Raw genomic sequence first — 461373 nt, forward strand, 5'->3', positions numbered from 1 at the left:
TTTTCTAATGAATATAGTATAACATTAAATGGATAGGGAGGGATGAAAGTGAAATATATTTGTGAGCTTTTTTCGATAAAATATCCCATTATTCAAGGCGGCATGGGGAATATAAGCAATGCAAGTCTTGCCGCTGCAGTATCCAATGCAGGGGGCTTAGGGACAATAGGATGTGGTACCATGAATCCTGAACAGGTAGAAGCCATCATTCTCGAAACCAAAGATAAAACCAATAACAATTTTGCGTTGAACATTCCGATTAACGTTAGTCCATATACAGATGAGTTAATCAATCTTGTCCTGAAGCATGATATTCCTGTAGTTTCCTTATCTGCGGGAAATCCTGCCCCTTACATTCCACTATTGCAAAAAAAGAATATTAAAGTGATTGCCATCGTTGCATCGGTCAAGCACGCGCAAAAAGCGCAAGCTGCAGGGGCCGATGTGTTGGTAGCTGAAGGGTTTGAAGCTGCCGGCATCAATTCGAACCTGGAATTGACGACCTTTACACTCATTCCGCAAATTAGCAAGCATGTGACGCTTCCGGTTTTGGCCGCTGGCGGAATAGGCAATGGACAGGGGTTGGCCGCTGCGTTGATGCTGGGAGCGTCAGGAGTCCAGTTGGGAACCAGGCTGATCGCTACACAAGAAGCACCGTTCCATCCATCATATAAACAAAAACTAATCGAAGCGATGGGCAATGATACGTTTATATTGGGCAGATCCGTTGGCCAGGTAAGAAGAGTATTGAAGGACCGATATACGGAGAAAGTCCTGGATTTGGAAAAACAGGGACTGTCTCCTATTGATTACCGTGAAATGACCTCGGAAGTCCACCATATTAATGGTGCGATGAACGGTGATGTTGATAATGGTTTTATGAACAGCGGCCAGGTTGCCGGATTGATTGACGATATACCGACGGTAAAGGAATTACTTGATGGCATGATGAAAGACGCGAAAAGGCATTTGGAAGATGGATTGAGTAGGCTTTCCACCCCCTTTATGATTTGAGAACTAAGGGTATCGATTTTGTCATGTGTACATCTCTACCCATTTAGGGGCTATTCACTTGGTTAACTATATCGAATGCTTGAGGTCAATTCGTCCTCAAGTTTTTTTCGTTTCGGGACCATCGATATTCTATTATTATCGTTCTTCCTACAAGCTTAGTTCTGTAGTAAATAGCCCGATAACAAAACATGGACTCCATAAGAACATTGTTTTAGGATAACATTATGGAAAAATGCGGGTTAACTTGTGATACAATGGAAAATGTCCTTTTTGACATCATGGGTGCCCGGATTCATCTTGGAGCACCCCTTTTTATATGTAATAAAAGTTAGAAAAGGGGTAACCTCAATGGAAACTTTAATAATGGATATGATTGAAGCGTTTAAATCTTTATCTTATTTCGGTGTTTTGCTAGCTTTGACTTTTGAATTCATTCCTGCTGAAATAGTTTTGCCACTGGCAGGATACTGGGTTTATCAAGGGGATATGAATTTATACTTGACTATCCTTGCCGGTTCGCTAGGTGGGGTAACGGGACCATTGACGCTTTATGCCTTAGGCAAGTATGGCGGGAGACCGCTTGTATTAAAGTTCGGAAAATACTTTTTGATCAAAGATGAGCAGTTGAACAAAGCTGACCGCTTCTTTGAAAGGTATGGTGGGGGAATTGCCTTCTTTGGACGGTTTGTACCAGGTATTCGTACCGCCGTGTCGCTACCATGCGGAATATTGAAAATGAATATTTGGAAATTCATATTATATACCTATATGGCGATGCTTCCTGTTACAAGCGTTTATGTTTATTTAGGGTTTAAGTTAGGACCTAGCTGGGAGCAGGCGGGAGCCATCTTTTCACAATATGCGAATTTCTTGCTTATACCCATTGCACTTATAGTCATTTGGTTCATTATGAAGACTCGAAAACAAAAGCAAAGAGAAAAAATAAAAGTCAATCAATAACAAAGAAGGCGCCATGATCAGGCGCCTTTTTCATTTCTTTCATTATTAGCAGCCGCCACCGAAGCCGCCGCCGCCGAATCCCCAACTGCATCCAATGATGATTAACAAGATGAATAATACGATCAGCAATGCAAATCCGTTATCGAAACCGCCGCAGCCGCCACCGACGCCACAACAATCGTTACCATTTCCACCCATTTAATTTCCTCCTCATACATTTTATGAATTACATACCTAGCAAAACATCTTTACCGGGAATACTTCATACTATGTATTCTAGGCCGAAGTGTTTGCTTATTCATAAAAAATGGGCGTTGGTAAATCAAGGGGAATAAGCCCGAATATTTTTTTGATTTCGTTTAAAATGTTATAATATACCATATGGATTATGGGGGAAGGGAGCTGAACTTAGTCATGAGAGTTGCCATTATAACGGATGTGCATGGTAATGCTTCAGCGTTAAAAGCCGTTCTTAGGGATATTGATCAAAGGGATGATATAGATCATATCTATTGTTTGGGAGACATGGTTGGGATTGGCCCGGATACAAATGAAGTCCTTGAACTTTTATTTGCAAGAAATGATTTATCGATGATAACTGGAAATCATGATGAAGCTGTCCTGGCCATCATTAACGGGGAGCCGCATCCGGACGGTCATATTCATGTAAAGGAGCATCATGAATGGATAGCTGAAAGAATGCATCGGAATTTCATAACCAAACTGGAAAAATTGCCTCGCACCATACAGCATATCATTAATGATCACTCCGTTTACTTCACCCATTATCATATGGAATCGAAGAAATTGGATGAGCACATTAGCCAAAATCCATTTAGTAAAATCGTTGAACCGAATTTAAATAACTTAGAAACGCTTTTCAAAGATGAGCATCACGATTTAATAGGATTTGGACATCATCACCCTACCCACCTTTTTAAAAATGACCGAACGATATATCTGAACCCGGGATCTCTAGGCTGTAATGGTGAACCAATTGCTCCTTATGCCATTGTGACGATTGAAAATACAGGTATACAGGTAAATCTTGAAAAAGTCCTCTATGATAATTCATCGTTTCTGTTATCGTATAAAAGCTTACTGGTTCCCGAGTATGAATTCATTATACGGGCCTTCCATGGGGGACAGCAGGTGCGTTCATAAATGATGAAATATGGGGAAATATTCAGCATAAATGTACATGCCTGTGGATACGATAATAGGCAAAACATGATGATGCTGGAGGTAGGTTATGAAGGAAAAAGAACAGGTAAATCAAGAGCAGGAAGAGATGGAACGACACAGTCTTGTCTGTAATAATGAATTGTTTAATAAAGATTTACACGCCATTGTCGATGATACGATGCAAGAGGAAAGATAAATTGGAAGGAACGCTGCAGGAAATGTCTGTAGCGTTTATTTTTAGCTTTGAAATGGTTGAAGGCAGAGTATTGATCCCCGCTAAATGGATCAGGGCATACATTTTTTCCAGCGGTGAACCCGTGAAGTGAATCAATTGAAACCATTCTGGATTTATCCCATACTATATATAAGTTTTAAATCCGAGAGGAGGGATGGCATGGGACATCATCATGGTCACTCCCATGATCATGGGCACGGACACCACCACCATCATACTAATAATAAAAAAGTGTTGTTGGCATCTTTCTTATTGATCTCCACATTTATGGTAGTTGAGGTCATTGGGGGATTCATGACAAATAGTCTGGCTTTACTGTCGGATGCAGGTCACATGCTTAGCGATGCAGCAGCTTTAGGACTTAGTTATACAGCGATAAGGTTGGGGGAAAGGAAAGCGACATCGACCAAATCGTATGGATATAAACGGTTTGAAATCATTGCTGCCTGTTTGAATGGATTGACCTTGATCGTTATATCCGTATTCATTTTCATAGAGGCAATTAAGAGGTTCGTGGATCCCCCTGAAGTGCAAAGCTTGGGAATGCTAATGATTTCAATCATTGGTTTACTGGTTAATGTCATTGCGGCATGGATATTAATGAGCGGGGATAAGGAAGACAATTTGAATGTTCGGAGTGCTTTTTTACATGTGATGGGCGATATGCTCGGATCTGTGGGAGCCATTGCTGCCGCACTTTTGATTTATTTTTTCGATTGGGGAATAGCGGATCCGATTGCGAGCGTCATAGTCGCGATTTTAATTATTATCAGCGGTATTAGGGTGGTGAGGGATTCTTTCCATATCTTGATGGAGGGCACACCCGACCAAGTCGATATGGATGACGTAAAAGCATCCTTGATGGATTTGGACAGTGTATCCGATGTCCATGATCTCCATATCTGGACGATTACTTCTGGTTTTTTGACAATGAGTTGCCATGTTGTCATTGATGAGGGGGGCAATCACGATTCAGTTCTAGCAGAAGCTCAAAAACTTCTTCACGATCAGTTTGGAATTGAACATAGCACGATTCAAGTGGAAAGGCAGGAGGCAGGCTGTCCGAATCCACACGAGACATGTAATTGAAAAGAGGCCGGCTCTAAGTTAGAGCCAGTCTCTTAAGGGTGTTATCATAAGTTTTTACAAGCAATTTCATATCCATTTCCATATGACTTTATTGAACCAGTCAGATGCATCCCTGTAAAATGAGTCGAGAACACTTGTACAAAATAAGTTATGGAAAATACTAAGTGAAAACATCGGTCTGCGAACATAATCCTGACACATTCAAAGGGTAAGATTGAGGAAAAAAGCTTTGATTATTTTAATAGTTAGCATATACAAAATGATTCCACTATAATTCAGGAAGGAGGAATCCCTATATGAAGAAAATTCTTGTAGTAGAAGATGAAATTGCCATTTCGATGGTACTGAAAGCATATTTGGAGCGTGAAGGTTTTAATGTAGTCCAAGTATACGATGGACTAAAAGCCATTCCGGTTTTTGAAGATGCGAAGCCAGACCTTGTCCTGCTTGATGTCATGTTGCCTGGAAAGGAAGGCTGGGATATATTGAAGGAAATTCGGGAGGACGATACATGCCCGGTTATCATGTTGACGGCACTGAACGATGTAGATTACCGATTATCCGGATTTAAGTCAGGTGCGGATGATTACATCTCCAAACCATTTGTTGCCGAAGAAGTCGTGGCCCGGGTGCATGCCGTTTTAAGAAGGTCCTCGACGGTTGTTGCGGAAGATGAACATGTTCATGAGTTTGGGAGTTTAACCATCGATGACCAGTCTTATATGGTGCAATTGAATGGGGAAGAAATAAACTTGACTCCGCGTGATTTGTCGCTGCTCATTTTTTTCGCTAAGCACCCTAATCAAATCTTCACGAGAGAACAACTTCTCGATCAAGTATGGGGTATGGATTATGATGGCAGTGACCGTGCCGTGGACCTGGCGATCAAACGGATCAGGAAGGCGATTGATGCATGGCCTGTAACTGAGGGGGAAATAAAAACATTGCGTGGATTGGGGTATCAATTGAGTGTCTATGAAAACTAAAAAAAGAACCACTTTACAACGATATTGGACTAAGAGATACGTATTGACCTTGATTTCCGGTTTGATATTACTGTCTGTTTTTTCCTTATGGTGGATGGAAAAAACAGCTTTGGAATATAGGCTTAGCCTCCTTAAGTACTTAGCTGATGAAACATCCGACCGTGCGATAAAGGAAAATGGTCAGATTGTCGTTGGCCCGATCCTTGCGGAGATTGTTGAGGAAAGGGAGAAAATCCTTCATTTGAACCAACAGCCAATCATCTATATCGTCGACCCTGATGCCAGAATCATATATACGATGCCTCAATTGTATATCGATCCGGATGAAAATAAACTTCCGGACGTCATTATGAAAAATAAGGAGTTAATCCAGAAGGTCAAGATTTCCGACAACAAAGTATATGTCGTCAAATCCCCGATTACGTTTAATGGTGAGACGAGAGGCTGGGTGGTCATTGCACAGGAAGAAGGGGCATTGGAGGAAATCAACCAAGATCATGGCTTATTGGCAATCATGATTGGAGGCCTTCTAATTCTGGGGACGGGAGTCATTTATTTTCTTTCCAGGCAGATTTCGCGACCCATCCAAGACGTAGCTAACGCCGCTGTCCAGGTTCGTGAAGGCAACTACGATATCCATTTCAAAGAGGAAGAGGAGATCAAGGAAGAAGAAATTTATGAACTGATAGAATCTTTTAAGGAAATGACCAATCGATTGAAGGTCATGGAGAAATTGCGGGCAGAATTACTTGCAGGCGTAACCCATGATTTGAAAACGCCAGTGACTTCCATTAGCGGACTCATACAAGCGGTTAAGGATGAGGTCGTTACTGGAGAGCAAAGTAAGGAATTCCTCGATATTTCCTTAAAGGAAACTCAACGTCTGCAAGATATGATAGAGGATTTACTTAATTATAATGCCATATCGGCAGGAGCTTTTAAAATTCGGGTGCAAAAAGAAAATATCAATATATTCATCCAGGAAATCGCTTATCGCTGGCAAGTGACCCAGGATGATGATCAAGCTTTCGCTTTTGAGATAAAAGTACCTGATGAACCGGTCTTTGGTCAAATTGATTCATTGCGGATGCAGCAAATCGTCATTAACCTTTTGAATAATGCCAGGCATGCACTTGATGGCAACGGGAAAATTGCGATTCACCTTTATGAAAAGGATGAAGAACGAATCTTCATTGATGTACTGGACAGTGGCCGGGGAATCCCAAAACATGAACAACAATTTGTGTTCGAACCATTTTATCGGGGGGAAAACAAAAAGTTGAAAGTACGTGGTTTAGGTTTGGGACTGCCATTCAGTAAAATGCTCGCAAAAGCGCAAAAGGGAGATCTTGTTCTTAAGGATAGCAATGAAAAAGGTACCACCTTCACGATCATTATAGAGAAAGCGAATCAGATATAAAAAAAGGGTTGTCCGATTTTAATGGACAACCCTTCTTTTATGCAACTGCACGTAACATGCTAACTAATTATGCCAATTGGCTGATTGCACGCCATAATTGTACATGACGGACCTTCCTTGGAAGGAAGCGTCCCATTTCTTCTTCATTATATCCAGCATGCAAGTTCTTATGGTCGAAAATGATCGGCCTGCGGAGTAGATCAGGGTTATCTTGAATAAGCTTGCAAAGATCATTAAGTGGTGTATTATTTATATCGATATTCAGGCTTTTGAATTTTTTGGAACGGGTTGAGATGATTTCATCTGTTCCGCCTTCCGTTTTACGTAAAATCTCTTTTATTTCTTCTATAGAAAGAGGTTGGGAATATAGGTTGCGTTCATTGTATGAAATTTCATTTTTCTTAAGCCAAGCTTTTGCTTTACGACAGGCTAAACTGCTTGGAGTAGTATAAATTGTTACCATTTAAAATCGACTCCTTCAAAGTTTCAAAGTTTTAAAGTTTATTGGAATGAATTTATTTTTACATTTGTGATACTCTTACTTTAACGTTTCTATGTGTCAGCAAGATGTCAAGAAAAATAAACTTAAAAGTTATTTCAAAAGAAAGGGAGAAAATGAAATGCAATCTGCCTTTAATGAAAAAAAAACCGATTCGGTGAAAATGCCGAACAAGCACCAGCATAGGCTCATAATTAAGATAGATGAGCGGATAGTATCATGACAGGGGATTTTTGGTCACCTGTCAGGCTATCGATACAGGTGGCAGGTTTAGCGGGTATCCTTGTTTTCATTTTCGGGATTATCCTTGCGCGTATGATGGCTAAAAAGCAATTCAGGGGAAGAGTCCTGTTGGAAACAGCATTTTTATTGCCGCTTGTTCTGCCTCCTTCTGTCGTGGGTTTTTTATTGATCGTGATTTTTGGGAATAATGGAATGCCAGGCCAATTCGTTGAAAGGGTTTTTGATCAGTCCCTGATGTTCACGTGGTGGGCGGCGGTCATTGCATCCACTGTGGTGGCTTTTCCGCTTATGTATCAATCCGCTAAAACAGGTTTTGAGGGTATTGATGAAGAAATTGAAAATGCAGCAAGGGTTGACGGTGCCGGCGAATGGAGATTGTTCCTGTTTGTATCCCTTCCATTGGCAGTCAAATCCATCGTCACAGGTGGCATATTGAGTTCTGCACGTGCGTTGGGGGAATTCGGGGCCACACTTATGTTTGCCGGAAACATTCCCGGACAGACACAAACGATACCAACCGCGATTTATATCGCCATGGACTCAGGGAATATGACATTGGCATGGCTATGGGTTGCGGTAATCATCGTCATTTCATTCATTATGCTTTTTGTCGTGACGTACATAAAATGAATGCTGTTTCTCGAAGCTGCTTATGAAAAAGAGAGGTGCGGCCTCTATGTCTTCTTTATGGGTGAAGCCGTTTTTTTCATAAAGCTTCCGCGCAGGCAGGTTCATTTTACCGGTCGATACGGATATCGTATCCCAGCCACCTTGTAATTGAAGAGCAGTCAACAGGGTATCCGCAATACCCTGCCGAAAATAATCGGGGTGGACGACCATTCGGCAAATACGCATTAGCCTATTTTCCTTTGTATAGGATATTGCTCCTGCTAAGGCATCCCCCTTTAAAAAGCATATGAACGATTCATTACATTGAATGAAATGTTCATATGTTTCCAATAATGGAGGGATATCGGCATAGCCGATCATATCCGCTTCCACCTTATAGGATGCTTTTTGAAGTTTATAAAGCTGCCGGCCATAATCGGAGTCCAAGTCCCGAATTTTCATGATCAATCAAATCACTCCCTTTCATTACATTATAATGGAAGAGGGAGATTATTGTTTCTTATCAGTCTGTGTTATAATCGACAAACAATATGAACTAATGAAATGAGGAAGAAATTTGTTAACATTTGAAGAAAAATTGAGCATCATTGAAACTTTTCCGGAATTACAGCGAAAAGACGTTTCATTGGGACGTGTGAATTTCCATTATCCGGAAAGTGTCCAGGAGAAAAAGATCGTCGTTCAGCATTTGCATCCTAATGGAAATGGATTCGTTTACGCCGGCCATATGAGAAAAAAAGATACTGACCGTAAAGGGTTCATCAATATACGTGACTATAATGAAGCGGAATTAAAAGAACTAATCAAAAAAAGCATGGAATATCTTTCTGAACCTCCTGTTGAAATCGAGGAAGAGGAAAACGAGTTCGCTAGGTTGGAAGGAACATGGATTGGCCGTGAAAAGCAAGAGCTTTCACTTGAAAGGGAAGACCAACTTTGGAACGTGTATTCAGGTTCGAATCTGGAGGAGTGTTTCGAGAGTCCAGTAGAGGCGGAACGCTACTTATTGGACGAAGGCTTCCGTCAAAGCAAGAAGCGGAAAATGTAGAATTTTAGGATAATTTGTCGGTTGAATTACTGTGATAATCATGTTTTTTTTGGATTTCCCATGATATAATATGAGTAATTATTTTTGTTCGGAATAAGTTTGATAGAAGGATTTACTGTTATAGGATTCCTCTTGAAACATTATCCAGAACCAAAAATAGTAATAAAATGGATTTTTCCAAACACAGGAGGAACTATCATGGTACAAGGTAAAGTAAAATGGTTTAACGCAGAAAAAGGTTTCGGTTTCATCGAAGTTGAAGGCCAAGACGACGTATTCGTACATTTCTCAGCTATCCAAGGCGACGGCTTCAAAACGCTTGAAGAAGGCCAAGAAGTTTCTTTCGAAATCGAGCAAGGCGCTCGTGGACCACAAGCAGCTAACGTTCAAAAATAATTGAACGCATATAAAAAAAGACTCCGATTCTGGAGTCTTTTTATTTTTTTCCTTGTAAGGGAAGCCACGTTCATGCTTCTTTTTTTTCGGCCATTTCCTTCAATACTCTGTCCAATTTTTCTTCGATCCGTTTTGAACGATTAAAATGCCCTGTCAGGTAAAACACAATGAATATAACGAATACGACAAGCACTAGCATAAAAAGGATAGGCAGGAACTGAGTTATATTATCAGACATGTTTAACTCCTTTTTTCCTTCATTATACTTCATGTTCACCCTTGCTATGATACACGGAACTAAGTTTATTTTTAAAAAACTGAAAGGGATATGCGAAAATGCATATCTCCTTTCAGTCAGTTCTGGAATAGCGAGGCGAACTTTTGAAGTCTGGACAAGTCCGATTCTTGATACATTTGTTCTATCTTCAATGTCACCAATAACTGGCTCTTGGCAAATAACATGTCCCGGAAATGATCTACCGCCCCACAAAAATGATTGTAGTTGGTTTCACCAGTTCCGAATACTCCCGTTTTAAGATGAGCAATTGACAGCTGCTCCAGTTCTGTATAAAGTGCTGCTGATTTAGCAGGCAGCTCGCCGTTTCCCCATGTATAGGTACCAACGATCAATGCATCGTAATCCGGTAATGTACGTAAATCGAATTCATTCATTCGATATAGTTCAGATTTAGGTAATAGGGAAGCGATGGCTTCAGCAAGCGCTTTTGTATTGCCTCCGGCAGAATGATAGACAATGGCAACTTTATAGCTCATCGAACCCATTGCTGGCATTTACTTGACTGTATGTCCTAGACTTCTGTTCGAAGAAATCGGTTTTGGTAAGGCCGATGGATTCATCATCGAACGTTTTGATCCATGGCATCGGGTTCTCGCTATATTCTTTATACAAGTTTTCAAGGCCTAGCATGCGTAACCGTTTGTTGGCTATATATTCGATGTATTCATTGAATTCTTCCAAATCGAGATCGGCTTTGGTTTGGATATCTTCAAGCATATATTCAGACCATTCCTTTTCGAGTTCGACGGCTTTTTCAATCGTTGTATAAATGAACTTCGTGTTTTCTTCATTATTTAACTCAGGATATTCATACATCAAGATTTGAACGAGCATTCCAATGAAATCGAAATGGACCATTTCATCGCGATGAATATAGGATATCATCGTAGCCGAACCGGTCATAAGGTTCTGGCGTCCTAAATTATAATAGAAAGCGAAAGCCAAATAGAAATAAATCCCTTCGAGGTTCGTTGAATGGATCAGTGCCTCGAATAAATGCTGGGGGCTTGGATCGTCCACGAACGTTTGATAGGCATCCACGATCGGTTGATTACGCTTTATTACTTCAGGATGTTCTTTAATGCGGTCGAAAAGCTGTTTTTGCTTGCCTACTGGGATCAGGGAAGCAAGGATATAGGAATAAGATTCATTATGGATGGATTCCTGCTGGGCCATATTGGCCAGGATAGCTTTTGCCGCCGGATCTTTGATGTACCGAAGGATTTCTACTAAAGTGGGCGTTTGTAGACTGTCCATTCCAGCAATCATCGTAAGGATATCAAGAAAAGCGTCCTGGATATCCTCGTCCAATTCGCCCCACTGCTTTTTATCCTGAATCATGTTCACGCTCGATGGTTTCCAAAAGTTATTGATGAGCTGAGTATAGGTATCATAGAATTTTTCATACTGAATATCGTTCCAAAGGAGAAAGCCTGAAGCTTCTCCTTTGAAAACACCTGTCGCTTTAGTTGGATGCGTTGGTTCCAGCATCCGGATCTTTTTGATATGATTTGTCATTCGTGAAAACTCCTTTAAGAGTAGATTACTGGGTTATGGTTGTCGTTAACTTGAACAGCTTTCGCAGGCATTGTCATATTCGGAAGAAGTTGAACGAACATAATATGTTGATTTCAACCCGGATTCCCAAGCGGTTAAATGTATATCCAATAGGACCTTGGCTTTGATTGTGTTGTGTACATACAGATTAAAGCTGATTGCTTGGTCAATATGGCGTTGGCGGGCAGCATTTTGCCTGATGCTTTCCAGTTGATCCAAATTAAATCGGGTCTTTTTATAATATTCATACGTATTTGGCGTCAAGCCTGGTGCGGTCACCTTGAATTTAAAGTTTTTCTTTTCTTCGTAAAATTCAATTTCATACAAAGGATCGATCCCATCCGTGGAATTACCGATCTTGGCGGTCGATGAATTGGGGGCAATGGCCATTAAATATCCATTACGGGTCCCGTGTTCCTGGACGTTTGCTTTTAAATCCATCCATTTTTGATCCGTATAGTCACGCAGTTCGAAATATTCCCCTGTATGCCAATCCGATCCTTCGAAATATGGGTACGTTCCTTTTTCCTTAGCCAATTCATTGGATGCCTTGATCGTTAAGTAAGCGATCTTTTCGTATAATGCATCGGCATATTCAACAGCCTCATCCGATTCCCAATAAATATTCTGTGTGGCAAGTAAATGATGCCATCCAAACGTTCCTAAACCAATTGCCCGGTAACGTTTGTTCGAGATGGATGCTTGCTTGACCGGAAGATTATTCACATCGATTACGTTATCCAGCATCCGGATCTGAATGGGAATCAACCTTTCCAAAACATCGCTGCTCACCGCACGGGGCAAGTTAATGGATGAAAGGTTGCAGACAACGAAATCGCCGCTTTTACGAACAACAACGACATCTCCATCTTCTGTTTCGTATTCATCCGTGATCGTCGAAGGGCTTAAGTTTTGAGCAATCTCGGTGCAAAGGTTAGAACAATAAATCATACCTTTATGTTTATTTGGATTCTTCCGGTTCACTTCATCGCGGTAGAACATATATGGTACGCCTTCTTCTAATTGAGAAATCATGATGCTTTTCATGATGTCCATCGCATTGATCTTTTCAAAGCTATAGTTTGGAAGCGAACCATTTTCTGCGGCTTCTACAGCAAGTGCATAATGATTCCTGAAGCTTCCTTCGCCTTTCTTCTCGTCGTAAAGGTCTTCAAGTGAGAATCCAAGGGTTTGCTTGACGGTATGCGGATCGAAAAGATACCATTCTTTTCTGTCACGTACAGCCTCCATGAATAAATCAGGAATGCATACACCCGTAAAAATATCATGGGCTTTTAATCTGTCATCCCCGTTTTGCGTCTTCAAATCAAGAAAGCTCATGATATCTTTATGCCAGGCATCCAAGTAAATCGCGATGGCACCTTTACGTTGCCCCAATTGATCGACACTGACAGCTGTCTGGTTGAATAGTCGAATCCAAGGAGTCGTGCCGGAACTATTTCCAGAGAAACCACGGATATCGGAACCAAGCGAGCGGATCTTACCAACGTAAAGACCGACACCGCCGCCGAATTTTGATACTTTTGCGGCATCGTAGTTAGATAGGTAGATACCATCAATGGAATCTTCAATTGCGTCGATAAAGCAAGAGCTTAACTGTCCATGCGTTTTTCCTGCATTGGAGAGTGTAGGTGTCGCAACAGTCATATAAAGGTTGGACATTGCCCAGTAAGCTTCTTTGATAAGTTGCAGGCGGTGCTCCGTTTTTTCCAATCGCATGATTTCCATCGCGATGATCATGAAGCGCTCTTGGGGCAGTTCGTAGACCTTGTCCTTTTTTGGGCGGGCTAGGTAGCGATCGTTTAATAAGTAGATGCCTATGTAAGAAAATAATTTATCCTTTTCCGGGTCGATCACCGAACCCAATTCCTCAATTTCCGCTTTCGTATAAGAAGAGAGCAGTTCTGATTTATAGATGGGGTAACGCTGGCCTTCTGAAAGTTGGGAGAGTTCCGTGATCAGTTCATAGAATGGGCCATAACTCATGCCTTCATAACCTCGATTGGCTTGTGCATCCCTATACATCGCATTCAACAGTTCTGCTGCAGCAACGAACGTCCAATCGGGAGCATCGATATCGACACTTTCCAGAGCGAGCTGAATCAGTTTCTTTGATGCCTGTTCTTCGGTTGAGTCACTTTTGCGATCAAGCCATTTTGTAAAACGCTTCTTGAACTTTTCCATATCGAGACGGCCTTCAAATTCCTTCGATAACATCTCAAGCTGGATGGAATTCGTGTCGGTGTCATTTTCACTTATGGTAGAGTTATATGTTTGAGTCATTAATAATCCTCCTTGTAAACTTCCGCTAAAATAAAAAAAAACCGCCCAATGAATTGAGCGGATCAAACGATAGAATAAAAGAGCCATGAAAAAATAGCCATTATGCTATCGTTTCATCATCTCAATCCCCGAAGAATAAGAAACGTGAAAAATTCAAGGCAGGTCTCCTGACTCATGATCATCCTACTTTGAGTCCTTCCCGTATAGAGAGCTATACAGTGGTTTCTCATTTCGTCACATTTACAGTTGCGGGGACAGTTCCGGGTTCGCACCGGATTCCCTTTTCAGCCATCGCTGGCACCTTGGATTACAAAAAATTCTATATATAGTTATTAGTGTTGTTTATGTAATCAATATCTAGTATTTCTGCTTATATTATCGTAAGCCATATACGATGATAATTCAACTAATATATTTGAGAAAAACCAACCCTTATCTATTGACAAAGAGAAGGTAGAGGGTGAAAGAATGAAAGATTTTATTGGGGAATGGGTAATTCAAGCACTGAATTTAGGGGATTTTGTGTTAAAATAAAGTGTATAGTAAAGGTGGCTCTCCTTTATTGCGATAAGGGGATTCGCGGAAAAATATTTATGAAAAAGGAGATAAAATCTTGGAAAAAGTATTAGTTTTTGGACATAAAAACCCGGATACAGACACAATCTGTTCAGCAATCGCTTATGCAGATCTGAAAAAGCAGTTAGGTATCAACGCTGAACCAGTTCGTCTTGGTGAAGTGAATGGTGAAACTCAATATGCGTTGGACCACTTCAAATTCGAAGCTCCTCGTCTTGTGGAAAAAGTGGCAGGGGAAGCTGATGGCGTGATCCTGGTCGATCACAATGAACGCCAGCAAAGTGCTGAAGATATTGACCAAGTACGTGTGTTGGAAGTTATCGACCATCACCGCATTGCTAACTTTGAAACAAGCGATCCTTTATATTACCGTGCGGAACCAGTTGGCTGTACGGCAACCATTTTAAATAAAATCTATAAAGAAAACGGCGTTGAAATCCCAAAAGCGATTGCAGGTCTTATGCTGTCTGCCATCATTTCGGATTCTTTATTGTTCAAATCGCCGACCTGCACGGAGCAAGACGTTGCAGCAGCTATGGAACTGGCTGATATTGCGGGAGTCAACGCTGAAACATATGGTTTGGAAATGTTGAAGGCGGGAGCTGACTTGAGCGACAAAACGATTGCCCAGCTTATCACTCTTGATGCAAAAGAATTCTCCATGGGCATGGCTAAAGTGGAGATAGCTCAGGTCAATGCTGTTGATCCGAACGAAGTCCTTGCTAAGCAAGCCGAACTAGAAGCAGCCATTGAATCGGTCATCGCTGTGAAGGAATTGGATTTATTCCTATTCGTAGTAACGGATATCCTGACCAATGATTCTGTTGCCTTGGCTCTTGGTAAAGCAGCCAACGCAGTGGAAAAAGCATATGACGTTTCATTAAACAATAACATCGCAGTCTTAGAGGGCGTTGTATCGCGTAAAAAACAAATCGTGCCGGTCTTAACGGGCGTATTCAGTAAATAATATAGGGAAAGGGGTGCTCATTAAAAACGTGGGCATCCTTTTTCTGTACATGCAAAAAAAGACTCAACCATCCATTTAAAGGTGTTTGAGTCTTTTTTCTTAATTCAAAGTTTCCTTTTCTTTTTCATAGGCGATGACAATCAGTTCTTTATTGGCTTCCTCGCCAAGTTTGCTTTCAAAGCTTTTCAGTTCATTCAATAAATCTGGTGACAGATTTGCTGCCGTATAATCCTGCTCGGATGTCATGCTTTTCGCTCCTTTCAAAAGGAAATATTTCATGTTATCTATTTTGTCGGTTTGAAAAGTTTCTATTCAGCAGAGTTTTACTTCTTCAAGAAATTTTACTTTCGGATGTAGCGAGTTTTTCCAGCAATAACGAACTTTCCTCATCGAGGCCTTGCACCTGGACAGGTGTACCTCGTAGCTGATATTTTAGGACAACCGTATCAACAGCACCGACTGCAGAAGCATCCCATATTTTAGAGAGGGAAAAGTCGATGATGATTGCATCGGCTTTTTCCTTGAAATCGAACTTCGAAACAAAGTCCTGGACCGAAGCGAAAAATATTTGTCCGCTAATACGATAAGTGATTTTCTTAGCATGGATGTCTTCCGTTTTCTCAACAGTCACTTTAGAAATTTTAGCTGAGAAGAAAATCATGCTCAAGAGCACTCCAGCCAATACCCCTTTTGATAAGTCATGCGTATATAGGACAATGAGGACCGTCACGATCATCACGGCTGCATCCGTCCTTGGAGCCTTATTGAGCCTCTTTAGGGAAGACCAGTCAAATGTCCCGATTGAAACCATGATCATGACTGCTGCAAGTGCAGCCATCGGTATTTTAATAAGGACGTCATTCAGTACCACGATTAATACCATAAGGAATGCGCCAGCTACAAAAGTGGAGAGTCGGCCCCTTCCTCCTGATTTAATATTGATACCGGATTGACCGATCATTGCACATCCTGCCATGCCGCCAAAACATCCGGCGATGATATTAGCAATTCCTTGGCCTTTGGCTTCCTTATTTTTATTACTGTCCGTGTCAGTCATTCCATCGACTATTTGTGCTGTCAATAACGATTCAAGCAACCCCACAAACGCCAGGGCAATGGAATATGGAAAAATGATCGCCAAAGTTTCGAAGGTCAAAGGGATGTCTGGAAGCATGAACATCGGAAGTGCTTCGGTCAATTGCCCCATATCCCCAACAGTCCGTACCGTAGCCCCCGTAGTAACTGCAACGATCGTCATGAATATGATGGCGACAAGTGGTGAAGGAATGACTTTCGAGATCAGCGGAAAAAGATAAATGATAGCTAATGAAACGGCTGTCATGACATACATGATCCATGTTTCGCCGACGAAATGGGTGAGCTGTGCCGTGAAAATCAAGATGGCTAAAGAATTCACGAAACCAGTCATGACTGGCTTTGGGATGAACTTCATTAATTTCCCGATTTTGAAAACCCCTAGTAAAATTTGGAGCAATCCCGTCAATATTGTTGCAGCAAGTAAATAGTTCAAGCCGTGATCTTTAACAAGATCGACCATGACGAGTGCCATTGCTCCAGTGGCAGCCGATATCATTCCCGGCCTTCCGCCGACAAAAGAGATGACGATGGCAATGCAGAATGAGGCATATAGACCAACCATTGGGTCTACACCAGCAATGATCGAAAAGGCAATCGCCTCTGGAATCAATGCCAAGGCAACGACAATTCCGGATAGAACATCTCCTCGAACGTTGCCAAACCATTCCTGTTTGTATGCAGATGTATTCAAAGAAACACTCCTTCTTTCTTTTACTTATGTGTGTTAATCTTCTTTTTTAACGCACTAAATTATAGCATGAGTACTTCTTTCTATCTATATGGATAATAGAAACGACAAATTGAGGGCTATTCATGTCTTATCATTTACAGGCGAATGAACGGAGTATGCTCAGAAGGAAGATTTGGTGCAAGAAGTGCCAGTTCTATAATTGAGGAAACAAAGGCTGAAGAAACCTCGATCTTACTATACGATGAATCGGTAAACATTTATTGTAAAGCACTTCGATAGGGTTTTCGAAACTGAATGAAACGATTATCCCAAAATGGGGGGATGAATTGCAGTTGTCGGTTCCGTTGGTGGTGAATTGGAATGATACATTTAGCCAATAAGGCAATGGACGCATTTAAATTGGGCTTTATTGAAACTGGAAGTGGAGTTTACGCCTTCCCATTAAAACCTGATTGAAAAAGAGGTAGAATAAGCCTCGGAATGGGATCCTATGAAAGAACAACTGTACTTGAATATTAAGAAATCATCATGACTAAAGGGATGCTGTGATGCTTTTGATGATACCGGTCGAAAGGGAACTCGCAACTGCGTATTGGGAAGAAGCATACCATTATCTAGTGAACAGCCATTTTCAAGAAGCTTTCCTTGACGATGCATATGGAGGTGGGCGTTACCACAATTAAGCTGGAGGATTATCATTATGCCTACAAACAGGGCACGCATGCTTATAATGCCAGTAGAATGGATTCCCGAAAGGATTTATATCAATGGGCATGAGGTAAAATGGATTTTTTTACCGGAACGAGATTTTCCCTTTTCACCATGCATGGTAGTGGTGAAGGAGCCCTGTGTAAGGGGCTATCCCTTTTCATTGATACTGGATTTACATTTTGGACATGTCACTTCTTTATAATGCTTGAACCTGATCTTTCGTAGGTCGCTTCTGGTCAACATTGCGAATACATTATATCTTGTTCCGCAAGCACAAGTATTTTTATCTTTAACTATGTGTCTCTCATCCGTAGTAGCTGAATAAATGGTTGGAAAAAACATATATAACCCTCCTTTTTCTAATTTTAGGCAAATTAAAAAGGGGCAAGAAATAAATAATAAAGCGATCTAATTCAAGATAAATCTTGGCAGCCCGGCTGCCATGACAACTAAGTTGTTGGGTTAGGCCCGTGGCTTTGCGTCTTTTACTTTCATAAAATTTGCCTAAAATAATCTTAACATAAAATTGAAGTGCGGAAAAAATACTTATCAGTTTAATGGGTGGGGATGAAGATATTAAAGTGGTTAGCCCCAACGGTAACATTTAGCTTGTTTAATTCATTTTCTGTTGAATCCATCTTTACAAGGGTTGCATGTTATTCACTGAAAGGCTTGAAAGTGATCCGTTTCCAATCTTTTTTCTCGGTTTTCCTTCGATAATACCGCATTCACTTCAGTAACAAGATTTCCTTCTGCTATTTCCAATGATTTTTCTTCTAACTTTTTTTCTGATCCGACCAAACAAACCTGTTGAGAAGTAACCAGTACTACGGCTTTATGAGCATTAAACATATAAAAGCCTGCTTTCTTCTGAAAGCAGGCCTTCGATTAATGTGATCTGGCCAACTCCGGATTGCGGTGCATCGCGAAATAGAGGACAAGTCCGGCGATGAGGAGCAAGGTGCTGGTCGTGATGAATACAGCGGAGAATCCATAGAAACCGGCGACCATTCCGCCCATTGCAGGTCCGATGATATTGCCTAAAAAGCGTAGACTTGTATTGTACCCAAGTACTTCCCCTTGCATTGTGACAGGCGCTTCCTGGCGAATGTAGGCAATCCTTACAGGGATGATGCCGCCTATGGCCATGCCAAGTATGAACCGTACAAAAACAAGCTGCCAAAAATGATTGATGAAGGCCCCAGGCAAGTAGACAAGTGCAGTCAGAAAAAGAAGCAGCACAAGAATCTTCACATGTCCATGCCGATCACCTATCTTACCCCAGTGACGCGCCATCAATAAATTCCCTAGGCCTGCTGCAGAAAAGGCGATACCTGAATAAAATCCAAGATTGGAAGTTCCATGCAGCTCGCCAACGTATAAAGAAAGAATGGGCTGGATGCTGAAGTGGGCAACTTGAACAAGGGTCGAAATGAGCATGACATTCACTAGGATCGGATTCCGTAAGATATGCGAAAGAACCTCCCTGCTTGTATAGCTCGACTTTGTTCCCTTTTGCCGTTCCATTTGATATTCCTTGGTTGCAAAAACAAGAAGTCCAGAGATGAAAATGGTGATGGAGGTGAATTTAAAGGCGGTTGAATAGCCGAGTGTGTCTGCAAGAATGCCTCCAAGCAATGGCCCGAAAAGTGAACCAGTTATATTACCCGTTTGCAGTGTCCCCAGTACGCGTCCGGCAATTTCTTTCGGGGTCTGCGTTGATATGAAGGCCTGTGACATGGATATGAAGCCAGTGAAAATTCCCGTGAACATCCTTAAGACGAATAGCTGCCAAACATTTTCAACGAATCCCATCAAGAAAATGGACAGTCCCATCCCAAAGGCACAGGCAATCAAGATTTTCTTTCTGCCATACCGGTCACCAATCCGTCCCCAAATGGGGGAAAATAAAAAGGCAGTCACAAAAGTGATCCCAAATGTCCATCCGGACCAATGCTGGATGTATTGAGTCGAATAATCCCCGAATGTTCCAATGTATAAAGATATGAATGGAAGAACCATCGTCATGCTTCCGCCTATGAAGAAGTTGGCGAACCACATGATGAAAAGATTCCGTTTAGCTACTTTATGAGCATTCATTTTACATACAACACTTCTTTCCTCCGAAAAAAACTTCGGGTTCCTAAATAATAGTATACAGAAATTAGCTGATTTTTTAAACGAATTTGATTTTTGATGATAAAAACTGGTTTTTTAATGAATGTGCAAATGGTATAATGTGAAAATATTGATTTTTCAGAAAAATTAGATAAAATAAAAAGCGTTCATTTTTCAAATTAAAGGAGTTTTCAGCATGTTAACTATTTTAGGATTTTGCATGATTTTAACGTTTTTGGTCTTAGTCATCACAAAGCGTCTATCCGTTGTCGTCGCTTTTATCTTCACGGCGATAGCTTTTGGTCTGATTGGCGGGTTTGCATCTGAAATGGGAGATATGATGGTGGCAGGTATTTTAAAGGTTACACCGACAGCAGTCATGATCGTTTTTGCTATTTTATATTTTGGTTTAATGATTGACGTTGGTTTATTCGAGCCGATGATCGCGAAAATACTGAGTTTTGTAAAAGGCGATCCGCTAAAGGTTGTCATGGCAACCGCCATTATAACCATATTGGTAGGTTTGGATGGAGACGGTTCTTCCACATTCATGATCACCGTTTCGGCCATGCTTCCGCTTTATATGAAATTAGGGATGAACAGGCTCGTACTGGCCTGTGTCGTTGGTTTAGGTGCTGGGGTCATGAATATGATTCCATGGGGCGGTCCTTTGGTGAGAGCGGCCGCTAGCCTTCAAGTTGAAGTATCGGAGTTATTCCTTCCGCTCATTCCGGTCATGATTTGCGGGCTTATATGGACTCTTTTTTCGGCATATGTACTTGGCAAAAAGGAAAGGGAGAGATTAGGAGTCAGTTCGAAGGAGACGACCATGCCACCTGGTATGAGTGAACAGGCTGCAGCTGTTGAAACCACACCTAAAGGAACATCCAAGTTATTTTGGTTTAATTGGCTCTTGACGATTTTACTGATGGTATTGTTAGTGATGGAAGTGCTGCCAATTCAAATCCTATTTGCCTCCGCCTTTGCGATTGCATTATTTGTTAACTTTCCGAACCCACAAGAACAACAGGAAAGGATTTTAAGTCATGCCAATAGTTTCGTGATGATCTGTACGCTCATTTTCGCTGCAGGAATATTTACAGGTGTATTCACAGAAACAAAGATGATGGACTCGATGGCAGCTTCAATCGTAACCGTCATTCCGGATTGGCTTGGGGCACATTTGCCGCTTGTGGTAGCGCTAACGAGTATTCCGATGGGGTTCATATTCTCACCTGATGCCTATTACTTTGGCATTCTACCAATCATAAGTGAAACGGCATCGAACTTCGGTATTGCCCCTGTAGAAATCGGAAGGGCCGCTTTATTAGGTCATTCGACCACAGGGTTCCCATTATCGCCATTGGTGCCTGCAACATTCATATTGATTGGTCTTGTAGGCGTGGATTTTGGGGATCATCAAAAATTCCTGTTTAAATGGGCTTTTGGGTCAACGATCATCATGACGATCGCAGCCATTACTTTCGGTGTCATCACTTTGTAAAATGTGAGCCCATTAAGCTATAATGTATAATTCTTGTCTGTGTATTTAGTAAGGGGCTCACTCTCACTGATGTAATCTATTTTCCTATTTATCCCGCTTTCTGTTTATTCTTCCATAATAGTGGAAAGTAATAAGAGGAATATACATAAAGAGAGTGAGGGAATTTATCATGAATTATAAACAAAAACTCGTGCTTCCTATGTGTGCTGCCTTTTTACTGTATGGATGTAATTCTGCTGATGATTCAAATCAGGCCGACAAAAATGCCGAGGACATGAATACGATGGGACAAGGAACACAAACAGGGGTTGATCCGCAGGTTAAAGCGGAAATGAAAGATGTAGAAGGTAAAACGCTTGGTACGGTAAACTTTACCGCGGAAGAAAATGCTGTAGTGATCGAGACCGCTTTGGAAGGCCTTGAGCCAGGCTATCACGGATTCCATGTTCACGAAAACGCAGCATGTGAAGCGGATGCTAAGGATGGCCCTTTCACTACAGCGGGGGGGCACTTCAATCCAACTGAAGAAACCCACTCGAATCATGCAGGGGACATGCCCCCTCTCTATGTAAAAGAAGATGGGACAGCGAAGTATACGGCAACATTGGATAACATGACAGTGGACCAACTGAAGAAAGAGGAGTTGGCTGTCATCGTTCATGCAAATCCAGACAACTTTGCCAATATCCCTGACCGTTATGAAGCCAATGGAGAAAAAGGACCTGATGAAGATACCTTGAAAACTGGTGATGCAGGCGATCGACAAGCTTGCGGAATTGTTGTCAGTTCAGAGGAGAATTAAATTTAATGAAGCAAGAGCGATTCTTCTAAAGGGGAATCGCTTTTTTTTCATTTAAATAAAACTAAGAAAGACGATAATTAATAAGAATAGATGCACCCATACAAAAGATTTAATGATGAGCACAGCCCAAGTGTTCCTTCGTAAGCCGAAGTATAGAATGGTACAGAAAAAAAATAAACTCATACTGCCACGAAACATCGGATAACTTGAATTAGTATCCACCAAAATTAGAACGATATTGACTAACGCTGTTAAGATAAATACAAAGATGTAGGCCTTAAAAATCCTTTCTTTTCGTTGGAATTCATGTTGAAATTGATACATCGAATAATCCCCCAACTTATACCTTTTATTAAAATATAACAGACACTTAGCTTACGTTTCCTCCTTGTTTCTACAAGTGTTCATGATATAAGAATCTTTCATAAAATATAAATATGAGCCATTTTTCGGCAGTACTTGGGCTAAATTCTTTTGTTTTAAAAAGGGTTTTTCTATTTAGATATAGAAGTAAGAGTAAGGATTGAATTTTAGGGTAGTTAGTTTGGAAGTTTATTGATTGCCAAAATGTATTGAAAAATTTATGAGGATATAATAAAAAACCCGAATAGGGATCATGTCCACTGATTCGGGTTTGGTTGATTATTTTGCTGTAATGGTTTCTTCAATTCGCTGTAATCTCTCAGCCACTTCTTCTTCAGAAAGGTTATGCTCGACTACATAGCGGTTACGCGGATGCACTCGGCATTCGTGGGTACAGCTGCGCATATATTTGTGTTCGTTCTCTTCACTGCAAAGGATTTTCTTGTTGCATTCAGGGTTAGCGCAATTGACATAGCGTTCACAAGGCTCCCCGGAATAAATATCGCGTCCGACAATGACGTGTTCCTTTTGATTGATGGGTACGGCAATTCTTTCATCGAATACATACATTTGGCCATCCCAAAGGTCGCCTTGTACTTCGGGATCCTTCCCGTATGTCGCGATGCCGCCATGCAGCTGGCTAACATCCTCAAAGCCTTCTTCGACAAGCCAGCCGGAGAACTTCTCGCAGCGGATGCCGCCTGTGCAGTACGTAAGGATTTTTTTACCTTCGAACATTTGTTTATTTTCACGGACCCAATCCGGAAGTTCCCGGAAATTCGTGATTTCCGGCTTGATTGCACCCCTGAAATGTCCTAGATCATATTCATAGTCATTTCTGGCATCAAGGACGATAGTATTTTCATCTTGCATTTGCTCGAAGAATTCCTTCGGGCTCAAATATTGGCCTGTCGTCCGGTTCGGGTTGATGTCATCTTCCAGACGAAGCGTGACAAGTTCATTGCGTGGACGAACATGCATTTTTTTGAAAGCATGGCCATCGGCTTCATCTATTTTAAACACGATATCGGCAAATCGGGGATCTGCTTTCATCATGTCCATATATTGGTTGGTTTGTTCGATCGTACCTGAAACAGTCCCGTTGATACCTTCTGATGCCACCAGGATACGGCCTTTCAATTCAAGTGCTTTACATGCCGCAAGATGCTCGGCTGCGAATTCTTCGTGATTCTCGATAGGTACATACAAATAATAAAGTAATACTCTATATGGTTTTGTTTCCATTTTTTATTTACCACCTATGTTTTATATTTGCAAGATATAAAGGGTGATCATTAAGACACTTTTCTCTTACAGACAATCATTATACCAAGAAAACTTAAAAATGATAAGGGCATGAAGAAAAATCAAAAGGAGTTGTGTGGAATGTTTAAAGATTTACTGAAATATCCAATCATTCAAGCACCGATGGCAGGAGGAGCCTCCACTCCAAAGCTTGCGGCTTCCGTATCCAATGCAGGAGGATTGGGCTTTCTCGCAGCTGGCTATAAGACTGCAGAAGAGATGAAGGACGAGATAGGGCAGACTCGTCAATTGACCGAACGCCCTTTTGGTGTGAATGTATTTGTGCCAGGCAACGAAGTGGTGGATGAAACGTTATTATCTGCCTATGGTGAAAAAATCAAAAAAGAGGCTGAGAGTGTAGGGGCTGAGGTTGGAAAAGCCGATAGTGATGATGATGATTGGGGAAATAAACTAACTGCATTAATGGAGGCTCGGGTCGCTGTCGTCAGTTTTACGTTTGGCTGTCCTTCGGAAAATGTAATAAGGGAGCTACAAAGTGCAGGTTCCCATATTGCCGTGACAGTGACCAACCTACAGGAAGCAAAAAGGGCGGCAAGTGCAGGTGCCGATGTTCTATGTGTCCAGGGGATTGAGGCAGGAGGGCATCGAGCAAGCTTTGAAAACTGCTCAGAAGACGATTATGGTCTCTTAGTTCTAATACGGATGATTGAAAATGAACTGAAGTTACCGATCATTGCGGCAGGTGGACTGATGCGTGGAAAGGATATCGCTGCCGTGCTCGCAGCGGGAGCAACAGCCGCACAATTGGGAACAGCTTTCCTACGCTGTCCCGAAAGCGGGGCAAGTCCCGTTCATAAGGCAGCTCTCGGAAATCCGCGCTTTACTCATACCTCTGTTACCCGCGCCTTCAGCGGCAGGAGGGCACGCGGGCTGGTGAATCATTTTTTAATGGAATATGATAGCGTTGCACCAGCCGCCTATCCTTATGTCCATCACATGACCAAGCATATGCGAAAAGCGGCAGGACAAAAAAACAATCCTGAATTGATGGCGTTGTGGGCAGGACAGGGGTATAAATTGAGCAGGGACCTTCCGGCATCAGAATTGATGGAACTTCTTGTAGAAGAACTAAAATGAGAAGGGTTTGAATGGAAATGGAGATAAGGGAATTATTGAGGGAGGAGTCCCCGCCGATGCATTTGTTGCTTTTGGCTGATCCTTCAAGGAAATTGGTGGAAGCATACTTGGGAAGTGGGACGTGCTTTGTTGCCGAGATGGATAAGCGAATGATTGGAGTCTATGTTTTGCTGCAAAAAGGTCCTGAACTGATAGAGATAATGAACATCGCAGTGGACGAACGGCACCATGGAAAAGGAATCGGTAAACAATTGATTGGACACGCCATAAGCCATGCAAGGGAACAAGGTTATAAAACGATTGAAATCGGAACTGGGAATTCGGGGATAGGACAACTTGCCCTTTACCAAAAATGCGGTTTTAGAATAACTGGGATCGATCGCGACTTTTTTAATATAAACTATACCGAGGCCATTTATGAAAATGGGATCCAGTGTCAGGATATGATCCGCTTGTCAAAAAGTATTTGATGGGAACGGGAGACTAAGCAATGATCAATTATAGGGAATAGCTTTAAAGACAAAAGTGCGGGTCGAATTGCTTAGGGGGAATGAACTTGTTCTTTGGAGATATGATTTATCTTGTTTTTGCTTTACTAATGCCGCTTTTATTTGCAATTGTCGTTTTCATATTCATTCGATCAACGAAAAGTAAAAAGGATTCTTTAGCGAGGATTGAATCGGATCATAAAGACTCACCTGAAAAATAGAGCAAGAGAAAAAGAGTGTCCAAAATGAGCGGTACTCTTTTTCTCCATCTTCATTTTTCCAAAAAAGCTTCCAAATTCTTTTTCACACAGGGCCATTCGTGCTCGAGGATGCTGTAAACCACCGTATTCCTTATCCTTCCATCTTGCAGTTTTTTCTCCATCCGTAAAATGCCTTCTTCAAGTGCGCCGAGCCTGGCTATTGCTGCACGTGATCTTTTGTTCAATTCGTCCGTCCTGAATTCAACCCGTTTCATATGCCACTTTTCAAAAGCATGCTTCAATAGCAGGTACTTACATTCTGTGTTTATGGCTGTTCGCCATTTGTCGGGATGATACCAAGTCGCACCGATTTCCAGAGATTGATTATCAAATTGAATATTTCTTAAGCTAGTGCTGCCAACTATCGCATCGTTAGCCTGATCGATTACGACAAACGGATGATGAAGTTCTTGTTCCCTTGCCCGAATTCCTTCCTTTACATAGGAAATCGCCTCTTCATATGACAAGATCTTTGTGGCGCTCCATTTCCATATTTCAGATGACAGGGAAGCGGCGTAAAGCGGTTCGATATGATGATCCATCATTGGGGTGAGTATCACGTATTTCCCGAATAATTCGATATGCTCCATAGTGTCCTCCTCTTGTTTGATATCCTCATTATAAAAATAATCTGGTCCTGCAATAAGGACCAAAGCTGATATAATTTATGGAACCAGTTTTAAGGAGGACCAAATGTTTGAAATCACTCTTACCATAGATAAAACGAATAAAGATGAAGCCTTATATGTCCAATTGTATAAATACTTTAAAACGGAAATCCAGAATGGGCAAATAAAGGCAGGAACGAAACTGCCTTCTAAACGTAAATTAGCCGTGCATTTAGGTATAGGCCTGAATACAGTGGATACGGCTTATCAGCAGTTGATGGCAGAAGGGTATGTGGAAAGTCAATTAAGGAAAGGTTTTTATGTAGCCGATTTAGAACCGATCTCACCTTTGAATGAGCAGTTGCATGTTGCAGAGGTGATGAAAGGCCCTCTGTATGAAAAGAATAAGATCGATTACAATCATGGCCGGGTGGATGTGGATGCTTTCCCGCATGCTGTGTGGAAAAAATGCTTGAATAATACGTTGTATCTACATGAAAGGGAAATGTTCATGAGCGATGATCCTCAAGGGGAATGGGGGCTCCGGGCTGAAATCTCTTCCTATCTATTTCAATCGAGAGGAGTTCGCTGCGGCGCTGATCAAATCATCATTGGGGCAGGTACACAGTATTTCATCCATCTACTGCGGTTACTTCTTGGAAATGAGCGGATATTTGGGTTGGAAGACCCTGGCTTTCATCGGGTTAGGGAGGTACTGGGGCTGGAGGGGGCCGATATGGCATTCATTCCATTAGATGAAAGCGGAATGAGTGTGGAATCCTTGAAAGAAAGTGCAGCGAATGTTGCCTATGTCACTCCTTCCCATCAATTTCCTTCGGGTATGATCATGCCGATAACCAGAAGGGTGGAATTGTTGAATTGGGCAGTGGGGAAAAATGGTTTTATTATTGAAGATGATTATGACGGGGAATTCCGTCATGCAGGTAAACCGATTCCGTCCTTGCAGGGGTTGGACACAAATGGAAAGGTCATTTACCTAGGCACGTTTTCAAAGTCGCTAATCCCATCAATCAGAGTGGGGTATATGGTGTTACCCAAGGAGTTGGCATGCCAATATAAGGAGAAGCTAATAGGATACAAACAGACCGTTTCCAGACTGATTCAGGAAACGCTCTGTCTTTTTATGAAAAATGGACATTGGGAACGCCATCTGAATAAAATGCGAACGATTTATCGTAAAAAGAATAAGGTGTTGCTGAATGCAATTGAAGAGGGCTTCCATGATCGTGTAGCCGTAATCGGTGAAAAGTCAGGATTGCACATTCTATTAAAAGTAAAAAACGGCAGCAGTGAGTCAGAGCTCATTCAAAAGGCTGCCAGTGTTGGGGTTAAAGTCCACCCCACTTCGGTTTATCTTTCAAAGAAGGTAAAAGAGCCGACTATTTTGATTGGGTACGGTGGTTTAACCGAAAGGGAAATCGAAGAAGGAATCCGACTTTTAAAAAAGGCATGGCTATAGCGAAAGTGATCAATGGGAAGGCCCTGATTCTCACTGATTCAACAATAATATAAGATCCCCATTCAGTTTCTTATATTATTGAGGATTTTAAGGACCGTCTGGAAAAATAAGTCCTGTTCTTCTTCAGTAATGCCTTCCAGGGCTTTTCCTTCGATTTTTTCTGCAATCTTAAGGCATTTTGTATGTACCTCTTTGCCCCGAGGAGTCAGTTCGATTCGTTTTTCCTGTTCATCTTTTCCAGGGACCTGTTTAATCATATTATTCTGTTCCATGCTGTTGACCGAACGTGTGATGATGACACCATCTACATCCAGGTAATTGCAAATATCAGGTATTGTGGAATATCCACAGTTCTTTAAATAATTCAATATTGTCCACTGATTATGGTAAATTTCCAGGGCTGTAATTTGTTCATTCATTTTGCTGACTAATGATCTGGATACTTGTAAATATTGATGAAATAATTGAGTAGGGTTCGTCATATGATTCTCCTTTATAATGGTCGACCAATCCATTATATTCTTTAATTCTTAAAAGTCTATTGTAAAGAATCATTTATTTCAGTCAATGTTTATTTTTGGAAACAAAGCAGAAAAGGGAAGATAATCGCAGAATGAAAGAATTCAGGGAGAGTCCAGTCTCCCTGAATCATCAAGAAAAAAATGGGTAAAGCATATACACTATCACAAGAAGAACCTTAATATATGATGAATATATTTCAGACTATAGTCAAATTCGAGAATTCGAGTTTGACTACAGTTTTTTATGGTTTGTCCATTTGGGCGTTTATTTCCGCTCCAGGCACTCGCTTTCCGCGGGCGGTCCGGGAGCCTCCTCGGCTTGCGCCTGCGGGGTCTCCCTTGGACGCGCTTTTCCCGCAGGAGTCTCGTACCTTCTCTCCAATCAACTTTGTTATAACATTTAGTTAGAAACTATACCTGAGGAGTTGAAGGTGTTGCTTTGGGTCAGTTGGTGCCGGAACATCATTTAATGAAAGATACGTTTTCCGAACCCCTTTTGTCTACAAACTGTAATATATGATGGCAAAAATTTATTTTTTCCTTCAATTGTCCATAAGTGCCTCCGAGAATTGGTAAAAGTCGATACGACAACTTACCTTGAAGCTGAATGCGATATATCCTGCAAACAAAAACCAGCCTCTGAGTGGGCTGGTTTTTGATTAAAACCTCTCGCTGGTGGAGCGGTGTTTTGTTTCTTTTTTATTTCGTTCTTCTTGTCGTTCATATTTAATTTCATCAATTGGTAAATCATCGATGGGCATGATTACTTGATCACGTTCCAGTTGTTTTTCCTGATTTTCCTTGAATGCCTTGGATTTATCATTACGCTCTTCAACATACTTTTCTTTATCTTTGTTATCCAATGTCAATCCCTCCATCCCTTTGTATCTCTTTTTCCCCTTATTGAGAAAATAAAACGTATTAGCGAAATATATACGACCCCGTTTCATAAATATAAGGAGAACAAGAAGTGCAAGGAGGGTTTACTTAGTGAATGCCGCTGTTTTTTTTCGCTGGTTTTGGAGGGGTATTTTCCTTTTAGGCATATTTATCGTCATTCCCTATTCATGGGCTTTGATATTAGCATTACTCACTGCCATCCTTTTGGATGGAATGGTCCGCATGATTGGTGAAACGGCAAAGCTGCACCGGATTTGGGCAGTATTGATTTCATTTGTTTTATATGTAGGCGGGCTTATGAGCGTCACTTATTTTTCCTTTTCGGTTTTAATCAAGAAGGTCATTGTCTATTCGGAAGAATTTCCTGGATTCATACGTGAAATGTATTTGACGGCGTTATTGCCGGTCATTAGGCAATGGGAACAATATTCCCAAACGTTGCCGCCAAATCTCATTCAGTCCATAGAACAAACGATGGAAAAGGGAGTCATGGCTCTAGAAGGTTTCACTGAGGGTTTTGTTCAGGATATGGTTCAGTTCGTTACACTCATTCCGGGATTTTTCATTGATTTTTTAATTTATTTAATCGCTTTATTCTTAATTAGTCTCGAATTGCCTAAGTTAAGGAAAAAGGCAATCCTTTATTTGAAGACATCCACCTATCAAAAGATATCGCTAGTTTATCAAGATTTAAGTATGGCAGCAGTTGGCTTCATCAAGGCACAAATCCTGTTGAGTTTAATTACGTTCATCATGGCTTATGGAGGACTTTGGTTGTTAAATGTGAAGTATACGATCCCATTGGCACTGTTAATAGTTGTTGTGGACATTCTTCCTATCCTGGGGACGGGATCTATACTGGTTCCTTGGGCAGTAATTGTTTGGGCGCAAGGAAACCATCATCTAGGGATTGGCCTTATTATCCTGTTCCTGGTCATAACCATCATAAGAAGGACCATCGAACCAAAAATCTATTCAGCAAATATGGGGTTGAGTCCTTTGGCATCGTTGGTCAGTCTTTATTTAGGGTTTAAAATGCTTGGTTTCATTGGGCTTTTCCTTGGACCTTCGATACTGATTGTTTATGATACGTTAAAGAGGGCAGGTGTGATTAAATCAAACTTCAAAATATGAGATTATTAGAAGTGTTTTGCCTGATTTCTTAAATTGGACATATCTTTTACCGCTTTACCGTGACCGTTGCAATGATTGCAGTCACGTGAAAAGAATTGCAAATAGCGGGTTTTCCCTTTCCCTTTGCAGTGCTGGCAGATGGTTATGAGTTTCATAATTCCTCACTCCTTCAAAAAGTATCGCTTTTCTAACAGTATGAAACAATAAAGGTAGAACTATACTTAATGTTATCATTCAATCTAAATGCAGCAGATTTTATATATTATGTGTTTATTTTATTTCATGTACCAGTTGAAAAAAAATAACCCCCGCTCCTATTGTCAATTAGGAGCGGGGGTTAAAATCATGAAACGATTTCGGTTTGTGATATCATCGGGAATTCTTTTACTTCGCTTACGACTTTTGCTGGTTTATATATTTCAATATAACAAATATGGTGATCTTCCATTTCTTTTATCCTGAAGTTATAGGGACCATAAGTCAGGATATCGCCTTGTTTGGCCTCGTAATTCTCGGTAAGGATCCATCCGCCCATCGTATCAATATCTTCATCGTTGATATCCAATCCAAGTAAATCATTCACTTCACTGACTAATACCTTGGCATCGATGATATAGTGATCTTCTTTTAATTTGCGGACATCCGGCACTTCATCCAGGTCGAATTCATCACGGATATCGCCAACGATTTCTTCAAGGATATCCTCAACGGTCACCAATCCTGATGTACCGCCGTATTCATCCATGAGGATAGCCATGTGAATGCGTTCCTTTTGCATTTTTAAAAGTAAATCGTGAATTGGGATACTGTCGATGACACGGATGATCGGACGAACATATCGGTTGATCGTTGACGCTGCCTGATTGTTCTTGTCTATCATTTCAGTGAATAGCTCTTTGATGTTGACCATTCCGATAACATGATCTTTATCACCATCGATGACAGGGTATCGTGTAAAGTTTTCTTCCGCCATAACGGTGAAAAACTGTTGGATCGTATCATCTTTGGATACCGTTGCAATCTCTGTACGTGGAACCATGATTTCTTTTGCAATCCGATCATCGAATTCAAAAATTTTATTCACATATTTAAACTCAGATTGGTTAATTTCGCCACTTTTATAGCTTTCGGAAACAATGATACGAAGCTCTTCTTCTGTATGAGCCAAATCATGTTCGGAAACTGCTTTTAATCCTAGCATTTTTGTAAGCGTCCTTGCAGAGCCATTCAGTACCCAGATGAAAGGATACATGACTTTGTTAAAACCAATTAAAGGTTTGGAAACCAATAAAGTTACTTGCTCCGCTTTTTGAATCGCCAATGTTTTCGGTGCCAGTTCTCCAACAACCACATGTATGAAGGTTATGAAAGAAAAGGCAATTGCAACTGAGAGTGCATGTGAAGCGGAATCTGGAAGATTCAATTGAATTAAGAGTGGGTGCAAAATGTTTTCAACTGTCGGTTCCCCAAGCACCCCAAGCCCAAGAGCGGTAACTGTAATTCCAAGCTGGCATGTCGAGAGGTATTCATCTAGGTTGGATATGACCTTCTTTGCTGAAATAGCATTCGGCTTTCCTTCTTCAATTAATTGATCGACCCTCGTGCTTCTCACTTTAACAATTGCAAACTCCGTAGCTACAAAAAATGCTGTTAAAGCAATTAAAATGGCAATAAGAACCAAGTTTATTATGTCCAAATAGTCTCCCTTAACTCGCCATCGAGACGAATAAGGAGTCCACCTCCTACATTTTTAAAATATACAAGTATATTTTTTTTGCTGTGCTGAATATTTTCGGGATTTATTCAAAATAGCTGTGGTAAATAGGTGTGCAGCCGCTTGAACTCCCATTTTTTCGAGTGATGAAGAGAATAATAGTATATGCCGATTAGCGATGCGTAGACGGGAAATAGAAGAATTTCTGTATGAAGGAGTGCAGCCATTTTTCAAAAGTATGCACATATCCGTTACGCAAAGCAGCGTCCGTCCGTCAAAACGAACATTCTTTAATGCCCCATCAAATCACCTCATTTAATCAATTTAAATACTTTCATTATAGAAAGAGTTAGTCATTCAGTCAAACAGCTTAGGGCTCCTTAAATCCGGTAAATTGCTTGTAAAGGATCAATTTGAGCTAATAATTAGCGATTTTTGACTGTTTTCTCTAATTTATTGCATTATATTATAGAATATTCAGAAAACTGAGAGCCTGCTTCAAAAAAAATGGCCAATTTCATTATTTTTTGGACGGCATAAACATATTCTATAAAAACTGGACAGGTTTTAATGCAGATTAAAGGGGGTGGCAGCCATGAAAATCATGGAAAGGATGGCAGCGATCATTGCCGGCAGCATGCTTGTGGGTGTGGGGATCAATTTTTTTCTGATCCCTTATCATTTATTGGATGGGGGCATGATAGGGATTGGGCTGATCTTCCATTACTATATGGGACTTCCAACAGGCCTGGGTGTGATTTTGAGCAGCATTCCATTATATATATATGCTTGGTACTTTGAAAAAAAACTATTTCTGAACAGCTTGCATGGCTTGCTTTTTTCCTCTTTATGCATCGATATTTTTTCCGATGTCGTCACCGGATGGAATCTTCCCATTTATGTAAGTGCGATAATTGGGGGAGGGTTGATTGGACTTGGAATAGGCTTGATGCTTCGGTATGGAACCTCTACTGGCGGAACGGATATGCTGGCACAGATCATTTCCAGGAAGAGTGGGCTCAATGTCGGTTTGCTGATTTTTTTCATTGACGGATGCGTACTGCTTTGCGGACTGAGCGTTGTAGGGACTTCAATCTTTTTATATTCATTTTTAACGATCATTGCGGTAGCCATGCTGACTTCAGTCACCGTGATGCGAACTATTTGATATTGAATTATGTATAAAAATCTGAAAAAAGGAAAGGATGGGCAGTATGAAAAGGACAGATTTTTAGTCTAAATAAATAGTAAAGGGAAGTTTTTATGAAAAAATTCTATATATGTTCTGCGTTGTTATTTATGCTGGCTGGGTGTCAAGAGACTGAAATGCCAGAGGATAAAGAAGTGAACAGTGCTGTTCCGGATTCGATGGATGCTTCAATCGTCATTAAAGGGAAAGTGGAGCCTGGCAAAGAAGTCATTCTTGAAACGTCAGTAAAACAAGGAAGCCGATTGGTGAATGAAGCTGATGAGGTACTGTTTGAAGTGAGAAAGTCCGGACAGGATAAACGGGAAATGCTGGAAGCAAAGAATACTGGAAGTGGCGTGTATCAAGTGATGCATACTTTTGAAGAACAAGGCAAATATATTGTAGTTTCCCATGTAACGGCCAAAGGCCTTCATGTGATGCCTGAAAAAGAAGTTGTCGTTCCAGAACATGAAAGTGAAGGTGCATCGGTTCATCCAAGTACGGATGTATCAATCGAGTTTCAAAGTAACCCTGTAAAAGCAGGAAACAGTTCGAACTTTGAAGCAACCGTAGAATTGGATGGTAAGCCACTGACAAATGCTGATGTGAATTTTGAGGTATGGAAGGAAGGCAGCGAAGAGAGTCATTTCACCAAAGCTGAAGAAGATGGAAATGGGACATATCTAAATAAGGTATCATTCGAAGAATCGGGAACCTATAAGGTGCAGGTACATGTAGAAAAAGACGAAGTGCATGAACACCAATTGCAAACCATTCAAGTAAATTGACACCGTGTAAAATGTTTTTTTGATGGAATTGTTTAAATGGGTTTTATCCTTTCGTTAAATGGGAAGTTAAAGGATAACGATACAGCAGAAAGGGAGGGTAAGTATGAATAATCAAATAATCAACAAGTTTAAGAATCTCGGGATTCATATTGAAAAAACGAAATCACGCCGAGAGATTTTCACTAATGTTTCACAAAACGATTCATCCTTACTCACCACAGCTGCTTTTACTCAATTTTCCCAAAAAAGGGAGCTAAAAGAATATTGATGCAATGAGACCGGGGTACATATCAGCTGGTCTTTTTTTGTGCATTCCTAAAGTAATACCGGTGAAGCAGGAAATGAAAAATCGAATAGAACCTTATGAGCTGAAATAGGATAGAAGGACAAACAATTTGAAATTTAGATTTAAGGGAGTCCGATTGCATGATATCACAGCTTATAATAACGATATTGAATTGGTTTGCAGAAATGGGGTATATGGGAGTTTTATTGGGTCTGATGGTTGAAATCATCCCGAGTGAGCTTGTTCTTGGATACGGTGGTTATTTGGTCGGCCTGGGGCAAATGAATTTTTGGGGAGCTGTCTTAGCTGGTGTGGTAGGTGGGACGATGGCACAACTATTTCTCTATTGGGCTGGTTATTATGGAGGACGGCCCTTTCTCTTGAAGTATGGAAAATATATTTTCATTAAAGAAAATCATATCGTAATGGCTGAAGAGTGGTTTCAACGTTATGGGGTAGGAGTGGTTTTTACGGCACGATTCATTCCCGTTGTTCGCCATGCCATTTCCATCCCTGCCGGAATTGCAAGGATGTCCGTATGGAAGTTTATATTTTATACGATTGCCGCTGTCATACCTTGGACCATATTGTTTCTGACCTTAGGGCGGATCCTCGGCGAAAATTGGCAGCAAATCAGGGAAATAACTGCACCTTATCTTATTCCGGTAGCTGGTTTTTCCTTTATACTTATCATGCTTTATATCATCTGGAAAAAAAAGAGTACACCTCCAATCGTAACGGTCAAAAAAATGGGACGGTTTTTCGATAAATGATTACATCAAAAAACAGCCATGTAAAATCACCTTTTACGTGGCTGTTTTTAATTATTATCCTTGGGGAAGGTCTTCTTCCAGAGGAAGCTGTACGACCTTTTTTGTCACCTCGATAGAACGAATGGCGTGATCTTCCATTTCAATCACTTTAAAGCAGAATCCGTCTTTTTCCATGATGTCCCCTACATTCACATCATAATTTTCAGTAAGGACCCATCCGCCTATAGTATCGACATCATCTTCCTCCAAGTGAATGCCAAGTAAATCATTCACTTCCTTTACAAGAAGTTTAGAGTCTAAAATATAGTGTCCATCTTTGATTTTCCTGATCGATGCGACTTCATCGATATCGAATTCATCACGAATTTCCCCAACGATTTCCTCGAGGATATCCTCAACTGTGACAAGTCCTGAAGTACCGCCGTATTCATCCATCAAAATAGCCATATGAATGTGTTCTTTTTGCATTTTCAACAGTAAATCGTGAATGGGAATATTTTCCATAACTCGAATGATCGGACGAGTGTAATTTTCAATCGCTTTGATATGGATTTCCCGATTCTTTATAAGATCCGAGAAAACCTCCTTTAAGTTCACTAAGCCGATGACATGGTCTTTATCACCTTCGACAACAGGATATCGAGTGTATTTCTCCATTTTGGCCACATCGACGAATTCCTGTACCGTTTCATCTTTGGATATCGTCATGATTTCTGTCCTTGGTACCATGATTTCTTTGGCAACACGGTCATCGAATTCAAAGATGTTGCTTACATATTTAAATTCGGACTGGTTAATCTCTCCGCTTTTATAGCTATCCGACAGGATGAAACGCAATTCTTCTTCCGTATGGGCTATTTCGCTTTCGGATGCAGGTTTGAAGCCAAATAATCCGACAACGAAACGTGAAGAATGGTTCAATACCCAGATGAAGGGAAAGGCAATCTTATGGAAAAAAATCAGCGGGCCGGCAATAGCCAAGGCCACTTGCTCAGCCTTTTGGATGGCAACCGTCTTTGGAGCCAATTCACCTACTACCACATTCAGGAACGTTATCAAGGAAAATGAAATGACAAATGTCAGAATGTTTGTGACTTCTTGAGGGAAATTCAAGGCATTGAATAAAGGTCCAACCAATTTTAGGATAGTCGGTTGTCCTAGCCACCCCAATCCAAGGGCAGTAACGGTTATTCCAAGTTGTGTGGCGGATAGGTATTCATCAAGATCGGATGTAACCTTCTTGGCCGCAATCGCTTTTTTGCTTCCCTCTTCAATCAATTGATCGATCCTGGAGCTGCGGACCCTTATGATCGAAAATTCCGAAGCTACAAAAAAGGCAGTTAAAGCGATTAAAATAATGACTAATAAAAAACTTAATATGTCCAATTAGTGTGGGACTTAATTGAATCGCCTGATGTACCGAACGACTTAATTATCCCAGTCACCTCCCAAAACCAATAATAGATGAAATGATATTAATGTATAAAATTTTAGATGAAAAATAAGATCGATTATCTTGTATGAATATTATGAGGGTTTTATTTTCAATCTATAGGATTATTCACCTCGATTAGTAGTGGAACCTAACTATTAGTATAAGTAACTGGACGTCAATCAGTCAAAAATTTCACACTAAAAACCCATGGAAAAAAGGATATTTATCCATTATTTAGTTTTCAATTGTATGGAAAAGGTCGTTAGGAAATCGGTAGAGTGGCAGGATAAGGTTCCTTGATGTTTTAAAACGATTTCTTTACAGACGAATAGTCCCAATCCCGTTCCTCTTTTTTTTGTGGTGATGAATGGTTCAAAAATGTTCGGCAGGACCTCGTCAGGTATCTTCGGCCCATTGTTGGAAATATTTAAGGTAAGGATGCCGGGTGGTGACTCAGAGCCTGAAATGTAAATGGATGGGGAAGGCATCCCTGCAACCACATCAAGAGCATTTAAAATAATATTAAGTAATACCTGACGGAATTCTTCTTCAGAACCGGAAATTACGGCATCATCGGCGATATTACATGTAATGGAAGCATTTACTTCCAAAATGCTTGGATATAAAAATTCAATGACCTCGTTAACTAGCTTAGCAATGGAAAATAGATCTGGTGGTGATGTTGAAGTTTCCTTTTTGGAAATATTAAGAAATTGTGTAATCCGATAATTGAGCTGATCCAATTCCTTTGAAATGATATCAAGGTATTTTATTTCCGGTTGTTCTGCCTGTAACAATTGTATGAATCCCATTATGGATGTCAGTGGATTTCGGAATTCATGGACAAAGCTCGAGGTCATTTGGCCAAGGAGTGTTAAACGGTCTTTATGGTTTGGGCTTATGAATTGATAGCGTTCTTCAAGTTCCATCGTTTTCAATTCGGTATAATGGGATAATGCAAAATGAATGAGTTTATCGAAGTAAACGTTTACATGCTTGATTCGATCGGATATTTCTTCTTTGGGTGCTTCTGAATTCAAAACGTGCTCAATGATGATGGATCTGCCGATGGTTGCAGTGGAAAAGAAATTTTCCATATCCAATTGCTTATTAACTCGATCAGACGCAATTTTTCCCCCTACGACCTTCAGTACATCGTCTATGTCAGTATCCGATTTTCCAAGCTGATCCATTAGCAGATTAAAGATATTTTCCACTTCTCCTTTAAAATATCCCATATATCCGTCCGGTAAATGCAGCAACTCATCTTTCCATTTGGATATGATACTGCTTTTTTGAGAAGATAAAAAGTGAATGGTCATTTCTCGATTAGATACCATTTTGCCCTCCATACTGTAGGAAAATGAATTTACTTTTGACCCAGAAATTAATGTATTAGAAAAAAATTACAAAATATTAAAATAATTACATCTCGCTTTTATGATAACAGATTAGAGTTCTTTTAACATGTGTCAATTGGATAAATATTCGTCAATCAATCGATAAATACCTTTTTTTGACACAGTTTTATTACAGTGATTACATGAATTAATAATAAAAAAAGGTATCCGTAAAGTTAATGACGGTTACCTTTTTTTATGAAATGCATATGGTTCGATATGAACGATCACATGCTGGATATTATATTCCTTCAAAAGATTCTCTTCGATTTTAACCGTAATATCGTGACCTTGGATGACGGTCAAAAGAGGGTTAACATGAACGGTAGTTTCGAGCAGGATTTCACTTCCGTGCATACGGGCCTTAATTTCACTCATGTCTTTTACACCTTCTGTCAATATAATGGTTTGACCGATCTTTTGTAGGAGCTGCTCGTCGAAACCATCGGTTAAAGAGATGGAGGCATCCCGAAAGATATCCCAGGCCGTTTTGCATATGATGACCCCCACGACTGCTGCAGCTATTGCATCAAGCCAAGGGATTCCCATCTTAGTACCGATGATTCCAATGAAAGCACCAACACTGACAAGGGCATCGGAACGATTATCCTGTGCAACGGCGTAGATGGAAGAGCTGTTGATCTTTTTACTTAATGCTAAGTTATAACGGTAGATTCCGTACATGAAGATTGCAGAGAATAGGGCGACATAACCGGTAAGCATATTGGGAACGGTTGTTGAATCTTGCTGGAAGAAGGATTCTACAGCACTGAATACAACCTGCAGGCCTACGGTGATCATAATGAAGGCAGCTACCAACGAGGCTACGGTTTCCGCCCGTAAATGTCCATATGAATGATTATCATCTGGAGGTCTCTTCGAAATTTTCAAACCAATCAATACGGCTATGGAAGCGATGATATCGGTCGTATTATTTAAACCATCTGCCCAAAGTCCTTTAGAATCACCGAAATAACCAAATGACAATTTAAGGGCAGACAAGAATATGTAAGCGGCAATGCTTATGTAGGCGCCTTTTTCAGCTGAAATCGAATGTTTATCCATGTCCATTCCCTCCCCTATGTAAATTAGGCTTAATAAAGATAACAAAACAAACCTTAGTGAGTCTATAGAAAAATTGTCGTATTTAGCCATCTAACTTGCTTAATTGCAGGTGTATTGAAGGTATGTAAAGAAGTTGGTTATAAGAAAGAATATCGCCATAAAATGGGAATGACAAGTTGTTGACATATACAGTTTCTTTAGTTGTCAATTAAAGAAACTAGTAGTATATTCTAACCGAGGATCGAAAAATAAATACTTCCACAAGGGGAGCCAAAAAGGCTGAGAGTGAACGGTTGAGTTCAGACCCTATGAACCTGATAGTTAGCACTAGCGTAGGGATGTGGTTTTGGATACAAGCAATACTGGGCATCCATTACCGCCCCGGTGTTGCTTTTTTTTGCGCAAAATTGGCAGGGGGAACTCATGGACATTTTATCATTTTTGGAGTAAGGAGTGGCTTGATGAAAAATAAAACGTTATTCATGACAGAGGTCGCCATTTTTGCATCATTGGCTTTATTACTGGATATGGTCTCTGGATTCATTTTTTCAAGAATCTGGCCTCAAGGGGGTTCGATTTCAATAGCCATGGTACCTATTTTTCTGATGGCATATCGTTGGGGCATAAAAGGTGGGATGTTAGCCGGATTGTTACTTGGACTATTGCAGATTGTCAGTGGTACAGCATGGATCGGAACACCGATCCAAGGCTTCATTGATTATTATCTTGCCTTTATGGTTGTCGGGATATCCGGTGTATTCATGAACAAGTTTGTAAACAGCTATAAAGAGGAAAAGCGTTCCAAAGCGAAATTATACGGGATTGGCGGCATGTTTTTGGGAAGCTTCCTGAGGTTTCTATGTCATTTCACTTCTGGAATCGTGTTTTTTGGATCTGCAGCACCAAAAGGACAGCCAGTAGCGGTTTATTCATTCATTTATAATGGGACCTATATGCTGATCAGTTTTATTTTATCGGCCATTGTGGTGATGATGTTATATTCGGCAGCTTCAAATGTATTACTGAAAAAAGCCTATTAACAAAAAAGCCGGATTCTACAAGAATCCGGCTTTTTTCGGAGAATGATCAAACGATACGTACAGGGCGAACCGGCTCAATTTCATTTTGCAATGAATACCGAACAGGGTGCGTTTTTCGCAATTGAACTACTTGTACTTCCAAGAAAGAATTTTTCCAAACCGCTTTTAGAGCTATTGCCGACGACGATTAGGTCGGCCGCAGTTCTTTCTGCATATTCACATATGCTATCTGGCGCATGTCCTTCCAATATCTCGAATTTCCCCTTGACTTGACATTCACTTAGCAATCTCAACGTATTACTTTCTGCGTTCCGAACACTATTCTCGACGGGGGAAGGGGTGTCAATTACCTTTTGTTCTCGCTGTTCAACTTCAACGACGGGATGTGTCTGGACGGGATCGACATAAAATCCTGCAGCGGGTACAAATCCAGGAGCAGTGACGTTTCCCATGATACTCTGTTCAACCTTATCACTTAGGACATGGACTACGGTCAGCTCAGCTTCAGGAAAGGCCTGTTTGATTATTGCTCCATATTCCACGGCCCGTGTACTCTCTTCATTTCCATCAAAAGCGACGACAATATTTTTTATGTCTTTCATAATATCATCTCTCCCATTTATAAGTCTTTAAAGTGTTATACCCACTTTTAAATGGCTTCACGCCTTTAATTGGTATATAGATCGCCAATTACGGGTAAAGGATAGATACGGGCATTGTTAAAATGGTAGGATGAAATCCTGGTCCGTCAATTAGTTGGCGTGCTTTATTTTACATTCGGAAGGAATATCATCAGCAAGGAAGCCGGTACGCGAGTATAGTGCTAAAAGAAAAGGCGACTGAGCTGTGGCCTTTTAGTCAATCGACGAGTTTTCTTTAATAAAAAGGGTAAAATATTTTTAATGAAACATGTCGCAGATGGGAAAATGGGGGTACAAATGAGAGGGTTAGTGAAATTAGTTCTAATTATAATATTGGCGATTGTGGTTTTAGGCGCCGGTTCACTCTTGTATTTCAGGCAGGGTGCAGATATAAGCCATCTTGAAAATAATCTTCAGCAACCGACAGGAATCTATGATCTGGATGGGAATCTTGCCAGTACGATCACGGCAAATAAATCCGAAGGTGTTGCGATAGATGAAATACCGGAACATATGAAACAAGCGGTGGTTTCCATTGAGGATCACCGTTTTTATAAACATCACGGTATAGATTATCAAGGGATCTTGCGAGCCTTGGTTAAAAATGCGAAGGCTGGAAGTGTTGTTGAAGGCGGGAGCACGCTCACCCAGCAGCTTGTGAAAATCACGATGCTGGAATCGGATCGAACATTGAAGAGGAAGATAGGAGAGTTTTTTCTAGCCCAGGAAGTTGAAAATCAATATACGAAAGATGAAATTCTGGAAATGTATTTGAATCAAGTTTATTTTGGCCATGGGGCATGGGGAATCAAAAAAGCTGCAAATATTTATTTTTCCAAAGAGGTCTCTGAATTGACCGTTGCCGAGGGAGCTTTGCTGGCGGGTGTCATTAATCTACCATCCAAACTTGATCCATATAAGAATTTGGACGGAGCATTGAAGCGGCGTGATTTGGTTCTTTCCAGAATGGCGGAACATGGTTATTTGACGAAAGATGAAGAAGCAGCCGCAAAAAAAGATTCGGTGACACTTCTTATGGGGGAGAAGGAAACCGATCCATTAAGAGGTAAGTATCCTTATTATGTTGATCATGTTTTATCGGAAGCATCGAGTAAATATGGAATTAAGCTTGAGGAACTGCTTTCAAAGGGCTATAAAATTTACACTACACTGGATCAATCCATGCAGCAGGCTACAGAATCCGTGTATGCGAATGAAGCCAATTTTCCAGTTGGAACGAGTACAGAGGAAATGGTTCAAAGTGGGTCAGTCCTCCTTGATCCTGAAACGGGCGGCATAAAGGCACTAGTCGGTGGGAGAGGTGAGCATCAATTCATGGGATATAACCGGGCAACCCAGCTGTCAAGATCTCCGGGTTCATCCATTAAACCACTTGTCGTTTACACTCCAGCGGTTGAGGAGGGATACGATATCACTGACCCTTTAAAGGATGAAAAAATGAGCTTCGGTGAATATGAGCCAACAAACCTGAGCGGTGAATACAAAGGAGAAGTACCCATGTATGAAGCGGTGATGAATTCCTTGAATGTACCAACGGTTTGGCTATTGAATGAGATTGGCATAGATAAGGGGCTGGATTCACTTGAGCGGTTTGGGATTCCGTATGACAAGGATGATCGAAATCTGTCGCTAGCTCTAGGAGGGATGAGGAAAGGTGTGTCCCCGCTGCAGATGGCAGGAGCCTTTTCAGCATTTGCCAACGATGGGGAAAGGGAGGAAACTCATGCCATTGTAAGAATAGAAAATAACGATGGAAAAGAGGTAGGGGCCTGGAAAGAGAAAAGCACCAAAGTAACCTCTAAAAGCGTCGTCGATAAAATGAATGCGATGCTGCTTGGTACAGTGGAATATGGCACAGCTAAAAACGCGGCTGTTTCCGGTTATGAAATAGCAGGCAAAACAGGTTCCACACAAGTGCCCATCGAAGGGATTTCAGGGGTTAAAGATCAATGGTTCATCGGTTATTCACCTTCACTGGTCGGTGCTGTATGGGCTGGATATGATAAGACGGATGAAAAAAATTACCTAACGACACACAGCAGTCAGGGAAGTGCACTCATCTTTCAAAAAATAATGTCGAAAGCTCTACAGAATCAAGCGGCTCAATCCTTTAAAGCTCAAGATATCGGACCGCTAATAGCTGAACAACAGGCACTTATAGCTGAGCAACAGGCAAAGGAAGAAGAGGAGCAACAAACAAAGGAAGAAGAGGAGCAAAGGAAGCAATATTGGATTGATAAAGGAAAGGAAATTCGGGATGGTTTGAATAAATGGAGGGATTGGGAGGTGCCGTGGTAATTTTTCTGAAAAGGGAGTATGGAACACACGCTCTTTCCAATAAAAATCTACACAAAAAAAGACTGTCAATTATTTGACAGTCTTTCATCATTCTTAAAAAATAAGATTTGCTATTATGCCGATTACGACGATTGCGCCTATCACCATTAAAATGGTTCTCATTCTATTCACCCTCTTCTTATCCTGAAATTGTTGGAATCATTTAAATGTTAACGGTTTGGTTCGATTGGAAACCAAATGCACTTTCATCATTTTCTTTACAAATAGCCTGTACTTTTTCGAGCATGGCATGTACATTTTCGCCTTCGAGTATGACTTTCATGGTTGCACATTCTTGAAGAATGAGCACAAAGGATACAAAAGTTGAAAGTTTCTTGGCATCGACCAATTTATGGTTGCAGATAAAATATATATTCCCTTTAAATTCTTTCGTAACTTGATATAGGTTCATGATTTGTCGCATGGATAATCTTTTATTTGTTTTAATGTCAGAAGAAATCACTTTATTCATGTCGTTTACTCCTTTATGTTTTTATACTTTTGGAAAAGCATAATCAAGATGTCAATTCAGCTACAATTTTTAAAATCGAACAAGTATGTTTGGTCTTTTTTATGTAATTGTTAGCGGGTCATGTTGTATATTTACCCGTATAAATGATTTTGAAACCTATTTGAAAATTTCAATTTTTGAAGGGAGAAGGACAATGCTCACACTAATTAAAAATGGGGAGATTTATGGCCCGGAATATATGGGACCAAAAGATATCCTCTTGGTTGGAAGGCAAATTGGCTTCATTGAGGACAAGATTGATGTACCTGCCAATTTCGTTGAATTGGAAGTGATTGATGCGAGTGGTCAAGTCGTGGTTCCGGGTTTTATAGATGCTCACGTACATATTATCGGCGGAGGCGGTGAAGGAGGATTCAAGACGAGGACACCTGAAATACAATTAACGGATGCCACGTTAGCGGGTATAACGACATTGGTAGGGGTCATCGGAACAGATGGTACGACAAGGACGATGCCAGCTCTGCTTGCTAAAGCCAGGGCGCTTGAAGAAGAAGGAATTAGTTGCTTTGTTCAGACAGGTTCATATCAAGTTCCAGTCAAGACGTTAACCGGCAAGATTGAAGATGATTTGATTCTAGTGGATAAAATTATCGGTGTGGGCGAAATCGCCATTGCCGATCATCGTTCTTCGCAGCCGACTGCAGCTGAACTTGCTAAACTAGCTTCTCAGGCGCGTAATGGAGGTCTGTTGTCCGGGAAAAGCGGTATCGTCAACATTCATGTCGGCGATAGTCGAGATCATTTGCAGGTAATTGAAGAAGTTGTCGAGACAACGGAAATACCGATCACTCAGTTTTACCCTACACATATAAATCGAAATCCGCATTTATTCAAAGCGGGGATGGAATATGCAAAAAAAGGGGGGTATATTGATTTTACGACAAGTACGATCAAGAAGTTCCTTGAAGAAGGGGAGGTCAAAGCAAGTACAGCAATAAAAAGTGCACTGGAAGCAGGTGTTGAAATCGGGCAGATCACTTTAACTTCAGATGGACAAGCAAGCCTGCCAGACTTCGATGGCAGCGGTAACCTGCGCGGATTGAACATTGGTACATGCATGTCCTTATATGATTCTGTTGTCGATGCGGTCCTTGAGGATGGAGTGGCAATTGCCGATGCCGTACGAGTTGTGACGGAAAATCCGGCAAATATTTTAAAACTCTCTAAAAAGGGACAGCTTGCGGTAGGTAAAGACGCCGATCTGATAATAATGAAGAAACAAACTTTAGAAATAAATAGTGTCATCGCGATGGGACAGATCATGGTCAAAGATGGTGAAGCGGTCGTGAAAGGAACATTTGAAAAATAGATCTTTCTAATATCCGTAAGCAGGAAAAGGAAATGAAACTAAATTGGTGCGGTAATCCGCAAAAACATAATGGATTACGCTTATGGTAGCTGCTGTTTTCCTGTGGTTGCAAGACATCCAACAATCATGAAATGAAAAAAGACCCATAAATATATAATGGGTCTTTTTGGACTGGATACTGATTTGTTGCATTTTGGATCCTCTGCAAGCGAATGGGTGACCTGAATCAATCGAAGCAAGTCCAACAATTTGTCGGTAACCTGGTGATTTATATAAATTTTTTCCATTAATGGTGCTTAATTTCAAAATGAAGGTGAGGTATGAGAAAACACATTCTAAATAAAGGTAATATCCGAAAAATTCATTCTATTTAACATATTATTAAAATCTTGGATGTATTATCCTTTTATATAAGCAAATGTAGGTTATGAAACATTATATATTCACAGACATAAAAGACCAATGAAAACATTTTGGACTGTTATTTCATGACTGTTCAAAACCTTGGTAAGTTTGCGAAACAAATCTATCTTAAGGGGAGAAGTGAAATGGAAAAGACGGGAAACCCAATAATGAAAGCGCATTCAAATGGAGTTGAGCCGGAAATGTTTCGAGTATTGACTCCTGATGGGGAAATCATTGAAACGATAGATGGAAAAATCGATAAATCACTGATGTTAAAGATGTATGAAAGCATGCTCCTGCTCAGAACATTTGACCGAAAATCAATTAATCTCCAGCGCCAAGGCAGGATTGGAACTTATGCACCTTTCGAAGGACAGGAAGCATCCCAGGTAGGAAGCGCTTTAGCATTGTCGGCAGGGGATTGGATGTTTCCCACATACCGTGATCATGGAGCGGCAATCATTCATGGTCAGGAATTATACCGTGTTTTCCTATACTGGATGGCGCATTTTGATGGTTCGATTTGTCCAGAAGGCAAAAGGATATTGCCCCCAAGTGTTCCCATTGCCACTCAAATGGTTCATGCGGTTGGAACGGCTTGGGCAAGTAAGATTAAAGGCGAACAGAATGTTAGCATTGCTTATTTTGGTGATGGAGCCACTTCTGAAGGGGACTTTCATGAGGCACTGAATTTTGCTGGCGTTTATAAAACCCCAACAATCTTTTTCTGCCAAAATAATGGCTACGCTATCAGTGTGCCTTTTGAAAAGCAATCGGCATCTAAAACCATATCCCAAAGGGCTGCCGCTTATGACATCCATGGGGTGCGAGTGGATGGAAATGATATTTTCGCAGTATGGCTGACTGTAAAGGAGGCTGTCGAAAGAGCGCATAAAGGGGAAGGACCTACTTTAATCGAAGCTGTTACCTTTCGCTATGGCGCCCATACTACTGCAGACAATCCGAACATATATCGCGATCAGGAGGAAATTTCAACCTACTGGAGGGAGAACCGGGATCCGATAACACGTCTTAGTAAGTATTTGAATAAAGAGGGTTACTGGAATGAAGAGCAGGAAGAATTGGCGTTAAAACAATTCAACGAACTGATTGATGCTCACCTTCAAAAAGCCGAAGGGTATCCGAAATCCGACCCGCTCGAAATGTTTAACCATGTATATGCCGAGGAGTCGTGGCATCTAAAGGAACAGAAGGAGGAATTGAACCAAATCTTAAGGAAAGGCGGGAAGAAATAATGGGCAAAAATTTAACGATGCTCCAGGCTATTACGGAAGCGCTGGACCAAATGCTGGGTCATGATGATCGCGTGATGATCTTGGGTGAGGATATTGGAGTGAATGGCGGAGTTTTCCGATCGACGGAAGGGCTTTATGAGAAGTATGGAAAAGATCGAGTTGTGGATACGCCATTAGCTGAATCCGGAATCATCGGCTCTGCCATTGGTTTAGCCCTTAACGGAATGCTGCCTATAGTGGAGATCCAGTTTCTCGCCTTTATTTACCCGGGTTTCGAGCAACTCGTTTCCCATGCTGCCCGTATGAGGTATCGTACTCGTGGGCAATTTGGGGTGCCCCTCGTAATCCGTACACCATATGGTGCCGGAATCAGGGGGCCTGAACTTCATTCCGAAAGTGTCGAAACCTTCTTTGCCCATACTCCGGGTTTAAAGGTGGTTGCACCCAGTAATCCATATGACGCAAAAGGGCTGCTCATTTCAGCGCTCGAAGATCCTGATCCAGTGATTTTTTTGGAACCGACCAAATTGTATCGGGCTTTTAAGGAAGAAGTTCCCGACGAAATGTACCGAATACCAATAGGTCAAGCAAAAGTGGTCCAGGAGGGAAGTGACCTGACCATTTTTGCATGGGGGTCCATGTTGAGGGAGGCATTGAATGCCGCGAAAAAGATTGAAGATGAAAAAGGCTGGAAGTGTGAAGTGGTCGATCTTCGAACACTATACCCTTTAGATAGGGATACGATCGTGCAATCCATTAAAAAGACTGGTCGTGCATTAATCGTCCATGAAGCCCACAAGACTGCCGGATTAGGTGCGGAGATTATCTCCATCATTAATGATGAAGCCCTTATTTACCTGAAAGCTCCGATTAAGCGTGTAACAGGATTTGATGTACCGGTTCCGCCGTTTACAATAGAAGATCATTATTTACCGACTGTTGACCGTGTAAAACAAGGAATAGTCGAAACGATATCATTTTAATTGATGATTAAGGAGGAAGACGCATGTTGGAATTCAAACTTCCTGATGTAGGGGAAGGGATGCATGAAGGGGAAATTATCCAATGGCTCATCAAAGAAGGGGATGCGGTAACACAGGACCAACCCATTGTTGAAGTGCAAACGGATAAAGTCAATGCGGAGTTGACTGCTCCCGCAGCGGGAGTGGTCAAGAAGATATTTTTTTCCGAAGGGGATATAGTGGAAGTGGGAACCACCATATTCACCATTCAAGTAGAAAACGGTATGCCTGCTCCGGAAACAGACATGGGTGAAGAAGAAATCCAGGCCGCGCAATCAGGTGATGTAAAAGTAAATGCAGGACATATAACAAGCAAGCCGCATCTTGAGGCAGTGCGTGTGTTGGCTACCCCATTCGTGCGTCAAATGGCGAGGGAAATGAAGATTGATATCGAGCAGGTTAAGGGCTCCGGTCCTGCAGGGCGAATTACCGAAAGTGACTTGAAGCAGTTTAAAGAAAATCATTCGATTACACGGGAAAATGTCTATAATAACGATAACAAGATTCTTCAAGATAAGGCCACAATGAAGAATGCCGACAGGGCAAAGGGATTGGAAAATGAGTGGGAAGAGCGGATTCTGCTTAAGGGCATTCGTAAAAAAATCGCTGAACATATGGTAAAGTCGGTTTCGACCATTCCTCATGTAACCCATGTAGATGAATTGGAAATGGACCGATTGAAGGAATTTAAAAATCAATTAAAGGCGTATTCCGATGTTAAGGATATTAAATTGACTTTTTTACCATTTTTCGTTAAAGCGATTGTCATTGCCTTAAAGGAGTTTAAAACTTTAAACGCTTCAATTGATGAAAAGACCAATGAAATCATCCTGAAAAATTATTATCATATTGGGATTGCAACAAATACAAAAGAGGGTCTCATTGTTCCTGTCATAAAACATGCAGATCAAAAAACCATTTTCCAACTGGCTGATGAAATCAGGAAATTGGCAACCCAAGCCAGGGAAGGGAAGTTGAGCATAGATCAAATCACAGGCAGCACATTTACCATAAGCAATGTTGGACCGATCGGAGGGTTGCATGCCACCCCGATCATTAACTATCCGGAAGCGGCAATATTGGCGTTGCATAAAATGGAACACCGCATGGTCGTTCGCGATTTGGAAGGTGTTATCCGTTTAATGATGAATATGTCTTTATCTTTCGATCATCGTTTAATTGATGGTGTAACAGCGGTACATTTTACAAACAGGATCAAGGAACTGCTGGAAAATCCAATTCGTTTAGTTGTGGAGATGAGATAAATGGTAGTAGGGGAAGTTGCTGTAGAGACGGATATTATCATCATGGGGGGAGGTCCGGGGGGATATGCTGCGGCTATCCGTCTCGGACAGTTAGGGAAATCGGTCGTGCTGGTTGAAAGGGATAGGCTGGGCGGGGTTTGCCTAAATCGGGGCTGTATTCCTTCGAAGGCTTTAATTCACGCAGCTAATCAGTACCAAAGGCTTAACGATTTAGGGAAAATGGGTATCAGACTTTCTCAAGAAAGAACCACAATGGACTTGGGAATTTGGCAGGATTGGAAAGAGGGCATCACTTCCCAGTTGAACCAAGGTATTGCCCATTTGTGTAAAGAAAATGGAGTGACGGTGGTTAAAGGTCAAGCAACCTTTTTATCTGATGACCGCATCGGAGTCGAAACCGATGGCGATTTTGAAACCTACAAGTTTGAACAGGCAATTATTGCGACGGGGTCCAGACCTTACATTCCATCATTCATTAAGGTCGATGGAGAATATATTTTGGATTCAACAGCATCTTTGCTGCTGCAGGAAGTCCCATCCAGCTTGTCGATCATCGGCGGAGGCTATATCGGAATCGAATTGGGTATGGCCTTTGCCAAGTTAGGTACTAAAGTGACCATCATTGAGATGGCTAGCCGCATTCTCCCCCAGGTTGCCGAAAACCTGGTCAAGGAAGTTACCCGTAATGCCAAGAAGCTGGGGATGAACATTAAAACATCCTCGAAGGTAGAAAAGGCGAGTGTAGTGGATGGTCATGTACACCTTCAGATTTCCTCGAAAAAACAGGGGTCGGAAGTGGTCGTGAGCGAAAAGACCCTGGTTACGATTGGCAGGATTCCTAACACTGAAGAGATTGGCCTGAATCGGGCTGGCGTTACGGTTGGCGAAAAAGGCTATATAGCTGTAGATATGGAATGCCGTACAAATGTGCCGCATATCTTTGCCATCGGAGACATTACACCTGGTCCAGCTCTTGCCCATCGAGCGTCCAAACAGGGAATCGTGGCAGCTGAAGTAATAGGGGGGTTGCCAAGTGCGATTGACTCTCCTTATGTCCCCTATGTGATTTTCTCGGAACCACAAATAGCAGGGGTTGGTTTAAGCCGTGAAGAAGCTGAACAACAGGGATACAGCGTCAAGACCGGGAAATTCCCATTCAGTGCCAACGGAAGGGCACTTGCAATGGATGAAACAGAGGGATTTGCTGAAGTGATCGTGGATGCAGAAAGCCACATATTGCTTGGGATGCATATGGTTGGTGCAGATGCTTCCAACCTTATAGGTGAAGGGGTCCTCGCCCTTGAGCTGGCGGCTCGGGTCGAAGATATAGCCCTCAGCGTGCACCCTCATCCAACCTTGGCTGAGGGATGGATGGAAGCGGCGGAGGCAGTTTTGGGACATGCGATTCACATTGTAAATAAATAGGATAACCGGTAATTGGTGGGGATTACCGATGTAGTCCCCGATTAGATTGGTTTATTTTAATGGAGTTAGAAACCTAGTCATTGGTCCGCCCTAAGTCAAAGCAGTAATAGACTGTAATGATTCCTCTTGTAAAACTAATGGTATATTGATATCATTTTTACTTTGGTGAGGTATGAGAAAATTTTTCAAAAAGGCTTTGCACCCTTTCACTCCTGAACCATAACGGTTGATGAGATAATTTATCTATTCGCCATTCAACGATTGAAATGAGTTGGATTTATTATACGAGAAATTATGGAATAAAGGAGGCAAATGTAATGGAATCAAATGGCGGATCACTGCAAAAGAGATTATTGCCGCGGCATATCAGCATGATGGCAATGGGAGGGGCAATAGGTACTGGAATTTTTAAAGGAAGTTCCGAAACCATATCATTAGCAGGACCAGGAGTCATTTTCACTTATATGTTTGCAGGATTATTACTTCTTGTAGTCATGGGAGCTATAGCGGAAATGGCAATCGTCTATCCAAATACGAATATGAAAGGTTTCATTCAGAAAGCATTTGGAAAGCGAAGTTCCTTCATCATAGGTTGGATGTATTGTTTCATGTGGCTGTCCGTTTGTGTCATTGAGGTAGTGGTGGCAGGCAGCTTCTTGCAGTATTGGCTCCCGGCAATCCCACTATGGATATTAAGTTTAGGGTGTGCTGCTTTGATCATCGGGGTCAACATGATGAATGTTAAACATTATGGCGAATTCGAATTTTGGTTTGCTGGCATTAAAATTACAATGATCATCGTATTCATTATCTTGGGAGCCTGTATTTTATTTGGGGTCATCCCAAGCGGCGGATCAAATTATCTACAAAACTTCACAGGGCACGGAGGGTTTTTCCCAAATGGGTGGATGTCAATCTTTTCAGCATTACTGATCGTCATGTTCTCATATGGCGGCTCTGAGTTAATCGGGGTGACGGTAACGGAAGCGAAGGATGCAGAACGCATTTTACCGAAGGTCATTAAAAGCTATATTTGGAGAGTCGTATTATTTTTCACCTTACCGATCCTTATAATCTGCGGTCTGATTCCTTGGAACGAAATTAGCGACCAGGCAAGTCCATTCGTACAAGTATTATCAATGTCCGGTTTTCAGGGATCTGCACACATCATGAACTTCATTTTAATTACGGCCGTATTATCTGCTGCTAACTCTGGAATATATGGGTGTACTCGGATGCTGCATTCTTTAGCTGCAGAAGGGGAAGCTCCAAAGTCGTTCTCTTATGTATCGAAAAATGGAGTTCCATTGTATAGTTTAATACTAAGTGCCGTTGTATTGGTCGTCGGCTCCATGATTACCTACGTTGCCCAGGACAAGGCATTTACTCTATTAATGGCGTTTCCGGGTTTTGTGGTATCACTTGTATGGATCAGCATCTGTTTAGCGCAGCTAAAACTTCGCAATTCATACCCTAAAGCTCCGAGTTTTAAATTATGGGGCTTTCCATATGTAACATTATTTGCTGTAATCACCTTAAGCTTCATTTGTGTCATGTTCGTGTTTAGTGAACAGAACCGAATCAGTATCATTGCTTGCCTTATTGTGCTGGCTGCATTAATCTCGATTTCGATCTTCAAATTTAAAAATGGGGATGAACAGGAAACGACCATAATCGAAAAGGAATCTTGTTAAATAAATTCACGTCAAAGATACGACATGGGCAAAGGCGTCTATGTCGTATCTTTCATGTTTTAATAATTACAATCCAGCTGCAACTTCATTGATAGTTCAAGTAGTGGATATTTTATTGATTACATGTTGTAAGGAGGTTATGAATCTTTCATTTTCAAGTGGGGTGCCGATGGTCACGCGGATAGTATTTTCATAGCCTAACAAATGACCGGAACGGATGATGACACCTTGAATTAATAGCTTCTCAAAAACGTCCCTGCCAGGATGGTTCAGTTTGACCATCAAGAAGTTGGCATGTGAAGGGAAGAAAGCTAATCCCATCTCGCGTAGTTCGTTTTCTAAATATCTTCTTCCTTCTGCATTTTTACGGGCGCATTGCTCTACAAATGTATGGTCGTCGAGGGAAGCGAAGGCCGCAGCCTGTGCTAAACGATTCGTATTGAAGGGTTCTTTCACTTTAACTAGCTCTTGTATGATGGAAGCATCCATTAAACCATATCCAATCCTTAATGCAGCCAATCCATAAATCTTTGAAAAAGTGCGTAAGATGACAAGATTTAAATGATTATTTAGCAGTGGCAAAGTTTCTAAATATTCTGCATCGTCGACATACTCATAATAGGCTTCATCAACGATCAGTAAAATATGTTTCGGCACCTTCTCGATAAAAGATCTTAACTTTTCTTTTTGAACGATCGTTCCTGTCGGATTATTGGGATTACAGACAAATATCATTCTTGTCTTTTCAGTTATGGCATCGTACATACCCTGCAGGTCATGTGCACCATTAATAAGAGGTATCTTTATAGATGTGCCGCCATCTATCACTACATTCGTTTCATAGCGAGGGAAAGTAACATCAGCCATGATGACTTCATCATTTTGTTGAATGTAGGTTCTTGTTAACAAACGTATTACCTCATCAGATCCATTGCCTAAGATGATATGGTCTTGATCGATATTCAATTTCCTTGCCAACTTCTCAGTTAATGACGGTGCCATACCTTCAGGATAAAAGGAGGTTTGCTCCATTTCGATAATCATGGCTTCTTTTGCCAGAGTTGAGCAACCGAATGGATTCTCATTGGATGCCAATTTAACGATCGTTTCAAGTCCTAGTTCGCGTTGCACTTCTTCAATTGGCTTACCGGAAACATATGGGCTGATGTCTTCGATGTTTTTTCGAACCGGGATTTTCGTATAGGTCAATGCAGGTTCCTCCCTTTGGTGAATTCTGAATTTTCTTTATCTATTTGATTATTTTAATGATAGAATATTAACTGTTAAAATTACATACAAAAAAGAATGTATTTTTCGCTTTCCATACAACATTTTAAAGAAATATAAGCTTATATTCCTTCATTATGAAAGGCGGTTGCTTCATGGATGAAATAGATGTCAGGTTACTGGAACTTTTACAAATGAATGGACGCATTACGATTAGTGAACTATCGAAGAAATTGGCTCTCAGTCGACCAAGCATTTCTGAACGTATGTATCGCCTGCAAGAAAAGGGGATCATTGAGGGTTTCAGCGCAAGGGTTTCACCATTGGCAATAGGCAGAGGTGTACTTGTGTTCATTCAAGTCAGTGAACTTAAGGTTGCTGTTTCCGATTTTGAGCAATTAGTGAAAAATGATTTAGACATTATCGAGTGCCATCGTGTAACAGGAACAGTTGGATATTTTTTGAAAGCGGCTTTAGCTGATATGGACAGCATGAGATTACTAATAGATCGATTAATACCTTATGGACATCTGAATACTTCCATAGTTTTGACATCTCCGGTACCTTCCCGCTCCATTCTTCCAAGGGTCAATGAAATGGAGGATCATGGTGCGAAATCATAGCTGGAATTTCAACTGATGCCGGTAAATGGGTTCGGACGGTTGAAAGGTTCATAGTTTTTTAAAAAAGGAACGAGGCGAGATGCCTGTTCCTTTTTTGGCGTTATTTTAAATCCATCAAAGCACCGAAATATTGCTGGGCCATTGTAAAACAAATGAATGCCAATAGTTCAGAAATCTCTTCATCACTGAATGCCTCCTTCAATACTTGGAAAAACTTTTCCTCCGTTTTTTCACGTTGAATGAGGAATACTTCCGCAAAGGCGATTGCATAGCTTTCTTTCGTTTCTTCCGGCTTTAATGGAATCCCTTTGGCCTGACAGTATGAACAGCCATTACCGTATGCCAACACCCTTCTGACGTTTTCCTTTAACTCCTTCGAAAGTAACCCATCTGCAGATACGCAATCTGAGAGGTCCGACCATTTATGCGAAATAACTTCTGAATGAAATAACCTTTGAAACGGACTGGATCCAAGCGATGATTTTTTTATTCTTGTCATGAACATCTCCCCTTTGAGATAATCCTAATATAAAAAAACAGGAATATTAATTCCGTTTGTAAAGTATTTCGGTTGAATAATGACTAAATATAAAGAAAAGAAGGGGAATAATTTTAGAATGAAAATAGATGAAAAAGACCAAAGCATCCTTGCTGAATTAAGGTTGAATAGCCGGATTTCCATGAGGGAGTTGGCAAAGAAAGTAAACCTCTCCGCCCCTACCGTTACAGAACGGGTACGGCAAATGGAGTCATTCGGGATCATTAAAGGGTATGTTGCCGAGATTGATCATAAAAAGATCGGTTTTCCTATTGAGTGCATCGTGGAAGCAACGATAAAAAATGGGGAATATGAGAAATTCAAAAAGTATATCTCCAAGCTACCGAATGTTGACTTTTGTTATCGAATTGCCGGGCAGGCTTGCTTTATGCTGAAAATCCACAGTGAGAGCCTTGAAGAAGTGGAGGAATTCATCAATCGGACAATCCCTTTTGCGGCAACTATTACACATGTAATTCTTTCTGAGGTAAAGATAAGTCAGGAATAAAGAAATTTTTATTTCCCGTGAACGATATCATCAACTTAAACGTCAAATAAGTATAAAGGTTACGGATATGAGAGTGGTGATAATAAATGGATGAAAGAGATCTGGTTAAAGCGGCAAAAAAGGGAGATGATGGAGCGTTGGCTGCATTGTTTCAAGGTTCCTATCCTTTTCTGCTTAAATATCTACTGAAGTTGACCTTTAATCTCGAAAATGCTGAAGATTTAGCTCAGGAGACTTATTCGAAAGCAACTGAGAATCTTTCAAGGTTTAAGGGGGCGTCGAAGTTTTCCACATGGCTGATTTCCATTGCAACCCATTTATATTTGGATCAGAAACGGAAACAGAAGCGAGAATTCACCTGGTTAAACAAGAGAAGACAGTACGAAAACTGAAATGGGAAACACAAAACAATAACCAAGCTTGGGATGATGTCATGGAGGCGTTGGGTCATCTAAAGGATGATTTTCGTGTACCAATCATTTTGAAGCATTACTATGGTTTTTCTTATGAAGAAATAGCGAGGATAGTCAAAGTTCCGGAAGGTACCGTGAAATCACGTGTCCATAAAGGTATAAAAACAGTAAGAAAGGAGTTGAACCCGGTTAATGAAGAACCATCCAATTTATCCAAACCACTCAGGCAATGATGATCAAGAAACAATCATCCAAATAAATAGGAGCCTGGAAAATTTTGATGATGCTTTTACAGTTGATATCCCTAAAGGAGCTTATTTTGAACAAAAAGTTAAGATGCAACGTGAAAAACTCAAAAAAAAATGGTTGAAAGAACTTTTTATATTTACTGTAACCGCTGCAGTCATTCTAGGTTTTATGGTTATTGCCCTATTCCATCAACCAGAAGTGTTTCTGACGATCCAAGTGATGACCGTGATTTTCATTGGTTTTTATACGTTTTATGTGAAAAGGAAGGTGAGTCATGAGTAGCCTTGAAATATATGCATTAATCGTGTGCGGGTTGATTTTATTGACCCAAAGCAGTTATTTATTTATCGATGCCAGGAAGAATGGCTTCAACCAATGGATATGGGGTATTTTAGGTTTGATTCAAGCCCCGGTTCCATTAATTTTTTATTTGATAATAAAAAGAATAAGAAAAAAGGAAGAGGATGAGCTGTATGATTATCGTGACTACTAATACCGTCCCTGGTAAAGAAATTAAGGAACTGAAGGGACTAGTTAAGGGAAACTGTGTTCAATCGAAGCATATTGGAAAAGATATTCTCGCGGGATTACGGACAATTGTCGGCGGTGAAATTACTGAGTATACAGAAATGATGAAGGAAGCCAGACAAAAAGCAATTGGCAGGATGGTCGATGAAGCGAAAGGAAAAGGGGCGAACGCAATCGTCGCAATGCGTCTGGAAACCTCTGCGATCATGCAAAACACTTGTGAAATCATTGCTTACGGCACGGCAGTTCATGTTGAATGACTTCATGTTTAATTCGTATTCTATTGATATAGGTCTTTGAATCAACTTTTTTTGTAACCCTTATTTGAATGAACTTCCCACTATTCAGTAAATCTTTTTAAATGGGCAGTAGCTCCCTAACTGGAATTTTAAATAAACTCAGCGGGACAATTCTACAGGCAACAAGGGAACATTCGGAATTTTATAGAGATTATTATTTACCTTAAGGTTATCGCCAATTGAACTTTTTTAAAACCGTTTCGAATCAATCGGACACCCTTTAATCGAGGGAATAATTTGAATAAAAGATAAAACGCCTGGATTTTTCCAGGCGTTTTATTCTTTTTGTAAAAAGTTCAGTTATGAGAAAAGTGATAGAGCGGGTTTAATTTGAATAGGGAAGTAGATTAATGGGTAGAGGTAATAACTAGTGAACAATGAGTTGACATTGAAAAGATGGGGTGTTGTGTTATGGAGGAAAATGATGAAAATTTGAAACCGAAACTAGCCAGTGAAGCAGTTAATGTGATTGAAAATGTAGCTGGAACATATCCTGGTTATCGTCGTGCGCATGCAAGGGGATATGTGTATGAGGGGGTTTTTACCCCAAACGGAAAAGCGTCCCCATTAACGGTGGCTTCGCATCTTCAGGAGGAAGCTGTGCCAGTGATCATTCGGTTTTCAAATAGCTCGCCCATTCCAAGCCATCCTGATGCCATTTCCCCTATAAAGGGCATGGCCGTGAAGTTTCAATTGCCCAATGGAGAGGTGTCAGATCTTATTACTGTGACCATTCCGCTATTCTTTGCAAAAACACCGGAAGCGTTTGTTGATATTGCGGGCTTTTTCAAATCTGCAAAAGAAGGTTTCCCCAATCTTAAAGAGCTGGCCAAAATCCTGTTGAAATACCCTGAAAGCAAGGCAAGCCTGCAAATGCTTAAAGAAATGCGTTCTCCAGCCTGTTTCTCAATGTGTCAATATTACTCCATTCATGCATTCTATTTCATTAACGCGGAAGGAAAGCGTCAGGCAATTAAGTATGAGTGGGTACCTGATGCCGGCCTTAGTATGCTGGCAAAAAAAGAGGTAGCCGAGCATTCGGCAGAATACTTGAATGAAGAAATGGAAGAGAGGCTCAAGCAAGGTCCGGTGGGCTTTAAGTTGAACATTCAAATAGGAGGGGAAAATGACCCGGCTGACGATCCAACCAAAGCTTGGTCGGAAGATAAACAGGTAATTACGGTCGGCCATTTGGAAATTTCTAATAAATTGGAAGATGCTGAGGATCATCTATTGTTTGATCCAACCAATATTCCTGAAGGAATTGAGTGTTCTGAGGACCCAATCCTGCATTTTCGCCACAGTGCGTATGCCGTTTCGTATGACCGTCGGATAAATAACAAATGAAAGGTATCTTGAAAAAGGGAAACTCCTTATTAAAGGATTTTCCCTTTTTTGTAAGTTTACATTTTTCCGGACCTGAAAATGGTGTAAAGCATGAGTAAGAACATCAGGGTTGCAACGACAAATCCAATCTCGATAACCGGTATTTTCCATAGGATCAGTGTTTCCCCGCCTATTGCAGAACCGATAATGAGACCGACCATGATTATGCTGAATGCAAGCAGTATAATACTGAAAGACAGCCGGTTCGAGATTTGATCAAGCTTATGTAAAAAAACTTGAAGTTCGGGAATATTGATATCGAGCCGCAATTTCCCTTTTTTTATGATACCTGTTACTTCCCTGATATCCTTGGGCAGTTCGGCGATGGCTTCGGCAGACTCGATGAATTGATTCCAGGCGTTCTTCGCAATGTTTTTTGGATTGTAGCGTTCCTTAAAAAGCCTTTCCCCAAAAGGTTCAGCTGCTTTCATGATGCTGAAATTCGGATCTAATCCTTCGACAATGGCCTCCATGGTGAGCAGGGCCTTGCCGAGCATCGTGAATTCGGGAGGAATTTGGACTTGGTGCCGATTGGCAACCGTGAACAGGTCATTGACTGCTCCGCCTAAGCTGATTTGGCTCAATGGGATATCATAATATTTATTTCGCAGTTCATCAATATCCCCCCTCAATGGGGTCATATCGATTTCGTCCGTCAGAAGGCCCATATCTGAAAGCGTCTTGATCAATCCATTGGTGCTTCCGCGTTTAAGGTTGATGACAAGCGAGGCGAACTGATACTTCGTTTCTTCCTCCAGTCGTCCCACCATTCCGAAATCCATGAGTGCGACGACGTTTCCTGGCAAAATGATGATATTGCCAGGGTGGGGGTCGCCGTGGTAAAAGCCATCGATCAATATTTGCTGAAGCATGGAATTCGCTAGTCTTTCCGCGATTTTCCGGCGGTCATAACCTTCATCATCAAGCTGTTTATAATGATTGATCTTAATTCCTTGAATGAAATCCATCGTCAGGACCCTTTTTGTGGAATACTCCCAATGGATCCTTGGTACCTTAAACCCTTTATCATCGATGAATTGCTTGGCTATTCTTTCCCCGTTTCGGCCTTCGGAGTTATAATCGAGTTCTGCGCGGAGTGATTTAGCGAATTCATCAATCATTTTTCTGATCTGGTAGCGTCTTGCCCAAGATATCCGAGCTTCCATAAGTCTTGCCAAATCATCGAGAATTTCCAAATCCGTTTCCACTGTCGGCAGAATATCGGGCCGCTGCACTTTGATTGCTACGACTTCCTGTGACGGAAGCCGTGCCGTATGGACCTGCCCAATCGAAGCGGTTGCCAGTGGTTTTTCATGAAATTCCAGAAAAATGTTTTCCAAAGAATCACCCAATTCGGCTTCGACAATTTTGCGAACCCTATCAAATGGAAAGGGGCTGACCTGGTCCTGTAGCTTTTCAAGTTCGCGGACGATTTCGTCCGGAACGAAATCACGCCTCGTACTTGCAATCTGACCAAGTTTAATGAATGTAGGACCCAAGCTTTGTAATATCGTATGCAGCCGCTCTCCAATTGAGCGAAGGTTCAGGTTTTCATCGGGTTGGAGTTTCGATGCCGCTTTGTTCTCGGATAATCCCAGGCGATAGATGAAGTAACCAAAACCATTTTTCAAGAAGGCATTAATGATTTCTTGGTAACGATGTGCGTGTTTCAGTCGCTTGCGAAACATTCAAGTACCTCCTGTCACGATTGTATATTTTGGTTCTGTTTCTCCAAAATTACGATACGTCGCTCCAATTCCTGAACTTCTTCTTTAGTTGCCAAGTTTAGGCCGTTGAGCGCTTGGTTGACTTTGGCCTTGACGGAATCATCCAGCTGCTTTTGGGCTTGTTCCCCTTTTTCGACCCATTGCTTAATAAGGACTTTGGAGTCTTCTTTGCTGATATCGCCTTTTTTCACAAGAGAGTCCACCGCTTTTTCAATTTGCTCTTTTGTAGCAGCGGCAGCACCTAATCCTAAAGAAAACACATTTTTTAATAAGTCCATTTTTACATTCCTCCAATATAAATTTTTACACTGTAAGAAAGATAATAGCGGATGACTTTCACCCTGGGTTCAATCTTGTTGTTACTATCCATCATACATCACTTTATGGCAGCTACAAAAAAATAAGGGTCCTGATGATTATTGATGATAAGGAAAAGGAATTGTTGATCAGTCAAGGGAAATTGTTTGAAGTGAAGCGAATTGGATATTATGATAGGGAAAAATACGCTGTGAAAGTGGGGATGGAATAATGGGTTTCACTAATAAAACGGTGATTGTAACAGGCGCTTCGAATGGTATAGGGAGAGGCGTGGCAAAAGGATATGCAGAAAGCGGAGCTTCAGTCGTTCTCGCAGATTTGGACGAGCGGGAAGGTCTTCTGTATGTGGAAGAGCTCAAAAGTAATGGTCATGAAGCCATGTTCGTTAAAACGGATGTTCGTAAGGAAGCAGACATCCGACATTTGATGGATGTAACTCTAAAAACATATAAGACCATTGATATATTAATCAATAATGCGGGAAAGGCATCATTCAAATCGCTTTATGATCTGACGATTGAGGAATGGGACGATATGATGAATACGAATTTGCGAAGTGTTTTCCTTTGTTCCCGGGCGGCGGCAGAATCAATGCGAAAAAATGAAACGGGGGGTGCAATCATCAATTTAGCATCAACTAGAGCAATAATGTCTGAGCCGGATTCAGAATCCTATGCAGCGACAAAAGGTGGGATCAAAGCACTGACACATGCACTTGCTGCTTCTTTAGGCAACGAGAAAATTACGGTCAATTCGATTTCTCCGGGGTGGATTGAAACGGGTGATTATGAATCGCTGAGGGATAAAGATCATCAACAGCATTTTTCCAATCGGGTTGGCAAACCGGAAGATATTGCAAGGGCCTGTCTTTATTTGACGGCAACGGAAAATGATTTCGTTACGGGTGCGGATCTTATCGTCGATGGAGGTATGACAAGAAAAATGATATACGAGGAGTAACCTCATTTTTTTCGATAAAGATATTGCAATTCAGTTCCGAGCTCACGGTTTAGCAGCTGTTCCATTTCTTCTAGCTCTTTTATGCCGATAGGGGCATCGGCAGCTGTCCAGTGAACGGTATAAACAAAATAGTAATCTCTTATTTTTCGGAAAATAACAGGAGAATTCGGGAATTGATCAAAAATTGCCCTGATATTATAGCGTCTCATGTAAGACCACTTAACAAGCTGCATCTAGCTATCCATCCTTTTCAAAAGAGATCAATGACTGCCATGATGGGGCAGCCATTGGTCCGGTTCTTATTTATCGTTGAATAAATTGAATAAGCCTTTAGCTACGCTGCCTTCTTCGGATGATCCTCCATTTTGCGGCGCTGCAGCAAATACACGGCTGGCAAGCCGGCTGAATGGCAAAGATTGCACCCAAACGGTTCCGGGTCCTTTTAATGTTGCAAAGAATAAACCTTCGCCTCCGAATAAAGCGGTTTTCACGCCTTTTACAGTTTCAATATTATAATCTACCCCGCTAGTCATTGCTACCAAACATCCTGTATCCACACGTAAGATCTCTCCTGCAGCCAATTCTTTTTTATGGATCGTGCCACCGGCATGAACGAAGGTCATTCCATCCCCTTCTAGTTTTTGCATGATGAAGCCTTCACCGCCAAAGAAGCCTGCCCCTATTTTTCTCTGAAACTCTATTCCGACCGAAACGCCTTTTGCAGCCGCCAGGAAAGCGTCTTTTTGACAAATGATTTTCCCGCCGAGCTCGCTTAAATCCATCGGAATGATTTTACCTGGATAAGGCGAGGCGAATGAAACGTGTTTTTTATCTCGTCCTTCATTCGTAAAAGCCGTCATGAAAAGACTCTCACCAGTAAGGAGCCGTTTCCCGGCACCGAATAGCTTACCCATCATTCCGCTGTCACCATTTGAAGACCCATCACCAAAGATGGTTTCCATCTTGATTTGATCTTCCATCATCATTAAACTTCCAGCTTCGGCAATCACGGTTTCCTGAGGATCCAATTCCACTTCAACAAACTGCATGTCATCTCCATATAACTTAAAATCTATTTCATGATTATTCAATTTCCATTCCTCCTATCGACCTTAATTTCATTGTAAAAGATAAACTCTTAACCTGCCAATATTTTTCAATTTTTCAGCCGTAATTTATATATTTTTTGTTTTCACGGATATATCCTAGTAAAATGAAGAAAGAAAAAAACAGCATGACACTTAAGCTGAAATGAATCTTAAGTGTAGGAGGAGACAACCATGGAGACCTACATATTATCATTGGATCAGGGAACGACTAGCTCCCGGGCCATTTTATTTAATAAAAGCGGGGAAGTTTTGCATATTGCCCAAAAGGAGTTCACCCAATATTTCCGGAATCCAGGATGGGTGGAGCACAATGCCAATGAAATTTGGGGTTCCATTTTATCGGTAATCGCTTCCTGTCTATCGGAAATGAATGTAAAGCCAGAACAGATTGCTGGGATCGGCATCACGAATCAACGGGAGACGACCGTGGTATGGGAAAAGGAAACAGGCCAGCCGATTCATCATGCCATCGTTTGGCAATCCCGGCAGACAAGCGAAATCTGCGCACAATTGAAGGATGAGGGTCTCGATGAATTATTTTTGCGGAAAACCGGTTTGTTGATTGATGCTTATTTTTCCGGTACTAAGGTGAAGTGGATTCTCGACCATGTTGATGGGGCGCGGGAAAAAGCTGAAAACGGGGACTTATTGTTTGGTACGATCGATACATGGCTGATATGGAAACTATCGGGTGGAAAAGCACATGTGACCGATTATTCGAATGCGTCAAGGACGCTGATGTATAACATTCATGATTTGAAGTGGGACGAAGAGCTACTGGAAATTCTTCAAGTTCCGCAATCGATGCTGCCGGATGTTCGTTCTTCATCGGAGGTATATGGGAAAACAGCGCCACACCATTTCTTTGGCCACGAAATCCCGATTGCCGGGGCAGCGGGAGATCAACAGGCCGCCTTGTTCGGACAGGAATGCTTTGAAAAAGGAATGGCTAAGAATACGTACGGCACCGGATGCTTTATGCTGATGAATACAGGAGAAAAGGCAGTGAAATCAGAGCATGGTCTGTTGACCACGATTGCATGGGGGCTGAACGGTAAAGTCGAATATGCATTGGAAGGCAGTATTTTTGTTGCAGGTTCGGCAATACAATGGTTAAGGGACGGATTGAAGCTCTTGCATGACCCGAAAGACAGTGAAAAGTATGCTTTGCGGGTCACTTCAGCCGATGGCGTCTATGTAGTCCCCGCATTTGTCGGATTAGGTACCCCTTATTGGGATAGTGATGTCAGGGGAGCTGTATTCGGTCTAACAAGGGGGACATCGAAGGAGCATTTTGTCCGGGCAACATTGGAAGCATTGGCCTACCAGACAAAAGATGTCCTTAGCGCGATGGAAGTCGATTCAGGGATTAACTTGAAGGCATTGAGGGTCGATGGCGGGGTTGTCAAAAACAACTTTTTGATGGAATTTCAAAGCGGCCTCTTGAATGTACCAGTCGAAAGACCGGTTATTAGTGAAACGACAGCGTTAGGTGCAGCATATTTAGCTGGGCTTGCAGTCGGATATTGGGAAAGTCAGGAAGAGATTTCAAAGCTATGGGCAGTCGATAAGAAATTCGAACCAGAGATGGAAGAACAGGAACGGAAGGGTTTATATAATGGCTGGAAAAAGGCAGTTCAGGCGGCAAGGGTTTTTAAATAAGTTAGTAAGGGTATTAATAGAAGAGAGATAAATGCAGAACGTCCAAATTAAAAAAGGGGTGGTAATATGTTAGTTAAGGATTTAATGATAAAGGAAGTCTATGTAGCCCGTCCTGATTTTACATTAAAGGAAATTCTGCGAATCTTAATCGAAAATAAAGTGGGCGGTGTCCCGGTCGTGGATGAACATGATAAGCTATTGGGAATGGTGACGGACGGGGATATCCTTCGTTATTTGACACCTGCCGAGGAAGCCATCATGGGGTATTTCACATACATTACGGTTCTTCCTGGTGAAGAATTGGATGAAAAGGTTACATCCAAGATGAATGATAAAGTCTCACAAATCGTTAAAAATAAAAGGATTACAAAGCTATCTCCCGAAGATCCGCTAGATGAATTGATAAAGGTCCTTTCCAAGCATCATTTCAAGAAAATCCCCGTCGTGGACAAAAATGATAAAGTCGTCGGCATCATCAGCAGGGGAGATGCCCTTAGGGCCCTATATAAGGAATTCGTTCAAAAGCTGGAATAAGTGGGTATCATAAAAAGGCCTGCTCGATTACGAGCAGGCCTTTTTGTAATCATCATTGAGTGCTTTCTACTGCTTTATCTGCATCAGATTCACCTTTTGCTCTTTTTTCCTTCAATTTAAAGTAGGCGTCCATTACGTCCCGCCCGATCCTTTTGTTTATATCATCAGAGGGCTTGCCTTGATACACCCATGGCACGACAACAGAAAATGCCACTTCCGGATTATTGTGAGGTGCATAACCTACAAGAGTCAAATTTATGGTTTCCAAGGGTTCACTATATTGATTTCTCCGCGGTCCGTCGTAAAAGGCCTCGGCAGTACCCGTTTTTGCTGCCGCACGGTAAGACTTCCCGCCGAAATATTTATATGCCGTCCCGCCTGGCTCCTGGGCAACCTGCCTGAATCCTTCCTGGACACGCTGCATCCAAACGTCTTTCCCGCCTAAATCGTTTAACACTTTGGGACTCATTGTTTTAAAGACGCTGCCCAATTCATTGTGTTCGTTGGATGGATTCCTGATTTCCCTGACCATATGTGGCTCAAGCCTTTTTCCGCCATTTGCAATCGTCGATGCATATTGTGCCAATTGCATTGGAGTATATGTATCATACTGCCCAATCGATAAATCCAGCAGCAATCCGTCTGTTGAAGTATCGACGCCTTTAAATCCGACAGACTCATTAGGCAGGTCGATGCCAGTACGGACACCCAATCCGAATTGAGCAAAATGATTTCGCATGATCGCATATGCTTCCCTGTTGATTCCTAACGGTCGATGAGGGATATAATGCCCGCCGGCAATTCTGATCGCCGTCATGAACATATAGACATTCGACGATTTTTTTAAAGCGGAGACATCCGTTACATACCCTAAAGGGCTATAAGATTTTTTTGGATTTGCACCAGCTAAGTAAAGTGGATGGTCATGAAACGCCGTCCCTGGTGAGATGGCTCCAGTCTGAAAGCCCGTGTAGACCGTAGCCCCTTTAACAGATGACCCCATCGTATAGGAGGTCGTAATGTTTCCAAGGGCGAAATCGTTCATTTCGGTCAATCCGGTCTTACTGTTGCGGCCGTATTGCCTGCCGGCCATCGTAAGTACCTCGCCTGTATTCGGGTCCATTAAAACGACGAAGGCACGATCCAATAAGTAGGTATTTCCCCTAGCCTTGGTTCTGCGCAATTCGCTCTCGATGATTTTTTCAACCTGTTGCTGCAGCTCCATATCAATTGTAAGGATCAAGTCTTTTCCGCTTTGCCCTTCAGTCAGGGTATTCGTATTGATGACTTCTCCTTTGCTCAGCACATTTTCAATCCGCGTCTTTTGACCACGCAGGACATCTTCATATTGTTTTTCGATATAACTTTTTCCGACCCGGTCATTCCTGGTATAGTCCCGTGCCAGATAATAGTCAATATTTTCACTGGGAATGCCTTCTTCGGAAGAAGAGACCTTGCCAAGAACCGAGCGGAGGGTCTCATCATATTTATAGGTCCTTTCCCAATCCGTCGTTACGTCCACGCCTGGCATTTCATCCAAATGTTCACTAACCCTGGCGAATTCTTTTGTGGTGACATCTTTATTCTTCACGATCGACGGTGCGAGGGCATAGCCACTATTGAATTCCCGGAAGATGGCGATCACTTCCAACTCATCCTTGGTGAATTTCTTGATATTTTCATCGGTTACCCGTTCCATTTGAAGTTTGTATAAATTTTTTTGCTCCAGTTTCTTTTCGATTACTTTCTTCCTCTCGGCTTTGGTAATCAAGGCTTCGGCTTCTTTTGGATGTTTTAAAATCCAAAAATCCTTTTTATCCGGCAGTGTTACCTTTTTTGTATCTTTTTCTATCAAGGTAGCAAGGACCTCCGCCGTCTTCACCATATCGGCCGCTTTCGTATTCGGGTATTTCGTATAAGTGATGGCGTTCCGCGGCTCATTATCAACGACCGGATTCAAGTTGCGGTCATACATCTTACCACGGGGAACGGGGGTATTGGCCACATCGTTTTCCGTTCGGTCGACTTCGCGAAGGTAATCATCCCCATACACGATTTGGACGATGCCAAGCCGGATTATTAAGCTTGAAAATAAAATGAATATTAAAAAGAACATAAAGTTCAGTCGGAAAGGAATTGGGGTTTTTTTCTTTTTTTCTTTGGCCATGATTAACATTCCTTTCTAGTAAAAGTAAAAAATAAGAAAATTCCTATCTCCAATGATATATAAAATTAACTTATTTTTCTATGCTTTATCCGTAAATTTATCTATATTTCCAAAAGATTGTTTAAGAGTTATAAAATTCCTAGTAGTCTCAAAATTGGGAAAATTGATTTAAATTTATATGACAAATGATTTGGGTGGGGTTCTAATAGATAAATAGTGGGTGAAGCAGCACGGCGGCAATCAAGAGGAGAGATGCTTTATAGAGTTGCTCATGTGAAAAAGGGATGCTCAAATCAAAGTACTTGGAGAGATGGTCATGGTAAATGAACGATCAATGACTTTAAACCTTCGAGAATTCATTCACAATGCCTTAAGTACCATGATTTTTTATTCAAGCATTAATTTGCTTCAGATTTCCTAACGGGAGTTAGAGTCGCCACACTGATAATCTCTTTGAAATATCCGCATAGCTCAAGCCATTTTTCCGGGTAAATATAGATGAAACGTTCAATCGTTTCTATAGAGTGAAGTATCAGGCAATCGATTTGATCCGTTTTTCGCTTCTGCAAATTGAATAGAAGCTCATGCGGGATGGTGTAATAAGGATGGATTTGATACGGATTCAGTATGACCGGGGAAATATTCATTTCGTCCCTATACTTGTCCGTCATGATCTTTTGGATTGTAAAGCTTTCGTTAGTATGTAAATCCCCGAATCTGTAGTTTGGATTCAATAGTACAATGCCTCTCATTTGAATCACCCATTCTTTTTGCTAACCATTCTTGCCAAATGGAGGATGGGATATTCAAAGTAAGAGGCCTGATGCTAGAAAATGGCTTTCATTCCGTTAAGGGTCTTGAGCTGCTTGACATTTTCGAGCACCTTGTTGGTCAAGTCCACCTTTTTAGTAATCGGTGAGCTTCGTAAATCTTCTATGAAGCTTTCATTCGAGAACCAATCAATGGAAGGGAGAGGAAAGACTATTTGATCTGCCCATGCATCATGAAGAGTGGGGCTGTAGACTTTAGCATCTTTTGCCGTGGTTGGGTCTGAGGTATATATTTTTTTCCAGTAATCCTCTCTGGAACCCGTGTGTGGGACCTCTTTTGTAAATTGGCTAACACCGCGAAAAACAACCGGATGCTGAAAAAGAAGCCCATATAAGAATTTTCCCGTTTCTATACGCTGTTTCGGATCGGCAAAGCGTTCAACGGTCAGGCCTGTCAAGGAATGGAGTCCGTCTTGCTTGTTTTCGTAAGGGAAGATCACATTCATGAAGCCTAAGTATTCCTGAAGCTGAAAATCAAGCCTTCGGAGGATTTCACCATGGCGGGTACGTTTTAGTACCCTTTCCTGAAGCATTCTTTGTTCATTAATGATGAGGGATGTTGTCAAAAGGGGTGAATGTGGTTCTTCGATGAAAGATTCCCAAATCGGGGCCATGAATCTTGAAATGCGGAATACCTGTAAGTATTTCCTTATTGGAAGTGCTTTTTGTTTAGAAAGTTCATATAAAAGGAGCTGGGGGAAGGCATCGGCAAATATGGCCGAATTGGCGCGCTCAAGGAACAGGAAAAATTTCTGCCGTTCCGCTTTGTCAATAAGATGGGTCATGGATGAACTTTTCAAGTCAGTCATATGGTATCCTCCATTCCTCGAAACCATATGTGCTAAAAAGGCCCAATGGACCTCTGGATTACGATTGTAAAAGGCGAGATATGCTTGTGTTCTTGTGATATTGTTCCTGTTCAAGGCAGCCGTTTCGGTACGAATGCTTTTTACAAGGGCGGTTTCCTCCGGAAAAAAAACTTTTGACTCATCCAAAGGCTGAAATAGCTCTTTTTGTAAATGGGATTTTAGCGTGTCATATCTTTCAGCATCGATGATGGGTTTGGTTTTGACAGGGTTTTTGCCTAACAGCTTCTGCACATATTGGGAGAACATATGATCACCACGAATGTTTTTCGATCATTATATGCAGAGCCGTCAAGAAAGGGGCGTTACAAATTTGCAACGCCCTTGATGGTTTTCTTTTGTCATCAGTTATTTTTCTTCTTCTTTTCCCTGTACAATAAAATATAATAAACTATCCAGAAAAGTATCACAGGAATGAAGGATAACGGTCTATATTGGACCGGTACGGCAAATAAGATGAAAATGGATGAAAGTAAAAAGGGAACCGCCAGGAGTATATATTTTCTCCAGTGCATATGCTGAACCTCCTTAGGTAAACGTCATTCTTATAAGAATAAAGGATTATCCATCAATAATCTAGAAAAGTCACAATTGACAAAAATATACACACGTAGTAATCTTTAAACATAAGTTAAAAATTACCATTAATCAATGTAAAAGGAGGCGAACGTCATGACTAAATCAGTTAAGCATATGGATGTTACAACCGAATATCATACGTCCGCCTGCCCTGAGGCTTTGTCGTTCTAGACAAAGGATTGAGAACGTGTTCATTCATCATTTAAGCGCAGGTTGTGGAATTTTCGCGGCCTGCGCTTTTATATGTGTTCTTACACATCTAAAAAAGCTTCCGCTAATTGGCGGAGGCTTTTTGGCATTTGGGATTCAGGTGCAATAGCATCCTTTCCATATAAAAGATAGGAGGAATTTTAAATGAGACAAAAGAAATTGGGAATCTTACTGCACCCCGGAGATCCAGAAAGCGGTTAGCGAAGGGAAAGGTTTGAACAAAAGGGAGGGGAATTCATGTTTGCGATTTTTAAAAAGCTGTCCTGGTTCTTTAAAGAACAGTGGCGGCGTTATACCTTGGCCATTTTATTCCTATGTCTAGTGAATATCTTGGAGGTCATCCCGCCAAAATTAGTCGGGAATGCCATCGATGATATGAACAGTGGAAGCATGACGCAGGAAGATGTCATGAAATATGTTATTTATTTGCTCCTGGTACTGAGCGGCAGCTACCTATTTGGGTACTTATGGAGTTATCTGTTATTCGGCGGCGGAAACTTGGCCGAACTAAAACTAAGGTCCGGATTTATGGGCCATTTGCTGAAAATGACGCCGACTTTTTATGAAAAAAACCGTACAGGGGATTTAATGGCAAGGGCAACCAATGATTTAAAGGCAATATCCCTCACAGCTGGTTTCGGGATATTGACGCTCGTTGATGCGGTGCTGTTCACCATTACAGTTGTGGTCATGATGGGAGCCACCATCAGCTGGCAGTTGACGATTGCGGCGGTGCTTCCACTTCCGATCATGGCAGTGATGATGCAAATCTACGTGAAAAAAATTTACAAACGTTTTACTGATGCACAAGCTGCCTTTGGTACTTTAAATGACAAGGTCCTGGAATCCATTTCAGGTATCCGTGTCATCCGGGCTTATGTCCAGGAACGGGAGGATGAAAAACGATTTGATGATATGACGGAGGATGTATATCGCAAAAATCTCGCCGTGGCAAGAATCGACGCCCTCTTTGATCCAACGATCAGCATTATCATCGGAATCAGTTATTTAATCGGTTTGGGCTATGGGGCTTATCTTGTTTTTCAACAGGCCATAACTCTTGGCGGACTGGTTTCGTTCAATGTTTACCTAGGCATGTTAATTTGGCCGATGATCGCGGTGGGTGAACTGATCAATGTCATGCAAAGGGGAAATGCTTCGCTGGATCGTGTTCAAGATACCCTTTCATATGAAGCGGATGTGAAGAACCCATTGGGTTTGGAGAGTATTCCTAATCCGGAAAATATCGAATTCAATCAAGTGTTTTTTACATACCCTTCCTCTTCAGTAGTCAATCTATCCAATATTTCCGTACAGCTTGAGCGTGGTCAAACATTGGGTATCGTCGGGAAAACAGGAAGTGGAAAAACGACATTCGTGAAGCAATTGCTACGGGAATATCCTTTAGGAACAGGAGAAATTGCTTTTGCAGGAATTCCGTTGGAGCAACTGGATCTGGAAGATATTCGTAACTGGATCGGTTACGTTCCACAGGACCATTTTTTATTCTCGAAGTCTGTTAGGGAAAATATCTTATTCGGTAAAATGGATGCAACTGAAGATGAACTGGCTGAAGCTATCCGGCTTGCGGATTTTGAGAAGGACTTAATGATGCTGCCCAACCGTCTTGAGACACTCGTCGGTGAGAAAGGTGTCGCTCTATCTGGAGGGCAAAAGCAGAGGATCTCGATTGCCAGGGCACTGATCAAAAATCCAGAAATCCTTATATTGGATGATTCCTTATCCGCTGTAGATGCGAAAACGGAAACGACCATCATCGAAAACATTCAAAATGAACGGGCAGGGAAAACGACCATCATCACAACACATCGCTTATCAGCCGTTCAGCACGCGGATAGGATTATCGTGTTGGACAGTGGAGAGATCATCGAAGAGGGGACTCACGGAGATTTACTGCAGAATAATGGCTGGTATAGGGAGCAATACGATCGACAGCAGGTTGACCAAGGGACGGAGGTGAAGGCATGAAGGTCGTAAAGAAACTTTTTAATTATGCTGCACTATATAAAAAATTAATCATTGGCGCCCTGATCATGCTGGCACTTTCGGTAGCCGCCGATTTGACGGGTCCATTCGTTGCCAAGAAAATCATCGATTCACATATCCTTGGGATCGAATCCTCCTGGTATGAAACGGTTAAAGGAAAAGATGCTGTTAAGTATGATGAAAATTGGTATAAACGGGCCGATTACTTTAATGAAGGTGAGAAGAAAGGCAGGGAAGTCCGCGTTTTGCAGGTTGGCAATCAATTTGTCTTCGTAGATGAAGCCGTGCCTATGGATGGCCGAAGAAGCTTGGAGAACCAATCGTTGATCATCAAGAAAGACGGGGAAGAGCAACGGGTGCAAGCGGTTAAATTGACGAGTCAGGAAGTGATGCGGTTTTATCAACCGGAAATTCCGCGGATCTTTAAGCTTGTGGCTTTTTATTTTGGCCTTGTCATCATTTCCTCCATTTTTCAATATGGGCAGAGTTTTTATTTGCAGAAAGCGGCAAACCGAATCATTCAAAAGATGCGAAATGAAATTTTTACGCATATTTCCCGTTTACCGATACGTTATTTCGATAATATGCCAGCGGGAAAAGTGGTAGCCAGGGTAACTAATGATACGGAAGCGATCCGGGAATTATATGTAACGGTGCTCGCCAACTTCTTCTCGAGCACGATTAATATCTTCGGCGTTCTGATTGCTTTGTACATTCTGGATGCACGTGTCGGTACCATTGGCCTTTTACTCATTCCGATCATCGTTATCTGGACGACGGTATACCGTAAATTCGCCTCAAAATATAATCACATCATTCGGGAACGGGTCAGCGATATTAATGGGATGATCAATGAATCCATTTCTGGAATGAGCATCATTCAGGCATTTGGACGTGAAAAGGAGACGAAGCAATCTTTTGAAAATTTGAACCAGGAGCACTATTCCTATCAAAATAAAATGCTCCATTTGAATTCGTTGACGGGTGGAAACTTAATTGGTGTCATTAAAGTTCTGGCGCTAGTGGCATTCGTCTGGTATTTCGGGGGGATTTCCCTTACAGCGAGTTCAGCCATTTCTTTAGGGATGATGTATGCAATTGTTGATTTGATCAGCCGCCTGCTTCATCCGCTTCACGGAATCGTCAATCAGTTCGCTAACCTAGAACAGGCACTTGTTGCAGGGGAGCGGGCATTCAGTTTATTGGATGAGCAGGGATTGGCAGTCAGTGATGAAAACATATCCAGATACAAAGGAAACGTGCAATTCGAAAATGTTTCTTTTGGCTATAAGGATAATGAATATGTGTTAAGGGACATTTCCTTCTCAGCTAAGCAAGGGGAAACGATCGCTTTAGTTGGCCATACTGGATCAGGAAAAAGTTCCATAATGAATTTATTGTTCCGTTTTTATGACAGTAGTGAAGGGCAAATCAAAATTGACGGAAGAAATATTTTGGATATTCCCCATCAAACGCTTAGGGAGCATATGGGAATCGTCCTCCAGGATCCCTATTTATTTACTGGCACCATCGCTTCCAATATCAGTCTGAATCATAAAGGCATCACAAGGGAAATGGTTGAAAAATCATTAAGGGATGTAGGGGGCGACAAAGTGCTGAAGCATCTTCCTTTAGGGCTAGATGAACCTGTGATTGAAAAAGGAGGAACGTTGTCTTCTGGACAGCGGCAGCTAATCTCTTTTGCACGTGCTCTTGCATTCAATCCGGCGATATTGATTTTGGATGAAGCGACGGCAAGCATCGACACAGAAACCGAGGCAATTATCCAGAAGGGAATGGAAGTGCTGAAAAAAGGGAGAACGACCTTCATCATTGCACATAGACTCTCCACGATTAAAAATGCCGACCAAATTCTGGTACTGGATAAAGGTCGGATTGCTGAGCAAGGTACACATGAAGAATTAATGGAACTAAAAGGGAAGTACTATCAAATGTATGAGCTGCAGGCTGGGCCGCATAAAGGGATGGCCGGTTGAAATACAATTGAATAAGTAAGGATAATCAAGATTAAACTATTAATGAAGGTGCCGTTATTGGCACCTTCAAGCACAATGCTTGATAATAGTAATCATTACGCTTAACATATACCTATACTAACGATGAGGTGATAATAGTGAAACAAGAAATTCATCCCGATTATCCACAAGTAGTATTCATGGATACCAACAGCGGTTATAAATTCTTGACAGGTTCCACGAAAACATCCAATGAAACGATCGAATGGGAAGACGGCCAAACGTATCCATTATTAAAAGTGGAGATCAGTTCAGATACGCACCCTTTTTATACTGGAAAGCAGAAGTTTGCTGAAAAAGGCGGACGAGTGGATCGCTTCCTGGATAAATATAATATGAAGAAATGAGAGTAAGGCCGTCGGGAAATCGTTGGCCTTTTTTTATGGATGGGTTTAACAAGAATTAAAATGATGCAAACAAAAAGGGTGCCCATAAATATGGGGCACCCATCCTTTTTTCATTTCGCAGCAATTGCTTCGCCTTTTGCAATATTTACAAGGGCCGCATCGAAGTCCTTGATTAAATCGTCCGGATTTTCAAGTCCGACAGAGAGACGAAGCAAGCTGTTCGTGATGCCCCGCTTTTCCCTTTCATCAGCAGGCATGGCAGCGTGGGACATTTTGGCCGGGTAGGATAATATCGATTCGACAGCTCCAAGGCTTACGGCAAAAACAGGAAGCTCGACAGAGTTCACGAAAGAGCGGAAGACTTCTTCGCTTTCCAATTCAAATGATAGGACCGCCCCGGCTCCAAGTGACTGGCCTTCCTGGATGGCGTGCTGTGGATGATCTGCTAGGCCGGGATAATACACTTTTTTAACCAAGGGCTGCTTCTTTAAGTAGGCGGCAATCTTTTCTGCCCCTTTTTGGGAGTGCTCCATTCTAACGGACAAGGTCTTCAGACCTCTCATTACTAGCCAGGCGTCCTGGACACCAAGAACCGCTCCAAAGGAGTTTTGGAGGGAACCGAGTCTTACTGCCAATTCAGGATCTTTCACTACAGCAAGTCCAGCTACCACATCACTATGTCCGGATAAAAACTTCGTCGCGCTATGAAGGACAACATCAGCGCCCAGATTCAGTGGTTTCTGTAATGCTGGCGTCAAGAATGTATTATCAACAAAACTTAAGGCCCCGGCTGTTTTTGCGATATCACATACGGCTTTAATATCGGTCACTTTAAGTAATGGATTTGAAGGCGTTTCGATGTATATGGCACTCGTATTTGGCTTAATGGCCGCTTTGACGCTTTCAAGGTCCGTCATGTCAACGAAAGTATGCTCAATATTGAAACGTGTCAAAACACTTGTGACCATCCTGAACGTTCCGCCATACACATCTTCGGAAATGACGATATGGTCTCCGGCAGACAACAGTAGGAAAGCTGTTGAAATGGCTGCCATTCCTGATGAAAAGGCAAAACCGTGTGTACCTTCCTCAAGTTCGGCAATGATATCTTCCAGCGCTTCGCGAGTTGGGTTCCCGCTTCTGCTGTAATCATATTTACCGAATTGATCGATATCGGATTGATGGAAAGTGGAAGCGTGCTGAATGGGGACGCTCACACCGCCTGTTGCCGAATCGAATTTATGTTGATTATGGAGTAATTTGGTTTCAAAGCTAAAATCATGATCGGTCATCGTAGTGCCTCCCTTTTTACGTGTGCGAATGCTTGCTGTAAATCCTGAATCAAATCGTCGCTGTCCTCAATGCCGACGGAGAAGCGAAGCAGGCGATTACAAACCCCATTGGCCGTTCTGACTTCAAGAGGTATATCGGCATGTGTTTGTGTAGCAGGATAGGTGATGAAGCTTTCGACCCCTCCAAGGCTTTCTGCAAACGAAATTAATGAGAGTGATTGTAAAAATGGGTTGACCGCCGCTTCTTCAATGATGCGGAAGGAAATCATGCCGCCCCTACCGGGATACAATACGTCCGTAACACAATCATGTTCCGACAAGTAATCTACAAGTACCTTTGCATTCTTTTCATGACGATCCATCCGCAATGCCAGGGTTTTCATTCCGCGCATCAACAGCCAAGAATCAAAGGGGCTCAAGACAGCACCAGTACCATTATGATGGAAGGCAAGTGCATCACATAATTCCGCGCCGCTGGCCACGATCAGTCCGGCGAGCACATCATTATGACCACCGAGATACTTGGTAGCACTGTGAATCACAATATCCGCTCCAAGCAGGATGGGTTGTTGAATAAGAGGCGTGTAAAAAGTATTATCAACGATTAACAATAAATCAAATCGTTTGGCCAATGCGGCAACGGCGCTAATATCCGTTTGCTGCATAAGAGGGTTAGTGGGAGTTTCAATGAAGATGGCTTTCGTGTGAGGAGTGATGGCTTTTTCGATATCCTCCAAACAACAAGTGTTCACATAGTCACACTGCAACCCCCATTTCTTAAAACCTTGTTCTAACAGACGATATGTACCCCCATAAAGATCTTCGCTGACAATCCATGCATCACCTGATTTAAATAAGGCCAGTATAGTAGAAATGGCTGCCATTCCTGAACTGCAGGCATATCCTTGGTCGCCTTTTTCCAGATCGGCGATGGATCGTTCCAATAGTTGGCGTGTAGGATTACCTGTCCTTGTGTAATCGAATCCAGTCGATTGACCGATTCCTTCGTGGCGAAAAGCAGTTGAAAAGTATACTGGCGGATTGACTGTTCCTGTCGCCGTTTCGCTGCGATTTCCTAATTGAGCAAGATATGTTTCAGTTTTGTACATAGTTTTCACTGCTCCTTTGAGTTATATAAAATAAAAAAAGTCTTCTTTAAGAAGAAGACTTTGATTAAGTAGGGACGAGTCATTCTTCTTATCTTCCAAGTTCACAAACTTGTGGAATTAGCACCTTTTCATTGGTTTGAAACAAATGAAGGTTGCTGAGGTGTCATCGGGCCATTCCCTATACCTCTCTCGATAAGAGTTTAGATTATTCAATTTCTTTTGAATTTACTATAAATACAAAATACTGTCAAGAACAAGTTTGATGGATTTTGCTTCGATGTTCATGACTAGGTCTATTGGAGCCTAGCGGTGTCAACACTTTACGTGTCTAAAAAAGAATATCCGGAATTTTCATGTGGTCAAGGATAATCCTGAATGATCCTGTTGAATTAATTGAATTTTTCAGAAAAAGGGGAGGCTTGGCCGGATATTTTTGCTTTAAAATAATAAAGTTTGTACAATGTAAGGAGAGAGAATAATACGACATTATTCATTTCATATACTTAAGGTCTTCGATGAATAGTGCAAACATAGGAGGAGAACACATGGATTACAGAATCGAACGAGATACGATGGGTGAAGTGAAAGTTCCTGCCGATAAATATTGGGGAGCACAGACCGAGAGAAGCCGTAACAATTTCAAAATTGGTAATGAAAAAATGCCGATTGAATTGGTTCGTGCATTTGCATACGTTAAACAAGCTGCGGCAAAGGTGAACTATGATCTCGGTGATCTTTCGGAAGTTAAAAAGAATGCCATCGTTAAGATTTGCGGCGAAATCCTTGAAGGTACGCTTGATGAACACTTCCCGCTTGTAGTTTGGCAAACGGGAAGCGGGACGCAAAGTAATATGAACGTGAATGAAGTGGTCGCTAACAAAGGGAATGAATGGTTAAAAGAAAATGGTGAATCGGAAACACTTCACCCGAATGATGATGTAAACAAGGCACAAAGCTCCAATGATACTTTCCCGACCGCCATGCACATTGCAGCCTTTATGGAGGTCGCTGAAAAGTTGGTTCCTGCCATCAAAGAACTTCGTGATACATTCGATTCAAAAGAAAAAGAGTTTTGGGATGTCGTGAAGATTGGCCGGACACATCTTCAAGATGCAACACCACTGACATTAGGACAAGAAATTTCTGGCTGGAAAGCGATGCTTGATAAAGATCTAGCGATGATTGAGGAAAGCAGCCAAAAATTATTGAACCTGGCTCTAGGGGGAACGGCTGTAGGAACAGGAATCAATACAAAAAAAGAATTCCCGGGACTTTCCGCAAAACAAATTGCAGCGGATACAGGACATCCTTTCGTCACATCGGATAATAAGTTCCATGCATTGACAAGCCATAACGAAATCGTTTATGCACACGGTGCTTTGAAAGCATTGGCAGCAGATTTAATGAAAATTGCGAACGATGTCAGATGGCTGGCAAGTGGCCCTAGAAGCGGAATCGGCGAAATAGCCATTCCTGAAAATGAGCCAGGCAGTTCCATCATGCCGGGTAAAGTCAATCCAACACAGAGTGAAGCGCTTACCATGATTGCGACACAAATCGTGGGTAACGATGCTACAATTGGATTTGCAGCAAGCCAAGGTAACTTTGAATTGAACGTATTCAAACCAGTCATCATCTATAACTTCCTTCAAACAGTGAAATTATTGACGGAAGGCATACACTCTTTTAACATTAATTGTGCGGTTGGCATCACTGCAAATGAAGATAAGATCAAAGAAAATGTAGATCGCTCCCTTATGTTGGTAACAGCATTGAACCCGCATATTGGTTATGAAAAAGCAGCCAAGATCGCCAAAACTGCATTCAAGGACAACTCTACCTTAAAAGAAGCGGCATTGAAATTGGAGTTCCTCACGGAAGATGAATTCAAAGCATGGGTCGATCCCGCTAACATGGTTAATAAATAATTCCATAGGAGTGCCCTCCCGCCGGTATTAGGGAGGGTGTTTCCATGTGTTAAAATAATGAAAGCAACAAATACTGAGATCATAAGTATCGGGAACAGGAGGAATAACAATGTCTTTATGCCCGCTTTGCAACGGTCTAAGAAAAATTCATGTAAATTGCCCGGAATGCAGCAGCAATCTTGAGGATAAAGGGAAATTCATGGATTACGCTGATGATTACAGTGCTTATATGGATATCGACACACTTAAGCTGAACGACGGATACCCCCAATCCCTTCAAAAAGGCCAATGCCCGCATCTTATGAAATGCTCTGAATGCGGACATGATGAAGTGGTATTGGTCCAGGAATAGATTTGACCCTTATTTAATATTTGAATAAATGAAAAAAAGACCCATTCATGAACGGGTCTTTTTACGTTTAATTGGCAGATAACTTCATGCTTTCCTGCATTTGTTCGTCCTCTTCAACTAAAATGCGATGTTCGGTCCCTTTATCAAAAAAGTGTGCTTTATTCATGTCAAGGGCTAGTTTGATGTTCTCGCCTGCCTGGATAATATTCTTGGCATCTACCCGTGCGACGAAGTCCTGCCCCTCTAATGTGGAGTAAAGCATGATCTCCGCGCCCATGAGTTCGGCTACATCAATTTGGGTTGTGAATATACTGTTGGGGGACTCCGTGAAGCAATCTCCTTCGTTATGGAAATCCTCCGGACGGATGCCAAAGATCATTTCTTTTCCGACATATCCTTGATCACGCAGCATTCTCATCTTCAATTCGGGTATTTCAAACGTTTGTTCACCAATTTTAAACATGCCTTCTTTTAATGTTCCGGTAAAGAAGTTCATGGCAGGCGATCCGATGAAGCCGCCGACGAAAACGTTTATGGGTTTCTCGTAAACGTCTTTTGGGGCACCGACCTGTTGGATGATACCATCTTTCATTACGACAAGACGTGTCGCCATGGTCATTGCCTCTGTTTGGTCATGTGTGACATATATCGTTGTGGTGTCCAGACGTTTATGTAGCTTTGCGATTTCAGCACGCATTTGAACCCGCAGCTTTGCGTCGAGATTGGATAATGGCTCATCCATCAAAAATACTTTTGCGTCCCTTACAATTGCACGGCCTAGTGCCACACGCTGGCGCTGACCACCTGAAAGGGCTTTCGGTTTTCTATTTAGCAGCTCTTCAAGTCCGAGGATCCTTGCAGCTTCATTGACCCTTTGCTTGATCTCCGCTTTTGGCGTTTTCCGGAGCTTTAATCCAAATGCCATATTGTCATAGACGGACATATGTGGATATAAGGCATAATTCTGGAAAACCATCGCAATATCACGATCTTTAGGGGGGACATCATTGACTCGCTTGCCGTCTATAAATAAATCCCCTTGGGAAATGTCTTCCAGTCCGGCAATCATCCGTAAAGTCGTCGATTTGCCGCAGCCTGAAGGTCCCACAAAAACTATGAATTCCTTATCGGCAACACGAAGGTTGAAGTCTTTAACAGCTGTCACCTTTTTATCATAAATCTTGAATATATGATCCAATACTAACTCTGCCATGAAAAATCCCCCTTTTAAACTCTTGATTACTTGTACTAATTAAATATAGTCTAAGCTATCAGTTTAGAAAAAAGTATGGGCACATTGCACAAAAAAGGATGAAAACCCCTGTTTGTAATGAAAATTAATCATTCAGTAAAAGAATCAAGTACGCAGTCAAGGCGTGACGAAAGTTCCTAATATCGAGACCAGTTCTTTCAGAGAATTTATCTATCCGGTATTGTAAGCTGTTCCGATGTATATAAAGCTGTTTGGCGGCATAGGTGGCATTGGAATTACATTCGATATACGTTTTGATCGTTTTGATAAGTTCAGTATCCTGCTTGGTCTTGCCGAGAATCTCATTGATATACCACTTTGCATTCGTAACGGAAAGGTCATTTATTAATGAGTGGGGGATGATGTCTGCTAAATCAGCCACCTTTAGATCCGGCAGATGCACTTGTGCCAAATAAAAACATTTTTTCTCCTGGTTCCTGTGATGATGAAGGTCTTGATTTACAGGGTGAAAGCGCCCGGTGAACATACGTGTCTTTACATAAAAGTCACTTTCAAGCGTGGAAGAAATGGCGATTAGTTCTTTATTTGATAAAGGTTCATCCTTGTCCGTTTCAATCAAGATTCCTGACGTTTCATTTTCCCAGACCAATGCTGCGTCAGATGGAACGAAAGCGAGGAAGGCGTCTTCAAAATCGGAGTTGGAAAAGTCTGCATGAGTCAGCTTGAAATGAATGAATCGAACATTCTCCCAGCTTGTTAAGGGCAATGGTGCATTCGGTTCGGATAAAAAAGTTTTCCATGATACGTCTTGATACGTATTTGGGTTATTTGGGTTTATGGAAGGAGCAAATAGCAGTTCCAATAAACGGATTTCTTCTGCGGTGATTTCTGAACGGGGAATCCCAAGTATACTTCTAGAGTCTTCGAACCAAACATATTCAGAAATTTCATCAGTATCCATTTTATTGGTAATAGCATTCGGGAATTTTTGTTTAAGATTTTCAAGCATCGTCTCCACCTTCTTTCTTCATATCCATATCATTATAGCGAAAAAGAATAAAGTGCAAAAGATTAAGAATATTACTAGTTTTTAAGAAAAACGACATGACAAGGTCAAATCATTCCGGTAAACGGAAATTCATGGTTAAAAAGCGAGTTGGAATAAAAGTTGGAATTATTGTTAATTTTAGGAAAGGGTTTTGCGTATGCTTTATGGAATATCGTTTAAGAGGAGGCGATTGTATGAACATTTTAATATTGGGTGGTACACGGTTTATAGGCCGGTATTTAGTTAAAGCTGCGATTGAGAAAGGGCATGATGTCACACTTTTTAATCGTGGAAGCAACCCTGATGTTTTTGGCGAAATCGAACAATTAAGAGGGGACCGCGACGGGGATCTGGAAATGTTGAAGGAAAGACATTGGGATGCAGTCATTGACACATCGGGTTTTATCCCTCGAACTGTAGAGAAATCTTGCAGATTACTGAATCAGGTTAAACATTATACATATATTTCAAGCTGCTCAGTTTATAAGGATCCTAGCAAACCAGGCATTGATGAAAATGGAGCGGTTCATATACTAAATGATGCAAAAGTAGAAGAAATCACCCGTGGAACGGCTGGACCGATATACGGGGAATATTATGGTCCGCTAAAATCATTGAGCGAAAAAGCAGCTGAAAAAGAACTGCCGGGGAAAGTCTTGTCAATTCGTGCTGGCCAAATAGTAGGTCCATATGATTACACTGACCGTTTGCCATACTGGCTTAAGAGAATAGCGGAAGGGGGAGAAGTTTTATCCCCGGGACGCCCTGGCCGTCCAATCCAATTTATCGATGCAAGGGACTTAGCTCAATGGATCATCCAAATGATAGAAAAAAGTATGACAGGTGCATATAACGCCGTGGGACCGGATTACACTCTAACTATGGGTCGTTTACTTGAAGACTGTAAAAAGGTGACAAGAAGCAATGCTGCCTTTACATGGGTATCTGAAAAGTTCTTGATGGACAATAAAGTCGAGCCGTGGGGAGAGATGCCTTTATGGATACCGGAAGAGTTCCCTTTTCCAGGAGCCAAGGAACCTTTGAATGGATTTTTGGCTTTTGATAACAATAAAGCCATCAATAATGGACTAACATTCCGTCCGCTTTCTGAAACACTCGAAGATATTTGGGATTGGGAAAAGAATCGACCAGAGTCAGCTGATAGAAAAGCTGGTATCCACAGACAACATGAAAGTGATCTCCTTCGATTATGGAAACAGACAGTCTGATGAAAACTTCTTTTATTAGACTGAAGGATTGGCACCACATTTTGTTTAATAATAGGTGCATAGAGAAAAGGGTGATTTGAAACAAGCAATGTTATGATTTGATTCCTTAATGTATGAAAAAACGATGGGGAAAAACCCCATCGTTTTTTCAGTCCATGGATGTGCTTGCGTGGGTTGTGAGGACTTCAAGGTTTTCTATGGCTGCTGTCACTTTTTCCCAGTTAATATCAGGGAAAAGAAGATGGATGCCTTCCCCTTCTTTGACAGAGTGGGCTGCAATCTCTTGAAGTTCCGCCCTATGTTCAACCGTCAGACCAATATCAAACAATGTCATAGGCAGTTTAAGCGCCTGGTAGAATGGAATTAATTGTTTGATTTCTGAGAATTTCCCTTCCAACATAAGCTGGACTAAAATGCCATATGCCACTTTTTCCCCGTGAAGTAAATGATGCGTTTGCGTGATGGAAGTCATGCCATTATGAATGGAGTGGGCACCGGCAATGCGCAGGTACTGGTCACCAAAGCCGCCAACTAGACCACTGGTGATGATGTTCGTTTCAATTACACGCTTTAGTGAGTCTGTCCATTTGCCCTTTTCCAAATCCGCTAGGGCTTCCTCGCCATATGTCAATAAAACTTCCTGACATTGCCTTGCGGCCATATGTGCCAATTCAATACAAACGGACTTTGTGGCAAGTTTTTCGACCAAGGCATTGCCCTCATACCATTTCGCCAATGTATCGCCGATTCCTGCCCGTAAAAAGCCAATAGGCGAATCCAATAGAATTCCCGGTTCGATAAATAACATCCAAGCGCTTTTTTCATGAATATCATAGCGGACATAGGAACCATTATCATCATAAATGACACTTAACGGTGTCCAGGCAGCGCAGGTGGAAGCCAGGGTTGGAATGAGGATGATTTCCTTTTGAAGCGAGTTTCCGGCCGATTTGGCGAGGTCGAGCAGCTTACCGCCTCCAATGCCGATTAATGCATCCACACCTTGTTCAAGAGCTGACTTCTTGACGCGTTCAATTTCCGGGTCACTGCATTCCCCGTCGTATGTGAAAAAGATCGTCTCAATATTTTCGAAAGAAGGAAAAAATGGTTCTGCAACTTTCCATGATTTTCTTCCATGAATAACGAGCACTTTACGAATGTTCGCTTTACTCAGTTTTGCTTCCAGTGTTTCAAGGACATTAGCTTTACAGGCATAATAGGCTGGGCCGCTGCGGACTTCCAGTAGGGTATTCATATTCGTTCTCCTTAATGTAAAGGCCTGTTTCCCTGAAAAGGGAAAGCAGGCCTCGATTATTTGATCATTTCATCCAATCTGGTTTTCCGAATCCGGCAAAATTGCTATCGATCACTTTTTCAAACTGGGCGGATTCCACTACTGATTTAATATCTTTGGCAAATTGAGCGTCTACATCTTTTGTATTCACTGCAACAACGTTTCGATACATATCTGGCATCTTTTCTAAAACAAGGGCATCCTGGAGGTCCATTTTCGCTGCGAGAGCGAAATTACCAGGGACAGCTGATAGGTCAACACTGTCTGTTGCGCGGGGCAATTGAGCGGATTCCAATGGCTTGAATTGGATGTTTTTTGGATTTTCCGTTACATCCTTTTCAGAAATTTTTAAAGGGTCGACATCTGGGTCAACCTCGATCAATTTTTCATCCACCAGCACTTTAAGTGCACGTGCAAGGTTAACCGGATCATTGGGCAATGCAAGGGATGTACCGTCTTTAATTTCTTTCAACGATTTATATTTGTTCGAGTATATGCCCATTGGTGCTGTTGGAACTATGATAAGGTCGGAAAGCGTTAGATCATTTTCTTTAGCGAAGTTATCCATGTACACTTTATGCTGGAATAGGTTGGCGTCGATCGAGTTGTTGCCAAGCGACTTATTCGGCTGGATATAGTCGGTGAACTCTACGATCTCTATTTTGTAACCGAGATCTTCCAGACCTGGCTGGATTGCTTCTTTAACCATATCGGCGTATGGCCCGGTAGTCGCCCCGATCTTCAATTCTTTTTTGTCTTCAGTTTTTGGGGATGCATCATCGCTTCCGCAAGCTGCCAAGCCAAGGGCAAGTGCACAGACTGATAATAACGAAGCTATCTTCTTCATTTGAAATTCCTCCTGAAATATATGTATTGAATCATTGAAAAAATGACTGATTCTATCGTTTGTTAACTAAGTATGAGGCTTTGTCACCAACCATTTGAATGATTTGTACAAGGCAGATCAACACGACGATCGTCGTGATCATGACCGTGTTGTCATAACGGTAATAACCGTACCTGATGGCCAGGTCACCAATTCCCCCTCCGCCGATTGTCCCTGCCATTGCTGAGTAACCGATCAGTGAAATGGTCGTTAATGTCAGCCCCTGAATGATTCCCGGTTTTGCCTCCGGAAGAAGTACATCCTTAATGATCATCCATGGAGTGGCCCCCACGGCAATTGCAGCTTCAATCACTCCTTTGTCTATTTCACGTAATGCCGATTCCACGATCCTTGCAAAAAAAGGTATCGCGGATACGGACAGGGAAACAGAAGCCGCTCTTGGCCCTATCGTCGATCCAGTAAGCAGTTCCGTTAAAGGAAGGAGGGCGACCAAGAGAATGATGAACGGGATTGAACGGACAATATTGACTGCGAAACCGAGTGATCGATTCACGACGCTATTTTCAAAGAATAAATTCCTAGTTGTCGTAAACAGCAATACTCCAAGTGGTAAACCTATCAGAAGGGCTACCGCAAGGGAAACGCCGACCATATAAATTGTTTCAAGGAAGGCTTTATTAAGATCAGGTAAAATATTGACGATGGAATCAAGAAATGACATGTTTTAACACCTCCACAGAATTGGAACGATTTTTTATATATTCCAATGCCGAATGAATTTCAGCGGCCTCACCGATTAACTCAATGATCAAGATGCCTAAAGGGACATCCTGAATATACTCAATTTTACCGTGCAGGATATTCCCCTTTACTGAATGGGATTGGAGAGCGTCGGAGAGAATCGATTCACCGGCGGTTTGCCCTTCGAATTGAATTTTAATAATCGTTCCTTTACTTTCTTCAATCAAATGTGAGGGAAGTTCGAAATCCAATACACTGCTGATGAATTGCTTCGTTAATTCCTGCTTTGGCTGTGAAAATATTTCATAAACGGAACCTTCTTCAATTACCCGCCCATCCTGCATGACGGCGACTCGGTGGCATAGTTCTTTGACCACTTCCATTTCATGTGTAATTAACACGATGGTGATCCCGAGCTCCCTGCTTATCTTTTTTAATAACTGTAAAATCGCTTTTGTTGTTGTTGGATCAAGGGCTGAAGTCGCTTCATCACATAACAGTACGGTGGGGTCATTTGCTAAGGCCCGGGCTATGCCGACCCGTTGCTTCTGTCCACCGCTAAGCTGTGCCGGATAGACATCTTTTTTATCACTGAGACCTACGATTTCCAGCAATTCCAATACACGTAACCTGATGGCGTCCTTCGATTGATGCGCGGCCTTTAAGGCGAAAGCGACATTTTCATAAACGGTTTTTGAACTGACCAAGGAAAAGTGTTGAAATATCATTCCGATTTTTTGACGTTGTTTACGAAGCTCTTTACTTGATAAAGAGGTTAAATCAATGCCGTCAATGATGATATTTCCAGCTGTCGGACGTTCAAGCAAATTCAAGCAGCGGAGTAATGAGCTTTTTCCAGCTCCGCTGTAGCCGACAATTCCATACACTTCGCCTTTTTGAATGGTTAAAGATACGTTATCCACTCCGATAACTCGGTTTTTCTTCGTGATGTATTCCTTTCGGACTGAACAGATTTCAATCATGATCCTTCCCCCTTAAACATAAAAAACTGCCTCTATCATTCAGAAAGAGGCAGCGAAATTATATCTCGTCTTATCTTTCAGAATGCAAACATTCTGCAGGAAGTGGCACCGTTCCCGAAGGGCGGTTGCCGGACATCACAGGGCCTGATCCCTCCGTCACTCTTGATAAGTAAATTATTATTTTAGAATATTTCAAGTTTTATAATATAATCTATAATATTTGTAAAATTCCACAATGTCAATCGTTTCTGTGATTTGGTGATAGTTTTTTTTCGATAATGTTCCGTGCGGTTCATTAAAACCATTCCTGTCAAAAGGGCTCTTAGTCAATAATCCGTCTTTTACATCCAAATATTCCATTATTTCCTTGTCAAAAGGGTAAAGAGATAATACATTTATTATAATAAAGTGAAAAAGGGAGAAAAAACTATTTTTGTACAATGATGGGGTGGAAATGCATGATAGAGATTAAGACGGTAAATGATGTGGTTTGTGTGCACGGGACTCCTGACGGGATCAAGTCGGGGATGAGTGTCTATGTTTTTTTAACGGATGGGCTATTGATAGATACTGGCGCACAGATTTTATTGGAAGGACTTATTCCATTCTATGAGTCCGCAGACTTCGAAACAGTTGCCCTGACGCACTATCATGAAGACCATACGGGAGGCGCTGCCTGGATAAAGGAACATAAAAAGGTTCCGATATTCATTCATCCGATGTCGGTTGATGCTTGTGCGAAGGATGCTGAATATCCTGAATATCGTAAAATGTTTTGGGGAAAAAGAGACGCCTTTAAGGCTGAGCCGCTAGGCAAGGCCATTCATTCCCGCACCCAAACGTGGGAGCCGATTTTTACCCCTGGTCATGCGAAGGACCATATGGTGTATTTGAATCACAGCACTGGCATGCTCTTTTCAGGAGACCTTTTCGTAACACCAAAAACAAAGCTTATCTTACGGGAAGAGTCTGTCCCGATCATCATCGATTCCATAAAAAAATTACTCCGATATGACTTTGGGGAAGTGTTTTGCTGCCATGCTGGACATGTGCCTGACGGAAAGGAAATGTTTCGAAAAAAACTCGATTATTTGGAAAACCTCCAAGGTGAAATTTTACGCTTACATGATCAAGGGCATACAGTCCATGAAATCCAGCAAGTCGTTTTACCGAATCGCTATCCCCTTATCGAGATATCTGAACATGAATGGGATTCAGAGCATATCATAACTTCGATATTAAACGAAAATGTTTTGAATGCCAGAGAGAATGGAACTATTTGAATATTAACAATAGATATTGAAAGGACGAGCTCTGATATTAATGCTTTTAGCATAATGCCAAATGCCTACGGGGGATAGAATGCGGGAATTGGAAAAGGCAAGAAGACAGCATGTTGTAATATTTAGTTTGCACTCAAACAACTTCCATCCGGGAAGTTGTTTTTTATGGAGGGGGTGCTTTACATAAAAAAACATTTGATAGTGGGGAATATGACGCATGAACTAAAGTTCACTTTTTTTAAGTGGAGCTCCCCAAAAAGGGAGCCCACGAGTGTTTATTTATTGATATTGGGATCTGTTTCATCATAAAAATCATGTGCTTCCTCGATGTTCTGAAGGTTAGCGACTTCATACACATTTCCGCCTGCCATTCCTTCATTGATTATTCGGTCGATATCGAGGAAAACGGAATCCTTGCCATCATATTCGGTATCCTTCAAAAATGTCATTTTTTCTTTATCCAAAATAAATCCCTCCTAGCCTTTTCTTTAGTTTAGGCAAAGGAGGGATTTTTATTCCGTTCAGGGGGTTAATGAATGAAAAAGGGGAAAGGGCTCATTCATATACATGGTAGACCATTAAGTCATGGATCATGCTTTTGAGTTGGGTTTCATCTGTTTCGGAAGGTGGGTTGGCTGTCCATTCGATGGAACCATCTTTATGGTATAAGGCTTTGATTGCCTCCTTTTTGAAATAAAATGAAATTTTCCATCCTGGCAGATTCTTATGCAGTGGTGCCCACTGAAAATGGGTGATCATATGTATAACCTCCATATATGCTGTCTTTCATATCATTATAATGTAAAACGGCAGCTGGAGGTGTCATTTTATTGTCAGGTTGGAAAAAGTCAATTCAATGAAAAGATTTTTTAAATGCAAAAGCCGGTTAGCTTCAATTTCCTCTTCATCGAACTGCATGGGTTTTGAGTTCACTTCGTATATGAAGAGCGAACCCGATTCATCTTCCCCTACATCAATGGAAAATTCTCCGAGAAACCCGATTTTTTTCGAAAGAGTCTCACCGCATTTTTGGGCGATATTCGCTAATTTTTGATTCAAGCTTCTTGATTGCAGGTCTTGATAAGGAAAAAGCTTACCCCCTCGGGGAGTGTGGGTGGTGATTTCCTGAGTTTGTGACATCCTTACTGCTTTGCCGGTCACTTTATAAAAACCTTTTTCATAATGGACGAGAATTCGGTAATCGTAACGATGACCAAAAATTTTTTTCGGTATGATCGCCTCTTGAGCAAGGTAGCTTCTTTTTAATAAATCCCTTTTTTTTGTTTCCCAGAATGAAGTGAAATCCGGAAAGGACTCACTATGCTTTAGGCTATTGAACAAAAGTGTCTCATCAGGATTTTTGATGATGGTATAAATGCCCTTCCCTTGGCTTCCTTTGCATGGTTTAAGGTAAATATGCCTGTGGGTTTCGAGGAAAGCATCCAAGCAATCGCTGTTCCGCAGGATCATGGTGGGGGGGAGGTGAGTGGTGAGGGCCCCGTCTTCCGTTAATGCTTCGAACATTACATATTTATCTATAAAACAAGGGTTGAAAAGGTTCATTCGATATTCTTTAAAGTGGTTGATGAGACGCTGGAATTCTTCTGAAGCCTCATAGCCCCTCGATGGGATACGGTTATAGACGATGTCAGGGAGGGGCATCTTACACTCGATCCATTTGTTTGAAGTGGAGGAAAAAACATACCCTCTCAACGACTCGGAATGCAGGGCATTTCCTGTGAAAGCATAAGTCAAAATCCCGTGTTCCAATAAATATAAGGATAGGTCCCGAAAAAGGGTCAGGTTTCCACCCAAACCTGATTCCTTTTTGGGATTGGAAACAGTCAGTATTCCGACGACAAGCATCCGGTTACCTGGAAATATGGTGATAGGAATTAGGGGGTGATTCGAATGGTCCTTTTTATAGCTGATCTCCTCTTTGGCAGACCCGGCGAAAAGATCCGCATTCTCATGAGTGTGGTGCCAATTTTCAGTGCGGATATCGTAAAAAATGTTCATCGCGGCACACTGATTGATTTCGTAATCATCTGTTCCGTAAGGTAAATGGCATAATCAAGGCTGAGCTTTCTGGTCAGCAGTTCGAAATCCTTGAGTTTTGGATGGGAGAAGATGGAACGTCCAGGTTTGGAATTGGCTTCAAACATCCAAACCTGCCCTTTTTTATCCAATCCAAAATCAAATCCTATTTCTGCAATGATGCCGTCCAAGTTCTTTTCTATACTGTCACTTAGAATCAGTGCGGCTTCCGATAGCTTTCGTTCGACTTCTTTCGCTTCATCGTCATCTCCAAACAATTCGGCGACCGTTTTGATGACACCCCCGCTTTTAATATGGGTCGTGACGCTACCGGCACCAGCGATTTTTGCTGCAATCGCGGACACCTGCCATTTTCCATTACTGTCCTTGTTCGTATGGACCCGGAAATCCACTGGACGTTTTTCAGATCGAATTAATGGGATGCCCTGCTGCACGATAAGGTTCTCAAGCGGCCGGTCGTGAAAAATATGTTTAACAATGGCTTCCAAAGTGGAAAACTTTTGCAGTTTATTTTCTTTTGCTTCATTTGTATAGCGGCAATAGTAAACATCCTCATGCTTATCATAAAGAATTTGGTGAATCCCTAGACCGAGGCTGCCGTGAATGGGCTTTATATAAACTTGACGGTAATGCGAAAGAAGGGTTTCCACCACGGACATGGATTGAAATGGATACGTTTCCGGCAAATAAGGCAGTGCCCGCTCATCTGCGCATAACCTTTCATTTACATCCCATTTATTGAAAAAACCAGGATTATACCATGGAATGGTATATTCTTTTTGAAATTTCTGCTTCACTTCTTTGGGTCCATCGCGGTTTTCCGTCAACCGGTTTGGGAGACGGTCATAGATGACATTAGGAAAAGGAAATTCATTAATGTGCCAGTCATCGTTATCAAACACATAACCTTTGATTGTCTCCTCATCCCAATTGATTACATTCTCTCCAAAAACAAAGGGGATACAGCCTGTGGTCCTGCTAAGCGAAAGGAGCTTTGCGAAAAATTCCGTTCTCTCCCCTAATGGTTTGTTTGAAAGGCCGGTGAATCCTGAGGAAAAGATTCCGACAAGCGGTCCGATATGGATGCTCTTGCCGTATATGAATAAATGAAGGGGAATATCGGTATGATCGAATATAAGCGATTCCGCAAGACTTTCCGATAGGACGATTGATTGATTGACGGCCGGGTTTTGTTTGACGATGGCAGGACATGAATGTCGTCCGAAATAAATTAATTCAATCTCTGCCAAATCTCCAAGCTCTGAAGGATAGTAGAGAACATTGCCAGGGATAGCGGCAATTTCGGCAGGATAAGTCTTTCTCACTTTCTATTCACCTGCTTTCTGAAGATGTTCGGCTAAATACTGGCTATATTGAAACGGTGCGCGATGAATATCTTTCATGGTCTCCGGCTGAAGTGCCTGAATGATTTTCCTTCCGGGCTTCGAGTTAATATCCATTATCCATATTTGGCCTTTTTTATCGATGCCTAGATCAATCCCCAACTCGAATAACCTTTCAAAGACAGCTTCGGTTTTTACGGGCAGGGTGCGAAGGATATGCTGAATCTTTTGTTCGACAGCATTCGAAAACGTTTCCGGGTTCCTTTTGTTGAAAGTATCCAATGAAATGGCTTCCCCGCCTGTGGCAAGATTTGAGGTAATTCCATCCTTTTGTCCCGTACGAATTCCGCGTCCCCGTTCCATCCATTGATTCTTCTCGTTTTTTTGAAGTAAGATCCGTAAATCGAATGGCTCGTTATTTTGGTTGCGAAGTTCCAAATATGGCTGGCAGAGGTAACGGTATCGATTTAATAAATGCTGCAGCCATTTGTTAAGCTGAGATTTGGAGGAGAATTGGCGGTCATATTTGGTGCCCTTTTTCGTCATGGAAACCAAGGTCCCGTCTTCGGTTTTTGAAAGAAGATAGATTCCTGTACCACCTGCACCGAATTCAGGTTTGATGATGATTTTATCCAGGCGTTCCAAATGACCGGTAATATCTTCAGGTGTCGTCACTTTTACGGTCTCTGGAAAAAATGCCTGCAGGTGTGGATGGTTTTTTAGGATTTGGTACACTTCCCACTTACCAGGAAGGCCCAGCCCTAAGAAATTCGAGTTTTCTTTTAACCAATCGATTTTGTGTCGTGTTTCCGTAGACTCACGGACTAATCCGTGAAAACAGCGATCATATACAAAATCAGGTAAATCAAAAGATGTGGTGATCCAAGTTTCGTTCTCGGCATCAAAACGCTCGCCGCGCACTTTTTTCAGATCCATATCAATATTTTCCGGTGAGAATTTACAAACTTTCATATTAAATGATTTAGCGTTTTTGGCTATTTCGGTGAAGTAGTTGTTTTCATGTGTATCCGACGCGGCCATTAATCCTATTAACACGTGCTAGCAACTCCTTTTATCGATGGTTTTCGCGGTTAAGGGCAAGCATGAAATCTATGATGGATTTTACTGATGGACGAAACGTTTCATAGTTGCCATGAAATTTTTTCGAAGGTTTTGAATTCACTTCGATGATCCATGGATGGCTATCGGTATCCAGTGCTAAATCGATACCTAGCTCACCGAATGAATCGTCATGGTTTTCGACCAAGGCCTGGGCAGTGTTGTTAGCCAGCCGTACGAGCTTTTGATATATGCGGCTGGCGTCCTGAAGGTCAAATGCTTCCTTTAGAAAATCCGGCCCATTTTTCATCAATCCGCCTTGTGCAAGATTGGAAACGATAGTACCAGGGTCTCCAATCCGGGCAACCATTGATGAAACTTTCCATTCAAGCTGATCGTTCCGGTGAAGAAGTATGCGAAAATCAACTTTTCTCTGATCGGTTTCGAATAGGGAAATCCCTTTTTGAAGAATGAAGGCTTGTTTTCTGGAAAATATTTTTAAGGTTTCGTACAACTTTTCATCCGTATCAGCAAAATGTACATCTTGGAGATGCCCGGATTGCTCGATTTTCCATTTTTCAGCCACTTGCGTTAATCTGCAAATATTCCTGCCTTGGCTGCCTGATGTGGGTTTAAAGTAGATTACCGAATGCTTTTCTATAAATGTCAAGAAAGATTCCTTTTGGTTAAAAAGTATCGTCTCTGGCAAATTTGGCAACAGGTCATCTTCTAAGATTAGCAGCTCATGTACATCATGTTTGGAGAGGAACCTTCCATTGAACATCGGTATTGACCGTTCCTCCAGTTCAGTTTTAAATAGCTTGAAAGAATGCGATTCCTCAAGTTTGCGCGAGTGTATCCGGTTATAAAAAACATCAGGAATGGGGAGGGGCAAGGTTTGCCAGCCATCTTGCCCTGGCAGGTAGCCTTCCACAACTCCATCTTGAAGAGACTGCAATTTTACTAAATAGAAGGGGACGCCCTGCTGATTACAATATGATTTCATTTCCTGATAAAATTTTTCCATCTCGCCGAATGTCCCGTCTTGCAAGGGAGTCTGGTTCATGAGTGAAGCGAAGAACGGGCCTATTTTAATTGACCGTCCCTCCGCATGGTATGAGACGGAGATTGGATCGGATAAAACGGGTAAGGATAAAGTTTGGTTCATATCATATGAAAGTTTCAATGTAGGCTGGGATGACGGGAACGGCTGGACAAGTACCGGGACCGAACGGCATCCAGCCATGATCGTCAAGGGTTCTCCAAATTGAAGGCCCCATTCCTCAAATAGTTTTTCTTCGATAAACAGTAGCGCCTTCTTTCTAGTCTCTGCGGGATTTACCGTAATGAAAACTTTCTGATGGTTAAGGTTCATAATAATTCCCCGTTTGCACTAAGTTTGATATCCTTTTATAATTTAATGATGGGCAAATGTGGATAACACATTCTATGTTTTTTTAATTAGAAGGTGTCATCAAGCCTCTATTTAAGCAATAAAAGGAGAAATTTCATGGGTGAGTTTTGGGTAAAGATACTGTTTATGGTCGTCGTAGGTGCTGTAATAGGTGGCTTCACTAATTTATTAGCTATCAGAATGCTGTTCAGACCTTATAAACCAATCTATATTTTCTGGAAACAGTTGCCGTAGACACCAGGGTTGATTCCGAAGCGGCAGGATGAGTTAGCCAAACAGTTAGGCAAATTGGTGGTTGATCATTTAATCACCCTAGATAGCATTCAAAGCAAAGTCATCAATGATGCCTCTATACAGAATATGAAAATTTTTGTTCAGGCAGAAGTAAAGAAAGCATTGTCCACGGAAAAAAGTGTAACTAAATTGCTTGATCAATTGGGAATGAAGAATTCGTCATTCACGTTAGACCAGAGGTTACAAGCATTCATTCTTGGTAAATATGAAACATGGTCGGAAGAGAATCGGAGCAAGAGCCTGAAGGATATCGTCCCGTCTCACATTCAGCAAAAAGCCCTCGACTCGATTCCTGATTTGTCACGTTTCATCGTGAAAAAGGGAAAAGAGTATTTTGGCAGTGCAGAAGGCAAAAGCCGTCTTGAAGATATGTTGGATGATTTTTTCAAGGAACGGGGTAAGTAAGCTGATCAATTTAATTCAGATGTTCATTGGAAACGAAAAGTTAATTGATAAGATCCAACCGGAAATCATTAAATTCTTAGAACAATCTCGAACAATTGATACATTGTCAGTGATGATGGTGAAAGAGTGGGGAAATCTCGAGAAATGGGATGTAGAGAAAATCGAGGGAATGATTGGTAAGGAAACGATAAAACAATGGATTAAAGAAAAAACGGCAGAAATGATGCCTCTCGCTGGTATGATGAATAACCCGGTTCGTGAATTGAATGCCAATTTTTCGAACAGCATTGTGGAAAAGGGTGTCCCGATCTTCGTGGAAGAGCAAGTTTCGTCATTTTCGGTGTCCCGGCATGAGGACATGGTCGTTTACATCACTAAAAAGGAATTGTCGATGATCACATACCTTGGGGCCTTACTTGGTGGAATCATCGGATTATTTCAAGGTTTCGTAACTGTTTTGATAGGATGACGTGTAATTCGCAATCGGATTTGTTATAGTGGAAAAGGTGTAGGAATACAATGATTACCGGGAGGGGAAATACATGAGTAACGTATATGATGCAGCGTATGAAATGGAAAAGGCGATTAGGGCAAGTAATGAATATGCGGACTTGCAACGCTTATATGATCTTGTGAATTCAGATGAAGCAACAAAAGGAATGTTTGAAAACTTCCGTAATCTTCAAATGTCATTGCAGCAAAAGCAAATGATGGGACAGGAGATTGCTCCAGAAGAGGTTGAGCAAGCACAAAAGACGGTACAGCTTGTCCAACAAAACCCAACCATTTCACAATTGATGGAAGCTGAACAGCGTATGAGCATGGTCATCGCAGACCTCAATAAAATTATCATGAAGCCGCTTGAAGATTTATATGGCTTGCCTGAACAACAGCAATAAGCAGTTGGAGACTCCCTTCTATAATGGTTGGGAGTTTTTTTTGTTCCCGAAATGTACCGTATGCAAGGGGTGTGAACTACTATTTGTTCTACTCTCTAAATTTTAGTCATAAATTTTAAAGAGGATATTACAGATGGGGGAGATCAGCATGGTATATCGTCTACTTGCGGTCAATATCGACGGGACATTGCTCCAGTCAAATGGACGTTTAAATAAATCGACAAAAGAAGCAATCGATTATGTACACCAAAAAGGTGTCCATGTTGCACTTGTGACATCAAGAAACTATCACTCAGCAAAAAAAGTGGCCAAAGCCCTAAAAATAAATCCGATGATCGTTGCTCAACAAGGAGCGTTTGTCGGAGCTTCCATTGAAAAGCCCATTATGGTAAAAAGAATTTCTGAAGAACTGACTGCAGAACTCGTGCAAATGCTTGAAAAGACCACATGCCAAATTTTGCTCATTCATGAAAAATACTCGCTGGGCAATCGGGTGAACCTCCCGGAGAATTTGCTTGGCAAAACGGTTATGTATTTGAATGATCAAAATATTTATGCTCAAAATTATGTGGATGATATCAGTGAAGAGCTTATTGACAATCCGATGGCCCCGACGAAAATGGACATAATATTTTCAGAAAAAAGTGATCGAAATGAAATGCTGAAATTGATAAAGGAAATGTTCCCAGAGGTGGATGCAATCTTACATCCGGGCCATAAGCTGACAATTGTTCCAAAGGGCGTTTCCAAATGGAGCGGTGTATTGTATTTAGCTGATCATTTAGAGGTGAAAAGAACGGAAATCGTCTCGATTGGAGATGGATTGGATGATTTGGAGATGATTGCGGGTTCCGGTCTGGGTGTTGCCATGGGCAACGCGGATGAGGAAGTAAGGAAAGTGGCAAAATGGGTGACGCGCTCCAATGATCAAGATGGTGTTGCCTATATGCTTAGGGAATTTTTCCGGAAACAGCATCCAATCGATTTTCTGCAGAAGATGAATATGCTTAAGTGAATGGTGGGGCTCCTTCATATGGAAGGGGCCTCATTCACATTATGCCGCTTTGCAAGGCTGTTATTTTTCATAAATAATTCTAAGCAACTTTCCATAAACTAAAGGAAAATCAGTAATGGAAAGGAAGAATTCAAAATTCAATGGGTATTATCAATGCGAAAGAAGTACAAGTCGGTGACGAGGTGTTTGTAATTTATAATAATCCCCATGTTCCTACCGTTTCGAATATAAGGGCAGCGGAAATTGTCCCACATCCAAAAGATCCCAATGCAGTAGCCTTATTCCTGAACGAAACATTTCATACGATTGAGGATGATGATGCTTTGTTCTCTTCGGAAGCCGCTGCGGAAAAAGCATACAGTGATTATATGGATAACCACGATCAGATGTCTTGAAGTGGTGTTTACTTCTCTGTACTGGGAGAGAATGAACAAATGAAAGCCCCTGCTTTAAAGTGGGGGCTTTCATTTGTTTATTGGCTTGAAGCATCGAACACACGCAGCATTGCATGGATTTGCCCCATAAAAGTCCCGAACTCACGAGTAATGCTCAATTCACGAGTAAAAGCCCGGAACTCACGAGTAACGTTCGAAACTCATGAGTAAAAGCCCGGAACTCACGAGTAACGCTCGAACTCACGAGTAAAAGCCGGAAACTCACGAGTAAAAGCCCGGAACTCACGAGTAAAAGCCGGAAGCTCACGAGTAATGCTCAATTCACGAGTAAAAGCCGGAAGCTCACGAGTATTTGCTTCAAACTTACGAGTAAACGCACCCATACTCACATGTCAGGAAACTTTGGTGATTAAAACAACATATTTGACTGGTAAGTTGCCGACTTAAATCTAAAAAACTGTCACTCATTTTTCAAGAAAAATAGAGTGACAGCTTGTGGATAAATCAGTTAGTAGATTTTTTAATGAAGAGTTTCATTGCGTGAATTTGTCCTATATGATTGGCTTCGTGCAGGACTACGAAATTAATGAATTCTCCAACTGTTTCCATTCCGTTGAAAGGTTGTGCAGCTTTTTCTGTCAATCGTTCCTCCGGAATTTCAAGAAGACGACCAAGTTGTTCTTGCAGTTGTTGCTTTAAAACTTCAACGGATGGTACATCCCCGGTCCAGTCGGCGGGTTTTGATCCATATCCGAATAACTGGCCGTAATTCTCTGGCAAATTACTGTTGGAGTTCAATAAAAATTTTTCCGCTGCAGTAAGAACATGTCCAAGGTGCCAATGGATCGTATTATTAAAACCTTCAGGCTGCACATCCATAAATTCTGGATTGATACCCTCTATTTCTTTTAAAAGATTGCTGCGCATGGCTGTCAACTGATTTTTCACATAATTCATTTTACATTCCCCTTTCAATCCTTTTTTTCAAAACACTATCTCATGAAATTATAGCAAGGATATTTCAATATTATCAAATTTTAGATAAGTCTTTTCAAAAGGGGAAGGCTTATCAATTTACAATTAATTTCATTTTAAGGGTTGTAATTGTCAGATAATTTATTATAATTAAAATAATGTTAGGTAAACTTACATAACTATGTAAAGTTAAGGAACGGAATGTTGGATCGGATAATGGTAATTGATTGAAACGGTGCATTGAAAGAGTTGCAGCCGAACTTAAGGGGTAGGTATTTTAACGGTATAGATTGGTAAAAGGAGAGAGGGTATGCGTTTAACAGCAAGAGAACAGGAAAAGTTATTGGTTGTAGTGGCGGCAGATTTGGCACGAAGGCGAAAAGATCGAGGCTTGAAATTGAACTATCCGGAATCCATTGCCCTGATTACCTATGAAATTGTGGAAGGGGCCAGGGATGGGAAATCCGTATCGGAATTGATGCAATTTGGAAGGACGATTCTTTCCAGTGAAGATGTTATGGAAGGGATCCCAGAGATTATTCATGATATTCAAGTTGAGGCGACGTTCCCGGACGGTACAAAGCTTGTGACAGTTCATAATCCGATTCAGTAAAGGGGGAATTCCATGATACCAGGTGAATATATCTTGAAAAAAGAACCGGTCATATGTAACGAGGGAAAAAGTCCAACGGTCATAACTGTCATCAACAGGGGCGACCGTCCGATACAGATTGGCTCACACTTTCACTTTTATGAAGTGAATCCTGGACTGGAGTTCAATCGTGAGGATGCTTTTGGGAAAAGACTAAACATTCCTGCCGGTACAGCTGTCCGTTTTGAGCCGGGGGATGCGAAGGAAATCGAGCTGGTTCCATTCAGCGGCAAGAGGGAAGTTTATGGATTAAGCAATAAAACGAATGGTCCGCTTGATAAGGAGTGAAAATATGAGCCATGAAATGTCACGTAAGCAATATGCCGACATGTTTGGTCCGACAACAGGAGATTTAATTAGATTGGCAGATACCGAGCTTTTCATAGAAGTGGAAAAGGATTTTACAAAGTACGGTGATGAAGTGAAATTTGGCGGGGGTAAAGTAATCCGTGATGGTATGGGGCAACATCCAACCGCTACAAGAGATGAAGTGATGGATCTTGTTTTCACCAACGCGATCATCATCGATTATACCGGCGTTTATAAGGCGGATATCGGCGTGAAAGATGGAAATATTGCAGCTATCGGAAAAGCGGGAAATCCCCTATTGATGGATGGGGTGACAATGGTGATAGGAGCCGCTACCGAAATAATTGCAGCTGAAGGAAAAATCGTTACTGCCGGAGGGATTGACGCCCACATCCATTTCATTGCCCCGCAGCAAATCGAGACTGCACTATCAAGCGGGATCACGACAATGATCGGCGGGGGAACCGGACCTGCAACGGGAACGAATGCCACGACTTGTACTCCGGGAGCTTGGAATATACATAAAATGCTCGAAGCGGCAGATCATTTCCCTATGAACCTTGGTTTTTTAGGCAAAGGCAATTCTTCGGCCAAAGAACCGCTTGTTGAACAAATAGAAGCTGGTGCGATCGGGTTGAAATTACATGAAGATTGGGGTACGACGGCTGCAGCGATCGATACTAGTTTAATAGTGGCAGATGAATATGATGTTCAAGTGGCGATTCATTCCGACACGCTAAATGAAGGTGGTTTCGTCGAGGATACGATCAAAGCCATCGACGGCCGTGTCATTCATACATATCATACCGAAGGAGCGGGCGGGGGACATGCCCCTGATATCATCAAGGCGGCTAGTTACCCCAATATTCTCCCGTCCTCGACGAACCCTACCCGTCCATACACGATCAATACGTTGGAAGAGCATTTGGATATGCTGATGGTATGCCATCATTTAGATCCATCCGTTCCGGAAGATATCGCTTTTGCCGATTCCCGGATAAGAAAAGAGACGATTGCCGCTGAAGACATTCTGCATGACCTGGGCGTTTTTAGCATGATCAGCTCCGATTCCCAAGCAATGGGCCGTGTAGGTGAAGTTATCCTGCGGACATGGCAGACAGCCGATAAGATGAAAAAGCAGCGTGGCAAAATGTTGGAGGAGGCAGGGGAAGGAGACAATTTCCGTGTTAAGCGTTATGTTGCAAAATATACGATAAATCCTGCAATCACACATGGAATCTCTGATGTCGTCGGATCTGTGGAAGAAGGGAAATTCGCGGACTTGGTGCTATGGGATCCTGCCTTTTTCGGGGTTAAACCGGACATGATTCTAAAAGGGGGCATGATTGCGCACAGTATGATGGGGGATCCGAATGCCTCGATTCCAACGCCGCAACCCGTGTTATATCGCCCGATGTTTGCAAGTTTTGGAAAGGCCGTTGCGAGTACGTCGATTACGTTCCTGTCAAAAGCGTCATATGAAGCTGGAATTCATGATGACCTTGGGTTGAAAAAAATAGTGAAGACTGTCTCGAACATTCGCAATCTTACAAAAAAAGATATGCAGTTAAACGGGGAGACCCCCGTTATAGAAGTTGATCCGCAAACATATGAAGTGACGGTGGATGGTGATTTAATTACGTGTGAGCCAGCGGAAATCCTGCCGATGGCGCAACGATACTTTTTATTCTGAGGTGATGGCATGATAGTTGAAGAAGTATTGGGAAATATAGAGTTTATTGAAAAAAAGGCGAAGCATATGGAAAAGGTTTATCTGGAAAGCGATGCATTAAGAAAACGGATACTAAGGGTTAAAACGGATCATGGAAATGAAATTGGGATACGCCTTAAAGAAAACAAGGATTTGATGGATGGGGACATCCTTTATATGGATGAAAATAATATGATTGTGATCCATACGATAGATGACGATATTTTGACGATCATGCCTACAACCCTAGGGCAGATGGGCGATATAGCGCATCAATTGGGAAATCGCCACTTACCTGCCCAGTTTGATGGCGATGAAATGCTTGTGCAATATGATTACCTGGTGGAAGAGCTTTTAATGGAACTGGATATACCGTTTCGCCGTGAAAAGAGAAAGGTGAAGCAGGCATTCCGTCACATCGGCCATTCACATGATTGAACGTTTGTTTCCGTTGATCCAGCTTTGTGATTCCAATTTTCCTTCTGGGTCGTTCTCCCATTCATTCGGGATGGAGACCTACATTCAAGAAGGGAAGGTACATGATGCAGCTTCTTTAAAGGCGTTTTTGAAGGTTTACATTACAAAATCTTTAACCTATACAGATGGACTGGGGTGCCGGCTTGCATATGAATTCGTAAGTAGTCATAGGGCTGAAGGAATATGGGATCTGGATGAGAAGCTTTATGCCGTATGTTCGGCCCGGGAATCCAGGGAGGCCTCGAAAAGAATTGGACAGCAGATGGCTAAACTATGCTCGAACTTATATCCGTCCGAAGAGTTATCGGCATACTTGAAGAAAATCCAAGGAAAACAATGTTATGGACATCCGGCCATTGTATTTGCGCTTGTATGTACCGAACTGAATATTACCGTAGAAATGGCCATTCATGCCTGTTTGTATGCAGGCGTATCCTCGTTGATCCAAAATGCAGTAAGAGGAATCCCTTTGGGTCAGACAGCTGGACAATCCCTCTTATTATGGACACATGATATTATCCAGACAGCTGTTGCATTCATTAAAGGACTTCCGGAGGATGAACTCGGACGGACACTGCCGGGATTGGAAATCGCTCAAATGAGGCATGAGCAATTACATGTAAGACTATTCATGAGTTAACCAGAAAAGAGGTGACAGATTTATCTCATATGGAGGTAAATCGATATAGATGAAACAAGTAGTCAAAATAGGTGTAGGCGGCCCGGTTGGTGCCGGAAAAACGATGCTTGTCGAGAAGCTGACACGGGTAATGGAAAAGGACTTCAGCATGGCAGTTGTAACGAATGATATATATACAAAAGAAGATGCGCTGTTTTTAATGAAAAATGGTGTACTTCCTGAAAATCGCATCATCGGTGTGGAAACTGGCGGCTGTCCGCATACAGCGATACGTGAGGACGCTTCGATGAACTTTGCAGCCATTGATGAATTGATGGAACTCCATCCGGAACTGGATTTGATTTTTGTGGAGAGCGGCGGTGATAATTTAGCGGCGACCTTCAGCCCTGAACTCGTTGACTTTTCCATCTATATCATTGATGTCGCACAAGGGGAGAAAATCCCCCGGAAAGGTGGCCAGGGAATGATTAAATCGGATTTATTCATCATTAATAAAACGGACTTGGCCCCGTATGTAGGAGCAAGTCTGGAAGTGATGGAGAGGGATACATTAACGACCCGAGGGGATAAACCTTTCTTTTTTACTAACTTAAAAGACGAAAAGGGATTGACTGATGTCGTGAACTGGATAAAGTCAGAGGCATTTCTTATAGGACTTGAGCGTTGAGTTGGACAGGCAGCATTCGCTTAAAGGCGGTACTGAAAAATGATCGTACAATAGTGAAGGATACTTATTATGACGGGGCATTCAAATTGTCCCGTCCTGTGTTTCTTGATGAACTTTCACCTACCTACTTTCTCATTCATGTTGGAGGCGGCTATGTAGGTGGTGACAAGTACCATCAGCTTTTTTGTTTGGAAGAAGGGGCTACAATGACGTTGACAACACAGTCTGCGACAAAGATATACAAAACGATGGATGAGCCGGCAGTGCAGGAAACCGAGCTGGTATTAAAAAAGGGGAGTTTTCTTACCTATGTGCAGGACCCTGTAATTGCCTATGAATCTGCTCGATATATTCAGGATACGACGATACATATGGAAAGCGGGGCGGGATTGTTGCTGACGGATATATTTACACCGGGATGGTCAGAGAGTAAGACGAAATTTACATATGATTGGATCCGCTCCAAACTAAACGTGTTCCATGATGGTAAAAGGCTGATAATGGACCACTTGCTTCTGAATCCTTCAGACGAGATGGACTCTGTGCTCTTATTGGAAGGATACAGTCATTTTGGCTCATTATTATTGATACATGAAGAGGTGGATGGGGAAATCATTAACGAACTGGATGAAATGCTTTCCCCGTTAAGAAGCAATGTTAGAATAGGTTTTTCCCGGCTGCCAATACGTGGTTTCATACTGCGGATATTAGCAAATCAAACTCAACAGATAGAAAAGGTATTTTCTGTTTGTGAGGATCTATTCCGAAGGAGAGTCCTGCGGGAGGATGCAATCTTTTATCGTAAATATTAGCAAAGGGAAAGGAGGGGTTTTATGGAAATGAGTTTATTGCTGGTTTTGGCGATTGGATTTGCATTAGGCATCAAGCATGCCCTGGAGCCCGATCATATCATTGCCGTTTCTACGATTGCGAGCCAAAGCAAGAAAATATGGAAATCTTCACTTGCAGGCGTATTTTGGGGAATCGGCCATACACTTACTCTTTTGGTGTTCGGTGTCATCCTGATCCTTTTGAAAAACGAAATTCCGGAAGCTTGGGCAATGTCATTGGAATTTCTTGTGGGAATCATGTTGGTGTATTTAGGTATCACGACGATTTTTTCTTGGAAGCAAACTGAGCAGCATGACCATACAGGCCGGGCTACCTATCTGAAATCGATGTTAGTGGGAATTGTCCACGGACTTGCCGGCAGTGCTGCAATGGTCCTTCTAACTATGAGTACGATAGATGCAGCGTGGCAGGGGGCAATCTACATTATCATATTTGGTGTAGGTACTTGTATAGGCATGCTTCTGTTCACCACGATTTTAAGCATCCCCTTTGTCACAAGTTCTTCTTCCAAAAAAGTCAATCGTTCACTCATCCGGTTGACTGGTGTGATAAGCACAGTTTTCGGTATCTATTATATGTACAATCTGGGCATCAACGAGGAACTATTTTCTGTTTGGTTTGGTTGAATGCAGGCTATCATCCCAAGGGATACCGGGGGAAGGAACTCTCAAGTCAAAAGCTTGAGGGTTTTTTTGCTGCTAATAAATCAATAAACATTGCTATAACTCTTTTGGGTGGACTAGTATAATGAAATATATTGGATAATTAATCCACTTAGGTATGAGGAGGTGGCATTTAATGAAAAGGAAACCATTCCTGCTTGCACTTAGCCTATTAGCAATAACGTTAACTGCAGGTTGTACAACAAAGCAAGAACATATTTCCATTCAAAAATATGAAGGGAAAAACTACAAATTCGAAGCATATAAAGAAAAGATAGAAATGGGGAAAACAGAAAAAACAAAAGAAATAGTAAAAAATGCTGATTGGGAAGAATTTACATTGGAAAAGGATCATTCTAAGGCGGACTTCATCTTTTATTTTAATGATGAAAAAAGCGAGGGTAAAATAGCTGTATTTTATGTTTGGGTAAATACTGATGAAAATATTGTAGAATTGACGAAGGATGAACATAGCCAGTATGTACAGTTAAATAGAAAGGATTCTGAAACTATATTAAGACTGCTGCATTAATGAAAGGAGGAGATCCGTACTTTCAAAATTCCAGACAAGCATCTTTATATTGTATTTAGAACTCTCATGTGCCCGAATATCATCAGAGTTAGAGTTATTTAACGTAGCCGGATTTTTAAGGTGTAAACTTTAGAGGGACTTATGAGGAAAATTACTTTATCTAATGGAAAAACGGTGGAAGTTGAATGTTTAAGCTGTGCTTTGACAAGTGGGGAAGTAGAAGCAGAGGGTGGTGTAATAGTCGAATCTGAATATTTTATGCTCACCAAGACGTTGCATATCCCGTTGAAGGTTTAGTTATTTTAGCATCAAAACGCCATATTAAATGCGAATTAAATGAACCAGAAAAGGTTGATTACATAAACTTAATCCAAGATTAGAAAAGCTCAAAGGGAAATATTGGGGATAGAACACGTTTATTATATTTAACCCAAAGCAATACCTTCAACTCCTCAGGTATGGTTTCTATCTAAATTTTGTAACAAAGTTGATTGGAGCGGAAGGTGCGAGACTTCCAATCAAATGTACAAGCCATAAAAAAACAGTAGGTAAACTCGATTTTGATCGAGTTTGCCTACTGTCCTGAGAAACCGGACTTCAATACAAGTCGGGTTTCTTTCATTCTGCTCAGGCTGGGTCAGTCTTCTTATTCGTTGTCCTCAATAGTGGCATTGTGCAACAACGGAAAGAGCCACCGGACTTGATGATTTCGCTTATATCGACTTCAATGACTTCGTATCCGCGTTTACGAAGCTCACTATTTACCTGTTTATTACAAGGAAGACTGAATAATTTTTTATTCCCAATCGAAAGCACGTTTGTTCCTAAGGTGAATTGTTCTTCTTTAGTCACTTCGATCATGTCATAACGTGAAGCTAATAAATCCATCTCTTTTTTTGTAAAGGACTCTGGAAAAATAAGCGCCTCTGTCGGTGATATGATATTGAAAACACAATCTAAATGAAGGAACGTTTCAATGAAAGGAACGGCGATGATATCGTATTCAGGTAATAGGGTTTGAAGATGCTTGACGGATGATTCATCCGTTCTTTCACTGATTCCAATATAGATGGTCTTTCCGTCTATAAGGACATCCCCGCCCTCAATATGATTTTTGAGAAGGTTGAAAAATGAGATACCATTCGTTTCGAGCCAGGATTTCAATATTTGTTCTTCACCCTGCCTGATACCTGTTGCCAACTCAGCAACGTAAACGGTATTGCCAAGAGTGAAACCGATATCTCTCGTAAAGACTTGTTCTGGATATGTTAATTCGGGCGGAAGTTTTATGACTTCAATCCCTTCATGTTCAAGAGCCTTTATAAATTCGGCGTGCTGCTTCAAGGCAAGTGCCTGATCGATATTTTCTTCTTGAAACTCTTTTTGAGTTTCGTTAATGATCTCCCTGATTTCCATATGACGAGGTTCACAGACGATCACTCGTGATAGCTTTGAATATTCACTCGCACAATAAGCTTCTAGTTCATCGTTTATTTTGTTTACCATAAATGAGCTCCCTCTAAATATAATTGTATCTTTACTATTTCCTCTTTTTTCTAGAAAGAAACATAAAAAATAAGTCGTGGTCTCTTTAATCTTCTTTAGAGTAGATTGCTTTTTATACTGAAATAATTTACGATTTAATTTATACCTATGCAGAAGAATCCTTACTCTATTTAAAAGAGCTTTCCATGGATCGAAGGTAAAGTCATTACAGGATTTTGTTTTTTTAGATAAGGACTAATGATGGTTTAAATTTCTAAGTCCAATGGACGAATGGATAATCGTAAAACGGAACATTGACGAGCTTCCGCATTCTAAGAAATCAGGCAAATAGAATATCAAAAAAAGGGATCTGGTTTAGATCCTTTTTTTATTTGAAATATCTTCAAGATAACCCCAAATTCAAAATAATCGTAAAACGCACCTAGGGAAAAAGGATTATTTTTTTTCTGGTCGAATATATAATGAAGACGTTTTCAATATTAGGGGGAGATTGTAATGATGGATACACCATTGATCATGACTCAAATCATTGAGAGAGCTGAAAAATATTTTCCGAAGAAAGAGGTAGTTTCGCGTACGGATGGTGGAATTCACACTTTTACATATGCTGAGATTGCTGAGCGTACAAGAAGGCTGACTAGTAACCTTGAAAAATTCGGTATTAAAACAGGTGACCGGATTGGAACACTCGCTTGGAACCATCATCGTCATTTAGAAGCTTATTTTGCGATTCCTTGTCATGGTGCTGTCCTACATACAATTAATATGCGCCTGTCCCCTCAACATGTTTCTTATATCGTCAATAGTGCGGAAGATCGATTATTACTGATAGATCCGGATGTCATCCCCCTGTTGGAAGCTATTAAAGATGAGTTAACGACGGTGGAAGGATATATCATAATGACGGATAAAGATGAGCTGCCTGAAACGACCCTTTCACCTATTTATCATTACGAAAAACTATTAGCCGAAGGGAATCCGAAACAGCCATTCATTCAAACCTTGGATGAAAATGCTCCTGCCGGCATATGTTATACTTCCGCCACGACCGGGAATCCAAAAGGGGTGGTTTATTCACATCGTGGAATTTTGTTGCATGCGATTGCACTGGGGCTTGCCGATTCTACAGCTTTAAGTGAACGTGATGTGGCCCTTCCTGTAGTGCCCATGTTTCATGTAAATGCTTGGGGCATGCCTTTTGCCAGTGTTTGGTTTGGCACTAAGATGGTTTTGCCGGGACCTTATTTCACCCCAAAGATTTTGGCTGAACTTATAGAAACGGAGAAGGTCACAATTGCAGCAGGGGTTCCGACGATATGGATGGGATTATTGAAGGAGCTAGAAGAAGGCAGCCATGATACGAGCAGCATTCGCGCTGTTTTATGCGGAGGGTCGGCTGCCCCGAAAAGCATGATTAAAACATTTGAACAAAAGTATGGGATACCATTCCTGCATGCCTATGGAATGACTGAAACAAGCCCGCTCGTTTTTGTTTCCAAACCAAAAAGCTATCAGGAAGACCTCCCTGAAGAAGAACTTTATGAGTTGAAGGCTAAGCAGGGCCTTGTCTCGCCAATGATTGAAATTAAAGTGATCGGTCAGGAAGGCGAAGTAAAGCCTGATGGAAAGGAAATGGGCGAATTACTAATCAGGGGTCCTTGGATAGCGAATGAATATTTTAAAGATGAGCGGTCAGGGGATACGTTTAAAGATGGCTGGCTGTATACCGGGGATGTTGTCACGATTGATGAAGAAGGATTCGTGAAAATCGTCGACCGGACTAAAGACTTGATTAAAAGCGGGGGTGAGTGGATTTCTTCCGTAGATATAGAGAATGCATTAATGGCCCATGAAGGAATATTTGAGGCGGCAGTAATTGCAGTGCCTCACGAAAAGTGGCAGGAACGACCGATTGCCTGTGTTGTTTTGAAGGACGCATACAAGGGACAAGTGTCTCAAGAAGACATCATCGAATTTTTAAAGCCGCAGTTTGCAAAATGGTGGCTGCCGGATGAAGTGGTCTTTTTGGATGATATTCCGAAAACGGGTGTTGGGAAGTTTTTGAAAAGGGCTTTGCGTGATCAGCTTCAGGATAAATATATCAAGAAATAGTATGTTTGTTTAATTGTAACTTTTCACCCTATTCTGATAACGGATGAAAAATATATAATAGAGTTATAGAAGGAAAGAGGAGGAAATAAATTGAGTATTGAATCGACATCACCTGCAGGCACTGTTTTAGTCACATATTCGGGAAGGACGGCTACTGTTGCAATGAACCGTCCTGAGGCCATGAATTCTTTAAATCCACAAATGCTGCATGACTTTATTTATGCACTTAAGGAAGTAAGTGAGAATGAAGAAGTGGACGTCGTCGTTTTAAAAGGAAATGGGAAAGCATTTTCCGCTGGCGGGGATATTAAGATGATGCTCTCGCCTGGCGAAGAAAACGCTTTCGATGTCCTGATGGATGGAATCAGTGAATTGGTCACCACCTTATATTTCATGCCTAAACTGACCATCAGTGCCATTCATGGTGCAGCTGCAGGGCTTGGATTGAGTATAGCTCTTGCAACCGACCATCTTATTGCAGATTCGGATAGTAAAATTGCAATGAATTTTATCGGAATTGGATTAATTCCTGATGGCGGCGGACACTTTTTCCTTGAGCGTCGTCTTGGTGAAGTAGGTGCAAAAGAGTTGATCTGGGAAGGTAAAGTGCTAACAGCGCTCGAAGCTAAAGAAAAGGGCCTCATTCATGAAGTGGCAGACGGAACCTTGGAACATGCGGTAGAGAAGAAAGTGCAAACGTGGCTGCAAAGCCCAGTTCAAGCCATGATAAAAACGAAAAAGATCCTTAGTGAAAAAAATCGCCCACTATTAATTAAGATGCTTGAGATTGAAAAAGCCGCTCAAATGAAAATGCGTCAAACAGCGGATCACCAAGAGGGAATAAAGGCTTTCGTGGAAAAAAGGAAACCGAACTTCATCGGAAAATGAATTTGAAAGGCCGTCACTTTATTGTGACGGCCTTTCTCTAACTAGTTTAAAATGATTGCGCTCCCATTAAAAATCAGCGGTGAAAAAGTAATAGTGCACCTGAAGGTGATGTACAGCGATGTGTTTGATCTTGATAGTTTTTTTCAATCAATAGATTTTGTCCCAATTCTTTTGCTTGTTCATCATTCTCGGCTGTAAATGATTCATCCAATAGTTTTTCCCCTGACGGTTCAAAAACGGTTAATTTGTATATTCTGTTCATTTTTAAAACTCCCTTTTCAATATAATACTGTCTAAAGATAGGTACTGTTATAAAAATTTTATCATTATCTGTTAATTTTGACTATTATTATGTCAGAGCAATGTATTAACACTGAGAATATTGAAGAGTAACTGTATATCTTCAATAATGATGGAAAATAACTATACCGAACAAACTTTATAGTTTTTTTCCTTTAGAATGAGAATAAAACCTATTTATACTAGAGGAATTCTCTCTTTAATGAAAATTCATAAATGATATAATAATCTTGAGGGAAAGTGTATGGATCGAAGGGAGTTTTTTTGAATGACAGTAAGAATCGTTAATAATATCACGGAATTGATAGGAGATACACCTGTTGTCAGAATTAATCATTTAACAGCGGAGGGTGACGCGGAAGTATTTGTGAAACTTGAATATTTCAATCCGAGCCGCAGTGTAAAAGATCGGGCTGCCTTCAACTTAATTAGGCAGGCTGAATTGGATGGAATCATTCAATCAGGGGCCACGATCATAGAGCCAACATCAGGAAATACAGGCATTGGGCTTGCAATGAATGCCGCGGCAAAGGGTTATCGGGCCATTATGGTCATGCCGGATAATATGTCAAAAGAAAGAATCAATATATTAAAGGCATACGGAGCGGAAGTTGTCCTCACCCCTGCATCAGAGCGGATGCCTGGAGCGATTCGTAAAGCTGAGGAGCTCGCCGCGGAGATTCCCAATAGCTTTATTCCACAGCAATTCGAAAACCAAGCAAACCCTGATATTCACAGAGTGACGACTGCAGTCGAGATTCTAGATCAGATGGATGGAAACCTGGATGTGTTTGTCGCTACTGCTGGAACGGGAGGAACGATAACCGGTACAGGTGAAGCATTAAAAGAACAACTGCTGGATTTAAGGGTTGTCGTTGTCGAGCCTAAGGGTTCTCCTGTTCTTTCGGGCGGAAAGCCTGGCCCTCATAAATTAGTGGGTACGAGCCCAGGTTTTATCCCAAGCATTTTAAATACAGAGGTATTTGATGAAATCGTTCAAGTGGCTGATGAAGATGCCATTTCTACCATGAAGGATATGGCTTCGAAGGAAGGTATATTGATTGGACCTTCAGGCGGTGCTTCTGTCTGGACTGCCCTGCAGGAAGCTCGTCGTCTTGGAAGTGGAAAAAGGGTATTATGCATTGCACCGGATAATGGCGAACGCTATTTAAGCATGGATATTTTTAATTAATGAAAAAGACCGAATGCCGTGCATGGAACAATGTTCACGCCATTCGGTCTTTTTCCTGTTGAATTTGCCCATACTGGATTCCATGATGACGTATTAAAATAATAATAAATGGGAAAGTATGTTCTGTTCATGGTAAAATTAAATGTGAAATGTTTATAGAAATCGAGGTGATACTTTTGAGCGGCGTAAAGTTCATTCATGCGGCGGATCTCCATTTGGATAGTCCCTTCTCAGGGTTGAAGGATTTGCCTTCAACTATATTAAAGGAATTGAGGGAAAGCCCGTTTAAAGCGTTTCAAAATATCATTAATGAAGCAATTTCCCATCAGGTTGACTTTATCGTGTTATCGGGGGATCTGTTTGATGGGGAAAATCGGAGTCTCCGGACACAGGTCCGCTTTCGAAGGGAAATGGAAAAACTTCAGCGACATCAGATCCCTGCCTATATCATCCATGGTAATCATGATCATCTCAGCGGCTCATGGATTACTGTGGAGCTACCGGATAATGTCCACGTATTTTCAGGGCAAACCGAAGTGAAACTATTTGAAAAAATCGGTGGGACGACTGTCCACCTGTATGGATTCAGTTATCCACGCCGTCATGTAAGGGAGAGAATGATTGAAACCTACATAAAAGCCGAAGGGGCTGATTATCATATTGGTCTGCTTCATGGGAATTTGGAAGGCAATTCCGAACATAGCCCATACGCCCCTTTTTCATTGAAGGAACTAGCTGCTAAAGACTTTGATTACTGGGCATTAGGCCATATCCATAAGCATCAGGTGGTTTCAGAAGATCCGCTAGTGATTTACCCAGGAAACATTCAAGGCAGGAACAGAAAGGAGTCTGGAGTTAAAGGGTGTCTGCTCGTCGAATTCGACGGGGACACGAAGCGCCATACCTTTATTGAAACCTCGGAAGTGATATGGGAAAGTGAAACAATTGAAATATCCGCGGATGGTGGATTTGATGCCCTGTTCAAGCAATGCAAGGAAGTAATTGAAAAGAAGAGTTTTGATGGGAGAAACTTTCTTTTGGAAATGAAGCTGGTTGTTGGGGACGCAGCAGACGCTTTCGGGGAATATCTTGAGGAATTGACCCGGATTTTGCAGGAAGAGGAGCAGGGTGAATCGTTTGTATGGGTGTATAAAATAAAAGTCATCCAGTCCATGCCAATGTTTAGGTCAAATGAAAGGATATCGCCATTTATGGCTGAGGTATCGATGCTTGCCTCTGAATTTGATGATACGGAGGCTGCTCTGGCCCCGCTTTATAATCATCCGGGTGCAAGAAGGTTTCTTGATTCAATTGAGCTGGAAGAGCAGAGGGAGCTTTTGGAAGAAGCGGAAAGATGGCTTTTGCATGTGTTTGAACCGAATAAATGATTGTAGGGAGGAGGAACGGATTTGATTATTAAAGACCTCCATGTTTATGGTTACGGCAAACTCGAAAATCAGCGTTTTCCTGAATTGGGACAGCTGCAGATTTTCTTTGGGGAAAATGAATCAGGCAAGTCAACCATTATGTCCTTCATTCATAGTATGCTTTTTGGTTTTCCAACAAAGGTTCAAAATGAACCGCGTTACGAGCCTAAAATGCATGCCAAATATGGGGGAAGGCTTAGTCTCATAACAAAAAAAGATGGGGAAGTCATTATTGAACGGGTGAAGGGAAAAGCTACTGGAGATGTGAAATTGACCTTCGAAGATGGAAGGGTTGGCGGCGAGGAAGAACTGAATGAGATTCTCCATGGCGTGGATAAAAACTATTACCAATCCATTTTTTCTTTCGACCTTCAAGGTCTGCAGGGTTTACATACACTAAGTGAAGGGACTATGAGTAAATATCTGCTTTCCGCTGGGTTGATTGGAAATGATAAACTTCTTGAAGCCGAAACGAAATTGCAAAAAGAGCTGGATTTAAGGTTCAAGCCATCAGGCCAAAAACCTCAGCTGAATGTGAGAATAAAAGAACTTAAGGAATTGCAGAAAAAAGTAAAAGCTTCAGAAGAAGAACAGCAGTCGTATACGTCATTACTTCAGGAAGAGGCAAAGCTTAAGGAGGACCTTTCTGAAATCACGGAAGATATTCAAGAGATTGAAGAAACACTTGTTAACATGAGTACTTTTTTGCGAATTAAACCCTTAGTTGAAGAACGGGGGAAACTTGAAACTGAAATTGGTAAAATCAAGGGTGTGAGTTTTCCTGTTGATGGTTTAAAAAGGCTTGAACAGTTACAGGCAGTAGGAATGCCCCTGAATGCCCAACTTGCCGCATTGACGGATAAAGTGACCAAACTTGAGGGGAATCTCACGGAAATCGAAATCAATCCGTTCATCAAGGAAAATAAAGAGCAGATTGAACATGCGATCGATCAAGGAGCATTGCTGGAGAAGCTCGAGCTGGATATAAGAAAAGCGGAACATGAAAGGCTGATGGAAGAAAAGAATATCGAAAAGGTGAAACAGGAATTATTCTTGGATGTTTCTGATGATGAAATAAGAAAACTTGATATCAGTACATTCATGAAGGAAAAGGTCAAAAGGGCGGAGCGGGAAAAGCATCGACTTCAAAATGATAAAAAACAGCTTGATGAGAAATATGGACTTCAAAAGGGAAATCTGGAAACGTCAGAAGCCCGCTTGAGGGAGATTAAGGCCCAGATAATGCCAGCAGAAAAAAGAAAAGAACTGGAAGCCTTATACACCAAGCAGCATAACACCGAATTTGAAGCAGCCAAAAGCCATATTCTTGATGAACAAATACTTGAAGTTGAAAAGCAATTGGCATTACAGAGGAAGAAGGCAGCGCATCACCGCAAACGTGCACATATAATGAATGGCAGTTTGATGGTCCTGCTATGTGTAGGTGCGATCGGAAGTTATTTCAGTGAACAGATTTTGCTGGGAATTATACTTCTGGCCATGGCTGTTCTGTTTGCGGTTTCCAGGTCTCTCTTCAAAGGAGATGATATATTGTCCGGGTATATCCGGCAATTGGATGAGCTGAAAAGGAAAAGGGCTGCAATTGGGAGTGAAACTTATAGAGGGAGTGAAGGAGAGTCGATGGGACAGTTGCTTGAACTGGACCAACGACTTCAAAGGCGGCTTGAAAGTGAAAGGTTCAAATATGAAGAAAGGGAGGAAGCGTTTGAATCGACCATTCAAGAATATGCCGCATGGGAAGCTGGCAGGGACCGATTGGATAAGGAGGTGAGAGGCATATTAAGCGGTTGGGGCCTGTCTTATCCCGGGGTTGATTTCAATCTTGAATCTGTATTTGAACTGCTTGAGAAATGGAAGGAAGCCGTTGACAGGAAATATGAAACGATCAAGAGATACCAATTTCTATATGCTGAGTTTGAAGGTAAATCGAAGGCTTTATTCCATTTTGCACACAGCCTTGATTTTGAACCATCCACATGGCGGGAAGCGATTGGGCTTTTGAAACGGGAAATGAATAAGACGGTTGAATTATCCGTTCAACTAGCACAATGGATGCAGGAACAAAGTCGTTTGACGAACGAAATCGAGCAGCTGACGATGGAAAAGGATTATCTTGATGCGGAAATGGAACAGCTATTTAAGTTAGCAAAGGTCAGGGATGAGGAAGAGTTCAGACAGGACGCTGCCTTGTCCGAAAAGAAAGTCACTTTACAAAAACAACTTGATTTGATTACCATTCAAATTGGGCAATCCGGAATGCAGCCAGAACAAATCCAAACATACTTAAAACAAGGAATCACCACATATACATTTGAAAACTTGGAAAGGAAACGGAAGGATTCTGTAAAGGTGAAATCACTTTTATTAGAGAAGCAGTCGGATGCGAAGCATAGGATAAAACAGCTTGAAGCTTCAGGGATTCATGATGACTTACTTCATCGTTTTTATGAAGAGAAAGCTGCTTTTAACGAAGAAGCAAAGGAATGGACGAAATTGGCAATAGCCAAAAGCTTATTGAATATGACTTTGGATCGATATAAAAGGGAACGCCTTCCGAAGGTCATCGCTGATGCGGATCGGCATTTTGCCTTTTTAACGAATGGGAGCTATCGGAAAATCATCCTTGATCAGTCGGGAGAAGGAATTTGGGTACAGCGCAGTGATGGCTTGAGTTTCAGGGTTGAAGAGGTCAGCCGCGGGACAGCAGAGCAAATATATGTTTCCCTAAGGCTTGCACTTGCTGATCATACTTTTGAAAATGATTCATTCCCTCTCATCATTGATGATAGTTTCGTCAATTTTGATGCGGAAAGGACAAAACGGATGCTTGAGTTATTGAAAAAAGTATCGGAAAAGCGGCAAATTTTCTTTTTTACTTGTCATCGATATGCAATGGAACATTTTACCGAAAATCAAGTAATTCGTCTACCCACTCCCGTATTGCGCCAAAATATGAATGATTTGATCATCCCCGAAATATAATGGGATTTATACTATAAATAAAGAGAGTGAAGTCATTGAATATGAATGAGTTTGTAAGCCACCATGATTCTTCTTTAGAGTTAATCATCGAAAAGGAGTTTCCTGATAAACGATGTGTTGGAGGGAAATATTCTGCCAAAGGACATACCATTACTTTATATAGTAGAGATATCGAAATTCAGTGTGAACGCTCCCTAGGCTCACTTGAAAGGCTTGAAGAATATACATGGGTGATTCTCACACATGAGTTGGGCCACGCGCTAGACCCCGATCTTGCTGTACTTAGTGACCAGCTATACAGTACAGAAAAATCAGAAATCCTTTATCAAATAGAGGTCAATGCCTGGAACATCGCAGAAGGTTTAGTACCTTTTATCGATCAGGATTTATTTACCTTCATTAGAGATGAATCCCTGGCACATTGTACAAATCGCCTGCTGGTCGGTTAAAAGGCTCTCCAAATGGAGGGCTTTTTTATTTTCCGCTCAATCTAGTTAGGAGATTTCGACAAAGGATTTCCCGGAGGGGGAGCAAGGACAGAATCTTTTGTTGGGCAAGTTAATACACTGAACTAAATTTTTTTACATTAATGTTTCCAAAGGAAGCATCATATCTTTAATCGAATGTTCACTTTAATGAATAATTTGAGAGGAATGGGCCAAGGAGTTTTTGGTTTATATTCTTTTTTTAGATTGACAGTGAGAATCATTTTCATTAAACTGGTATTATTAGACTAAAAGGGGAGTATTTTTATGCGACCAGCTATTAACACACAGTCTTTATCGCTCGGTTATGGTGATAAATTAATAATAAATGATATGAATATAGAAATACCCGATGGGGAGATCACGGTGTTCATCGGTGCTAATGGATGTGGAAAATCAACTCTTCTAAGGTCGGTTGCCCGCTTGTTAAAACCTCAATCCGGTTCAGTTTTACTCGAAGGCAAAGCGATTTCAACCATGTCATCGAAGGATGTAGCAAGAAAGATGGCGATTCTTCCACAATCGCCGGTTGCTCCTGAAGGACTTACAGTCTATCAACTTGTTAAACAAGGAAGATATCCTTATCAAAGTTGGTTGAAACAGTGGAGTTCCGTGGATGAAGAGAAAGTTCAAAAGGCAATTGAAGCAACGAACCTGACCGAATTGAAGGATCAGGCAGTCGATGAATTATCGGGAGGCCAGAAGCAACGGGCATGGATAGCGATGACGCTGGCTCAGGATACGGACATCATTTTGTTGGATGAGCCGACTACATATCTTGATATGACCCATCAAATCGAGATTTTGGACTTATTGTTCGACTTGAATGAGTTTGAGAACAGAACGATCGTGATGGTGCTTCATGATTTGAATTTAGCTTGCCGTTATGCGGATAATCTGGTGGCACTTAAAGATGGGGCGATACATGCTCAAGGTCGGCCAGAAGATATCATTACGCCTGAATTGGTGCAGCATGTATTCAGCATGGAATGTCAAATTTCTTTTGATCCAATTTTCGGCAGTCCCATGTGCATCCCGTTTGGTAAAGGCCGATACGCTCAACGTCATATGAAAGCGCTGGCTAATGCATAACCTCTCACCATCTATTGAAAAAGAGCTGCAAGGATATCGCATATCCTTTCGAGATGAAGCCAAAGTTTCCAAGACCTTCAATCATGTTGGAGACCTGATTCAGTATGCACAAGCCCGATCTGGGGCGGAAACGGCAAGAATAGCAATTTCAATGTGGTTCAGACGTTATGCTTTTTTTGTCACGGCACAATTTTACATGTTCAGCAAACATCGGCTTATCTGGGAAGGCACACTTCAGGACATTGGCGTTTTGGATGATCCGGAAGATGAACATTGGCTTCCGGATTTTTTGCTGAAAAATAACAGGTGGAGCAGTGTTACGGAAATGGAAAGCTCTTCCGCCCTACATTCCATATTAAGCAGCTTTGGTGCGGATGCCATTCGCTCATTTTCTGGAACCACTAAAATATCGAAACTTGTACTTTGGGAAAATATTTGGGGCTATACAGTATGGATGTATAGTGAGTTACTGAGACAGACAGATATAAAGATGCGAGTGGAAAAGGACATTGAAAGGCTGCTTGATGATGAAGTATGGCTGAATATTGAATCGCGTTCCCCTTTTAAACGATTCATTGGGAAAAAAAGTGTTCAGGAATCCATGAATCCTTATAAACGGGTGACATGCTGTTTATATTACCGAATTGAGGGGCATGAAAAATGCGCGTATTGTCCGAACAAGAACTGTTGAGATAGGTTCGATTAGCCAGGCTTGTGTTCAAGCCTGGTTTTCTTGTGGAGTGATAAGTAGACGCAGCATAGGCTTAACTTTCATTGTCCATCACTTATTAACGAAAACTAAACGCACTGACGAGGTTGATATGTTATAATGTTGATATTTAATTGAACGGAGGCAGTCGCATGGGAAATGGGATCATACACTACGGAATTGGTGAAGTAGTAGATATATATATGTACATTAAAACGAGTACAAAAGCGGTTGCAAGTAATGGAAAGCCGTTTTTAACATTGATTTTGTGTGATAAAACCGGGGAGATCGAGGCAAAGCTATGGGATGTTTCCGAGGCGGATGAGAAAACATACAGTGCGGAAGCTACGGTGAAAGTTCAAGGGGAAGTCCAGAATTATCGAGGACGCAGCCAATTGAAAATCCGTAATATCAGAATTACTTCAGATGCTGATGGCGTCACGAAAGCCGATTTAATTCAAACGGCCCCTTTAAGTCAGGAAGAAATGTTGGAAACCATCACTCAATTCATTTTTGAAATGAGGAATCCGAATATCCAAAGGGTGACTAGGCATCTCATTAAAAAATATCAGAATGAATTCCTGACGTTTCCTGCTGCCACCAAGAACCATCATGAGTATATGTCTGGACTCGCCTATCACGTTGTATCGATGCTAGGGCTGGCTAAGGCCATTTCAACTCTATATCCTTCGCTCAATAGGGATCTTTTGTATGCAGGAGTCATTCTGCATGACCTTGGTAAGGTACATGAGCTATCTGGGCCTGTATCGACTGTTTATACAGTGGAAGGTAACTTGTTGGGGCATATCACCATCATGGTAAATGAAGTCGGTAAGGCAGCAGAGGAATTAGGCATTGAAGCAGAAGAAATCATGATTCTCAAGCACTTGATATTAAGCCACCATGGTAAAGCGGAATGGGGCAGTCCCAAACCGCCAATGGTGAGGGAAGCGGAAGTGCTGCATTATATTGATAATATGGATGCCAAGATAAATATGATGGACCGTGCCTTGGAAAAAGTGAAACCGGGTGAATTTACGGAGAGAGTCTTCGCGCTCGATAACCGTTCATTCTATAAACCAACATTTTAATCAAATATGCTTCTTTCTCGATGGAGAAAGAAGCATATTTTTTTTGTTCATGCATATTCTCTAGTAAATGAATAGTAGATTATTAGGGAGGGAATGGACATGCCAATTTGGATCTGGTTCGTGTTTATTGGAATAATTGTCAGTGCAGTCATGTCAATTTGGACAGCTAGGCAGGAACGCCTCATAGATGATGCTTGGATTGAAAAGGAAGGTCAGAAGTACATTGAACGTATGGAGGAAGAGCGCGAGAGGCGTAAAAAGGATATAAATCAGGGAGCATAGCTTGTATGATGAAAAAAAGCGACAGGCCAAAGTCCTGTCGCTTTTTACTATCTAATTATTTTTCAGCTTGAGTTGCGTCACCAGAAGTAAGGGCATCTTTTAGATCTTTATCTTTAATCTTCACGTCCGCTTTTTTGACTTCCGAGTTCAAAATATCTTGAACTTTTGTTTGGTCAATCTGAGCGACTTTCAAATCATATTCAAGATCTTTTTTCATATCTTTGTATGATTCTTTTTCTTTTGTATCAAGAAGTTGGATGATATGGTAGCCATAATCTGATTTAATCGGCTTGCTGATTTCATCTTTCTTCATTTTGTAAGCTTGTTCTTCAAATGCAGGAACCATTTCACCTTGACCGAACCAGCCTAGTTCTCCGCCTTTTTCAGCTGTACCTGTGTCTGTTGAATATTCTTTTGCAAGTTTAGCGAAGTCTTCGCCTTTGTCCAATTTAGCTTTAACTTCGTCAGCAGTTTTTTGGTCTTCTACTAGAATATGTCTCGCTTTGATTTGTGGTTTATAGTCTTCATAAGCTTTTTTCACATCAGCTTCTTTTACTTTAATATCAGCAACGGCTGCTTTTTCTTGAAGCATGCCGATTTTAAGTGCACGTTTAAGATCATCTTCGCTCTTATATCCGGAAGATGCCAGGGCCGTTTCGAAATTTTCACCCATTTGTGCTTTAAGCTCGTCGGTTTTAGCTTTAACTTCCTTATCCGTCACTGTATATTTTTCAGAAAGAACTTTTTCATAAACAAGTTCTTGAAGAACGGTTTCACCATAACGATCTTTCATTACATTGTAAAATTCTTCTTTGGATATATCTCCCGCTTTAGTTTCCACGACTGCTTCCTTGTCGCTGTTGCATGCTGTAAGTCCGATCAGCCCTGCAGTAACAGCAATCGATAATGCCCACTTCTTCATAAAAACAACTCCTAGTTTTAAGTTTCTGGTTTGCTATTTTTCGTATTTCCACAAAATTAACTATAACATATTCTGGTTACTTTACAAAAAATAATATATTGGTGTATGAATAAGAATTTTTTGAAAAATGGGTGAACGCCTACCCAGATAATAAACCATTACATATGCTAAATCGAGGACATCAAAAGGAGGTAGCATAATGAGTAATGGATTTAACGGAGGTTTCGCATTGTTAGTGGTGTTATTCATTTTATTAATAATTGTAGGAGCAGCCTTCTGCTAATCGGTTGCAAAATTAATAATGGAAAGAGCCCACTCCTTTTGCCGTGGAGTTGAATAGGATAGGGTAGCCGCTCAACAAAAAAGATTGAAGTGATTATCAAGCTATGAAAGGAATGGATTCCTTTTGGCGGATATAAGAGTGTGCATGAAATTACCATTACTTAAGAATGGAAAGGAGGAAGATCAATGTCTGGAGGAATAGGTGGAGGCTTTGCTCTAATTGTCGTTCTTTTCATCCTGTTAGTCATCATTGGAGCTTCTTGGTTATAAACTCATAAACAAAAGGCGAAGCAATCAGCTTCGCCCTTTTTCTTTATGTGGATAATGCGCCGGATATCACCAATGTATGTAACAAATGATGGCCATCATTTGTTGCTCATCTCTACGTATACAATATTTCAATATAGGAGGATAATAACATAATAGTAATTAATACATTAATGGTCCTGAATACTTTAGGCTGCCGGTCTTCAGCAATTTCCTTTTGAATGCATAAAGAGTTTGTCATTCTATTAATATTATAAAGGATCAAAATAGCAAAAATAATAAACCAGAACGAGATCAAAACCTAAAATCCCTCCTTGCAAAACATCATGTATAAATACGATACCAAATTATAATGAAAAAAGATACCTAAAAATCTCATCAGGCATCTTTATGAATAGATAAGAAATCATTTTTGAATAAGTATATCGTATCCTTCGAGGTGTTCCTCGATAAAAGAATGCCTTGGGGAACCAACCAGGTTTTTAATATAAATAAAATCCGATACGCATAATCCTGTGTGCAGGGATAATAAAATAGTGAAATAATGGATGTAATGTGGAAAACTAAGGGCACAACCAATCAATATGACAGACATAATGAAGAAAGGCAACACAAGAATCAAGAGATATAGGTGCTTTCGAATCGGATAATGCACATTGACTTTGCATGTAAGGACAAGATTCCACTTCAAGGACCATGAAGTTTTTACTTTTTTACACAATAATCGTAAAGGTAAATAGTGTAATAGTTTGTGAACAGGATATAATAAGAGTAATAGGCTAAAAAATACCATTGTTTGATCGCCATACAAAACAACATGGGATGAAAAGGCACTTAATAATGTATAGATCAGAACAAATGACATCAATATAGTAAAAACTGAAAAGAAGATCAGGCGGCAATTCCCATATTGTTTTGCCACGTCAATTGTTTTCCACGAATTCATTTCGAAATCAGCCCTCCAAAGACCGTTGAATATACTTACATACATTACGATGAATGTGTGGAAAAAGCAATGGAATTCTTGGATTAGTTTTAAGATAAAAATCACTTTAGTGTGGAAGAATGCTAAAGGAGTTTAAGGACGGGTTTTGAACAAAGGATCAGCCGGGTCTTAAGCATGAAAATCAAATTGGTTATAAGCCTTATATGTTAAATTTGAATGATTGATTGGGGATAAATGATGTATGAAAAATATAAATGAAGAAATAGAAATACTCCGTTTTCATCAACGCCTTTTATTAAACTTGATACGCAATCCGGAGGCCAAGTTGGACTTTCTATTTGTGGAAAAAAATTTTACGAAGAAGGAAGCGGAAGAATTATTGGAAACATGTGATATTTTGAGCAAACGCTATGAAATAGAAAAAGCGGAAGGTTACATGAACTTTCGACCGCTTTTTAATCAATTTGAAAGAAAGATTAATCCCAAAATAACCATAAAGGATTGCATTGATGCATGCCTCTCACAAGGTTTATATGTATCTTTCATGAAGGAAATGGATAGAGTGTGAAATTAAACTGGCTCAGTTTCTTTCTCTATCTTTTTTTTGGTGATTTTACCCTCCACGTCAGTAAACTCCTGATCAATGTTGTCGAAGGATCGTTCAAAGATTTGCATGAAATCTTCACCGTATATATTACGGATGACAGCCATCATTTCAATCATATCCGGAAACTTCCCATAAAGCTCACGTAGTGGAAGTGCACCTGAGAAAGCGGAGTTCTTACTTGGGTCGTATGTCTCCATTAAATCAAGTAAAAGCTTTTCACCTTCAGGGGTGATTTTTATATACGTATTCCTTTTGTCATTTTCTTTCTTTGAAAATGTTAAAAACCCGCGTTCCTCTAATTTTTTTGAAAAGTTAAATGCCGTAGAAACATGCATGACCCCAAATTTTGCTACATCTGAAATGGAAGAGCCATTAAGATGGTAGGCAATCCAAAGAATATGATGCTCATTGATATTTAAATCATAGGGCTTAATCCATTGCTGCCAATCTTTTTCAATCGATTTCCATAATGCTTTGCTTAATTGTGCAATTCGTTGACTAAAAATCATTGCTTCTTTCATAGAATAATTTTTATTCTGCATATTATGGGCTCACCTACTTATAAGATTCTATATATTTATTATGACAATAAAATAAAAATTAATAAAGATAATATTTGCGAAATTTTTAGAAAATTTTAGTTTTTTTAAGGAATTCTCCATTTTCCTCCAATAAACCATGTAATTTATTGGGAAAAATGGAGAATCAAGCTTTTGTGATGATGTCAGCTATTAATTTTTCGAAGCAGGAATGACCGTTTCCAATTCTTTTAATGAATTTTCAATTTCTTGAACGTTCTTCAATAATTCATTCTTATTGGGTTCGATTTCCTGCTTCCAGTTCTCGATGACGACCTGGACATCCGATATGAAGGTTTTTACCGTTTCTTTGCTGATTTCTGTAGCTTCCATCGTGTCATCTTTAATATTTAGCAATTTTACCTTTAATTCATCAATTATATTCTTAATTTCGTCCGTATTCGTTTTGATGCGAGTCCGTAAGTCTTTACCTGAACTTGGTGTAGAAAGTAAGGTTGCTGCACCTGCTACGACTGTCCCGGTTAAAAAGCCAATTAGTAATGATTTTGCTTTCATTAGGATCACCTCATTTTATAATATTGTTTTCGCTTTACATGGTCGGAATCCCTGCTGTAAAAATCAATTGGAAATTATGATAAATAGGGATAGAAATACTATTGATATCAAAATACCATAATTTTCATTCTTATGGAAGCATATCGACCATTTTATCTTTATATCACAAAAATATTTTTTTAAACTTATATAGTAAATATATAATATTTAAAAATAACTTGAAGCTTTATTCAAAATGCTTCATATAAAGGAAAGAGCGGCATATAGATAGTAAAAACAAGCTGTCGGAACATGGATGGCACTGGTGGGTTAATAATGAAAATCATTTTTTTATTAGGCCTTATATGCCTGTGCGGAATGGGGTATTTTCTAAGGAAGGCGAAAACTCCGGGCATCTATCCGCCAAAGAGGGTGCTCCAGGCTAGAGCCTTCGCTATGGGTCTTCCCGGGGTTTTACTGCTTTTCATTTGGTTTATGTTGATATTGATTCATTGACCCTTGGAGGATGAGTCTGACTAGAATCCCAGATTCATAAGATTGGAAAAAAAAAGCACCGGACACTCCGGTGCTTTTTTAAGTATGATGATCCTGCTGCTTAAGCATTAATGGGTATATTAGATTTTCTTACGATGCCGTTCACAATTGGATAAATAATGACCATCGCAACTGTATTTAGCAGTACGGCAGGAAGTACAACAGCGCCGAAAAGTGCAACGAAAGGACCTGGAAGGGAAACGATATAATAAGCCGAACCAAGGAAGACAGCGCCGGAAATGATTGTTCCTACGGCAGTCAAAATACTAACGGTGACAACGGATGTTGAAAACTTCTTAAGACTGATGAATAAAAGGTAAAAAAGAAAGGCTGTTGCCAATTTGTCTATGATATTTGGAATCTGTCCTCCAGGAAATGTAGTTGTCATGGCAGAGATGGCTCCAGCAGCCAAGGCAACAATGAATACATTTTTCTTCGCGGGAAACAGTGCAATCGCCAAAAACATCATCAACAGCATCATATCCGGTTTCATTCCAAGGAAGAATCCAGGAACGATAAAATGCAGGGCAGCCCCAATCCCGATTAATAGGGACAGTGACACAAGGGTTTTCGTTTTCATTTACTCATCTCTCCTATTCTCATCTCAACTAACATCTTTTCTTCAACAATGCACTATTGCCTGTTGCAAGAAGTTTAAAATAGTATATCATAAGACCTATTTTTTTAGAAGTTATATTTGTTCGAATTAAAGGATTTGAGCTTCCTGCGCTTTATACGATTCCTGGAATTTCTTCATGAAATCGGCAAGGTCCTGACAATGGGATAGAGGGACAGCATTATAGATGGATGCTCTGCAGCCGCCGATGGAACGGTGACCGTTCAGTCCTACGAATCCGGCTTGCTTCACTTCTTTAAGGAATTGAACTTCAGCTTCTTCAGACGGAAGCGTAAAAGTTACATTCATTAATGAACGGCTGTCCGGTAAGGCATGGCCTTTATAAAAACCATCGCTGCCGTCGATCGCATCGTAAATGACTTTTGCCTTTTCTTCATTGATTTCAGCAATTTTTTCCACGCCGCCCTGTTCTTTTGCCCAATCCAACACAAGGGACAATAAGTAAATGGCCAATGTCGGAGGGGTGTTATATAAAGAATTATTTTTTGAATGGATAGAATAGTTCATCATGGATGGGATTGTTTCATTATCCGTTATTAAATCTTTACGGATGATAACGACTGTGATTCCCGATGGTCCTAAATTCTTTTGTGCACCTGCATATATGATGCCGAATTTACTGATATCAATTTTTTTGCTGAGAATATCACTTGACATATCAGCTACTAAAGGAACGTTGCCCGTTTCTGGAAAATCCTTCCATTGCGTTCCGTAAATCGTATTATTGCTTGTGATATGAAGATATGCAGCATCATCATTCAATTCGATGTCTTCGACTTTAGGGATGAACGTATATTTTTCATCTTTGGATGAAGCTACAACTGCCGTTTTACCTACCTTCTTGGCTTCTTTTAATGCTTTTTCCGACCAAGAACCAGTGAGTACATAATCTGCCCTTTTTCCATCATTCAAAATGTTCATTGGAATCATGGAAAATTGCAGGCTTGCTCCTCCTTGCAGCAGAAGAACTTCATAATTTTCAGGAATTTCCATAAGGTCTTTTAATGATTGAATGGCATGGTTATGAATTTTTTCAAATTCCGAACTTCTATGGCTTAATTCCATGACGGACATGCCGGAATCCTCAATATTCAGCCATTCGTTTTGGGCTCTTTGTAAAACTTCTAAGGGAAGGGCGGCTGGCCCAGCGTTAAAATTGCGTGCACGTTTCAATTTTTTTCCTCCTATACGACTATGTGATAAAGTATTTGAGACTATTCATATATCCTACCAGAAAACTAAATTCAATAGGGGGAAAATTAAGAATTTTAAGTGACAATTCATTTTAATGATGGCCAAAATAAAAGGTCCTGCACATTGAGTGAGGACCAACTAAATCATTGTATTTCGTACAACCAGCGCTTGGAAAACGTTCAGTTGCTGAACTATAAAGTATATGAAAGGAAGGGGCTAAAAACCTTACTATCCCCGTCTCATTTTAAATGCTGGGCAATGGAGTCAGCGATTTGTTTCAGGTCATCAGGTGTATAGTCGCTGGTATTCGTTTTCCAAACAGCCCCAAAGCCGTCACCTTCTCCATGTCGCGGAATTAAATGCATGTGAAAATGGAAAACGGACTGTCCTGCGGCTTCACCATTATTATTTAAAAGATTCAGGCCTACAGGTTGGAATTCCTGTTTCATGGCGCGGGCAATTTCCGGTACCACTTCAAAAAGATTCTTGGCTATTTCAGGTGTTAATTCATAAAGATTTTCCTTATGTACTTTAGGAATTACCAGGGTATGGCCTTTTGTTACTTGACTGATATCGAGAAAGGCCAGTACATGTTCATTTTCGAAAACTTTGGTACTTGGAATTTCCCCATCGATTATCTTGCAAAAAATGCAATCACTCATTTAAAACGCTCCTTTTAGAAGTTAATGTATTTGGTTAATCGTACCATAGCATGAATCCTTGGGAAAAGGAAAAATCATAAAAACAGGATGCAACATTAAGTTGCACCCTGCCTGTTCGAAAAAGGGGGTTTTGCTTCAAAAATTCGCATTTAGCATAAATTCTCTGCGACAAACACCTCATCTACATTGGAGTAAAATATGGTTATTATCTGTTTAGAGATTTTCCATTCAAAGCAACCATCTCCTATATCTTTAAAGTTTCATCAACTTTCAAAGCATAATTGATAATTATTGAATGATTTTTCTGCTTTTACGTGCAAGAGAACCATCTCCTTGCTCGAAACGATTTTTTTAAATGAAGCTTCTGGTTTTTAATTCAGTTATACGTCTTTAACTGACACCTCATTTACAATATGATGCGAATCATTTGTAATAAAACTTTTGGGCATTTCAGTGTAATACGTCTTTAACTGACACCTCATTTACTATATGATGTGAATCACACGTAATAACTAACCCCTTCTTCCTTATTTATGATGGCCACCAAGTGGGGAAATTATAATTAGTTATTTATGGAAATTTCAATCCAGGAACACTCGACTATATAAAAGCAGGAGAATTTGCTAAAATGGAAATAAGAACCTCTATATAGAAAGGATCGTTTATATGTCCTTATTGGAAATCAAGCAATTAGTGGGCGGATACACGAAAACGCCCGTTTTAAAAGGAATAAGTTTCGACATTCAACCAAATGAGTTAGTAGGGTTAATCGGGCTTAACGGGGCTGGGAAAAGTACGACGATTAAACATATCATCGGACTCATGGAGCCAAAAGGCGGAAGTGTCTCGATTCATGGTAAAACACTGGCCCAAGACCCGGATACATATCGTAAACAATTCACTTATGTTCCAGAAACACCAATCTTATATGATGAGCTGACACTTGAGGAGCATTTAAGGCTGACGGCCATGGCTCATGGTTTGGCGGAAGCGACCTATAAAGAAAGGATGGACGCTCTGTTAAAGGAATTCCATATGGAGAAAAGACTCAAATGGTTTCCGGCCCATTTTTCAAAAGGAATGAAGCAAAAGGTCATGATAATGTGCGCCTTTTTAGTACAGCCGTCTTTATATATCGTCGACGAACCCTTTGTGGGTCTTGATCCATTAGGCATTCAATCCTTGCTTGATTTGATGAGGAAAATGAAAGAGAGTGGAGCGGGAATTTTAATGTCCACCCACATACTGGCAACAGCCGAGCGGTATTGTGATTCCTTCATCATCCTGCATAATGGAGAGATTCGCGCAAAAGGCAATCTTGAGCAGCTTCGTGAACAATTTTCCATGCCGGGGGCAACTCTTGACGATTTATATATTCAATTGACGAAAGAAGAAATTGGACATGAATAGTCAAAATCTCTGGAAGGAAAGATATTTAGGCTATATAAATGAAACGCAAAAATATCTTCGCTATATTTTTAACGGCCATCTGGTTTTTGTCATGGTATTGGCCCTTGGTGGTTTAGCTTATTATTACAGTGATTGGGTGAAGACTTTAGACCGTGATTTCCCGGCTGAATTGATCATGGCTTTTGTTTTATCGCTCCTGGTAACCAGAAGCCCGATAAATACTTTTTTGAAAGAACCTGATACGGTATTCTTACTTCCGCTTGAAACGAAGTTGAAAAGCTATTTCAAGAATTCATTGGTATTAAGTTGGGTCATGCAGGGCTTTATCCTGTTGGTTGTCCTAATTGCATTTATACCGATGTATACAAAGGTTACGGGTGCAGGCGGTAAAGACTTTGGGATCATCCTGGTTGTTTTGCTTATTTTAAAGTTTTTGAATTTAACCATGCGCTGGCAGATATTGAAATATCAGGATGCATCAGTGAGCCATTGGGACTCTCTCATCCGCTTTTTACTTAATGGAGTGATGCTCTATTTCATCTGTTCAAGGGCAAATATCCTGTTTGCACTTATAACCATTTTATTATTGTTAGGGCTTTACATGTATTACCGAAGCGCAACTAAAGGTTTTGTGTTGAAGTGGGAACGACTGGTTGAACTGGAAAACAAACGAATGAATTCTTTTTATCGAATAGCGAACATGTTTACTGATGTTCCCCATTTGAAAGGGAAGGTAGCAAGAAGGAAATGGATGGACTGGCTTTTATCCTTCATTCCGTATGGTGAAAAATCAACTTATACCTATTTATACGCCCGTACTTTGCTGCGATCCAATGATTATGTGGGCCTTTGTTTTCGTTTAACTATCATTGGTTCCGTGATTTTAAGTGTATTCACTAATATATGGGCACATTTGATTGTGACTTTCATGTTCCTATTCATGACAGCCCTTCAACTGCTGCCTGTTTGGAAGGCTCATGAATGGAAAGTATGGGTCTCACTGTATCCATTGCCAGCAAAAATGAGAGAATCTGCAGTCATAAAGCTAATTTCCTATTTCCTATTATTTGAGGACCTGGTTTTTTGCATGGTCCTGCTAGTGAAAGGGGAATGGATGTCCGCTTTAGCGGCTCTGGCAATGGGTCTTTTTTTCTTATTCGGTTTTAAAAATTATGCAACAAAGAAAATTAAAAACTTTTAAGCAGGAGCTGATTTTTCAAAAAATCAGCTTTTTCTTTTAAGTAATGAAAATTGAAAATAAAAGCCTTTAAAGGGGTATATACATATTTAACGGAGGTGTTAAAAGATGGATGAATATGAGCAAAAGGCATTATTGGAACTAGTAACATGGAAAAAGAAAGTAGCTAAGAAATCGGGCAGGTTTGAGCGGATGTCCAAAAAGGCGCAAAACAAAATGAACAGTTATATTCCAGCCCGAGTGCATAAAATGATTACTGATAGTATTAAAGGGATGATAGAGGCAGTATTATCCGGTTCGAAATATATGTCTAAAGAAAAAAATGTAGTGCTTCTATCCTTGCAGCAAAAAGAAGAATGGGTTGCGGAAACTGTAACGGCATATCGGAAAACCGCTGTTATAGAAGGTGTGGGAACCGGAGCGGCAGGGCTTTTAATCGGATTGGCTGATTTTCCTTTACTGCTAAGCATCAAGATGAAGTTATTATTCGAAATATCCCGTTTATACGGTTTCGATCCAAATAATTATGAGGAACGCCTGTTCATTCTCCATATCTTCCAGATGGCGTTTTCAAGCGAGGAAAAAAAGCTGGAAACATTAAGGGTAATAGAAAAATGGGATTCGGGGAATTTACCGGAAATAGACTGGCAAGAATTTCAGCAGGAATATCGTGATCACATCGATGTCATCAAAATGTTCCAACTCGTCCCGGGATTTGGGGCGGCTGTCGGTGCATATGCAAACCATCATTTGCTGGAACAGCTTGGGGAGACTGCTGTCAATTGTTACCGAATCAGACTGCTCAAAGAGTAAGGGACGGCGAAAACCCGTCCCTTTACCATTACCGCAATAAAGATTCATTCACCTTTGGAGATGGTTGTTCCTTATTATGATAGGTTACAGCTGCCGTGCCCAAAATTTTGGCTGCAATGAGCATCGCTTTTTCATCGATGTCAAACAAAGGATGATGATGCGGATATGTATGTTCATTTTTTGGCCTGGCCCCTGTAAAGAAGAATGTACCTTTCACATTTTGTAAATAATAAGAAAAATCTTCACCTGTCATATCCGGGTCAATTTCCTCTGTAACCAGAACTTCCTCGATGGACTCAGTGCTTTCGATGAGGAATGTAGTTTCCTCATCGTGTGGGATAACAGCTGGATAACCTTGAATGTATTGATATTCATAGGTGCAGTCTGCAGCTAGGCAGGTTCCTTTAACAATACGCTCTATTTCCTCGCTTATAAATGAACGGACATCTTCCTTGAAAGTACGGACGGTCCCGATTATTCTAGCCTTATCTGCAATGACGTTAAATGCATTATCGGCTACAAAGGAACCGACGGTAATAACTGCAGAATCTATTGGGTTAAGGCGGCGGCTTACGATTTGCTGTAGTGCCATGACTAGCTGGGAGCCGACTACGATTGCATCGCGGGTTTTATGCGGCTGGGCTCCATGTCCACCCTGGCCTTGAATGATGATCTCAAATCGGTCAGCTGCAGCCATAAGAGGTCCATAAGCGTATTGGACCGTTCCGGTAGGGGCCGTAGCCCATAAATGGGTGCCGAAAATTACATCCACCCCATCAAGGCAGCCGGCCTCGATCATCGGTTTGGCGCCACCTGGAGCATATTCTTCAGCATGCTGGTGGATAAATATATATTGACCTTCGAGCTCATCCTTCAGTTCATTAAGGTTTTTTGCAAGGACGAGGAGAGTGGCTGTATGGCCATCGTGTCCACACGCATGCATTACTCCGGGTACGGAGGATTTATAGGAAACTTCTTTTTCATCTTGAATGGGCAAGGCGTCGAAATCAGCGCGCAATGCTACAGTTTTACCAGGCTTACTGCCTGTAATCTTGGCAATAACACCATTACCGCCTACATTTGTCTGATGTTCGATTCCGAGTTTTTCATAATATTCAGCGATGAAGGCCGCCGTTTGGGTTTCTTGAAAAGAAAGTTCAGGATGTTGATGAAGGTAACGCCTGATGGAAACCATTTCTTCATATGAACCATCTAGAAGTTTGTGTAATCGATGTATCATCTTGCACCTCCCAATGATTGGTTTAATTGTAAATAGTATATCATATTCAGAATAATCAAAAGTAAATTAAATACCTCGAGGAGAGTTATATCCTATGATTAAATATTCCTGGGTTGTTGTGGTTTTGCTTTGCTTGTTGCTATTCTTTTTTTTGATGCATGAAGTCCAGGGTGAGAAGACTTTAGCGTTCGATACATATATTGGAGAACTTTTTGCAGTGAGTGAGAAGACTTTTTCATTCACTTTCTTCAAATTCATCACTTATCTTGGAAAATCCAAAGTCATTGGTTTTGGAAGCTTACTATGTGTTCTATATTTATGGGTAATCAAGAAGGATTATTTGACCATGGCCGTCTTCTCTATCGGAGTGTCTGGGGGCGATGTTTTAAACGGGTGGATAAAAAATCATATTCAAAGAATACGGCCTGAAAATCAATTGATGGAGACAGGTGGCTTCAGTTTTCCAAGCGGCCACGCAATGGTTGGCCTTATTTTTTTCAGTATGGTAGCTTATTTCATAATAAAAGAAGTTAAAGGAAACTCATTGAAATGGGTAGTGGGAATAGGTTTCCTTTGTCTGGTTCTGCTGATAGGGGTCAGCCGGATCGCTATGAACGTTCATTTTCCAACTGATATCTTAGCAGGTTATGCATTAGGAGTTGCATATATTTTAATCTTGTTTAATTTGTATAAGTTACTTGGAAGGAGAGTCATTTGAAAAAGGATTCATAGATGAAATATATGTATATATCCGTTGCATTTCCCCGGAAATAAAGAAGGAATTTGTCGGATTGGGATAGGTTTATATAATTTTGCGCTTTCCAAAATAACGATCTGGATTGCCATTATTTCAAAGAGGTCCATCCTTGAGAGGATGGACCTTTTATTGAGCAGGAATGGATCATTCTTCGGAATCCTTCACCAAAGTATACTGCGTTACATAGGCTTCACCTGAAAACATCTTCTGGCTGGAATTCGTAACTGGAGCTTTGGAGTCGCTGTTATGCGCCTTTTGAAAGGAACTGGAGTTCTTCCAGTTCAGAAAATCAGCTTGTTTCTCCCAAATCGTTAAGATTACATAAGTTTCAGAGTTGATGGGCCGCAGGACACGAAGGGCGACGAAACCTGGTTCATTTTCAATGAATCCGGCCCTGTTTTTAAAACGATGTTCGAATACCGGCCGTCCTTCTAAACTGACAGGGATATTGTTCATGACTACATAGCCATGATCTTGAAGGTTTCCTTTCCCATCGACTACTTCATATTTACGTGGCGAGCTAAAGATCGTTTTACCTGATGTTTCATGTAAAAGGACTGTAGTGTCAGGGTTTTGCATAAGTAATATTTTTTCATTCGGGTGCTTATCTTTTTTGATTTTCAAAAAATCGTAAGTGCCTGATGTGATGAATACATTCATAAATTCCCCTCCAATTTCTATATAGTACCTGTATACCCATTTTACCCAATGAATCGTGCTTTTACCATTTCCAATCAAACCATGGGCTTGGAAACCGGTAAGATTTTTATAAAAACGTCGATTTTCTGACAAATATATAGGTTGGCTATACTTCTATTATATAAAAAGCTATAGTTTAAGGAGATTCGATTTGAAATTCAACATCCTTCTGATATTCTAGGTAAGTATGAATAAAAATAGAAACGTGATTGCTTGAAAGGTGGATATTAATGTCTAAGGAAATTACGAATGATACATTTTTAAAAGCTGCGAGAGGAGAGAAAACGGATCATGTGCCTGTTTGGTATATGCGTCAGGCTGGCCGTTCACAGCCGGAATACCGTAAACTGAAAGAGAAGTACTCCCTATTCGAGATCACTCATCAGCCGGAATTATGCGCTTATGTGACTAGATTGCCAGTTGAGCAATATGATGTAGACGCTGCGATTTTATATAAAGATATAATGACACCGCTACCAGCCATTGGTGTCGATGTCGAGATTAAGTCGGGAATCGGTCCAGTAATTTCCAATCCAATCAAATCGGTGAAGGATGTTGAAAAATTGGGTGAATTGAACCCAGAGGAAGACATCCCTTATGTGTTGGACACGATTAAACTATTGACCACGGAGCAATTGTCCGTTCCTTTGATTGGTTTTTCCGGTGCACCATTCACCATTGCTTCATACATGATTGAAGGCGGCCCTTCCAAAAACTACAATAAGACGAAAGCTTTCATGTATTCCGAGCCAGTGGCCTGGTTTGCTTTAATGGATAAGTTAGCGGATATGATCATCATCTATGTCAAGTCCCAAATTAAGGCTGGCGTTAAAGCCATCCAAATTTTTGATTCATGGGTGGGTGCATTGAACGTTGAGGATTACCGCGTATTCATCAAGCCAATCATGACTCGTATCTTTTCTTCATTACGTGAAGAAAATGTACCGCTAATCATGTTCGGGGTCGGTGCTAGTCACTTGGCACTGGAATGGAATGACCTTCCGATTGATGTAGTCGGTCTGGATTGGAGACTTCCGATTACAGAAGCAAGACAAATGGGAATACAGAAAACGGTTCAAGGTAACCTTGATCCAGCACTGCTATTATCATCATGGGATGTTATAGAAGAACGGACGAAAAGGATTCTGGATCAGGGCATGGAACAGGATGGCTACATCTTTAACCTTGGACATGGGGTTTTCCCTTCCGTAAATCCGGAAACACTGAAGAGACTGACCGCTTTCATTCATGAATATTCATCAAAAATGAAGTAAGGTGAGCGAACCATTTGCTAAAAATCCTTAATTGGATGCACAATAAAAGAACGAAATCTTTAAAAGAGGTGTAATTTCATGTCAAGAAAAAAAATGGGCCTTCTAGTCATGGCTTATGGTACTCCGTACACTGAAGCGGATATTGAAAGATATTATACACATATTCGTCATGGGAGACGACCAAGCGACGAATTGATTGCCGATCTAAGAGGCAGATATGAAGCGATCGGTGGATTATCCCCGCTTGCAAAAATAACGGCGGGACAAGCTGAGGCCCTTGAAAAGCAATTGAATTCCGTTCAGGAAGAAATTGAATTCAAGGCATATCTGGGACTGAAACATATTGAACCTTTTGTTGAAGACGCAGTGAAACAAATGCATGATGATGGAATCAAAGAAGCTGTCAGTATAGTATTGGCACCGCATTTTTCAACATTCAGCGTGAAGTCTTATAATGGACGTGCACAGGATGAAGCCGCTAAATTGGGTGACATGACCATCACTTCTGTTGAAAGCTGGTATGATGAGCCGAAATTCATTCAATATTGGGTAGATCAAGTAAAAGGTGTAATCGGGAAAATGCCCTCGGAAGAACGCGATAATTTCGCTTTGATCGTTTCTGCACATAGTCTCCCTGAGAAAATCTTGCAATCTGGAGATCCGTATCCAAATCAATTGAAAGAAACTGCAGACATGATTGCTGAAGGCGCGGGTGTCACCAATTATGCAGTAGGCTGGCAAAGCGCTGGACAAACACCTGAACCATGGCTTGGGCCGGATGTACAGGATTTAACCAGAGATCTTCATCAAGCAAAAGGGTATAAAGCTTTCATTTATATTCCTGTAGGCTTCGTGGCCGAGCATCTTGAAGTCCTTTATGATAACGATTATGAATGTAAGGTAGTGACGGAAGATATTGGTGCAGGATACTACAGGCCGGATATGCCCAATGTTAAACCTGAATTCATCGATGCTTTGGCCACAATCATTTTAAACAGATTACAGGAAAAATAGTTATATGGGATGTTCAGTTTAACCATTCTGTAATGTGCCTCTACATATTTTCAAGCTATCATCTGAATAAGCGGCACTTTTGTTTTTACTTTGGAAAATTTAATACTCCATTTTCGAAAAGGTGGCTGTCCAGTAATGAGGATGGCCATTATTTCTCTAGAAAATTTAAAATTAAATTGAAAAGACTGAATATTTTTGGTATGATATTTTTGAACATAATGACTGTTTTGTCCGTTTGGTCAGGATTGAGGTGGGAAATGTCTGTTGATCGTAAAAAATTAATTTTAGAAGCCGCGACCAAGTCGTTTTCACTTTTTGGATATAAGGCAACGACGATGGATCAAGTCGCTAAAATTGCCAATGTGGGAAAAGGGACCATTTATACCTTTTATAAAAATAAAGAAGAGCTGTTTAGAGAAATCGTTCAGCGGATGATAGAGGAAATGAAATATGAGGCGGAACAATCTTTGGATGATCAGCTCTCCTTTTTTGAAAACCTGCATCGGGCCGTTTATCGAATCCTGGAGTTCAGGCAGGAGCATCAGTTATCTTTAAAGCTTTTTCAAGAAGAGCGGGAAATTGGAACGCCAGCCGTTCAGGAAATGGTTAATGAAATGGAAGAAGCTGTCGTATCTTACATTAAGGACAAACTTAAAATAGCGATTGATAAGGGCTATATAAAGCCTTGCGATCCAGAGATAACAGCTTTCCTGATGTTAAAGATGTACCTTGCCCTGATTTTTGATTGGGAAAGGAACCATGCCCCATTAGAGAAAGATGAAATTGCTGAACTATTTAAAATATATTTATTCAAAGGATTATCCGCTCCGTGATAATTCTATTTTTTTGGCTGGAATGCAATGAATCGTAAAAAACCAAAAGAAGAGATGCCGATGATCGGCATCTCTTCTTTATATTGGGTTTTAAGCTGTTAAACCGAACTTTATATGGGATCATCCTGCCGAAGAGGATGGTGAAACACATTACTACTACTCTCCAGAAAGGCAATGATCACAGTGGTTTCCATAACATTCGTGCTGTTCTTCAATTTTTTTTCCGCATTCCGTGCATTGTTTCGGAGGCAGGTTTTTAAAGAACTCAACGCTACTTTGAATCATGAACATCATCTCCTGAATTTTTTTATTATTCGCTTTTCTATAACTTCATTGTATTATAACAGATATAGATTGTCAATCAATGTTTTATAACATAAGTAAAAAAGGTGAAATGAGGGAAAGAATAGTTTATATTTATGGGGAAGTCATTGAGAGAAAAAAGGAGTGCCTAAGCATGAAAATCACCGTAATTGGCTGCTGGGGCGGATATCCAGCTAAAAATGAGGCAAGTTCTGGCTATTTGCTTGAATATGAAGATTTTCGCATTCTGCTTGATTGTGGCAGTGGTGTTCTATCACAGCTGCAAAATCATATGAAGCCGGAGGACCTAGGTGCAGTTGTATTATCCCACTATCATCCGGATCATGTTGCGGATATTGGTGTCCTGCAGCACGCTGCGCTCATACAGCAGTTATTGGGCAGTGAAAAAAGGACCATACCTATTTATGGTCATGATTTAGACCAAGCCGAATTTGGAAAGTTAACTTATAAAGACGTGACAAAGGGCATAGCCTACTCTGCTGATGAACCCTTAACCATAGGACCTTGTAAATTTACGTTCATGAAAACAAAACATCCAGTCCCTTGTTTTGCTATGAGGATTGAAGCTGAAAATCATTCGATTGTTTATACAGGTGACAGTTCTTATATGGATGAGTTAGCAGATTTCGCTAAAGACGCAAATGTTTTATTGTGTGAAAGTAACTTTTACAGTGATATGGATGGTTCAAAGGCGGGGCATATGACGGCTAGAGAAGCGGGCATGCTTGCAGCCAAGGCCGACGTCCAGCTTTTGCTGTTAACTCATCTTCCTCATTATGGGGATCTTAATCAACTGAAAAAAGAAGCAGCCGAGGTATTCAAAAGGGAAATAGCTGTAGCTAAAACCAATCTCGAATTCCAACTATAAATGAAACATTAGGGTAATGAATGGACTCTACAAGGAGGAACAACTGTGCTTTTTATTGATAATAAGGGAATTACAGATCCGAGAATTAATCTGGCAATCGAAGAATATGCGCTTAAACATTTAAATATAGATGAAACCTATCTCCTATTTTACATAAATCGCCCTTCAATCATCATTGGAAGGAATCAAAATACGATTGAAGAAATCAATGCCGATTATGTAGAGGGAAATGGCATTACAGTAGTTCGCCGCCTTTCGGGGGGCGGGGCTGTTTATCATGACCTAGGAAATCTCAATTTCAGTTTCATTACGAAAGATGATGGAGATAGCTTCCATAATTTCAAGAAGTTCACCCAGCCTGTCGTGGAAACGCTTGAGAAACTTGGAATACATGCTGAATTAAGCGGACGTAATGATATCCTGGCCGAAGGAAAGAAAATCTCCGGCAACGCGATGTTTTCAACGAAGGGCAGAATGTTCAGTCACGGGACATTGTTGTTTCAATCAGAAATGGATCACATTGTATCCGCCTTAAAAGTGAAAAAGGATAAAATCGAGTCCAAGGGAATTAAATCGATTAGAAGCCGTGTCGGTAATATCGCTGATTTCTTAAAAGAACCGATGTCTGTTGAAGAATTCCGTTCATTCCTTCTGCAAAATATATTCAAAGATAGCGGCGAAGTTACAGAGTATGTTTTAACGGAGGCCGATTGGGAGGAGATTCATAAAATCTCGGAAGAAAGGTATCAAAACTGGGAGTGGAACTACGGAAAATCGCCTAAATTCAACTTGCAAAACTCACATAGATTCGCGGTGGGATCTGTTGATATCCGTCTTGAAGTGAACAGGGGAATCATTGAGAATTGTAAAATCTACGGTGACTTCTTCGGGGTCGGAGAGGTTGCGGATATTGAACAAAAGCTTACTGGAATACGCTATGAAAAGGAAGCCATCAGCAGTGTACTAGATGAGATAGATGTTCGGCATTATTTTGGCAACGTAACGAAAGAAGAAATATTGGCTTTAATATATTAAGCCTGAAAAGCCGTCCCGATTTAATAGGACGGCTTTTGTGTCTAATAATGACAGTAATTGCTTGAATATGGATAAAATTGTTGCTGTAAACGCATTCTTTTAATATAATAAAAATGTATTTAGTCTTTTATAAAAATGAATGACTGTTCATTCATGCTATTTACAGGGGAGGGAGAACGATGAATTTATCTGAACAGCTTCATCAAACGGCTTTAAGAAAGGCCGATAAGCCAGCTTATTATTTTATGGATCAATCCACCTCATATGGGGAATTGGATATGGCCGTTACAAAGTTTGCAGACGAATTACATAGGCTTGGTGTTTCAAAAGGTGATAATGTTGCGCTGGTTTTAGGGAATTCTCCACATTTCATCATTTCGTTGTATGGAGCTCTGCGAGCAGGGGCGACCGTAATTCCCGTAAATCCAATTTACACACCTGATGAGATTGGTTACATCCTGAATAATGGCGATGTAAAGGTCGTTGTGGCTTTAGATAAGCTTGTACCCTTATTCGAGAAAATGAACCCGATCCTCTCAAGCGTAGAACATTATGTAATTTGTGAAACGCAGCCGGATAATGGGGATATTAGCAAATTTAACATCTACCCGAAAATGAAATCGTTTGCAAAAATGGTCGAAAAGGGGCATGCCGGTTTTAAAGGTCCTGACCTGGATCCTGATGCTACGGCAATCATACTCTACACTTCAGGGACAACGGGGAAACCGAAGGGGGCCATGCTCACACATGCCAATATATTCTCCAATGCTCATGATGTTGGTGATTATTTGAAAATTACGGAAAGTGACCGTGTCATTACGACATTACCAATGTTCCACGTGTTCAGTTTAACGGTAGTTGTGAATGCCCCATTGATGAGCGGAGGTACGCTTTTAATTGTCCCGCAATTCAGTCCAAAGGAAATATTCAGGCAAATCAAAAAATATGATGCGACCGTTTTTGCTGGGGTGCCAACGATGTACAATTTTCTTTTCCAATTTCCCGATGCGAAAGAAGACGATCTGAAGTCGTTGCGCATATGCATTTCAGGTGGATCCGCCATGCCAGTGTCACTGCTTGAATCATTCGAGCGGAAATTTAATGTCAGGGTTTCGGAAGGGTATGGTTTATCCGAAGCATCTCCCGTTACCTGCTTCAACCCATTGGATCGTCCAAGGAAGGCGGGATCCATCGGAACCTCGATCCTTGGGGTGGAAAATAAAGTGGTCAATGAGCTTGGTGAAGAAGTGCCGATCAATGGGGTAGGAGAATTGATTGTCCGGGGTCCGAATGTAATGAAGGGGTATTATAAAATGCCTGAAGAGTCGGCGGCAGTCTTGAAAAATGGCTGGTTGTATACAGGCGATTTAGCGAGGATGGATGATGAAGGGTATTTTTTCATCGTAGATCGTAAAAAGGAACTAATCATCGTCGGGGGTTATAATGTCTACCCACGTGAAGTGGAGGAGGTTCTGTACGCCCATCCTGAAGTAGTCGAGGCAGCAGCCATAGGCTTACCGGATCCAAATCAGGGAGAAGTGGTTCATTGCTTTGTGGTAAAGAAAAACAATGCATTGACCGAGGAAGAATTACTTGCCTATTGCATGGAACATTTGGCTAAGTATAAGGTTCCGGCAAAAATTGAGTTTTTGGATGAACTTCCAAAAAATACAACCGGTAAAATTTTACGGCGTTCCTTAAAAAAACATGTAATACAAAACTGAATTTGTTGATCATAAGGGGACCATTGCCTATAACCTGCAATGGTCCTTTTTTGTACAACCAAAGTGCATCAGGCTGCATAAAATATATCAGGAGGGGAAGCTTAAAACCTTGATTCTTGTTTCGAAAAGAGTTATGATTGTCATTAAAAATTTCCACATAATTGTAAGGAGGGGTTAGATGAGAGATGTAAAGCTTTTAGATATTTTTACACATCCCATTGCTCAAAAATACTTGAACCGTTCAGGTCTGGCTCATGCGATTGCGGTAGCATACCATTCGTTTCACCTAGCAAACGAATATAAGATAGACCCTGATATTGCAGCTAAAGCTGGACTTTTGCATGATATGGGTCATTTTACCTGGTATCGCAACGGTAAATGGGATTATGATCTGTACAAACAAAATGATATCCATCCCATTAAAGGTGCAGAACGAGCACATAAACTGTTAATCCGTTTGGGAGAGAACCCGATAAAGGCAAAGACAATTTCCCTCGCCATCTTATTTCACACCGATTCGTTTTTACCTTCAAATGATATTATTCGAACACCGCTTCAGCAGGTCGTCAAATGGGCCGACGAAAAAGATGAAGAAGAAGGTGGAAAACACCATTACCGTAAAATTGATTTTCTCCGGGCAAAGGAAAGCATCATGAAGCTTGATACACTCATAGACGAGGAACAAAGAAAAAGGCTATCATCCTGAAGGCAAACAGGTTGATAGCCTTTTTAACGTGCACTTTTTTAAAGCATATTTTACAGTTTAAATTTTGCTTTTGAATTTATTTCATTTATATTGTTATCAAGTGAATTAATGATGTAATATATAGACCAATAGAACTATTCGTGGTGGCCGCAATTATAAAAATCATCGGATTATTAACAAATAATGAAAAGAACAGGTGAAGTTATGAAGTCGATTAAGCTAATGATATATGGTGGCCAAGGGGGGCTAAAGGGAATCTTCGAAAAAGAAGAAGACATTAAGGTCATAGGAACAACGGGGAATGAAATGGAATTTCTTGATCTTGATTATACAGCATCAGTCGATGTCATTCTTCTTGATGTCCAGTCTTCAGGGAAGTATGGACAGGAAGTAATGCCAATCCTAAAGGAAAAACACCCATCCATTCCTTTCGTCATTCTTACTGCCTGTTCAGAAGACCACTATCTTATCGAAGCAATATGCCAGGGTGCAGCAGGTTATGTGTTACAGGATAGTGGAATGAAACAAGTGGTGTCGGCAATCCGTCAATGTGCCAATGGTCAAATAGTCTATCCTGCCTCATTCAAATCTTTTCTAATGAAGAAGCTGCAGCAGGATGGTGTTGAAAAATCACCAGTATCATTGGATAAGGCAATTGAAAAATTAGGGGCCTTTTCTAAACGCGAGTATGAACTGCTTATTCTACTTAACGAAGGCCAGACGAATCAGCAAATTTCAAAAACACTTTTTCTATCCATCGGCACGGTAAAAAACTATATCAGCCGCATATACAGAAAACTGAATGTTAGTAATCGCCCTGAGCTTATGGCACTTTTGTATAGTTTTCAAAATAGCAGCATGAAGGGGTGACTACTTAAGCCCTTCGCTCCTTGGTCAATGAGCCTTTTCATATCTTTAACTGTTCCTCGTAATACCTCCCAGCCATCCGTTTTAACTGTCTCTGCATATGCATCCACTCCTTCCGCTGTTCTTTTCCGGATCGAATGTGATTGGGAAATTCCACGTCAGTTCATCCCTTATCTTCTGCATTTGAACATACTTGAATTCCAAAGCCGGGCCGTAGGTTCATGAGTGCATTTTTGACTGACGGGATTCTGTGCAATACTAATAATTGAAAGGTTGATAAAACAAAAGAAGGATTAAAACCAGACAAAATAATCGAGATTGTTTGAATATTTATGGAATAAATAAAATAGAAGGGAAATGCAGTTCTAACCTGTCCATTTTGGATTAAACTAATAAGAGGGAGTTTCGTTATAAGGAGGGGCATCATGGTTAGAAAATGGGCAGGAAGAGCGATTCTATTATATATCTTTTATGCAGCAGTGATGTATTGGTATATTTTTTATGGGGCAGATACTTCCATTCCCGAAGCATTGCGTGGTACTGCAGCAGACCCTGCAACATTTTTGAATGCAAGGGAACTAAAACTTAGCGAAGAGTATTCAGATATGAGGAATTTTATTTTTTTCGTTTCTACACCATATGAATGGCTGCTGTATTTCTTCATTTTATTATTTGGTTTTTCAAAAGCATTTGAAAAGTCTTCCGTGACGGTATCGAAACGGAAAGTGATCCAAACAGGCATTTACTTATTCTGGCTTTCTGTAATTTCTTACCTGGCACTATTTCCAATCAGCTTCATTGGTTACCGGATGAGTAAAAGTTACCATATCAGTACACAAAGTTTCACCTCGTGGATGAAGGATGGAGTCATCGAATTTTGGGTGAATTTTGGGTTGATGTTCATCATCGTTTCCGTCTTATATTGGTTAATGAAGAAAAGTGTGAAGAAGTGGTGGCTCTATGCTTGGATGTTGTCCATTCCATTTACCTTGTTTCTTATGTTTGTTCAGCCTGTTTTGATTGATCCGCTGTATAATGAATTCTATCCGCTCAAAAATAAAGAGCTGGAAACGGAAATATTGGCACTTGCCTCACAGGCTGAAATTCCGGCTGATCACGTATATGAAGTAAATATGGCGGAAAAGACAAATGCATTAAACGCATACGTGAACGGCATAGGTTCCAATTCAAGGATAGTCCTTTGGGATACGACCCTCAATAAACTAAAGGAAGATGAAATCCTTTTTATCATGGCACATGAAATGGCTCATTATGTTGAAAAGCACATTTATATAGGGATTGCAGGATATTTAGGAATGACTTTAATCGGCTTATGGCTGACATCGAAAATCATGAATTATATCATAAGGCGCTGGGGCCACCTGATAAAGGTGCGTACGGTTGACAGCATCGCTTCTCTTCCATTATTTTTCTTAATAACGTCTGTGCTGCTGTTTGCTTCCAGCCCGGTGTCCAATTATGTTTCCAGATATCAAGAAACAAGGGCTGACCGTTATGCCATTGAAATGACCGGGGATAAAGAATCAGCAATCACCACTTTCCAGGAACTCACAAGGTCGGGTTTGAGTCAGGTCAATCCACCATTCCTGGTAAAATGGCTACGGTATTCCCATCCAACCATGCTCGAGCGGATTTCCACTGTTGAAAATGCAGATACAAAGGGTGATTGAAAGCCAGCTGAAAATCAGCTGGCTTTTTCCTTTACTTATATTGGGAAATTGTAAGTTTGTAAGTTGTTTTCAGAAAAAACTATTATTTTTAAAATTCTTAGGTTCTCTACTATAATAAATTAAATTCCCAGTTCGTTTTAAGGAGATCAGATATGTATAATGTACTTTTTATCACTATAGGCTCAGTGCTTGTTGCAGTAGCCTACAACTTATTTTTGATACCTCATTTAATTTTAAGCAGCGGACTTAGTGGACTTGCGATTATGTTCGGAATCATTACCCCAGTCAACACAGGGATATTGAATTTTCTCTTGAATTTGCCATTGCTGATTCTAGGATACTTGAAGTTAGGAAGACGCTTTATCACCTATACGATATTATCAGTTGTCGTGATATCCGTCAGTTTATATCTCATTCCAGTTCATGGAATATCCACTGAACCGATTTTGTCTTCTTTATTTGGCGGAATCATATCGGGATTCGGTATAGGCATCATTTTTCGTGCTTCAGGTTCTTCAGGCGGTTTCGATATCATTGCCATGCTGTTGGCTAAGAAGAGCGATTTTCCACTTGGTACATTGCTTTCAGTGATGAATGGAGTTGTGGTGGTTATCTCAGGCTTCATCTTTGGTTGGGATGCCGCATTATATACGCTGATTTCCATATATGCAGCTGGAAAGGTGATTGATACGATTCATTCCAATCACATTAAATTAACATTAATGATCGTTACGAAAAAGAGTGACGAAATGAAAACGAAGCTCCTGACCAACCTATATCGAGGAATTACAGTCATGGATGGTGAAGGTGCATACTCTGGAGAAAAGAGTAAAGTGATGATGACAGTCATTACCCGTTATCAATTAACCGATGTAAAAGCGATGATAAAAGAAGTAGATCCGAATGCTTTTGTCAATATAACAGAAACAGCCGAAGTTATGGGGATGTTTCATAAAGAGTAATGATAAATAGAAAAGCCTCCCAACATTAGGGGAGGCTTTTTTGATTATCAGGCTGTTATTTAGCCATGCATTTTAACTTCCAAACTGTTTTAGCAAAACGTTCATTTCAGAACTTAATTTTAAGAATAAAGGTTCGTTTTTCATATCCAGGGCTTCATCAATCTGTTTCGCAAGGATATTCTTCTTGGTATTAAGGACGGATTCCAGAATAATCATATCAATTAACATTTCCTGAACCACAGCATCGTTTTTCATTTCGCTCATTGATAAGGACTTCACTGACTCTGAATAAGATTTTTCATTTTTCAAAGTTACCACCCCTGACCCTTTTTATTAGTATATGGATTTGAGTGGATAAAATCAACTGAAAATTTAAAAAATTTAAATCTTGATAGAAAATGTGTCGTTTAGATGACGAAATGACCACTATGTATAAGAATTTTTAACTTTTTGTGAACTTGCTTTTTATCTTTACAGGTTGTGCTATTATAGTGAGTAATTTAACATATATTTCCCATCTGACTTCACCTGTTTATTGACAATGGGGAATGGAGGGGGGCAAACAGCAATTAAGAGTATAAGCTTTGTTAAAGTGAAAAAAGTGTTTAATGCAATGAGGAAGAGGTGGATTAATAATGAAGGAAAACAGTCAGGGAATCATCGAGGAGTATGAAATCACGCCATATACACTAATGGTTTCGCCAATCAATTATGGCAGTAAAATATATGCCCGTATCGTTGAAATGGAGGACGAATTCGTCTCGCCCTTTAAACCTTTGGAAATAGTAAAGAGAAGCTGTGAGTTCTTCGGATCAAGTTATGAAGGACGCAAGCAAGGCACGAAACAGCTCATAAACATCACACATAAAGCACCGATCGCGATTGATCCGACGAGTTCGATCTTCTTCTTTCCAACTACATCTCCGTTGCGTCCCCAATGCATCTGGATATCACATGAGCATGTAGTATCCTATGATCGCCTGGATTCCAAACATACAACCATCACATTCAGGAATAAACAAACCGTCGATATAGAAGTATCATGCAGTTCTTTCGAAAACCAGCTGCACCGGACATCCTTTTTAAAAACGAAACTCATCCAGAGGATTGAGGAAACAAAGAGGAAATCTTTCTATCTGTTCACCGAAGCAAATGGAGTCAAGGCTTCAGAGGTAATGTCAAAGTATATACCACGTTAGAAAGGGATTCAGGCTGGGATAATCATAAAAGCATGATCGGAATGAAAGTAAAGGAAGCAAGCGTATGGAATTCACTCGAAAATAATGAAAGCCCTTCTTATTAAAGAAGGGTTCCATAATTAATCTTCAAATAATTCATCCATTAGATCGTCAATTTCTTTTCTTAATTTTTCAGTGCCTTCTTTGGAAATGGAAATATTATCACCATCGATAATCAGCATATCCCCTACTTTTGCTCCCTTAGGAAGAGCACTTTTAGGATAATCCTTCATGACACCACCATCGATCTCAACGACAGCAACCTTTCCTTCGAAGCGATCAATAATTCCTTGTACCATTTATTTCACCGTCTTTACAGTAATTTTCTGACCTGTAGAAGTAAAAATAATGTTACCTGATTTATCTGTGCGATAGGTTTGGGCTTTCACTGAATTCAACCGTTTTACAACTGTAGAAGTAGGGTGCCCATATCCATTTTTCCCTACACTGATTACAGCGTATTTCGGTTTTGTTTTGTTAATGAAAGCTGAACTTGTTGATGTTTTTGCAACATGATGGCCGACTTTAAGTACATCCACACTTGGTATTAGTTTTTTAACCAGCATATCTGTCTCGGCTTTTTCTTCAGCATCACCTGTAAACAAGAATGTTTTTTTGTCGTGTTTAAGTAAAAGGACAGCACTCCAGTTATTTAAGTCAGACTTAGCATAGTCTTTAACAGGTGCAATGATTTTTAAGGAATTATCATTAGCTTTAGTGTTGATTTCCACGCCAGTCTGCGCTTTTTTTATAGTAAGCTTCTTCTGCTTAACAGCCGTTAAAAAGTCTTTGTAAGCTTGGGTAGTATGAGAGATTTTAGGGGCATAGACAGATTTTATATTAAGCGTTTTAATCACATAAGCCAGACCGCCCACATGATCCGCATCGGGGTGAGTGGATACTACAGCATTAAGTGTTTTTACCTTTTGTTTTTTTAGGTAGGCAACAACATCGTCGCCCTTTCCTTTACCGCCACCATCGATTAAAACATTTTCATTACCTGTTTGAATAAGAATTGAATCTCCTTGTCCAACGTTGATGAAATGTACCTTCATATTTGAGGCTGCCTCAGTTGTTTTAAGTCCAGTGCATAAAGATAAAACAAGAACAGCAACTAGTAGAATATTAATTTTCTTCATTTTTCCCCTCCAGATAATAATTTAACATGTGAAATGGGGAAAATGGGGATTTAGACTTGATTTTCTTCTGGATTTAAATATGAAGAGGAGCTACGAGTAACATAGATAGGAGCAATCTAATAAAATACCAGTTAAAATGTCCTGTCCTGGGTATCTATGATGATTGTTTAAAGAATCCGCTGATTTTTTGAATATAAATTATGTCCAGAATTTCACAGTGAATAATAGTTTTACATAAAAGAACTATTAAAATCCGGATGAGTTCCTCAAAATCGCCAATCAGATCGGGTATGAAAACTTAGGGCTCACCCAACAGCAGTATGTTTTGCAGCTAGAAACCTGCAAGCAAACGGCAGATATTGCAAAGGGTATAGGCGTAGGCCTTTATGATGTAGGTGAAGAATATGTGAAGGGAGTTTGGAATTTTGTCACAAATTCTGGGGAATCGATTGAAATTGTGGCTAATTCTATTATTCACCCATATAAAACCCTATATATTGTTAAGTCCATCTCGGATTCTTATAACGGAATATGCTTTACATTTTCGAATTGATTATTAAAAAAAGAAAAACCATGCAGGGGTTAAACATTGCATGGTTTTTTATAAGAAAAAAGGGTTGGAGAAACTTTTAACGATCAAATAAAGGGGTATAAGTTTGTTAGTGATTCACTTCATAATATATTGGACATCCACGATGTTTCAAATATTTTGTTCAATATTTCACAAACTATTCACAAGGGTTCTTATCTTTCTGGAAGTTCTTTTTTATATCAAGAGATGGTTACTAGTAGATGGCTAGACTGGTATAGGGGCAGTATATAGACATGACTAAAAAAAAGAGTTCTGGTTGACGTTTTTCATTTATGAATTTGTTCCAATCGAATACGGATTTATATCCATAATAAACTTTCCGCTTTTTTGTTGGTTAATTTATAAGTAGGCGATTTATTTTTATAAGCTGTCAGAGACTCTTTAATTAAAGTAATTTGGTTTTCAAAGACTTTACTCAGACAATGCCGTTAACAATCTTTTGCAAAAATGCTGTGCTGACTCTAAAATGATAGTGTTGGGGAATAGTTATGTTTATTGTACAGAATTAAAGTGGTGATTAAAATGACGATTAATTATGAGCATGCCAGCCCAACCTATTATTCGTTAAGGACAGTGGAAAAATTGAAATCCCTTATCTTTATGCCAGGAAAGATCAGATGCGATTTAATGGTCATATCTTCCTTCCCCCAGGCATCTGTATCCTTCCCGAAAGACTCCAATCACCCATCATTCATAGGCAAACAATATGGAGGATGTCTGCAATAGGGATAATCCGCTAAATTTCCCTTGAGCGGAGACTTTTTTCGAAAAAGTAATAACATAACAAGTCTTCGGTTTTATTGCGAAGGCGGGGATTGAAGTAATTATGATGTTCCTCGTATCCTTTATATAAAAAACAATACATCGTGAAGGATTCATCGCGTTTGATTTGACTTACTTTAATATTCTCCTTGCGCAAATAGCGCCGTACCTCGGCAAGATCGTCCTGGACCACCGTTAAAATATGTTCGACTAGTTCCGAATAGGGCCTTTTTAATTTAAACGGACTAATTTCGATGACCTTGAGATCCCGGTTCAAGACTGTAATAACCATAGGGAGGTAGATGGCTTTTTCAATCATATTTCGGTCATCTTCTGGAATGCGGGTCATCATGACCGCTCCTTTCTAAAGTAGCACGTTTACAATATTAATATGTATACTTAGTAAAAGTTAGAACGTTTGTTCTCGTTTTTTAATCCTAATGCATTTTCAGTGCATATGCAAGCAATTTTGATAAATGATGAAATTTTTGTTAACAAGATTATGTTTTCCTGAGATAGGGAAAGTATGAAGATATATGGATAATAATTCTTGCAATTTCAGGGGAAAGTGATATATCTAAAATAAACGGTTTTTAATAAGTTTATGCTGCTTTTATAGTAGCATGTCGAGGGAGATAATTATGGATTTGGATACTATACGTGAGTGGTTTACACTTGATCATATATCGGCGCTTATTCAGCAATATCGCTCATTCGGTCCAATTCCTGGGATCTTACTGCCGATGCTGGAAGCCTTTTTGCCCTTTTTGCCCTTAGTGGTGTTCGTGCTTGCTAATGCAACGGCTTTTGGTCTCTGGTGGGGGTTTTTATTTTCTTGGATTGGTGCTGTAGCTGGTTCTTTTTTGATCTTTTTTATTATTAGAAGATATGGTCAAATGAGGTTTTTTCGATTTTTGCAAAAACATAAGCAGGTACAGAGGTTGATGGTTTGGGTGGAAAGCCATGGATTCGGTCCCATGTTCATACTGCTCTGCTTCCCTTTTACTCCATCGGCTATCGTGAATATCGTGGCAGGACTTTCAAAAGTCAGTCCTTTGCAATATGGACTTGCAGTCGTAGGAGGGAAAGCGGTGATGATTTTTACGATCAGCTTCGTAGGTTACGATTTAGTGTCCTTAATACATAAACCTGTGCGTACGATCATTATCGGGATTGTCATCTTTATCCTGTGGTATGTAGGAAAAAGACTGGAAGTCCGGTTAAATAAAAGCATGAAGAGAGAAGAAGGACAATAAATTAGTATATAAATGTAGTAGGGGTTGAACTAGATGGAAAAAACAAACAAGAATACTTTATCCGATTGGATAAAAGCAGCCATGATAGCTTTTGTTATTTACATCTTAATCCGTACTTTTTTCTTTTCAAGCTATGATGTTGAAGGAAAATCGATGCAGCCGACCCTTGAAGATGGTAATAAACTTGTCGTGAATAAAATCAATTACCAGATTCATGATATCAACCGATTTGACATTATTGTTTTTCATGCGAATTCACAAGAAGATTATGTTAAGCGAGTTATAGGGATTGCAGGTGACCGCATTCGTTATAAAGATGATTGGCTTTACGTAAATGGTGAGAAAGTGGATGAGCCTTATCTTGAGAAATATAAGGAAGGTTTTCCGGGACAGGATTTTACGGGTGATTTTACCTTAAAAGAATTGACGGACATGACCACAGTCCCGGAGGGCAAGCTTTTTGTCATGGGTGATAATCGTCTTGAAAGTGCGGACAGCCGTCACTTTGGTTATATACCTGTTGAAAATGTTATCGGTAAAGTCGATGTTCGATATTGGCCGCTCAAAGAATTCAATTATAGATTTACAGGTGAATGATTCGAAGCCCGAAAATTATGAGGGCTTTTTCTTTTGGGGAAAACGCGAACGTACGATTGGTGTTTTTTTAAGGGAAACGGTAAAATAATTGAAAGTGTGCCTAATTGGAAACAGAAACCTAGTCATAAAAAAGAAAGTATTTCTGGTATGATAGATCTAGATATTATGTTGTATAAGGGGGAAAAGAGATGTCACTCCGTTTTTTACTGGGAAGATCGGGTGCAGGGAAAACTTCGCATATATTGGACGAAATTCGCTCCAAATTGGCAGAAGATCCCGAAGGCAATCCAATTATCTACCTCGTTCCTGATCAGATGACGTTTCTATCTGAATATAAATTAATTAAAACAACAGGCCTTGCCGGAATGATCCGGACACAGGTTTTCAGTTTTAGCAGGCTGGCTTGGCGCGTTCTTCAGGAAACTGGGGGAATGAGCCGGCTACATTTGGACAGCGTTGGCGTTAATATGTTGATACGGAAGATCATGGATGATAAAAAGGAAGATTTAAAGATGTTTCGCCGCTCTGCTGATAAGCAGGGGTTCATTGCACAGATGGAACTAATGCTGGCTGAGTTCAAGCAGTATTGCATCCAACCTGATGACATTCAAAATTATTTGGCCGAAACATCACCGTCCGGCAGCGGCATTCAGGATAAACTGCATGACCTTGAATTGGTCTATCAGGCTTTTGAGGATGAAATGGTTGACAAATATTTAGATTCCGAAGACTATTTCACTTTGCTTATCGAGAAAATGTCAGAGTCTTCATATATAAGGAATGCGGATATATATATCGATGGTTTTTATAGCTTGACGCCACAGGAATTATTGATTGTGGAAGAAATGATGAAGCTGTGCAGGAGTGTAACGATCTCGCTGACGTTAGATCAGCCCTACAGGCAATATGCTCCTGATGATTTGCAATTGTTCAGGCAAACGGGGAATCTGTATCATCACCTTTATCAGGCTGGATTGAGGAACGGTATACCAATTACAGAAGATCGAATCTTAAAAGGGACTGAGAGGTTCGGAAAGAGTCCGGGGCTGAATCATCTGGAAACTTATTTTGCCATTCGTCCTGCACGGACGTTTGAGCATTCACCTGATGTAACGATTGCCCAGGCAGTTAACCGCAGGGCTGAGATTGAAGGAGTTGCCCGGGACATCTTGTCGCTGGTCAGACAAAAACAGCACCGTTTCCGTGATATTGCGATTTTAGTCCGTAATGGAGAAGCATACGCAGATATCTTACAAACCGTGTTTAGGGATTATCAAATTCCATTGTTCGTCGATTCCAAACGGACCATGCTGAATCATCCCCTGATTGAACTGATTCGTTCCACCTTGGAGATCATCAATGGCTATTGGCGTTATGAGCCGGTATTTCGTGCAATCAAGACGGAGCTTCTATTTCCTCTGCAAAAAAATCACGATAGGATGCGCGAACAGGTAGATAAGCTGGAAAACTATGTGCTCGCCCGTGGAATTAAAGGAAGCAGATGGACGTCCAAAAATCGTTGGACCTACCGGCGCTTCCGCGGACTGGAACTCGAGGACCGGAACCAAACGGATAAGGAAATGAAGCTTGAGCAAGAGTTGAATGAGATGAAGCAATTATTTACCGAGCCCATCTTGAAGCTCTCAAAACGGGTTAAGAAGGCTGCTAATGGCAGGGAATTGTGTGAAGCCCTTTATCTATATCTTGAAGAATTGCATGTACCGGAAAAATTGGAAAAGCTTAAACTAGAGGCAGAAGAATCAGGTGATTTGGTATCGGCTAGAGAGCATGAGCAAACGTGGAACGCGGTTGTCGACCTATTGGACCAATTCGTTGAACTGCTGAGCGGGGAAGAGCTGTCCATGAAACAGTTTGCGTCAATCATTGAAGCTGGCCTGGAATCTCTTGAATTTTCTTTGGTACCGCCTGCAATTGACCAAGTCCTAGTCGCTAATCTGGATTTATCCCGCCTCGATGATGTGAAGACAGCTTTTGTTATCGGCTTGAATGAAGGGGTTTTGCCAGGGAAAGCTTTATCTGACGGGATATTTTCAGATAGTGATCGTGAAATGCTGCTGGCTGGTGGGCTTGATGTTGCTCCAAGTTCAAAAGTGCGCCTCCTTGATGAGGAGTTTACAGCGTATAAAGCTTTTACTACACCTGCTGAGGCCCTTTATCTATCATATCCGCTTGCCGACGAGGAAGGAAAGGCACTTTTACCTTCATCCTATTTGAAACGGGTAAGGGACGTATTGCCTAACGTTTCAGATGTATATTATATGAACGATCCATCCGATCTTTCTGCCGAGGAACAGGTGAAATATGCGGCGAATTATGATGTGGCACTATCATATCTGGCTGCCCAATTGCAACTGAAAAAAAGGAACTATCCAATCCATTCACTATGGTGGGATGTATATAATTCCATTATGGAGGATGAAATGGTCGGTCCGTCGGCAACCAAGGTTTTATCGAGCCTTTTTTATCAAAATAGAACGAAGAAATTATCTGAGGAAACTAGTAAGCAATTATATGGTGAGAGCATTCTTACGAGTGTATCCCGGATGGAAATGTTTAATAGCTGCCCGTTTTCCCATTATGCCGCCCATGGCTTGAAATTGAGGGAAAGGCAAATTTTCCGTTTGGATGCACCGGATATTGGCGAGATGTTTCATGGAGCATTGAAAATGATTTCCGATTACTTAAAGGAACATGAAATTCCTTGGTCTACATTGACAAAGGAACAATGCTTGGAGTTAGCTAGAATTGCTGTGGAGAGACTTGCTCCCAAACTTCAAAATCAGATTTTGTTAAGTACGAACCGCCATCACTATTTACGCAGGAAACTGGAACACGTGATTGGACGGGCCTCAATCGTATTAAGTGAACATGCAAAGGTGAGCGGTTTTGCTCCAATTGGATTAGAACTCGGATTCGGGAAAAATGGAGAGCTGCCGCCACTTTCATTCACATTAAAAAACGGTACGAAGATGGAATTGATCGGGAGAATCGACCGTGTGGATAAAGCGGAAGAAGGTGAGGGTGTCTATTTGCGTGTGCTCGATTATAAGTCGAGTGAAAAGGAACTGAACATGAGTGAAGTATATTATGGACTCGCGCTGCAAATGTTGACATACCTTGATATCGTCGTCACCCATTCCAAATCGCTTATTGGCAAGGAAGCCATTCCAGCCGGCGTTTTGTATTTTCATGTGCATAATCCAGTTGTCAAATCAAAGGGAATGCTCAGTTTGGATAAAATTGAAGAAGAAATTTATAAAAGTTTTAAAATGAATGGACTTGTTCTAGATCATTCAAATGTCATTCAAATGATGGATAATTCGCTTGATATTGAAAATTCGGGTAAGTCGGATATCATTCCAGCTGGATTTAAAAAGGATGGATCCCTCCTGGCGGCTTCCAAAGTTGCCAGCAGGGAAGAGTTTTCGCTTCTGAATCACCATGTGCGCCGCGTTTACCAGGAGGCTGGCGATCGAATGGTCGATGGTGATGTGGATATAACGCCATATAAATTAAAGGAAAAAACCCCGTGTACATTCTGTTCCTTTAAATCCGTATGCCAATTCGACCAGTCACTGGAGGAGAATCAATTTAGGAATTTAGCACAGAAGAAACAAAATGATGTTCTTGAGCTATTAAGGGGGGAGGAGGAGAGCGATGAGTAAAACGAAAATTCCTGCTTTACCAGGAGGCGTGACCTGGACGGAAGATCAATGGAAGGCGATATGGGCTAAAGATCAGGATATTCTGGTTGCGGCCGCTGCAGGTTCAGGGAAAACGGCGGTACTGGTCAATCGGATCATTCAAAAAGTCATTTCGGAAGAAGATCCAATCGATGTTGATGAACTTCTTGTCGTTACTTTCACCAATGCTTCGGCTGCCGAGATGCGCCATAGGGTAAGTGAGGCATTAGAAAGAGCGATCAATGATAATCCGCATTCACAGCATTTGCGCAAGCAGTTGAGCTTGATAAATCGCGCTTCAATTTCCACACTTCATTCCTTTTGTTTAGAGGTGATCAGGAAGTATTATTATCTGACGGAAATCGATCCGGGCTTCCGGATTGCAGATTCTACAGAGGTCCAGTTACTCCGTGATGAAGTGATGGAAGAACTTTTCGAGGAGCAGTATGGTCAAAGTGATAATGATGAGTTCTTTAATTTGGTTGATGCTTTCACAAGCGATCGAAACGATGATGCACTTCAGAATATAGTTCGATCACTGTATGATTTTTCGCAATCGAATCCTGATCCGGACCGATGGCTCAATGATGCAGCCAGCATGTATGAGTTGGCTGATGATGATGGGATTGATGATCTTTCGTTTATCGATTCATTGAAATTCGATATTGGTTTACAATTGGACACTGCCAGGGATCTATTGGAACGGTCGCTTGCGTTGACAAAAGTCCCTGGGGGGCCTGCACCAAGGGCTGAGAACTATTTAGCCGACCTTGCCCTGGTTGCTAAACTTTCGGAAGTGAAAGACCAATCCTGGAATGCACTTTATGAAGAAATCCAAAACGTGAAATTTGGAACGGCTAAACGCCTTACTGGTGCCGATTTTATCAAAGAAGTAGCGGATGAGGCTACCAAGTATCGTGATAAGGCGAAAAAAATCATCAAATCGTTACAGGAAGAGTTATTTTCCCGTCAACCGGAAAGCTACCTGCGTGATATAAGGGAACTCAAGGGTTATGTCGATACACTTGTAACGCTTGTTAAACGGTTTGACGAAAGATTCTTCGCTGCAAAAGCAGAAAAGAACTTAGTGGATTTCGCTGATTTGGAACATTATTGTCTTCGGATTTTGACAGGGGAAACTGTGGATGGTGAACGAAAACCTTCAGCCGCTGCCGTCGAATACAGGAACCAGTTCAAAGAAGTACTCGTAGATGAGTATCAGGATACGAACCTTGTTCAGGAATCCATTTTAAAACTGGTGACAGCTGACGGCGAATATAATGGGAATCTTTTTATGGTAGGCGATGTCAAGCAGTCCATTTACCGGTTCAGGCTTGCGGAACCGAATCTTTTCCTTGGAAAGTACACACGTTTCACCCATGATGGTGTTGAATCCGGACTGAAAATTGATTTAAACCGTAATTTCCGGAGCCGAAAGGAAGTTCTCGATGGGACGAACTTCTTGTTTCAACAATTGATGGGCATTACAGTCGGTGAGATTGATTATGATGAAGATGCCCAATTGAAAAAAGGTGCCCCATATCCCGAAGACGATCCAAACCCAATCGAGCTCCTTTTAATTGATGGAACAGCCGATCCAGAAGCTCAATCGGAAGAAGGGTCGGATGGCGGGTTTGAGGCCGAGGAACTTGAAAAAGCGCAGCTCGAAGCAAGACAAATGGCCAAGCTCATTAAGAAGGCTATAAGCGAAAAGCATCGGATATATGATACGAAAACCAAACAGTACCGATCTGCCACTTATCGGGACATGGTCATCCTTCTCCGTTCGATGCCATGGGCACCGCAAATCATGGAGGAATTTAAAAAGCAGGGGATTCCAGTCTATGCCAATTTGTCGACAGGGTATTTTGAAGCGACCGAAGTGGCCATCATGATTTCTTTATTGAAGGTGATTGATAATCCGCAACAGGATATCCCCTTGGCTTCCGTTCTTCGTTCACCTATCGTCGGGTTGGATGAAGAAGAAATGTCACAGGTGCGTTTATTCCATACAGGGAGCTACTATGAAGCACTAGCTGATTTTTACAGAAAGAGTGACCCCGAAGAACATCCGGGACTTTATGAAAAAGCCTCAGCTTTTTATAAAAAACTAGTGAAGTGGAGGAAGCTTGCCAGGCAGGAGGCATTATCAGATTTGATCTGGCTTCTATATCGCGAAACGCAGTTCTATGATTTTGCAGGAGGGATGCCGGGTGGCAAACAGCGTCAGGCCAATTTAAGAGCGTTGTATGACAGGGCAAGGCAATATGAAGCAAGTTCGTTTCGCGGTCTGTTCCGTTTCTTGCGTTTCATAGAAAGGATGCAAGAACGTGGAGATGATTTAGGGGCCGCTCGGGCTTTAGGGGAACAGGAGGATGTAGTCCGCCTGATGACGATTCACTCGTCAAAGGGTCTTGAGTTCCCGATCGTGTTTATTGCCGGTCTTTCCAAGCAATTCAATATGATGGATTTACGCAAGCCGTATTTACTGGATAAGGATTATGGCTTTGCGGCAAAGTATGTGAATTCCGAATTACGGATTACATATCCATCCCTTCCTCAATTGGCTTTTAAGAAAAAAAAGCAGCTTGAATTGATTGCCGAGGAGATGCGTGTCCTCTACGTGGCGCTTACAAGAGCTAAGGAAAAGCTATATTTAATTGCCAGTATCAATGATGCAGAAAAAACGCAGCAGAACTGGGCAAGTAATGCGGCACATGGAGATTGGCTTTTAAAGGACTATGTACGGGCAGGTGCAAAAAGCTATCTTGATTGGATTGGTCCATCCCTTGTCCGACATCGGGATTCTCTTGGTGCTGCTGGCCAAGGCTTGGAAATGGAGTCGCATCCATCGAATTGGTCCATTTCCGTCATTCCAAGTGAAGAGCTTGCTGTTCTGGATGAGGAAGAGGCACTAGTTCAGGAACAAATACTTGATCATGTCCAGAAATCGGAGAAGGTCGGTATCGTTTCCGAGTTTTATGATGATATCAAAGAACAGCTCGAATGGGAGTACCCCGAGCATGAGGCGACGGTGTATCGTTCCAAGCAATCCGTTTCTGAACTAAAACGTCAATATGAACTTAAGGACGAGCAAAGCTCCACAGAGTTATTGCGTAAATTTAAGCGCCCCATCACGAAGCGGCCGACTTTCATGCAAGAAAAGTCACTTACTCCTGCTGAAAGGGGTACGATTACACATTTAGTCATGCAGCATATTGATCTATCTAAAGAGATTACCATTCAAACGATTCAGGAACTGATGGTTGACTTGATTCAGCGTGAGTTGTTGACAGAGGAACAGAAAGCAGCTGTGTATCCTGAGACGATCGTCGATTTCTTTGACACTGAAATCGGCCAAAGAATGCAGAGGGCCGAGAGCATTCGCCGTGAAGTGCCATTTACGATGTCGTTGCCTGCAAAGGAAGCTTACAGCGATTGGGCAGCTGGAGATGAAGAGATCCTTATCCAAGGTGTGATTGATTGTATCTTTGAAGATGAACAAGGTCTTGTGCTTCTGGATTATAAAACGGATACGATTACCGGCCGTTTTACTAACGGGTATGAAGGGGCTAAAGAGATTCTTGCCGATCGATACCGTATGCAGCTACAGCTTTATACGAGGGCTGTTGAAGGGATAATGAATAAGAAAGTAACCAGCCGTTACTTGTTTTTCTTTGACGGATCGCATTTATTGGAAGTATAACAGAGAAGGGGTGTCCCATTGATGAGGGGCGCTCCTTTTTTTTATTGAATAAACAGAATAGTTTGAAAAGATATAAAAGCTTACTATATACTAGGGGAGAAAAAATACCTTTTTTAAAGGAGTAGAGTAGAGTATGACGAGTGAGATCAAGAGCAAGGGATATTTTGGTGAGTTCGGTGGAAGCTTTGTACCGGGAGAACTTCAGGAAGTAATGGATATTTTAGAAACGGAATTCTTGAAATATAAGGATGACCCGGAATTCATTGAGGAGTTTCAATACTATCTGAAAGAATATGTCGGACGTGAAAATCCGTTAACCCATGCACAGAATTTAACGAAAAAGATTGGCGGGGCAAAAATATATTTGAAGCGTGAAGATCTGAATCATACAGGTGCTCACAAAATTAATAATGCGATCGGACAAATCTTGCTCGCTAAACGGATGGGTGCTAACCGCATCATCGCAGAAACTGGCGCTGGACAGCATGGTGTAGCAACTGCGACGGCATGTGCGATGTTTGGCTTGGAGTGTGTAATCTATATGGGTAAGCTGGATACGGAGAGGCAGGCATTGAATGTCTTTCGGATGGAATTGTTGGGGGCAAAAGTTGTAGCGGTCGAAAAGGGACAGGGTCGATTAAAGGATGCAGTTGATGAGGCATTGAATGATTTGGTGCAAAACTATGAAAATACTTTTTACTTGCTTGGTTCAGCAGTGGGACCACACCCCTATCCAACGATCGTTAAGCATTTCCAATCAATCATAAGTGAAGAATCAAAGCGCCAGATCCTTGAAAAGGAAGGAAAACTGCCAACTGCCATCATTGCTTGTGCAGGAGGGGGAAGTAATGCGATTGGAGCTTTTGCTCATTATATCGATGAAGAAAATGTCCGTTTAATTGGTGTAGAGCCAATTGAAGCCCCAAGTATTTCGCAAGGGGTACCGGCGGTATTGCACGGATTCAAAAGTTTGACGTTAGTGGACGAACATGGGCAGCCAAAACCGACATTTTCCATAGCAGCCGGCTTGGATTACCCTAGTGTGGGACCCGAGCATAGTTTTTTGAAAGATAGCGGGCGTGCGGAGTATGTGACGGTAAAAGGGGAAGAAGCTCTTGAGGCCTTCCAGGTATTATCCAAAACAGAGGGGATCATTCCAGCTCTCGAAAGCTCACATGCTTTAGCTTACGCCATGAAGCTGGCAAAAGAGTTAACAAGAGATGATATACTGATCGTTAATTTATCAGGCAGGGGTGACAAGGATGTCGAGCAAGTATTTAACATGATAGAAAAATAGGTGGAATTTAAAAGCCTCCCTGGAAATGGGAGGCTTTTTCTTTGACTAATTATTCCCTGTAATGGGCTGGTCGACCCCATTGACATCTAGGACATTGCTTCCATTCAGGCCATTGGCCGTAAACACGATTGCAGCTGTGTTCCCTGAACCGGATCCGGAAACCGATTTGGAGGAAGACTTAGGGGAAATGACGGCGCAATCACCGAATAACAGGTTTCCTTCCGCGACATTAAATATTTGAACTGGGCCGATAATAGCGGGCATATGAACCCCTCCTATAATAGTTTAACTGTTGTCTGAATCCTCAATTGGTGTCTCTTCGATTTTTTTAGGAACCTCCCGAATATGTTTCACTCTTGATTCCATACGTGCATGGCCTACGTTTCCGACACCAACCACAGATGAGGATGATATCCCGATTATATTGATATTGCCGACCCGTATGAAGGGATTCGGATTTGAAAATCTTGATATGACGGGTTCATTCAATCTCGGGATATAAAAAGGTTTCTTAAAAATGTCATAGTCTTCGAAATGAATATCGACTGAACCGAAAGTTTCACTTTTCTTTTGAATCGCTAAAGCCAGGGAATTTCCGTCAATATATGAAGTATCCCCGATTTGCAGAGTGGAGCTGAATGATACCGTGTCGGATAATATAGATTTTACTTTTGATATTCTAGAAAACATGTTATTTATCCTCCTGGAGAAAGCGGCACGAATGGTCCGATGATAAGGGATTCCGGCGGGGTATCGAATGCGGAAGAAAGTTGGACCGTTTGTACATCCCCTATGAGGAATAAAGCAGAGCTTGCTACACCGGTAATTTTAATATCACCTACACAAAGCTGGTGATTGGTTACATTAAACTCCATTTGGATTTCCTCCTGTCTCGGCTTGTGAATGGGTAATGAATTGTAATAATGCAGTTTGAATATCGGATTTTACCTTCTCCCTGACCTTTTCCTTGACATTATCCCGTTGCTGCGGTGCACGTTCCGCGTAAGAAAGATTATCGAAATACATATTGATTCGTTGATGAAGCTGGCGTTCGACGTCCTGTTTAATGAAGTCATGATAAGAGGGTTCCAATGATATTTTCAGCTGGGTTTCCGTATCGTGGATCATATTTTCCAAGTCTGAAAGGATATCGTTGTGAATTTCCTGGACGACGATTTCCCTGCCTGGAAATAGGTTTGGTGCTGGTTGAACGGGTTGGTTGTTGACGGCAAATTCATCAATGTTGTTAAGGTCATTGGGATTTAAACCGATATTTAACGTTCCATCTAAAGATTCGACTTTTAACTGATCGAATTTATATTCAATTTTATCTACATGGATTGGCGGTTTATTTTTCAAATCGGCGAGTTCATCTGTCAGGCGTTTGAGTTCGTGTTCAAGTTTCATGATCCGCTTATCCTGGGCTTCAAGGAAACGCTGCATTTGTATGGAATACGAATATAAATCCTGATTCACGATTCAACACCTCACCTTCATAAAAAGATAAATTCATATATGGCAGTATATGAAAAAGTTGGATATAGGTGAATGCCTATGAAGGTGTAAATGGGACGAAACTGGTTAATGGTACTACATCAGCTTCGATTTCAGGAGCAGGCTCAGTGAATCCACCGGTATTGGCCAATGTGGAATATGGTTTAATCACCCCGGCACTTCCTATTTGAAAAACGGATGAATTGGCGATGCTTTCAATTTTTATCATATTGATTTGTATGGTCTGGTGAATATTGAAGATCATGCGGACTCCTTTCTTAAAAACATTAGAGATTTAAGACCAGTGGTTGATCAACACCATCTGTATCATTTGTATTTGTGGTGCTATAGGCATTATAAAGGGATATGGATTCACCTGTATTAAACGAGCCAGCACCTGCAAAAGTCTTTGAAGTTGAATATGGACTAATTTTAAAGACGTCACCAATATGGACAATTCCACTGCTACCGACGTTGATGACTTGAACGACTCCTACGATGGCCGGCAAGAAAATCACCCTTTTTTTATTCTGGTTTTCCCTTGAATATTAGGCAATGAGCCTATCACCGAAGGGAGTTTCAATGTATTGTATGTTGACTCATGATTGATGTGATTCATCTGCCTATCAATATATTGTTATATAACAGTAGTGGAAATTATTGGATAATTGGAAACAGATATGGTAAAATAATTACTAATTCAGAATTTTCAAATAAAATGAGGGGTGAGGAAATGAACGTACCATTAGTTTTATCGCATTTCTTAGATCGAGCAGCCTTACTATATGGCGATAAGAAAGCGATCATTGGTGATGACAAGGTTTTAACCTACTCAGAGTTGAACGGCCGTGTAAACCAGCTTTCAAATGGTTTAAGGGATCTTGGAGTCAAAAAGGGTGATAAGGTGGCATATTTGGCACCAAACTCCATTGAAATGCTTGAAGGATTTTATGGGGTATTTCAACTTGGGGCCGTAATCGTTCCATTGAATATCCGCTTGAAGCCTGCCGATTATGTATACATTTTGAACCATAGTGAGTCCAAGGTCCTTTTTGTAGATCAGGAATTGTATCATTTAATTGCTCCTATCAAGGATGAACTTGAATCGGTGGAACACATAATTGTACATTATAAAAAGGAAGAGATAAATGAAACTGATTACAATCATTGGCTGGACCTTTTTGATACCAGAAGCTTTAATCGGGAGTCGGTGGATGAAAATGATGTTTCGAGCCTCCTTTATACAAGCGGGACCACAGGAAATCCCAAAGGGGTGATGCTGACTCACCGCAACAACTATTTGCATGCCCTAGGTGCAATGCATCATTTCAGGGTCAATGACCGCGATACATATTTGCATGTACTGCCGATGTTCCACGTAAATGGTTGGGGTGCCCCATTTTATTATACGGCTAATGGTGCCACTCAAGTTTGTTTGAGGAAAACCACCCCAGAAGTGATATTTGATGCACTTGAAAAGCATAAGGTTTCCATAATGCATATGGCACCGACGGTTCTGAATTCACTGTTTCAATATTATGAACGGAATGTTCCGATAATCAAGCAGGATATCCGAATCGTTGTTGCGGGTTCCGCTCCGCCTCCAGCATTCGTTACAAGGGTAGAAAAAGAGTTAGGGTGGGAATTCATTCAAATATACGGAATGACCGAATCAACTCCGGTTAGTCTGATATCGCTGATTCGTTCTGAATTCGATGATCTTTCTGAAAAAGAAAAATACAGAATGAAGGCGAAAGCCGGATATCCCATCATAGGCAGTGAGGTAAGGGTTATCCATGACAATGGTGAGGAAGTGGTCCATGATGGCGTGGATATCGGGGAGGTCATCGTCCGCAGTCATGGAGTGATGTTAGGTTATTGGAAAAATGAAGAAGCGACCAGCCAGACACTAAGAAATGGATGGCTGCATACAGGGGATATGGCAACAATCGATGAAAATGGGAATGTTGATATTGTTGACCGCAAAAAGGATATAATAATAAGTGGCGGAGAAAATATTTCTTCCATAGAAGTGGAAGGAATCCTCTATGAACATCCGGACATTCTTGAAGCGGCAGTCATCGCCGTTCCGCATGAAAAGTGGGGGGAGACGCCGCATGCTTTCATTGTGCTAAAAACGGGTGCTGATTTAACGGAAGATGATATAAAGAACTTCACACGGGAAAATTTAGCTCATTTCAAATCAGTCACGAGCGTGTCGTTCGTCAGTGAGCTTCCAAAAACGGCATCTGGTAAAATACAAAAAATCCATCTCCGTAATGATTACTGGGACTCTAAGGGGAAAACAGGCAGACTCGTCAATTGATGCTCGTTAACGCTGTTCAGAAATGATCAGCGTTTTTTTCTGTTTGCCCGGTCGATTCGGTTTCATATTAAGCTATGAAGATAGGGAACGAAGCTAGAGAGAGGGACCTTATCAGGAAGCTCCATTTGACCAGGTGTCCCGTTCCGTAAATACAGCCACAGGAACTCATGCCATTGTTTGATATCAACTCATTCATTTTGACTTTTTAAGAGAAGCGCTATAATTTGTTTCGATAAAAAGCTTCCTGTTTAACGATAAAGTGTTACTATTATAAAATATTTCAAATTATTATAATAATTATTTTTAAAACTTGTTGATTCTAAGAGTTTTGGATTGTGGGGGAGAGCATTGAAACGTATTCATTATAGCTGGGTCATTTTAATCATAACATTCTTCTCGATAATTGTAGCCGGAATCGTTAGGTCATCATCGGGAGTATTCATCGTACCATTTGAAAATGAGTTCGGGTGGGACCGATCCATCATTTCTTTAGCCTTCGCCATAAGTCTTTTTCTTTATGGATTATCGGGTCCATTCATGGCCGCCCTAATTGAAGTGCTTGGATTGAAGAAAATGATGGTATTGGCCATGTCCACTTTATTGGCAGGGATTTTCCTCACTTTTTTCATGGAGCATGAGTGGCAGCTCATTCTAATTTGGGGAATCATCATTGGATTGGGTTCTGGAGTTTTTTTAACGGTATTGAGCCCATATGTGGCAAATCGTTGGTTCGAGAAGAGGCGGGGGCTGGCGGTCGGGATACTGACGGCAAGTACGGCCACAGGTCAGCTCATTTTACTTCCGGTTTTAGCCATCATCATTGAGAATCATTCGTGGAGATGGGCGATTGGATTAATTTTGGTCCTTAGCTTGACCATGCTGGCAATCATCCTTTTATTCATGAAAAACAATCCGAAGGAAGTTGGCACTCTTCCATATGGATTAAAAGAGGAAAGTCAGGAGGCTGTTACACTCCAAAAGAAGAACCCCATCGCCATGGCTTTTCAGTCGTTGATTGAAGCAGTGAAAGTGAAGGAATTCTGGTTATTGGCAGGAAGCTTTTTTATATGCGGACTTTCAACGAGCGGGTTGATCGGCACACATTTCATTTCTTATTGCATTAGTTTTGGATTACCGGTTGTTACGGCAGCCTCACTGCTATCTTTCATGGGGATCTTTGATTTGATTGGTACAACGGTATCCGGGTGGTTATCAGATCGTTTTGATAACCGTTGGTTGTTGTTTTGGTATTACGGTCTAAGGGGTGCTTCCCTCGTATTACTTCCTTTTGCACTAAATGAAGGCTCAATCGCCCTATTGATCATCTTCTCCGTTTTTTACGGATTGGATTGGATAGCTACTGTCCCTCCAACCATAAGCATTTCAAGACAAGTCTTTGGAATGGAGAAAAGTGGGATTGTATACGGTTGGATATTCGCGGCGCATCAGATGGGTGCAGCGGTGGCCGCGTACGGTGGAGGGCTAATTTTCAAAATATTCAACTCCTATACATGGGCATTCTTCCTTGCAGGAGTCTTTTGCTTATTGGGTAGCTTGTTTGTCATACTAATAAAAAAGCAAAAAGCTGCCATAGTGGTTAAAGATGATGAAATCAGGTTATAGAAGAGACGTTAAATCTGTATGGATGAAAGAGGTGAACCAATGAAGGGCACGATGGTACCATTGCAGGAAAGTAAACGGATCGTAAGCATCGATATTTTACGTGGATTAGCCATTTTAGGGATTTTTTTAGTGAATATGCCTTCTTTCCACTCTCCGCTTTTGTACATAGATGGTGCTGAGCGATGGTCCAGAGGATGGGACAGGATTTTGTACAGATTCAGTGATATTGTCGCACAGGCCAGCTTTTATCCGTTATTTGCATTCCTGTTCGGTTTTGGGGCCATCATACTAGCTGTAAGGAGTGAAGAAAAGGGTATTTCATTTCCTTTATTATTTACGAAAAGGCTAAGTTTCCTGCTGGTGCTTGGGTGCATTCATGCTTTTTTCATCTGGCATGGGGACATCCTCATTAATTATGCTGTATTTGGGTTTGCATTATTGTTTTTTTATAAGATGAAGGGCAGGAATCTAATTCTGCTAGGCTCGGTTTGTTATGTCCTGCCATTTGCTATATTGGGTTCACTATTTCTTATAATGGGCATATTTGATAGGGAAGGGATGGCGATAACGACTGATTCTGCGATGATGAAACAGTCTTTGGAAGTTTATCAATCTGGTACATTTACGGAAATAATGAGTCAAAGAGCACTAGATTGGTATATGGTGAACAACCTCTTTAATGCTATTATCCTTTTTTTATCGATTTTTCCGTTTTTTTTAATTGGAGCAGGCGTTGCAAAGCAAGGCTTTCTCCAAAATCCAAGTCAATATAAACGACAATTCAAAGCGATATTGATTGTAAGCTTGCTGTTGGGCATGTCAATGAAGATACTGCCATATGTGACGGTATACCATTTTGGCACGATATTCGTACAGGATTATTTTGGCGGACCGTTACTTACGATTTTTTATATCACGGCAATAACTCTTTTGGCGGAACAGGCAGGAGCTTCCCGCCTGTTCCACCCCCTTTCGTATATCGGAAGGATGTCGATGAGTAACTACTTATTCCAATCGATAGTATGCACGGTCATTTTTTATTCATATGGTCTTGGTTTATATGGATCTGTCTCTTACACGACAGGGGTTGTTTTCCTAATAGCTCTTTTTTGCATGCAAATTTTGCTTTCCTTATTGTGGATGGGTCTGTTTCATTACGGACCGGTTGAATATGTATGGCGTTTTGTAACATATGGTAAAAAGCCAGTTATGCGTCGAAGAGGACTAGATGAGAAGAAATGTAAATGATGTTCATTAAATTGTTGATTTTACCTATTCAGATAAATCCTTAGTTTTGTTATTTTGTAAAAGCCTATGATATGATTAAAAGGAAACTGAACGAGGGGGCAAAAAAATGACACATATGCATATTACAGCTTGGGTTATCGGAATCATTCTTTTCTTTGTCACATATTCGATGCTTAAAGGTGGAAATCCGAAAGCGAAAATGCTACATATGATAACACGTTTATTCTATCTATTGATTTTCCTTACTGGCGGAATGCTGATCACGGATTTTGGTGCTTACGCAGTAAAAATGATTGTCGGCATCATCGTGATTGCGGCGATGGAAATGGTGTTGGTCCGTACGAAAAAAGGTAAAAGCACAAGTGCCATGTGGATATTGTTCATCGTTGCGCTTGTATTCGTCCTTTATTTAGGGCTTTCCCTGCCACAAGGAATGGACTTTTTTTAATACAGAATTGAAAACGGGTAAATGAGGAAATCTCATTTACCCGTTTTTTTTACCCGTTATTGTGAATTCACTTTCTCAATGACGATTCTTTTTCCAGTGTTCAGGGTGAATTCAAAACGATCGTGATCCTTCTTCCCATAAGAAAAGTGGTGCTGAACGAGACATATTTGGCTCTCGTTATCAAAAGTGAAGAAATTCACGCCGGACTGGTTAGGGACAGCCCTTAAAAAAGTGAGCTGATTATAGCTATATATACAATCATAAATAGAAAAATCAAGTGAATTCAAGGTCGTTACAAATTGGAAAAAGGAATCGTCGTTCAATTCTTCCAATAAACGTTCAAAAGAGTAGAGCAGCTTTTTGCGGATCCGAATGGGCTCATTTTCCCTTAAGAAGGTGATTTCCCGGTGAAGCAGGATTTTTCCCTCTTCTTCAACAACTCCTTGCTGCCAGCGCCCACCCCTGTAAACTTCAATGATGCTATCAACATGGTCTTCGATGGAGCAGGCCTCATCTGTTTCATCATCGAAAAAAATCCATTGTTGATTGATATTTTCCACTGTTCCTTCGGTAAAAGCTCTTGTTTGCCTGTTCATTAACTTGGTTCGTTGTTGCTGACTCATACATATACCTCCAATAGTGGAATCCTCACCTACTTTTTAGTCAAAATCCAATGAAAATATAACTGTATATTTTAAAATATTATGGACAAATAACCATCTTTCCGTCTTTGCATAGGCTATGTTAAACACGGGATGCTTTGCTCAACAATTCATTATCAACGCATGGCGTTTTGGGCGGGGATCCTACGGAATTTTGCTGTTCGATACTTAAACCTTCTTTGCATGGTCTTCGAATTTACAAATAAGGGACTGTAAATCTTTTTAAAACAGGGAGCCAATATTTTTTCTGAAAGTCCGGATAGAAAGGATGAAGTGTAAAATGTGTGGGATAACAGGCTGGGTGCATTTTCAAAAAGATTTACGGAAGGAAACAAAAACAGTTGAAAATATGACAAAAACGTTGGCAAAGCGGGGGCCAGACGAGGAAAATGTTTGGAGCGAAGCCCATGTTGCCTTTGGTCATAAACGGTTAACGGTTGTCGATGCGGAAGGCGGAAAACAGCCGATGTCGAAAGATCAAAAAAACGGCAGATATACGCTTTGTTATAATGGAGAGCTATATAACACCGAAGACATTCGAAAACAGCTATTATTAAAAGGATATTCCTTTAAGGGTCATTCTGATACAGAAGTTTTACTTACTTCTTATATAGAATGGAAAGAAAAATGCATTGACTTGTTCAATGGGATTTTTGCGTTTGCAATTTGGGATGAAAAGGATCAGAAATTATTCATTGCAAGAGATCGGATGGGGGTAAAGCCACTCTTTTATGCAGAAAGGGACGGGGGATTCATTTTTGGCTCTGAATTGAAGGCGATTTTAGCCCACCCGGATGTTAAAACGGAGATCGACCGCGACGGGTTGGCTGAAGTTTTTGGTGTGGGCCCATCCCGAAAGCCAGGTTCCGGTGTTTTTCATAATATCCAAGAGTTAAGACCTGCCCATGCTCTAACATTATCAAGGCAAGGGCTCCGAATTTGGAGGTATTGGAATGTGAAAAGCGAAGAACATCGGGATACCCTCGATGAGACGGCCGAGAAGGTCCGCTTCCTTGTCGAGGATGCAGTGACTCGTCAACTTGTATCTGATGTTCCACTTTGTACCTTCTTGTCAGGAGGGCTGGACTCTAGCGCCATAACGGCCATTGCGGCAAACGCCTATCAAAAAGAAGGGAAAGGACGGCTGCATACGTATTCCATTGATTATGAAGATAATGAGCGCTATTTTAAGGCAAATGATTTTCAGCCTAACTCTGATGGACATTGGATTAAAAAGATGTCGGATACCTTTAACACGGTTCACCATTCATCGATCATCACTCAAGAACAGTTAACGGATTATTTAACGGAAGCTGTCCTTGTAAGGGACCTTCCAGGGATGGCGGATGTCGATTCCTCATTACTTTGGTTTTGTAAGGAAATCAAGCAGGATTTTGTCGTAGGCCTGTCCGGTGAGTGTGCGGACGAAATTTTTGGCGGTTATCCTTGGTTTCATCGTGAAGATGATTTAAATCGTGCTGGTTTTCCATGGATGAGATCGACCGGGGAACGGGTATCGTTATTGAAAACGGGATGGCGTGAGAAATTGAAGCTGGAGGAATTTGCGAATGAAGCCTATTTGACCACCCTTGCCGAAACTCCTAAATTGGAAGGGGAAAACGGTGTAGCAGCAAAGCGTAGAGAACTTTTCTATGTGAATTTATTATGGTTCATGACGACGCTTCTTGACCGGAAGGATCGGATGAGTATGGGGGCAAGTCTAGAGGTGCGCGTCCCATTTGCCGATCATCGACTTGTAGAATATGCATGGAACATTCCTTGGGAAATGAAAATGGAAGGCAACCGTGAAAAGGGTATTCTGAGGAAAGCGTTGGAGGGACTGTTACCGGATGAGGTATTATATCGTAAAAAAAGTCCATATCCAAAAACCCACAACCCTATATATACTGACCGTGTGCAGGCGTGGCTGAAAGACTTACTGAGTGATAAAAATTCGGTCTTGCATGAGTTTTTCGATAAACAGAAGCTAACGGATATAGTGGATTCCAAAGGAGCCGCTTTTAAAGTGCCGTGGTTCGGGCAATTGATGTCAGGTCCCCAGTTACTGGCTCACTTAGCACAAACCCATGTATGGTTCAAGGAATATGATATTCAAATAATCGATTAAAAAAACGGGGCAGGATGATATTCCTTGCCCCGTTTTCATTGTCTCAAAGATTGAATGCGAGAATTTTATATTGATATCCACCCAATTCAAATTGGCATTCCTGTGTTGTTTCTTTTGTTCTTAAATCCGTTAGTGTACGCCCCTTCAAATCAATAGGGAGAGTGAAGGATTGCTGGACATCCGTCGGATTGATGAGGATAACGACAGAACGTTCGCCATTATATTTTTGGTAGGCCACGATATTTTCGTTTCCGTTTGTATTTAGGAATTTGAACTCTCCGTCATTGGCAAGTAATCGTTCTTCTTTTCGTAAATGGATCAATGCCTTAATTTCATTGAAAAGCTCGGTATTTTGTTTTTCTTCTTCCCAAACCATGCACTTTCGGCATCCTGGATCCATGCCTCCGGTTAAGCCGATTTCATCTCCATAGTATATACAGGGGCTGCCGTTGAAAGTAAGCAGGATTGCGTGGATGAGCTTGGCTCGATCTAAATCTTCCCCGCAATCCGTGAAAATCCGCGGTGTATCATGGCTTCCAAGGAGATTGAAAGTCACGTCAAAAACATTGGTCGGGTAACTATGATAGATGGCTGTCATTTCTTCGGTGAACTCGCGTGCATTGATGGTTTGTGAAGCGACCAGGCGGAAAACTTGGTTGGTAAAAGGGTAATTCATGACAGCATCGAACTGATCACCGCGAAGCCATGGCATGGAGTCATGCCAAATTTCACCAAGAATGTAAAGGTCAGGCTTTATACTTTTCACCGTTGTTCGAAATTCACGCCAGAATGGTTGGTCGACTTCATTTGCCACATCGAGTCGCCAGGCGTCTATATCGAATTCCTTAATCCAATAGGCTGAGACTTCGAGAAGATATTCTTTCACCTCCGGATTCGCAGTATTCAATTTTGGCATCGATTCAAAAAAACCGAACGTTTCATAATTGGGCCTTTCCCCTCCTTTGAGAGGAAAGCTGTGTGGATGGAACCAATCCTTATATTTCGAATCTTCTCCTTTTTCGAGTAAATCCTGAAATGGGGGGAAATAGTAGCCGCTATGGTTAAAAACGGCATCTAGCATGACTCGGATATTCCGTTTGTGGCATTCGTTTATCAGTGTTTTCAATGTTTCCTTCGTTCCGAATTGCGGATCGATTTTCCGATAATCAATCGTATCGTATTTGTGATTGGAGTGGGCATGGAAGATTGGCGTGAAATAGATTCCGTTGATGCCGAGCTTCTCTAGGTAATCTAAATGTTCAATGATTCCTTCGAAGTCCCCACCAAAAAAATTATCCACTGCCGGGTCTTCACTTCCCCAAGGTTTAACACCTTCCGGATCGTTGTCAGGGTTTCCGTTCGCGAATCGTTCAGGAAAAATTTGATACCAAATTGTATCTTTGACCCATTCTGGTGCGCCGAATACTTCATTTTGATGTAGATAGGGAATCGCGAAATAGCATCCCGGATCTCGGGGGGGTTCTTTAAAGAAACCCTTTTCCGTGTAAATGGCACTTTCATCTTCTGAGAGGACCTTGAACCCATACCGAATTCTTCTGTAGGTAGGCTTCACATAAATATGCCAATAATCATAACGGTTATCGCTGCCTGATAAACTCATGGGAAGTTCTTCGTACTGCCATTGTCCATTATCTGAAATGTATGGGTCCCCAAAAATCAATCCAGCTGAGGAGATATCATGTTTTTTCGTACGTAGACGGATATGTAGGGTTTCAGTGTTGATGGGATAGCCGTAATTGTCATTAGGTCTATGGTGTATGGATGAAAATTCCATTAAAACCACTCCAATTCTATAAGTATTTGGGGAAGTGAATATGAAAAAGGGAACATCAGGCTGTTATGAGGGGGTTCTCTAAGCAGTTGTAATTAGCCGTTAAGTGTTTTTTTCAATATGGTTATATACCCAATTCTAATTGAAAGAAGCACTTATTAACTAAAAAATAACAAAAAGTGTTCATCAAAACAAGGAAATAAATACGTCGAGGAAAATGTTGTAAAAACCAAAGCCGTTCATATAATGATAACAATAAGTTTGGTGCCGCTTTCATGATGGGGGATTTATTTGATTGGCTGAACTGAAAAACAGTATTATTTGGTGCTTTTGGACATGATAGAATAAACATTTTAAAAAGGAGAATGAAAGTGAAGAAGCTGATTTTTCATTTGTTCATGTCCATGTTCTTGATTTTTATTGTAAGTGCTTGTGGATCCAGTTCAGATTTGGAAAATAAAGTAGTGAAAGAAAATAAGAAAAACGAAGAAGCCAGTAATGAAGCGAAACCGAAAAAATTGATCATTTGGGAGGAAAAAGGTAAAGCGGAGGCCCTAAAGCCAGTGCTTGAAGCATTTGAAAAAGAATATGGAATCAAAGTTGAGCATGAAGAGCTGGAAATAGCTACCGAGATGTATGAACGGCTTCGTCGTGATGGGCCGATTGGAAACGGAAAAGCCCCGGATGTGGTAACTTTTTCTCATGAAAAAGTCGGGAAAATCGTAAAGGAAGGCCTAATTCAGGAAGTGAAAGTGAGTGATGAAGTATTAAATGCCTTCATTGAATCTTCAATTAGAGGCGAGATGTATCAAGATAAGGTATTTGGATTGCCGAAATCCGTAAACACTTCCGTTTTCATTTATAATAAAAAATTGATGGCTAAGCCTCCTGAAACGATGAATGATTTATATAAAATGGCGAAGGAATTAAGACAAGGTAACGTGTATGGTTATTATGCCAAATGGAATGATTTCCATGATGGGTATGGAGTAATGGCTGGAATGGGAGGTTACACATTTAAAGATAAGAATGGAAATCTAGATCCTTCGGACATTGGTTTGAATAATAAGGGTGCTGTAAAAGGAGCTGCGTATATCCAAAAATGGTATAAAGCGGATTTGATCTCAAAAGGCGACAAGGCAGCAATCGAGAAGTTGTTTAGTCAAGGGGATTTGGCTTCTTTCATGAGTGACGGTAACTCATTTTCCGAGAGAAAGGATACAGGATTTGCCCCCTTGCCCGAATTGCCAAATGGTCAGCCAATGAAAACGTTCATGGAAATCAAAGGCTGGCATGTAACAGCATTCACAAAACATCCTGATTGGTCTACGAAGTTAGTTGAATATTTGACAAACGATGATAATGCAATGCAACGTTATGAAATAACAGGGGAAATTCCTCCTAATAATTCAATCAAACACAATGCAGCAATCAAGGAAAATGAAAGGGCACAAGCCTTAAGCATACAAATACAATACGCTGAACCTGTGCCGAATATTCCGGAAATGAATAAGGTATGGGGACCGATGAATTCTGCCATGGATGATATAGCCACTGAAAAAGCAAAACCAAAAAGGGCTTTGGATAAAGCGGTTAAGACGATAAAAAAAGAACGTTAATCGTCTTCTGCTTATTCCATTTCATTAACTGTATCCAGTATCCCCAATTTGTCCCTTTAGTGTAAAGTTTTTTATAATTTGGATTTGACGTTAAGGGGTCAAAAGGCTAATCTTAAAGGCGTAAAGAGATAGCTAGGAGGAGAGCGGATATGAGAAAAAGAGTGTTATCACTCGCTTTAATTCCGTTGCTTCTTTTTTACGCCATTCCAGTAGGAGCAGCTGAAAAAGAACAACGAACTTGGAAGGACGAAATCGTATATTCATTATTGGTCGACCGATTTTTCGATGGTAATACACAAAATAATGGAGATGCGAATGTGAATGACCCTTCTGCGTTTAATGGTGGGGATTTTGAAGGTGTCACGAAGAAACTGAATTATTTAAAAGATATGGGTTATACCGCTATCATCCTTTCACCAATTTTCGCTAATGATGAAAATGGCTATCATGGCGATTGGGTGACTGATTTTTATAAAACGGATACACACTTTGGGACAATTAAAGAGTTTAAAAAACTCGTAAATGAGGCACATAAACGCGATATGAAGGTGATCATTGATTTTCAAGCAAATAATGTGGGTCCTGACTCATCTTGGCTGAACGACCCTGTAAAACAAGATTGGTTCCATGAAGAAAAAAAGATTTCCAATGAAGGTAATCAAAAGGATTTGGAAACAGGCTGGGTCGATGGTCTTCCGGATTTGAATCAAGACAATGAGGAAACACGGAAATATTTACTTGATGCCGCCAAATGGTGGATAACGGAAACTGATATTGATGGGTACCGTTTAAATAAGGTTCAATACGTAGCAAAAGATTTTTGGAAGGAATTTGTAGGTGCAGTCAAATCTGAAAAATCAAATTTCTATACAATCGGCGATATACAAGGTGATGCGGATTTGATTTCAAGCTATAAGAAGACGGGTATCGATGCTTTCATGGCTTATCCGCAAAATGTTGAGCTACGGGAAGCATTTGCTGCACCTGATAAAGAATTGAAACCCGTTTTTAATTCGTTTGCGAAAAGTGAAGATGAATTTGGGGGCAATGCTCCTCAGGCATTGTTCATGGATACTCAGGGAATGCCGCGTTTTACAAAGGATGCAGCCGATCATAACGAAAACCCAGGTGCCAGATGGAGAATGGCGCTGTCATATCTATATACGATGCCAGGAGTGCCAATCGTATTCTATGGATCGGAAATTGCCTTAAATGGTGATATTGCTCCGGATAATCATAAATTGATGAATTTCAAGACAGAACAGGAATTGGTGGAATATATAACAAAGCTTTCTGATCTCAGAGACATGTACCCAGCATTGATAAAAGGGAATATGGAGCTTTTATATGAAAAAGGCGGAGCTTCGGTATTCAAACGTGTGTATGGTGATGAAACGATTGTCGTCGCCATGAACAATACGACTGAAACTCAAAAGATAAACCTTACTGAAAAGGAACTTGAAAGTAATAAAGAGTTGAGAGGTATGCTGAATGGGGATCTGGTCCGCAGTAAGGACAACAGCTACTCTATCGTAATCGACAGGGAGACGACAGAAGTTTACACACTGTCACCCAAGTCGATTATCAATATTCCTTACCTGTTAGTTATAGGATTGGTTCTTCTTATTTTTGGTATATTCATTGCTTTGGTTATTAAGCGTTCAAAACGGAACCAACCAAAATAATCATATACCTCTCGATTGTGGGTAGCTGCCAAACATTGTCCCTAGGCTTTGTGGAAAACAGGATCGGGAGGGTACAGCATGAATAAGATTTGGTGGAAAGAAGCGGTTTGCTATCAAATATACCCGCGCAGTTTCATGGATAGTAATGGTGATGGTGTAGGAGATATTAAAGGATTGATTTCAAAGCTCGATTATCTGCAGGATTTAGGGGTAGATGTCATATGGATTTGTCCATTTTACAAATCGCCCAATGCGGATAATGGCTATGATATTAGTGATTATCAAGCAGTTTCCGATGAGTTCGGTTCAATCGAAGATATTGAACTGTTATTGGAAGATGTTCACGCACGTGGGATGAAGGTGATACTCGATCTTGTTTTGAACCATACAAGCGATGAGCACCCCTGGTTCGTTGAGTCACGTTCGTCACGCGATAATCCGAAACGGGATTGGTATATATGGAGGGATGGGCAGGACGGACGGGAGCCTAATAATTGGGAAAGTATCTTTTCCGGAAGTGCCTGGAAATTCGATGAAAGGACCAATCAATACTATTTACATTTATTTGCCGAAAAGCAGCCAGACTTAAACTGGAAAAATGAGGGTGTGCGACAGGCGTTGTATGAAATGGTGAATTGGTGGCTCGATAAGGGAATTGATGGCTTCCGGATTGATGCGATTACGCATATTCATAAGCGTGAAGGCCTGCCGGATATGCCCAACCCTTATTGGCATCAGTATGTACCTGCGTTTGAAATGCATACCAATCAGGACGGGATTCTGGATTACCTTCAGGAGTTGAAGGAAGAGACTTTCTCTAAGTATGATATCATGACGGTCGGGGAGGCCAATGGGGTCAGGATTGAGCAGGCTGATGAATGGGTCGGGGAATTGAATGGGAAATTCAATATGATATTTCAATTTGAACATCTTGGACTTTGGAATAGGGGACATAATCACGATGTTGATGTTCAGGGGTTAAAACGCACCATGACCAAGTGGCAAAAGGGGCTGAAAAACAAAGGCTGGAATGCTTTGTTTTTTGAAAATCATGACCAGCCCAGAAGTGTATCGACCTGGGGAAATGATCATCAATATTGGCTGGAAAGCGCAAAAATGCTTGGGGCTCTATATTTTTTCATGCAAGGGACACCTTTTATTTATCAAGGCCAGGAAATAGGCATGACGAATGTCAAATTTGATTCGATTGATGATTATGATGATGTTGGAATGAAAAATTTTTACCGGATTGAGACCTCAAAAGGTCGTCCGCATGATGAAATAATGAACATTATATGGCATAGCGGCCGTGATAATTCACGAACGCCGATGCAATGGAATGATAAAGAAAATGGTGGGTTCACGCACGGAGCACCCTGGATGAAGGTTAATTCCAATTATCGTGCCATTAATGTAGAACAGCAGAGGAATGATCCATCATCCATTTATCATTTCTATAAAAAAATGATTGAACTTCGAAAAAAACATCAGGTCCTTGTTTATGGGGAATATGAATTATTATGGGAAGATCACCCTGAACTTTATATTTATACAAGAATTATGAATGGTGATTCAGTCAAGGTAATATGTAACTTTAGTGTGAATCACCACCAAATCGATCTTTCTCATTGGGGTGAAATGGAACTTTTACTAGCTAATTATGAGGATTGTCCTGAAGGGTCCGTTATTGATTTACGACCATATGAAACAAGGATTTATCGTTATTGATCTATAAATATCTTCCTTTGATTTGATTGGAAACTAGCTTTAAACCCTATGTAGTTAGTCGTCTGACTTCTTTCTACCCAAAAGACCTGTCGTTTTTTAGAAGCTGATCCATAATCAGCTTCTTTTTAATTTTTGAAAAATATACGAAAAAAAACGGAAAAGTGAGTATTTTCTGATAAAATGAATAAACGGCAAAAAAAGTATGGAAATAGCTATTGGGCAGAGTGTATTATTAATACATAAAAATGTATAAATATAAAATAAATATAAGAGAAGTGTTTATTGGTATTCACCTTTTTTTGAATGAAGTCAATAAAGGCTAAGAAGGGAGAGGGGAAATGCATGGCCATCACGATAAAAGATGTGGCACAGTTAGCGAATGTTGCTCCTTCAACAGTTTCTCGAGTGATTGCAAATAATCCTCGAATAAGTGAAAAAACAAAGGTACGGGTACGTAAGGCGATGAATAAATTAGGATACCATCCAAACTTCATTGCACGAAGTCTTGCTAATCAATCAACCAGGATCATTGGCTTGGTACTGCCAAGCTCGTCAAATGATTATTATCAAAATCCATTTTTTCCGACGATCCTCCAGGGTCTTAGTGAGGGGGCTCAGGAAAACCATTATTCCCTGTTGCTAAGCACGGGAAAAACAGAAGATGAAATCTACGAAGGAGTCGTAAATATGGTGCAGGGGGGGATGGTTGATGGAATAATCCTGATGTATTCAAGGATGGACGATCACATTCTGACCTATTTGAGAGCAAGGGATTTTCCATTTGTCATCATTGGGAAACCCTATGATTTTATCGAGGAGATAACATATGTAGATAACGATAATGTCTTGGCAGCCGAGCAGGCAACAGATTATCTCATTCAGCTAGGGCATGAAAGGATTGGATTCATCGGAGGTGATGTAACCCTAGTTATGACCCTCGATCGCTTATTAGGTTATGAACGAGCGTTGAAGAGTGCTGGAATCAATCGAAGGAAGGATTATACCCTGCATGAAGACTTTTTGCATGAAGGTGGACAAGCTGCTGCAAAAAGGTTACTATCCATCGATGAACCACCAACCGCTTTGGTGGTCAGTGATGATCTTATGGCACTTGGCATCGTGCATTCACTTCGCGAGATGGGAGTGCGCACTCCTGAAGAAATGTCCATCGTAAGCTTTAATAACGTTCTTTTCTCTGAACTGTCATTACCAGCCCTGACTTCTGTAGATATTAATATCTTCGATTTGGGATATCAGGCCGCTAAGGGCATCATTCAAATGCTGCAAACTGGAGATACTCCTGCTGGGTCCATCATTCCACATCATTTTGTGGAAAGGCATTCTTGCAGATCAATCAAGCAAGGTTCGATGGCCATGACTTATTAAACGAAAAGGGCATTGCGTAAAAGCAATGCCCTTTTGCTAGAAATGTACGCTGAAACTTTGAAATGTATGTACACCCGTTCCGTGTCTGACTAAGTTATTCTCTTTAAGATATTGAATGGCTGTAAGTATTTCACAAAAAATCTTTGGTTCAAGGCCGAGTTGGTTGTGTCCACCATAGATTTTGGAGACTTTCTGGATCGAAGCGATTTTTTCTAACGAATTCACAAGGTCTTCAGGGCTTGTCGAGGGATAAAATGCATAAACTGGAGTATCTGAATAAAGCAGGTCACCAGTAAATAAATAACCAGTTTCATGATCCAAAATAGAGATGTGGCCAGGTGAATGCCCAGGTGTGTGATAAATGCCTAAACTGCGGTTCCCAAGATCAATGGTGTCCCCATCCGATAAGAGTTTATCCGGGTACCCCTGGTATGGCTTGTATGTATCAGGGTCGAAAGACTTCGGTACGGGTATAGTGATATCCCGTGCCATGTCTTTTCTTATTTGTTCCAAAGACAAACCTTTAATGCCGTTGATCAGCCAATCGGCATCATCACCATGAACATAAATTGTATCATAATCCCCATGTCCGCCAATATGATCCGCATGCACATGTGTGGTCAGGACGATTATCGGAAGTTCGGTAAGCTGGTCCGTAATCCGCTTAATCGGCACGATGCCTAATCCTGTATCGATTAACGCAGCTTGAATCTCCCCAATTAGTAAAAAGGAATGAACTTTCTCCCAATGACCATATTCACTAATTGCAAACGTCTTTGAGCCCAATTCCTGAACGGTGAACCATGGGTCTACAATATTTTTCAAATGACACCACTCCTTCCATACCCAATATTTCCGTGTTAACTGGAAATATCCTGCTTGAAAAAAGCAAAAGCAGTGGATTTCAATTTGCGACGAAATCCACTGCGTTTGAAGTTAGCCTTATCCGTTTACAACGGTACCGCCATTTACGTGGATGACTTGTCCGCTGACATAGGATGAATCATCACTAGCCAAATAAACATAGGCTGGTGCTAATTCCTCTGGCTGTCCTGCGCGGCCCATTGGAGTATCCGTACCGAATTTGGCAACATCCGCTTCACCGAATGAGGCAGGAATCAGCGGTGTCCAGATTGGACCTGGCGCAACGCCGTTCACTCTGATGCCATCTTTTGAGATGGAGTTCGATAGAGCTCTTGTGAAGGCTAGTATTGCACCTTTTGTTGAAGAGTAATCGATTAATTTTGGATTGCCCTGATAGGCTGTGATAGAGGTTGTATTAATGATGCTGCTTCCTTTTTTCAGGTGCTTCAATGCAGCTTTTGTTAAATGAAACATCGAGAAAATATTAGTGCGGAACGTTTTTTCCAATTGTTCAGCAGAAATGTCAAGGATACTTGTCTGCACATGCTGTTCTCCAGCGTTGTTGACTAGAATATCCAAACCGCCGAATTCATCCACCGTTTTTTTGACGACATCCTGGCAGAATGCTTCATCACCGATATCTCCGGAAATGAGTAAACATCTCTGGCCTTCTTTCTCGATCAATTCTTTTGTCGTTTTAGCATCTTCATGTTCATCCAAGTAGGCAACTGTCACATTAGCACCTTCTTTAGCATAATAAATGGCAACTGATTTACCGATTCCACTGTCTCCTCCAGTTATGATTGCCGTTTTCCCTTTTAATTTACCACTTCCTTTGTAGGTAGATTTAACTGAATCAGGGTTCGGTTCCATTTTTGTTTCCACTCCAGGTTGATGTTGTTGATGTTGAGGTGGAAATCCTTGTTTGTTTTGATTTTGGTTTTGACTAGTCAAGATTAAACGCCTCCTGTTTAATTATCTACGCTTTTCTATTCCTTCTTTTGGGAAAAAGAAAACATGGAAAAAATGACCAAAATGAGTTTGGGTTATTATTTAATCTGAGGGAACATGACTAGTCTATCCATGTTCCATAAAGGAGATTCATTTGAGGGGAAAGAGGGTATTACCGCTATAGAGGCAGCTGCTAACATATAAAAAAGACCCACCCAAAAAGCAGGTGAGGCCTTCTTACTTAGCGGTAATTTAAAAATTGTACATCAATGGACAGGTCAGCGCCTCGGATCGCAGAAATGATTCCTTGCAAATCATCCCGGTTTTTACCGGTAACACGGATTTGATCATCCTGGATTTGGCTTTTCACTTTAAGACCGCTATTTTTAATGATGGTATTGATTTTTTTTGCTTGTTCCTTATCGATACCTTGAATTAACTTAGCCCGCTGGCGAACGGTACCGCCAGAAGCACCTTCTAATTTACCATAGTCCAGATTCTTGATGGGTACGTCACGTTTAATGAGTTTACTAATGAGGACATCCTTCAACTGTTCGAGCTTATACTCATCGTCGGACACTAAAACCAGGTCTTCTTTTTCAATGGTGACGCTGCTTATGCTACCTTTAAAATCATAGCGGGTCTGAATTTCCTTCATAGCCATGGTAACTGCATTCGTTACCTCTGAAAAGTCTACTTTCGAAACAATATCAAATGAATTTTCCTTTGCCATCACTTACCTCCAGCAGGTTTTATTTCCTTTATTATAGAGAAAGAGTGATAGGAAGACAACTATATAAACCATATGGTAAATCGGTGACTGCTTATTAAAAAAGCGAGGGCACAAGCCCCACGCTTCACTTATGGTCCGTTTTCTTCGAATAGGAGTGCTTACCTGCAGTGAGGTTTTCCTGATATGCGATATTTTTCTCGGCATTTATCGCTTGGTTATCTTTTGGCCTTTTATTGTTATCAGTTGTTTTTGACATAGTGAAAACTCCCTTCCATTATCATGATCAATATATATTGTTCACAAATATGGAGGGGAGTATGTATGTTTATGATTTCTCAAGGGTATCGTTTAAGAAGAAGAGGGCAATTGTACCAGGACCGGCATGTGCACCGATGACGGAGCCGATTGTATGGATCATGAAATCGGTTGTCCCGAATTCATTTTGAATGGCTTCCTTCCATTCCAATGCCGTGGCTTCATCATCACCATGACTGATGGCAATCGTTTGGGTTGTTAAATTTTTGCCTCTTTCATGCATTAAATCTATTACACGTTTAATCAATTTCTTTTTGCCGCGTATCTTTTCAAGCGGAACAAGCTTCCCATCTTCAACATGCAATAACGGTTTAATGTTTAATAAACCGCCAACAATGGCAGAGGTTTTGGAGATGCGACCGCCACGGGCCAAATAATCAAGATTATCAACAGTGAATAGATGCTCCATATGTCGGGTGCGGAATTCGATGTCAGCTAGGATCTCTTCTTTAGTGGCACCGTTTGCTGCTAGATCGGCAGCTTTCTTTACAATTAAACCGACCCCCATCGAAGCGCATTTCGTATTGACGATTTCGATGTCAAGGTCAGGGTACTCTTCCTTCACCTGATTGAGAATCATCACTGCCGTTTGATAAGTTCCTGATAACTCAGAGGAAAAGGCTATATAGATCCCTTGTTTTTTCTCCTTGGCAAACTGTGTGAAAAGTTCTATAAAGTATTCTGGAGAAGCTTGCGATGTTTTAGGAGCTTTTCCATCAATCATCGCCTGATAGACTTCGTGAGAATTAATGGTAAGTAAATCTTCGTAATTTTCCCCATCAAGATGGACTTGTAAAGGGATTAATGATACATTGTTTTCCTTATAGAAAGACAATGGCAAATCACATGCACTATCTGCAAGAATTGTGATAGCCATAATACACCTGCTTTCTTTTTACAATTTTTAGAAAATGAGTGGTCACTTTACTTTTTAGTGTAGCACGAAACGGTAAAAATTCAATCTCTACGTAAATAGAATAAATAATTAAGGGTAAAAAGATAATAGGATAAGGGTGAAATGGAGGTTTTTAGAATGTACAGTGGTGAAATGAAGAAAATTATCATAGTTGTGGTCGGAGCATTACTTAATGCTATTGCGATGAACTTTTTTCTAATACCGGCAAACGTATATGCAAGCGGCTTTACAGGAGTGGCCCAGCTACTATCTAGAATGATAGGTTCTTTTGCTCCTTTTAATGTATCGACAGGAATTCTATTGCTTTTATTGAACATTCCAGTAACGATCATTGCCTGGCGGAAAGTTGGAAAGTCCTTTACATTTTATAGTTTCCTCAGCGTTGTCTTGATGTCCTTTTTTATGGAAATCATTCCGATTACACGCTGGTCACCTGACATACTATTGAATGCGGTGTTTGGCGGAGTCATAGCTGCAGTGGGTGTGGGAATCACCTTGAAATACGGTGCATCGACTGGCGGAATGGATATTATCGCTATGCTTCTATCACGGAAGAAGGATAAACCTGTAGGTACTTATTTATTTCTGCTGAATGGCGTGATCATTGTGACTGCAGGAGCTGTTTATGGACCGGAAAAAGCCTTGTATACACTTGTTACCCTTTACACATCTACCCGTGTTGTGGACGCGATACATACTCGTCATGAAAAGCTTACAGCCATGATCATTACGAAGAAAAGCGAAGAACTTAAACAGGCAATCCATGCTCAGTTAGTTCGCGGAATTACAAGGGTTCCTGCAAAAGGGGCGTTCACTAACGAAAATAAGGAAATGTTATTGATCGTCATTACAAGGTATGAACTTTATGACCTTGAACGGATCATCAAAGAAGTGGATCCACATGCTTTTACAAACATTATAGAAACTTCGGGCATTGTCGGTACCTTTCGCAGGGAATGATATTAATAGGAAAATTAAAGCCATTACACTTCCATTACAAAAGGAAGAATTTTCGGTGTTATAAGTTTATTGCTTGTACAATACGGCTAATTCTGATAATGTAGCGCCAATTTAAAACCTTGAAGGAGTGATAAAAATGGCTAACGATGAAAAAATGAGTAGAGAAGAAGCAGGACGTAGAGGCGGGGAAGCCACTTCTAAAAATCACGACAAGGATTTTTACCGGGAAATTGGGCAAAAGGGCGGAAAAGCGACATCGAATAATCATGATAAGGACTTCTATCAAGAAATTGGACAAAAGGGCGGCGAGGCCACTTCCGATTCCCATGGTAAAGATTTTTATAAAGAAATCGGTGGAAAAGGAGGTAAGGCACGAAATAACAATTGATGAACATAATGAAAGCCTCCAGGAATCCTGGAGGCCTTCACTTTATTTCGAGTGGTTTTCCAGCTCTTCCTGGAGTTCTCGCAGTTGTTCTTTTTCCGCCTCTGTAGTATTGGCAAAGGCTGATGAAAGAGCGTTTTTAGCGACTTCCTCTGTCTTGCGCTGGTCACCGTCATGCTCAGAGTGGAGAGCATTTTTAGCGATTTCCTCTGTCTTATGCTGGTCACCGTCATGCTCAGAGTGGAGAGCTTCTTCAACAAATTCCCTTGCCTTCTGGAATAGATTGTTTGCCATTAGAAGCCACCATAGCTTTGTTCTGACATAATTCTTAACCTGTCTTTTTCCGCCTCTTCAAACGTAGTGTGATAAGGGATTTTTTCGGCATGCCTGGCAACACTTTCTTTGCCCTGCTGTACAAATCGTTTAGATTTACTGCTTTTACCCATGCTTATCTCCTCCGATTCTGAGCGTTGTCGACAACATAAAGGAAGCTGTTGTCCTTATTAGTTTGGCTTGTAAGAGAGATATTATTAAGGTAAAAAATGACGTATTAGGGTTTAATATTGAATTTTTCTTCAAGGAAGACTGCTATTCCGTCTTCTTCATTCGTCAATGTAGTCGTATTTGCAACTGTTTTTACTGGTGAGATTGCATTTCCCATAGCGACTCCGGTTCCCGCGTAATCGAGCATTTCCAAATCATTATCTTCATCCCCGAAAGCGATTATCCTGTTTTGAGGAATTTCCAGATAGTTGGATACGCGTTTTAGCCCGACGGCTTTACTTAGCCCGCTCTTAATGATTTCAATGATATGAAAAGGCTCTGCCCAGCGGCGATGATCGACCAATTCTGCATGAACATCGGATAAATGCTGGCGAATCTGGCCTACAAATTGACTATCAGTGTGAATTAGCATCGAAGTTGGGGAATCCTTAAGGAAATTGCGCAAGTCACCCGTCTTCATGTTTGGATTTCCTAAATTGAACATATCCATCAATTTTTCATCATGATAATGGACATAAACATCGTCACGGACTTCTGCGATGATGTTGTGATATTCAAACTGATCACACGCTTCAACGATCTCCTTCGCTACATTTATATCCAGTGGAGAGTGGTATACCCCCCAGCTTGTCTGTAATGGGTGATGGATGAAAGCGCCATTGAAATTAACGATTGGTGTAGTCAATCCCAATTCCCGGTAATAAAGTTCACTTGAGCGAAAGGGACGACCGGTAGCTATCATAACTTCGTGTCCATCTTCCTTAAGTTTTAGCAGTGTTTTTTTAGTTCTTGAAGAAATTGTTTTTTTATCTGTAAGTAAAGTACCATCAAGATCCAATACGATTAAATGTTTCTCCGCCATGTACACACCTTCTGTTCTTTTTGATTTCATTATATGCAAATATTGTTAAGACTATTTTAAAGTAAATGTAAATCTTTTTCATTCTTTATGCATTCCTGTATGATATTACTATATGTAGGATCATGATACTTAAAGCGATGCTCAGGTTTAAAGGAATGGAATGAGGAATGCAAAATTCTTTTTGAGAAGGTTGTTGAACTTCTTTTAGATAAAAACCGAACAAATTATTCGGAGGGGTTAACTTGATAATAATTGAAAAAGAACAAATTGGACATATTCCTGTATTACACTTAAGTGAGGAAACCACTTCCCATCAGAAATTACCGCTTATTATTTTTATACATGGTTTTCAAAGTGCAAAGGAACACAATCTTCACTATGCTTATTTATTGGCTGAGAAGGGGTTTCGTGTACTTCTTCCCGATGTGATTCATCATGGGGAAAGGGAAGCTGGTTTAAGTGATTCCCAAATGATGCCCCGTTTTTGGGAAATGGTTTTACAGACCATCCAGGATTTATCTTTGATGAAGGATGATTTAATATCCAGAAAATTAATTGATCCTGACAGAATTGGTGTAGCGGGTACCTCTATGGGGGGAATAGTGACTAATGGGGCTCTTGCTGCTTATGATTGGATATCGGCCGGAGTCAGTTTGATGGGGAACCCATCATATGTCGCGTATGCAGAGCTCCAAATGGCGGAAATTAAGAAAAGGAAAGTTGATTTCCCCGCTACTGATGAGGAAGTTGCTAAGGTGATTGAACAGCTCAAGCCATTTGACTTGAGTCTTAATCAAGATAAGCTGTCCAACCGCCCGCTTCTTTTTTGGCATGGAGCTAAAGATCCAGTGGTACCATATCAGCATGCATATCGCTTTTATGAAGGGGTCAAAGCGGGTTATAATGAGGCAAATGAAAAAATCGAATTTATTCTCGACCCTAAAGCAGGACATAAGGTCAGTAGAGAAGGAGTACTTCTTACTGCAGACTGGTTCGCGAAACATTTGCTTTCAACTGTGCAAAAAGCTTAAGTACTCACCCGAAATCTGTTATGATTCTAATACGGACAATGAAGAGATTTTCCATAAAAGGAGTGATCGAAGTGGATCAAGATACAAAAGACATTATTTTAGGAGCTTTGGAGCAGGTCATTGACCCGGAGCTTGGTATAGATATCGTGAATTTAGGTTTGGTATATGATGTTGATATGGATGAGGATGGTCTGACTACAGTAACGATGACATTGACTGCAATGGGCTGCCCGATGGCTGGGACGATTGTCGATCAAGTGAAATTGGTTCTGGAAGATATTCCAGAGGTCAAGGAAACGGATGTTAAAATAGTCTGGAGTCCGCCGTGGACCAAAGACAAAATGTCCAGATATGCTAAAATTGCATTAGGAATCAAATAATAACCAGGTAATAGAAATATAAAGCCAGTCAAAAAACAGTGAATCCATTCTATGGAGCCACTTTTTATGGTCTGGTTTTTTTCTAATACTTATGGCTAGGAGTGGTTAATTGAACAGTCATATAAAAGATTCAATGGACAGGCCACTAAGGGATTTAAGGATTTCAGTCATAGATCGCTGCAACTTTCGCTGTCAGTATTGCATGCCTGCTGAAATTTTTCATGAGAATTTTCAGTTCCTGCCTAAAAGTGAGCTATTATCTTATGAGGAAATTGTAAGGCTTTCTAAAATATTTGCAAGCTTAGGGGTTAAAAAACTAAGGTTGACAGGCGGGGAACCATTACTCCGGAGAGATCTTACCACTCTGATTTCAAATCTCGTTCAAATTGATGGTATTGAAGATATCGGATTGACTACGAATGGTGTCTTCTTGAAAAAACATGCCGCGAATTTGAAGGCAGCTGGTTTGCAGAGGGTTAATATCAGCTTAGACAGTCTCGATGATGAACTTTTCAAGAAGATGAACGGCAGGGACATCGGGGTAAAGCCGGTCATTGAAGGCATAGCTGCTGCCAAAGTAGCTGGGCTTGGCGTTAAAGTCAATATGGTTGTGAAAAAAGAAACCAATGAATCTCAAATCCTGCCGATGGCCCGTTTTTGTAAAGAAGAGGGCATTCAATTACGCTATATAGAATTCATGGATGTCGGACATACAAATGGCTGGCAGTTGAAGAATGTCATTACGAAAAAAGAATTGCTCGAGATGCTCCAAACCGAATTCGATCTTGAACCGGTTGATGAAGATTATTTTGGAGAAGTGGCAAAACGCTTCCGTTATAAAGGCACTACTGCAGAAGTGGGCTTCATAACATCAGTATCCGAGTCTTTTTGTTCCAGTTGTACACGTGCACGACTTTCTGCTAATGGAAGTTTATATACATGCCTGTTTAATGGAAAGGGGCATGACTTGAAGTCATTGCTACGTTCCGACATGACAGATGAAGAATTGACTGAATTCATCATTTCACTTTGGAACCATAGGGACGACCGCTATTCAGATGAACGGGCAGCGGGAACAGTGACAAAACAGGAAAAAATCGAAATGTCATTCATTGGCGGGTAAAAAAAGTGATCCTGTCTGAATGAATATATACTAAATTAGGGGATGGCAACTATGCCATCCCTTAATTTAGTATATATAGTTGTTAAGGCCTTCCGATGCTTGCCATTAACTTATATGGATTTTTATGCATTTTTTATAATACTGTGAAATTATTATATCGAATCCTTTGTAATGAAAATAATTAAATGGTCCTAGGGATGAATTTGAAAACAATCATTTTAAGATCAAGTAAGACATTATGCATTCGCTGTTTGGGTTTTAATCGATGGTACAGATTTCTATTGGACAGTTTTCACAGTCGATTTCCTGCTTCAAATAGTCTAAGTCAAGAATCGTAATGCGTCCCTTATTAATGGAGATGACATTGTTTTTCCTTAATTGGGCGAGCATTCGATTGACTACCTCGCGGGATGTGCCGCAAAAATTGGCGAGTTCTTGGTTTGTAAAAGGAAGATCGATAACTTTACCGTCTTCAACTTCAGTGCCATAGCTATTTGATAAACGGATGAGGGTGGAGTAAAATGCACCTTTCTTACCGTGCAGGAGCATATCGCGGAATTTAGACTGATTTTTACGGTTTTGAACGGATAACCATGTCATCATATCAACTGCAAGATGGCTATCGGAGGCGATTTTCTCTTCTAATGCTTCTTTGGAAATAACCGCAACAGTTCCATCTTCCAACATTTTTGCATTCATCATATATTTAGGATTTTGAGAAAAAAGGACTGTTTCCCCAACCAAATCATTCTCCGAACAAATACGCATAGTTAATTCCCGGCCGTCGGGAACAACCTTACTCACTTCTACTTTCCCTTTTAAAATGTAATACAAATCACTTGCTGGGGTGCTCTCCTGGAAAAGGAAGCGCCCTTTTTCCATATGTTTAACTTGTTGTTCATTATCTAAAATTGCATGCATCCGATTGGATAACGAAAATTCATTCACGTATATGACCACCTTTTAAATACCTTTATAACACAATCACTACCTTTGATTTAAACGGAAAAAACACTAGCAGTCAACAACTTTGGATAATTTTAGAATATTATTTGGATAATTTTCCATATTAAAGTGAAGTTGCTAATTTTATAAAAATACATTTGATTTTATTTTTATTCAGTCTTATAATAATAGAATCAAAGAATGACAGGGACTTGAAATTATAGGAGATGGTTTTATGAACGTATCAATAGTAGGTGCAACGGGTTATGGAGGAGTGGAACTAATAAGGTTCCTGAATAATCATCCGCAATTTAAAATAAAATCATTGCATACTTCATCCCAATTTGGTCGGAATTTATATGAAGAAAATGCACATTTAATGCATATGAAAGATAAATTAGAAGAAATTGACCCGGAAGCGATTGCAAAAAAATCCGATATTGTATTTCTTGCAACTCCTTCTGGTGTTTCCTCGCAATTGATTTCGGAATTTTCTGACCTTGACATTAAAGTAATCGACCTTTCAGGAGACCTCAGGCTTCAAACCCCGGGTGAATACGAACACTGGTATAAAAAACCAGCCGCCCCACAGCATATTATTGAAGAAGCTGTATACGGATTGGCTGAATGGAATGCCGAAGCAATAAGGAAAGCAACGATTGTTGCGAATCCAGGGTGCTACCCAACTGCATCACTTTTAGGCCTCGCCCCTTTATTCACTGAAGGATTGGCCGGAGCAGCCGCAGAAGTGATCATCGATGCAAAATCCGGGGTTTCAGGCGCGGGTAAATCACTTTCGGCCATTACCCATTATAGTGAAATGAATGAGAACTTTAAGATATATAAGGTAAATCAACATCAACACATACCGGAAATCGAACAACAGCTTGGACGATGGTCATCGGATTTACAACCTATTACCTTTAATACCCACCTAGTTCCAATGACAAGAGGGATTATGGCCACGATGTATATAAAGGTAAATCGGGGGACTTCAAATGTTGAATTAAAGGATTTATACGAAACAGTATACGAGAACCACCCATTTGTCCGGGTACAGCCGCTCGATCGCTTTCCATCAACGAAACAAGTATATGGATCGAACTTTTGCGATATTGGCGTCGCATATGATGAAAGGACAGGTAAGGTAACGGTGGTTTCAGTTATTGATAATTTAGTGAAGGGTGCTGCAGGGCAGGCCATTCAAAATGCAAATATATTAATGGGACTAGAAGAAACGGCAGGACTATGGAACAGTCCGCTATATCCGTAAATTTTGGAGGGAAATAATGAATACACTACAGTCAGTTGAAGAAATCAAACAAATTAAAGAAGGAAACATTTTAATGCCACAAGGGTTCAAAGCGTCAGGTGTCCATGCAGGATTGCGCTACTCCAAAAAGGATGTTGGCATCATTTTTACCGATGTACCAGCGTCAGCCGCTGCGGTTTATACACAAAATATAGTTCAAGCAGCTCCAATCAATGTAACGAAAAACAGCATTGCCGCTACTGGAAAACTTCACGGCATTGTAGTCAATAGTGCCTGTGCGAATGCTTGTACAGGAGAACAGGGTTTAAAAGATGCAAATGAAATGAGGAAGCTTGCGGCTCAAAAGTTCGGTTTGGAGGATTATTCTTTTGCAGTGGCTTCAACTGGAGTCATTGGGGAATACATGGAAATGGAAAAAGTTAAGAAAGGCATAGAGTCCTTACAGCCAGAAAATACATCTGAAGCTGCTGAAGATTTTGGTACCGCCATTTTAACAACGGATATTGTAACGAAAAGCTGCGGTTATGAAACAATGATTGACGGTAAAACCGTGAAAATGGGCGGAGCTGCGAAAGGTTCGGGAATGATTCATCCAAACATGGCCACAATGCTCGGTTTCATTACAACGGATGCTGTCATTGAACCGAATGATTTACAGCAAGCACTATCTTCCATAACCAATGATACATTCAATCAAATTACGGTTGATGGTGACTGTTCAACGAACGACATGGTGTTAGTGCTAGCGAATGGAAAAGCGAACAATGAACCTTTGACGCCTGACCATCCTGAATGGTCTGTCTTCCTGGAATTATTAAAACAAACATCCGAAAATCTGGCCAAACAAATTGCGAAAGACGGAGAAGGTGCCACAAAACTTATAGAAGTGAATGTTCATGGCATGCAGACGAAGCAAGATTCACAGATGATGGCGAAGACGATCGTTGGATCAAATCTAGTGAAAACGGCAGCTTTTGGAGCGGATGCAAACTGGGGAAGAATCATTGCTGCGATGGGAAGAAGCGGTGTGGGATTCAAGCCGGACCAAACAACGATTGTTTTTGGTGATATCGTCGTACTTAAAGATGGTGAGCCAATACAGTTTTCTGAGGAAGAAGCCAAGGCTTACTTGGAAAATGAAAGTATCATCATTCATGTTTATTTGAAAGACGGTAATGAATCGGGAACAGCATGGGGCTGCGATTTAACCTATGATTATGTAAAAATAAACGGAAGCTATCGTTCGTAAGGAGGAAAGAATGAACATATTAGTCATTAAGTGCGGCGGCAGTATTATTAATGAGTTATCGGAGTCGTTTTTCAATAGTGTTAATGAGTTACAAAACCGGGGGTATCATATTGTCTTTGTTCATGGAGGCGGCCCAGATATAAATTCGATGCTTGATAAATATGAAATTGAACCAGTCTTTGAAAATGGTTTAAGAAAAACGACCACTGAAGTGATGGAAATTGTGGAACTTATCCTGGCAGGCAAATCGAACCGCAGTCTCGTTCATAAATTAGAAGAACACGGCATAAAGGCAGTCGGTTTAAATGGTTCTGACGGCGGAATTCTAACAGGTGAGTATATAGATGAACAGAAACTTGGAGCTGTAGGTAAGATACAAAAAGTCAATACTGAATTACTTGGACTTTTATTCGAAAATGGTTATTGTCCGGTATTGACGCCAATTGCAACTACCGAAGAAGGTACTAAATTAAATGTGAATGCTGATATGGCTGCAGGGTCAGTAGCGAAGGCACTATCAGCCGATATGTGTTTATTTGTGACCGATGTTAAAGGGGTCTTGAAGAATGAACAGATCATTGAGAAATTGACTGAAACGGAAGCAAAGGAATTGATCGAGGATGGAAGCATCCATGGAGGAATGATTCCAAAAGTCAATACAGCGCTGTCGGTTCTTAATAAAGGGGTTGAAGAAGTGATGATCGTTAGTGGAAAAGATCACTTTTATCAAGGCGGACAATTCATCGGAACGAAATTTCTTCAGGAAGAAGGGGTATTTCAATGAGTTCTTTATTTCCAACATATGCAAGGTGGAACATTGAGCCAGACACAGCGTCAGGAATGAAGATTACGAGTACAACTGGTAAAGAGTATCTGGATTTCACATCCGGAATCGGGGTTTTGAATCTTGGGCATTGTCATGAGAAGGTAAAAATGGCCGTCACGGAACAGCTTAATAAATATTGGCATGTTTCCAACATGTTTAACAGTTCCATACAGGAACGGACAGCAAAAATGCTGGCAGATGCCTCTGGTCTAAGCCAGGTGTTTTTTGCCAACAGTGGTGCCGAGGCGAATGAGGCAGCTATCAAACTTGCACGTAAAGCTACTGGGAGAAGCAAAATTGTCACATGTCAGCAGTCTTTCCACGGCCGCACGTTTGCAACGATGGCTGCAACGGGACAGGAAAAAATCAAAACTGGTTTCGGACCTATGCTAGCTTCGTTCGAATATGTTCCATTTAATGATAATGATGCCATTACAGCAGCCATTGATGAAAATACGGCCGCTGTAATGATTGAAATAGTTCAAGGTGAGGGCGGCATCCATGTTGTACAGCAATCCTATCTGGACGCGATTCAAACTAAATGTCAAGATCACGGAGCCCTTCTTATCATTGATGAAATCCAGACTGGGATCGGACGTACAGGGAAACCATTTGCATTCCAGCATTTCAATATCCAACCGGACATCATCACTTCTGCTAAGGGGCTGGGAAATGGCCTGCCAATCGGGGCGATGATTGGAAAGGAAAGGCTGTCGGAGTTCTTTAACCCTGGAAGTCATGGATCCACTTTTGGAGGTAATCCCGTTAGTGTCTCAGCAGCTGAAGCCGTTTTAATGGAAATTTTCCAATCAGGATTTTTAAAAAGTACCGTGAAAAAGGCTGAATACCTTGAGAGTGAATTGGCAAAAGCATTGAATGATTCGGAAGAAGTGATAGAGATTCGCGGACTGGGAATGATGGTCGGGATTGAATGTAAACAAGATGTTCAGGGGTTTTTAATGGAACTTCAAGAAGAGGGCTTATTAGTATTGAGTGCAGGTTCTAAGGTACTTCGTTTACTTCCATCTCTGACAGTTACTGAACCAGAGATCGATATGGCGATAAACAAAATTAAAAAAGTATTGGCAATTAAACAAACTATCTAAAATGAATGAATTTTTATAGAATAAAATGAATAATTATGCTATTCTATATATAAATATACATCATCTAAAGAGGTGAAGATCATGAAAAGCTATCTATATTTAGAGAATGGTTCCGTCTTTGAAGGGGAACTGCTGACTAAATCGACTGAAAAAGCAATCACTGGAGAGATTGTCTTTTTTACAGGAATGACCGGATATCAAGAAGTATTGACAGATCCTTCATATAAGGACCAGATTGTCATCTTCACATATCCTCTAATCGGAAATTATGGAATCAATGAATATGATTTTGAAAGTAAGAAGCCGCATGTTGCGGGTGTTATTGTATATGAAGGAAATATGGGTCATTCTCATTATCAAGCTAAATATTCACTTGGTGAATATTTAGACAAGTGGAACATTCCTCTTTTAAGCCATGTTGACACAAGAGCGGTTGTTAAGAATATAAGACTGGAAGGTTCCATGCAAGCAGTCATCACAGCGGAAGAAAAATTCACTGTCGAACCTGGTCTGAATGGTTTATCTGCCCACGTTGCTGAGGTATCCACAAAGGTGGTCGAGAGTTTTGGAGAAGGCGACAAGCACGTGGTGATGATGGATTTCGGTTATAAAAAATCCATATTGGATTCATTGGTTGAGCAAGGCTGCCGAGTCTCGGTCGTACCATTCGATACTGAATTCGAACAAATCAAGGACTTGAAGCCAGATGGTATTTTGCTTTCAAATGGGCCTGGGGATCCAAAACAGCTTGAATACCTTTTAGGAAACATAAAAAAGATCATTACGAATTTCCCGACGATGGGCATCTGTCTCGGTCATCAATTAACGGCACTAGCCTTTGGGGGAAATACAAAAAAAATGCTGTTTGGACATCGCGGAGCGAATCAGCCCGTGGTCGATTTGAAAACGAAAAAGGTGTATATGAGTTCTCAAAATCATAGTTATGAGGTTGATGAACCGAGCTTACAAGGAACATCGCTTCAAGTGAGATTCAGAAATGTGAATGATAGTACAGTTGAGGGGCTCATGCATGAAGACCTGCCAATATTCACTACCCAGTACCACCCAGAGGCAAATCCAGGGCCTATCGAGAGTTCACTACTATTCAACGACTTTTTACAAATGATAAATGATTATAGCGGGAGAGAAAAAGCTTATGCCTAAGGACGACACGATAAAGACCATATTAGTGATTGGTTCGGGGCCGATTGTCATCGGGCAGGCCGCCGAATTCGATTATGCAGGTACACAGGCCTGCCTCGCTTTAAAAGAAGAAGGATATAAAGTCATACTGGTCAACAATAATCCGGCAACGATCATGACTGATGATATGAATGCGGATGCTGTCTATTTCGAACCTTTAACCGTCGATGTACTGGAAAAGATCATTTCCAAAGAAAAGCCGGATGGCCTGCTCGCTACATTAGGAGGTCAGACAGGATTAAATCTTGCTTATCAATTGGATGATGCCGGAGTACTTGAAAAATATAAAGTCAAATTATTGGGAACTCCAATCGACTCCATCAAAAAGGGGGAGGATCGTGAACTGTTCCGTGAGCTGATGTTTGAAATAGGAGAACCAGTTCCAGACAGTACAATTGTCCATTCTCTTGAAGAAGCGCTAGCTTTTGCCGATAAAATCGGTTTTCCCATCATCGTTCGTCCTGCTTATACACTGGGAGGCACTGGCGGTGGGATTGCTGATTCACTGGATACCTTTAAGGAACTCGTACGGGGCGGACTCCAAGAAAGCCCGATTACACAATGCTTGATTGAAAGAAGCATTGCTGGATTTAAAGAAGTCGAATATGAAGTGATGCGAGATGCCAACAATACGTGCATCACCATCTGTAACATGGAAAATATCGATCCGGTAGGGATTCATACAGGTGATTCAATCGTGGTGGCGCCATCACAGACCTTATCTGACGATGAGTTTCAGATGCTGCGTGCCGCTTCCATAAAAATCATCTCGGCTTTAGGTATAATAGGCGGCTGTAACATTCAATTTGCACTTGATCCGAATAGCAAACAATATTATCTAATAGAAGTTAACCCACGCGTCAGCCGTTCGTCGGCACTAGCTTCAAAAGCAACAGGTTATCCAATAGCTCGCATAGCTGCAAAGCTTGCTGTCGGCTACCATTTATCTGAACTTATCAATCCTGTAACGAAAAGCACATATTCAAGCTTCGAACCTGCTCTTGACTATGTAGCGGTGAAGTTCCCGAGGTGGCCATTCGATAAATTTACGACCGCCAACCGCAAATTGGGAACACAGATGAAGGCCACAGGTGAAGTGATGGCTTTACACCGCAGCTTTGAGGGGGGAGTCCAAAAGGCAGTCGATTCTTTGGAATTAAAAACGAATGGACTGCAGCTAGCATCGCTGAAAAATAAAACGGTTCCTGAACTTTGGGGGAAGCTTTCCGAAAAATCTGACGAACGAATATTTGTCATTTTTGAAATGCTTAGAAAAGGCGTGACGATTGAAGAAATCCATGAAGCGACAACCATAGATTATTTCTTCCTTAAATCCTTTGCTTCATTGATCCAAAAAGAAATGGAAATCGAAGCCATGTCAATCGATCAGGTGACTAAGGAAGAATTGCAGTCATACAAGGAAAAGGGCTTCTCAGACCGCTATCTTGCTTCCGTATGGAATGTAAGTGAGATGGAACTGAGAGCACATCGGATATCACTTGGCCTTACGGCGGTCTACAAAACGGTTGATACATGTGCAGCCGAGTTCGAATCACATACTAACTATCACTATTCAACATATTTTGGTGAAAATGAACAGAAAAAGACTGATAAAAAGAAAGTCTTGATGATTGGCAGCGGTCCTATCAGGATCGGACAGGGAATAGAATTTGATTACTGTTCCGTTCACGGGGTTTATGCACTCCAAGATGAAAATGTTGAAACGATCATGATCAATAATAACCCTGAAACGGTAAGTACGGATTTTGCGACGGCAGATCGCCTTTATTTTGAGCCGTTAACCCTTGAATACGTTCTTAATGTAATAGAAGCGGAAGATATTGAAGATGTAATCGTTCAATTTGGCGGACAGACTGCGATAAATCTCGCAAAAGGCCTCGAAGATTACGGTGTCAATTTGTTGGGGACTTCATTTGATACTCTTGATCAATTAGAAGACCGTGATCGCTTTTATCAGCTTCTTCAAAAACTGGATATCCCTCATGTGCCGGGTTCAATGGCTAATGGTGAAGAACAATTAATTGAATGTGCAGAGGCAATCGGTTTTCCAGTGCTCTTACGCCCATCCTATGTAATTGGCGGCCAGGGAATGGAAATCATCCGCTCCAAGGAAAGCTTATTGAATAGAATGGAAAATGGAACGGCACTTGTATATCCCGTGCTAATCGATTCTTATATTCCGGGAAAAGAAGCCGAAATCGATTTGATCGCAGATGGAAATGATGTATATATTCCAATCATTGCTGAACATGTTGAAAAAGCAGGGGTTCATTCTGGGGATAGCATGGCATTGTTGCCGGCTCAATCCTTAACGGATGATATCAAAGATAAAATGACCCTTTATGCCAAAAAACTAGTAATGGAGCTTGGTTATAAAGGACTTATGAACATCCAATTCGTGATTGACGGAAATAGTGTATATGTATTGGAAGTGAATCCCCGTGCCAGTCGGACCATTCCAATCATCAGTAAAGTGACTGACGTATCCTTAGTGCAAATAGCGACAAAAATATTGCTCGGGAAATATTCATTGTCGAATGTGTTCGATAAAACGGGCTTGATGGAAGAAATTCCATATGCAGTCGTAAAATATCCAGTATTCTCTACATTTGCACTTAGCGGACTTGATTCGAAGGTGGGGCCGGAAATGAAATCAACAGGTGAAGGAATCGCCATCGGAGAAACGGTAAATGAAGCATTGACAAAAGTATTTCATGCTCAAAACGCAAAAAATACCTCAGGTGTATATCAATCCGAATCAGTCCAATTAAGTGAAGATTTACTTGTTCAAATCGAAGAAGCAGGTTTGACACTGGGGGATTCTGATTTTGATGAATGGTTAAATGAAGGGAATGCAGCGGTCGTATTGGCATATGGAACAACAGAAGAAGATAAGAAGCTAAGGTTACTGGCAGCAAAATATCGACTGCTTGCATTTACGGAAGAAGAGACTTTTAAGGCCTATCTACAATCGTTGGAAAATGCTGATCCAGGGGTTACCTCGCTTCAGGAATGGCTTGTATCATATTCGAAAGGAGTGTCACACGTATGAGTTCAATGACGGCACCGACACAAGCGAAGATTTTAAATGGAAAAGATTTTTTGACCATGAAGGAGTCTACACCCATAGCAATTGAAGATTTGTTAAAGCTAGCGCAGACCATTAAAGGCAAATGGCAAGCTGGTGAAGAATATACACCTTTAAAAGGGAAAACGCTGGGGATGATTTTTGAAAAATCGTCTACCCGTACCCGTGTATCTTTTGAAGTTGGCATGATGCAGCTTGGCGGACACGCTTTGTTCTTGAGTGGCAATGACTTGCAAATTGGACGTGGGGAAACTATTTCCGATACTGCAAAAGTCCTTTCTGAATATATAGATGGCATCATGATTCGTACCTTCGAGCATGAAAAAATACTGGAGTTGTCAGAAAATGCCTCTATCCCAGTCATCAATGGGTTAACAGACCTTGCACATCCCTGTCAGGTGCTTGCTGACTTCTTGACGATCATCGAGATTAAAGGACAGCTAAAAGGCCTGAAGATGAGTTATATCGGAGATGGCAATAATGTTGCCAATTCATTGATGGTGGGCTGCGCAAAAATGGGAATGGACTTTTCCATTGGGTGTCCTGAGGCCTACAAACCTGACGAAAAGGTCGTTGCCTATGCTCAAAAAGTGGCAGAAGAGACTGGCAGTGAAATTGTGGTGACAACCTCAGCTTCGGAAGCTATAAAAGATGCGGATATCGTCTATTCCGATGTTTGGACCTCCATGGGGCAGGAAATCGAGAATAGCATTCGTTTAGAAGCTTTTAAAAATTATCAAATCAATGGTGAACTTGTAAAACTTGCTAAAGAAGATTATTTATTCATGCATTGCCTGCCTGCACACAGGGAAGAAGAGGTAACGGCTGAAGTCATCGATGGACCTAATTCCGTCGTTTTCCACCAAGCCGGAAATCGTCTGCATGCCCAAAAAGCGGTTCTAGTGGATTTAATGTCTTAACCAAAAAAAGCGTCTGCTCTCTGAGCAGACGCTTTTTGATTCTGCTGATTTCCTGTGTGTCCTTAATTTTTCTGACATGAAAGAAAGGAACCTGGTAATAATAACAAGGAAAGCATGTAAAGGGGTGAAATCTATGGGGCAAAATCGTCAATTCAAGCCAGGTCAGAAAGCGCCTAACAATGGGACCTACGTAGAAATCGGTGAAACTGGCAGCACGGTAGTGAATCCGAAAATGGTAAAACTTGATGCAGGGGACGCTTTTCCTGAAACATCCAATCACAACCGGATATGGACATATCAGCGAAAGCCATGAAAAATCTAAAAGCAGGAAAAAGGAATGATTTCCATCCTTTTTCCTGCTTTTCTCATTCAGCGGTGTAACCGAATATTTTCGAGATCTCCAAATAGCTCTTTCTTAAATAGTGGCTTAAGGGATCATCGTAATGATCTGGAATGCTTTCGGTGAATCCAACGGCAGTGATCGCTCCCAATAATTCTGAATTATAATTAAAAACCGGGATGGACATCGAGGAAACAGAAGGTACAAGAGGCTCTTTGGCAAAAGCGATCTTGTATTTCCGAATATCATGATATTCATTTGTTTCTTTCAGGAAAGGCCCGGTAACATTACGATCTTTTTCAATCCAGTCCGCTGTCAAGGAAGGATCCTGAAAAACAGTGAATACTTTACCTGAAGAGGATGATGGGGGAAGACGCGTACCCAACTGGGCCCCGATGTTTAAGTTTTGGTTGGAATTCCATATTTTTGCCGTGATTGGTCCATCGTATGTCCAAACGGAAAAAAGGACTGTGCAAGAGGTATTGTGACTGATTTCCTGTAAATAAGGTGTTATTCTGCTCGTGATGTCCTCATTTCCTATGGCTGCCATGCCATATTGAATCAATTTGCTCCCAAGGTGATACATACCGGTTGTCTTATCACGATATAGTAACTCCAGTTGAGTCAATGTATTCAAATACTTATATAGGTTACTTTTCGTTATGTCCGTTAATTCTTGAATATCAGAGAATCTTAACGGATTTCTTTGGGAAGCAAGTAAATCTATGATGCTCATCCCTATTTGTAATGATTGAATCGTCGAACCGGATTTTACGATTTCCATAAGTCAATCTCCCTAATCTGTTTTAATTTAGGTCTAGTATATCAGAATCTGTAAAATTTAAATGAAATTAAAGTAAGAAAAAATCAGCCACTTGAAAGCTATCAATATACTTTATTATTAATAAATGAATTTTTTGTCGATTTCATAAATTTTCCAAGTGGATTCAGAAGAACTCTTAATGGTGTAAATGATAACATTTTCACAAAATTATTTACAATACTATCTTGACAATATTCCGAAAATTAAGTTATCATTTATATAAATAGTGAACTGAGTTATCTATAAGTGAATTGATGAGATGAGCATTTATCATTCATATTCTGGTTTGTGAAGTTAATCCAGCAGAAATGGCCCACAAACAAAGAACTAAAATCAGCTTTATAAAAAATCCAGATTAATAAAGGAGAATGAAATATGAAATTAGTAACTTTCAGCAGTCAGGGATTTAAACGTATTGGTGCAATTTACCCAGATAATGTAATAGTGGATTTGAACTATGCCTATCAAGCGCTTCTTGAAAGCGAAGGGAAACTCCGCAGTGAACAAATCGCTGAAGCGTATGTCCCTGCAACAATGGAGGCATTTTTACAGGGAGGGAATGAAAGCCTTTCCATCGCGAAAAAGGCTGCGGATTATGCATTGAACAATCGTGATTCCTTCAGACATAAAATGGTACATGAAATTGAAGATATAAAGCTTGAGGCCCCTATCCAAAAGCCAAGCAAAATTATTTGTGTCGGACATAACTACCGTGAACACATTGCTGAAATGGGTCGCGAATTGCCGCCATTCCCTGTGGTATTCGCAAAGTTCGCCAATACAGTAATCGGTCCCCAGGATGATATACCGTTTTTCCCAATCTCTGAACAACTTGATTATGAAGCGGAATTCGCTTTTGTAGTCGGACAAAGGGCACGTAATGTTTCAAAAGAAGATGCTCTTGATTATGTAGCTGGTTATACAATTGCGAATGATGTTACGTACCGTGATATCCAACGGCGTACACTTGAGTGGCTTCAAGGGAAAACGGTTGAAGGAAGTGCTCCGATGGGGCCTTGGTTAGTCACTTCCGATGAACTATCCGATCCATCTGGCTTAAATGTCCGATTAACGGTAAATGGTGAAGAACGCCAAAAAACGAATACATCCAACTTCGTATTCGATGTGAAGTATTTAGTTGAATTCTTATCGAATTTAATGACTCTTGAACCAGGTGACATCGTACTCACAGGAACACCGGGTGGGGTAGGAGTAGCCCGTGATCCACAAGTGTTCTTAAAAGATGGTGACGTTGTCAAAATCGAAATCGACAAAATAGGTTATCTTGAAAACCGTGTGCGACTTGTCGGGGAGGGAAAATAAAATGGCTTATCAGGAAATCGGGATATCAATCCAATCGGTTCACCAATCAATCGACCACATTCTTGAGACAGTGGCAAACCTCCCGGAGGAAACGATCAGATATAAGCCTGCAGATGATGAATGGTCAATCATGCAGATACTTTCCCATTTAGCTGAGGCCATCCCTTATTGGTTAGGTGAAGTGGAAACTGTAATAGCGAAGCCTGGAGCCAAATGGGGGCGTGGCTTGCAAGATCCAGCCCGATTGGCAGCCGTTACCCATACTGACAAACTTGCTGTTGATGATGTCTTGAAACAAGTGGAGGAGCTTAAATATAAAGTGGAAAGCAGGATCGGGAATTTAGATGAAGAAACACTATCTAGAGAATCGCCACACCGAAATTTCGCAAAATTCGGAAACAAACCCGTTTCTTATATTGTGGAACACTTCATCGATGAACATATTTCAGGACACTACGATCAAATTAAGCGAAATCTTTCTAAAATCCAGTGAGAAAAGATAAAAAAAGAAAGTTGGGATTAATATGGCTGAAAAATTGGAATACATGAATAGTGCAATCGTAAAGGATTTTACAAAGGATATTCAGCAGTATAACCTTGGGCCTCTGTGGGAAGCCATTCCCGCTCTGATGGACCATGAACCTAAACCTCATGCCCATGCTTATTTATGGAAAGAAGAGCTTTTGACTAAAAAGTTGATGGAAGCAGCTGAAATCTTCACACCTGATCGAGGAGGGGAGCGGAGGGCCATTTATTTTCAAAACCCAGGCTTAACTTATCGTCAGCCTTGGGGATGGGCTTCGACAACACAAACGCTTTATGCAGCGGTTCAGCTATTGTTGCCTGGTGAAGTGGCTCCTTCCCATCGTCACTCTCAAAGTGCCCTTCGTTTCATTACAAATGGTGAGGGTGCCTACACCATCGTGCAAGGAGAAAGGATATTCATGGAAGAAGGGGATTTCTTGATCACGCCAAAAAACCTATGGCATGGTCATGGTCATGTTGGAGAAAAACCGATGATTTGGATGGATGCCCTTGATATTCCAACTATCTATTCAATAGGTGGCACTTTCTTTGAACCATACCCAGACCGGGTTGAAACGCCTAAACGGCCTGATGATTTTTCAGAGCTCCGTTATCAAGGCGGAATGGTTCGTCCGATATCCGATCGTTATTCACAAGTGGCACCGCTTGCCAACTACAAATGGAAAGGCACCAAAGCAGCGATAGAAGGATTAATGAACTTCGAACCAGATCCATTTGAAGGTTTTGCTGTGGAATATATCAATCCTTCAAATGGACAAACGGCAAATCCCACGATGGGGGCATGGATGCAGAAACTGCCAAAAGGATTCCATACCAAAGCACATCGCCATACCCATTCCACAATCTATCAAGTGCACCAAGGTTCAGGCTATACGGTCATTAATGGAGTGCGTTTTGATTGGTCCAAGGGAGATTATTTCGTCGTTCCGAATTGGGTTTGGCATGAGCATGTTGCAGAAGCCGATTCTTACTTATTCTCGGTAAACGACCTACCAATAATGGAGAGATTCGATTTGGAACAGCAACAGGCATTAGACACAAACAATGGTTACCAAAAGGTTGAAAGTGAATTCAAGCCTGTTTTGGTTTGAAAATAATCGGTTGAAACTTTCAGAATGATCCTAATGAATATATAGAATGCCAGTTGAATGAAAACGCTTACTATGGTATTGGTCCACAACATTGGCTAAAAGCTACTTAATATAGGGGGAATTGATGATGAACACAGAAAAAAAACCATTCATCGTTATCGGTGGGGGAATTGGCGGATTGGCAACTGCTTTAGGAATCGCAGAAACTAAACAGTATGTAAAGGTCCTTGAACAAGCTCCCGAATTTGGTGAAATTGGTGCAGGAATTCAGCTTGCCGCAAATGCAACCAACGTATTAAAGCGTTTAGGCGTCATGGAAAAAATCAATGAAATAGCAGTCTTTCCAAAAAGATTGGTACTGATGGATGCTTTTTCTGGAAAAGAGCTTTCCGCTTTGGATTTAGGTGATGTTTATAAAGAAAGATATGGAGCGCCTTATATTGTTTTGCATCGTTCCGATTTGCATAAAGTACTGGCTGAGGCCTGTGATATGAACCCGTATATTGAACTGGTAACGAACCAAACCATTATTGAAACAGTAGAAAATGAGGGTGAAGTGACGGTTACTTCTGCCAACGGGTCCCAACATTCAGGAACGGCTGTCATTGGAGCCGATGGATTATGGTCCAATGCACGGAAACTGTTTGTTGAAGATCAACCGGTCTGCTCACAATATGTTGCATACAGAGGAGCGATTCCGATGGAAGAGGTTACGAGTCATGGAGATTTAGATGATGTATATATGTGGATTGGACCAAACCTTCATCTTGTTCAATACCCGGTTAGAAGGGGAGAACTATACAACCAAGTGGTGGTCTTCAAAAGTTCTCAATACACGGAAGAAAACGAAAAAACAGATCAATGGGGTACCCCCGAAGAAATGGATCATGTATTCGCCGGAACTTGTGAGCTTGTTCAGAATGCAATTTCATTCATTCAACGGCAACGCCGCTGGCCAATGTATGACCGTTTACCAATTGATAATTGGACAAAAGGGAAGATTACGCTAACGGGCGATGCTGCACATCCGATGCTTCAATACTTGGCACAAGGGGCTTGCCAGGCTTTAGAAGATGCAGCTTATATGGCGGATATGCTTCATAAGCATGGGAATGACATTGAACAGGCATTTTTGGACTACCAAGAGGAACGGATTCCGCGTACGGCGAATGTTCAAACCAGCGCTAGAATGTGGGGGGAAATCATCCACAATGAGACCGATGCCGGAATTCTGCTCAGAGATACAATCCTTGCAGGTCGCACGGATAAGGATTTCAAATTCGTCGATGAATTTCATGGTTATAATAAAATGGCCGTGAAAGCATAAAGCTGATTCGTTTCATAAAAATCTTATGATGGGATGTAATGAATTTACAGATGGGTTTTGCCTTTCTTCTTTATGAAGAAAGGCTTTTGCCGTTCATCCTCCATAATTGCATTTTTATAACATTCCTTTACATGGGGAGAATTAGAAGTATAATGAAAATATAAAGGTCAAACTTGGTCAAATTAAGAGGGGTTTCGTTCATGAAATAGATGAATGGGAGGTTTTAAGATGGATATTAATAAAATGACGGAGAGAACCCAACAGGCAATCATTGGCGGCCAGGAGCTAGCTAAAGATAGAGGGAATCCCGAGCTGACGGAGCTTCATTTATTAAAGATTTTAATGGAACAGGATGAAAGTTTATTAATCAGGATTTTATCGGAATCTGATAAACCGATGAATCAATTTGATATAGAGCTTACTAGGGAACTGGATCGATTACCGGAAGTGAGCGGAAGTGTTTCCCAGGTTTACATGTCATCCTCCTTACAGGGAATTTTGACCGCTGCCGAAAAAGAAATGCAGATGTGGGAAGATGAATATTTATCTGTCGAACATATACTTCTTGCGTCGTTGCAGGTCAATAAAACGAATGTAAACAGGCTTTTTTCATCATATGGGATTGATTATGATAAAGCAAAACAGGTTATAAACGATATAAGGGGGAATCAACGAGTGACTAATCAAAATCCTGAAAGCACATATGAGGTACTTAAAAAATACGGCAGAGATCTCGTTGCTGAGGTTAAATCAGGGAAGGTCGATCCCGTAATCGGTCGAGATACGGAAATCCGTAACGTCATTCGGATACTCTCACGTAAAACGAAAAATAATCCTGTATTAATTGGAGAACCTGGAGTTGGTAAAACAGCCATTGTCGAAGGGTTGGCACAAAGGATCGTGAGAAAGGATGTGCCGGAAGGATTAAAGGACAAGACCGTTTTTTCACTTGATATGAGTGCGCTTGTCGCAGGGGCAAAATTCCGCGGTGAATTTGAGGAAAGGCTAAAAGCGGTGTTGAATGAAATCAAGAAAAGTGACGGCAAAATCCTTTTATTCATTGATGAATTGCATACAATTGTTGGGGCCGGAAGAACGGATGGCGCGCTTGATGCCGGGAATATGTTAAAGCCGATGCTTGCACGAGGGGAGCTGCACTGTATCGGTGCAACAACCCTGGATGAATATCGACAATATATTGAAAAGGATCCGGCTCTTGAACGCCGTTTCCAACAGGTTCTGGTTCCTGAACCGGATGTGGAAGATACGATTTCAATTTTGCGTGGATTAAAGGAACGGTTTGAAATTCACCATGGCGTCAGGATACATGATCGGGCGATCGTTGCAGCCTCTGTCCTTTCGAACCGATATATAACGGAGCGATTCCTACCGGATAAAGCGATAGATCTTGTGGATGAAGCTTGTGCGATGATCCGAATGGAAATCGATTCAATGCCCTCCGAGTTGGATGAAATCACGAGAAAAGTCATGCAACTTGAAATTGAAGAAGCGGCCTTGAAGAATGAGGAGGACCCTCAAAGCAAAGCAAGGCTGGAAGTGCTTCAAAAAGAACTATCAGAACTTCAGGATCAAGCGAATAGCATGAAGTCCAAATGGCAAATGGAGAAATCAGCTCTTCAAAAGGTGCAGGATCAACGTGAAGAGCTTGAGAAACTGCGCCATGAGCTGGAACAGGCAGAGAATGACTATGACCTTAACAGGGCAGCAGAACTTCGGCACGGAAGGATTCCACAGCTTCAAAAAGAATTGGAAGCAATGGAAGATGAATTGGAAAAGGAAAAACAGGAATCACGGTTGCTTCGCCAAGAAGTGACTGAGGAGGAAATTGCCTCGATTGTTGCAAGGTGGACGGGGATTCCCGTAAGCAAGCTGGTGGAAAGTGAAAGGGAGAAGCTGCTTCGCCTTTCTGATATCCTGCATGAACGCGTAATAGGTCAGGGAGAAGCGGTGGAACTAGTATCCGATGCTGTTTTACGGGCAAGGGCTGGAATTAAGGACCCCAACAGACCGATTGGTTCATTCATTTTCCTGGGGCCGACTGGAGTAGGTAAAACTGAACTGGTAAAAGCTTTGGCAGAAACGCTATTCGATAGTGAAGAACATATGATCCGAATCGATATGTCGGAATATATGGAGAAACATTCCGTGTCCCGCCTTGTTGGTGCACCTCCTGGATATGTTGGTTTTGAGGAAGGCGGCCAACTAACGGAGGCAATTAGGAGAAACCCATACTCAGTGGTATTATTGGATGAAATTGAAAAGGCGCATCCTGAAGTCTTCAATATTTTGCTGCAAATGTTGGATGATGGTAGGATAACGGACTCCCAGGGCAGAACAATCAACTGTAAAAATACAGTGATCATCATGACTTCCAATATCGGTTCCCATTTCTTGTTGCAGTCCAACCTGATTGATGGTGGAATTGAAGACGAAATAAAAGATCAAGTCTTTAAAGAATTAAGAGGGCATTTCCGTCCGGAATTTTTGAATCGCGTAGATGACATTGTTTTATTCAAACCTCTTACGAAACAAGAAATCGTTGAAATCGTAGAAAAAATGGTTCAACAATTACAAGTAAGGTTAACTGAACAAAATATTATCCTGAACGTCACTGAAGCGGCTAAGGAATTCATTGCGGACCAGGGATATGATCCGGTATATGGGGCCAGACCATTGAAGCGATTCATCCAAAAGCATCTTGAAACGAAAATCGCCCGTAAGATCATAGCTGGGACAGTTGGACTGGAAATAACGATTGATTATGATCATGATGAATTGGTCCTCATATAAAATGTAGTTTACCCGAAAGCAAAGTACGGTATAACAAAAAGGACATCCTAAAAAGGATGTCCTCTTTTTGTTTCTTAATGTTGATGAGAGTCTTTTGCTGGCCCAGCAGGCATGATAGCAGGGATGATGCAAATCAGGATAGCAGCAGCTACTCCTAAAATCGTCCCCTGCGCAGCATCGTATGAAACTCCGATCATGGAAGAAACAACATATACAGTCATATGCACTAATAAGAATGTCCAAAAAATTGTCCAAGCATAACGCATCGAATTTCACCTCATTCCACTACATTCATTTTTATCTTACCATAATTAATATACAGTTAAAACGTGTTTTTAATAATAACCATTAAATAATTCATTACCTTAAATCATAAGAGAAGTTTTCAGGCAGTCTAGTTGGTACCTATGTTAAAAGGGAAATTCTGGGTATTTAATAAAAAAAAACCATCCCAGCTTGGTTAATTTAAGATAAGAAGTTAGGCGTTACCACTGACCCTTTCTATTTTTCGTCATAAATTAATATAGTAGTAGTAATATTCCTTAAAGGAGTTAGACCGATGGAACAACGAACTTTTCAAATTGATGACCAATGGAATATCATCTATTATCCAGAGCGGCCCAGTGGTTTTTCCGTAATGGTAATTGGAGACCGTAGTCATTTTGTCGAAAAAGACAGCAGCTTTTGGCTGCAGCATCCAGGCAGGTTGCGGATATTGGAATATTTAAAGGAATACGGATACACGCTATTCTCATCCAATTTTCACGGAGCCAACTGGGGCAGCCCTAAAGCAATGGACCTTTCCCTTAACCTATATATCCTTTTCATGAAAAAAGAAATAGTCAATCAAAGGTTTCATATATTGGCAGAGGGGACAGGCGCGCTCCTTGCCTTAAAGCTAATGAATGAACTTGGAAATAAAATACGTTCTGTCGTATTAATCGATCCGGTTTTTTCCTTGAAAGCTCAACTGGAGAAAGAAAAGGAAAATAAGTTCTTCTATAAAAAGTGGCTGTCCGAGGTCGCTGCTGCATATGAGCTCGATCCGGCAGAATGTGAACAGCATATTCTGGACACTGATGATACAGTGATCGCTGAGAAAATCCCCATGAAAGTGATTCAGGTTTTTGGAAGCATGCGGAAAGAGCAAGCCTCCCTTTATCGGGAAATCCAACTGGCTAGGAAAGCAGACTTGCAGCTGACTTATTTATTGCCTGAAAAACGTTATAAAATCCCCTATCAAATACAGAAGTTTTTCAATGAGAATGAAGAGTCTTTATGAGAATGGATATATTTTCACAATAGTTTGCATACGATACAGCATCTAAAAAAACTAGACGTGTCGAGTGAAATGGGCTTGATGGCATACGAGGAGGTTGTATTTATGCAAACATACATTGTCATTGGCACTTATCAATTTGTGGGATTCCATGTAACTCAATATTTTTTGAACCAAGGTGAAGAAGTAATCGGAATTGATTGGGCTGATTCCGAAGCAAGTCGTTATATTATGGAAGAAAAGGAACTTGAAATAGGTAGAAGTTCGAACTATATATATTTTCCGATAAATAAACTTAAATTATTGGATATTTCACAGCAGGACACTGTTTTCATATCTTGTTACGATATTCAAAGCGGAAAAACGGGTAAAATCGATTTTCTTATAGGCGAAATCGTTTACTTCATTGAAAAATGCAAAAAAAATGGATCTAATCAAACGCCAAATTTTGTTATTTTCATGCCAATTGAAGGAGATGTCAGTATTTTTCAGTCCATTTTAAACTCGATCGAAGGAATTGATTCTGCAAAAATCATATTTTTACCGACCATTTATGGACCTTGGCAACCGGAAGGCATGAGCTTTGAGGCTGGAATCAATCAACTTGGTCAGTCAGATATCAAAGCGGCAATCGCTAACGAATATACCGGAGATGCCCTCTTCATCACTGATTTTGTGAATGATTTGGAAGCAGTGCTTACCTCCACTTCCGATAGGGCCATCCAATTGTGCAGCAGTATTGATGATCATTGGAATAAATGTGCCAAGTTAATATTTGGTGAAACTATGGATTCATTCATTTCCCAACCAAAAACTAAAATCAATAAAGGATCAATATTTGAGGTGCACAGCAAAATGGACCCGGAAGAAGGCATTGCTCTACAAAGAAAACATAATAAAAGATTAAATTTACTTAAAGAGTGGAGAAAGCGTGATTAACGGGGAGAGGACCTTAATGCTTAAATTCGAAGGAATATATAAAACCGAAAGCTTCGTTATTTGGAAAGGACAAAACTGTATATTTGCCTCTACCCTATAAGTCTTGTACTATAATGTTCAAGGATAGGAATAAACGTCAAAAGATATTCATGATTTTATATTTGCGCCCTTTACGAAAGGGACAAGTGGAATTATGATAATATTGAGCTTTATTTGGGCATCACAATGATCAATTGATGGTTATTCAAAAGATAGGGGGAAATGCAAATGAGTTCAGATAAAACTCTTGAATTTATGGGGATCGCCATGAAGTACTTCCCAGAGGCTAAAGCGAAGCTTGAAGCAAGCGGGATTCCATTCTCAATGGAGATGGCAGAGCCATTCATGGAGCTCTTTAAAAGCGTGATGCAAGAAGCTTATGAGCTTGGAAAACAAGATGCTCAGCGTTAATTGAAGGTAGGCTGTCCGGGTAAAAGGGCAGCCTTATTTTTTTATTCTTTTTTCAAGAACTTGGCGATCAATGGGCTCAGGTTAATTTTATCGATGGCCGGTTTGTATTGACTGTATAAGCTCATCAAAGTTTCAACACTCTCCATCAATTGCATGTAATCAATCTTCGATTCCTCTTGCTCAGGTTCAGCTTTCCTGCCAAACATCAAATTCGAAAAATGATCATCCTGGGTTCCCTGGTTGTTGCGATTGAAGATGTCCACAATAAATTCCTCCTATCTCCTTTTATTTATAATGTATGTCCCCAATTTCCCCTGGCATAGGCGCTTGTCCGACTTCGAAAAGAGATTTCTTTAGCTATTCAAATTGTTAACTCTTGCAAGGAAGTGTTTTTTTATATAAAATTAGTACCAGGTAATAATAGATGCTTATAATAACTCATTAAAATATAAGGGGATGGCAAGATGAATGCTGGTATACTTGGGCTTGGCCGCTACTTACCCGACAAAATCGTTACAAATGCGGATTTAGAGAAAATTATGGACACTTCCGACGAGTGGATCCGGACTAGGACGGGTATTGAGGAAAGAAGAATTGCAAATGATGATATTGATACATCAGATATGGCTTATGAAGCCGCAAAAGCTGCATTGAAAAATGCGGAAATTTCTGCTGATGAGATAGATTTAATTCTTGTAGCTACTGTTACGCCTGATCAGTCGTTTCCTTCTGTCGCTTGCATGATTCAAGAGAAATTGGGAGCGATGAAGGCAGCTGCAATGGATGTAAGTGCTGCGTGTGCCGGTTTTATGTATGCAATGATCACGGCACAGCAATTTATTAAGACAGGTGCATATAAGCATGTGTTGATCGTCGGTGTTGAAAAACTTTCGAAAGTAACCAATTGGGAAGACCGCAATACTGCTGTACTTTTTGGTGACGGTGCGGGTGCAGCTGTACTTGGACCTGTATCGGAAGGCAAAGGGGTCCTTTCCTTTGAATTAGGCGCAGATGGAACTGGCGGGAAGCACTTATTACAGGAAGGAGATTTCATTCATATGAATGGACGTGAAGTATTTAAATTTGCTGTCCGTCAGATGGGGGAATCCAGCCTGGGTGTATTGGACAAAGCTGGTTTGACAAAAGAAGATGTCGATCTGCTTGTCCCGCATCAAGCAAACATACGCATTATGGAAGCTTCAAGGGAACGCTTGGGTCTCCCGCTTGAAAAAATGACAAAAACGGTTCATAAATATGGAAATACTTCTTCAGCGTCCATTCCAATGGCCCTTGTGGAAGAAATGGAAGCAGGAAGAATCAAGGACAATGACTTAATCGTCATGGTCGGTTTTGGTGGTGGCCTTACATGGGGAGCGATCGCTCTTAGGTGGGGTAAATAAAAGAAGTAGCAAAACGTAAGAGCTTTAAAATAGGAAGGAGCCATTTTAATGACTAATCGTCGTGTAGTTGTAACAGGTATTGGAGCAATCTCACCAGTTGGTAATGATGCAGAAACTGGATGGAAGAATATAATCGAGGGGAAATCAGGAATAGGGCCTTTAACTCGTTTGAATGCTGAAGAATTCCCAGTTAAAGTGGCTGCTGAAATCAAGGACTTTGATATAGAGACTTATATTAATCGTAAAGAAGCGCGTAAGATGGACCGTTTTACCCATTATGCAATTGCAGCATCCGTTATGGCCTATAATGATAGTGAGCTGAAAATAACGGATGAAAATGCAGCACGTATCGGGGTCTGGATCGGTTCGGGTATCGGCGGGCTGGAGACTCTTGAGACACAGCATGAAAACTTTTTAAACAGAGGGTATAAACGGGTGAGCCCATTTTTCGTACCGATGATGATTCCGGACATGGCAGCTGGCCAGGTATCTATCTTACTGGGTGCTAAAGGAATCAATTCATGTACGGTAACAGCCTGCGCAACAGGAACAAATTCAATTGGTGACGCGTTTAAAGCCATTCAACGTGGCGATGCCGATGTGATGATCACAGGTGGAGCCGAAGCGCCAATAACAAAAATGTCGGTTGCAGGATTCTGTGCAAATACTGCTTTATCGACCAATCCTGATCCACAAACTGCTAGCCGTCCTTTCGATCTTAACCGTGATGGTTTCGTAATCGGCGAAGGAGCTGGAATCATCGTTCTGGAAGATCTTGAACATGCATTGAATAGAGGAGCCAAGATTTATGCCGAAATAGCTGGTTATGGATCAACTGGAGATGCCTTCCATATTACCGCTCCGGCACCAGGTGGAGAAGGCGGGGCAAGAGCGATGAAAATTGCTATTGAGGATGCAGGTTTGAATCCGGAAGACATCCAATATGTGAATGCCCACGGAACGAGTACGCCTTACAACGACAAATATGAAACGATGGCAGTCAAAGAAGTCTTTGGCGACCATGCTAATAAACTTGCAATAAGTTCCACTAAATCAATGACAGGCCATATGTTAGGGGCAGCAGGCGGTGTGGAAGCAATATTCACGATTCAGGCAATCAGGGACAGCATTTTGCCTCCAACCATCAATATTGAAACACCAGACCCTGAGTGTGATTTGGACTATGTCCCGAATCAAGCAAGGAAGGGCGAAATCAATGCCGCCATCAGCAATTCACTTGGATTCGGTGGACATAACGCTACTATTCTTTTCAAGAAATATCAATAAAACAAACAGAAGGAAGAGCAGATCTTTTGAGATCTGCTCTTTTTGTGTTGAAGGGAAAATGCAGGATATAAAATGTGTCATTCAGCTTTTTTAAATCATACGATAGTCAAAAGAAGCGGAGGTGTATGGGAAATGGGGGTCATTTCAACTGATGAATGGATGAGGAAGGATTTCAACCACCCGGTCCAGATGATGGAAAGACTTAAAAGCACATTCAACAATACGCTTGATGCGGATATGATTTATCATCATTTATTAAAGCATGGCATGTATTCGCCGAATCAAAAAACGAAACTCACATGGGAAGACTTAAAAGAAAATAATGTATGGGAAAAAACACAAAGCCTGTTCACATCTTATAAGAAACTATGGGGAGGGCCTGATGTTCCCATATTTATTTTTCCGCTCATGTCTTCTGGGATATGGAAGAAAACAGTTGAAACAAAGTCAGGGTTGGCATTTGAAGATAAACTATTCCTTTTTTACGACAAGGGTATAGCTGAAAAGGAAATGGAGGCCCTGTTGATTCATGAATATCATCATGTCTGCCGATTGCATCACTTGAAAAAGGACCAAAAAGAATTTACTCTCCTTGATACGATGATCATGGAAGGGCTAGCGGAACGAACGGTGGGAAAATATTTAGGAACAAAATTTTTAGCGAAATGGACTAAGTTATATCAGGAAGATAAACTACGAGAATTTTGGAGCAAACATTTAGAGGAAAAGCACATGATAAAGCGTACAGACCCTCTTCATGATGTGCTTCTGCTTGGAACGAAAGGATACCCATATATGCTTGGATACTGTAGTGGCTATTACCTAGTGAAAAATTACGAAAAACTCTCTGTGAAAAAATCATTCATTATTCAATCTGAAAAATTCTTATCAATAAATAGCTAATATATACGTTCTTTTTTTATAATCTGTTTTCTAGAATAGGAATAAATTGTATGGTTCCTGCCTATACTGATTGACAAACAGAAATTTGTTTAAGTGAGGGATGAATGATGTTATATCTTCATGATGTATGGGTTAACTGGTTTGAAGGAGAAGAAAACGGCTATAATATTTGTCATTTTCATGAATGGAGGAAGGATGATGGGATCGAACTACTAGATCAAGTTCCTTTGTTGAAAGTGTCAGCAACATTGTTCCACTACATAGAAAACGACTTGTCAGAATTACCTAAGCCATTGCTGAATGACGTGTATCAAAAAGCATATGCAAGGAAAAATCATGAACGAATTCAGCTTGACTATTGTTTTATCGTGACTGATGGAAATGGAATTTTAGCTGTTGATACGATAGGGTATCATATTCCGATCAGGAAAAGCAGAATAATTCCCCGGCAGGAACAAATTGTTTATGACATGATAGAAAACCATGATGAGATGGATTACACCTTTACTGAAAAACCTACATCTGAGAAAGAATATCATATTTTGTCGCCGTCTCCCTTATTCATGAATGGGTTGACAAGAAAAGAAAGACAGCTTAAGCAATTACTATTCATGGCCATGGACCAATTATTCACGGCGAAAAATACTGCTGAAATCCGCTATTGGTATACAGAATGGGCCCCTGAAAAATATGAAAGCATTCAAGAAATGGATTTTCAGATAGCTTGGCTAGAGTTATATGAAGAAATGAAGGAAGGCTGGTCAGAGAAGCACCTTCAACTTTGTGAAAATTTGGTGAAGGGGCAGCCTTTTTTTGAAAAGCTTTGGCAAGTGGAAGCTGGCGATAGCCCATCGATATTATGAACAAAAAAAAGACGATCCGATGAGGATCGTCTTTTTTTATCTCTTTCTGCCAAGTCCCATGCCATTATACATTTTTCTGATCATTTTATTGGCTTCAATGTTGGCTTTTTCTGCACCGCGGTCCAGAATTTCATCCAATTCAGGCGAATCGATTAATTCATTAAAGCGTTCCTGGATTGGTAGGATTTCTCCAAGTACCACATCAGCCAGATCACCTTTAAAGTCGCCATAACCTTTGCCTTCATACATCTCTTCAATTTCTGAATAGGTTTTTCCACTGAAGATGGAGTAAATGGACATCAGGTTGGAAACTCCGGCTTTGTTTTCCTTATCGTAACGGACAATACCTTCGGAATCGGTAACTGCGCTCTTGATATTTTTTTCGATTTGCTTCGGATCATCCAATAAGGCAATCGTTGCCTTTTTGTTAGGATCCGATTTGCTCATTTTCTTGGTTGGTTCTTGAAGGGACATGATACGTGCCCCTTCTGTAGGAAGGCTGATTTCCGGGATTTTGAAAATATCATTGTGCTTTTTATTGAAGCGTTCAGCCAAATCGCGTGTCAATTCAAGATGCTGTCTTTGATCTTCCCCGACAGGAACGACATCCGTACCATAAAGGAGAATATCGGCAGCCATCAGCGGCGGGTAAGTAAGAAGTGCTGCTGATACCCCTTCTTTGCCAGCGGATTTGTCTTTAAATTGGGTCATTCTCTCAAGTTCACCAATATAGGATATACTCTGTAAAATCCAGCCTGCCTGAGCATGCGCAGGTACCTCTGATTGAATGAAGATGGTATTCTTTTCAGGGTCTAGACCAATGGCCAAATATAAAGCGGCCAAAGTTTTAATGCTTTTCCTTAACTTAAGGCGATCTTGTGGAACTGTAATTGCGTGCTGGTCAACAATACAAAAGAAACATTCATATTCATTTTGTAAGTTAACGAATTGTTTCATGGCTCCGATGTAATTTCCTAAAGTAACGGAACCGGATGGCTGAATGCCGGAGAAAATCCTTTTCAACTGCTAGTCACTCCTCTAAATGCGTTTATTGATAAATGGATATTCGCTCTTCATTATTGTAAGGATAAATAGAAAATGAATCCACTTTCTTTGAAAGAAATGTGCGTGAAGCCCATGAAAGGGAACGCTCATTTAAATCTTGTGGAGGGCCGTTTTGTCCAGTATCGATGCCATTCTGAGAATACGAATTGTCCACTATAACTGTATTTTAGCATTTATTCATATTAAATGTATAATCGAATCGGTAATCAAGCAAAAGTACGGATTTTCCGTTTCCTTTTTTTGATTATGGAAGAAATGAAAGACTCAAGGAAAATCAAACCGTTTACTATATTTCACTATGAGCAGATGATTTTAGGGAAGGATACATACAAGGGAATACAGTGCTGAGGAACGTATTTCCACCTATGGGTTTTAAGATATAAACTTTGTAAGGCGGAGTTTTTTAATTATTTATAATATATAGGAGTAAAATTAATTGTTTGTGGTATTAAAGAAAGGGGTTTATTATATTTGTTGAATATTGATGACTGATGGCGAATGAGGTGGAGAAAATGAAACCAATGTGTAAATGGTTGATGACAGGTATGTGCATATTCCTGATTCAACAGCCAGTTCATGCGGAAGGCATGAACGAAACCAGGCAGGTAGCATTAGAAAATAAAGATTTGCCTGAGAGCGTACCGCGTTTTGTTTTTGATTCGGGGTTGAAATTCGACTATCCGGATGCTGTGCGCGGAATATATGTGACAGGGCCTGCAGCGGGTGGCAAGAAAATGAATGAACTTATTAAATATGTAGATGAAACCGATTTGAATGCGATGGTCATTGATATTAAGGATGACTTGGGGAACGTTACTTATCAAACCGAAGATCCAGATTCTCCATATGCTGGGATTGGTAAAGACTACATAAAAAATCCAAGGGTAATGCTGAAAAAAATGGAAGATAAACAGATTTATCCGATTGCAAGGGTAGTCGTTTTTAAAGACTCCCTTCTGGCCAAAGAGAAGCCTGAATTATCTTTTTTAGATGACGAAAAGGTATGGAAGAATGGTCGAGGGGAAGCCTTCGTTAACCCATTCTTAAAAGAGGTGTGGGATTATAATGTCGGTATTGCCATTGAAGCTGCAAAGATGGGTTTTAAAGAAATTCAATTTGACTATGTCCGTTTTCCCGAAGGATTCGAAAACAAGGAAGATGATTTGAAATATGATGTCGGTGAATATGATGAAGCGAAAGTAAGTCATACAGCCAAAAGGGTTCAGGCAGTGACGGATTTCGTAAGTTATGCGAGAAAACAACTGGAGCCATATGATGTGGAAGTATCAGTGGATATTTTTGGATATGCTGCTACATTGCCTGAAGCTCCCGGAATTGGGCAAAACTTCACAAAAATCTCTGAGAATGTCGATGTAATTTCCTCCATGATCTATCCAAGTCACTGGACATCTTATTTTGGTATCGATAAGCCTGATTTGGAGCCGTATGATCTCGTTAAGGAATATGCGAAATTGGAGAACGGGAAGCTGAAGGAATTAAAAACGCCACCTACTTCTAGACCTTGGCTACAAGATTTTACTGCCTCATATTTAGGGGAGGGGAATTATCAAAGGTATGGTAAGGAAGAAGTGGAAGCCCAAATAAAAGCATTGAATGATAATGGTATTGATGAATACTTATTATGGAATGCAGCAAATCGATATACAAAGGGAGTAGACTATACCCCATGAAAAAATGGATGACCTAGGAATCCTTCCGGTCATCCAATTTCTCTCTGAATTACCGCTTTTTATTCCCGCCAACTTGACTCCATCCTGACTGAATTCGTTTCGATTGATCGAAAATATGAGAGTGACGTTTCCCGCCAAACCATTTTTCGCCGATGCCATTCGTCACAACGCCATTCACAGCTGTAATACCAATAACGCAAGCAGCGACTAAAAAAAAGTCGATAAAGTAACTGATCATCTAAACCCCTCCTAATATTTTCAAGCTATTTAAGTTCCATTGTAGTGGATAAGAAAAAATCTGGAAAGTATAAACTAGCAAATGAGGAGATTAAATTATGAATTGGTATGAAAAATTAAACCAGTATTTCCCTATTGAAGAAATGAAGTCCAAAGAACATATAGAAGTTCTTTTAGAAGATAAGCAGGAAATATATAAAAAGGATGAAGGTCCCGACCATGTTTTATTGTATGTGGAAGGGGAAGAGTTTATATTCGTTGATTACCTATTTGTATCAAAGAATTCAAGGGGGCAGGGATTAGGAAGGAAATTGATTCAAAAATTGCAAAAAAAGCAGAAAACGATTTTGCTGGAAGTCGAACCAGTACAAGAAAATGATGATGATACATTTAAAAGGCTGAAATTTTATAAAAGGGAAGGATTCCATCATGCTTCTTCGATTTCCTACAGCAGAAAATCGCTTGCCACTAAGGAGAACACGCCTATGGAAATCTTATATTGGCCGGCAAATCCATCTGTTGATGAAGAAGACGTATTTGATTTCATGAAAGAGATTTATTCTGAAATCCATACTTACAAAGATGATGACCTTTATGGGAAATCTTATCAAGATGTAGAGGATGTACTAAGCTTGAATGCAGGTCAGGAAACGGATATTTTTAAAGAGATGGAAGTTTGAGAAAAAAGGGCCGGTTGTTTGAATGAACCCAAAAAGTTAGACACTTTATTTACTTAGGCAGCCTTGAGGGCATGAACCCGGTAATCTACCGGGCTCATGCCTTTTAATTTTACCTTGATTCGTTGATGATTGTAGTAATGGATATAATCTCCTAGTTCTTGTTTGAAATGCTCCATGCTTTCAAATTCTTGAAGATAGAGTAATTCGGATTTTAATAAGCCAAAGAAGTTTTCAATGACCACATTATCGAGACAATTCCTTTGCGGGACATGCTTTGTGTAATGTTATGTTTTTTCAAATCATGCGAGTATTGTTTCATCTGATAATGCCAGCCCTGATCTGAATGGAGAATGGGTGAATCTTTCGATTCCAAGCGATCAAAGGCTTTATCCAGCATTTTGGAAACGAGCGGATAAACAGGCCGAGATTCGATATTATAGGCGATGATTTCTCCATTAAACAGGTCAAGAATGGCTGATAAGTATAGTTTCTCCCCAGCTAGATGGAATTCCGTGACATCTGTCACCCCCCATTTTTCAATGGACTTTGCCGCCTTGAAATCACGTGCTAGAATGTTGGGCGCAATCTTACCGATGTTCCCTTTGTACGAACGGTATTTCTTCATGCGAATCAATGACTTCAATCCTAGTTCATTCATCAATCGGAGAACTGTTTTATGATTGATGGGAGCACCTCGGTTACGTAATTCTAGGGTAATACGCCGATACCCATAACGCCCTTTATGCGTATGGAAAATCTCTTTGATAAGGGATTTAATTTCTGTGTATTTATCCTCACGCCCGAAGGCGTTTACCCAATAATAGTACGTACTCCGTGCCATTTTAGAAATGGATAGAAGCAGTTTTAAATCAAATTGTTTCCTTAGTTCATGGACTACTTTCGCTTTTTCTTTCTTTGTAAGGCTTCCTTTTCTTGAACTAAGGCATTCAACTTTTTTAGATAGGCATTCTCTGCACGTAAGTATTCTAATTCGGCAAGAAGTGCTTCTTGAGAGCCATTAGCTTGCGATTTTTTTCATGGATAGACGCCCCTTTTTCATTGGTTTTAGGGCGTCTATACCTCCTTCCTTAAACTGATTTACCCAATTCAAAAGTGTAGAATCGGAAGGAAGGTTATAGTGTACAGCGGTCTCGTTGATCGATGCCCCATATTCGTTCATATATTTAAGTACCTCTAGTTTAAAGGGCAGAGTGTAATTTGTATAGGATGGAACAAGTCCTTCCATCCCATGTTTTAGATAGCGAGCGACCCATCTTTTCAGAGGGGATAAACCTACATTTCTTTCTTGAGCAATGGATTTATAGGATTTTTTCCCTTCTAAGTACTCTAAAACTGCATGTGATTTTTCGTCTATCGTATATTTAGTCAAAAAAATACACCTCCAATTGTTAGATGTTGTCTAACAATTGGGGTGCAGTTCAGTTCACCGGTCCTTTTTAGTTTGTTGAAAAAAGTACGGTAAAGGAAGGCGTGAACGGACGAAAAAACAGCTCAGGATAACGAAAAAGTAAAAGTGCTCCAGCAGAAAACAACCGGAACTATTTTTAGAAAAATTGAGAGAAACTGTCTATTCTTAGAATTTGTCGATGAAAGGAGGTCCGGAATGGTTTTACCCCGAACCATGTTTTTTAATAGAAGACTTGGTAAACCTCCGATTTTTACTTTTTTTAGGATGTAACCCTAATATATTGAAGGAATTTGCGACACTCCTGCCGAAAAACTGGCTAGCCAAAACCCCACAGACGCTTGGCTGACAGTCGGCGTATAGGGAGCGGATTTCTGAAATTGAACTGAACGTCTTGCAAATAAAAAACTGCAGGCAAACTCGCTTTTCTTATGCATTTATTGCAGGAAAATGAATATCTATAACTTCTTGGATGGTAGATTGTTCCCTTATTGCTGATTCTTTTGAATTACCTTTTTTACTTTTGGAATTATATGTGCTAAAAGAATGGTTTTTCTTGTAAAAAGGAGGAATTTTCTTTTTGTTAAAGAAAATATATTAACAAGATCTTGTTTATTGACAAGGAATGGGGGTAAATAAAAGTAACGAGCTAATTAAAAAATCATGAGGGCCGAATTGAGAGTTAAATGAGAATGATAGGTAGGTATTTTCAATTAGAAAAAGTGGATTTAATGTATTACATAAAAAAACGAAATAGCCTATAGTACAGGCTAAACCAGAAGTTTAAAAGGATTTTTTCAAATATCAAAAAGGGTATTCATTTTAAATAAATTAGTGTATAATAAAGAATATGAAATACTTATTTAAAATTATTTCAAATTAGAGTGGTACTTATGAATACTAATAGTAGATTTCCCCTCATAGATCACCGATTCTATATTTAGGGAGTGTGAGTAAACATGGTAACATTATATACATCACCTAGTTGTACTTCATGCAGAAAAGCAAAAGCATGGTTAGAGGAACATGAGATTGGATATAAAGAAAGAAACATTTTTTCAGAACCGTTGACGATTGATGAGATAAAAGAAATTCTTCGAATGACAGAAGATGGCACCGATGAAATCATTTCAACACGGTCAAAAACTTTCCAAAAGTTAAACGTAAATTTAGAGAGCCTGCCTCTTCAAGAATTATATAAATTGATCAAGGAAAACCCAGGACTGTTGAGACGTCCAATTATCCTTGACGAGAAACGGCTTCAAGTTGGTTATAACGAAGATGAGATAAGACGCTTTTTACCACGTAAAGTTCGTACCTTCCAGTTGCGGGAAGCACAACGTATGGTCAACTAATAAGGTCTTTCAAGCTCTGCCAGGAATTGTGCAGGGCTTTTTCTTTATACATAACCGATTTTTCACCTTAATAACCGGGCATGACCGAATCCATAGGCGACAGACGTTTGGCATCTTCAGCAAGTCCCTATGGCCGGTCATCATTTAAAGATAAAATAAGAATGCTACTCCCCAGGCCATGTATATAATAAGGCATATACTACAGTAAGATTAAATTTGAAGAAAGCATTGTGATAGTTGCATGCGGATGAATTTTTTTATAGAATGAATGGAATATTAGGCAAACAATTGTTTTTTAGATAAGTAATGTTTTTTATTTCCCTTCTTCAAGGTTTTGTCATAAAATGATGTAAAATAGTCTGTTTTAATGGCTATCATGATTTACAGTATTCACTTACGGGTAAAGAGCTTTTAAGAGCAATTTTCGCTTGGGGGTTATTATCCCTTCAAAATGAGAAAGGAAGGGAGAGGGGAATCATGGAAATCGAACGCATTAATGATGATACAGTGAAATTTTATATTTCCTATATAGATATTGAGGAAAGAGGCTTCGATCGCGAAGAAATTTGGTACAGTCGTGAGAGAAGTGAGGAGCTTTTTTGGGAAATGATGGATGAAGTGCATCAAGAAGAAGAATTCATGATTGAAGGACCTTTATGGATTCAAGTTCAAGCTCTTGAAAAAGGCTTGGAAGTTTTGGTCACAAAAGCCCAGCTTGCCAAAGATGGTCAGAAACTCGAGCTGCCTCTTTCAGATGATAAGTTAAAGGATTTTAATGTATCAGATAAGATGGATACGCTTCTTGATCAACATTTCCATGGTAAGGATGAAGAAAGCGGTATGACATTCGAAGATGGTATGATTGAATTCATCACGACATTCGATGATTTTGAGGATGTCATTTCATTAAGTAAGCGTCATGGATTGGATGACTGGACGACAAAACTTTATGTTTATCAAAATAAATATTATCTTTATATCGAATTTTCCGAGGCGGAGATTGATGAGGAAGAAATCGATAATGTACTAAGTCTTTTATTGGAATATAGTCAGGAGTCACCAATAACGGTGCACATGCTTGAAGAGTACGGGAAAATAGTTATCGAAAATGATGTATTCACAACGGTCGATAAATATTTCGCATAGACTGTTGAGGCCGATTTCTACTGAAATCGGCCTTTTCGTCCTAGAATAAATTTTTTTTACCTTAGGCAAGGAGGTTTTTTACATGTGCCTGTGTTTGTTAATTGGAGGTAGTCTAGGTGAAGAATATAGTTGGCATCGGTCTGCTTATTCTCTTGTTGGTCGGGATTTGGTATTTTATAACAAATGACGTCAGTGGCGGGCTGATTTTTTATTCTAGCTTTATATTGACCCTTTTGTTGGTGATAATTGGTTTTATCATTTTCCTGGAAAATCGGGATCCCATACAGACCATTACATGGCTTGTTATTTTTGGCGCTTTCCCTTTCATCGGTTTCTTATTTTACTTTTTGTTTGGCCGTAATTTTCGGAAAGAAAGGATATTTCGCAAGAAGTACTTTTTGGATAAGCAAAGATTCGTGAAATTAAGCGGCGAAGCGGAATATAATGATCGAATTAAGGAAATGGGCGAGAACTCTCAGCAATTATTCACTCTTGCAAATAGGCTAGGGAATAGCCCTATTTCTTTTACGACCGAAACCCGGATTTTAAGGAATGGTAAGGAGACATTTTCCAATATCATCGAAGAATTAAAAAAAGCCAGACATCATATTCATTTAGAATATTATATTGTTAGGGATGACCGCATTGGCGGTGTGCTAAAGGATGTCTTGATACAAAAAGTAAGAGAAGGGGTAAAAGTCCGTTTTCTCTATGATGCGGTTGGTTCATGGAAGTTAGCTCGCTCTTATATCGATGAACTGAAGAATGCAGGGGTCGAAATGGTTGCCTTTGGTCCGTTGCATCTCCCTTTATTAAATAATAAATTCAACTTTCGTAATCACCGTAAAATAATTGTGATAGATGGCTCTGTCGGTTTCATCGGTGGCCTCAATATTGGGGATGAATATTTGGGTCATGATCCGAAATTCGGTTCTTGGCGTGATACGCATCTTATCGTGAAAGGGGAAGCGGTCAGGACTTTACAGATCATATTTCTGCAGGATTGGTATTATAGCACCAATAATAGCTTTTTAACGGATGAATATCTCTTGACTGGCGTGCCGGTCCATCATGAGCATGGTGGAGTTCAATTGATTGGCGGCGGGCCTGATAGTGAGTGGACGATCATTAAGAGCATTTTTTTTAAGATGATCACTTCTGCAGAAAAGTCCGTCTGGATTGCCTCACCCTATTTCGTTCCTGACGACGATATCTTTCAAGCATTGAAGGTAGCTGCTTTAAGTGGTTTGGATGTCAGGCTGCTGGTCCCAAAGAATCCCGATAAGCATATAGTATTTCATGCTTCGAGAACCTATTTTCCCGAATTGCTTGCTTCGGGAGTTCGTATATTCCAATATAATGAGGGCTTCATGCATAGTAAAATCATCATCGTTGATGACCAACTGGCTTCAATTGGGACAACCAATATGGATATGAGAAGCTTTCACTTGAATTTCGAAGTCAATGCCTTTCTCTACCGGACGGAAAGTACACAACAGCTTGTAAATGATTTTTTGGAAGATATAAAGGTATCCCAAGAGGTGGAAATTGTTGCATTTTCCAAACGGAATTTCGGGTTAAAAGTATTGGAATCCACTTGCCGATTGCTTTCACCCCTTCTATAGAAATTAACTTTCCTTTATGCCGATCTGGCATTTTTTTTTATTAAAAGGAAGGGATCCTTAGCGATGCAAGCGAATGTAGTGGATGAGGAGGAGATGTATGCTAACTGCGATAAAGAAAGATGGGACTTGGATGACCCTTCCTGAAAGGATATCGGCAAACGTGCTTGCTGAATGGAGAAAGTCAGCAAATTATTACTGTCCGTGTTGCAAGATGGAAATGTCCATCAAAGCAGGAAACGTCAGGATCCCGCATTTCGCCCATAAAAATAATTCTTCATGCCGTGCTTCTTCAGAACCGGAATCCGCCTATCACTTAATGGGAAAAAGAAAATTGTTTCAGTGGTTTTTATCACACGGCTATCAAGTGGATTTAGAAGCCTACTTTCCCGAAATTAAGAAAAGGGCTGATATCTTAGCTACGATAGGGGGGAATCGCTATGCAATAGAATTTCAATGCTCCGTAATCCCGGAGGTTGAATTCATTGAACGAACAAGAGCCTATCAAAGCGTGGGCATCAAGCCAATCTGGATCCTCGCTGCAAAACGCTTAAAAAGGAAAAGCATGTATGAATTCAGTTTATCCCGCTTCCAATGGCTCTTTGTCAGCGGCAGCTGGCACCATCCGTTTCTTTGGATGTATTGCCCGGAAACTAATCATTTATCAGTATTGAAGAACCTCACTCCCTTCTCCCCTAGAACCGTATTTGCCGAATTTACTTCAGCTTCCTTAAAACTCCTTCCCCCTAGTCGGGCATTGCCCCAAAACAGCTTTCGTTTCCCTTTTCTGCCTGCTTGGAGATATAAACGAAAAGACTGGTCCCTCTATCGTGTGAAAACTGCACGTAGAAACGATCCTTTTTTCGAAGAACTGTATTTACATCATATTACACCTGCGACAATTCCCATTGAAGTGGGTGTTCCAGTCAGAGGGATGCTTTTGATCGAAACAGCCCCGATTGAATGGCAGGCATGGTTTTACATGGATGTGTTTCAAGAGAAAAAAATGGGGGAAAAGATTTTCATGGCGAATATTATCCACTTTTTTAAGAAGCGTTCAAAAAAAGGGGAAATAAAGTTCAGGCCGTTGCCATTGCTTCATGAAAAACCACCCTTGGAGTACCCTGTAGGTCAATACATTAAGTTATTGGAGCACATGGGTTACATATCAAAGTTGGAAGAGGGGGTTTTTAAAGTTGAGAAGGAATTTTCCCTTCCCTTCACCAGTGATCAAGTTCAAATGATGGAAAAATTTTTCTATGATAAGCATAAGTTGATGCTGGAAAAGGGGAATATCCAGTATAATCAGGGAGAACATCCCTATTTATCTTGAATTCAGATGAAATGGCAGGATTATTTTTGTTATTGGAGAAATAGTAATAAGAACGAGATTTAAAAACTTTTAGAAAGCATGAATGCCGTATGCATAATTGCAGCGTTCAATCCGGTTTAATGAGTTAGCTGATTGGCGAGTTTTCTATAGAATGGAGAGGAATTTTTATGGCACAGGAAACAAAAGTGAATGCATTACCATCAAGAAGTGAAATAGCTGCAGAGGATACTTGGAGACTGGAAGATATCTTCGCCACCGAAGAAGATTGGGAAGCTGCTTTCAAAGTAGTGAAGGAAGACCTCAAGAAAGCGGAGGCACATAAAGGGACGTTGGGCGAAAGCGCAGAAAAATTATTTGCAGCCCTTCAACTCCAAGATGAAGTATTCGAGAAGCTTGGGAAAGTTTATTCTTATTCACATATGCGCAATGACCAAGATACAACCAATCCTTTTTACCAAGGGATGGAGGATCGGGCCAAAGCTTTATACGCCCAGGCAGCAGCTGCGTTTTCATATATGGTTCCTGAGTTATTGAGTATTGACGAAAGCAAATTGGAAGGGTTTTTAGAAGAAAAAGAAGAATTGAAATTATATAAACATTCTTTAGAGGAAATTAATCTTCAGAGACCCCATATCTTATCTGCCGAGCAGGAAGAATTATTGGCACAAGCATCAGAAGTACTCGATTCATCAGGCAATACTTTCGGTATGCTTAACAATGCTGATTTGAAATTCCCGACCATCAAGGATGAAGAGGGAAATGAAGTGGAAATAACTCACGGAAGGTATATCCGTTTTCTTGAGAGCGATGATCGACGTGTACGTGAGGAGGCATTTAAAGGGGTATACAGCAAGTATGGTGAGTTCCGTAATACGTTTGCTTCAACCTTGTCAGGAGAGGTGAAAAACCATAATTTCAATGCCACAGTACGAAAATATGATTCAGCACGCCAAGCGGCGTTAAGTAGCAATAACATTCCGGAGACCGTATATGATAATCTCGTTAAAACAGTCAATGACAACTTGCCTTTACTGCACCGTTATCTTGATTTACGTAAAAAAGTACTCGAATTAGATGAACTTCATATGTACGATCTATTCACTCCTCTTGTAAAAGAAGTGAAGATGGAAGTGACATATGAGGAGGCCAAAGATTATGTCCTAAAGGGTCTTGCTCCGCTTGGTGAGGACTATTTGAATGTTTTGAAAGAGGGATTTGAAAACCGTTGGGTCGATGTACATGAAAACGTAGGGAAACGAAGCGGTGCCTATTCTTCTGGTACATATGGGACGAATCCATATATTTTAATGAACTGGCAAAATAACGTCAATAACCTATTCACGCTCGTTCATGAGTTTGGGCATTCGGTCCATAGCTACTATACGCGTAAATACCAGCCATACCCATACGGGAATTATTCGATATTTGTAGCGGAAGTTGCATCGACTTGTAATGAAAACCTGTTGAATGATTATTTACTTAATACAATCGAAGAAGAAAAGAAACGCATTTATTTATTGAATCACTATCTAGAAGGTTTCCGTGGAACATTGTTCCGCCAAACGATGTTTGCAGAGTTTGAACATACCATTCATCTTAAAGCTCAAAATGGGGAAGCATTGACAGCGGATATGCTCACTAAGGAATATTATGAGCTGAACAAGAAATACTTTGGCGAGAATGTGAGCATTGATGAAGAAATCGGTTTGGAATGGGCACGTATTCCACATTTCTATTATAATTACTATGTTTATCAATATGCGACCGGAATCAGTGCAGCAACAGCTTTAAGCAAGCAAATCCTTGAAGAAGGAGAGCCTGCTGTCAAAAGGTATCTGGAGTTCTTGAAATCTGGAAGTTCTGATTATCCGATTGAAGTACTCAAAAAGGCTGGCGTCGATATGACAAAAGCCGAGCCTGTACAAGAAGCCATGAATGTATTCGAAGAAAAATTAAATGAGTTGGAAGAGCTTTTGAATAAATAGGATGTGAAAGGGACCCGAATGGCTTCGGGTTCCTTTTCATCTAATATGGATATCCGTTATAATCCTTTAAAGCGGTTTCTCTGATTTAAGCTGTGAAGAATAATGAAGAAAACAAAAAATAAAATAGGGGAGGTAAAATACAGAGGAATGAGGTTCATGATACCGAGTAGCTGGACGAATAGCGACCCTATCAAGAGTATAAGTAGAATAAAGCCTTTCAATTTGGCCACCTCCAACCTGGCAGCAGGATAAAAGATCATCTGCTTTTTTATTAGATTTTATGTTTCAAAATAAGCAGTATTCTAAGAATATGACAATAATGTGAAATTGCGCACAAGTTCTTGCAATTAATGTGTATAATCTGCTATAGTACAGATATAGAAGTTATCACATCCAAACATATACCCCTTTGTTTGTTCGTCGTGAAATTTCTCCCATCCCCTTTTTCGTATAAATAGATGAAAACCCTGGCAAATTTAGCGATTTGCCGGGATTTTTCATTTGCTGATAAATTAACGGGTTGAATTGATGCCGGTGTAACAAAAGTAGCAAGTTTAGATAATGAAAAATAAAGATATAATCAGGATTGTGATATTTTTCACAATTAAATTCATACCATTTCAATATCATATATCAAATGCACTTATACCGTTAAAGCAAAATGAGGCTCTTATTTTGCTAGATACCAGAAGGGGTTATAATAATTGGAAAATATATATTGTGAACAATTTGTGAAAAGTTGCACATATAGTTGAAACATAAATGGGTAATCTGTTATATTATTTATTGTGAAGTGAATCACAAACAAACTTATACCCCTTTGTTTGATCGTGAAAAAATTTCTCCCATCCCCTTATTTCTTATAAAAAAACCATGCAATCGTTGATTTGCATGGTTTTTCCCTTTTTAAACAACAAAGAAGCAGTCAAATTCATGACTGCTTCTTTGTATATCTCCAAAACGTCCCATATTTAGCCGGAATTTTCTCTGCCAACTGTTTTAAAACAAGTTTCTTCATTTCCAACTCGACGTTATTCTTGTTCATATTATAAACCGTTTCGATTTCCTTTGTGGCCACTAGTTTGAAACAGCTTAAAAACTCTTCGAGGGAGGGTGGTTTGGCAGGGGCGGGAAGGCCATTCAGCATATCTTCTAAAATTTGAACATATACCTCGTAAGAATAGACACCCGAAACTTTTATTCCCTCTTCTTCAATATTTTGATTGAAAAAAACAAGGGAAGGGATTTCAGTCACTTCCATTTCGCTGGTGATTTTCATGTCACATTGAAAACCCTTGGCAGCACTGGAAGAATTGATGTCATAAAGGAATTCCTCCACATCCAATCCAACCGTCTTGGCACACTCGGTCAAGACTTCAATATTGGATATATCCCTTTTTCCTATGAATACATATTCTTGAAGCTGCCTTAAAAAGCGAATGGCCAATTTACGGCCCTGCAATTCCGCTGCTTTTATTGCGATGGAAGCTGTATAAGGAGAAGAGATCGGGTTTTCAGACCAAAGACTTCCGTCACAGGACATTCCCGAGCGGCTGGCTGTCTTTTCCCAAACTTGAGCAAGGTTTTCATAATTTTTATTTTTCCCCATATTAAGAGAATCGATTTTCCCGCTTAAAACATGGCGTAAACTGAATAATTGACCATATTCTATCTGTAATTTCCTAATAATCGGTTCTAAGCCCCAGCATTCGGGACAAAGCGGATCAACAAAAACATAAATTTCAATTGGCTTTTTTCCTATATCATAGCAATGCTGTGTCTTGATCCAATCGGAAATATTGAAAACTGGTTTATGTGCGCTCAACTGTCTTCTCCTTTCCCGTCAGTTCCGGATGTATTGATCATATGCTGTGCCGTTAAATAAAGGCGGTGATAGAAAAATTCCCTAATTTCACCCTCAAGGCCCACTTCGTCCATAGCTTGATACATGCATGAGAGCCATGCTTTCGCACGATCTGGTGTAATTTCAAAAGGTATATGTCGAGCCCGCAACATAGGATGGCCATGCTCTTCCGTATATAAAGAGGGACCACCTAAATATTGAGTCATAAATTGTTTTTGCTTACGGACCGTTTCAGTTAAATCGTCAGGGAAAATCGGCTGCAGATCCGGGTGTTGACTAACGTTGGAGTAAAACACATCAATTAACCTGTGTAATTGCCCTTCTCCAATTAATTCATATGGTGTAGGGTTCCCTTGCATCATGTTGATTACTCCTTTTAAAGAAAAATGGTTGATATTTATTCATATTTTATCAATGACGTCCTGATATAACAAATATATAGCTTGAAGAAAATTTTACATCTGTAGTATGACACAGGGGAATGTACGGGATAGACCGCATTTTAGGTAGCTTTAACATTTTGTCCAGCGGTCTCCGAAATATGTAGACATGAAAAAACTGACCCGCCAATAATATCAGGGTCAGCTTTCATTAGCTTGAAAATGTGCCATACACTTTTTGAACATAATTCCGGGTTTCTCTAAAGGGAGGAATGCCGTTATATTTATCCACGTTTCCTGGTCCTGCATTATAAGCAGCAAGTGCAACCTTGATGTCCCCATCATAACGGGCCATCATTTGACTTAAATATTTACTCCCGCCCATGATACTTTGTTCCGGATCGCTGGGATCATCAACTCCAAGGCTCCTTGCAGTTGCCGGCATTAACTGCATGAGGCCAGTTGCACCAGCATAACTGGTGGCTTCGGGGTTAAAGTTAGATTCTTGTTTAATGACCGACTTTATCAGTTTTTCCGGGAGATTATATAAACTGGCCGCCTGGCTGATGATTTGATCGTAATTTGTGCCGGTTTCGCTGGACTCATTGTTAGTATATGCAGTGGCTATCGGGTTTGATTTCAGGCTGCCGGATTGAAGAAAGGACTTCGTTTCCGTTTCCACATTGGTTAATAAGGAACCCAATGTCTGCGAAGTGCCTTCAAGAGCATCACCCGAAACCAGTTCCGACAGCATGTCCTGGAAAATGGATCGAGATGAATCATTATTTGTGATGTTGCCATTTGTGAATTGCTGGATTGCCTGCAATTCCATAAAAGTTTTGAAATCTTGGACTTTCAAACTCTCCACCTCCGATTATGGTTCAAACAGGATTATTCCTGGAATTTGGCACGATAAAACCTCTTAACTTTATTTTCGGTTTCCCTTTGGGGAATTTGAAGGGTTTCAAGGAGGGTCAGGAAATTTTTTTTTCCCGCTTTTGCATCCGTCACTTCATATTCAAGTTCAAAGTCTTCCTGATTCACATACGAACTATGATCTAAAACAAGTAAACCATCTTTGTAAGGAAATTCAACACGGTCCGTCTTTAGTGTCCCAAAGCAGGTAAAGTCTTTTGGATTAATTCCGCATTCAAGAATAAGATGTTGGATCTCGCCTTCAGGGAAAGTGTTATGATTCAGAAACGCATAAGCGGCCTCTTCAGGGATATCTTGATTCGTTTCCAATAATCCTTCTGTAGCAGGCTGTTTTAAAGTCAGTTCGTATCGACCATTTTTCTCCCGGATCCTTAGTGCAGAGCCCTGATTTTTCAAATGGAATTCTAATGTATCGAAGTAATGATTTTTCTGTGATTTAAAGTTCGATGCAACGATATGAAAATAATCGATCAGTTGACGAAATTCCTTTTCGCTTAAGAGATTCTTAAATTCTATTTCAATATGCTGGTTCATGTTTTCCTTCCTTCCTGGCTGAATCTTAGGTTAATCATATAAGAACAATTCCAGCTGTCAAATTGAATGCAATAATTTTTTTGTATTGTACTTGAATATTTAGGAATCAATTGCAGGATATGATAAAATATAAACGTTGAACTCAAGAAATGGATTACCGTATATAGAGAAATTAATACATACTTTTTGTTTTAGAGTAAGATTGAATAGGATCCAGCGGTGAATTGCAGTAAGGCTTGGTACTGCTGGATATAGGAGAGCGTACTGCCCATACCAGAGTTGAACAGACGCTTTTTAGATAGATATAGGTGGTGTGGCAATGGAGAGTTGGGACGATTTCTTGGCGCCTTATACTCAGGCTGTCGAAGAATTAAAGGTTAAGCTTAAGGGATTAAGGAAACAGTTTGAGAGAGAGAATATTCACTCGCCGATCGAATTTGTAACAGGCAGGGTAAAGCCGATTGTCAGCATTTTGGATAAGGCGAGCCAGAAGGATATTCCCATTGATAAATTGGGAACCGAAATTCAGGATATTGCAGGACTTCGCATGATGTGCCAGTTCGTGGATGATATCGAACAGGTAGTTGAACTTTTACGGGGTCGCAATGACTTCGAGATAGTCGAAGAGAGGAATTATATTTCCCATAAAAAAGCAAGCGGCTACCGTTCTTATCATGTTGTCATCCGCTACCCGGTCCAGACGATCCATGGCGAAAAAAATATACTTGCCGAAATTCAAATCAGGACACTTGCGATGAATTTTTGGGCGACGATTGAACATTCTTTAAATTATAAATATAAAGGCATTTTCCCGGAAGATATTCAACTGCGGTTGAAACGCGCAGCGGAAGCGGCCTTCCTGCTTGATGCAGAGATGTCGCAAATCCGGACGGAAATCCAGGAAGCACAGCGTCTTTTTTCCCGGAAGAAAGATTCTTAAACTGATAAATGGGTGAACAGGAAGAAATCTAAATTGTAAGGTGGGATTATATGAAATTTGCGATTACGTCAAAAGGAGATGCGAAATCGAATACTTTAATGCAAAGGATGCGAACGTATCTTCAGGACTTTCATTTGGAATATGACGAAGATCAGCCGGATATTGTCATTTCTGTCGGTGGTGATGGCACCTTATTATACGCTTTTCACCGTTATAAGAATCGATTGGACAAAACCGCCTTTGTGGGAGTACATACAGGACATCTTGGTTTTTATGCGGATTGGACCCCTGATGAAATTGAAAAATTGGTGATAGCGTTAGCAAAAACCCCATTTCAAATTGTGGAATATCCACTGCTCGAAACAATCGTCCGTTATCAGCATGGTGGACGGGAAACCAGATTTTTGGCTTTGAATGAATCGACAGTCAAAAGTGTTGAAGGTACGCTCGTCATGGATGTTGAAATACGCGGACAGCATTTCGAGACATTCCGTGGAGATGGTTTATGCATTGCGACACCATCCGGAAGCACGGCTTATAATAAGGCGCTTGGTGGTGCCATCGTCCATCCATCAATCGATGCCATCCAGATTACCGAGTTGGCATCCATTAACAACCGGGTATTTAGGACGGTAGGATCGCCTCTTCTGCTGCCGGCTCATCATACGTGCATGTTCAGGCCGGTCAATGCAGTCAATTTTCAAATTACGATTGACCATTTGACCCTGCTTCAGGAAGATGTAAAGTCGATACAGTGCCGAGTGGCAGATGAAAAGATCCGGTTTGCCAGATTCCGCCCTTTTCCTTTCTGGAAAAGAGTGCATGATTCATTTATTGCTAACTAAGGAGATAGACTCACCTCATGTCAAATCAAAACTTTTCTTTGACCTGGTCGGTTTTTGAAGAGGATTCTGGCTCTTTATTGCGAGAGTTTCTCAGCAAATGCGATATTTCAAAACGAGCATTAACGGATATCAAGTTTAAAGGTGGCTATATCCAGTTGAACGGCGTAGAAGTAACCGTAAGGGAACGAATTGAAACTGGCGACACCGTCACCGTCATATTTCCACCGGAGCAGGGAAGTGAAGGCCTTTTGCCAGAACCCATCCCCCTGAATGTCAGGTATGAAGATGAGTTTGTATTGGTGGTGGCCAAGCCTCCTTCCATGAATACCATTCCCTCCCGGGAGCATCCCAACGGCAGTCTGGCCAATGGCTTGGCAGGTTATTATCGGAAGACGGGGATACGGGCAACGATCCATATTGTTACAAGGCTTGACCGCGACACATCGGGTCTGGTTTTAATTGCCAAGCATCGGCATATCCATCATCTTTTAAGTGAACAACAAAAATCAGGTCAGGTAAAGCGGAGATACCAAGCTATAGCTGAAGGAACCGTTGACGGACCTGAAGGAGAGATAGTGGCGTCAATCGGACGAAAGTCGACCAGCATCATTGAACGGGAAGTCAGGGAGGATGGGCGGTATGCCCGTACCCTATTTAAGGTATTGGCACACACAGGGTCCCATACATTCCTTAACTTGGAACTCCAAACAGGACGGACACATCAAATCAGGGTACATATGGCGCATATGGGTCACCCGCTGGCTGGTGATGATTTATATGGAGGGAGCAGGAGCAGTATCCCTCGTCAAGCCCTTCATTGTTTTGAATTGAAATTTTTACATCCTTTCACAAAGAAGATGATGTTGTTTCAAGAAGAGTTACCTGAAGATATGGCCCGATTGCTCGAGGGAAGTAAGGGCAGGGATTCCTGACGTATAACCGGCTCACAGTAAACTGAATTCAGGATTATGAAAAAAATCGATAGATGCCAAAAAAACTCACCAAGATGGCGAGTTTTTTTGGTTAATCAAAGGACGTCCTGAATTTTTCCGCTATATATGGCATGGTCGAAGGCACCTCTTGAAGATCCATTTCGGGATAACGCACAGCCGTTAGTTTTCCACCGAAGACGCAGCCTGTATCAATATTGTATGTATGATTGACTCGTCTAGCTTCAGGGACTGGCGTATGTCCATACACGATCCAGGTTTCCCCTTTATAGGATTGGGCCCAGTCCTTCCTGACAGGAGACCCATCTGGATGTTTGGAGCCGTTGATATCCCCGTAGAGGACAAAGGTTTTTACCTTACTGCTATATTGACCAATATAATCACTGCGAATTCCTGCATGGGCAATGATCAATCGCCCATCATCAATGAGATGATAGAGTGGGGAACGTTCATACAAATCCAGGAATTTTTTTCGGATTTTCTTCTGCTCCCGATTGTTTAGGTTCTCATATTCAGCTACTGTAGTCTCTAAACCATGTGATATTTGAATTTTATTGCCTGAAAAATACCGATACAATTTATTGCAGTGGTTACCTGGGGCATACCTAGCAATATTTTGGTTAATGACTAATTCATGGACAACCTCGATAACTTGAAGGGAATCTGGGCCGCGATCGGTTAAATCCCCTACAAAGCCGAGAATCCTTCCAGAGGGATGTACTGGAAACCCAGTCTCCCACGTATAGCCCATTTTTTCCGTCAGCTGCCTGAATTCGGCGAAACATCCATGAATGTCCCCTATGATATCGATGTTCATTTGACACACCCTTTGTTTGTTTTGTCTATGTTTATGGTATTAGTATAGTATTATTTAAAAAAATAAAATATAAACGAGGAAATGAAAAAATATATTTTAGGAGGTGTATGGTTATGGAGGAGATGAAGGACCAGGAGCGGGAGAGTAGTCAAATGAATAACGAGCTTTTGCTTGAAGCGCTTAAAACGGAAAATCTGGATCAGTTCCGTACGGAGTTCCTTGAAATGCATCCGTATGATCAGGCTCAATTTTACACAAGCTTGTCAGATGAATTCAGATCCGTCGTTTACACATATTTGTCACCGGAAGAAATGGCGGACCTTTTTGAAAATATAGAAATAGATGAAGAGAATTACGAAAGCCTATTGGCTGAAATGAATCCTTCTTACGCAGCCGCTATGCTTTCCCATATGTATGCGGATGATGCGGCAGACGTCCTGAATGAAATCAATGATGAGCAGGCCGTCAGCTATTTGACCATCATGGATGATGAAGCGGCAAGTGAAATCCAGGAGCTTCTGAACTATGAGGAATCTACGGCAGGAAGTATCATGACGACAGAGTTCATTGCTATTGAAGCAAATGAAACGGCTCGATCAGCCATGCAAATCTTAAAAAGGGAAGCTCCGGAAGCGGAAACGATATATTATGTGTTCGTTACCGATCAGGATAAGAAGCTGCTTGGTGTTTTATCGCTCAGGACATTGATCATAGCTGATGAAGATGCTTTAATTGGTGATTTAATGGATGACAGGGTAGTTTCCGTACCTGTATCCGAAGACCAGGAAGAGGTGGCACGAAAAATAAGGGACTATAACTTCCTTGCCGTGCCGGTCGTCGATTTCCAAAACCATTTGTTAGGGATTATTACGGTTGATGATATCATTGATGTCATGGATGAAGAGGCATCCGATGATTATTCTAAATTGGCAGGTATATCTGATCTTGATCATGTTGATAAAAGTCCCTATTCTGCTGCGAAGAAACGGTTGCCTTGGTTGATCATTCTTTTGTTTTTAGGATTATTGACCGCTAGCCTGATTGGGCGTTTTGAAGAGACACTTAGTCAAAAAGCGATCCTGGCTGTATTCATACCATTGATTGGCGGCATGGCTGGCAATACAGGAACACAAGCATTGGCAGTGGCGGTACGGGGAATTGCAACAGGGGAATTGGAGCAGGAAAGCAAGTGGAAGCTGGTCATGCGTGAGGCGGGGACTGGTCTCATCACTGGCCTGACATGTGGAATAGCCAGCATTTTAATCGTTTATATTTGGCAAAACGATCTAATGCTGGGTTTATTGGTCGGCATATCGATTTTCATAACATTAGTAGTTGCCACACTCGCCGGATCGCTTGTACCGCTCCTCATGCATAAAATGAAAATCGACCCAGCTGTAGCCTCCGGACCATTCATTACAACCATCAATGACATTATCAGCATTCTGATTTATTTCGGATTGGCTACATTATTCATGGGTTATTTACTATAAGCTAAAGAAGGCCTTCTTGGAGAAGCTATATTCCAAGGGGTCTTCAGAAAACGGTGTTTTTATCAGAGGAAATTTGATATACTGTCATTAGTAGCAGGTACTAATAACTTGTATTAAAAATAGGAGGTCACATACGATGACTTTTTCATTAGAGGGAAAAACGTTTGTCATAATGGGTGTAGCGAATAAAAGAAGTATTGCATGGGGAGTTGCCCGTTCCTTACATAAAGCAGGCGCAAAGCTGATTTTCACTTACGGAAAAGACCGTACAGAAAAAAGCGTTAGGGAACTATCTTCTACATTGGAAGGGAAGCCTTCCACTATTTTACAATGTGATGTAACGAAAGACGAAAGCATTGAAAAATGTTTTGCGGCGATCAAGGAAGAAACAGGTATCATTCATGGCGTGGCACACAGTATCGCATTTGCTAATAAGGAAGAGCTGGACGGTGAGTTCGTCAACACGAGCCGTGAAGGGTTTTTGCTAGCCCATAATATCAGTTCATTCTCTTTAACGGCTGTCGCTAAAGCGGCGAAAGAAATCATGCCGGAAGGTGGAAGCATTGTCACAATGACGTATCTTGGCGGTGAACGGGTCATGCCAAATTATAATGTAATGGGAGTGGCTAAGGCCTCACTTGAAGCCAATGTCCGTTACCTGTCAAGTGATCTTGGCAAAGATAACATTCGGGTGAATGCCATTTCAGCCGGACCAATCCGTACCTTGTCCGCTAAAGGTGTTCGTGACTTCAATACAATTTTAAAGAAGATTGAGGAAGAAGCACCGCTCCGTCGTACAACGACTCCTGAAGAAGTAGGGGATACGGCAGTATTTTTATTAAGTGACATGTCCCGTGGAATTACCGGGGAAAATATCCATGTGGATTCTGGTTACCATATAATTGGATGACACTAAAAGAAGGGGGGCCGATATCGGTCCCCTTTTTATTGATTTTCCACTCTGAGGGTATCTTGAATTGCTACATCCTCAATTGATATCTTTTCACCTTTTTCTCCTTCAAATGTTTTAATTTTCTTAACTAATCCCCAACATACCCAAGATTGGTTGATGTCTTTTTTTTAGGGAGTGGCACCATCTCCAGCATAATGAAGGGTGAATTTCATATAAATGATACATAGAGCTGATATTCATTGTTTGGGAGAATCGGCATAAACCAGCTTTCAACCCTATTCGTGAAAAAGAAGGAGGGGCATCATGGACATGAAGAAAGTTGATTTGCCTTGTGTTGTTGGAAAACAAACGATACACAAAACGTTGAAGAGACATATTAATTTGAATGAAAAAATTATCAGCACTTCATATACTGCCGAGGAATTGGTGGAGCTATTGTCCCGACTTCCAGCCTTTGCACCTAAGCCTGTTTGTAAGTTCATCATCAATGACCGTACACTGTTCGGGAAATTGGAACAAAAGAAAGAATCCAGTTTGTTCATAAGGCATAAATTCGGGAAAAAAGTTGTCCAATATCATATGGAACAGCTGCAGTCTGTGGATATTCTGAAATATTAAGGGGGATTTTCATGTCAGAGAATAATGTCGATAAGGAATCCAAACCACTTTTATATGTCGATCAGGCAAAAATATCTGATCAGCGAGGGAATATGCAAAGTGATTTCCGAACGAAAAAAGATACACCTCAAGACAGCGTTGAGCCGGAACTTCAGGAAGCCGAGCAAAAAGAAGAGAAAATCGAAAAAGTCAAACGCGAATTTGGTGTTTATGATGTCATGAAGGAAATTGAAACAGAGATTACGGGTATAAGGAAAATTACCGAACAATATGTCCCTGAGGAGCAAACTCCGGTTGGAAAATTGGAACAGCCTGAACAAGCAGAACAGGAATTCGAAAAGCCAGTTAAGAGAAAAAGGAAAAAGGTTGAAAAAAAAGAATCTACTCGCGACATCATTTCCCGACTCTCCAATCAACAAGGTTTTCCAAAGCCATTATGTGAGGCTGTCATTAACGGAGAAACGCTTCAGTTTCATGTGTTGGGAATGAAGGGGGAATCAGTGAAGATTAAAAGAGGGAACCATATTCGTTTCGTGGGTCTGCCGGATATTATCGATGCTAAAATAATTGAAGAATCCAAATGAAGGGAGCCATATTGAATGTTTCCCCCACCAAATGAGTTCACCTTATTTCTAATATTAGGCTTGGCATCTTTCAGGCTGACACGCTTGATCGTGTTCGATAAAATCATGGAGCCGCTGCGCCGCCCCTTTTTTAAAGAGATAGAGGAAAAGAATGAAGAAGGGGATGTGGAAATATTTTTAATGCCGAAAGAAAAGGGCCTGGTTGGCTGGCTTGGTCAATTGCTAAGCTGTTTTTGGTGCGTGGGTGTCTGGATCAGCCTTTTTCTGGTTTTTCTTTATATCCAACATTGGTTTATAGGAGACGTCCTGATATTAATCCTTGCCGTAGCAGCAATAGGAGCGATCATCGAGGTCATAATCAGCAAAATTATGGACATTTGATTGGAAACAACTTGTCTCTTCATTCATATAGTATGGTATAGATCTTAAAGGAGGAGTCATAAATTGAATCAGAAACCGAATCCATGGGCTTATGCCAAACCGATGAAAAAAGATCAGCCGGTCAAAATCAAGAAAGACTGTGGCTGTAATAATAACAATAACAATAAAAATAAAGGATATTGAGTAAAAAAACCTTTCCATTTTGGAAAGGTTTTTTTATTTCCTAATCCTACCATTCATAAAAATACCGTTAAACAAGAAAATAACAATAGAACGATAAATTAGGATGTGATTCTATGTTCAGACAAGGAAGATATTTTAAGGGCAGCTGGCTGGTTTTTATAGTTGTTTTGTTTGTTCTTACTGCCTGCAGCAATCAGAATGATGGAAAAACGGAGCATTTAGCAATGATTAAACGTACGAATCCTGAACCGATGGATATCATTAATGGAATGGATGAGAAAGATGAAAAGGGACTGATCTCAAAGGTCAAGGAAACAGTTGCTAATGAAGACACCATCTATGACGTGATCATCGTGAAAAACGGAAAAAAGATTATCGTCGCTTATAAAGTGAAGCACTTACAACGTTTTCATATGAAGAAGATTGAAAAGACAGTGACTGAAAATTTGGAAGAAAAGTTTCCCAAGAATGATTTTATCGTTTCGAGTGATTATAAAATCTTTTTGGAATCTTTAAGATTGAACGAATTACTCAAGAAAAAAGATGTTCCAGAGAAAAAGGCAAGGGAGAAGTTCAAGGAAATTGAAGGACTTCAAAAAGAATTGATTTAGAAAGAGAGGATCAGCACTATGAGCGGCAAGGAGAAAATCACCCCCCAGCAGGATGCATATAAGGAGCTCCAAGGGAAGCATGAAATTAAAAGACCAATAGTGAAGAATTGTTTGAAAGCCTTTTTAGTAGGCGGGATTTTCTGCATAGTGGGTCAAGCCATTTCTTATTTCTATATTTATTTTTTCAACTTTACAGAACAGACAGCCGGAGGTCCGACAACTGCTACCATGGTGTTTCTGTCCCTTTTGATGACCGGCTTCGGGTTTTACGACCGCATTGGCCAGTTTGGTGGGGCTGGGAGTGCCGTCCCTGTTACGGGATTCGGTAACGCAGTCATTTCGGCTGCTATCGAACATCGGACAGAAGGTTTTGTACTTGGTGTTGGATCCAATATGTTTAAATTGGCCGGTTCGGTCATTTTATTTGGAGTATTTTCAGCCTTTGTCGTGGCGTTGATAAAAACGATTTATCAAATGATTGGGGGCTAAGGGGTGTTAAAAGGAAAACAAACATGGATGTTCGCCAATAAACCGGTCATTTTGGAAACAGGGGTAACAGGCGGTCCATTTGAGGCAAATGGAGAAATCGCGGGAGATTTCGATATTCTATATGACGATTTGTGGATGGAGCAGGATTCATATGAGAAGGCTCATCGCCATTTGATGGAGAAAGCGGTTGAGCTTGCATTGGAGAAAGGTAAGATCGACAAGGGGCAGGTACAATTTTTCTTGGCGGGTGATTTAATCAATCAGGTGACACCGACAAGTTTTGCAGCCAGAACCAACGGCATTCCATACTTCGGCTTGTTTGGAGCCTGTTCCACGTCAATGGAAGGGCTAGCTTTAGCTGCCTTCATCACCAATTATGGCGGGGCTAACTATGTGTTGACAGGCGCCTCGAGCCATAATGCAGCTGTTGAAAAGCAATTTCGCTATCCAACTGAATATGGAGGGCAAAAACCACCTACAGCTCAATGGACGATAACAGGAGCAGGAGTGGCGCTGGTTGCTCCTAATGGAAGTAAGCAAGGGGAATTTCCCCATATAGTTTCGGCCACTATCGGAAAGGTCATTGACATGGGATTGAAAGATCCTTTCAATATGGGGGGAGCGATGGCCCCGGCCGCCGTCGATACGATTCTTGCCCATTTCAAAGATACTGGTTTGAGCCCGGACGATTATGATTTCATCATTACTGGTGATTTAGGACAAATAGGCAGGGAGACAGCCATGGACTTATTAAAGCAAAAGGGCTGCAATATCAATCAGGAAAAATTCAAGGATTGCGGTTTGATGATTTTTAAAAAGGATCAGCCTGTTTTGGCTGGCGGGAGTGGTGCGGGATGTTCAGCAGTGGTTTTATATGGCCATATACTAAATGAAATGATTCAGGGTAAATATAAAAAAATCCTGCTTGTTGCAACAGGAGCATTATTGTCACCGCTATCCGTCCAGCAAAAAGATTCGATTCCGTGCATTGCCCATGCGGTAGCCATTGAGTATGGGATGAATTCATGAAAAAGGAGAGATTTGGATGTTACCAATGTTTTTTTGGGCCTTTGTCATCGGTGGCTTGATCTGTGTAGTCGGCCAGCTTCTTTTCGATGTTGCTAAGCTGACACCAGCACATACGTTAAGTTTGTTCGTTGTAATAGGAGCTGTTCTTGGCGGGTTTGATTTATATGAACCGCTAGTTGACTTTGCCGGTGCAGGAGCAACCATACCAATCGTTTCCTTTGGGAACTCGCTAGTGAACGGGGCAATGATGGAATCGGAAAAACATGGTCTCGTTGGCGTACTGACAGGAATGTTTGAAATTACGAGTTCCGGTATCTCTGCAGCGATCATCTTTGGATTTATCGGAGCTTTAGTATTCAGACCAAAAGGATAAAATAAGCGGAAATTAGGCTGCCTGGACTAGGACATGGCCTATACATATTTGTCCAGACCTACATATGTTATCAGTAAGCTTTAGCGAGAGCGAGGTGATTTAGTATGTTTGGTTATGGTGGCTACGGTTGTTGTGACGGCAGCGGTTATGGATACGGCAGCGGTTATGGATACGGCGGCGGTTATGGCGGAGGCGGTTCTACTTTCGCGATAATCGTTGTATTGTTTATCCTATTAATCATTGTAGGGGCTTCTTTCTGCTAAGGTAAAAGGAATAGGCAGAAGAAGCCTATTCCTTTTATTTTTATTTGCATGGGCCTAGCACCAATTTTCTGATATTGCCATAGGATAGGTACAGAAAAGGGAGGGGCTTAGGTATGGATAATAACTTTTTTAAAAACATAGAAGGTAAAACGGGCGTAAATATGAAAGATGTATTAGAATTGGCAAACTCTCTACAAGGAGCCAATTTTAAAGATGAAACAACTGTTAGAAACGTCATTAAGCGCGTTTCAAAAATAGCGAATAAACCGGTCAATAAAGAAACGGAAGATAAAATCGTCCATTCCATCGTAGCTGAAGGGAATAAACTGGATTTCGGAACCATTTCCAATATGATAAATAAAAAGTGACAAAGAGGCCTGCTATCGTGCAGGCCTTTTCTCAGTTTATCCATCCTTTCCAAGGAGGGATAAACTCATGGTCAAAGCTTCAAGAAACGTGATGGATGGGCGGTCCGTCCGCGTCTAGTTTGCAGGATGGAAAGGTAAAGGTCCTTTTTAGCCCTGGTTGCCGCTACATAGAGCAAGCGCCTTTCCTCTTCAAGAGGAGCCAGTTCCCCTTTTCGGTATGATTCAAGTGCGAAATCATGAGGAATGCTGCCATCGACTGCAGCAAGAACATAAACGGTTTGATATTCAAGCCCTTTTGAACGGTGTATGGTGGTAAGTTGAATCGCATCCTTAAAATGTTTCGATAGCTGTTTTATCTCTTGGACCATCGCAGTCATATGATCGACATGATCAAGGAAAGCGGCGACGGTAGGAAAACGATTTGCTGCCACCTTTAGGTCGCGGATGTCATCGGAACCCTTTTCCAGGTTCGCATCATTTCCGCGTTTTTTTACATATTCCTGATATCCTAAATCTTTCTCGATGATTTCTAACGCAACGAGTGGTGACATATTTTTTAAAGAGCGGATCTGCCCTGGTATCGTTTTTAATTTTCGTTCTTGAAAAGCATGTCCTGTCTTAACAAAAGCAAATGCATCGATAAAATCACAATCCTGCAGAATTGTCTGTGCTTTTAACTCCTGTAATATACTTTGCTTCAAGAATAAGGAGGAAAGGACATCCGATGCTGCCTTGCTATCATGGGGATACAAACTCAAGCGCATAAAGGCAAGCATGCCGCGAATGACCCTACGCTGATAAAACGAATCCGCATCTTTTTCAATGACAAATGGCAGGTTGGAAGCTGCGAGCCGTTCAAAAATGGCCCTGGACATCGTGTGTGTCCTGTACAAAACTGCAAATTCCCCAGGGTTTGCTCCCTTGGATATTTTTTCTTGGATATCGGATACGATCATCGTTGCTTCCAATTCCTCATCATAAGGATAAAATAATACAGGGGGATTTCCAGAATCATGCTGTGCCCGCATCTTTTTTTCCATCCGGTTCTGGTTACGCTTGATCAAGCGGTTCGCTGTAGCGACAATTTCATGGGAAGAGCGGTAATTCTCAGTCAGCTTTATAACCTGGGATCGAGGGAAATCATGATTGAAATTCAGAATATACTTCGGATCGCTTCCCCGGAATGAATAAATGGATTGATCATCATCTCCAACCGCACATACATTTTTTGATTCAGCAGAGAGTAGTTTTATCAATTCATATTGAACTTTATTGATATCCTGAAACTCATCAACCAAAAAATAGTTAAACCTTTGCTGATATTTCTTTAAAGAATCCGGGTGATTTTTTAAAAATACATAACAGCCCACAAGCATATCATCAAAATCATACTTCCCTGTTTGCTGTTTATATTCTTCATATCTTTTATATAAAAATAAACAGGATTTCTCCCACTCGTCCTTCGGCTGAATATCTTCTGGAAAGGCCAATGAGTTTTTCCAAAGCCCAATTTGTTGAAGGGCTTGATCATATGCAAATTCCTTATCATCAAGTTCCATTTCCCTGCCAGCCTGTTTCAATATCTTTTCTTTTTCCCATTCCCACTTCAAAAGGAAATCCCGCTGCCATTTGGATGGTTCGTGAAAAATCAGGATTTTATAAAAGATGCTATGAAAAGTCCCGCTAACTATTTGCGAAACAAGGGAAGGAGTCATATAGGGATAGCCGAGCAGACGCTGTTGCATTTCCTTTGCAGACTTCGCCGTAAAGGTCACAAGCATGATACTTTTTGGATCAATCTTTTTCACTGTGAGCATATAGGCAGTACGTACCGTTAATACTCGGGTTTTCCCACTGCCGGCTCCTGATAGGACCAGAATTGGTCCATCGATCGTGATTACCGCTTTGAGTTGCTCTGCATCGAGAACAACCCCGGATGAGGATAATTCCTGAAAATATGGTTCCTCTGATTGTGCCAGTGCAGAAGGTTTAGCTGAATATTTCGGATTGCCAGCTATGGGCCGGCTTTTAAGGAAAGGTTCCGTAATGGTTTTTGTTTCCGTAATGGTTCGTGATGTAGGAATCCTAAATCCATTCTGTTCCATATATTCTAATGGCTTGTCCTCATTCATTGGTTCTGAGTTTGGCATTTCACAGGGTGCCTGCGATGGGTCACTATGATAAAAATAGGGTGTCTCATGAATTCCAATAAACAATTTCACTGGTTTATGACAAATGATACAAGAAAGCTGATCACGTTTTCCTTTTTCAAAGAGTGTCTGCAGCTCACCAGCTGAAACGGTATGTAAATGTACAATTTCATTGCCAGATTTTGCTTGATTCATATAAATGGATACCTCTAATCTATAAAAATATCGGCAATACTCATCATACCAGAAGATTAGGAAAAAAGAATGCGGAAATTGTGTTTAAATATCGTCCCGGACGGGTATTAAAATGACAACTTAACGATTTAAATAACGGAGGGATTACTATGGGATACATAGCACCTGTCACACAATTTGATTACATTCAATATGCCAACTGGACGCTCGAAGCTGCAGAGAAAGTAAGAATTGTTAAAGGAACGACACCCATTCAACCTATCCGTTTTGATCAGGTGTCGGAAGAGGAAAGGGGAAGCTTTGAAGGATTCGATCAAGTTCAATATCATAATCGGGAAAGGACATATGGAGCAGGCACGTATAAAAATCAAATGAGAATTAGTGAAGAACTAACGGCTGAAATGTCTGGAAAAGGTGGGTACTTCAACAAAATTGTGTAGTTTTGCATTGAAAAACAAAAGAGGACACGCGAAGTGTCCTTTTTGTGTTGATTTCTTAGAGAATGTCAATTTCCACGATTAGAGCTAACAATAGTTGTAGTAATAGTTGGATGTTAAGAGCGATTTGTGCATCAGTTGTTGTAATGTCGATATCACGGCTGTTTTCAACAATTGTTTTTTGGCGCGTGATTTGTTTAACATTAGAAGATTGGATTAATTGTTGAGTGATCTTTTCAGCATTATCAGCATCTGCAATGGAAATGCTTACGATGACCGCAATTGCTGCTTGTAGAGCTGCTTGTAGAGAAAGAGCCGCTTTAACATCTGTTGAAGTGATATTTACATTACAAGAATCTTTAATGTAAATAAGTTCTTCAGAAAGCTGAACTTGATTATTATCCTGTCTTGCATCTTGGTCAATCCGTGTGTCATCGTCGTTACAGAATCCTGACAGGGGATGTCTGGAAGCTGAATCTAGAGCTGACCATGATCTTTCAGAGTCTTCATGCGTGTTACAGTTGCTTCGATATACATTTTGGTTCATGTTGTTTTTTCCTCCTTAGGTTTTATTCCCTATTAAAATATGCTTTGATGGATAATCGGGTTGGACGAATAAACCAGTTAATTCGTCTATTTTTTAATACATAGGGAAAGTATTAGTTTGCGGGGGTTGAATAATAAAGAAGCTGGAACTTTAGGAATTAAATGTAAGTTCTGCTATGTCTTGGTATATTTATTTCTCGCCAGCAAGTAAGGTTTGATTAGGTGATATGGTGAGTCATTTATCTTTGGAATCCGTGAATTTGTTGTGAATGGTATTTGTAACTGGATTAACATCATGTTCCGTGATGTTCTTTTCTTGGTTTATGATTTTCTGTGATTGCTCTTGTAAATAGCGAACGGTTTCTTTTAAGTTGTTTTTCTCTTTTTCAGTTAGATCGACATTCCCCTTTTTGAAACCATGTTTTCTCATAGTCCTTGAAACCAGCAATTCCATTAGTCTTTTTTGAGACTCCTCCAGGTTAAATTCATTGTTACCCATAAAATTTTCCCTCCTTCTTGCTTTCTATATATAGACTATGTATTTTTGCGGAGATTGCCATTGAACGGATATGTTTTTTTTTATAAAACGATAATTTAAGATCATGAACGAACAAAAAAAAGCTGTCCAATCAGAAGACTGAAAGGACAGCGTTTTTATATCATAAAATGGTTTTCTTCATCGTTTTATGTGGAATGCCAGCATCCAGAAATTCGTCGGAAACGATCTCATATCCTAATTTCGAATAAAAAGGAATCGCATGTACCTGGGCATCAAGCTTCAATTGAGGTACTTCCTGCTGGATTGCGTATTCTTCGATAGCGTTCATGATCATGGCACCGGCACCATTCTTTCGGCCCGATGACAATACACAAATGCGCTGGACTTTACCAATGTTGTCGATGACCCTGAAGCGGCCGGCACCGATTGGCTGTTCCTGCTCATCATATAAAACGAAATGTGTAGACTCTTCTTCATATTCATCGATCTCTTCTTCAAGAGGGACATTTTGCTCTTGGACGAATACTTTCTTTCTAATCAAATAAGCATTTTCAAGCTCTTGGCTGTTCTCTGCAATTTTTACAAACACGAAATCATTCAGCTCCTAATCTAAATGTTTCATAAACGGTCCATGCCCCATCTTCAAGCTGATACAGCAAGTGAACGCGTTTCACCTCTTCTTCATGGCTAACGTCAAGCATGCTCAATTGGCCTAAAACATCAGAATGCTCATTATCGGATAAATCTTGAGCGATGGTAATATGCGGGACAAATGCATGTTCATTTTCACTTTTCATAAATTCCTCATTGTTAAGTGCATCATGCAGCTCTTGAAGCCCTTCGGATAAATCAACTTTGAAATAAATAGTATTGCTTACGGGTTGGAAAGACTTCGCTTTCGTTACGTTCATCGTAAAAGGCTTGCACTTTTTAGCAATGTCTTTTAATTGTTCAGCAATGGTCGAAATTTCCATATCCGTCGCTTCGAACGTTGGTTTAAGCGTTAGATGCGGTGGAATGAAAGCATATTTCGTATCATACCGTTTTCGATAGGAGTTAGCTAAATCTTGAAGTTTTTTTGATGGGAAAATTGCAACACCATATTTCATAAATAAAACCTCCTGATATTTTTTAATTGTTGTATTATAGTTGGAAGTGTTTTTCTTGAAACCATCTTAAAGGGATGATTTCGAGTAAGTTAGAACATTTCCAATAGTGCTCTTTTTAAATCTGCCTGCCAATATTTCCAGGTATGATTACCTTCAAATTCTTCATAGAAGCATGGAAATCCTTTTTGGTTTAGTAACTTATGCAATTCCCTGTTGGGTTCTATGAAGTTTGCCTTGTTGCCATCCGTGGTCGGAACATCCGTTTCCCCAGTCCCGATCACATGGTAAAGTTCGAGGAGATGCGGATCCTCAAAATTACGTACAGCATCCATTACGGCTTCATTGGCAAGTGGCGACTGCATGATGCATTTCCCGAATGTATGGGGGTATTGCAGGGCGGCCAATAAAGAAACTGTACCACCAAGAGAGTCACCGATCAAAGTTCGACCATGTCCCATTTGATAGGTTGGAAATTCATCATCTAAAAACGGGACAAGTTCATGGGCAAGAAAACGTATGTATGCAATGTGCTGTTCCCCGTCCGGATGATATTTGCGCCTGCGGTCAAAGCGGTCTTTATAGGGAATTCCGACAATGATGATATTCTCGATCTCATCGTTTCCTAACAGTTCATCGGCTACGCGACCAATTCGGCCCATTTGAAAATAATCACGGCCATCCTGAGCAATCACAAGCGAATATTTATACAATGGCGAAAAATTAGCAGGCAAGTAAACAAGTAGTTCCAATTCTTCTGCTAAAGCTTCGCTTTTAAACATGTACTCTTTAATTGTGCCTTTGCGTAAACTCATTCTCCCGCACCTCGATGATAATTAATAATGAAAAACAACTTACTTGATTATTTTAGCATAGCCTTGCGACTTTTTCTCGTGACAAGAAGTTAGAATAGAAAATTTTCATTATATTTTCTAAAAATTTAAATTATAAGGTGTTATAATACAAGGATATAGAAAAATAATACAATAAAAGAGGTGGCGAATAAAATGGCAGATGTACAGGTACACAGCAGGGAAGTAACAAAGGCGGCTAAACGATCATTAATAGAACGTGGTGTCAGTGTGGAAGCAATTGCAAAAATCGTTTATGAATTGCAGTTCCCGTATAAAGCTGATCTTAAGCTTGAGGAATGCATCCACAGCGTTGAGCGTGTCCTGTTGAAAAGGGAAATTCAACATGCCATTTTAGTCGGTGTGGAGCTGGATAAACTAGCAGAGCAAAAAAAGCTATCAGAACCCCTGCAATCGATTGTTGAATCTGATGAAGGTTTATTCGGAGTGGATGAAACGATTGCCTTTGGTGCAGTGCTCGGTTACGGAAGCATTGCTGTAACGACCTTTGGCCATTTGGACAAAAATAAAATAGGCGTCATTCACGAACTTGATAAGAAACAAGAAGGAATCGTGCATACCTTCCTGGATGATATCGTTGCAAGTATTGCCGCGAGTGCCGCCTCAAGGTTAGCTCATCGTCTGAGAGATGAAGAAGAATCATTAACTGAACAGGAAAAGGACATTCAGGAAGAAGAAGAGTTAATTGGTTGAATCTTAATAAACAATTTTCATCCAGACCTATCAAACCTGGCCTTAATGAGGCGGGCAGAAAGGATATTGGCCATTTTAAATGTCCGTTTTGTCTGCCTTAGAAAACAGAATGCGTGAATATGGCCTGGATAAACTTCAAGCACCTGGATTTTCCGCTGCGTAATCTTTCCTTGTTCGGAGAGATAGATTATTTCCAATGGAGCGTTTTCTTCCATATGTTTGCGAAGTATATATTTCATTCCTTGTCACTCCTTTGCTGACTTGTTTGCTTGCTATATTATATGCGAACATACGTTTTTTATGCAAGGGAAAAGGGAACGTCGGTTCTGGTTTTTAAGTGAGGTAAAAAAAAAAAGATAAAATTAAAACTTTTTTAATATAACTCGTTGACTTTTTAACAAAAAAACTTATAATAAATTATGTACTTAAGTAATTTACCAGCCAGTCTTACATACGACTTGTTAGCTCAGTGGGAGAGCACTTCCTTGACAGGGAAGGGGTCGTGGGTTCGAATCCCTCACAGGTCATCCGAACGGCGGAAGCATTGTTAAACAATGTTTTTGCCGTTTTTTATTTTAAATCACGACTGTATTATGATGGGGTCAAGTTAAACACCATGGAATGCCAACAAACCACTTCACGCTAAAATATGTGAGGTGTTTTTTTATGCTTTTAAAATTTGGAATTCAAGTGTTTCATGAAGATCGTCAATTTAAAAATCTTACCGAAAGTATTTAATGCTAGTCACAGGTCATCAACAGCCAAAGGCTTAAATCCATGATATAACAGGGATTTTGGCCCATTTTCTGTTTTCGTTTCCATGCATTTTTCTTTGTGTTCATGCTTTGCACAAAGTTGCTCAGAAACTGCATATGACGGTGAATCGTTCGTTGCATGACGTTAGCCTCTTTGATACACTATGCAGAAGTACATTTCACTTTGATTGCTAGGATTAAAATCGAAAGACATTAATAAGATGTATGAACTTTACATAAATCATGGTCCTTGTAAGCTGTGGGGTGCTCCAATCGAGACCTGAAAAGGGGAGCGGATTATCCTGTTACTACAGTTGCTTTAGACTTTTGAAAGAAGTAACGAAGTTCAGTTTAACCTGATATATAGGGGAATAAAGGGACAAAATACAATACAATATAATATTGTTTATAAGAAAAAATCATATGTTCCCTCATACAGCAGGAGTTGTATGGGGGCTTGTATTTTATCAAGAATTTTCTGTTTAGATGACTATACAGTAATAAAATAAGGAGGAAGAAATGAACAATTATAAATTGACGATTCAATATGATGGCGGGCGCTATAAGGGCTGGCAACGACTCGGTAATAGTGATGATACCATTCAAGGGAAAATAGAAAATGTATTAACGGAAATGGTAGGGGAAAAAATTGAAATCATCGGATGCAGCAGAACAGATGCAGGTGTACATGCTCTTGCTCAAATTGCCAATTTTAAGATCGGAGAAAATCTGACTGAATCTGAAATCATGAACTATTTGAATAGATATTTACCCCAAGATATCAGCGTTGTGGATGTTACATTAGTTCCTGATCGTTTTCATGCCCGTTATAATGCTAAGGATAAAACCTATCTGTATAAGATCTGGAACGAGCAATATACAAATCCTTTCATGCGAAAGTACAGTATGCATGTTGAGGAAAAGCTGAATATCACAAAAATGAAAAGAGCATGTCAATATTTTATAGGTGAACATGATTTTACTTCTTTTTCTAATGCAAAGTCTAAGAAAAAATCCATGGTGCGTGAAATATATTCTATTGATATAGAAGAAAATGCCGGCTTCATCCAAATTACAGTGCGAGGTGATGGATTTCTTTATAATATGGTCAGAAAAATTGTCGGAACGTTGATAGAAGTTGGGTTGGGTGAAATAGATGCTGAAAATATACCAAGTATTTTAGAGTCAAAAGAAAGAATCCAGACGGGTCGTATGGCGGAGGCAGCTGGGTTGTACTTGGTAAAGGTTGATTTTTAGACCAAATATTGATGTATCGCCTAATGCATTGTTTAAATCATCACCAATATCCCATAGGGTCTCAAAACACTTTGGACTAGTTGCAAGAAATAGGGAAGAATGGTAAAGGGGAAATAACGAAAGAAGGGGAGATTTCCATGAGGTTAGAAGGAAAGAAAATTATCAGTCTTGTGCACCACGATTTTGAAGATTTAGAGCTCTGGTATCCGATCTTACGATTGAAAGAAGAGGGAGCGATTGTTCACCTCGCTGGAGAAAAGGCGAATGAAACGTACATTGGAAAATATGGTGTACCAGCCGTATCTGATTATGAGTATGGCAGTATTAAAGCTGAAGAATATGATGCCATTCTTGTACCAGGCGGTTGGGCACCTGACAAAATTCGTCGGTTTCCTGAAGTGATATCACTTATCCAAAGCATGGAAGAAAATAAAAAACCCATCGGGCAAATTTGTCACGCTGGTTGGGTGTTGATTTCTGCCAAAATTTTATATGGGAAGAATGTAACGAGTACACCTGGCATTAAAGATGATATGGAAAATGCGGGGGCAACTTGGATAGATAAGCCCGTCGTAGTAGATGGAAACCTTGTATCAAGCAGACGCCCGCCTGATCTACCGGATTATTTAAGGGAATTGATTAACGTGATTGAAAAGCGTTAAAACATAATAGCGTGAAAAAGTGGTTTTTCCTTCTGGAAAAACCACTTTTAATTATTCCTATTTCCAATTACCAAATGCGAAATATGAAAATAAAAAGGAGTATCTTCACTCATTTAATGCAGTAACCAGTTTGATTTCTATGAAGGGGTCCCTATTCGAATTCCTCAGGGGTCATCCGAACGGCAAAAGCATTGCTGTTCTTCCCGTTTTTTATTTTGTCATTTTAGAAATCTTTACCTTCTGAATGCAAAGCACAAAGACTGCACAGAAACTCCATGTGAGGGTCAATTTGTCAGAGTCTTTAGGTTTAATGATGTTATTTGAAACAAAGGATTATTATCTTAATTGTTCCTTAATCAGATCAATATACAAATTTCCTTTTGTCCCTATGACGGCATATGAGATGTCAAAAACAGAAAGGTTTCTTTTTTTTAGTTCAGCCATTAACCATTCGTCATCGTAGTTGTGTTTCGATAAGTTTTCGTATAAGATCTTCCCATCATAAACCAGCTCTAACGGTACAGAACCTGCTGAGGCCAGTTGAGGTAAATCCTGCTTGGTGGTATTTTGGTATTGTTTTTTTTTAATACAGAGAGGGAGCCATTTATCTCTAGAATTGCGCACTCCACTTCTTCTATGTTGAAGATATCTTTTCCCCGCAATGCCTGTTTAAGAGAATCCAGTGAGTACCCCATTCGCTCCATTGACTCTTCGAGAATTTGTCCTTTTTGAATTAAGGTAGCAGGTTCTCCAGCAATCCATTTCCCGAAGCGCGGATTTCGAACCGCTAGTAGATTCAGTATAAAAACGACGGTACCCATTATGATAATTGCAATGATAAAATACAGGAATTTAATTTTAATATTAAAGGCTAGATTTCCTGCAATTGTCCCCATCGTAATTGAAGCGATATAAAGGTGATAGGTCCTCTGGGCAATCGTCTGTTTACCGAGCAGCTGTACAAATACCCATAATAAAATAAACGCGGTAAAGGTTCGAAAGATGATTTCAACAGATTCTGACATGACTATTTCTCCCTTACAAAAATCCCGACAGTTCGTTTGTGATAGCATGTTCATACAGCAAGCCCTTTATTCTGTAATTAGTAAGAAGAAAGATACCGTCTTTGGATGGGAAACCCATTTGACATAAATAGATAGATTTATTCAATGGGTGTGATAGATGAAGAAGAATTAATCATAATTATGAATCGTACTTCCTTTTAAACCAAGCCTTCAAGATAAGTTAAATCTCCGGAAGCAGGTAGCTTGTTACTTGCTTCTTTTTGCTTTGAAAAATCCATGGATATGTTTACTTAGTATTGATTAAGAACATTTTTCGAATAATAGCATCAAAATACTTTTTTGCACGGGGGTATGGTTTGAGTAATATTCGGGAAATATTCATTGACGATTTAAAAAGCATTTATAAAAATTTCTTCGTTTGTATCGTTGTTGTGTTCCTTATGTTCATTCCGTCCATTTATGCGTGGTTTAATATTGTCGCATCCTGGGACCCGTATGCAAATACGGAAGGAATCCTTGTCGGTGTTTCTAATAGTGATAAAGGTGCGGATATAAATGGCGAAGCGGTGAACATAGGGAAGGAAGTAATAGAGGGGTTAAAAGGGAATAAAGATTTGGGCTGGAGATTCACAACGGAAAAAGAAGCGATAGCAAAGGTGGAAAAGGGGGATTATTACGCATCCATCATCATTCCAGAGAATTTTTCCGAGCATATTGCGACAATCATGACCGATGACCCTGTGAAAGCGGATATTGATTACTATGTTAATGAAAAAATCAATTCCGTTGCTCCTAAAATTACGGCAGCGGGGGCCAACAGCATTGTGGATAATGTGAGCAAAAGCTTTATCAAATCAGCTAGTGGGAGTATCCTTGCAATCTTTAATGAACTGGGAATCACCTTGCAAAATGAGTTGCCGACGATTCAAAAAATGAAGAATATGGTGTATTTATTAGAGGCTGAACTGCCTGAGCTTGAACAAAATATCAAAACCGTTCAAACACATGTTAAAAAGGCTGAAGATATCATTAAGGTGGTAAATGATGGTCTGGATTCCATAGAAGGGATAACATCGCAGAAAGACAAATTGGTTTCAGACGTTTCCAGTTATGTAGATTCAACAAAGCAGGCATTTGAAGGACTCAATCCACTCTTGAAAAATGATATTGCGAATATCAGGAGCTTTAATGAATCCACTTTAGTGCTGGCGAACCGGTTAACGGGTCAGGATTTGCCTGGCAATGAGTCGGATCAGTTAATGGAACAAGGGATAACGAGGATAAATAAAGAGTTGTACCTTTTGGATAGTATGTATAATTTATTGGTGAGAGTCAATCAATTTAGTGAGAAAAGCTTGCTTCAGCCGGAAATACAGCTAGTGGAGGATTTGCGGGATAATGCTTCGAACCAACTTCACGCGCTGAATAACCGATCCTTCGGCAATCTTATCGAACTTGGCGAGAACAATGATCAAGTCTTGGCAAGATTCCAGGATGTCTATTCAAAGGAAACAGCGCCAAAATTCAATGAAATATGGAATGAAACGGAATCAATATTGAATAAAGTCAGGGTTACGATGGAAGAGGGGACCAAGGTCATTCCAGAAGTGAAGACGCTTTTGGATGAGACCAATCGAACGTTGGAAACACGTTCAGGGGATATCGATAAGTTACAGAAAAAGTTCCCGGAAATCGAAACGAAAATAAAGGCCTTAGCTTCTAAAATGAGAGAAATCGATAAGTCTTATAATATGGAAGAAGTGATTGATTTCCTAAGGAATGATATTGAACAAGAAAGTGAATTTTTTTCAGAACCAGTGCTGCTCAATAAACATAGTCTATTTCCGATTCCAAACTATGGATCAGCCATGTCTCCTTTCTTTACGGCACTATCCCTTTGGGTGGGTGGTACAATATTGATTTCCATGCTTAGCGTGGGTGTTTCTCAAAAAAATTACAGTCCGTATCAAATTTATATCGGTAGGTATCTTATATTCTTCATAATTGGGTTAATGCAGGCACTTAGTGTGTCCATAGGGAATATTCTACTGATCGATGTGTACGTAGCGGATAAATTTGAGTACATCCTGTTTTCTGTCTTGATAAGTACAGTATTTACACTCATTGTCTACACCTTCGTTTCAGTTCTTGGAAATGTTGGAAAAGGGATTAGTGTCGTCTTGATGGTCCTTCAAATTTCAAGTTCAGGAGGCACATTTCCCATTCAAGTTACGCCTCCCTTTTTTCAACATATCAACCCCTTCCTGCCATTCACCTATGCCGTTGGTTTACTTCGTGAATCTGTTGGGGGAATAACCTGGAGCGTTGCTGGTAGGGATATTTTCATCTTGTTTCTCTATATAATGATCACGCTCATCTTAGGAATCATTTTGAAAAAGCCCTTGCATGCAAGGACACAAAGGATGAAGGATAAATTGTATGGAAGCAGGATTTTTTAAGTTCTCTGAATGGGCTGGGAACTTCGTTTACCCTTATTTGAAACGAAACTGGATACTTGAAATTAGCCTGAACCCTTAGAAAGGGCTCAGGTTTTTTTATTTTGGTGCATGGAAGTTGTCCAAATGGTTGTTTTGTGCAAGTTTGGAATATTTATAAATAAAATGACAGTTAAATAGAAAGATACCGATAAATTAGAATTTTTGCATTTTTATAGTTGACAAAAACCATTGGATTAATCATTATTAAGAAATAATGTTTAGTAAATCGATGCGATATAAAAGTGGGGTGACTTTATGTATTTAACAATAGATGGCATTGAAAAAAGTTTTTCGAATGAAAAGAAAGAAAGCATAAAGGTGCTCGATGAGATTAACATAGAAGTCGAGAAAGGAAGCTTCGTTTCAATCGTCGGACCTTCAGGATGTGGCAAATCGACACTTCTTTATTTAATTGCCGGCCTTGATAAGGCTGATAAAGGAGAAATACGTGTAGCTGGAAAAAAGGTGATGAAGCCAGGTCCGGAACGGGTCGTAGTGTTTCAGGAGGCCGGGTTATTTCCTTGGTTGACGGTACTTGAAAATGTTACATACGGATTGAAGTTAAAGAAAATTCCCAAAGAAGAGGCTAAATCCAAGGCATTGGACATTTTAAAAATGGTTCACCTCAGCCGTTATGTTGACTCCTATCCACATCAACTTTCGGGGGGCATGAAACAGAGGGTAGCCATCGCAAGAGCGCTGGTGATGGAACCGGATATCCTGTTGATGGATGAGCCATTTTCTGCGCTGGATGAGCAAACGAGGATGGTCTTGCATAAAGAGCTACTCGAAATCTGGAGAAAAACTAAGGTGACAATCTTCTTCGTTACCCATAATATTCGTGAGGCTGTTCAGCTTTCCGAAAAAATTATCGTCTTTGCAACCCGTCCAGGGAAAATTAAAGAGACGATTTCCGTCCCTTCCATGAAAGATGGGGTTATGCCGGATAGTGTAACTTTGCATACTGAACAAAGGGTTCTATCGATCTTACAGGAGGAAATTGAAAAAGTGCTGAAGGAGGAAATGGGGAATGATTACAGCTTTAAGACGAATCATATTCATCGCGATGATAGCGGGGATATGGGAAGTCACATCTAGACTTTCAAGTCTTCCGGATTTCATGTTCCCAAGCCTGACGCAGGTTTTGGAAACTCTGTTTAATGGACTGGTGAGCGGACAAATAACCGAAGCCATCGGAAAAAGCCTTGGCCGTATCCTGATCGGCTTTACGATTGCCATTATAGTAGGTCTAATATTAGGATATTTCATTTGGCGCTTTAAACTGGTGGAAGATACTCTAGGATTCGTCGTGACGGCCTTACAGTCCATCCCGAGTATCGTTTGGTTCCCTCTAGCGATCATTTGGTTTGGATTGAATGATTTTTCAATTCTCTTTATCGTCACGATCGGTGCAACTTGGACGATGACTGTTAATGCAACCAGTGGATTCCGGAATGTGCCCCAATTGTATCAGCGGGTTGCCAAAACATATGGATCGACCGGGTTTCATTTTCTTCGCACCGTGATTTTACCGGCATCCGTCCCACAAATAATATCCGGTCTGCGAATTGCATGGGCATTTTCCTGGCGTGCATTGATGGCTGGTGAATTACTTGGCGGGGGAGGCGGTCTTGGACAATTGCTGGAAATGGGCAGATCACTGGGACAAATGGATTTGGTCATCTCCGTAATGATCATTATCGCAATCATCGGTACAATCGTGGATAATGTTGTCTTCTCTCGTCTGGAACGTAATGTTCAACTGAAGTGGGGCGTGAATCAACGGTAGTTTAATAGGATAATAGTTAAAAAGGAGAGAAAAATATGCTGAAAAAATCATTTTTTTCCCTTATTATGTCCGTATTGTTAATCGGAATAGTAAGCGGATGCACGCAATCCACCAGTAATGAAGAAGGAGAAGGCTCGGGGAAAAAAACTGTGAAAATTGGATATTTTCCTAACTTAACTCACAGTGCAACGATCATTGCACTTGAAAAAGGCTTTTTTGAAGAAGAGTTCGGTAAAGATGTCAAGATTGAAACCAAGACAGTGGCCAATGGCGGTTTATTCATGGAAGCAATGGCTACAAACGCCATTGATGTCGGAACGGTTGGTCCTGGTCCATTGCTTAACTTTTACGTAAAAAACCCTGAATACCACCTGATCTCTGGAGCTGTTAATGGCGGTGCCGTTCTTGTAGCTAGCGAGGGCAGCAAGGTTACTGATTTAAAGGATTTGGACGGTAAAAAGGTAGCGATTCCCGTCATTGGGAGCACACAGGATGTCATGCTTAGGAAAGCCCTTCAAGATGTTGACTTAAAACCGACTACAAATGGGGGGACAGTTGAGCTGTATGCATCAGCACCTGCTGACACAACTGCTCTTTTTGTCCAAAAATCAGTCGATGCAGCAGCTACCCAGGAACCATGGGGGTATGTATTGGAAAACCAGGCAAAAGGAAAGTTAGTGCTTGATTGGGATCAATTTGCATGGGGGAAAGATTCACCAAATACGGTTGTGGCTGCGAGCCAGAAGTTCTTGGATAAAAAGGGGCGCGCCGCTTCCTATTTGAAAGCTCACGAAAAAGCAGTGGATTTTATTCAAAACAATCCTGAAGAAAGCCAAGAACTTGTCATTAAGCATTTGAAGGAACTGACAGGAAAAGAATTAAGTAAAGAAGAAGTGGCTTCAGCATTTTCACGCCTGGAAGTGACCACTGAAGTTAATGAGCAAGTCATTCAGGAAATGGCTGACATAAGCAAAGAAGCTGGTTATATCCCAAGCAGTGATATAAAAGGTATGATCGATCTATCAACTCTTGAAGAAGTATCCAAGTAAATTGAAACAAGAAGCGCCTCAGCCATCCAGGCTTTGGCGCTTTTTGGTAATCCGGTATAGGCCGGATTACTCTGTTATATGTCGAATTAATCCGTATTAATGAACCTGGATATAATCCTAAATAAACACGGCAGCAAAATGATTGCTGTCATAATATGAAGTCATGCACCTGTTAAAGACAGACTTGATCCAACGCTTGAATAACATGATCAACCTCTTCCCAGGAATGGATGGTAGCTCCTGAAGCCAGTGAATGTCCCCCTCCATTGAATTGACGTGCGACTGAAGCGATGGGAATATTTCGTGAACGAATCCTGACACGGATTTCAGAAGGATATTCTATGAAAAAAGCCCAGATTTTGTTTCCTCTGACACCTGATAGCGTATTAACTAAATTCGAAGCTTCGATTCGGTCTACACCATACATATTTAACAAATCCTCCGTAATAATGAAGTAAGCCACCCCTTTATCGGTTACCTTGAAGCTCATGAGAATGTCCTTTTGAAGTCTGGAAGCGTTTTTCGGCTTTATATTAAGGCAGTTATGGATTCTTTCTGGCTGAATATTAAAAGTTCTTAAGTGCGAAACCAATTTTAATGTCCTAGGAGTGGTATTCCCATTCATGAAATTCCCTGTATCACCAAGTATTCCTGCATAAAATGATTTAGCTGCCTCTTTATTCATGATAAAGCTTTCTGGAAATAGTAAAAATAAATCAACAAGCATTTCACTTGCAGAGCTATAGGACGGATCGACCCAAGAAAGGTCACCGAATTGTTCATATTCGGGGTGGTGGTCAATTTTGATCAGCAACTCCCCATGATCATAGCGGGAATCACTGATCCGTGAAATGTTGGCAGTATCACAAACAATCACCAAGGCCCCATTGTATTTGTTATCGGAAATGGCATCCATCTCACCAATGAATAGGAGCTTTTCCACTTCCTCGCCTACCACAAAGACTTCTTTAGAAGGGTAGGACTGCTTCAATAGTTTCTTTAAGCCAATTTGTGAGCCCAATGCATCCGGGTCCGGATTAACATGACGATGAATGATAATTGTGGGGTATTTCTTGATGGCTTCGACTATCTCTTTCTTTATATTTTCCATTTTGCCATCTCCCTTTGAATCTTTAAATGCCTTCTAAATAGGTTTGTTTTATCATATAGAGTTTGAGTATCTTAATCATCACATGTCACCTCTGTAAAGGCAATTTAAACATCCTGAAAATGAATATGGTGAGATTTTAGAGCCCACGATAAAGGTTACTCTAAAAAAGTTCCTTTAAAGAATCCGTATTGCAACAACAAATTAATGAATCAACAATCTGGGAAGAAGAAAAACAAAAACAAAACAAACTTAAAAAGAAAGGGAAGCTTACAGACGTTTCTCTTAAAGAATTGTTCAGTGTGAAAGAAAACCGTAAAGCCTTATTCCTTTTAATCGGGATATACGGATTCTGGAATTTAGTAGCTGGAGTAATGGGGTACTTTATGCCATATATATATGAAACAGTAGGTGGCCTCACCGCTACACAAGCTAACTTATTACAAGGTACACTATGGTTATTGACTGTTGTCTCCACCTATTTTGTATTTATTAAATTAGGAGATAAAGTAAACAGAAAGGTTCTATTTGGGATTGGAGCTGCAATGGGAATCGTTGCTTGGCTCATCCTAACGTTTGGAGGAATGGGCTGGACGGAACTGCTGTTGTTTGTTTTGCTTCGGGGAACCGCAGCAGGATTTGGGGCACAAACATTTTATGCCTTATGGTCAAGTGAGCTGTTTCACACGAAGTATCGTGCAAAAGCTCAAGGTGTCATGTTTTCGATTGCCCGCATTGGTGTAGGGCTATTCTCTAATCACGACATTAGGGTTCAAGGTCGCTGGTTTGATTATGATTGCATTCCTAATCATCCATTTAGTCATTGGTCTTACCATGTCACCGGAAACTCGAGGGAAGTCTCTTAAAGAAATCCAAAAAGAACGTTATGGCGCATAACCATATAGTGTAAATTTTTGCTTTTTAAACATAAAGGATCCCAAGATTACAAGAGCAACGATTAAAGGGCTTTAAAAATTATGATCGACCAATAAACAAAATTATTGCAAAATTCAAACAATGGTTCTATACTTAATTTACCAAACCGATGACAACAAGTTACCTTGTTGCATGGCCGGCTTGTCATAAATCTGGAATTTATAAAAATTGACTTGGTTCACTTGATCTTCCTTTGCAGGAAGACAGTGCGTGGATAAGGGTCAGTGAAACGTTCAATGTAATGACATTGTTTGTTTTACTGGCTCTTTTTTGTGTATCCCGACAGTTTGAAAGGGGTGATGGTATGAATGGAGCTTTGGAAGGAGTCAGGATTATCGATGTGTCCCGTGTTTTGGCGGGTCCGTTTTGTTCAATGATTCTCGGTGATTTGGGTGCGGATGTAATTAAAATCGAGCATCATGAATCAGGTGATGAAACGAGAGGGTGGGGTCCGCCATTCGCGCAAGGAGAAAGCGCTTACTATTTATGTGCAAACCGAAATAAGCAAAGCATGACCTTGAATTTAAAGTCGGAACAAGGGAAAGAGATATTCCGGAAGTTGGTGTCTTCAGGGGATATAGTGATTCAAAACTTCAAGACGGGTACATTGGAAAAACTGGGGTTAGGTTATGAGGATTTAAAGGAATGCAACCCCAAACTGATCATGGCCTCGATTACGGGATTTGGTTTAACCGGACCATATAAAGATTTACCTGGCTATGATTATATCATTCAAGCGATGAGTGGTTTGATGAGCATCACAGGAGAAAAAGATGGGAGCCCCGTGAAGGTCGGAGTGGCCATAGCTGACATATTGACTGGCTTGTATACATGCATTGGCATTTTATCCGCTTTACATCATAGGGATAAAGCGGGGGAAGGACAGGAAATTGATATTTCGTTAATGGATTGTCAGGTTTCTTCATTGGTGAATGTCGCCAGCAACTATTTATTCAATGGTTTGACCCCTGAACGCATGGGAAACCAACATCCCAATATTGTTCCATACCAAACGTTCCGAACACGCGATGGGGAGCTTGTAGTGGCTGTAGGCAATGATGAGCAGTTCAGGAGATTCTCAACCGTTATTGGCAGACCTGATTTAGCGGAGCTAGAACAGTTTAAGCATAATGAAAAACGATTGCTGAACAAGGAAAAATTAATACCAATAATAGAGGATTCATTGAAAGCAAAAACAAAAAAAGAGTGGAAAATGCTGTTTGATGATGTAGGGATACCAAATAGTCCGATTAATGATATCGCAGAGATGTTCGAGGATCCACAGATCATCGAAAGAGGCATGTTGGTGAAAATGGAACACCCCACAATCGAAAATCTTAGAGTGACGGGATCGCCCTTGAACCTTTCAAAAACACCGGTCACGATGAGAAAGCATCCGCCGCTGTATGGGGAACATACCGATGCCGTTTTGGCTGAAATTGGATATAGTCCGGACCAAATAATCAAATTCAAGCAAAATAAAATTATTTAGGAGGAATTTTGATGATGAATTTCGAATTAACAGAAGAGCAGCAAAGCGTGAAGAAAGTGGTAAGGAAATTTGTGGATAAGGAAATTATCCCATATATTCAAGAGTGGGATAGGCAAGGGGAATTTCAACCACATATTTTAAAAAGGTTAGCGGAATTGCAGTTAATGGGCGTTTGTATCCCCGAAGAGTATGGTGGAGTAGGAATGGATTATAATACCCTGGCCATCGTTTGTGAAGAGCTGGAGCGAGGCGATACGGCTTATCGAACAGCAGTTTCTGTACATACGGGGTTGAATAGCATGACCCTGCTGCAATGGGGGACGGAAGAACAAAAACAGAAATATTTAGTTCCGCAAGCAAAAGGGACAAAGATTGGCGCTTTTGGGCTGACTGAACCGAATGCAGGGTCTGACGTAGCGGCGATGAAATCAACGGCAAAACGTGTTGGGGACCATTATATCTTGAATGGATCAAAAACTTGGATTTCGCTCTGTGATTATGCAGATCATTTCCTCATTTTCGCCAAGACTGATCATGATGCTGGCTCAAGGGGAATTACCGCTTTTATTGTGGAACGGACTTTTGAGGGAGTGGAGTCGAAGGCCATTAAAGGAAAATTGGGAATTCGTGCGGGGAATACAGGCGAAGTCTTTTTAACGGATGTTAAAGTCCCGGTGGAGAATAGGCTTGGTGAAGAAGGTGAGGGCTTTAAAATTTCCATGTCGGCATTGGACAGCGGCCGGTTTACAGTGGCAGCAGGTGCTGTAGGATTAATTGAAGCAAGCCTTGAAGCAAGCTTGAAGTATTGCCATGAACGAAGTACATTCGGAAAAGAGATTGGCAGGCATCAGCTTGTTCAACAGATGATTGCCAAGATGACCGCAAATTTAGAGATTTCCAGATTGCTGGTATTTAAAGCGGGTACCTTAAAAAACCAAGGAAAAAGGAATACGAAGGAAACATCACTTGCCAAGTGGATTTCATGTAATGCTGCTAACGAAGCAGCCAATGATGCTGTACAAATTCATGGTGCCTATGGCTACTCGGATGAATATCCAGTCGAACGTTTTCTGCGGAATTCAAAAGCTCCGGTCATTTACGAAGGCACCCGTGAGATTCATACAGTAATGCAAGGTGAATACGCACTTGGCTACAGACAAGATAAAGAGCTTCGTAAGCAATTGCCTGCATGGCCCTTCGAGCAGGTTTCCGTACATTAATTATAGATAGAGGAGATCAGATGATGAACACATACTTTATTGCAGGGCATGCAAAGCTTCCACAAGGGATGGCAGCGAGAAATATATATGATTCCATCACCATCACGGTAGAACTTGACTTTAAATATGGTGTAATAGTCGAGGCTTCCTGTACACTTGCTACAGAACATGGCAGGGAATTCATTCGTAAACTGCTGCGCGGTTATTGCCTGAAAGATGGTATTGAAGAATTGATTGATCGTGTGCAAATGCATTATCGTGGAAAGGCTGGTCAGGCCATTCAAGCAGGGCTGAAGGATGTGTATGCACAGTTCGAATTGGTCTCCGTCAAATAAGTGCAACTGGAAGGATCCTACCTTAAGTTTGAGGGTAGGGTCCTTTTTTATAGATTCGGGTACATGGCAAATAAATGATGGAGCTGTGGATTTAATGGAAATATTAGTTGAGCTGATTTTAACCTGCTGCTGGTTTGGCTTTAACAAGATTATGCTAGAGTTGGTCTAATAGTTGTAGGTAAGTTTGATATTTTAGATCAATAAGGCTAGTGTTTCTCAATCGTTAGCAAAATTAATTGAACAGTAAATTATCATTAAATGAAATGTTCCAAGAAGAACTTAATTTATTTGTACGATAATAATATTTCCGATACTAAATTGTCCACTGTCATTATAAATGGCAGTGTTTTTTATTGTTTAAGGAACGGGACATTTTAATGGATATAACGATCGTGATAATTTTAAAAACACAAAACTCGCCCCTTTACGACGAGTTTGTGTTTTTTTAGAAATTGGACTTAAAAGTAAAGCTTAATATCCAGTAAAAAAATATTAGTTGTACATTAAAACGGAACCATGAAACTAGAAGCACCTTTTCCGTTTATTGCGAATGTTATTGCAGCAAAGCCAACTGCAGTGGTTGGAGGAACACCGGTTTCTGTTGGAGCGCCTTTGTCTGCTACATATGGAACACCGGTTTCTGCTAGTGCGCCTTTGCGTACTGCAAGTGGACCTCCTCCTGCTAGTGCGCCTTTGCGTGCGGCAAGTGGACCTCCTCCTGCTAGTGCGTCTTTGCGTGCGGCAAGTGGACCTCCTCCTGCTAGTGCGTCTTTGCGTGCTGCAAGTGGACCTTCTCCTGCTAGTGCAACGTTTAGTGCTTCTGCGGCGGGAAGTTCGCCTATTATTGTTGTTTTTACGTGAAGAACGGCCTTTTGAACATGGGTCATTATGCATGAAATCGCTTAACCCGAAGGAATTGGCTCTTTCCACCGCATTTTGTATATTGCGAATGATGTCAGACATATTTATATATCCCCCTTTCTATACGTTAAACTATGCCCTTGTACGTAATATGCCAGAGATAATAGCACAATTTTTAATAAAAATTTGTTTTTGGTGACACCCATCGCTTTTTTTCATAATTTAATATGAAAGTGAAAGGGAAGTGAAGGGTTATATGAATTCTGACAAGAAGCTGCCTGTGTACCAGCTTTTTATTCCACCAGTTAATTTAATGGAACTTCGCAGAGATATATGGTGCAATGATCCTTTACCGGCAAAGTTAACACTTAACAGAAAAAAACTGGATATTGATATTGTTTACCGTGGCTCACATATCCGCGGTTTTCGCAAAAAATCCTATAATGTAGTCTTTTATAAACCTAATACTTATAAGAATGCCAAGGAAGTTCATTTAAATGCTGAATATAAGGATAAATCTTTACTAAGAAATAAATTATCTTTAGACTTTTTTGCGGATATTGGGACCTTATCGCCGAAATCCCAGTTCGTTTTCCTGAATCTGAACGGGAAGGAAGAAGGAATATACCTAGAATTGGAATCAGTGGATGAATATTTTTTGAAGAATAGGGATCTCCCTAAGGGATCGATTTTCTATGCCGTGGATGGTGATGCCAATTTCTCATTGATGAGCGATTTGGATAAAGGAATCAAAAAATCATTGGAGATGGGATATCAAAAAAAATGCGGGACAGGAAAGGATGAATTACATTTACAAGAGTTGATCATTCAAATCAACACAATTTCAAGGGTGGATTTTGAAAAGGAAATCGTAAAATATGTCGATGTGGAAAAGTACCTGCGCTGGCTGGCCGGAGTCATATTCACGCAAAACTATGATGGGTTTGTCCATAACTATGCCTTGTATCGAAATGGAGATACAGGACTCTTTGAAATAATCCCATGGGATTATGATGCGACATGGGGCAGGGATGTTAATGGGAAAGTGATGGAAGAGGATTATGTGGGAATCGAGGGATTCAACACATTGACTGCTAGAATCCTTGATGTTAGGGCATTTCGTGTTCGATACCAGAGTCTTCTAAAGAAGATTTTGAGTAATCGGTTTAACGTTGGGTATATGAAACCTATCATTCAGGAAATGCATGATCAAATAAGACCTTATGTTCCAAAAGACCCGTATATTAAGGGGGAAAAAGAAAAATTTGATAATGAGCCCGAATTTATCCTGAAATTCATTGAGGCCCGTGCAAAGTATATAAATAGCCGGCTGTTTAAATTGGATTAATAATTTTCTGATGGAAAATGGAAAAAACAGCAGGAGTGCTGAAAGAAAATCACTCCTGCTGTTTTTTCTGCACGATTCCATTTGCTTTTCTATACTATTACAGCTATGTTTGATAGAAAGATATAATCTAAAGTAAATGAAGGATGGGAATGGATTGACTAATCATAGCCGTAAACCGGCATATATATATACCTTTACATGCACCCCTGACGAACGTGAATTATCTAAAATGGAGATGCGCTCGTTCTTTGGCTTTGAGACTTCAGGAAATATTTTAAAAAGTGATATAGAAATTGAACCGAGCAGAAGTCCTTTTATGAAAGGGCGGGTCGATGTCATGTTTGAAGGGGAAAACATATCCGAAATTGTTGAGCTAGTGAAGGATATTCAATTGCCGGATTCGACGTTCAAAGTATTATTCGTAAAAATTAATGATCTGACTAAAGAAGCAAAAATAGATTATGAGGGACAGCGTGAAATTGAACGTGAAATTGGCTGGCACATTCAGGGGAATGCCGATGTACGTAATCCTGATCAGGTCTATGGAATCGTGCCCCTGGGCGGCCGTTGGTATTTTGGGAAATATGTCAAACCTGAGTCTGTTTGGTTACATCATATGAAGAAGCCGCGTGAATATTCAACTGCACTTAGCACAAGAGTGGCGAGAGCCATTGCCAACATAGCCGTTCCACATCCTGATGGAGTGAGGGCCATTGATCCATGCTGCGGAATTGGAACGGTATTGGTAGAGGCACTATCAATGGGGATAAATATTGTTGGCCGAGATATCAACCCACTTGTTACTGACGGTTCTAGAGAGAATATTGCCTATTTCGGACTCGAAGGTGATGTAACTACAGGTCCGATTTCAGAGGTCACCAGTAAATATGATGTAGCGATTATCGATATGCCTTACAATTTGTATACGCATGCAACGCCGGAGGATCAGCTATCGATCCTTAAACATGCCAGGAGCTTTGCTGACAAGGTCGTCGTCGTAACGATTGACACGATGGATCATATGATTGAAGAAGCAGGATTTGAAATTGATGATCGCTGTGTAGCCAGGAAGGGTATTTTTTCCAGACAGGTAGTCGTGTGTGTATAAATTTCCCTGGGAAGATGAAAAGGCTGAAATCCTTAATGGGTTTCAGCTTTTTTTGATGTCATTTAGCTTGATAATGAACTACATTTTCGATGAGTTTCTTCTTGACCTTCCCCTGATATTCCAAGTAATCCAAATGGCCGATGATTTCAGACATGACGAGTGGGAATTCTGATATATACTTTTGTTTGTAAAATTCCTTTGCCAGTTCATTGCCTGTAGAAATTCCAGATTCTATCAAGGCCAGGATTTTTTGTGATTTTCTCTCGATGCTATTGAGTCTTTTTTCAATCAATGGACCAGGATATTCAATGATGTTACCATGACCAGGAAAGATGAGATTCACCTGTAATGCTAAACATCGCTTTAATGAGTCGATATGATCCAAAAGTGTCAGCATTCTATTGCCTTTTTCATCAGGTTCGATCAAGGCGTTGCTTGAAATATGTTCAATCAATAAATCACCGGCAAGAAGCCGTTTCCCTTTTTGGTCAAGGAAAGCGATTTGATCCGGGGCATGCCCGGGAAATTCAATCACTTCAAAATTCAGCCATTGTTTTTCGGTGATTTCGATGATGTCACAATTCAGTTTTTGATCCTTATTATTATCAACCGCGTTGAATAGGTAAGCTACTTGTTTATCTCCAAGTTCACCACAGCCCATTTCAAGGTATAGCTGCTTATAAAATTCAATTCTCATACTTAAGAAGTCAGGATCCCGTTTTAAACGGGGAACGGATTTAGAATGGGCATAAACGGGAATCGGATGGAGTCCGGTAATCCGGTTGACCAAACCAACATGGTCCCCATGGTGATGGGTTAACAAAATTTCCGTGATATCCTCAACGGTAAATCCATTTTCCTTTAAAGTTTGCTGCAGTGCATCCCAGCAAACGTCATCATTCATACCAGCATCGACTAATGTTAAAGATTCATCCTGTTTAACTAAATAAAAGTTTATACTTTTTAAAGATAGAGCGCTTGGAGCTATAATTGGATAAATTTCAAATTTTGCATTAGTTTTCATGAACATCCCATTTCCTCCTGAATCGAGATAAATTTCATCTAAATTGCGATATACCTAAATAATGAAAGAATAGATTTAAAGGGTTTACTCTATGATTAGTTGAATGAAATGAAACTGTCAAGCGGAAGCTTTCAGGCAAACGAGAATTTAATGGTAATAATAATTGGAAATGAATGGTCTATTCATCTAATTTATTTTAAAATTGAATAAACAAGATGATTATTTAGCCAATATTCTTGAAATGGATTGTTGTATGTGAATATGAAATGAACACTGAATGTGTAACGCGTTCTATGAAATGAAACGGTATGGGAGGTTATGGTTTGAAGCCTAAAATTTATATTACAAGGAAATTGCCGGAACAAATCATCGATGGACTTAGTGCGAATTATGATGTCAGGATGTGGGACCAAGAGGATATACCGGTCCCTAGGAAAGTCCTTGAAGAAGAAATGAAAGAAGTCGAGGGGCTGCTTTGCTTGTTGACGGAACAAATCGATGAGTCACTGATTGAAAAGGCGGCTAATCTGAAAATCATCGCGAATATGGCAGTAGGTCATAATAATATTGATGTTCAAAGTGCAACTAAACGGGGCATCATGGTAACGAACACACCGGGGGTCTTAACGGAAACGACAGCCGATTTAACCTTCGGATTGCTGCTTGCAACGGCGAGGAGGCTGATGGAGGCAGAAGACTATTTAAGGAGTGGGAGATGGGAAACGTGGTCGCCAATGCAGCTGACCGGACAAGATGTACATGGTGCAACGCTGGGTATCATCGGGTTAGGGAGGATTGGGGAAGCCCTTGCCAAAAGAGCAAAGGGATTTGATATGAACTTAGTTTATTATAATCGAAGCCGAAAATATGGTCAGGAAAAGGAATTGGGAATCGAATACCAACCCCTTGAAAAATTGCTCCAAATCTCGGATTTCGTTTGTGTCATGCTGCCGCTCACACCGGAGACCGCTTATATGATCGGTAAGGAGCAGCTGGATTTAATGAAAGGGACGGCTGTGCTCATAAATACCGCAAGAGGCGGGATTATCGATGAAAAAGCGTTATATCAGGCGCTGAAAAACCGAGAGATTTGGGCGGCTGGATTGGATGTATTTGAAGAAGAACCCGTTCCCGTGGATCACCCGCTGCTAACATTGCCCAATGTGGTTACATTACCGCATATCGGGAGTGCAAGTATTGCCACAAGATTGAAAATGGCAACTCTTGCTGTTCAAAACTTGAAGGAAGGATTATCTGGTGATACTCCCCGTAATTTAATTTTGTTGAATAAATCAAGATGACCCTAAGATGGGGTTCGGAAGGCCTCATCCCGCATTCCTTTCACGATTTTGTCGAGGGAATATTAGTACCCTGATTGGAAGACGGGACTTCGTTACACTCATGATTTTTTATATGGGATGAAAATTGAAAATTCACTGGATTGAAGAAATTTGCGACAATCCTGCCGAATAATTGGCTAGCCAAGACCCCGCAGGATTGATTGCGGCGAGGAGGCTTGGCAGAGAGTCGGCGGATTGAAAACACTGGAACGTTTTCTTGATGGTTTGTAAAATTGGAACGTTGCCTCCAGGCACTCGCTTTCCCCGGGCGGTCCGGGAGCCTCCTCGGCGCTATTTGCGCATGTAGGGTCTCCCTTGGACTTAGCTTTCCCGCAGGAGTCTCGTACCTTCCGTTCCACTCAACTGGAATTTTTTTGAAAAAGACTGTAGGCAAACTCGCTTTCTTCGAATTTGTCCACAGTCTGAAATGACTCCAAAATGGGGTCATTTTTTAATGGGGATATTTCAATATGTGGGGAATTATTTGGACCATTAATAGTTTTCCTTAGGCTCGTAGTATCGAAATCAATTATATTTCCTGATATATGATTAGTTCTTTTCAGTATAAAGATATGTAAGATATGTTTCGGAGGTTTGAAGTATAAGTGTAGCAAACACATTGAACTTAATGAGTGGTGAAAGGAAGAATCCAATTCAAGGCAAGCATACTTATCGTAAATTGTTCGGATTTTTTGTAAACTAAAGAAATCCGGGTTTTATTTAGGAAAACAATTAGTTTGAAAGGGATAGGGTAATAATGATTGAAATGAAGGAAACGATATCATCAGGCAACGAAATGACCAAATCCAAAAGGCTGTTGATGGCGCTTATGCTGGGGTCTTTTGCTGCGATTGGACCACTGTCACTTGATATGTATTTACCGGGTCTCCCAACACTGGCAGAGGATTTGAAAAGCAGTACGTCTTTAGCCCAGCTGAGTTTGACTGCCTGCTTGTTAGGATTAGCTTTAGGCCAAATTTATTTAGGGCCGCTAAGTGATGCAAAGGGAAGACGGACACCGTTAATCATATCATTATCCATTTATTGCATTTCATCTCTGTTATGTGCTTTTGCTCCATCCATAGAATTGCTTTTATTATTACGTTTTATCCAGGGTATTGCGGGAGCTGGAGGCATAGTCATTTCAAGGGCCATAGTTCGTGACCTTTTTTCAGGAACGGAACTGACCAAATTCTTCTCCATGTTAATGCTGGTAAATGGAGCGGCACCGATTTTGGCTCCAGTTTTTGGCGGTCAGCTTTTGCAGTTCACTTCTTGGCGGGGAGTTTTCATTGTCATTTCAGTATTAGGTATCCTTATGGTTGCGGCTGCATTTTTTGGGATAAAAGAAACTTTATCGCCTAATCTCAGGAGTGCCGGTGGAATAAACGATACAATCAAGACTTTTGGGAATTTATTGAAGGACCGAGTGTTCATGGGCTATGCTTTTTCACAAGGGTTCATTAGTGCCGCCATGTTCGCTTATATTTCCGGATCGCCTTTTGTTCTCCAGAATATTTATGGGGTTTCCCCACAGACATTCAGCCTGATTTTTGCAATAAACGGAATTGGGATCATCATTGCTTCCCAAATTGCCGGAAAGCTGGCAGGGAAGGTTAAAGAAGAAAAACTGCTTCAGATAGGACTATGTCTTGCTTTGTTTGGAGGAATATTCCTTCTTGCCTCAGTCCTTTTCGAAATCGGGTTGGCAGGAATCTTGGTCGCTTTGTTCCTCTCCGTTTCCAGCGTCGGTATTGTCGGTACAACGAGTTTTTCTTTAGCGATGCAAAATCAGAAAAAAACTGCAGGCAGTGCTTCGGCTTTAATTGGACTGCTTCCTTTTATATTAGGATCAGTAATGGCACCGCTCGTGGGCTTAGGCTCAGGTAAGTCCTCCTTGCCGATGGGAATTGTGATGGTAAGTTGTCATGTCATTGCCATGTTCGCTTATTTGATTCTTGCCCGTCGCGGGTTAAGGCGAGTTGCTTAAAAAGGAAAAAGCTGAAATCCTGAAGTGGGATTTCGGCTTTTTCTTTTAATGGGTTTATTAAAGGACTTAAGAATGAATCATAATAGTGATTCTGCTCCATCGATATAAACTTCCGTGCCCGTAACATGGGAGGACATGTCTGATGCTAGGAACAATACGAGATCACCAGCTTGTTCGGTAGTCCCCGCTTTCTTCGCTAGGGGCTGAGAGCCTTCTGGATATTCAATGGGAATCCTGATTTTTTTTAGGTTTTCATCTTTTGGGAAGGTGTTATCATGAATATTCGTATCGATGGAGCCGGGACAAATGGTATTTACCCTGATTTTATATTTTGCCAATTCGAGTGCAGCCATTTTACCAAAAGCGACTTGGCCAGCTTTGGATGAACTATAGGCGGAAAAACCAAAATTCTTGAAATATCGGTTTCCATTTATGGAGCTGTTAATAACGATGCTGCCACCCGTTTCCTTCATATAGGGAATGGCGTATTTAATGGTGAGAAAGGTGCCTTTGAGGTTGATGGTATGAGTCTGATCCCAATCTTCTGGCTTAATATCTTCTATAGGGGCGATCACTCCGTTGATGCCTGCGTTTGCGAATACAAAATCAATTTTCCCAAAATGGTCATAGGCGACCTTGTAGGCATGTTCAACTTGCTCAGCCTTGGAAACATCCGTTTTAATGATTAAAGCCTCTCGGCCCAGGTTTTCCACTTCTGCCTTCACCTTTTCGGCATTTTCGACTGTACGGTCAAAAAAGATGATGTTCGCACCGTTTTCAGCTAATTTCAGTGCTGAACCCCGGCCAATTCCCGATCCTCCACCGGTAATGATGGCAACTTTGTTTTTCATTAAATCTGTCATAAACTTCACACGCTCCTTTTAAGTTTTTCTTTCCCGTTTAGGGAGTATGTAGAAACATCATGGCAGTGGTAATATAGAAAAATTATAAACGAATATTGCCTGAAAAATCCAATTTAAACCATTGACAGTGTTCATTATACTTTGTTTTTTAGTGAAATGTCTGTATATTGAGGACATGATAAGTTAGCTTGAAAGGGGATAGGATGTTGATACGATTAGGGGTAATAGGTACAAATTGGATCACGGAGCGATTTTTGGAGGCTGCAAAGCATGTAGAGGATTTATCGTTAACCGCCGTGTATTCACGTACAGAAGAGAAAGCCAAGGAGTTTGCCAATAAGTACGATGTACATACGATTTTTACAAATTTAGAAGAAATGGCGGCCAGCGATGATATCGACGCTGTATATATAGCCAGCCCTAACTCTCATCATTGCAGGCAAGCCGTGTTATTTTTACAAAATAAAAAACATGTATTATGTGAAAAGCCAATGGCCTCAAATGCGGCAGAAGTAAAGGAAATGATTGAGGCTGCAAAACAAAATGAAGTGCTATTGATGGAAGCGATGAAATCAACCATCATGCCGAATTTCGAAAGTATAAAGGGGAATCTGGATAAAATCGGGAAGATACGACGTTTTTCAGGAAGCTTTTGTCAATATTCATCACGTTATGATGCGTATAAACAAGGTACTGTGCTGAATGCATTCAATCCTGAATTCTCCAGTGGTTCTTTAATGGATTTAGGGATTTACGTCCTCTATCCACTTGTTGTACTATTCGGTAAACCTAATAAGGTGCAGGCATCAGGAACGATGCTTGAATCAGGAGTTGATGGACAGGGGACGATCTTGCTTTCCTATGATGAAATGGAGGCAGTCGTCATGTTTTCCAAGATTACTGAATCCAATTTGCCAACGGAAATTCAAGGTGAGCTTGGAAGCATCCTCATTCAGAAAATTTCTGGACCTCAAGCTGTGGATATTCAGTATCGGGATGGAACCACTGAAAATATTTCGGCTAAACAGGATATGCATACGATGTATTATGAAGCGAAAGAATTTGTTGAATTGATAAAGCAGGGGAAAAAGGAATCGGATATAAATTCATATTCGAATTCACTGTTGACTATGGAAATCATGGATGAAGCAAGAAAGCAAATCGGCGTCGTCTTTCCTTCAGACGGATTATAAGCACCTAATTGGACATGGCCAAGCAAGGAAGGGTATAAATGGATGTTACTGATGCGCCTTAATTGGGTAGAATTCAGTACATGGAAATTTTTATTGTTGGAGGAATGGACATGAATTGTAAAATTAATCGTAATGCAGCAAAAGTCTTACAAAAAATGCTGAGCACTGAAGAAGCTGAAGGGAAAATGATTCGTGTATATATCACCCATATGCATGGCGATCATGCCCATTATGAGATGAAACTAGATACACCTACAGAGCATGATGAAATCGTCAAAACAGATAAAGATATCGATATTTTGCTTGATTCTCGTGAGGAATTTCTGGATGGTGTCTGGATTAAATATTTTTATGTACCTGAAGAAGGCTTTGAAATCACGAACCCTTCCAAGGAGCCGCACGGACACCATCACCATTAAGATTAAAGGGGGAGGATTGGCATGAATCAAAAATACGAAAAGATCTTTCAACCATATAAATTTCCATCAGGGGTAGAAGTGAAAAATCGTATCATGATGGCACCTATGACCACTTATTCTTCGGATGATCAAGGGTTTGTAACCGATGATGAACTGGCCTATTACGCTGAACGCTCGGCAGGTGTAGGTGCGGTTGTCACGGCATGTGCTTATGTATCTGCTGGAGGAAAGGGATTCCCAGGTCAATTAAGTGCAGATGACGATTCATTTATCCCATCTTTGAGAAAATTAGCGGAAACGATACAGTCTAACGGGTCAAAAGCGATATTGCAAATATATCATGGAGGCCGCCAAAGTCCGCCGGAATTATTGCCAGATAACCAACCTGTTTCTGCAAGTGCCATTGCTTCCAGCGAGGAAGCACCGGTACCGCGGGAAATGAGAGAAGATGAAATTCAAGGCGTAATCAAGGAATTTGGAGAAGCAACAAGAAGGGCCGTCGAAGCGGGATTTGATGGTGTGGAAATCCATGGTGCCAATACGTATTTGCTTCAACAATTCTTCTCGCCGCACTCGAACCGTCGTACGGATAACTGGGGAGGAACTCTGGGAAAACGATTGATTTTCCCGCTTACCATTGTGAATGAAGTAGAGAAATCGGTTGCTGAGCATGCGGAAAAGCCATTTATCATTGGTTACCGAATTTCTCCTGAAGAAGGCAGCGATCCTGGAATAACTTTAGATGATACGATCCAGTTTGTTGATAGATTAGCAAATCAAAACCTGGATTATCTACATATATCGGTAGGTCACTTCTGGAATGGATCATTCCGTGAGAGTGATAGGACAAAGTCGCGCATCGTTAAAATTTACGACAAAGTAGGGAATCGTATTCCGGTTGTCGGTGTAGGATCCCTGCATACACCCGATGAAGTTGCAGAAGCTATGGAAACGGGAGTCCCATTTATCGCACTTGGCCGTGAACTTCTTATGGAACCGCATTGGATTGAAAAAATCAGGTCTGGAAAAGAAGGGGAAATACGGACGACCCTTTCGAAAAAAGATCAGGATGAACTTGTCATTCCAGATCCGCTTTGGGAAAAGTTGATTCATATAAAAGGTTGGCTCCCCGTTGTGGAGTGATGAGTCAACATCTTGAATAATATGTAACCCGTCCTCTTTTTATTGGAGGGCGGGATTTTGTTTGATGTCCATAATAGCTAAAAGATGTCCATAACTAAAAAAACCTGCATTTGTTATTTAACAATAATAAATGCGGGTTTTTTTATGAAGTAAAATAACTTAGGGTTACTCGTGAAAATGGTATGTTTAAGAAAAAAAGCAGAATTCCCACCCGTTTAAAAGGTTTCAAAATCCTTTCAGGAAGACATTATGAATTTGAATAATTATATTAAGAAACAATTCAAACTTCAGCTACGGAATTTTGGATAATGTTTTCAGTCGGAATGATGGTATGCGGTATCAGATCTTGATTACCCTTTATCTTTGTAAAGAGAACCTGTATAGCTATATCCCCTAATTTTTTCACGGGGATTTCTTTACAAGTCAAAGAGGGAGATAGAAATGGATGTAAATTTGAATTACTGTAGCCTACGATGGATAGGTCTTTTGGTATGGAGATTCCATTTTCTGCTGCCATCTTATAAATACTCATCACCTTAAGATCATCAGTTGCAAAAACAGCTGTAGGCCGGTTATCTCCCAATAGTTGTTTTGCTGATTGATGTGCGGCATCAATTGTATACCCACTGTTGATGATCCATTCATTCTTTAGTGGGAGCCCATTGTTCTTAATGCATGATTTATATCCTTCCAAGCGATCGATGGAAACATGATAATCGAGTGGAGAATGTAAGCAGGCGATATCACGATGTCCTTTATCAATCAAATACTGCGTCAAATCATAACTGTCCTTGTAGTTATTCGTGTCAACGGAAAAAACGTTTTTGTAATGACCTTCGACCTTTCCAATGACTACTATAGGGATATTAAATGGATCTATTTGTTGAAAGAAGTTCTCATTTGCTGGTGAACTTAGCATTATGATCCCTTTTATTAATTTCTCTTTTATTTTCCTTATGCACTTTTGAAGTTCATCCTGACTGTTTTTCGCAGTCTGTAATATGACATCGAAGTTTTCGTCTTCAGCATTGGTTGATATTGTATGAATGATTTCTGAGAAAAATGGGTTATTTTCGGTAGTCTTGGCAGAACGCGATAGTACCATGATCGCATCAAATCCGGAGGAAAGGGCCCGGGCTAATTTACTAGGTTGATAATTTAATTGTTCAATTGCTTTTAACACGCGCTCTCGCGATTCAACAGAGATGTTGCTTTGATTGTTTAGCACGCGTGATACGGTGGATTTTGAAACCATTGCAACACGGGCAATATCGTAGATAGTGTGTCCCAATAAAATTCTCCTCCTCCTAGTATGTTATCTGTATGATTATTTCCGAATATTAATAGGTTTTGTAAGTACCATTGAAAAAAATGGATCCTTACTGGTTGGTTTATTTTTTTATAGATTGATTTTATTTATTAATAATAAGAGCGGTTTCATAGGGTAAATTATATTGATGAATCATGATAGTGGCAATAGAAATTTTAAAAGTAGTAGGCAATCTTGCAGAGAAAGCCATTTTTGGACCCCATATAAAATTAGGTAAACCCTCTAAAATAAAAGCGTGGTTCCCCATTTGGGTTCTTGTTGACAGAGAACGCTTACTGTATTATATTTTGTTTGTGGGAGCGGTTCCACGGAAAAGTATTTAACTATTAATTTATATGGAAACGGTTCCAAGAAGGGGGCGTATATGGAATATATTAAACAGAGATTATCCGTAATTTATGGAGAATCGGATACACAAAAGATTTGGACTGACCTAAAAGGTAAACTTGTAAAAGCAAAAGAAACACCCTATAAAAAAAGAAAACAAAGATGGGATGAAAAAGATATTGTCTTGATTACGTATTCTGATCAATTTCAGGAGGAAGGCAAGCCTACACTGGCGACTTTTGAGAAGGTATTTGATCGTTATTTAGCAGACAAATTTGAAATCGTTCATCTTCTGCCTTTTTATCCATATTCGTCGGATGATGGTTTTTCGGTAGTGGATTATAAGAAGGTCAATCCAATTGCAGGAGATTGGGAAGATATTGAAAAACTATCGAAAAAAACGAGAATCATGTTTGATTATGTGTGCAACCATATCTCAGCAAAAAGTGATTGGTTTAAAGAGTACATAAACGGGAATCCTGAATATTCCGGCTTTTTCACGGAGATGGATCCCAATGTAGATTTAAGTTCAGTAACAAGACCAAGATCCACACCTGTCCTCACCAGGTTTAAAATGGATGATGGATCGGAAAAGCATGTTTGGACGACGTTTAGTGAAGACCAAATTGATTTGAATTTCAAAAACCCAAAAGTTTTATTGAGAATGATTGATGTTCTATTATTTTATATTGAGCAAGGTGCGGAATATATTAGGCTAGATGCGGTAGGGTTCATGTGGAAAGAAGTCGGAGGGACTTGTATCCACCTTGAAAAAACGCACCAAATCATAAAATTGTTCCGTGATATTGTTGAGGAAGTCGCTAAAGGAACTGTCATCATCACTGAAACGAATGTACCTCATAAAGATAATATTTCATATTTCGGCAATGGAAGCGATGAGGCACATATGGTTTATCAGTTCCCTTTACCGCCGCTTGTGCTTTACTCCATTAATCGCGGAAATGGGAGCGCTCTCACAGAGTGGGCAAGAAATCTACAGCCAGCAGGGGATAATACAACATTCTTTAATTTCCTTGCTTCACACGACGGTATTGGATTGAATCCTATTCGCGGTATTATCTCAGAGGAAGAAATTCTTGATCTGGTAACGGACCTGAAAAGGGAAGGCGCAAAAGTTAACTACAAAAAAAATCCAGATGGCACGGAAAGTCCATATGAAATCAATGTGACGTACTTGGACGCGTTAAATAAACTGTCGGATGATGATGAGTTAAAGGTGAAAAGGTTTTTAGCGGCACACTCCATTTTATTATCACTTCAGGGAGTGCCAGCAGTTTATATCCAGAGTATATTAGGATCTAGTAATGATTATGAAGGTGTAGCTAAAACAGGAATGAACCGTTCAATTAACCGCCAAAAGTATAGTTTGGATAAAATTGAAACAGAACTGGAAAAATCAGGTTCTTTACGAAGCAAGATATATAGAGAGTTAACGAACATTATCAAAATTAGAAAAGCAGAAGCATTATTTCATCCAGATGTGCCTATGGAAATTTTGGATAAAGGTGAAAAGTTATTTGCACTCAAAAGAGGAAATGATCCCCAAAATAGTCTAATCATTATTCACAATTTTGCAAATGAACCTGTAGATTGCCAGGTTTCAGGCAATTTTGTAAATGTAATAACGGGGGATAAAATGGCTCTCGAAGGTACCATTACACTAAATCCCTATCAATTCCTTTGGTTGAAATCAATTTAACTAGGAGGCAAAAAGATGAAATTCAAAATCCTAATTTTGGTATTTATCTTAGTTTTAAGCATGACCTTATCAGCATGCGGTGGGAACGAAAAGGCAGGAGAAGAGGCAAAAACAACAATTGAGTTCATGCATTCCTCTGTAGAGCAAGAGCGTCTAGCCGTCGTCAACAAGCTGGTAAAAAAGTTTGAGAAAGAAAATCCCACTATTAAAATCAAGCAAGTTCCAGTTCAAGAAGATTCATATAATACAAAAATTATCACTTTAGCTAGTGCCGGGAAACTTCCTGCGGTACTTGAAGTTGGGCAAGATTATGCCAAAGTCATGGATAAAGAACAACTTATCGACAAAGAGGCAGTTAGTAATACCCTTGATAAAGCTGGTAAAAAAGACTTCTATGATGGTGCCTTAAAATTAGTAACGCCAGAAGATGGGAAAGGGCACACTGGTATCCCTATCAGCGGCTGGGTTCAAGGCATTTGGTTTAATAAAGAAATGCTGGCATCCAAAGGATTCGAAGAGCCGAAAACCTGGGATGATGTAATGTCGATCGCAAAGGCATTTACTGACAGCGGCAATAAAAAGTACGGTATTGGTTTGCCGACTGTTGAAGGTGGATTTTCAGAGCAGGCTTTCTCACAATTTGCTCTATCAAACAATGCGAATGTTCTTGATGGCAAAGGGCAGTTGGATTTTAATAAAAAGGCGATGAAAGAAGCGCTAACTTATTATAAAGAATTGGCCCAATATACGATGCCTGGTTCAAATGATACCACTGAGGTGAAAGATGCATTCATGAATGGCACAACACCAATGGCGGTATATTCAACTTATATCCTTCCTTCTGTATATGAAGAAGGCGATGCAGAAAATATAGGGTTTGCAATTCCGGAGCAAAAAACAAAAGCGGTGTTTGGAACGGTTTCTGCAATCACGATCTCTTCTGGATTGGATGATCTTCAAAAAGAAGCAGCACAGGAATTCACAACGTTTTTGTCCAGGCCAGAAAATATGACCGAGTGGGTATTAATGTCACCAGGCGGTGCACAACCAGTTAGTAAAGCGGTTACAGAAAATGCTGCATATCAGGCAAATGAAGTAGTAAAGTCCTTCGGAGACTTATCAACCGAAATCGCCGCATCATTTAATGAAATCCAAGTGTTTGGTTTGGTCGGTGAAAAAAACTACGTGAAAATGGGAGTGATATCGAGTTCAGGCTCTATTTCAAAATTGGTAAATGATATAACAGTCGGAGGAAAAAGCGTTGATATGGAAGTTAAAAACGCTGAACAGAAAATGAAAGATGTCTTAAAAAAATAAGGCATAAGTGAAGGTGATTAAGGCCCTCTATTTTTAGAAATAAGTCCAAGGTCTACGCCTAACAATAAAGTTAGAAAATCCCTTATTGGTTTGTACAATTTAAAAAATGTGATTATTTAGGGGGACCGAAAAAATGAAAAAAAGAGGGAAATCAGATTTGAAATTGGCAGTGGTGCTACTTTTCCCAAGTGTCTTTTTAGTGCTTTTGCTGGTTGCATACCCAATGATATCTAACATAAAGATCAGCTTTTTTGATCTTCCAATTAACCCAAGGTTAAGTGCAACCTTTGTCGGGTTACAAAATTATACAGAAATACTGACGGATATCGAATTTTTAAAATCATTGGGAACTACACTTTTATACATGATTTTAGCGGTGGCGGGGAGTACAGCCTTGGGATTGGTTGTGGCAATCTTTTTTAACCGTCCATTCAAATTCCGTAAGGCTGCCCGTTCATTAATTATTCTGTCCTATGTAACCCCTTCAATTTCTTTGGTTTTTGCTTGGAAATACATGTTCAATAATGGCTATGGTGTCGTAAATCATTTAGGAGTTGACGTGTTTCATTTATTTGAAAAGGCACCTCTCTGGTTTGATAATCCTGTTAGCAGCTTCATTCTAGTCGTTCTTTTTGCAATATGGAGATACTTTCCTTATGCGTTCATCTCATTCCTGGCGATATTGCAGACAGTGGATAAAAGTTTATATGAGGCGGCAGAAATTGATGGGGCTTCCACCTGGGAAAAGTTCAAAAATGTTACCATCCCGGCAATTATGCCTGTGCTGATAACAATTATAACGCTACGTTCCATCTGGCTGTTCTATATGTTCACAGATGTATATCTGTTAACAAACAAAGTGAATATTATTGGGATTTACCTATATGAAACGGCATTTGCTTTTAATGATCTCGGTAAAGCCGCATCCATCTCTGTAATTCTTTTTATTATTCTTTCTATCGTTATAATAGCATCAAGAAAGCGGGTGAAATTAAATGGCAATGGCTAGCAGTAAAAAGAATAAAGCAGCAAGAAAGATCGGGTTTTATCTTGGGCTGATCATCCTGTTGACTATTTCCCTATTCCCATTCTTCATCATGTTGATGACTTCCTTTAAAAGTTCGAAGGAAGCGGTTGCTACTAACCCATCCTTTTTTCCAGAGGATTGGACATTCCAGCATTATGTAGATATCTTTAATCCCGATATCTTCCCCTATTTATCTTATTTTAAGAATAGTTTAATAGTGGCCCTTACTGCAGCATTGCTGTCCGTTGCAATAGGCATTTTTGGGGCTTATGCCCTTTCGAAATTGAAGTTTATCGGAAAAACTACCATAAATGCTAGTTTTTATACGGTGTATATGTTGTCTGGGATTTTACTTGTCGTTCCTTTATTTAAGATCATCTCCGGACTTGGGTTATATGATACGAAAACAGCACTGATTATCACCATGATTGTTCAAACGCTTCCAACCTCGATATTCATGTTAAAAAGTTATTTTGACACTATCCCAGAGGATCTGGAGGAAGCGGCGATGATTGATGGGTTGAACCGTGTGCAGATCATTTTCTATATTATCATTCCACTAGCCATATCAGGTATCATATCCGTTTTTGTATATTCCTTTATGGTCGCTTGGAATGATTATCTATTTGCATCCATTTTCTTGTCGGATTCCGCAAACTTCACGCTTCCAATCGGCTTAAATGCATTGTTCAGTACACCTGACTATATATGGGGCAGAATGATGGCCGCTTCGCTTATAACGGCGCTGCCTGTAGTAGGGATGTACGCAATCTCCGAGCACTTCATAAAAGGAAACTTAACTGAAGGAGGAGTGAAAGGGTAAACGGAATACAAAATAAATGAGAGAAGGTAATTTATTATGAAAAAACTAGTTGCGGTAAAACCAAGAGTAGCGGCATTGCTGGATTATGAAGAAAGTTCCATAAAGCCAAATGAGGTGAAAATAGAAGTGCAGTTTGCCTCCCCTAAACATGGCACGGAAGTTATAGACTTCCGCGGGATGACTCCTTTTATGGATGAGAACTTCTCTGAAGAATGGCGCATGTTTATGCCACGGGAAGAAGGTACAACTAAAGGGATCGTATTTGGTGAATTCCAGCTTGGAAATATGGTTGTAGGTCAAATAATTGAAGTAGGAACCGAAGTAACGGGATACCAGGTGGGGGAGACTGTTTGTACATATGGACCAATCAGGGAGACTGTTATTGTAAATGCAGTTGATAACCACCGTTTACGTAAAATGCCAGAGGGTTCAAAATGGCAAAATGCAGTTTGCTATGATCCTGCACAATTTGCAATGAGCGGTGTACGCGATGCTAATGTTCGCGCAGGTGATTACGTAGTGGTGGTTGGGCTTGGCGCAATTGGACAGCTGGCAATCCAGTTGGCTAAAAAAGCAGGTGCGAGTATCGTTGTCGGCATCGATCCACTGAACCAGCGCCGAGATATTGCGCTTCGTAACGGGGCGGATGCTTGTTTTGATCCAACTGTTTGTGATGTAGGTTTTGAAGTGAAAAAGCTGACAAACAGAATAGGGGCAGATTCAATCATTGAAACAAGTGGCAATGCTGCAGCTCTTCAGGCGGCACTAAAGGGTATTGCATATGGCGGGACTATCTCATATGTAGCCTTTGGGAAGGCTTTCCCAGAAGGGTTGAATTTTGGCCGTGAAGCTCATTTCAATAATGCTAAGATTGTGTTCTCCCGCGCAGCAAGCGAACCTAATCCAGATTATCCACGTTGGAATAGAAAGCGGATAGAGGAGACCTGTTGGGAGTTGTTAATGAACGGGTATCTGAATTGTGAAGATATCATCGAACCAATCGTTACGTTTGAAAAGAGTGCAGAAGCGTACATGGAATATGTAGATCAGCATCCTGAACTAAGTATTAAAATGGGAATCGAGTATAAAAAATAATAATGAGTTTGTCCAGGTTGTAGCGGTTTCCTTACAATTTGAAAAAATGAAAATAGCGGATTTCAGTGAATTTTCCATTTTAATACATGTGTATGGGGGAGTTATTAATGAAAATTGGTACACAGGACCAGGAGTTTTTCCCTAAGAATATCAAAGAAAAATTCCTTTTTTTAAAAGAGGCTGGCTTTGAAGGATTTGAAATTGATGGCAGAATGCTAGTTGAGCATCTAGACGAAATAAAAAATGCCATAGCGGAAACCGGAATTCCGGTTACGACTGCCTGCGGAGGCTATACAGGCTGGATTGGTGACTTTGTCGAGGAACGCAGACTAAATGGATTAGTTGAAATCAAAAAAATCCTGGAAGCGTTACAAGAAGTAGGTGGGAAAGGGATCGTGGTTCCAGCTGCGTGGGGCATGTTCACTTACCGTCTGCCCCCAATGGTTTCTCCCAGAAGCCAGGAGGGTGATAAAGAGTCCATAAGCAATTCCCTGCTTTACCTGGACACAATCGCAAAAGAGACTGGGACGACAATTTTCTTAGAACCATTGAATCGCTATCAGGATCATATGATCAACACATTAGCCGACGCAAGAAGTTATATAGAAGGAAATAATTTAAACAATGTAAAAATCATTGCAGACTTCTATCATATGAATATTGAAGAAGATGATATTTCAGGGGCATTACATGCAAATCGGGACTTGATTGGGCACATTCACTTGGCAGATAATCATCGTTTTCAGCCGGGTAGCGGCTCACTGGATTTCAAGACCCCTTTTAATCAACTAAAAGAAGATGGATATGATGGTTTTTTAACACTTGAATGCCGTGTAAGAGGAAATGATCCAAAAGCGGAATATTTAAAAGCATTGCGTCACCTCCAACAATCATTAGGCTTTAGAGGGGCTGAACAAGGATGAAGAAGAAAGTTGCGATAATTGGTGGAGGACAAACGGCAGAAAAAGTACATGTTCCCTACTACCATACACGTGAAGAAGTAGAAATTGTTGCAGTTGTTGGTCCGAATATTGAGCGGACAAAAAACTTTGCGAAACGTAACGGAATAGCTCGATCATATACAGATGCAGATGAAATGTTTCAGGCAGAACAGCCTGACATCGTTAGTGTCTGCACGCCAAATAGATATCATTATGAAAATGTGATAAAGGCTTTGGAATATGGCTGTCATGTAATGTGCGAGAAACCACCCGCAATATCCTCTATAGAAGCAAAGCATATGCAAGAAGTTGCTAAAGAAAACAACCTTATTCTTGCATATAATTTTCATCACCGTTTTGCTGATGATGTTAAAATTTTACGAAAAAATGTGACAGAAGGTGTGCTGGGGGATATTTATGTCGTAAAAGCAAAAGCCCTGCGCCGAAGCGGTGTACCAGGGTGGGGGAATTTTATAAATAAAGAAGCGCAAGGAGGGGGGCCTCTAATAGATTTAGGTGTCCACATGCTCGATGCCGCCCTCTATGTGTTAGGCTATCCAAAAGTGAAGAAGGTAACAGCTAAGATGTTTCAAAAAATTGGCACAAAAAAATCACATGGATCTTTTGGGGAATGGGATCCAAAAAAGTATGAAGTGGAAGATTCCCTTTTTGGTTTTATTGAGCTTGAAGGCGGTTGCTTGCTGCAACTCGAGACTTCATTTGCTTTAAATATTAAAGAAACATCAATCATGAATGTGGAATTTTTTGGAGATGAGGCGGGAGCAACACTTTTTCCTGCCAATATTTATACTGATCAAAAAGGTGAATTAGTGACGATTTTGGACAGAAAGACAGCTGATCCGGACAGGGTTCAGAAAGGAATGGCTGCCTTTGTTGATAAATGTTTGGGCAAAGAAGTCATGGTGGCTAATGGAAGAGAAGGTTACTTGATCGTGCAACTTATCGAAGCTCTCTATCAATCTGCTGAAAAAGGTGAAAGTGTAACCATATGAAAAAATTAGTGGAAAATGGATTTGACCTGCGTTATATAAATAAATTTGCTAGTTTAATGACAATAGGGAATGGATACTGTGGTCTGCGTGCCACCCATGAAGAAAACTATGTAGATCAAACACGAGGTATGTATGTAGCCGGTATTTATAATAAAGCTACGGCTAATGAACCGTCCGAATTAGTCAATTTGCCAGATATGATAGGAATGAATATTGAGGTTGATGGAGATATTTTTTCCCTGCTAACGGGAGAAGTCCTTTCATATAAACGCCAGCTAAACTTTGAAACCGGGGAATTAAACCGTGAAATATTATGGAAAAGTAATTCTGGTGCACGTTTCCGTTTTACATTTCAACGTTTTGTAGCAAAAAATGACCTTCATGTTCTAGGTACAAAATTAACGGTCATTTCTTTGGACAAAAACACACAAATAAAAATAGTAACTGGAATCAATGCGCAGCAAACTAACTTTGGAAAACAGCATCTTATTGAAGAAAAGGTTCGTGTAATTGAGGGGGACTTGATACAGGGCATCTATAAAACTACCGAATCAGGGCATACGATTGCACTTGCGGCGTGTTGTATGTGTTCAGTCGAGAGTGATATATCTTATTCAGCAAAAAATAGGCAGCTGCTATCCACCATTAAGCAGGACCTTCTGCCTGATAGCCCTTTTGTTCTAGAAAGAATCGGTGCCGTTTTTACGTCACTTGATGCAGATATTATGGGGAAAAGCCCAGAAGTAGCAAGTGTTGTGGCACTAAGAAAATACTCTTCATATGGATATGACGCTTTACTTGAAAAGTCAGCAGGGAAGTGGGCGCAATTTTGGAAGCAAAAGCGCATCAAAATATCGTCAACCAGGGATTTTGATCAGCTTGCTGTTGATTTTTCTTTATATCAAATAGAAGTTATGACACCTGCACATGATGAACGATTCAGTGTCGGAGCGAAAGGTTTGACGGGGGAAGGATATAAAGGTCATGTTTTTTGGGATACTGAAATGTTCATTTTACCCTTCCATCTGTTTACAGAACCGGAAAAAGCGAGAAAACTATTGCGATACCGCTATTTAAAACTAGAACAGGCAAAAGAGAAAGCTGCATCCAATGGCTTTGAAGGTGCTTTATTCCCTTGGGAAAGTGCTTTTACCGGAGAAGAAGAAACACCTGAATTTGCGGCCATTAATATTAAAACTGGAAAGCGACAGAAAGTGGCATCCGCTATAGCTGAACATCATATTGTGGCAGACATTGCTTATACAGTCGTGGAATATTACAAAAATACATTAGATGATGCTTTTATGAGAAAAGAAGGGCTTGAGCTGCTTAAAGAAACGAGCCGGTTTTGGATCAGCAGGGCTGTAGAAGAAAATGGACAGTTGGTTATCAAAGATGTCATCGGGCCGGATGAATACACAGAACACGTTGATAATAATGCATTTACAAACTATATGGCTTGGCACAATGTTGAGCTTGCACTATTTTTTATGGATAAGTATGGGGATTCAGATGGTTTGTTAATGGAACGAGGACAGGAATTTCTAAAGCGTTTATATTTACCTAAGGCTAATGATCATAAAATCATTCCCCAGGATGATACATTCCTCAGCAAGCCTGAAATCGACCTTTCCCGCTATAAAGAATCTCAGGGTAGTCAAGGGATTCTTATGGATTTTTCACGTCAAGAAGTAAATGAAATGCAAATTTTAAAACAAGCCGATGTCGTTATGCTGCTTTATTTATTTCCGGAGTTATTTCCAAGTGATGTAATCTCTGAAAATTTGCATTATTACGAGGAGCACACCATACACGATTCTTCACTGAGCAAAGCGATTCATGCCATAGTTGCAGCAAGAGCGGGTGAACTAGAAAAGTCATATGAATTTTTCCATGAAGCATCTTTAATCGACTTGGGCCCGAACCCACTATCTTCAGATGAAGGGCTTCATGCTGCATCCCTTGGTGCCATCTGGATGGCGACAATGTTCGGTTTTGCGAATATCTCGATCAAGGATCATCGCTTAAGCTTAAAACCTAACATGCCATCTGACTGGTCGGAACTTGCCTTTCCATTAATTTTCCGAGGGTCGCGCTTACATATCATCCTTACACATAAGCAAGCCGTAATAACGAAAGTCTCGGGTGATGATGTACTAATAGAACTAAACGGTGCTGAATATTTGCTATCGAACAAAGTTGAAGTAAGCTTCCAATAGCAGAAGAAATACTATCGCTCTTAAAAGCGTTCGTACTTGCAATGTAATCATCTGAATTAGGATTTTACTTGCTTGCTTTCACGATTATTCATAAGAAGAACTCATTAGGTAACATTCAGGAGGCAGACATGAAAATTGTAATTGCACCAGATTCATTTAAAGAGAGTTTACCATCAGACCAGGTCGCAAGAGCCATTCAATCCGGTTTCATGTCCATTTTCCCGAAAGCGGAGTATCATTTGCTTCCAATTGCAGACGGCGGTGAAGGTACTGTTCAAGCTTTGGTATCCGCTCACAAGGGAAGGGTCGAAAGCATTTCTGTTACCGGTCCACTAGGATTGCCGGTTGAAGCGAAAATAGCTTTCTCGAATGATGGAGAGACAGCATTTATCGAAATGGCGGAAGCATGCGGATTGCATCTTGTTCCTATAGAGCAACGAAATCCCTTACATACTACTTCTTTTGGTGTGGGAGAGCTGATGATTCACGCTATGAACCAAGGTGCTTCCGAACTGATCATTGGAGTTGGCGGGAGTTCAACTAATGATGGAGGAGTAGGGATGGCTTCCGCTCTTGGTTATGAATTTTTTGATGGTGAAAGAAAAGCAGTAAAGGGTACCGGCAAGGATCTGTTTAATATTGTTTCTATGTCTGAAAGGAACCGTGACCGGAGATTAGATCTTGTTAATATTACGATAGCAGCAGATGTGGAAAATCCCTTAACGGGCCTTGACGGTGCAACCTATATTTATGGTCCACAAAAAGGGCTTCCTGAAGATATGCTAGATGAAATGGATAAAGCCATGGGCAGGTTTCATCAAATGGCAGGCAACTATTTAGGAATGGATGTCTCTTCCTTACCCGGGAGTGGTGCAGGTGGAGGGATGGGCGCCGGTCTGTTGTTATTTACAGGAGCTAAACTAAAAAAGGGCATTGAACTTATGATGGAGCATCTAAAGGTAAAAGAAATTTGTCAAGATGCAGATATAGTGATTGTGGGAGAAGGGAAAATAGACCATCAGACAATATATGGAAAAGCGCCCTCGGGTGTAGCTAAATGCGCACCACCCAAAGCAAAAGTAATAGCGATTTGCGGAAGTGTGGGTGAGGGATCTGATGTTCTTTACGATCATGGGTTTGATGCCATATTCCCTACGATTCCTGCAATGCTGCCCATCGAAAACATTCTAGGCGGTGCATTTAAAAATATAGAGAGAACATCTCGAAATGTTGCAGCACTTCTTCGAAAAGAGAGGGACGGTTATAATGGAAGAAAAATTTATTGATGCAGTAGTATTTGACCTTGATGGTGTCATAACCGATTCAGCGCATTATCATTTCCTGGCTTGGCGAGAACTGGCTAGTGAAATAGGAATTAGTATTAACGAGGTCTTTAACGAGAGGCTAAAGGGGGTAAGCCGAATGGATTCCCTTGAGTTGATTTTGCAAGAAGGAAATCAGCAAAATGACTTCACTTTGAGCGAAAAAGAAAAAATGGCTGAAAAAAAGAACCTTCACTACTGTGAGTTTCTGAATGAATTGACGCCTCAAGATATACTGCCAGGGATTTTGGAGCTGATTACCAATATTAAATTAGAAGGAATTTCCATTGGGCTTGCTTCTGTTTCCAGAAATGCAAGCACCGTATTAAAGGCACTACAGTTAGAGGATACTTTTGATTACGTTGTAGATGCTGCAAAAGTAAAAAAATCGAAACCTGATCCGGAAATTTTCTTGACGGCATGTAAACAGCTTGATGCGAATCCAAAACGATCAATCGGAATTGAAGATGCTTCTGCAGGGATTGACTCCATCAAGGCAAGCGAAATGTTTGCTGTCGGTGTGGGAAATACTCTTAATAAAGCCGATTATCAGGTACATGCAACGAAAGAACTTCAATGGGAAATGATAAAGTCTGAATATAAAAAATGGAGAGAAAGATAGTTCTCCAAGATACTGCCCAATTAAGTGGGCAGTAATACTCCAGGCAGTGCTCTGTCCATAACAGAAAATGCTGATCACCGTGCAAATGAATCAATAAGAACTATTGATGACCAATGGGCTCAACGTGTAACTCCACACAAGGGATGGCCTACATAGCAATCATCAGATTTTTCATAATTGCTTCGCCACTTAAAGGGGAGTGGAAAGGACCCTGCACCATCAAATGGGCTGCTATTGCCAAATTTGTAGAATTCTATCCTTCAAAAAGGCTCAGGATGAACTTGTCATTCCAGTTCACCTATGGGAAAAGCCAGTTAAGAGGGTTGACCTTGGTCGTGGAAAGGTGAGCCAAAATCTTGAATATATGTGTAACCCGTCCTCCTTAGGTGGACGGGTTTTGTATGTGTACATACGATAGATAGGGATAAACCTAGATGGAGAAACAAGAAATATTTGAGGGGAATGCAATCAAAATGAAACCCGTCATTCGTATACAATCTACATCCGAAATCACCAAACCAGTATATTGAATACCCTATTTGTTCAAAAGGGTAAGTAAGGTTATTTCATCTTTGACTAAAAGAGAGGCATGATTTACAGAATTAACGTCTTTTATTTTAGGTTTCTCATTGACACGGGATTTAATCATTCCTATACAGTAAATACTATCTTTAATGGTTATGTTATTACGAAGATTATATAGTCAAATATTGAATAAAATTATATAAATATTTGTGCCAATGAATAAAATATATTATTATCAATTTAATAAGCTGGTTTAAAAACGGAGGGTTTATTATGAAGTTTCCACACGATTTTTTATTCGGAGCAGCTTCTGCTTCTTTTCAAATAGAAGGAGCATGGAATGAAGATGGTAAAGGTATAACGAATTGGGATGTTTTTTCAAAGATTCCGGGGAAAACATATGAAGGTACAAACGGAGATATAGCCATAGACCATTATCATCGTTACAAAGAAGATATTAAATTAATGGCAGAGATGGGACTTGAATCGTATCGGTTTTCCATTTCATGGGCACGTATTTTGCCCACAGGTGACGGAGAAGTAAATGAAAAAGGCTTGGAATTTTATAATAATGTAATAAATGAATGCTTAAAATATGGGATAGTTCCTTTTGTTACGCTGTATCATTGGGATTTGCCTTTGACGCTTGAACAAGATGGTGGATGGACGAATAAGCGAACAGCTGAAGCATTCGTCAAGTATGCAGAAATTTGTTTTAAGGCATTCGGAGACCGCATCAAACATTGGATCACGTTTAATGAAACGGTAATGTTTTGCGGATTGGGCTATTTAAAAGGTGCGCATCCGCCTGGTATCCAAAATGATGAGAATAAATATTTTCAAGCGACACATTACGTGTTTTATGCACATGCGAAAGCAGTAGAAGTATACAAGGCACTGAATCATTACGGTGAAATTGGGATTACCCATGTTTTCTTACCAGCTTACAGCATAGATGATAAGCATGAGAATGCATTAGCTGCCCGACATGCCAATGAATATGAAACTTTTTGGTATTATGACCCAATATTAAAAGGTGAATATCCAGCTTATGTGGTTGAGCAATTAAAGGAGAAAGGCTGGACGCCAAGTTGGACCGAAGAAGAACTGGATACGTTAAAAAGAAATGCGGAAAAGAATGATTTTATTGGACTTAATTATTACCAGCCCATTCGAGTGGAAAAAAATCGGGAAGCCGTTTCATCCATGGAGCATTCAAGAGAAACATCTACTCTAGCTCCAGGGAACCCATCTTTTGATGGCTTTTATCGGACCGTGAAAATGGAAGATAAAACATATACAAAATGGGGGTGGGAAATCTCTCCTCAAGGATTTTTAGATGGGCTTCATATGTTAAAAGGGCGTTATGGTGATATTAAAATGTATGTTACGGAAAACGGACTTGGTGATGAGGATCCGATTATTGATGGTGAAATAGTGGATGTTCCTCGTATTAAATATATTGAGGAACATTTAAAAGTTATTAAGCGTGCAATCAAAGAAGGCATTCACTTAAAAGGGTATTACGCTTGGTCTGTCATCGATCTATTAAGCTGGTTAAACGGGTATAAAAAGCAATACGGATTTATTTACGTGGACCATCATGATCAATTAAACCGAAAAAAGAAGCTGTCGTTTCATTGGTATAAGCATATTATCGAGACGAGAGGAGAAGAGCTGTAAATAGAAAGAAAACCTCTTGATATTAATCAAGAGGTTTTTGTATATATAGACCAGTAAATGATTGAACGAATAATAGGGAAATTATATCGACCATAAAAGATAAGTTTGGAAAAAACGATTCTGTAGTATCGGGAATTATGATCAATATTTGTTTCAAGGCGACACCTTGAGATGAGTGGGGAATTAGTCGAAAGTTCAAACTTCCCGGTTTGTAGTCTATATCTCCGGGATCAAACTAACTAGACTGGAAGTATGGTCCCAGATTGTAATGTGCATGTAAAAAAATTCAAAAAATTGTAAACAAATGTTTACATTGCTAACAATGTACAGTTTTACGTTTTACTGTATAATGTTGAAGCGTGGCCAAGAACCATGTCAAATAACTTAACAAAGGAGATTACATATGACGATTATTTATTATTTTTGAAAGGTCCCCCGTATGTTTGTAGTGAACCAATCAGTCCCGTTGAAAGAATAGTATCCTCTACAATAGTTAATATTGATATCGATTGAGTAACTCCCTCTAAAATGAAAGAATATCTTTTTCCTGATAATGGTAAATTCCAATTTTAAAAAACGACTAAGGATGTGAGTTTGAAAAGGATGATAAAAGATTCCAGATTCCAAGGATATAACATGAAGGGTTTTCAAAAGGACGTAACGGCAGGATTGGTTGTAGGTGTTGTGGCCATTCCTTTAGGATTGGCTTTTGCAATTGCTTCAGGCGTCGAACCGATATACGGATTATATACGACCATCATCGCGGGAATCCTCATATCGATTTTGGGTGGCTCCAAGTATCAAATTGGAGGACCGACCGGAGCATTTGTACCTTTATTATTTGGTATCGTTATGCAATATGGATATGAAAGTCTGCTAATTGCCGGGTTTTTAGCGGGGATGATATTAGTCTTGATGGGCCTTCTTAAGTTAGGGAATTTGATGAAGTTCATTCCCCGTCCTGTCATCATTGGATTTACTACAGGAATTGCGATAATAATCTTTTCTGGGCAGATTGCCAGCTTCTTTGGTATGAATGTGGAAAAACATGAATTTTTTATAGATAACATGAAAGAACTGGTGATTAATGCAGGCACGATCAATATATATAGTGTGATTGTTGCGATCATATGTTTCATCGTCATCCTGCTGGCACCTAGACTTCTGCCGCGAGTGCCAGCTCCACTTCTGGGGCTGCTAATATCCACAATGTCTGCCTACTTTTTATTTCCCGATAAGGTGGCTACGATTGGTTCCACTTATGGAGCGATTCCGAGAGGTTTTCCGGAATTCCAAGTGCCGGAGCTTTCAGTGGAGATCATTATCACACTCCTTCCAGTTGCTTTTACGATTGCTTTGTTGGGCGGTGTCGAGTCATTGTTATCCGCTACCGTGGCCGATAACATGGGGGGGACCAAGCATGATAGTAATAAGGAATTGGTTGCCCAAGGGATCGCGAATATCGCGACTCCATTCTTCGGTGGGATACCGGCAACAGGTGCTATTGCCAGGACAGCTACCAATATAAAAAGCGGGGCAGCCTCTCCGATGTCAGGAGTCATTCACGGAATTGTCGTTTTATTAGTCTTGCTTGTCCTTTCTCCATTTGCAGCGCATATACCTTTGGCTAGCATGGCACCCATATTGATGTTTGTTGCCTGGAATATGAGTGAAAGAAAGGAATTCGCCCATGTATTGAGAACGAAGACTGCGGATTCTGCCGTTTTGCTAGTCACCTTTCTCGTCACTGTCTTCACTGATTTAATCATGGGAGTGGGGATTGGCTTATCGATTGCATTCATCACCTTCATTGCAAAAATGAGCCAAACGTTAAAGGTTAGGGAAAGAAGTCATGAAATTACTGAGGTTGTTCCTATTGATAATTCGGATTCAAAGATCAATGTGTATAACTTGGAAGGTCCTCTCTTCTTTGGTTCGATTGATGTCCTGGAATCATCGATATTAGCGAACTTGGATAATAAGACGAAGGTGTTGGTATTAAGCATGCGCCGGGTAACCTATATGGACACTTCAGCAGAGGCTGCACTATTGGCGATTGTTAATCGTATCGGAAAATATAAGGGGAAATTAATCATTTCTGGAATCCAGCAGCAACCAAAGGAATTGCTACTCAGCACCGGATTGTATCATAAAATAGAAAAACAGCACTTTTTTAAATCGAGGGAAGATGCTCTGTATTTTGCCAAGAAGCAGCTGAAGGGTAATTCGGATAAAGTAGTCTAATGGATTCATCCTCGAAGTCACCTTTTTGGATTGTTATGTTATAGTATCGTTAACAGTAGATTTTAAAAGAAGGTGACTGTCTGGATGAATATATATCGGATTGGCCAGCTTGCTGAACTTGCGAATGTTTCGAGGAGAACCATTGACTATTACACACAATTAGGAATGCTGAACTATGAAAAAACTGGGTCAAGATATCGATATTACACAGAAGATGCCCTAAATCGTCTTCAAATGATTAATCGGTATAAAGAACAGAATATGCCGTTGACTGAAATCAAGGAACGGTTACAAGTTTTGTCTGAAACCACTGTTGATTCGGAGCAAGTGCTCTTGTTGGTGGACAAGATATCTACAGACCTTAAAGGACTGGAGAATGAATTGCTTGAATTAAAGCCCTTACTGGAAAAGCTTGATGAACAGCAGTTAACATATGCTGCAAAACAGCTTTCCGTTCGGAGCAGCTCTTTATTGAGCATCATTGCCATGCTCGCCTAAGATTTTTGCCGAGTTCAACAAAAAAAGACCTGATTGGGTCTTTTTTTTGTTGAACTCGGCAAACGATGCTTACTTAAGGATTGCATAAGATAGTGGTACTTGACTAAATGGAGATTTTAATCTTTTTTCGATATAGATGAAGGATATAAGTGAACGGAAAAAGAAGAACTTAAGTATCTACGACTATATGAAGAGGTGAGAGTGAATGATTGGATCAATAGTTACGACAGGTAAAGGACATCTTCAAGGCACTATGGAAAACGGTATATGCGTTTGGCGTGGAGTCAGGTATGCGAAACCGCCGATAGATGCTCTGCGTTTCCGCTCGCCTGAGCCCGTTGATAAATGGAGCGGTGTCATGGATGCAGTGGATTTTGGTCCCATACACCAACAGCCGATGGATCGGGCTGTAAGAACAGGAATGGCAGGAAATGAAAAAATGGATGAGGATTGCTTGTTCCTGAACATCTGGTCACCTAGAGCTGATGATAAAAAACGCCCGGTCATGGTGTGGATTCATGGTGGAGCATATATAACGGGAGCCGGATCCCTTGACATGTACAATGGACACTTATTGGCTAAGAATGGAGACGTAGTCGTAGTAAGCATCAACTATAGGCTGGGTGCACTGGGATATTTGGATTTTACCGATTTGGCAGTTGAGGGGGAAATATTTGAAACCAATTTAGGTTTACGTGATCAAGTGGCGTCTCTGAAGTGGATTAAAGAGAATATAGAAGCTTTTGGCGGCGACCCTGAAAATGTTACGATATTTGGTGAATCAGCTGGAGGGAATGCCGTAACGACTTTACTTACCGTTCCTTCAGCGAGAGGTCTATTTAAACAAGCTATTGCAGAAAGTCCCGCTCCGACATCTGTTTACGGAAAAGGATTTGCGCGCCATTTCAGTGAAAGGTTCCTTGAGATCTTGGGCATTGAAAAGAATGAAATCCATCGGTTAAAAACACTTCCAGTTCAAGAGATTGTCGCGGCATCCTACCAACTCTTACAGGAAAACTCGCAAGACAAGCCGGGTTCCCTATCATTTGGACCTGTCGTGGATGGTGACTTCCTGCCTGATTATCCACTAGATTCGATTCGATCAGGAAAAGTAAAGGGAATATCCTTGCTTATAGGAACAAATAGGGACGAAGCTACATTATTCGACCAGATGGATTCCCCGTTAATCCCGATAAATGAAGAGATGATACATAAAATGTTTGAAAATACTGATCCAGAGGCGAAAGAGCGAATTACGAATGCTTATTTGAACTACCCAAAAAAGGAAGCTGTGCTAGGCATTGGCCGGGATGCGACTTTCCATATTCCTTCGGTTTGGTATGCGGAGGCATACAGTCGCATCGAAAAAACATGGATGTACCGTTTTGATTATAAAACGGCGGCAATGCGCATAAGTAAATTAGGGGCGACCCATGGTATGGAAATTCCTTTTGCCTTCCAGACTTTCGACTCGGCATTGGGCAAACGGATTACTTCATATGGTTCCAGGCCAGCTGCACTAAAGGTTTCCCAAAGGATACAGGGCCATTGGGTCAACTTTGCGAAACATGGAAACCCCAATCCCCCGGAAGGCGAAATCTGGCCGAAATATGATGAAACCAATCACTACACAATGATTTTTGATAAAAAGGATTATATTGAAAAAGATCCTAACAGAATGATAAGGTTGGCATGGGAAGGGGTAGGGATTTACAAGTGAAATATAGTGGACTCGGAAGAAAGCGAGGGGAATTTTATGTCAATGAAAGAGGATGCGAAAACTTTGGATCAGGTAGATCCATTAGTTCCTTACCGAGAGGAGTTCTACTTGAATCCCGGGATGATTTATATGGATGGAAACTCATTGGGACTTTTATCGAAGCGGGCTGAGAAAAGTTTAATGAATTCATTGGAAGATTGGAAAAGGTATGGAATTGATGGGTGGACGAAGGGTGCAGAGCCTTGGTTTTACTATTCTGAGAGATTGGGTGAATTGAGTGCCCAATTGGTTGGGGCAGCAGTGGATGAAGTGATAATGGGAGGGTCAACTACAGCTAATCTGCATCAGCTTGCGGCGACCTTTTTTGAACCGATAGCTGGCAGGAATAAGATTTTGGCGGATGACCTAACCTTTCCCAGTGATATCTATGCACTTCAAAGCCAGCTCCAATTGCATGGGCTGGACCCTTCGTCACATTTAGTCCAGGTGAAAAGCCGAGATGGTAAATTCCTTGAAGAAGATGACATCATTGCAGAGATGAAAGAGGAAATAGGGTTGATTGTACTTCCGACGGTCTTATATCGAAGCGGACAGATCCTTGATATGGAGAGGTTAACAAAAGAAGCGCATGCGCGTGGAATCATGATAGGATTCGATGCCTGTCATTCCGTGGGTGCCATTCCGCATTGGTTTGACAAGTGGGAAGTGGATTTCGCTTTTTGGTGTAATTATAAGCATTTGAATGGCGGGCCAGGTTGTGTAGCGGGGTTATATGTGAACCGTAAGCATTTTGACAGGAAGCCCGGGTTGGCGGGATGGTTTGGCTCGCGGAAGGATAAGCAGTTCGATATGGAACATTCCTTCACTCAGGCAAATTCAGCAGGTGCCTTTCAGATTGGAACTCCCCATATTTTAAGCATGGCTCCTCTTTTAGGCTCGCTAGAAATGTTTGCGGAAGCGGGAATCGAACAAGTCCGGAATAAATCTTTGAGGCTGACTCAATATCTTATGGATTTAATCGAATCGGAATTGGCGGGATTTGGATTTGAAATTGGCAGCCCAAGGGATGAATCAAAAAGGGGCGGTCATATCATCATTGAACATCAAGAAGCTGCAAGAATATGTAAAGCATTGAAACATGAGGCTATCATACCCGATTATCGTGAACCGAATATGATTCGTTTAGCACCTGTTGCTCTTTATACCACTTTTCAGGAAGTTTATGAAACGGTACAGGTCCTCAAAAAGATCATGGACGGCAGGTTATATGAAAACTATGAAAATAAAAGGGGAATCATTGCCTAGAATGGGAGCACCAAATGGAGAAAAATAAGCTGCATCGTGAATTATCATCGAATCAAATTACAATGATTGCCATGGGTTGTGCAATCGGCACAGGATTATTTTTGGGCAGTGGCCTTGCGATTTCAACGGCAGGTCCAAGTGTACTGATCAGCTATGCAATAGGTGCATTCATTGTCCTTCTCCTGATGGGATGTTTGGCGGAAATGACTGTAGCCCATCCAACATCAGGATCCTTTGGAACCATTGCTGAAAAATATATAAGTCCATTTGCGGGTTTTGTTGTGAGGTATTCATATTGGATAGCGAATGTCCTTGCCATTGGTGTCGAAGTGAGTGCAATCTCGGTATATATGAAATATTGGTTCCCGGATGTACCTGGAAGCGTTTGGATCTTCCTTTTTGCTGCCTTGCTAATCTATGTAAATGCGACAAGTGTCAATACATTCGGGAATTTTGAGTATATATTTTCAATGATCAAAATTAGCGCCATTGTCATTTTCATTCTTTTGGGTGCCTATGTGGTGATTGGCGCCGAACCTTCAAGCGGGATCGGTGCAGAGAACTATGCCAATGATGGAGGTTTTATGCCTTTCGGGTTTTGGGGGCTTTGGGTCGCTATATTTATTTCTCTCTTCAGCTTTTTAGGAACTGAGTTGATTGCGGTGACGGCGGGAGAAGCAAAAGACCCTGATATTGCCGTCCCTAAAGCGTTGAAGGCAACTGTCTTCAGACTTGCCACTTTTTATGTACTGACAATCGGAATCATGTTAATGATCGTTCCCTGGCAATCCGCTGGTATTGAGAAAAGCCCATTTGTTAGGGTAATGGAAATCCTGAATATCCCTGGAGCATCGGGGATAATGAATTTCATTATTTTAACAGCTGCTTTATCTGCAATGAATAGCCAATTATATGCCTCCACCAGAATGATATTTTCATTATCCGAGCAAAAGCAGGCTCCATCCCTGTTTCAAAAAGTGAGCCGGAAAGGAGTCCCGATAAGAGCCCTTCTCATATCCACTTTGGGCATATTTCTTGCTGCAGGAGTAAAGGTCCTGCTTCCGGATACCTCATATGCATTCATGATGGGGATATCGATGTTCGGAGCCATTTTAACCTGGTTCATGGTGTTCATCTCCCATTTATATTTCAGAAAGGGGTGGGAGAGATCAGGGGGGCGTAAATTACCGGTCAAAATGTATGGCTTTCCGTATTTAACGATTCTTGGTGCATTACTCTTGTTTGCTTTAACGGTATCTACTTGGTTCACTGGCCCGTTTAAAATCGTTCTCCAGTTCGGTGTTCCTTGGCTGGTCTTCCTTTGCATCGTTTATTTTTTAATGTCGAAAATCAAAAGAACGTAAAGGGAAAGAGGGATGGTATGGATAATGGACCAAAGGATAAACATCGTTTGGAAGAAGGGATGGTAACTGATTTTGAGAAGGATATGTCCTATGGGGACTACCTGCATTTAAATCAAATTTTATCAAGTCAGCACCGGCTTTCCGGACATCACGATGAAATGCTGTTCATCATCATTCACCAAACCAGTGAATTATGGATGAAATTGATCCTCCATGAATTGACTGCAGCAACGGAACATATTGAGGCAGGGCACTTGGAGCCTTCCTTTAAGATGCTATCCAGAGTGGCTAGAATCCAACAGCAACTTGTTCAATCCTGGAATGTGCTTTCGACCTTAACGCCATCTGATTATATGGAATTCCGGGATAAACTAGGAAACTCTTCCGGATTTCAATCATTTCAGAACAGGTTGATAGAATTTGCATTGGGTCAAAAGAATTCGCAAATATTGGCGGTTTTCCGTCATCAGCCTGAGCTGTATGAGTCGATGATGGCTGCTTTGAATAAACCTAGTATTTATGATGCGGCGATTGGGGCTTTGGCTGCAAAAGGACTTCCCGTTGATGAATCAGTCTTGAACAGGGATTGGTCTGAAACCTATCGGGCAAATGCCAGTGTCGAAAGCGCGTGGCTGAAAGTTTACCGTGATGTGCATAAATACTGGGATTTGTATGAGTTGGCCGAAAAACTCGTTGATATTGGAAGTCAGCAACAATTCTGGAGATTCAATCATATGAGCACTGTCGAGCGGATCATCGGTAATAAGATGGGAACGGGCGGATCATCCGGTGTAAGTTATCTGAAGAAAGTGGTCGAACAGCCATTTTTTCCTGAGCTTTGGACTTTAAGGACCAAACTGTAAGCTTTGACTGGAGGGGAAATTATAGATGAATCCATGGTTAGATATTTCTCAGCGCCTGAATGAAAGTACGCCATATTGGCCAGGAGATGCACAATATTCATATCGGCTTAATTCATCAATAGCGGAGGGTGCATCCGTGAATGTAGGGGAAATTCGGATGAGTACCCATTTAGGAACCCATATTGATGCGCCCTTTCATTTTGATGGACAGGGAAAAAAAATCATCGAACTTGATATCGATTTATATATTGGAACTGCACTTGTAGTAAAGGTGGATGCAGCTGAAAGTATTGGCATCAAAGATTTTGAAGGCGTTGAATTGACAGGAGTCCGAAGGTTGTTGCTGAGTACTGGACAATGGAAGGACCATAGCCGTTTTCCTGAATGGATTCCAGCGGTTGAACCAGGTTTAGCACCCTTCCTTGCAAATAAAGGAGTGAGGCTGCTTGGGATTGATTTACCTTCCGTTGAGTTTCTCGACAGCAAAGAATTGCCTGCACATCATGCGCTGTCTGGCTGTGGGATTCATATCCTGGAAGGGCTGGTCCTTGACGGACTTGAGCCTGGGCTATACGATTTGGCTGCATTACCGCTTGCATTAGAAGCAGGGGATGGGAGTCCGGTCAGGGCCGTGGTGAAAAAGAAAGGCTGATGAGGGGGATATAAGGATGGGCAAAATTGGAGTTTATGGATCTTCCTTCGATCCAGTCACCAATGTGCATTTATGGACAGCATCCACCATTGCGCATCGTGCTAAGCTAGACAAGGTGATTTTTTTGCCTTGTGCCAATGGCCGCATCGATAAACAGATGAAAACGAGCAATGGACACCGTTGGAAAATGCTTGGGCTGGCAATAGGGGGCAACCCGTTATTCGAAGTTAGTGATTATGAAATTAATGAACGTGCTGGAACGAGTAAACAATATACTTGGTATACGATGGAATATTTTAAATCAAGATATCCTATGGATGAAGTTTATTTCATAATGGGTGCGGATTTACTTGAAGATATTGATAATCAGGAGTTACCGATCCACTTACGATGGAAATTCAGGGAAAAGTTGATTGCCAATCATAAATTCATCGTCATGGCACGGGATGGGATCGATATGTTGAAAATCATATCCAAAAGTCCATTGCTAAGGAATTATGATGATGGCAATACATTTCACCTTATAGATAAAGGTCTTTCCATGGAAATCAGTTCTACATATATAAGGGATGAATTCGCGATGGGTGGGGAACCAAGATATTTACTGCCTGATCAGTGCTATCAGTATATTGTGGGCAATAAGCTGTATCAAAAAGGATCAAATTCTTAAGTGTCGGGCTCGATCTCTCCGTGGATCGAGCTCTTTCGTATGGAAAATTCATTCACCTTCGATACGTGAATGAGTTTAAATAAAAGGACATGTTTATTAATTAAAACGTAGTTGACAACTTGGTATACTATGCTTTATGTTAATGGTACATAAATTCATAATATTTGCTGATCAGAGAACTGAAGGCATACTATCTCCTTGAAAAAAAAATTAAAAGGGAAGTAGTGTGCTTTTTTTGTTGCAAAAAAACAGGGGGAATTCCATGAAAAAGTTGATGAAATTGACAAGTTTGATATTAGCCTTCGGTGTACTTGCAGGATGTAACTCGGAAAAAACGGAAGGGGACGGGACATCAAAGTCAAAGACACTTGAGCTATTGAATGTGTCATACGATCCGACACGCGAATTGTACCAGGAATTCAATGAAGCGTTTGTGAAGCACTGGAAAGAAGAATCGGGTCAGGATGTAGCGATTCAACAATCCCATGGCGGATCTGGTAAACAGGGTAGGGCTGTCATTGATGGATTGGAAGCGGATGTCGTTACATTGGCATTGGCCTATGATATTGATGCCATTTATGAAGCTAGTAACCTATTAGCGGGGGATTGGCAGAAACGTCTGCCGGAAAACTCGACACCTTACACCTCAACCATTGTGTTTTTGGTAAAAAAGGATAACCCTAAAGGCATTAAAGATTGGGATGATTTAACCCAAAAGGATGTTTCCGTAATTACACCAAATCCAAAGACAAGCGGAGGGGCAAGGTGGAATTACCTGGCAGCTTGGGCTTATGCAGAGAAGAATTTCGATAATGACGAAACAAAAGTAAAGGATTTCATGAAAAAACTTTATCAGAATGTTGAAGTCCTGGATTCAGGGGCACGTGGTGCAACCACCACTTTTGTAGAAAGGGGAATTGGTGACGTACTTATCGCTTGGGAGAATGAAGCCTATTTAACACTTGAAGAATTCGGTGATGACAAATATGAAATCGTCAATCCTTCGATCAGTATATTAGCAGAGCCACCGGTAGCTGTTGTCGACGAAGTGGTAGAGAAAAAAGGAACCAAGGAAGTGGCTGAAGCCTACCTGGAATACCTATATACGGATGCAGGTCAGGAAATTGCCGCGAAAAACTTCTATCGTCCAAGGGATGAGAAGCTTCTCGCTGAATATGAAGACCAATTTGCAAATATAGATATGGTGACTGTCGATGATACGTTTGGCGGGTGGAAAAAAGCCCAGGAAACACATTTCAATGACGGTGGTACATTTGACGAAATTTATCAACCGCAATAAGCATGTGGGAGAAGATGGATATTCACATCTTCTCCTTCATAAATCAGAAAAAGAGCTGGGGCGAAGCGATGAATATAGCGACAGAAGGAAAACAGAAGAAAAAGAGGACCATACCCGGTTTTGGATTGACGATGGGGTTTACGTTGCTATATCTCACCATCATCGTTTTGATCCCATTATCGATGGTTTTTCTAAACACATTTTCAATGGGATTTCAGGATTTTTGGGCGACCATAACTGAACCAAGGGTTGTCGCTTCGTATAAATTGAGTTTTTTGACAGCGTTAACTGCGGCCTTCGTGAACGCAGTTTTTGGCGTTTTAATTGCCTGGGTGCTTACACGTTATGAGTTTCCCGGCAAGCGGATCATCGATGGGCTGGTTGATTTGCCTTTTGCCCTCCCAACTGCTGTGGCAGGGATTACTTTGACGACTTTGTACTCACCGAACGGATGGATCGGGCAATTTTTCAGCTTTAAAATCGCTTTCACTCCTATCGGGATTATCATCGCCCTTATATTCATCGGACTTCCATTCGTAGTGCGGATGGTTCAACCGGTGCTTGAAAATATCGAAAAAGGGATGGAAGAGGCATCTGCTTCTTTAGGGGCGAATCGAATGCAGACATTCATTAAAATTATCTTCCCGGAATTGATTCCAGCGATATTGACGGGTTTTGCACTTTCTTTTGCGAGGGCACTTGGAGAGTATGGATCCGTTGTCTTCATTGCAGGAAATATGCCGTTTAAAACGGAGATTTCCCCGCTGATCATCATGACAAAGCTCGAACAGTATGATTATGAAGGGGCAACAGCTGTTGCAGCCGTCATGCTCATTATTACATTCATAATTTTGTTCACCATCAATATCTTACAATGGTGGACCGGCAAAAGATATTCAGGGAAGTAGGAGGGGACATGTTGGAACATGATAATTCGGTGGTTGCAAAAACGAATGACCCGGTCATTATAACGAGAAACGCAACAAAAGAGCCTAAATCCATACAGTGGGTCCTTATTTCCATTGTATTGTTATTTCTGACTTTGTTTTTAGTTGTCCCATTAATCGCGATCTTTGTAAAGGCATTCGAAAAAGGTGCCGAAACATATTTTGCGGCCATTTCCCATCCTGATTCCTTGGCTGCGATTAAATTGACATTGATCGTTGTCCTCATCACGGTGCCGCTCAATGCCATATTTGGGGTAGTGGCTGCGTGGACCATAACTAAATATGATTTTAAGGGGAAAAACTTTTTAATAACGTTGATAGATTTGCCTTTTTCCGTATCCCCAGTCATAGCCGGTTTGATTTTTGTCCTTCTCTTCGGCTTGCATGGAACACTTGGTCCATTGCTGCAAACCTTTGACATTAAAGTGATCTTTTCAATACCAGGGATTGTCATTGCCTCCATTTTCATTACCTTTCCATTCATTGCGCGTGAATTGATCCCGCTCATGCAAAGTCAGGGGACGTCTGAAGAAGAGGCATCACTAACGCTGGGGGCGGGAGGGTTTAAGACATTTTGGTACGTAACCCTTCCCAATATAAAATGGGGACTATTATATGGAGTCATACTTTGCAATGCCAGGACAATCGGGGAGTTTGGGGCTGTATCGGTCGTATCGGGCCATATACGGGGGATGACCAATACGATGCCGCTTCATATTGAAATCTTATACAATGAATATCAATTTTCAGCTGCTTTTGCCGTTGCATCCCTGATGTCCATTTTTGCAATCATAACCTTGATCATTAAAAGTTTCATAGAATGGAAAACGGACTTTAAATCAACAAAAGCGAGTTAGGGGGGGAATGAAATGAGTATCATCATTGAAAATGTTACAAAATATTACGGGTCTTATCAAGCTCTCCAAAACATTAATATGGAAATAAAAAGCGGGGAACTCGTAGCACTTCTTGGCCCGTCCGGATCTGGAAAAACGTCATTACTGCGTATCATTGCGGGTCTTGAACAGGCAGAGAACGGAAAGATCCTCTTTAATGAAGAGAATTACACGCATAAGCATGTAAAAGATCGAAATGTTGGTTTCGTCTTCCAGCATTATGCCCTTTTTCGCAATATGACCATTTTTGACAATATTGCCTATGGATTGAAGGTCCGTCCTAGAAAAATAAGGCCAAGTAAAAAAGTGATTGAACAGAAGGTTACCGAGTTGCTTCAGCTCGTCAAGCTGGAAGGATATAAAGATCGTTATCCATCCCAATTATCAGGCGGCCAACGCCAGCGTGTTGCTTTGGCAAGGGCACTTGCGGTTGAACCGAATATTCTTTTGCTTGATGAACCATTCGGGGCACTGGATGCCAAGGTTCGTAAAGAACTTCGGCGTTGGCTAAGAAGGCTTCATGATGAATTCAACGTTACGAGTGTGTTCGTGACGCATGATCAGGAAGAGGCGATGGATGTAGCTGATCGGGTCGTTATCATGAATGAAGGGAAAATTGAACAGATTGGAACTCCGGAAGAAGTTTATAATCAACCGCAAAATCCATTTGTTTATGATTTTCTCGGCAGTGTCAATCTTTTCAAAGGCAAGGTTCACCAAGGGAAATTGGTAACTGGGAATGTGGAAATGAATGCCCCGGGCAGTGAAGATGGATTGGGAACGGGTTATGTAAGGGCTCATAACTTTATCATAGAAAGAGCATCATCAGAAAAGGATTCGATTGCTTCCATAGTTGACCACATTCATACTATTGGCCCCATTGTCCGGATAGAAGTCATTCGTCAGGATACAAACGAACCGCTGGAAATCGAACTGACGAAAGAACAATACTTAAATTTGGAAATAAGCAAAGGGGAAAGGGTATTCGTCCGGCCAAAAGAATTGAAAGTTTTTGTCGACTTTATGGCTGGAATTTAAGAATGGGTCGAATATTGACGGAAAAACCGCTGAAGAGCGGTTTTTTTAGTTTTTTAATGGGGATATTAGCGAACTTTCCTGTATCAATGGTAAATAAGCTGTAAGCTGATACAAAAGGGCTTCTATGCGTTCGAACAATGTGAGTTTTTACCTGCCGATAGTCTATAGTCCCTTGGTGCTAAACACTAGATAGAAAGTCTTGCATCAAAATACGAAGATGGTTTTGTAAGATATTGGTTGTATTATCACGAGGAAAAGTCGAATTCTTACGTATAATGTTAAAATTGAAATGTAATTGTAACATTATTATTACGTATTTGACAAAATCTGATGATATACTACGACTTAGGTGAAAACATAGTAGAGTATCAGAAATGTATTTAATATAATTACAACCTTAGAAGATTACATAAAGAGTAAAAAAAATAGAGAAGAGTTCCCAGCAATTTATTTTGACTAATCATTTTTCATAGAGAAAAAGAAGTAGGTCGATGGAAATGCACGGGGAGGAAAGCAGGGGAAATGAGTTTGAAGAAAAAACTTATCGTATTGAACACGACAATTATGCTAGGATTGGGAAGCGCTTTTGCCATACCATCAGTGAAAGCTGAAGAAAATATCTCGGATATTCAATCGCAACGCACAGGAATACAATCGGATATTTCAGAGGCGGAACAAGTTATTCAGGAACTGAAAAAAGAACAGTCGAAAATGAATTCCCAAATTGCCCAGATTGAAACGGCAATGAGAGAAAATGACGAAAAAATCAAAGATACTAAACAAGAAATTAAAGACACGGAAAAAGATATAGTTTCTTTAAAGAAAGAAATTAAAGCGTTGGAAGAAAGAATCGCAAAACGCGAGGAAGTCTTGAAAGAGCGCGCCCTTTCATTCCAAGAGAGCGGCGGGGACGTTGAGTACCTTGAAGTTGTTTTAGGTTCTAAAAGCTTTGGTGAATTCGTTAATCGTGTTGGAGCGGTAGCTACAATTGTGGAAGCGGACCAACAGATTCTTAGCGAGCAGGAAGCGGATAAAGCAGACTTAGAAAAAAAACAAGCAACCGTAGAGAAAAAATTGCAAAACCTAAAGGATATGGAAGTAGAACTTAAAGGTATGCAATCTCAAATTGAAGATCAAAAAGCAGAAACTGTCAATATGAAGGCAAAGATTGAAAAGAAAGAAGCGGAAACAGAGGCCCTTAAACAATCTTTAGAGAATAAAGATGCAGGTTTAGAAGCGCAAATAGCATCCATTCGTGAAAATATCAAAAAAGAGGAAGAACGTAAAGCATCTGAGAAAGCTGATCTTGACCGTGCTGCTGAAGAAGTGAATTCTTCAAATTCTTCTAGTGAAGAATCATCAAGTTCTTCTAAAGGTGAAGCGTCGGAATCAGGTTCGTCTAAAGGTGAATCATCTTCATCTAAAGGTGAATCATCTGTATCTAAAGGTGAATCATCTGTATCTAAAGGTGAATCATCTGTATCTTCAAACTCAACTAAAAACAGTTCTGCTGATAAACCTGCAGCAAGTAAAACTGAAGCATCAAGCAAGCCAAGCAGTGCAAATACAGGCTCTGCAATTACAGCAGGTTATAAATATATCGGTAACTCCACATATAAATTTGGTGGCGGAAGAACGGCATCCGATATCGCTAACGGTCTATTCGATTGTTCAGGGTTCGTTGCATGGGCTTATAAACAAGCTGGTGTGAACCTTCCAGCCAGTACGGATGCATTGAAAAATGCAGGACGTCAAGTATCTAATAGTCAAAAACAACCTGGAGATTTAGTATTTTTCAATACCTATAAAACTGATGGGCATGTCGGTATTTATGTCGGCGGCGGCAAATTTATCGGTTCCCAAAGTTCAACAGGTGTTGCAATCGCCAATATGGAAAGTGGATATTGGGCAGGTAAATTCAACGGACGTGTCGTTCGTGTAAATTAATGGTTCCTTAATAAGCAGGGGAGTAAATGCCCCTGCTTATTTTTTTTGAAAAAATATCGAAAAAAGTGAAACTTATTTTGATATTCAACGTAAATACTATAAGATAAAACAAGGATAGGTGATGTGGACTTTCAGTTAATCTGGGAAAAGATATAATGAAACAACATTCCATACTATTAAACGGAGGCAAAAAAACATGATGAAAAAATTTATGGCTGCATTACTTACAATTACACTAGCATTCTCTCCAGTCGGCACTTATGTATTCCAAGATCATTCGGAGTCTGTCGATGCAAGGGGTTACAAGTCTGGAAAAAGAAGCTTTAACAGCAACAACAATAATAATTCGAACTTCCAAAATAAAGAAACGAAGAAATCCGATGCCACTACTACTAATAAAGCAAAAACTGATACAAAAAGTGGAAAAGCATTTACTAAAGGCGGCTTAATGAAAGGGATTATGCTAGGCGGACTGGCAGGATTACTTTTTGGTAGCCTATTCGCCAATATGGGAGCCCTTGGTTCTATACTTGGACTATTAATCAACGTGTTAGCGGTTGTTGCATTAATCGTTGTAATCCGTAAAATATTCACATATTTCAAAGATAAGAAGAAGAAAGAGGATCCAAACCCATGGAGAGGCTAAAGATTTCCGAACAAGATATCATCAATGCGGTTTGTGTTTACATTGCCCGTAAAAAGCAGGTACAACCTAATGAGGTAGAAGTGGAGTTAATGTATGATGATGATTATGGCTTTTCGGCTGAAACGTTTGTCGATGGCCGGAAACAAGTGTTAATCACCATCAACTTGATAGAAGCGCTTCGCTTATGGCTGGATGAATATTTGAATAAAGATCCATATTCGGGTATTGAACTTGTTTTGGATGATGAAGAGGGAATAGTGGCTTTAGTAAGTGAAAGTAATCGATAAGAAAAAAGGATGCCGTAAAGGCGTCCTTTTTTTATTTTTTAAGATATTCGTAAAAACTATATACATGCAATGAAAACGACTCTATCAAAAGTCGAGTTTAGGGGTAGTAGATCGGTGCAAAAGAAAGAATCTAAGATAATAGAAAGGTATTAAAGCAAACTAGGCAAAATCTTAATTACTGGCAACATGGTTAAGAAATACCGATGTTTTCTTTTGGGTGCATTTCATTCCATTTGTTGCAAAAAATGGTCGTTGGAAGTAGGATGGATATATGTTCAAGCAAAAGGAGGAGAGTAAGTGACAGGTTATATAGAGGATATCACTTTTTTAAATGAAAAGGCTATAAAGTTCGGCAATGAAAAAGTGGAAGCGATACTTGCGCCATCTTTAGGAAGCAATCTACTTTCGTTGAAGTACAAGCGAAAGGATATTGAGGTGCTGCGAACTCCAGATAGTTTGGAAGAATTTAAAAAGGTCCCCATTTTATACGGGATGCCAATCTTGTTCCCTCCCAATCGAATTGAAGATGGCCAATTTACATATAAGGAGACTACGTATAAGTTTCCAATCAATGAAATGGAAAAATCCAATCATATTCATGGTTTTTTGCATGACAAGCCGTGGCAAGTCTGCAAAAAAGAAGTGAACGGGAATGAAATAGTCATTAATACTGAGTTTTCAAGCAGTGATTTTGCTTATCTAAAAGGCAGCTTTCCGCAAGATATTACAGTCAAAATGTCTTTGTCTTTAAGCGGTGAAACATTGGATATAAAATTGGAAATCACCAACAAGGGCATTGAACCCTTTCCGTGGGGAGCAGGTTATCATACTGTATTCAATTTTCCATTTGGGCCAGGGAGTAAGTTGGAAGATTGCAGAATATCACTCCCCGTCAATAAACAATGGGAGTTGAATGAAAGGTCATTGCCTACTGGCGAAATTCATGAAACGGACAATACATTGGAAATCCAAAACGGATTTAGCTTGGAAGGCCGGCTGTTTGATGATCTATTTGGCTATGATGAGGAAAGTTCTCTGGAAAACGAGTGTATTCTCACTGACCATGAGGCTGGCATACAAGTCATTTATCATGGCGATCAAAGTTTTAAGTTTTGGGTATTGTTCAATCAGGAGGGGTTCGTCTGTCCAGAACCATACACATGGGTAACGAATGCCCCTAATCTGGATTTATCGGAGGGATTGACTGGATTGAGGGAGTTAAGCTCAGGGGAAACGGTTCAGCTGAAAACTAGACTGGTAATGAAAGAGATTTAAAAAAACACCTTGGCACTTTTGAATGCCAAGGTGTTTAAGGTTATGCTTTCTTTTTCATCCAGAGCGGGTATAGAACGATTCCAACTACATATAAGGCAATGCCAAGTATGAATGTATTCATATCAGCTGTACCTGTCTTGATGACCCAAATCGAGTAGATTAACGCCAGGATGGTGATAATGCCATCACGAACCCTCGAACCTTTCATGATGTCATAGGTTTCCCCAGTCATGACTAATTTCAATTGATACAGAACTGATGCAAGGTAAGGAATCAAGTATGCGAGTGTAGCGACGATCATTGAGAATTTATAAGCTTCCAAAATCGTTCCCGAAATAGTGGAGAATAAGAATATCTGTGTCATGATATTTGTTATTGTCATAGAACGGACAGGCGTGCCATTTTTGTTTGCTTTTGCAAAATAGGACGGGAACAGATCTGATTTCGCTGCCTGGTAAGGAACTTCAGATGCAACGACAATCCATCCGATTGTAGAACCCAATAAGGAAATGACGGCAAGTGCGGCCATTAAATACGTACCGCTTGAACCTACTACAGCTTGTAGTGCGTCAACAAGTGGTTTTTCTGATATTTTCAAATCGTCTTGAGATATGGCACCCATCGTCAATAAGGTAATGCCGATATAAATGGCAACAGCGATAAGTAAACCTAGAATCGTGGCTTTCTTAACATCATTTTGTGACTTAGCACGGTTTGAAAGCATTACGGCAGCTTCAATACCGATGAATGCCCATAATGTTGAAATTGCAGCAGCATTCACTTGATCACCTAAAGAGATGGCTGAACCTGTCTTATCGTAAAATTCAGCACCGTTCCCCAGATTTGAGGAATCGAAAATGAATATCGTGATAATGATGAAAAATAAGAATCCAAGCACTTTTGTTACCGTAGCAAAAAGATTCAGTTTCCCAGCACTGTTGAAGCTTCTTACCAAGATTGCCTGAATTCCCCAAAGGGCAATGGAACAGACTGCAAAGGTTAGTGCTTTACCAATTTCGAGATGAAACGAACCCGCAGTATAAATCACTTTCGTACTATGCATCACCGGGAAAAACGTTGATAGGTAACCAGCAAATGAAATGATGACAGAAGCTGTCGCCGCCCAATTTGCAGCCCAATAACCCCAAGCCATGCTATATCCTGAAACCCTTCCTTTAGCCCGGGATTTAAATAATGATTGGGCATAACTTTGGGGTCCGGCCTTCAATTCCGGTTTCCGGACTGCCAGGTTACCAAACACCAGAGCTATTAAAAATACTCCCAGTCCAGTAACCATCCATGCCAATGTTGCCCCTAATGGACTGGATACTTGTGCTAATTGAGCAGGGAGCATGAAAATTCCGCCGCCGACCATATTTCCAATTACGAATGTGGTCAAAATCAATAAACCCCATTTTTTATTTACCATATATAATCGAACCTTTCTTAAATACAAAGTGTGTGTTATATACCGACAACTTATACTAAAATAGTATATCTCAAATAGTTTAGTTTGGTAAAGTGGTAAATAAGTAAAATGTAAAACACAGACTAATCAGAAAATTGCAATGTGTGATTGACAAATGGATTAAATTGGATTATATTAGAAAAAACCGAGTTAATAGGTAAGGATAATGCGGTTTGTTGCTTCAAATCGTATACTGGATTTTTCCATAACATTTGCAACTCCTGAATATTGCCGATTAGTCAACTAAAGGCGCCCTTACATCTAATCTGTTAGATGACGGGTGCCTTTTATTTATTATAGTGAAGGGAGGGGAATATGGAGTTCCTATGAACGGGTTATTCTTAATCGGAAGGGTTAAGTGATGAGGATATGATAGGTAACCAAGTTCCTCAAGAAAACATTGAAAGTGGGAAGAGTACGTGTAGATTTTCGTACGATCTCTTTTTAACATTAGGTATGAAACGAAGCTTTATTACCAGTATTGAAGGGGAGATAATATGGAAAAGAAAGAAGAATTGAAAATAAGGCATATCCTTTCAAGCTTGGAAGATCTTCAATATGGATCCGTCATAATAACCGTCCATGATGGAGAAATCACACAGGTGGATACAACTGAGAAGAAACGATTCCCATTAGTGAAGGGCCGGGCTGTTAAGACTAGATGAATATCAGTTTTTAAGTGAGCCTTCGATACGAAGGCTCTTTTATTTCGTTTTAATATACAAATTTATTCAATTTGGAATTTTCAAGAAGATTGTACTGCTTTTAACATGGTAGAATAAGTTAGGGTATAAGGGAGTTTTTATAGGGACTAATGAAATCTTAAGGAGGAACAGGGGATAGATGACCTTACAAACTATAGAACATGATATCTTGGAATTAGTTGAATCATTTAATGGGAAAATTGCCTATAAAATTGAAAATGAGCTAGGGGATACGATTGGATATCACGAGGATGAATCTTTTCAATCAGCGAGTTTGATCAAAATACCAATGATCATCGAAGGTTATCGTCAAAGCGAACAAAAGAAAATCTATTTGAATCAACCAGTGACCATCCCCCCTAATGAAGTGACTGGGGGATCAGGGGTCCTGCATGTCTTATCGAATAAGGTATTTTTAACTGTAGAGGATTTATTGACACTGATGATAACTGTTTCTGACAATACTTCCACGAATATGATGATGAAACTGTTGGGCTTTGAGGAAATAAATCAATGCATCAAGGAACTTGGTTTGAAAAATACCGTCCTTGAACGAAAAATGCAGGATTTTAAGGCATTAAAAGAAGGTCGGGACAATACCATCTCGGCGGAAGATACGATTACCTGCTTAAAAGCCATACATACAGGCGACTTTTTAACGAAAGAAAGCCAGGAAAGAATATTGCGAGTATTTGACAATCAGCAATTAAGGGATAAACTTCCATCATTGATGGGAAGAGGGGTTAAGGTTGCAAGCAAAACGGGCGGAATTCGGGGAGTTGCCCATGATTGTGCAATCATTCGGTCAGAAACACAAACCGTTTATGTTGCAGTTCTTACTGAGGATATGAATTCAGAGGAAGAAAGCCGCCAAGTAATCAGTAAAATTGGAAAGGTGATTTATGATGATATGGTCGCAGATTAAATTGTCCGATTCAATATTTTTGGGATGGTCAGCAGGGTTATCACTATTATAAGAAGAAGAGCGGGAAGTCATTCATGATTTCCCGCTCTTCCATATTAGTTATAAGGGGGGATGAGAAAGAATGTTAGATAATGAAAGGAAAATGAAACGGGGGAAAACTTTAAAAAGAGCGATGAAAGTTGGTTTTATTGTGTTATTGGGTTATTTCGGTTTTTTACACATGAAAATACAAGAAAGCATTCATCAGCCAATACCGGAAAATGCCGATTACCTAATAATTCTTGGGGCAAGGGTCAAAGGTTCGGTTCCATCATTATCATTACAATACCGGATTGATAAAGCTGCAGAATATTTAAGAGCGAATAAACGTACTCTGGCCATTGTATCTGGCGGCAAGGGACCTGGAGAAGATATTTCGGAAGCAAAAGCAATGCAACAAGGGCTAATTGAGCAGGGAATTGAAGAAGCGCGTATCATGATGGAAGACAAATCTACAACAACTCATGAAAATATTGTTTTCTCGAAAGAACTCATTACTGATCCATCAGCCTCCGGATTGATTGTCAGTAATGATTTTCATATCTACCGAGCCGTTGAAATAGCCAAAAAAGAAGGTTTGGACATGAAGGGAATACCGGCAAAAACGCCAATAGTGGCATTGTTGAAATCATATTCCCGTGAATATCTGGCTATTACCAAATACTATCTGACAGAGTTGATTGGGAGGTGAATTCGAATTCTCCTAAAGATGGGGGAGGGTACTTTCATTATTCGACTTCCACGACAACATTAGGAACTTCCCGAAAATCTTTCTCTTGATATAACTCTTTAAGTGTCTTATAAACGGGATAACCGGTATAGGAAATCTCGACTCGTTCATCGGCATCCACTTCTTCCACATCTATATCATCAACAAAACCAAGTTGATCATCGATTTCCATTAAATAAAATCCAAGTGCCTCATATCCGCTATAGGCTACAATAACCTTACTGTCAATACCGCTATTAGAAACTTTGTAATATTTCATTGGTTGACCTCCCTCGTTGTTAATTCTTTAAGTGAAAATGGTACGGTTTCTTATACTCTGATATACCCGTTAATCTATAACTGAATCATTCAATTGGATAAATAAAGAAAATAAAGGAAATAGGGAAGCGGAAAAAGAATGTGCCCTGTCAAATAAATATCACTAGATAATTTGCTATATTAATCATTTTGTGTTAATCTAATAAAGAATTGTTTTTGATTGTGGAAGAAGGTACTAGTTATTTTCCAAAATGATTGAAAATAGTAATACAATGTGTGTTATGCACTAGGAGGCAACAAAAATGGAACAAGGTACAGTTAAATGGTTTAATGCAGAAAAAGGTTTTGGATTTATCGAACGTGAAAATGGAGACGACGTATTCGTACATTTCTCAGCTATCCAAAGCGAAGGCTTCAAGTCTTTAGACGAAGGTCAAAAAGTAACTTTCGACGTTGAGCAAGGTGCTCGTGGAGCTCAAGCTGCTAACGTTCAAAAAGCTTAATTTTAAAATTAAATCGTAACCTATATGAACAGACTCCCTCGATGGGAGTCTGTTTTTTATTGTGCTAAAGAATGTAAGCAAAAAAAATCCCACTCTGAGCTGAGTAGGGTTTTAGGGACGTGTTATTAAGATTTTTTTAATTCTTCTTCAAAGAAAAAAGTAGTTGGATGTTCTTTTACAGTATAAGAATATCTTTTCATGTTTTTTACATATGCCCATTTATTAATGGTTACTGATTCATTAGTATCCTGAATAGTTACTGTTTCGCCAGTATTATACTTATTGCTTTTCAATTTATGCACCCTCTTTACTAATAGTATAACATATTTGGGAATAAAAAATGTGTCCAAGATATTCCAAGGATATATTATGTGACTTCCCTTAACTGTATGGGTGGAAACATTGATACTGAAAAGGTTCCTATTAGCGTAAATTCTTTCTTTGAGGTCATGTGTCTTTTGCTCTGAACAGTGTATTCTTCACATTATGATAAACTAGATCATTGGAAATGCAAGAACTAGTATCAGGTTTACTTCAGGCTTTGGTTACAATGTAAAAGTCAGTAAAAAAGGACCTGATGGTGGGACAAGGATGCCTTTGGCTTTAAGACACCGATTATAAAGGCAAGTGAAACATCGTAAATCAACTTCTGGAGGATCTGAGACTCAACAACTTCTTCGAGTGCACCCATTGATGCCAACTCATTATTTATAGCTACAGAAGGTCTTCAAAGCAATAGGGGCTTATTATTATCTCGCAGGTAATCATAAGCGGAGAGTCAACTATAAAAGCCAGTTATAAAAGCATGCTGGTTCAACGGCGAGGGGATTTGAAAAAGGAGGTGATAAAATACTGTTAAACAAAATATATACATTTGAGCAATTCTCTATCTTCTGGTGATAAAATGAAAAAGAAACAGTCCAATCCATTATAAAAGGAATAGATAAGGATGAAAGAAAATTTTCAGATTAGTCCTTCTTTAGCTCAAATGATCGTGGATGCAGCAAAAGAAGTCATTGGAAAAGATATAAACTTTATACATTTAGATGGGAAAGTTGTGGCCAGTACAGACCCAAATCGAGTCGGCTCTTTTCATGCTGCCGCCCTGCAAGTGCAGAAAAAAGGAAGTGTTGTAGAAGTTACTGCGAATGAGGCGTTTAAGGGTGCAAGAAAAGGCATTAATTATCCGGTCATGATCGATCAAATAATGCTGGGTGTTATCGGGATATCCGGAGATCCGGAAGAATGTAAGTCCTTGGGGTTTTTACTGACCAAAATTACAGAAGTATTGATAAAGGAACAAATGATAAAAAGCGTCATTCATTCTTTAGACGAATTGCGCTCATCTATTGTTCGCATGCTCATTTTTGAAAATGAAAAAGAGAATACATTCATGAATGAACACTTGCAGCAGCTCCAATATGAGTTAGAAGAGAGAGCGTTTGTCGCTATTATTCATTTGCCAGGTTTGAATAATGCCTCATCACTTCCTGTTAAAATGAATGGGATATTATTAGAACAGGGAATTAAACTTTTTACTTACTTATTTCCAAACCAATACGCCTTAATAATTAACGCATCACAGTATAAATCAATACTACAAATCTTCAATTCGTATTTCCGCTCTATGAATGTAAGCTATTCGATCGGGATAGGCAGTATCGGTTATTTAGAGGAACTCGCAAAGTCCTATACGCATGCAAAACTTGCCTTAAAATATGCTCTTTCAAAAAAAGTAACGGTATGCGAATATGCAAAGCTGGATTTAGAAATGATTATGGAAAACATTGATTTCCATATAAGAAAAGACTATGCAGCGAAACTCATCGGTGAACTTTCAGAAGCGGAAATAAATCTCTTACATACTTATTACAATAATAACCTTTCGCTGAAGAAGACAGCTGAAGAATTATTTATCCATAAAAATACCTTGCAGTATCGTCTTGATAAAATCGCTCAAAAAACAGCGGCAAATCCAAGGGATTACCATGATTCTGTTAAAATTTATCTTGCTCTTTTACTTCAAACTCTTTAGTTTGAGGTTTTTTGTTATAAAAAACAAAATTATTATTAATTCTTTGTTACCTAGACTATTACCTTTACCTAAATACTCACCTATAATCAATGTAGATGACGGAGGTGCTAATGATGAAAGTTTTAATTGCCATTGATTCATTTAAAGGAAGTATTTCTTCTATTAAAGGCAGCGAAGCTATTTCTTTAGGTATAAGAGATATCTATCCTGAAGCGCAGATCGTCACACTTCCTTTAGCGGATGGTGGAGAAGGAACAGTGGAGACCTTGGTACAGGCAACCAATGGGAAACTAGTCAAAAAAGAAGTAATAGGGCCTTTAAAAGAAAAAGTAGAGGCAATCTATGGAATTTTGGGTGATGAGAAGACAGCTGTTATTGAAGTAGCTGCAGCTTGTGGTTTACCTCTTGTTCCTTACAACCAACGTAATCCATTCTTAACAACCACATATGGCGTTGGGGAACTCATTTCTGATGCCATAGAAAAAGGATGTCGTGAGTTTGTCATTGGGCTTGGTGGAAGCGCTACAAACGATGCAGGGATTGGCATGCTGCAAGCATTGGGCTTTCGTTTCTATAACATGAACAATGAGAAAGTAGGAGTAGACGGTCAAGCGCTCACAGATATTTGGAAAATGGATCTGGGCCATGTGAATACAAAATTGAAAGAGTGCACATTCAGGGTTGCTTGTGATGTAAAAAACCCTCTTTACGGGCCGGATGGCGCTGCGTACATTTTTGGGCCTCAAAAAGGAGCAACGCCTGAAATGGTGGGACAACTAGATAAAGGGCTTAAACACTTTGCAGAATTCGTCCTTGATAAGCTGGGTATAGACATCAACCAGATTGAGGGGGCCGGAGCTGCCGGGGGATTAGGCGCTGCTTTTTCAGGTTTCTTACATGCTCATCTCCAGTCTGGAATCGAACTAGTGTTGGAGATTATTGAAATGGAAAAGAGTATGCAAGGTATCGATTTTGTCATTACAGGTGAGGGAAAGTTAGACGGACAAACATCTATGGGAAAGGCACCCCTTGGAGTAGCACAGCTTGCCAAAAAGCATGGGATTCCCGTCCTTGCGCTCGCGGGTGGAATCACTGAAGAGACAGCAGCATTAAACAAACTTGGTGTCACTTCCTATTTTTCTATTGTGAATACGCCAATGACACTGGAAGAAGCGATGGATCCAAAAGTAACGTTCAGCAATTTACGATCAACGACAAATCAATTATTCCGGCTACTTCAAGCAGTTCGAACAGGCGTGAAAACGTAACAGGTAAACATTGGCAAGAGGATGATCATTAAATGAATGCTTTGCTGTTTTTTTGCGATGTTGAATCGGGAAAAAAGTCAGGAGTACCGTGCACAGCTTCTTCAGTATTTAGATCAAAAGCGCAGTGAAGTAAAATATTTGACAATGGACGATTTACTGAAAGCGGGGTTAGTCATTCATTGAAATACCAGAACATTCTGTTTGTATAAATTTGATCCATCATTCTCCCGGGGAACCGCTTTACATGTTCCTACTTAGGCTGTTTCTTTAGCTGATCTTATTGTTCAAGTGTCAAGAGAGGTATCGAAGTATGATAACGAATGGGCTGATGTCTGCAGCGTTGTTGATAAGAGAAGGGGCATTATAGGTGCTCTTAGATGTCGCCGTTATGGAAAGCTCATAGATACTTTTGCCGTTAGTCAAAGAGAAGCGGCTATAATCGTAAAAAATATGCAACTTAGAAATAAAAATTTTTATGTTTATTATAAAAACTTGAATAAACATTGGATATTAGCGGATATTGTGGATACAAGAATTATTCATGAAAAGGGAAGATGTTAATAATGTTAGAAAAAAAGATTGTTGTTTGTCTCAAGAAAGGGATTCAGGTAAGAATCGCAGTTTAGTTTGTGGAATTAGCAACGTCCTTCAACAGTGAAATCATGATTATTTTTTTAAAAAATCACTATCAGCTAAAAGTATCATCGGGGTTGTGGGTGCGGCGATTAATCCTAGTGATGAAATTAAACTAATTTCAGGGGATAATGATGACAACAAGCCAATTAAGATAATACAAGATATTCTTTCAATTGAAGAAATTTATATTACTTTGTGCCTCATCGATGGTAAAAATATTCGATGAGGCTTGTTTTATAAACAAAGAGGTGAATGTTTAAGAAAAAACAGTCACAATGCAGTTGTCTAACCCTTACAATTGAATTCTACCTGGCTCTGCAGACTGTTCCCTCTAAAAGAACCTTCTGTTTCAATTGGTTTAGCTTCAATCTCTATAGTTTTTCTTTTAAATAAAGAAGCAATAATTGACAATACTTTCATCTACCTTTTTCATTTGATAGGAAATTTCTATATAATATTCTGACTTAGCATAATTGATAGTTAAACTTCATGATATCGCTTTTATCCTTTAGAAAATTGGTAATGACCCAGTTAATATATAAACAGCTAGGTATATAAATATAATTGGCCAAGCATAAATTACATATGTTTTTTGAAAATTCACAAAGTTTGTCTCCGTAGAACTAACTAACATATATAGAGCTGGAATAACTGGGGAAATTAAACGGAATGCCTGTCCCACCATGGAAGCTACAGCCGCTTCGCTAGCGGAAATTCCATATTGTCCCATAACATCTGACATAACCCCGGCAATCCCAAAGTAGAAAGCATCTTGCGGTAAAAATGTAATTGCAGGTGCTGCAATTAACGCGTAGATTGGTGCCATATGTGAGCCTAATGATTCTGGGATAATAGCTGTAATGGATGTTGCTAAAGCAGTTGACATCCCACTACCTGTTAAAACGCCAGAGAAAACCCCAGCAGCCAAAGTTGCCAAAGCTGGTGCTAAAGCATCTGCTGCTAAGTCATCCATTCGTTCATTAACAAGTTTTGCAGACTTATAGTTTACTGTAAGGGCAATTGCTGCACCTATACCAAATAAAACACCGCCATGTGCAACATCCAACACAAGCATAACTAAAATAGCGAGGGTTAAAATCAAATTAAGAGCATAGAGTTTAGGTCTCTTTAATTCAGGGTCTTTTAGACGAATAGCGTTTAACATGCTTTCCATTTGATCAGGAGAAATATCTTTAGCAGTTTTAGGATCAAAGTTTAAGCGCTTTCGTTCTTTTATTCCGATAAAATAAGCCATGAAAATTGCATATACTTCAGCAACTAGCATTCCTGGCAATAAATTTGCGAACAATTCGCTAATACTTACACCCATTGCTGTGCTCGCTGCAATTGTTGGACCTCCCCATGGTAACTGATTGAAAATTCCAATTGGGGTAACGATAATTACAGCTAAATAAATTAGCTTAATATTCATTTGTTTATAAAGTTGAAGGAAAGCAGCAACACAAATAATAATAGTTGTAGTAGTATCACCATTCATAGTAACTACTGTCGCAGTTAAAACTGTTGCCATAGTAACTTTCAGTGGGTCACCTTTAGCCTTTTTAATAAAGAATTCGCATAAAGGGTCAAACAAGCCGACATTAAGCATTACACCAAAATACAACACCGCAAATAAGATAACAATTGCAGGTGAAATAACTCCGATGGAAACCTTCCCTGTTTCTTCATTAACACTAAATAAAATACCTTCTTTAATCCATTCAAAGAGATCCAAAAAGGAAGAGCCCGTTACAAAGGTAGCAATTGCTCCAAAAGCAAATGGAACAATTGTTAATGCCCCGAATACAGATAATTTATTTTTTGAGAGAAGTACAATGAATACAATGATCATTAATAATGCTAGGAATGTTAGCATACAAACCACCTCCCGTAAAAATTATGAAATAAAATTATTTGAAACTTTAAATAGTTAAGCGTATTACTACATTGTTAAGCTATGGATATATTAATCTTTCATTCGGAACCTCAGAAGGACCAACTTTTAATGAGGTTTTAGGCTCTTATTCATTTACTTGATGAAACTAGCTTGTTTACTGATTTCTTCATAAGCTTTTCTTTTCGTTCACTAAAAATTGTTTACTCAACTTTCTTGGACTATTAAATTTTTAAGTAACTTTACTTTATACCCCTCCTTATAACGTTAATTGGTAGTATCATTTACAACCTAAGTAGAACTTTTAGAATCCTACTTTTTAATGACCCTATGACTGGAAACGCATACAAAATTATCGCTTCGATAAGTGGTGAGCTGGAAAAAAACCAAGACGTTATTAGAAACTATGAGGTTTAAAACTCCATGTCTGAAAGCGCATTCAAAAATTCCCCCTTCTTTTTCCTGTGATGGTGAAAAATGAAAAAAGTAAGTTAACCTTATTGGATTGTACATTAATGTATACATTAGTGTCAATAAATTTCTGAATACTTTGTTTTATCTAAAAATGCGAGGTGGTTTGGACAAAGGGTAACGTTCTTTGATAAAAGGAATTTAGGTTAAATTCGGCTATATTCTAATTTTTCCTTGTGTGTGTATAGAAAAAACTAAAAGAACATTCGAATTTAATAAAAAACCATTGACAATAACGTATACGTTATCTAACATAATGACTATAAGATTCACATTAAACTAAACCGCTTGAATAGGCAGGGTTAGTGGAGGAGGATATTTTAATGAGTGAAACAAAAAAAATTCGTTTAGCAGTTATTCCAGGTGATGGAATTGGTACGGAAGTAGTTGAGGCTGGTCTTCGAGTAATTAACCATTTAGCGAAAGATTCTAACGGTAAGTTCGAATTTGAAAGCGATTTCTTCCCATGGGGCTGTGAATACTATTTAGAAAATGGGAAAATGATGGATGAAGACGGAGTAGAAAAACTAAGAGATTATGATGCAATTTATTTTGGAGCTGTTGGATTTCCTGGAGTGCCAGACCATGTTAGCTTATGGGGCTTGCGCTTAGCGATCTGTCAGGGGTTTGATCAATGGGCCAATATTCGCCCTATCGAATTTCTTCCTGGTGTCCCAAGAAGACTTAATCACCCGGATGTTGATTCTCTAAACTGGGTATTGATTCGAGAAAACTCTGAGGGTGAATATTCAGGTATCGGCGGTCGCAATTTCTCCGGACGTGGACCTGGAAAAGAAGTAGCTGTGCAATCCGCTTTATTTACAGATCACGGCTGCGAACGTATTATCCGTTATGCCTTTGATCTTGCACGGACACGTAAAAAGAAGAAAGTAACAAGCATCACGAAAAGTAACGCGCAGCAGTATGGAATGGTACTTTGGGATGAAGTATTTGCTCGCGTAAGTAAAGATTATCCGGATGTAGAGACGGATCAATGGCTTGTTGATGCCGCCGCCGCACAATTTGTATTGAAACCTGAAGAACTAGAAGTTGTAGTCGCTTCTAATTTATTCGCAGACATTCTTTCTGATTTAGGTAGTGCTCTTGCAGGAAGCTTGGGATTAGCTGCCAGCGCAAACATCAATCCCGAAGGGCGTACACCAAGTATGTTCGAATCCGTTCATGGATCGGCACCTGATATTGCTGGCCAAGGAATCTCCAATCCAATTGGAGCAATTGGAAGCGCTGCACTAATGTTAGATCATTTAGGGCTAAAAGAAGAAGCAGTACTCATCAATAAAGCAATTGCAGAAACGACACGTCAGGGAATTCTTACTCGTGACCTTGGTGGAACGTATAATACAGACGAAATAACGGATGCCATTATAGAAAATTTGTCCAAAGTTAAAGCAGAAATATGAAATAGAGGGCTGGGGGGTTCCGAAAACACCCCAGTCTTTTTTTCTTTTGTAAGAGGATTTTTATCATTTGAAATAATTATAAGCAAGTAATTGTTCTATTTGGTTTGCAAACTAAAATGTATACCTTTTTTCTTTATAGATGCGTAAAATGGTACATGTTAGGTATAGGATTTATTACTAAAATAATGACTATATAAATAAAGAATGGATTAGGTGATAATGATGAAGAAAAATAATACTAAAAATGATAATGAAAAGTTTTTTTCTCTAAACGAAACAAGTTTGGAGAAAGATATTTTGTTCTTTATTCATAATCTCGAAGGTTTCGATGAATATCGTTTACCACTGAGGGCATATCACATTGTCCGACTAGCTATCCGTGATTTAGTTCTTCCTCCCGGGAAAACGATACTAGAGCGGGAGATGGCTGAAGCATTACAAATGAGCCGTACTCCTGTAAGGGAAGCTCTCGTGCGTTTGGAGACGGAGGGCATGGTTCGCCTTATTCCGAGACGAGGATTCATAGTTGAGCCCATCGAAAAAGAGGATCTTAAACAAATCTATGAAATAGTTGAAAAACTTGATGGACTTGCCGTAAGCCTTGCTACTGTAAAGGTGGGAGAGGGAGAGATAAATCAACTGGAATCATTGATTAAGCAGCAGGAAGAAGCACTTGAGCAAAAGAATTTAAAAAAATGGGCAATTCTAGATGATCAATTTCATCAATCAATTATTGACTACGCAAATAATAAACGTCTTAGGACGGTAATAGATAGCCACTCAGATCAATTATATAGAGCGCGATTATTTACGATTAATCACAGGCCTTTTCCTTTTCACTCCATAGTGGAACATAAAGCAATTATTGCATGTATGAAGGCTAAAGACAGTAATGCTGCAGGTGTTTTAATGCAATCACATCGAAACCGAGCACGTAATGAAATCCTTACAGCGGTTGAAAAGCTTACCCAAACTGATTAGCTCATTTTGGGTAAGGAATTTTACTTTCTAGTTTCACTCACTTACTCCACCTCAACCACCTCGAAGGAATCCTACTGTTTACATTTTTGAATCTGCCAATGAATTTCCTCAATAAACTACAAGTAAAATGAGTGAACAATATATGAACGAAGCATGTATTTTAAAGGTATATATTCAGAGCAAGGTTGTCGCTAGAAATTTATTATTTGGAGGGACTTTTTTTGATCGACCTGAAAGAAGATTTGAAGATAGCAAACTCTGTGCCTTTCATGAAGCTGAAATGACCAAATAGTTCTCTTCTCTCCGGGCTGGAAGCAGCTGAGTTACTAACAGGAATACAGGTGTCGCAGACAATTTCGCAATAAAGCTAGGATTACCTACAATCCGTTTTCATGATTAAAGACATACACATGTCACGATGCTAATCAAACAAAATGTGAATGTAAAGGTCTTTTCGGAGAGGGTTGGACATACATCCATTCAAATTTACCCTAGACAAGTATAGCCACGTGCTTCCTAGTATGCAGGAACACGTGGCTTATTAACTTGATAAATTGTTTAAAGTTAAAGATATGTGACCAATTCTGTGATCCCTCAAGGTTTTAGACCTTCAAAACCCCTCTAGATCAAAGCTTTAATTAAAAAGCCCAATCCCCATTACGGAAGACAGGTTCTGAAGTGCCGTCCTGTTTGATGCCATCGATGTTCATTTTCTCGGATCCAATCATGAAATCGACATGTGTAAGGCTTTCATTCAATCCATTTTCTTCAAGCTCTTCTGGACTCATGTTTTTTCCGCCTTCAATACAGAAAGCATAGGAGCTGCCGATTGCAAGATGGTTTGACGCATTTTCATCGAATAATGTATTGAAGAATAAAACATTCGATTGGGAAATCGGTGAGTTGAATGGAACAAGTGCAACTTCACCAAGATAGTGTGATCCTTCATCCGTTTCCACCAATTGTTTTAGAATTTCTTCCCCTTCTTCAGCTTTTACTTCAATGATTCGTCCTTCCTTAAAGGTCACTGAAAAATTATTAATGATGTTGCCGCCATAACTAAGGGGTTTCGTACTGGAAACCGTACCGTTAACACCTGTTTTCAATGGAACAGTAAATACTTCTTCAGTTGGCATGTTAGCCATGAATTCATGACCCTGTACGTTAACGCTTCCTGCTCCGACCCAAAGGTGCTTGTCAGGCAACTCGATTGTCAAGTCGGTTCCAGGAGCCGTGTAATGCAATTTTTGGTAATGCTTATCATTTAAATAATCAACCTTTTCATGCAGGGTATCATCGTGTTTTTTCCAGGCCTCCACAGGGTCCTTAACATCAACACGAACTGCCTTGAAAATGGCTTCCCATAGCATATCAACGCGTTTTCCTTCTGCCTCTTCAGGGAATACTTTATCAGCCCAAGCCTTTGAAGGGACGGCGACTATGGACCAGCTTACCTTATCGGATTGCATATACTGACGCCACTTCTTCAATGCAGTTCCGGATGCCTTTTGGAAGTTGGCTATCCTTTCAGGTTTTACACCTTTCAATAAGTCAGGGCTTGAGGAGATGACGGATAGATAGGCAGCTCCGTTTTCTGCAAGTTCGATCGTTTCTTCTGCACGCCACTTTGGATATTCGTGGAACACCTCATCTGGAGCCAGTTCATATTTGGTACGTGAAATGATATCGTCATTCCAATTAACGATGACATTACGCGCACCGTTCTCATATGCTTTCTTTACAATGAGACGGACAAGGTCAGCGCCCTCTAATGTAGTATTAACGACCAGGGTTTGATCTTGTTGGATATTAACGCCGACTTTAACGGCAAGTTCTGCATATTTTTCTAAATTCGATTGAAAATCACTCATCATTTCAAAACTCCTTTTCCATTTTCTACATTCATAATTGTACTTATTGTTCTATAAAAAAGAAACTTTTTACTCGTTGTGTGGAAAAACTTATAGTAAATTCAATAAGGAGTTCAACCGGGAAGCAGCTGAATTCAATCTGCATCGGTTTTGATTCATCCGCTTTAGCATCAACACCAACAATCACAATCACACTCGTGTGCACACATAAGTCAGCTCAAGCTCCTGCAGCTATTTTGTCTATCTTGCATTTTACCAAAACTAAAGAAGGAAAGATTATTAAAAGGTTTGAATAATTTAATAATTCGCTTCAGTGAATCAATGTACTGAAAGAAAGAGGGCCTCTTTGAGACCCTCTTTCTTAATAGTCAAAAATCACTTACCCAAATTGATCCAGACGCTTTTCACTTCTGAATAGTTGTCAAGTGCATAAGATCCCATTTCACGTCCGATTCCGGATTGTTTGTAGCCTCCGAATGGGGAAGCTGCGTCGAACGCGTTATAACAGTTCACCCACACTGTTCCGGCACGGAGTTTTCCTGCAACATAATGGGCATTGGCTATATCGCTTGTCCATAAGCCGGCTGCCAATCCATATTCACTGGCATTTGCACGGTTGATGACATCATCTAAATCCTCGAAAGGCATTGCCGCAATAACCGGCCCGAAAATCTCTTCTTTAGCTATCGTCATATCCTCTTCGACACCAGCGAATATAGTAGGAGAAACAAAGTAACCTTGTTCACCCGGTTTATTTCCGCCGACAAGAACTTCCGCACCCTCGTTTTTCCCTTTTTCAATATAGCCCATTACCCGATTTTGCTGCTCCTGGGAAACAAGCGGTCCAATTTGTGTACTTGGATCCAATCCTGCCCCTTGTTTTATGTTTTTTGCATGGCTGGCCATATCTGCAACAACATTATCATAATGTTTCTTTTGAATATAAACCCTTGAACCGGCACAGCATACCTGCCCTTGGTTAAACATGACCCCATTCAAAGCTCCAGGGATGGCTTTTGAGAAATCTGCATCAGGTAGGATGATGTTTGGCGATTTCCCTCCAAGTTCCAATGTGACCCGTTTCAATGAATATGAAGCAGAGCGCATGATCAATTTTCCAACTTCGGTCGAACCTGTAAATGCAATTTTATTTACTTGAGGATGGTCGACAAGTGCTTGTCCAGCGGTTTCACCAAAACCGGGAACGATATTGACGACCCCATCAGGGAAACCGGCTTCAGCCAATAATTCAGCCAGGTAAAGCGCGGAAAGCGGTGTTTGCTCAGCAGGCTTTAATATGACCGTACAACCTGTAGCAAGTGCCGCTCCCAGTTTCCACATTGCCATAAGAAGCGGAAAGTTCCATGGGATGATTTGGCCGACAACACCAACAGCCTCATGTTTTGTGTAGTTAAAGTAATTTCCGCTTACCGGAATGGTCTGTCCAACAATCTTGGTGGACCAGCCAGCAAAATATCTCATATGTTCTATAGCTAAAGGAATGTCGGCATTGGTAGTTTCACTGATTGGTTTTCCATTATCCAACGTTTCCAATTGAGCAAGTTCAGTTTTATTTTCTTCCATTAAATCGGCAAGTTTATACATAAGCCTACTGCGTGCAGCCGCGCTCATCCTTGACCAAGGACCTTCATCGAATGCTTTGCGTGCAGCTTTGACGGCTAAGTCGATATCTTCTTTATCAGCTTCATAAACATCGGCAAGTTTTTGTCCTGTAGCAGGATTAGGAGTGGAGAAGGTTTTTTTTGATGCACTTTCCACAAACTGACCATTAATATAGAGCTTTTTTGGTCCTGTTAAAAATTTTTGTAGCTTTCCACTTACTTCTAACGTTAGATTTGTCATAATTACCCTCCTGAATAAAATGATTAACTTGGGCAAAACATGATGACTTATTGATAACGCTATGATTTATGCCAATTTTTATGATAAATGAAAAAAAGGGAATATTCAATCTATAACATTCGACAGAATATCCAAGATTTCTTTATCATTTTAAAAATGAAGTGTTTTTTTGTCATGACATGTGTAATTACTATAGCAAAAATGAAAGTTAATAGTTAAAATGAATAAGGATAAAATAACTAGAAGGTCTAAAGTTCATCAGGAGGAATATATGGGAAATAATGCGAAAACGATATCGCAGCGTAGATTACTTGGTGTTGCGGGTCTTGGATGGATGTTCGATGCACTTGATGTCGGTATGCTTTCTTTCATTATTGTTGCTTTGAAACAAGAATGGAACTTAACCAGTGAACAGGTTGGCTGGATTGGGAGCATAAACTCTATAGGGATGGCTGTTGGAGCCGTTTTCTTTGGTGCAATGGCTGACAAGGTCGGACGGAAGAATGTCTTTATCATTACTTTATTATTGTTTTCAATTGCAAGTGGCGTGTCTGCAGCAGTCAGTACACTCAGCTTGTTCTTGATATTGCGATTTTTGATTGGAATGGGACTCGGAGGAGAACTTCCTGTTGCCTCGACATTGGTCTCTGAAAGTGTTGAAGCTAGTAAAAGGGGAAGGGTGGTCGTTCTTCTTGAAAGTTTTTGGGCGGTTGGCTGGATATTGGCAGCACTCATTTCCTATTTCATCATTCCTGCTTATGGTTGGCGGGTTGCATTGTTATTGAGCGCCGTTCCCGCTTTATATGCACTGTATCTGCGCTTGAAACTGCCGGATTCACCGAAGTATACGGAACTTGAAAAAAAGCAGAGACCATCTGTATTAAGCAATATGAAAAGTGTCTGGAAAAAGGAATACTCCCGCCAGACCCTTGTGCTGTGGATTCTGTGGTTTTCCGTGGTCTTTTCTTATTATGGGATGTTTTTATGGCTGCCAAGTGTGATGGTCCTAAAAGGATTCAGTATGATTCAAAGTTTTGAATATGTTTTGATCATGACACTTGCACAGCTTCCAGGCTATTTTTCAGCTGCATGGCTGATAGAGAAGATGGGACGTAAGTTCGTTTTGATCACATACTTAATCGGAACGGCCATCAGTGCCTTTTTCTTTGGATCGGCAGAGGGGTTGGCACCACTGATAGTTTCTGGAATGTTCCTATCTTTCTTCAACCTAGGGGCATGGGGTGCGCTTTATGCGTATACACCTGAGCAGTATCCAACTGCAGTTCGTGGCACAGGTGCTGGTTTAGCTGCTGGCATCGGCAGGATTGGCGGTGTCCTGGGTCCATTGCTTGTAGGGTATTTAGTTGCTGCCGATACTCCGATTTCAACGATTTTCACCATATTTACAATTGCTATTCTAGTGGGGGCCGTTGCTGTAGCTTTTGGGAAGGAAACTAAGAATACCGTTTTGACATAAACAAAAGGGAGGGGACTGAATTCAGTCCCCTCATTTCGTCATTTAAATTCTTTTATTATTTTTAAGAGGAATTCGGAGGCAGTCTTCGGACTATCAGCATTCATGATGGCTGAAACGACTGCCGTACCGGATAGCCCGCTATCAGAAAGAGAGGATATGTTATCGGCAGTTATACCCCCGATGGCAACGGCTGGAATCGAAACGCTGCGGCAAATTTCCTCCAGATCTTCAATTGCCATTAGCGTTGCATCTTGTTTGGTCTTCGTAGGGAAAACGGAACCGACTCCGATATAATCTGCTCCATTTCGTTCGGCTTCGATTGCTTCTTCAAGAGTGGAGACTGATACCCCGATAATCATATCGTCAGGAACCATTTGTTTGATGACAGGCAGTGGAAGGTCATCTTGCCCAATATGAATTCCGTCAGCTGCAACAGCAAGTGCTATATCTACCCGGTCGTTAATGATAAGGGGAATGGACAGCTCGTTCAATAACTGTTTTAATGCAGAAGCTTTTTTATAAAAGGAAAGGGAGGAATTGTTTTTTTCTCTAAGTTGTACGATCGAGACTCCTCCTGAAACCGATTCTGTAATGATTTTGGTCAAAACTTCTATTGCTATGGACTCTTCCGTAACTAAGTATAAACTTAAATCAATTTTGGATTTCTTCATTTATTTTCACCTCATGCATCCAGGTTTCCTTATTCATTCTTGATATGGCATCGATTAATCTCACACGAAACGTGCCTGTTCCTTCATCTTCTTGAAGTTTTGCAGCAGCCAGTTCCCCTGAAATGCTCATGGTAGAGATACCGGCAACTGCAGCAGCATAGAAATCGTCCGTGACTCCGGAAAAGGTACCGATAAGAGCAGTGGCCATGCATCCGGTACCTGTAACATTTGTTAAAAGGAGGTTCCCGTTGTCGATTATGGACGTATGTTTTCCATCACTAACAGCATCCTTCGCTCCGCTGACTACGACGACACTATTCAATTTATTTGCCGCTTGTGCAGCCAGCTCAGCATTGCTAATAGCAAGTTCCCCCGAATCCACCCCCCGTGTAACGATATCCCCACCCATCAATCGATGGATCTCACTCGCATTTCCGCGAATGATTTGGAAATTAACCTTACGTAGGAGTTCTGTGACTTGCTCTGTCCGATAGGCGGTGGCACCTACTCCCACCGGGTCCAAAATGACCGGGATATCCAGGGCATTTGCCGTCTTACCGGCAATCTCCATTGCTTCCAAAGCTTTATCATCAATCGTACCGAAATTAAGGACCAATGCATCGGCTAATTTGACCATATCCGCCACTTCTCTTGGGCTCGATGTCATAACAGGCGAACCACCGATGGCAAGGGTGGCATTTGCACAGTCGTTGACCGTAACAAAGTTGGTGATTTGGTGAACGAGTGGTTTTCTTTCTCTTACCTTCACGAATAAATCGGCTGCAGAAACCTTCATATTAATTCACTCCGTTCTTTTTTTGAAAATGAATGAAAATGATGGACAGGTCCATGACCCTTACCGATTGAAAAGCTATTACGAATGGCTTCAGAAATATAGGTCTTGGCCTGTTCGATCGACTCCAGCAATGTCAGTCCATTTGCCAGGTTGGATGTAATGGCGGATGACAGGGTACAGCCTGTACCATGTGTGTTTTTTGTATGAATGCGTTCTCCCTTTATCCAGTGGAAGTCAGTCCCATCATAAAAGAGATCATTTGGATTTCCCGCTGCATGGCCCCCTTTAAGTAAAACGGCTTTAGGGCCCAGTTCTTGTATGGATATGCATGCCCTGTAAAAATCTTGTTTCGTTCGAATCGACAAGCCAGTAAGAACTTCCGCTTCTGGTACATTTGGGGTTGCAAGTGTTGCAAGCGGAAGCAATTCCGTTTTTAAGGCAGAGACGGCTTTTTCGTCCAGCAAATGGTGGCCGCTTTTGGAAATCATGACAGGATCAAGGATAACGATGTCAGGTAAGAATGTTTTAAGGGACGCAGCAACTGTTTCCACTATTTCTTTAGATCCAAGCATACCTATTTTTACTGCATTGACACGAATATCTTCAAAGATGGCTGCAATTTGATCAGAAATGATAGCTGTATCGATGGCCTGAATTGAACGCACTTCCATTGTATTTTGTGCGGTTACGGCTGTGATTGCTGACATTCCAAAGACCCCATGTGCAGAAAATGTTTTTAAATCCGCTTGTATTCCAGCACCGCCCCCTGAATCAGAGCCTGCGATGGTTAATGCTGTTTTCATAAAAAAACCCCTTCATATAATTATTTTTTAGAAGTATTTTAAGTAATATGAAAGCTAAAATCGCACCTGCGAATGAACTAAGCATAAAAGCTGGTAAAAAACCAAAAAGAGCAGCTTTTTCTCCCAATAGGAGGATTGCAAGTGGATAACAGGCTAGGGACCCGAAAATCCCGGTCCCGATCACTTCCCCTAAACAAGCGAATTTTAAGCTTTGTGTTTTTCGATATACGACGGCAGCCAAAAGTGCACCGATCATGCTGCCAGGAAAGGCGAAAATTGAACCGGTACCAGACATGTTTCTAATGATGGAAACTAAAAAAGCTTGTGTTACCGCATAAGCAGGTCCCAATAATACGGCTGTCAGGACATTTGCCAGATGTTGAATAGGAAAGACTTTCGCAAATCCGGCAGGGATGAAAATAAATGAACTGGTTAAAGTCGTTATAGCCGTAATCATGGCGGTCAATGTCAATTTCTTGATTGGATTCATCATCATATCAACGACCTACAGTGGCCAATTCTGCTCATTTTGAACCATATCCCAGAATAAATATTCATATCGGGAAGTCACCAAAAAGTGCTTTTCTAATCTAAGTAGTTCCTTTTCGGGCATGCCTTCTGTTAATTCTTCCAACAAAGCAATCAGCCACTTGTGTGCTTCACCGAATTCAGGAGATGAATATGACCTTATCCAATCAGAGTAGCGATTGTTTTCCAATGCATCACCATTTTGTTCTTTCAATAGCAAACCGATCTCATAATAATCCCAAGCACATGGCAGGAGACATGCTATCAGGTCTGCCAAAGTGCCGTGCTGAGCTGCATTTAGCATGTAACCCGTATAGGCTAGAGTGGTTGGTGTGGGTTCTGTATCTTCCAATTCCTTGGAGCTGATTCCGAATTCCGCAGCATAATGCCGATGGATATTCATTTCAACTTGAAGGGTTTCATTTAAAATACTCGCAAACTTTGCCATGGTTTCGATATTATGAGCTTTGATGACACCTAAAGCAAAGAGCTTGGAATAATCCATGAGATAGATATAGTCCTGCTTCAGGTAATAGGCAAATTTCTTTTCAGGAAGTGTGCCGTTTCCAATTGCCTGGACAAAGGGATGTGAATGGTTCCTTTTCCAAATCTCTTTTGCCCGTCCATGAAGTCTATCACTGAATGTTTCTAATTTAGTATTCTCCATTGTTCATCCTCCTTTAAAATGGATCCCCCTGTTTACACCCAATAAAAAAAACCCGCTCCTGAATACGGAACGGGGTAGATGGATAAAGTCTGTAAATGGACGATATCATCCACTTCCCTCCGCCGGTATGAGCCGGTTCAGGTTCAAAGGGTCCGGAACTAATTCCATCTCAGTCTTAAAAAAGACTCCCCTAGTGGTGTGAATTGTATGTAATTACTGACATCATATCAGAAAGACAAGAAAATGCAACCCGTATTTGAAAGAGGTAATCCTTTATGGCACGGGAAAAAAGGGAGATCCAGGTAATTGACATTTGATGATTATTGAGATAAAATCATGTCTACATCAATTATATATTGAATTCTTATCCAGAGAGGTGGAGGGACTTGGCCCAAAGAAACCTCGGCAGCAGACCCATTTTGGGAACTGTGCTAAATCCAACAAGCATATGCTTGGAAGATAAGAAGAGCCGTACGGACACTGTCAGCCTCTTCTTGAATTAGAAGAGGCTTTTATTTTTGCGGAATAACGTTTAGTGACATAATAAAAAAGGTATATATAATTTGGTGAAAATCAAACCAGTTAATACAGTTTAGCTCAACTAGAAGCAGGCTCTATGATGACTAGGAAAGGAGCCATTTACATGGCGGAATTATTTAAGAGGATTGAACAGAGGAAGGCAAAGCTTATTGAAGAGTTATTGGCCAATGGAGTATACAAAACCTCTGATGAAAGGCACCTTTACGATGCCCCGTTAAAAGTACTTGAAGATGAATATAAGATTGTTATAAATAGACCTAATAACGAGTCTCCTTCGGAATGGATGACATAGTAAGCGATAGACTATATTTTGGGTTCTTGGGATAGGGATATGAAGTAAGCATTCGCAATGTATCACACTTGTGGATGCTTTTTTTATTTAAGTTTATATAGTGGATGTCACAAAATATACATAATTAGAGACTGAAATAGGCTTTTTGTCACATTTAACCTATGAAATAACACATTTAATTTCTGTAAAATAGTTGATTTTAACTACGAGTTTCATTATGATGAAAGTGTAAAAATATTGAAAAATTAGGAGGTGTTTATATGATTTGCCGGAAGGTAACTATAGAAAAAGTAGAAGAAAAGAGAGAGGAAATGATCAAATTGGCAGCAATTTATGGTTTTACAAGTCTTCTAACTGTTCAAGCAAGTCAAGAATTGGATGCGCTGTTAAATGCGTTGACAAATAAAAGAGAATCTGAATATTTTTCCCTCCAGAAAGTATATAGGTATTTTTAAATTCACCATTTCGTCCTCGTTTAATCAGAGAAAAAAGCTACTACACAAGGCAATAGCTTTTAAATAAATATATTTAAATATCGACACGTTTACCAAGAATGATCAAATCCCGTTCAATGCCATCCAGCTCGGCAACTTGAGGTAAATGTGCCCATTTTTCAAACCCGAATTTGGAAAAGAGCTTCAGGCTTGGGGCATTGTGGGCAAAAATGAAACCTAATAGAGTCTTCACCCCTAATTTTGGGCTCACTTCAATTGCCTTTTGAATCGAAATTTGTCCGATTCCTTTTCCCCGGAAATAATCATCAATATAAATGCTGATTTCAGCCGTGGAATTATAGGCCGGCCTCCCATAGAACGATTGAAAGCTCATCCATCCAGCAGTGTCCCCTTCTATAGTAATGATAAATAGCGGTCGACTTTCTGAATCATGTTCCTCAAACCATTTAACCCTCGATTGTACGGATACAGGTTCCGTATCTGCCGTGACCATTCTTGAAGCAATTGTCGAATTATATATTTCAACGATCCTGGGTAAGTCCGATAGTTCTGCCTCTCTAAACTCTATGTGCTCTTCCATGATTTAAACTCCTATCTATTTTCTATCTCCAGAATAAAGGGTATCGCCGCTTTTTTATTAAGGGACGGTGAATGAAACCCAATCCATTGAAAGTTTTATACTATCATACACTCTTTTCTCTTTATCTGACAATTCATTTTATATGTTAGGACTACAGATTTTTGGGTATTTAAAAGATTAAATACTTCATTGTAAATAGACAAAAGGAGAAGCAAATGAAAAAAATAGCAGGTTTATTAATTATTGTACTAATAATTTGTTTCGCTGCATATAAATTTCAAGCCTCGGAAGCGAAAGATGTACAAAGGGTGATGGCTTTTGGAGATTCGTTAACCTATGGAAAAGGGGATAAGGACGGGGAAGGATATATAGACGGTCTGGAGGATGAATTGAATAATCCGGAATCGGAACAAAAAGTGAGTTTTTGGAATTACGGTATAAAAGGTCAGGAAACGGATGGGGTAATGAAGCAGCTTGACGATTACCGCATTAAAACGAAACTTGATAAAGCCGATACTTTCATCGTTTATATTGGAACGAATGACTTGATCAATAGTAACGGCGGGAACTTGGAGAAAATAAGTGACCGAAAAATCGATGATGGTAAACGGGAGTATATCAACCATCTGGATAAGATTATATCAACACTGATAAAGGCAAACGATAAAGCGGATATACTGGTAGTAGGGCTATATAACCCAATTAAAGACAATGAAAAACTTGAAAAACACATTCTAGATTATAACCAAGCAATAAAGGGAATAGCGGAAAAGGATGATAGGATGGTATTCATTCCTACAAATGATCTTTTTGAAAATAAAAAGAAAACAGAGTATTTCAGTGATAAGATACATCCGAATGAAAAAGGGTATCAACTCATTACGAATCGGGTTCTGGAAAGTTATGATTTCAAATGAAAGCAAAAATGCATAAGTCGCTAGGAATTTGATATGGCCTTTAGTTAGGAAGAGAACTGCAAAGATCTGGGGTGCTATCTGCTTTTGTGGCTGAATGGAGTATCCTCCAATGATGGCGATCACTCCTATTTAGAATACCCTTGATGAATTTTGATAGTCCTTTATATTAGGTGAATTTTACCTTTATGACTATCATAGAGCTGTTCAAAAAATAGACAACTTTTAATTGGTTCGTTTCTGTCAAAAAGTATTATTATTTTACACATTCATATAGGTCATGGAATAATTATAAGAGATTAGCCAGGCTTATAAGAGGAGATGCTAAAGATGAATGATAATGAAAAAATCAGGGAAGAACTTTTAAATGCGGTCAACGGACTATCGGATGAACAGCTGAACGCGCATCCTGAAGCAGGACGATGGAGCATCATTCAGGTGTTGGATCATTTATATTTAATGGAACGGGCCATAACAAAGAGCATTGCCGATAAATTGAAAAGCGACGATAGCACTCCGGCTGTTAATAAACCGATCGAGCTTACATTAAATCGTGAAGTGAAGGTTCAGGCCCCGCCATTTGTCATTCCGTCAGAATCATTCCAAACTTTGAATGAGGTCAAGGATAAGTTGTCCGAATCTCGCAAAGCTTTTATAAGAGTCGTTGATCATGCAAAAGAAAATGATCTGGAACAAAAGTCTTTTCCCCACCCTTTGTTTAAAGAATTAAGCTTGAAGCAATGGGTCCCGTTCGTGGGACTACATGAAAAACGGCATTTAATGCAAATAGAAGAATTGAAATCAAAGTTATAATAGAAGAAAAAAACTCATCCGTCTTTGGTTGAGTTTTTGACTTTCAGACAGTTATAGTAAAGGAAGGGTTTTTCAGTGAAAGCCACTTGGGTAAGGACATGTCTGATATTGGGCTTTTTCGGATTGTTGTTGGGGCTCTTGTTCAAGTATATGCTTCCGCCTGATTTAGATGAAATCAAACTGACAGACGAGCTGAATCCGATTGTCGCCGACAAAAAAGACGAGCTCATTCAATTGGCCAATGACAAAGGCATCCCGGTAATCATTACGGCAGGGTTCCGTTCTTTAGCCGAGCAAAATGAACTCTATGAAAAAGGCCGTTTAAGTACGGGGAACATCGTAACGAATGCAAAAGGTGGGGAGTCTCTTCATAATTTCGGTTTGGCGATAGATTTTGCCCTCCTAAACAAACAAGGTGAGGCCATTTGGGATATGGGTTATGACGGCAACGATAATGGAAAGTCGGATTGGATGGAAGTCGTAACCATCGCTAAAGGGTTAGGTTTTGATTGGGGCGGGGATTGGACAGGGTTTAAGGATTATCCTCATTTACAAATGACATTTGGTTTGAGCCTGCGTGAGCTGCAACAAGGCAAGCAGCCAAAAGGGCAGTGAGAGTGGGACGCTTTATTTTAACCGAATAATTTTGACTAAAAGAAGGAAAATAAGCATGTGAATTGATTTACAGGTAATAATTCGATAAAGTGGACTAGTGAGAAATCAGACATAAAGGAGTGCAGTCACCATGGAAGAAATAAAACATTGCCGGGACTCTTTGGTCATAAAAACAAGCCTTGTCCTCCCGCCGGATACAAATAACATTGGTACGATGTTCGGAGGCAAATTAATGGCATACATTGATGATGTAGCAGCTATATCCGCCATGCGTCATGCGCGAAGCAACGTCGTTACGGCATCAACCGATTCTGTCGATTTCCTGCACCCTATTCACGAAGGAAATGCAGTTTGCCTGGAAAGCTTCGTGACCTATACGGGCAGAACATCAATGGAAATCATCGTAAAGGTGATTGCAGAGGATTTAGTTACAGGAGATCGGAATTTATGCGTCATTTCCTTTTTGACCTTTGTTGCCATTAATGAAGAAGGTAAACCAATACCGGTTCCGCGTTTGGTTCCTGAAACAGAGATGGAAATGAATTTAAATGAATCGGCAAAACAACGGGCCCAAATAAGGAAAAAAAGAAGAGAAGATACACAATTCATTGCAAGTACCTTCGGTGTGAAACTGCCATGGACTGATCAATCAAATCCAGGATTATATAAATAAGATACGAAAGCCTTAAGCAGTTCTTACTTATTAATGAAGCATTGAGACCAAATTCGTGATTTGGTCTTTTATTCATTGGCATGGTTCTGAAAAATAGCATCCATTTTTGAATACATCCCTGAATTATCTTTTTACAGGAAATAACGGTGTATGGGCAAATACGTGAAATGACACTTGGGCGCTTGAATAAGTCCAAGCGCCTCAGACTGTAGACAAATTCGATAATAATTGAGTTTGTAACATGTGATTTCCTCTCCAGGCACTTGCTTTCCCCGCAGGAGCCTCGATCATTCCGTTCCAACCAACTTTGTTTTAACAGAAAGATAGAACTCTTTTTGCCTACAGTCTTTTTTGTTTTAAAATAGAAGGATTAAAACTCGAGGTGTTAAGGAGACTTAATAAACATGATTCTATTCAGCGAGATCAACTTGAAATGATTACTTTAGATCAACTGGTGCCATCGAATGTATGACTTGGTGAATGATATGTATTCAGAGGTAGGACGCCCAAGTATTGATCCAGTTATGAGCCTTTTCCACCAGTTAAATTTATCAAGGAATAAACCAAGGTGATTAAAGAAAGTTCAACTGATCCTGAGAGTGGCCACTATGTGAAAGTTGAACGAACAAAACAGTTTGCCTATTCGTTCCATGCGGCAGCAAACCGCAATGGATTTGTGTTGCAGGACGAGAGTAACATCCGGAAATATGCATGTTAGTCATATCTTAGAGCTTATTGAAAAAGTTGAAAACCAGAAGCTGTTGCCGCAGATGCAGCTTACAAAACACCAGCCTTTATAAACTACCTTTTTGGCAAAGAAATCACACCAGCTTTATCCTATACACGTCCTCGAACAAAAGAAGGGTTCTTCCATAAACATGACTATGTGTACGACAAACATTTTATTGTTATCTCTGCTCATCGGACGAGATTTTAAAGTACACAACAACAAATAAAGAGGGCTATTGTGAGTACAAATCATCCAATCCATTTGTGCGAATTGTTCATTTTTATCAGAGTGTACAGAAATTAAAGACCACTAGAAAGTGGTCACACGCCATATTTTGCAAGAATGTAAGGAAAACATATTTATGCGAAACGTAAAGGCAAAAGAAAGGCACGTTATGCGTTGGACTACTTAAAGGGGGATTTGAAAATTGTCGGTGCAGGCGATGCTTACTTTGCCATGAGAATGTAAAGATGATGGCCAACTGGACTTGGCGAGGGTCAGAAATGTCCTGAATAATGACCTAGGAGAGGTCACTATTCTCTATAACTGCTTCAAATCCAATAAAAAATCAAAAAAGGTTTTGGAATGAGACTATTCCGAAACCTTTTTGTTTACAAACTGAGACGCTCGGATCAGTCCAAGCGTCATTTCTTAAGATACCTTGTTGGTTTGATCATACGCGCTTTTTAGTCATCGCTTGCCAATATACCAAAGAAACGTAAGATGTTAATGAAAAGGTTAATGAAATCTAGATACAGATTCAAGGCCATTAGCGGTACTTCTTCCGCTGTAACCCCGTAATGCTTCATTCGATTGAAATCATATAAAATATAACCACTGAAAACTAAAATCCCAATAAATGAAAAGACCAGCATGGCTGTAGAACTTAATGGAGAAAAAATGTTGAAAATGCTAATGGCCACTAAAGCAAGCAAGGCCGCAAATAACATTCCTCCCAAGAAAGAAAGGTCCCTTTTGGTGGTTGAAGCATAAATCGCCAGTCCTCCAAATACAACTGTCGTCGTCACACCGGCTAAGATCACCACATTTGCCCCTGCAGCGGCAAGGTAGTGTGCAATGATCGGATAGGTCGTAATTCCTGAAATAAATGTGAAACTATACAAGAATGTGTAACCGATAGCTTTTTTCTTCCGCATGATGAAAGCTCCAATCAACATGGCAAACTCAAGTATCGCTAAGGGAATGAACAAGAATGGCGGAACAAAAGTGCCGAGAGCCATCCCTAAAACGGAAACAGCAAGAGATAAAGCGAACGTCCGCATGACGGATGGCAAATATGTTTGTACAGTTTGTGAATACATTCAATCACCTCATCATTTTTTTCTACCATTTTCTACGAATCTGTTTTAAAAAGGTTTCATTGCATTTGATAAAAATTAGGTGTTTTTTTGAAAGTATTGAAATATATATGAAATAATTACATTTTTTATGATATTCTTAAAAATAGACTAATTTTTCTGAAATATTAAAATATTACTAACTAGAATCATTCTGCGGTACGTACAAAGACAAGTTAAATTTAGAGGTATGATCTATAAAAATAGTTATTTCGAAATAATAAATAAAAAAATATTGGTTCTATGCAATTAATAGGACTTCAAAACTTTACTGTATAACAGTTATAAAGGAAATGATTTTTTATTGCAGAAAATTATTCCTAAAGTTATAAAATATGAAAAAAATGTGATTATTTTGCAATAAAACTATTGTATAATTGTAAAAAATTGATTAAAATTTTAAATAATTATCAGAAGATTAATTATTTTCCCGAAAAAATAGTTTAGGGGGAGCAAGGATGAAGAAAGCTATTTTGCAAATAGAGAACCTAACTACCTCATTTCGAATCGGTAACAAATATCATGCAGCAGTGGATGATGTTTCGTTTACGGTGAATGAAAATGAAATTGTAGCAGTTGTTGGAGAATCAGGTTGTGGAAAGAGTGCATTGGCTTTATCTATCATGCAATTACATAATAAGCAGAGAACGAAATCCCAAGGAAACATTAATTATAAAGGCCAAAATCTACTAAAGTTGAATGATATGCAAATGAATAAAGTCCGGGGTAAGGAATTGGGTATGATATTCCAGGAACCTCTAACGGCTTTGAACCCGCTCATGACCATAGGAAAACAGATCGAGGAGAATCTTGATTACCATACTGAACTTTCCAGTGAGGAAAAAAAGAACAGGACGATCGAACTTTTGACACAAGTAGGAATTCCTTATCCTGAACGGACGTACAAGCAATATCCGCATGAGCTCTCGGGTGGAATGCGGCAAAGGGCGATGATATCGATTGCCATTGCTTGTAACCCTGCACTGGTCATTGCCGATGAACCCACCACGGCACTGGATGTTACGATTCAAGCGCAAATACTTGATCTGCTGAAAGATATCCAAAGCAGGACAAAAATGGGAATCATCTTAATTACACATGATCTGAGCGTCGTAGCAGAGGTTGCTGATAGGATCGTTGTCATGTATGCAGGTCAGGTGGTGGAAACGGGAAGCGTCAAAACGATATTCAACAATCCGCTGCATCCATATACGAGGTCGTTATTAAATTCGATTCCTTCGGCTGCAAACGAGAAAAACCGTTTGCATGTTATTGAGGGAATCGTTCCATCGATTGCGAAAATGGATAGGATAGGATGTCGTTTCCAAGATAGGATTCCTTGGATACCAAAACATGCACATGAAGAGTCACCCCGACTTCACGATGTGGGCAACGATCATTTTGTAAGGTGTACCTGCTATAAAGAATTTTATTTTCAAGCTGAAGGAGATGCATCGACCCATGACATTACTAAAAGTAGATAATTTAAAAGTGCATTTTCCAATTAGGGGCGGTTTTTTCCGAAGGGTGGTCGATCACGTAAGGGCCGTGGACGGTGTTTCCTTTGAGTTGCAGCAAGGGGAAACATATGGTTTGGTCGGGGAATCCGGAAGCGGCAAGTCCACGACAGGCAAGGCAGTGGTCAAGCTGAATGATGTGACTTCCGGACAAATCCTGTTTGAAGGCAGGGATTTAGCATCTTTAAGTAGAAAAGAGATAAAACCATTTAGAAAAGATATCCAAATGATTTTCCAAGACCCGTATTCATCATTGAATCCCAAGAAGAGGGTACTGGACATCATTGCCGAACCGTTGAGGAATTTCGAACGGTTATCCCCTGCAGAGGAAAAGAAAATCGTTCAGGACTTCTTGGACAAAGTCGGACTCAGTCCGGAATCGATCCACAAGTACCCACATGAATTTTCAGGTGGGCAGCGCCAACGGATTGGGATTGCCAGATCCTTGACATTGAAACCTAAACTGATCATTGCCGATGAACCGGTATCAGCCCTGGATGTTTCCGTTCAGGCTCAGGTATTGAATTTCCTTCAGGATCTCCAACAGGAGTTCAATTTGACTTATTTATTTGTCGGGCATGATTTAGGTGTAATCCGGCATATGTGTGACCGGATGGGCGTTATGTATCGCGGTAGATTGGTAGAGGAAGGTAAAAGTGAGGAAATCTATGAAAATCCCCAACATATATACACGAAACGCCTGATTGCCGCCATTCCGGATTTAGAGCCGGAAGTTCGCGAGGATAAAGTGCAGCTAAGAAAAAAACTCACCTCAGAATATGAGTCAACCTACTCAAAATATTTCGATGAGAATGGACGTGCTTACGATTTGAAGCCGATCTCGCCGACGCATAGAGTCGCATTACAATAAGGAGGTGGAAAGAATATGTGGAAGTTTATCCTCAGACGTTTATTAGTTATGATCCCGCAGCTCTTTTTATTGAGCATCATCGTATTCATGATGGCAAAAGCAATGCCGGGAGATGCTTTGTCAGGCCAGGAAATCAACCCTAGGGCCAATCCAGCCGAGCTTGATCGGATAAGGGAGGAACTGGGTTTGAATGACCCTTGGTACCAACAATATTTAAGGTGGGCATCCAATGCTGTACAGGGGGATTTCGGTATTTCCTATACACATAAAACGCCCGTCATGGATGTTATCGAAGACAGGCTTTGGAACACGGTGTTCCTGGCGTTGGTCACTCTGATCTTTACATATATGCTTGCAATTCCATTAGGCATACTTAGCGGAAGGTATAACGATACCTGGGTGGATAAAACCGTTACGGGTTATAGCTATGTAGGGTTTGGCACACCGATTTTCATTTTTGCTTTAATCATGTTATTCGTTTTCGGATTTGCCTTGGATTGGTTCCCGTCTGGTGGCAGTGTCGATTCCAAAGTGGATGAAGGAACATTCGCCTATGTTGTAAGTAAGATCAATCATTTGATTTTACCAGCTTTAAGTACAGCTTTAATTGCAACAACAAGCACGATCCAATATTTGCGAAATGAAATCATCGATAATAAAATCAAGGATTTCGTAAGGACTGCGCGTTCGAAGGGAGTGCCTGAATCAAAAGTATATTCACGGCATATCCTTAGGAATTCCTTTTTACCGATAGCGGCATTCTTAGGTTATGAAATTACTGGATTGATCGGCGGCGCGGTCATAATCGAGACCATTTTCAGTTATCCGGGACTAGGTCAGCTTTTCCTTAGTTCAGTCAGTCTGCGGGATTTCAGCGTTGTCACGGCTATCGTCATGATGACGGGATTTGCCACTCTGCTTGGCACTCTTCTTTCGGACATCATACTTAGTGCGGTTGATCCGCGCATACGGATAGAATAGGAGCGGGGTGAATCGTATGGAAATGAAAGTGGAAACCGGAAAGAACATACAAGTGAAAGATGTGAGCCCTTCAGGAATTAAAATCATCTGGGAGGAAATCAAAAAAGACAAGCTTGCAATGGGCTCATTGATTATATTATCAGCCATATTGCTTTTCGTTTACGGGGCGTCGCTCTTCATGGATGCCAAGGAAATAGCCAAGGTCGATTTCCTCTCCATTTATATGGAACCATCTTCAGACTATTGGCTTGGAACTGATTATGGTGGCCGGGATGTATTCGGGCAACTGATAATAGGTACCAGAAATTCATTCACGATCAGTTTATTCATTACATTATTCACGGCTATCATCGGTTTATCATTAGGGCTACTTGCTGGCTACTTTGGAGGGGCAACCGATAATGTGATCATGCGTGTTATCGATTTCGTGATTTCCCTGCCGCAATTGATGTTCATCATCGTTGTAGTCACGATAGTTCCGATCTTCAATGTATATGTTTTCATTTTAATCATGACGATGTTTTTATGGACTGGAAAAGCAAGGCTGATTCGTTCAAAGGCTTTGTCAGAGCGTGAGCTGGATTATATCCATGCCTCTCAGACACTTGGGACGCCACATTGGAAAATCATCCTTTTTCAGCTTCTGCCCAATGTCAGTTCACTGATCATCGTTAACTTCATTTTGAACCTTGCAGGCAATATTGGCCTAGAATCCAGTTTGACTTTCTTAGGGTTCGGTCTTCCGGAGAGCTCACCGAGTCTCGGGACGCTCATAAGTTATGCTCGAAATCCAGATGTTCTGGAAAACAAGTGGTGGATATGGGTACCCGCATCACTCATGATTTTAGTGTTGATGCTGAGTATAAATTTCGTTGGTCAAGCGTTAAAGCGCGCCGCCGATGCAAGACAAAGAAGAGCATAAAAAAAGGGGAGTGTATGATATGAAAATCAAAAGCTACAGTAAGGTATTAAGTGCATTGGCCATTTCGTCTCTACTGCTTGCTGCATGTTCGAACGATACGGAGAAATCGTCAACGAAAGAGAAAAAAGGGAAAGATGTCGAACAGGTCGATACCTCTAAATTCCCGACAAAGACGACAAATCAAGGAGAGCCGATTGAAGGCGGTCATTTGACATATGGATTGGTATCCGATACCCCGTTTGAAGGGATTTTGAACAAAGTTTTCTATCAAGGCGACCCTGATAACCAAGTAATCACATTCTTTGATGAGGATTTATTGGATACAGACGAAAACTATGTATACACGAATGAAGGTGCCGCTTCCTATGAAATTTCAGACGATCATAAAACGGTCACTCTGACGATTAAGGATAATGTGAAATGGCAAGATGGCAAGCCTGTGACAGGTGCGGATTTAGAATATGCATACCTTGTCATGGGAAGCAAAGATTACAAAGGTGTACGTTATGATGAACAAATGGCTTTAATCGAGGGTATGGAAGAGTATCATGAAGGGAAAGCGGATAGCATTTCAGGCATTAAAGTGGACGACAAGAAAATTACTTTCACTTTCAAGAAAGCGAACCCTTCCGTCACGACTGGATTATGGACATACCCGCTCCATAAAGAATACTTAAAAGATGTTCCAATTGCCGAGTTGGAATCTTCAGATAAAATACGTAAAAATCCGATTGGTTTTGGACCATTTAAAGTGAAGAAAATCGTCCAAGGGGAAGCCGTCGAATTCGAAGCGAATAAAGATTATTACCGTGGTGCACCTAAATTGGACAGTGTCACATTGAAAGTCGTGAATCCGTCTATTGTCGTTAAGTCACTTGAAAATGGTGACCTCGATGTAGCAGAGGTCCTGGCTGAGCAATATGACCAGGCCAAGGAATTGGATAATGTCGAATTGTTGGGGAAAGTTGAATTGGCTTATACCTATATTGGTTTCAATTTCGGTCATTATGATAAGGAAAAAGAAGAAAATGTTATGGATGAGAATCCAAAATTTGGAGACAAACGGCTTCGTCAGGCGATGGCATATGCAATCAATAATGAAGAAGTTGGCGAAAAAATGTACAAGGGCCTCCGCTTCCCTGCCAACTCGGTCATTACACCAAACTTTAAATATAACAATAAAGATGTAAAAGCATATGAATATGATCCTGAAAAAGCTAAAAAACTTTTGGATGAAGCAGGATTCGTAGATACGAATAAGGATGGCATTCGTGAAGATGCGGATGGAAAAGAGTTCAAGATCAACTTTGCTTCCATGAGTGGCTCCGATGTTTCCGAACCTCTTGCAAGGTATTATATCCAACAATGGGAACAAGTCGGATTGGATGTTGAATTGCAGGATGGAAGGCTGCATGAGTTCAATTCATTCTATGACCTACTGAAAAAGGATAATGACAAAGTTGATATTTATCAAGCTGCATGGGGAGTCGCTTCCGATCCGGATCCATCAGGCTTATGGTCCAGATCTGCAGAATTTAACTATACTCGCTGGGTGAATGAAAAAAATGATCAGCTTCTTGCTAAAGGGATTTCAGAGGAGGCCTTCGATGATCAATATAGGATCGATACCTACAATGAGTGGCAAGAATTGATTTATGAGGAGGTACCAGTCATTCCGACATTATTCCGTTATCAGTTGGCTGGAGTGAATGAACGCGTTACGGGTTATGATTTCCTTGCAGGCCGCCAATATCAATGGCATAATGTGGGTGTAACTAAATAATTTAATTGATGAATCCAATCGGCTGCCTGTATGGGCGGCCGATTTTTTTACGTTTCAAAGGTGTGTATTAAGGTTAAATACATAATAGTAAGTAATTGGAAGGGTGATGTTGATGGAAGTGAGAAATCCTAATGAAACAAAGAGAGGTTAGAAATATTGTTTACTGAATCGGTTGACCGTTTACTGAAACCTCTTGAAGAGGAAATCATTGCAGACATTGTAGCCTATCCAGACGAAAAGAGAATTGCCTTCTTGGAATATATGAAGGAAATGTCCAACAAACAAAGACAGTTAAAGTAAGTTGAACTTTCATCATGAAGGAGGTTTTTTTATGAGGAACGAAGATATGAGCAGATACAAAGTATGGCGCGATAAGTGGAAAAGAAAAGTGCATATGGAGAATTTAGCGTTATATGGCATTTCAACATTAATTATGGCCATCTTGCCTGTCCTGGCCCATATGAGCCAAATCGATTAAAGGACCGTCTTTTGACGGTCTTTTAATATGTTAAAAGTTTCCACGAAAAGATATAATGGAAAAAGAAGAAAGGAGCGATATGTATGAGTGTTATCGAAGAAAAGAAAATCGTATCTTACATAAAAGAATTGGTATCAATACCCAGCCCCTCCGGCTTTACGGAGCAAGCCATTAAATATGCGGCCGAATTCCTGGAGAAGAGGAAGGTTCCTTACAAGATCACGAATAAAGGTGCACTACTTGCTTCATTAAAAGGCGAAGATGATGGCAAACATCGATTGCTGACTGCCCATGTCGATACCCTGGGAGCCATGGTGAAGGAAATCAAGGCGAATGGCCGCCTTAAATTGACGATGATCGGCGGTTTCCGCTGGAACTCAGTGGAAGGGGAGTATTGTAAAATCCATACAGCTGATGGGACCATTATCACCGGCACCATTTTAATCAATCAGACCTCTGTCCATGTATATAAAAATGCCGGGGATGCCAAGCGCGATGATGAGACAATTGAAGTCCGTATAGATGCTATCGTGAAAAATAAAGCGGAAACGGAGGCCATCGGTATATCTGTTGGAGATTTTGTTTCCTTTGAACCTAGAGTGGAATTGACGGATACAGGCTTTTTAAAATCAAGGCATTTGGATGATAAGGCTAGCGTTGGCATCCTCCTTCATATCATTGACCTCATTTCCGCAGGTAAGATTAAATTGGCATATACGACCCATTTCCTGATTTCCAACAATGAAGAAATCGGCTATGGAGGCAATTCCAATATCCCAGATAAAACAGTCGAATATCTAGCTGTCGATATGGGCGCGATCGGTAGTGGACAAACGACGGATGAATTCAGCGTTTCCATTTGCGCTAAAGACTCCTCGGGTCCGTATCATTATAAATTACGTCAGCATCTGGTCACACTTGCCCAAGAGAATGCTGTTGACTATCGCGTCGATATTTATCCGTATTATGGATCGGACGCTTCAGCTGCAATCCGGGCAGGATATGATGTCGTACATGGTCTGATCGGACCGGGGATTGATGCTTCCCATGCCTTCGAGAGGACACACGTCACTTCTTTAAAGCATACAGCCAATCTCATTTTGCATTATATCCAATCAGAATTGGTGTAATCGTGAAAAAAGCCCGCACTCATGTCATAGGAGTGCGGGTTTTTAACTGACTTTTATAACAAACTTTAATTTACTCGTGAGTTTCGGTTAAATACTCGTGAATTTTGCACATTTACTCGTGAGTTTCGGTCAAATACTCGTGAGTTTTGCACATTTACTCGTGAATGCCAAATAATAATTCATTTATAATGATAATTCTTGTGGCGGTTCACCATTGTTGTTCATCAATCGGATGCTCTCGGGCTTAATTTCAAGGATTAAATAATTTGGATCTTTCGGACCGTCAAACCAATCTTTAAAAGACTCATTCCATAATTTATCCTTCAGTTCCTGTGAATCGTTAATTTTCGAGGTTCCTGAGATTTCTAAGTATGAATCGCCTAAGCCTTCATTTTCATAGCCAATCAGTATATGGACATTAGGATTCTTTTCGATTTCATCGATTTTTTCCGTATTTGCACTCGTTGGTGTGAATAAAGTTAATTCTTCGTTGAAAAATGTCATATAGCGTGAATGTGGTTTGTTATTTTCTACAGATGATAAAACTCCTATTTTATGATCACGGATGATGTTCAATACTTTTTCTTTTAATTGGTTTTGGCTCATCTTTGCACACTCCTTTTATTATTTACTCTATTACTTTTCCTCTCTTTTCATTAAGTTAAACAAAATTCTACAGTTTGCCATTTTTATGAATGAAGAATAGGACAAGTTGCCATACTAGTCATTATGTGTTCTGTATAGAGCAATTTCATGATCTTAATCCATTTGTAAAGGTGAGTATGAGGAATGAATTGTGGTGAATTACTTATCATTGGCGGGGCAGAGGATAAATGCCTTGAAGGTGAAGTATTAAATAAATTTGTCCAGCTTGCAATCCGTTCAGATGGCGGAATAGGAATATTGCCTACAGCGAGTGAAATTCCTGAAGAAGTGAGTACGGAGTATATCAAGATTTTCAGAGATTTAGGCGTGGACAGGGTGGAAGTGATCAAGCTGGATTCAAGGCAGGATGCAGACGATCCGGCGATTTGTGAACAGCTGACCTCTTTTTCTGCCATCTTCATTTCTGGAGGAAACCAAAGCCGATTGTCTGAGTTGATTGGAAAATCCAAATTCCACAATGCCCTTTCTAAAGCCTGGCATAATGGAATGGTGATAGCAGGGACAAGTGCTGGAGCTTCCATTTTAGGTAAGCATATGATCGTTGCTGCCGACACGATGCTGAATGATAATAAGTTAAAGGTTGAGATTGGGATGGGTTTCGGCTTCCTTGACGGCCTGATAATTGATCAACACTTTTCCCAGCGTGGCCGCTTTGACCGACTGTTAAGTGCGATAGCAGGGAATAAAGAAATTATGGGTATTGGAATTGATGAAAATACAGCAATTTTAGTCAAAGACGGTCATTTTGAAGTCTTAGGCCAACATCAAGTATTGGTTCTTGATGGCAGCAATAGTGATTATATCAATATCACATCTTCTGATAATGGTAGTGAAGAGTTGACTCTTTCGGGATTTAACCTTCATGCACTAACCAGGGGATACCGTTTTGACCTGCTTACCAGGAAATTGTTGATGAAAAAGGGGATCCAACAATGATAATCAATCGAGTCCGTTATTTAAAAGGACCTAATTATTTTGCTTATACACCGACGATTTGCATTGAATTGGATATAGGGGAACTGGAACAGAAACCATCTGATTCAATACCTGGATTCAATGAAAAATTGTTAAAGGCGCTCCCGAACTTGGGAAGCCATTCATGTTCAAAAGGGTATCGAGGGGGTTTCGCCGAAAGGCTGAGAAAAGGAACATGGATGGGACATATATTGGAGCATATGACGATTGAACTTCAAAACTTGGCCGGCATCGAAGCCATTCGTGGAAAAACGATAATGATGGAAAAGAAGGGTTTTTATTATGTTACCTTTGACTATCAGGAGCCTCACTCGGGTCTTCAAGCTTTTTTAGCAGCGAAAGATATCGTGGAAGCCATCCTGAATGGTGAAAAACTTATAAATGTACAATCTTATGTAAAACAAATAGAGCAGTTATATTATAGCAATAAACTGGGGCCAAGTACCGAAGCCATTTTTAAGGCTGCACAAGCAAAAAATATCCCTGTCGAGCGAATGGGTGATGAAAGTTTACTACGTTTAGGAACGGGTTCAAGGCAGAAGTATGTCCAGGCGACAATTTCTAGCCAGACATCGAATATTGCAGTTGAGAATTCATGTGATAAATCAATGACCAAATCAATATTAAGAGGGTGTGGCCTTCCTATACCTGAAGGTGAAGTTGCCCATTCCATTGAAGATATCTTTACCTCGGCGGACAAGCTGGGTTTCCCACTGGTCATAAAACCGTATAATGGGAGACAAGGGCAGGGTGTCATCACCCATATCAAAAATAAGGATGAACTATTCAATGTCATCAATTGTTTAGAGTCGCATGTGGAGAAGTACATTGTCGAACGGCATATTGAAGGACATGATTATCGGTTACTGATAGTCAATGGTGAACTTATAGCCGCTAGTTTGAGGCTTCCTCCCTATATTATTGGAAACGGTAAGGAAACAATACGCAATTTGATAGAAAAGGAAAATCGTCATGCATTGCGGGGGGAAGGTCATGAAAAGCCGATGTCAAGAATTCCGCTTACACATACCGTTACGTGTTACTTGGAAAAATCGAACCGGACGCTGAATACCATTCCGAACCAAGGGGAATTGGTTCAAGTTGTCGGCAATGCAAATCTTTCGACTGGTGGAAAGGCAATCGATGTAACGGACCAGGTCCATCCAAGCATTAGGAATATGGCGGTTGCTGCCGCGAAAGCGATTGGTTTGGATATAGCCGGAATAGATTTTATCTGTGAGGATATATCAAAACCGATCGAACATTCACGGACTGCAATTATTGAAGTGAATGCTGCACCGGGAATTCGAATGCATCATTATCCGAGTGAAGGGGAAAAAAGGGATGTAGGCAAAGCCATTGTCGATTATTTATTTCCGACTCGGGAAGAGGCAGCTATACCGATCATCGCAGTGACCGGAACAAATGGAAAGACGACAACCACCCGATTGGTTCATTATTTTCTTACTAATGAAAAAACTAAGGTAGGTATGACGAATTCTGATGGAGTATATATCGGCGATGAGGTATTGGATCAAGGTGACTGCAGTGGCCCGGTCAGTGCAAGAATGGTGTTGGGCCATCCTGAAGTTGATGTAGCCGTTTTGGAAACGGCCCGGGGAGGCATTCTGCGTGAAGGTCTGGCTTTTCGTAAATGTGATGTGGGGATCATTACTAATGTGAGTGAAGATCACCTTGGCCGTGATGGAATCGATACATTGGATGATCTGATAAAATTAAAGAGGCTGGTAGCAGAAGTTGTACTGAAAACAGGCTATTGTGTACTGAATGCAGATGATCCGAATGTAGCTGCCATGAACGCTTATACAGATGGGGAGGTCATTTATACCTCTACAGATGCCACACAGCCTCACGTGAAGGCAGCGATAAATGGTGGTTGTAAAGTTTGGTACGTCAATGAACAAGGCATGATCTGTCATTCATCTGATGGTGTCATCCATCAATTTATGGATTGCTCCATGATACCAATAACGATTAACGGCATGGCACGTCATAATATCGCCAACTTACTTCAGGCGTTAGCCGCAGCCGAAACACAAGGGATCTCCATGGAAGAACTAAGGAGAAAGGCTGTCACATTTATGCCTGATACCAATTTGTCCAAAGGGCGTTTCAATTTAAAAAAGTTGAAAGAGCGAACGATCATCATCGACTATGCCCATAATGAAGCAGGATTAAAGGCCATATTCGAAACGGTCAGTGCCTATAATAAAAATCGTCTAATTACTGTTTTGGCCGGACCGGGGGACCGTATTGATGAAGAGCTTATCAGGCTCTCCAAAATGGCGGCCATGAATTCTGATTTGTTCATCATAAAAGAAGACGACGATTTGCGGGGAAGGGAGCCTTTCGAAGTAGCCGGGCTGCTTCAGGAAGCTGCCGTAGAAGCAGGGTTACATAAAGATCGAACATTCATCGAACCTAATGAATTGGATGCATTCGTAAAAGCCTGGGAAGCATCACAACCGGGTGACCTATTATTGTTCTTTTACACGGATTTCGAATATGTAGAGCGGTTTTTCGAAAAGGTTTCAACAAATCCATTGCCAAAGAAATAAAAAAAGTGCATTCCGCCCTGCGGAATGCACTTTTTTGTCTTTTCCTTCTGAATCACTTGGTAACTGAATATTTAAATGGAAATTTGATTGAAATCGTCCATATAAGTGATTTCTTTAAGTCCCACGGGTTTCACGTAAGGATTATTTGAAAGTACTTCAATCTCTTTTTCTGTTAAAACCTTTTTACTCATTTGATATACAAAATAGTATCCTATAGGCAGACTTTTTTTAAGTGTCTGCTCTATAGGGTACAGTTTATAGTTGGATTAGCTTTTTTTCATAACCGTTTCAGTCACAGTAGGGACATTGGCATGGTCTTTTTTATATACTTTTTGAAGCACGATGGATTGAACAATCATGAATAAACCTCCGATTGACCAATACAGTGGCAATGCAGCAGGAGCGGAGAAAGAAATGAATAAAATCATTACTGGTGAGAGCAGGCTCATCAGCTTCATTTGCTTCTGCTGTTCTTCCGGCATTTGTCTCATGGAAATGACCGATTGGAAGTAATAAATGACGCCAGCGATAATCGCCATGGCAATATTCGGCTGGCCTAGGCTGTACCAAAGGAAACTATGGGTCGCAATTTCATGGGAACCTTGAATCGCATAATAAAAACCCATTAGAATCGGCATTTGAATCAAAAGCGGCAGGCATCCCATATTTAGAGGATTGACTCCGTGTTTTTGGTAAAGCTGCATCATTTCCTGTTGAAGGGCCTTTTGTTTAGCTGGATCTTTCGTCTCTTTAATTTTCTGCTGGATTGCTGTCATTTCCGGTTTCAGCCCATTCATCTTCGTTTTCATGCTGAGCTGTGTTTTATATTGCTTGGCAGTCAGCGGAAGCAAAACTAGACGGATTAAAAATGTCATCATGATGATGCTTAAACCATAGTTACCATTAAATAAATCAGCATTAAATTCAAGCATTTTTGTCATGGGGTTAACCAATGCAGTATGAAATGGGCCGCTCGTTGCTGCAGAGCACCCTGTCAAAAGGGTCGTTGCTAGAAATAGGACGGTAAATAGAAACATGTTTTTCTTCTTCAAAATGATTCCTCCTCGAATTGTTAGTGGTTAAACAACGAGAAGGAGGCTTGGCTCATCGGAATCATCGGGTGAGTCCTTTTGCCGGATAAATGTGAAAAAGCGCTGTGCACCGCGCCAATCAAAACTGCTGCCTGCATGAACAGGGGATTTACTTTTATCTGAATGAACGGAAGCTTGATATTTATCGTTCAAGAGCGATTGCTTTTTATTTAAGAAATAAAAAGCAGCCAGTGGAAAGACAAAGGTAAATAAGTAACCTGCCCATACCGCATGGCGAACGGTCTGATAATCGAATTCTAATAATAATTCCCACATAGGAATCCCTCGTTTTTTCTAAGATAAGAAAATTTAGTTCGGTTAGCCTCCAAGTAATAAAGCAAGTAACGATTTAAGGCCTTGAATGACTATTGATCTTACTGAGTTTAAATCATTAAGAACACTATATCAAATTCTAGTGGAAGAAGCTAAAAAATATAGGGGTATTTTCAAAAAAACAAACAGGGAATATTTTCCGAAGTGTTAATTTGACGTTAAAGGTCCTTTTAGAATCCAGAGATGTAATTTGAGCGAAGATTACACACATGGTCATTCGTCTACATACGGATAAAAGGAAGTTCAATTATGAGCTGAAAAGGTATGAAACCGTAGGATTTATTTGATCAACAAAACTACCATAACGGTACTGAAAATAATTTATATCAAAATGCACATCCCCGTTACATTGAAAATGATTACTCGCCAGCGCCATTTCCTTTTGAAAATCAGATAATGGATGTAAGGACTCCGCCCGGCACGCCTGGTCCGTCCTTCGGTGGGGGCGAGCCGCCACCACGGCCGCCGCAAGGAGGAGGCCCGCCTCATATAGCTCCGCCTTTATTTATTCCACAACTTCACGATGGAATGTATAAGGCAATTGACGCTGGATCAATGAAAGGGTGCTTATACCAAAATACGTATGTTTCGCTTAAAAATGGCCGTTCATTTTGGTTTTACCCCACTTATGTCGGCTATAATTCCGTGGCAGGTTATCGATGGAGACGAAGTCAACAGCGATGGGCCTATTATGGAACGGACGCGCATGAGATACAATCATTTCAATGTTTTTTTTCATTTTTTTAATTTCAAAGTTTCAATCCAAAAAATAATCAGGAAAATCGGAAATGATACCATCTAACTTCATCTTTTCAAACATGCGCATTTGTTTTTTATTGTTGACAGTCCATGTATATACTTTCATCCCGTGCTCTTGGATTCGCATTTGCAGCTTCGTATTTAAAATCGTTTGCTTTGGATTCAAAAATGATGCAAACTCTGCAATCTCTTTTAATTTTTGGTCATTAATGCGCCGTTTTATCAAAACGCCCACTTGTATGTCCGGCATTAGTTGATGAAACCTTTTCATGGATTCCATATCGAACGAATGAACCATTAACCTATTATTACCTGTTGAATATTCTTGGAATTTCCCTAATTCTTCTGCAAGTTTCTTTTCAATCCCGGGATAAGAAGATGGATGTTTTAATTCGATTAAGATTCCAACTTCTGACCCGAAATTCTCCAATACCTCACTTAGTAAAGGAATCCTTTCGTTTTTATACCGAGTATGATACCAGCTTCCTGCATCCAATTCCTTTAATTCGGCAGCCGTGTAATCACGGAGGTTCCCTTTGCCGCTTGTGGTTCGATCCAGGGTGGGATCATGATGAACCACAAGTACTTCATCTTTACTAAGATGGATATCCACTTCCAGGAAATCAGCTCCCAATTCAATTGCTTTGATATAAGATGCCATTGTATTCTCGGGGCAATATCCAGATGCACCGCGATGTCCAATTTTAAGGGGGGAATGCTGCTTTATGAAGCTTTCAGGGAAATCACTCTTTGTTCTTTTAGAGTAGAGAACGAACAAGACAAGGATGGTTACCAAGAAAATAAGAAAAAATGCGATCACCTTTCACACTCCTTTTAGACACAGTAATTAAAATTCTTCGATATCATTTACCCAAACTTAAAGAAAATAAAAGAAATTTGCAATTTGACAGCCTCATTTCATAATTTTACATGTTAGGTAGGAAAAAATCATGTTTTACACAATGTGATTATTCAGACATAAAAGGATTTATTGGAAAGGTATGGAATACATATAATTTAAGTATCAATAAGGGGGGAAAGCAGATGGAATTGCAGGTGAAACCGAAGTCTAAAAAATGGAAGGGTAATTTTGGTTTATATTTTTCCTTGCCCATTCTCTCATGGGCTTTTTACGATTTTGCCAATACGATTTTTTCCTCTAATATCAATACGATTTTCTTTCCATTCTTCCTCCAGGAACAGATTGGGGAAAATGCTGTTCTTGATCAGATTGCCAGTACCTTCATCTCGTACGCAAATGCGATTGCCAGTTTGTTTCTTGTTTTGTTTTCCCCGCTGTTCGGGGTCATGATCGATCGAACGGGAAAAATGAAAAAATACATTATGATATTCACGCTCATATCTGTTGCAAGTACATTTTTAATGGGGGTGTTTGGGGGGGTATCATTCGATGGAAAGTTTCTGGGGATTCCAACTTCCTTAGTGATCGTCATTCTTTTATTTGTGATAGCTAAGTTTTTCTATCATTCAAGTCTTGTTTTCTATGATACGATGATGAGTGAGTTAGGTACGAAACAACAATTGCCGCTTATATCAGGATTTGGAGTGGCCGTAGGATACCTTGGAACGTTGGTGGGACTGTCAATCTATCCTTTCATAAGTAAAGGTAGTTCACATGAAGCCTTTATGCCCACGGCCATTTTATTTCTGGTTTTTTCCCTTCCCTTATTCTTTTTTTTAAAAGAGACTCCAAAACAGCAAAAAGCCAAACAACCTTTTTTATCTGGTTATAAGGAAATTAAAGCAACATTTAAAGAGATGCAATCCTATCGATTGGTTTTTACATTCATGATTGCTTATTTCTTTTTAAACGATGCAATTGCGACCACTATTGGCATGATGGCCGTATATGCCAAGACTGTTGTCGGATTTTCCTCAAGCGGTTTCATTTTGCTTTACTTGGTATCTACAGTATCGAGTATTGCCGGTTCGTTTCTGTTTGGATACATCACTCAGTCGAAGGGACCGCGGCTAGCTGTGACATATGTGGGAATTCTGCTCTTGGTCGCTTTATTTATAGCGGTCTTCGCACAAACCGCTCTTTGGTTCTGGGTTGCAGGGAGTATGTTCGGCATTTCGCTGGGTTCGATGTGGGTGACATCTCGGACATATATCATTGAATTGACCCCGGAGGAGAAGAGGGGACAATTTTTTGGACTATTTGCATTCTCTGGAAAAGTCTCTTCAATAATCGGTCCGCTTTTATATGGAACGATTACGTTGGTTTTCCATGATCTCGGTACATTGGCGAGCCGGATGGCATTAGGGTCACTGATTATCATGGCCGTAATAGGTCTGGGTTTTCTTTTGAAAATGAAGGGATTGGAAGAAGTGAAATAAGGAAAAGGGAATGGACCAAAGCTTCGCTGCCGGGTCCATTCCCTTTCATAATCTTTATACCAAAATCAAGGTGACGTCGACATTCCCGCGAGTTGCTTTTGAATAGGGGCAGGTCATGTGAGCTTTTTTGGCAAAGTCTTCGGCTTCTTCCCTGCTTAGGTCAGGAATCGAAACATCCAACCTTACAGCCAATTTAAAGCCGCCGTCTTCCTCATCTTTACCGATCGTGACATTTGCTGTCACGGATGTATCGACTTTTTTCTTTTCTTTTTGCAGAACAAGATTCAAGGCACTGTCAAAACAAGCCGCATAACCGGCTGCAAATAACTGTTCAGGGTTTGTAGCGCGCTCACCCGAACCACCTAATTCCTTCGGTGACCTCACATCGAAATCCAAAATTCCGTCCTCTGACTTTACATGTCCTTCACGACCACCGTGTACGGTAACTGCAGCTGTATATAATGGTTTCAATGAAAACAACTCCTTTGTTTATTCTTACTATCATTAGTTCCCTACTATAAGTCTTATTAAACAAAATGATAGGGAGTTTATGGAGGCTATTGTTTTAAATTGGAAGAAATTGTTTTATAATAAACTGTATTAGGAAGTGTAATACACCCATTGTTCTAGGAGGGTTGATGATGTTTGAGTTGGATGTACAAAGTGGAAAGCCGATATATGAGCAATTGATGGATAAGTTTAAGGAACTAATGATCAATGAAGTTTTACAGGAACATAATCAGCTCCCATCCATTCGAATATTGGCTCAGGAATTGACGGTCAATCCAAATACAATCCAAAAAGCATACAAGCAGCTTGAAGCTGACGGTTATATTTATACTTTACCAGGCAAAGGGAATTTCGTGGCACCTCCTAAATCTTTGAAAAATTCATTAAAAGTAGAAAAGATCAGACACGAGCTTGCAAAGGTTCTCGCTGAAGCTCTGTATATCGGAATCGAAAAACATGAAATTTATAGATTAGTAAAAGAAATCAGTCCATTGGCAAAGGGGGGAGATTCATGATTGAAATAAAACAGGTGAGTAAGTTATATGAAGGAAAAGAAGCAATCAAGGACGTCACCTTGGTCATACAAAAAGGCTCCATATTCGGGTTGTTAGGTTCCAATGGGGCGGGGAAAACGACTCTATTAAAAATGCTTTCAGGCAATCTGATACAGGATGCCGGTGAAGTTCTTATTGATCGATCATATGTGTTTGAAAACCGTGATGTGAAAAATCGTTGTTTCTTCCTCCCTGATACACCTTATTTCCTGGCTAACTATACGATCATGCAAATGGCAGGTTTTTATAGCCATATTTATAGTGATTGGAATCAAGAACGTTTCAACCAATTACAGGAGGTATTCCCGATACCCTTCCAATATAAAATACATAAACTATCAAAGGGTATGCAGAGGCAGGTTGCTTTTTGGCTCGCACTCTCGACGATGCCGGAAGTTCTCATCCTCGATGAACCGTTTGATGGGTTAGATCCGGTCATGCGTAAGAATGTGAAACAGTTATTGATTCAGGATGTCTCAGAAAGGGATATGACGATTTTAATATCCTCCCATAATCTGCGGGAAATTGAAGATTTAGCCGATCATGTAGGGATCCTACATAATGGGGAGCTTGTTATCCATAAGGATTTGGACGACTTAAAAGCGGATGTACACAAAGTGCAAATTGCCTTTAAACATAAAATTCCCCACGGTTTATACCACGGAATTCAAATTCTTAACAAGGAACGACGCGGCAGCGTGATCGTTTGCATTGTTAAAGGTAAAGAATCCAAGATTAAATCGCACTTTAATCAATTTCAGCCAGAAATATTCGATATTCTCCCCCTTACCCTAGAGGAGATATTCATTTATGAAATGGGGGATATAGGTTATGTCATCCAGAATAACCTGGTTTAATAAAGAACTGATTGTCTATATTTTCAGAAGCACTGGCTGGATTGGTTTCCTATATTTCGTCGGCCTCATATTTGCACTGCCTCTGGAAATGTTAACGATTATTTTGAATGAGAATAATGAATATGTGGAATTCGAAAACCTTTTTTCCAGTCAGCAGATGATTCAATTTGTTTTGGTCATCGTCATTCCAGTATTACTTGCCATCTTCCTGTTTCGGTTTTTACAGATGAAACAAGCTTCAGATTTTATTCATAGTTTACCGATTACTAGACGCAACATCTATTTTCATATGATAGGGACGGGGATAGGCTTCATTGGTTTGCCTATTTTATTTACAGGTTCAATAATGATATTATTCCACTCGGCAATAGATATAGAAAGGCTTTATACGATCTCGGATATTTGGTCCTGGATGGGGATTACTTTTATTTTGGAAGTTTTGATCTTTTCTGTTGCCGTTTTAATTGGAATGGTGACAGGATTATCAGCCTTGCAAGGTCTGCTCACCTATATTATTCTTGTTTTGCCGGTGGGGTTGTTTATATTGTTTGCAGCCAATCTGAAGTTTTTGGTAGCTGGATTTTCTTCAGATTATTATCTAAGTGCCAATATGAATGGCATTTCACCCTTATTAGCTGCAACGGAGATGGAGAAAATCACCCTTTTCTCGGTTGATACATTAATCTACAGTATTTTGACCGTTCTTTTTCTGTTTTGTTCTCTTTTTCTCTATGAGAGGAGAAAGCTGGAACATGTATCGCAGGCATTCGTTTTTCCGAAGATTAAGCCATTATTTAAATTCGGCCTGACAATATGCATGATGTTGTTTACAGGGCTTTATTTTAGCGAAACGACAGGAAAACCTGGGTGGATTTTCTTCGGTTATATCGTCGGTTCTTTGCTTGGATTTTATTTAGGGGAAATCGTCCTGCAAAAGACTTGGCGGATACGGGTCAACCTGAAAGGTTATGTAGCATTTATGGTGGTTATTATTATACTGGCCCTCATTTTAAAAATAGACCCCATTCAGTATAAGGGCAAGGTACCTGATGAAAAGATGATTAGCCAAATATATATTGGCAATTCACCCATATTTTTTGAGGATGGTACGTCAGATAACGCATCCACTTATCTTAAAGAGAAGGAAAATATAGACGCAATCAGGTTATTGCATCAGCAAATTATCGAAAAGGGAAAAAATGTTTCCGTTGGTGAATTGAATGACGGACAATCCGTATTTCTGATATATGAACTCAAGAATGGAAAACGGTTAGCAAGAGAGTATTATTTGCAAAACTACGACTCTTACCTGCCGCTATTGGCGAAAATTCATGAGTCGAGTGAATATAAAAAAACGGTTAATGAGTTATTGAATGTTTCCGCCAAAGACGTTTCTAAAATCAGGATAACGGCGAGCGGACAAGTGGACAAATCCGTAACGATCACGGATGGTCACCAGCTGGAAGCAGCCGTGCGGGCACTGTCTGAGGACCTGGATAATCAGTCGTTCGCCCAAATGATAACTTCTTTTGGTGATTATGCCTCCATTGACATTCATTTGAATAATAACAAAATCATTTATATGAAATGGGACTCTTCTTATACTCAGTTTTCAAAATGGATGGAAAATACCGGGCAAGCAGAAGAAGCGAGGTTAATGGCTGATGATATCTCATATATTTTGGTTGCGAAGACCAATCCGGAAATTTATAATTCGAATTCAGAGAGTGAACTTGCACAACAGATTGAACAGCAGCAAAACCGCTTGAAAATTAACACGGTTTCGGAAATCGAAACGGCTATTGATAATGCCCAAATCGGTTGGGGTGGAGAGTATTCAGCTGCCTTTTATTATAAAGATAGCAGGGATGTGGACATCAAGAGTTTTTCTGGCGAACATATACCCGGCTTCATTTTGGATCATTTTAATGAATGAGAAGCCAGGTAAACTTAAATGAATGAAATATAAAGGACGCCCCCCAATATGGGGAGCATCCTTTTTCAATGCATATGACTTATGTTTATGTTTCTATACTTTAGAGTTTTACGACGTTTTTAGCTTGAGGTCCGCGGTTTCCTTCTTCAATCTCAAATTCAACCTCTTGACCTTCATCAAGGCTTTTGAACCCCTCTCCTTGAATGGCGGAAAAATGTACGAATACATCCTCTTCGTTTGGTACCTCGATGAATCCAAATCCTTTGTCGCTATTGAACCATTTTACTTTACCTGTTACTGTCATTCGATGAATCCTCCTAAAAATTTTAAAAATATTAATGGTGATGATTTCCCCTGGATGGAAAAATCAATTTCACACATTATCAAACACCATCATTCATTCAAGTTAAAATAATCATATGAAGATGCTTGATAATGTGTGAATGCCTATAGGATATATTCACCCTTTTCTAAATCTATCCTCTGAGGCAATTCCTAGTTTTTTAGTATATACCCACCTTTATAAAGGATAAAACAAATGGAAGTGATTTATACATTTTCATTTGGGAAAAATAATATTAGGGAAGTTTTATGAGGGGAAGTATAACGGTAATGCTGGAAAGGATTTTCCTGGATTGAAATTTGACGGGGGTTTCCAAGTCCAAGAGGTTAAAAGTCTTGATTTCCCTTATGTTTCAAATTACAAAAACAATTGGCATTAAAGTTTTTCACGAAAATAATCGGGTATAGGATAAGAAAGAAAGGACTGATGTAAATGAAGAAATTATTAAAAAGGGCCCTTATTTTTGCTGCTCCCATCATATTCAAGGAAGTAAAGAAACGCTGGAAAAGCAAAAAAGCGATGAAAGCAGCAAGATAAGTTTGGTAAACAATGAAAAAAATGAACGATGACCATATGAATTAGGATAAGGGGCGCTGATTAAGCGTCTTTTGTTTTGCTATCTGTATAAATCCTCTTATGGTGATTCATTCACCTCTACATCTTTCCTTCATATCGTGTTAAAATAGTAAGGTTGATTGAAATGAATGCCGAGTAGCCAAGGCTTAAGCCTTATGATATATTCCTTCTTACATATATTGTGTATGATCAGGATCTTGCATACAAAGAAAGGTTGCCATTCCAATGTAAAAAAATACAATAAACCTCCTATAAATTTTTTTATTGATGACTCCAATAATGAAAGGAAAATTTTATGACTACATTAAAAGACGAGGTTCAATCCCGACGGACCTTCGCAATCATCTCTCACCCGGATGCCGGGAAAACGACTTTGACAGAAAAATTATTGCTGTTTGGTGGCGCGATCCGTGATGCCGGAACAGTTAAAGCTAGAAAAACAGGGAAGTATGCAACCAGTGACTGGATGGAGATTGAAAAGCAACGGGGAATTTCCGTTACATCTTCGGTCATGCAATTTGATTATGATGATTTCCGTGTTAATATTCTCGATACACCAGGTCACCAAGACTTCAGTGAAGACACATATCGTACACTGATGGCTGTTGATAGCGCCGTGATGATCATCGATTCGGCAAAAGGGATCGAGGACCAGACGGTTAAATTATTCAAAGTATGCCGGATGAGGGGTATCCCGATTTTCACTTTTATCAATAAAATGGACCGACAAGGTAAAATGCCGCTCGAATTGCTTGCCGAACTTGAAGAGGTATTAGGTATTGAAACATACCCGATGAACTGGCCGATTGGAATGGGAAAAGACTTCGTGGGCATTTACGATAGGTTCAATAATCGAATTGAACAGTTTAAAACTGAAGGGGATGAGCGTTTCCTTCCGTTGAATGACGAAGGTGAACTCGAAGTGGATCATAAACTTAAGGATTCCCAGTTATATGAGCAAACTTTGGAAGAAATAATGCTTTTGACGGAAGCGGGTAACCAATTCTCCGAAGAAAACATTGCGAATGGAAAACTTAGTCCCGTATTTTTTGGAAGTGCTTTAACGACATTTGGTGTTCAGACGTTTTTGGATGCTTATCTGAAGTTTGCACCAGCTCCACAAGCACGCATGACAACATCAGGTGAAATGAGTCCTGTCAGTAATGATTTTTCTGGATTCATTTTCAAGATCCAGGCGAATATGAACCCAAAACACCGTGATCGGATCGCTTTCCTTCGCATCTGCTCCGGTAAATTCGAGCGTGGAATGAGCGTCAACTTGAGCAGGACAGGAAAACCAATCAACCTTTCTTCTTCTACTCAATTCATGGCTGATGATCGCAACACCGTAAACGAAGCCGTAAGCGGAGATATCATCGGTTTATATGATACCGGGAACTACCAAATTGGCGATACGATTACAACAAGCAAAGACATGTTTCAGTTTGAAAGGCTGCCTCAGTTTACACCGGAATTATTCATGAGGGTAACAGCTAAAAACGTCATGAAACAGAAACATTTCCATAAAGGAATAAACCAACTCGTACAAGAAGGGGCAATTCAGCTCTTCAAAACGGTTCGGATGGAAGAATATCTGCTTGGTGCGGTTGGGCAACTTCAATTTGAAGTATTCGAGCATCGAATGAGGAATGAATACAATGTTGAAGTCGTGATGGAGCGCATGGGCAGTAAGATCACACGCTGGGCTGAAGATGAAAAGCTTGATGAAAATCTTCATAGCTCAAGAAGCATTCTTGTTAAAGACCGGTTTGATAAATATGCATTCTTATTTGAAAATGAGTTTGCACTTCGTTGGTTCCAAGATAAAAATCCAGACATTGAACTATATAATCCAATGGATTTGAAATAATGGAGAAGCCCGTGTTATATACACGGGCTTTTTTCATTATCTGGAGCATGAAAAGACCTTTCAAAACTTTGTGGAATATTCTTCTGATGGGAAAAAGCATCAAGTTTGGATAGAAGATAAAAAATCAATCGGGCTTCTACTAAACCTGTTAAAACAAAATCACTTAGGCGGAGTATCAGCTTGGTACATTGGATCAGAAACCCCTGACATTTGGGATGTATATCATTTTAATCAATAGTTTAACTGAAAAACTTCGGATAGTGGAGGTTGTTCAGCTTGTAGAATAAGGTCCCTTTTAGGGTCTAAATCTGCAAGCTTTTTTTTGTAATCAAAAATAACAGATTCCAGATAAAAGTAATATAAACAATAAAGTCTGATGTTATAAATACATATGTAGGATTTGCATGAATTTTCGATTTATAGGTTTCAATTGCCCCGTCTACATCAGCACTGATGTCTACGATTACTGAACCTTATTTCATAATCATTAACATATCTCTAGTAATTAAATAATCTTATCTATGTTAAGGCCATTTTACACTATTGATGACTATGTCTAAGCCTTGAGTACTTTCTTAATACTTTGTTGATTTGAAATCTGTTGAAAATGCGGGTATTTTAATCATTCCCCCCTGTTTTAAACATGTCGATTTTAGATAAACGGAAACAGGGAGATATAAGATGTTAGACAGCTGTATTTTTGAAAATTAAATAGTAACTAATTGGAAAGGTTAAATAAGAAAATCGTAGTAACTTTGAGCATTGTAAGAATTGCTGGGATATTCCGCTAAACTTCTTATGAACTGCATAATACTTATAGAAAACTTGTGGCTTTAACCGTGGTGCAGGAGGAGTATAGCAAAATAACTTATATTGAACTACCGAGGTATGTAGGAGCTAATATATGAAAGGAGATTAAAGACGGTGCTAGTAAGATTTTGAATATTTATATCCAAGCCTACGAAGGTATAGTCTGTTTTAATATTTGGGAAATATTGTAGATGAATCAGTATTTTTAAGGATACCATTGGCAAACGGTTAGGTTATATATATCTTAACACAATGATTTAAATCACTTGGCTACCTTTTTGGAACTTGATAAAGTACCGAAGAATTGTGTGATGTAAGCAAAATGAACATACTTAACATAAAAGTATCTTCCTTAAAGAATAGAGTTTTTAGACCAAAGAGGTGTGTAGAAGTGAAAAAAGGGAAATGGAGTCTACAGTTTACTATTATGATACTGGTGTGTGGGGTAGTAGCCCTTTCATTATTCATTACAGATATTCTTATTAGCCAAACAGTTGCGGATACTATAGAAAATAGCCAGACTGAAAAAGCAGTAAATGTAGCACGTATGGCAGCACAAACGCCGCTTGTAATTGAAGCGTTAAGTGGAAATGAGAACAATCAGGAAGTTCAGCAATTTACCAATAGGATAAAAAAATCGACAGATGTAGAATTTGTAGTAATAATCGATAATAATGGAATCCGGAAAACTCACCCCGATCCAAGTAAAATAGGAAAAAAATTTGTTGGAGGGGATGAGAAAGATGTATTAAGAGGTAGAGAGCACATTTCTATTTCCAAAGGAACTTTAGGCAGATCTTTGCGTTCTTTCACCCCTGTTTATGATTCAGAGGATAATCAAATTGGAGCCGTGGTGGTCGGTATTTCTCTTCAAAAAGTTAATGATGCTGTTTTAAAAAGCCGTTTTAATATTTATGTAGGAACAGTTTTTGGAATATTAACCGGAATTGCCGGTGCAATACTGTTGGCAAGGTATATAAAGAAAATATTATTTGGGCTGGAACCTTTTGCTATTGCGAAGGTTTTAAAAGAGCGAAATGCCATTTTACAATCAGTTCGGGAGGGAATCATAGCGGTAGATCAGAGTTCAACCATTACTCTCGTAAACAAAGCAGCTTTAAAGATATTTAAAAACGCGGGTATTAATGAAAATCCAACGGGTAAAAAGGTAACTAGTTATATGCCTGACTCAAACCTGGATAGAATCCTAGAGACCGGAAAAGTCGAATTAGATAAAGAGCAGGATTTAAAAGATAGTGTCTTACTAGTGAATAGGGTACCAGTATTTGTGAAGGATGAAATCGTAGGGGCCGTGGCTACATTTCGTGATAAAACAGAAATACATCTGCTGGCGGAACAGCTGACTGGAGTCCGCTTATATGCTGAATCGTTAAGGGCCCAGTCGCACGAATTCATGAACAAACTTCATGTAATACTTGGTATGGTGCATATGCATTATTATGATCAGCTTGCAGCATATATTAGTGATCTTGTTGACCACAGAGAAAACGAGATAGGCTTTATTACCAAAACCGTTAAAGATCCAGTACTAGCCGGTTTTTTAATTGGAAAACTAAGTTATGCCAGGGAAGCAGGTGCTAAGCTGGCATTATCCTCTGACTTTCAATTGCCAGAACCAGAAAATGCAGCGATTACTCATGAGCTAATTACGATAATAGGAAATTTGATTGACAATGCTATAGAAGCAGTAGAAAAAAGGCCCGTTAAACGAATTGAATTAAAGTTTGATTATGCAGATGATATTTTAACTATTGAAGTTCATGATACTGGAAAGGGAATATCTGATGCCAATCTTAATCATATCCTTCTAAAAGGATATACAACAAAAGGAGAGGACAGGGGGATTGGTTTATATTTGGTTAAGGCAAGCCTAGATAAGCTAGGCGGAGATCTCAATATTAGTTCAAAAGAAGGTCAAGAAACAACGTTTGTGGTTTATATACCATACAAAGCAAGGATGATGTAGGATGATTAAGGTAATGATCGTAGAAGATGACCCGATGGTTGCAGAGTTCAATAAGCGCTATTTGAATCAAGTCGATGGCTACGAATTAGCTGCTGTCTGTTCCTCAGTGGATCAAGCTCTGAATGTATTGGAAAATCAAAGAATAGGGTTAGTTCTATTAGACATTTTCATGCCTGGGAAAAATGGACTCGATTTACTCTCACAAATTCGAGAAAGTGAAAAAGAGATAGATGTTATTGTCATTTCTGCTGCGTCGGACATTGAGAGGATTCAGAAAGCATTAAGACTAGGTGCTGTTGATTATTTAATTAAGCCGTTTGAATTTGAACGTTTTAACGCGGCCTTATCAGCATATCGGAACAAATCAGATTTTATTCAAGATAAAAATATGCTAAATCAAGAAGAATTGGATTATCGAATTTTGCATCAAGAAGAAATTCACTTACCAGAGGAACTACCGAAAGGATTAGCTCAAGATACCTTAAAGATTATATGGAATGTAATACTGGTATTAAAAAAAGCTCCCTTTTCAACAGAGGAAGTCGTAAATGTGGCGGGTATATCCAGGGTATCAGTAAGGAAATATTTAAAATTCATGAAGGATATCGGTGTCCTTGATGTTAAGGTAATCTATGGAACGGTAGGCCGACCAGTATCCCAACACAAGTTTAATGATGACAAGAGCCATATTATTCAACGTTATCTGTAAGCAGCCAAATGGCTGCTTACTTTTTTTAATTACATAATACTAAAATTAGTTAAATAAGCTAGTGTCCTCCGTAAATGACTACTAAGATATAGACTGGCGATTGAGTTATTAAAAAATTTTTTCACAAGATTGAACAAATAAGCAGTAATGAGGAAATATTTAAGTTTTTATGTGCTGTATATTTATTTTCCTTTTTACAGTTTTCTTTTAGTAATTACACTTCCCCAGGGAAGAATATACTCTATTGCCTGGTAATGATCATTTTTAAATATACATCTTTAGGAAGAGGGAACGTCTATGACAGCTTATGAAAAGACAAAAAAGGGTTTGGAAACAACTTTAAGAGGAAAAGGTGTTCTGTCAAACCCCTTTATTAATAAAGGGGTTGCTTTCACTAAGGAAGAAAGAAATGAACTAGGATTGGTAGGCTTGCTACCATCCCAGGTGCTTACTCTTGAGGAACAAGTAAAAAGAGCTTATGAACAATTCTCCACTCAACCTAGCAATATTCGGAAGAATGGAATGTTATATGATTTATTTAATAGGAATGTGGTACTGTTTTACCGTCTACTTAAAGACCATCTAAGTGAAATACTGCCGATCATTTACACACCTACTGTAGGAGAGGCCATTCAACAGTACTCCCAAGAATATCACCGTCCAGGAGGTCTATACCTTTCTATTGATAATATGGAGGGAATGGAAGATGCATTTAAAAACCTGGACCTTTCATCTGATGATATCGATTTAATCGTTGTTACAGATTCTGAAAGTATTCTTGGAATCGGGGATCAGGGAGTTGGTGGAATTAACATAGCCATTGGCAAATTGGCAGTCTACACAGCAGCTGCGGGAATTGATCCAAGCAGGGTGCTACCTATTGTCCTGGATGTTGGGACAGACAATGAAAGCCTGATTAGTGATCCACTGTATATTGGTAACAGGTTTGGGCGTGTTCGCGGTGATGAATACACCGAATTCATTGATTTATTTGTTAAAAAGTCTCAAGCCTTCTTCCCAAGGGCATTACTTCACTGGGAAGACTTTGGAAATATAAATGCACGAAATATAATCGATAATTATGGCGACAAAATTCTCACTTTTAATGATGATATACAAGGTACAGGTGCAGTAACACTAGCCGCCGTAATGTCTGCCTTACAAGTAACTGGTGTTCCTTTAAAGGAACAAAGGGTTGTTGTTTTTGGTCCAGGTGCAGCAGGAATCGGTAATGCTGATCAAATGGTTGAAGCCATGATCCTAGATGGCGTTTCCAGAGAAGAGGCATATGGTCACTTTTGGGCCGTCGATTATCGTGGATTGTTGATAGATGACATTCCAGATGTTTTGAAATTCCAAAAGTCGTATTGCCGGAAAGCTGAAGAAGTCGAGGAATGGAATCGGAATGAAGTCGGAATCATTCCATTATTAGAGGTAATAAAAAAGGTTAAACCAACCATCTTAATCGGCACATCTGGTCAAACAGGGGCATTCTCAGAAGAAGTTGTAAAAGAAATGGCAAAGCACGTGGAACATCCTATTATTATGCCGATGTCAAATCCGACTCCCTTAGCGGAAGCTGTTCCTGAAGACCTAATAAAGTGGACTCAAGGTAAAGCCTTAATAGCGACAGGAAGCCCGTTTGATGATGTTGACTATAATGATGTGATTTATACAATCGGACAATCTAATAATGCATATATTTTCCCAGGACTTGGACTTGGTGCAATTGTCGCAGAAGCAACAAAAATCTCTAAGGGCATGCTTGCAGCAGCCTCATCTGCTGTTTCAAGATTATCGGATAGCAGTAAGCATGGTGCTTCTTTACTCCCCTCAATCAAACAATTGCAAGAGGTTTCTAAATCTGTAGCCATTGAAGTGGCAAAGACAGCCATCGAAGAAGGAATTGCGAAAGCGGATATAACAGATATTGAAAAAGCAATAACAGATTCCATGTGGAAGCCGGAGTACAAAACTATTCATGGGAAATAAAGCCAGCTTATATTGTTGTCACAAAAGAAAGGGGATCCGTTTTAGGGGAATCTCCGTATAAGTCAGCCTTAGTAGAATCTTTTAAATTGGACAATTTTTTGGAAAGAGAAGTGCATCTCTAGTGAATATTGGGAATATATTTTTAACATTAATACCAATCTTTTTTACAATTATTATTGGTTATTTGGGTGGCTATTTTAAAATTTTTAATTCAGAATCCTCCAAAGGGCTTAATACGTTAGTTACAAAATTTGCTTTACCTGCACACTTATTCATTGGGATCACAACAACCTCAAAACAAACCTTAATTAATCAATGGTCATTTTTCTTAACTATGACCATAGGTGTTATTGGCTTTTACATTATCCTTTTAATAGTGGCTCGTTTGGTGTTTAAATACGATTTGACTGCAGCATCTATGTTTTCATTAAACGCAACTCAGCCAGCCTTTGCTTTTATGGGGATTTCTGTATTAGGCAGTTTGTTTGGGGCGCAAGAGATAGCTATACCTATTGCGATTACGGGTATTGTGGTGAATGCCCTTCTGGATCCATTAGCAACAATAGTTGGTACGGTCGGACAATCCAGATTGGGTAAATCTAAAGATGAAAAAACAAACATTCTGGGTATCGTTTTGCATGGTCTTAGCGAACCGCTTGCATGTATTCCCTTACTTGCTGTTGTATTAACACTATTAGGGTTCCAGGCACCGGATATCATAAAAAATGCGCTTGATCAAATTGGGTCAGTGACATCTGGGGTTGCATTATTTGCTGTAGGTGTAACCGTGGGTATCCGTAAGATTAGCTTACGGCCAATTGCTTTTGGTATTTCCATTTTAAAAGTTGTGGCTATTCCATTATATATGATGCTGGTCGCTCATCTAATTGGCCTTGATCATGCAGATACAATTAAAGCTATTTTGCTAGTATCATTTCCAGGATCTGCTGTAGCAGCAATGATTTCAACTAGATTTGATTCTTTATCAACTGAGACAGCATCTTCATTTGTAATTAGTACCATTCTATCTTTAATTACATTACCTATCTATATATCCTTGTTAATGTAGCCTTCTAAGTATCCATCCTTCTTGGATGGATACTTTTCAACGAAAGTTTGTGAAATACTTAACAAACTTTTTGTATAACATTATCCTTTTTTTGAAAAGAGGAGATGTTGGCCATTTTTATTTAAGGCTATGTTAAAGGTGAAGGTAAATTAATAAAATAGATAGATAGTTTAAAGGGTTTGCATGGCGTTTGATTAAAGGTGTAAGTCCAGGAAAATGCGTCGCAAATAGTATCAATTGCAAAAATTCGCTATTAATCAAAATAAGATTATAATAAAAGGATTTTTGTAATTACATATTCGTATGCAGCCGTTGATGAATTTAAAAGTCTAAATCTTCGGTGTACAGGAATCATTTTTTTACTTACAAGACGTAGTTTGTACACATTAAAAATTTTTATTAATCGCTAAGTTAAAAAGCCAAATTATCTGATGATTAGGAACGGTTTGCTGTTCATTTAGGTGGGACTGCGACATACTGAAAGGGTTGTAGGGACATCGGTATTGGATTAAGACAGGGCCTTTGGGGGCTAAGCAAAGAAGAGGACTTATATCTTAGGGTATACTAGGCCGAACCTATACGAAGTGAAGTATGGGTTTTCGTTTTGTGATAAAAAGGAAATGAAGAATCGAATCCTACTAAAATAGATTATTATTCCTTTGACAATCTCCTGAAACTCCTTTATATTTAGCTAGTAACTTTAGTGCTTAAAAGCGTTTCAGTAATTATGAGGAGTGAAAAGGTCAGATCCTTACCTCAGAGAATACACAACATGAAAGCGGGGAAATACATCATGCGTCTTGAAGATGCAAAGCTAAAACTCTCCTTACCTGAAGCAATCGGGGTTTTGGCAGTTCTTTTCTTAATCATTGCAATTGGTATCATACATTATGGACTGGCCCCCCATATTCCAATAATAGCTGCTATCCTATTTCTATTTGTTTATGGAAAGATCAAGAAGCTGCCATTTTCGATTATGGAGGCGGCTATCGTCAAAGGTGCAGTTTCTGGTATGGGAGCTATCTATATATTCTTTTTCATTGGAATGCTAATTTCGATCTGGATGGCAAGCGGGACGATCCCTACCATCATGTACTATGGGTTTGACTGGATTTCTGGTGAATATTTCTATGCGGTCACATTTCTGGTGTGTTCGCTAATTGGGCTCTGTATCGGGAGTTCACTTACAACATCAGCCACGATCGGAGTTGCTTTCATAGGTATGGCGGCGGCGATGGATTTATCGTTGGCAATTACAGCCGGTGCAATCATTTCAGGTGCATTTCTTGGGGATAAAATGTCTCCATTATCCGACTCGACCAACCTTGCTTCGGGAACGGTTGGAGTACCATTATTTGAACATATTAATAATATGCAGTGGACAACGATTCCAGGTTTTTTAATATCACTTATCATCTTTTACTTCCTTTCACCGAATGTAAAACTGGCTCGTGTTGAGGAGGTTGAAGCCATGACCAAAGCCTTGGAAATGGAAACGAACATTAGCATATTGAGTTTGATTCCGTTTGTCATCGTTCTAGTCATGGCTTTGAAAAAGGTGTCGGCGATTCCGACATTGTCAGCAGGAATCGTTTCGGCGGCTGTCATTGCTTTCATACAAACGCCAAGTTTGACCGTTGCAAAACTAGCGGATATCTTATACGGTGGTTTTGTACTTAAGAGTGGAATGGATCAACTTGACTCAATCCTATCGCGGGGCGGCATTGAAAGTATGATGTTCTCCGTTTCGATGGTGTTGTTGGCATTGGCGATGGGCGGACTATTGTTTGAATTAGGAGTCATCCCTTCTATTTTAAATGCGGTCCAGGATTCATTGACGAGTGTAGCGAAAGTGATTTCAGCTACCGTATTTGCAGGAATCAGCGTGAATTTCCTAGTGGGGGAACAGTATTTGTCAGTTATACTGCCTGGGAAAGCCTTTCAGCAGAAATATGAAGATTTAGGCTTACAGCCAAAAACGCTTGGGAGGGTACTTGAAGATGCGGGAACGGTTGTGAATCCTCTGGTTCCTTGGGGTGTCTGCGGTGTATTCTTGACACAGGTATTGGGTGTTTCAACCCTTGAATATGCCCCATTTGCATTCTTTTGCTTACTTTGCCCTTTGCTTAGTTTGATTTCGGGCTTTACGAAAATAGGTATCCATTATAAATGAAAAAACAGGCGGTCGTTTCGACTGCCTGTTTTTTTATATGAACTTCCATAACCTTGAGAGAAGGGAAAAACCCCCTGACATGAACTGCAAAGTCAGGGGGTAAAGAAGTTGATCGCTTATTTTGAAGACGCAACCTCATCTTTTGGGATGGACACGACCTTTTCTTTCTGTTCAAGTAAATTCATTCGCATTACGACATTTTGGAAAATGCCCATTGAAAGCATGAGTAGCAGTAAGGAAGATCCCCCATAACTGATGAATGGAAGAGTGATCCCTGTAATTGGGATAAGTCCAGTCACTCCGCCAACGTTGATGCCAACTTGAATGCCGATCATGGATGAGATGCCTATCAATAAAAGACTTCCAAATGGATCTTTGCATTTTGCTGAAAGTACATATCCCCTTAGGACGATAAAACCAAGTGTCAATAGAACGAATCCCACTCCGAATATCCCGAGCTCTTCTGCAATGACAGACATGATGAAATCAGTATGTGATTCAGGCAAGTACCCGTATTTTTGTACACTGTCACCAAGTCCCACTCCAGTAAGGCCACCGGATCCTATTGCGAATAATGAATTCACGAGTTGATACCCGCTTTCTCCTGCCGTTCCAAAAGGATCAGCAAACCCCGTAAAACGAGACACCTTATTTTCAGAGAGAATGGATGAGAAATTTCCTGTAACGAGTACTCCTAATGCAAATATGGCAACGAATATCGCAGTAATCAAAGAGAGTTTGAATATACTCTTAAAAGACATCCCGGATGAAATGATCATGGTACTTGAAATCAGGAAAATGACAGCTGCCGTTCCATAGTCAGGCTGTATTCCGATTAAAAAACAGATGAATACCAGAAAGAAAATCGGGGGGATGACGGCTTTATCAATACTATTGATACGATCCTGCCTTTTTCCGTAAATGGCTGCAAGATAAATGATCATGGCTAATTTGGAAAATTCCGCAGGTTGGATCGATTTTGACCCTACCTTGAACCAACTTGTGGCATTTCCTGCTGTGTGGCCGAAGATAAATAGCAGCAAAAGGATACCGGCCATTCCAAACATCATAGACATCAAGAACATTTTGTTTTTGTACATCTTATAAGGAAGAATCATCGTGACAATCATTGCCAGGAATGAAATGAGAAAGGCCGTTTTTTGTTTCTCAAAGAAGAAATCCATGGGCTGGCCGTATCGAGCAACAGCAGTAATCATGCTCGAACTGTAAATCATGACTAAACCAAACAAACAGAGTAATACGACAGCGATGAAAATAGGGAAGTCGTATGCTTTAATTATTCTTTTCACTTGTGCGCTCACCTCAAATATGTATGCGCGAAAAAATCGCCTTCTTATATAGTAACGGAAAATCGGTTATATAGATAATAATTTTTATTCGATAATATGAATTTATCCTCCATTACCCAACATTAAACACTAAAACCTGATAAACTTGTCTGCCGGATTTCTTTTTTGCTTATAGCCGAATTCGGATTCCTATACATTACCTTCGATAGCAAACGTGAATACTCCTTTTAATAAAGAAAACTTTTTACTATATATTCCATTTTTTGTGGTGCTGTTATGTGGAGAAGATTACTATTCAATGGTGAGAGGGATGGATTTCATGAGCATAACTACTTTTTAAAGCAGAAGAGATTCTATCGAAATAATCTCGGGATTGTTAAGAACCAAACAGGGGAAACGATTAAATTCGATGGTCCCCATTTCATCCTTGATTTTATTGATAGCCTAAGCTTCCTCCCTATTTTCCATATATCTCCTCGGAGAGAGAAACGGTAGTGAACCTGGTTCCGATCAATAATATTATACAGGCTACTGTGTGTCTGGCATTATATAAAGAGGGTGCAGGGAAAACCTATCATTTAACTGATTCCACTTCTGTACGGCGAGTGCAATTTATGAACTTTTCGTTGATGAATCTGTATAAGAAAAGACCAAAAGTACATATACAATGGTACTAAGCAATGGGCTCTTATCTATACGTCTTTATGGGCCTATTTAGGAGTGGAAAAAGAAACCCTTGATTATTGCACTTGAAATGGGCGTTTTGACAAGACTGCAGCCAAAAAGGATTTACTTCTGGAATGGTATGTCCTGATTTCAGGGAAGGGATTCCGGCTATGGTCGGTTAATATTCAAAGTATAAAAATGATTATGAATACCATATAAAAATAAGGTAAAAGCAAGGGGAGTAGTTATGGAAAAAATACATGACAAGTGGGAAGTGTTTTCTCCGGCAACAGGCGAGAAGATTGCGGAAATCGATCCAACGCCATTGACGTCGATACCTCATATATATAAGAAATCAAGACATGCGTTCAAAGCATGGTCGAATCTTCCCATCAAGGAAAGGCTGCACTATTTAAAACGTCTTCGTTTATTGATGGTTGAAAAAATGGATGAAATTGCGGAAGTCATTTCAAAAGATACGGGAAAAGTGAAAATTGAAGCACTGGTTGCTGACATCATGCCAACCATTGATGCAATCAAGCATATCGAGAAACATGCAGTGAAAACTCTTTCCGGACAGAAGGTAACCACTCCACTCATATTAATTGGTAAAAAATCATATGTCCATTATATGCCCCGGGGAACGATTCTCGTCATTTCCCCATGGAATTATCCGCTTCAGCTCTCGATGGTCCCCATTCTTAATGCTCTAGCAGCGGGAAATACAGTCATCGCCAAGCCATCAGAAGTAACTCCATTAGTTGGGGTTTGCATCGAAAATCTGTTTCTTGAAGCTGGTTTCCCAGAGGGAACGATACAATTTGCCCATGGGGGAAAAGAATTGGGTGCAGAGTTGACTGAGCGAAAACCGGATTATATATTTTTTACTGGGTCTGTAAGGACCGGAAAAATGATTGGTGAGGTGGCAGCAAGACAACTGATCCCAACGACTCTGGAGCTTGGCGGGAAGGATCCGATGATTGTTTTGCGTGATGCTAACCTGGAACGGGCAGTGAACGGGGCTCTTTGGGGGGCTTTTACGAACAGCGGGCAGGTTTGCATGAGTGTTGAAAGGGTTTATGTAGAACGTACTGTTTATAAGGAATTCCTAATGCTTCTTAAAGAAAAAACGAAGTCCATGAGGCAGGGAATGCAATTAAAGGATGATATCGGTTCAATGACTTTCCCGGCACAGGTTGATGTTGTGGCTGGACACCTGGAGGACGCACTGACTAAGGGGGCGATAATTGAAACAGGAACACCTCCGAAAGAGTGGAAAAGGGGACAGACCCATTTCATTCCGCCGACGATTCTGTCCAATGTCGATCATTCCATGAAAATCATGAAAGAAGAAACGTTCGGACCCGTGTTGCCCGTTATGCCTTTCGACACGGAGGAGGAAGTGATCGCCCTAGCAAATGAAAGTGAATATGGACTTAATTCGAGCGTTTGGACGATGGACAGTGAAAAAGCAAGCCGGATTGCGTCACAGTTAGTAACAGGAGCGGTGACGATCAATGATGTGCTAATTACTGTTGCTAATCATCATTTACCATTTGGCGGTGCCAAACAAAGTGGCATTGGCCGCTATCATGGCGAGCATGGATTGAAGATTTTCTGTCATGAAAAAGCGGTCATGGTCGATAAAGGTAAAAAGAATTCAGAAATCCAATGGTATCCATATGAGGGGAAATACACGAGTTTTTTATCGCTGTTTCAGAACTACTTTTCTGCAAGACCGAACTGGATTCGTTTTGGCAAAGAATATTTGCAATTGATTAAATTAACCAAAGGGAAACGAAAATGAGATCCAATAATAAAAAAAGATTGTTATTTTCATAACGAGCGCGTATACTATCAATATACTTAATAACTGATTTTCCTTTTCAAAGGGGAGTAGCGTTAGGGTTCGCCCTAAAACAAAGTCGTCATTACGTGAATGGAAACATTCATCGGCTTTGTTGACATGTTTTCATGTTCAGCAAGACCTTTGCCTATACGGCAGAGGTCTTTTTATTTTGCCATTGCCGATAGGGAGGGAATAAAAACTATTGGAGGTTGAATGGATGGAAGCATCAATATTATTGGAATACGGCTGGGTCCTTCTTATCTTGGTTGGATTGGAAGGGATACTTGCTGCGGATAATGCAGTCGTCATGGCTGTCATGGTTAAGCATTTACCAAAAGAACAACAGCGAAAAGCCTTGTTTTATGGTCTGATGGGAGCTTTTGTTTTCCGCTTTGCAAGTTTATTCCTTATTTCCTTTCTTATCGACGTGTGGCAAATTCAAGCAATCGGTGCGATTTATTTACTTTTCATTGCTTTTCAGAACATTTACAAAAAATACGCTGTTAAAGGTGAGAAGGAAATCACAAAGCCTAAAAAGCAATCTGGCTTCTGGATGACCGTGGTAAAGGTTGAAGCGGCTGATATAGCTTTCGCAATCGATTCCATGTTGGCTGCCGTAGCACTGGCTGTTACACTTCCTGCAACAGGCTGGATGAAAGTCGGCGGTATTGACGGAGGGCAATTCGCTGTCATGTTCCTCGGCGGTATGATTGGTTTGATCATTATGCGATTTGCAGCAAATGCATTCGTGAAGTTGCTTCATCAGCGTCCTTCACTCGAAACGGCAGCATTTTTGATTGTGGGTTGGGTTGGAGTGAAATTGGCGGTACACACACTCGCGCACCCTTCACTGGCTGTCATCGATCATCATTTCCCTGAATCAACTCTTTGGAAATCGATTTTTTGGACTGTATTGATTGGAATTGCGGCAGGTGCATGGATCATTTCAAGCAAAAAAGAAAAAAAAGCGAAAGAAGAGAAAAAAATACAGGAAGCTTAAAAAAAACAGGCGTGCTTGTCACGCCTATTTTTTTTGCTTTTTAATGTATTTATGGAGTGACCCTCAAAAGAGCAGGTAAGTTTACGAATGATATGTTAAAAGATGTGAATATTAAATTCCGGTTAGAAAAATGACAATTGTCCCATTGGATTGCAAAAAAATCCGTAAAAAGATATTTTACTGTAATTGCACTGTAATAAACGAGAAAAAACTAAGTATTTTATCATGTTGATATATTATGTGATTTCATTTATATCGCAAAAATAGTTCTTTTGGTACTGTCTTTTAGACTCCCTCCGCTTAAGATAAGTATGTTGATGCGTATTTTATGTTCAACAGGAGCGAGGTGAGCAAATGCTTGGTTTGTTGTTTACAGCATTCAAAAAAAAGCGTTCTTTAGAAGAAACCGTATTGAAAATTCAAGAAGGCGATATAAGCCTTCGTAATGATACTATAGAGTCGTTCAAACCTTTTATTGCGAAGACCGTCTCATCGGTTTGCAGACGTTACATATACGAATCAGATGATGAATTTAGTATTGGAATGATTGCTTTTAATGAGGCAATCGATAAATATTCCCCGGAAAAAGGCCGTTCTTTATTGGCATTTGCCGAAACCCTCGTTAGACGAAGGGTTATTGATTATTTAAGAAACCAGTCGAAACGAAAAGAAGTATTATTGGATTTGACTCTGAATGATGATAATGATCAAAGCCATATATATATCGATAATGAAAATTCCATCAATGAGTACGAGAAGCAAAAGGAATCGGAAAGAAGAAAAGAAGAAATTCACCTTTATATAAGCCATCTACAGGATTTTGGTCTGTCATTTGAGGATTTAGTTGAAAACTCTCCAAAACATGCGGATGCAAGGAAGGGAGCCATCATGATCGCTAAATTGTTAATGGAAGATGACGAACTGAAAGAAATCCTGTTTGCAAAAAAGCGGCTGCCAGTAAAGCAGCTCGAAGGAAAAGTGGATGTAAGCAGAAAAACGATTGAACGGAACAGAAAGTACATCATTGCTGTTGCAATCATAATAAACGGAGATTTTTTGTACTTGAATGATTATATAAAAGGGGCTATCAATGGATGAAAAAAGGAGTTATTCTTTCAGTTAATAAGCGATTTGTAACCCTAATGACCCCCGAGGGTGAATTTCTAAAAGCCAAAAGGCAGGAACGGGCATATGAAGTGGGTGAGGAAATCACCTTTTCACCTGCTAAACAAAAGTTCACTTTAGCCTTTTCCAATTTTCATTCATCTTTCAAAAAAAAGGCCGTGCTAAGCATTGCTTCCACCTTCCTGATTCTATTTTCGATTCTTCCATCCTATTTCTCTGGGTCTGTTTCGGCATATATGACAATAGATGTGAATCCAAGCATTGAGTTGGAGCTTGACGATCATTTAGAAGTTCTCAAACTTACTGGCTTAAATGAAGACGGCAAGCTTGTGATTGGTCAGCTGAAGGATTGGAAAGGCAAGGATATTAAGACTGTTACAGTCCGAATCGTTGAAACCACGAAGCAACTCGGTTATTTGAAAGGAAATAAACAAATAGTCGTTTCCACTACATTATTGGATAAGAATAAAAAACTGGATAGGAATTTAAAAGAAGAAATAAAAGAAATAGCTGAGCAGGATAATGTTACTAAAACAAAGATGAAAGTGATTCAGGCAACAAAAAGCGATCGTGACCAAGCAAGGGAACAAGGCATATCCACAGGTAAGTATGTTGAAAAGAAGTTGAATGAAGATAAAGAAAAGGTAAAGGTCAATATGAGGGAACCTGCACCGGATAAAAAAGTCGAGGAAAAGGTTGATATTCCGAAAGTGAAGAGCGAAACGCTGAGTACAGAAAACAAATCGGATGGCGAAAAGGAAATAGAGAACAATGCAAATGCAATAAAACAAAAGCCGTCAAACGAAGTCAAACCAACTGAACGGAAAAACCTGGGAACACAACCTGCCCAAAATAAGGAACAAACTGATAGTAAAGCTGAAAATGGAAAACGGAATGAGGTAGATGGCTTCAAGGAAAGAAGCAGGGAACCAAAAATAAAATCTGATCGCAATCAAAACAACCAATCAAAGGACAAGCATAAAAATGAAAAGTATGTTAAAAAGTTCGATAAGAAAAGAGTTCCATTGGTCAAAGAAAAGAATAATGACGATCCAATAAAGTATGAAAAAAAAAATAAACAAGTAAAGCAAGTAAAGCAAGTAAAGCAAGTAAAGCAAGTAAAGCAAGTAAAGCAAGTAAAGCAAGTAAAGCAAGTAAAGCAAGTAAAGCAAGTAAAGCAAGTAAAGCAAGTAAAGCAAGTAAAACAAGTAAAACAAGTAAAACAAGGTAAGCAAGATTGGAATAAGTCGAAAAGGGATAAGGGTAATAATGGACATGGGAATGAACGCAATAAGTAAAAAGAGTCCAGCACGCAGCTGGACTCTTAGCCATGGATATTCAATTGTGTTAGGAATTATTGACCTTTAAGTTGAGATTGTGCTTGTTGTACAAGACGTTTCGTAATTTCGCCGCCAACTGAACCATTGGCACGTGCTGAAGTATCCGAACCTAATTGTACACCAAACTCTGATGCAATTTCATATTTGATTTGTTCTAATGCTTGTTCGATTCCAGGAACAAGAAGGTTGTTACTGCTGTTAGCCATTTGAATCTCCCCTTTACTTTTTCAACGGCTTTTGCCGCTGTAATGATAGTATAAGTAGAATGAGGAGTTTTACTTATATGAGCGGCATCAAACTTATTGGTAAACCTACCTTTTTGTTGAAAGTAAGCCAGTTTTAAAAGAGAATGGAAAAAAGAATGAAAAAAGGGTAAACTAGATTATTAATGGTTATGTGTTCCACCTACATACATAATCATAAAGGAGTAAGAAAGGAAACTCTTTATGTTTGCTATCAAAAAAATATTATCAAAGTTAACACCAGCTCAGCTTATCGTCGGTTATTATTTTTTGGCCGTCAGTATCTCGACCGTACTGTTGAGTCTCCCGGTTGCTCTTAAGCCAGGCGTAGAATTTGAATTCATGGATGCTTTATTCACAGCCGTAAGTGCAGTAAGTGTAACAGGCCTAACAGTTGTTAGTTTGCCCGAAGTGTATAATGAGGTAGGCTATTTCATTCTAATGTTTGTTCTCCAATTTGGCGGTATTGGCATAATGACACTTGGTACGTTTTTCTGGTTGATTTTGGGTAAGAAAATCGGCTTGAAGGAAAGACAATTGATCATGACAGATCAAAACCAATCGAATCTTTCGGGGCTTGTTAAATTATTGATTCAAATCATTCAGATATTTGTCGTAATTGAAATGATTGGGGCTCTAGTTTTAGGCATTTACTTTCTGGATTATTTTCCAAACTGGAAAGAAGCCTTTTTAAATGGTTTATTTTTAGCCGTAAGTGCCACCACGAATGCTGGTTTTGATATTACCGGTATTTCAATGATTCCATTTAAAGACGATTATTTTGTACAGTTCATCACGATTATCCTGCTTACCCTTGGAGCCATTGGGTTTCCTGTCTTGATTGAGCTGAAAGAGTTTTTGTCCAATCGTGCCCGTACTTATAAGTTTCATTTTTCTTTGTTCACGAAGCTGACATCAGTCACTTTCTTTTCCCTTATCATTGGGGGAACGATCCTGATTTACCTGTTGGAAATGAATGGTTTATTTAAAGATAAAAGCTGGCATGAATCGTTCTTTTACTCTTTATTTATGTCTTCTAATACGCGAAGCGGCGGATTAGCAACAATGAATGTGAGCGATTTCTCGGAACCGACCCTTTTATTGATGAGCATATTGATGTTTATTGGGGCATCCCCTAGCTCAGTCGGAGGAGGTATCCGGACAACAACCCTGGCAATAATGATTCTCTTTTTATGGAATTTCATGAGGGGAAGGCGTTCCATTAAAGTGTTCAAGCGGGAGATTCATCCCGATGATATTCGAAAGGCAACTGCAGTTATGATCATGGGATCGCTCCTTTGCATAATGGCGGTCTTCATTTTATCGATTACTGAGAATTTTACTTTGATGCAAATCATTTTTGAAGTATGTTCGGCTTTTGGTTCAGTTGGCCTCTCGATGGGAATCACGCCTGAACTCAGTAATACCGGTAAAATTGTCATAATGATCATTATGTTTATTGGCCGTGTAGGGATAACATCTCTTCTGTATATCATAGGCCATAAAGAAGTTACGGAAAATTTCCATTATCCAAAGGAACGCGTCATCATTGGATAAATGAATTAAGTTGAACAGTGACCTTTCCATCGAGGAAAGGTTTTTTGTCTTGTTTGCAGGAATCATGAATAAAATGTTGAAATTTACCTATGAGTGGGTTTTTACCATTGTTATATACAGTATATGATTAATTTGCCCCCTTGCTTGCTGGAATTCGATCGGATGAAGTTTAAATCATTTTGGTAAGGAGGTGGAAGATGTGATGAAATATATTGGAAGGATCATTGTCCCTGTCCTTTTTTTTATATTGATATTGCCCTATTTAGGATGGCTGGGTCATGAAGAACGGAGGTTTTCCGCCTTTGCAGCAATATATTTAATCACCATTTTATCCATAGCTTGGTGTTTGGGTGCTATCTATGATAATAAACGGAAAACGATTGCTTTATTGCAAGATAGCGAAGGACGCTATGGCATTTTCTCCAAGTACTCTAAAGAATTGGTCAATAGCTTCAATGAGGTTATTTTCCAAACGGATGATAAAGGAAAATGGTTGTATTTAAACCCAGCATGGAAATCGATGAGTGGTGCAACCGTGAATGAGTCTCTAGGGCTTCACTTTTCTAAATATATGGATAACACTTCTTATCAAGACGTATTAAGGGTCTTTGCGGAATCCTTTCATCGAGGAAATAAATATTTTCGTGCGGACATTAAACTAAATGCGAAAAAGGGGACAAGTTGGGTTGAAGCATTCGTTAAACTAATTTACGATGATGCTGGGAAATTCATAGGGACGGCAGGCATTATTTCTGAAATTAATGAACGTAAACATGCGGAAGAGAAGCTCGTGAGCCTAAACGAACATTTGGCGATCACATCAAGCAAGTTATCAACGGCCGCCCAACTGGCGGCAGGGATTGCACATGAGGTCAGGAATCCGATGACAGCTATAATGGGTTTTGTAAAATTGATTAAAGATGGCGGTGCCGATAAACAGGAATACTATGATATTATTTTTTCGGAAATAAATCGAATCGAGCAAGTCCTGAATGAACTCTTGCTGCTGTCGAAACCTGCCGAGGCGGTTTTTCTAGAGAAGGATTTAAAGGAAAGCTGCAATCATGTCATAACCCTTTTGGAGACAAACGCCGTATTGAACAATATTCAAATTCATAAAAATTATGATACAGAACCCATTTTCATTTACTTTGATGAAAACCAAATCAAGCAAGTACTAATAAACATGATAAAAAATTCCATAGAATCGATGCCGGATGGCGGAAATATTTTTGTGAGCATATATGAAAAATATGGGGAAGTTTTTGTAAGCATTTTGGATGAAGGGGAAGGTATTCCGGAAAGCTCCCTTCAAAAGGTGGGAGAACCATTTTTCACGACAAAATCATCAGGAACAGGATTGGGTCTTTCCGTTTGTTTTAAAATCATTGAAAAGCATGGAGGAAAAGTTTTTATCACAAGTGAACTAAAAAAAGGTACGAAAATCGTATGTGTATTTCCTATAGTCCAATCAAAGGAACACAGGGGAAATGAAAATGTACAAGGACTAAAGCGACATGAAAATAAGATTTAATTATTGAAAAAATCGGAAAATTGTGTATATACTGTAAAAGAAAGAACATACTAACCGGTTAGTCAGTTTAAAAGGAGGAATTCAATTTGAACTTTGAACATACTCAAAAGGTGAAAAATCTGGAAAAGAAGTTAACGGAATTCATGGAAAAGTACGTATATCCAAATGAATCCGTATACCAAAAGCAGCTCGAAGCACAGAAGAGCCGCTGGAGTGAAATACCACCGATTTTAACTGAATTAACGGCAAAAGCAAAAGAAGAAGGATTATGGAATTTATTTTTACCTGATAGCGGTTATGGGGCGGGTTTAACAAATCTAGAATATGCACCGCTTTGTGAAATCATGGGGAGGTCGATGATAGGACCTGAAATCTTCAACTGTAACGCACCGGACACGGGCAATATGGAAGTGTTGGTGAGATACGGTTCAGATGAACATAAAGAACGCTGGCTGAAACCGTTGCTTGCTGGGGAAATCCGCTCATGCTTCTCGATGACAGAACCGGAAGTGGCGTCTTCCGATGCGACCAATATCGAGTGCAGGATTGAAAAGGCAGGTAATGAGTATGTCATAAACGGCCGGAAATGGTGGTCGTCAGGAGCAGGCGATCCCCGATGCAAGATTGCCATCGTTATGGGTAAGACAGATCCTGAAGCGTCCAAGCATGAACAACAGTCAATGATTCTTGTACCGCTGGATACACCGGGTGTGAAAATCGAGAGAATGCTCCCAGTGTTTGGTTATGATCATGCTCCGCATGGCCATGCCGAAATCAATTTTGAAAATGTGAGGGTTCCGGCATCGAATATACTATGGGGTGAAGGCAAAGGGTTTGCGATTGCCCAGGGAAGACTCGGACCTGGAAGGATACATCACTGCATGAGGCTTATCGGCGCTGCTGAAAGAGCACTTGAAGAATTATGTAAGCGTATTCAAAAACGTGTCGCTTTTGGTAAACCTTTGGCGAGACAAGGTGTGATCATGGAATGGGTGGCCGATTCACGGATTGAAATCGAACAAGCAAGACTTCTGACTTTAAAAGCTGCCTATATGATGGATACAGTCGGGAACAAGGAAGCCAAGGCGGAGATAGCCATGATAAAAGTAGTGGCACCAAATATGGCATTGAAAGTGCTGGACAGGGTCATTCAAGGATTTGGAGCTGCAGGTATTTCCGATGATTTCCCTTTTGCTGCACATTGGGCAAATGCACGGACGTTAAGGCTTGCTGATGGCCCGGATGAAGTGCACCGCTCACAAGTGGCTAAAATAGAACTTCGAAAATACCAACAAAAGCATGAGGTGAAAATATGAAAGTTACCGACCTATTCGATCTGACTGGAAAGACGGCGATCATTACCGGTGGAGGGAGAGGATTGGGAGAACAAATAGCTACCGGCTTTGCCGAAGCAGGGGCTAATGTCGTTCTTTGTTCAAGGAAGAAGGAAGCATGCGACGAAGTTGCTTCGCAAATCGAAAAGCTTGGGGTCAGGGCGCTTTCCTTCAAGTGCGATATCACCAATCCGTCGGATGTACAGGAAGTTGTTAACGAAACTTACCGGGAATTCGGTACGATAGACATTTTAGTAAACAACAGCGGGGCATCCTGGGGGGCTCCGGCCGTCGACATGCCCCTTGAAGCCTGGCAGAAGGTGATGAATGTCAATGTAACCGGAACCTTTATCATGAGCCAGACTGTAGGCAGGGTCATGATTGAGCAGGGACGGGGGAAAATCATAAACATCGCTTCCGTCGCCGGATTAGGAGGGACTGACCCGAGGGTGCTCGATACGGTCGGATATAATACGAGTAAAGGGGCGGTCATTACTTTAACGAAGGATTTAGCCGTTAAGTGGGGTCAGCATAATATCAATGTTAATGCAATCGCACCAGGATTCTTTCCGACAAAAATGACGAAAGGGGTTCTCGAGCAAGGAAAGAGTCCTATCTTGGATTCCACTCCGCTAAGAAGGTTAGGGAGTGATGATGATTTAAAAGGGGCAGCGGTTTTCCTGGCATCAAAGGCATCTGATTACGTGACTGGAAATATCTTGATTGTTGATGGGGGTTCACATGCAATGTAAAGAAAAGTAAGTAAATATGGCTGGAGGGTATGTAATGATGAATGAAAAAAAATGGCTGTCCGTTTATCCCGATTCAATTTCAAAGGAAATAAAAGTTCCTGAGTTTCCGATGCAAAGAATCCTTCAAAATGCATGTCAGGCCTATCCAAACAATACAGCTATTACTTTTTATGGACGAAAGATATCTTATCAGGAACTTTTTCATGCATCGCAAGCCTTTGCTTCAGCCCTGCAAAAAAAAGGCGTCCAAAAAGGTGATCGTGTCGCCATCATGCTACCTAACTGTCCCCAATACGTCATTGCATACTATGGATCTTTGACGACAGGAGCAATTATCACCCAAATCAATCCAATGCTGGTTGAAAGGGAGTTGCAGCATATCTTACAGGACTCCGGTGCCGAAACGATCGTGGTTTTGGATGGATTATATCCGAAAGTGAAAAGTGTCCAGCAGTATGCAAATGTGAAAAATATTATCGCGGTAAGCCTGCAGCCATCAGATGCAGATTTCCAGCCTGATGTTTCATTTGACCAATTCATGAAGTCAGGGGACGGAAAAATCAATCCAGTATCATTCGATCCGGAAAATGATATCGCCGTTCTTCAGTATACAGGAGGAACGACTGGCCGTTCAAAAGGAGCTATGCTGACTCACAGAAATATTCTGGCTAACGTCGTTCAATCATATGAATTCTTCAAGCATGAATTAAAATTGGGAGCTGAAAGAACGTTGTCGGTCATCCCGCTTTTCCATGTTTTTGGAATGACGTCCGCAATGAACCTATCCGTTTATATTGCTGGTGACTCAATCATGCTGCCAAGGTTTGAGATAGAAGAAGTGCTTGAAACGATAAAGCGAGAACAGCCAACCACTTTTCCTGGTGTACCGACCATGTATGTAGCGTTGACGAATCATCCAAAGGCAGAAGAATATGGAATGGGATCAATTCAGGTCTGTAACAGCGGAAGTGCACCGATGCCTGTGGAACTGCTACGTGAGTTTGAACGAAAATCAGGTGCGAAGATATTGGAAGGCTACGGTCTTACGGAAGCTTCGCCAACAACACATTGTAACCCGGTATTTGCTGAAAGGAAGCCTGGGAGCGTCGGGATTGGTATCCCTTCGACTGAATATAAAGTGATGGACCTAGGAGACGGGACAAAAGAAGTGCCCACTGGCGAAATGGGGGAATTGGTCGTCAAAGGACCTCAAGTGATGAAAGGTTACTGGAATATGCCTGAGGAAACGGCGGTCACTCTTAGGGATGGTTGGCTTTATACGGGGGATATCGCCAAAGTTGATGAAGAAGGGTACCTCTATATTGTCGACAGGAAAAAAGATTTGATCATCGCAAGTGGGTTTAATATATATCCGCGTGATGTGGAGGAAGTTCTCTATGAACATCCTGCTGTCCAGGAAGCGGTTGTCATCGGGGTTCCGGATGCTTACCGAGGGGAGTCGGTTAAAGCGGTGCTTGTACTTAAAAATAATAAAAAGGCAAGTGAACGGGAAATCATTGATTACTGCCGTGCAAACCTATCGGCCTATAAAGTTCCGAATTTCGTTGAATTTCGTGAAGAGTTACCGAAAACAAATGTCGGAAAGATTTTAAGGCGAGCTTTAAGGGAAGAACTTTCCAGGAAATAAGAAGGCAGTACGAAAGCGTATGATATCAATTCAGCTGAAATTTTAACAGATTGCGAGGATGCATACATGAAAGAAAAAATGACAGAACATAGCATACGCTTATTTGAAAAGAAGGGCTTTAGTGAAACGTCGATTTCTGATATCGTCGAATCGGTCGGGGTGACGAAGGGAACGTTTTATTACTACTTTACGAGCAAAGAGCAGTTGCTTATGGATATTCATCTAGCATATATAGACGAGTTGCTTAGTGAGCAGGAAATAATCATTTTGGATCCTGGGAAAAGCTGTAAGGATAAGCTTTTCGATATGGTATATATGCTCTTAAAAAGCATCAAAACCAAAAAATCCAGCGCCACGGTCTTTTTCCGTGAAATGAAAAATCTAAGTGACGAAAAACTTGCACAAGTCCTTCCTAAGAGGGATGATTTCCGTAATAAAATCGAGCAAGTACTGATAGAAGGCATCGAGAGCGGAGAACTACGTTCCAATCTCGATGCATCCATCATCTCTTTTGCTATTTTGGGTGTGACCAATTGGAGCTATCATTGGTTTGACCCAGAAGGTGAAAAAAACGAACAGGAAGTGGCAGCCATTTTTATGGGGATGATTCTGCATGGAATTGAAGCGTGACTAGGTTACATACCAACCAGTTAGTAGAGGGGAGATGGATGGCATGATCGACAAGCAAATTCAATCAATAACCGTAATCGGGGCTGGGCAGATGGGGCATCAAATTGCGATGCTTGCTGCACTTGGAGGTTACGAAACGATTCTTCAGGATGTTCAGGAAAAAGCGTTGAATGCAGCCAAAGAAAAATTGGACGTCATTTTGACTAAATGGGTCCAAAAAGGAAAATTGTCTGAAGATCGAAAATTGGCGGCATTTAGCCGTCTTCAATATACTACCGATTTGGAGAAAGCGGCCAGTGGAGCTGATTTGATCATTGAAGCGGTTGTTGAAAAACTTGATGTGAAGCAGGAAGTTTTCGCTAAACTGGAGCAATTGGCACCAACAGAAACCATTTTTGCAACGAATAGTTCAACGATTGTCAATAGCCTGCTGTCAGGTGTGACGAATCGTCCGGATAAGTTCATTAATATGCATTTCTTCTTCCCGCCTCTAATAATGGATTGTGTTGAAATTGTAATGAGTGATCAAACTTCTGAAGAAACCGCTAAGCTTGCGATGGAAGTCACAGAGAAAATGAATAGGACAGGAGTTTTGTTGAGGAAAGAAATATCGGGATTTGTAGCCAATCGAATTTTGGGAGCGTTACAGCGTGAGGCCCTATATTTGTATGAAGAAGGAATTGTGGATTATAAGGATATCGATTTAATTTGCAGGAAAGCGTTAGGCCATCCCATCGGTCCATTTGAACTGATGGATTTATCAGGTATTGATGTAGGATATTTTGTCATGCAGCAACGATACAATGAAACTGGAAATCCAGAAGACAAGCCAAATGCTTGTATAGAAGAAAAGGTGAACAAAGGACATTTAGGAAGGAAAACAGGAAAAGGTTGGTATGATTATCCAAATCAAGGAGTGAAGAATCGATGACACAGTTAATTAGAGTGGAAAAAGAAAATAAGCTTGCGATCATAACCATTGATAATCCTCCATTAAACGTAATCAGCAAACAGGTATTCAAAGAATTGGGAGAAATATTCACTGGACTTTCAAAGGATTCTGAAACTGTAGCAGTACTCTTAACGGGTGCAGGCAATATCGCATTTGCGGCTGGTGCTGATATAAAAGAATTCCCTAACATGATGGGAAACCCGAATATGAAAGAATTGGTAAGGGAAAGTCATGCCGTCTTAACCAAAATAGACATGTTCCCTAAACCTACGATAGCTGTATTAAATGGCCTGACTTTAGGCGGCGGATGCGAATTGGCTCTGTCCTGTGATATGCGTGTCGCTGAAACACAGGTGCAAATTGGGCTGCCGGAAGTGAAATTAGGCTTATTTCCTGGTGCTGGCGGTACACAGCGTTTGTCCAGACTTGTAGGGAACGCAAAAGCAAAGGAGATTATATTCACCGGTGATCCGCTTGATGCCAAAGAAGCGGAAAAGATCGGGCTTGTCAATAAAGTCGTCGAGCAAGGCTGCGGTTTATCGGAAGCGAAAATCTTGGCTTCAAGAATGACGAGGCACTCTTTACAAGCACTTTCAAGAATCAAGAAGGCGATTAATGAAGGAAGTGAGGCAACGCTTGAACAAGGACTAGAGCTAGAAACGAATCTTTTTGAAGAAATCTTCCAAACTGAAGATGTTAAAGAAGGGGTTTCCGCTTTTCTGGATAAGCGTAAACCTGCTTTTGTACATCGTTAAACAAGGAGGGGTAATATGCATGAATTTGAAGTCAACGTCCGTTTTTCAGAAACGGATGCTTTGGGCCACATCAATAACACAAGCTATTTCATTTACCTCGAAGAAGCCCGCATGAAATTTTTTGAAGCCTTGGGGCTAGCGACGAAAGTCGAATCGTGGAATTTTTTGTTAGCCTCCACAAAATGCGACTTTATTGCTCAGGGATATTTCAATCAACTCTTGACCATTCGTTCATCTTTGACGAAGGTGGGGACGAAAAGCTGTGAAATGGTCCATGATATTCTCTGTTCACAAACTGGTGAAGTCATTGCCAAGGGGAGTGCAGTTTTAGTCTGTTTCAATTTTTTGAATCAAAATAGTGAACCTATTCCTGAAAAGATTAAAGAAAAGCTCATCTCACATCTTGTTCATAATTAGAATGATAAAAGTCTAAAGGAGTGGAGGAACATGGTTGACGATACGATTCCTGTTCGGCCCGGAGAGGAACTGAATGTTCATTCATTAGAAGGCTTCCTAAGAAAAAATGTTTTGGACCTTCCAAATGAACCGTTAGAATTGCAACAATTTTCCACAGGTTATTCAAATTTGACCTATCAGCTGAAAATGGGGGAGTGGGAGGCAGTCCTCAGAAGGCCGCCGCTTGGTCCTGTCGCTCCAAAGGCACATGATATGAAGCGTGAACATCATATTCTGGCCTCAATCAACCCATATTTTCAAGCCGCTCCCGAGCCAATTCTATTCTCGGATGATGAGTCTATTGCTGGGGCCCCTTTTTTCCTAATGGAAAGGAAACATGGAATTGTAATAGACAATGAGTTTCCCAAAGGAATCGAGCCTACTCCTGAAAGGTGCCGACAGCTTTCTTATGTCATGGTCGATCGGCTTGCTGACCTACACTCGATCCCACATGAGAAAACGGGTTTAGTGGAAATCTCCAAACCGGAGGGATTCATTGAAAGACAAGTAAACGGTTGGATTTCCCGTTATGAGAGAGCAAAGACAGATGAAATAGAAGAAGTGCGGCCGCTTATCGAATATTTGCAACAGAATATCCCGAAACATAGCCAGACTTCAATTATCCATTATGACTATAAGATCAATAATGCCATGTTTAACCATGACCTTACAGAGATGGTCGGTTTATTTGATTGGGAAATGTCCACCGTTGGTGATCCGTTAGCCGATCTAGGAGTTGCTTTAAGCTACTGGACGGAAAGCGGTGACCCGGAACCTATCAAAATCGGTGTGGGTCAAGCGTCCGTCACGACTTTAACTGGTTTCCTGACAAGAAGGGAATTTATCGAGACGTATGCAGCAAGAAGCGGCAGGGATGTTTCCAACGTCGATTTTTATTTAACCTTTGGTTACTTTAAGTTAGCTGTCATCCTTCAGCAAATCTATTACCGATATAAAAAAGGCCAGACTAATGACCCCCGTTTTTCCAATCTCGGAAAAACGGTTAAAAGCTTAATCAGCCATGCAGCAAATGTAGCTGCGAAGGAAGTTTAATAATATGGAGTATGTACAAAACATTCATTTGTTATTAAAAAAAGAAGAGATAGATGGGGAAAAGCTTCAAGAAGGGGAAAAAGTTGCAGTCGTCCTGGATGTGTTATTAGCGACCACAACGATTATTTCAGCACTTCATGATGGAGCACGCCAGGTGATTCCTGTCATGGATCCAATTGATGCCTTAGTGAAAAGCCAGGAATTGGGCCATGGAGATACTCTAGTGGCAGGTGAACTTAAAGCAAAGCCGGTTGAAGATTTGATGTACCCAAGTCCGACGCTATTGAGTAAGTTGGTACACGGCAAAACACTAATACTGTCTACGACTAACGGAACGGTAGCGTTGAGAAATTCTGCCGCTGCCAAAAAGGTTTACATCGCTTCTTTGCTGAATAATCCGTCTGTTGCGGACAAAATAAAAAAACATCATAAAACAGAAACAATCGTCATCGTTTGTTCGGGAAACTCAGGTGAATTCAGTCTGGAAGACTTTTATGGTGCAGGCCATTTGATAGATTGCCTGATTGCTAGATCACAAGATCCATTCATGCTCAACGATGCAGCAAAGGCTGCAATTGCGCTTTATCGCACGAATAGCGAAAATGCCCTTGATATCTTGCAATCATCATATGTCGGACAGCTGTTTGACAAACACAGCTTGATCGCCGATTTGGAATTGGCGGCCCAAAAAGGTTCGATAGATCTTGTTCCGGAGTTGGTGGATGGAAGAATCGAGGCGGAATTGAAAAGGCAGGAAACGTAGTAACAAAATCCAGATATGAGGTGAAGGGAATGAGGTTTTCACAGTCAATAGCGGTGGTGACAGGTGCAGGTTCTGGTATTGGGAAAGCTACAGCGATGCGCTTATCGGACGAAGGGGCAAAAGTGTTGTTGGTAGGGCGGACGAAAGGAAAGCTGGAGGAAGCGGCAGCTGAAATCAATGCCAGGCACACGATTCCCATGGCCGATATTTTCCCTGCGGATGTAACCGTCGAGGAAGATGTAAAAGAGCTGTCCATGTATGTGAAGGAACAATATCGGGACCTTCACATCCTAATCAATAACGCAGGTGGATCAAAGTCCTCGAAGCTTTTGGATACATCTGCAGCTGATTGGGATATGATTCAAAATGTCAATTTGAAAAGTGTCTATCTAGTTTCCAAATACTTAGGGAAAGTGATGGAAGAAGGAGCGAACAGTGGAAATGAAGGTTCTATGAACAGGGCAATCGTGAATGTGGCTTCACTGTCAGGACATCAGGCAGGGGCCTTCATCCCGCATTACAGCTCTGCTAAGGCAGGGGTCATCAGTTTAACGAAATCATTGGCACTAGAACTCGCTGCAGTCGGCATTCGGGTCAATTCCGTATCTCCGGGGTTTATTGAAACGCCATTAACGGTGGATGGATTGCAAAATGAAAAATTCGTAAAGTCCATTCAGAGGAACACGGCACTGGAAAGAGTGGGGAAAGCGGAGGAAATCAGTAATGTCATTACCTTTGCTGCTTCTCCGGAGGCCTCCTATATGACTGGGACAGATATATTGGTGGATGGCGGCTGGTTGATCAAATAGAAAAAGGGGATGGGTAAATGTTAAAAGAACACTTGTTGACAGAAGTTATCGATAATGTATTGATCCTGACGTTGAATCGTCCTGAAAGCCTGAATGCATTTAGTCCTGATATGATTGCAAATTTAACGAGAACGATTAAGGATGTTAAACAAACGCCACATATAAGGGCTGTCATCATCAAAGGGGCGGGTCGGTCATTCACTGCAGGAGGAGACGTTAAGTCGATGGGGAAGGCATCTGCAGGTCAATTGTATGATCATGTTGGCAGAATGAACGAATGCATTTTGGCTCTCGATGCATCTGAGGTTCCCGTTATCGCTGCCGTCCATGGATTTGCGGCAGGGGCCGGTTTCAATTTGGCACTCGCTTGTGATTTGATAGTGGCTTCCGATGATAGTCAATTTGCCATGAGTTTTTCACAGGTAGGCCTGATTTCAGATGGAGGGGGTTCGTATTTTTTACCAAAGTTAGTAGGCCCCCACCTTGCAAAGCAGCTCTTCTTTTCAGCAGAGCCGATTTCTGCGGAACGCTTATACCAGTTAGGTGTAATTAATTATTTATATCCACTCAATCAACTTGAAGAAGAAACATTGAAACTAGCGGAAAAGCTTTCAAATGGTCCAACAAAAGCATATGGAATGATGAAAAAACTCGTTAGCCATTCATTTACGGCTACATTGGATGAAATACTCGAACAGGAGCGAATCACGCAAACCTTGATGGCTTCCACAGAAGATCATCTAGAGGGGGTGGCAGCATTCAAAGAGAAAAGAAAACCGGGATTTACGGGGAATTAATAAGGGGGGAACAATGATGAGAGCTATTCAATTTGAAGAATACGGCGGACCGGAAGTACTGAAAATGACTGAAATGGAAAGGCCCGTGCCAACTGGGCATGAAGTTCTGATTGAAATCGATTGTGTCGGCGTCAATTATGCGGATACAGCCAGGAGGGAAGGACAATATGTAGTACCTACGCCGCTTCCGTTCATTCCAGGTGCGGAAGTGGCGGGCGTAGTGGTGGAAGTTGGTGGAAAGGTGACTAAAATCAAACCTGGCACAAGGGTCGTGAGTTTAATTGAATCGGGTGGGTATTCAGAATATGCCCTATCTGATGAATTCTCTGCCATTCCGCTTCCTGATGCCATTCAGTTCCATGAAGCTGTTGCCTTACCCCTTCAAGGCCTGAGCGCCTATCATATTCTAAAGACAATGGGGCGCATGCAACAGGGGGATACGGTATTGGTCCATGCTGCAGCAGGGGGAGTGGGAACGATTGCAGTCCAGCTGGCCAAAATCTTCGGGGCTGGAAAAGTGATTGCAACTGCCAGCACAATGGAAAAGTTGGAGCTAGCTAAAGAGATGGGGGCAGATGAACTTATCGATTATACCAAAGAAGGATGGGAACTGAAAGTCCGTGAAGCCACGGGAGGAAAGGGAGTCGACGTGGCGCTGGAAATGGCTGGAGGGGATATTTTCAATAAAACATTGAAATGTTTGGCACCATTTGGCCGTCTTGTCGTTTTTGGTAATGCCAGCCGAGAGCCTTATACGATGAACCCACAGCAATTAATGAAGCGCAATCAATCCGTCGTAGGTTTTTTCCTGCCACAGATCATGAAACACCCAGATTTGCTGTTGCCTAGCATTGAAGACCTTTTTTCTTACGTGGCGTCAGGGGAGCTTAAGCTAACTATCGGCGGCATATATCCGATTGAAAAGGCCGCGGATGTCCATGAAGAAATGAACGCCCGTCAAACGAAAGGCAAGTTGATTTTGCAGGTTAAATGATAGTAAGGGGTGTATACCTAAGCGATACACCCCTTGGCTAATAAGGGGATTTCACTTCCTTAAGAACCACTCAATCCGTTTCAACGCTAACATCTTTATCAGGATGCATAAAGAGAGGTTGCGGCGCTCTTTTAGCCTCTAACAGTTCACGGTTTTCGGTTGAATTCCAGCCTATATCATTGGTGGGGTGTATCCATTCGTCTCCAGCCATGATTTCCGGGTCGGTATCTTCGCTCCAATTTTCGAGTGGTGAGTTTTCAGATGCATATTTACTGTCTCCAATGACGACTCCGTAATCATTGACGAATGGAGCTTGTGGTTTTATGCCGGTTCCTTTAAAGCTTGGCGCGTTAATTTGGTGGGGTTGTGTATCGTCGACAATTGGTGAATCCAATTTCTTCTTCATATAGTATCTCCCTTTCCGTTTTACGGTTATTTTTCTCGTCTGTCCCTATATTATCCCTGAATAATTTTCGACTGTTTTACCCCATTCTAAAAATGTAAACTATATTAAAAGGGGTGGATGAAAATGAAACGGAAAGCCAATGTTGATGGTGCTGTCAAAGCAAGCAAAACGCCAAAAAGGAACCAAGCTGAAAATGAGTTTTCCAATGAGTTCGCATTAGGGGAAAACGCAATGAAAGGTGCTAACCGCAATTCGAAGCAAGGCAGAAAAGGAAGAAGTTAATGGATAAAGAAAAAGGGAACTCACAGGAAAATATAGGGGAACATGTACGGACTGAATTTGGAATCGAATTCAGTGGCGATATGAACGCGACCAAAATTTATGAAATATTGGCAAAAGAAAATAAAAAACGTGATAATAAATAAAAAAATAAAAAAGGACGGGCCCATTACTGGGGTCCGTCCTTATCTTTAAAAAATGATGCTTCCGGATTTTGAGAGTGGGAAGACGGTTGAGCCCTTACCACTCGGATCAAAATAGGCAAGCATGATCGATGGTTTCTCGACGATTGTCCCCTCCGTTAAATACGTTTCCAAATCAAAGGGAAGTGCCTCGAGCAATGTGTGTTTGTGTATTTCTTTTTCATTAAGTGCCAAAGCGGTGAAAGAGGATCCAAGCTGATCAGGCTTATTCAGGATATCTTCATAAATCTCTTTCCGGCCATGTTTATCAAGCGAAGCTTCCCACCAAGGTTTACGTGGTTTGTATTTTTGATTCAAGAAATAATCCAATTTCATGAGTCCGATTATGTTTTTCAGTTCAACAGATTCGCGGGAAGCCAAAAACTGCTGTAAACGTCTGAATAAGTCTTCAAGCTGATGTCCGATTCGTGACCAGCCTTGTTGATCCCAATAGGTACCGAAATCTTGAAAGAAGTCGAATGGTGATTGAAATACCGTTTTGATCAGATATTCCGTGGTATGATCCATTCTATGATCGTTCCAGTATTTTTCAAGGACATCTTCAACTTGTTTAATGCGGACAATATCATCGAAGGATAATACATTATTTCCTAGGATTTCGTAGGGAGCATGATCACTATATATATATTGGTGTTCATCGGCACGTATCCTTAAGCCAGTACCACGGAGCATCTTTAAGAAGCCAAGCTGCATCTCTTCGGGTCTGAGCTCGAAGACATCATTGAAGGTCTTTCTAAAGGAATGGTAATCTTCTTCAGGCAAACCGGCAATCAGGTCTAAATGCTGATCAATTTTCTGCCCTTCTTTAACCATTGTGACGGTCCGGGTCAGTTTTTCGAAATTTTGCCTTCTCATAACCAGATCATTCGTATGGTCATTCGTTGATTGTACCCCGATTTCAAAGCGGAACAATCCTGCAGGGGCATTATCGTTCAAGAACTGGATAACTTCCGGACGCATGATGTCCGCAGTGATTTCAAACTGGAATACCACACCGGGCAGATGTTCATCAATTAGGAATTGAAACATTTCCATGGCATAGCTTCGGCTGATATTGAAGGTTCGGTCAACGAACTTAATGGTCTTAGCACCATTAGCCATAAGGTATCTGATATCTTCTTTAATCTTTTCACGATCAAAATACCTGACACCCACTTCAATCGATGAAAGACAAAATTGGCAGCTGAATGGGCACCCTCGGCTAGTTTCGATATAGGTGACACGTTTAGATAGATCACTACGATCTTCTTCCAAACGGTATGGTGTAGGCAGCGATTTCAAATCAACCTTGCCGTTCTGAGGCTGGATGATTTTTTTTCCGTTCTGTCGATACGCAATGCCGCCGACCTTTTTATAGTCGTTCGCACCTTCAATTTCAGATAATAGAGCCTTGAAGGTGACTTCACCTTCTCCAATTACGATAAAATCAGCCCCGGGGATCTGATCTAGCCATTCAACAACATCATATGTGACTTCAGGTCCGCCGAGAATGATAACCAATTCTGGATTGATCTTCTTCAGCATGGCTACAACTTTCATTGTTTCCTCGATGTTCCAAATATAACAGCTGAATCCTATAACATCAGGTTTTTTGGAATAAAGGTCACCAACGATGTTCATGATTGGATCTTTGATAGTATATTCTGCCAGCTGTACATCATAATCTGGCTGGGCATAAGCCTTTAAATAGCGAATGGATAACGATGTATGGATATATTTTGCATTAAGAGTACTGATAATAATATTCATGTTAAAGGGCGTAAAAGAAACGCCTGGCTCCTTTCGTGTACATGTCTTTTTAAGCCAACAAGCACCAACGAGTAATTTTACCATAGCGTGCTGCATTTGAAAAATGAGTTATTGGTAAGAACGGAAATCTTTTCAGCTTGAGAGACGAAATGGAATTGCTTTTAAAAAACGGATAAAGCAGAAAATGCTTTATCCGTTTTCTTTCAAAATGCTTGTTTTATATACTCTTTTGTTTTAGACATGAAACGCTTTGGTTTTGTCGCCTTCAACTCGATGATCGGCTGGGCCATTGTAGCGATCATTTCGCTTGACAATAACACGGTGATCAAGAAAGAGAGGCCGGCGAGCATGATAAAGCTCTCTGTGTTGCTGAAGTAGTCCTGTAGGGTGCTTTCCCTGAAGAAACGGATGAAGAATCCGTGCAACAGATACACATATAGGGTTTGTTTACCCCAATTCGTAAAGAAATATTGTCCGCGCGGGATGAATGAAAGGAAGCTGAACACTGAAATTATGCTCAATCCATAAAATCCGAGGCGTTTAAACATGGATATGATTGTCGCATCTTCAAGCTCGGCATATGGTTTCGAACCGAGCAGCCATTTATAATTGATATCGGTATTTAAATAAAACCCGATAAAAATCACTAACATAACACTAAGTGAAGCAAAACGAACCTTGGGTGTGAATAGTTTTTTTAAATGGTCTTTGCTTAAATGGTACCCGATTAAAAACATCGGGAAAAAAACGAATGTCCTCGAGAGACTAAGGTAATTGGAAATATGGTCAATATACCCAATCAATAATGCGATTAAAATGGATAAACCTATGCCGATTGATGGCTTTAGCTTTGAAAAACCAAGTAGCATTATGTTCCAACAGAATAAACTGATCAAGAACCAAAGCGACCATTGGGGATCAAGCAAGTCTACAGTGATTGCAGAGCGTTCGTATAAGAAATAATAGTAAACGGTATATATCAATTGGAAAATGAGGTAAGGTAAAATCAGTTTTTTTGTAATTTTTGCTAAATACCCTTTTTGATAAAAGCCTTTCGCAAAGAACCCTGAAACAAGGATAAAGGCAGGCATGTGAAAGGAATAAATGGTTTTATATATAGCGTAAATCGTTTCACTGTCATGTATATACGTATTCAGCAAATGTCCAAAGACGACAAAAGCCATGAGAATGAACTTGGCGTTATCGAAGAAAAAATCACGTTGTTTCATAGTTGCCTCCATTTAATGAATTTTTAAGGTAGCAAGAAAGCATTGTTATTCCTTATACCCTAAATACGTAGTATTAAATCAATATTTATTAAATTTAGTATAATAGCCTTAAATAAAGCTTAACGCGAAGTTTTAAATGATTCAACATACTATAATTTGACATATAGGATAATTTTGGATTTAGATGATTGCATCGATTTTCGAAATTACCGAGGAAAATCTAGATGGGTGTCGAATAAAAAGATTGGTAAGGATGGGTTTTGATAAGGGGTGTCAATATGAATATCGGTTACGAGAATGAAACGGAATATAAACAGGAAATTTTAAAATTGAATAAGCAGATCGAAGGGTTTTTGAACATTTTCAATTCAATGTCGGAGCCTTTTATTAGGGTTGATGAGGAACTAAGGCTCACATATGTCAATGATGCGGCCTGTGCCCTGCTGGAAACATCTAAAGATCAGTTGGAGTCCATGAAGATAACTGATTTTCTCGAGGTCATCGCTTTAAATAATCAGGATGAGTCCGGTTCCCCAAAAAAACCGATTGAAAGTGAAAGGCAGATGATCCAGCTTCATACCGGAGCCCTTAAACAAATAGAGTTTATGAGTATGGGGGCTCCTTCCGAAGGACAGCGATTTTATCGTTTGGCGGATGTGACCTTGGATGTTTCTTCGTCCCGGGAAACAAGAATGTCAAGGCAGATGTTTTTGGACATTTTTGATACGGCCATAGAAAGCATTATACTATTCGACAGTTCAGGAATAATCATGGAAGTGAACCATGCCTTTATCCATATCATGGGCATCCCAAAAAAAGAGATTGTTGGAATGAATATGAGGGACCTCATTTCACCAGAATATAAGGCATATTGGGGCGAGAGCATACAAAGGGCCTTTGTTGAGTCGAACTTCAAAGGTGAGGTAGAGATAATGATCGGGGATGAACTCCATCATTTTACTTTTTCCATAAGTTCAACGGTAGGAAATGAATTATACATGTCGGTACTTCGAAGAATTACAGAATCAAATTTAATAGAAAAGAAGTTAGAGACGAGCGAACGGATTTTTGCGGAATTATTCGACCAGTCCATGGATGCGATCATATTCTGGAATGATGACGGAATCATTTTTCGTGTCAATCAATCAGCATGTAAAATATTTGAATCCAGCAGAGAGGAATTGATAGGCAGCTATATTTGGAAATACGTGTACAGCAACAACCATCATTTTGGGCAGATGATGGAAACGTTTGAAAGGGACACCCAAGTGAGGGGGGAACTTATTTATAAAATGCCGAATCACCAAATAAAATTACTTGAATTGACTGCCAAAAAACATGAAGGTGATGGGTATAACGTAACAATCTTTCGAAATGTCAGTGAGCGCTGGCTGATTGAGAAGGAATTAAGGGATAGTGAGAAGAAATTCAGGAAGATTTTTGAGGGAACATTAGACGGCTTGATATTATGGAACAATGAAGGGTTCACCGATATTAATGAAGCGGGTCAGAAGATATTGGAAATATCGAAGCATAAACTGCTATCTTTATCTGTTAAGGAATTCATTGAGAAAATCCCTGAAAATGCTCCTGCCTTAAACGGGCATATTGAAAATGTTTACAAGCATGAGGTCTACTCATCCATCATTCCGATAACATTCGAAGATGGAAGAGTTAAGCATATTGAATTTTTAACCAGGAAAAATTTATATTCGAACCTGAATCTGAGTATTTTCCGTGATGTGAGTAAAAATCTCGAAATGCAGGAACAGATCCGGAAATCGGATACTTTAAATGTCGTTGGCGAACTGGCGGCAGGGATTGCTCACGAAATCAGGAATCCAATGACTGCATTAAAAGGATTTATCCAGTTGCTTGAGGATGGCGTCAAGGGGGAATTTTCCACATATTTTCATGTGATTACATCTGAAATTAAGCGAATCGAAACGATTATCACGGAATTTTTAGTACTGGCAAAGCCACAGGCGCTTAAAATTTTCAAACAGGATGTTCATACCATTTTGAGGGAGACACTGGAATTACTGGCCGCCCAGGCCCTGCTGGAAAATATTCAATTCGAGACAGACTTCGAAGAAGATGAGTTTAAGGTTTTATGTGAAGCGAACCAGTTAAAGCAAGTGTTCATCAACATCATCAAAAATGCATTGGAAGTCATGCCGGATGGCGGATCTGTTCATATTAAAACAATCCGATTTTCAGAGAAATATGTTTGTATTTCAATTACCGATCAAGGCATGGGGATCTCAACGGAAATGCTGAAAAAATTGGGTGAACCTTTTTATACGACGAAGGACAAGGGAACCGGACTGGGGCTTATGGTCAGCTATAAAATCATTGAAGAGCACAATGGCTATATAGAAGTGGAAAGCGAAGTGGATAAAGGAACGAGCTTTCATATTTATTTGCCATTCGAGTAATGAAGATAAGTGGAGGGAATATTCTAGCCCTTTGCTCAGCAATCAGAAAGCATTCAAAATTCTTTTAGTAAATGGGGGGATCCTTATTCAATGGATTCCTTTTTTTTGTTTCCATTTTATATCATTTTCATCTTGGAATCACAATTGACGTTGTACTATCGAAAAAATATTGCGCTAATTAAAGGGATATTCCATCTTTTTATTCATTGATAAATTTGTCCTTGTTTGCTAATGTGGTAAACTGCCAAAGTATTTTGAGCGGAAACTAACAATGGAAATAAAATGAAGACCTTTCGAATCGGATGTCCGGAGCTGGCTTTTTCGTATCAAATCATTAAGAGGATTATGGTTCGGAATTTCCGTCATATCCTGTCTGCTGGTGGGTCAAGCTTTATCGCAATTTAAGAAGTTTTGTCTTTTTTTGCGAATCTATTTACATATAAGGCATATTTTGTAATACTTCTTTTTATGATGTAACTTTAAAAGGGCAGGAGTAGTGAATGTAGTTATGAATTCTAGGTGTGCAACGGAAATTTGTTCTGAGATTCGAATGAAGCGTTGGGAAATGATGGAGTTGGCAAAAATGTATGGAATAGGTCATGAGTATACCCTTCGCCAAAGCGAGCAACTTGATAAACTTATAAATGAGTATTTGATCCTTCAACATCATTCTTCAGTGGAAGTGAGAAATAAGCGGGAAGAAATGGTTGTTATTGTACAGAAGCCCTTTAATGATGATTTTACATTTTAAATGGACCTGAATGCATGCATCACTTCTTAAATTAGCGATAGGAGAGATAAGCACCTTTTGGGTTATTGAACAGGTAGTAAATGAACTTTACAAACATTTCATGAAAACAATTCAAGAAAGATCATATACAAAAGACGATCATTATCTTTTGAATAACTATTGCTTTGAGGTATACATCGAGGGGGAGGTCACCAGAAGGTGTCCTTCATGCATCGGGAACGTCAATGTCAAGCGGGATTTGTTTAGAAGCAGGAATTTAACTTAATGTATTACACTGATTAATAAAAAGTAAGGGCTGACTCACTTAATGGAGCCAGCCATGGTCAGGTCTGGATTACAAAATTTCCAATAATATTACCATGAACAAAAGACCGACAATGAAGGAATAGGTTGAGGTGCGTTCATTACCATCCCCATGGCTTTCAGGAATCAATTCCTTATAAACGATGAAAAGCATGGCTCCCGCAGCGAAAGCTAAGCCGTATGGAACCAGGAACCCAATGTAAGAGGTTAAATAATAACCCAATAAGCCCGTAATTATTTCGATGGTACCGGTCAAGGTTGCTATCAGGAACGCTGTGAATTTACCGATTTTTTGATTAATTAAAAACAAGGCGACAAGTAACCCTTCCGGGGCATTTTGCAGGCCGATGGCAAATGCGATCAAGTTACCTGTATCAGCTGTATCCGAGGCGTAACTGACACCTACAGAAAGACCCTCTGGGATATTATGGAGTGTAATGGCAGTGATGATAAGCAAAGCCTTTTCATCGAACTGAATACCACTTTTCGTATGGCTGAGATCGATATGCGGAATGTTTTTTTCCATGATCGTTAATGTCATTACCCCGAGAAAAACCCCAATGACAAGCTGAATATACCCTCCGGTGGCTAAAGACTCCGGAATCAGGCTCAATAACGAAGCAGCCATCATGATACCAGCGGTAAATGCCAGAAGCGTGTCTCTGAAACGATGTGTGATTGAACCTTGAATGAACAAGATCGGTAACGCACCGAACCCTGTAGACATAGCAGATAGGATGCTGCCTAATAAAACTCCACTCATATATTTCTCCTTTGTATGGTACTTATCATTACTTATTTGTAAACCTTTGGGCGAAACAATAATTTATTGTATTGAGGTGATAAAAAATAGGTTCCAGGAAAAAACCATTTTGAAGTCATTCATGTTTTCTGCGAATCATTCTTCTGCATACCATTTTTTCAATGTTAGATCAGTCGGCAGCAATATGCTGATGATCCCAAGCAATGGCAGGAATCCCACTATCTTAATCATGGATTCGATTCCGATTATATCTGCGATGGCACCCAATGAAACGGATCCAATGGCACCCATTCCAAAGGCTAACCCTACAGTCAAGCCGGCCATTGTTCCGACTTTTCCCGGGACCAATTCCTGTGCGTAAATTACAGTGACAGAAAAACTGCTCATTATAATGAACCCAGCCATCAATAATAAGATAAAAGCGGCTGTAGGAGGTACGAATGGTAAAAGTGCGGTTATTGGCATGCTTGCAGCGAAAGAAAAGAAAATTACATTTTTACGACCGAATCTATCCGCAAGCGGGCCACCGAAAAACGTACCTACAGCTCCAGCGGCTAAAAAGGCAAATAGGAAAATCTGAGCGGATTTTATCGTGAATGAATGCTGCTCGATCAAATAAAAACTATAAAAGTTCGTCATGCACGATACATACCAGGAACGGGCAAAAATAATGAATAAAATTAATACCAAGGCTTTGGCCACTTTATGGGACCGTTCTTTATTGATTACTTTTGCAGCAAGCTTTTTAGGCTGGAAGTGAACTAATTTTTGAGAATACCACTTGGCAATATACAGCAATAGGATAACGGCCGTTAAGGCAACCAAGGCAAACCAGAGTGCGCCTTTTTGACCGAAAGGAACAAGTACGATGGCTGTGATGAGTGGGGCAAGGGCTTGCCCGCTATTTCCGCCAACCTGATAAATGGATTGTGCCAGGCCTCTTTTAGGGCCGCCTGCCATGTAGGCAACCCTAGAACCTTCCGGATGGAAAATGGCTGACCCAAAGCCCATCAAGATGACTGCACCAAGGATAACGGTATAGTTTGGGGCAATTGCAAGTATGATGACCCCTATTAAAGTACTGGTCAATCCAATGGGCAATGCATAGGGAAGGGGCTTTTTATCTGTATAGAACCCAACTGCCGGCTGCAGAAGGGATGAGACGATATTCAGGCAGAATGCAATCATCCCGAGCTGTGTATACGTTAGCGACATTGATTTCTCCAGGATTGGGAACATGGCCGGAACTACGGCCTGAAGTGAATCATTCATTAAATGGCAGATGCCTATGATGATCATGATTTTCAGAGTCATATCTTGTTTTTGCGGGTTTGTTTTAATGGCAGCGATACTTCCCATATGTATATTTCCTTCTTCCTGATTAAGAATTTTACCTATTCAATAAATAGATTCATTAAGCATGTCCCGTATGCATGACACCTTATAAAATAATCGGAATCGTTCTCTAGTCTTCATTTTTTAAAATTAAACCCTTCAATTTATAACTAAGGATGGTCTTTTATTAAAGGTAAGCTGATTGTAACGGTTGTACCGTTTAGAGGTTTACTTGAAAACTCGATGGTTCCGTTAAAAGATTCAATTATTCGTTTACATACGAATAGCCCTAATCCGGTTCCTTCCTTTTTCGATGTATAAAAGGGATCGAAGACTTTACCGATATCTTTTTCATTCAGTCCATGACCGTTGTCGATAATTATGATTTTAGCCCATTCATTTTCATGATGAATCCGGATCCTTAACTTTTCCCCAACTTCCATTGCCTCGAAACCGTTTTTGGCAATGTTGAGAATGACTTGTTTGAGTTGGTCCTTAGTACAATGAACCCTGATCGGTTCCTTTACGATGTTCCATTCCACTTCTATATTGAAGTGACGTGCTTCTGATTCTATTATTGGTCTCAATTCAGCAATGATACTGCGAATATCATATAAGGATAAAGTCTGGGGCATGGGTTTCCCTAAAATCAAAAATTCGCTCACTATACTATTGATCCGTTCAATTTCCTTCATGATGACAGAGTAATAAAACTGATCTTGTTCTTCTGGGTGTTTTTCAACCAGTAATTGTACCAGCCCCTTTATGCCGGTAAGTGGATTTTTTATTTCATGTGCCGTACTGGCAGCCAATGTACCGACAAAATCTATTTTTTGCTTATCGTTTAATAACTTTTGGTTTTTGGTATTCCTGCGAACGATCAGTTCCTCCATGACGCTATAGATCATGTGAGTAAAAAAGAAGGTGAAAAAGACAAGTATTAAAAGGACATTTATGTTATTTGTATTAATCCTGTCGGGCATCTTGACCGAAAGAGTCCAATCCACTTCTGTTAAAGGAACATCCACCCATGTTGAATGTCCAGTGAATTCTTCGGTATTTATATCTAGAATTCGAGATTTATCGCTTGTTTCCAAGATAAAGGCATGATCAGGGCTGAGCATTTTTAATGTTTTTTCCATATGATCGAGCCTAATATGTACCAATAAAAACCCTTGCGCCTTTTTATCATGATCCAGGATGGGAGCAAAAATGGAAATATAATCGAAATCAGGTTTATATGGATCCTTTGTTCCTATAACAACGGCTTTTTGAGTTTTTACTGCAAGCTCAATATCATCCTGTTCAATTAAAGAATAATGATGGAAATATTTATTCGTCCCTGAGATGGAAACGCCATCCTGGTTTAGCCAATATACTCCGGCATACCTGGAATCTGTATCTTTGATCCATTTCATAAGAAGTTCGGTTTTTTTATCATCCATATAAAGAACCGAACTGCTAAGGCTAAGCAGCTTTTCCTTCGTTTCACTTATAACTTGATCTATGTATTCTTGATAAACGGTTCCCGCCCATTCAGCTTTTTCCTGTCTTTCTTTTTGAATGGAACGTTCTAAATTCGTCCAATAAATGATTGACAAAATAATTAATGGTAAAATAACAATAAGTAGATATGCGGTGAATTTATGCCTTGTTTTCATGTTTGTCACTACTTTAGCTTTTATTTCAAGTATATCAAAATGAGTGATTAAACAATAGTGCATACTAACAGGGCAGATTGACAAAAAAGTCATAATGTCATATAATAACTTTTAATTCAAGATATTTTAATTAAAAACTTTAAGGTTGTGAAGTTATGGAGAATAATAACATCCAACAGTCTTTGAAACTGTTTATAGTGATGTCTAGAGCACATAGATCTATCAATGATGTGGTAAATAAACATATAGCCGAAGAGGGTTTGAATCCAACTGAGTTTGCAGTACTGGAATTACTTTATCATAAAGGCGATCAGCCTCTTCAGCAAATAGGAGGAAAAATCCTGCTAGCGAGCGGCAGCATTACCTATGTCGTGGATAAACTTGAACAGAAGGATTATCTACAGAGAATAGCATGTAAAGAGGATCGCCGTGTAACCTTTGCAAAAATTACGGAAAAAGGAAAAGCCTTCATTGAAGGGGTATTTCCCGAGCATGAAAAAAGAATCGATGATATCATGAGTGTACTTACGCAAGATGAAAAGGAAACCGTGATAGAATTGCTTAAAAAGATTGGGTATTCCGCTCAAAATTAGCTTAAGAACCAGCACCCGGAGTTTACTGCAGGTGCTGGTTTTTTTATGGTTGATAAAACCTAATTTGTTTCAAGGACATGAAGGTTTTTAATACCGTTGTGGCGAATTAAATTATATTACGATAACCGCTATTAATGAGAATGTCTCTTGAAAGTGATTTCGATTGGTGGATAACATTAATTTGGATTATACATGAAAAAAATGTCGTTATATCATGAGAAGGAGTGTACATATGAAATTTAATGAGTATGAATATAAACGTCCTGAAATGGATGAGATTAAAAACCGGTTCATGAACGCTTTGGAAAAGTTTACGGATGCTGGAAATGCTGATGAACAAATAAAAGCCATGGAAGAAATAAATGAAATTCGAAATTATGTAGGTACGATGTTTAATTTGGTATATATTCGACATTCCATTGATACCAATGATGAATTTTATAAAGCGGAGAATGATTATTTAGATGACTTCTCCCCAGAAATGGAAGAATTAACATCAAAATTTTACAATGAACTCGTTCGCTCGAATTATCGTCAGGAGCTTGAGGTGAAATGGGGAAATCAACTATTTGACTTGGCAGAAGCCCAACTTAAAACCTTTTCACCCGAAATCATACCGCAACTGCAAAAAGAAAATAAATTATCGAGTGAATATTCGCAATTAATTGCCTCTGCAAAAATTCACTTTGATGGAAAAGAGCTGACACTTGCCCAGCTTCAGCCTTTTATGGAGTCGGCGGACCGTGAGTTAAGGAAAAATGCAAGTCGGGCATATTACGGTTTCTTTGAAGAAAAGCAGGTGGATTTGGATCGCATATTCGATGAACTTGTCAAGGTGAGGCATGAGATCTCGATAGCGCTAGGCTATGGAAACTTTGTGGAGCTTGGGTATTATCGAATGACAAGGACTGATTATGATGCTGATATGGCTGCTGCATTCCGCAAACAGGTTAAAAAGGAAGTGGTACCGCTTGTTACCCGGCTGAGGGGACGACAGCGCGAACGTCTTGGTTTGGAGAATTTAAACTATTATGATGAGAATTTTCATTTCAAGACTGGTAATGCCGTTCCAAAGGGCGATGCGGAGTGGATCATCGAAAATGGGAAAAAGATGTACCAAGAGCTCTCGCCTGAAACGAATGAGTTTTTCAATTATATGATAGCTAATGACCTGATGGATCTTGTGGCGAAGAAAGGAAAAGAAAGCGGGGGCTACTGTACTTTTATAGAAGACTATAAAGCTCCATTCATCTTTTCCAATTTCAATGGTACTTCCGGGGATATAGATGTTTTAACACATGAGGCAGGACATGCGTTCCAAGTATATCGCAGCCGTAATCTCGACATTCCTGAGTATTATTGGCCCACATATGAAGCCTGTGAAATCCATTCGATGAGTATGGAATTCCTAACTTGGCCATGGATGGAGCTATTTTTCAAGGAAGATACGGAAAAGTATAAGTTTTCCCATTTAAGTGGTGCTCTCACATTCCTCCCGTATGGGGTAGCTGTTGATGAATTTCAGCATTTTGTTTATGAAAATCCTGAAGCCTCCCCCCTTGAAAGAAAGCAGGCTTGGCGTAAAATCGAGATGGAATATTTGCCGCATCGTGATTATGAAGGGAATGAATACCTGCAGAATGGCGGGTATTGGCAGCGGCAAAGCCACATTTATCAGTCGCCTTTTTATTATATCGACTATACATTGGCCCAAATTTGCGCTTTCCAATTCTGGAAAAGGTCAGCTGAAAAAGATGAAACGGCTTGGAAGGATTATTTGAATCTGTGTCAACTTGGAGGCAGCAAGTCCTTCCTTGATCTCGTTGAATCTGCGAATCTGAAATCTCCATTTGTTGACGGGACAGTACAGTCGGTCGTTAAGGTGATAGACGAATGGCTTTCCACTGTCGATGATAAAGCATTATAAAAGATAATGTTTTAATGATTCGGTAATCATTTGGATGCTTTAATAAAACGCTTGGGGATTACTCCTTAAGCGTTTTTTAATCTTTCCTCCGTTCAGAAGGTTTGGTACAAAAAGCTTTGCTAAAGCCTCACAGAGAAATTCGAAATAGGTGAACAGGGAAATTCAGACCACACAATGATAGGAAAGTTAACTAACTCTTTAATGCCATAAAGTCCAGGGGAAAAAAGCCGACGAAAGGAATATTGCTCGGCTTGTCTTAAATGTCTCTTCCTTACATATAAATGTAGGGAGGAGGGGAGAGTATGCTGTCAAGGTGGTCAGGGATTTTCCAGATTGCAGCGGTTTATGTAGGAACAGTCGTCGGTGCAGGTTTTGCAACTGGAAAAGAGATTGTCGAGTTTTTTACCCGTTATGGCTTCTATGGCTTTATTGGGATTTTAATAGCAGGTTATATTTTCATTTTCACTGGAACTAAAATCATGCTCATTTCCGCAAGGATCAGGGCTTCTTCTTATGAGGAGTTCAATCAATTTCTTTTTGGAAAGAAAATTGCAGGAATCATCAACATCTTTTTCCTTATCATGCTGTTAGGGGTGACGGCTGTCATGATTTCGGGTTCAGGCGCGGTTTTCGAAGAACAACTTGGCGTGCCGAAAAGTATAGGGAGCTGGTCCACGATCATCCTGGCTTCCTTGGTCTTGATGATGGGAATGCGCGGTGTATTCACTGTAAACTCTTTTGTTGTACCAATCATGATCAGTTTCAGTTTGATCCTTTTTTTCTCGACTTTGGGAAATGGAGAGTTCTTCAAGACCCTTACAAAAGTGCCAGATGAAGTGATTACCCTGAAAATGATTTTGTCACCATTTGCCTATACAGCCTTTAACCTGGCCTTGGCACAGGCTGTGCTGGTTCCGGTTGCCTATGAAGTCCGAGATGAGAAGGTCATTAAACATGGTGCAATCCTTGGGGGAATATTCCTGACCATCATTTTATTAACGGGGCATTTTTCACTTATGACACTCCCTGATGTGAATAATTATGAAATTCCTTCGGCGGTTATTATGAGAACGGCAGCCAGTCAGTTATATTGGATGTTCATTTTGGTGATTTATGGGGAGATATTCACTTCGGTCATCGGAAACATATATGGATTACAGAGGCAAATAAGCAGTTATATTAAAATGCCAAGCATGCTGATCATAGCGGTGATTTTTTTAATTGCTTTAATCATAAGTGAATTTGGATATGGAAGGTTATTAGGATATATTTATCCGGTTTTTGGATACATAAGCCTGCTTTTTTTAATGCTTGTCTGGAAAAGCAAGGCAGGGAAGGAGAAATGAAGAACGGGGGGCATGACCTTAGCCCTCCGTACCTGAATGGATGTTCATCCTTTCATCAGCGTCATAGCCATCTGTAGAAAAGCATCCCGGTAATCCTTATCTTTTTTTGTGAACATAGTTAAGCGGACGGGTGCTTTTTCATCCTTGAGCAATATGGAAGTAATCACATCATCCCCACTTTTCACTTCAAATCCCATGCCGTTCTCGACATCAAGAGCTGGATCCACAATCGTGTCTGAAAGGCTTTTCAGCTGGGCTTGAACATTTTTCTCCACTTCATCCCAATTAACATCAGCCTTCAATAATTCGATTCTCATATAAATGGAGTCATCTTCAGTCAGGAACACGATGTCTTTTCCTGGTTCTTCGGCACTTAATTTAAATTGTTGCAAAACATAGAGGCTGAACGGTTGATTATCACTTCTTTTTAAGAACGCTGTTTTTTCTATTGCTTTCCCGTTAATTGTATATTGCAGGTTTTGCTCCATCAGTCTTACTTTGTTGTTGTTTCCGTTATTGCCATTATCTCCATGTGAAGTATTGCCTTCGTTCTCCTCGTTTACAGAATCTTCCTGTGGTTGGTCTGCATTTTCGTCTGCGGTCGTACCGCAGCCAGTCAGCAGAAAAGCGGCGAATGCGGCACAGCCAATATAACGTGTCCAACTAGTCATGTCATTTCCCTCGTCTTTCTGATAGAATTCCAATATTCCTATAAAAGATATCCCAGCAATCAGACATGCTGGTGATTTCCCCTTTAATAAAATGACGTTATGAATTGAAAATTGTTACAAAAAAGCAGGAGCCGAAATTGGCATGATTACTAAAAAGTGAAAACGGAATGGTCATTGAGAAACCATCCCGTTTGATTACATTGAATTATCCTATGATTTTATAATTTTTATGGTTGACGACGGTTTTCTGCTCAAGTTCCAAATCACGATAATTTTCCATATACGTGACGTCCACGATTACTGAGTTCTCGTTCACTTTCTCGACGATTCCTTTTAAGCCTTCTCTAAATTCAATGATATTTCCGACTTCCGCTTTCTTCATGGTAATCATCCTTTCCCATTTCGTTTTACAATGATCAAAAAGTAACTATGGAGTAATTGGATTATTCGAACATCTTGCCGTTTAGATTTTGACGTGGGGAGTGCAAGTAAGAGAATTGGATATCTCTTCTGTCGGTACAGTAAGCTAAACTTTTAAAGGGAGTAGCAATTCTTGTAAAGGAGCAGTTGTAATGAAATGGCATAATTTGGTATATCTTGAAAACGCAGTTATGCGTACCAGTATGTAATCCTATGTACAAAAAATGCCAATCATTTTACATTATGATATTTTACTATACAGTTTGCACTATTTTAAAGCATACGTAAAGAAATATGTAGCAAGTGAGCCTCAAAAAATTCTGATTTATATTAAGTGGCATGCTTATGATAAAATGGAAACGGAATTTCTCCTGTCTGATTATGGATAGAATATTTAAAAATTAGGAGGATAATATTATGAATGCTGAAGAAGCGAAAGATGTACTCGATAAACTGGCAAATCGGGAAATGGATGAATTCAGGATAACAAAAGAAGAATTTTTAGCTTTTCGTGAGGTTCTTATAAAAAGGGAAGACTTTAAACATTTTCGGGGGAATGCTCTCCATAACGGTGAAATAATTTATACTTATTTAGAAGAAGCGAGAAGTTAATGGACTGATATTTTAGGGTGGCTCATGAGTGAGCCACCCTATCTTCATTATTTACAATGGGAAACTACTTGCTTCCTTAATTTAATTAAAGCGGCCTTTCTCCATGATTTGACGGCTGCAGCAGTAACTTGATATACCTCAGCAATTTCACTTACTGTTTTATTTTCCAAGTACGTCTGTAAAAGCCAGCGTTGCTGATTCTTTGTCAAGCCTTCCGTATAACGGAATATATTTTCGATGGGGAAGGCCTCTTCGTGGATTGAAAAAGGATCTTTAATCTCTAGTATGAAGGAATCAAATGGTTCGGTGCAGGTTTCATATTTATGATGATGCTTTAATTCGTTCAGGATTTTGCCTTTGATTACAGTATAGGCATAGTTAGAGAATTGTCCGTATTCCTCATTGAAATTCCCGATTGATTCCCATAAAGCAATCAAACCTACTTGGAAAAATTCTTCTTTATTCTTATAGATGGATAGTGAGCGGATAATATGATGGATCATCGGGGTAAATTCAGTCTTTAGAGCTGAGAAATCTTCCATTGAGCAAGCTACCTTTAGAAAGTGCACTTTCATGTATTCCCGGGTGCTTCTACCATAAATAATTCGTTCGGCTATAGCGAAAGGGCATAACGGAGAAATGTAAGGGATAAAACGTTTGTTTTCAGGCGCTGAACCAGAAACTTATTGAAAGGGAAAGGAAGATTCAGAAGTATGAAGAGTACTTTTGAATATGGGTTTGAACAAATGAAAGACACATCCGAATATTGGATGTGCCGAAACCATTCACTCATTCTTGTTTCGATAGATTTATCGCAATTCAATGAATCATCATTTAGTTTAAACATCAGCAATAGCTAAAAGTCCACTTTCACAGGTAGCTCAAGATAAGATGAAGTGGGGGGGGGGAGAAAAGCTGAAACAAAATGCTTCATTCATTTTGTATTTCAATATGTATCCCCCTAAACATTTATGATTGTGAGTTCCAAAGTGGAGATGTTGATAAAACAATTGTTTTTATTAACTCTGCGATTTTCGGAATCCAGCTTCCTGTGCGTCTTGTTCGGTACAAAACATTTCTTCCGGTTTAGTTATTTCGTAATATTGGCCCGAAGGAATGTGATATATTTTATTGCCTCTAGAGTTTATATTCCCTTTAATTTCTGGGTTATTGCAAGATGAATTGACAGTGGTTTTTTTCTCTGATTCTTCTCCGGACTTCGAATCATCAAACCCTTTTGAAGTTGCATAGTTTTCAATTGACCAAATCCCGATTTCTTCTTTTTGGGCTTGTTTCTGCATATCTTCCAATTCATCAAGATATTTAGTGTTCGGTGCATAAACATAGGCTACCCTGGCCAGTCCTTTTTCAAGCAGTAGTTTATTAACCATTTTTCCATCAACATAAAAATAGGCCAGCAGCCGGCCATATTTATCTCTTTCACCAATGCCGGTTTCTACTTCCACTTTAGAGCCCTCAGGCATTAAATCCTTGGTGAACTTGCTTGCTTCAGGTCCAAAAGGCTGAACGGGCTTGGAGGGGTGCACGGTTTCTGGGGTATCTACCAAAAGGAGCCTGACCGTTTCTTCATTTCCATTTGGCATTTTGATTTTTACTGTATCTCCATCGACAACCCTGACGATCTCGGCTGTGAATGTCCTGCCTTTCTCTTCTTTGGAAGAATTCGTACTGGATTGAATATCTTCATTGGACATTGAATCTTCCTGTTTCGATTCATTGATCAAGTTATCTGATGCGGCCTGACAGCCAGTCAAAGTGATCAGGCTTATGGCAGTCAGGAGAAAAACAGGCAGATAAGAATGTAAAAAGGAATTTCTGTTCATGATAAGTCCTCCATTTCAAAGGTGTTTTCGTTTTCCATGTCCATCAAGGGTATATTCGGCAGGAATAATACTAACCTATAAAAAAGCGAAAGAAAATGAAATAACATTAAAATTTTCATATGCATCGCTATCCGATATCATGATAGTTTCTTATAATGATAAGGTGGAGTAAGGGAGGCAGGCGTGATAAATGATGTTTAGGCTTGAAAAAATTAGGTATAAAGGCATCCTGCATATTGATGGTTTGAAAATATCCGGTGGCATGGTTACTTGCTTGACAGGGGAAAGCGGAGCAGGAAAAACATCACTTCTACGATTATTGAACAGGATGGATGACCCGGATAGCGGTTCAATCTATTATCAAGATCAGTTGCTGGATAATTTCAACCCGATAGAGCTCCGACGTAAAGTCACAATGCTTTCTCAGACACCGTTCACTTTTCCGGGAACGATTGAAGAAAATCTCCAGCTGGGCCTGGAATTGACAGAACGGGAAAAAAAGGATAAAGCCGAATTGGTGAAAGCACTTGAAACCGTACAATTGCAGAAGTCTTTAGATGAGGGGGCGGAAAATCTTTCTGGAGGGGAGAAACAAAGGCTGGCACTAGCGAGATTACTTTTATTGAGACCAGAAGTGTATTTACTGGATGAGCCGACTTCGGCTCTCGATGAGGAAACCGAGCTAAGGGTCATGAGCCGTTTTTTAGACGAAGTAAAGCGGGAAAAAGGAACGGTCATCATGATTACCCATTCAAAACAGCTTGCGGACATATGTGCTGAAAAGATGATCGTTCTGAAAAAGGCCAAGGAGGCTGACTATTAATGGAGGGTAATGGGATAATAGATATTGAGTTCTGGCGACTTTGTGCAGCCTATGTCTTTGTTGTAGTCCTGCTCATTATCGTTAAATGGCGAGGGATTTCACGGGAAAAGCAAATCATGCTCGCTACGGTACGGATGACGGTCCAACTCATTCTTGCCGGATATGTTTTGACATATATCTTTGAAAATCCTCACCCTTTACTTTCTTTAGGATTTCTATGTGCAATGGCTTTGTTCTCCATCCATAATATTTTTAAGCAAGTGCCCCATACGCTCAATAAGAAAATTAAAAGGATGGTCATCCTGAGTATGTTGTCAGGTCCCATGGCTGCCTTTTTTTATTTTAATGTGGTCGTGATCCATTTCACGCCATGGTATGAGCCAAGGTATTTCATTCCAATAGCAGGGATGATCGTGGGGAATGCAATGACTGGTGTGACATTAGCGCTTAAAAACCTTCATGATGGGATTAGCAGTAATCGTGAAAAAGTAGAAGCGATGTTGATGCTTGGAGCGACTCCAGCAAGGGCTGTGAAGAAATATGTGGATGCTGCATTCGACTCGGCAGTCCTCCCGACTTTGAACAATATGCTCGGGATGGGAATTATTTTCCTTCCAGGAATGATGACAGGGCAAATCCTGTCGGGAATAAGCCCACTCATCGCAATTGAATACCAGATTCCTATACTTATCGGAATTCTCGGGAGTGTTTCATTAACGGTCGTCCTTTTCATTATGCTTAGTTTCAGAGCTTTTTTTACCAAAAATGCACAGCTTTCCATTTAATTATTGAAGAATCTGAAAAGTAATGGTTGCAGTTCTATCTATATTTTTGTACTATTTTTTAGGTACCAGATAGTTTTGGTTTGTTTGTTGGGGATGATAATGCTATTCTGATAAGGAAAAGGGCATTTCTTTACTGATTGGTTAGAGAACACCCCTTACATAACCTATTTTGTTAATTTATCTAAAGGAGATTGATTTATATGGTGGAAAAAACATTTACAGTAACTGCAGAAACAGGAATACATGCTCGGCCGGCTACATTGCTGGTACAAGCTGCTGGAAAATTCGATTCAGAAATAAACCTTGCTTATAAAGAGAAAAAAGTGAACCTTAAATCCATTATGGGTGTAATGTCACTAGGTATTGGCAAAGGGGCAGAGATTACGATTTCTGCTGAAGGAAGCGATGAAAATGATGCACTGAACACACTTGCTGAAACGTTGAATAGAGAAGGATTAGCAGAATAATGTCCACTTTGATTAGTGGAATAGCAGCTTCAAACGGAATAGCCATCGCTAAAGCCTATCGACTGACTGAGCCAGATTTATCGATTGAAAAAAGAAGCATAGAAGATGTCGGGGCGGAAATATCCCGTTTTAAGGAAGCTATTCAAAAGTCAACAGTTGAATTGGAGATAATCAGGGAAAAAGCCGAAAAGGACTTAGGGGCCGATAAAGCCGCTATTTTTGACGCGCACCTGCTAGTTTTGGCTGATCCGGAACTTATCACTCCAATTCAAGATAAAATACAATCGGAAAACGTCAACGCTGAGTTTTCCTTAAATGAAACCGCAAGCATGTTCATTACGATGTTTGAACAAATGGATAATGAATACATGAAGGAACGTGCAGCGGATATCCGTGACGTTACGAAACGGGTGTTGTCACATCTTTTAGGTGTTCATATTCCAAATCCAAGCATGATTGCTGAAGAAGTGATCATCATTGCGGAGGATTTGACTCCTTCCGATACAGCACAATTGAATCCGGCTTACGTCAAAGGATTTACGACCGATATCGGTGGACGTACATCCCATTCAGCCATAATGGCGCGTTCATTGGAAATTCCAGCAGTCGTTGGAGCAAAGTCAGTAACCTCGTCCATTGAAAATGGTGACTTGGTCATTATTGATGGCTTAAAGGGTGAAGTGCACATCAATCCTACTCCTGAACTCGTGAAACGCTACGAAGAGGAACAGGAAGCATATGCTTTGCAAAAGGCTGAGTGGGCGAAACTGGTTCATGAACAAACTGTTACAAAAGATGGTCATCATGTGGAATTGGCTGCCAATATCGGTACGCCGAAAGATCTAGAGGGCGTTCATCAAAATGGCGGTGAAGGCATCGGGTTATACCGTACGGAATTTCTTTATATGGGCAGAAATGACTTTCCGAGTGAAGAAGAACAGTTCGAGGCATACAAAGCGGTGCTGGAAGGAATGTCAGGAAAGCCTGTAGTCGTCAGAACGCTTGACATAGGCGGAGACAAGGAGTTACCTTATCTAGAGCTTCCTAAGGAAATGAATCCTTTCCTTGGTTACCGTGCGATTCGCCTCTGCTTAAATGAGCAGGAGATTTTCCGGACCCAGCTCCGTGCCCTGCTTCGTGCAAGCATTTACGGTGATTTGAAAATCATGTTCCCGATGATTGCAACATTAGCTGAATTCCGCGAAGCAAAAGCCGTCTTGGCTGAAGTTAGACAGGAATTGCTTGATAATGGTGTTCAAGTTGCCGAAAAAATTGAAGTCGGAATTATGGTTGAAATCCCTTCAACTGCTGTGATGGCTGATATATTTGCTAAGGAAGTCGATTTCTTCAGCATAGGCACTAATGACTTGATTCAGTATACGATGGCCGCTGACCGAATGAATGAGAGAGTATCTTATTTATACCAACCATATAATCCAGCGATTTTACGCCTTGTTAAAATGGTTATAGATGCAGCTCATAAAGAAGGGAAATGGGCCGGGATGTGCGGTGAGATGGCTGGAGATGAAGTTGCTATCCCGATCTTGATCGGAATGGGCCTTGATGAATTCTCAATGAGTGCCACTTCCATTTTAAAAGCACGTTCCTTAATCAGCCAACTTTCGCTTGAAGAGATGAAAAAACTATCTCAGGAAGTTTTAGTGCTGGATACGAATGATAATGTGAAAGAAGCGGTAGTTAACGCTTTGAAGCAATAAATAAATGATATAAACGGCACCCCATCCCCTTCGGATCGGGTGCTTTCCTGTAATTTATTCTTAACATTTTGATAAAGAATGTTTATTGCAACAAAATGGGGGTAAATAAAAAGCAAGCACAGTTGTTTGGCTCTATTAGGGCAGCTGACATTCTCATTTCCCCCTTTGTCGCCGGTTGGTTTATCCAACCGGCAATTTTTTGAGTTTAACCACAGGGAATAAAAAAAACCAGAGAATGATTATTCAGATTTTTCACATTTCGATTATGACGATATAATGGAATTATTATTTTATTTTACGAAATGGAGGATATGATATTTTATGGAATTACATTTGGAAAAGAAAAATGCTTTGATTTTAGCTTCAAGCCAAGGTTTGGGAAAGGCGATGGCAGCAGAATTGGTAAAAGAAGGAGCAAATGTCATGCTAGCCAGCCGTGATGGTGAAAAGCTTGCCGCCGTGCAAAGGGAATTATCACAGCTTGGGGCTGGTAAAGTGGCTTATATGGTAACGGATATAACAAAGGCTGAAGATATTAAAAGCTTGGTTGGGAAAACTGTTGAAGAGTTGGGCGGTATCGACATTCTTATTAATAACGCCGGTGGGCCCCCAGGGGGATCATTTACAGATTTCAATGATGAAGAATGGCAACAATCTTTCGAACTTAATTTACTAAGCTTCATAAGGACGATTCGTGAGAGCTTGCCGCATCTAAAAAAACAGGGCGGAAAAATCGTAAATATTGCATCTTCATCCATTAAGGAACCGATTCCTGGATTGATATTATCGAATACATTCCGGACTGCAATCGTGGGGTTGTCAAAGACGTTAGCTTCCGAGTTAGCTCCAGACCGGATTTTGGTCAATACAGTTGGTCCTGGAAGGATCGCAACGGACCGCGTTCAGCACCTTGATAAAATGAATGCAGAAAAACAAGGCGTCTCACCTGAGAAGATCACTGAACAATCCATCAATAAAATCCCACTTGGCCGTTATGGGGAACCCGAGGAATTTGCCAAGTTCGTTACTTTCCTTGTTTCAGGTGCTAATACATATTTAACTGGCCAGTCCTATTTAGTTGACGGAGGAATGATAAAGTCCATTTAACGTTTTAAACAAAATGATTGGGAGGAATTTGCAGTGACGCAATCGAACGATGTGATCGGATTCATAGGTTTGGGAGTTATGGGAAAAAGTATGGCGGCCAATTTACTTAAAGCAGGATTTGAGGTATTCGTTTATACAAGGACGGAAGCAAAGGCAAGTGAACTTCTCTCACTGGGTGCAAAGTGGGCATCTGAACCTAAGGAAATCGCACAGAAAGCTAATGTGATCATTTCAATGGTAGGATATCCTAGCGATGTGGAAGAAATTTATCTTGGGGAAAATGGTCTTATCAAGAATGGGAAAAAAGGAGCCCATTTAATCGATATGACTACCTCCACACCATCCTTGGCCGTGAGAATAGCAGAGGAAGCCAAGAAAAGAGGAATGGAATCATTGGATGCACCGGTTTCTGGAGGGGATATCGGTGCTCGTGATGCGAAGCTTACGATAATGGTTGGCGGCGATAGTGAGGCGTTTGAAGCGGTCCGGCACATTTTTGATACCCTGGGCAGTAATGTTGTCCACCAAGGCCCTGCTGGGTCAGGACAGCATACGAAAATGTGCAATCAAATTGCCATTGCATCTAACATGATCGGAGTAACTGAAGCGATTTCTTATGCCAAAAAGGCGGGGTTGGATCCGGACCAGGTTCTGAGAAGCATATCATCGGGTTCTGCCGGAAGCTGGTCACTGTCCAATCTTGTGCCGCGAATGGTCAAAGGGGATTTTGAACCAGGTTTTTATATCAAGCATTTTATTAAGGATATGAAAATTGCACTTGATGAAGCTGAAAGGATGGGAATGGAGGCTCCGGGGTTAAGCCTGAGCAAATCCCTATATGAGGGGCTGGCAGAAGCTGGTGAGGAAAATAGCGGTACCCAGGCATTATATAAACACTATAATTAAGTGCTAGCATATCTTTTTCATGAATAAGCTGATAGCGACAGCCTTTACAAAAAGGAGTGATCGTTATGGGCGAATTCGATGATATCAATATGAAATTCCAGGAATTAGAAGATGGTCGATATATTGTCAGGATTGAAGGGTATAAACGCGAGAAAACCATTCATCAAACAAAGCCCATTCGTTGGGATCTGAAATTAATGAATGAAAGTCCGCTAATCTTGCCGGTGAAATTCAGTCATATCGAAACGAATGCCGGCTTCCAGATCCTGATGCGGGAATTGAAAAGTTTAGGTCTTTCAAAGCCGCGCTCCGCAAAGGAATTTGAAGAAGTGATGGCTGATTTACTTGGGTCCATCGTTGAAGTGAGCCTTACCACGACGAATAAGGAAGAGGGATATCGGGAAATTCGTTTTTTACGGAGATTGTATTAGTTGTCCGACATGGTGTAATACAATCAGTAGCTGAAATTTTCGAGAATAGGAAAGTGGCCTTCAATCGTTTTATTGAAGGCCACTTTTTTGTCCGGTTCAATCAAGCTAAAAATGCTTCTATACGGTCCAAAGCCTTTTCAAGTGTTTCCATTGAATAGGCATAGGATATCCTAAAGTACCCTTCGCCAAGTGGAGAGAAAGCATCTCCAGGGACTACTGCCACTTTTTCCTGTTTAACAAGCTTGAGGCAAAAGTCGAGGGAGGTGGTGTAGCCTTTCGGAAGCTTTATAAAGAAATAAAAAGCACCATTTGGTTTGATTATTTCCAGTTTCATCGCTTGTAAACGACTGTATACGTATTCACGTCTCCGTGCATACTCTGTCTTCATGGGAATGGCATCATCCTTACCTGCTGTCAAGGCAGCCAAGGCAGCTCTCTGCGATATGGAGGAGGCACAAGTCACATTGTATTGATGGACCTTCAGGATATGCTGAGACACGGCTGCAGGCGCAAACAGAAGGCCAATTCTCCACCCGGTCATGGAATGGGACTTGGACAAACCGTTCAGGACGATGGTTTGTTCTTTTAAGAACGTGGCAATCGATACATGTTCCTGATCGAATACAAGTTCACTGTATATTTCATCCGCCAATATAAAGATGTCCTTGCCCCTTACCAGTTCGGCAATGTCCAATAATTCTTTGGAAGACAACGTAACCCCAGTCGGATTCGATGGATATGGCAGGACGATGCAACGAGTTTGATCAGTTATGTACTTTTCAATTATATCTGCAGTCAAACGAAATCCATTTTTTGTTGTATCGGCATAAATCGGGTTTGCACCGCACATTTTGATGATGGGTTCGTATCCTGGATAGACCGGCCCTGGTAATATTACTTCGTTCCCTGGGATGAGGATCGTTCGAAAGGTAATGTCAATGCCTTCACTTGCACCCGAGGTCACTATAACTTCATTCGATGGATCATAACTAAGCTTGTATTTATCCTTTACATATTCAGAAGCAGCTTCCCTTAATTCCTGATAGCCGGCATTGTGAGTATAAACGGTATAATTATTATCGATGGCTTGTTTTGCCGCTTCTTTAATATGCATTGGAGTTGGAAAGTCAGGCTGTCCTATCGTTAAGGAAATGGTGCCTTCGATTTCAGCGACCATATTGTAGAATTTACGGATCCCTGATATTTGAACTTCTTTTACTAGAGGGTTTATTAAATGTTCCACTATGAATATCCTCCCTTTTCATACTTCATGAGATTATGTACTATGTTTGACGGATTCATTCTATTTTATCATTTAGTTTGGATGGGGGAGAAATACTTTTTGAGATTAATGAATTAAAGGTATAATGAATGATAAGAAAAATTAGAGGGTTGATACATATGATAAGGACTTGCGCAATTACTTCTAACCAAGAAGTCAGTTTTGGTTTGCCGCTATCAGAAATGGATAATACGGATATCGAGTGGTATTGGGTGGATTTTTCCAACCCCACAAACAAGGAGATCGAACTTTTATCCAATCATTTTCACTTTCATCCGCTGGCAATTGAAGACTGCCTGGATGATTTTAACCAACGTCCCAAAATGGATTTTTATGAGGACTACCAATTTCTTGTGATTCATGCTCTCAGGCAGAAGGTATTTAGAGCAGTTGAATTGGATATGTTTGTTGGTGAAAAATGGATTGTCACTTTTCATAAGGAAGAAATGCTTGAACTTGAAAAGGTGTGGGAAGAAATTCCTGGAAATAAAATGTTGAAGCAAGGTCCCTTTTTCTTGATGCACAGGATAATTGACAGGATCGTCGATGAATTTTTCCCTCCTGTGTATAAAATGGAAAGCGAATTGGGGAGCATTGAGGACAATACTGAAAATGAAACGATAAACGAATTGATGGATCAGCTATTCGATTTACGAACGGATATGTCCAGGCTCCGTCGGACCATTTTACCGATGCGTGATTTATTATACAGGATGATTTCATCAGAGCGTCTGAATTACTTAAAAGATCAGCACCTGTATTTTACTGATGTGTACGATCATCTTCTTAAATTAACTGAAATGCTGGAATCTTACCGAGATTTCTCCTCCGATATCCGGGATAGTTATTTGTCGGTGAACTCTAATAATATGAATTCAACGATGATGACATTGACTGTAATCACTACAATTTTCATGCCGCTGACCTTCATAGTAGGCGTATATGGGATGAATTTTGAATACATGCCGGAATTGAATTGGCACTATGGCTATTTCCTCGTCCTTGGAATGATGGGCGGAATTGCTTTGATGATGTTTTTATTCTTTGTTAAAAAAGGTTGGCTCACTCCAAGGAAAAGGTCACGAAAGAGCTGAAAACAACTAACTGACTTGCTGCTTTAATGATACCGGTATTCATTTGAGTATATTTTGCAAAATACCAAATTTATGAATATGAGATTTGTTGATATGGGAGTACTGGCTATTGGTAATCCATAGGAAAGAGAAGAGTATGCTGGGTCTTGGTTACGCTTTAGCGTGAATATCATTAATGGGAGATGAATTCCTCGTAATGGCAAGGAAGGTTCGGTAAAATACTCCTGACTAGTAAAGTGACCGATTTAAATGGAGAACGAATAGGGTTTTGAAGGGCTACAGGGCATTATTTTGCGACGATCCTATCAGCTTTTATGTCAGTTATATAATCGCGGGGGTTGGACCGGAGAACAGGCCTTCATGATATGATTGCCGGAACGGCAATAGTGAAAAATGATCAAAGGGACCAGTATGGGTCCCTTTTTTGTTTTGCTTGAATAGATGATAATCACTTCTTGATTCTTTTTTATCTTTGCTCTAAACAAAAGACATAATTAACCGAATTATTAGGTATGAGTTCATTTATAAAACCATGTTAGGTCTATGTATCCAAGAGCAGGACTTGCCTGCCCGGTTAAATGAATGATGGAATTATAAAATGTAAATGTAAGAGAAGGGCGAGATGAAAATTGGAAGCAAATAAAGGGATATTACTTGAAAGTGGAACAAATGAGCTTGAAATAGTGGAATTCGGCATCGGAAGGAATAAATTCGGCATTAACGTAATTAAGGTGAAGGAAATCATTAATCCTGTCCCCATCACGCTTGTACCTCATTCCCATCCAAATGTGGAGGGGATCATTGAGCTTCGCGGTGAAGTCCTGCCAATTGTGAATGTAGCGGATGCTTTAGGGTTTCCGCCATCAGAAACTCCTGAGCAGGATAAATTCATTGTGGCTGAATTCAATCAGCAAAAAGTGGTCTTCCATGTCCATACGGTAACACAGATCCATCGTATTTCCTGGTCTCAAATCGAAAAGCCGTCGGATATGTACCAAGGCCTTGAAAGTCAGATTATCGGAGTAATAAAATTAAATAGCGAAATGTTACTGTTACTCGATTTTGAAAAAATAGTGGTCGAAATCAATCCGGAATCAGGGATAAACATCCAGCAGGTTAAAAAGCTCGGTAACAGGCAAAACTCAGATAAGAAAATCCTGATTGCAGAAGATTCTCCATTACTGAGAAAGCTGCTGTACGATACACTGTCAGAGGCTGGATTCAAGTACTTGGAGTTTTATGAGAATGGACTTGATGCAATCAATTATCTGGAGAATTTGATTGCATCAGGAAAAGTGGTCGAAGAAGAAGTGCAATTGGTGATTACCGATATTGAGATGCCCCAAATGGATGGTCATCATTTGACTAGAAGAATAAAGGAAAGCGGTGAACTCGCAGTATTGCCGGTGATTATTTTCTCTTCTTTGATTACGGACAGCTTGCGTCATAAAGGTCAAGTCGTAGGTGCTGACGCACAAATCAGCAAACCTGAAATTACGGAGCTTATAAATTTGATAGACAGATTTGCATTATAAATGTGAAAACGGGCCGATGAGGCATTACCTCACGGCCCGTTTGATTTATCCGAAATAAATACTTAATACTTGGAACCTTTTCCTAAAAAGGAAGATGGGAATGGATTGTGAAAAGGTTGCTTGACCGACCCACGCCCGTAAGACCTTTTCTCGGTATTGGTAGGGTTCGGTTGTTTTTCACCTGCTTGTCCAACGTAAGATTGCAGGATTTGTTTGGCCTTGGATAATGACAACGACGCTTTAGGGTTCCGTATGGATGCTGCCCGGCTGCCGAGGTGGGGTAGTTTTTTCAAATCTTCCTTAGTGGGAGGTAAATGAAAAACATATGATCCGCATTCAACGATCACGTCGGATTGTTGTGCTGCAAAGCGAGGGTTATCGGAGAAATGAAGTCCAATCTTCTTCGCTTTTCCTTCTTGCATAAGCTTGTTTAATGCGAGCCGCTTTAAATTATATAAATTCTTTGGCTCCAACGCAGTCTTTGCATGCTTATTAACAATAAACACGGCTTGGGCAAGGGAGTTAATCGAAAACTCATCCCTTTCAGAATGTCCTTTCGTTTGGTTCATTATGGAAACTCCTTTTCTAAATAAGGTTAGAAGGGATGTTACAGAACTCCTTCAATAAAAACCTGTTTTTATATTGGTTGAAATAGAGACGTGTGTGCCAATTAGGCTGAAAATAGTAAAATAATAATGCATGTACATCTCTAGGGTATGACAATCATTTCCCAACACTTTACCAACTATTCATTTTCATATTATACCACTTCAAAATATATAAGGAAGTAAAATTCAATCGAGCGCCTTTTGGGATAAGAAAAAGAAGGCGTTTAATGACGCCTTCTGTCCAATCCTTATTGAGTGTATATATTGATATTTTCAGATACCCCAGCCTGTGCCTGTGCTCCGAATTGTTGTGGGTAGCCCTGAAAACCTTGATACGCAGGGTAAGCAGGATAAGCGGGATAAGGAGGGTAAGCTGGCGGGTATGGAAGAGGATATGGAGGATAGATAGGTGGACGGTTATTGAATAGCAACGGTCCAATTGCCAATCCTGCAACAAAAGCTACAGGCGCCAATAGAGGAAAGAAAGGAAAGAAGCGCTCGTCATTCCAATATTCAGGTCCATATTCATTCCCATATGCATTTCTGTATTCGTTCTGTAGCATTATGGTTTGAGGATAGTGGTAGTAAGGATAATGCTGTGTTTGCATAATTAGCCTCCTTTTCTCTAATTCTTTACATAGTATGGATTTTTATTAGAAAAGAGCCTGTTTCATCCTAATCTGTTATAATGAATCTACTTGTGAGAAAAATTTGAGGTGACTGTAATGGAACGGTTTAAAAGCATTTTTGCCGTCGGTTTTGGAGGAGCGACGGGAGCGATATTACGTTATTGCGTGATCTTGACTACTGGCCATTCCTTCTTTCCGTTTGGAACCCTCTTAATAAATATAGTAGGCAGCTTTTTACTTGGAATGATTAATGGCTATTTCGCCTCGAAAAAGAAATCATTTTTGTTTTTAGCGCTGGGCAGCGGGTTTTGCGGCGGTTTCACCACGATGTCCACATTTTCCCAGGAAGTGGTGGATCTACTGCAGACTTCTCTGCCTTTTGCAGGACTGTATCTTGGGGCCACGCTTTTCTTTGGTTTGGTTGCCGGTTTCCTCGGACTGGGCCTTTTTAATAGACGGAGAGGTGAGCCCCTTTGATTGAAGTCCTTTCAGTTTTTATAGGAGGTTTTTTGGGAGCGGCCTCTAGATATGTCTTGCAGATTATTTTTAATAGGCTATTGCCAGCAGTCTCGATACCCTTTAGTATTTTATTGATTAACCTTATAGGTTCTTTCGGTTTAGGAATGGTATTTCCACAGAAAGAAAGCTGGGCTTTATCTTTGCAGGTTTTCCTGATAATAGGTTTCCTGGGAGCCTTTACGACCTTTTCTACATTCAGTATGGAAACACTCGAACTTATAAGAAAACACCGTTATATAGATAGCCTGATCTATATGACGGTGTCGGTTTTAGGTTGTATCGGCACTTTCCTTTGCGGCTACTTAAGTATGGCAAAGCCTTTATGACGATCGTTACTGGTAAAAAAACCTGGTTTTCTCAAATATAATTCTAATGCTATAATTCATAGGAATCCATTACGGATGATTTAGGCAAGAAGCTGTTTTGGTCGAACAGGTTTTGTTAATGAGTCTGGCGGAATTCCCCTGTGTTATACACTATCATTTTTTTGCCTGGAATTCGTAAACCGTCAACTCAGGACGAGAAAGAAAACGATATGGGAGCCGGGTAGTGCCAAGCCCTCTATTAACATGTAATGTTAACGAGTCAATTTCATACGTGCCTTCTCGGTACTTTTCAGCGTAGGGGGGAGTTACAAGGGCTCCTGCAAAGGGAATTTGTACTTGACCTCCATGACTGTGACCGCTTATTTGATACTGGATGTCGTAATTCCTTGATGTATCGGCAAGGTCAGGGGCATGCGAAAGCATAATGGTGAACACTTCTTCTGGGATGCCTGCAAGGGCTTTTTCAAAATCAGGTTTTCCAAGCATGGCATCATCAACACCGGCAATGTATATTTCTTCAGCCGTTAATAAGGTAATCTTAGTTGAGGTATTTTGCAACATGGTAAAATGTGATTTCTTCATGATATCGCTGTAAATTTCTGAGCCATATCCCCCATGATCATGGTTACCGTAGATGCTGAATTTTCCAAGTGGTGCTTTGAGCTGATTCAATACAGAAGGGATTTTCTGCTGAGCCTTGTATTTATTAGGCTGGTCCATTAAATCTCCGGTAAATAAAATGACATCCGGGTCCAGTTGGTTTATCTTATTGACAATTGCTTGTAAATCTTTAAGCTGAAATTGAAAGCCTAAATGCGTATCACTGAATTGGATCATTTTCATGCCATGAAAACCTTTTGGAATAAGGGGATGGCTGATTACAATATGCTTGGTTTCTAACCATTTCGGCTCCAGATTATGAGCATAATAGCTTCCGCCAATACCTAAACCGGTTACGGTAGCCAATGTACCAAGGCTTTTCTTTAAAAATGTTCTTCTGGATATGGGTTTATTCAAATTAATCAACCTATCTAATATAAAAATGTTACTTCCTAATACTAACAAACAATATACATAAAATGAAGAAAATATCTTCTGTACGCATATGAAAAACATGTAAACTGGGGTTTAATGAAACCGTATCCGGTTTGAAATTGAACATCTATACGGAGGTAACATGATGACCGAACCAATGTTTATTACACTGATTATACTTCTATGCGCTATTGCGCTTTTTATACAAGGGAAATTTCGCGCCGATTTAATTGCACTTAGTGCACTAGCCATCCTGGGTTTACTGGGGATACTTACATTGGATGAACTGGTGGCCGGGTTTGCGAATCAAGTGGTAATCATGCTAGCTGGGCTATTTATCGTCGGTGCCGGCCTGTTAAATTCAGGAATAGTGGAAAAGGCAGGAAATAAGTTGTTGGGTTTATGTGGGGGCAGTGAATGGAAATCGCTGCTTATCGTGATGCTGACAGCTGGAATATTAAGTGCATTTTTAAGTGGAACAGGAATTGTTTCCATACTGCTACCTCTCGTTATGAGCATGGCTTTACAACAAAAAACAAGTCCGACAAGGTATTTATTGCCCCTTGCCTATGCAAGCAGTATTGGCGGGCTATTAACGCTTACTGGTACCCCTTCCAATATGATTGTTGCTGATGTATTAAGGCAAAACGGAATAGGAACATTATCATTTTTTGACTTTACACCTGTGGGCTTGATCGCTTTTGCGGCAGGGTTATTCTTCATGTTGACACTTGGCCGCCTCTTGCTACCTGAGAAAACGATTGCCGCGAACAATAGTGTAAAGGGACTGTCCGCAGGGGAGCTTGCCGGCATGTACAAAGTATATGACCGGTTGCATTATCTGCATATACCCGCTACTTCCGATATTGTTGGAGAAAGGCTGTCGGACCTTCAGCTTCCTATCCAGTATGAATTGACTTTGATTGAAATCCAACGGAAGCCAAAGGATAAGCAATTGCCGCTGTTGCAAAGGCAGTTGACGATTTCAGCCAGAGCGGATGAGGTTCTTCATCCTGAAGATATCATTTTGGTGTTTGGAGAAGAAGAAGCAGTTGAGAGATTGGCTCTTAATTATGAACTGGAGTTTAAACATTTCAATACCGAACAAATAAAAAAACATTTTCTTAGCAGTAGGTTTGGATTGACGGAAATATTGATCGTGCCCAATTCGGATTATGAAAATCAAACCTTGATAGATGTGCATTTTCGTGAGAAATACCAATGTAATGTGCTGGCAATCAATCGGAACGGTGAATATATTCAAGCGGATGTCGGGACGGAACGACTGAAACCGGGAGATGCAATCCTGATTCATGGAGAATGGGAGAACATTGAGCGGATTTCCACTGATTTACAGGATGTCATCGTTATTGGAAGTACCTCGGAAGATGGCTCTCCGGTCAACTCTAAGGGCAAGGCATGGATTGCCTTGGGAATCACTGCATTTATGGTCATTCTTTTATCAATGGAGTCCATCCCAGCTGTACTATCGGTAGTGACCGCAGCATTGTTGATGGTGATCACCGGATGTGTCCGTTCTATGGAGGATGCTTACCAAAAGATTAACTGGGAACCTGTACTATTGATTGCCGCTATGTTCGGAATAACGGCTGCATTGGATAATACCGGTGGAGTGAGGATGATAAGTGATTGGCTTGCCGTTTTATTCAGTAATATCGGGGCACACGGCATATTAGCTGTCTTTTACCTACTGACACTTATCCTAAGCCAATTCATCCCCTATGGAGCTGCGACGGTAATCATGACGCCCATTGCCCTTACATCTGCAGTGAATCAAGGGATAGATCCTCTTCCTGTGTTTTTATGCCTTGCCGTTGCTGGCAGTTTAGCGCTATCCACTCCAAGGGTGGCCACTACCAACGCGCTTGTCATGACAGCAGGTGATTACAAGTATAAGGATTTTATCATGATCGGGATATCCATACAGATTTTCATTGGCGTTATCATGGTGATCACGATTCCATGGTTCTTCCCTTTTTGATAAGGCATTAGGCATTGTTCCATATATGGACAATGCCTTTTCAATGGAGAATCATTCAGTTTCATTCAAAAGGATCCGAAAGATCAGCGAATTTTAATTGGCTGAAAAAAGAGTTATATAGTAGGAATTAAAATTATTTATTATCAATGCTAGAAACTAATGGTATAATTTTGGCATATTGGTGTTTTCGTAATTAGGGGGAAGATGCATCATGGATACAGAAAAGATATTAAAGAATTTAGACAAGGTGACACCATTCTTTCAACCGATTTTCAGTGCAGATCAACATCAGGTAATCGGGTATGAAATTCTAGGGCGCTATGAGGAACAAGCGGAATATAAAAGCCTTGGCCCTTTTTTTCACGATTCTGCAGTTCCGGAAGAGTACAGAGTGGAAGTGGATAATTACGTACTTGAAATTGCCTTAGAGAGAATAAAAGACTATGGTGAAGATTTTCTTATCTTTATCAACAGAGATCCTAATCTGCTTATGCTGGATCATGGCGAAGAATTCATGGAGATTTTACATCGTCATTTCCAACCAGAGGAAATGCACCGGATCGTGCTGGAATTATCAGACACGATCAGTCCGGAAAACTTCGATCCTTTGCAGCATGTGCTTGCTTACTTTAAAACATATGGGATTAAGATAGCTTTAGATCATTTAGGGCAAGATACCCAATTAGACCGAATCGCACAGATTTCTCCGAATATTTTAAAAGTGAACCTGGACCAGCTTCGCATTTCAGGTGGAGATGCCTATCAGGTCATCCTGTTTTCTCTAACCATGCTAGCACGAAAAATCGGCGCCAATTTACTTTTTGAGAACATTGAGTCCGAATACCAACTTCGTTTCGCATGGAAGAACGGGGGACGATATTATCAAGGATACTTTTTGGCGAAACCGCACGGCGAGTTCATTAATAAAGATTTACTTCGTGAAAAGTTCCATCAAGAATGTCAGTCCTTCATTTCACTCGAGACCAAGAAGCTTGAAGCCGTTTATCAAAAGACTTTTCAATTCAACGAAAATATGCAAAATTTCTTAAAACAGGAAAAGCGAGTTGGCACCCATGAAGAGTTTCTCGGTATTTTGGCGAAAAAATGGGATTCCATATGTTTTCGGCTTTATATTTGTGATGAAGAGGGGTATCAAAAATCACCCAATATCCTCCATAAGGACAAGCAATGGGTAGCCCAACCGAGTTATTTGAATAAAAATTGGAGCTGGAGACCTTATTTTCTCGAAAATATCGTAAAGATGCGTAATGAGAAAAAAGGGATTTTATCCGATTTATACAGTGATATCGAAACGGGAGAAACCATCCGGACCTTTTCATATCCCCTGAATAATAAAGAATACATTTTCTTTGATCTTTCGTATAGTTATTTATATGAAAATGAAGCCCTATTATAGTAAGACGATTCATGTATACAATCGCTTAAAATGTGTAACGATAAGCAGAAACGATGCGCTTGGAGGAGACATATTTTGAGCACGTACATCTGGATTCTAATCATGATCGTTACTGTAATGGCGTTATATCTGCTCTTTTATACTTATTCTGTAGCAAGGGCACAGAAAGTGAAAGCCAGATATGATTCGACTATCGATGATTCAGTTAAAGAACATCCTTATTTAAAGAACCCGATATTCGTTTCACTTTTTGTTGGAACGATTTTGGTTGCCGGTTTTATTTTGTACTATGCTTTTCAATGATCGTAAGAAGGAGATTTCAATATCATGAAATCTTCTTTTTTATTGTGAAGAATAGGCAATAGCATCAAGATCTCGCGGATAATATGATTTTGTAGTTTGGCTTTGTTCTTGACGGGTAATGAAAGACATAGGCAGAAATCCGAACCATTAGGAGAAATTCTTTTACTAGGAGATGATTGGAATGAGTAAATATTTAGTTGCATGTCTTGCCAGTGTCCTTTTATTTTTAGGAGGAGGGTTCACAGCTTCAGCGGAGGGCTTACATAGAGAGGAAGTACTATCTTTAGTACGAGCTGCAGCGGAGAATCAAGGTTCGATCAGTGAGGAAGTTCGTACGAAGGAAGAGATTGAAGGGAAGTTGGATACACATTTCACAGGTGAGTTCATCGAGAAGTTTGTTAAATCGAATGTAGTGAAAGTCGATGGCGGTTATACCGCATTTGGTTCAGACTTCGCTCCCTATTATATCCCATTTTTCAGTTACGATAAGAATACGGAAATAGTATATGGGAAAAACGGCGAGTTCATTTATGTTCAGGAGGAATTCAAAGACACAGGGGACGGACCTGTATCTATGGGTAAGCATCTTGAATCAGTTACATTGAAAAAGGAAAATGACGTTTGGAAGGTAATGGACGTAAAGTATGAAGTGAAAAAATGAAATAAGGTACTTTAAAAGAAAGTATTTCAAAATTGAAAAGTATGGAGACTAAAATGAAAAAGTCTAGAGGAGGAAAAGCTTCTCTAGACTTTTTGTTATATATTCAGTTCTTTCTTTATTTCGTCCAGTTCAAAACCAATGATGGCTTTCCCATCGATTACGACCGTTGGTGTGGAATAGGCGCCGTATTTATTCGTTAGTTCTTTACGTGCATGTCCATCTGCTTTAATATCTTTTTCTTTGTATACGACATTATTATCATCAAAGAACATTTTCATGATTTTGCAGGGAGGGCAATCAGGTTGGGTATAAAGCGTAACGTCTTTCATTTCATTCCTCCATGTATGCTTTAGGTAGGGTTTACTTTTTCATTATAGAGAATGCCAAGACATTTGAATAGGAAAAGACCTTAAAGGACCCTCCTACCTATCCTTTTCCTGCTTTACTAGATAGTCTATCAAACCCATGGAGCAAACATTTAGGTCCATGGCAATGATTTCAAAAACAGGATGATCGGTGGTGATTCCTTTTTCGCCTAAATGAATCGCGACTTCCGTGAAAATATTTTTACTGGTTGCTGCCACTTGTTCCTCAAAGCTAGCAAATTCCCTATATGCCGATTTGGCAGTCTCCACAAATTTGGGCAGCCAGTAATGAAGTTGTTTATATACTTCCTTAGGATTTTCCGATACCCCGTAATGGCCAAAATATATACGCTCGACGCCGATGCTCTCGTACAATTCCGCTGCAGCAAGCATCGCATCTGGGTTAAATTGGTTTGGTGATGTGGACGGTAAGTAAAATTCGAAACCTTCTTCATCGAGTTCACGATAATAGATGCCTACGGTGTCACCTGAAAACATGCCTTTTGAAACGGAATCGAAAATGCTTAAATGATGGTTTGCGTGTCCTGGGGTGTCATAAAAGGTCAATGAGGAATTATCACTTGTTTTTAGGGAATCCCCATCATGTTTAGTAAGCATTCTATCAAATGGTATAGGTAAAATCGGATCGAAAAGCTCGTCGAAATCTTCACCATAGACCGCTTTAGCCCCAGCGATTAAACGTGTTGGGTCTTCTAGATGCCGTGCACCTTTTGGATGGACGATCACTTTGGCATTCGGACAATGCTCTAAAAAAAGTCCGGCTCCACCTGCATGGTCCAAATGAATATGGGTAAGAATGATATATGTAATATCCTCGAGGGCGATTCCCAAATCTTCGAGCCCTTTCATTAAGTGGGGGATGGAAGGGCTGGCGGAAGTTTCGACTAAAGTGATTTCTTTATCGGCAATTACATATGTTCCTGTACGATTTCTTCTATCCAAATCAAAACCATCAATCAATGAAATGCGATAACCAAGTTCACTAATATTTCCCAACAGAATCTACCCCCAGAAATTTTTTCATGTACAAAATCCATTCCTTATTTTATTCTGTTAATAGTTCCATGTAAAGAATGAAGTTTTAAATTATTCTGAATTTATTTCAGCGTGGCTACTGGATAGAAAAGTATGGTATAGTGAAACCTATCGAAAAGGTTTTATTCAGAAAGGAGAGGGAGTATGTCTCAATTACAGGGCATCCTTACCAGATTGAAAAGTCTTCAAGAGCAAGCGAAGGAATCTGAATCTGCTCAACGTTTTTTTGAAATAGATGGTGTGAAAAAGTGCCAAGTTACATATTTCAGCAAAACAGAAATGTTCGAGCTTGAAGTATACAGTGATAAAGGGAAATCATCAAAATATCAATTCGATAATATTGATATGATTACCATTGAAATCTTTGATCTTCTTCAATCTTAAAAAATCACAAAAAGCCGCCTTCCTTTGGAAGCGGCTTTTTTATTGTAAATGAGGCCGTTCAATTTTCACTTTTTGAATGAAGTAGTGATTTTTACGACATCTTATTAATTGGAGGGATGTAAATGAAAAATCCAATGGTAATATGCCCAGTATGCGGTGAGGAAAGGGAAATGGAAAATGTATTGACGGCACAATCCAACCAAAATGTGATTTATCAATGCCCGGAATGCGGTTTTAAACAGGTTAACATCAAAACTAGTAAGGGCTAAGGATCTCTTGCGAAAATCCCACAGTTTGGGATTTTATTGGTCTGGGAATGAGCCTTTTCTGCTTACATATGTTAAACTATAGAAAGAGCTGTATATAAAAACATATGGTAAGGGGTTTTAACATGATCGGTACTCATGATGGGGATTTATTGGAATCCAGCGTTAAAGACTTAATGATTTCTTCTGAACGCGTGGCCCACGTGCAGGTAACCAATAATTTAGAACATGCACTATTGGTATTAACAAAGAGCGGTTATACGGCCATTCCTGTGTTAGATCCTATGTATAAATTGCATGGCTTAATTAGCACACCAGTCATTCTTGATTCAATCTTGGGACTGGAACGAATTGAATTTGATAATCTTGAGAATAAAAAAGTTTCTGAAATAATGAATATAGAAATACCTCGCCTGCATATTGAAGATACATTGACTAAGGGTGTGGAATTGTTGATTGATCATCCGTTTGTCTGTGTAGAGAATGATGATCATGTATTTGAAGGTATTTTAACGAGAAGAGCAATCTTGAAAAAAGTATTTAAACAAAATGCACCTGAATAAATATGTAAGGCTGAAATTGATCGTAACTTTAAGACTCGCCAATTGGCGGGTTTTCTTTTTTACATATTTGATCCAGCTGGTGGTAAAATCTATAAAAGTTATTGTTTATTTGGAAAGGATGCGGAAATTGGGCCAAGCGTTGGATAGTACAAAAGTGCAGAATAAAAAATTGAAACGCCCCTTCATTTTAGCTGCCATCATGTTGGCTATGTTTATGAATGCTATTGAAGGAACGATCGTTTCGACGGCCATGCCGGCCATTGTAAGTGATTTAGGTGGTTTTTCACTTTACAGCTGGGTGTTTTCAGGTTATTTGTTAATGAACGCCGTGACAGTCCTGATATATGGAAAGCTATCGGATATTCTCGGTAGAAAACCTGTCCTATTATTTGGCATCGTTGTTTTCTTAATTGGCTCCCTTCTTTGCGGCTTTGCCAATTCCATGACGGAACTCATCATTTATCGCTTTGTACAAGGTTTTGGGGCGGGGGCTGTAGCTCCTGTAGCTTCAACGATTGTTGGTGATATCTATAAAAATGAGGAAAGGGCACGCGTTCAAGGGTACCTATCAAGCGTTTGGGGCATTTCGGCGGTCATGGGACCAGCTTTAGGCGGCTTGCTCGTTGAATCCCTGACTTGGAAGCTTGTATTCTGGGTTAATATCCCTCTGGGCTTACTAGCCTTTATTGGAATTTGGTTTTTCCTTCATGAAAATATCGAAAAGAAAAAACGTGATATAGATTACATCGGTGCAACGCTATTGACGTTATCCATATCCACTCTTATGGTGATACTCGTAGAAGGAGGAGTAAAATGGTCATGGGCTTCAGCTCCGGTCATTTCCTTGGCATTAGTGGCCATCATCGCCTTCAGCTTATTCATTCGTCAGGAAAAGAAAGCTGCCGAACCAATGATGCCATTTGAACTCTGGCAGGAGCGCTCCATCCTGATTGCGAATCTTGTATCTTTGACTACAGGGGTTATGATGATTGGATTATCAAGTTTCCTCCCAACATTCGTACAGGGTGTGATGGAACGCTCGCCTACGGTAGCTGGTTTTACATTGACGGCCATGTCAATCGGCTGGCCGATCGCATCAATGGTTTCAGGCAGGTTATTGATGAAAATAGGATTCAAATCTACCTCCCTCCTTGGAGGGTGCTCATTGATCCTTGGGAGTTTGATCCTCGTATGGATGAAGCCTGAAGCAGGACCCCTTATTGCTGCCATGGGATCCTTCTTTGTCGGCGTAGGGATGGGATTGACTTCTACTTCATTCATTGTCGTCATTCAAAAGACCGTCAGCTGGGAACGCAGGGGTATTGCAACAGCTTCCAATATGTTCATGCGGAATTTAGGAAATACGGTAGGTGCTGCATTACTTGGAGGAATCATGAATACGAGACTTCAAGCCTATTTAAACGAGCATGCACCAGCAGGCTCGGGGGTGACGATAGATACGGCAAATAAGCTGTTGAACAATGAGGAACGTATGTCGCTTCCTAAAAGTGTGGTAAAGGTTTTGCAGGAAGGACTTACATTATCTTTACAGACGATTTATCTAATTGTTCTATTCTTCTCCGTTATCAGTTTCATATTACTTACGAGACTAAGAAAGAATAAGGAGGCAGGAGAGGGTAAGGCAGACTCATAAAAGGAGCTTGCCATTGTATGTAAAGGAAATGCGACTCGGAGTATCAATTGCCGGAAATATGATCGTCAAAGGATATTCACTCCGTTTCTTTTCCCTTGTATTATAAGCGGACTTTGTTGATAATTAAATTTAAAATAAATTAAATCATCATGCTAGGAATTAATTATCAAGAGGTTGGTGTGTATGTCATTTTCGGAATTTCATTTATTATCCGTACTTGCTCAGGAAATGAATATGAGAAAAGCTGCTGAACGGTTGTTCGTTTCCCAACCGGCTTTATCACAGCGTTTACAATCAATAGAAAAGGATTGGGGTTCGAAACTGTTTCTGCGTTCACAAAAAGGGCTGTCGCTGACGCCTGCAGGAGAAGCGGTAATTCGTTTGGCCAATGAGGTTATAGAAAAAGAGGAAAAGGTCAGGGAAAGTATCCAAGCCATGGATCATGAAGTGTATGGAACTTTGAAAATAGCCTGTGCCTCGATTGTCGGTCAAAATTGGCTGCCGCAAGTATTGAAAAAGTTCGTCCAAAAATATCCGTATGCCAAAATTTCATTAATCACTGGCTGGAGCAGTGAGATTTTAAAGTCTTTGTATGAAGGACAAGTACATATTGGCATCATAAGGGGGGCCCCGGATTGGAAAGGGGTAAAGCAGCATTTATTTACTGATATGCTTTATTTGGTGGATACTGAAATGAAGGAACTGAATCAAGTGTTCGAAACGGACCGCCCATTCATTCAGTTTAAAAGCGATTCGAATTATTATCAGGAAATTCAGGACTGGTGGCATAGACAATTTAAAACGACACCAAGAAACACCATAGTCGTGGATCAAATCGAAACATGCAAACAAATGGTGTTCAATGGTATCGGATATGCGATCCTTCCAGCCATCACATTACATGATAAAGATACGAATGTTTTTAAAATCCCTCTTCTAGATGGACATAACCACTCAATCGAACGAGATACATGGCTTTGCGGCTATGAATCTGCCTTCCAGTTAAAGCAAGTCCAAGCATTCACGGAAGTGGTGAAAGAACATATTCGCGACCAAGGAATGTTATAGATCCGCTGATGAAAATGTCAATGGGGCAGAATAATATATTAGAGTGACATTCAACTTGTCTTGCAGGCAGTTGTCTGGTAAATTTAAAACGAGTAATGATACATATTTAGGAGGTTTTTCCCGGAATGAATAAAATGGATGCGAACGAAATTATTTCTTTTATTTCAAATAGTAAAAAATCTACACCAGTAAAGGTCTATGTCAAAGGCGATTTAGAAGGCATGGATTTTGGTCCAGCTTCGAAAACTTTCATTACAGGTAATACAGGGGTTGTATTCGGTGAATGGTCTGAAGTCGAAGAAGCAATCAAGGCAGCGGGAACAAAAATCGAGGATTATGTTGTTGAAAATGATCGTCGTAACTCTGCCATTCCTTTATTGGACCTAAAAGGCATCAAAGCCCGTATCGAGCCTGGTGCAATAATCCGTGACCAAGTATCGATCGGTGACAACGCAGTGATCATGATGGGGGCATCAATCAATATTGGCTCGGTCATTGGTGAAGGTACAATGATTGACATGAACGCAATACTTGGCGGACGTGCTACAGTGGGTAAAAACTGTCACGTAGGTGCAGGTGCAGTTTTGGCAGGTGTCATCGAGCCACCTTCGGCCCAACCGGTCATTTTGGAAGACGATGTTTTAATCGGAGCTAATGCGGTCGTTCTTGAAGGTGTGAAAATCGGTCAAGGATCAGTCGTGGCAGCTGGTGCAGTTGTAACGAAAGACGTTCCGCCTTACTCCGTGGCTGCTGGTATACCGGCGAAGGTCATTAAACAAATTGATGAAAAAACCAAATCAAAAACAGAGATCATGCAAGAACTTCGTCAACTATAATTTCTTAGTGAATATTGCCTGAAGCGTGGATAATTATATCCACGCTTTCTGTATAGGGAGGGAATAATATGAAAATAAATCCTTTTGCCGAGATCCGGCGTGATTTGCATCAAATACCGGAGATAGGATTTAAAGAATTCAAGACGCAGCAATACCTATTGAATTACATAACGAATCTGGCCCAGGAGCGAATGGAAATAGAAACCTGGCGAACAGGGATATTCGTGAAAGTGAAGGGAAGGAACCCGCGGAAAATGATTGGCTACCGGGCTGATATAGATGGTCTGCCGATAAAAGAGGAAACTGGACTGCCTTTCGCATCCAATCACGAGGAATATATGCATGCCTGCGGCCATGATTTTCATATGAGCATCGGTTTGGGTTTATTGACATATTTCACCGAAAATCCGATCGATGATGACATACTATTCATTTTCCAGCCTGCAGAAGAGGGTCCTGGCGGAGCTGAACCGATGCTTAAATCGGAAACCATGAAAAAATGGAAGCCGGATATAATCCTTGCTTTACATATTGCTCCAGAGTATCCAGTTGGAACGATTGCTGTTAAAGAAGGGCTTCTATTTGCCAATACATCTGAATTATTCATCGATTTGAGAGGGAAAGGGGGGCATGCAGCCTATCCGCATGAAACAAAAGACATGGTCATCGCAGCCTGCTCACTTGTAGGGCAGCTACAAACCATCGTTTCCAGGAATGTCAATCCGCTTGATTCAGCTGTCATTACAGTTGGGAAGATTACTGGAGGCACCGTTCAAAATATTATTGCGGAGACAGCGCGTTTAGAAGGCACAATACGCACCCTTAACCCCGAATCGATGGTAAAGGTCAAGTCAAGAATAAAAGCGCTTGTGGATGGGATACAAGTTGGTTATGAGTGCTTAGCAGAAATAGACTATGGTGCGATGTATCACCAGGTGTATAATGAAGAACGGTTGACCCGGGAATTCATGGAATTTACAGAGATGTCCAACGCTGTTCATTTACATCGCTGTACTGAAGCGATGACGGGTGAAGATTTTGGATATATGCTAAAAGAGATACCTGGCTTCATGTTTTGGCTAGGGGTTTCATCGGAATACGGATTGCACCATGCTAAGTTAAGTCCTGATGAAAGTGCGATTGAACTCGCGATTAACCATTTAACGGAATACATAACATTTAAAGGAAATGAATCTTAAAGAATGCTTTTCAGAACAGAACATGCTCTAAAGAGAGAACGAATGATGTTGGAGGGCTTATTGTGAAAAAAGAATTTGCGGTAATTGGACTTGGCCGTTTTGGAGGCAGTATAGTCAAGACATTAGCTGAAGAAGGATTAGGGGTTCTGGCTATCGATGCAGACGAAGATCGAGTGAATGAATTTGCCAGAATAGCTTCACATGCCGTGGTAGGGGATACGACGGATGAAAATGTGCTGAGAAACATAGGCATTCGTAATTTTGATCACGTCATTGTAGCGATTGGCGAGAATATTCAAGCCAGTATATTGACGACTCTCATGCTTAAGGAATTGGGTGTCGGAAATGTTACGGTAAAAGCGCAAAATGATTATCATGAGAAGGTTCTTCGGAAAATCGGGGCAGACTTTGTGGTGCACCCCGAACGGGATATGGGGAGAAGGATTGCCCATAATATCGTCTCCAATAATATTCTCGATTATTTGGAGCTTTCTGATGAACATTCCATCGTCGAAATTGTTGCAAGCCAAAAGATGAATGGAAACTCAATATTTGACCTTGATATTCGCGCTCACTATGGGTTGAACATCGTTGCGATTAAAAGAGGGAACGAAATAAATGTCTCCCCACAGGCAAGCGATTTAATTCATAAAGGTGATATATTGATTGTCATCGGGGCCGATTCAGACATCAATCGCTTTGAAAAAAAAATTGTGGAATAAGCAAGGCGTATCATAAAAAAGCCCAGCCATCAATGGCTGGGCTTTTTTATGATTATTGGACCTCCATGATGATCGGTAGGATCATAGGACGGCGTTTAGTTTTTTCATATAGGAATGGAGATAAAGTATCTGTAATTTCATTTTTAATTTCAGACCATTGTGTAGTTTTGCGATCCATCACCTTATTTAAATGCTTGGTGATCAAGGATTGAGCATCGCTGATCAGGTCTCCTGATTCTCTCATATAAACAAATCCGCGTGAGATGATGTCAGGTCCGGATGTAATTTTGAATTCCTTCATATTTATGCTGACAACGACAACCACAAGGCCTTCCTCGGAAAGAATCCGACGATCACGCAGCACGATATTACCGATATCCCCGATGCCGCTTCCATCGATATAAACCGAACCTGAAGGGATTTTACCAGCGATTTGTGCCGTGTTTTCACTTAAGGAAAGTACTTCACCATTGTCCATGATAAAGCAATTTTCTTCCGGAACACCGCAATCGACTGCATGGCGGGCATGGAGTTTTTGCATCCGGTATTCACCATGGATTGGCATGAAGAATTTTGGCTTTATCAAACGAAGCATTAGTTTTTGTTCCTGCTGTCCACCATGTCCTGATGTATGAATGTCATTCAAAGGACCTGAAATGACTTCTGCTCCAGCACGATATAATTGATTAATCGTTCTGGAAACACTGATTGTGTTACCGGGAATAGGTGAAGAAGAAAATACCACAGTATCACCAGGAATGATTTGAATTTGACGGTGAGTGCCATTCGCTATCCGCGACAGGGCTGCCATTGGTTCACCTTGGCTGCCTGTACAAAGGATGGTTACTTTATTTGCAGGCATACGATTCAATTGCTGTACATCAATAAATGTATCTTTAGGCGCTACGATATATCCAAGATCTTGGCCAATTGCTATGGCTGAATCCATGCTACGTCCAAAAACAGCTATTTTACGGCCATTAGCCACTGCTGCTTCCACAACTTGCTGAAGGCGATGGATGTTCGATGCAAACGTTGCAAAAATGATCCGGCCGTCAACCTTACGGAAAATGTCTTGAATGGTATCGCCGACACGGCTTTCGGACATAGTAAAGTTTTGCACTTCACTATTTGTGCTATCTGAGAGTAAGCACAATACGCCTTCTTTACCGATTTCAGCCATCTTTGTCAAGTTTGCAGGCTCACCCACAGGTGTGAAGTCGAATTTGAAATCACCAGTATGGACAATTTGTCCAGGTGGGGTTTTTACGACGATTCCATAAGAATCAGGGATACTGTGAGTTGTGCGGAAGAAAGAGACGGAAGTCTTCCGGAACTTGATCACTTCATCTTCACTGATTTCAATCATGGTTGTCTGACGTAAAAGGCCGTGTTCTTCCAATTTATTACGAAGTAACCCAAGAGCTAGCTTACCGCCGTATACTGGTACATTCACTTTTCTAAGTAAATATGGAATCCCGCCAATATGGTCTTCATGGCCGTGCGTAATGAAAACACCTTTAATTTTATCTACATTTTTCTCTAAATAGCTGTAATCTGGAATCACATAGTCAATACCGAGAAGTTCATCTTCAGGAAATTTAATTCCAGCATCAATGACGATGATCTCATCTTGAAACTGAACAGCATATGTGTTCTTACCGATTTCGCCTAAACCGCCCAGGGCGAATACAGCTGTTTGATCGTTTTTTACAAATTTCATAAATTATAGCTCCAATACTTTGTAATCTTCATTTTGTTTTTCATATTCTAAATATGCTCCAGTTACGGGTAGTACGATTTCTACGTTATAAGGTTCTTTTTTTAATTTTAAACGGACGTCACGAACGGATTCACCTTCGATAAACACTGTTTTAGTATTCTCCCTGATGGGAACCTCTGCTATGGTTACTTGATAGTATACCTTAAAAACCATTTTAATCTCTCCTCACTTGTTTGCATTGCTTTTTTCATTATATATAAAAACAACAATTTTTTCATGTTTTTCAACATCATGTAAAAATAAACCCAGCTCCGCCATAAAAACGGAAGGGGTTTTGATGAATTAAATATACCAATGTCTAAAAAGTATATAAAAAAATAGATGGCCGATTCGGGTATCAATCCAATTGTAGCTTCCTCTATCTTATATCCTATCCGTTTTTACTATGTGTGAAACTTAAATCGATAAAGAAAAGTTTCTGCCGGCTTGTTTTTATGCAAAAAAACGGTTACTCACTTTATCTAATTTAAATGGGGTCTTTTTTCGCAAACGATTTCTTTCTTAATTAATATAGTACCACCGGGTACAGCGTTTCATGAACAGACAACGACTCATATTTTGATTGAATATGTATTCACCTGGCCATTCAAGCCAAGATAGAAAGAATGCTTAACAAGAACTTTACAACAAGGAAGAAGCCCTCCGCAAGTTTTTGAAGGGCTGTCCGAAAAAAATTCGCATTTGGATGACGGCCAAGGCAGGATATGAGTGGCAGATCATGCGATAGATTTTTTTCTTAAAAGATCATTCCACTGTTTAACAAGCTTTTTACGAAGCTTTTTTAACATGGCGATCACGCTCCCTTAGTTATTATTGTATAGGATTATTCAATAATGTAAATATGTCTTTACAAGTACTTGGCCCATTTTTGAAAAAAAAGGCTCATTCTTACAGGTGACTGTGATTTTAGGGGCAAGAAGGACGGAGAAGTGTATTTTGGAAAACCTGAGTTGAGTTCTATTAGGAATAGTATATGCTCATTAGTGAATAAAAAACGTAACTTTGAGGGAAATCCGCTAGAGTTACTTGACTTATCTTGATGACAATTATTAAATGGGTACATATTAAAAATGAATGAATTGGAAGTGAATCGTTAGTGAAAATCGTATTTTTTGATATTGACGGAACATTGCTCGATCATGAAAAAAAGTTACCTGCTTCAACGAAAAAAGCCATAAAGCAACTACAGGATAGCGGGGTTTTTGTAGCGATTGCCACAGGAAGGGCTCCATTCATGTTCGAGTCTTTAAGGGAAGAGCTTGGCATTGATACATTCGTAAGTTTCAATGGACAATACGTTGTTTTTGAAGGGAAAGTGGTTTATAAAAACCCTTTGAGCATACCTGAGATAAAACGGCTTCACGAACATGCTGAAAATAATCAAATACCGATCGTTTTCATGAATGAGGAGACAATGAAATCGAGTGTTCCACATCATGGCAGAATTGAAGAAGCATTAAGCACCTTGAAGTTTCCACACCCTGAACATGTGGCAGACTTTTATGAGGACCATGAAATATACCAAGCCTTATTATTCTGCTCGGAAGATGAAGAAGGGAACTATGTTGGGAAATATGATGACTTTCACTTTATTAGATGGCATGAATACTCGACGGATGTACTTCCATTCGGGGGGTCAAAAGCAGAAGGCATTAAAATATTAATGGAAAAAGTCGGGTTTGCTCTAGAGGATGTTTACGCCTTTGGAGATGGATTAAATGATATAGAAATGTTAAAAGTAGCAGGATATGGCGTGGCAATGGGGAATGCCGGTCAACTTGTGAAACAAGAGGCCGACTTTGTAACGAAGGATGTCGATGATGATGGCATACTTTTTGGTTTGAAGGAACTTGAATTGATTTAAAAATAAAAACTCCCGTCAACCAACAAGACGGGAGTTTTTGTCGCTTATTAGATTACCTTTCCACCGCAATGGAATTTTCCGGAACGGCATAGGGGTCTTCCTGATTGATATGATCATAAAACATAATTCCATTTAGATGGTCGATTTCATGTTGAAAGCAAATGGCTGCGGTGCCTTTTAGACGGAGTTGAACCGATTTCCCTTCCAGGTCAGTACCCACGACGGTTATTCGAGCATAACGTGGTACATAGCCGGAAACGGGGCGATTAACGGAAAGACAGCCTTCTCCGCTTGTCAAGTATGCTTTTTCCACTGAATGACTAATGAGTTTAGGGTTGAAAAGTGCATAGCTATACAGTTGATCATCTTTTTCTTTCAAATGAACCGCGATCATCCTTTTTGAAACATTGACCTGTGGTGCAGCCAAGCCAATTCCTGCCCTTAACCCGTATAGGGCAGCAATATCGGGCTTCTGGCTGTTTTGGACATATTCCATCAAACTGGCTAAAAGTCGCTTATCTTCATCTGATGCCGGAAGTGGAACCTCTAACGCGACTTTCCTTAATGTTGGATCGTCTTCATGAACAAAGTCATCCATAGTAAGCATGATCTATCACCCCATATATTCTTATAATATGTATAGGGTCATTTTAACAAAAAAAGTGCTGAAAGTTAATGGATTGGTCTAGTGAAAGTGTAATGGGAGGGATGGAATCAGTCGATAAATTCCTATCCCAGCCATTATTTTTATTTGCGTGTTGAGATTTTTTTAAAAAATTTAATCAATTTTTGTGAATCAGGGTAAATAGATAACATATTCGGGTAAAGGTATAGTAATTATCTGTTTAGCATAAACAAGCGCCGACAATGATGAGCAGAATGAACAGGACAATGATCAGGGCGAAGCCGCTTCCAAATCCGCAGCCTCCACCTTGGTCACCATAACCAAAGCTGGGTGCAACGGAAACCGGATAACAACACTCCTGGTTGTAACCTCCATACATAATTTCATACCTCCGTTTTTGTTTTATTAAAATGTTGACCACTCTGATTTGAAACGGTCCCTACAGCCTATGCAGTATGGTTTAAAGGGTGTAGGCTAGAGCCCAGTAATGATAAATTCATGTTCGGAATATGATTAGTGCAAGTGTCCGTGCATAAACAGAAATTTAAAGAAATATGAAACTTCAAGAACTATCAGAAGGAGCTGTCTATGTTGAAGAGTTTTGGTCCATATGTTATTTTACTTCTTTCATTAGTGATCTTGACCGGTTGTTTTAACGGTTCACCTGAAGAAAAGATCCATAAGATCCTGGAGAAAACTGCTGAAAAGGAAAATAATTTCACCGAGCATCAAGAGCCGCTTAATGATTTGGAGAAAAAGGAAAAAGAAAAGTATGAGAAAATCATTGAACTTGGATTGGATGAGTATGAACAAATCGTCGAGATTTCAGATGAAGCAACCAAGAATATCGACCAACGGGAGGAAATAATAGAAAAGGAACAAAGCAGTATGCAATCCTCAAAAGAACAATTCAATAAGATAGGTGAACAAATCGGGAAAATAGAGGATGAAAAAGTTAAAAAAGAAGCGGCTGACTTGAAAAAGATCATGAGTGAGCGTTATAGCACCTACGACAATTTGTATGATGCCTATCAACAAAGTCTGGCTTATGATCGTGAATTATATGAACTGTTTAAAAAAGAGGATTTGAAAATGGATGAATTACAAGGGCAAATCGAGAAAATCAATACCTCTTATGCAAAAGTTTTGAAGGCGAATGAACAATTTAATGCATTAACGGAAAAATCCAATCAAAAAAAAGAAAGTTTTTATGATAGTTCCGGCATAGAAATGGCTGATTCTACAAAATAATATAATAATGATGGGCTGTGATCCTCAATCACAGCTCATTTTTTGTGCATCCAGTTCATTTATAGACTAAAAAATTTTAGAATAGTTTTTTTGTCGAAACAAGTGAATGTAAAATTTTCAGTACCTGTACTAAAAAAAAACGTTAACAGAGAATCTAACAGCTGACTGATATGAAAGCGTTTGAGTATTTTTTCGTAATATTATCTTAAAGGCTCAAATGCCTGTAGTTAATGCGGTTTTGGAATCGATGGGATCGACGGAGGATTTGAAATATTATTCGTCGTCATCCCTAAAATGATAAATACGAGAAATTTAATAGTACAGTCGTAAAACGAAAACTAATACAGAGAAGAAGTTTTAGTGTTGGAAATTCTATTAAATCAAAAAAATAAGGAACTCCAAGTGATTGACTTGATGTTAATTCATCTTGTAAACTTAATCTATAAAAGTTCTTGTATCATTTTCCTTGATTTTTTTTATGGTACAGAATAAGATTGAGACATATTAAGCATATCCACGTTTGAGGGATTGGTCTTAAGGGAAAAATAAAAGAATGTATTGTTGAAGAAACTAAAAAGCAAACTATTTTTGCTTTATAGAATAATAATAGCAAACCTTTTTAATGAAAGGATGAGGTGCCAAAATGGCTCAAAAAACTAAACAAGCTAAAATTAATGTTCAAGATCAGCTTAAGAAAGTGGAAGATCAATTTGAAACTTTTCAAATTTTAAATGAAGAGGGAGAAGTCGTTAACGCAGCGGCAATGCCTGATTTAAGTGATGAACAACTGCAAGAATTAATGCGTCGTATGGTTTATACCCGCATCTTGGATCAACGTTCTATATCACTGAACCGCCAAGGAAGATTAGGGTTCTATGCACCGACTGCCGGTCAAGAAGCTTCTCAAATCGCTTCACAGTATGCTTTGGAAAAAGAGGATTTCATTCTTCCTGGATACCGTGATGTGCCGCAAATCGTTTGGCACGGCCTGCCGCTATGGCAAGCATTCCTATTCTCCCGTGGACATTTTAAGGGAAATCAAATTCCTGAAGACGTCAATGTTATTTCGCCTCAAATCATTATCGGCGCTCAATATATCCAAGCTGCCGGAGTGGCTCTTGGATTGAAGAAACGCGGAAAAAAAGCTGTTGCCATCACATATACGGGTGACGGTGGAACATCTCAAGGTGACTTCTATGAGGGTATTAACTTTGCAGGTGCATTTAAAGCGCCAGCTATCTTCATCGTGCAAAATAACCGTTTTGCAATCTCGACTCCTGTTGAATTGCAATCAGCATCAAAAACTTTAGCCCAAAAGGGTGTGGCTGCAGGTATTCCTGGCATCCAGGTTGATGGTATGGATGCATTGGCCGTTTATACAGTTGTTAAAGAAGCACGTGAACGTGCAATTAATGGTGAAGGTCCTACATTGATCGAAACATTAACTTACCGATATGGACCACATACGATGGCTGGGGATGACCCGACACGTTACCGTACTTCCGATATGGATAATGAGTGGGAACTAAAAGATCCATTGGTTCGTTTCCGCAAGTTCTTGGAAAACAAAAAACTTTGGAATGAAGAATTAGAGAACGAAACAATAGAAAAAGCAAAAGACGATATTAAAGAAGCAATCAAAAAGGCTGATGCAGAACCTAAGCAAAAGGTTACAGACCTTATTGAGAACATGTATGAAGAAATGCCTTATAACTTAAAAGAACAATATGAAATTTATAAAGAGAAGGAGTCGAAGTAAGCCATGGCTCAATTGACGATGATTCAAGCAATTACAGAAGCATTACGTACAGAACTTAAAAATGACGAGAATGTACTCGTTTTTGGAGAAGATGTTGGTCTTAATGGGGGAGTTTTCCGTGCAACGGAAAATCTTCAAAAAGAATTCGGTGAAGATCGTGTATTCGATACACCACTTGCTGAATCTGGAATCGGTGGATTAGCGGTTGGTCTTTCTTTACAAGGTTTCCGTCCTGTTCCTGAAATTCAATTCTTCGGGTTTATATATGAAGTAATGGATTCCGTAAGCGGTCAGCTTGCTCGTATGCGCTACCGTTCAGGGGGACGTTACAGTGCGCCGGTTACAATTCGCTCACCTTTTGGAGGCGGAGTGCACACTCCGGAAATGCACGCTGATAGCTTAGAAGGTTTAATGGCTCAGCAACCAGGGTTAAAAGTAGTAATCCCTTCCACTCCTTACGATGCAAAAGGCTTATTGATTTCAGCGATTCGTGATAATGACCCAGTCATTTTCCTTGAGCACATGAAATTGTACCGCTCATTCCGTCAGGAAGTTCCTGAAGAGGAATATACAATTCCATTAGGAAAAGCGGATGTGAAGAGAGAAGGAACGGATTTATCCATTATTACGTATGGTGCGATGGTACAGGAATCCATCAAGGCAGCTGAAGAATTGGCTAAGGATGGTCATTCCGTCGAAGTGGTCGACTTACGGACTGTATCTCCATTGGATATTGATACAATCATTGCTTCTGTAGAAAAAACTGGACGCGCTATCGTTGTTCAAGAAGCCCAAAAGCAAGCTGGTATAGCAGCGAATGTTGTCGCTGAAATTAACGAACGTGCCATTTTGAGCTTGGATGCTCCAGTACTGCGAGTGGCTGCTGCTGATACGGTATTCCCGTTTTCACAAGCTGAAACAGTATGGCTCCCTAATTATAAAGACATTATTGAAACGGCAACTAAAGTCTTGAAGTTTTAACAATCTTAAGTAATGGGAATGAACGTCCTGCTAGTGAAAGTGATTTTGCATTAACGGTAATGCAAGATAAAGGACTTTATTCAATGCACTAAGTATGATTTAATATAGGAGGTTGAACTCAGTGGCATTCCAATTTAGACTCCCTGATATCGGAGAAGGTATACACGAAGGTGAAATAGTGAAATGGTTTGTAAAACCAGGAGATAAGATACAAGAAGATGACGTGCTTTGTGAAGTTCAAAACGATAAGGCCGTTGTTGAAATCCCATCACCAGTGGAAGGTACCGTTGAAGAAATCCTTGTTCAAGAAGGAACGGTTGCCGTTGTTGGCGATGTACTTGTAACATTCGATGCTCCAGGATATGAAGATCTTCAGTTTAAAGGGGATCATGGAGAAGAAGCGAAGGCAGAAGGTGGAAAGGATACGGAGGCCCAGGTTCAAGCAACTGCTGAAGCTGGACAGGAAGTCAAGAAAGAGGCTGCTCCGGTTCAAGAAAATAGTGCAGAAACGGGCGCGGGATCACAACCACAGGTTGAGGCGGATCCTTCACGACGTATTATCGCCATGCCTTCTGTTAGGAAATATGCACGCGAACAAGGGGTAAATATTCGTGAGATTTCTGGTTCTGGAGATAACGGCCGCATCATGAAAGAAGACATCGATGCTTTCAAAAACGGCAAAACGGCTCCACAGCAACCAGCAGCTCAAAGTGAAGCTTCACAACAAAATGATAAGGAAACAACCGAAAAACAAAAAGTTTCGATTCCAGAAGGACAATATCCTGAAACTCGCGAGAAAATGAGCGGTATGAGAAAAGCTATCGCCAAAGCAATGGTTAAATCCAAACAGACTGCTCCACATGTAACATTGATGGATGAAGTCGATGTGACGCTACTGGTTGCTCACCGTAAGAAATTCAAGGAAATTGCTGCAGAAAAAGGAATCAAGCTTACATTCTTACCTTATGTTGTTAAAGCGTTAACAAGTGCATTGCGTGAATTCCCTATGCTTAACACATCATTTGATGATGAGGCTAGTGAGATTATCCATAAACACTATTACAATATCGGAATTGCGGCAGACACAGACAAAGGACTGCTTGTTCCAGTTGTAAAAGATGCAGATCGTAAATCAACTTTTGCCATTTCACAAGAAATTAATGAATTAGCGACGAAAGCTCGTGACGGTAAATTGGCTCCTAACGAAATGAAAGGTGCTTCTTGCTCCATTACGAATATCGGTTCCGCAGGCGGTCAATGGTTCACACCTGTAATCAATCATCCAGAAGTTGCCATTCTAGGGATTGGACGCATTGCCGAAAAAGCAATTGTACGCGACGGGGAAATTATCGCCGCTCCAGTTCTGGCATTATCACTGAGCTTTGATCACCGCATGATTGATGGAGCAACTGCTCAGCATGCATTGAATCATATCAAAAAGTTATTGAACGACCCAGAATTATTGTTAATGGAGGCGTAAACAATGGTAGTAGGAGATTTTCCAATCGAAACAGATACTTTAGTGATCGGTTCAGGCCCAGGGGGATATGTTGCCGCAATTCGCGCAGCACAGCTTGGACAGAAAGTAACGGTCGTTGAAAAAGGAACAATCGGCGGAGTTTGTTTGAATGTAGGCTGTATCCCATCGAAAGCTTTAATCTCGGCGGGACACCGTTTCCATGAAGCTCAGCATTCAGAAGACATGGGTATCTTTGCAGAAAAAGTTACTGTTGATTTTTCTAAAGTACAAGCTTGGAAAGGTACTGTTGTAAAAAAATTAACAGGCGGTGTAAGCAGCCTGTTAAAAGGTAATAATGTTGAGGTTGTAACTGGGGAAGCTTATTTCGTTGATGAAAACAGCATCCGTGTTATGAATGATGACTCAGCCCAAACATATACATTTAAAAACGCAATCATCGCTACTGGTTCATCGCCAATCGAGATTCCGTCATTTAAATATACGAAACGAGTACTTAATTCCACTGGTGCCCTTGCTTTGGAAGAAGTTCCAAGTTCTATCGTGGTAATCGGCGGAGGTTACATTGGTACCGAGCTTGGCGGAGCATTCGCAAGTTTTGGCACTAAAGTGACCATCCTTGAAGGTACGGAAGAAATTCTTTCTGCAGGCTTTGAAAAACAAATGGCAGCTCTTGTTAAACGTAACCTTAAAAACAAGGGTGCTGAAATTGTTACCAAAGCAAATGCTAAAGGCGTGGAAGAAACTGAAACAGGCGTAACCGTTACTTATGAAGTAAAAGGCGAAGAGAAAAAAGTTGAAGCCGATTACGTTTTAGTAACAGTTGGACGTCGTCCTAATACTGCAGAAATCGGCTTAGAACAAGTTGGAATCAAAATGACTGACCGTGGTTTGATTGAAACGGATAAACAATGCCGTACAAGCGTGAAAAACATTTACGCAATCGGTGATATCGTTTCTGGACCTCAGTTAGCTCATAAAGCTTCTTATGAAGGTAAAATTGCAGCTGAAGCCATTGCAGGACATTCATCTGAAATCGACTATCTTGCCATTCCGGCTGTTGTATTCTCTGAACCGGAACTAGCTTCTGTCGGTTATAATGAAAAAGAAGCGAAGGAAGCTGGAATCGAAGCGCTTGCTTCTAAATTCCCATTCGCTGCAAATGGACGTGCTCTTTCATTAAATAATACGGACGGATTTGTGAAGCTTATCACTCGCAAAGAAGACGGATTGGTTATAGGAGCACAAATTGCAGGACCAAACGCATCTGATATGATTGCAGAACTTGGTTTAGCTATCGAAGCGGGAATGACTGCTGAAGATATCGCGATGACAATCCATGCACATCCAACTTTAGGGGAAATCACTATGGAAGCAGCTGAAGTTGCCCTTGGAACTCCTATTCACATCATTAAGTAATTGATTTTAAAAAAAAGCGTACTGCATTAGGCAGTACGCTTTTTTGTATTGGCAAGAAGATGAAAATGAAGAATTACTCCTAATTCATTATTTTCTTTACACTAGTTAAATGAAAAGGACAAAAAGGGCATAAGCTATAAAAAGGACTTCTAACTTTTTTCCTTGAAAGGGTTTTAAAAAGGTAATAGAGGATAAAAAATAGGATGAGCGATGTTTGCTAAGGGATATTTTTTGCCAATAAAAAGACTATGGCTGATGTATTCATATTAAAATGGGGTGGATCACTTGAAAAATTATCTGGTAATCCTCTTTCAACTAATCGTTTGGAGTGGGTATACATTAGTTGAATGGCTGTCTGTTAATGATCGATTTGTTTTCAAAGTATTCATGTTTCTGGTCTTTTCTTATTTAGCCATTTACATTGGCAAAATGATTTTAAAGTCCAATAAGCGAACCATGCTTGTTACTGTGATAAGCCTATTATGTTATGGGATTTTACAAATCCTTTTGGAAACGTTAGTACCCATTTATTGAATTTTTTTCGTATGGCCAGCAACGACACAAGAAGCAACGGAGGAACCATGATTAACAGAGTATTAGTATTACTTACATCTATATCATTTTTCTTGATGGCTTGTAACGATCACAATCCCAATCAAACCGAAAATGAGAATCAAGAAAGTGTGGAAACGGCAGCAACAGTTCAAGATGAAAGCCAGCCAGAAAAAGATCTGAAAAAAGAAACATCAAAAATAAATCTCGTAGGGAATGTAAAGGCAGAATATCGGGTGAACAAAGATAATTGGTCATTTAAACCCATTGGGGATGCAAATCCGAAAGTTGTGTTGTTAACCTTTGATGATGCACCTGATTAATATTCGCTGGAAATTGCCAAAACCCTTAAGCGACTTGAAGTACCTGCGATTTTTTTCGTGAACGGTCACTTTCTTGAAAAAGATGAAAATAATGCGATGCTAAAAGTAATTCATGATATGGGTTTTTCTATCGGTAATCATACGTATTCCCATGTAAATGTAAAAGAATTGACTGAAAAGGAACAAGAGAGGGAAATCGTTAAATTGAACAATTTGGTTGAAGGCATTATAGGTGAACGCCCTAAGTACTTCAGGGCGCCTTTTGGATTGAAAACCGATCATTCAAAAAAAGTTGCTGAGGAAGAAAACATGTTGGTCATGAATTGGACATATGGATATGACTGGGAAAAAGAGTATCAGGATAAAAAAGCTTTAACTGATATCATGTTGAACAGCTCATATTTAAGAAATGGTGCGAACTTACTGATGCATGACCGGAAATGGACGAGTGAAGCGATAGAGGATATCGTGAAAGGTTTTCAAAAGAAAGGTTATAAGTTCCTTGATACAAAATTAATTGAAACGCCTGCATGAGCTGATTCTCGGCCACAGCAGGTTTTTTATTTCCTTGGATAGTAATACATCACCCGATTATTGAATAGATGGAGCTGTGCCCGTAATTTCTTTGCTAGGAACTTGCACAATTCATTAGCTTTTCCCTTATCACCGAAAGTTGCTGTTTCAGGGAGGGTGAATTGGATATAGGATTGAATCCGCTCTAATCCATTTTCATCCTTAACGACTTCTTGGTCAACGCCTATCAATATCATGTGGTATCGATCCTCTTTGGCTTGGAGATAAATAGCCTTATCTTTCATTCTTTCAGGTACTTTCATTTCATAAGGAAATGCTTTCTTATCATACTCCCAATCCAGTTGCTTTCCTGTTTTTGCTGTGATCATTTGATAATAATTCAGCAATTCTTTCACATCTTCAATGGTTACAGTCGCTTTTACGGACTCGGGAACAAGTTTAATATAGGCATTTTCAGTCATTTGGATCCCCCTTAGATCTTTCGAATGTAAGTATATATTAACATTTTATGGTTGTTTTATATACTAATCTATATGTAAGTTGAAAGGCAAAATTCCTTTTTCACCTTGTTTTGCTGAGTAAGGAATGTGGTGGAATTTTAAAAAAAGAGCTCAAAGAGCCGTTCGTTTTTTGAAAATGAACGTTTTCATAATAAGAATTCCAATGATTGGAACCGTTTACTTCCAATCGGCGGTTTCAAAATGAAAGAAATAAATCAATGGAATGAACCTATATTGAATTTAATGGAAAAAAGTATATATGTTATACTTTTTAGCTTGAAATAATAAATGTGTTATATTATAATTCATATAAAGCGGTTACATTATGTAATTGATGCATACAATATAGAGGAAGGGGTTGTAAAAATGGGAACTATCGTATGTCAAACTTGCAATAGCACGATTGAACATTTTGAAGATGAAAAAGTAAGTGTACTTTATACACACAATCACAACTGCCAAAGCTGTGATACAGCTGCCTCTGAAAAATAAATGGAAAAAGACTTTTAGATTAATAGAATTGAAGGGTGTTTCAGGGTTGTAACCTGGAGCACCCTTTTTATCGAAGTTAACGAGGGAGAATTCTTCCGTTTCCAACCAAAGCACTTTGCTCAATTACGTTGAATCAATAAAATGGGCAAAAAACCAGAGCAGGTATCTGCTCTGGTTTGATGAAATTCATTCAGTTTTTAATGATGCGCAAATATTTTATCTCTGGATCCTCTGGACCTTGGACAGGTAGGCCTGCCTCGATGTTTTTCCGGATGTAATTGATATTATCTTCAGTAATCAGTTCGCCTGGTATGAAGATCGGGATTCCCGGCGGGTAAACCATGATGAATTCAGCACTGATTTTGCCGACCGATTCCTCGATGGGAACCACTTCGGTCTCTGCATAAAATGCCTCCCTTGGTGATAAAGCAAGTGGCGGTGTATCAGGAAGGAGGACTTCAATTTTTTCATGTTCAGCAGCCATTTCCTTAAACTCTTCCGATAAGTCTCTTAGGGCAGCGATCAGCAGGTCAGCTTCTATTTTTGAGTCTCCCGGTGTTATCAGGCAAAGGATATTGTACAAGTCAGAAAGTTCGACTTCGATATTATGCTTTTCACGCAGCCATTTCTCAACGTCGTATCCGGTAATATTCAATTCCTTAATGGAAATGATCAACTTAGTCGGATCATAACTAAATGCTGCCTTACTCTCAAGAATTTCGCTGCCGACACAGTATAGATAAGGAATCTCATTCACGGCCTCACGGATATATCCTGCAAGATTGATGGCCTCATCGATCATTTCCCTGCCTACCGTCGCCAGCTGTCTTCTAGCCGTATCCAGGGAAGCCAGAAGTATATAGGAGGTTGAGGTCGTTGTGAGCATGCTCAAAATGGCTTGTACACGATTTGCTGAAACCAATCCAGTTTTAACATTTAATATGGAACTTCCCGTTAGTGAACCGCCCAGTTTATGAACACTTGTTGCAGCCATATCTGCTCCAGCTTGCATGGCTGACATCGGCAAGTCTTCATGGAAGTGAATATGGACACCATGTGCTTCATCTACAAGAACTGGGATTTTGTGGGAATGAGCAAGTTCGACTATTTTTTGCAAATCAGCCGAAATACCGAAATAGGTGGGATTGATTACAAGCAAACCTTTAGCATCACCATGTTCCCTTAAAGTTTTTTCAACGGCATCGATGGTGATTCCGTGGGAGATGCCCAAGTCTTTGTCTATTTCAGGATTGATGAAAATGGGAACAGCTCCGGAAAATACAATGGCAGACATTACGGATTTATGTACATTCCTCGGAACGATGATTTTGTCCCCAGGTCCGCAGACTGTCATGACCATCGTCATGATCGCTCCACTTGTTCCTTGAACGGAAAAGAATGTATGATCTGCACCAAAAGCTTCAGCGGCAAGATCCTGAGCTTGTTTAATGATACCTTTAGGTTGATGGAGATCATCGAGTGGTGCAATATTGATTAAATCTATGGATAATGCATTTTCTCCAATGAAATTACGGAAATCAGCGTCCATTCCTTTTCCTTTTTTATGACCTGGAATATGAAATTGAACGGGATTTTTTTTTGCATGTTGCAATAAGGCAGTGTATAAGGGTGTTTCATTCTGTGACAATTCTTTGTGGCCCCTTTTCAATATAATAGGTACGAAATATCGGGGAGGGTATACTCCCTTACTATTAACGATCGTATGTTTCTCCGATTCCATTCAAATGGTCTTGTGGATAGACATAAAACAAATGAATTATAGCACGTCTTATAATAAATGCCTAGCGTGACTTTAATGTCCTGACATAAACAAATTTTAAATGCCTTCGATGTTAAGGGGCTCAATAAAAATATCAGCCGATTATAATTGAGTATATGCCTAGTATTAACTGGATTGACTCAAGAATTCTTCATTTATAAATATTGAATGCGTGAGTTTAAAAATTGAACGGGTAAGCAATATTTGCCATAATTAAGCTATGTTATATAGATTGCAGCTAAATAAAACAAATCACTAAAAGGAAAAGGGAGATGAGGAGTTTGAAGTGGAATACGCGTGTGACCAATTTGTTAGGGATTCAATACCCAATCGTACAAGGGGGATTGGCTCATTTAGCTTATGCAGAACTGGCTGCGGCAGTTTCGAATGCAGGAGGGCTTGGACAGGTAACGGCCATGTCCTTGGAAAACCAAGAGCAACTGATAGATGAAATTAGAAAAACTAAATCATTGACGGATAAACCCTTCGGTGTGAACTTTGCAATCGGGCAGCATGGAAGGCCTTATGAACACATGCTTGAAGCAGCATTGAAAGAGGATATCGCAGTTGTTTCCGTAACCGGCGGAAACCCTTCGCCATTTCTTGAATACGTCAAAGGTACTCAGGTGAAAAAACTGGTGCTAGTTGCTGCAAGAAAGCAGGCTGTGAAGGCTGAACAGCTTGGTGCAGATGCAGTGATGGTGGTTGGGCAGGAGGGCGGCGGACATTTAGGCCGTGATGATATTGGAACCTCTGTGTTAATTCCTCAAGTTGTGGATTCCGTTAAAATTCCAGTCATCGCCTCGGGGGGGTTTGGCGATGGGCGCGGTTTGATGGCAGCATTGGCTCTTGGCGCCGATGGAATCGAGATGGGAACACGATTCATAGCAGTCAAGGAGTGCGTTCATGCGCATGAATTATATAAAAATGCCTTGGTTTCCGGTACAGAAAATGATACCGTTGTCATTAAGAGGTCCATTGGTGCACCAGCCAGGGTAATTGCAAACAACTGGACCGATAAAATCCTTGAAATAGAAAAAGAAAATGGCGGATATGAGCAATTGAAGGATTACATAAGTGGAAAAGCGAACCAGCGTTATATTCACGACGGTGTTGAAAGTGAAGGATATGCCTGGGCTGGACAAGTGATGGGGCTGATTCATGATGTACCATCGACTGCTGAACTATTCAGTCGGATTATCGGCCAAGCGGAAGCAATTCGTTCAAAATGGGCAGACTGAAGATAAATGGACTCCCGGACAACATGAAAAACTATCTAGAAGGAGCGTGTTAGGGTATGGATTATCAATATCCAATGGATCTTGATTGGACTACTGATGAAATAGTAGATGTGATTAAATTTTTTGAAGCGGTAGAAAAGGCTTATGAAAATAAAATACAAAAAGAAGAATTTATGAAAGCATATCGAAGATTCAAGGAAATAGTCCCCGGTAAGGCGGATGAAAAAAAGTATACGGATGAGTTTGAGTCAGCCAGCACCTATTCAGCATATCTCGTTATTAAGAAGGCAAAAGGAATCGAAGACGGAGAATGGATAAAAATGAAAAATTAAAAATTAAAAATATAATTTTTAGAAAACTCCATTGACTTACTGAAAAGATTGTTTTAACATAATAATCAAGAAAAAGATAAAGGCAGTGACGAAGAAGAGTACCTTAATGCTGTTCTGCAGAGAGCCAGTGGTTGCTGAAAACTGGTGAACGAATTTAAGCGAATGGACTTCCGAGCCCCAAACCGAAACGGATTGACGGAGTAGGCTTTGGCGATTATCTCATCGTTAATGGAGATAGGCATGTTAATGCCGTAAAGTGAGCTAATTTAGCTAATTAAGGTGGTACCACGGGTTCCTCGTCCTTTGGATGAGGGCCCTTTTTGCGTTTTTATGAAAATGATAATTAAATCTATGAATAAGAGTAGTAATCTTTTTAGATGCGTCACAGAGAGCCGGAAAAGGTGGAAACCGGTACGATATAAGAAGATGAATGGACTTATGAGTGGTTTCTTGAAATAAGTAGGGAAACTCGGCTGCCACCGTTAAAGGGTATTCGCAAGAAACTTTCATTTCTTGCTTGAGAGGGAAAAATGATGCGTTTTTCCAACTTGAGGTGGCACCGCGGTATACCGTCCTCTGCAGACACATATTTGTGTTTGCAGGGGATTTTTTTATGGGATTTTCAATATAAATACCTTTTAGAGGAAAAGTCAAAAAATATTCAGAGTAACTGGAAACTCCGGCACTCGTCAAAAGGGTCTGCCCTTTTAACAGTTTATATGATCGTATAAGAATTGGGAGGGAATTGAGATGAACAATTTGGATGAAAAAAAAATACTCCGCTTCAAAATGGACACAATTGAAGGGGATATCCACACACCCATTGCCATATTTCAGAAAATGGATGGGGAACAGAAATTTTTATTGGAAAGTTCCAATTCGCATCATGACAACGGGCGCTATTCTTATCTAGGTTCAAACCCATACTTGGAGGTGACATCGCTCGCTAACCAAGTATATGTGAAAGACCCTGAAACTGGTGACCAAATCGTAAAGAACATCAATATCATCGAGTTTCTAAAAAATGAATTGTTAGTTGAGATAGGAGAGGCCCCCGTACATCTTCCGCCATTTAATGGAGGTGCAATCGGCTATATGGGCTATGATATCATTCGGCTATATGAAAATATAGGCTCGGTGCCGCCTGATTCTCTGCAAATGCCTGATGCTCATTTTCTCTTTTATAAAGAACTGTATATATTCGATCATGTTTTGCAAAAAATCCATCTTTTGACTGCGGAAGAAGATAGTGAAAAAAGTTTATTGGGGATGAAGGAAAAAATCAATCAGGCAAGCAAACCGTCAAAGGAAATATCGTCGGAATATTTGGAATTCAAGTCGAATTTCAGTCAGGATGAATTTGAGAAAATGGTTCTTGATGTTAAAGCGGCGATTGTGGCTGGTGAAGTGTTCCAAGTTGTTTTATCACAAAGATTTAAAGCGGACTTCGATGGTGAACCTTTCGATGCCTATCGTCGTCTGCGTTTAGCCAACCCATCACCTTATATGTTTTATATAGAATTTGGTGACTATACCATTCTAGGGTCGTCTCCAGAAAGCTTGATCAGTGTTTCATCAGGAATGGTTCACGTTAATCCCATTGCCGGTACAAGGCCGAGAGGGAAAACGGACGAAGAAGATAAGGGATTGGAAAAAAGCCTGCTGATGGATGAAAAGGAACTTGCTGAGCATAGGATGCTTGTTGATTTAGGAAGAAATGACCTTGGGAGGGTTTGCGAAATTGGTTCAATCCATCTGACCGAGGAAATGGAAATTCAAAGATATCAGCATGTCATGCATATTGCTTCTAAGATTAGCGGAAAGCTTAGGGAAGGATTCACGAGTTTGGATGCGCTGACGGTCTGCCTCCCTGCTGGAACAGTTTCAGGTGCTCCTAAAATCAGGGCGATGGAGCTGATCAATGAACTGGAAAATTGTAAACGCGGGATGTATTCGGGCTCAATAGGATTCATTGGTTATGGAGGGGATCTTGATATGGCATTAGCCATTCGGACGATGATCATTAAAGATGGCAAGGCACATGTACAGGCAGGGGCAGGAATTGTATATGATTCAGATCCAAAAACGGAATATGAAGAAACACAAAATAAAGCACGAGCTCTAATGGAGGTTCACACAAAATGATTTTATTAATTGATAACTATGACTCGTTCACTTACAACCTTTATCAATATTTAGGGGAAGTGGAAAAAGAAATCGTTGTAAAAAGGAATGACGAAATCACCCTTGCTGAAATTGAGGAATTGAATCCCATGGCAATCGTCATTTCCCCGGGACCTGGCCGGCCGGAAGATGCTGGTATCAGTATGGAGATCATTCGTAGCTTTTATGAGAAGGTTCCGCTTTTAGGCATTTGTCTGGGGCATCAGGCCATTGGTGCAGTTTTTGGTGCGAACGTGGTTGGGGCAAAACAAATCATGCACGGGAAAACATCGGTCATCGAGCATGATGGAACAGGTGTATTTGCGAAACAGGACCTACGATTCCCGGTAATGCGTTACCATTCTCTTGTAGTTGAAAGGGCGAGTTTGCCAAATGAGCTGACTGTGACGGCGAGTGCACTGGATGATGGGGAAATCATGGCCCTAAAACATCAAGATTTCCCGCTATACGGGTTACAGTTCCACCCTGAATCAATAGGGACGAAAATCGGCAAGGAATTATTACATCAATTTTATAAGATTGCCGGAACCTTTCAATCAGAGAAGGGACAATCCATTTTATAAATACAAAAAACGACTGGGGGAGTTTAGTGGTGAAGGAGTATTTAGCGAAGTTAGCAGAGCGTCAAACATTGACGGAAGAAGAGATGAGCAGAGCAGCCCAAGCGTTATTTTCTAAAGATATCACCGAAAGCGAGATGGCAGCTTTCATCATAGCCCTTAAATCCAAAGGGGAAACGGCAGGTGAGATAGCAAGCCTTGTCCGAGTCATGAGAAAAGAAGCAAGAAGTGTAAAAACAAGCTCCCTTAATGTAATGGATAATTGCGGAACGGGAGGAGATGGATCACAAAGCTTCAATATAAGTACCGCATCGGCCTTCGTACTGGCTGGGGCAGGTGTCAAGGTTGCCAAACATGGAAACCGTAGCATTTCAAGTAAAACGGGAAGCGCGGATGTATTGGAAGAGCTAGGTGTTAATTTGTACTTGGAGCCTGACATGTTAAAAGAACTGCTGGAGGAAAATGGGATCACATTCTTATTTGCCCCATCCGTCCACCCTAATATTGCACGAATAATGAAAGTAAGAAAAGAATTGAAAATCCCGACAATATTTAACCTTATCGGACCTTTGACAAATCCAGTTCAACTCGACACGCAATTATTGGGAATTAATCGACGCGATATGCTCGAGCTATTTGCGGAAGTCCTGCATAAATTGGGAAGGACACGCGCGGTCGTGATAAATGGTGCCGGTTTTATGGATGAAGCAAGCCTGCAGGGTGAAAATTCACTCGTGCTTTTGGAGCAAGGGGATATAACCCAATTTACGCTGCATCCTGAAGAAGTGGATCTGCCGGTTTACGGAAATGATGCCATCCGTGGCGGTGACGCCAAACAAAACGCCGATATTATGCTTCGCCTTCTCAAAGGGGAAAAAGGTGCCTATCGCGATACCGTTTTATTGAATGCTGGATTGGGATTATACGCACATGGTACGGCAGCTACGATCAAAAAAGGAATCTCCATGGCCAAAGAAAGCCTGGATAGCGGATCGGCTCTTACAAAGTTAGAAAATCTAATTGCTTATGGCAATAGAAATAAGGTGGTCATGTAAATGGAAAATATCTTAACGAAAATCATCGAACAGAAAAAGGTGGAAGTCGCAAAATTAAAAGAAAGGGACTTAGATGATTCGGTATTGATCAATATAGTCAGACCATCTCTTGTAGAAAATTTGAAAACGGCAAAATCAATGGCTGTTATTGCGGAAATAAAACGGGCTTCCCCTTCAAAAGGGGACATTAAAATTAATGTGAATCCAATCGAGCAGGCACTTTCATATGAAAGCGGCGGTGCGGCAGCAATATCCGTATTGACGGATGAGATTTTCTTTAAAGGATCTTTTGCAGATTTGAGAACCGTAAGCGAGGCGATACGGATTCCCAGGTTGTGCAAGGATTTCATCATCGATGAAATTCAAATCGATCGTGCCTATCGAGCTGGTGCAACAATCATTCTATTAATTGTGGCTGCACTTTCTAAAGAACGTCTTCATGAATTATATCAATATGCAAAAAATAATGGGCTTGAAGTATTAACGGAAGTCCATGATGAAGCCGAACTGGAACGAGCACTCGAACTAAATGCAGAGCTCATAGGGATTAACAATCGGAATTTAAAGACCTTCAAAGTGGATTTGGCTGTAACGGAACGACTAGCGAAGTTACTTGATCCAAAACGCGATATCATTATCAGTGAAAGTGGAATAAAGACAAAAGAAGACGTTATGCGTGTGAAGGAAGCTGGTGCAAAAGCGGTTTTAGTCGGGGAGACACTGATGACTTCATCAAATCTTCCTTATACGATGGCGGAATTGCAAATGAGTATATAAGGAGATTAATATGTTAGTGAAAATCTGCGGGATAAAGACTTTGGCAGCTGCTCGGACTGCTGTTGAATCCGGGGCAGACTTTATTGGTTTCATTTTTGCCGAGAGTAACAGAAAAGTCGAGCCGGATATAGTAGGTGAGTTTGGGGCGAATCTACCCGGACATGTTAAAAAAGTCGGAGTGTTTGCCAATCAAACTGAACAAGAAGTGATAAAAAGTGCTGAAATTGCAGGATTGGATTATATTCAGCTTCATGGTAACGAGTCTGCCAGCTTCGCCCGCAGAATGCCCCTGCCGGTGATCAAGGCCTTTGCCATCCAGTCAGAGAAAGACCTTGAAAACCTTCATGAATACCCGGCAGATTATCTATTAGTGGATCTTCCTAAGGGTTCTTCCGGTAAGGGACTAACTTTGGATTGGGAAATGATCCGAAAAGCGGACTTGCCATGGGGGAAGGTGATTCTAGCGGGTGGGTTGACTCCGGAAAATGTCGGAAAAGCGATTAGTGCCGTTTCACCATTCGCAGTTGACGTAGCCAGTGGCGTTGAAACAAACGGATTAAAAGATGTTGTAAAAATAAAAGCATTTATCAATGAGGCAAAATATACAGCCGGAAAAGAGGAATGAATAGATGAATACTTATACACAGCCTGATAAAACTGGACATTTTGGAGCATATGGAGGCCGTTTCGTTCCGGAAACTTTAATGGCGGCTATTACAGAGCTTGAAGAAGTATATGAACAATCTAAAAAAGATTCTGAATTTCAAAAGCAGTTAAGCTATTACCTGAAACAATATATCGGGCGGGAAACACCTCTTTATTTTGCTGAGAACTTAACGAGACTAGCAGGTGGTGCAGATATTTACCTGAAGCGTGAGGACTTGAATCATACTGGAGCCCACAAAATAAATAATACGATCGGTCAGGCTTTGCTGACTCGGAAAATGGGCAAGAAAAAAGTGATTGCCGAAACGGGTGCAGGACAGCATGGGGTTGCAACGGCAACTGTATGTGCTTTGCTGAAGTTGGAATGCATCATCTTTATGGGAGAAGAAGATATCAGGAGACAGAAATTGAATGTGTTCCGGATGGAACTTTTGGGAGCCAAGGTCATATCTGTATCACAGGGAAGCGGGACACTGAAGGATGCAGTGAATGAGGCATTACGATATTGGGTAGCAAATGTGGATGACACCCATTATATAATGGGATCTGTTCTTGGACCTCATCCATTCCCCGTTATTGTACGTGATTTTCAAAGCGTGATAGGGAATGAAACGAAGCGTCAGTATTCGGAGACGGTTCATTCCCTTCCGGATGCAGTAGTCGCATGCATAGGTGGTGGCAGTAATGCAATGGGGATGTTCTATCCCTTCATTGAGGATGAATCCGTAAAATTATATGGAGTGGAAGCGGCAGGTCATGGACTGGAAACACCATTACATGCTTCAAGTTTGACGAAGGGAAAACCTGGGGTGCTCCACGGTGCATTCATGTATGTATTGCAGAACGAAGACGGTCAGATCCAGGAGGCACATTCAATTTCAGCAGGGTTGGATTATCCAGGGGTAGGACCTGAACATAGTTACCTAAAAGATATCAACAGGGTGGAATATACTTCCGTTACCGATGATGAAGCATTGAAAGCCCTTGTGTTGCTTTCAAGGGAGGAAGGGATCATCCCTGCTTTGGAAAGTTCACATGCCATTTCCTTCGGTTTAAAACTTGCTAAAGAAATGGAGAAAGGAACAGGACTGGTGATTTGCCTGTCTGGCCGTGGTGATAAGGATGTAGAAACGGTCCAATCATTAATAGGGGGTAATGAACATGAATAAATTAACAAAAGCGCTTGAAGAGTGTCTAACAAAGCGGGAAAAAGCATTCATTCCTTATATTATGGCAGGTGATGGCGGTCTTGAACGGTTAAAGACTCAGCTTCTTTTCCTTGAAGAAAGTGGGGCAACTGCTGTTGAATTAGGTATACCATTCTCTGACCCTGTCGCTGATGGACCGGTTATCCAACAGGCGGGCATCCGTTCTTTGGAGAATGGAACAACTTTAAAAGATGTCCTGAAAAAAGTTAAGGAAATCCAAGATGATGTTAACATTCCAATTATTTTAATGGGATATTCGAATTCAATCCTTGCATATGGACTTAAAGAGTTTACGGATGATTGTCTTCAAGCAGGCATTTCCGGGTGCATCATCCCCGATTTACCGATTGAGGAAGAAGCCATCTTTTCATCTATCAAAACTGCAGGGATCATGCTTATCCGACTTGTGACACTCACGTCTTCGAAAGACCGTATCACTGAGATCACCGCAGGGGCAGAGGGCTTTATCTACGCAGTTACAGTCAAAGGCATTACAGGTGCCCGTGATGCTTTTGGGGAAGAGCTCGGGGGCTATTTAAAGAAGGTGAAAGAGCTAAGTCCCGTTCCCGTTCTTGCTGGGTTCGGCATATCGACGCCAGAACATGTTCGTGATGCGATGCAATACTGCGATGGAGTCATTGTCGGCAGTAAAATCATCGAATGCTTTGAAACTGGTAAAGAAGAACAAATTAGTGACTTGATACAAGCTAGCAAAGGATTGGTGCGAAAATAAAGGAAAGGAGAGCCTTCAAGGCTCTCCTTTTTCTAACCAGTTTATTGTGCATCCGATAATTCAATCCGAATACGGATCAAATGGCCGAAAGAGAAAAAACGTCATAACCTTCAAGCACGATTATCCAACGAACTTGACGCATTCCAGTGCGAATTCAAAAAGTTTCTTTCCGACTGTCACAATAAACCGTTTTGAAACCACAACTTCGGTATCAATCGAAAAGGCGGAATTCGAAATGAAAAATGAACTCATACGAAACAAGATGTTTAAGGTTGGCAAATTGACGGTCACGGTAAGAAGCAATGAACCAAGTGAAGAAGCGGTTGAAGATTTCAATTCGTGGATAAATAAAAAGGCATATGAAAAAGCGTCCGAACCCGTTCAACAATAGCGGGCGGAACGCTTTTTTTTATTTATACGATAATTTATATAATGGAATAAGAGTTTCAAACGTTTCTTTGGCAACGTTCAAGAATGCGTTTCCGTCCGTCAAGATAGGGTCGTTTGCGGGAATGTGTCGTCCAAGAAGGAATTCAGCTTTCTTGACGTCCCGAAAACGTTCAAGCGATTCTTTCAAGTCAATTTCCTTCATTGATATTGCGTCCTTCTTCATATGATCAAGCGAAACAACGAAATCATTCGGAACGGTCGTTTTGATTTCCTTCATATTCTTCAAGAAATTCTTTGCGATTTGCTCTTTGTTCGGCAATTCGTAAATGAACGCAAGCCATATGAATACATGATCGTCAAATAATCCAATCTGAAAATGCGGGTGTTGTTTGTATCCACGTTTATTCGCCGCTATCGCAAGCCATGTATCTTTCGGGGCGTTCACACTTCTTCGGGCGTGTCTTGCAATATGCAAAAACATTTCGTTCCCAAGATTCAAGGAAAGGTCGTCCGTCAACGTTTGCCCGATCGATTGGAACTTCGGTTGAATCCGTTCTTGAATTGCCTTCATTCTTCCGTCAAGACCTTCTATATTAAATGTGTCAAAATCGTTCTTAGTGAATCCTTCAAATTGCATTACATAAAAACTCCTTCTTCAAGTTTATATTATTTTAGGTAGGGGTAAATAAAAATCAAGCAAGGACGAACTATTGAAGTTAGATTTTGCGGACAACCCATGTATCATTAGGAGGGTTAACTGTCCGTCTAGCATGCTTTTCGACGTGAGGGTGCATTTCATCGCCCGTCATCACTGACAGTTGTGGGGAAAAATGTTCTCCAAGAGCTTGAAGTTTGGGCTGGATACGTTCTTTTAAAGCATCCACGGGGTTCCAATCCATCAATTTTAAAGACACCAAAATCATCAGCTGTAAAACCTGCAATATTCATTTTCATCTCTCCTACCGTAATATCTGCACATATTGTAGCATAAGTAAAAGTAAAATTTAAAAAATACGATTTGGATTGGTCCTGAAAAAATTCCTTATGGGTTAAAGCACAAATTAGTTGCTATTTGTGGTAGGAAGTCATATGATAAAATAAAATAAATTCAGAAAATTACGTTAATTGATGAAGGGAGAATGTTAATTATGAAACAAGTCATGAACCAAGCATTAAAAGCTAAAGAAGTTGAAAGACATAGAGCTGCAGTGTTAAGAATGGAAATGGACTATGAATTAGCAACCCTTTTTGAAGCAATTGGTGAAGAGAATGACCAAAAGAGGTCACAATGCAAGCAAAGGCTTGAACGCATCCGGTTGGAATTGTTGAAACTGAAAGCCTTGTAAAAAATGATTGGCTGCAGAGAACTTGAAGGAGATTGAATAAAAGAAATGAATCAATTTCAATACAAGGAATTTTATTATAGATGAACGGACACTTATTTTAATAAAAAATATGTGTCCGTTTTTCATTAAATTCCCCAATATATATGAGGCGGAATTTTATTATCAAGCATCGTTGAGTCGGATTCCTTTAATAAGGAAAGGAACCGTTCAAGTCAAGGTAATTTGAAGGGATTCGTGCCGGCTTACCCATGATCGGGAAATCGTATTATGAATTAAACCTTCATTCCTGATACGTTTAAAAAAATGGAAAAATTAAGATGTGAAAAACTTGAAGGTAAGCTATATTTGCTTTAATCTTTAGAAGAGGATCATTTTAATGTAGTTTCTGATCATAAAGGACGGGGATATTATAATGGCATCGGTTAAGGAAATGGATACATATGCGAAGTTATGGATGAAAGAGGCGGGTACGAGGCTAAGGGCGTCCTTTACAACCAAGTTGAATATTGAAATGAAAACGAATCCCAATGATTTGGTTACTAATATGGATAAGGGGATAGAAAAGTTTTTTTGTGAAAAAATCGGCGAAGTCTTTCCAGAACACCGGATTTTTGGGGAAGAGGGAATGGGCAATGATATTAAAGACCTAAAAGGAACGGTATGGATCATTGATCCGATTGATGGAACTTTGAATTTCATTCATCAACAGCGGAATTTCGCAATTTCCCTTGGGGTTTATGTGGATGGCATCGGAAAAATTGGCATGATTTATGATGTCGTTAGTGATGAATTATATCATGCGATTAAGGGGCAGGGAGCTTTCATGAATGATCAAAGGCTCCCATCTCTTGAAGAGGCATCGGTAAGCAAAGCGATCGTTTCCATTAATGCAAGCTGGGTAACGGAAAACCGTAGGATTGATCCGAGTCTTCTGGCACCGCTAGTCCGGGATGCAAGAGGGACCCGTTCTTATGGCTCGGCAGCATTGGAGCTTGCATTCGTGGCAGCTGGAAGGATTGATGCATACATAACCATGAGACTCATGCCCTGGGACTTTGCCGGAGGAGTTTTACTGGTTGAGGAAGTGGGCGGGGAAGTTAGTAATATCAAAGGTGACAAATTGGATTTTTTAGAGGGTGACTCACTCTTCGTTTCTAAACCTGGGCTGCACAAAGAAATATTCGATAAATACTTATCAGGTACTTCCAGCCATTAGAACCTGGTTAAAGACGGTGGCAAGCCGAAAGGGAATTTCGAAATGTCCATGGCATGACCGAAGTCTTGGTGAAAATGGAATAAAATACTCACTTTGAAATAATTAACAAAAAAACTCGCTGTCTGTCAGCGAGTTTTTTATATTATAACTTCCCTGCTTCACGCAATTTCTTCTTTTGAGTGAAACCGAACCCCATAACTCCGCAAAGAACAACGATTGCAGCCAATATTCCAATCAAGCTTTTTTCAGCAATGAAGATGCCAATGGAGCCAATGCTGGATGTTGCCAATAACGCTAATATTAAGAAATTCCATTTAATATTCATTAATATCACCCCTAATATATCTATTGTACATAATTTCTGTATTTGTTTCTAGTATGTTTGTGATATAATATGTAAGTTAATACTAGTGATACGTTATACACAAACTTTTTTAGGAGTGAATTTTTTGAAATTAAGAGAAAATATTCGTAATATAGCCATCATTGCCCACGTTGACCATGGTAAAACAACTTTAGTGGATCAGTTGCTTAAGCAATCTGGTACATTTCGTGAAAATGAACATGTAGAAGAACGTGCGATGGATTCTAATGCTATTGAAAAAGAACGCGGAATTACGATTCTTGCGAAAAATACAGCAGTTCAATACCAAGATACAAGAATCAATATTTTGGATACACCTGGTCATGCCGACTTTGGTGGTGAAGTAGAACGGATCATGAAAATGGTTGATGGTGTTTTACTTGTTGTTGATGCATATGAAGGATGTATGCCGCAAACTCGTTTCGTGTTGAAAAAAGCATTGGAACAAAAAATCACGCCAATCGTTGTCGTGAATAAAATTGATAAAGACTCTGCCCGTCCAAACGAAGTTGTGGACGAAGTAATTGACTTATTCATCGAACTTGGAGCTGAAGAAGAACAATTAGAATTCCCTGTTGTCTTTACTTCAGGTATTGCTGGTACAGCAAGCTTGGATTCAGATCCTACCAAACAAGAAAAAGACATGACCCCATTATTCGAAACAATCGTTGAAACGATCCCTGCACCAATTGATAACACTGATGAACCACTTCAATTCCAAGTGGCTTTACTTGATTACAATGATTATGTAGGTCGTATTGGTGTTGGCCGTGTATTCCGTGGGAAAATGCATGTAGGTCAACAAGTTTCATTAATGAAACTTGATGGATCGGTTAAGCAATTCCGTGTAACGAAAATCTTTGGTTATATTGGCTTGAAAAAAGTTGAAATCCAAGAAGCTGTTGCCGGTGATTTAATTGCTGTTTCTGGTATGGAAGATATTAACGTTGGGGAAACGGTTTGTCCTATTGAACATCCTGATGCCCTTCCAATTCTACGTATCGATGAGCCAACATTACAAATGACTTTCCTTGTAAATAACAGCCCATTCGCAGGCCGTGAAGGTAAATTCGTAACAGCTCGTAAAATTGAAGAGCGTTTGAAAAGCCAATTGCAAACTGATGTTAGCTTAAGAGTTGAAAATACAGATTCTCCAGATGTCTGGGTTGTTTCAGGTCGTGGAGAGCTTCACCTTTCTATCTTAATTGAAAACATGAGACGTGAAGGTTATGAACTGCAAGTTTCTAAACCAGAAGTTATCGTACGTTTGATTGATGGAGTGCGTTGTGAGCCAGTTGAACGTGTTCAAATTGATGTACCTGAAGAGCACACTGGTTCTATCATGGAATCCATGGGAGCTCGTAAAGGCGAATTGTTAGATATGATTAATAGCGGAAGTGGTCAAGTTCGTTTACTATTCACGATCCCAGCTCGTGGACTTATTGGTTATTCTACTGAGTTCTTAACAATTACACGTGGTTATGGTATCATGAACCACTCATTTGACAGCTACCAACCAATGGCCCAAGGTCAAGTCGGTGGAAGACGTCAAGGTGTACTTGTATCAATGGAATCTGGAAAAACTACACAATATGGTACGATGCAAGTAGAAGACCGCGGTGTCATTTTCATTGAGCCAGGTACGGATATTTATGAAGGTATGATTGTCGGAGAACATAACCGTGATAGCGATTTGACTGTTAATATCGTAAAAGCGAAACAAATGACAAATATGCGTTCAGCTAATAAAGACCAAACTTCTTCCATGAAAAAACCAAGAATTATGTCCCTTGAAGAAGCTCTGGAATATTTGAACGATGACGAGTACTGTGAAGTAACTCCGGAATCAATCCGTCTTCGTAAAAAAATTCTTGATAAAAACGAGCGTGAAAGAGCAGCTAAAAGAAAAAAAGTTGCTGTTGAAGAAAAATAAATAGCAAGAGGAGGAGAAAAGATTGGATATCCAAGAGCGATTATCATTTTTTGCAGCATTGTACAGAGTGGATGAAAATCCTGAAGCAGGAATGTGGTATTTATATTTGACGATCTTTGGATTATGCATCCTTGTCTATCAGTTAGGTTTTGCCAAAAAGTTACCTTTGCTAAAAAATGTGGTCATTTATGCGGTAATGGCACTTGGATGTACCCTTCTTTCTTTCTTTGCGGTGTTTCTTCCCATGGGGGAAGCATTAATCATCGCTTCACTTGTTCTTGGGATTTATAGATTCCGTCTTCACAATTCGAGAAAAGAAGAACAGGCTTAAGATGATGAAATCATTACAGGATGCTTTATACAATTGGTTGACAATCAAAGTTGTCTGTGATGCAAGGCCTGATGATACAGCTGCACGCGATACAGAAATGTTTTTCATGCAGATGTTGAAAGATGATCATCAGGTAATCATCGATTCGGTTTCAAAAACAGAACCTTTTTATTTCGTCGAGTATCTAATGGGAGATGAAATGAAAAAACAACGTTTTCCGATTGAATTGATTGATATCATGTTAGACCAAATTCAGCTTGAGCCTGATAAGTATAAAAATATCGAGTGATGATAAAAAGAACCGTGCGATATCCGCACGGTTCTTTTTATATTGCTTTAGGGAGGAACAGTCCGTAAAAAAGGTGTAATAGTGACCACAAAAAGAAAGCTGTCAAATCAGAAGGAAGGACAACTTCTGTTTTAGACAGCGCCGATAATGGAAAGTAAAGCATGATGGCAGGAATTATCGTGAAAAAGGCAAGTGTATATTTGTTCCATTCCCTGAAAATTTTCAAAGGATAAAGGATATAAACGTAACTAAACGTAATTGCCAGTGAGAAAAGAAGATGGAAAAAGAACAACGATGCCTCATTCCAAGAAACAGCTCCGATTACAGGAAGGAAATCCACATTCAATAAAAGCTTGTACACTTGTTTACCGGAAAACATTTCGACCCACTTCATTGTCAATCCAAGCATGATTCCATTGGTGAGGCCAATCAGAGAAACTTTATAAAATATTCTACCATTCATCTTCATTTTTGATTGTCCGGTAAAGACGGAAGTTTCCGGTTGCAATCCGTTCGTTCGTACGCTCTTCTATGCGTTGATTACATGTATTGCACATATAGGTATGTATAGGACGGTTGCGAAGTTTCTTAGCTTCTGGGCTATCGTCGGGGATCGATTCAATTTGATCGCATATTACACATTTAACCTTCATATTATTTGAACCTCACTTCAATTTGAATATGCTTTTAAGTATACCAATATTTTTATGGTAAAACGAGGATAAAGTGAAACTAACAATTGAACGTTAACACTATCGGGTTCATGGCGGGTATAGAGAAAAAACCCGAAGATTCACTTCGGGTTGCTAAAAATTCATTCTTTATAGTGATTGGATTGATCATTTTGCTCTTCATCAAGTTCTTTTCTTTCCGTTTTATCATCAAGTTTATTTTTTTCCCTTTCAATGGCCTTTGATGGCGTTGGGGTTAAAATATCACCAGGTACCTCAGGAATGACTCGACTTGTGATGTCAGCCAGTTCATTCAGTATCCCTGTTACAGGTTTACCGTCTTTAATATCCTTGGCTACCTCCCTGATCCGTTCATTTAAATCCGGGTCAGCGACGACGATGGCATTTGCACCGTTAGGATCGTGTTTTAAAGTTTCTCCAACTGAGTACTTAATTGTTCCTACCTGTGAACGCTCAATATCTTGGTCAATATCTATTCCGACTATGGCGTATTTGCCAAGTACGACTGCGGTGGCATCGTTAACCTCCGGAATGGAATTAGCCAAACCTGTGAGTCTTGAAGCTGTTTGCTGACCTGTAGTTCTGTCTGCTTCCTTAATGGTCGAGTTATTGACATTCGTTATATTGTTCTTACCATTATTTTCAGACGCTTCATTATTATTATCCATTGTGCAACCTGTCATCAATAGAACAGCAGCGATTGACAAAACGATTTTTTGCAATGTACAACCTCCTTAATGTTTTTCATTAGTTACAGCCTGTCCACACCGACTAAGTCTGATGCATATAAGTATAAAATGCAGCGCATCATGGTGTACTCCATGTTGGGTATAGCATTCTTAGCTGGAAGTTTTCTTTATAGTCTGTAAATGTTCTTCTATCTTTATGCAAAGGAACATATATTTTATCAACAGTCTCGTCCGCTACATAACTGCTGAGTGTAGTAAATGGTAAGGCATATCCTAAAGAGCAGGCAGGAGGCGTCATATTGGGGAAAAAAATCTATGTTTTAGATACGAATGTCCTGTTGCAGGATCCGTATTCGATTTATTCATTCGAAGATAATGAAGTTGTCATTCCAGCAGTCGTATTAGAAGAATTGGATTCGAAAAAAAGGTATATGGATGAAATTGGAAGGAATGCCAGGCAAGTATCGAAATTGATCGACAACTTTCGGGAAAAAGGGAAGCTTCATCAAAGCATTCCGCTTCATAATGGAGGCAGCTTACGGATTGAACTTAATCACCGTTCATTTCATAAGCTTCAGGAAATTTTTGTGGAGAAAACGAACGATAACAGGATATTGGCAGTCGCAAAAAATTTATCTTTGGAAGAAGAGACGAAGGAAGATGGAAAAACGGTCATTTTGGTTAGTAAAGATACACTCGTCAGGGTTAAAGCTGATGCAATCGGTCTTGAGGCAGAGGACTTTTTAAATGATCGTGTCGTAGAAATGGATCATATATACGCTGGGCATAAAGAAGTGTTTGTATCGATTGATAATCTTAATAAGTTTTACGAAAAAAGTTTTTTGGGACTTGAAGAACTGACAAAAGACTCATATTATCCAAATCAATTCCTGTTGATGAAGGACACGCTGGGCAGTTCAGCTTCTGCGATTGGGATTGTGGATGAGAACTGCAGGTTCGTTAAGAAATTGATGTACGAAGGGGAACATATTTGGGGAATTAAACCGAGAAACGTCCAGCAGACGATGGCACTTGATTTGTTGCTTCGTTCGGATATTCAGCTTGTGACACTTATTGGTAAGGCAGGGACAGGTAAGACTTTATTGGCTTTGGCAACAGGATTAATGCAAACTGAAGATTTGTCACAATATAAGAAACTTCTGGTTGCCAGGCCCATTGTGCCGGTTGGTAAAGATATTGGTTATCTGCCAGGGGAAAAAGAAGAAAAATTAAGACCATGGATGCAGCCTATATTTGATAATCTCCAATTTTTGTTCAATACGAAAAAACCTGGGGAATTGGATGCCATCTTAGCAGGCATGAGTTCGATCGAAGTGGAAGCCCTGACCTATATCAGGGGAAGGAGCATCCCAGATCAGTTCATCATCATCGATGAAGCGCAAAATTTAACAAAACATGAGGTTAAGACCATATTGACGAGAGTCGGGGAGCGGAGCAAAATTGTATTAATGGGAGATCCGGAGCAAATAGATCATCCTTATTTAGATGAATATAATAATGGCTTGACCTATGTGGTGGAAAAATTCAAGACTGAGCGTATTGCCGGCCATGTTAAGTTGATAAAAGGGGAAAGATCTGGATTGGCCCAACTCGCTGCTACGCTTTTATAATACAATCGGCAAGGGATGACCCTTGCCGATTGCTATAAAGTTCTATGGACTAAGTCTTATTTAACAGTGAAAGACCTTACATTTTTTA

Annotated in this window: 465 protein-coding genes, 1 tRNA gene, 8 pseudogenes, 7 riboswitches and 2 other annotated features (1 of these 483 cut by a window edge); of the genes and pseudogenes, 318 read left to right on the top strand and 156 right to left on the bottom strand. The window is 40.3% G+C overall.

Translation table 11 applies throughout. The features are described from left to right. Window positions 1-48: 48 nt before the first annotated feature. Window positions 49-1014 (top strand): nitronate monooxygenase family protein, encoded by a 966-nt coding sequence (locus ACDZ29_RS15910; RefSeq protein WP_289323964.1) that lies wholly within the window; start codon window positions 49-51, stop codon window positions 1012-1014. Window positions 1015-1362: 348 nt separating this feature from the next. After that, window positions 1363-1974 carry a DedA family protein gene (locus tag ACDZ29_RS15915; RefSeq protein ID WP_289323965.1) on the top strand — a complete coding sequence of 204 codons (612 nt, stop codon included), beginning with the start codon at window positions 1363-1365 and terminating at the stop codon, window positions 1972-1974. A gap of 45 nt (window positions 1975-2019) precedes the next feature. Here the strand turns inward: ACDZ29_RS15915 and ACDZ29_RS15920 are convergent, their stop codons facing one another. Beyond that, window positions 2020-2172, bottom strand: a complete 153-nt coding sequence (locus tag ACDZ29_RS15920) for a YjcZ family sporulation protein (protein ID WP_370014103.1) — start codon at window positions 2170-2172, stop codon at window positions 2020-2022. 216 nt (window positions 2173-2388) lie between these two features. Here ACDZ29_RS15920 and ACDZ29_RS15925 point away from each other — a divergent pair, with 216 nt between their 5' ends. From ACDZ29_RS15925 to ACDZ29_RS15945, 5 genes are all read left to right on the top strand, one after another. Then, entirely contained in the window at window positions 2389-3138 is a 750-nt protein-coding gene (locus tag ACDZ29_RS15925) for a metallophosphoesterase (RefSeq protein ID WP_289317656.1), read from the top strand. An 88-nt stretch (window positions 3139-3226) separates the two neighbouring features. Beyond that, window positions 3227-3355 (top strand): hypothetical protein, encoded by a 129-nt coding sequence (locus ACDZ29_RS15930; RefSeq protein ID WP_289317655.1) that lies wholly within the window; start codon window positions 3227-3229, stop codon window positions 3353-3355. A 198-nt stretch (window positions 3356-3553) separates the two neighbouring features. Then, the gene (locus ACDZ29_RS15935; protein ID WP_289323968.1) at window positions 3554-4483 is read left to right on the top strand and encodes a cation diffusion facilitator family transporter; all 930 of its coding nucleotides are present in this window, start codon (window positions 3554-3556) and stop codon (window positions 4481-4483) included. Between the two features lie 296 nt (window positions 4484-4779). Beyond that, a complete protein-coding gene (locus tag ACDZ29_RS15940) occupies window positions 4780-5469 on the top strand; it encodes a response regulator transcription factor (RefSeq protein WP_289317653.1) in 690 nt (229 codons plus the stop codon). Continuing rightward, on the top strand, window positions 5459-6889 hold the full coding sequence (locus ACDZ29_RS15945; protein ID WP_375088145.1) for a sensor histidine kinase: 1431 nt from the start codon (window positions 5459-5461) through the stop codon (window positions 6887-6889). The genes ACDZ29_RS15940 and ACDZ29_RS15945 overlap by 11 nt, the downstream gene beginning before the upstream one ends. A gap of 67 nt (window positions 6890-6956) precedes the next feature. Here the strand turns inward: ACDZ29_RS15945 and spx are convergent, their stop codons facing one another. Next, window positions 6957-7352 (bottom strand): transcriptional regulator Spx, encoded by a 396-nt coding sequence (gene spx / locus ACDZ29_RS15950; RefSeq protein ID WP_057912582.1) that lies wholly within the window; start codon window positions 7350-7352, stop codon window positions 6957-6959. A 255-nt stretch (window positions 7353-7607) separates the two neighbouring features. Between spx and modB the strand changes: the two genes are divergently transcribed. After that, the gene (gene modB, locus ACDZ29_RS15955) at window positions 7608-8261 is read left to right on the top strand and encodes a molybdate ABC transporter permease subunit (protein WP_375088146.1); all 654 of its coding nucleotides are present in this window, start codon (window positions 7608-7610) and stop codon (window positions 8259-8261) included. On the opposite strand, the gene ACDZ29_RS15960 is transcribed toward modB, so the two are convergent. Continuing rightward, window positions 8223-8702, bottom strand: coding sequence for a GNAT family N-acetyltransferase (locus ACDZ29_RS15960; RefSeq protein WP_375091152.1), 480 nt, complete (start codon window positions 8700-8702; stop codon window positions 8223-8225). The genes modB and ACDZ29_RS15960 overlap by 39 nt on opposite strands. Before the next feature lie 115 nt (window positions 8703-8817). Between ACDZ29_RS15960 and ACDZ29_RS15965 the strand changes: the two genes are divergently transcribed. Together ACDZ29_RS15965 and cspD are read left to right on the top strand one after the other, a co-directional pair. Beyond that, window positions 8818-9309: a hypothetical protein gene (locus tag ACDZ29_RS15965; protein WP_289317650.1), complete on the top strand. Its 492-nt coding sequence runs from the start codon at window positions 8818-8820 to the stop codon at window positions 9307-9309. Between the two features lie 198 nt (window positions 9310-9507). Then, complete coding sequence (cspD, locus tag ACDZ29_RS15970) at window positions 9508-9705, top strand: cold-shock protein CspD (protein ID WP_289323971.1); 198 nt, start codon at window positions 9508-9510, stop codon at window positions 9703-9705. A 70-nt stretch (window positions 9706-9775) separates the two neighbouring features. Here cspD and ACDZ29_RS15975 read toward each other — a convergent pair whose 3' ends face one another. The 4 genes from ACDZ29_RS15975 to ACDZ29_RS15990 form a co-directional block, all read right to left on the bottom strand. Then, on the bottom strand, window positions 9776-9943 hold the full coding sequence (locus tag ACDZ29_RS15975; RefSeq protein ID WP_289323972.1) for a hypothetical protein: 168 nt from the start codon (window positions 9941-9943) through the stop codon (window positions 9776-9778). A gap of 116 nt (window positions 9944-10059) precedes the next feature. Next, entirely contained in the window at window positions 10060-10497 is a 438-nt protein-coding gene (locus ACDZ29_RS15980; protein WP_375088147.1) for a flavodoxin domain-containing protein, read from the bottom strand. Next, on the bottom strand, window positions 10469-11521 hold the full coding sequence (locus ACDZ29_RS15985) for a ribonucleotide-diphosphate reductase subunit beta (RefSeq protein ID WP_289317647.1): 1053 nt from the start codon (window positions 11519-11521) through the stop codon (window positions 10469-10471). The genes ACDZ29_RS15980 and ACDZ29_RS15985 overlap by 29 nt, the downstream gene beginning before the upstream one ends. Before the next feature lie 45 nt (window positions 11522-11566). After that, window positions 11567-13798, bottom strand: a complete 2232-nt coding sequence (locus ACDZ29_RS15990; protein ID WP_375091153.1) for a ribonucleoside-diphosphate reductase subunit alpha — start codon at window positions 13796-13798, stop codon at window positions 11567-11569. Window positions 13799-14003: 205 nt separating this feature from the next. Next, window positions 14004-14184, bottom strand: a riboswitch (cobalamin riboswitch). A 293-nt stretch (window positions 14185-14477) separates the two neighbouring features. On the opposite strand from ACDZ29_RS15990, the gene ACDZ29_RS15995 reads away from it, so the two are divergent. Beyond that, the gene (locus tag ACDZ29_RS15995) at window positions 14478-15407 is read left to right on the top strand and encodes a manganese-dependent inorganic pyrophosphatase (RefSeq protein WP_289323975.1); all 930 of its coding nucleotides are present in this window, start codon (window positions 14478-14480) and stop codon (window positions 15405-15407) included. A 99-nt stretch (window positions 15408-15506) separates the two neighbouring features. Here the strand turns inward: ACDZ29_RS15995 and ACDZ29_RS16000 are convergent, their stop codons facing one another. After that, the gene (locus ACDZ29_RS16000) at window positions 15507-15653 is read right to left on the bottom strand and encodes a hypothetical protein (RefSeq protein WP_289323976.1); all 147 of its coding nucleotides are present in this window, start codon (window positions 15651-15653) and stop codon (window positions 15507-15509) included. An 85-nt stretch (window positions 15654-15738) separates the two neighbouring features. Next, window positions 15739-17196 (bottom strand): SulP family inorganic anion transporter, encoded by a 1458-nt coding sequence (locus ACDZ29_RS16005; RefSeq protein WP_375088148.1) that lies wholly within the window; start codon window positions 17194-17196, stop codon window positions 15739-15741. Window positions 17197-17744: 548 nt separating this feature from the next. Between ACDZ29_RS16005 and ACDZ29_RS16010 the strand changes: the two genes are divergently transcribed. Then, entirely contained in the window at window positions 17745-17879 is a 135-nt protein-coding gene (locus ACDZ29_RS16010; protein ID WP_289323979.1) for a hypothetical protein, read from the top strand. Between the two features lie 452 nt (window positions 17880-18331). Continuing rightward, window positions 18332-18422: riboswitch (cyclic di-GMP riboswitch) on the bottom strand. Window positions 18423-18567: 145 nt separating this feature from the next. Here the strand turns inward: ACDZ29_RS16010 and ACDZ29_RS16015 are convergent. Continuing rightward, the gene (locus tag ACDZ29_RS16015; protein WP_375088149.1) at window positions 18568-18759 is read right to left on the bottom strand and encodes a hypothetical protein; all 192 of its coding nucleotides are present in this window, start codon (window positions 18757-18759) and stop codon (window positions 18568-18570) included. 36 nt (window positions 18760-18795) lie between these two features. Then, entirely contained in the window at window positions 18796-20007 is a 1212-nt protein-coding gene (locus ACDZ29_RS16020; RefSeq protein ID WP_370014113.1) for an MFS transporter, read from the bottom strand. A gap of 214 nt (window positions 20008-20221) precedes the next feature. On the opposite strand from ACDZ29_RS16020, the gene ACDZ29_RS16025 reads away from it, so the two are divergent. Both ACDZ29_RS16025 and ACDZ29_RS16030 read left to right on the top strand, forming a co-directional pair. Then, a complete protein-coding gene (locus ACDZ29_RS16025; protein ID WP_375088150.1) occupies window positions 20222-21529 on the top strand; it encodes a CitMHS family transporter in 1308 nt (435 codons plus the stop codon). Between the two features lie 169 nt (window positions 21530-21698). After that, window positions 21699-22331 carry a superoxide dismutase family protein gene (locus ACDZ29_RS16030; RefSeq protein ID WP_375088151.1) on the top strand — a complete coding sequence of 211 codons (633 nt, stop codon included), beginning with the start codon at window positions 21699-21701 and terminating at the stop codon, window positions 22329-22331. A gap of 642 nt (window positions 22332-22973) precedes the next feature. Here ACDZ29_RS16030 and ACDZ29_RS16035 read toward each other — a convergent pair. After that, window positions 22974-23939 carry a rhodanese-related sulfurtransferase gene (locus tag ACDZ29_RS16035; RefSeq protein WP_289317637.1) on the bottom strand — a complete coding sequence of 322 codons (966 nt, stop codon included), beginning with the start codon at window positions 23937-23939 and terminating at the stop codon, window positions 22974-22976. Between the two features lie 141 nt (window positions 23940-24080). Between ACDZ29_RS16035 and ACDZ29_RS16040 the strand changes: the two genes are divergently transcribed. From ACDZ29_RS16040 to ACDZ29_RS16050, 3 genes are all read left to right on the top strand, one after another. Beyond that, complete coding sequence (locus tag ACDZ29_RS16040) at window positions 24081-25097, top strand: nitronate monooxygenase (protein WP_370014117.1); 1017 nt, start codon at window positions 24081-24083, stop codon at window positions 25095-25097. A 17-nt stretch (window positions 25098-25114) separates the two neighbouring features. Further along, entirely contained in the window at window positions 25115-25567 is a 453-nt protein-coding gene (locus ACDZ29_RS16045) for a GNAT family N-acetyltransferase (RefSeq protein ID WP_289327247.1), read from the top strand. Between the two features lie 86 nt (window positions 25568-25653). After that, window positions 25654-25806 carry a hypothetical protein gene (locus ACDZ29_RS16050; protein WP_289323983.1) on the top strand — a complete coding sequence of 51 codons (153 nt, stop codon included), beginning with the start codon at window positions 25654-25656 and terminating at the stop codon, window positions 25804-25806. Between the two features lie 50 nt (window positions 25807-25856). Here the strand turns inward: ACDZ29_RS16050 and ACDZ29_RS16055 are convergent, their stop codons facing one another. Further along, window positions 25857-26435, bottom strand: coding sequence for a GNAT family N-acetyltransferase (locus tag ACDZ29_RS16055; RefSeq protein WP_375088152.1), 579 nt, complete (start codon window positions 26433-26435; stop codon window positions 25857-25859). Window positions 26436-26538: 103 nt separating this feature from the next. Here ACDZ29_RS16055 and ACDZ29_RS16060 point away from each other — a divergent pair, with 103 nt between their 5' ends. Beyond that, complete coding sequence (locus ACDZ29_RS16060) at window positions 26539-27933, top strand: PLP-dependent aminotransferase family protein (protein WP_375088153.1); 1395 nt, start codon at window positions 26539-26541, stop codon at window positions 27931-27933. Between the two features lie 62 nt (window positions 27934-27995). On the opposite strand, the gene ACDZ29_RS16065 is transcribed toward ACDZ29_RS16060, so the two are convergent. Both ACDZ29_RS16065 and ACDZ29_RS16070 read right to left on the bottom strand, forming a co-directional pair. After that, window positions 27996-28415 carry a MarR family winged helix-turn-helix transcriptional regulator gene (locus ACDZ29_RS16065; RefSeq protein WP_289317632.1) on the bottom strand — a complete coding sequence of 140 codons (420 nt, stop codon included), beginning with the start codon at window positions 28413-28415 and terminating at the stop codon, window positions 27996-27998. A gap of 698 nt (window positions 28416-29113) precedes the next feature. After that, window positions 29114-29317: a hypothetical protein gene (locus ACDZ29_RS16070; RefSeq protein WP_289323986.1), complete on the bottom strand. Its 204-nt coding sequence runs from the start codon at window positions 29315-29317 to the stop codon at window positions 29114-29116. Window positions 29318-29444: 127 nt separating this feature from the next. Between ACDZ29_RS16070 and ytvI the strand changes: the two genes are divergently transcribed. Continuing rightward, window positions 29445-30488, top strand: coding sequence for a sporulation integral membrane protein YtvI (gene ytvI / locus ACDZ29_RS16075; RefSeq protein WP_289323987.1), 1044 nt, complete (start codon window positions 29445-29447; stop codon window positions 30486-30488). 5 nt (window positions 30489-30493) lie between these two features. Here ytvI and ACDZ29_RS16080 read toward each other — a convergent pair whose 3' ends face one another. Both ACDZ29_RS16080 and ACDZ29_RS16085 read right to left on the bottom strand, forming a co-directional pair. Beyond that, window positions 30494-30643: a hypothetical protein gene (locus ACDZ29_RS16080; protein ID WP_370014122.1), complete on the bottom strand. Its 150-nt coding sequence runs from the start codon at window positions 30641-30643 to the stop codon at window positions 30494-30496. 188 nt (window positions 30644-30831) lie between these two features. Beyond that, window positions 30832-32184 (bottom strand): hemolysin family protein, encoded by a 1353-nt coding sequence (locus tag ACDZ29_RS16085; protein ID WP_289323988.1) that lies wholly within the window; start codon window positions 32182-32184, stop codon window positions 30832-30834. A gap of 613 nt (window positions 32185-32797) precedes the next feature. Here ACDZ29_RS16085 and ACDZ29_RS16090 point away from each other — a divergent pair. The 4 genes from ACDZ29_RS16090 (at window position 32798) to ACDZ29_RS16105 (ending at window position 35238) form a co-directional block, all read left to right on the top strand. Then, entirely contained in the window at window positions 32798-33370 is a 573-nt protein-coding gene (locus tag ACDZ29_RS16090; protein ID WP_370014123.1) for a YitT family protein, read from the top strand. Window positions 33371-33465: 95 nt separating this feature from the next. Continuing rightward, entirely contained in the window at window positions 33466-34179 is a 714-nt protein-coding gene (locus ACDZ29_RS16095) for a FixH family protein (RefSeq protein WP_289323989.1), read from the top strand. A 103-nt stretch (window positions 34180-34282) separates the two neighbouring features. Continuing rightward, window positions 34283-34447, top strand: coding sequence for an Lmo0850 family protein (locus ACDZ29_RS16100; RefSeq protein ID WP_375088154.1), 165 nt, complete (start codon window positions 34283-34285; stop codon window positions 34445-34447). Window positions 34448-34608: 161 nt separating this feature from the next. Beyond that, complete coding sequence (locus tag ACDZ29_RS16105; RefSeq protein WP_370016985.1) at window positions 34609-35238, top strand: DedA family protein; 630 nt, start codon at window positions 34609-34611, stop codon at window positions 35236-35238. A gap of 54 nt (window positions 35239-35292) precedes the next feature. Here ACDZ29_RS16105 and ACDZ29_RS16110 read toward each other — a convergent pair whose 3' ends face one another. The 3 genes from ACDZ29_RS16110 to ACDZ29_RS16120 form a co-directional block, all read right to left on the bottom strand. Then, the gene (locus ACDZ29_RS16110) at window positions 35293-36624 is read right to left on the bottom strand and encodes a hemolysin family protein (RefSeq protein ID WP_289323991.1); all 1332 of its coding nucleotides are present in this window, start codon (window positions 36622-36624) and stop codon (window positions 35293-35295) included. 279 nt (window positions 36625-36903) lie between these two features. Beyond that, window positions 36904-38013 carry a histidine kinase N-terminal domain-containing protein gene (locus ACDZ29_RS16115; protein WP_370014126.1) on the bottom strand — a complete coding sequence of 370 codons (1110 nt, stop codon included), beginning with the start codon at window positions 38011-38013 and terminating at the stop codon, window positions 36904-36906. A 246-nt stretch (window positions 38014-38259) separates the two neighbouring features. Continuing rightward, entirely contained in the window at window positions 38260-39138 is an 879-nt protein-coding gene (locus tag ACDZ29_RS16120; RefSeq protein ID WP_289323993.1) for a cation diffusion facilitator family transporter, read from the bottom strand. Window positions 39139-39391: 253 nt separating this feature from the next. After that, window positions 39392-39494: riboswitch (TPP riboswitch) on the top strand. 105 nt (window positions 39495-39599) lie between these two features. Here ACDZ29_RS16120 and thiT point away from each other — a divergent pair. Then, entirely contained in the window at window positions 39600-40178 is a 579-nt protein-coding gene (thiT, locus tag ACDZ29_RS16125) for an energy-coupled thiamine transporter ThiT (RefSeq protein WP_353957641.1), read from the top strand. Between the two features lie 80 nt (window positions 40179-40258). On the opposite strand, the gene ACDZ29_RS16130 is transcribed toward thiT, so the two are convergent. Next, window positions 40259-40780 (bottom strand): universal stress protein, encoded by a 522-nt coding sequence (locus tag ACDZ29_RS16130; protein WP_375088155.1) that lies wholly within the window; start codon window positions 40778-40780, stop codon window positions 40259-40261. Window positions 40781-41080: 300 nt separating this feature from the next. Between ACDZ29_RS16130 and ACDZ29_RS16135 the strand changes: the two genes are divergently transcribed. Next, entirely contained in the window at window positions 41081-43138 is a 2058-nt protein-coding gene (locus ACDZ29_RS16135) for a transglycosylase domain-containing protein (RefSeq protein ID WP_289323995.1), read from the top strand. A 202-nt stretch (window positions 43139-43340) separates the two neighbouring features. Here ACDZ29_RS16135 and ACDZ29_RS16140 read toward each other — a convergent pair whose 3' ends face one another. Continuing rightward, window positions 43341-43649, bottom strand: a complete 309-nt coding sequence (locus ACDZ29_RS16140; RefSeq protein WP_061461953.1) for a hypothetical protein — start codon at window positions 43647-43649, stop codon at window positions 43341-43343. Window positions 43650-43842: 193 nt separating this feature from the next. On the opposite strand from ACDZ29_RS16140, the gene iadA reads away from it, so the two are divergent. From iadA to ACDZ29_RS16170, 6 genes are all read left to right on the top strand, one after another. Continuing rightward, the gene (gene iadA / locus ACDZ29_RS16145) at window positions 43843-45018 is read left to right on the top strand and encodes a beta-aspartyl-peptidase (RefSeq protein ID WP_289323996.1); all 1176 of its coding nucleotides are present in this window, start codon (window positions 43843-43845) and stop codon (window positions 45016-45018) included. Window positions 45019-45590: 572 nt separating this feature from the next. After that, entirely contained in the window at window positions 45591-46679 is a 1089-nt protein-coding gene (gene pdhA / locus ACDZ29_RS16150) for a pyruvate dehydrogenase (acetyl-transferring) E1 component subunit alpha (RefSeq protein ID WP_375091154.1), read from the top strand. Then, a complete protein-coding gene (locus ACDZ29_RS16155; protein WP_289323998.1) occupies window positions 46679-47662 on the top strand; it encodes an alpha-ketoacid dehydrogenase subunit beta in 984 nt (327 codons plus the stop codon). The genes pdhA (ACDZ29_RS16150) and ACDZ29_RS16155 overlap by 1 nt, the downstream gene beginning before the upstream one ends. 23 nt (window positions 47663-47685) lie before the next feature. Continuing rightward, a complete protein-coding gene (locus ACDZ29_RS16160; protein ID WP_370014130.1) occupies window positions 47686-48966 on the top strand; it encodes a dihydrolipoamide acetyltransferase family protein in 1281 nt (426 codons plus the stop codon). Next, entirely contained in the window at window positions 48967-50391 is a 1425-nt protein-coding gene (gene lpdA / locus ACDZ29_RS16165; RefSeq protein WP_370014131.1) for a dihydrolipoyl dehydrogenase, read from the top strand. A gap of 317 nt (window positions 50392-50708) precedes the next feature. After that, window positions 50709-52085, top strand: coding sequence for an amino acid permease (locus ACDZ29_RS16170; protein WP_375088156.1), 1377 nt, complete (start codon window positions 50709-50711; stop codon window positions 52083-52085). Between the two features lie 96 nt (window positions 52086-52181). Here ACDZ29_RS16170 and hisC read toward each other — a convergent pair whose 3' ends face one another. Further along, window positions 52182-53294, bottom strand: coding sequence for a histidinol-phosphate transaminase (gene hisC, locus ACDZ29_RS16175; protein WP_289324002.1), 1113 nt, complete (start codon window positions 53292-53294; stop codon window positions 52182-52184). Between the two features lie 173 nt (window positions 53295-53467). Between hisC and ACDZ29_RS16180 the strand changes: the two genes are divergently transcribed. Beyond that, window positions 53468-53935 (top strand): Lrp/AsnC family transcriptional regulator, encoded by a 468-nt coding sequence (locus ACDZ29_RS16180; RefSeq protein ID WP_289324003.1) that lies wholly within the window; start codon window positions 53468-53470, stop codon window positions 53933-53935. A gap of 100 nt (window positions 53936-54035) precedes the next feature. On the opposite strand, the gene ACDZ29_RS16185 is transcribed toward ACDZ29_RS16180, so the two are convergent. Further along, window positions 54036-54434, bottom strand: a complete 399-nt coding sequence (locus tag ACDZ29_RS16185; protein WP_375088157.1) for a carboxymuconolactone decarboxylase family protein — start codon at window positions 54432-54434, stop codon at window positions 54036-54038. A gap of 118 nt (window positions 54435-54552) precedes the next feature. Here ACDZ29_RS16185 and ACDZ29_RS16190 point away from each other — a divergent pair, with 118 nt between their 5' ends. The 7 genes from ACDZ29_RS16190 (at window position 54553) to ACDZ29_RS16220 (ending at window position 57817) form a co-directional block, all read left to right on the top strand. Then, the gene (locus ACDZ29_RS16190; RefSeq protein WP_289317610.1) at window positions 54553-54981 is read left to right on the top strand and encodes an Lrp/AsnC family transcriptional regulator; all 429 of its coding nucleotides are present in this window, start codon (window positions 54553-54555) and stop codon (window positions 54979-54981) included. Window positions 54982-55067: 86 nt separating this feature from the next. Next, the gene (locus ACDZ29_RS16195; protein WP_375088158.1) at window positions 55068-55373 is read left to right on the top strand and encodes a sigma factor; all 306 of its coding nucleotides are present in this window, start codon (window positions 55068-55070) and stop codon (window positions 55371-55373) included. Window positions 55374-55414: 41 nt separating this feature from the next. Next, complete coding sequence (locus tag ACDZ29_RS16200; protein ID WP_375088159.1) at window positions 55415-55627, top strand: sigma factor-like helix-turn-helix DNA-binding protein; 213 nt, start codon at window positions 55415-55417, stop codon at window positions 55625-55627. Continuing rightward, a complete protein-coding gene (locus ACDZ29_RS16205) occupies window positions 55587-55925 on the top strand; it encodes a DUF5345 family protein (protein ID WP_375088160.1) in 339 nt (112 codons plus the stop codon). Before ACDZ29_RS16200 ends, ACDZ29_RS16205 begins: the two co-directional genes overlap by 41 nt. Then, a complete protein-coding gene (locus ACDZ29_RS16210; RefSeq protein WP_375088161.1) occupies window positions 55918-56136 on the top strand; it encodes a sigma-Y antisigma factor component in 219 nt (72 codons plus the stop codon). The genes ACDZ29_RS16205 and ACDZ29_RS16210 overlap by 8 nt, the downstream gene beginning before the upstream one ends. After that, window positions 56117-56431: a YbjQ family protein gene (locus tag ACDZ29_RS16215; protein ID WP_370014139.1), complete on the top strand. Its 315-nt coding sequence runs from the start codon at window positions 56117-56119 to the stop codon at window positions 56429-56431. The genes ACDZ29_RS16210 and ACDZ29_RS16215 overlap by 20 nt, the downstream gene beginning before the upstream one ends. 450 nt (window positions 56432-56881) lie before the next feature. Next, a complete protein-coding gene (locus ACDZ29_RS16220; protein ID WP_375088162.1) occupies window positions 56882-57817 on the top strand; it encodes a catalase family peroxidase in 936 nt (311 codons plus the stop codon). A 56-nt stretch (window positions 57818-57873) separates the two neighbouring features. Here the strand turns inward: ACDZ29_RS16220 and ACDZ29_RS16225 are convergent, their stop codons facing one another. Both ACDZ29_RS16225 and ACDZ29_RS16230 read right to left on the bottom strand, forming a co-directional pair. Continuing rightward, window positions 57874-59544, bottom strand: a complete 1671-nt coding sequence (locus tag ACDZ29_RS16225) for an ABC1 kinase family protein (RefSeq protein WP_375088163.1) — start codon at window positions 59542-59544, stop codon at window positions 57874-57876. Between the two features lie 14 nt (window positions 59545-59558). Then, complete coding sequence (locus tag ACDZ29_RS16230) at window positions 59559-59861, bottom strand: phasin family protein (protein ID WP_289317606.1); 303 nt, start codon at window positions 59859-59861, stop codon at window positions 59559-59561. Between the two features lie 250 nt (window positions 59862-60111). On the opposite strand from ACDZ29_RS16230, the gene ACDZ29_RS16235 reads away from it, so the two are divergent. Continuing rightward, window positions 60112-60861 (top strand): SDR family NAD(P)-dependent oxidoreductase, encoded by a 750-nt coding sequence (locus ACDZ29_RS16235; protein ID WP_289317605.1) that lies wholly within the window; start codon window positions 60112-60114, stop codon window positions 60859-60861. A 2-nt stretch (window positions 60862-60863) separates the two neighbouring features. Here ACDZ29_RS16235 and ACDZ29_RS16240 read toward each other — a convergent pair whose 3' ends face one another. Then, the gene (locus tag ACDZ29_RS16240; protein WP_222620127.1) at window positions 60864-61070 is read right to left on the bottom strand and encodes a hypothetical protein; all 207 of its coding nucleotides are present in this window, start codon (window positions 61068-61070) and stop codon (window positions 60864-60866) included. Window positions 61071-61160: 90 nt separating this feature from the next. Beyond that, window positions 61161-61952: a TIGR00266 family protein gene (locus tag ACDZ29_RS16245; protein WP_053534043.1), complete on the bottom strand. Its 792-nt coding sequence runs from the start codon at window positions 61950-61952 to the stop codon at window positions 61161-61163. 189 nt (window positions 61953-62141) lie between these two features. On the opposite strand from ACDZ29_RS16245, the gene glpK reads away from it, so the two are divergent. Together glpK and ACDZ29_RS16255 are read left to right on the top strand one after the other, a co-directional pair. Further along, window positions 62142-63632: a glycerol kinase GlpK gene (gene glpK, locus ACDZ29_RS16250; protein WP_375088164.1), complete on the top strand. Its 1491-nt coding sequence runs from the start codon at window positions 62142-62144 to the stop codon at window positions 63630-63632. A gap of 66 nt (window positions 63633-63698) precedes the next feature. Next, window positions 63699-64166: a CBS domain-containing protein gene (locus tag ACDZ29_RS16255; RefSeq protein WP_375088165.1), complete on the top strand. Its 468-nt coding sequence runs from the start codon at window positions 63699-63701 to the stop codon at window positions 64164-64166. A gap of 52 nt (window positions 64167-64218) precedes the next feature. Here ACDZ29_RS16255 and ACDZ29_RS16260 read toward each other — a convergent pair whose 3' ends face one another. The 3 genes from ACDZ29_RS16260 to ACDZ29_RS16270 form a co-directional block, all read right to left on the bottom strand. Next, window positions 64219-66333, bottom strand: coding sequence for a penicillin-binding protein 2 (locus tag ACDZ29_RS16260; RefSeq protein ID WP_289324010.1), 2115 nt, complete (start codon window positions 66331-66333; stop codon window positions 64219-64221). A gap of 398 nt (window positions 66334-66731) precedes the next feature. After that, window positions 66732-67085, bottom strand: a complete 354-nt coding sequence (locus tag ACDZ29_RS16265; protein WP_289317599.1) for a hypothetical protein — start codon at window positions 67083-67085, stop codon at window positions 66732-66734. 74 nt (window positions 67086-67159) lie between these two features. Next, on the bottom strand, window positions 67160-68263 hold the full coding sequence (locus tag ACDZ29_RS16270) for a DUF2515 family protein (RefSeq protein ID WP_375088166.1): 1104 nt from the start codon (window positions 68261-68263) through the stop codon (window positions 67160-67162). A 792-nt stretch (window positions 68264-69055) separates the two neighbouring features. Between ACDZ29_RS16270 and ACDZ29_RS16275 the strand changes: the two genes are divergently transcribed. The 3 genes from ACDZ29_RS16275 (at window position 69056) to ACDZ29_RS16285 (ending at window position 73208) form a co-directional block, all read left to right on the top strand. Beyond that, a complete protein-coding gene (locus tag ACDZ29_RS16275) occupies window positions 69056-70807 on the top strand; it encodes an ABC transporter ATP-binding protein (RefSeq protein WP_375088167.1) in 1752 nt (583 codons plus the stop codon). Then, the gene (locus ACDZ29_RS16280) at window positions 70804-72822 is read left to right on the top strand and encodes an ABC transporter ATP-binding protein (RefSeq protein ID WP_375088168.1); all 2019 of its coding nucleotides are present in this window, start codon (window positions 70804-70806) and stop codon (window positions 72820-72822) included. The genes ACDZ29_RS16275 and ACDZ29_RS16280 overlap by 4 nt, the downstream gene beginning before the upstream one ends. Before the next feature lie 137 nt (window positions 72823-72959). Next, entirely contained in the window at window positions 72960-73208 is a 249-nt protein-coding gene (locus ACDZ29_RS16285) for a type B 50S ribosomal protein L31 (protein ID WP_375088169.1), read from the top strand. 110 nt (window positions 73209-73318) lie between these two features. On the opposite strand, the gene metC is transcribed toward ACDZ29_RS16285, so the two are convergent. Both metC and ACDZ29_RS16295 read right to left on the bottom strand, forming a co-directional pair. After that, window positions 73319-74500 (bottom strand): cystathionine beta-lyase, encoded by a 1182-nt coding sequence (metC, locus tag ACDZ29_RS16290; protein ID WP_289324015.1) that lies wholly within the window; start codon window positions 74498-74500, stop codon window positions 73319-73321. Next, complete coding sequence (locus tag ACDZ29_RS16295) at window positions 74497-75609, bottom strand: methionine biosynthesis PLP-dependent protein (protein WP_370014152.1); 1113 nt, start codon at window positions 75607-75609, stop codon at window positions 74497-74499. Before ACDZ29_RS16295 ends, metC begins: the two co-directional genes overlap by 4 nt. An 85-nt stretch (window positions 75610-75694) precedes the next feature. Further along, window positions 75695-75808: riboswitch (SAM riboswitch) on the bottom strand. A 346-nt stretch (window positions 75809-76154) separates the two neighbouring features. Here ACDZ29_RS16295 and fumC point away from each other — a divergent pair. Both fumC and ACDZ29_RS16305 read left to right on the top strand, forming a co-directional pair. Then, on the top strand, window positions 76155-77537 hold the full coding sequence (gene fumC, locus ACDZ29_RS16300; protein ID WP_289324017.1) for a class II fumarate hydratase: 1383 nt from the start codon (window positions 76155-76157) through the stop codon (window positions 77535-77537). Window positions 77538-77646: 109 nt separating this feature from the next. Next, window positions 77647-77889: a hypothetical protein gene (locus tag ACDZ29_RS16305; RefSeq protein WP_289324018.1), complete on the top strand. Its 243-nt coding sequence runs from the start codon at window positions 77647-77649 to the stop codon at window positions 77887-77889. Window positions 77890-77956: 67 nt separating this feature from the next. Here the strand turns inward: ACDZ29_RS16305 and ACDZ29_RS16310 are convergent, their stop codons facing one another. Further along, window positions 77957-79102, bottom strand: coding sequence for an ABC transporter ATP-binding protein (locus ACDZ29_RS16310; RefSeq protein ID WP_289324019.1), 1146 nt, complete (start codon window positions 79100-79102; stop codon window positions 77957-77959). A 124-nt stretch (window positions 79103-79226) separates the two neighbouring features. Then, window positions 79227-80111: a PucR family transcriptional regulator gene (locus ACDZ29_RS16315; RefSeq protein ID WP_375088170.1), complete on the bottom strand. Its 885-nt coding sequence runs from the start codon at window positions 80109-80111 to the stop codon at window positions 79227-79229. A 233-nt stretch (window positions 80112-80344) separates the two neighbouring features. On the opposite strand from ACDZ29_RS16315, the gene ACDZ29_RS16320 reads away from it, so the two are divergent. Then, window positions 80345-81379 (top strand): NAD-dependent epimerase/dehydratase family protein, encoded by a 1035-nt coding sequence (locus ACDZ29_RS16320; protein ID WP_370014154.1) that lies wholly within the window; start codon window positions 80345-80347, stop codon window positions 81377-81379. A 148-nt stretch (window positions 81380-81527) separates the two neighbouring features. On the opposite strand, the gene ACDZ29_RS16325 is transcribed toward ACDZ29_RS16320, so the two are convergent. From ACDZ29_RS16325 to ACDZ29_RS16340, 4 genes are all read right to left on the bottom strand, one after another. Then, the gene (locus tag ACDZ29_RS16325) at window positions 81528-82634 is read right to left on the bottom strand and encodes an iron-containing alcohol dehydrogenase family protein (protein WP_375088171.1); all 1107 of its coding nucleotides are present in this window, start codon (window positions 82632-82634) and stop codon (window positions 81528-81530) included. Between the two features lie 64 nt (window positions 82635-82698). Then, complete coding sequence (locus ACDZ29_RS16330; protein WP_289324023.1) at window positions 82699-83520, bottom strand: MetQ/NlpA family ABC transporter substrate-binding protein; 822 nt, start codon at window positions 83518-83520, stop codon at window positions 82699-82701. A 52-nt stretch (window positions 83521-83572) separates the two neighbouring features. Beyond that, window positions 83573-84241, bottom strand: coding sequence for a methionine ABC transporter permease (locus tag ACDZ29_RS16335; protein ID WP_289317585.1), 669 nt, complete (start codon window positions 84239-84241; stop codon window positions 83573-83575). Further along, a complete protein-coding gene (locus ACDZ29_RS16340) occupies window positions 84228-85244 on the bottom strand; it encodes a methionine ABC transporter ATP-binding protein (protein WP_375088172.1) in 1017 nt (338 codons plus the stop codon). Before ACDZ29_RS16340 ends, ACDZ29_RS16335 begins: the two co-directional genes overlap by 14 nt. A gap of 67 nt (window positions 85245-85311) precedes the next feature. Further along, window positions 85312-85416, bottom strand: a riboswitch (SAM riboswitch). 286 nt (window positions 85417-85702) lie between these two features. On the opposite strand from ACDZ29_RS16340, the gene ACDZ29_RS16345 reads away from it, so the two are divergent. Beyond that, the gene (locus ACDZ29_RS16345) at window positions 85703-86527 is read left to right on the top strand and encodes an MBL fold metallo-hydrolase (RefSeq protein ID WP_375088173.1); all 825 of its coding nucleotides are present in this window, start codon (window positions 85703-85705) and stop codon (window positions 86525-86527) included. Window positions 86528-86802: 275 nt separating this feature from the next. Here ACDZ29_RS16345 and ACDZ29_RS16350 read toward each other — a convergent pair whose 3' ends face one another. From ACDZ29_RS16350 to ACDZ29_RS16375, 6 genes are all read right to left on the bottom strand, one after another. Beyond that, on the bottom strand, window positions 86803-86991 hold the full coding sequence (locus ACDZ29_RS16350; protein WP_061461991.1) for a hypothetical protein: 189 nt from the start codon (window positions 86989-86991) through the stop codon (window positions 86803-86805). Between the two features lie 91 nt (window positions 86992-87082). Further along, complete coding sequence (locus ACDZ29_RS16355; RefSeq protein ID WP_289327251.1) at window positions 87083-87286, bottom strand: YheE family protein; 204 nt, start codon at window positions 87284-87286, stop codon at window positions 87083-87085. 63 nt (window positions 87287-87349) lie between these two features. Then, window positions 87350-88546, bottom strand: a complete 1197-nt coding sequence (locus tag ACDZ29_RS16360; protein WP_375088174.1) for a YheC/YheD family protein — start codon at window positions 88544-88546, stop codon at window positions 87350-87352. After that, window positions 88543-89910, bottom strand: coding sequence for a YheC/YheD family protein (locus ACDZ29_RS16365; RefSeq protein ID WP_375088175.1), 1368 nt, complete (start codon window positions 89908-89910; stop codon window positions 88543-88545). The genes ACDZ29_RS16360 and ACDZ29_RS16365 overlap by 4 nt, the downstream gene beginning before the upstream one ends. 3 nt (window positions 89911-89913) lie before the next feature. Next, entirely contained in the window at window positions 89914-90984 is a 1071-nt protein-coding gene (locus tag ACDZ29_RS16370; RefSeq protein ID WP_289317579.1) for a YheC/YheD family protein, read from the bottom strand. Between the two features lie 16 nt (window positions 90985-91000). Next, the gene (locus ACDZ29_RS16375; RefSeq protein ID WP_289324029.1) at window positions 91001-92053 is read right to left on the bottom strand and encodes a YheC/YheD family protein; all 1053 of its coding nucleotides are present in this window, start codon (window positions 92051-92053) and stop codon (window positions 91001-91003) included. Here ACDZ29_RS16375 and ACDZ29_RS16380 point away from each other — a divergent pair. From ACDZ29_RS16380 to ACDZ29_RS16405, 6 genes are all read left to right on the top strand, one after another. After that, window positions 92052-92258: a hypothetical protein gene (locus tag ACDZ29_RS16380; RefSeq protein ID WP_289324030.1), complete on the top strand. Its 207-nt coding sequence runs from the start codon at window positions 92052-92054 to the stop codon at window positions 92256-92258. The two genes, ACDZ29_RS16375 and ACDZ29_RS16380, sit on opposite strands and share 2 nt — an antisense overlap. Before the next feature lie 386 nt (window positions 92259-92644). Next, the gene (locus tag ACDZ29_RS16385; protein WP_375088176.1) at window positions 92645-93100 is read left to right on the top strand and encodes a DUF445 family protein; all 456 of its coding nucleotides are present in this window, start codon (window positions 92645-92647) and stop codon (window positions 93098-93100) included. Next, complete coding sequence (locus tag ACDZ29_RS16390; RefSeq protein ID WP_375088177.1) at window positions 93072-93569, top strand: DUF445 family protein; 498 nt, start codon at window positions 93072-93074, stop codon at window positions 93567-93569. The genes ACDZ29_RS16385 and ACDZ29_RS16390 overlap by 29 nt, the downstream gene beginning before the upstream one ends. Before the next feature lie 73 nt (window positions 93570-93642). Beyond that, window positions 93643-93999: a YlbF family regulator gene (locus tag ACDZ29_RS16395; RefSeq protein WP_034314741.1), complete on the top strand. Its 357-nt coding sequence runs from the start codon at window positions 93643-93645 to the stop codon at window positions 93997-93999. A gap of 148 nt (window positions 94000-94147) precedes the next feature. Then, window positions 94148-95014, top strand: coding sequence for a Cof-type HAD-IIB family hydrolase (locus ACDZ29_RS16400; protein WP_370014165.1), 867 nt, complete (start codon window positions 94148-94150; stop codon window positions 95012-95014). 140 nt (window positions 95015-95154) lie between these two features. Next, complete coding sequence (locus tag ACDZ29_RS16405; protein ID WP_370014166.1) at window positions 95155-95409, top strand: transcriptional regulator SplA domain-containing protein; 255 nt, start codon at window positions 95155-95157, stop codon at window positions 95407-95409. Window positions 95410-95563: 154 nt separating this feature from the next. Here the strand turns inward: ACDZ29_RS16405 and ACDZ29_RS16410 are convergent, their stop codons facing one another. Then, window positions 95564-95716 carry a hypothetical protein gene (locus ACDZ29_RS16410; protein WP_375088178.1) on the bottom strand — a complete coding sequence of 51 codons (153 nt, stop codon included), beginning with the start codon at window positions 95714-95716 and terminating at the stop codon, window positions 95564-95566. Window positions 95717-95913: 197 nt separating this feature from the next. Beyond that, complete coding sequence (locus ACDZ29_RS16415) at window positions 95914-96366, bottom strand: DinB family protein (RefSeq protein ID WP_370014169.1); 453 nt, start codon at window positions 96364-96366, stop codon at window positions 95914-95916. Between the two features lie 328 nt (window positions 96367-96694). On the opposite strand from ACDZ29_RS16415, the gene ACDZ29_RS16420 reads away from it, so the two are divergent. The 10 genes from ACDZ29_RS16420 to ACDZ29_RS16465 all read left to right on the top strand — a co-directional run bounded on the left by ACDZ29_RS16420 (window position 96695) and on the right by ACDZ29_RS16465 (window position 103183). Continuing rightward, entirely contained in the window at window positions 96695-96997 is a 303-nt protein-coding gene (locus ACDZ29_RS16420) for an urease subunit gamma (protein ID WP_289317572.1), read from the top strand. A gap of 12 nt (window positions 96998-97009) precedes the next feature. Then, complete coding sequence (locus ACDZ29_RS16425; RefSeq protein ID WP_375088179.1) at window positions 97010-97324, top strand: urease subunit beta; 315 nt, start codon at window positions 97010-97012, stop codon at window positions 97322-97324. A 4-nt stretch (window positions 97325-97328) separates the two neighbouring features. Further along, window positions 97329-99038 carry an urease subunit alpha gene (ureC, locus tag ACDZ29_RS16430; protein WP_375088180.1) on the top strand — a complete coding sequence of 570 codons (1710 nt, stop codon included), beginning with the start codon at window positions 97329-97331 and terminating at the stop codon, window positions 99036-99038. A 9-nt stretch (window positions 99039-99047) separates the two neighbouring features. After that, complete coding sequence (ureE, locus tag ACDZ29_RS16435; protein ID WP_289324038.1) at window positions 99048-99494, top strand: urease accessory protein UreE; 447 nt, start codon at window positions 99048-99050, stop codon at window positions 99492-99494. Continuing rightward, the gene (locus tag ACDZ29_RS16440) at window positions 99487-100173 is read left to right on the top strand and encodes an urease accessory protein UreF (protein ID WP_375088181.1); all 687 of its coding nucleotides are present in this window, start codon (window positions 99487-99489) and stop codon (window positions 100171-100173) included. The genes ureE and ACDZ29_RS16440 overlap by 8 nt, the downstream gene beginning before the upstream one ends. A 49-nt stretch (window positions 100174-100222) precedes the next feature. Continuing rightward, window positions 100223-100840: an urease accessory protein UreG gene (gene ureG / locus ACDZ29_RS16445; RefSeq protein ID WP_370014172.1), complete on the top strand. Its 618-nt coding sequence runs from the start codon at window positions 100223-100225 to the stop codon at window positions 100838-100840. Beyond that, window positions 100837-101652: an urease accessory protein UreD gene (locus ACDZ29_RS16450; RefSeq protein ID WP_289324041.1), complete on the top strand. Its 816-nt coding sequence runs from the start codon at window positions 100837-100839 to the stop codon at window positions 101650-101652. Before ureG ends, ACDZ29_RS16450 begins: the two co-directional genes overlap by 4 nt. Before the next feature lie 21 nt (window positions 101653-101673). Further along, window positions 101674-102318, top strand: a complete 645-nt coding sequence (locus ACDZ29_RS16455; RefSeq protein ID WP_214743531.1) for a sulfite exporter TauE/SafE family protein — start codon at window positions 101674-101676, stop codon at window positions 102316-102318. Between the two features lie 172 nt (window positions 102319-102490). Further along, entirely contained in the window at window positions 102491-102886 is a 396-nt protein-coding gene (locus tag ACDZ29_RS16460; RefSeq protein WP_289324043.1) for a hypothetical protein, read from the top strand. Between the two features lie 141 nt (window positions 102887-103027). Beyond that, window positions 103028-103183, top strand: a complete 156-nt coding sequence (locus ACDZ29_RS16465; protein WP_353957894.1) for a hypothetical protein — start codon at window positions 103028-103030, stop codon at window positions 103181-103183. Window positions 103184-103513: 330 nt separating this feature from the next. On the opposite strand, the gene ACDZ29_RS16470 is transcribed toward ACDZ29_RS16465, so the two are convergent. Then, window positions 103514-104392, bottom strand: a complete 879-nt coding sequence (locus ACDZ29_RS16470) for a dimethylarginine dimethylaminohydrolase family protein (RefSeq protein WP_375088182.1) — start codon at window positions 104390-104392, stop codon at window positions 103514-103516. A gap of 495 nt (window positions 104393-104887) precedes the next feature. Here ACDZ29_RS16470 and ACDZ29_RS16475 point away from each other — a divergent pair, with 495 nt between their 5' ends. Both ACDZ29_RS16475 and ACDZ29_RS16480 read left to right on the top strand, forming a co-directional pair. Continuing rightward, on the top strand, window positions 104888-106504 hold the full coding sequence (locus ACDZ29_RS16475) for a long-chain fatty acid--CoA ligase (RefSeq protein WP_375088183.1): 1617 nt from the start codon (window positions 104888-104890) through the stop codon (window positions 106502-106504). Window positions 106505-106600: 96 nt separating this feature from the next. Next, window positions 106601-107392 carry an enoyl-CoA hydratase gene (locus tag ACDZ29_RS16480; protein ID WP_375091155.1) on the top strand — a complete coding sequence of 264 codons (792 nt, stop codon included), beginning with the start codon at window positions 106601-106603 and terminating at the stop codon, window positions 107390-107392. A gap of 73 nt (window positions 107393-107465) precedes the next feature. Here the strand turns inward: ACDZ29_RS16480 and ACDZ29_RS16485 are convergent, their stop codons facing one another. Beyond that, on the bottom strand, window positions 107466-107654 hold the full coding sequence (locus ACDZ29_RS16485; RefSeq protein ID WP_289324047.1) for a YhzD family protein: 189 nt from the start codon (window positions 107652-107654) through the stop codon (window positions 107466-107468). Between the two features lie 306 nt (window positions 107655-107960). On the opposite strand from ACDZ29_RS16485, the gene cysK reads away from it, so the two are divergent. The 8 genes from cysK to ACDZ29_RS16525 all read left to right on the top strand — a co-directional run bounded on the left by cysK (window position 107961) and on the right by ACDZ29_RS16525 (window position 116973). After that, the gene (gene cysK, locus ACDZ29_RS16490; RefSeq protein WP_289324048.1) at window positions 107961-108884 is read left to right on the top strand and encodes a cysteine synthase A; all 924 of its coding nucleotides are present in this window, start codon (window positions 107961-107963) and stop codon (window positions 108882-108884) included. Between the two features lie 149 nt (window positions 108885-109033). Next, complete coding sequence (locus ACDZ29_RS16495) at window positions 109034-110272, top strand: DNA repair exonuclease (RefSeq protein WP_289324049.1); 1239 nt, start codon at window positions 109034-109036, stop codon at window positions 110270-110272. Window positions 110273-110293: 21 nt separating this feature from the next. After that, the gene (locus tag ACDZ29_RS16500; protein WP_375088184.1) at window positions 110294-113314 is read left to right on the top strand and encodes an AAA family ATPase; all 3021 of its coding nucleotides are present in this window, start codon (window positions 110294-110296) and stop codon (window positions 113312-113314) included. 41 nt (window positions 113315-113355) lie between these two features. Further along, entirely contained in the window at window positions 113356-113763 is a 408-nt protein-coding gene (locus tag ACDZ29_RS16505; protein ID WP_375088185.1) for a hypothetical protein, read from the top strand. A gap of 303 nt (window positions 113764-114066) precedes the next feature. After that, on the top strand, window positions 114067-114891 hold the full coding sequence (locus tag ACDZ29_RS16510) for an ABC transporter ATP-binding protein (protein ID WP_289317548.1): 825 nt from the start codon (window positions 114067-114069) through the stop codon (window positions 114889-114891). Beyond that, window positions 114884-115582, top strand: a complete 699-nt coding sequence (locus ACDZ29_RS16515; RefSeq protein WP_375088186.1) for a (2Fe-2S)-binding protein — start codon at window positions 114884-114886, stop codon at window positions 115580-115582. Before ACDZ29_RS16510 ends, ACDZ29_RS16515 begins: the two co-directional genes overlap by 8 nt. Window positions 115583-115752: 170 nt before the next feature. Further along, the gene (gene yhaM, locus ACDZ29_RS16520) at window positions 115753-116691 is read left to right on the top strand and encodes a 3'-5' exoribonuclease YhaM (protein WP_375088187.1); all 939 of its coding nucleotides are present in this window, start codon (window positions 115753-115755) and stop codon (window positions 116689-116691) included. Window positions 116692-116790: 99 nt separating this feature from the next. Beyond that, on the top strand, window positions 116791-116973 hold the full coding sequence (locus tag ACDZ29_RS16525; protein WP_053344914.1) for a sporulation YhaL family protein: 183 nt from the start codon (window positions 116791-116793) through the stop codon (window positions 116971-116973). A 55-nt stretch (window positions 116974-117028) separates the two neighbouring features. Here the strand turns inward: ACDZ29_RS16525 and ACDZ29_RS16530 are convergent, their stop codons facing one another. Then, window positions 117029-117895: a peptidylprolyl isomerase gene (locus ACDZ29_RS16530; protein WP_370014186.1), complete on the bottom strand. Its 867-nt coding sequence runs from the start codon at window positions 117893-117895 to the stop codon at window positions 117029-117031. A 199-nt stretch (window positions 117896-118094) separates the two neighbouring features. On the opposite strand from ACDZ29_RS16530, the gene ACDZ29_RS16535 reads away from it, so the two are divergent. Both ACDZ29_RS16535 and ACDZ29_RS16540 read left to right on the top strand, forming a co-directional pair. Next, window positions 118095-118178 carry a YjcZ family sporulation protein gene (locus ACDZ29_RS16535; protein ID WP_285767821.1) on the top strand — a complete coding sequence of 28 codons (84 nt, stop codon included), beginning with the start codon at window positions 118095-118097 and terminating at the stop codon, window positions 118176-118178. Between the two features lie 185 nt (window positions 118179-118363). Then, complete coding sequence (locus tag ACDZ29_RS16540) at window positions 118364-118447, top strand: YjcZ family sporulation protein (protein ID WP_034314699.1); 84 nt, start codon at window positions 118364-118366, stop codon at window positions 118445-118447. A 112-nt stretch (window positions 118448-118559) separates the two neighbouring features. Here the strand turns inward: ACDZ29_RS16540 and ACDZ29_RS16545 are convergent, their stop codons facing one another. Both ACDZ29_RS16545 and ACDZ29_RS16550 read right to left on the bottom strand, forming a co-directional pair. Continuing rightward, complete coding sequence (locus ACDZ29_RS16545) at window positions 118560-118742, bottom strand: hypothetical protein (RefSeq protein WP_034314696.1); 183 nt, start codon at window positions 118740-118742, stop codon at window positions 118560-118562. Window positions 118743-118850: 108 nt separating this feature from the next. Beyond that, window positions 118851-119435 carry a DUF3267 domain-containing protein gene (locus ACDZ29_RS16550; protein WP_375088188.1) on the bottom strand — a complete coding sequence of 195 codons (585 nt, stop codon included), beginning with the start codon at window positions 119433-119435 and terminating at the stop codon, window positions 118851-118853. Window positions 119436-119631: 196 nt separating this feature from the next. On the opposite strand from ACDZ29_RS16550, the gene ACDZ29_RS16555 reads away from it, so the two are divergent. Continuing rightward, window positions 119632-119958 carry a DUF1878 family protein gene (locus tag ACDZ29_RS16555; RefSeq protein ID WP_289317544.1) on the top strand — a complete coding sequence of 109 codons (327 nt, stop codon included), beginning with the start codon at window positions 119632-119634 and terminating at the stop codon, window positions 119956-119958. A gap of 2 nt (window positions 119959-119960) precedes the next feature. Here the strand turns inward: ACDZ29_RS16555 and ACDZ29_RS16560 are convergent, their stop codons facing one another. The 5 genes from ACDZ29_RS16560 to ACDZ29_RS16580 form a co-directional block, all read right to left on the bottom strand. Then, on the bottom strand, window positions 119961-120539 hold the full coding sequence (locus ACDZ29_RS16560; RefSeq protein ID WP_289317543.1) for an HTH-type transcriptional regulator Hpr: 579 nt from the start codon (window positions 120537-120539) through the stop codon (window positions 119961-119963). A 189-nt stretch (window positions 120540-120728) separates the two neighbouring features. Beyond that, the gene (locus tag ACDZ29_RS16565) at window positions 120729-121091 is read right to left on the bottom strand and encodes a YtxH domain-containing protein (protein ID WP_289324057.1); all 363 of its coding nucleotides are present in this window, start codon (window positions 121089-121091) and stop codon (window positions 120729-120731) included. Between the two features lie 595 nt (window positions 121092-121686). Next, window positions 121687-122205: a tryptophan transporter gene (locus ACDZ29_RS16570; protein ID WP_289317541.1), complete on the bottom strand. Its 519-nt coding sequence runs from the start codon at window positions 122203-122205 to the stop codon at window positions 121687-121689. 126 nt (window positions 122206-122331) lie between these two features. After that, window positions 122332-123435, bottom strand: coding sequence for a 3-phosphoserine/phosphohydroxythreonine transaminase (serC, locus tag ACDZ29_RS16575; protein ID WP_370014188.1), 1104 nt, complete (start codon window positions 123433-123435; stop codon window positions 122332-122334). A gap of 260 nt (window positions 123436-123695) precedes the next feature. Then, window positions 123696-124118 (bottom strand): HIT family protein, encoded by a 423-nt coding sequence (locus ACDZ29_RS16580; protein WP_063232254.1) that lies wholly within the window; start codon window positions 124116-124118, stop codon window positions 123696-123698. A gap of 666 nt (window positions 124119-124784) precedes the next feature. Here ACDZ29_RS16580 and ACDZ29_RS16585 point away from each other — a divergent pair. From ACDZ29_RS16585 to ACDZ29_RS16595, 3 genes are all read left to right on the top strand, one after another. Further along, complete coding sequence (locus ACDZ29_RS16585) at window positions 124785-125528, top strand: ABC transporter ATP-binding protein (protein WP_289317538.1); 744 nt, start codon at window positions 124785-124787, stop codon at window positions 125526-125528. Then, a complete protein-coding gene (locus ACDZ29_RS16590; protein WP_375088189.1) occupies window positions 125521-126729 on the top strand; it encodes an ABC transporter permease in 1209 nt (402 codons plus the stop codon). Before ACDZ29_RS16585 ends, ACDZ29_RS16590 begins: the two co-directional genes overlap by 8 nt. A 105-nt stretch (window positions 126730-126834) precedes the next feature. Next, complete coding sequence (locus tag ACDZ29_RS16595; RefSeq protein ID WP_289324060.1) at window positions 126835-127539, top strand: EcsC family protein; 705 nt, start codon at window positions 126835-126837, stop codon at window positions 127537-127539. Window positions 127540-127567: 28 nt separating this feature from the next. On the opposite strand, the gene ACDZ29_RS16600 is transcribed toward ACDZ29_RS16595, so the two are convergent. Beyond that, entirely contained in the window at window positions 127568-128779 is a 1212-nt protein-coding gene (locus ACDZ29_RS16600) for a M20 family metallopeptidase (protein WP_289324061.1), read from the bottom strand. A 94-nt stretch (window positions 128780-128873) separates the two neighbouring features. On the opposite strand from ACDZ29_RS16600, the gene ACDZ29_RS16605 reads away from it, so the two are divergent. Beyond that, window positions 128874-129497 carry a phosphatase PAP2 family protein gene (locus ACDZ29_RS16605; RefSeq protein ID WP_375088190.1) on the top strand — a complete coding sequence of 208 codons (624 nt, stop codon included), beginning with the start codon at window positions 128874-128876 and terminating at the stop codon, window positions 129495-129497. Between the two features lie 183 nt (window positions 129498-129680). Here the strand turns inward: ACDZ29_RS16605 and ACDZ29_RS16610 are convergent, their stop codons facing one another. After that, a complete protein-coding gene (locus ACDZ29_RS16610; protein ID WP_375088191.1) occupies window positions 129681-130196 on the bottom strand; it encodes an antibiotic biosynthesis monooxygenase family protein in 516 nt (171 codons plus the stop codon). Window positions 130197-130465: 269 nt separating this feature from the next. Between ACDZ29_RS16610 and hemE the strand changes: the two genes are divergently transcribed. The 3 genes from hemE (at window position 130466) to ACDZ29_RS16625 (ending at window position 133356) form a co-directional block, all read left to right on the top strand. After that, window positions 130466-131509: a uroporphyrinogen decarboxylase gene (hemE, locus tag ACDZ29_RS16615; RefSeq protein WP_289324064.1), complete on the top strand. Its 1044-nt coding sequence runs from the start codon at window positions 130466-130468 to the stop codon at window positions 131507-131509. A gap of 78 nt (window positions 131510-131587) precedes the next feature. Further along, window positions 131588-132523 (top strand): ferrochelatase, encoded by a 936-nt coding sequence (gene hemH / locus ACDZ29_RS16620; RefSeq protein WP_375088192.1) that lies wholly within the window; start codon window positions 131588-131590, stop codon window positions 132521-132523. Window positions 132524-132780: 257 nt separating this feature from the next. Next, on the top strand, window positions 132781-133356 hold the full coding sequence (locus ACDZ29_RS16625) for a TetR/AcrR family transcriptional regulator (RefSeq protein WP_289317530.1): 576 nt from the start codon (window positions 132781-132783) through the stop codon (window positions 133354-133356). A 156-nt stretch (window positions 133357-133512) separates the two neighbouring features. Here ACDZ29_RS16625 and yhfH read toward each other — a convergent pair whose 3' ends face one another. Beyond that, entirely contained in the window at window positions 133513-133641 is a 129-nt protein-coding gene (gene yhfH / locus ACDZ29_RS16630) for a protein YhfH (protein WP_065310849.1), read from the bottom strand. A gap of 172 nt (window positions 133642-133813) precedes the next feature. On the opposite strand from yhfH, the gene ACDZ29_RS16635 reads away from it, so the two are divergent. The 8 genes from ACDZ29_RS16635 (at window position 133814) to ACDZ29_RS16670 (ending at window position 141533) form a co-directional block, all read left to right on the top strand. Then, on the top strand, window positions 133814-134548 hold the full coding sequence (locus ACDZ29_RS16635) for an MBL fold metallo-hydrolase (RefSeq protein WP_375088193.1): 735 nt from the start codon (window positions 133814-133816) through the stop codon (window positions 134546-134548). A gap of 45 nt (window positions 134549-134593) precedes the next feature. Beyond that, entirely contained in the window at window positions 134594-135583 is a 990-nt protein-coding gene (locus ACDZ29_RS16640; protein WP_289324068.1) for a lipoate--protein ligase, read from the top strand. Between the two features lie 179 nt (window positions 135584-135762). Continuing rightward, window positions 135763-137307, top strand: a complete 1545-nt coding sequence (locus ACDZ29_RS16645; protein ID WP_375088194.1) for a fatty acid--CoA ligase family protein — start codon at window positions 135763-135765, stop codon at window positions 137305-137307. Window positions 137308-137485: 178 nt separating this feature from the next. Beyond that, window positions 137486-138013, top strand: a complete 528-nt coding sequence (locus ACDZ29_RS16650; protein WP_289317526.1) for an HD domain-containing protein — start codon at window positions 137486-137488, stop codon at window positions 138011-138013. Window positions 138014-138217: 204 nt separating this feature from the next. Next, on the top strand, window positions 138218-138883 hold the full coding sequence (locus tag ACDZ29_RS16655) for a LuxR C-terminal-related transcriptional regulator (protein ID WP_375088195.1): 666 nt from the start codon (window positions 138218-138220) through the stop codon (window positions 138881-138883). 27 nt (window positions 138884-138910) lie between these two features. After that, entirely contained in the window at window positions 138911-139105 is a 195-nt protein-coding gene (locus tag ACDZ29_RS16660) for a hypothetical protein (RefSeq protein WP_375088196.1), read from the top strand. Window positions 139106-139305: 200 nt separating this feature from the next. Then, window positions 139306-140571, top strand: coding sequence for a M48 family metallopeptidase (locus ACDZ29_RS16665; RefSeq protein ID WP_375088197.1), 1266 nt, complete (start codon window positions 139306-139308; stop codon window positions 140569-140571). 152 nt (window positions 140572-140723) lie between these two features. Then, entirely contained in the window at window positions 140724-141533 is an 810-nt protein-coding gene (locus tag ACDZ29_RS16670) for a YitT family protein (RefSeq protein WP_289317516.1), read from the top strand. A 72-nt stretch (window positions 141534-141605) separates the two neighbouring features. Here the strand turns inward: ACDZ29_RS16670 and ACDZ29_RS16675 are convergent, their stop codons facing one another. Next, window positions 141606-141842, bottom strand: a complete 237-nt coding sequence (locus ACDZ29_RS16675) for an IDEAL domain-containing protein (RefSeq protein ID WP_289317515.1) — start codon at window positions 141840-141842, stop codon at window positions 141606-141608. 326 nt (window positions 141843-142168) lie between these two features. Between ACDZ29_RS16675 and ACDZ29_RS16680 the strand changes: the two genes are divergently transcribed. Continuing rightward, window positions 142169-142732 (top strand): competence protein ComK, encoded by a 564-nt coding sequence (locus ACDZ29_RS16680; RefSeq protein ID WP_375088198.1) that lies wholly within the window; start codon window positions 142169-142171, stop codon window positions 142730-142732. 119 nt (window positions 142733-142851) lie between these two features. Here the strand turns inward: ACDZ29_RS16680 and ACDZ29_RS16685 are convergent, their stop codons facing one another. The 3 genes from ACDZ29_RS16685 to ACDZ29_RS16695 all read right to left on the bottom strand — a co-directional run bounded on the left by ACDZ29_RS16685 (window position 142852) and on the right by ACDZ29_RS16695 (window position 145613). Beyond that, window positions 142852-143070 (bottom strand): DUF3006 domain-containing protein, encoded by a 219-nt coding sequence (locus tag ACDZ29_RS16685; RefSeq protein WP_375088199.1) that lies wholly within the window; start codon window positions 143068-143070, stop codon window positions 142852-142854. Further along, complete coding sequence (locus tag ACDZ29_RS16690; RefSeq protein ID WP_375088200.1) at window positions 143071-143910, bottom strand: ComEC/Rec2 family competence protein; 840 nt, start codon at window positions 143908-143910, stop codon at window positions 143071-143073. A 1328-nt stretch (window positions 143911-145238) separates the two neighbouring features. Then, complete coding sequence (locus tag ACDZ29_RS16695; RefSeq protein WP_289324076.1) at window positions 145239-145613, bottom strand: hypothetical protein; 375 nt, start codon at window positions 145611-145613, stop codon at window positions 145239-145241. A gap of 292 nt (window positions 145614-145905) precedes the next feature. Between ACDZ29_RS16695 and ACDZ29_RS16700 the strand changes: the two genes are divergently transcribed. The 5 genes from ACDZ29_RS16700 (at window position 145906) to trpB (ACDZ29_RS16720) (ending at window position 155824) form a co-directional block, all read left to right on the top strand. Continuing rightward, on the top strand, window positions 145906-146520 hold the full coding sequence (locus ACDZ29_RS16700) for a TVP38/TMEM64 family protein (protein WP_375088201.1): 615 nt from the start codon (window positions 145906-145908) through the stop codon (window positions 146518-146520). A 33-nt stretch (window positions 146521-146553) separates the two neighbouring features. Beyond that, on the top strand, window positions 146554-147117 hold the full coding sequence (gene lepB, locus ACDZ29_RS16705) for a signal peptidase I (protein WP_289317509.1): 564 nt from the start codon (window positions 146554-146556) through the stop codon (window positions 147115-147117). 188 nt (window positions 147118-147305) lie between these two features. Next, the gene (gene addB / locus ACDZ29_RS16710) at window positions 147306-150803 is read left to right on the top strand and encodes a helicase-exonuclease AddAB subunit AddB (protein WP_375088202.1); all 3498 of its coding nucleotides are present in this window, start codon (window positions 147306-147308) and stop codon (window positions 150801-150803) included. Next, window positions 150796-154527 (top strand): helicase-exonuclease AddAB subunit AddA, encoded by a 3732-nt coding sequence (addA, locus tag ACDZ29_RS16715; protein WP_375088203.1) that lies wholly within the window; start codon window positions 150796-150798, stop codon window positions 154525-154527. The genes addB and addA overlap by 8 nt, the downstream gene beginning before the upstream one ends. 133 nt (window positions 154528-154660) lie before the next feature. Further along, the gene (gene trpB / locus ACDZ29_RS16720; RefSeq protein WP_289324080.1) at window positions 154661-155824 is read left to right on the top strand and encodes a tryptophan synthase subunit beta; all 1164 of its coding nucleotides are present in this window, start codon (window positions 154661-154663) and stop codon (window positions 155822-155824) included. Window positions 155825-155869: 45 nt separating this feature from the next. On the opposite strand, the gene ACDZ29_RS16725 is transcribed toward trpB (ACDZ29_RS16720), so the two are convergent. The 6 genes from ACDZ29_RS16725 to ACDZ29_RS16750 form a co-directional block, all read right to left on the bottom strand. Continuing rightward, window positions 155870-156088 (bottom strand): spore germination protein, encoded by a 219-nt coding sequence (locus ACDZ29_RS16725; protein ID WP_328119167.1) that lies wholly within the window; start codon window positions 156086-156088, stop codon window positions 155870-155872. Between the two features lie 21 nt (window positions 156089-156109). Further along, window positions 156110-156514 (bottom strand): spore germination protein GerPE, encoded by a 405-nt coding sequence (locus ACDZ29_RS16730; protein WP_375088204.1) that lies wholly within the window; start codon window positions 156512-156514, stop codon window positions 156110-156112. A gap of 5 nt (window positions 156515-156519) precedes the next feature. Further along, window positions 156520-156699, bottom strand: coding sequence for a spore gernimation protein GerPD (locus tag ACDZ29_RS16735; protein WP_375088205.1), 180 nt, complete (start codon window positions 156697-156699; stop codon window positions 156520-156522). Next, complete coding sequence (gene gerPC / locus ACDZ29_RS16740; RefSeq protein WP_375088206.1) at window positions 156689-157300, bottom strand: spore germination protein GerPC; 612 nt, start codon at window positions 157298-157300, stop codon at window positions 156689-156691. Before gerPC ends, ACDZ29_RS16735 begins: the two co-directional genes overlap by 11 nt. 76 nt (window positions 157301-157376) lie before the next feature. Continuing rightward, the gene (locus ACDZ29_RS16745; RefSeq protein WP_137017139.1) at window positions 157377-157583 is read right to left on the bottom strand and encodes a spore germination protein GerPB; all 207 of its coding nucleotides are present in this window, start codon (window positions 157581-157583) and stop codon (window positions 157377-157379) included. Window positions 157584-157605: 22 nt separating this feature from the next. Beyond that, the gene (locus ACDZ29_RS16750) at window positions 157606-157827 is read right to left on the bottom strand and encodes a spore germination protein (RefSeq protein WP_063577089.1); all 222 of its coding nucleotides are present in this window, start codon (window positions 157825-157827) and stop codon (window positions 157606-157608) included. 224 nt (window positions 157828-158051) lie between these two features. Between ACDZ29_RS16750 and ACDZ29_RS16755 the strand changes: the two genes are divergently transcribed. The 4 genes from ACDZ29_RS16755 to ACDZ29_RS16770 all read left to right on the top strand — a co-directional run bounded on the left by ACDZ29_RS16755 (window position 158052) and on the right by ACDZ29_RS16770 (window position 162963). Further along, entirely contained in the window at window positions 158052-159644 is a 1593-nt protein-coding gene (locus tag ACDZ29_RS16755) for a long-chain-fatty-acid--CoA ligase (protein WP_375088207.1), read from the top strand. 348 nt (window positions 159645-159992) lie between these two features. After that, window positions 159993-161267, top strand: coding sequence for an MFS transporter (locus ACDZ29_RS16760; protein WP_375088208.1), 1275 nt, complete (start codon window positions 159993-159995; stop codon window positions 161265-161267). A 39-nt stretch (window positions 161268-161306) separates the two neighbouring features. Further along, window positions 161307-162515 carry a DUF418 domain-containing protein gene (locus ACDZ29_RS16765; protein WP_375088209.1) on the top strand — a complete coding sequence of 403 codons (1209 nt, stop codon included), beginning with the start codon at window positions 161307-161309 and terminating at the stop codon, window positions 162513-162515. A 106-nt stretch (window positions 162516-162621) separates the two neighbouring features. Next, entirely contained in the window at window positions 162622-162963 is a 342-nt protein-coding gene (locus ACDZ29_RS16770; protein ID WP_076367205.1) for a YisL family protein, read from the top strand. A gap of 56 nt (window positions 162964-163019) precedes the next feature. Here the strand turns inward: ACDZ29_RS16770 and ACDZ29_RS16775 are convergent, their stop codons facing one another. Further along, window positions 163020-163586 (bottom strand): DUF2777 domain-containing protein, encoded by a 567-nt coding sequence (locus tag ACDZ29_RS16775; RefSeq protein ID WP_063232220.1) that lies wholly within the window; start codon window positions 163584-163586, stop codon window positions 163020-163022. A gap of 319 nt (window positions 163587-163905) precedes the next feature. Here ACDZ29_RS16775 and asnB point away from each other — a divergent pair, with 319 nt between their 5' ends. Further along, window positions 163906-165753: an asparagine synthase (glutamine-hydrolyzing) gene (gene asnB / locus ACDZ29_RS16780; protein WP_289324091.1), complete on the top strand. Its 1848-nt coding sequence runs from the start codon at window positions 163906-163908 to the stop codon at window positions 165751-165753. 43 nt (window positions 165754-165796) lie between these two features. Here the strand turns inward: asnB and ACDZ29_RS16785 are convergent, their stop codons facing one another. Then, on the bottom strand, window positions 165797-167548 hold the full coding sequence (locus ACDZ29_RS16785) for a glycoside hydrolase family 13 protein (RefSeq protein ID WP_375088210.1): 1752 nt from the start codon (window positions 167546-167548) through the stop codon (window positions 165797-165799). 368 nt (window positions 167549-167916) lie between these two features. On the opposite strand from ACDZ29_RS16785, the gene ACDZ29_RS16790 reads away from it, so the two are divergent. The 4 genes from ACDZ29_RS16790 (at window position 167917) to ACDZ29_RS16805 (ending at window position 173963) form a co-directional block, all read left to right on the top strand. Next, the gene (locus ACDZ29_RS16790) at window positions 167917-169164 is read left to right on the top strand and encodes an extracellular solute-binding protein (RefSeq protein ID WP_289324093.1); all 1248 of its coding nucleotides are present in this window, start codon (window positions 167917-167919) and stop codon (window positions 169162-169164) included. Between the two features lie 149 nt (window positions 169165-169313). Continuing rightward, window positions 169314-170849 (top strand): alpha-amylase family glycosyl hydrolase, encoded by a 1536-nt coding sequence (locus ACDZ29_RS16795; RefSeq protein WP_375088211.1) that lies wholly within the window; start codon window positions 169314-169316, stop codon window positions 170847-170849. A gap of 78 nt (window positions 170850-170927) precedes the next feature. After that, on the top strand, window positions 170928-172577 hold the full coding sequence (locus tag ACDZ29_RS16800; protein WP_289324095.1) for an alpha-glucosidase: 1650 nt from the start codon (window positions 170928-170930) through the stop codon (window positions 172575-172577). A gap of 342 nt (window positions 172578-172919) precedes the next feature. Then, window positions 172920-173963: a LacI family DNA-binding transcriptional regulator gene (locus ACDZ29_RS16805; RefSeq protein WP_375091156.1), complete on the top strand. Its 1044-nt coding sequence runs from the start codon at window positions 172920-172922 to the stop codon at window positions 173961-173963. Between the two features lie 36 nt (window positions 173964-173999). On the opposite strand, the gene ACDZ29_RS16810 is transcribed toward ACDZ29_RS16805, so the two are convergent. The 5 genes from ACDZ29_RS16810 to ACDZ29_RS16830 form a co-directional block, all read right to left on the bottom strand. Continuing rightward, on the bottom strand, window positions 174000-174788 hold the full coding sequence (locus ACDZ29_RS16810; protein WP_289324097.1) for an MBL fold metallo-hydrolase: 789 nt from the start codon (window positions 174786-174788) through the stop codon (window positions 174000-174002). 117 nt (window positions 174789-174905) lie between these two features. Continuing rightward, window positions 174906-175781: an SDR family oxidoreductase gene (locus ACDZ29_RS16815; RefSeq protein WP_289324098.1), complete on the bottom strand. Its 876-nt coding sequence runs from the start codon at window positions 175779-175781 to the stop codon at window positions 174906-174908. A gap of 238 nt (window positions 175782-176019) precedes the next feature. Beyond that, the gene (locus tag ACDZ29_RS16820; protein WP_289317490.1) at window positions 176020-176511 is read right to left on the bottom strand and encodes a YajQ family cyclic di-GMP-binding protein; all 492 of its coding nucleotides are present in this window, start codon (window positions 176509-176511) and stop codon (window positions 176020-176022) included. Window positions 176512-176635: 124 nt separating this feature from the next. Further along, window positions 176636-176767: a DUF3941 domain-containing protein gene (locus tag ACDZ29_RS16825; protein WP_081092478.1), complete on the bottom strand. Its 132-nt coding sequence runs from the start codon at window positions 176765-176767 to the stop codon at window positions 176636-176638. A 69-nt stretch (window positions 176768-176836) separates the two neighbouring features. Beyond that, window positions 176837-177703, bottom strand: coding sequence for a DegV family protein (locus tag ACDZ29_RS16830; RefSeq protein ID WP_375088212.1), 867 nt, complete (start codon window positions 177701-177703; stop codon window positions 176837-176839). Window positions 177704-177859: 156 nt separating this feature from the next. Here ACDZ29_RS16830 and ACDZ29_RS16835 point away from each other — a divergent pair, with 156 nt between their 5' ends. Further along, window positions 177860-178702 carry a YitT family protein gene (locus tag ACDZ29_RS16835; protein ID WP_289317488.1) on the top strand — a complete coding sequence of 281 codons (843 nt, stop codon included), beginning with the start codon at window positions 177860-177862 and terminating at the stop codon, window positions 178700-178702. 136 nt (window positions 178703-178838) lie between these two features. Next, a pseudogene (locus ACDZ29_RS16840) lies at window positions 178839-179087 on the top strand (KGG domain-containing protein); the annotation flags it as partial. 45 nt (window positions 179088-179132) lie between these two features. Here the strand turns inward: ACDZ29_RS16840 and ACDZ29_RS16845 are convergent. The 3 genes from ACDZ29_RS16845 to ACDZ29_RS16855 form a co-directional block, all read right to left on the bottom strand. Next, complete coding sequence (locus ACDZ29_RS16845) at window positions 179133-179381, bottom strand: DUF3813 domain-containing protein (RefSeq protein ID WP_375088213.1); 249 nt, start codon at window positions 179379-179381, stop codon at window positions 179133-179135. Continuing rightward, window positions 179381-179533, bottom strand: a complete 153-nt coding sequence (locus tag ACDZ29_RS16850) for a hypothetical protein (RefSeq protein WP_164468789.1) — start codon at window positions 179531-179533, stop codon at window positions 179381-179383. Before ACDZ29_RS16850 ends, ACDZ29_RS16845 begins: the two co-directional genes overlap by 1 nt. A gap of 104 nt (window positions 179534-179637) precedes the next feature. Then, window positions 179638-180453, bottom strand: a complete 816-nt coding sequence (locus tag ACDZ29_RS16855; RefSeq protein WP_289318459.1) for a Cof-type HAD-IIB family hydrolase — start codon at window positions 180451-180453, stop codon at window positions 179638-179640. A 242-nt stretch (window positions 180454-180695) separates the two neighbouring features. Here ACDZ29_RS16855 and ACDZ29_RS16860 point away from each other — a divergent pair, with 242 nt between their 5' ends. The 3 genes from ACDZ29_RS16860 (at window position 180696) to moaA (ending at window position 182987) form a co-directional block, all read left to right on the top strand. Beyond that, window positions 180696-181484 carry an alpha/beta fold hydrolase gene (locus ACDZ29_RS16860; protein ID WP_370014222.1) on the top strand — a complete coding sequence of 263 codons (789 nt, stop codon included), beginning with the start codon at window positions 180696-180698 and terminating at the stop codon, window positions 181482-181484. Between the two features lie 38 nt (window positions 181485-181522). Continuing rightward, window positions 181523-181864 (top strand): metal-sulfur cluster assembly factor, encoded by a 342-nt coding sequence (locus ACDZ29_RS16865; protein ID WP_370014223.1) that lies wholly within the window; start codon window positions 181523-181525, stop codon window positions 181862-181864. A gap of 133 nt (window positions 181865-181997) precedes the next feature. After that, window positions 181998-182987, top strand: a complete 990-nt coding sequence (gene moaA, locus ACDZ29_RS16870; protein ID WP_289318458.1) for a GTP 3',8-cyclase MoaA — start codon at window positions 181998-182000, stop codon at window positions 182985-182987. Window positions 182988-183245: 258 nt separating this feature from the next. Here the strand turns inward: moaA and ACDZ29_RS16875 are convergent, their stop codons facing one another. After that, on the bottom strand, window positions 183246-183908 hold the full coding sequence (locus tag ACDZ29_RS16875) for a Crp/Fnr family transcriptional regulator (RefSeq protein ID WP_375091157.1): 663 nt from the start codon (window positions 183906-183908) through the stop codon (window positions 183246-183248). A gap of 259 nt (window positions 183909-184167) precedes the next feature. Between ACDZ29_RS16875 and argC the strand changes: the two genes are divergently transcribed. The 8 genes from argC to ACDZ29_RS16915 all read left to right on the top strand — a co-directional run bounded on the left by argC (window position 184168) and on the right by ACDZ29_RS16915 (window position 193931). Then, window positions 184168-185205, top strand: a complete 1038-nt coding sequence (gene argC / locus ACDZ29_RS16880) for an N-acetyl-gamma-glutamyl-phosphate reductase (RefSeq protein WP_375088214.1) — start codon at window positions 184168-184170, stop codon at window positions 185203-185205. A gap of 16 nt (window positions 185206-185221) precedes the next feature. After that, window positions 185222-186454 (top strand): bifunctional ornithine acetyltransferase/N-acetylglutamate synthase, encoded by a 1233-nt coding sequence (gene argJ, locus ACDZ29_RS16885; protein WP_375088215.1) that lies wholly within the window; start codon window positions 185222-185224, stop codon window positions 186452-186454. Between the two features lie 10 nt (window positions 186455-186464). Further along, window positions 186465-187238 carry an acetylglutamate kinase gene (argB, locus tag ACDZ29_RS16890; RefSeq protein WP_375088216.1) on the top strand — a complete coding sequence of 258 codons (774 nt, stop codon included), beginning with the start codon at window positions 186465-186467 and terminating at the stop codon, window positions 187236-187238. Continuing rightward, on the top strand, window positions 187235-188386 hold the full coding sequence (locus tag ACDZ29_RS16895; RefSeq protein ID WP_375088217.1) for an acetylornithine transaminase: 1152 nt from the start codon (window positions 187235-187237) through the stop codon (window positions 188384-188386). Before argB ends, ACDZ29_RS16895 begins: the two co-directional genes overlap by 4 nt. Before the next feature lie 81 nt (window positions 188387-188467). Next, window positions 188468-189550 (top strand): carbamoyl phosphate synthase small subunit, encoded by a 1083-nt coding sequence (locus ACDZ29_RS16900; protein WP_289324108.1) that lies wholly within the window; start codon window positions 188468-188470, stop codon window positions 189548-189550. Then, window positions 189543-192662 (top strand): carbamoyl phosphate synthase large subunit, encoded by a 3120-nt coding sequence (locus tag ACDZ29_RS16905; RefSeq protein ID WP_375088218.1) that lies wholly within the window; start codon window positions 189543-189545, stop codon window positions 192660-192662. Before ACDZ29_RS16900 ends, ACDZ29_RS16905 begins: the two co-directional genes overlap by 8 nt. Then, the gene (gene argF, locus ACDZ29_RS16910; RefSeq protein WP_370014229.1) at window positions 192659-193618 is read left to right on the top strand and encodes an ornithine carbamoyltransferase; all 960 of its coding nucleotides are present in this window, start codon (window positions 192659-192661) and stop codon (window positions 193616-193618) included. Before ACDZ29_RS16905 ends, argF begins: the two co-directional genes overlap by 4 nt. Before the next feature lie 133 nt (window positions 193619-193751). Then, window positions 193752-193931, top strand: a complete 180-nt coding sequence (locus ACDZ29_RS16915; RefSeq protein WP_061462081.1) for a YjzC family protein — start codon at window positions 193752-193754, stop codon at window positions 193929-193931. Between the two features lie 52 nt (window positions 193932-193983). Here ACDZ29_RS16915 and ACDZ29_RS16920 read toward each other — a convergent pair whose 3' ends face one another. Then, a complete protein-coding gene (locus tag ACDZ29_RS16920; RefSeq protein ID WP_289324111.1) occupies window positions 193984-194742 on the bottom strand; it encodes an IclR family transcriptional regulator in 759 nt (252 codons plus the stop codon). A 414-nt stretch (window positions 194743-195156) separates the two neighbouring features. On the opposite strand from ACDZ29_RS16920, the gene ACDZ29_RS16925 reads away from it, so the two are divergent. The 5 genes from ACDZ29_RS16925 to clpB all read left to right on the top strand — a co-directional run bounded on the left by ACDZ29_RS16925 (window position 195157) and on the right by clpB (window position 201879). After that, window positions 195157-196104 (top strand): fumarylacetoacetate hydrolase family protein, encoded by a 948-nt coding sequence (locus tag ACDZ29_RS16925; RefSeq protein ID WP_375088219.1) that lies wholly within the window; start codon window positions 195157-195159, stop codon window positions 196102-196104. Between the two features lies 1 nt (window position 196105). Next, complete coding sequence (locus ACDZ29_RS16930; protein ID WP_375088220.1) at window positions 196106-196597, top strand: DinB family protein; 492 nt, start codon at window positions 196106-196108, stop codon at window positions 196595-196597. A gap of 31 nt (window positions 196598-196628) precedes the next feature. Beyond that, window positions 196629-197741 carry a cupin domain-containing protein gene (locus tag ACDZ29_RS16935; protein ID WP_375088221.1) on the top strand — a complete coding sequence of 371 codons (1113 nt, stop codon included), beginning with the start codon at window positions 196629-196631 and terminating at the stop codon, window positions 197739-197741. A gap of 127 nt (window positions 197742-197868) precedes the next feature. Then, a complete protein-coding gene (locus ACDZ29_RS16940; protein ID WP_289324115.1) occupies window positions 197869-199068 on the top strand; it encodes an FAD-dependent monooxygenase in 1200 nt (399 codons plus the stop codon). A gap of 228 nt (window positions 199069-199296) precedes the next feature. Next, window positions 199297-201879, top strand: coding sequence for an ATP-dependent chaperone ClpB (gene clpB, locus ACDZ29_RS16945; RefSeq protein ID WP_375088222.1), 2583 nt, complete (start codon window positions 199297-199299; stop codon window positions 201877-201879). Between the two features lie 74 nt (window positions 201880-201953). On the opposite strand, the gene ACDZ29_RS16950 is transcribed toward clpB, so the two are convergent. Then, window positions 201954-202145 (bottom strand): YjzD family protein, encoded by a 192-nt coding sequence (locus tag ACDZ29_RS16950; RefSeq protein WP_289317470.1) that lies wholly within the window; start codon window positions 202143-202145, stop codon window positions 201954-201956. Window positions 202146-202438: 293 nt separating this feature from the next. Here ACDZ29_RS16950 and ACDZ29_RS16955 point away from each other — a divergent pair, with 293 nt between their 5' ends. The 3 genes from ACDZ29_RS16955 (at window position 202439) to ACDZ29_RS16965 (ending at window position 204547) form a co-directional block, all read left to right on the top strand. Beyond that, entirely contained in the window at window positions 202439-203161 is a 723-nt protein-coding gene (locus ACDZ29_RS16955) for a hydrolase (protein WP_375088223.1), read from the top strand. A gap of 102 nt (window positions 203162-203263) precedes the next feature. Then, window positions 203264-204097: a hypothetical protein gene (locus tag ACDZ29_RS16960; RefSeq protein ID WP_289336101.1), complete on the top strand. Its 834-nt coding sequence runs from the start codon at window positions 203264-203266 to the stop codon at window positions 204095-204097. 267 nt (window positions 204098-204364) lie between these two features. Then, window positions 204365-204547 (top strand): ComZ family protein, encoded by a 183-nt coding sequence (locus tag ACDZ29_RS16965; RefSeq protein WP_034314525.1) that lies wholly within the window; start codon window positions 204365-204367, stop codon window positions 204545-204547. Window positions 204548-204588: 41 nt separating this feature from the next. On the opposite strand, the gene ACDZ29_RS16970 is transcribed toward ACDZ29_RS16965, so the two are convergent. Continuing rightward, the gene (locus tag ACDZ29_RS16970) at window positions 204589-204810 is read right to left on the bottom strand and encodes a hypothetical protein (protein ID WP_370014238.1); all 222 of its coding nucleotides are present in this window, start codon (window positions 204808-204810) and stop codon (window positions 204589-204591) included. A 201-nt stretch (window positions 204811-205011) separates the two neighbouring features. On the opposite strand from ACDZ29_RS16970, the gene ACDZ29_RS16975 reads away from it, so the two are divergent. The 4 genes from ACDZ29_RS16975 to ACDZ29_RS16990 all read left to right on the top strand — a co-directional run bounded on the left by ACDZ29_RS16975 (window position 205012) and on the right by ACDZ29_RS16990 (window position 209000). Next, the gene (locus tag ACDZ29_RS16975) at window positions 205012-205947 is read left to right on the top strand and encodes a beta-ketoacyl-ACP synthase III (protein ID WP_289324120.1); all 936 of its coding nucleotides are present in this window, start codon (window positions 205012-205014) and stop codon (window positions 205945-205947) included. A gap of 48 nt (window positions 205948-205995) precedes the next feature. Then, window positions 205996-207234, top strand: coding sequence for a beta-ketoacyl-ACP synthase II (fabF, locus tag ACDZ29_RS16980; RefSeq protein ID WP_289317465.1), 1239 nt, complete (start codon window positions 205996-205998; stop codon window positions 207232-207234). 132 nt (window positions 207235-207366) lie between these two features. Continuing rightward, window positions 207367-208137: a DUF2268 domain-containing protein gene (locus ACDZ29_RS16985; protein ID WP_370014239.1), complete on the top strand. Its 771-nt coding sequence runs from the start codon at window positions 207367-207369 to the stop codon at window positions 208135-208137. Between the two features lie 107 nt (window positions 208138-208244). Further along, complete coding sequence (locus ACDZ29_RS16990) at window positions 208245-209000, top strand: YjbA family protein (RefSeq protein WP_289324122.1); 756 nt, start codon at window positions 208245-208247, stop codon at window positions 208998-209000. A 36-nt stretch (window positions 209001-209036) separates the two neighbouring features. Here ACDZ29_RS16990 and trpS read toward each other — a convergent pair whose 3' ends face one another. Continuing rightward, the gene (gene trpS / locus ACDZ29_RS16995; RefSeq protein ID WP_289324123.1) at window positions 209037-210023 is read right to left on the bottom strand and encodes a tryptophan--tRNA ligase; all 987 of its coding nucleotides are present in this window, start codon (window positions 210021-210023) and stop codon (window positions 209037-209039) included. Between the two features lie 587 nt (window positions 210024-210610). On the opposite strand from trpS, the gene ACDZ29_RS17000 reads away from it, so the two are divergent. Continuing rightward, window positions 210611-211756 (top strand): putative glycoside hydrolase, encoded by a 1146-nt coding sequence (locus tag ACDZ29_RS17000; RefSeq protein WP_370016991.1) that lies wholly within the window; start codon window positions 210611-210613, stop codon window positions 211754-211756. A gap of 49 nt (window positions 211757-211805) precedes the next feature. Here ACDZ29_RS17000 and ACDZ29_RS17005 read toward each other — a convergent pair whose 3' ends face one another. Further along, on the bottom strand, window positions 211806-211994 hold the full coding sequence (locus tag ACDZ29_RS17005) for a hypothetical protein (RefSeq protein ID WP_289317462.1): 189 nt from the start codon (window positions 211992-211994) through the stop codon (window positions 211806-211808). 97 nt (window positions 211995-212091) lie between these two features. Between ACDZ29_RS17005 and ACDZ29_RS17010 the strand changes: the two genes are divergently transcribed. Continuing rightward, window positions 212092-212673 carry a GNAT family N-acetyltransferase gene (locus ACDZ29_RS17010; RefSeq protein ID WP_289317461.1) on the top strand — a complete coding sequence of 194 codons (582 nt, stop codon included), beginning with the start codon at window positions 212092-212094 and terminating at the stop codon, window positions 212671-212673. A gap of 53 nt (window positions 212674-212726) precedes the next feature. On the opposite strand, the pseudogene ACDZ29_RS17015 reads toward ACDZ29_RS17010, so the two are convergent. Continuing rightward, a pseudogene (locus tag ACDZ29_RS17015) lies at window positions 212727-214063 on the bottom strand (IS3 family transposase). 995 nt (window positions 214064-215058) lie between these two features. On the opposite strand from ACDZ29_RS17015, the gene spxA reads away from it, so the two are divergent. The 5 genes from spxA (at window position 215059) to pepF (ending at window position 221540) form a co-directional block, all read left to right on the top strand. Continuing rightward, complete coding sequence (spxA, locus tag ACDZ29_RS17020) at window positions 215059-215454, top strand: transcriptional regulator SpxA (protein WP_034314502.1); 396 nt, start codon at window positions 215059-215061, stop codon at window positions 215452-215454. Between the two features lie 477 nt (window positions 215455-215931). After that, on the top strand, window positions 215932-216600 hold the full coding sequence (gene mecA / locus ACDZ29_RS17025; RefSeq protein ID WP_289317460.1) for an adaptor protein MecA: 669 nt from the start codon (window positions 215932-215934) through the stop codon (window positions 216598-216600). A gap of 116 nt (window positions 216601-216716) precedes the next feature. Next, window positions 216717-218225, top strand: a complete 1509-nt coding sequence (cls, locus tag ACDZ29_RS17030; RefSeq protein ID WP_375088224.1) for a cardiolipin synthase — start codon at window positions 216717-216719, stop codon at window positions 218223-218225. A 97-nt stretch (window positions 218226-218322) separates the two neighbouring features. Next, on the top strand, window positions 218323-219555 hold the full coding sequence (locus ACDZ29_RS17035; RefSeq protein WP_375088225.1) for a competence protein CoiA: 1233 nt from the start codon (window positions 218323-218325) through the stop codon (window positions 219553-219555). A 167-nt stretch (window positions 219556-219722) separates the two neighbouring features. Next, entirely contained in the window at window positions 219723-221540 is a 1818-nt protein-coding gene (gene pepF / locus ACDZ29_RS17040) for an oligoendopeptidase F (RefSeq protein ID WP_289327255.1), read from the top strand. A 931-nt stretch (window positions 221541-222471) separates the two neighbouring features. Here pepF and ACDZ29_RS17045 read toward each other — a convergent pair. The 4 genes from ACDZ29_RS17045 to ACDZ29_RS17060 form a co-directional block, all read right to left on the bottom strand. Further along, window positions 222472-223365, bottom strand: coding sequence for a ClpXP adapter SpxH family protein (locus tag ACDZ29_RS17045; protein WP_370014242.1), 894 nt, complete (start codon window positions 223363-223365; stop codon window positions 222472-222474). Next, window positions 223362-223766 carry a globin gene (locus ACDZ29_RS17050; protein WP_289317456.1) on the bottom strand — a complete coding sequence of 135 codons (405 nt, stop codon included), beginning with the start codon at window positions 223764-223766 and terminating at the stop codon, window positions 223362-223364. The genes ACDZ29_RS17045 and ACDZ29_RS17050 overlap by 4 nt, the downstream gene beginning before the upstream one ends. A 229-nt stretch (window positions 223767-223995) precedes the next feature. After that, on the bottom strand, window positions 223996-224652 hold the full coding sequence (locus ACDZ29_RS17055) for a lytic transglycosylase domain-containing protein (protein ID WP_375088226.1): 657 nt from the start codon (window positions 224650-224652) through the stop codon (window positions 223996-223998). A gap of 23 nt (window positions 224653-224675) precedes the next feature. Then, window positions 224676-225254: a CYTH domain-containing protein gene (locus tag ACDZ29_RS17060; RefSeq protein ID WP_375088227.1), complete on the bottom strand. Its 579-nt coding sequence runs from the start codon at window positions 225252-225254 to the stop codon at window positions 224676-224678. A 319-nt stretch (window positions 225255-225573) separates the two neighbouring features. Between ACDZ29_RS17060 and ACDZ29_RS17065 the strand changes: the two genes are divergently transcribed. The 3 genes from ACDZ29_RS17065 to ACDZ29_RS17075 are packed head-to-tail and all read left to right on the top strand — an operon-like array spanning window position 225574 to window position 227971. Beyond that, window positions 225574-226194, top strand: a complete 621-nt coding sequence (locus tag ACDZ29_RS17065; protein WP_289317453.1) for a GTP pyrophosphokinase family protein — start codon at window positions 225574-225576, stop codon at window positions 226192-226194. A gap of 50 nt (window positions 226195-226244) precedes the next feature. Further along, the gene (locus tag ACDZ29_RS17070) at window positions 226245-227039 is read left to right on the top strand and encodes an NAD kinase (protein ID WP_289317452.1); all 795 of its coding nucleotides are present in this window, start codon (window positions 226245-226247) and stop codon (window positions 227037-227039) included. A 17-nt stretch (window positions 227040-227056) separates the two neighbouring features. Further along, window positions 227057-227971, top strand: coding sequence for an RluA family pseudouridine synthase (locus tag ACDZ29_RS17075; RefSeq protein ID WP_375088228.1), 915 nt, complete (start codon window positions 227057-227059; stop codon window positions 227969-227971). A gap of 91 nt (window positions 227972-228062) precedes the next feature. Here ACDZ29_RS17075 and prpE read toward each other — a convergent pair whose 3' ends face one another. After that, window positions 228063-228806 (bottom strand): bis(5'-nucleosyl)-tetraphosphatase PrpE, encoded by a 744-nt coding sequence (prpE, locus tag ACDZ29_RS17080; protein ID WP_375088229.1) that lies wholly within the window; start codon window positions 228804-228806, stop codon window positions 228063-228065. 122 nt (window positions 228807-228928) lie between these two features. Between prpE and mgtE the strand changes: the two genes are divergently transcribed. The 11 genes from mgtE (at window position 228929) to ACDZ29_RS17135 (ending at window position 236111) form a co-directional block, all read left to right on the top strand. Beyond that, window positions 228929-230299 (top strand): magnesium transporter, encoded by a 1371-nt coding sequence (mgtE, locus tag ACDZ29_RS17085; RefSeq protein WP_375091158.1) that lies wholly within the window; start codon window positions 228929-228931, stop codon window positions 230297-230299. 136 nt (window positions 230300-230435) lie between these two features. Beyond that, window positions 230436-231209 carry an enoyl-ACP reductase FabI gene (fabI, locus tag ACDZ29_RS17090; RefSeq protein ID WP_375088230.1) on the top strand — a complete coding sequence of 258 codons (774 nt, stop codon included), beginning with the start codon at window positions 230436-230438 and terminating at the stop codon, window positions 231207-231209. Between the two features lie 306 nt (window positions 231210-231515). Beyond that, window positions 231516-231830 carry a hypothetical protein gene (locus ACDZ29_RS17095; RefSeq protein WP_375088231.1) on the top strand — a complete coding sequence of 105 codons (315 nt, stop codon included), beginning with the start codon at window positions 231516-231518 and terminating at the stop codon, window positions 231828-231830. An 11-nt stretch (window positions 231831-231841) separates the two neighbouring features. Beyond that, window positions 231842-232414 carry a hypothetical protein gene (locus ACDZ29_RS17100; RefSeq protein ID WP_375088232.1) on the top strand — a complete coding sequence of 191 codons (573 nt, stop codon included), beginning with the start codon at window positions 231842-231844 and terminating at the stop codon, window positions 232412-232414. A gap of 15 nt (window positions 232415-232429) precedes the next feature. Continuing rightward, entirely contained in the window at window positions 232430-232795 is a 366-nt protein-coding gene (locus tag ACDZ29_RS17105; RefSeq protein ID WP_289324133.1) for a DUF1360 domain-containing protein, read from the top strand. 296 nt (window positions 232796-233091) lie between these two features. Continuing rightward, the gene (locus tag ACDZ29_RS17110) at window positions 233092-233589 is read left to right on the top strand and encodes a sporulation protein (protein WP_375088233.1); all 498 of its coding nucleotides are present in this window, start codon (window positions 233092-233094) and stop codon (window positions 233587-233589) included. An 18-nt stretch (window positions 233590-233607) separates the two neighbouring features. Continuing rightward, a complete protein-coding gene (gene spoVAC / locus ACDZ29_RS17115; protein ID WP_375088234.1) occupies window positions 233608-234078 on the top strand; it encodes a stage V sporulation protein AC in 471 nt (156 codons plus the stop codon). Between the two features lie 3 nt (window positions 234079-234081). Then, a complete protein-coding gene (gene spoVAD / locus ACDZ29_RS17120) occupies window positions 234082-235107 on the top strand; it encodes a stage V sporulation protein AD (RefSeq protein ID WP_289317443.1) in 1026 nt (341 codons plus the stop codon). Window positions 235108-235123: 16 nt separating this feature from the next. Beyond that, complete coding sequence (spoVAE, locus tag ACDZ29_RS17125; protein ID WP_289324136.1) at window positions 235124-235480, top strand: stage V sporulation protein AE; 357 nt, start codon at window positions 235124-235126, stop codon at window positions 235478-235480. Between the two features lie 104 nt (window positions 235481-235584). Further along, on the top strand, window positions 235585-235743 hold the full coding sequence (locus ACDZ29_RS17130) for a YjcZ family sporulation protein (RefSeq protein ID WP_375088235.1): 159 nt from the start codon (window positions 235585-235587) through the stop codon (window positions 235741-235743). A 113-nt stretch (window positions 235744-235856) separates the two neighbouring features. Continuing rightward, window positions 235857-236111: a stage VI sporulation protein F gene (locus ACDZ29_RS17135; protein ID WP_034314458.1), complete on the top strand. Its 255-nt coding sequence runs from the start codon at window positions 235857-235859 to the stop codon at window positions 236109-236111. Between the two features lie 71 nt (window positions 236112-236182). Here the strand turns inward: ACDZ29_RS17135 and ACDZ29_RS17140 are convergent, their stop codons facing one another. After that, entirely contained in the window at window positions 236183-238456 is a 2274-nt protein-coding gene (locus ACDZ29_RS17140) for an ATP-dependent helicase (protein WP_289324138.1), read from the bottom strand. Window positions 238457-238605: 149 nt separating this feature from the next. On the opposite strand from ACDZ29_RS17140, the gene ACDZ29_RS17145 reads away from it, so the two are divergent. Then, complete coding sequence (locus ACDZ29_RS17145) at window positions 238606-238896, top strand: hypothetical protein (RefSeq protein WP_375088236.1); 291 nt, start codon at window positions 238606-238608, stop codon at window positions 238894-238896. A gap of 55 nt (window positions 238897-238951) precedes the next feature. On the opposite strand, the gene ACDZ29_RS17150 is transcribed toward ACDZ29_RS17145, so the two are convergent. The 5 genes from ACDZ29_RS17150 to ACDZ29_RS17170 all read right to left on the bottom strand — a co-directional run bounded on the left by ACDZ29_RS17150 (window position 238952) and on the right by ACDZ29_RS17170 (window position 241859). Then, window positions 238952-239440 (bottom strand): spore coat protein, encoded by a 489-nt coding sequence (locus ACDZ29_RS17150; RefSeq protein WP_289324140.1) that lies wholly within the window; start codon window positions 239438-239440, stop codon window positions 238952-238954. Between the two features lie 234 nt (window positions 239441-239674). Next, entirely contained in the window at window positions 239675-239938 is a 264-nt protein-coding gene (locus ACDZ29_RS17155; protein WP_370014250.1) for a hypothetical protein, read from the bottom strand. 160 nt (window positions 239939-240098) lie between these two features. Then, a complete protein-coding gene (locus tag ACDZ29_RS17160) occupies window positions 240099-240527 on the bottom strand; it encodes a GNAT family N-acetyltransferase (RefSeq protein ID WP_289324142.1) in 429 nt (142 codons plus the stop codon). A 4-nt stretch (window positions 240528-240531) separates the two neighbouring features. After that, window positions 240532-241047: a YjcG family protein gene (locus ACDZ29_RS17165; protein WP_289324143.1), complete on the bottom strand. Its 516-nt coding sequence runs from the start codon at window positions 241045-241047 to the stop codon at window positions 240532-240534. An 89-nt stretch (window positions 241048-241136) separates the two neighbouring features. Next, window positions 241137-241859 (bottom strand): esterase family protein, encoded by a 723-nt coding sequence (locus ACDZ29_RS17170; protein WP_289317432.1) that lies wholly within the window; start codon window positions 241857-241859, stop codon window positions 241137-241139. A 192-nt stretch (window positions 241860-242051) separates the two neighbouring features. On the opposite strand from ACDZ29_RS17170, the gene ACDZ29_RS17175 reads away from it, so the two are divergent. Beyond that, window positions 242052-242609 (top strand): phosphatidylglycerophosphatase A, encoded by a 558-nt coding sequence (locus tag ACDZ29_RS17175; RefSeq protein ID WP_289324144.1) that lies wholly within the window; start codon window positions 242052-242054, stop codon window positions 242607-242609. A gap of 17 nt (window positions 242610-242626) precedes the next feature. Here ACDZ29_RS17175 and ACDZ29_RS17180 read toward each other — a convergent pair whose 3' ends face one another. Beyond that, a complete protein-coding gene (locus ACDZ29_RS17180) occupies window positions 242627-242848 on the bottom strand; it encodes a hypothetical protein (protein ID WP_289317430.1) in 222 nt (73 codons plus the stop codon). A 216-nt stretch (window positions 242849-243064) separates the two neighbouring features. On the opposite strand from ACDZ29_RS17180, the gene ACDZ29_RS17185 reads away from it, so the two are divergent. The 3 genes from ACDZ29_RS17185 (at window position 243065) to ACDZ29_RS17195 (ending at window position 245283) form a co-directional block, all read left to right on the top strand. Beyond that, window positions 243065-243136: transfer RNA gene (locus tag ACDZ29_RS17185), tRNA-Val, on the top strand. Between the two features lie 747 nt (window positions 243137-243883). Continuing rightward, on the top strand, window positions 243884-244621 hold the full coding sequence (gene truA / locus ACDZ29_RS17190) for a tRNA pseudouridine(38-40) synthase TruA (protein ID WP_375088237.1): 738 nt from the start codon (window positions 243884-243886) through the stop codon (window positions 244619-244621). A 137-nt stretch (window positions 244622-244758) separates the two neighbouring features. Beyond that, window positions 244759-245283, top strand: a complete 525-nt coding sequence (locus ACDZ29_RS17195; RefSeq protein WP_289324147.1) for a type 1 glutamine amidotransferase domain-containing protein — start codon at window positions 244759-244761, stop codon at window positions 245281-245283. A gap of 336 nt (window positions 245284-245619) precedes the next feature. Here the strand turns inward: ACDZ29_RS17195 and ACDZ29_RS17200 are convergent. Further along, window positions 245620-246362 (bottom strand): annotated as a pseudogene (locus tag ACDZ29_RS17200) (DUF421 domain-containing protein). A gap of 302 nt (window positions 246363-246664) precedes the next feature. On the opposite strand from ACDZ29_RS17200, the gene ACDZ29_RS17205 reads away from it, so the two are divergent. The 4 genes from ACDZ29_RS17205 (at window position 246665) to ACDZ29_RS17220 (ending at window position 251644) form a co-directional block, all read left to right on the top strand. Further along, window positions 246665-248767, top strand: coding sequence for a YhgE/Pip family protein (locus ACDZ29_RS17205; RefSeq protein WP_375088238.1), 2103 nt, complete (start codon window positions 246665-246667; stop codon window positions 248765-248767). Window positions 248768-249061: 294 nt separating this feature from the next. After that, on the top strand, window positions 249062-249904 hold the full coding sequence (locus ACDZ29_RS17210) for an ABC transporter ATP-binding protein (protein ID WP_289324150.1): 843 nt from the start codon (window positions 249062-249064) through the stop codon (window positions 249902-249904). Continuing rightward, complete coding sequence (locus ACDZ29_RS17215) at window positions 249837-250595, top strand: ABC transporter permease (protein WP_289317423.1); 759 nt, start codon at window positions 249837-249839, stop codon at window positions 250593-250595. The genes ACDZ29_RS17210 and ACDZ29_RS17215 overlap by 68 nt, the downstream gene beginning before the upstream one ends. 35 nt (window positions 250596-250630) lie before the next feature. Next, window positions 250631-251644 (top strand): aliphatic sulfonate ABC transporter substrate-binding protein, encoded by a 1014-nt coding sequence (locus ACDZ29_RS17220; RefSeq protein WP_370014255.1) that lies wholly within the window; start codon window positions 250631-250633, stop codon window positions 251642-251644. A 172-nt stretch (window positions 251645-251816) separates the two neighbouring features. On the opposite strand, the gene ACDZ29_RS17225 is transcribed toward ACDZ29_RS17220, so the two are convergent. Then, window positions 251817-252755, bottom strand: a complete 939-nt coding sequence (locus ACDZ29_RS17225) for a bifunctional oligoribonuclease/PAP phosphatase NrnA (RefSeq protein WP_289324152.1) — start codon at window positions 252753-252755, stop codon at window positions 251817-251819. Window positions 252756-252940: 185 nt separating this feature from the next. On the opposite strand from ACDZ29_RS17225, the pseudogene ACDZ29_RS17230 reads away from it, so the two are divergent. The 4 genes and pseudogenes from ACDZ29_RS17230 to ACDZ29_RS17245 form a co-directional block, all read left to right on the top strand. Then, window positions 252941-253649 (top strand): annotated as a pseudogene (locus ACDZ29_RS17230) (MFS transporter); the annotation flags it as partial. Window positions 253650-253992: 343 nt separating this feature from the next. After that, complete coding sequence (locus ACDZ29_RS17235) at window positions 253993-255180, top strand: CaiB/BaiF CoA transferase family protein (RefSeq protein WP_375088239.1); 1188 nt, start codon at window positions 253993-253995, stop codon at window positions 255178-255180. Window positions 255181-255194: 14 nt separating this feature from the next. After that, window positions 255195-256400: an acyl-CoA dehydrogenase family protein gene (locus tag ACDZ29_RS17240; RefSeq protein WP_289318454.1), complete on the top strand. Its 1206-nt coding sequence runs from the start codon at window positions 255195-255197 to the stop codon at window positions 256398-256400. Window positions 256401-256423: 23 nt separating this feature from the next. Further along, window positions 256424-256735, top strand: a complete 312-nt coding sequence (locus ACDZ29_RS17245; protein ID WP_289324154.1) for a DUF3870 domain-containing protein — start codon at window positions 256424-256426, stop codon at window positions 256733-256735. A gap of 503 nt (window positions 256736-257238) precedes the next feature. Here ACDZ29_RS17245 and ACDZ29_RS17250 read toward each other — a convergent pair. Next, window positions 257239-257622, bottom strand: a complete 384-nt coding sequence (locus tag ACDZ29_RS17250) for a hypothetical protein (RefSeq protein WP_375091234.1) — start codon at window positions 257620-257622, stop codon at window positions 257239-257241. 22 nt (window positions 257623-257644) lie between these two features. Further along, window positions 257645-257698 (bottom strand): annotated as a pseudogene (locus ACDZ29_RS17255) (hypothetical protein); the annotation flags it as partial. A gap of 154 nt (window positions 257699-257852) precedes the next feature. Between ACDZ29_RS17255 and ACDZ29_RS17260 the strand changes: the two are divergent. Both ACDZ29_RS17260 and ACDZ29_RS17265 read left to right on the top strand, forming a co-directional pair. Continuing rightward, a complete protein-coding gene (locus tag ACDZ29_RS17260; RefSeq protein WP_375088240.1) occupies window positions 257853-258944 on the top strand; it encodes a CotH kinase family protein in 1092 nt (363 codons plus the stop codon). Window positions 258945-259098: 154 nt separating this feature from the next. Continuing rightward, a complete protein-coding gene (locus ACDZ29_RS17265; protein ID WP_375091159.1) occupies window positions 259099-260052 on the top strand; it encodes a TRM11 family SAM-dependent methyltransferase in 954 nt (317 codons plus the stop codon). A 58-nt stretch (window positions 260053-260110) separates the two neighbouring features. Here the strand turns inward: ACDZ29_RS17265 and ACDZ29_RS17270 are convergent, their stop codons facing one another. Next, window positions 260111-261082, bottom strand: coding sequence for an MBL fold metallo-hydrolase (locus tag ACDZ29_RS17270; protein ID WP_375088241.1), 972 nt, complete (start codon window positions 261080-261082; stop codon window positions 260111-260113). A gap of 317 nt (window positions 261083-261399) precedes the next feature. Here ACDZ29_RS17270 and ACDZ29_RS17275 point away from each other — a divergent pair, with 317 nt between their 5' ends. Both ACDZ29_RS17275 and ACDZ29_RS17280 read left to right on the top strand, forming a co-directional pair. Beyond that, window positions 261400-262377 (top strand): 2-hydroxyacid dehydrogenase, encoded by a 978-nt coding sequence (locus ACDZ29_RS17275; protein WP_375088242.1) that lies wholly within the window; start codon window positions 261400-261402, stop codon window positions 262375-262377. 805 nt (window positions 262378-263182) lie between these two features. Further along, window positions 263183-264406 carry a multidrug effflux MFS transporter gene (locus ACDZ29_RS17280; RefSeq protein WP_375091160.1) on the top strand — a complete coding sequence of 408 codons (1224 nt, stop codon included), beginning with the start codon at window positions 263183-263185 and terminating at the stop codon, window positions 264404-264406. Window positions 264407-264483: 77 nt separating this feature from the next. Here ACDZ29_RS17280 and ACDZ29_RS17285 read toward each other — a convergent pair whose 3' ends face one another. After that, entirely contained in the window at window positions 264484-265269 is a 786-nt protein-coding gene (locus tag ACDZ29_RS17285) for an SDR family oxidoreductase (protein WP_375088243.1), read from the bottom strand. 206 nt (window positions 265270-265475) lie between these two features. Here ACDZ29_RS17285 and ACDZ29_RS17290 point away from each other — a divergent pair, with 206 nt between their 5' ends. The 3 genes from ACDZ29_RS17290 (at window position 265476) to ACDZ29_RS17300 (ending at window position 268024) form a co-directional block, all read left to right on the top strand. Then, window positions 265476-266462, top strand: a complete 987-nt coding sequence (locus ACDZ29_RS17290) for a Gfo/Idh/MocA family protein (protein WP_375088244.1) — start codon at window positions 265476-265478, stop codon at window positions 266460-266462. Window positions 266463-266572: 110 nt separating this feature from the next. Further along, window positions 266573-266881, top strand: coding sequence for an iron-sulfur cluster assembly accessory protein (locus tag ACDZ29_RS17295; protein WP_289324161.1), 309 nt, complete (start codon window positions 266573-266575; stop codon window positions 266879-266881). A 21-nt stretch (window positions 266882-266902) separates the two neighbouring features. Further along, window positions 266903-268024, top strand: a complete 1122-nt coding sequence (locus ACDZ29_RS17300) for an NADH-dependent flavin oxidoreductase (RefSeq protein ID WP_375088245.1) — start codon at window positions 266903-266905, stop codon at window positions 268022-268024. 280 nt (window positions 268025-268304) lie between these two features. On the opposite strand, the gene ACDZ29_RS17305 is transcribed toward ACDZ29_RS17300, so the two are convergent. Next, window positions 268305-269315: a LacI family DNA-binding transcriptional regulator gene (locus ACDZ29_RS17305; RefSeq protein ID WP_375088246.1), complete on the bottom strand. Its 1011-nt coding sequence runs from the start codon at window positions 269313-269315 to the stop codon at window positions 268305-268307. A gap of 403 nt (window positions 269316-269718) precedes the next feature. Between ACDZ29_RS17305 and ACDZ29_RS17310 the strand changes: the two genes are divergently transcribed. The 27 genes from ACDZ29_RS17310 to ACDZ29_RS17440 all read left to right on the top strand — a co-directional run bounded on the left by ACDZ29_RS17310 (window position 269719) and on the right by ACDZ29_RS17440 (window position 301640). Further along, on the top strand, window positions 269719-271401 hold the full coding sequence (locus tag ACDZ29_RS17310) for an alpha-amylase family glycosyl hydrolase (RefSeq protein WP_375088247.1): 1683 nt from the start codon (window positions 269719-269721) through the stop codon (window positions 271399-271401). Window positions 271402-271416: 15 nt separating this feature from the next. Beyond that, window positions 271417-272718: an ABC transporter substrate-binding protein gene (locus ACDZ29_RS17315; protein ID WP_375088248.1), complete on the top strand. Its 1302-nt coding sequence runs from the start codon at window positions 271417-271419 to the stop codon at window positions 272716-272718. Window positions 272719-272851: 133 nt separating this feature from the next. After that, window positions 272852-273727 (top strand): carbohydrate ABC transporter permease, encoded by an 876-nt coding sequence (locus ACDZ29_RS17320; protein WP_375088249.1) that lies wholly within the window; start codon window positions 272852-272854, stop codon window positions 273725-273727. Continuing rightward, a complete protein-coding gene (locus ACDZ29_RS17325; RefSeq protein WP_370016992.1) occupies window positions 273720-274568 on the top strand; it encodes a carbohydrate ABC transporter permease in 849 nt (282 codons plus the stop codon). The genes ACDZ29_RS17320 and ACDZ29_RS17325 overlap by 8 nt, the downstream gene beginning before the upstream one ends. Window positions 274569-274604: 36 nt before the next feature. Beyond that, window positions 274605-275663: a zinc-binding alcohol dehydrogenase gene (locus ACDZ29_RS17330; RefSeq protein ID WP_375088250.1), complete on the top strand. Its 1059-nt coding sequence runs from the start codon at window positions 274605-274607 to the stop codon at window positions 275661-275663. Window positions 275664-275770: 107 nt separating this feature from the next. After that, window positions 275771-276586, top strand: coding sequence for a sugar phosphate isomerase/epimerase family protein (locus ACDZ29_RS17335; RefSeq protein ID WP_375088251.1), 816 nt, complete (start codon window positions 275771-275773; stop codon window positions 276584-276586). Further along, a complete protein-coding gene (locus ACDZ29_RS17340) occupies window positions 276583-277617 on the top strand; it encodes a Gfo/Idh/MocA family protein (protein WP_375088252.1) in 1035 nt (344 codons plus the stop codon). Before ACDZ29_RS17335 ends, ACDZ29_RS17340 begins: the two co-directional genes overlap by 4 nt. Next, window positions 277614-279836, top strand: a complete 2223-nt coding sequence (locus ACDZ29_RS17345; protein WP_375088253.1) for a glycoside hydrolase family 65 protein — start codon at window positions 277614-277616, stop codon at window positions 279834-279836. Before ACDZ29_RS17340 ends, ACDZ29_RS17345 begins: the two co-directional genes overlap by 4 nt. A 128-nt stretch (window positions 279837-279964) precedes the next feature. Beyond that, on the top strand, window positions 279965-281122 hold the full coding sequence (locus ACDZ29_RS17350; protein ID WP_375088254.1) for a glycerate kinase: 1158 nt from the start codon (window positions 279965-279967) through the stop codon (window positions 281120-281122). Beyond that, the gene (gene pgmB / locus ACDZ29_RS17355) at window positions 281103-281780 is read left to right on the top strand and encodes a beta-phosphoglucomutase (protein WP_289324173.1); all 678 of its coding nucleotides are present in this window, start codon (window positions 281103-281105) and stop codon (window positions 281778-281780) included. The genes ACDZ29_RS17350 and pgmB overlap by 20 nt, the downstream gene beginning before the upstream one ends. Before the next feature lie 798 nt (window positions 281781-282578). Continuing rightward, on the top strand, window positions 282579-283988 hold the full coding sequence (locus ACDZ29_RS17360; RefSeq protein ID WP_375088255.1) for a glycoside hydrolase family 1 protein: 1410 nt from the start codon (window positions 282579-282581) through the stop codon (window positions 283986-283988). Between the two features lie 603 nt (window positions 283989-284591). After that, complete coding sequence (locus ACDZ29_RS17365) at window positions 284592-286232, top strand: SulP family inorganic anion transporter (protein ID WP_375091161.1); 1641 nt, start codon at window positions 284592-284594, stop codon at window positions 286230-286232. Between the two features lie 84 nt (window positions 286233-286316). Beyond that, entirely contained in the window at window positions 286317-286730 is a 414-nt protein-coding gene (locus tag ACDZ29_RS17370) for a MerR family transcriptional regulator (protein WP_289317410.1), read from the top strand. Window positions 286731-286935: 205 nt separating this feature from the next. Continuing rightward, window positions 286936-288450 carry a carboxylesterase/lipase family protein gene (locus ACDZ29_RS17375; RefSeq protein ID WP_375088256.1) on the top strand — a complete coding sequence of 505 codons (1515 nt, stop codon included), beginning with the start codon at window positions 286936-286938 and terminating at the stop codon, window positions 288448-288450. 36 nt (window positions 288451-288486) lie between these two features. Further along, window positions 288487-289755 (top strand): kynureninase, encoded by a 1269-nt coding sequence (gene kynU, locus ACDZ29_RS17380; RefSeq protein ID WP_370014272.1) that lies wholly within the window; start codon window positions 288487-288489, stop codon window positions 289753-289755. Between the two features lie 14 nt (window positions 289756-289769). Then, entirely contained in the window at window positions 289770-291119 is a 1350-nt protein-coding gene (locus tag ACDZ29_RS17385) for an amino acid permease (RefSeq protein ID WP_289317407.1), read from the top strand. A 17-nt stretch (window positions 291120-291136) separates the two neighbouring features. Next, window positions 291137-291982, top strand: a complete 846-nt coding sequence (gene kynA / locus ACDZ29_RS17390) for a tryptophan 2,3-dioxygenase (protein WP_289324177.1) — start codon at window positions 291137-291139, stop codon at window positions 291980-291982. Window positions 291983-292007: 25 nt separating this feature from the next. Beyond that, window positions 292008-292634, top strand: a complete 627-nt coding sequence (gene kynB, locus ACDZ29_RS17395; protein ID WP_375088257.1) for an arylformamidase — start codon at window positions 292008-292010, stop codon at window positions 292632-292634. A 16-nt stretch (window positions 292635-292650) separates the two neighbouring features. Then, window positions 292651-293304, top strand: a complete 654-nt coding sequence (nadD, locus tag ACDZ29_RS17400; protein WP_375088258.1) for a nicotinate (nicotinamide) nucleotide adenylyltransferase — start codon at window positions 292651-292653, stop codon at window positions 293302-293304. 262 nt (window positions 293305-293566) lie between these two features. Then, complete coding sequence (locus ACDZ29_RS17405) at window positions 293567-294604, top strand: sulfate ABC transporter substrate-binding protein (protein ID WP_375088259.1); 1038 nt, start codon at window positions 293567-293569, stop codon at window positions 294602-294604. A gap of 68 nt (window positions 294605-294672) precedes the next feature. Further along, window positions 294673-295512, top strand: coding sequence for a sulfate ABC transporter permease subunit CysT (gene cysT, locus ACDZ29_RS17410; RefSeq protein WP_289327263.1), 840 nt, complete (start codon window positions 294673-294675; stop codon window positions 295510-295512). Window positions 295513-295523: 11 nt separating this feature from the next. Then, window positions 295524-296408 (top strand): sulfate ABC transporter permease subunit CysW, encoded by an 885-nt coding sequence (gene cysW, locus ACDZ29_RS17415; RefSeq protein ID WP_289336063.1) that lies wholly within the window; start codon window positions 295524-295526, stop codon window positions 296406-296408. A 12-nt stretch (window positions 296409-296420) separates the two neighbouring features. Further along, window positions 296421-297485, top strand: a complete 1065-nt coding sequence (locus ACDZ29_RS17420) for a sulfate/molybdate ABC transporter ATP-binding protein (RefSeq protein WP_375088260.1) — start codon at window positions 296421-296423, stop codon at window positions 297483-297485. 522 nt (window positions 297486-298007) lie between these two features. After that, window positions 298008-299432, top strand: coding sequence for an NlpC/P60 family protein (locus ACDZ29_RS17425; protein ID WP_375088261.1), 1425 nt, complete (start codon window positions 298008-298010; stop codon window positions 299430-299432). 199 nt (window positions 299433-299631) lie between these two features. Next, entirely contained in the window at window positions 299632-300078 is a 447-nt protein-coding gene (locus ACDZ29_RS17430; RefSeq protein ID WP_289327264.1) for a hypothetical protein, read from the top strand. Further along, a complete protein-coding gene (locus tag ACDZ29_RS17435; protein WP_289317400.1) occupies window positions 300066-300365 on the top strand; it encodes a YxcD family protein in 300 nt (99 codons plus the stop codon). Before ACDZ29_RS17430 ends, ACDZ29_RS17435 begins: the two co-directional genes overlap by 13 nt. Window positions 300366-300662: 297 nt before the next feature. Continuing rightward, on the top strand, window positions 300663-301640 hold the full coding sequence (locus tag ACDZ29_RS17440; RefSeq protein ID WP_289324183.1) for an aldose 1-epimerase: 978 nt from the start codon (window positions 300663-300665) through the stop codon (window positions 301638-301640). Between the two features lie 40 nt (window positions 301641-301680). On the opposite strand, the gene ACDZ29_RS17445 is transcribed toward ACDZ29_RS17440, so the two are convergent. Then, on the bottom strand, window positions 301681-303069 hold the full coding sequence (locus ACDZ29_RS17445) for an amino acid permease (RefSeq protein WP_375088262.1): 1389 nt from the start codon (window positions 303067-303069) through the stop codon (window positions 301681-301683). Between the two features lie 536 nt (window positions 303070-303605). On the opposite strand from ACDZ29_RS17445, the gene ACDZ29_RS17450 reads away from it, so the two are divergent. The 3 genes from ACDZ29_RS17450 to ACDZ29_RS17460 all read left to right on the top strand — a co-directional run bounded on the left by ACDZ29_RS17450 (window position 303606) and on the right by ACDZ29_RS17460 (window position 305467). Continuing rightward, a complete protein-coding gene (locus ACDZ29_RS17450; protein WP_289324184.1) occupies window positions 303606-303773 on the top strand; it encodes a YezD family protein in 168 nt (55 codons plus the stop codon). 178 nt (window positions 303774-303951) lie between these two features. After that, window positions 303952-304737: a serine hydrolase gene (locus ACDZ29_RS17455; RefSeq protein WP_370014281.1), complete on the top strand. Its 786-nt coding sequence runs from the start codon at window positions 303952-303954 to the stop codon at window positions 304735-304737. A gap of 142 nt (window positions 304738-304879) precedes the next feature. Next, on the top strand, window positions 304880-305467 hold the full coding sequence (locus ACDZ29_RS17460; RefSeq protein ID WP_370016994.1) for a YdcF family protein: 588 nt from the start codon (window positions 304880-304882) through the stop codon (window positions 305465-305467). Between the two features lie 37 nt (window positions 305468-305504). On the opposite strand, the gene ACDZ29_RS17465 is transcribed toward ACDZ29_RS17460, so the two are convergent. After that, the gene (locus tag ACDZ29_RS17465; RefSeq protein ID WP_289324187.1) at window positions 305505-305765 is read right to left on the bottom strand and encodes a hypothetical protein; all 261 of its coding nucleotides are present in this window, start codon (window positions 305763-305765) and stop codon (window positions 305505-305507) included. 301 nt (window positions 305766-306066) lie between these two features. Here ACDZ29_RS17465 and cspC point away from each other — a divergent pair, with 301 nt between their 5' ends. Continuing rightward, entirely contained in the window at window positions 306067-306267 is a 201-nt protein-coding gene (gene cspC / locus ACDZ29_RS17470; RefSeq protein WP_010331195.1) for a cold shock protein CspC, read from the top strand. Window positions 306268-306392: 125 nt separating this feature from the next. Here the strand turns inward: cspC and ACDZ29_RS17475 are convergent, their stop codons facing one another. After that, window positions 306393-306560, bottom strand: a complete 168-nt coding sequence (locus tag ACDZ29_RS17475; protein WP_289317393.1) for a hypothetical protein — start codon at window positions 306558-306560, stop codon at window positions 306393-306395. 656 nt (window positions 306561-307216) lie between these two features. Between ACDZ29_RS17475 and ACDZ29_RS17480 the strand changes: the two genes are divergently transcribed. From ACDZ29_RS17480 to ACDZ29_RS17495, 4 genes are all read left to right on the top strand, one after another. Then, window positions 307217-308302, top strand: coding sequence for a CdaR family transcriptional regulator (locus ACDZ29_RS17480; protein ID WP_375088263.1), 1086 nt, complete (start codon window positions 307217-307219; stop codon window positions 308300-308302). A gap of 113 nt (window positions 308303-308415) precedes the next feature. Then, a complete protein-coding gene (locus ACDZ29_RS17485) occupies window positions 308416-309570 on the top strand; it encodes a glycerate kinase (protein WP_375088264.1) in 1155 nt (384 codons plus the stop codon). A gap of 57 nt (window positions 309571-309627) precedes the next feature. Next, entirely contained in the window at window positions 309628-309753 is a 126-nt protein-coding gene (locus tag ACDZ29_RS17490) for a hypothetical protein (RefSeq protein ID WP_375088265.1), read from the top strand. A 105-nt stretch (window positions 309754-309858) separates the two neighbouring features. Then, window positions 309859-310131 (top strand): hypothetical protein, encoded by a 273-nt coding sequence (locus tag ACDZ29_RS17495; RefSeq protein WP_375088266.1) that lies wholly within the window; start codon window positions 309859-309861, stop codon window positions 310129-310131. Window positions 310132-310714: 583 nt separating this feature from the next. On the opposite strand, the gene ACDZ29_RS17500 is transcribed toward ACDZ29_RS17495, so the two are convergent. Continuing rightward, complete coding sequence (locus ACDZ29_RS17500) at window positions 310715-312082, bottom strand: citrate:proton symporter (RefSeq protein WP_375088267.1); 1368 nt, start codon at window positions 312080-312082, stop codon at window positions 310715-310717. Window positions 312083-312894: 812 nt separating this feature from the next. Here ACDZ29_RS17500 and ACDZ29_RS17505 point away from each other — a divergent pair. From ACDZ29_RS17505 to ACDZ29_RS17520, 4 genes and pseudogenes are all read left to right on the top strand, one after another. Continuing rightward, the gene (locus tag ACDZ29_RS17505; RefSeq protein WP_289317387.1) at window positions 312895-313992 is read left to right on the top strand and encodes a tartrate dehydrogenase; all 1098 of its coding nucleotides are present in this window, start codon (window positions 312895-312897) and stop codon (window positions 313990-313992) included. A gap of 222 nt (window positions 313993-314214) precedes the next feature. After that, complete coding sequence (locus tag ACDZ29_RS17510; RefSeq protein WP_375088268.1) at window positions 314215-314973, top strand: GntR family transcriptional regulator; 759 nt, start codon at window positions 314215-314217, stop codon at window positions 314971-314973. Between the two features lie 127 nt (window positions 314974-315100). Next, on the top strand, window positions 315101-315265 hold the full coding sequence (locus ACDZ29_RS17515; RefSeq protein ID WP_375088269.1) for a hypothetical protein: 165 nt from the start codon (window positions 315101-315103) through the stop codon (window positions 315263-315265). A gap of 60 nt (window positions 315266-315325) precedes the next feature. After that, window positions 315326-315518 (top strand): annotated as a pseudogene (locus ACDZ29_RS17520) (tyrosine-type recombinase/integrase); the annotation flags it as partial. 93 nt (window positions 315519-315611) lie between these two features. Here ACDZ29_RS17520 and ACDZ29_RS17525 read toward each other — a convergent pair. Further along, the gene (locus ACDZ29_RS17525) at window positions 315612-316844 is read right to left on the bottom strand and encodes an aminopeptidase (RefSeq protein ID WP_289324196.1); all 1233 of its coding nucleotides are present in this window, start codon (window positions 316842-316844) and stop codon (window positions 315612-315614) included. 375 nt (window positions 316845-317219) lie between these two features. After that, window positions 317220-318707, bottom strand: a complete 1488-nt coding sequence (locus tag ACDZ29_RS17530; protein ID WP_289317380.1) for an aldehyde dehydrogenase family protein — start codon at window positions 318705-318707, stop codon at window positions 317220-317222. Window positions 318708-318978: 271 nt separating this feature from the next. On the opposite strand from ACDZ29_RS17530, the gene ACDZ29_RS17535 reads away from it, so the two are divergent. Continuing rightward, window positions 318979-320184: an MFS transporter gene (locus ACDZ29_RS17535; RefSeq protein ID WP_289324197.1), complete on the top strand. Its 1206-nt coding sequence runs from the start codon at window positions 318979-318981 to the stop codon at window positions 320182-320184. A 38-nt stretch (window positions 320185-320222) separates the two neighbouring features. Here ACDZ29_RS17535 and thiE read toward each other — a convergent pair whose 3' ends face one another. Genes thiE through tenA form a run of 5 tightly spaced genes read right to left on the bottom strand, consistent with a single transcriptional unit; the run spans window position 320223 to window position 323649 of the window. Then, entirely contained in the window at window positions 320223-320855 is a 633-nt protein-coding gene (gene thiE, locus ACDZ29_RS17540) for a thiamine phosphate synthase (RefSeq protein WP_289324198.1), read from the bottom strand. Further along, window positions 320836-321651: a hydroxyethylthiazole kinase gene (gene thiM, locus ACDZ29_RS17545; RefSeq protein WP_289324199.1), complete on the bottom strand. Its 816-nt coding sequence runs from the start codon at window positions 321649-321651 to the stop codon at window positions 320836-320838. Before thiM ends, thiE begins: the two co-directional genes overlap by 20 nt. Beyond that, a complete protein-coding gene (gene thiD / locus ACDZ29_RS17550; protein ID WP_289324200.1) occupies window positions 321648-322454 on the bottom strand; it encodes a bifunctional hydroxymethylpyrimidine kinase/phosphomethylpyrimidine kinase in 807 nt (268 codons plus the stop codon). Before thiD ends, thiM begins: the two co-directional genes overlap by 4 nt. Next, window positions 322423-322944: an energy coupling factor transporter S component ThiW gene (gene thiW / locus ACDZ29_RS17555; RefSeq protein WP_289317375.1), complete on the bottom strand. Its 522-nt coding sequence runs from the start codon at window positions 322942-322944 to the stop codon at window positions 322423-322425. The genes thiD and thiW overlap by 32 nt, the downstream gene beginning before the upstream one ends. 15 nt (window positions 322945-322959) lie before the next feature. Beyond that, complete coding sequence (gene tenA, locus ACDZ29_RS17560; RefSeq protein WP_375088270.1) at window positions 322960-323649, bottom strand: thiaminase II; 690 nt, start codon at window positions 323647-323649, stop codon at window positions 322960-322962. Window positions 323650-323746: 97 nt separating this feature from the next. After that, a riboswitch (TPP riboswitch) is annotated at window positions 323747-323851 on the bottom strand. A gap of 159 nt (window positions 323852-324010) precedes the next feature. Beyond that, window positions 324011-324115: riboswitch (SAM riboswitch) on the top strand. Window positions 324116-324268: 153 nt separating this feature from the next. On the opposite strand from tenA, the gene ACDZ29_RS17565 reads away from it, so the two are divergent. After that, window positions 324269-324481 (top strand): Fur-regulated basic protein FbpA, encoded by a 213-nt coding sequence (locus ACDZ29_RS17565; protein ID WP_081112828.1) that lies wholly within the window; start codon window positions 324269-324271, stop codon window positions 324479-324481. Between the two features lie 260 nt (window positions 324482-324741). Further along, complete coding sequence (locus ACDZ29_RS17570; protein WP_289324202.1) at window positions 324742-324936, top strand: aspartyl-phosphate phosphatase Spo0E family protein; 195 nt, start codon at window positions 324742-324744, stop codon at window positions 324934-324936. Between the two features lie 73 nt (window positions 324937-325009). Here ACDZ29_RS17570 and ACDZ29_RS17575 read toward each other — a convergent pair whose 3' ends face one another. Then, entirely contained in the window at window positions 325010-325516 is a 507-nt protein-coding gene (locus ACDZ29_RS17575; protein ID WP_375088271.1) for a GNAT family N-acetyltransferase, read from the bottom strand. Between the two features lie 215 nt (window positions 325517-325731). Here ACDZ29_RS17575 and ACDZ29_RS17580 point away from each other — a divergent pair, with 215 nt between their 5' ends. The 5 genes and pseudogenes from ACDZ29_RS17580 to ACDZ29_RS17600 all read left to right on the top strand — a co-directional run. Continuing rightward, the gene (locus tag ACDZ29_RS17580) at window positions 325732-326433 is read left to right on the top strand and encodes a GDSL-type esterase/lipase family protein (protein WP_375088272.1); all 702 of its coding nucleotides are present in this window, start codon (window positions 325732-325734) and stop codon (window positions 326431-326433) included. A 327-nt stretch (window positions 326434-326760) separates the two neighbouring features. Beyond that, window positions 326761-327243, top strand: a complete 483-nt coding sequence (locus ACDZ29_RS17585; RefSeq protein WP_289324205.1) for a DinB family protein — start codon at window positions 326761-326763, stop codon at window positions 327241-327243. Between the two features lie 75 nt (window positions 327244-327318). Then, complete coding sequence (locus ACDZ29_RS17590; protein WP_370014291.1) at window positions 327319-327858, top strand: M15 family metallopeptidase; 540 nt, start codon at window positions 327319-327321, stop codon at window positions 327856-327858. A 130-nt stretch (window positions 327859-327988) separates the two neighbouring features. Beyond that, window positions 327989-328531, top strand: a complete 543-nt coding sequence (locus ACDZ29_RS17595; protein WP_289317369.1) for an acyl-CoA thioesterase — start codon at window positions 327989-327991, stop codon at window positions 328529-328531. A 526-nt stretch (window positions 328532-329057) separates the two neighbouring features. Then, window positions 329058-329773, top strand: a pseudogene (locus ACDZ29_RS17600) (IS5/IS1182 family transposase); the annotation flags it as partial. A gap of 174 nt (window positions 329774-329947) precedes the next feature. On the opposite strand, the gene ACDZ29_RS17605 reads toward ACDZ29_RS17600, so the two are convergent. Beyond that, window positions 329948-330583, bottom strand: coding sequence for a Bax inhibitor-1 family protein (locus ACDZ29_RS17605; RefSeq protein WP_375088273.1), 636 nt, complete (start codon window positions 330581-330583; stop codon window positions 329948-329950). A gap of 494 nt (window positions 330584-331077) precedes the next feature. Here ACDZ29_RS17605 and ACDZ29_RS17610 point away from each other — a divergent pair, with 494 nt between their 5' ends. From ACDZ29_RS17610 to ACDZ29_RS17645, 8 genes are all read left to right on the top strand, one after another. Further along, window positions 331078-332103 carry an ABC transporter ATP-binding protein gene (locus ACDZ29_RS17610; RefSeq protein WP_375088274.1) on the top strand — a complete coding sequence of 342 codons (1026 nt, stop codon included), beginning with the start codon at window positions 331078-331080 and terminating at the stop codon, window positions 332101-332103. After that, a complete protein-coding gene (locus ACDZ29_RS17615; RefSeq protein ID WP_375088275.1) occupies window positions 332081-333007 on the top strand; it encodes an ABC transporter ATP-binding protein in 927 nt (308 codons plus the stop codon). The genes ACDZ29_RS17610 and ACDZ29_RS17615 overlap by 23 nt, the downstream gene beginning before the upstream one ends. Window positions 333008-333022: 15 nt before the next feature. Further along, the gene (gene opp4B / locus ACDZ29_RS17620) at window positions 333023-333988 is read left to right on the top strand and encodes an oligopeptide ABC transporter permease (RefSeq protein ID WP_214743605.1); all 966 of its coding nucleotides are present in this window, start codon (window positions 333023-333025) and stop codon (window positions 333986-333988) included. Between the two features lie 22 nt (window positions 333989-334010). Next, window positions 334011-334910 (top strand): ABC transporter permease, encoded by a 900-nt coding sequence (locus ACDZ29_RS17625; RefSeq protein ID WP_375091162.1) that lies wholly within the window; start codon window positions 334011-334013, stop codon window positions 334908-334910. 19 nt (window positions 334911-334929) lie between these two features. Beyond that, the gene (gene opp4A, locus ACDZ29_RS17630; protein WP_375088276.1) at window positions 334930-336693 is read left to right on the top strand and encodes an oligopeptide ABC transporter substrate-binding protein; all 1764 of its coding nucleotides are present in this window, start codon (window positions 334930-334932) and stop codon (window positions 336691-336693) included. A 156-nt stretch (window positions 336694-336849) separates the two neighbouring features. Further along, a complete protein-coding gene (locus ACDZ29_RS17635) occupies window positions 336850-336993 on the top strand; it encodes a hypothetical protein (RefSeq protein WP_375088277.1) in 144 nt (47 codons plus the stop codon). Between the two features lie 31 nt (window positions 336994-337024). Further along, the gene (locus ACDZ29_RS17640; RefSeq protein ID WP_289324212.1) at window positions 337025-337171 is read left to right on the top strand and encodes a hypothetical protein; all 147 of its coding nucleotides are present in this window, start codon (window positions 337025-337027) and stop codon (window positions 337169-337171) included. An 83-nt stretch (window positions 337172-337254) separates the two neighbouring features. After that, on the top strand, window positions 337255-338301 hold the full coding sequence (locus tag ACDZ29_RS17645; RefSeq protein WP_375088278.1) for a M42 family metallopeptidase: 1047 nt from the start codon (window positions 337255-337257) through the stop codon (window positions 338299-338301). A gap of 183 nt (window positions 338302-338484) precedes the next feature. On the opposite strand, the gene ACDZ29_RS17650 is transcribed toward ACDZ29_RS17645, so the two are convergent. Next, window positions 338485-338907 carry a pyridoxamine 5'-phosphate oxidase family protein gene (locus ACDZ29_RS17650; RefSeq protein WP_375088279.1) on the bottom strand — a complete coding sequence of 141 codons (423 nt, stop codon included), beginning with the start codon at window positions 338905-338907 and terminating at the stop codon, window positions 338485-338487. Between the two features lie 183 nt (window positions 338908-339090). On the opposite strand from ACDZ29_RS17650, the gene ACDZ29_RS17655 reads away from it, so the two are divergent. Together ACDZ29_RS17655 and cphA are read left to right on the top strand one after the other, a co-directional pair. Continuing rightward, complete coding sequence (locus ACDZ29_RS17655; RefSeq protein WP_289324215.1) at window positions 339091-339903, top strand: cyanophycinase; 813 nt, start codon at window positions 339091-339093, stop codon at window positions 339901-339903. After that, window positions 339900-342521, top strand: a complete 2622-nt coding sequence (cphA, locus tag ACDZ29_RS17660; RefSeq protein WP_375088280.1) for a cyanophycin synthetase — start codon at window positions 339900-339902, stop codon at window positions 342519-342521. The genes ACDZ29_RS17655 and cphA overlap by 4 nt, the downstream gene beginning before the upstream one ends. A gap of 266 nt (window positions 342522-342787) precedes the next feature. On the opposite strand, the gene yidC is transcribed toward cphA, so the two are convergent. From yidC to ACDZ29_RS17675, 3 genes are all read right to left on the bottom strand, one after another. Further along, a complete protein-coding gene (gene yidC / locus ACDZ29_RS17665) occupies window positions 342788-343573 on the bottom strand; it encodes a membrane protein insertase YidC (protein ID WP_289324217.1) in 786 nt (261 codons plus the stop codon). A 27-nt stretch (window positions 343574-343600) separates the two neighbouring features. Then, window positions 343601-343888, bottom strand: coding sequence for a hypothetical protein (locus ACDZ29_RS17670; protein WP_289324218.1), 288 nt, complete (start codon window positions 343886-343888; stop codon window positions 343601-343603). A gap of 814 nt (window positions 343889-344702) precedes the next feature. Further along, window positions 344703-345524 carry a glycerophosphodiester phosphodiesterase gene (locus ACDZ29_RS17675; RefSeq protein WP_375088281.1) on the bottom strand — a complete coding sequence of 274 codons (822 nt, stop codon included), beginning with the start codon at window positions 345522-345524 and terminating at the stop codon, window positions 344703-344705. Between the two features lie 224 nt (window positions 345525-345748). Between ACDZ29_RS17675 and ACDZ29_RS17680 the strand changes: the two genes are divergently transcribed. Further along, complete coding sequence (locus ACDZ29_RS17680; protein WP_375088282.1) at window positions 345749-347065, top strand: MFS transporter; 1317 nt, start codon at window positions 345749-345751, stop codon at window positions 347063-347065. 54 nt (window positions 347066-347119) lie between these two features. Here the strand turns inward: ACDZ29_RS17680 and ACDZ29_RS17685 are convergent, their stop codons facing one another. Next, entirely contained in the window at window positions 347120-347536 is a 417-nt protein-coding gene (locus tag ACDZ29_RS17685) for an organic hydroperoxide resistance protein (RefSeq protein ID WP_289317352.1), read from the bottom strand. A gap of 170 nt (window positions 347537-347706) precedes the next feature. Between ACDZ29_RS17685 and ACDZ29_RS17690 the strand changes: the two genes are divergently transcribed. Genes ACDZ29_RS17690 through ACDZ29_RS17700 form a run of 3 tightly spaced genes read left to right on the top strand, consistent with a single transcriptional unit; the run spans window position 347707 to window position 350922 of the window. Continuing rightward, window positions 347707-348090 carry a GntR family transcriptional regulator gene (locus tag ACDZ29_RS17690; RefSeq protein WP_370014301.1) on the top strand — a complete coding sequence of 128 codons (384 nt, stop codon included), beginning with the start codon at window positions 347707-347709 and terminating at the stop codon, window positions 348088-348090. Then, the gene (locus ACDZ29_RS17695) at window positions 348087-348986 is read left to right on the top strand and encodes an ABC transporter ATP-binding protein (protein WP_289324222.1); all 900 of its coding nucleotides are present in this window, start codon (window positions 348087-348089) and stop codon (window positions 348984-348986) included. The genes ACDZ29_RS17690 and ACDZ29_RS17695 overlap by 4 nt, the downstream gene beginning before the upstream one ends. Next, window positions 348961-350922: a DUF6449 domain-containing protein gene (locus tag ACDZ29_RS17700; RefSeq protein ID WP_375088283.1), complete on the top strand. Its 1962-nt coding sequence runs from the start codon at window positions 348961-348963 to the stop codon at window positions 350920-350922. The genes ACDZ29_RS17695 and ACDZ29_RS17700 overlap by 26 nt, the downstream gene beginning before the upstream one ends. 100 nt (window positions 350923-351022) lie before the next feature. On the opposite strand, the gene ACDZ29_RS17705 is transcribed toward ACDZ29_RS17700, so the two are convergent. Beyond that, window positions 351023-351226 (bottom strand): cold-shock protein, encoded by a 204-nt coding sequence (locus tag ACDZ29_RS17705; RefSeq protein ID WP_289324224.1) that lies wholly within the window; start codon window positions 351224-351226, stop codon window positions 351023-351025. A 259-nt stretch (window positions 351227-351485) separates the two neighbouring features. Here ACDZ29_RS17705 and ACDZ29_RS17710 point away from each other — a divergent pair, with 259 nt between their 5' ends. From ACDZ29_RS17710 to nhaC, 7 genes are all read left to right on the top strand, one after another. Continuing rightward, entirely contained in the window at window positions 351486-351644 is a 159-nt protein-coding gene (locus tag ACDZ29_RS17710; protein WP_375088284.1) for a hypothetical protein, read from the top strand. Window positions 351645-352136: 492 nt separating this feature from the next. After that, window positions 352137-353711, top strand: a complete 1575-nt coding sequence (locus tag ACDZ29_RS17715; protein ID WP_289317348.1) for a peptide chain release factor 3 — start codon at window positions 352137-352139, stop codon at window positions 353709-353711. A 1237-nt stretch (window positions 353712-354948) separates the two neighbouring features. Next, on the top strand, window positions 354949-356508 hold the full coding sequence (dcuS, locus tag ACDZ29_RS17720) for a DcuS/MalK family sensor histidine kinase (RefSeq protein WP_375091163.1): 1560 nt from the start codon (window positions 354949-354951) through the stop codon (window positions 356506-356508). Window position 356509: 1 nt separating this feature from the next. Further along, window positions 356510-357217, top strand: a complete 708-nt coding sequence (locus ACDZ29_RS17725; protein ID WP_289324227.1) for a response regulator — start codon at window positions 356510-356512, stop codon at window positions 357215-357217. A gap of 297 nt (window positions 357218-357514) precedes the next feature. Further along, complete coding sequence (locus ACDZ29_RS17730; RefSeq protein ID WP_375088285.1) at window positions 357515-359209, top strand: NAD-dependent malic enzyme; 1695 nt, start codon at window positions 357515-357517, stop codon at window positions 359207-359209. 121 nt (window positions 359210-359330) lie between these two features. Continuing rightward, window positions 359331-360278 (top strand): AEC family transporter, encoded by a 948-nt coding sequence (locus tag ACDZ29_RS17735; RefSeq protein WP_289324229.1) that lies wholly within the window; start codon window positions 359331-359333, stop codon window positions 360276-360278. Window positions 360279-361050: 772 nt separating this feature from the next. Beyond that, window positions 361051-362451: a Na+/H+ antiporter NhaC gene (gene nhaC, locus ACDZ29_RS17740; RefSeq protein ID WP_370014307.1), complete on the top strand. Its 1401-nt coding sequence runs from the start codon at window positions 361051-361053 to the stop codon at window positions 362449-362451. 116 nt (window positions 362452-362567) lie between these two features. Here the strand turns inward: nhaC and ACDZ29_RS17745 are convergent, their stop codons facing one another. Continuing rightward, the gene (locus ACDZ29_RS17745) at window positions 362568-363761 is read right to left on the bottom strand and encodes an FtsW/RodA/SpoVE family cell cycle protein (RefSeq protein ID WP_375088286.1); all 1194 of its coding nucleotides are present in this window, start codon (window positions 363759-363761) and stop codon (window positions 362568-362570) included. A gap of 913 nt (window positions 363762-364674) precedes the next feature. Here ACDZ29_RS17745 and ACDZ29_RS17750 point away from each other — a divergent pair. The 4 genes from ACDZ29_RS17750 (at window position 364675) to ACDZ29_RS17765 (ending at window position 369699) form a co-directional block, all read left to right on the top strand. Next, window positions 364675-366234 (top strand): aldehyde dehydrogenase family protein, encoded by a 1560-nt coding sequence (locus ACDZ29_RS17750; protein ID WP_375088287.1) that lies wholly within the window; start codon window positions 364675-364677, stop codon window positions 366232-366234. Between the two features lie 259 nt (window positions 366235-366493). Then, the gene (locus ACDZ29_RS17755) at window positions 366494-367276 is read left to right on the top strand and encodes a TerC family protein (protein ID WP_289324233.1); all 783 of its coding nucleotides are present in this window, start codon (window positions 366494-366496) and stop codon (window positions 367274-367276) included. A 354-nt stretch (window positions 367277-367630) separates the two neighbouring features. After that, window positions 367631-368374, top strand: coding sequence for an RNA polymerase sigma factor SigI (sigI, locus tag ACDZ29_RS17760; protein ID WP_375088288.1), 744 nt, complete (start codon window positions 367631-367633; stop codon window positions 368372-368374). Continuing rightward, on the top strand, window positions 368371-369699 hold the full coding sequence (locus tag ACDZ29_RS17765) for an anti-sigma factor domain-containing protein (RefSeq protein WP_375088289.1): 1329 nt from the start codon (window positions 368371-368373) through the stop codon (window positions 369697-369699). Before sigI ends, ACDZ29_RS17765 begins: the two co-directional genes overlap by 4 nt. A 56-nt stretch (window positions 369700-369755) precedes the next feature. On the opposite strand, the gene ACDZ29_RS17770 is transcribed toward ACDZ29_RS17765, so the two are convergent. Further along, window positions 369756-369947, bottom strand: coding sequence for an alpha/beta-type small acid-soluble spore protein (locus ACDZ29_RS17770; RefSeq protein ID WP_034314196.1), 192 nt, complete (start codon window positions 369945-369947; stop codon window positions 369756-369758). 240 nt (window positions 369948-370187) lie between these two features. Here ACDZ29_RS17770 and ACDZ29_RS17775 point away from each other — a divergent pair, with 240 nt between their 5' ends. The 14 genes from ACDZ29_RS17775 (at window position 370188) to ACDZ29_RS17840 (ending at window position 384017) form a co-directional block, all read left to right on the top strand. Beyond that, a complete protein-coding gene (locus ACDZ29_RS17775; protein ID WP_289324236.1) occupies window positions 370188-371540 on the top strand; it encodes a TrkH family potassium uptake protein in 1353 nt (450 codons plus the stop codon). Between the two features lie 202 nt (window positions 371541-371742). Beyond that, on the top strand, window positions 371743-373074 hold the full coding sequence (locus ACDZ29_RS17780; protein WP_375091164.1) for an ATP-binding protein: 1332 nt from the start codon (window positions 371743-371745) through the stop codon (window positions 373072-373074). A 143-nt stretch (window positions 373075-373217) separates the two neighbouring features. Continuing rightward, window positions 373218-374390: an acyl-CoA dehydrogenase family protein gene (locus tag ACDZ29_RS17785; protein WP_375091165.1), complete on the top strand. Its 1173-nt coding sequence runs from the start codon at window positions 373218-373220 to the stop codon at window positions 374388-374390. Continuing rightward, window positions 374387-375160: an SDR family oxidoreductase gene (locus tag ACDZ29_RS17790; protein ID WP_289324237.1), complete on the top strand. Its 774-nt coding sequence runs from the start codon at window positions 374387-374389 to the stop codon at window positions 375158-375160. Before ACDZ29_RS17785 ends, ACDZ29_RS17790 begins: the two co-directional genes overlap by 4 nt. 37 nt (window positions 375161-375197) lie before the next feature. Continuing rightward, a complete protein-coding gene (locus ACDZ29_RS17795) occupies window positions 375198-376808 on the top strand; it encodes a long-chain fatty acid--CoA ligase (RefSeq protein WP_375091166.1) in 1611 nt (536 codons plus the stop codon). A 66-nt stretch (window positions 376809-376874) separates the two neighbouring features. Next, window positions 376875-377438 (top strand): TetR/AcrR family transcriptional regulator, encoded by a 564-nt coding sequence (locus ACDZ29_RS17800; RefSeq protein WP_370014311.1) that lies wholly within the window; start codon window positions 376875-376877, stop codon window positions 377436-377438. A gap of 43 nt (window positions 377439-377481) precedes the next feature. Beyond that, entirely contained in the window at window positions 377482-378369 is an 888-nt protein-coding gene (locus ACDZ29_RS17805) for a 3-hydroxyacyl-CoA dehydrogenase family protein (protein ID WP_375088290.1), read from the top strand. Next, window positions 378366-379145 carry an enoyl-CoA hydratase/isomerase family protein gene (locus tag ACDZ29_RS17810; protein ID WP_375088291.1) on the top strand — a complete coding sequence of 260 codons (780 nt, stop codon included), beginning with the start codon at window positions 378366-378368 and terminating at the stop codon, window positions 379143-379145. The genes ACDZ29_RS17805 and ACDZ29_RS17810 overlap by 4 nt, the downstream gene beginning before the upstream one ends. A gap of 15 nt (window positions 379146-379160) precedes the next feature. Next, the gene (locus ACDZ29_RS17815; RefSeq protein ID WP_289324241.1) at window positions 379161-379562 is read left to right on the top strand and encodes a thioesterase family protein; all 402 of its coding nucleotides are present in this window, start codon (window positions 379161-379163) and stop codon (window positions 379560-379562) included. 30 nt (window positions 379563-379592) lie between these two features. Further along, on the top strand, window positions 379593-380654 hold the full coding sequence (locus ACDZ29_RS17820) for a phosphotransferase family protein (RefSeq protein ID WP_289324242.1): 1062 nt from the start codon (window positions 379593-379595) through the stop codon (window positions 380652-380654). A 4-nt stretch (window positions 380655-380658) separates the two neighbouring features. Further along, entirely contained in the window at window positions 380659-381417 is a 759-nt protein-coding gene (locus tag ACDZ29_RS17825) for a 2-phosphosulfolactate phosphatase (RefSeq protein WP_370014315.1), read from the top strand. 29 nt (window positions 381418-381446) lie between these two features. Further along, entirely contained in the window at window positions 381447-382226 is a 780-nt protein-coding gene (locus ACDZ29_RS17830) for an SDR family NAD(P)-dependent oxidoreductase (RefSeq protein WP_375088292.1), read from the top strand. A 17-nt stretch (window positions 382227-382243) separates the two neighbouring features. Then, window positions 382244-383023: an enoyl-CoA hydratase/isomerase family protein gene (locus ACDZ29_RS17835; RefSeq protein ID WP_289324244.1), complete on the top strand. Its 780-nt coding sequence runs from the start codon at window positions 382244-382246 to the stop codon at window positions 383021-383023. Window positions 383024-383039: 16 nt separating this feature from the next. After that, on the top strand, window positions 383040-384017 hold the full coding sequence (locus tag ACDZ29_RS17840; RefSeq protein ID WP_375088293.1) for a zinc-binding alcohol dehydrogenase family protein: 978 nt from the start codon (window positions 383040-383042) through the stop codon (window positions 384015-384017). A gap of 70 nt (window positions 384018-384087) precedes the next feature. Here ACDZ29_RS17840 and ACDZ29_RS17845 read toward each other — a convergent pair whose 3' ends face one another. Further along, complete coding sequence (locus ACDZ29_RS17845; protein WP_289317329.1) at window positions 384088-384423, bottom strand: DUF3905 domain-containing protein; 336 nt, start codon at window positions 384421-384423, stop codon at window positions 384088-384090. Between the two features lie 123 nt (window positions 384424-384546). On the opposite strand from ACDZ29_RS17845, the gene ACDZ29_RS17850 reads away from it, so the two are divergent. Both ACDZ29_RS17850 and ACDZ29_RS17855 read left to right on the top strand, forming a co-directional pair. Beyond that, the gene (locus tag ACDZ29_RS17850; RefSeq protein WP_283901701.1) at window positions 384547-384705 is read left to right on the top strand and encodes a hypothetical protein; all 159 of its coding nucleotides are present in this window, start codon (window positions 384547-384549) and stop codon (window positions 384703-384705) included. After that, complete coding sequence (locus tag ACDZ29_RS17855) at window positions 384705-384848, top strand: hypothetical protein (RefSeq protein WP_375088294.1); 144 nt, start codon at window positions 384705-384707, stop codon at window positions 384846-384848. Before ACDZ29_RS17850 ends, ACDZ29_RS17855 begins: the two co-directional genes overlap by 1 nt. 45 nt (window positions 384849-384893) lie before the next feature. On the opposite strand, the gene ACDZ29_RS17860 is transcribed toward ACDZ29_RS17855, so the two are convergent. Beyond that, a complete protein-coding gene (locus ACDZ29_RS17860; RefSeq protein ID WP_375088295.1) occupies window positions 384894-386654 on the bottom strand; it encodes a B12-binding domain-containing radical SAM protein in 1761 nt (586 codons plus the stop codon). Between the two features lie 203 nt (window positions 386655-386857). Then, a complete protein-coding gene (locus ACDZ29_RS17865; RefSeq protein ID WP_370014320.1) occupies window positions 386858-387883 on the bottom strand; it encodes an acyltransferase family protein in 1026 nt (341 codons plus the stop codon). 278 nt (window positions 387884-388161) lie between these two features. Between ACDZ29_RS17865 and ACDZ29_RS17870 the strand changes: the two genes are divergently transcribed. After that, a complete protein-coding gene (locus ACDZ29_RS17870; RefSeq protein WP_375088296.1) occupies window positions 388162-390321 on the top strand; it encodes a PAS domain S-box protein in 2160 nt (719 codons plus the stop codon). Window positions 390322-390829: 508 nt separating this feature from the next. Then, window positions 390830-391072, top strand: a complete 243-nt coding sequence (locus ACDZ29_RS17875; protein WP_289324250.1) for an aspartyl-phosphate phosphatase Spo0E family protein — start codon at window positions 390830-390832, stop codon at window positions 391070-391072. Window positions 391073-391406: 334 nt separating this feature from the next. Here the strand turns inward: ACDZ29_RS17875 and ACDZ29_RS17880 are convergent, their stop codons facing one another. The 3 genes from ACDZ29_RS17880 to ACDZ29_RS17890 all read right to left on the bottom strand — a co-directional run bounded on the left by ACDZ29_RS17880 (window position 391407) and on the right by ACDZ29_RS17890 (window position 395134). Continuing rightward, window positions 391407-392138, bottom strand: coding sequence for a ZIP family metal transporter (locus ACDZ29_RS17880; protein ID WP_289324251.1), 732 nt, complete (start codon window positions 392136-392138; stop codon window positions 391407-391409). A 135-nt stretch (window positions 392139-392273) separates the two neighbouring features. After that, a complete protein-coding gene (locus tag ACDZ29_RS17885) occupies window positions 392274-393497 on the bottom strand; it encodes an MFS transporter (RefSeq protein ID WP_289324252.1) in 1224 nt (407 codons plus the stop codon). Between the two features lie 146 nt (window positions 393498-393643). Next, complete coding sequence (locus ACDZ29_RS17890) at window positions 393644-395134, bottom strand: ATP-binding protein (RefSeq protein WP_375088297.1); 1491 nt, start codon at window positions 395132-395134, stop codon at window positions 393644-393646. A 155-nt stretch (window positions 395135-395289) separates the two neighbouring features. On the opposite strand from ACDZ29_RS17890, the gene ACDZ29_RS17895 reads away from it, so the two are divergent. From ACDZ29_RS17895 to ACDZ29_RS17905, 3 genes are all read left to right on the top strand, one after another. Further along, window positions 395290-395727 (top strand): MarR family winged helix-turn-helix transcriptional regulator, encoded by a 438-nt coding sequence (locus ACDZ29_RS17895; protein ID WP_289317320.1) that lies wholly within the window; start codon window positions 395290-395292, stop codon window positions 395725-395727. A gap of 232 nt (window positions 395728-395959) precedes the next feature. After that, window positions 395960-397654, top strand: coding sequence for a M3 family oligoendopeptidase (locus ACDZ29_RS17900; protein ID WP_375088298.1), 1695 nt, complete (start codon window positions 395960-395962; stop codon window positions 397652-397654). 302 nt (window positions 397655-397956) lie between these two features. Further along, window positions 397957-399000 carry a hypothetical protein gene (locus ACDZ29_RS17905; RefSeq protein WP_289324255.1) on the top strand — a complete coding sequence of 348 codons (1044 nt, stop codon included), beginning with the start codon at window positions 397957-397959 and terminating at the stop codon, window positions 398998-399000. A 44-nt stretch (window positions 399001-399044) separates the two neighbouring features. On the opposite strand, the gene ACDZ29_RS17910 is transcribed toward ACDZ29_RS17905, so the two are convergent. Both ACDZ29_RS17910 and ACDZ29_RS17915 read right to left on the bottom strand, forming a co-directional pair. Then, complete coding sequence (locus ACDZ29_RS17910) at window positions 399045-399671, bottom strand: hypothetical protein (RefSeq protein ID WP_375088299.1); 627 nt, start codon at window positions 399669-399671, stop codon at window positions 399045-399047. Window positions 399672-399876: 205 nt separating this feature from the next. Continuing rightward, complete coding sequence (locus ACDZ29_RS17915) at window positions 399877-400053, bottom strand: DUF2187 family protein (RefSeq protein ID WP_064505160.1); 177 nt, start codon at window positions 400051-400053, stop codon at window positions 399877-399879. Between the two features lie 455 nt (window positions 400054-400508). Here ACDZ29_RS17915 and ACDZ29_RS17920 point away from each other — a divergent pair, with 455 nt between their 5' ends. After that, window positions 400509-400703, top strand: coding sequence for a hypothetical protein (locus ACDZ29_RS17920; RefSeq protein ID WP_289317316.1), 195 nt, complete (start codon window positions 400509-400511; stop codon window positions 400701-400703). Between the two features lie 47 nt (window positions 400704-400750). Here ACDZ29_RS17920 and ACDZ29_RS17925 read toward each other — a convergent pair whose 3' ends face one another. After that, entirely contained in the window at window positions 400751-401245 is a 495-nt protein-coding gene (locus ACDZ29_RS17925) for a sigma-70 family RNA polymerase sigma factor (protein WP_375088300.1), read from the bottom strand. Window positions 401246-401416: 171 nt separating this feature from the next. Here ACDZ29_RS17925 and ACDZ29_RS17930 point away from each other — a divergent pair, with 171 nt between their 5' ends. After that, window positions 401417-401563 carry a hypothetical protein gene (locus ACDZ29_RS17930; RefSeq protein WP_370014326.1) on the top strand — a complete coding sequence of 49 codons (147 nt, stop codon included), beginning with the start codon at window positions 401417-401419 and terminating at the stop codon, window positions 401561-401563. 159 nt (window positions 401564-401722) lie between these two features. Here the strand turns inward: ACDZ29_RS17930 and ACDZ29_RS17935 are convergent, their stop codons facing one another. Continuing rightward, window positions 401723-402547, bottom strand: a complete 825-nt coding sequence (locus tag ACDZ29_RS17935; RefSeq protein WP_375088301.1) for a thermonuclease family protein — start codon at window positions 402545-402547, stop codon at window positions 401723-401725. Window positions 402548-402740: 193 nt separating this feature from the next. Here ACDZ29_RS17935 and ACDZ29_RS17940 point away from each other — a divergent pair, with 193 nt between their 5' ends. The 7 genes from ACDZ29_RS17940 to ACDZ29_RS17970 all read left to right on the top strand — a co-directional run bounded on the left by ACDZ29_RS17940 (window position 402741) and on the right by ACDZ29_RS17970 (window position 408784). Further along, a complete protein-coding gene (locus ACDZ29_RS17940) occupies window positions 402741-403370 on the top strand; it encodes an ATP-binding cassette domain-containing protein (protein WP_289327268.1) in 630 nt (209 codons plus the stop codon). Further along, window positions 403370-404155 (top strand): iron export ABC transporter permease subunit FetB, encoded by a 786-nt coding sequence (gene fetB, locus ACDZ29_RS17945; protein WP_375088302.1) that lies wholly within the window; start codon window positions 403370-403372, stop codon window positions 404153-404155. The genes ACDZ29_RS17940 and fetB overlap by 1 nt, the downstream gene beginning before the upstream one ends. Window positions 404156-404355: 200 nt before the next feature. Then, entirely contained in the window at window positions 404356-404622 is a 267-nt protein-coding gene (locus tag ACDZ29_RS17950; protein WP_034314127.1) for a phosphocarrier protein HPr, read from the top strand. Continuing rightward, window positions 404622-406340, top strand: a complete 1719-nt coding sequence (gene ptsP / locus ACDZ29_RS17955; protein ID WP_289317312.1) for a phosphoenolpyruvate--protein phosphotransferase — start codon at window positions 404622-404624, stop codon at window positions 406338-406340. Before ACDZ29_RS17950 ends, ptsP begins: the two co-directional genes overlap by 1 nt. A gap of 321 nt (window positions 406341-406661) precedes the next feature. Further along, entirely contained in the window at window positions 406662-407447 is a 786-nt protein-coding gene (locus ACDZ29_RS17960; protein ID WP_375088303.1) for an SDR family oxidoreductase, read from the top strand. Between the two features lie 33 nt (window positions 407448-407480). Next, a complete protein-coding gene (locus ACDZ29_RS17965) occupies window positions 407481-408353 on the top strand; it encodes an NAD(P)-dependent oxidoreductase (RefSeq protein WP_375088304.1) in 873 nt (290 codons plus the stop codon). Window positions 408354-408418: 65 nt separating this feature from the next. Next, window positions 408419-408784 carry a hypothetical protein gene (locus ACDZ29_RS17970; RefSeq protein WP_061462238.1) on the top strand — a complete coding sequence of 122 codons (366 nt, stop codon included), beginning with the start codon at window positions 408419-408421 and terminating at the stop codon, window positions 408782-408784. A 100-nt stretch (window positions 408785-408884) separates the two neighbouring features. On the opposite strand, the gene ACDZ29_RS17975 is transcribed toward ACDZ29_RS17970, so the two are convergent. Further along, window positions 408885-410027: an aminotransferase A gene (locus tag ACDZ29_RS17975; protein WP_289324262.1), complete on the bottom strand. Its 1143-nt coding sequence runs from the start codon at window positions 410025-410027 to the stop codon at window positions 408885-408887. A 158-nt stretch (window positions 410028-410185) separates the two neighbouring features. On the opposite strand from ACDZ29_RS17975, the gene corA reads away from it, so the two are divergent. Both corA and ACDZ29_RS17985 read left to right on the top strand, forming a co-directional pair. Further along, complete coding sequence (gene corA, locus ACDZ29_RS17980) at window positions 410186-411160, top strand: magnesium/cobalt transporter CorA (protein ID WP_370014330.1); 975 nt, start codon at window positions 410186-410188, stop codon at window positions 411158-411160. Window positions 411161-411789: 629 nt separating this feature from the next. Then, complete coding sequence (locus ACDZ29_RS17985) at window positions 411790-412695, top strand: chemotaxis protein (RefSeq protein WP_375088305.1); 906 nt, start codon at window positions 411790-411792, stop codon at window positions 412693-412695. A 62-nt stretch (window positions 412696-412757) separates the two neighbouring features. On the opposite strand, the gene ACDZ29_RS17990 is transcribed toward ACDZ29_RS17985, so the two are convergent. After that, window positions 412758-413264 carry a YkyB family protein gene (locus tag ACDZ29_RS17990; protein ID WP_289324265.1) on the bottom strand — a complete coding sequence of 169 codons (507 nt, stop codon included), beginning with the start codon at window positions 413262-413264 and terminating at the stop codon, window positions 412758-412760. A 287-nt stretch (window positions 413265-413551) separates the two neighbouring features. Then, complete coding sequence (locus ACDZ29_RS17995; protein ID WP_370014332.1) at window positions 413552-413911, bottom strand: hypothetical protein; 360 nt, start codon at window positions 413909-413911, stop codon at window positions 413552-413554. 117 nt (window positions 413912-414028) lie between these two features. Here ACDZ29_RS17995 and ACDZ29_RS18000 point away from each other — a divergent pair, with 117 nt between their 5' ends. Together ACDZ29_RS18000 and crcB are read left to right on the top strand one after the other, a co-directional pair. Further along, window positions 414029-414409 (top strand): CrcB family protein, encoded by a 381-nt coding sequence (locus ACDZ29_RS18000; RefSeq protein ID WP_289324267.1) that lies wholly within the window; start codon window positions 414029-414031, stop codon window positions 414407-414409. Next, entirely contained in the window at window positions 414406-414777 is a 372-nt protein-coding gene (gene crcB / locus ACDZ29_RS18005) for a fluoride efflux transporter CrcB (protein ID WP_289317304.1), read from the top strand. The genes ACDZ29_RS18000 and crcB overlap by 4 nt, the downstream gene beginning before the upstream one ends. Before the next feature lie 153 nt (window positions 414778-414930). On the opposite strand, the gene ACDZ29_RS18010 is transcribed toward crcB, so the two are convergent. Then, on the bottom strand, window positions 414931-415794 hold the full coding sequence (locus tag ACDZ29_RS18010; protein WP_375091167.1) for a metallophosphoesterase: 864 nt from the start codon (window positions 415792-415794) through the stop codon (window positions 414931-414933). 163 nt (window positions 415795-415957) lie between these two features. Here ACDZ29_RS18010 and ACDZ29_RS18015 point away from each other — a divergent pair, with 163 nt between their 5' ends. From ACDZ29_RS18015 to ACDZ29_RS18030, 4 genes are all read left to right on the top strand, one after another. Beyond that, the gene (locus ACDZ29_RS18015) at window positions 415958-417814 is read left to right on the top strand and encodes an SLC13 family permease (RefSeq protein WP_289324270.1); all 1857 of its coding nucleotides are present in this window, start codon (window positions 415958-415960) and stop codon (window positions 417812-417814) included. Between the two features lie 211 nt (window positions 417815-418025). Continuing rightward, the gene (locus ACDZ29_RS18020; RefSeq protein ID WP_289324271.1) at window positions 418026-419231 is read left to right on the top strand and encodes an EAL domain-containing protein; all 1206 of its coding nucleotides are present in this window, start codon (window positions 418026-418028) and stop codon (window positions 419229-419231) included. 75 nt (window positions 419232-419306) lie between these two features. Next, window positions 419307-419534 (top strand): hypothetical protein, encoded by a 228-nt coding sequence (locus tag ACDZ29_RS18025; RefSeq protein ID WP_289324272.1) that lies wholly within the window; start codon window positions 419307-419309, stop codon window positions 419532-419534. A gap of 181 nt (window positions 419535-419715) precedes the next feature. Then, entirely contained in the window at window positions 419716-420195 is a 480-nt protein-coding gene (locus ACDZ29_RS18030) for a DUF3993 domain-containing protein (protein WP_375088306.1), read from the top strand. 95 nt (window positions 420196-420290) lie between these two features. Here the strand turns inward: ACDZ29_RS18030 and ACDZ29_RS18035 are convergent, their stop codons facing one another. After that, complete coding sequence (locus tag ACDZ29_RS18035) at window positions 420291-420524, bottom strand: glutaredoxin family protein (protein ID WP_061462251.1); 234 nt, start codon at window positions 420522-420524, stop codon at window positions 420291-420293. 93 nt (window positions 420525-420617) lie between these two features. After that, window positions 420618-421577 (bottom strand): MBL fold metallo-hydrolase, encoded by a 960-nt coding sequence (locus ACDZ29_RS18040; RefSeq protein ID WP_375088307.1) that lies wholly within the window; start codon window positions 421575-421577, stop codon window positions 420618-420620. Between the two features lie 183 nt (window positions 421578-421760). On the opposite strand from ACDZ29_RS18040, the gene ACDZ29_RS18045 reads away from it, so the two are divergent. From ACDZ29_RS18045 to ACDZ29_RS18080, 8 genes are all read left to right on the top strand, one after another. Next, window positions 421761-422000 carry a YkuJ family protein gene (locus tag ACDZ29_RS18045; protein WP_034314086.1) on the top strand — a complete coding sequence of 80 codons (240 nt, stop codon included), beginning with the start codon at window positions 421761-421763 and terminating at the stop codon, window positions 421998-422000. Between the two features lie 122 nt (window positions 422001-422122). Beyond that, on the top strand, window positions 422123-422269 hold the full coding sequence (locus tag ACDZ29_RS18050) for a hypothetical protein (protein ID WP_089362373.1): 147 nt from the start codon (window positions 422123-422125) through the stop codon (window positions 422267-422269). A 122-nt stretch (window positions 422270-422391) separates the two neighbouring features. Beyond that, complete coding sequence (gene cbpB, locus ACDZ29_RS18055; protein ID WP_289317297.1) at window positions 422392-422829, top strand: cyclic-di-AMP-binding protein CbpB; 438 nt, start codon at window positions 422392-422394, stop codon at window positions 422827-422829. Between the two features lie 118 nt (window positions 422830-422947). Further along, a complete protein-coding gene (locus ACDZ29_RS18060) occupies window positions 422948-424483 on the top strand; it encodes an MDR family MFS transporter (RefSeq protein ID WP_289324275.1) in 1536 nt (511 codons plus the stop codon). Window positions 424484-424666: 183 nt separating this feature from the next. Then, window positions 424667-425551, top strand: a complete 885-nt coding sequence (locus tag ACDZ29_RS18065; protein WP_289324276.1) for a LysR family transcriptional regulator — start codon at window positions 424667-424669, stop codon at window positions 425549-425551. Window positions 425552-425676: 125 nt separating this feature from the next. Continuing rightward, window positions 425677-426387 (top strand): 2,3,4,5-tetrahydropyridine-2,6-dicarboxylate N-acetyltransferase, encoded by a 711-nt coding sequence (gene dapD, locus ACDZ29_RS18070; protein ID WP_289317295.1) that lies wholly within the window; start codon window positions 425677-425679, stop codon window positions 426385-426387. Window positions 426388-426455: 68 nt separating this feature from the next. After that, a complete protein-coding gene (locus tag ACDZ29_RS18075) occupies window positions 426456-427586 on the top strand; it encodes an N-acetyldiaminopimelate deacetylase (protein ID WP_375088308.1) in 1131 nt (376 codons plus the stop codon). Between the two features lie 62 nt (window positions 427587-427648). Beyond that, on the top strand, window positions 427649-428308 hold the full coding sequence (locus ACDZ29_RS18080; RefSeq protein ID WP_063231996.1) for a TrkA family potassium uptake protein: 660 nt from the start codon (window positions 427649-427651) through the stop codon (window positions 428306-428308). Window positions 428309-428360: 52 nt separating this feature from the next. On the opposite strand, the gene rnjA is transcribed toward ACDZ29_RS18080, so the two are convergent. Further along, window positions 428361-430031 carry a ribonuclease J1 gene (gene rnjA, locus ACDZ29_RS18085; RefSeq protein ID WP_375088309.1) on the bottom strand — a complete coding sequence of 557 codons (1671 nt, stop codon included), beginning with the start codon at window positions 430029-430031 and terminating at the stop codon, window positions 428361-428363. A gap of 3 nt (window positions 430032-430034) precedes the next feature. Then, a complete protein-coding gene (locus ACDZ29_RS18090) occupies window positions 430035-430244 on the bottom strand; it encodes a DNA-dependent RNA polymerase subunit epsilon (protein WP_289324278.1) in 210 nt (69 codons plus the stop codon). A 943-nt stretch (window positions 430245-431187) separates the two neighbouring features. Between ACDZ29_RS18090 and ACDZ29_RS18095 the strand changes: the two genes are divergently transcribed. Continuing rightward, window positions 431188-431955, top strand: coding sequence for a Cof-type HAD-IIB family hydrolase (locus tag ACDZ29_RS18095; RefSeq protein WP_289324279.1), 768 nt, complete (start codon window positions 431188-431190; stop codon window positions 431953-431955). A 52-nt stretch (window positions 431956-432007) separates the two neighbouring features. On the opposite strand, the gene def is transcribed toward ACDZ29_RS18095, so the two are convergent. Together def and ACDZ29_RS18105 are read right to left on the bottom strand one after the other, a co-directional pair. Then, the gene (gene def, locus ACDZ29_RS18100; protein ID WP_375088310.1) at window positions 432008-432562 is read right to left on the bottom strand and encodes a peptide deformylase; all 555 of its coding nucleotides are present in this window, start codon (window positions 432560-432562) and stop codon (window positions 432008-432010) included. Between the two features lie 238 nt (window positions 432563-432800). Then, a complete protein-coding gene (locus ACDZ29_RS18105) occupies window positions 432801-432959 on the bottom strand; it encodes a YjcZ family sporulation protein (RefSeq protein WP_289324281.1) in 159 nt (52 codons plus the stop codon). A gap of 212 nt (window positions 432960-433171) precedes the next feature. Here ACDZ29_RS18105 and ACDZ29_RS18110 point away from each other — a divergent pair, with 212 nt between their 5' ends. From ACDZ29_RS18110 to ACDZ29_RS18145, 8 genes are all read left to right on the top strand, one after another. Next, window positions 433172-433831: a YkyA family protein gene (locus ACDZ29_RS18110; RefSeq protein WP_289324282.1), complete on the top strand. Its 660-nt coding sequence runs from the start codon at window positions 433172-433174 to the stop codon at window positions 433829-433831. Between the two features lie 643 nt (window positions 433832-434474). After that, window positions 434475-435590: a pyruvate dehydrogenase (acetyl-transferring) E1 component subunit alpha gene (pdhA, locus tag ACDZ29_RS18115; RefSeq protein ID WP_289317288.1), complete on the top strand. Its 1116-nt coding sequence runs from the start codon at window positions 434475-434477 to the stop codon at window positions 435588-435590. A gap of 3 nt (window positions 435591-435593) precedes the next feature. Next, window positions 435594-436571 carry an alpha-ketoacid dehydrogenase subunit beta gene (locus ACDZ29_RS18120; protein ID WP_251427584.1) on the top strand — a complete coding sequence of 326 codons (978 nt, stop codon included), beginning with the start codon at window positions 435594-435596 and terminating at the stop codon, window positions 436569-436571. A 121-nt stretch (window positions 436572-436692) separates the two neighbouring features. Next, complete coding sequence (locus ACDZ29_RS18125; RefSeq protein ID WP_289317287.1) at window positions 436693-438051, top strand: dihydrolipoamide acetyltransferase family protein; 1359 nt, start codon at window positions 436693-436695, stop codon at window positions 438049-438051. Window positions 438052-438054: 3 nt separating this feature from the next. After that, a complete protein-coding gene (gene lpdA, locus ACDZ29_RS18130) occupies window positions 438055-439467 on the top strand; it encodes a dihydrolipoyl dehydrogenase (protein ID WP_289317286.1) in 1413 nt (470 codons plus the stop codon). 276 nt (window positions 439468-439743) lie between these two features. Next, complete coding sequence (locus tag ACDZ29_RS18135) at window positions 439744-440001, top strand: hypothetical protein (RefSeq protein WP_353957684.1); 258 nt, start codon at window positions 439744-439746, stop codon at window positions 439999-440001. 47 nt (window positions 440002-440048) lie between these two features. Next, on the top strand, window positions 440049-440342 hold the full coding sequence (locus ACDZ29_RS18140) for a hypothetical protein (RefSeq protein ID WP_375088311.1): 294 nt from the start codon (window positions 440049-440051) through the stop codon (window positions 440340-440342). Window positions 440343-440399: 57 nt separating this feature from the next. Continuing rightward, complete coding sequence (locus ACDZ29_RS18145; protein ID WP_375088312.1) at window positions 440400-440876, top strand: polysaccharide deacetylase family protein; 477 nt, start codon at window positions 440400-440402, stop codon at window positions 440874-440876. Window positions 440877-440902: 26 nt separating this feature from the next. On the opposite strand, the gene ACDZ29_RS18150 is transcribed toward ACDZ29_RS18145, so the two are convergent. Further along, window positions 440903-441337, bottom strand: coding sequence for a DUF1885 family protein (locus ACDZ29_RS18150; RefSeq protein WP_370014340.1), 435 nt, complete (start codon window positions 441335-441337; stop codon window positions 440903-440905). A 405-nt stretch (window positions 441338-441742) separates the two neighbouring features. Here ACDZ29_RS18150 and ACDZ29_RS18155 point away from each other — a divergent pair, with 405 nt between their 5' ends. Next, window positions 441743-441868: a GapA-binding peptide SR1P gene (locus ACDZ29_RS18155; RefSeq protein ID WP_072272684.1), complete on the top strand. Its 126-nt coding sequence runs from the start codon at window positions 441743-441745 to the stop codon at window positions 441866-441868. A 190-nt stretch (window positions 441869-442058) separates the two neighbouring features. Here ACDZ29_RS18155 and ACDZ29_RS18160 read toward each other — a convergent pair whose 3' ends face one another. Continuing rightward, window positions 442059-443516, bottom strand: coding sequence for an aminotransferase class I/II-fold pyridoxal phosphate-dependent enzyme (locus ACDZ29_RS18160; RefSeq protein ID WP_375088313.1), 1458 nt, complete (start codon window positions 443514-443516; stop codon window positions 442059-442061). A 413-nt stretch (window positions 443517-443929) separates the two neighbouring features. On the opposite strand from ACDZ29_RS18160, the gene ACDZ29_RS18165 reads away from it, so the two are divergent. From ACDZ29_RS18165 to ACDZ29_RS18210, 10 genes are all read left to right on the top strand, one after another. Continuing rightward, window positions 443930-444889, top strand: coding sequence for a nitronate monooxygenase family protein (locus ACDZ29_RS18165; RefSeq protein WP_289324286.1), 960 nt, complete (start codon window positions 443930-443932; stop codon window positions 444887-444889). Between the two features lie 56 nt (window positions 444890-444945). Further along, window positions 444946-445221 (top strand): UPF0223 family protein, encoded by a 276-nt coding sequence (locus tag ACDZ29_RS18170; RefSeq protein WP_289324287.1) that lies wholly within the window; start codon window positions 444946-444948, stop codon window positions 445219-445221. Between the two features lie 76 nt (window positions 445222-445297). Continuing rightward, window positions 445298-445528: a binding site (T-box leader), on the top strand. Between the two features lie 35 nt (window positions 445529-445563). Continuing rightward, window positions 445564-445801 (top strand) — a binding site (T-box leader). A gap of 170 nt (window positions 445802-445971) precedes the next feature. Further along, entirely contained in the window at window positions 445972-447366 is a 1395-nt protein-coding gene (gene trpE, locus ACDZ29_RS18175; protein ID WP_289324288.1) for an anthranilate synthase component I, read from the top strand. Further along, a complete protein-coding gene (locus tag ACDZ29_RS18180) occupies window positions 447363-447968 on the top strand; it encodes an anthranilate synthase component II (protein WP_375088314.1) in 606 nt (201 codons plus the stop codon). Before trpE ends, ACDZ29_RS18180 begins: the two co-directional genes overlap by 4 nt. A gap of 29 nt (window positions 447969-447997) precedes the next feature. Further along, the gene (trpD, locus tag ACDZ29_RS18185) at window positions 447998-449020 is read left to right on the top strand and encodes an anthranilate phosphoribosyltransferase (protein ID WP_289317278.1); all 1023 of its coding nucleotides are present in this window, start codon (window positions 447998-448000) and stop codon (window positions 449018-449020) included. Continuing rightward, window positions 449021-449797, top strand: a complete 777-nt coding sequence (gene trpC, locus ACDZ29_RS18190) for an indole-3-glycerol phosphate synthase TrpC (RefSeq protein ID WP_375088315.1) — start codon at window positions 449021-449023, stop codon at window positions 449795-449797. 10 nt (window positions 449798-449807) lie between these two features. Then, entirely contained in the window at window positions 449808-450422 is a 615-nt protein-coding gene (locus tag ACDZ29_RS18195) for an N-(5'-phosphoribosyl)anthranilate isomerase (protein WP_375088316.1), read from the top strand. Between the two features lie 4 nt (window positions 450423-450426). Then, window positions 450427-451632 carry a tryptophan synthase subunit beta gene (gene trpB / locus ACDZ29_RS18200; RefSeq protein WP_375088317.1) on the top strand — a complete coding sequence of 402 codons (1206 nt, stop codon included), beginning with the start codon at window positions 450427-450429 and terminating at the stop codon, window positions 451630-451632. Further along, complete coding sequence (gene trpA / locus ACDZ29_RS18205; RefSeq protein ID WP_289324292.1) at window positions 451625-452404, top strand: tryptophan synthase subunit alpha; 780 nt, start codon at window positions 451625-451627, stop codon at window positions 452402-452404. Before trpB (ACDZ29_RS18200) ends, trpA begins: the two co-directional genes overlap by 8 nt. A gap of 46 nt (window positions 452405-452450) precedes the next feature. Continuing rightward, window positions 452451-452795 (top strand): hypothetical protein, encoded by a 345-nt coding sequence (locus tag ACDZ29_RS18210; protein ID WP_370014348.1) that lies wholly within the window; start codon window positions 452451-452453, stop codon window positions 452793-452795. An 18-nt stretch (window positions 452796-452813) separates the two neighbouring features. Here ACDZ29_RS18210 and ACDZ29_RS18215 read toward each other — a convergent pair whose 3' ends face one another. Both ACDZ29_RS18215 and ACDZ29_RS18220 read right to left on the bottom strand, forming a co-directional pair. Next, window positions 452814-453431, bottom strand: coding sequence for a YktB family protein (locus ACDZ29_RS18215; protein WP_289317273.1), 618 nt, complete (start codon window positions 453429-453431; stop codon window positions 452814-452816). A 94-nt stretch (window positions 453432-453525) separates the two neighbouring features. Beyond that, a pseudogene (locus ACDZ29_RS18220) lies at window positions 453526-453742 on the bottom strand (DUF1054 family protein); the annotation flags it as partial. 200 nt (window positions 453743-453942) lie between these two features. Between ACDZ29_RS18220 and ACDZ29_RS18225 the strand changes: the two are divergent. After that, the gene (locus ACDZ29_RS18225) at window positions 453943-454140 is read left to right on the top strand and encodes a hypothetical protein (RefSeq protein WP_034314018.1); all 198 of its coding nucleotides are present in this window, start codon (window positions 453943-453945) and stop codon (window positions 454138-454140) included. Between the two features lie 412 nt (window positions 454141-454552). Beyond that, window positions 454553-455356 carry an inositol monophosphatase family protein gene (locus tag ACDZ29_RS18230; protein ID WP_289324294.1) on the top strand — a complete coding sequence of 268 codons (804 nt, stop codon included), beginning with the start codon at window positions 454553-454555 and terminating at the stop codon, window positions 455354-455356. A 142-nt stretch (window positions 455357-455498) separates the two neighbouring features. On the opposite strand, the gene ACDZ29_RS18235 is transcribed toward ACDZ29_RS18230, so the two are convergent. Further along, window positions 455499-455681, bottom strand: a complete 183-nt coding sequence (locus ACDZ29_RS18235; RefSeq protein WP_289317271.1) for a YlaF family protein — start codon at window positions 455679-455681, stop codon at window positions 455499-455501. A 124-nt stretch (window positions 455682-455805) separates the two neighbouring features. Here ACDZ29_RS18235 and typA point away from each other — a divergent pair, with 124 nt between their 5' ends. Genes typA through ACDZ29_RS18250 form a run of 3 tightly spaced genes read left to right on the top strand, consistent with a single transcriptional unit; the run spans window position 455806 to window position 458273 of the window. Next, window positions 455806-457653 carry a translational GTPase TypA gene (gene typA, locus ACDZ29_RS18240; RefSeq protein WP_289324296.1) on the top strand — a complete coding sequence of 616 codons (1848 nt, stop codon included), beginning with the start codon at window positions 455806-455808 and terminating at the stop codon, window positions 457651-457653. Between the two features lie 22 nt (window positions 457654-457675). Further along, window positions 457676-457984, top strand: coding sequence for a YlaH-like family protein (locus ACDZ29_RS18245; protein ID WP_289317269.1), 309 nt, complete (start codon window positions 457676-457678; stop codon window positions 457982-457984). A 4-nt stretch (window positions 457985-457988) separates the two neighbouring features. Further along, window positions 457989-458273 (top strand): hypothetical protein, encoded by a 285-nt coding sequence (locus ACDZ29_RS18250; RefSeq protein ID WP_289317268.1) that lies wholly within the window; start codon window positions 457989-457991, stop codon window positions 458271-458273. Window positions 458274-458310: 37 nt separating this feature from the next. Here ACDZ29_RS18250 and ACDZ29_RS18255 read toward each other — a convergent pair whose 3' ends face one another. The 3 genes from ACDZ29_RS18255 to ACDZ29_RS18265 form a co-directional block, all read right to left on the bottom strand. After that, complete coding sequence (locus tag ACDZ29_RS18255; protein ID WP_289324297.1) at window positions 458311-458736, bottom strand: hypothetical protein; 426 nt, start codon at window positions 458734-458736, stop codon at window positions 458311-458313. After that, complete coding sequence (locus ACDZ29_RS18260; RefSeq protein ID WP_072272690.1) at window positions 458726-458926, bottom strand: YlaI family protein; 201 nt, start codon at window positions 458924-458926, stop codon at window positions 458726-458728. The genes ACDZ29_RS18255 and ACDZ29_RS18260 overlap by 11 nt, the downstream gene beginning before the upstream one ends. A gap of 161 nt (window positions 458927-459087) precedes the next feature. Continuing rightward, complete coding sequence (locus tag ACDZ29_RS18265) at window positions 459088-459687, bottom strand: YhcN/YlaJ family sporulation lipoprotein (protein ID WP_375088318.1); 600 nt, start codon at window positions 459685-459687, stop codon at window positions 459088-459090. A gap of 266 nt (window positions 459688-459953) precedes the next feature. On the opposite strand from ACDZ29_RS18265, the gene ACDZ29_RS18270 reads away from it, so the two are divergent. Further along, on the top strand, window positions 459954-461285 hold the full coding sequence (locus ACDZ29_RS18270) for a PhoH family protein (protein ID WP_289324299.1): 1332 nt from the start codon (window positions 459954-459956) through the stop codon (window positions 461283-461285). 56 nt (window positions 461286-461341) lie between these two features. Here the strand turns inward: ACDZ29_RS18270 and ACDZ29_RS18275 are convergent, their stop codons facing one another. Then, window positions 461342-461373, bottom strand: the final stretch of a protein-coding gene (locus tag ACDZ29_RS18275; protein WP_289324300.1) for a peptidyl-prolyl cis-trans isomerase. 472 nt of this gene lie beyond the right edge of the window; only the last 32 of its 504 coding nucleotides appear in the window; its start codon lies beyond the right edge, outside the window; the stop codon is at window positions 461342-461344.

The organism is Peribacillus sp. RS7 (assembly GCF_041956845.1).
In the GTDB taxonomy this organism is placed as follows: Bacteria; Bacillota; Bacilli; order Bacillales; family DSM-1321; genus Peribacillus.

What these genes read in the sequence shown, in the direction of transcription:
- ACDZ29_RS17790 (WP_289324237.1), top strand. Translation starts at nt 374,387, where the DNA reads ATGAAAGTTACCGACCTATTCGATCTGACTGGAAAGACGGCGATCATT.
- fetB (WP_375088302.1), top strand. Translation starts at nt 403,370, where the DNA reads ATGGAGGGTAATGGGATAATAGATATTGAGTTCTGGCGACTTTGTGCA.
- thiE (WP_289324198.1), bottom strand. Translation starts at nt 320,855, where the DNA reads ATGAAGAAATCCAAAATTGATTTAAGTTTATACTTAGTTACGGAAGAG.
- ACDZ29_RS17010 (WP_289317461.1), top strand. Translation starts at nt 212,092, where the DNA reads ATGAATTGGTATGAAAAATTAAACCAGTATTTCCCTATTGAAGAAATG.
- ACDZ29_RS17335 (WP_375088251.1), top strand. Translation starts at nt 275,771, where the DNA reads ATGAAAATTGGTACACAGGACCAGGAGTTTTTCCCTAAGAATATCAAA.
- ACDZ29_RS17530 (WP_289317380.1), bottom strand. Translation starts at nt 318,707, where the DNA reads ATGACAAATCTAACGTTAGAAGTAAGTGGAAAGCTACAAAAATTTTTA.
- fabF (WP_289317465.1), top strand. Translation starts at nt 205,996, where the DNA reads ATGACTAATCGTCGTGTAGTTGTAACAGGTATTGGAGCAATCTCACCA.
- ACDZ29_RS17950 (WP_034314127.1), top strand. Translation starts at nt 404,356, where the DNA reads ATGGTGGAAAAAACATTTACAGTAACTGCAGAAACAGGAATACATGCT.
- ACDZ29_RS17690 (WP_370014301.1), top strand. Translation starts at nt 347,707, where the DNA reads ATGTTTGAGTTGGATGTACAAAGTGGAAAGCCGATATATGAGCAATTG.
- ACDZ29_RS16600 (WP_289324061.1), bottom strand. Translation starts at nt 128,779, where the DNA reads ATGATACATCGATTACACAAACTTCTAGATGGTTCATATGAAGAAATG.
- ACDZ29_RS17050 (WP_289317456.1), bottom strand. Translation starts at nt 223,766, where the DNA reads ATGATGCAAGGGAACCCTACACCATATGAATTAATTGGAGAAGGGCAA.
- ACDZ29_RS18030 (WP_375088306.1), top strand. Translation starts at nt 419,716, where the DNA reads ATGAGTAAATATTTAGTTGCATGTCTTGCCAGTGTCCTTTTATTTTTA.
- ACDZ29_RS16225 (WP_375088163.1), bottom strand. Translation starts at nt 59,544, where the DNA reads ATGTTTCGCAAGCGACTGAAACACGCACATCGTTACCAAGAAATCATT.
- nadD (WP_375088258.1), top strand. Translation starts at nt 292,651, where the DNA reads ATGGGCAAAATTGGAGTTTATGGATCTTCCTTCGATCCAGTCACCAAT.
- ACDZ29_RS17300 (WP_375088245.1), top strand. Translation starts at nt 266,903, where the DNA reads ATGAATCAAAAATACGAAAAGATCTTTCAACCATATAAATTTCCATCA.
- dapD (WP_289317295.1), top strand. Translation starts at nt 425,677, where the DNA reads ATGAATAAAATGGATGCGAACGAAATTATTTCTTTTATTTCAAATAGT.
- ACDZ29_RS17575 (WP_375088271.1), bottom strand. Translation starts at nt 325,516, where the DNA reads ATGGAAGAGCACATAGAGTTTAGAGAGGCAGAACTATCGGACTTACCC.
- ACDZ29_RS17855 (WP_375088294.1), top strand. Translation starts at nt 384,705, where the DNA reads ATGGATAAAGAAAAAGGGAACTCACAGGAAAATATAGGGGAACATGTA.
- ACDZ29_RS16240 (WP_222620127.1), bottom strand. Translation starts at nt 61,070, where the DNA reads ATGAGACGCTATAATATCAGGGCAATTTTTGATCAATTCCCGAATTCT.
- ACDZ29_RS15920 (WP_370014103.1), bottom strand. Translation starts at nt 2,172, where the DNA reads ATGGGTGGAAATGGTAACGATTGTTGTGGCGTCGGTGGCGGCTGCGGC.
- ACDZ29_RS17260 (WP_375088240.1), top strand. Translation starts at nt 257,853, where the DNA reads ATGAATTCTGACAAGAAGCTGCCTGTGTACCAGCTTTTTATTCCACCA.
- ACDZ29_RS16485 (WP_289324047.1), bottom strand. Translation starts at nt 107,654, where the DNA reads ATGAACAGAATATACAAATTAACCGTTTTTGAACCGTCAGGGGAAAAA.
- ACDZ29_RS18065 (WP_289324276.1), top strand. Translation starts at nt 424,667, where the DNA reads ATGTCATTTTCGGAATTTCATTTATTATCCGTACTTGCTCAGGAAATG.
- spxA (WP_034314502.1), top strand. Translation starts at nt 215,059, where the DNA reads ATGGTAACATTATATACATCACCTAGTTGTACTTCATGCAGAAAAGCA.
- ACDZ29_RS16915 (WP_061462081.1), top strand. Translation starts at nt 193,752, where the DNA reads ATGGGGCAAAATCGTCAATTCAAGCCAGGTCAGAAAGCGCCTAACAAT.
- ACDZ29_RS17375 (WP_375088256.1), top strand. Translation starts at nt 286,936, where the DNA reads ATGATTGGATCAATAGTTACGACAGGTAAAGGACATCTTCAAGGCACT.
- ACDZ29_RS16985 (WP_370014239.1), top strand. Translation starts at nt 207,367, where the DNA reads ATGGGGGTCATTTCAACTGATGAATGGATGAGGAAGGATTTCAACCAC.
- ACDZ29_RS17315 (WP_375088248.1), top strand. Translation starts at nt 271,417, where the DNA reads ATGAAATTCAAAATCCTAATTTTGGTATTTATCTTAGTTTTAAGCATG.
- pepF (WP_289327255.1), top strand. Translation starts at nt 219,723, where the DNA reads ATGGCACAGGAAACAAAAGTGAATGCATTACCATCAAGAAGTGAAATA.
- ACDZ29_RS16605 (WP_375088190.1), top strand. Translation starts at nt 128,874, where the DNA reads ATGATTAAATATTCCTGGGTTGTTGTGGTTTTGCTTTGCTTGTTGCTA.
- ACDZ29_RS16120 (WP_289323993.1), bottom strand. Translation starts at nt 39,138, where the DNA reads ATGGATAAACATTCGATTTCAGCTGAAAAAGGCGCCTACATAAGCATT.
- ACDZ29_RS17340 (WP_375088252.1), top strand. Translation starts at nt 276,583, where the DNA reads ATGAAGAAGAAAGTTGCGATAATTGGTGGAGGACAAACGGCAGAAAAA.
- ACDZ29_RS17570 (WP_289324202.1), top strand. Translation starts at nt 324,742, where the DNA reads ATGATTTGCCGGAAGGTAACTATAGAAAAAGTAGAAGAAAAGAGAGAG.
- cspC (WP_010331195.1), top strand. Translation starts at nt 306,067, where the DNA reads ATGGAACAAGGTACAGTTAAATGGTTTAATGCAGAAAAAGGTTTTGGA.
- ACDZ29_RS16360 (WP_375088174.1), bottom strand. Translation starts at nt 88,546, where the DNA reads ATGAACATTTTTTACGATATCCGCACTGAAAATTGGCACCACACTCAT.
- ACDZ29_RS18060 (WP_289324275.1), top strand. Translation starts at nt 422,948, where the DNA reads ATGCGGAAATTGGGCCAAGCGTTGGATAGTACAAAAGTGCAGAATAAA.
- ACDZ29_RS17920 (WP_289317316.1), top strand. Translation starts at nt 400,509, where the DNA reads ATGAATGCTGAAGAAGCGAAAGATGTACTCGATAAACTGGCAAATCGG.
- ACDZ29_RS17430 (WP_289327264.1), top strand. Translation starts at nt 299,632, where the DNA reads ATGAAAAAATTTATGGCTGCATTACTTACAATTACACTAGCATTCTCT.
- kynB (WP_375088257.1), top strand. Translation starts at nt 292,008, where the DNA reads ATGAATCCATGGTTAGATATTTCTCAGCGCCTGAATGAAAGTACGCCA.
- ACDZ29_RS16865 (WP_370014223.1), top strand. Translation starts at nt 181,523, where the DNA reads ATGAAGAGATTTTCCATAAAAGGAGTGATCGAAGTGGATCAAGATACA.
- ACDZ29_RS16670 (WP_289317516.1), top strand. Translation starts at nt 140,724, where the DNA reads ATGTATAATGTACTTTTTATCACTATAGGCTCAGTGCTTGTTGCAGTA.
- ACDZ29_RS15990 (WP_375091153.1), bottom strand. Translation starts at nt 13,798, where the DNA reads ATGTTATCGAAGGAATTTGAAGGCCGTCTCGATATGGAAAAGTTCAAG.
- ACDZ29_RS17755 (WP_289324233.1), top strand. Translation starts at nt 366,494, where the DNA reads ATGGAAGCATCAATATTATTGGAATACGGCTGGGTCCTTCTTATCTTG.
- ACDZ29_RS16420 (WP_289317572.1), top strand. Translation starts at nt 96,695, where the DNA reads ATGCGTTTAACAGCAAGAGAACAGGAAAAGTTATTGGTTGTAGTGGCG.
- ACDZ29_RS16700 (WP_375088201.1), top strand. Translation starts at nt 145,906, where the DNA reads ATGGATTTGGATACTATACGTGAGTGGTTTACACTTGATCATATATCG.
- addB (WP_375088202.1), top strand. Translation starts at nt 147,306, where the DNA reads ATGTCACTCCGTTTTTTACTGGGAAGATCGGGTGCAGGGAAAACTTCG.
- ACDZ29_RS16415 (WP_370014169.1), bottom strand. Translation starts at nt 96,366, where the DNA reads ATGAATTATGTGAAAAATCAGTTGACAGCCATGCGCAGCAATCTTTTA.
- ptsP (WP_289317312.1), top strand. Translation starts at nt 404,622, where the DNA reads ATGTCCACTTTGATTAGTGGAATAGCAGCTTCAAACGGAATAGCCATC.
- iadA (WP_289323996.1), top strand. Translation starts at nt 43,843, where the DNA reads ATGCTCACACTAATTAAAAATGGGGAGATTTATGGCCCGGAATATATG.
- ACDZ29_RS17360 (WP_375088255.1), top strand. Translation starts at nt 282,579, where the DNA reads ATGAAGTTTCCACACGATTTTTTATTCGGAGCAGCTTCTGCTTCTTTT.
- ACDZ29_RS16550 (WP_375088188.1), bottom strand. Translation starts at nt 119,435, where the DNA reads ATGTATGTAAGTATATTCAACGGTCTTTGGAGGGCTGATTTCGAAATG.
- ACDZ29_RS17930 (WP_370014326.1), top strand. Translation starts at nt 401,417, where the DNA reads ATGAAGAGTACTTTTGAATATGGGTTTGAACAAATGAAAGACACATCC.
- ACDZ29_RS16650 (WP_289317526.1), top strand. Translation starts at nt 137,486, where the DNA reads ATGAGAGATGTAAAGCTTTTAGATATTTTTACACATCCCATTGCTCAA.
- ACDZ29_RS16730 (WP_375088204.1), bottom strand. Translation starts at nt 156,514, where the DNA reads ATGTTTTCTAGAATATCAAAAGTAAAATCTATATTATCCGACACGGTA.
- ACDZ29_RS16220 (WP_375088162.1), top strand. Translation starts at nt 56,882, where the DNA reads ATGGAGGAAAATGATGAAAATTTGAAACCGAAACTAGCCAGTGAAGCA.
- ACDZ29_RS16295 (WP_370014152.1), bottom strand. Translation starts at nt 75,609, where the DNA reads ATGTACAAAACTGAAACATATCTTGCTCAATTAGGAAATCGCAGCGAA.
- ACDZ29_RS16055 (WP_375088152.1), bottom strand. Translation starts at nt 26,435, where the DNA reads ATGGAGCATATCGAATTATTCGGGAAATACGTGATACTCACCCCAATG.
- ACDZ29_RS16265 (WP_289317599.1), bottom strand. Translation starts at nt 67,085, where the DNA reads ATGAGAGGCATTGTACTATTGAATCCAAACTACAGATTCGGGGATTTA.
- lpdA (WP_289317286.1), top strand. Translation starts at nt 438,055, where the DNA reads ATGGTAGTAGGAGATTTTCCAATCGAAACAGATACTTTAGTGATCGGT.
- hemH (WP_375088192.1), top strand. Translation starts at nt 131,588, where the DNA reads ATGTCAAGAAAAAAAATGGGCCTTCTAGTCATGGCTTATGGTACTCCG.
- ACDZ29_RS16390 (WP_375088177.1), top strand. Translation starts at nt 93,072, where the DNA reads ATGATTTTTTCAAGGAACGGGGTAAGTAAGCTGATCAATTTAATTCAG.
- ACDZ29_RS17890 (WP_375088297.1), bottom strand. Translation starts at nt 395,134, where the DNA reads ATGAAAACAAGGCATAAATTCACCGCATATCTACTTATTGTTATTTTA.
- ACDZ29_RS17130 (WP_375088235.1), top strand. Translation starts at nt 235,585, where the DNA reads ATGTTTGGTTATGGTGGCTACGGTTGTTGTGACGGCAGCGGTTATGGA.
- ACDZ29_RS16100 (WP_375088154.1), top strand. Translation starts at nt 34,283, where the DNA reads ATGAATAATCAAATAATCAACAAGTTTAAGAATCTCGGGATTCATATT.
- cysT (WP_289327263.1), top strand. Translation starts at nt 294,673, where the DNA reads ATGAATATAGCGACAGAAGGAAAACAGAAGAAAAAGAGGACCATACCC.
- ACDZ29_RS16470 (WP_375088182.1), bottom strand. Translation starts at nt 104,392, where the DNA reads ATGGTAAACAAAATAAACGATGAACTAGAAGCTTATTGTGCGAGTGAA.
- ACDZ29_RS17175 (WP_289324144.1), top strand. Translation starts at nt 242,052, where the DNA reads ATGGCAGATGTACAGGTACACAGCAGGGAAGTAACAAAGGCGGCTAAA.
- trpE (WP_289324288.1), top strand. Translation starts at nt 445,972, where the DNA reads ATGAACAATTTGGATGAAAAAAAAATACTCCGCTTCAAAATGGACACA.
- addA (WP_375088203.1), top strand. Translation starts at nt 150,796, where the DNA reads ATGAGTAAAACGAAAATTCCTGCTTTACCAGGAGGCGTGACCTGGACG.
- ACDZ29_RS16345 (WP_375088173.1), top strand. Translation starts at nt 85,703, where the DNA reads ATGATAGAGATTAAGACGGTAAATGATGTGGTTTGTGTGCACGGGACT.
- sigI (WP_375088288.1), top strand. Translation starts at nt 367,631, where the DNA reads ATGCTTGGTTTGTTGTTTACAGCATTCAAAAAAAAGCGTTCTTTAGAA.
- ACDZ29_RS18020 (WP_289324271.1), top strand. Translation starts at nt 418,026, where the DNA reads ATGGATACAGAAAAGATATTAAAGAATTTAGACAAGGTGACACCATTC.
- yhaM (WP_375088187.1), top strand. Translation starts at nt 115,753, where the DNA reads ATGGGAAATGGGATCATACACTACGGAATTGGTGAAGTAGTAGATATA.
- ACDZ29_RS16040 (WP_370014117.1), top strand. Translation starts at nt 24,081, where the DNA reads ATGTTTAAAGATTTACTGAAATATCCAATCATTCAAGCACCGATGGCA.
- ACDZ29_RS17865 (WP_370014320.1), bottom strand. Translation starts at nt 387,883, where the DNA reads ATGAAACAACGTGATTTTTTCTTCGATAACGCCAAGTTCATTCTCATG.
- ACDZ29_RS16755 (WP_375088207.1), top strand. Translation starts at nt 158,052, where the DNA reads ATGAACGTACCATTAGTTTTATCGCATTTCTTAGATCGAGCAGCCTTA.
- ACDZ29_RS17715 (WP_289317348.1), top strand. Translation starts at nt 352,137, where the DNA reads ATGACTACATTAAAAGACGAGGTTCAATCCCGACGGACCTTCGCAATC.
- ACDZ29_RS18170 (WP_289324287.1), top strand. Translation starts at nt 444,946, where the DNA reads ATGGATTATCAATATCCAATGGATCTTGATTGGACTACTGATGAAATA.
- ACDZ29_RS17800 (WP_370014311.1), top strand. Translation starts at nt 376,875, where the DNA reads ATGAAAGAAAAAATGACAGAACATAGCATACGCTTATTTGAAAAGAAG.
- ACDZ29_RS17765 (WP_375088289.1), top strand. Translation starts at nt 368,371, where the DNA reads ATGAAAAAAGGAGTTATTCTTTCAGTTAATAAGCGATTTGTAACCCTA.
- ACDZ29_RS17035 (WP_375088225.1), top strand. Translation starts at nt 218,323, where the DNA reads ATGCTAACTGCGATAAAGAAAGATGGGACTTGGATGACCCTTCCTGAA.
- ACDZ29_RS16965 (WP_034314525.1), top strand. Translation starts at nt 204,365, where the DNA reads ATGAGTTCAGATAAAACTCTTGAATTTATGGGGATCGCCATGAAGTAC.
- ACDZ29_RS17565 (WP_081112828.1), top strand. Translation starts at nt 324,269, where the DNA reads ATGACTAGGAAAGGAGCCATTTACATGGCGGAATTATTTAAGAGGATT.
- ACDZ29_RS17110 (WP_375088233.1), top strand. Translation starts at nt 233,092, where the DNA reads ATGTTCAGACAAGGAAGATATTTTAAGGGCAGCTGGCTGGTTTTTATA.
- ACDZ29_RS17505 (WP_289317387.1), top strand. Translation starts at nt 312,895, where the DNA reads ATGAGTGAAACAAAAAAAATTCGTTTAGCAGTTATTCCAGGTGATGGA.
- ACDZ29_RS16010 (WP_289323979.1), top strand. Translation starts at nt 17,745, where the DNA reads ATGCTTTTGATGATACCGGTCGAAAGGGAACTCGCAACTGCGTATTGG.
- clpB (WP_375088222.1), top strand. Translation starts at nt 199,297, where the DNA reads ATGGATATTAATAAAATGACGGAGAGAACCCAACAGGCAATCATTGGC.
- ACDZ29_RS17220 (WP_370014255.1), top strand. Translation starts at nt 250,631, where the DNA reads ATGCTGAAAAAATCATTTTTTTCCCTTATTATGTCCGTATTGTTAATC.
- ureG (WP_370014172.1), top strand. Translation starts at nt 100,223, where the DNA reads ATGAAACAAGTAGTCAAAATAGGTGTAGGCGGCCCGGTTGGTGCCGGA.
- ACDZ29_RS16960 (WP_289336101.1), top strand. Translation starts at nt 203,264, where the DNA reads ATGCAAACATACATTGTCATTGGCACTTATCAATTTGTGGGATTCCAT.
- cspD (WP_289323971.1), top strand. Translation starts at nt 9,508, where the DNA reads ATGGTACAAGGTAAAGTAAAATGGTTTAACGCAGAAAAAGGTTTCGGT.
- ACDZ29_RS16900 (WP_289324108.1), top strand. Translation starts at nt 188,468, where the DNA reads ATGAAAAGCTATCTATATTTAGAGAATGGTTCCGTCTTTGAAGGGGAA.
- ACDZ29_RS17155 (WP_370014250.1), bottom strand. Translation starts at nt 239,938, where the DNA reads ATGGGTAACAATGAATTTAACCTGGAGGAGTCTCAAAAAAGACTAATG.
- ACDZ29_RS17895 (WP_289317320.1), top strand. Translation starts at nt 395,290, where the DNA reads ATGGAGAATAATAACATCCAACAGTCTTTGAAACTGTTTATAGTGATG.
- ACDZ29_RS17170 (WP_289317432.1), bottom strand. Translation starts at nt 241,859, where the DNA reads ATGAGTTTACGCAAAGGCACAATTAAAGAGTACATGTTTAAAAGCGAA.
- ACDZ29_RS17075 (WP_375088228.1), top strand. Translation starts at nt 227,057, where the DNA reads ATGTCAAATCAAAACTTTTCTTTGACCTGGTCGGTTTTTGAAGAGGAT.
- ACDZ29_RS15960 (WP_375091152.1), bottom strand. Translation starts at nt 8,702, where the DNA reads ATGAAAATTCGGGACTTGGACTCCGATTATGGCCGGCAGCTTTATAAA.
- ACDZ29_RS17795 (WP_375091166.1), top strand. Translation starts at nt 375,198, where the DNA reads ATGAATGAAAAAAAATGGCTGTCCGTTTATCCCGATTCAATTTCAAAG.
- ACDZ29_RS16135 (WP_289323995.1), top strand. Translation starts at nt 41,081, where the DNA reads ATGAAACATGTCGCAGATGGGAAAATGGGGGTACAAATGAGAGGGTTA.
- ACDZ29_RS16565 (WP_289324057.1), bottom strand. Translation starts at nt 121,091, where the DNA reads ATGAAAGCAAAATCATTACTAATTGGCTTTTTAACCGGGACAGTCGTA.
- hemE (WP_289324064.1), top strand. Translation starts at nt 130,466, where the DNA reads ATGTCTAAGGAAATTACGAATGATACATTTTTAAAAGCTGCGAGAGGA.
- ACDZ29_RS18150 (WP_370014340.1), bottom strand. Translation starts at nt 441,337, where the DNA reads ATGACTGAAAATGCCTATATTAAACTTGTTCCCGAGTCCGTAAAAGCG.
- ACDZ29_RS17870 (WP_375088296.1), top strand. Translation starts at nt 388,162, where the DNA reads ATGAATATCGGTTACGAGAATGAAACGGAATATAAACAGGAAATTTTA.
- ACDZ29_RS16440 (WP_375088181.1), top strand. Translation starts at nt 99,487, where the DNA reads ATGATTGAACGTTTGTTTCCGTTGATCCAGCTTTGTGATTCCAATTTT.
- ACDZ29_RS16140 (WP_061461953.1), bottom strand. Translation starts at nt 43,649, where the DNA reads ATGAATAAAGTGATTTCTTCTGACATTAAAACAAATAAAAGATTATCC.
- thiT (WP_353957641.1), top strand. Translation starts at nt 39,600, where the DNA reads ATGAAAAATAAAACGTTATTCATGACAGAGGTCGCCATTTTTGCATCA.
- ACDZ29_RS17425 (WP_375088261.1), top strand. Translation starts at nt 298,008, where the DNA reads ATGAGTTTGAAGAAAAAACTTATCGTATTGAACACGACAATTATGCTA.
- ACDZ29_RS17105 (WP_289324133.1), top strand. Translation starts at nt 232,430, where the DNA reads ATGTTTCCCCCACCAAATGAGTTCACCTTATTTCTAATATTAGGCTTG.
- ACDZ29_RS17805 (WP_375088290.1), top strand. Translation starts at nt 377,482, where the DNA reads ATGATCGACAAGCAAATTCAATCAATAACCGTAATCGGGGCTGGGCAG.
- ACDZ29_RS17465 (WP_289324187.1), bottom strand. Translation starts at nt 305,765, where the DNA reads ATGAAATATTACAAAGTTTCTAATAGCGGTATTGACAGTAAGGTTATT.
- ACDZ29_RS16830 (WP_375088212.1), bottom strand. Translation starts at nt 177,703, where the DNA reads ATGGCTATCACAATTCTTGCAGATAGTGCATGTGATTTGCCATTGTCT.
- ACDZ29_RS15985 (WP_289317647.1), bottom strand. Translation starts at nt 11,521, where the DNA reads ATGACAAATCATATCAAAAAGATCCGGATGCTGGAACCAACGCATCCA.
- ACDZ29_RS15945 (WP_375088145.1), top strand. Translation starts at nt 5,459, where the DNA reads ATGAAAACTAAAAAAAGAACCACTTTACAACGATATTGGACTAAGAGA.
- modB (WP_375088146.1), top strand. Translation starts at nt 7,608, where the DNA reads ATGACAGGGGATTTTTGGTCACCTGTCAGGCTATCGATACAGGTGGCA.
- ACDZ29_RS16930 (WP_375088220.1), top strand. Translation starts at nt 196,106, where the DNA reads ATGGCTTATCAGGAAATCGGGATATCAATCCAATCGGTTCACCAATCA.
- ACDZ29_RS16315 (WP_375088170.1), bottom strand. Translation starts at nt 80,111, where the DNA reads ATGCTTGAAAATCTTAAACAAAAATTCCCGAATGCTATTACCAATAAA.
- ACDZ29_RS16775 (WP_063232220.1), bottom strand. Translation starts at nt 163,586, where the DNA reads ATGAGTCAGCAACAACGAACCAAGTTAATGAACAGGCAAACAAGAGCT.
- ACDZ29_RS17835 (WP_289324244.1), top strand. Translation starts at nt 382,244, where the DNA reads ATGTTAAAAGAACACTTGTTGACAGAAGTTATCGATAATGTATTGATC.
- ACDZ29_RS18120 (WP_251427584.1), top strand. Translation starts at nt 435,594, where the DNA reads ATGGCTCAATTGACGATGATTCAAGCAATTACAGAAGCATTACGTACA.
- ACDZ29_RS17005 (WP_289317462.1), bottom strand. Translation starts at nt 211,994, where the DNA reads ATGATCAGTTACTTTATCGACTTTTTTTTAGTCGCTGCTTGCGTTATT.
- ACDZ29_RS17145 (WP_375088236.1), top strand. Translation starts at nt 238,606, where the DNA reads ATGGGATACATAGCACCTGTCACACAATTTGATTACATTCAATATGCC.
- ACDZ29_RS16540 (WP_034314699.1), top strand. Translation starts at nt 118,364, where the DNA reads ATGTCTGGAGGAATAGGTGGAGGCTTTGCTCTAATTGTCGTTCTTTTC.
- ACDZ29_RS17215 (WP_289317423.1), top strand. Translation starts at nt 249,837, where the DNA reads ATGATTACAGCTTTAAGACGAATCATATTCATCGCGATGATAGCGGGG.
- ACDZ29_RS17490 (WP_375088265.1), top strand. Translation starts at nt 309,628, where the DNA reads ATGTTGAATCGGGAAAAAAGTCAGGAGTACCGTGCACAGCTTCTTCAG.
- ACDZ29_RS17875 (WP_289324250.1), top strand. Translation starts at nt 390,830, where the DNA reads ATGAATTCTAGGTGTGCAACGGAAATTTGTTCTGAGATTCGAATGAAG.
- ACDZ29_RS17535 (WP_289324197.1), top strand. Translation starts at nt 318,979, where the DNA reads ATGGGAAATAATGCGAAAACGATATCGCAGCGTAGATTACTTGGTGTT.
- ACDZ29_RS17235 (WP_375088239.1), top strand. Translation starts at nt 253,993, where the DNA reads ATGAATGGAGCTTTGGAAGGAGTCAGGATTATCGATGTGTCCCGTGTT.
- ACDZ29_RS18045 (WP_034314086.1), top strand. Translation starts at nt 421,761, where the DNA reads ATGTCTCAATTACAGGGCATCCTTACCAGATTGAAAAGTCTTCAAGAG.
- ACDZ29_RS16920 (WP_289324111.1), bottom strand. Translation starts at nt 194,742, where the DNA reads ATGGAAATCGTAAAATCCGGTTCGACGATTCAATCATTACAAATAGGG.
- ACDZ29_RS16660 (WP_375088196.1), top strand. Translation starts at nt 138,911, where the DNA reads ATGAGCCTTTTCATATCTTTAACTGTTCCTCGTAATACCTCCCAGCCA.
- ACDZ29_RS16820 (WP_289317490.1), bottom strand. Translation starts at nt 176,511, where the DNA reads ATGGCAAAGGAAAATTCATTTGATATTGTTTCGAAAGTAGACTTTTCA.
- ACDZ29_RS18035 (WP_061462251.1), bottom strand. Translation starts at nt 420,524, where the DNA reads ATGAAAGACGTTACGCTTTATACCCAACCTGATTGCCCTCCCTGCAAA.
- glpK (WP_375088164.1), top strand. Translation starts at nt 62,142, where the DNA reads ATGGAGACCTACATATTATCATTGGATCAGGGAACGACTAGCTCCCGG.
- ACDZ29_RS16405 (WP_370014166.1), top strand. Translation starts at nt 95,155, where the DNA reads ATGGGTATTATCAATGCGAAAGAAGTACAAGTCGGTGACGAGGTGTTT.
- fabI (WP_375088230.1), top strand. Translation starts at nt 230,436, where the DNA reads ATGACTTTTTCATTAGAGGGAAAAACGTTTGTCATAATGGGTGTAGCG.
- ACDZ29_RS16180 (WP_289324003.1), top strand. Translation starts at nt 53,468, where the DNA reads ATGGATGAAATAGATGTCAGGTTACTGGAACTTTTACAAATGAATGGA.
- ACDZ29_RS17990 (WP_289324265.1), bottom strand. Translation starts at nt 413,264, where the DNA reads ATGAACCAAACGAAAGGACATTCTGAAAGGGATGAGTTTTCGATTAAC.
- ACDZ29_RS16045 (WP_289327247.1), top strand. Translation starts at nt 25,115, where the DNA reads ATGGAGATAAGGGAATTATTGAGGGAGGAGTCCCCGCCGATGCATTTG.
- ACDZ29_RS17095 (WP_375088231.1), top strand. Translation starts at nt 231,516, where the DNA reads ATGGACATGAAGAAAGTTGATTTGCCTTGTGTTGTTGGAAAACAAACG.
- ACDZ29_RS16060 (WP_375088153.1), top strand. Translation starts at nt 26,539, where the DNA reads ATGTTTGAAATCACTCTTACCATAGATAAAACGAATAAAGATGAAGCC.
- argF (WP_370014229.1), top strand. Translation starts at nt 192,659, where the DNA reads ATGAGTTCAATGACGGCACCGACACAAGCGAAGATTTTAAATGGAAAA.
- dcuS (WP_375091163.1), top strand. Translation starts at nt 354,949, where the DNA reads ATGATACTGGTGTGTGGGGTAGTAGCCCTTTCATTATTCATTACAGAT.
- ACDZ29_RS17180 (WP_289317430.1), bottom strand. Translation starts at nt 242,848, where the DNA reads ATGAAATATATACTTCGCAAACATATGGAAGAAAACGCTCCATTGGAA.
- ACDZ29_RS18255 (WP_289324297.1), bottom strand. Translation starts at nt 458,736, where the DNA reads ATGAATGGTAGAATATTTTATAAAGTTTCTCTGATTGGCCTCACCAAT.
- ACDZ29_RS16770 (WP_076367205.1), top strand. Translation starts at nt 162,622, where the DNA reads ATGACACATATGCATATTACAGCTTGGGTTATCGGAATCATTCTTTTC.
- ACDZ29_RS18075 (WP_375088308.1), top strand. Translation starts at nt 426,456, where the DNA reads ATGAAAATAAATCCTTTTGCCGAGATCCGGCGTGATTTGCATCAAATA.
- argC (WP_375088214.1), top strand. Translation starts at nt 184,168, where the DNA reads ATGAACGTATCAATAGTAGGTGCAACGGGTTATGGAGGAGTGGAACTA.
- ACDZ29_RS17815 (WP_289324241.1), top strand. Translation starts at nt 379,161, where the DNA reads ATGCATGAATTTGAAGTCAACGTCCGTTTTTCAGAAACGGATGCTTTG.
- ACDZ29_RS16260 (WP_289324010.1), bottom strand. Translation starts at nt 66,333, where the DNA reads ATGGCCAAAGAAAAAAAGAAAAAAACCCCAATTCCTTTCCGACTGAAC.
- ACDZ29_RS17060 (WP_375088227.1), bottom strand. Translation starts at nt 225,254, where the DNA reads ATGAACCAGCATATTGAAATAGAATTTAAGAATCTCTTAAGCGAAAAG.
- ACDZ29_RS16695 (WP_289324076.1), bottom strand. Translation starts at nt 145,613, where the DNA reads ATGACCCGCATTCCAGAAGATGACCGAAATATGATTGAAAAAGCCATC.
- ACDZ29_RS18180 (WP_375088314.1), top strand. Translation starts at nt 447,363, where the DNA reads ATGATTTTATTAATTGATAACTATGACTCGTTCACTTACAACCTTTAT.
- ACDZ29_RS17995 (WP_370014332.1), bottom strand. Translation starts at nt 413,911, where the DNA reads ATGCAAACACAGCATTATCCTTACTACCACTATCCTCAAACCATAATG.
- ACDZ29_RS16035 (WP_289317637.1), bottom strand. Translation starts at nt 23,939, where the DNA reads ATGGAAACAAAACCATATAGAGTATTACTTTATTATTTGTATGTACCT.
- lepB (WP_289317509.1), top strand. Translation starts at nt 146,554, where the DNA reads ATGGAAAAAACAAACAAGAATACTTTATCCGATTGGATAAAAGCAGCC.
- mecA (WP_289317460.1), top strand. Translation starts at nt 215,932, where the DNA reads ATGGAAATCGAACGCATTAATGATGATACAGTGAAATTTTATATTTCC.
- ACDZ29_RS16305 (WP_289324018.1), top strand. Translation starts at nt 77,647, where the DNA reads ATGTCTTTATGCCCGCTTTGCAACGGTCTAAGAAAAATTCATGTAAAT.
- opp4A (WP_375088276.1), top strand. Translation starts at nt 334,930, where the DNA reads ATGAAAATCAAAAGCTACAGTAAGGTATTAAGTGCATTGGCCATTTCG.
- ACDZ29_RS17455 (WP_370014281.1), top strand. Translation starts at nt 303,952, where the DNA reads ATGACCTTACAAACTATAGAACATGATATCTTGGAATTAGTTGAATCA.
- ACDZ29_RS17240 (WP_289318454.1), top strand. Translation starts at nt 255,195, where the DNA reads ATGAATTTCGAATTAACAGAAGAGCAGCAAAGCGTGAAGAAAGTGGTA.
- ACDZ29_RS17515 (WP_375088269.1), top strand. Translation starts at nt 315,101, where the DNA reads ATGAGTGAACAATATATGAACGAAGCATGTATTTTAAAGGTATATATT.
- spx (WP_057912582.1), bottom strand. Translation starts at nt 7,352, where the DNA reads ATGGTAACAATTTATACTACTCCAAGCAGTTTAGCCTGTCGTAAAGCA.
- ACDZ29_RS18260 (WP_072272690.1), bottom strand. Translation starts at nt 458,926, where the DNA reads ATGAAGGTTAAATGTGTAATATGCGATCAAATTGAATCGATCCCCGAC.
- ACDZ29_RS16465 (WP_353957894.1), top strand. Translation starts at nt 103,028, where the DNA reads ATGAGGAAAATTACTTTATCTAATGGAAAAACGGTGGAAGTTGAATGT.
- ACDZ29_RS16495 (WP_289324049.1), top strand. Translation starts at nt 109,034, where the DNA reads ATGTTTATAGAAATCGAGGTGATACTTTTGAGCGGCGTAAAGTTCATT.
- ACDZ29_RS17405 (WP_375088259.1), top strand. Translation starts at nt 293,567, where the DNA reads ATGAAAAAGTTGATGAAATTGACAAGTTTGATATTAGCCTTCGGTGTA.
- ACDZ29_RS17810 (WP_375088291.1), top strand. Translation starts at nt 378,366, where the DNA reads ATGACACAGTTAATTAGAGTGGAAAAAGAAAATAAGCTTGCGATCATA.
- ACDZ29_RS18215 (WP_289317273.1), bottom strand. Translation starts at nt 453,431, where the DNA reads ATGCAATTTGAAGGATTCACTAAGAACGATTTTGACACATTTAATATA.
- ACDZ29_RS16950 (WP_289317470.1), bottom strand. Translation starts at nt 202,145, where the DNA reads ATGCGTTATGCTTGGACAATTTTTTGGACATTCTTATTAGTGCATATG.
- ACDZ29_RS17850 (WP_283901701.1), top strand. Translation starts at nt 384,547, where the DNA reads ATGAAACGGAAAGCCAATGTTGATGGTGCTGTCAAAGCAAGCAAAACG.
- def (WP_375088310.1), bottom strand. Translation starts at nt 432,562, where the DNA reads ATGCTTACTATGGATGACTTTGTTCATGAAGACGATCCAACATTAAGG.
- ACDZ29_RS17700 (WP_375088283.1), top strand. Translation starts at nt 348,961, where the DNA reads ATGTCATCCAGAATAACCTGGTTTAATAAAGAACTGATTGTCTATATT.
- ureE (WP_289324038.1), top strand. Translation starts at nt 99,048, where the DNA reads ATGATAGTTGAAGAAGTATTGGGAAATATAGAGTTTATTGAAAAAAAG.
- ACDZ29_RS18140 (WP_375088311.1), top strand. Translation starts at nt 440,049, where the DNA reads ATGATTAACAGAGTATTAGTATTACTTACATCTATATCATTTTTCTTG.
- ACDZ29_RS17825 (WP_370014315.1), top strand. Translation starts at nt 380,659, where the DNA reads ATGGAGTATGTACAAAACATTCATTTGTTATTAAAAAAAGAAGAGATA.
- ACDZ29_RS17325 (WP_370016992.1), top strand. Translation starts at nt 273,720, where the DNA reads ATGGCTAGCAGTAAAAAGAATAAAGCAGCAAGAAAGATCGGGTTTTAT.
- pdhA (WP_289317288.1), top strand. Translation starts at nt 434,475, where the DNA reads ATGGCTCAAAAAACTAAACAAGCTAAAATTAATGTTCAAGATCAGCTT.
- ACDZ29_RS18105 (WP_289324281.1), bottom strand. Translation starts at nt 432,959, where the DNA reads ATGTATGGAGGTTACAACCAGGAGTGTTGTTATCCGGTTTCCGTTGCA.
- ACDZ29_RS16380 (WP_289324030.1), top strand. Translation starts at nt 92,052, where the DNA reads ATGAGTGAAGCGAAGAACGGGCCTATTTTAATTGACCGTCCCTCCGCA.
- ACDZ29_RS16020 (WP_370014113.1), bottom strand. Translation starts at nt 20,007, where the DNA reads ATGAATGCTCATAAAGTAGCTAAACGGAATCTTTTCATCATGTGGTTC.
- ACDZ29_RS16645 (WP_375088194.1), top strand. Translation starts at nt 135,763, where the DNA reads ATGAATTTATCTGAACAGCTTCATCAAACGGCTTTAAGAAAGGCCGAT.
- ACDZ29_RS17860 (WP_375088295.1), bottom strand. Translation starts at nt 386,654, where the DNA reads ATGAATATTATTATCAGTACTCTTAATGCAAAATATATCCATACATCG.
- ACDZ29_RS15935 (WP_289323968.1), top strand. Translation starts at nt 3,554, where the DNA reads ATGGGACATCATCATGGTCACTCCCATGATCATGGGCACGGACACCAC.
- ACDZ29_RS17750 (WP_375088287.1), top strand. Translation starts at nt 364,675, where the DNA reads ATGGAAAAAATACATGACAAGTGGGAAGTGTTTTCTCCGGCAACAGGC.
- ACDZ29_RS18195 (WP_375088316.1), top strand. Translation starts at nt 449,808, where the DNA reads ATGTTAGTGAAAATCTGCGGGATAAAGACTTTGGCAGCTGCTCGGACT.
- ACDZ29_RS16580 (WP_063232254.1), bottom strand. Translation starts at nt 124,118, where the DNA reads ATGAGTGATTGCATTTTTTGCAAGATAATCGATGGGGAAATTCCAAGT.
- yhfH (WP_065310849.1), bottom strand. Translation starts at nt 133,641, where the DNA reads ATGATTCAAAGTAGCGTTGAGTTCTTTAAAAACCTGCCTCCGAAACAA.
- truA (WP_375088237.1), top strand. Translation starts at nt 243,884, where the DNA reads ATGAACAATTATAAATTGACGATTCAATATGATGGCGGGCGCTATAAG.
- trpC (WP_375088315.1), top strand. Translation starts at nt 449,021, where the DNA reads ATGGAAAATATCTTAACGAAAATCATCGAACAGAAAAAGGTGGAAGTC.
- ACDZ29_RS17680 (WP_375088282.1), top strand. Translation starts at nt 345,749, where the DNA reads ATGGAATTGCAGGTGAAACCGAAGTCTAAAAAATGGAAGGGTAATTTT.
- ACDZ29_RS16280 (WP_375088168.1), top strand. Translation starts at nt 70,804, where the DNA reads ATGAAGGTCGTAAAGAAACTTTTTAATTATGCTGCACTATATAAAAAA.
- ACDZ29_RS16625 (WP_289317530.1), top strand. Translation starts at nt 132,781, where the DNA reads ATGTCTGTTGATCGTAAAAAATTAATTTTAGAAGCCGCGACCAAGTCG.
- ACDZ29_RS17350 (WP_375088254.1), top strand. Translation starts at nt 279,965, where the DNA reads ATGAAAATTGTAATTGCACCAGATTCATTTAAAGAGAGTTTACCATCA.
- ACDZ29_RS17605 (WP_375088273.1), bottom strand. Translation starts at nt 330,583, where the DNA reads ATGTATTCACAAACTGTACAAACATATTTGCCATCCGTCATGCGGACG.
- ACDZ29_RS18230 (WP_289324294.1), top strand. Translation starts at nt 454,553, where the DNA reads ATGGCATCGGTTAAGGAAATGGATACATATGCGAAGTTATGGATGAAA.
- ACDZ29_RS18250 (WP_289317268.1), top strand. Translation starts at nt 457,989, where the DNA reads ATGAAATCATTACAGGATGCTTTATACAATTGGTTGACAATCAAAGTT.
- ACDZ29_RS17320 (WP_375088249.1), top strand. Translation starts at nt 272,852, where the DNA reads ATGAAAAAAAGAGGGAAATCAGATTTGAAATTGGCAGTGGTGCTACTT.
- ACDZ29_RS16455 (WP_214743531.1), top strand. Translation starts at nt 101,674, where the DNA reads ATGGAAATGAGTTTATTGCTGGTTTTGGCGATTGGATTTGCATTAGGC.
- ACDZ29_RS16195 (WP_375088158.1), top strand. Translation starts at nt 55,068, where the DNA reads ATGGATGAAAGAGATCTGGTTAAAGCGGCAAAAAAGGGAGATGATGGA.
- ACDZ29_RS16475 (WP_375088183.1), top strand. Translation starts at nt 104,888, where the DNA reads ATGATGGATACACCATTGATCATGACTCAAATCATTGAGAGAGCTGAA.
- ACDZ29_RS16170 (WP_375088156.1), top strand. Translation starts at nt 50,709, where the DNA reads ATGGAATCAAATGGCGGATCACTGCAAAAGAGATTATTGCCGCGGCAT.
- ACDZ29_RS16655 (WP_375088195.1), top strand. Translation starts at nt 138,218, where the DNA reads ATGAAGTCGATTAAGCTAATGATATATGGTGGCCAAGGGGGGCTAAAG.
- ACDZ29_RS17770 (WP_034314196.1), bottom strand. Translation starts at nt 369,947, where the DNA reads ATGGCTAACAGCAGTAACAACCTTCTTGTTCCTGGAATCGAACAAGCA.
- ACDZ29_RS17065 (WP_289317453.1), top strand. Translation starts at nt 225,574, where the DNA reads ATGGAGAGTTGGGACGATTTCTTGGCGCCTTATACTCAGGCTGTCGAA.
- argJ (WP_375088215.1), top strand. Translation starts at nt 185,222, where the DNA reads ATGAATACACTACAGTCAGTTGAAGAAATCAAACAAATTAAAGAAGGA.
- ACDZ29_RS16935 (WP_375088221.1), top strand. Translation starts at nt 196,629, where the DNA reads ATGGCTGAAAAATTGGAATACATGAATAGTGCAATCGTAAAGGATTTT.
- ACDZ29_RS17270 (WP_375088241.1), bottom strand. Translation starts at nt 261,082, where the DNA reads ATGTTCATGAAAACTAATGCAAAATTTGAAATTTATCCAATTATAGCT.
- ACDZ29_RS18050 (WP_089362373.1), top strand. Translation starts at nt 422,123, where the DNA reads ATGAAAAATCCAATGGTAATATGCCCAGTATGCGGTGAGGAAAGGGAA.
- ACDZ29_RS17935 (WP_375088301.1), bottom strand. Translation starts at nt 402,547, where the DNA reads ATGAACAGAAATTCCTTTTTACATTCTTATCTGCCTGTTTTTCTCCTG.
- ACDZ29_RS17650 (WP_375088279.1), bottom strand. Translation starts at nt 338,907, where the DNA reads ATGAGCCAAAACCAATTAAAAGAAAAAGTATTGAACATCATCCGTGAT.
- ACDZ29_RS15975 (WP_289323972.1), bottom strand. Translation starts at nt 9,943, where the DNA reads ATGTCTGATAATATAACTCAGTTCCTGCCTATCCTTTTTATGCTAGTG.
- ACDZ29_RS16080 (WP_370014122.1), bottom strand. Translation starts at nt 30,643, where the DNA reads ATGAAACTCATAACCATCTGCCAGCACTGCAAAGGGAAAGGGAAAACC.
- trpA (WP_289324292.1), top strand. Translation starts at nt 451,625, where the DNA reads ATGAATAAATTAACAAAAGCGCTTGAAGAGTGTCTAACAAAGCGGGAA.
- ACDZ29_RS18090 (WP_289324278.1), bottom strand. Translation starts at nt 430,244, where the DNA reads ATGGTTTTTAAGGTATACTATCAAGTAACCATAGCAGAGGTTCCCATC.
- ACDZ29_RS16990 (WP_289324122.1), top strand. Translation starts at nt 208,245, where the DNA reads ATGTTATATCTTCATGATGTATGGGTTAACTGGTTTGAAGGAGAAGAA.
- ACDZ29_RS16230 (WP_289317606.1), bottom strand. Translation starts at nt 59,861, where the DNA reads ATGGACTTATTAAAAAATGTGTTTTCTTTAGGATTAGGTGCTGCCGCT.
- ACDZ29_RS16205 (WP_375088160.1), top strand. Translation starts at nt 55,587, where the DNA reads ATGAAGAACCATCCAATTTATCCAAACCACTCAGGCAATGATGATCAA.
- ACDZ29_RS16665 (WP_375088197.1), top strand. Translation starts at nt 139,306, where the DNA reads ATGGTTAGAAAATGGGCAGGAAGAGCGATTCTATTATATATCTTTTAT.
- ACDZ29_RS17450 (WP_289324184.1), top strand. Translation starts at nt 303,606, where the DNA reads ATGGAAAAGAAAGAAGAATTGAAAATAAGGCATATCCTTTCAAGCTTG.
- ACDZ29_RS17885 (WP_289324252.1), bottom strand. Translation starts at nt 393,497, where the DNA reads ATGGGAAGTATCGCTGCCATTAAAACAAACCCGCAAAAACAAGATATG.
- ACDZ29_RS16235 (WP_289317605.1), top strand. Translation starts at nt 60,112, where the DNA reads ATGGGTTTCACTAATAAAACGGTGATTGTAACAGGCGCTTCGAATGGT.
- ACDZ29_RS17420 (WP_375088260.1), top strand. Translation starts at nt 296,421, where the DNA reads ATGAGTATCATCATTGAAAATGTTACAAAATATTACGGGTCTTATCAA.
- ACDZ29_RS16515 (WP_375088186.1), top strand. Translation starts at nt 114,884, where the DNA reads ATGCATAACCTCTCACCATCTATTGAAAAAGAGCTGCAAGGATATCGC.
- ACDZ29_RS17510 (WP_375088268.1), top strand. Translation starts at nt 314,215, where the DNA reads ATGAAGAAAAATAATACTAAAAATGATAATGAAAAGTTTTTTTCTCTA.
- ACDZ29_RS17820 (WP_289324242.1), top strand. Translation starts at nt 379,593, where the DNA reads ATGGTTGACGATACGATTCCTGTTCGGCCCGGAGAGGAACTGAATGTT.
- ACDZ29_RS16635 (WP_375088193.1), top strand. Translation starts at nt 133,814, where the DNA reads ATGAAAATCACCGTAATTGGCTGCTGGGGCGGATATCCAGCTAAAAAT.
- ACDZ29_RS17135 (WP_034314458.1), top strand. Translation starts at nt 235,857, where the DNA reads ATGGATAATAACTTTTTTAAAAACATAGAAGGTAAAACGGGCGTAAAT.
- ACDZ29_RS16200 (WP_375088159.1), top strand. Translation starts at nt 55,415, where the DNA reads ATGGAGGCGTTGGGTCATCTAAAGGATGATTTTCGTGTACCAATCATT.
- ACDZ29_RS16000 (WP_289323976.1), bottom strand. Translation starts at nt 15,653, where the DNA reads ATGACATCCGAGCAGGATTATACGGCAGCAAATCTGTCACCAGATTTA.
- ACDZ29_RS17140 (WP_289324138.1), bottom strand. Translation starts at nt 238,456, where the DNA reads ATGAATCAAGCAAAATCTGGCAATGAAATTGTACATTTACATACCGTT.
- ACDZ29_RS17445 (WP_375088262.1), bottom strand. Translation starts at nt 303,069, where the DNA reads ATGGTAAATAAAAAATGGGGTTTATTGATTTTGACCACATTCGTAATT.
- ACDZ29_RS17785 (WP_375091165.1), top strand. Translation starts at nt 373,218, where the DNA reads ATGGAAAAGTACGTATATCCAAATGAATCCGTATACCAAAAGCAGCTC.
- ACDZ29_RS17960 (WP_375088303.1), top strand. Translation starts at nt 406,662, where the DNA reads ATGGAATTACATTTGGAAAAGAAAAATGCTTTGATTTTAGCTTCAAGC.
- thiW (WP_289317375.1), bottom strand. Translation starts at nt 322,944, where the DNA reads ATGAATCCAATCAAGAAATTGACATTGACCGCCATGATTACGGCTATA.
- ACDZ29_RS17830 (WP_375088292.1), top strand. Translation starts at nt 381,447, where the DNA reads ATGAGGTTTTCACAGTCAATAGCGGTGGTGACAGGTGCAGGTTCTGGT.
- ACDZ29_RS16845 (WP_375088213.1), bottom strand. Translation starts at nt 179,381, where the DNA reads ATGGCAAACAATCTATTCCAGAAGGCAAGGGAATTTGTTGAAGAAGCT.
- ACDZ29_RS17245 (WP_289324154.1), top strand. Translation starts at nt 256,424, where the DNA reads ATGAACACATACTTTATTGCAGGGCATGCAAAGCTTCCACAAGGGATG.
- ACDZ29_RS17525 (WP_289324196.1), bottom strand. Translation starts at nt 316,844, where the DNA reads ATGAGTGATTTTCAATCGAATTTAGAAAAATATGCAGAACTTGCCGTT.
- ACDZ29_RS16555 (WP_289317544.1), top strand. Translation starts at nt 119,632, where the DNA reads ATGAAAAATATAAATGAAGAAATAGAAATACTCCGTTTTCATCAACGC.
- ACDZ29_RS16355 (WP_289327251.1), bottom strand. Translation starts at nt 87,286, where the DNA reads ATGATCACCCATTTTCAGTGGGCACCACTGCATAAGAATCTGCCAGGA.
- ACDZ29_RS16795 (WP_375088211.1), top strand. Translation starts at nt 169,314, where the DNA reads ATGAGAAAAAGAGTGTTATCACTCGCTTTAATTCCGTTGCTTCTTTTT.
- ACDZ29_RS17610 (WP_375088274.1), top strand. Translation starts at nt 331,078, where the DNA reads ATGAAGAAAGCTATTTTGCAAATAGAGAACCTAACTACCTCATTTCGA.
- ACDZ29_RS16955 (WP_375088223.1), top strand. Translation starts at nt 202,439, where the DNA reads ATGGAACAACGAACTTTTCAAATTGATGACCAATGGAATATCATCTAT.
- ACDZ29_RS17775 (WP_289324236.1), top strand. Translation starts at nt 370,188, where the DNA reads ATGTTTGCTATCAAAAAAATATTATCAAAGTTAACACCAGCTCAGCTT.
- spoVAC (WP_375088234.1), top strand. Translation starts at nt 233,608, where the DNA reads ATGAGCGGCAAGGAGAAAATCACCCCCCAGCAGGATGCATATAAGGAG.
- ACDZ29_RS17655 (WP_289324215.1), top strand. Translation starts at nt 339,091, where the DNA reads ATGAATTGTGGTGAATTACTTATCATTGGCGGGGCAGAGGATAAATGC.
- ACDZ29_RS17900 (WP_375088298.1), top strand. Translation starts at nt 395,960, where the DNA reads ATGAAATTTAATGAGTATGAATATAAACGTCCTGAAATGGATGAGATT.
- ACDZ29_RS17940 (WP_289327268.1), top strand. Translation starts at nt 402,741, where the DNA reads ATGTTTAGGCTTGAAAAAATTAGGTATAAAGGCATCCTGCATATTGAT.
- ACDZ29_RS16835 (WP_289317488.1), top strand. Translation starts at nt 177,860, where the DNA reads ATGTACAGTGGTGAAATGAAGAAAATTATCATAGTTGTGGTCGGAGCA.
- ACDZ29_RS16395 (WP_034314741.1), top strand. Translation starts at nt 93,643, where the DNA reads ATGAGTAACGTATATGATGCAGCGTATGAAATGGAAAAGGCGATTAGG.
- argB (WP_375088216.1), top strand. Translation starts at nt 186,465, where the DNA reads ATGAACATATTAGTCATTAAGTGCGGCGGCAGTATTATTAATGAGTTA.
- kynU (WP_370014272.1), top strand. Translation starts at nt 288,487, where the DNA reads ATGTCAATGAAAGAGGATGCGAAAACTTTGGATCAGGTAGATCCATTA.
- ACDZ29_RS16825 (WP_081092478.1), bottom strand. Translation starts at nt 176,767, where the DNA reads ATGTCAAAAACAACTGATAACAATAAAAGGCCAAAAGATAACCAAGCG.
- ACDZ29_RS16325 (WP_375088171.1), bottom strand. Translation starts at nt 82,634, where the DNA reads ATGAATACCCTACTGGAAGTCCGCAGCGGCCCAGCCTATTATGCCTGT.
- tenA (WP_375088270.1), bottom strand. Translation starts at nt 323,649, where the DNA reads ATGGAGAATACTAAATTAGAAACATTCAGTGATAGACTTCATGGACGG.
- ACDZ29_RS17845 (WP_289317329.1), bottom strand. Translation starts at nt 384,423, where the DNA reads ATGAAGAAGAAATTGGATTCACCAATTGTCGACGATACACAACCCCAC.
- ACDZ29_RS17280 (WP_375091160.1), top strand. Translation starts at nt 263,183, where the DNA reads ATGAAGGAAACGATATCATCAGGCAACGAAATGACCAAATCCAAAAGG.
- ACDZ29_RS16030 (WP_375088151.1), top strand. Translation starts at nt 21,699, where the DNA reads ATGAATTATAAACAAAAACTCGTGCTTCCTATGTGTGCTGCCTTTTTA.
- thiM (WP_289324199.1), bottom strand. Translation starts at nt 321,651, where the DNA reads ATGAAGGTTTCTGCAGCCGATTTATTCGTGAAGGTAAGAGAAAGAAAA.
- ACDZ29_RS16255 (WP_375088165.1), top strand. Translation starts at nt 63,699, where the DNA reads ATGTTAGTTAAGGATTTAATGATAAAGGAAGTCTATGTAGCCCGTCCT.
- ACDZ29_RS16190 (WP_289317610.1), top strand. Translation starts at nt 54,553, where the DNA reads ATGAAAATAGATGAAAAAGACCAAAGCATCCTTGCTGAATTAAGGTTG.
- ACDZ29_RS17915 (WP_064505160.1), bottom strand. Translation starts at nt 400,053, where the DNA reads ATGAAGAAAGCGGAAGTCGGAAATATCATTGAATTTAGAGAAGGCTTA.
- mgtE (WP_375091158.1), top strand. Translation starts at nt 228,929, where the DNA reads ATGAAGGACCAGGAGCGGGAGAGTAGTCAAATGAATAACGAGCTTTTG.
- ACDZ29_RS16525 (WP_053344914.1), top strand. Translation starts at nt 116,791, where the DNA reads ATGCCAATTTGGATCTGGTTCGTGTTTATTGGAATAATTGTCAGTGCA.
- rnjA (WP_375088309.1), bottom strand. Translation starts at nt 430,031, where the DNA reads ATGAAATTTGTAAAAAACGATCAAACAGCTGTATTCGCCCTGGGCGGT.
- ACDZ29_RS16800 (WP_289324095.1), top strand. Translation starts at nt 170,928, where the DNA reads ATGAATAAGATTTGGTGGAAAGAAGCGGTTTGCTATCAAATATACCCG.
- ACDZ29_RS16765 (WP_375088209.1), top strand. Translation starts at nt 161,307, where the DNA reads ATGAAGGGCACGATGGTACCATTGCAGGAAAGTAAACGGATCGTAAGC.
- ACDZ29_RS17370 (WP_289317410.1), top strand. Translation starts at nt 286,317, where the DNA reads ATGAATATATATCGGATTGGCCAGCTTGCTGAACTTGCGAATGTTTCG.
- ACDZ29_RS16160 (WP_370014130.1), top strand. Translation starts at nt 47,686, where the DNA reads ATGTTGGAATTCAAACTTCCTGATGTAGGGGAAGGGATGCATGAAGGG.
- ACDZ29_RS15930 (WP_289317655.1), top strand. Translation starts at nt 3,227, where the DNA reads ATGAAGGAAAAAGAACAGGTAAATCAAGAGCAGGAAGAGATGGAACGA.
- ACDZ29_RS16570 (WP_289317541.1), bottom strand. Translation starts at nt 122,205, where the DNA reads ATGAAAACGAAAACCCTTGTGTCACTGTCCCTATTAATCGGGATTGGG.
- ACDZ29_RS16595 (WP_289324060.1), top strand. Translation starts at nt 126,835, where the DNA reads ATGGATGAATATGAGCAAAAGGCATTATTGGAACTAGTAACATGGAAA.
- ACDZ29_RS16725 (WP_328119167.1), bottom strand. Translation starts at nt 156,088, where the DNA reads ATGCCCGCTATTATCGGCCCAGTTCAAATATTTAATGTCGCGGAAGGA.
- prpE (WP_375088229.1), bottom strand. Translation starts at nt 228,806, where the DNA reads ATGAACATCGATATCATAGGGGACATTCATGGATGTTTCGCCGAATTC.
- ACDZ29_RS17725 (WP_289324227.1), top strand. Translation starts at nt 356,510, where the DNA reads ATGATTAAGGTAATGATCGTAGAAGATGACCCGATGGTTGCAGAGTTC.
- ACDZ29_RS16025 (WP_375088150.1), top strand. Translation starts at nt 20,222, where the DNA reads ATGTTAACTATTTTAGGATTTTGCATGATTTTAACGTTTTTGGTCTTA.
- ACDZ29_RS16335 (WP_289317585.1), bottom strand. Translation starts at nt 84,241, where the DNA reads ATGTCATTTCTTGATTCCATCGTCAATATTTTACCTGATCTTAATAAA.
- ACDZ29_RS16275 (WP_375088167.1), top strand. Translation starts at nt 69,056, where the DNA reads ATGTTTGCGATTTTTAAAAAGCTGTCCTGGTTCTTTAAAGAACAGTGG.
- ACDZ29_RS17500 (WP_375088267.1), bottom strand. Translation starts at nt 312,082, where the DNA reads ATGCTAACATTCCTAGCATTATTAATGATCATTGTATTCATTGTACTT.
- ACDZ29_RS16330 (WP_289324023.1), bottom strand. Translation starts at nt 83,520, where the DNA reads ATGAAGAAGATAGCTTCGTTATTATCAGTCTGTGCACTTGCCCTTGGC.
- ACDZ29_RS17225 (WP_289324152.1), bottom strand. Translation starts at nt 252,755, where the DNA reads ATGGAAAATATAAAGAAAGAGATAGTCGAAGCCATCAAGAAATACCCC.
- ACDZ29_RS16425 (WP_375088179.1), top strand. Translation starts at nt 97,010, where the DNA reads ATGATACCAGGTGAATATATCTTGAAAAAAGAACCGGTCATATGTAAC.
- ACDZ29_RS17670 (WP_289324218.1), bottom strand. Translation starts at nt 343,888, where the DNA reads ATGTGGGAATTATTATTAGAATTCGATTATCAGACCGTTCGCCATGCG.
- ACDZ29_RS16320 (WP_370014154.1), top strand. Translation starts at nt 80,345, where the DNA reads ATGAACATTTTAATATTGGGTGGTACACGGTTTATAGGCCGGTATTTA.
- asnB (WP_289324091.1), top strand. Translation starts at nt 163,906, where the DNA reads ATGTGTGGGATAACAGGCTGGGTGCATTTTCAAAAAGATTTACGGAAG.
- ACDZ29_RS17595 (WP_289317369.1), top strand. Translation starts at nt 327,989, where the DNA reads ATGGAAGAAATAAAACATTGCCGGGACTCTTTGGTCATAAAAACAAGC.
- pdhA (WP_375091154.1), top strand. Translation starts at nt 45,591, where the DNA reads ATGAAAGCGCATTCAAATGGAGTTGAGCCGGAAATGTTTCGAGTATTG.
- ACDZ29_RS17285 (WP_375088243.1), bottom strand. Translation starts at nt 265,269, where the DNA reads ATGACAGATTTAATGAAAAACAAAGTTGCCATCATTACCGGTGGAGGA.
- ACDZ29_RS17880 (WP_289324251.1), bottom strand. Translation starts at nt 392,138, where the DNA reads ATGAGTGGAGTTTTATTAGGCAGCATCCTATCTGCTATGTCTACAGGG.
- ACDZ29_RS16530 (WP_370014186.1), bottom strand. Translation starts at nt 117,895, where the DNA reads ATGAAGAAGTGGGCATTATCGATTGCTGTTACTGCAGGGCTGATCGGA.
- ACDZ29_RS17840 (WP_375088293.1), top strand. Translation starts at nt 383,040, where the DNA reads ATGAGAGCTATTCAATTTGAAGAATACGGCGGACCGGAAGTACTGAAA.
- ACDZ29_RS16585 (WP_289317538.1), top strand. Translation starts at nt 124,785, where the DNA reads ATGTCCTTATTGGAAATCAAGCAATTAGTGGGCGGATACACGAAAACG.
- ACDZ29_RS18155 (WP_072272684.1), top strand. Translation starts at nt 441,743, where the DNA reads ATGGGAACTATCGTATGTCAAACTTGCAATAGCACGATTGAACATTTT.
- ACDZ29_RS17000 (WP_370016991.1), top strand. Translation starts at nt 210,611, where the DNA reads ATGTGCATATTCCTGATTCAACAGCCAGTTCATGCGGAAGGCATGAAC.
- ACDZ29_RS18015 (WP_289324270.1), top strand. Translation starts at nt 415,958, where the DNA reads ATGACCGAACCAATGTTTATTACACTGATTATACTTCTATGCGCTATT.
- spoVAE (WP_289324136.1), top strand. Translation starts at nt 235,124, where the DNA reads ATGTTACCAATGTTTTTTTGGGCCTTTGTCATCGGTGGCTTGATCTGT.
- ACDZ29_RS16850 (WP_164468789.1), bottom strand. Translation starts at nt 179,533, where the DNA reads ATGGGTAAAAGCAGTAAATCTAAACGATTTGTACAGCAGGGCAAAGAA.
- ACDZ29_RS16185 (WP_375088157.1), bottom strand. Translation starts at nt 54,434, where the DNA reads ATGACAAGAATAAAAAAATCATCGCTTGGATCCAGTCCGTTTCAAAGG.
- ACDZ29_RS17645 (WP_375088278.1), top strand. Translation starts at nt 337,255, where the DNA reads ATGAGTGTTATCGAAGAAAAGAAAATCGTATCTTACATAAAAGAATTG.
- ACDZ29_RS17730 (WP_375088285.1), top strand. Translation starts at nt 357,515, where the DNA reads ATGACAGCTTATGAAAAGACAAAAAAGGGTTTGGAAACAACTTTAAGA.
- ACDZ29_RS16375 (WP_289324029.1), bottom strand. Translation starts at nt 92,053, where the DNA reads ATGAACCAGACTCCCTTGCAAGACGGGACATTCGGCGAGATGGAAAAA.
- ACDZ29_RS17435 (WP_289317400.1), top strand. Translation starts at nt 300,066, where the DNA reads ATGGAGAGGCTAAAGATTTCCGAACAAGATATCATCAATGCGGTTTGT.
- kynA (WP_289324177.1), top strand. Translation starts at nt 291,137, where the DNA reads ATGGATAATGGACCAAAGGATAAACATCGTTTGGAAGAAGGGATGGTA.
- ACDZ29_RS16535 (WP_285767821.1), top strand. Translation starts at nt 118,095, where the DNA reads ATGAGTAATGGATTTAACGGAGGTTTCGCATTGTTAGTGGTGTTATTC.
- ACDZ29_RS15980 (WP_375088147.1), bottom strand. Translation starts at nt 10,497, where the DNA reads ATGCCAGCAATGGGTTCGATGAGCTATAAAGTTGCCATTGTCTATCAT.
- ACDZ29_RS15940 (WP_289317653.1), top strand. Translation starts at nt 4,780, where the DNA reads ATGAAGAAAATTCTTGTAGTAGAAGATGAAATTGCCATTTCGATGGTA.
- ACDZ29_RS17345 (WP_375088253.1), top strand. Translation starts at nt 277,614, where the DNA reads ATGAAAAAATTAGTGGAAAATGGATTTGACCTGCGTTATATAAATAAA.
- ACDZ29_RS16690 (WP_375088200.1), bottom strand. Translation starts at nt 143,910, where the DNA reads ATGAAGAAAATTAATATTCTACTAGTTGCTGTTCTTGTTTTATCTTTA.
- ACDZ29_RS16015 (WP_375088149.1), bottom strand. Translation starts at nt 18,759, where the DNA reads ATGTTTAATGCTCATAAAGCCGTAGTACTGGTTACTTCTCAACAGGTT.
- ACDZ29_RS16460 (WP_289324043.1), top strand. Translation starts at nt 102,491, where the DNA reads ATGAAAAGGAAACCATTCCTGCTTGCACTTAGCCTATTAGCAATAACG.
- ACDZ29_RS16090 (WP_370014123.1), top strand. Translation starts at nt 32,798, where the DNA reads ATGAAAATCATGGAAAGGATGGCAGCGATCATTGCCGGCAGCATGCTT.
- trpB (WP_289324080.1), top strand. Translation starts at nt 154,661, where the DNA reads ATGACGAGTGAGATCAAGAGCAAGGGATATTTTGGTGAGTTCGGTGGA.
- thiD (WP_289324200.1), bottom strand. Translation starts at nt 322,454, where the DNA reads ATGAAAACAGCATTAACCATCGCAGGCTCTGATTCAGGGGGCGGTGCT.
- ACDZ29_RS16735 (WP_375088205.1), bottom strand. Translation starts at nt 156,699, where the DNA reads ATGGAGTTTAATGTAACCAATCACCAGCTTTGTGTAGGTGATATTAAA.
- opp4B (WP_214743605.1), top strand. Translation starts at nt 333,023, where the DNA reads ATGTGGAAGTTTATCCTCAGACGTTTATTAGTTATGATCCCGCAGCTC.
- ACDZ29_RS17070 (WP_289317452.1), top strand. Translation starts at nt 226,245, where the DNA reads ATGAAATTTGCGATTACGTCAAAAGGAGATGCGAAATCGAATACTTTA.
- ACDZ29_RS16925 (WP_375088219.1), top strand. Translation starts at nt 195,157, where the DNA reads ATGAAATTAGTAACTTTCAGCAGTCAGGGATTTAAACGTATTGGTGCA.
- ACDZ29_RS17295 (WP_289324161.1), top strand. Translation starts at nt 266,573, where the DNA reads ATGAATTGTAAAATTAATCGTAATGCAGCAAAAGTCTTACAAAAAATG.
- ACDZ29_RS17640 (WP_289324212.1), top strand. Translation starts at nt 337,025, where the DNA reads ATGAGGAACGAAGATATGAGCAGATACAAAGTATGGCGCGATAAGTGG.
- ACDZ29_RS17100 (WP_375088232.1), top strand. Translation starts at nt 231,842, where the DNA reads ATGTCAGAGAATAATGTCGATAAGGAATCCAAACCACTTTTATATGTC.
- ACDZ29_RS16685 (WP_375088199.1), bottom strand. Translation starts at nt 143,070, where the DNA reads ATGGTACAAGGAATTATTGATCGCTTCGAAGGAAAGGTTGCTGTCGTT.
- ACDZ29_RS17615 (WP_375088275.1), top strand. Translation starts at nt 332,081, where the DNA reads ATGACATTACTAAAAGTAGATAATTTAAAAGTGCATTTTCCAATTAGG.
- ACDZ29_RS17165 (WP_289324143.1), bottom strand. Translation starts at nt 241,047, where the DNA reads ATGAAATATGGTGTTGCAATTTTCCCATCAAAAAAACTTCAAGATTTA.
- ACDZ29_RS17970 (WP_061462238.1), top strand. Translation starts at nt 408,419, where the DNA reads ATGGGCGAATTCGATGATATCAATATGAAATTCCAGGAATTAGAAGAT.
- nhaC (WP_370014307.1), top strand. Translation starts at nt 361,051, where the DNA reads ATGAAAGCGGGGAAATACATCATGCGTCTTGAAGATGCAAAGCTAAAA.
- ACDZ29_RS16680 (WP_375088198.1), top strand. Translation starts at nt 142,169, where the DNA reads ATGAAGGAAAACAGTCAGGGAATCATCGAGGAGTATGAAATCACGCCA.
- ACDZ29_RS16095 (WP_289323989.1), top strand. Translation starts at nt 33,466, where the DNA reads ATGAAAAAATTCTATATATGTTCTGCGTTGTTATTTATGCTGGCTGGG.
- ACDZ29_RS16610 (WP_375088191.1), bottom strand. Translation starts at nt 130,196, where the DNA reads ATGAATGTATTCATCACATCAGGCACTTACGATTTTTTGAAAATCAAA.
- ACDZ29_RS16155 (WP_289323998.1), top strand. Translation starts at nt 46,679, where the DNA reads ATGGGCAAAAATTTAACGATGCTCCAGGCTATTACGGAAGCGCTGGAC.
- ACDZ29_RS17780 (WP_375091164.1), top strand. Translation starts at nt 371,743, where the DNA reads ATGAAATATATTGGAAGGATCATTGTCCCTGTCCTTTTTTTTATATTG.
- ACDZ29_RS16560 (WP_289317543.1), bottom strand. Translation starts at nt 120,539, where the DNA reads ATGCAGAATAAAAATTATTCTATGAAAGAAGCAATGATTTTTAGTCAA.
- ACDZ29_RS16510 (WP_289317548.1), top strand. Translation starts at nt 114,067, where the DNA reads ATGCGACCAGCTATTAACACACAGTCTTTATCGCTCGGTTATGGTGAT.
- ACDZ29_RS17695 (WP_289324222.1), top strand. Translation starts at nt 348,087, where the DNA reads ATGATTGAAATAAAACAGGTGAGTAAGTTATATGAAGGAAAAGAAGCA.
- ACDZ29_RS16340 (WP_375088172.1), bottom strand. Translation starts at nt 85,244, where the DNA reads ATGATTGAAATCTGTTCAGTCCGAAAGGAATACATCACGAAGAAAAAC.
- ACDZ29_RS16940 (WP_289324115.1), top strand. Translation starts at nt 197,869, where the DNA reads ATGAACACAGAAAAAAAACCATTCATCGTTATCGGTGGGGGAATTGGC.
- ACDZ29_RS15925 (WP_289317656.1), top strand. Translation starts at nt 2,389, where the DNA reads ATGAGAGTTGCCATTATAACGGATGTGCATGGTAATGCTTCAGCGTTA.
- ACDZ29_RS17925 (WP_375088300.1), bottom strand. Translation starts at nt 401,245, where the DNA reads ATGGAAGATTTCTCAGCTCTAAAGACTGAATTTACCCCGATGATCCAT.
- ACDZ29_RS17580 (WP_375088272.1), top strand. Translation starts at nt 325,732, where the DNA reads ATGAAAAAAATAGCAGGTTTATTAATTATTGTACTAATAATTTGTTTC.
- ACDZ29_RS17480 (WP_375088263.1), top strand. Translation starts at nt 307,217, where the DNA reads ATGAAAGAAAATTTTCAGATTAGTCCTTCTTTAGCTCAAATGATCGTG.
- ACDZ29_RS16785 (WP_375088210.1), bottom strand. Translation starts at nt 167,548, where the DNA reads ATGGAATTTTCATCCATACACCATAGACCTAATGACAATTACGGCTAT.
- ACDZ29_RS17905 (WP_289324255.1), top strand. Translation starts at nt 397,957, where the DNA reads ATGCTGTCAAGGTGGTCAGGGATTTTCCAGATTGCAGCGGTTTATGTA.
- lpdA (WP_370014131.1), top strand. Translation starts at nt 48,967, where the DNA reads ATGGTAGTAGGGGAAGTTGCTGTAGAGACGGATATTATCATCATGGGG.
- ureC (WP_375088180.1), top strand. Translation starts at nt 97,329, where the DNA reads ATGAGCCATGAAATGTCACGTAAGCAATATGCCGACATGTTTGGTCCG.
- ACDZ29_RS17910 (WP_375088299.1), bottom strand. Translation starts at nt 399,671, where the DNA reads ATGACTAGTTGGACACGTTATATTGGCTGTGCCGCATTCGCCGCTTTT.
- ACDZ29_RS18235 (WP_289317271.1), bottom strand. Translation starts at nt 455,681, where the DNA reads ATGAATATTAAATGGAATTTCTTAATATTAGCGTTATTGGCAACATCC.
- trpB (WP_375088317.1), top strand. Translation starts at nt 450,427, where the DNA reads ATGAATACTTATACACAGCCTGATAAAACTGGACATTTTGGAGCATAT.
- ACDZ29_RS17460 (WP_370016994.1), top strand. Translation starts at nt 304,880, where the DNA reads ATGAAACGGGGGAAAACTTTAAAAAGAGCGATGAAAGTTGGTTTTATT.
- ACDZ29_RS16975 (WP_289324120.1), top strand. Translation starts at nt 205,012, where the DNA reads ATGAATGCTGGTATACTTGGGCTTGGCCGCTACTTACCCGACAAAATC.
- ACDZ29_RS17195 (WP_289324147.1), top strand. Translation starts at nt 244,759, where the DNA reads ATGAGGTTAGAAGGAAAGAAAATTATCAGTCTTGTGCACCACGATTTT.
- ACDZ29_RS17210 (WP_289324150.1), top strand. Translation starts at nt 249,062, where the DNA reads ATGTATTTAACAATAGATGGCATTGAAAAAAGTTTTTCGAATGAAAAG.
- ACDZ29_RS17250 (WP_375091234.1), bottom strand. Translation starts at nt 257,622, where the DNA reads ATGACCCATGTTCAAAAGGCCGTTCTTCACGTAAAAACAACAATAATA.
- ACDZ29_RS16895 (WP_375088217.1), top strand. Translation starts at nt 187,235, where the DNA reads ATGAGTTCTTTATTTCCAACATATGCAAGGTGGAACATTGAGCCAGAC.
- ACDZ29_RS17365 (WP_375091161.1), top strand. Translation starts at nt 284,592, where the DNA reads ATGATAAAAGATTCCAGATTCCAAGGATATAACATGAAGGGTTTTCAA.
- ACDZ29_RS16905 (WP_375088218.1), top strand. Translation starts at nt 189,543, where the DNA reads ATGCCTAAGGACGACACGATAAAGACCATATTAGTGATTGGTTCGGGG.
- ACDZ29_RS16505 (WP_375088185.1), top strand. Translation starts at nt 113,356, where the DNA reads ATGAATGAGTTTGTAAGCCACCATGATTCTTCTTTAGAGTTAATCATC.
- ACDZ29_RS17585 (WP_289324205.1), top strand. Translation starts at nt 326,761, where the DNA reads ATGAATGATAATGAAAAAATCAGGGAAGAACTTTTAAATGCGGTCAAC.
- ACDZ29_RS17485 (WP_375088264.1), top strand. Translation starts at nt 308,416, where the DNA reads ATGAAAGTTTTAATTGCCATTGATTCATTTAAAGGAAGTATTTCTTCT.
- ACDZ29_RS17705 (WP_289324224.1), bottom strand. Translation starts at nt 351,226, where the DNA reads ATGACAGTAACAGGTAAAGTAAAATGGTTCAATAGCGACAAAGGATTT.
- ACDZ29_RS17385 (WP_289317407.1), top strand. Translation starts at nt 289,770, where the DNA reads ATGGAGAAAAATAAGCTGCATCGTGAATTATCATCGAATCAAATTACA.
- ACDZ29_RS16590 (WP_375088189.1), top strand. Translation starts at nt 125,521, where the DNA reads ATGAATAGTCAAAATCTCTGGAAGGAAAGATATTTAGGCTATATAAAT.
- ACDZ29_RS16130 (WP_375088155.1), bottom strand. Translation starts at nt 40,780, where the DNA reads ATGAAAGACATAAAAAATATTGTCGTCGCTTTTGATGGAAATGAAGAG.
- ACDZ29_RS18000 (WP_289324267.1), top strand. Translation starts at nt 414,029, where the DNA reads ATGGAACGGTTTAAAAGCATTTTTGCCGTCGGTTTTGGAGGAGCGACG.
- ACDZ29_RS16805 (WP_375091156.1), top strand. Translation starts at nt 172,920, where the DNA reads ATGGCCATCACGATAAAAGATGTGGCACAGTTAGCGAATGTTGCTCCT.
- ACDZ29_RS18225 (WP_034314018.1), top strand. Translation starts at nt 453,943, where the DNA reads ATGAAACAAGTCATGAACCAAGCATTAAAAGCTAAAGAAGTTGAAAGA.
- ACDZ29_RS17625 (WP_375091162.1), top strand. Translation starts at nt 334,011, where the DNA reads ATGAAAGTGGAAACCGGAAAGAACATACAAGTGAAAGATGTGAGCCCT.
- ACDZ29_RS16310 (WP_289324019.1), bottom strand. Translation starts at nt 79,102, where the DNA reads ATGGCAGAGTTAGTATTGGATCATATATTCAAGATTTATGATAAAAAG.
- ACDZ29_RS16065 (WP_289317632.1), bottom strand. Translation starts at nt 28,415, where the DNA reads ATGACGAACCCTACTCAATTATTTCATCAATATTTACAAGTATCCAGA.
- ACDZ29_RS16115 (WP_370014126.1), bottom strand. Translation starts at nt 38,013, where the DNA reads ATGGTATCTAATCGAGAAATGACCATTCACTTTTTATCTTCTCAAAAA.
- metC (WP_289324015.1), bottom strand. Translation starts at nt 74,500, where the DNA reads ATGACCGATCATGATTTTAGCTTTGAAACCAAATTACTCCATAATCAA.
- ACDZ29_RS17150 (WP_289324140.1), bottom strand. Translation starts at nt 239,440, where the DNA reads ATGAACCAAAATGTATATCGAAGCAACTGTAACACGCATGAAGACTCT.
- cysK (WP_289324048.1), top strand. Translation starts at nt 107,961, where the DNA reads ATGACAGTAAGAATCGTTAATAATATCACGGAATTGATAGGAGATACA.
- moaA (WP_289318458.1), top strand. Translation starts at nt 181,998, where the DNA reads ATGGACAGGCCACTAAGGGATTTAAGGATTTCAGTCATAGATCGCTGC.
- ACDZ29_RS17330 (WP_375088250.1), top strand. Translation starts at nt 274,605, where the DNA reads ATGAAAAAACTAGTTGCGGTAAAACCAAGAGTAGCGGCATTGCTGGAT.
- fumC (WP_289324017.1), top strand. Translation starts at nt 76,155, where the DNA reads ATGGATTACAGAATCGAACGAGATACGATGGGTGAAGTGAAAGTTCCT.
- ACDZ29_RS17310 (WP_375088247.1), top strand. Translation starts at nt 269,719, where the DNA reads ATGGAATATATTAAACAGAGATTATCCGTAATTTATGGAGAATCGGAT.
- pgmB (WP_289324173.1), top strand. Translation starts at nt 281,103, where the DNA reads ATGGAAGAAAAATTTATTGATGCAGTAGTATTTGACCTTGATGGTGTC.
- ACDZ29_RS16215 (WP_370014139.1), top strand. Translation starts at nt 56,117, where the DNA reads ATGATTATCGTGACTACTAATACCGTCCCTGGTAAAGAAATTAAGGAA.
- ACDZ29_RS15915 (WP_289323965.1), top strand. Translation starts at nt 1,363, where the DNA reads ATGGAAACTTTAATAATGGATATGATTGAAGCGTTTAAATCTTTATCT.
- cbpB (WP_289317297.1), top strand. Translation starts at nt 422,392, where the DNA reads ATGATCGGTACTCATGATGGGGATTTATTGGAATCCAGCGTTAAAGAC.
- ACDZ29_RS16210 (WP_375088161.1), top strand. Translation starts at nt 55,918, where the DNA reads ATGAGTAGCCTTGAAATATATGCATTAATCGTGTGCGGGTTGATTTTA.
- ACDZ29_RS16875 (WP_375091157.1), bottom strand. Translation starts at nt 183,908, where the DNA reads ATGCATGCAATTTTAGATAATGAACAACAAGTTAAACATATGGAAAAA.
- ACDZ29_RS16400 (WP_370014165.1), top strand. Translation starts at nt 94,148, where the DNA reads ATGGTATATCGTCTACTTGCGGTCAATATCGACGGGACATTGCTCCAG.
- corA (WP_370014330.1), top strand. Translation starts at nt 410,186, where the DNA reads ATGATAAGGACTTGCGCAATTACTTCTAACCAAGAAGTCAGTTTTGGT.
- ACDZ29_RS16855 (WP_289318459.1), bottom strand. Translation starts at nt 180,453, where the DNA reads ATGGCGGAGAAACATTTAATCGTATTGGATCTTGATGGTACTTTACTT.
- cphA (WP_375088280.1), top strand. Translation starts at nt 339,900, where the DNA reads ATGATAATCAATCGAGTCCGTTATTTAAAAGGACCTAATTATTTTGCT.
- ACDZ29_RS16745 (WP_137017139.1), bottom strand. Translation starts at nt 157,583, where the DNA reads ATGATCTTCAATATTCACCAGACCATACAAATCAATATGATAAAAATT.